Source organism: Nonlabens sp. Hel1_33_55 (assembly GCF_900101765.1).
Taxonomy (GTDB): Bacteria; Bacteroidota; Bacteroidia; order Flavobacteriales; family Flavobacteriaceae; genus Nonlabens.
Map to the genome: position 1 here is coordinate 2,884,902 of NZ_LT627735.1, position 368,958 is coordinate 3,253,859.

A 368,958-nucleotide genomic window follows, 5' to 3' on the forward strand; every position below is an offset into this window, starting at 1 on the left:
TTTACCAATGGTCCAGATCGTATCGCCAGAGCAACTGGTGGAAGTATAGGAACGCCAGCAGGCCTAATGAAATGGTTTATAAAATTAGAGCAGGGCCAGATAGTAGATGAAAAATCAAGCTTGGAGCTCAAGAGACTTATGTATATGACTGACCGTAGGATTAGATATGCCTATAGTCCAAGACTTAATGATGCGTCTGTTTATTTCAAATCTGGAAGTTATTATAGTGGCGGTGGAGCCAAATATGCTGGAACCAATTTCAATTACATGAATAGTGTGATTTTAGTAGAACATCCAGATGGCACCAATTACATCGTGTGTTTGATGTCAAATATATTAGGTAAGAATTCTGCTGGAGACCACATGTATCTGGCAAGTGCTATTGATAAGGCAATACGTTCAGAAGGTTAGAAACACACCTTAAGCAATATTTCTAATATTGCGCATTTCTACATAGGCCTCACTTGCTGCCGCGGCAACAATGGGGTCTTTTTTTGTTGTGGCTCTAACTAGCAATGGCATAAATTCTTCCTTTCCAGAATCCTGAATTACCTTAATAACAAGCTTGTTGATGGTGCGATCCTGTAATTCCAATAGCTGATGATAACATTGCTTTTCAGTAGGTAAATGCACTCTATCGTTAATTTCTGAAAGATTAGCTTCATTACTACTAATAGCAGATTCTATGATAGGGAAAAGTTGGGTCTTGAAGTTGCGCGATATCAGTCCTTCCAAAAACTCCATGGTCGCACGTCGTGTTTCCTTTTTCTCACTTTGAAGACCTCGATACGCGATAAAAACGTCCCGGGAATTAAAGTGCAATGCAAGAATGTTGAAAATGCGTTTAAGATTATTGTCCAATGCCTTGCGTAAACCTATAATGAGCTGTTTTCTCGAGCCTGATTCATTAATGTCTATAACTCGATCTGGATGTAAATTGGATCGTTCCACAATACGCTGGCAATAGTAGGAGCTTTCTAATAGTTTGTATTCTTCACATTCAGATCTAATTAATTTGAAAAATACACGTTGGGAAATATGAAGATCACCTTTTAGCTTTTTGAACTGAGACAGTTCGTTGGTGATTCTAGTGCGCAACTTTAGGCTGCCTTCTTGACTCAAGCTTAATAGCGCACGTACTGCTTTTGTAGTTCCTAATTCCAGCAAAATATCGGGTAAATATTTCTTCACGGTCTTGGGTGCTACTGGATCTTTGTAACGCTTTATTAAATAGGTAATGATGCTGTTGCCATAATTTGAGATGGCTATGATTGCGCTTTCGCGAAAGCGTTCATCCTCCAACTCATTGATCAACATGGGTAGAAAGTTCTCATGTGCCGTGTTGCCGGCTGCGATAATGGCAGCAGACCTCAATTCATGATCTGGATCATCAAAATAGCGTTGGATAAAGCGATGGCGCTTCTCACCTTTAGCATAACCCAAAGCTTTTATCAACTCAACAATTTCTGCCTTTCTAAAGTTGTCCTGGTTGCGATCCAGCTCGTCTAGAAAGAGATTGATACGTAAATCCAGATTGTATTTAGCCGCTAGTTTGGGATTGTCTTCCGTTTCTTGGGCCAGACATAAAAGGGCAGCGCTGGATATATAATCGCTCTCGTGATCCAGGTAATTTTCAAAAAACTGTTCTGGAAACCTGGTGTCCTGACTCATTAAATATTGCATCGCAGCGAGCACCACATCATCGTTTTCAATATAAATCAAATCGTGAACCTTAGCTACGGGATGGCCACGGTCAATATATTTTAAGTTTAGGATCGCGTTGACAACTACATCAGGATCATCGTGATCTAATAGTTTTAAAATAGGTGCTTTTAGGGAACGATGCGCCAACTCTGGAACACGTTCTAGCATAAAAAGGATGTCCTTTGAACCACCAGATTCAAAAACAACCTTCATGTTATTTCGTATCAAGCTATTGGATCGTTTCTCCAATTTGATTTGTTCCTTGCTGACGATCATTTCCTTGAAAGTTCCAAAATAAGCATCACGCACCTTCATAATCATGATCACCCAAATGACAACAAGAACAAGGATCAATACAGTTATAAAAACTGGAGATAGATCAAATGCTCTCACTACAAAAATCAATATAAGTCCTGCTAAACCTGTGGCTATACTATCAACCACTACATCTATAAATGTTTTGGTTTTGTTTTTCACATCACTCGGGATAGGTAATGCTAACAATTCAACCGCACTTTTGTGGAGCGATTGCTTTAAACTACCATCCAATCCCTTTAGAACGATCACGATCCATAATTCAGGAACAAATAGGAGCACCACACAACAGAAAACAATACCAATTGGTAATGCAGCTAGACCAGTACTTACGCCACTTTTGGAGAGTATGTGCCTGGTAATAAATAGCTGAATAACTAAGGAAACGATATTGAACGTAGAGAACCAAAATCCAAAAAACGATGCCAGTTCCTGCGAGTCGGGTATATTCCTGGATGATATGTAGCTAAATTGATAATCAACCAATTTTGCTACTAAAACTCCAATACCGATTACCGCAGCTAAGGCTGTAAGGTGTTTTGAATTGAAAATGAGTTTCACACTGCTTTCGCTGGAAACTGTAGCACGTTCTTTACGTTTAAAAGAACTGAGTTTGTCTACACGATTGCGCCATATGGCATTCATCACAAAGATGCAGCCTAGAATCATAAAGCTAGCCAGTATGAGTAGTACACCGTTACCTACATGCTCTGCAAGCAATGAGGTTAGATAACCACCTACAATTCCACCTGCGATTCCACCAGCGCCTATGAATCCAAAAAGTCTTTTGGCTTCCCTAACATTGAATACCACATTTGCCATGACCCAAAACTGGCTTGTAGCAAGCAAGGCAAAAAGAGCAACGATGGTATAGAAGCAATAGGCTAGAATACCATTGAAATATCCTACAGCTATCATTACACCCATAATCATGAAGATTAAGGTAAAGACCAATAAGGTGTAGCGTATCAACGACTTGAGCTTGAAGCGCTCTAAGGACTTGTTGTAAAGTAGGGAACCAGCAATGGCAGCAAGTGCAATAATCACAAAAGCTTCAGCAAGTGCATCAGCGCCTAGTTCAGAAAGAAAAAGTGCGTTGACCGTAGGTTTAACTACGAGTAACGCACTTATGATAAGAAATATGTAGAGTTGCATGAGTAACGAGATCGTTAGCTCACCACTCCGTATATCAAAAACTTTACGTATCCTGTCGGACAACCACTTCATTCTCTTGTTCTAATTCGATAGGCAAGATAACAGATTTGCGCAATGCCATTTCTGCTGGCTGTACTAAATTTCTAATAATTTGTTCACCATTAGGATCCTCTATAAGAGCAACAAGAATGTACTTTCTACCATCTTCACCCCAAACAAGAATGGAGTCTGAATGCCAGTTCTTCCATGATCCACTTTTTCTAAAAAGTCTTGCATCAGGAGCAATACGATCAAGTGTATTTACAAACTTGTGGTGCAATGATGGATTCTCCATAATATCCAACATTTCCTTGCTTCTGGTTTTGTTGATCAATTGACCAGTAGCTAATTGATAATAGAATTTTGCCACAGCATCAGTAGTCGCTGCATGACTCAATCCTCTAATAGGTTCTGGATTTCTTTTCCCTTGAGCGGCATATCTTTTACCTACCCAAAGTCCACCAACACCATCTTTATCATAAAAAGGATTGGATGGATCGCACATGACATCTTCAATTTTTTGAAAACCTACACGATCTATCATTCTAGTAGAGGCTGCGTTGTTTGATTTTGAAATCATCAACCACATATCGTCTCTAACTTTTGGAGTGTCTTTCAACTCACCTTTTTCTATGGCATCCATTGCTGCATATAGAACAGCTATTTTAGGAAGACTTGCAGCATACATCATATTGCTGCCGTTGATGCTGGCATATTTTATGTTTTCAGCATCGTTCAAGTCTACAAGACTTACAGACATTCTTTTTTGCTGGATTAATTTCCTCCAGTTTGAGTTTGCCATCAACTGCGCCTTTAGGTTCAGCTGAAGAGTTGTGTTTTGGAACGTCTTAACATCTTTATTGTTTAGGGAAAGATTTACTAGTGGCGCATCATCTGCTGCACTCATATTCCAAGATGCTGCTAGGAATAAAAAAACTAAGATTTTATTTAACATACTGATTTCTAGGGTTTTTCGGTTCGTGTTAAAAGGTTCACAAATCATGCCGAATGTATCTAATGATAAGGTTTTAATCCGTTAAAAACCAACATTTAACATTATTTCGCCTGATCGCTATATTCATTTCATCCCTTTAACGATTCAACGTTACATTTGTTGCACATGAGTGGCATTTATATTCACATTCCGTTTTGCAAGCAGGCCTGTCATTATTGTGACTTTCATTTTGTCACGTCGATGAAGCATAAGAATCGAGTGGTGGCAGCGATCCAGGAAGAATTGAAGCTGAGAAGCGATGAAGCAAATACGGCTTCCATCGAGACTATTTATTTTGGTGGAGGAACGCCCAGCGTTCTTGAAAGTACTGCTATCGATGCAATCGTCTCCACGGTTTATTCAAATTACGATGTCAGCGATGATCCAGAAATCACATTGGAGGCAAATCCTGACGATTTGACTCCTGAAAAGATTGAAGCTTTGTCAAAAACTAAAATCAACCGACTCAGCATTGGTGTGCAGTCCTTTTTTGAGGAAGACCTGAAGTTGATGAATAGAGCTCATAATGCAGTTGAGGCGATAGAATGTATCTCGCTTTCGCGAAAGCGCTTTCCCAACATATCTATTGACCTAATCTATGGGATTCCTGGACTTACCGATGATCGCTGGCGGGAGAATTTGTACAAGGCTATTGAGTTAAAGGTGCCGCACATTTCAAGTTATGCGCTTACCGTGGAAGACGATACGGCGCTCAAAACATTTATTGAAAAAGGAGTGATTGATGAAGTAGATGACGAGCAGGCACAGCGGCAGTTCAATATTTTACTGGACACTATGCAATTGCATTCTTATGAAAACTATGAGTTTTCAAATTTTGGCAAGGATGGCTTCTTTTCTCGCAACAATACCGCTTACTGGACCGGTAAATCCTATATAGGTATTGGTCCCAGCGCGCACAGCTTTGACGGCAAAAGGCGTGCGTGGAATATTAACAACAATGTCCAATATCTCAAAGCCATTGAAGCCGGTGAACTGCCTCAAGAAGTGGAAGAATTAACCATGGTGGACCGTTACAACGAGTATATCATGACGGGTTTGCGTACCATTTATGGTGTCTCACTGACTCATGTAGAGCAAGAATATGGTCTTAAGTTTAGAGAATATCTATTGAAGCAATCTGCAAGTTATCTCAAGGATCATTTGTTATATTTAGATGACGATACCTTGCTGGTCACCCGCAAAGGAAAATTTCTTAGCGATGGTATCGCCAGCGAACTCTTCATGCTGAATCTCATTTCATGAAACATTACTTTTTTTTCTTTCTGATCGTGATACTGTTCTCAAGTTGTAAAACTGAGAAGGAACCGCAGCTAACTAAATTGACTTATGATGAAATGAAAGAGCTGATGTTCTCAAACTCTATTAAGGTTAATGATAGTGTCTTGTATTATTCCATAAACGGTGAGTTGCTCAATGATAAACAAAGGAAAGCAGCATCAGAGGATTTATTATATGCTGACTGGTTTATCAATGATGATATGCAACTCATTAAAGTTCAATTAAATGATTCTGCTCTAGAAAGGAAAAACCGCAAGAAAACTCCATTAGTTACAGATGCTGAAATGATCAACTGTCAAGAACTTAATGAGCTATTAGAAGAAGTTTATGATCGTGATCAACAAAATAGAACGGACAATTTGATGGATCAAGAGATTGATCAAAACAATCTAGAAGTAGTGGAATTGGTTTTGCAAAAATGTGGGATGCCTAATTCACAAAAGGTAAGCGATAAATCCCTTCAAGCTATATGGTTAGTAATCCAACATGCAGGCGCTGAAAAACGAGAGCAATACTTTCCCACATTAGAAAAAGCAGCCCAAATCGGAGACTTAGATCAACAAGATATTGCCTTAATGAAAGATCGAATGATGCTGGATAAAGGACAGCCACAAATTTATGGTTCTCAAGTATTGATGAATGGAGCGACCTATGAACTTTATGATTTGGAAAACCCTGAAAATGTAGACAATAGAAGGGCATCAGTTGGTTTAGGTCCATTATCTGAATACCTTGCTCATTGGGATATTGAATTCACTATTGCTCAAAAATCACCCAAGTCATGAAAGTTTTATGCGTAATCATCGTGGCAGCGATGGTCTCTTGTTCCCCATCAAAAAAAGATCTAATGGAAACCACCTTAATTATAGACGGTAAATCATTTTCAATCGACCTTGATAAACCCAACGATATCAGTCTTGCGGTGCAGAATAATGCTGGTGTAGGCGCTTGGTACATTGATCAACCTAAAATCACGCATGTTGAGGTAGACGGTTATGTGGGAAAAGTTTCCTTGGGCGGTAGCACAAATTTCAATGATGTGTTTTTTAATCCGCACAGTCATGGAACGCATACGGAATGTATTGGTCATATTACCGAAGAATTCCACAGCGTGAACGATGCGCTAGACAAGAGTTTTTTCACGGCCCAACTATTTAGTGTAACTCCAGAAGATCGAGATGGTGATAAGGTTATTACCGCAGCCATGTTTGATGATCTCAAAGATGTGGAGGTAGTGATCATACGCACACTGCCTAATACAGATGCAAAGAAAAGCAGGAACTATAGCAATACGAACCCGCCGTATTTGATGGAAGAAGTGATGTTACGCTTTCGCGAAAGCGGAATAAAACATGTCCTCATCGACCTACCAAGCGTTGATAAAGAAAGAGACAATGGTGCACTGCTTGCTCATAAAGCCTTCTGGAATTTTGATGGAGAGCAACGCATGGACGCCACAATCACTGAATTGATTTATGTTCCCAGCAATGTAGTTGATGGAAACTACATCCTAGATTTACAGGTCGCGCCTATAGAAAATGATGCGGCGCCGTCTAGGCCTATTCTATATAAGGTGAAGTGATGAAATGGCTTGTTAGATCTGAGGGAATCGCATATTTAGGTACAGGATTCATTTTATACGCCGTGTTTTTTGACAATTGGTGGCTATTTGCAGGATTATTTTTATATCCAGACATTGGCATGTTGGGTTATACCATTAATACTAAGATTGGAGCGATCACCTATAACATTTTTCATCACAACCTTACGGTAATGGTTTTGTTGATAGGTGGATTTGTAATGGAGCAAGAAACGGTCATGATGCTGGGCGTGGTGATGCTGGCACACATCGGTTTTGATCGTATTCTGGGTTTTGGACTCAAATATCCTGACGCTTTCAAGAATACTCACCTCAATAAATTTTAAATTAGCGGTATGGAGTATTTATTCATAGGGCTGGCCGTTGGAGCTGTTGCCGCGTTTTTCGTATTTAGATGGTTTGGTGGTTCTACTAAGGATAACCGGCAGGAGCAAAGTGTCGTGCTTATGGAAAAGATACGTACGGTCTGTAAATTCATTACTGTAGAAGGCGATTTTGCCGAAATCTATCACTACCAAAACGTAAAAGACAAAATAGCCAACTTCCTGCTGGGAAAGAAAAAGGCGATTATCCTTATCAACGCCAAAGCTCACATAGGATTTGATCTGACAAAAATCCGCATGGATAGCGATACAGAAAATAAAATCATCAGACTGACGGAATTCCCGCAACCACAACTCATGAGTATTGAGACAGATTTCAATTACTATGATAAAAGTGAAGGTTGGGCAAATTACTTCACCAGTGACGACTTAACTGAGGTAACCCGCAATGCAAAACAGCACATCGTTGACAAGATTCCAGAAAGCGGCCTGATGGAACAAGCCCAGAAGGAAGCGTTGAACACCATCCAACTCATGGAAGGTCTGGCACAAACCATAGGCTGGAAACTGGATTATACAGCATTGATTCTTGATAAAGCGATGGACACCAAAAAGCTACCCGAATAGTGGAAGTTGATCAGTTACAAAACTATTGTTTGAATAAGAAGGGCACAACTGAAGAAATGCCTTTTGACAACGAGACGCTTGTGTTCAAGGTCATGGGCAAGATGTTCATGTTGTTGGGCCTTGGTCGATGGGAACGAGGCGAGCAAGCCATTAATGTCAAGTGCGATCCACAGACGGCTATTGAGCTGCGAGAGCAATTTGACGGTGTCGTGGTTGGCGCATTTCACATGAGCAAGAAACACTGGAATACTATTAGAGTCAATCAATCCATGCCAGATGTTGAGGTTTTTACATGGATCGATCACAGCTATGAGCTGGTGGTTTCTGGAATGACAAAAAAACTACAAGCCGAATTAAAATTACTGGATTGAAAGAACTACTCTCTATTTATGAAGCGCGTGTTGAACGGTTTTCGCTTTCGCGAAAGCGATACAATCAGCAACTACGCATCTCTGGTGTCGTTAGGTTATTAGTTTTTGTCGCCGCTGTCGCAGGGATATATTTTTTCTCAAATTCTTGGCAGATAGTTACCGTCTTTGTAATCGCTGGAATAGCAGGTTTTCTGTTTCTTGTTGCTCGCCATGAGAACCTTAAAAAGACGCGTAATTATTACGATGCGTTACAGCAACTCAACGAGCAGGAAATTGAAATAGGAAAAGGCAATTTTCATCATCTGGATGATGGTGCTCAATTCAATGATGACGATCACGATTACAGTCGCGATATCGATTTGTTTGGAATAGGATCGTTTTTTCAGTTTTTGAATAGAACGGCTTTAAAGGATGGAAAGCGATTGCTCGCTTCGAGGTTAATGGCAAATGACATTCACGACATTCCTAAACGTCAAGAAGCGCTTCAGGAATTGAGTAAAATGCTAGACTATAGGCAGGATTATCAAGCCACGGCTTCATTGCTGGATAATGATACGAAGCCTTCTGTGGTAAAAACGTGGATCAATGACTATAAAAACTTTGTACCACAGATATTTTCGTGGCTTGGATATGTTCAATTAGCAGTTTCCATAGTGATTGGTGTGCTGTATGCCATGGATGCGATAAGCGGCTGGTGGTTGTTGGGAATTTTCCTGATCGGACTCGTGATTTTCAGTAAATACGCCGCAAAAATTATTGAACTTAACAAGTACATTTCTGAACTGGAAGAGTTTTTCACACAATATGGCAAGCTCATAGAACTCATCGAACAAGCCGATTTCAAAAGCGAGATTCTCCAAGAATTGAAAGCTAAAGTCATCACAGATGGCAAACCGGCTTCAAGTAGGTTGCATGATTTGGGTCGTGCTCTGGTTCGATTAGATCAGGGAAATAATCTTTTGGTTGGAATATTTATTAACGCTTTTGCTTTATGGAATTTGAAGCAGGTTCATTCCATTGAACAATGGTTGACCGCCAATAAAAGTTACATAGCACCATGGCTAGATGCCGTTGCGGAGATGGATGCATTGAACTCGCTAGGGAATTTTGTCTATAATCATCCCAATTACATTTTCCCAGAAATACAATCTGGTGACTTTAAATTCAAGGCTACGGAAGCTGTTCATCCATTATTGAATCCGCAGAAAGCTGTTGGAAATCCTATTGAAATAAAATCGGGTGAGTTTTTCATCATCACCGGCGCTAACATGGCTGGGAAAAGTACCTTTTTGCGAACTATTTCCATGTCTATCGTGATGGCAAATACTGGTTTGCCTATTTGTGCTAGCAATGCAAAATATGCGCCTATTAAATTGATCACCAGTATGCGAACCAGCGATTCTTTGAAAGATGATGAGTCTTATTTCTTCAGCGAGTTGAAACGTTTGAAGTTTATTGTAGATAAGATGGAGCATGAAAAGTATTTCATAGTTCTTGATGAAATTCTCAAAGGAACAAACAGTGTCGATAAAGCTAGCGGTTCCAGAAAACTGATCGAGAAATTAACACTCAAGCAAGCAACGGGAATCATTGCAACACACGACCTAAGCCTTACAGATGTTGCCACAGAACACGAACACATCTCCAACTATTATTTTGATGCGCAGATCATCGATGATGAATTATTCTTTGATTACACTTTTAAAAATGGTGTCGCAACTAATATGAATGCGAGTTTCTTGTTGAAGAAAATGGGGATTGTTTAGATGATTCATTTAAAAATTCTAATCAAAAAAGCCGTGATCATTTATTTTTTCCAGAAACTTTATTTCAATATTCTCATCACACTTTTTAGCTAGAGAATTAAAACTTGAAACATAATGCTTACTATCATTTTGGATTACAGAAATACCGTCATAACTAGTTGCTAACAATCGTTTTTCATATTTAATAGCAAAATGTGTTATGTCTGCTATGAAATTATCTCCTTCTTCGTCAAACATTTGATTTAGAATTTGAATAAAATTTCGAGTCAAACAAAAATTATAATGTGAGTTTTCAGATCGTTTTGGAATTGAATTTTTGTCAAACAATCTTTGAAAATATTCTTGACTCAAGATTTCGTTATAAAAACCATTAACGATAAATACAGAATTTACTGGTGCTTTGTTAAGTAATTCTCTCAGAATATCTATTTCAATGTCGTATTCCAAACCTCATGATTTATTTAAATCAATTTATCCAACTTCTCAAAATCAAGTCCGCCGTAGTTACCGCTGCTCATCAATAGTAACACGGTATGAGCCAGTTTTTGCTCGTACAGCCAATCTTTAAACGCTGCAGGATCAGTCATCACAATCAAATCATCCTGATTAAAGGCTTCCTTGATTTGATCTTTAGAAATAGGATCTAGACCCTTCAATTCTACAGCATCTGGACTATAAAAGACAACGGCAACATCAGCTGCATCAAGAGTATTTGCGTACTCCTTTAAAAATTCTGGGTTGAGACTTGAAAAGGTGTGTAGTTCTAGACAGGCTATGGTTTTGCGCTCGCTGTATTGTTCTGCAACGGCGTTGGTGGTGGCTTCTACCTTACTGGGTGAATGGGCAAAATCTTTATAAATAACGCTTTTCTGATTTTCGGCGATTTTTTCTAGACGTTTGGAGGCTCCTTTGAAACTTGCAATGGCTTCATAAAAATCATCTTCATCAATTCCCATGTGTTGGCAAATCCATTTCGCGCCAGCAAGGTTGCTCAAATTATGTTTGCCAAAAATCTCAATTGGCATGTCACCTTCTGGTGTTTCTAGATAGGTTTTACCATTGTCCACCGTATGTTCCGGAACTTTATAAGCGTGTTTTCTGGTAGGTTTTATACTTGCTTCTGCTATGCGTTTCACTTCTGGATCTTCCTCGTTGTAAACCAGAATACTTCCGTTTTTCATGAGATCGACAAATTCTTCAAATTGTGCTACATAGTTTTCATAATCAGGAAATACATTGATATGATCCCAGGCGATACCAGAAATCAAAGCAATATTCGGCTGATATAAATGGAACTTGGGTCTGCGATCAATAGGGCTGGAGAGGTATTCATCACCTTCCAAGACCACAAATTCATTATCATCAGTCAAGTGCACCATAGTATCAAACCCTTCCAACTGTGCACCAACCATATAATCTACTTCTTTATCATGATAATGCATTACATGTAAAATCATGGATGTAATGGTTGTCTTACCATGCGATCCACCTATAACGACTCGCGTTTTATCCTTTGATTGTTCAAAAAGATATTCAGGATAGCTATAGATTTTTAAACCTAATTCTTGGGCTTTGAGAAGTTCTGGGTTGTCAGCTTTAGCATGCATTCCTAGTATGACGGCATCTAGATCGCTGGTGATTTTCTCTGGAAACCAACCCATCTTTTTGGGCAGTAGTTTTTTCTTTTCTAGACGGCTTTTACTGGGTTCATAAATAGCATCGTCGCTACCGGTGACTTTATAACCTTTATGGTGAAGAGCAAGAGCAAGATTGTGCATGGCGCTGCCGCCTATCGCGATAAAATGTACGCGCATAAAAATGGAATTTGAGGTCAAAAATAAGATTTTAACCGCGCAACCACTTTAGAATTTAAGATAGATAGCTACTAAGAATTCAATTTCTTTAGCTCGGCTAGTAATTGAGCATCTTTATGAACCTCATAACCTTTTTTCAAAATCGCTTTAGCATCTGCTGGGCGATCCATTTTATCGGCATATAGACTAGCCAGTTTTATGTAAGTCAACGGTGAGCCACCTACTTTAATGGCATTTTTATAGGCTGTTTCTGCTTCAGAATATTCTTTGTCGTATTCATCAACATATCCGTAGGCCAAGTAACCGTCTACTGGTGAAATTTTCTTCAGTTGACCAGCATAACTGCGCGCGGTAGAAAAGGAACCGCCTATGATTCCTGGTAATTCTGTGTATAACTGAACCAGCGCCCAGCGGCTGTCAATGTGTTTTGAATCAAGTTCTGCTGCTTTTTTAAGATGAAATTTAACATCGTCTAGCAAACCTAAAGCCTTGAATTTAGATGCATTTTTTGCCCACATTCCCATGGCGCCACCGTAGAAGAAATGGTATTCTGCTTTGGACTCATTTGTATCCAGCAATCGCTTGTAGATACTTGTCGCGTTTTCAAATTGCTCAAGCTTCCCATAGGTCTGGCCTGTGTAACGCAATATTTTTTGGTCCTTTGGATTTTCCTTTAAAAGATCCAAGAATATTGGTAATGCCGCTTTATAATTGGATTGTTTGTATAGCTGTTCCGCTTTCGCGAAAGCGGACTGCCCCAAAGCACTACCACACATAATAAGACCCAGAACAAGAAAAAGATTTTTCATATGCGGCTAAATTAGCAAAAAGGATACCAATGTGTAAACGGTACGAGAATTGGTAGTCTTAAGCCGTGACCTTCCATTATTTTGGTAACTTTATTTAATAGCTAACTATCATGAAGCATTTTATCTTTCTCGCCGTTTTTTCTTTTTTTGGATTTCAAATGCTTACTGCTCAGGACTATACTGAGCAATGGCGAGAGCTCGAGACATTTGAAGCTGCAAACAAATTAGAAGACGCGCAGGTGATTCTGGATGACATCGCTTCTAAAGCCAAACGCAATAAAGATGAAACGCAGCTGGTCAAGGTATTTATTTTCCAGTCTAAATTCTGGTTGGTAAAAGAAGAAGACGCGCAGAAAAAAGTCATCGCAGAACTCGATCAACGCATCGCTTCCTCAAAATTCCCAGAGCGTAACATTTACTATTCTATTAAAGGTCAGCTTCTACAACAGTATCTAGATGAGAACAGATGGCGCATTAATGATAGAACCAATACAGAAGCTGGCGGAGATGATTTCATGGCTTGGGATCTTAAAACTTTTTACAGTGAAATCTCAGGTGTTTTTCAGAAGTCACTCGCAGACAGTGACAAACTTTCCAAAATCAATATCGCAGATTATGATGCGATCTTACAAATCAAACCACTAGGACGTGAATTGAGACCTAGTTTACTTGATGTGCTGGCCCATCATGCTTTAGATTTCTACAAAACGAGTGCTTACGGGATCACCATGCCACGCGATAATTTTACAGTGACTAAAGAGAATGGGTTCTTACCAACGGAAGAATTAATAAAATTAAAAAGACCAGCAAATGACACACTCTATTCCAGTTACGATGTCATCCAATTATATGCTACATTAGAGCAATTACATAAAAAGCGTAATGAGATACCAGCTTATCTAGGTGCGGTTGATGAACGACTGGAATTTGTCAAAGATCAGGTGATAAATAATGAGGATTTGCCTCAACTAGTGAGCTTATACAATAATCTGATCATTCAATATGCGGAAAATGGTGCCATAACTATGATCCAGCACAGTCTTGCAGAATATTATTTCCAGCGCTCAAATAATGCGGAAAATGACAATAAGCTTGCCCACCGTCAACAAGCTATAAGTATTGCAAAGGCGGCGATAGAAAAACATCCAGAAACTTACGGAAGCTTGCAATGCACCCGATTGTTATCTCAAATCTACCAGCCCAGTTTGAGTTCGCAATTGCAGTCTAATATTATTCCAAATAAACCTAGTCGTGGTGTGATTTCTTATCGCAATGCTACAGACGCAACGGTGTATTACATCAAAGTCGCTCAGGATTACGATCAAAAGAAGGGCCTTCGCGATTCCATTCACAACGCTACTTTTCAAAAGGCATTGAAAGCGAATTCTTTTGCTCATTTGGAAGTTGCTATGCTACCAAAAGGTGATGATACTTTTGATCATACCTATGAATATGCCATTCCAGGATTAGAGAAAGGGAAGTACCTGGTCTTGATCAAACAAAAGAATCAAGTGAAGTTGAGTTCAGGGACTTTTATGGATGTTTCAAATCTTGCATTGAGCAATCATAGCACGGCTGGTAATACGGTATTCACTGCTACTGAAAGGGATACTGGTAAGCCTATGGAAGATGTAATTGTAAACATTTTCAATGATGAAGCTAGGACTGCTAATTATAGAGGGAAAACCAATAAAGACGGTCAGGTCTCTTTTTTACTGAATAATGAGTATTACAACCGCAAGGTAGAGGCTTCTAAAAATGGCGATACCCTTTCAACACGATTTTACAACAGCTACTATCGAGACAACTCCGCAGAAACTGAGAAGCAGGTAAAGGCGTTTATCTATTTGGATCGAGCTATATATAGACCAGGACAGAAAGTGTATTTCAAGTCCATTGTGGTAGAGAATGAGAATAATAGATCTCGAGTGCTTCCTAACGAATCATTTAAAGTAGTTGTAGAAGATGTCAACGGAAAAGAAATTTTCACTCAAGAGCTAGTTACTAATGCCTATGGAAGCGTTAATGGTTCGTTCAACTTACCGTCTGAGGTACTGACAGGAGAATTTTCTATTTACTTAGAAAGCGATGAAGAAGGAAGTTATTGGGATAACGTTGATGACTATATGGACGGCGATATTTACTTTCAAGTAGAAGAATACAAACGCCCTAGATTTAAAACCGACTTCAAAGAAGTCACCGAAACTTATATTATAGGAGACAGCGTTAAAGTCACAGGTTTTGCAAAAGCATTACTAGGCAGCAACATTACAGATGCTCCTGTAGTATATACCGTGACACGTATCGCAAATGTTCCTTATTGGAAATACGGCTATATCCCAGTTGATCAACAGGTCATAGCAAACGACACCACCATCACAAAGGCAGACGGAACGTTTACGATACCATTTAAAGCATTGCCCGACTCTACACTCGTGGCTAAGGATATTGAATCCAACTACAACTACCGCATCGAGGCCAGCGTTACAGATATCAACGGAGAAACCAGAACGGCAGAAACTACAGTACGTGTGGGCTATAAACCTATAGAAGTTCAAATATCACGCAACGGGATGCTTACCGTGAAGAATAACGAGGTCCAAGTGATCGCCCGCAATCTGAATGGCAAACCAGTAAATGCCACCATCGAATTACAAATAAGAAGCAATATCAATAGCGATCATGTCATCGTAGAAAGCGGCCTAGAAGAGGCAGAATTCCATGAGCTTAATTTACAAGAGTACCGCAACCAATTCCCGGTGGCAGAATTGCGCAAAGAAGAAAAAACAGAAGATTGGAAAAACACGCCCATCATCTTTAAAACCACCATTACTACAGATTCATTGACCACCATTAAAATTCCAATTACCCAGCAATGGAAAAATGGGAATTACATCATTTATGCAAAAGCTGTGGAAGCAGGCAAGAATTTAAATCTAGATAACGAGAAGGGATTTGTAGAAGAAAAACAAGAAGCCCAAATCTGGGCAAACAAAGACCTGCCAGCAACACCTTCCATCATCAGTCATGATGTGAGCGTTGATGGAGACCAGGCAATCGTAAACTTTTACACCAGTACAGATGGAGTTTACATCTACCTGACCACTTACGATAGCAAACGGATATTAGAATCTAAATGGATCTATCTACCTAACGGTAAAACCACCATGAAATTTGCCATGGGTAAAGCGCTAGGTAAAGCATTAAAGTTTCAATATCACACCTACAAATACAATGATTTTAGATCTGGAAGTTTTGAGGCCACAAAACCAGTGAAACCCACGCAGCAGTTTGCAATCACGACGCAGGCTTTCCGCAATAAACTGTACCCTGGAGAAAATGAAGAGTGGTCATTTACTATAAAAGATCAGGACAGCACCGGCATGCAAGCAGAAGTTCTTGCCAGCATGTACGACAAGAGTCTGGACGAGTTTGCGAGCAGTTCATGGAGCGGTTTTAGTTTTTACAACCGCAACTATGACTTCTATCCATCCACGGCAAACGAATTGGCTGGAGCAACCACGGTTTATGTTTCTGCTGGATTGCCTTATGTTTCTGCGCCTTCTTTCTCGTTAGATAAAGAGCAGTTGAACTTATACGGCTTGACCTTCAAGAATTTTGAATATCGTTATAGAGATTATAAAAGAACGCTCTGGCGAAAGCTGACTCCAGTTGGACCTATTGCAGGTAAGATAGTTGGTAAGGTCACAGATGCATCCGGCTCACCTATTCTAGGGGCTTTAATTCTAATTAAAGGTACCAATATAGCAACTACAACTGATTTTGACGGAAATTATGTGATTGACGCCGAGCAAGGAGACTCTTTGGTAATCTCTTTCAGTGGTTATGACCCAGCAAGTATATTGGTTAAAGGAGCTGTTGAAAATATCTCACTTGAAACATCTTTAGATGCAGTTGTAGTTCAGGCATATAGAACTACAGCAAAGATTTCTTCACCAGCAGTTGAAGATCGTCCCAATGCTTCTGTTACCCAAAGGTTAGAAGGTCAAGTTGCAGGATTAAATGTTATCAGTGGTCAACCTGGCGCAAACACCTTGATTCAATTGCGAGGTGCTTCTTCTGTAAACGGAGATTCCGAGCCATTGATTATTGTAGACGGAGTTCCAATGACTGAAGCAGAATTTCGTGCAATTGACCCAAATAATGTTCAAGAAGTTGCCGTCCTTAAAGATGCAAATGCCACCTCCATTTATGGCAACCGTGGCGCCAACGGTGTGATTATTATCAGTACTAAAAAAGGGGTTTCCACGGCAGACATTGTGAATGAATACCTCGCACTTCAAAACGTACAGGTGCGCAAGAACCTCGATGAAACCGCTTTCTTCCTACCAGAACTCTATACAGACGAAAAAGGAAACTTAAAATTCAGTTTTACCTCGCCTGAGGCGTTGACGCAATGGAAGTTTAGATTGTTTGCGCACAACAAGCAGGCGCAAACGGCACAGTTTGAAGGAATGGTGCAAACGCAAAAGGAGCTGAGTCTCGTACCGAATCCGCCGCGATTCTTGAGGGAAACAGATACGATTAGATTCTCTACCAAAGTGGCAAACCTTTCCGGTAAACCTATGAGCGGTAAGGCGACACTAAAATTATTTGATGCATTGACCATGCAACCTATTGATCAGGAATTAGGGAATGCGCAAAACATTCAATCTTTTGAGGCAGCAACTGGAGGAAATGCATCAGTAAACTGGACTTTCCATATTCCTAAAGGAACTCAGGCGGTAACGTACCGTGTTCTCGCTACATCAGGAAACTTCTCTGACGGTGAGGAAAATACGCTGCCAGTATTGACTAACAGGATGCTGGTGACTGAAAGCCGTGCGCTTTGGGTACGTGCCGGTGAAACGGAAAGCGTAACCCTAGACAAGTTGGCCAATAGTCCGTCCAGCACGAGAACCAATCACCAATTGACTTTTGAATACACCTCAAACCCGTCGTGGTATGCAATCCAGTCGTTGCCCTATTTGATGGAGTTTGAACACGAGTGCAGCGAGCAAACTTTTTCCAGATACTATTCGAATGCTGTTGCTGCCCACATTTTGAACAGCAATCCTAAAGTGAAAGAAGTCTTTGAAAGCTGGGCGGCAAACGATGTGCCCGCCAGCAACCTTGAGAAAAACGAAGAATTAAAAAGTGTCATTCTTGCTCACACACCATGGTTGCGCGATGCACAATCAGAAGCCGAAAAGCAAAAGCGTCTCGCTACCTTATTTGATCTCGCCAGAACCGCTCGCGAGAAAAAGAAAACCCTAGCAAAACTGGAAGCGCAACAAATGGGCGATGGTGGATTCCCATGGTTTGCTGGTGGCCGTTTCAGTGAGTACATCACAAGACATATCGCAGCTGGAATAGGGCATTTAAATAAGCTGGAAATCAATGATGGTGACCGTCCACAGACAGATCGTATTTATGAAAATGCTATAAAAGCCTTGGATCGCTCCTGGGAAAAGAGCTTCAACGAGTATTTGAAAACGAATAAAACGCTTGATAAATACATTTTTGGCGTGGATTACTGGCATTATCAATATGCCCGTAGTTTCATGAAGGATCAAAATCTTACTGGAGTATTGAAGACTGGTCGTGAGTTCGCTTTCGCGAAAGCGGAAACCAATTTCTCTTCACAATCCATTTACCAGCAATTATTGATGTCTATAAGTCTAGAGCGCGCCGGCAATGGGATCCTTGCCGAAAAAATTGTGGAAGGTCTAAGACAAACTGCTGTAAACAGCCATGAAAACGGAATGTACTGGAAAGAAAACGTGACGGGTTACAACTGGTATTCCAGTAATATTGAGACGCAAGCACTGGCGATAGAGACCTTTAGCGAGGTAGGAAACAATGATAAAAACGTGGAGGAATTGAAAGTCTGGTTGTTGCAAAACAAACGCACCAACCGCTGGAAATCCACAAAAGCCACTGCAGATGCGACTTATGCATTATTGCTGCAAGGCAACCAATTGCTGGACGTACAGGAAAGCAATGTCATAAAATGGGGTGACAAAGCGATCCCAGAATCGCTGATGGCAGATGTGAAGAAAGAAGCTGGAACCGGATATTTCAAAGTGTCGCTCAAGGAAGAAGAAGTGAAGCCAGTCTACGCTAAGGTTGAAGTGAAAAACGAAAGCGAAGTCACAGGATATGGCGGTTTGTACTGGCAATATTTTGAGGACCTGGATAAGATCACCGTGGACGATGACCTGCCTATGTCCATCAAGAAGCGACTATTCAAAAAGGTAAATACAGATTCTGGAAAGAGATTGGTAGAGATTACCGCTGATGATGCTTTGGAAATAGGTGATTTGGTTACTGTCCGCATGGAAATACGATCTACCAAAGACCTGGACTTTGTTCATTTAAAAGATATGCGCGCCAGTGGTTTTGAACCTGTAGATGTTATTTCTAAATACAAATATCAAGATGGTTTGGGCTATTATCAAAGCACCAAGGATGTGGCAACGCACTTCTTCTTTGACCAATTAAAACCTGGAACCTACGTTTTTGAATACGACGTGAGAGCAAACAACGCTGGCCAATTCTCCAATGGGATCACAGAATTGGAATGCATGTACGCTCCTGAATTCTCTAGCCATAGTGAAGGAGTCAGAGTCACGATTAAGGAGTAATTAATATTTAACACATTCTTTCTGGACCTGCCTGCTGCAGGCAGGCTGACTCTCGAAGCGGCTGCATTTAGTTTTTACGAAGATGAAGCCAGTAAATCAATATCGAGCGGCAATCGAGATATGGTTTTACGACAATCTTTTAGCAAGTCGAAACGCTCCTTCTCGACTACCGCTCGAAGCAGCTACATCTGGATAAAGTTTCTGTCATGCTGAACTCGTTTCAGCATCTTTTTGTATCTAGTTTCAATGACAGTTTATGTTTGAATGTGTGATGGAGCATGGTATAAATCTCCAATTATACGCTTGTTCTTAATTGCAGCTCGAAGCGGCAGCATTTTAGTTTTAATAAAGTTTAATCCAGTAAACCAATATCGAGCGACAGCCTGCCTGCAGCAGGCAGGTCGAGATATAGTTTTACCACGATATTTTAGCAAATTAAAACGCTTCTTCTCGATTGCCGCTCGAAGCGGCTACACAGGAAAACAAGCCTTTGTCATGCTGAACTCGTTTCAGCATCTTTTTTTAAGGAACTATAATTTCTGAAATAAAATAAAATCTGTAATCTTTTTAGTACGGCAGTCAATACTATTCTTAATTCTTACCTCTCAACTCTCAACTCAACAACGATCACTGATACTTCTCAATCGATTCCTTAATGCGCTCAACGCGGTTTGCCGGATCTGGATGCGTGCTCTGGAATTCTGGAACTCGGTTGGGTCCACCAGCAGCGGCTAGAATTTCCATAACGCCTATCATTTCATAAGGATCATAACCTGCATCGATCATCATTTTGACTCCGAGATCGTCACTTTGCAATTCATCATCGCGACCATATTTCATGGTCAACATTTGTGCAATGGCCTGTGCAGCTTGTCCGCCACCTTCTGCAGCTACAGAGACTCCTGTGATGACTCCATTGGCAAGTCCTTGTTGCTGTATGCGCTCTGCGCTGTGTCTTGCGATCACGTGTCCTATTTCATGACCCATCACACCCGCTAGCTGATCTTCATTTTCCAACTGACTGTATAGTGCCGCGGTAATAAAGCATTGTCCGCCAGGTAATGCAAATGCGTTAATGGTTTGATCATCTGCGAGAAGATGAAAATCCCAATTGTAATCTGTGTTTTGAGCGATGCTGCTTTGAACCAGTTTCATTCCAACACGATCCAATTGATCTTGCGCTTGCTGGTTTTGAAGCAATCCGCCATGTTGTTGCATCATACTGGGAGCAGCACTCAATCCCATGCTAATTTCTTCTTCAACGGTAAGATCTACGTATTGTTTCTGACCTGTGAATTCGTTAATGGTCTCGCTCGAGCAGAATTTAAATACTGCGAAAGCAACAATAGCTAGTCCTATAAATAGTTTGAGTTTACCTGATCCGCGTCTCATTATGGTTGTTTTGGGGACTTAAAGTTACTCTTTTTCGGGAAGTAGTTTTGGGTTGATTCCTTGAATGTGTTCTTGATAATATCTTTCCAACCTTGCATCACTGATCTGATCCATTCCCATAATATTTTCTGACCTTAGAAAGTTTACAAAATCGATCTGGCTCAAATATTCTTGTAAATAAACCTTTGATACTGGTGCATAACTATAATGCCACGGTTCGTATTCAAAACCTGTTCGGTTGTTATTTAATGAGTAGACTAATTCAAAACCATAAGTGATAGAGTTTGCATCCATCCAATCCTTCAATTTGCAAAAAGGCCCATCACCGTGATATTTACTGGTTACCAGAACTGAGCCTGTATAGTTGGCATTGCCGTCAATCAGATCCATATCGGTTCCCCAATGGTGTCTGGAGGTTCCTGGAACCGTAGAATATTCCACGATTTTATCAAAGATGGCATCAGGTTGTAGACCTTGAGCTTTATACTTTTTGTATTTCCCATTCCAGATTTGGCGTTGTCTATTGAAACTGCGGTATCCTGAAGCAACTTCTATCTTGATGCCGTCTTTCAAGGCAGCCACTTGCATTTTTTTTAATGCCGATTGTGTTTCTCTTTCAAGTGAATTAGAAGTGTTGGAAGATTGACCGGTCAACACATCAGGAGCTATTTGTGCTTGAGTTATCAAACCAAACAGAGCGAATACGACAATGATAATCTTCATAACTGCTTATACATTTTAAAATGGGTTCCTATCAGTGGCACTTCAAAAGCCGATCCATATTTCTCAAATCCAAGGCGTTCATAAAACGGAACTGCTTTAATTCGAGCATTGAACCACAACAGGTCAACACTATTGGCTTTCAATTTTTTTATTCCTTCCTGTAGCAATTTAGCGCCAATTCCTTTTCCCTGTTGATCTGCAACCACGCCCATCCCACGTAACTGGTAATAGCTTGCATCTGATGCAACTGAGAACGGTAAATCAACTGGTTCTGATTTCAAAAAAGTTGCAACTCCTACATGTAAATCGCCTTCAAAAGCTCCTAAATGAAAAGTCGTCTCCAGATCATCACCATCCATAGCGCAATCTTCTATCGGTCTTCCAACCCTTAAGACGACATGGCGCACGCTGTATGTTTCAAGCGCAGATATTTCTTTAATGGTTATAGGCATCTCTTGTCAATTTATAATAACGTCCTGGCAATATTCCATCCCATAGAAATCTATGATCCATTGAAAAGCCTAGTTTTTCTGCAACTCGTTGTGAACCTATGTTTTGCTCATGGACGTGTGCTATGATTTGGTTTTTATTGTGCGATTCGAAAGCAAATTTCAGCATCTCTTGACACGCCTCTGTGGCGTTTCCTTTTCCCCAATGAGATCGAAGCAATCGATAACCGATGTCTGTTATTTGCGTTGCTTCATGGGTTTTGATTCCGCAAAAGCCTAGGAACTCGTTGGAACTTTTTTCAATAACGGCTAGGCGTCCCATTTGGTATTTCTGAATCTGCCCTCCTGGGTTATCAATGTAATCGGTGATGAATTCTTCGGCAGCTTTGATGGAGTTAAACGGTATGTCGCCAGTGTAGCGCATGACTTCCTCATCAGCATTCATTTGGTAAAATAAAGCTGCATCACTTAATTCAAAGGGTCTTAAGAACAACCTGTCCGTTTCAAAATGCAGATTCATTAAATGCGCACATCGCTCCATTCTTCATGCTGGTCAAAAACGACTTCAGCAAATGGGCAAAGTGGATTGATTTTAAGATTGTTCGCTTTCGCGTAAGCGTAACTCTCCTCAATCATTTTACCACCTAAACCTTGATTTTCGTGCTCTGGTTGTACCTCAGTATGATCGATGGTCATCACATCATCTTCAAGAGAATAGGTAAGTTCTGCAATGGTTTGCTCACCTTGCTTTAGGAAAAATATACCACGACGGTCGTTCTGTTTATGTTGGATGTTATCTGTATTCATGGTGTGTAGTTAAATTTAGAAGTTTAAGTTGAGTGTTGCAATGTTCGTTTCGGGAGCAATTTCAATAGGCGTTTTTCCTGCAAGAAAAACACGGGCATGAAGGCTTCCTTTAAGAATTTCCTGTTTGTCCTGCACATCAAGGTAGCTGCCCTCGCGCAATCCTATGACGGGAATGTTATTGTAAACATGAAACTCCTTGATGCGTTGCTCGCGTGTCTCGCCCATGTGTTGATCGCCAGCAATGGGATCCTGATAATGCGGATTGATATTATAGGCCAGCGCACCGGTAGCTTTAAAGCTGGATGGTTCTACCACAGGCATATCATTGGTGGTTCTTATATTGAGACCGCAAATATTGCTTCCTGCACTGGTTCCCAGATAAAAAGTACCTGAATACATCGCTTTGCGCAATGGTTGTATCAATTGCTGATCATGAAGCATTTTGATGAGCTGAAAGGTGTTACCGCCACCGGTAAAAATGCCTTGTGCATTTTCCATCGCTTCAACTGGATTTTCAAATTCATGAATTCCCTTGACTTTGACATCTATCCTTTTGAAAAACTTACGTGCTCTAGAGGTATATTCATCATGCGAAATGCCACCAGGTCTCGCGAACGGAATAAAAAGCAACTCCTCAATGGAATTGTCTTTTAATCTTTTAGTAAGAATAGGCGTCAAATACTCCAGATAGCCGCTGCCATAAAGCGTCGATGTACTGGCAACAATCATATTACGCATGACGTGTAGTTGGTTTTAACCAAAGGTATTTAACAAATTTCAGGCAATGGGCACCGCTCACTCTTTATAACTTTATATTAGTATTTAACAACATCCCATGAAGTACCTATTTCTATTTTTATTAATCAGCAGCGCGGTAGTCGCACAAGATCGCATCCAATTGGAAGGCACCATTCTAGGCGTTACTAAAGAGCCTCTGGAAGGCATTACTATTTTCAATGGCAGCACCTTAGAAGGTACGGTGACTAATGAAGATGGCAATTTTTACATCGATGTGCGTGCAGGAGATAAGCTTTCCTTTAGTGCGGTTCAATACGATCCATTTACGGTGACTGTCACTGCGGCTACCGTTGAGAAGGGAACTACATTACTTACTTTTTCGCAAGGTGTAAATTTACTGGATGAGGTGGTTGTAACAGATGAATCTGTAGTTGTAGCGGTAAAGAAAACGGAGATGCCAGAAACAGGACTTGATCAGGTAAGTGAGCGCAACATTCGTGTTGCGGCCGTAGATCGCATTGAGAATACTTTTTCTGATCGCATACGCCAGCCAGAGGAAATTCCATTGGAAAACACTGCTTTTAACCAGAGCCAGCTGCGATATAATTCTTTCAACCTGGTAGGTTTGCTAGGTGGATTATTGATCAATGGAGCATTGAGCAATCTAGACTTGAGCGTTAATGCGCCCAGCAAACAAGAAAGCCGATTCAAAGAGGTATTGTTGCAAAATGAGTACAGCACAGAATATCTGGTGGATTACCTTGATATTCCTGAAGATAAATTGTTTGAATTCATGGTTTTCGCTCAGGAGAAAGGCTTGAACAAAGCGATGTTATTACCAGAAAATGAATTCCAATTGTTGCAGTTTCTAGACGCGCAAGCCACGACTTTTAAGAAACGATTGGATACAAACAAGGAGTAATAACTTTTAGGCATTGTTATTGTTCAAAATAGAGTGGCTCTTGCCGTAATCACATGATTATTCTATGAAATTAAATAAGGCTTCCGCGTTTATGGCGGCAATTTTTTGTTCCGTTTTTAGTAGTGCGTTTCCTATCAATACAGATGGAAATGTGCAAAGCGATGTTGAAGAATATCGCTTTCGCACTTCGACTGCGCTCAATGTGAACTTCTTCGACATTTCATTTCTTGAAAGCGAAACAACCCAATTAGATCACAAATACTATCTATCTGTTTCTAATGTGAAATACAATCAAAAAAGCAAGGCGCTGCAAATGGTATCCCGTTTTTTTATCGATGATCTGGAAGATGTTCTCAACGAGAGAATGGATAAAAAAGTAACGCTAGGAAACGCAGATGGACTTGAGGATTTAAAGCCTATTCTTAATCGATATATTAGTAATAGACTGCGCGTCAAAGTGGATGGTTCTAGCGTTGAACCTAATGTAATAGGTGCAGAATATGATGCAGATCAAATCATTGTTTACATCGAATTGCCAGTCGCGAACCAGCCCAAATCTGTTGAAGTAAGTTACAAAGCACTATTTGAGCTGTTTCCAGATCAAAAAAACTTAGTCCATTTCAAAATAGGCGATAAACGTAAATCACTACTAAACAGTATGGATACTCCTACAGATCGCGTAAACTTTTAATACTTTACGGTAAAACGATCTCATTATTCTTAATTTAGCAACAACTAGAAAAAAACCAATAATTAATGAAAGCAATTAAATTTTTGTTCATGAGTATGATGCTCATTTCTTTTGGCGCTTTTGCACAAGATGCACCAGCCGAAGAAAAAGCACCAGAACACTACAACGAGAACAAATTCCGTCAAATGTACCAGGAGTTTTCAACTCCTAATGAATACCGTAGCGCCAGTGGTGCACCAGGTCCAGCATATTATCAGCAACGTGCTGATTATGAAATGGACGTGCGTCTAGATGATGTTAACCATCATTTATATGGTTATGAAACCATCACATATACTAACAAATCTCCAGATGTACTTTCCTACTTATGGGTGCAGTTGGATCAAAACATGCGTGCAAAGGACAGTAAAACACCTATGATTGAAGGTGGAAGAATTGATCCTTATGCAACCGCTGCTGGATTTACCGGTAGTTTCTTAGAGCAACCATTTGATGGTGGATTTAATATTACCAAAGTTCTTGACAGTAAAGGAAACCCATTGAAATACACCATCAATCAAACGATGATGCGTGTGGAATTACCTTCAAAGCTAGAGTCTGGAAAATCTTTTGAATTTGACATTGAATGGGATTACAACATCAATGATCACGTGAATGGTCGTGGTCGTAGTGGTTATGAGCAAACCCCAGACGGTAACCGCTCTTATGTAATCGCACAGTTCTATCCACGTATGGCCGTTTATAATGACGTTGAAGGATGGCAAAACAGCCAGTTCTGGGGACGTGATGAATTTGCATTGCCATTCGGTTCTTTTGAAGTGAACATAACCGTTCCTTCTGACCACTGGTTAGACGGTACTGGTAAATTGACAAACCGCAAGGATGTCTATACTAAAGAAGAAATGAATCGCTATGAAAGAGCGACTAAATCATACGACAAGCCAGTAATTATAAGAACACAAGCTGAAGCTGAAAAAATGGCTCAAGGAAGTGCTGAAACAGCTCAAGGAACTAAAACTTGGAAACTGGAAGCAGACTTCGTTCGTGATTTCGGTTGGACATCTTCTAGAAGATATATCGCAGATGCGATGGCAGTAAAAGTTGGCAAAAGCGATGTAATGGCTGTTTCTATCTATCCGCCAGAAGGGAATCCACTTTGGGAGCAATGGTCAACTTATGCGGTTGCACAAACATTGGAATCCTACTCAAGAATGACATTTGATTATCCTTACCATAAGGCAATTTCAGTTCACGCAAAAAATCAAGGGATGGAGTACCCAATGATTTGTTGGAATTATGGACGTCCAGAAGAAGATGGTTCTTATTCTGACCGTGTGAAGTACGGAATGATTTCCGTTATTATTCACGAGGTAGGACACAACTATTTCCCGATGATTGTTAACTCTGACGAGCGCCAATGGACGTGGATGGATGAAGGTTTGAACACTTTTGTACAATATGTAGCAGAGCAGGATTTTGGAGAAAATTACCCAGAAGCCTTGAAAGGTGATACAGATCTTGATGCTTACCCATCACGTCGTGGACCAGCAGCAGCGATTGTACCTTATATGGGCGGCGATCAACGTTACATTGCACCAATTATGACTAAGGGTTTAAATACCTATCAGTTTGGTTCTAACGCTTACGCGAAACCTGCTACAGGTTTAAACATTTTGCGTGAAACGATCATGGGAAGAGAATTGTTTGATTATTCCTTCCGTGAGTATTCCAACAGATGGATGTTCAAGCACCCAACACCAGAAGATTTTTTCCGTACGATGGAAGATGCTAGTGCTGTGGATCTAGACTGGTTCTGGAGAGGTTGGTTCTACTCCACCCAATATACTGACATGGCTATAGGTGATGTAGAGCAATTCTATGTTTCCAATGAAGTTAATGCAGAGATGAAAGAACTTGCTGCAGAGCGTAATATTCCTCTAGAGCGATTCAAAGGTTTGGTTTTCATGGTTAAGAAAGACTCTGAAGATTACAAAGCAGAAATGGACGGTCAAGATCCTAAGGAAGATGCGGTAGCATTGAAAGAATACTTAATGGATAACTTCACACCTGAAGAAAGAGCACAGCTCAAAAACCCTAAGTATTTCTACCAAATCACCGTGGACAAACCAGGCGGATTGGTAATGCCTATCATCTTAGAATACACCTATGCTGATGGAACGACTGAAAAAGTAACGCACCCAGCAGAAATTTGGAGATACAATGACAAGCAAGTCACGTTGTCCAAAGGTTCTACTAAGGAGATTACAAAAATCGCCATCGATCCAGATCTTGAAACAGCAGATATAGACGTGTCCAACAATGTATGGCCACAAGAAGCTACTGTAGATAAGTTTGAAGAAATGAAGAATTAGTAAAGTTTCTTTGTAAATAAATACAAAGCCAGATTCACAATGAATCTGGCTTTTTTATGTTTGTATACTATGCGTGAGTCTTATTCCTATTTTTTGCTGGCTTTATTATGCTTAGGATTAACGTCCTGTGATGACGGTACAGACATGGACAATGATCTGGTAGAAATATTGGAACCTATTGATGATTTAGTGCGATTGCACCAGATCAGGATTGAGGACTCAAATCAGACGATTATACAGGATATCAATATCGAGTATGGCACCGATTCTTTAATTACTCAGATTAGATTTTCAGGAATGCAGGATGCTGTTTTTACAATGGAGTATGCCATTAATGATCGACTTGTAGCATTTGAAAAGTTGGAAAATGGACAAACTACCAGCAACAGTCTAGAATATTCAAACAACACTATTTTAGTACGAACAACACTGCCTGATATGACGGTTGAAGAACGAGAGTTGGTCATTGATTTTCAAAACCGCATCAATTTAGTTAGAAGCTATCAACTTAATAATGATGGTTCTAGGTCAATAGTAGATCAGACCCAATACGTATATACCCAAAACTTTAATGTGGAGCGCGTTAATAATTTGTCAGCAAGTGGTAATAGGGTAGAGTCATCTATAGAGCTTACCTATTTCTTCAATAACAATCCGTTTAGGGATATGAACGATGTTATCAGGTTTCTCATATTTAATGATTTCGTTCCATATACAAGATATCTTCCATCCACACTGGAAGAGCGAATCAACTCTAACGGACCACCAATAGATAGCCGATTCGTATCTTTTGAATACACCTTGCAAGAAGATGACTTTCCAAGTTCTCGAATGGTAGAAACAACCACTCCTACTGGTTTAGAAACCACCACGGAAACTTTCATCTATCAACCTTAATTAACGCTTTTCAATATTACAGATATTGGCTGCATCGTATATTTGCATCATGATTTCAATGCCTCTTTTTATAAGCATGCCAGAGATGATGATCGTAGGATTAGTCATTATCATGGTATTTGGCTCTGATAAACTACCTGAAATTGTACGAGGTATTGCAAAGGCAATGAACACGGTACGCAACGCCACAGATGACATCAAGAATGAGATTACCAAATCTGCAGATGAGCATGGGTTTTCAAAAGATGTCAAAGAAATTACCAAACAAATTGAGCAGGTAAAGGACCAGATTGAGGATTCTGGATCCATCAAACGCAAGTTTTAATGTGGGAAGACCTTGTCCAGATAGACCGTGATATATTTAGTTTTTTCAATGGTTTATGGATTGGTCAATTTACCGACTTCTGGTTGTTCGTCACCCAGATAGAACATTGGATCCCACTATATTTATTTTTCTTCGTTTTATTATATCAAGCGATGTCCTGGCGCAAAGGATTAGCTAGTATAGGAATGGTGCTGACAACAGCAGTGTTTACTTTATGGCTTACGGACTTTGTGAAGAACAATGTTGAGCGTTTGCGACCTAACAACGAACCCATGTTGATGGACAGTATCAACATAGCTCAAATGCCAGAGAATTTCAGCTTCTGGTCCGGTCATAGTGCGGTGAGTTTTGCAGCCACAACCATAGTGGTATTTCTGCTGCAGCATTACAAGCCTAGTAAGTGGTATTATTTATTTTATATCTGGCCCATCACCTTCGCATTATCTAGAATGTTTGTGGGAGTTCATTATCCAGCAGATGTGACCGTGGGAATGCTGGTAGGTTTGACCGCAGGATTTCTCTTCTATAAACTCACGATACTTCTTTTTGAAACTCTAGATGACGCGCGAAAGCGTTAATCCATCACGTACAGAAAATAATACGGTTTGCAATCTTGGGTCTTCTTTAAGCAGCCTATTATACTCCAATAGCACAGGTGTCGAAGTATCCTTAGGTTTGACCTCTTCCACAACTTTACCATGCCACAAAACATTGTCAGAAATGATCAAGGAACCTGATTTCACCTTTTGCATCACCTGATGAAAGTAGTTCACATAATTGGGCTTGTCAGCATCAATAAACACTAGATCAAACGTGCCTTCAAGCTCTGGAATAATTGTAGTGGCGTCACCTATTTTTTGATGCACGATGATCTTAGAGTTTACGCTTTCGCGAAAGCGGAATAAATAACCACCTGCAAAATCCTTCAACTCTTCATTGATATCAATCGTCACCAACTCGCTACCAGCAGGCATTCCTTCCATCAAGCAAATCGCAGAATAACCCGTAAACGTACCAATTTCCAAAACACGTTTAGGAGCGCGTAAGTGTGAGATCATACTTAAAACCCTACCTTGATAAGCACCGGATAACATAATAGGTTGTAGCACCTTCAAATGCGTTTCCCGAGTCAGATCCTTGAGAATCTGTGGTTCGTCTTGTGAGTGATTTACAATGTAATCGTCTAGATCTTTGGGTAAAAAAAACATGGCTGCAAGATAGTTTTTGTGGTGCTGGTTTGAAACCTCAGTGAAAGATGAGTTACGTTCAGTTTCCTCAAATACTTTTGATAAGAATATAGAATATGGAAAAAAGAAAATAGAGAATAGAGTCATGACCGCTGCGCTGCAAGACTCCTTGAAAAGTAGCACAATCTAAACCATTTCGAGCGGCAGCGTCGCACTGAGCCTGTCGAAGTGTCGAGAAACGGTTGGTTCATCTACTTCAAATTTTACTGGTAAATTCCCAAACATCCCACTAGAAAATAAGTCATTCCACTATACAGTGGAATGACCTATAAATAAAAAGCTGTCATGATTCTCGCCTCTAATCTCTTGACTCCATCCTCACAAAACGAATCTTCTATCCCAAAATGCCTTTCTGCTTTTCATAGAAAGCATCGGCTTGTTTTTGCATAAGCTGGCGAGCGGTTTTCTTTTTGTAATTGTACAGCTCATCCTCATCGGCAATGTCTGCATAGACGCGATTGTTCAGGTCGCGATCTGTTTGTACCATGACGGTTTGCTGTTGCTTTTGCTGAGTTACCCAAGATTTGACCAGGTCTTCACGCTCGGCTAGTTTGAAGTCGTATTCACCTTTGGGAGCAAGTAGTTTTGCAATAATCGGTGAGGTTTCAATGGCTAGAAATAGTAAAAAGATGAAAAACGAAATGATAAACGGTAGTTTGTTCAAGGCACTTATTCGCGCCATAAGGCCATCAAAATTATCAATGATAGGTTGTGTCGCTAGCAATTGAGCGGCTTCGCGATCTTGAACTTCAAGAAGCTGGGTTTCCAGCGCCAGGATTTTCTCTGCATTGGCTGGTTTTAGTGCGGTTAATTCGGCCAGTGCGGCGTCGTGTTTGTCGCGCTTCTCTTTATAGACTGGTCCTTTTCCCAAACGGTTAGTGCCAGATGTTCCTTCGGCCTCTGCGATGTAGGTGGCATAGAGTGCTTCGACTTCCGCCTCTTTGTTGGTGACCTCGTCTTTTAAATCTTGTATCGCTTTCGCGAAAGCGGACTCCTCAGCAGCAAAAAGCAATCCTACTTGCTCCTGATTCTCAAGGGTCATCTCGTTTTTTTCGGCAAGTAGCACGCGGTTGATTTCCTTCTCAAACATTTTGAGTTCGAGAGGCTTTGAAATTACTACAGCAATAATGATTGCTAGCAAAATACGTGGCGTTGCCTGCCAGATCTCGTTGATTTTCTTGTCACTTTTCTTGAGTGTACTCACGATATAACGGTCCAGATTGAAGATCAACATTCCCCAAACCAGCCCAAAAGCCGTTGCGACCCAATAGCTGTCAAAAACGGTGTAAAGCGCATAGGCAGACGCAAAGAAAGCCATGAGCGCGGTAAAGAAAACGGTGGCGCCTATCCCAGCGTATTTGTTGCGCTCTCCAGCACTACACTTATCCAACAGATCTGAATCTGCACCGCTACAAAAAATGAAAAATGATTGCATGTAAACTTTTAGTTAGACGTATATAACGCTCTAGGTGGTAAAATGTTACATGGATGAAATAAAATTGATAGACTTTAATGTTCTATATGTTTAGGGCTCTGAACTTACACTGGCGTACGCTAGAATTACGTCTTGAGTTAATCGATCTCTATAAACTGGGTTCTTCAATTTTCAAGTGTGTCTTTTCCCAGCGACTTTCTTAAGTTTTCGTACATCTGTTCTTGAATTTGTTTATTACGGATTTTGTAATCAGGAAATATTAAGAACGTAATAACACCGTTCTCCATATACTTTGTCATTTCTCTACCTTTAAAACTTATACCTTTTAATTGCTCTAATGACAATTCTTGCATCTTCTCTTTACTATTGATTGATAAATTCTGAATTTTTAATTTACCAGTATCTATATTTTGAGTAAGTGTATTTTTATTTCTTAAAAGATTGTTTATCTCTCTTTCTGCATCATACTTAGTGGTTATGTGTAGTTTATTTTTTTCAAGATCTACTTCATCACCGCTCATAGTATAAAGTTTAGTCTGGAAATTATCTAAAATCTCATATTTGAAATCTTGATAATTATAGGTCAAAGTGCCTTTCTTTTGGTACCCGTCAATATCAATCCCAAAAACATGATTATCCATTTCAGGCATAATTATGTCATGATTGACCACAGGTTCTACTATGGTTTTTTCCTTGCCACAACTTATAACTAAAAGAGCAACTACAGCAATTATAGCCAGACTTCTTAAAAGAATGCTGTAGTTGGAAGTGTTGGTTTTCATAATGGTAAATCTTTTTTTGATGATGGGAAAGTTGAACGTATTTGCAAGTGAGCGGTTTTGGCTTCTTGCAGCATATTGCAATAATGTTTCTTGATAGGTTTTTGTGTCCACACCTTGCTCTATAACGGCTTGATCTGCTAAAAACTCATGATTCAATTTCATGGAATATTTGATGATATAAATCAGCGGATTGAACCAAGTGAAAACCATCATTAACTCTATCGAAAAAATATCGATGCTGTGCTTTTGATCTAAGTGTGCTTTTTCATGCTCCATAACTTCTAGCGGAATTCTTCCAGCTTGATATTCTTTTATATCTACATATATAGTATTCCAAAAGGAATGAGGCACGACTACCTTAGGTCTTAAAATCAATCGGTAGTCTTGAAAGCTATCCAACTGATCTATGGATTTTAAACGAAGTCCATATAGGTTCTTAATAAACCGGAATAACATCACTATGAAGCCGATAGCGTAAACTGCAAGCAGGACTAAACCCCAATTTATCGTGAATGAATTATCTATTGCAACTACATTCATAGGCACTGGTGAAACTTGTTCAAAAGCCTGCTGAGGCATCGCCTGAAAACTGTACAATGGAATGACTACGGTTTTCACAACGAGCATTGGAATTAATATAGAAACCACCAGTGCAGTTAAAAGATAAAATCTCTTGAATTGATGCCAGCTGGTGTTTTCCAATAGTAGTTTATACACAAGCCATAGGACAAACAGGCAGATAGAGCTATTGATTAGGAAGTGTTGCATCGTGCCGGTTTTTATTTATGAAACATTTTTTTTATTTGATATCAACTTTATTTCTAAACACTTGTTCAAAGCCAGCCTTTGTAAATAATCTTACTTGAAACGGCTGTGGAAATTTGAAAGATCTGGCATTATTATAGACTTTACTTTTAGCAAAATGTACAAAATCTGAGTAGGTATATTGCTCTAGGATTTTGTTGTCAATTACCTTACCATCGATCCACACAGCATACTCGGACTTATTTTTAAGTGCTTCAAATTGTCGACGGTTGGGTTGATTGGGTTGCACCTCGTTCAGATCAAAAGAAAGCAATGCCGGCAGTTTTTCAACACTGCTTTTTTGCGACGATGACATTTGAGCATAGATTTTCTTCAATTTTTCCAAATCAGAGTTTTTCCAAACCCGATCATTGCCTCTGTAAGAATCTTGAATAAGTTTCTTGTATTCAGCCATCATTTGTTTTGTGGCATGGGTAGAGTCTTGGATCTGAATCGTATTCATGACGTATAGCTTACCTTTAATTTGATTTGATACTGAATTTACAGAGGATTGTAGAGCCTGCTCTAAATTCTTTTCCACTTCTATTATTTCAGGTCGTAATGGCGGATTAATTAGTTTTTTATCATCAGACGACATTTTTATTCTTATAGATTGTTTTCCGTTCGCGTCTTTTAAAACTTGAACCTTATCTTGACCTATAGACTTTATCGTTTTGATTGCAGCTGCGGCATTGACTTCTTTATCATTGATGTAATAGTTTAGATCTTCTTTATTTGCCTCGATAAATTCTAATGGAGATAATGGTGGTGGCGGTGGCGGTAAAATAAATTTACTTAAGTTCAATTTTCCGTCAGATAGTTTTCTTAAATCTACAACCTCGAAATATTCGTTAAGAAAAATAGTTTCAGATGCGTCATTCGAACGATAATATTTAAATCCATTATTCTCAGCTATTTCTGTAATTTCAATAATATCCTCACCGTATTTTTTCTTTAAATCACCTAAGCTGGATTCGATAGCCTTATTATTTTTTAGGTCATAAGTGAAATCTTCATTGATTGAGGAAACAACTTTTTTGCTTTCAGCAATAGGTTTTCCTCTTAAGGGTTCTTCTTCTATAACCTCAACTTCAATAACTGGAAGAGTATAACCATCGGCGGTGTAATCCCATTTTAGATTTTCAGCATCATATAATTCTAGTTCTCCTTCAGAATTATATTTATAGGTATATTTATATCCATTTTTCAGTGTAATTGTTCCTTCCTTTGTACCGACTTTAATAAAAAGCGTTTTCTCATTAATCTTCTTTGAGTCGTCCTCGACAATAATTGTTTCTTCAACTTCTAGATATTCGACTTCTTCCTCGCCACAGGCAATAAATAGAAGCGCTAGAACTGGAACAATGGCAAGACTTCTTAAAAGTCCGCTGGCGGTGGTGGTGTGTGTTTTCATAATGGTAAATCTTTTTTTGATGATGGGAAAATTAAAGGTATTTGCCAGTGCCCGATTCTGGCTATTGGACGAGTAGGAGAGTAGTGTTTCTTGATAGGATTTGGTATCAACTCCATTAGCCAAAACAGCTTGATCGGCTAGGAACTCGTGATTGAGTTTGATGGAATACTTGATCAAATACATTAGCGGATTGAACCACATGAGCACAATCAATAATTCTATAAATAGAATATCAATGCTATGCTTTTGATCCAGATGTGCTTTCTCATGTTCCAAAACAGCATTTGGAATAGCGCCTGATTGATAATCGGTTTTGGAAGCGTAGATCCTACCAAAAAACGAATGCGGTATTTGAATCAGTTCCCTCAATACCAATTTGTAATTTTCATAGGAGCTTACTTCATCAGAAGTCTTGATGCGCAAGTCATATAGATTTTTAATAAACCTAGCGGCCATGATAAATACTCCAATACCGTAGATCGCTAGCAAGATCATGTTCCAGTCTAACGTGAAGCCAGTCTCTATGACTTCGCTAGTTGCAGCTTCCATGGTTGTAAAATCAATCGTACCTCCAGAAGTAAACGGAACTACAACAGTACGAACCACAATAAACGGAATCACTGCAGAAATGAGAATGGCTGCGAGAAAGTAATACCTCTTGAACTGATGCCAACTCGTATTTTCCAGCAATAGCTTGTAAACCAGCCATAAGCTGAACAAACAAACCGAGCTATTGATTAAGAAATGTTCCATGGCTATTGCTTTTTAATTTGGTCATCGATGATCTTCTTGAGTTCTTTCAATTCTTTTTGAGAAAGGTTGGTCTCCTTAGTAAAGAAGGAAGCAAATTGAGCCGAACTATCATTGAAGAAATTTTTGATCAATCCGTTGACATGCTTGGAGAAGTAGGCGCTTTTTTCTACCAGTGCATAATACTGACGGCTGTTTCCTAGCAGGTTGTAGCCCACAAAACCTTTATCGGTCATGCGCTTGAGCATGGTGGCGATAGTGGTATTGGCTGGTTTAGGTTCTGGATAGGCTTCTAGCAAATCTTTCATGAAAGCTTTTTCTTCCTTCCAGAGTATATTCATTAACTCTTCCTCCGATTTCGATAATTTCATTTCTACAAGTTTAGATCGTATTCTACAAATGTAGAATAATAATTCAGTTCTACAAGTGTAGAGGTAAAGTTTTTACTATTTAAAAATTCAAACCGTTTCAATAACCTTTGTTGTAGGTAGGATTTTGCGGTATCAATTGAGATAGGAAAAGCTCGGTTTAATTTCTTAAAAGAATAAATTATTGATATCAGTTATTAAATGCATCAATAACCCATTCGAATACATTTTATCGATTCAAAGGAAGATAAAAAGCATTATAAACGGAATAATGAACTATTGTTAATTAAAATCATTAACTTTATTATCAATTGTTAAAACAAACCTACATTGAAAAATTTGATAGTAGTTTTTTGTTGTGTTTTCTGCTTAAATTCATTTGGTCAGGTTGGAATAGGAACCACAATGCCTGACCCATCAGCATTATTGGAGATTAATTCAACTACACAAGGTTTACTCACTCCTAGAATGACGACTGCGCAGCGCCTCGCTATAAGTAATCCAGCAAATGGTTTATTGGTATATGATCTAACTGAAAATAGCTTCTTCTTTTTTGAAGATAACAGCTGGGAATCGATGGATCCAATTAAAAGACGAACGAAATATAAATTGGTTCAAAGTATTGCTGATCTACAAGAAGAGTTGACTGCAGGATCAGGATCAAGTTATTTATTACAGACTGACTTTCTCTATGAAATCAATGGGTTGATCAATTTTGATTTCCCCATCAATCTTAATGGCGCCTATATTGAAGGCGTAGACTCTTCATCTGACGTGTTAAGAAACAATACTTCTGGAGCACTTTTTCAAGGATCCAGCGGCGGTGGTTTGCGCAATCTTACCATATCTGGTAACGGCAAACAGTTATTCAATATCACAGGCAATACTTCAGATTTATTATTAATTAATAACACCGTGATTGCGGGAGCGAGTAACGTCGGAACTTTGAGTGGTCTTGGAACCGTATTTTTAAGTGTGACACAATACGTAGGTAATGGTACTGGATTAACAATAGATAATATTGCCAACTTTTTTGTGAGTAATATTTTCTGGACTGCCTCAAACACAGGGACGTTTATGAGATTTACAGGAACTTTTAGCAACCTGCAAATGAATGGTGGACGTATAGAAGCAGGTAATAGTGAGATAGGAATTGATGTGAGCTCAAATCCTACAATTACAAATGATGCCACACTTGCCCAGTTAAGTTTTGTAGGGAATGGAATCTTGGTGAGTAGATATACAACAGGTAGTTATACTGGTTTCAACTTTACTAAGGATTGGAATGTCAACTGTTCCGGTATTCCTACTGAAACAGATGAAGTGTCTAGTGGTAACATTTATTATGGTGGCGCGGTTGTGGATTTTTATTCACAAAGTGTGACAGCAGCAAGTGGCACACCTTTTTCATTAGGTAGTACTAATAACTTTGTGGCTTCTAACCTTTTTAGATTCCGGTCTGCTGATAATAACAACGATTTAATTTATGAAGGAAAAAAAAGTCGTTCTATACAGATATCGGTTTCCATTAGTTTAAGGGTTTATGATGCTGCGGGCGAATTTTATGCTTTTGCAATCGCTCAAAATGGTTCCATAGTTAATGAAACCACAAGTTTGATTAGGATCGATGATGATTTACAGATTCAAAGCGTGGCTTTAAATGGCGTTTTAGCTGTAAATCCAAATGATAGAATCGAGATATTTGCAACTCGATATAATGGTGGCGGGACAGACACAATTAGAGTTTATTCCCAAAACATTAGTGTTCGATAGTTGGTGTTTCCGCTTTCGCGAAAGCGAACTAACGTTCTAACTACCTATTATAAGGCGATTCATTCACCCAGTGAAAACCACGATTTGTCAAACGAAAGCTTTTTAAATCTTTAGCTTTGAGCTCGACAAGTAAAGAATCAGGACTACTTAGACTTTGCAATTTCATGTTTACCGAATCTACAGACCTTAAACTAAGGTTGTAGCTATCAAATTTAGAATCAGTAGCATACATCTTGATTTTGGTTTTGGTACTGTCCAGTTCAAATCTGTAGGATTTGATGCTATCATTGGTCATTTTGACTGATGCTCGGTTCTCATTGTCAAGAACCAAATAACGCCACCGGCCAGTAGCCGTTGTCAATGGGGCTAGCGTGTCACCTTGCTGCACATGAGTCTGCACTTCCCAGATTCCATAATAATCTGGTTTATCTCTTTTATGGCCTATGTTATATTCTGCAATAAAACCACCTACTGAGAAAGCAAGTACGAGCAGCACACCCACAATCCACTTGAAGTACACGACAATTTTGTTCCATGTTTCACCATCTGCCGGATTGTAATAATCATAACTCTTGACCGCCTTGTTCTTGAAAAAGACATCCACAAAACGCCGGCTGTCCGTCAGGAATATAAATAGTCCCATCAGCACCAGATGAACGGAAAAAATCTTTACAGGAATATCATAGGTAAAATTCATTACTGCCACGTGAGTCATCACCCCAATAACAACAAGTGCGCCCAGTGTTTGGGTACGTCTGGGAATAAGTAGAATACCACCTAGAACCTCTGCAAAACCGACGAATACGTTAAAGGCATTACTATGACCCATATACGTCCACGCCAGTCCCATGGGCGACATATCGCCTACAGGTTGCAACAATCGCAAGAGCGATGGATCCATAAATTGAATCTTAAAAACCTTGACCATTCCATAAGTGAGCATGAAGAAAATCAAGAAAATGCGTAGCACCACGATAAACCAATAGCGCAGTTTATTGTAAGACGGTCGTTTAAAATCTATCGCCGTCCAGATTGCGGTTCCCAATACCGCAAGAACCGTTTGTAAAAATAGCGCCAGCCATGACATGGTATCATCACCGCTACCGGTTGACACAGTTTCCAACCTGCCCGAAGTCTCAAATATGGTGCGGCCTATCCACGATAGGATGGGATCCATAAAAATCCTCGCGGGCATGAAAAACATATACAGGCCAAAAAACAAAAAGCAAAACCTGAAAAAGATCTTGGAAGCCGGCGACCACTGTGCGCGATATTCTTGAGTCAGTAACATGATAATGTAGGTTGGTTATCAGTTTGACTTTATTTGATTTAAAAAGTTACAGTTGAATGAGTTCGCTTTCGCGAAAGCGGAAACATATCAGTCCACTTTAACAGCTCAAAATCTTTGCGTCTTAACCATCATCTTTGAATCACGATGGATTGTACAGCCATATCATGTACCGCTTTCTTGTTTTTAGTCATCGAGATAGTGACCAATGATAACCAGCCCAATAGGACTTTGATGATCCATCTGACTAATGCCTTGAAAAAATTAATGTTCTCATGAGGCTGATTTTCTTGGCGAACGGTGATGTCACTAAACATATGACCTATAGTTCCGCCAAAAAGGCTCACCATTAGCGGTTCATATAGCAAAAATAGGATCACGGCAATGGCAATTCTAATAGCATCTGGAACGTTTTCAAAATTTCCCAAAAGTTGTGACGCGCCGTACATGGCTCCTATAATAAGGATCCCATCAATAACTGCCGCCTTTACACGATCTGGTATAGAGGCGTATTCTATTATAATTTTATCACTAATCGAGTTGGATTCCATTCCTAGCATTTTAAGAAGGCTGCAGCAATAGTACCAATATTGTGGCTAGTATCATCGATGCGACAGCGATTGTAGCGGCATCCTTTTATGTAGAATCGTGAGCTGTGGCGATCGATTTAACAAAAAAGATATAGCGTAAAGCGCGGTTCCAGCCACTTAAGGCTGGAAGTCGCCCACAAAAATCAACCAATGCTTATTTGCTCATTTCAGTGAAATGCTTATAAAAATGCGGAATCGTTTCTATGCCTTTCAAGTAATTCCAGATCCCAAAATGTTCGTTAGGCGAGTGGATCGCATCACTATCCAGACCGAAGCCCATGAGGATGGATTTTGAATTAAGTTCCTTTTCAAAAAGCGCCACAATGGGAATGGATCCACCACTGCGCTGCGGTATAGGCGTCTTGCCAAAGGTATCTTCATAAGCCGCACTCGCCGCTTGGTAACCGATGCTGTCGATGGGCGTGACGTATGCCGTGCCGCCGTGATGTGGTTTGACCTCAACAGTCACGCTGTCTGGTGCGATGTTTTCAAAGTGTTTCTTGAATAGCTCTGTTATTTCCTTCCAGTTTTGATCTGGAACGAGTCGCATAGAGATCTTGGCAAATGCTTTGCTGGCGATAACGGTTTTGGCGCCTTCACCAGTATATCCGCCCCAAATTCCATTAACGTCCAGCGTTGGTCGTATGCTGTTGCGCTCATTCGTTGTGTATCCTTTCTCACCATGTTCTGCCGCGATGTTGAGTGCTTTGTTGTAGTTCTTTTGAGAGAATGGAGCTTTGGCCATTTCGGCGCGTTCTTCTTTGCTTAGTTCTTCAACCTTGTCGTAGAATCCAGGAATGGTAATGTGGTTGTTCTCGTCATGCAATGAAGCAATCATTTGGCACAATATGTTGATAGGGTTGGCCACCGCGCCACCGTACAATCCGGAGTGTAAATCGCGATTAGGTCCAGTGACTTCAACTTCTACATAACTGAGTCCACGAAGTCCCGTCGTAATGCTGGGTGTTTCTTTAGAGATCATTCCCGTGTCGGAAATAAGGATGACATCGTTGGCCAACTTCTCACGGTTGCGTTCCAAGAACCAGCCTAGCGACTCGCTGCCCACTTCTTCTTCACCTTCGATCATGAATTTCACGTTACACGGTAGTTCATTGTTTTCCGTCATGAATTCCATGGCTTTGACATGCATATACATCTGACCTTTGTCGTCGCATGCACCACGAGCGAATATCGCACCGTCAGGATGCAGCTCTGTTTTTTTTATGACAGGTTCAAATGGCGGACTGTCCCAAAGATTGATGGGATCTGGCGGTTGCACATCGTAATGTCCATAGACTAAAACTGTAGGTAGATTTTTGTCAATGATTTTCTCTCCGTAAACAATGGGATAACCAGGCGTCTCACAAATTTCCACATGGTCGCAACCTGCCTTTTCCAGTGCTGTTTTTACGACTTCGCTCGTTTTGATAACATCCTCCTTGTATGCTTTGTCTGCGCTTATGGAAGGTATTTTCAATAGATCCACGAGTTCTTCAATAAATCTGTCCTTATGTTGGTCAACGTATGCTTTGGTATTCATTTATTAGGTGTTTGAGGTAAAGATAAGAAGCTCAAAATTTTCTTATTACAAAGAATTTGTAATATCGGGAAAGTATGTATATTTGCCGTCCCAAATAGGGAATTACCAGTACGCGGATGTGATGGAACTGGTAGACATGCTAGACTTAGGATCTAGTGCTTCACGGCGTGCAGGTTCGATTCCTGTCATCCGCACTTCTAAGAAAAGGCCGCTATATCAGCGGCTTTTCTTATGTTTGACAACTTTTATAGTTGAACAAGAAAAGCCTGCCGAGTATCAAGGCGAGTATCATTTTATAATAACTGTGGGTAAAAATAACTACGAACGACCAAAGCTTTATATTCCTAAAGTATTGAAGAATGGTAAAAAGGTCCCCACCGTTGCACCAGGAAAACGCTGGTATATCTATTTTAGATATGAAGGAAAACTTGTTAAGTTATATAAAGGACTTAATAAATTTAGAACAGTTTCCGATCGTAAAAGAGTTGGGCTTGCTTTACAAGAAGCGATTACTGAAGCATTACGTAGAGGGTGGTCGCCTCTTGAAAAAAAGTGATTGGATCGAGAAGAAGGTTCACTCTTGACATTGGAACATGCTCTCAAATCCGCATTATCTCATAAGAAAGGTGTACTTAAAGAAAGTACCTACGGTCAATATGAAAACGCTTACAATCGGTTCATAGATTGGTGCAAACAGAATATGATTGCTGGTGTTTTGATAAATGAATTTAATAGAAGACAGTTCGCAACCTACCTTAACTATTTAAAAAAAGAAGGAAATAATCCTACCAGCGTCAACAATAATAAAAGAGCTATAAGTGCTCTATTTAGCAAACTGGTAGCAGATTATGTGATCGAATTTAACCCTATTGCAGGCATAAAAACTGAAACTAGTAAACCTCTCAAAAATAGACCTTTCACAGTAGTCCAGTTGACCAAAGTATTAAAGTTCTGTGAGTCGAATGATCCTTACATGTTGAACTTTATCAAGTTCATGGTTTTTGCAATGTTAAGGCCTAGAGAAGTGATACGTCTTCAAAAAAAGAGCATTACCGACAATTTGATATTCGTTGATACTAAAAAGGGAATGGCTACCATCAATATAATTGATAAGCTAAAACCTCTGGTTTCTGAACTTGTTGCGCAATGCAGCAGTGATGAAGATACCTTGCTGACTTATAAAAATAAACCTATGGTTTGGACCGCAAGTGAGAAAGGAAAAACAAATGTCTTTACTCGTAGGTTCAAAAAAATTAAAGACAAGATAGGTCTTGATGAAAATTATGGATTGTATAGCTTTCGTCATACAGCGATTTACCACTTATACCAATCCTATATGGATGATGGTCTTTCACACTCTGAGATCATTAATAAGCTCTTGCCTATCACTCGACATAAGAGTGAAAAAGAATTAACAGCTTATTTGCGTGAAGTAGGAGCCATGTTACCGCCTGATTATAGTGAGCGTTTTACTTTTAATCTTTAACAATCAGCTTCAGTATTATATTGAAAATAGAATAACCTGCGGTTATAATACAACTAGCTGTTTATCCTATTCCGCTATTGCTTTCTTTCACCGATTAATTTGTAGTAACCGCTGCTTTGGTTTTGAGAAGTTTTGGGTTTAACCATCGGTTATTTGTAATCCGACAATTAACAAAACCTTTTTTTCAATGCTTTAAATGTGTATTCATTAAGTAATCAGAGGTTTTAACCTAAGGTTGTTTTGTCAACTTAGACCCTCATAAATTGGATGCATCTGCAACATAGATTTTAATTTTTAAATCTTGCTTCACTTCGAGAATAGGCATCTTAAAGTATATCTAGTATATTCATAATCCCCTAAATTATAAACATTGATGTCCAAATCCTATTTGAAATACATAGTGTTAAGTTGTTTCATAGTCTTAGTGATTGGACTAGGGTTTTTACATACCCAAACTAATCTCCTCAAAAATTATGAAGTAGGAGATGAGGTGGATAGCTTTAATGGTGTAGTCGTTTACTATAACGGTTCGGTTAGTAATGTAGAAGGAAGAAGAGTAACCAACGGTTATAATGTTGGTCTCAAATATCAATGTGTGGAATTTGTCAAACGCTATTATTTGGAATATTTGAATCATAAAATGCCCGATAGCTACGGTCACGCAAAAAGCTTTTATAATCCTAACGTTGTTGACGGTACAATAAATAAGCAGCGTGGTCTACTTCAATATAGAAATGGCAGTCTGAGCAAACCAAAAGTAGATGATCTGATTGTTATGGATGGTACCATGGGTAATCCTTATGGGCACGTTGCTATTATATCAAAGGTTAATGATGGCTCCATAGAAATAATCCAACAAAACCCTGGGCCTACTTCGCTTTCTAGAGTTTCTTATAAGCTGACACAAAGAGGGAAAAAGTGGATTGTTGAAAAATCTAATGTTCTAGGATGGCTGAGAAAATGATACCCTATATTTTCTTAATACCCCCAATCATTATGAACGATAGGCAGGCTGTTTAGTTCATCTCGATGTAATCTCCATTTAGGCATAAATTTATTCATCAAAGAGATAAAACGAGCATTATGATTACGTTCGTGAAGATGAACCAGCTCATGTACTAGAATATATTCTAAACAGATAGTTGGCTTTTTTGCTAGCTCCAGATTTAACCAAATACGTTTGTCATCCACATTACATGCACCCCATTTGGTTTTCATTTGTTTGACACCCCAATCCTCCGATTTTACTCCAATTATCTTTTCCCACTTTTCTAATATTTCAGGTATCTGGCTTTTTAATTGCTTGCGATACCACTCTTTCATCACATGCGCTTTTTCATCGACAGTGGCATCAGGTTTTACCCAAAGCTGAATCTTATTAGCTCCAGTAATTTCTACCTTATTGTAACCATTATGATGATTCACATTTAGTAAGAACCTTTTGCCTTTAAAGTAGTGGCTTTCTCCAGAAACATAATCGCGCTTTGTTTCTCTAGCCTGTTCTTTAAAGTTCTTGACATTTTTCTTAATCCAGCCTAATTTTGAGATTGCAAAAAGTCGCATTACTTCTTCATCTGTCTTCGTAGGGACTGACAATTTTATAGCACCATTAGGCGGATAAACAGCAAGGTGCATATTTTTAATATCCTTGCGTATCACATCAATCTCAACATTTGCAAATGCTATTTTTTCCTGGTTAATACTCATTTTGCGCTTTTATGATCTCCATCAAGTTCAAAGTAGTATCGATATCGTTCACCACTCTACCTACTGCGAGCATTAACTTCTTTTCCTTAATACCGCCATCTCGCCATCCGTCTAGTTTGTTTTCTATGATGGTGGTGTGCACTGCTATTGCTAAATGTTCATTGCTCTCTAAGTTATCATAAAGCGCTTGTTTCGCTCTGGAATTGATATGAGACGGGTAGGTAGCCCCACTTGATGGAGTTGCTACACGTTCTGCGAGTTGTTTGATTTTTTCTAAGTATTCCGCATAAGAAATGGTTTCTTCTTTTCTCAGCTTGATAAGTTCGTCAAGAAGTGCAGACATTTTTTCATAGTACTTAGGGTTAGCCTTCGCTTCTTCTACGATGGCTTTTCTTACATTGTTCTCTATGGTTTCCGCAACGGCTTCTCTACTTTTTTTGGTTTCATAGTTCTCTCCTGGTTCTGAAACATGAACTATTAATTCTACTAGTGATTTGTTTTCAAAGTCAGAAATCTTTTTACTGGATCTTGCATCAAGGTACAAATCCATTAATTGACGCATACCTGGTTCAAATCGCTTTAAGTCTATATAATCGCCACTGGCTCGTTTGATAGTTTCGCGCAAGTCTGAGTAATACAACACCTCTTCCTTAATGTCTCGTGCTTTTTTGTCGCTATACCCTAATTTATGTATTTCATTGGCTACGTTTGCGTAAGCTCTTATGAGACTAACTACTGCTTTATACAAGCCAACCCGCTTCTCTTCAGTCGCTTTGATGTCTGCTGGATTTTCTGTGTTTCCACAAAAGAATTTGATAATCGTAGGCTCATCCTTAGGGTGTACCGGCTCGCACATGGCTCGTAAAACTTCTAAGGCCGTTTCCAGACGTTCTCTACTTTCTGTAAATCTATCTTTCAACAATCCTTTTACATCATCTTCATCATAATCATCAAAGGCTTCTGAGGTATAATCACCTATGGACTTTTGAAGACTTTTAAATAAATCTTTATAATCTACGATGTACCCGTAATCTTTATCCTCGGTATCGATGCGATTCACACGGCATATGGCTTGAAATAAACCATGGTCCTGCATTTTCTTGTCAATGTATAGGTAAGTTGCTGATGGCGCGTCAAATCCTGTTAAAAGCTTGTCCACAACAATGAGCAACTTCATTTTTGCAGGCTCACTTATGAATTGCGCTTTCGCGAAAGCTTCAAAATCTTCAGTAGATTGGCCTTTAAGCATTCTAGTATATACATCATACTTCAAAAGCTTATCTGTAGGGCTGTCCTCACCTGTTTCTTCTCCTTTGATATCGCCGTGATGTGGCTGATACGATGTGATTATAGCACAACTGGTAAATCCTGCACTTTGAAACAATTCGTAATATTTACAGGCTTGATATACCGAACCCGAGACCAGCATGGCATTTCCTTCGCCTGTATATAATCTAGGTTTGGTATCAAAATCGTGAATAATATCATTTACGATTTTAGCCAATCGAGACTTTGACCCTAGCACCTTTTGCATGGTGCCCCACTTTTGTTTTAATTGAATTTTGGCGACGTCAGTCAATCCTCTTGTTTTAACATCAAACCATTCATCAATCTTATCTTGATCTGTAATGAACTGTTCTACATCTCGTGCCTCATATAATAAATCGAGTACGACGCCATCTTCAACAGCTTCATCAAATTTGTAGGGATCGCCGATGTACGGTCCAAATACCTCTATACTTTTCTGCTTGTCTTTTTTAAGCAATGGAGTTCCTGTAAAACCTATGAATAAGGAGTCTGGCAAGATCATCTTCATCGCCTCATGTAATTTACCAGATTGCGTACGGTGACACTCATCTACAAATACATACACATCGCCTTTAGCTTCAAAATCCGTAGGTAGGCTGGCTTTTAATTCTTCAATGTAAGAGTCGTAGTCACCTTCATCAGACTTTCTGCCAAATTTGTGAACTAGACTGCATACCAGCATTTCCGTTTTATGATTGAGCACATGGATAAGATCTCTACCACTCTTTGTTCTGTAAATGGTCTCGTCTACGCCCGTAAAAAGCTTTTCTATTTGATCATCTAATTCTTCTCTGTCTGTAATGATCAAAACACGGCTGTCTTTTACATTCTCGCGTATCCATTTAGTAAGCCAGACCATTGTAAGACTCTTACCAGAGCCTTGGGTGTGCCATAGAATACCACCTGTCTTTGTCTTTATGTGGGTTTGTGCTGCTGTAATACCAAAGAATTGATTAGGACGACATAGCTTTTTGGTGCCTTTGTCAAAGACGATAAAATCGTGAATTAACTCGAGCAATCTAGTTTTTTCATAGAGCTGACTTATTTGCTTATCTATCAGATAATCGTATTCCTTTTTACTTTCTTCTTTCCATTTAAGGTAGTATTTCTCAGAAGTCTCAATTGTACCATATCGAAGTCCTTGGGTATCATTACCTGCCATTACTAATTGCATGGTGGTAAAATACTTTTGAATAAACTCTGATTTCTGGTTATCTAGATTTTGACGGATACCTTCTGACACGCCTACTTTACTTCGTTTTAACTCGATAACACCTACCGCAATACCATTTACAAACAAAACGACATCTGGTCTTTTGATATGCTTTCCTTTTACGGTAACTTCTTCTGCAACGGCAAAGTCATTAGATGTTGGGTTTTTCCAGTCGATGAGCCAGACGGTTTCTTTAGGTTGGCCTAATTCTTCTCGAACCGTTATACCGTAACGTAATAATTTATAGACTTCTTTATTGGCGTCGTATAAACCGCTTGATAAGTTGGCAGCAGTTTTAACCAACTTATCTACTGCCTTTTGCGCCAGTGTTCTAGAATACTTACCATTTTTAATGAGGTAATCAAACAGCAATTGTTCTTCTATAGGCTGGTTGCGTTCTTGTTCCTCCCAATTGCCCAAATAGGTATACTGCAGCTCATTTTGAAACAGCTGAATGATTCTGTTTTGAGAGTCGCGTTCTGATTTGCCTATGTGGTTCATATATCTAATTTTCTATGGCCCAATCTTTTATTTTCTCAAATGGGTCTCGTATTTTACCAGACACCACTGTCTCAATATTTAAAGTATTGTTTTTGTTAATGCCTAAATTATATCGAAATTGATGATTATAAACTTGAAAAATAGGATTCACATTTGAAAAGTATTCGCACTCACTTATACCTTCTTTAAAATAAGATTTGAAACCAGTCTCTTTTTTTAGCCAACCAAAATTATAATTATCATTCTTAAAGAATGATTTATAACTTTCATTATATACGTTTCTATGTATTATATAATAGAGATAAAGCTGTTCATTTACTTGCCTTATAGTTGAAAAGTCTTCGTTTTTTTCTGTTAGCATTTTGACAAAATTGACTTGATTGGCTACTATATACTTATCTAGACTAATATTTGATTCTGTAAAATGTTTTGCAAACAAAAGAACTGATGGAAAATCTTCATAATATTCTTCAAACAACAATCTTGAATAATTAGTTTGATAGTATAAATCAGTAATCAATAAATCTCCCCATATCTTTTTAAAATTATCTTTTGAAATTACTTTATAACCTTCAAAAATCTGTTCAAGGAAATTTATAGATTCGTCGTTATAGGTTATCAAATCTAAGTTTAGTCTTTCAAAATCATCCTCATTATTCGTGAATGGCGTTTTGAGAATGTTGGTTATATTCCCTTTGAAATTTTTATTGTCCTCAAGTTTAAAAATTAACGCTTTAAAATTGGGATGTGTCAATATTTGTGCTGCTTTAAAAACCTCTTCTTTCCTTTGATCAACATCAAAACCAATCAACCTAACTTGTTCGCTAGATGATGATAGTACTACATATACATTCTCATTAGAAATTAAGCTTTCCAGAGATTCGATTAATCTTGGCCACTCTCTTCTTGAGTTATCATTTGTATTTGAAATCAAATTTCGAACTACGCGTATAAAGTCATTCAGGTGCTCACTAGGTTGATCTAAATAACTAAATTGAATAGACATAAATAAAACAAAAAGTTCTGTTATATCTAACCTACTTCCTTTTAAAAGTTTTCCCAGAACATCTTTTTGTGATTCTGAATTCCAAATTATAGGAGAATCAAAACTTTTAAGATTATTGATATAGTCTAGAGCAAAAATCAAAGTTTTTAGATTTTCTTCAACAGAGTAAACTTCTTTAAGAACTTTAAAATCTAAGAAATCATCTTCATAGGATTTTGCTCTAAATTCAGCACTTTTGAAATACAACATCTCTGTTATAAAGTTAAGGTAAATCATAAATGGTTCGTCTATAACAAATGCGTTACTTTGCCTATAATCCCACAGGTTTTCTACCCAATTATATTCTATTTTATTTTTAAAGTCTTCAAGTAATTGAGAATTATATCTTATTATCTTAAAAAACTCAGACTTAAAATTCTCAAAATCAGTAAGCTTTTTCCCCCTAGCATTCATCCTTATGTAAAGGTTTTCAGTTAAACCAAACTCATCAAGATCTGTAAAATAAAACGTAATAAGATTATTTTCCGCTTGTAACAGCTTATCTAAAAGCACGTTTTCTTTATGCAGGAACTCTGAATTTGTTGAAAAAGTTTCAAGCATATTGAGCATACCCTCAATAGTGGGATCGTTTTTCCACTCTGCATTAAACCATTGAGAATCTTCAATTTCTCTCTTTATATTAGCTAAATTATCTATATGATCAAATTCTAATAATCTTTTACAAAAATCGTGTGCCGAAGGTCTCGTTTCATAAGTGAATTTTTTTAGAACACTTTTAACTTCTGATAAGCGAGTTTCCTTAACTGCTACAAAATAATGTAAGAGAAAAAGAGTTGTTAGGCGTTGCTGCCCGTCTAGAGGTATAAAGTTCTTATTTTTATTATCGCCATTGCTTTCTGAAAGAATAGAACCATACACAAAGTCTAATTCTACAGGATTGTTTGAAATTAAGGCATCTATAAGGTATCCATTCACAAATTTTTCTCGGAGTTTTTTTACTTCAGCAGTATTGCGACCTTGCGCATAATCTCTTTGAATAATTGGAATTTCAATCTTATTATAGTTATTGCAAAGCTCCCAAAATGTATACTTTTTATTATTATTCATTCTCTGTGAGTGTTAGGTATGGTCTTAAATTTTCAACGATATTTTTGTAATATTCCTCTTTATCTACTTTACTCCAGTAATACGGCTGTAAATCTGACTTTGTATAATACTTTAAGAAAACATTTCTAGTAGCAAGTGGTATATATTCACCTTCCTTTTCTAATGATAAAATTTTATTTCGCTTAACAGGGAATATGGCATTATTAAGTGCAGAATTATGCTTCTTAGATAAAAGTGTAAGGTTATCTAAAATGTGAATGGATTCGGAATCAAACAGTCTAATGATGCTATTCTTGAACTGATTAAACTCCTCTTCATCAATGCTTTCTTGCTTGAGGAGCTCCATAATACGTTTTTTATATTCATCATAATTAGCATCAGTTTCATCTTCAATATCGACAGTATCTTCATTCCTATCTATTGTTTTAATATCCTTTATTGCCTCTAAAGTATCTTCTAACCATTGTCTAATGGCCTTAGAATTTTTAATCTCCTTAGATTGCTGCGCGTGGATGTGTTCAATACTCCACCCTCCTTCTTTTTCTATTTTCTTATAATAGTTAAATGGAAATTTGTTTTTCTGTATAGATGTAGCTCTTAAAGCGCTTATTATATTATGTAATAAGAAAATTCTTTTTATATCATTATTACCTTTACCATATGTAAGCTCGTCTAGCCTAACGTCTGAAAGCTTAATTTTTACCTCCTCTTTGGCCCATTTTCGAAAATCCGATTTCTGGCATTTTGAATTATCGATTATGTTTCTTAATGTATTAACTGAATTACCCTCAGAAGCCAAAATAAAACCTAGATGGTGGTAAAGTTCATCATCTTGATACCAGTGTTTAAGTTTGCCAAAATATTCTTTGGTAAGATCCCATAATTCTTCGGCATTCCTTTTTTCTTGTTCTGGGGTATCAGCCTTTATTTTCTTCTCAAACCATAAATATGTCGAGTATTTTTTAGCATTGTCTTTAGCTATGATTTTAAAAATAAATTCAATAGCAGAAGATGTATCTAATAATGATTCATTATTAAGAAAATACCAGAATTCCTCTTGTCTCAGTTCTGACTCTATCCGGTGCCATTCGCTTGAAATTTCGGCCTGTCGCATAATAGCTTCCCTATCACTGAAACCGTATTTAATTCTAGAAAGTAATAATGCTCTTATAAGTTCCGCATTTGTTAACGGGATTTTTCCAATATTCAATCGATTAAAAATATCTATCTTCTTTCTTTCAACAACATTGTCGTCATTGATAGATTTAAGTTCTTCTATTTGATACCAAATAAGTTCAATCTTTTTAGTAAGAGTTGAATTAAAATCATCTATGTATCCAACATCGTTCTTTGTTTTATCTTCAAACCAAGCTTTTATAATTCTATAAGCTTGGCTCATAAAATGAAAATCCGGCTCATTATCATTGTAAGATTCAGGAGATAATTCTGTTAAAAAACTGGTGCTCTTTTGTCTTTTTTCAAAAGTTATTAAGTATCGTGGCCGGTTGAGGTAATTAAATATGATGTTTAGAGTTATCAGACGCTGTTGACCATCAATTACTTCCCATGCATTTTGGTCTTCAATATCTTTTGTAGGTACAACCACAATTGGTTGTAAACAGTATTTTTTCTCATCAGAATTCATAAAATTATGAACGTCCTCTAGAAGCGCTGAAACATGTTCTTCACCCCACCTATACCCACGCTGATAATATGGGATTATATAATGCTCAAACCTGGGGCTTCTGTCTGGTGTGTTTTCGTTTAAAATAACCCTACCTACTGCTTCCTGTTTAATTATATTCATTCTATCAATTATTATTAAAATCAACCTCGTTTTACCCGTTAATAACTCTTGTGTCACCTATTGTTTAATGCGCTCGTATGTTTCTTTTCTGGTTTCTATTAAGCTTATCACTTCTTATACTTTTTAAAAAATTGCTCGCCCTTTTTCAAATAAAAAGACTGATACCCAAAGTTGTCGCACTCTTCTTTCCAAGCTTCTCTTATAATGCGGTGATTATCATACCAGGAGTTCATACCGACTTCCCAAGATTTCCATAAGTTCTTATCTATTCGTCCCTTATTAAGCCAGTAGTATTCCTCAGCACATAGGTTGAAATAGTCATTAAGCTTATTTCTTAGAAAAAGATATTTATTAGGTTTTTTGGCCATTAAATGCTCTAATGATTCATATCTGGTAATTTTTTCTAAATAGCCATTTAGAATATCATACCGTTTATTGAATTCAGAGAACAATTCTTTTTGAAGCTGATGACTCGCAATTTCTGATTGATTTTTATTGAAAGTTTTAGTGGAAAACCAAACTGCAAAGCCCAATCCAGCTGTCACGAGAATGCCTAATACGTTAGTCCAAAACTCCCAATTTTCATAAAAATATGTGATTTTTTCTGCCATCACACCAACCGCGTTTTACCAGTAAGTAACTCTTGCATCATCCCTTGTTTGAGTTGTGCGTATTTTTCTTTTTTAGTGCTTAGATCTTCGATTTCTTTATCCATATCAACGAGTACAGTTGCGATTGCATTTTGCTCTTCAATTGAAGGTAAAATGAATGTTCCATTCTTAATATCGGTAGTGCCTATGTTAGCTTGAACTCCTAATGAAGCTATTGATTTACAATATGTTCTCCAACGTCTCATATTGGATAAGTGTTTTAAGACTGTTGAGTTGACTTTGTCCTTATTTATTATCAAATGGCCTACGCGTTGATTCAGTAGTAATGGCCCATTTTCTTCGATAATTGTCATTCTGCCGATAAGGTTTTTATTAGGAGTTACATCAGTCATAGACATTATTAAGTCACCTTTAGTCAAAACAAAATCATTTAAAAATTTCAAGTCTGAGGCAGACCAATAATTCACTTTGTTACTATTAAATTGAAACTGACCCTGCAAGCCTATTTGAGCCATTGTAACTATTGGGACACCATTATCCTCATAACCTTTTGCAGAAAAAGAGTATCCATTTTGGTATTTCGATAACAAATCATCCAAAGGTGTCTCCACCCATTCCCCATCAAAACCATCCAAACGTTTCCCACCTTTGTGTGGTGGCGTTAACAACTGTTGCATGGCGCCTTGTTTGATGGCTTTCTTTTTAACGATGAGTGCGTCTAGGTTGCTTATCAAATCATCTACATCACTTAATGCAGTGGCGATTGCTTTTTGTTCTTCTAGGGTTGGTGGTAGTGGGATTTTGATTGATTTGACGATACTACCACTTAAATTTGGCTGCCCGCCTTGGCAATAAGTTAGTATAATATATTCCTTTCTGAGTGAGAAAAAGTTATATAAATACTCAGCAAGTATCATATCAGATTCAAAAGCCAAAACAGCTTGATTTATTGCACCACTTATTCTAGTGATCGCAGAAACGCCTGCGGTTGCACCATACATAGCTAACAAAAAAGTATTCTGAGGGACAATCTTAGCTGAGCTAGAATTAAGGCCTAATTCACTTATAAAACCTTTAGTCTCATATATTTTTTTCTTGTTTAATTCGCTAGAACTAATCCAAGGAATATCTCCATCATAATTCGCCTTATTTGAAGTTGGTGGTGTTCCGCCTGAATAAGTATTACATTTTTGTCCTAAATTGAAAACATCCCAATCTTCTGGAATCAAACCAACTTCTGTTTGCTTGTAGTCTTGCTTTGTCATTAACTCCATACCAATCCCATTTTAGAAAGGTGGCTGGCTACTTTTTCTTCGGCAGTTTTGGCTTGCTCGGTAAGTTTTGGCAAGGCGTTTTCATAACGTTCTGCTAGTTCTTTAATGCGTCCAGTCAACCGTTGTGAGATGCTGTCTATCTCGCTTTGTAGCAAAGAACTTATAGACGCTAACCATTTATGATCTACCACTAGAGTTCTTACTTCGGCTTCGGTGAGTTTGCCGTACTGTTTTAGGGTTAACTCGTCCAGTTGTTGTTCAGCGGTTTTGATTTGCTTTTTAAGCGTGGCTTCTTTCGCGAAAGCGGTTAACATTTTATTTCCTAAGCTGTAGGCTTCTTTTTCGCTCTTGTCGCCTTTTATTTTTTTCAAATAGGCAGCAAGTGTGGTTTTAGTAATCGTGCCTTTATCGTTTGTAGCATCATTTAAGAGTCCTTCGTCACCAGCATGCTCCTCGTTATAGGTGGTGATTTCGGCTTGTTTGGTTTCTAATTGTGACACCAAATCGTTCAAGGTTTCTTGCTCGCTGGCTAGATACTTGTCTATCACTAATTGCTTAGGGATTAAATCGCAGGTCCAGCCTTTATCTATGTCTTTTCCTTTGCTGTTTTTTTCTATAATGCGTTTGGTTTTGGCTACCCAGCCGTCTTCTGCAAGCAGGTACACATCATCCTTCATCATGGCATTCCAGTAATCCATAAAATGCTGATACATCGCATACTGGTTGACAAGCGGCTTGCCATCGTACTCGTGTAACAAGGCTTCAGCAATATGTTTTTCTAACTTTTTAGGTGCGGTATGGGCATTGATACCTTGCAGGTCTTGGTAGACCTTATCTTTCCAGCTTTCAAAGACCAATGCTAGTTGATTGCTGTAACTGGTAAATTCTGGATGCGAATAAATAGCGCTTTTTATGTCACTGGCTGCTACGTTTAGTTGTGAGTAGCTTTCGCGAAAGCGAGAAAACAAATGTGATTTAAGGCTAGGATATACTTCCCAGAACCTACTTAACCCTTCTATGTCTTTATTAGGAATACCACCATTAAGGTGTGCGTTTAAATCTTGTATATCTTCCTCTTCCTGCGTATCTATATAACGTGGTATATTGAGGTTGTACTCGTTCTTTTCAATCTCATCAAAGGTTACAAATCGGGCATATTTAGCAACTTCGGTCTGTGTATTAAATACATCTACAATCTGGTGAATGTCTTGCTCTCGTAGTCGGTTTTTGTTTCCGTCTTTGATAAAGCCTTTACTGGCATCCATCATAAAGATTCCCTTACGGTCGTCTGTATGCTTCTTATCAATCACGATGATACAGGCAGGAATACCAGTACCGTAAAATAAGTTTGCAGGTAAGCCTATGACACCTTTAATCCATTTGCGTTCTATGATGTTTTGTCTAATTTCTGCCTCAGCATTTCCTCTAAAAAGTACCCCATGAGGTAAAATAACAGCACCTTTACCCGTACTTTTTAAGGAGGCTATGATATGCAATAGAAAAGCGTAGTCACCATTTTTATCTGGTGGCACACCGTAGCCTCGAAACCTGTTGTACTCATCATCTAATGGCACGATACCACTATCCCAGTTCTTAATAGAAAACGGTGGATTTGCCACGACAAAATCAAAACGTTTTAACTGACCGTTTTCTGTAAACTGTGGTGATGCGATGGTGTTTTTACCAGCGATAGAAGCCTCTGGATAACCGTGCAACCACATATTCATAATGGCAAGACCTTTAGTTGCCACATCTTTTTCCTGACCGTAAAGCGTCAAACCATTAGGAGCCTCGCCAGCCACTTTCAACAATAGCGAACCAGAACCACAAGTAGGGTCGTAAGCGCTGTATGAGGGCTTATCTGCCTTATGTACATCGATTACCTTAGAAAGAATGCGAGATACCTCGGCAGGTGTGTAAAATTGGCCTTTACTTTTACCGGATTCGGTAGCAAAATGACGCATTAAGAACTCGTAGGCATCACCTAACACATCATCATCCTCTGCACGGTTGTTTTTAAAGTTAAGTGCAGGGTTTTCAAAAATGGCGATGAGTTTAGAAAGCAGTTCTACTTTTTCCTTGCCACTGCCCAGTTTTTCGTCATCGTTAAAATCTACAATCTCCAGCGAGCCTTCCAGACCGTTTGAAGCAAAGAGTGGTCGTAGTATTTCTTTATTGATACGGTCACCTATGTCTGGTTGCCCTTTGAGCGCTACCATATCTTCAAACGAAGCACCTTGCGGCACTTCTATCAAACTCATCGCGTCGCCTGTGTATTTATCGCTTACATACTTTACAAAAAGCATGGTAAGCACGTAATCTTTGTACTGTGAGGCGTCCATGCCGCCTGCTCCTCTTAATTTATCGCAGCTTTCCCAAAGGGATGAATAGAGTTCTGATTTTTTTATGGCCATTTAGGGTAGTTGTTTTGTGTGGATTGTTTTGAAGTTGGAAAATAGGGTAGAAGGCAGCAATCTGCACCGTAAATGGAAGGAAAGTTATTTCACACAAATGATCCACTTGTAGTAAAATAAGAGGAATGAAAAGCGAATTCAATTTTATGAAAGGTTAAGATGTATCCTTATCTATTTCCCTGAAGCACTGAAATTGTGTTCTTCAAGGATGCTAACGTTTTGTTTCATCATCAAACGCAAATTTGCAATAGGTTGCGTTATAACTCCATCTGAGAAGTCTTTAATACGACCTGGTAATTCGTTATCAGGAGATTTAAAATCTAACGCTGTTTTTTGAATTTCTTTTTGGTTTACTTCACTAAAGTCCTTGTTGATGACGTATTTAGCTCCGTTTATTGCTTTTCCAGGTATTAATCTGGCCTGCGCTTCTAGTGTGACTCTCTTAGTATGATTAGAAATTTGATTGGTAATTGTTGGCAGCACCTTTTCTTTCAAAAATTTAGAAGCAATCGTGTTCGCGGGCATTGCCTTTTTTAATGCTTTCATTTTACTAGCTACCGTGGCAAGTTTCGCTGCGATTCCTGCTAAGGGTATAAATGACGTTAGGGCTGCAGCTGCCGAAATATAATTGTCTTGATCTTTCCTTTTAACTCTTTCCTTTTCGTCAAATAAAAGCTCTTCCATTTTTTCGACCACCTCTTCGGCTAGTATGAAAGGTTTAGTATCGTAATAATCTTGAAATACAATCGTTGAATCGGACTTATTGTATTCTAAATTTAGAAGGGTTAATTCATTAATAGTTTCGTAAAAAACTTGATTAACTCTAAGTTCATCGATTAGTAAAGAGTCTAAGGCATTATTTTTTACTCTCTGGATTTCACTATTAGAATCTTGAAAAGATAAAGTCTTTATAGGTTGAGCTTCTATTTCTAGAAGAGTTTTTTCATACATTTTCATCTGACCTTCAACAACATTGGGTAATAAATCCTTGAGGCGTCGCTTTCCGCTTTCAATTATCGATAAAGCCTCTGATCTGTAAGTTTCAGGTGATAATATTTCATAATTGATTTGCTCGTCACTTGAAGCGCCAATTGACTTTAAAGCATTCACGTTAGAACTCTCATTTTTACAGCTGTAAAAGGTTATCACAAATAGTAGTAAGCAACTTACTTTTATGCTCTTCATATTGTTCTTCCTAAATTGAGGGTGTTAACCACTTTTTTATCGTCCACTTTCTTCTCAAACTCGAAATAGATAATATCGTCTTCTTCATATAGGTCAGGATTTACTTCTGCCTGAAAAATTTCTTTCTTGACTATATTATTGTCATCATAAATTACATCATACATAGATTCATCTCCAATACCATTACCGATTCTGCGAACACCAACACAGATGATTTTGTTATTTTGTTGTTTCAAGTTAAATATGAAATAAAAATCTTCTGTTTCATAGAAGTATTTATATGATCCAGAAGGATCTGATTTTTCATGATTTTTTCGATCTATATTTTTCCCATCCTTAACAACACTCTTTACAATTTTATAGAAATTTCCCTGTAAATTTTGAGTTTGTGGTGGATTTGATTTAAACCATTTACGCACAGCTGAATATTCAGGATATTTGTTTTCATGATATGAATAATAATCTATCAGCTTTTTCTTTTCCAAAGAATCTGATTTAGCACTTCTATCATCAAAATATTTAATAGGCTGTTTGATCAATGTGCTGTCTAGATAATCTGCACTTGAACTAATTGCTTCTTTGGAAGTGGAGTAAGCATTTTTAGTTTGCTCGCAAGAGTAGCAATGGATTATAATTAATAATAGTAAAGATTTCTTCATAAGTTTTAGATCTGATTTGTGAATGTGTAAAAGTATCAAACAGAATAAATATTTAATGATACAAAGAATATTGTAAAATATAACTGAGTTTAATTATCATAGAAAAATTTGTAATAAGAAGGATTCAAGATAAGTTTTAATATATAATTGGTTCCAAGAAATGTATAAGTGTATTTATTTTGATGATAACTGCCAACATTATGAACGCTTAATCAGAATTGAACTTTTGAGTTTCAGTTTTCTTATGGATTGGAACCAAATTTTAGTGCCTACATGGGCAGATGAACGGAAGTTTCATGTTCTATAAATCATTTTTTGCAGTATTTTCCTAACCCTTTCCAACGCTTTTTCAACGTCCCGCAGTTGATCGGCTAAATAATATTTTTCCATTTTATAACCTTTGACTTTATTTCGCTAGTCAGCAATAAGTTTTGAGAAACACCATCTATCAAACGTTTCATCTGTTGGCTATAATTTTCGCTATAACTATTTTTTTCTTCTATTCAATTGATTTTTAATGAATCCATTGTTGAGTTAATTCGTTGCCTATAATTCTACAAAGTCCGGTTTTAGCCAACAAATTTCCAGCTTACGTCGCCTAAGTCTATTTTCTTATGCATCTCGAATTCCATCCAAGAGAATCCTGCAAATCCATTGCTGACGGTAAAACTAAATCCTGTCATCACAGCTTCTTCCACGTTGATCATAGAGCACTGTTCAATTTCATTCTTAATGGTAGCGTATTGTTCATCAGATAATGTTATTTCTATTTTCTTCATTGCTGCGATTTATTTCTTTTGATTGATGTTGATTTTAATGATGAATTTCCCCAATTCATTAATTAACCGCCACACTTCCTCCTATAGAATTCCCCCAAATTCGTTCAGATTCCATGCAGCGGATTTTTTAATTTCTAATACTTGATAAATCTAAAAGTTGACCTCGCCAGATTGCGACGTTGTGATTTAAAAGATTGATGTAAATGGTTTTCGCTTTCGCAAAAGCGAACAAAAAACCGTCACAATTTGATCAATGAAAACCCCTAATTTTCAAATTCCTCCTTGCAACGGTTTGCTTCATAAATCAAAGTAAACAATCAAATTCAGTGCAAACATATATGTGACGACCGCCAGATTAAGGCGGACTGAATTTTGTTTCGATATTTTGTGTTAATTAAGCTTTAGTGAAAGCGTGATAGAATGTGAAATTATTACCGACATGATTTGGCGTAGGTAGCCTTTATAATTGTAAAAATTTTATATCATGATTTACAAAAAGTCCAAAAACATAACCACAGCTCCAGATTTATCTGTCGTGGGAGCGGTCTCTCATGGGGAATTCCTTAATCATAAGCGGTTATTTATTCAAGTAACTGGCAATATACCTAACTCGATTTCAGAGTCAGAAATTAATATGGATCTCTTTAAAAACAAGTTTCTTAACAAGTATGAAAAACAATTTTGGGAGAGTTTTTATAGTAGGCGCGCTTTTGTAAATCATGAGGTTTCAAAGTATGATGATATGTATTATTTTCTATTTGAGGATGTTCTAGTTTATCTGAACCATCAGGATGAAGAAGTGAACATTCTTTTTTCACGTACACCTTATAAAGAAGTAGGTATGATTCACAGGCTTTTGATATCCTGCATTAAACCCAAAGAAATTGATAAGCCGTTCATAAATATTATGAGAATGGGATCAATTGGTCTAGAATTGTCCCGTTTAGAAATCAAACGAACAGATCTAGAAATAGAAATGCATTACAACGATGACTTTAAAATTGCAGACCGCACGATTAAGGGACGTTTAAATCAAAAAATGGATAAGGGCATAATACTGTTACACGGCGAGCCTGGAACTGGGAAGACCACTTATATTAAGCATTTGATAGCTTGCGTTTCTAAAGACGTCATATTTATGCCGCCTAACATTGCTGCAGATCTTACAAGTCCTGCATTTATGACACTGTTAATGAATAAGCCAGATAGTATACTCGTAATTGAAGATGCTGAAAATATTGTAACAAGTCGTGATCATAGAGGAAACTCACCTGTGAGTGCTCTGCTCAACCTTTCTGATGGTATTTTATCTGATTGCTTAAACATCCAGATAATTTGTTCGTTTAATACAGATTTGCAAAATGTTGACAAAGCATTATTACGTAAAGGACGCTTGATTGCAAAGTATGAATTTGGTAAGTTGGATGTTGAAAAGGCAAATGCGCTTTCGCGAAAGCTAGGGTTTTCAACCACATTTCTTGAACCAAGGGTTCTGACGGATATCTTCAACCAAGAAGAACAACTATTTGCGCAACATCGAAGAAAAGAAATTGGATTTCACTAAAATAAAAATCTTTTTCACTCCGACACTATTTGGCGGTCTGAATCCTTATTTTTGAGCAAAATCAAAAAAAACATGGCAGGTTACAATCAACTGGAGCGACTGGAGCGTATTGTCCAACTACTTCATTGGAAAAAGTATATCACCAAGGAAGAACTCATGGATCAATTGTGGGAACGTTACGATATCGAGATATCAGAACGCTCGTTAGAGCGTGACTTGAAGTCTTTAAAGGAGCAGTACAGTCTAGACATCGAATACAATCGTCAACACAAAGGATATTTTCTTGCAGAAGATGAGCGGCTACTTTCTCGTTTTTTCAAGTTCGCAGAATTAAGTTCGTTAGCCAAGATCTATGAAGAAGGGCTTAAGAATTATTCCCAATTTGAAAAATGGATCATACCAGATGATAGTAGCGATCTGACTGGTGTCAGTAATATCAATCCTATAGTTAAAGCTATGAATACTGGTCTCAAATTGAAGTTTAAGAAAGAGAATTTCCATACTGGGGTGGTTAAAGAATATCTAGTCACCCCACTCAGGTTAAAAGAATATTTGAACCGCTGGTACTTAATAGCGGTAGCAGACGGACAGGATTATTTCAAGAATTTCGGAATTGAGAGAATGACAGACGTGAATATCATTCGCGAGCCAGGAATCGACACCAAGAAGTTTGAAAAGAAATTGGAACGTTATAAAGACATAGTGGGCATCAACTACAGTGATGAGTATTTCTCGGCTCCTTTAAAAGTAGTTATCAAGACTTATGACTTTCAGTACAAATACCTTCAAACCTTACCGCTTCATCACAGTCAGCAGTTTACTTTATTACCTGATGAATCCGAATCTTTGGTAACTTTTCATTTACAGCCCAACCATGAATTCATTACTCAATTGTTGCGAATGAATGAGAATGTGGAAGTGCTTCAACCTACTGCATTAAGGGTAATTATCAAGGATAAACTAAAGGCCGCTCTGAAGAGGTATTAGTAGTACTGTAAAAAACCTTAATCAATCTTGATTAGCTATTATGATCAACCCAAGATATCTCACAAAATCTAGATTCAAACTAGCACTCAGTTGTCCAACTAAACTTTACTATACGAAAAAGGAAGAGTACGAGGACACCAGCGAGACCGATAGTTTCCTAAAAGGTCTTGCACAAGGTGGTTTCCAGGTCGAGGAATTGGCTCGAATGTATTTTCCTGATGGTATCGCTATTCTAGGTGAGGATTGGAATTATGACCAACACGCGGCACGAACAGCGGAATTGCTGAAGCAGGAAAACGTTACGATTTTTGAAGCAGCCTTTCTCCATGACGGTCTTTTTATAAGAACAGATATTCTGGAAAAGAAGGGAAATAACATTAGGCTGATTGAGGTGAAGGCGAAATCCATGGATAGTACTTCGCACGATTCATTCATCAAAAGTAAGGGAAAGCTAGGCTGGAGTGAATACTTATACGACGTTGCATTCCAGCAGTATGTGATCCAACAATGTCATCCAGAATGGAACATTAAGCCTTACCTTAATCTTGTTGATAAATCCAAACGGACTACCGTTGATGGGTTAAATTCTCACTTCAAAATTGTTCCTAATTCAGAGCTACGAACAAGCGTGGAAGTAACACCAGGTTTGACTAGAGACGATTTAGGAGCATCCATTCTTGCCATTATTGAGGTTAACGAAGAGGTGCAATTGATATTTAATGAGAATCCGCAAGACCCAGAACGTTCTTTTAGCGAGACTGTTGAATATTTTAAAACAAATTACCAACATGATCTGAAAATTGAAACGCCTATTGGTCCTCATTGTTATGGGTGCGAGTTCAAATTGGATGATCCTCCAACTGGTAAGTTGAGCGGATTCCATGAATGCTGGATGAGGCAATTTCCTGCTATCAAACCTGAGTTCTCCTCGCTTTCGCGAAAGCAACAACATCAAAGACTTAATGATCCTAAAACAAAACATGTTTGGAACAATCCCGTAAAAAAGGCATTTGAAAACGGAAAGGTCTTTATGGATGAATTGGAGGAAGGCGATTTTAATATCAGCCCAGATGCCTATGGTTTGAGCCGTAGTGAAAGGCAATGGCTGCAAATCCAAAAACATAAGGAAAAGGACAACTCTAGTTATGCAGATGTTGAGAACTTAAGATTAGAAATGTCCCAATGGAAATACCCGCTTAACTTTATCGATTTCGAAACCAGTGCAGTTGCAATTCCATTTACCTCAGGTATGCGACCTTATGAACAGTTAGCCTTTCAATACAGTCATCATATCGTTCATGAAGATGGTAGGGTAGAACATGCTAGTGAATACATCAATGTTGAGAAGGGCATCTTACCAAATTTTGATTTTATACGTGCTTTAAAGAGAGATCTAGAGATCAATGAAGGCAGTATCTTCAGATACCACAATCATGAGAATACGATCGTCAATGTGATTCATTATCCGCTATCCAATTCAGATGAACCAGATAGAAAAGAACTGTGCGATTTTATTGAAAGCATTAGCCACTCAACCGGGAGCAATCCCAAAACTTACGCTGCAGGTCCAAGAGATATGATAGATCTTCAAAGAACAGTAGTGCGAAATTATTTTCACCCTCAAACTGGTGGGTCGAATTCTATCAAAGCGATACTTCCAGCTGTGCTAGAATCCAGTGAACGCTTAAAGGAGAAATACACCCAACCTATAGGATCAATTAATCTAACGAGCAAGAATTTTGAGAATAACTATGTTTTCTTGAAAATGGAAGATGATGTTCCAACTAATCCGTACAAAACATTACCACCTCTATTTGATGGATTGACAAATGAGCAATTAGAAGAAGCCATTGAACACGCAACAAATGAAACGCCGCAAATAGCAAATGGTGGTGCTGCTCTTTTTGCTTATGCAAAATTACAAGGATTTGGAACTTCCGACTTGGAACATACAGAAACCGTCAATGCCTTGTTGCGTTATTGTGAGCTGGATACGCTTGCTATGGTGATGATCTATGAATACTTCAACGAGTTATGTGGGGCTTAGATAGATATGGGCGTGTAGAGTAATATATTCTCAATATTATAATATATTGTCTTTCAAAATAAAAATAGAATTTTCAATTTACTGGTTTTTAGGACATTTTTTGTGTGGCATTTAATTGGCTCGTAAGCTTATTAAATAACATAAAATGAAAATACTAAACTATCAATTGACGTCCCACTTTGAAGAACGAATGAAAATAAGACACATACCAGAGTTCTTAATTTCCCTTTGCCTTGTAAAAGGAGAAATTAAAACTACAACTAAAAACAAAAAAGAATATAGCTTGAGTCAAAATTACATTTTAGAGGCAGTTAGTCAAGGCTACTTGACTGTAGCAGAATGCCTTTGTATAAAGAAGATTGTTGTTATAGCAAAAAAGAATTTCCTTATTACCACCTATGCTACCTATGGAGATACAGGAATAAACTATAGCAACTAAATTATGAGATCTGAACCAAAAAGAACTCTTAGACAGCTTAACGCCTTTAACAAAGAAGGTCAGGACGATTACCGTGTAAATAATCTTTTAGATGGCGTTTTTCACGGCATTAAGGATTCTCAAGATTATTTAAGAAGCGCAAGAGAAGTTATTCAAAGTCAAAATGCGATAGCCATACCTGTCCAATTAGAAACCTTTAAAGATGATAATGGTAAAAAAGGCAAGACTATTCTTTGGAGATATCACCTTCAGTCAATGGATACGATAGGAGCGAAAAAATCTTCTGTAATAACCAATTACCTTTTTAAAAATGAACAAGAAACAGTTTTATCTTCTAAACCTACTGGGAATTATAAAACGGATCGAGAAAATGAAATAAGGATAAGCGATCGCAATGAAGAGGAATTATACCTTGACTTTAATAAAGATCCCGGAATTGATCACACAATCTATCTTAAAGCTAATGATTATCAAATTAGAATGCAGGAAAAAGCATTGATAACATTAAGTAAGAATCCTGAAAGTCATTATACGCCATTGCTCAGACTTTTTGATCGACCAGATAGAAGTGAACGCTATTTTGAAACTAATTATGATTATAACATTGCGGACAATATTGTTTTCAAAATCCTCAACAATACAGCTATTGACGGCGCAACAGAACAACAAGAATTTGTTAGAAAGGCTTTAGCATCTAAAGACTTTGCTCTTTTAGAAGGTCCACCAGGTTCTGGTAAAACCACTGCTATTATAGAATTAATCATCCAATGCGCCTTACAAGGACAGCGTGTTTTATTAGTTTCCTCTACGCACGTTGCAGTAGATAATGTTATCGATAGGATAATAGGTAAGTATAAAAAACATACCGAAGGTTTAATAAGTCCTATGCGTATAGCATCAAGTCCTGGAGTGATAAGAAAAGAAAGCGTAGAGCCTTATCATTTAAAGTATCTTATAAAGCATACTAAAAAAGAAATGCTCAGTAATTTGAATAAAAAGCAAGATTCTGTTGGAGTGAAGGCATTAAAGAAAAGCCTTAATTCTAATAGACCAAGCTCTAACTTCGATCAAATTATTTTGGATTCTGCAAATCTAGTAGGTGGCACGGCAATAGGGATATTACAGCATCCTGATATTAAGTCTGGCGTAGGTAAACCTTTTGATGTAATGATTGTAGATGAAGCTTCAAAAGTCACATTTCTAGATTTCTTAGTTCCGGCATTGCATGCAAAAAAGTGGGTTTTAGTTGGCGATGTAAATCAACTCTCCCCATATACGGAAGGCGATATTGTTACAGAGCATCTTAATAAATTACTAGATAAAGACCAACAAGATCTTATAGCTGAAACCTTTGAACTTCAAAAGGACTTGAAGTTGGCAAACAAAGAAAAAGTAGTTCACGTATTATTTACTAATAGGGATCAGGAACAGACAAATAATTTAAAAGATAGTGACTTAGAAATATTTCATCTAGATGCCCAAAAGTCATCTTTGTCATCTTATTCAGAACAGTGGCTATTGAATAGCGCAGATGTAATTATTACTAAGCCATCAGTAGATAATGAAATGCTTATTGCTAAACATTTGAAATTTAAAGCAAAGTTTTTCGGTGATAAACTTAGAAACCCATCTTTAAAACACTTCCAAAACCATTACCATAAAGGCGGAAACGGAAAAAGAAGTTGGATTAATAATTATTCTCATAAGCTTGATTCAGATCAAAACTGGGGCGAATTAGTAGGTAGAAGTCTTGAGCAGATGTATCAATACCGTTTTGAGCCAGAGCTTAAAAAGAATAAGAAAGTAGAATATGACATACTAGTTCCTTCTTCTATTGAGCAGAAAGTTGAAGGCCTAAGACGCGTTGCACTACCTTCTATATTAGAACTCTTGCAAATAGGCGTAGGAGAAAAAGAGCGTACAACAAAAGATGGAAGTACCACGTACAACGTGGAGAAAATACTCTATTCTGGATTTGACAGTATGACCAAAGTGAAAGAATTGAAGTTTCAATCCTTAAGCTATCAGCATCGTATGCAAGATGAGATTGCTCAATACTCAAGAAAGTATTTTTATAATGATGGAAATTTAAAAACCGCAAACACAATTCTTAAAACTCAAGATAGCCTGATAAAGGAAAGAGATAATATTTTGAAAAACTACAAGGAAGAAGAGGATGCTGTCGTTTGGATACCCAATAATTACAGCAGTTTTAAAAATAGGAAAAAGGGCAAACAACGTATTACTAATCCAGAAGAAGTAAATCATATAAAACAGGAACTACTTTCTTTTTACGCTTTCGCGAAAGCGGGAACACAACTAGAATTCGAGGTGGCAGTACTTACTTTTTATAAAGACCAAGAGTTTGAGTTAAAAGGAATGTTGAGAAGACTCACTAATCAACATCGAAAACATAAGTTTTTCACGCTCGGAAATATCAAAATAACACTTTGCACGGTAGATAAATTTCAAGGAGACGAGGCAGATATGGTACTGTTATCTTTTACCAAAGCATCTAAAGGAGCTTTCTATAACAGTCCTAATAGATTGAATGTAGCCATTACTCGAGCACGTTATAAACTTGTACTATTTGGAAATCCAGAAAGATTAAAAAAGGGAGCTGGTCTTCCAGCTCTCCAAAAAATGGCAACTGAAATTGATTCAAGATTAACGAGCCATAAATCAAAAAAACTAAAGCAATGAAACTTATACAACATACACCTACCACAACATATCAAGTACTTACGGATTATACGGAAATTAGTAAAGAGTCGCCTTTTATTTCTATTTTAAAAGTTTGTTCGGAACAATCTCCATTCACTGTTGACGACTTGCAAGACTTCTTAAGACCTTTAAACAAGAACGCAGTTAAGAACATAATACATAGATTAGAACAGCTCGATTATTTAATGAAATATAAAGAAGATTCTGATGAAGACTATCAAGAACATAGTGATGAGTTAGAATACTGGATTAGTGCTAGAGGCATCGAAGTATGCCTTAAAGAAGAGATTGAAGAAGAAAAAAGAGGTATTATAGCAATGACCATTGCTTATCCTAAAAATGCACATCCAATAATCGTAAAATTAGAGCCTTTAAGCAAAGACGGATTTCAAGATCAAGAAAACACTAAGAACAATGCTAAAAGAGAATTCAATGATTTCATTAATCAAAGTCAGCACTTAAAAAACGGCACCTTTAAATTAAAACATATTGAAGATACTTATGTCGTTAGAGAAAAGAAGGAACAGGATTACATCTTCCATTTTAATGAGGAGAATTATACAACTCAACTTCTAGATTTTTCAAATACCGTTGAAACCTCTATAAGCGAAGTAATTGCAGAACTATTGACTAATGAGTACCAGAGTACTTATGATGAAGAGCTACAATTAATAAGGATGCCTTTTGACCATAATGCCCTCTCACTAAAAAGAACTATTTCTATAGAGAACCCAAAATACAACGGTCTTTACTTTAATAAAATGGAACTCGAAAAACCTGTTCAAATAAGTCCATTGGATGACCAAGAAGCAGAAAAATGGTTTACCGCACTAGTTGTTTCTCGCATTCAAAATTATTTTTTCTCTGATGAAGAGTTTCATATTTACACAAAAGAGATTGCTGAAGAATTTGTAGAGTTCATTCAGTCGTTGAATAACTCAATATCAAGAATGGAGTTACTCAATAAATTACATAAAAATCCTGCTGATTTTTACATCAAAGCAAAACTAGACACCATCAATTATCTTAATTATTAAAGACAATCAAATGCATACTATAAATTTCAAACAAACATTCCGTAATGAAGAGTTTCTTGATAATGTCTTTATTCCTTCCAAGACTAACTGGCAAAGTACAGAAGAGCAGCAGTTATCTGTAAAAGAATCAGGACCCAAACAGGTACTTTTTCACAATATTATAGAACACATCGAGCAAGCTGAAGAAATGATTTGCTTACAGTCTTTTCTCATTCAAGATACAAGTATTATAGACGCCTTAGTTAAAGCAAGTCAAAGAGATGTCAAGGTATTTATTCTGGACGCAGCAGAAACACGATTAAAAACACAGGCGTATCCAGAAGACGATAGCTTTATTTTCGATGAGTACAAGGAGATGATCAACAATAAATTTAGAAGAAATTTTGTTCATCGTCAGGCAGAAAACCTTCACGCAAAATTTATTTTGATTGATCCAAAATCATATAATGCCAATGGATTTCTGTTTACAGGCAATTTTAATGAAAAGCCTTTTAAAGAAAACCCAGAGCTAGGCATTGCACTTGATGAATCACAAACTAATGACTTATTTAAGCTATTTGTATATCATTTTTGGGAACACACTACTGATGAGCAGAATGATACCCAAACCTTTGATAAAGTTCGACCAGCAAACAAATTTCAAGCACCAAAATTAGATCATATTCTTTGCACATCTCCCAATCCAGATTTATCTAATCTAAAGAGCACTCTACACAACGCTATTAAGAATGCAGAGGATCAAATTTCATTTTCAACGTTTGGGTTAGATATTGAGCACGAACTAGCGCAAGGGATTTTAAACAAGATTAAATCAGGGATTGAAGTAACCATCTTTTGCAGACCAAGGGAAAAAACAATCGTAAACCATATTTCGGAATTACAAAAAGCTGGTGCAATGGTATTCTGCCATCCACTGATACACGCCAAAAGTATTATCCTGGACGGTAAAGAAGCGTATGTTTTTACAGCAAACTTTGAAAAGCACGGAATGGATACTGGATTTGAGGTTGGTATATCTCTCAGTAATAAACAAACGAAAGACTTAATCGGAATATATAATAAATGGAAACAGGATTTCCCGTTGACATTTCACTCTCAAAAAAGTGTACAAGAAATTAGCAACTACAATGCGTTTAAAAACAATGCACTAATAACTGATGAAATTTCAGAAACTAAAAAAATTCTGCAGAAAAAAGAGATCACAAAACTAATGGACTTAACTACTTTTTTAAAGGATACTAATGGGACGAATAATTTTGAAAAGCATAAAAATTTAGAAATCAGTAAAGTAGCTACTTTAAAAGCATTTACGGAAAACGAATCAGCTAAGTTAGAACCTGTTGATGAGGTACTTTCTAAGGTATTGATTAAAGCAACGAGTTCTTCTAAAAAGAAGAAAGGAGAAAATAGGCCACAAGAAGCAGAGATCAAATGGAGAGCTACAGATAAGATAGTTGTGAACGTAAATTGGGTAAAGTCAAATAAAAAAGAGCTGCTACAAAATATTAATTCAAAATGGTCGGAATATAAAAATATGGAGCTTTATGGAAATTAAAAACTGCCTTTTAACTTGGGATTCTTACAACCACGGTTTTATTGTTACTGCTAGAACTATTCTTGGTTTATTGGAGAACGAAAGTATACTAATAAGTGAAGTCTTGTATTTACATAATCAACCATTAACTAATCAAAACATAGCTGAAAGAAAAAGCTTTTTCAAGGAAGACTTAGATGCTAAAACTTCAATTGATAGAGAAAGATTAACAAAGGTGAAAAGGGTAAGAGATCAATTTGAACTACAAGACAAACCTATTCCTAAATTCACAAATAAGGGAATAAACATAAAAAACGTGACGCATTACCAGTCTATCTTTGATGGGTTGGTAAAATTGCTTAAATCTGATTTTAGTTTCTATTCTGGTAATTTACATATTAATGTTTCTCCTGGTACACCGCAAATGCACGTCGTCTGGTTAATGCTGAATGCGAGCGGCTACCTTCCTGAGAATACTAGGCTATGGTCTAGCCAATGGTCTAAAGCAGATGATAGTTATGCCATTGACGAAATAAAATTTAAGCCTAAAACGTATTTAAGTGAAGTTCTCAAACGTAAGTTTAATGATACTTTTACTCCGTTAATAAACCCTAACGATACTCAATCTGGACTTCGTAAAGAGGCAGAGAAACGCATTGAAGTATTTGCACATTTATTAGACGTTCCGATAATGCTGCTTGGTGAACGTGGAACAGGAAAGTCCACCTATGTAAGAGAAGTAATAGCACCATTACACACTGACTTACCTTATAAAGAACTGGCGTGTGGAACTTTTAATGAAGAACTATTAAGAAGTGAACTATTTGGGTTTACAAAAGGTGCTTTTACAGGAGCAAATCAAAATAAGAAAGGGATATTAGCCGAATTTGAAAATGGAGGTGTTCTGTTTTTGGATGAAATTCAAGACTTATCAAAACCCTTACAACGACAGCTTGTTCAAGTATTACAAACTGGCAAGTATTATCCTATAGGATCTAATGAGCCCAGAGCAGCTAAATTCAGATTAATAACTGCAAGCAATAAAAGTTTTCAAGAGTTAAATGACGTTCACTTAGATTTAGATTTTATAGATAGAATAGCTCGTTTTATAGTAGAGATACCACCGCTTAGAAAATCAAGGGAAGATTTGTCTAGGTTTTGGAATGAAGCTTGGAAAAGTATCCACAGTAGTGATGATGGTCCACAATTGATAAAAGACGCTGCAATAAATAAATTTTTAGCTGAAGATCCACTTTATGGAAATTTTAGAGATTTACAACGACTTGCCGCAATAGTAGGCGCCTTTTACTTATCCCATAAGAACCAAAAAACTGCTGTAAAAGAAGGTATTTCAGAATTTAAAAAATGGTCTACTATCCAGCAGTCCAGTAAATCGAGCGACAGTTTTTTTTTAGATAGTAAAGACTATAACCACATAATTGCCCATTTTAACAAGGAACTAGTTCTCTGGGCTGAATCTAACTACGGTTCACTTCAGGAAGCAAGTAGAGTTCTCAAACGTTCAGAAAGTGCCTTAAGAAAGGATAAAAGCATGGAGCGGTTGAAGAATTAAGATAAACTGATGGTAAGTTATATAGTTGAAAGCTATTAAAACAAATAGATTTTTTTCTAAGTGCTCTCGATTGATTAAATGCGGTCTAGAACGATAAATAAAATATCACACTTCAAATGCTAAATAGATTGATGTGGTTTTACCTAGCTGAGAAGAAGGTATTGAAACTCTCCAAAAATTACTGTTTACAAGCTATTAGTTCATAAGTCTTCGATCGCTCGGCTACCTCGCTAAGACGAAAAATTAGTGGAATAGAGTTCAACATGGTAGGGCTTGTTTTCTTATTACCCAACTTTGATCATTTTATCGCCTATAAGTAAGTCTTAGAAACTTATGATTGAAGTATTATTAGATAATTCAATCTAGAGTATACAAAAGACAGGTTATACTTGAAGTAGAGATAGTTAAAGCCCCTTTGATGAGATCAAGATTTTAGGGTCGATTAAAAAGGCTAGCGTGAGTATCAAAGCGAGTATCATTTTGCTTAAATTTGTATGGTTTTCAAAATAACAGCAATTGATTATGAGTGAGTTAGAAAATAAAATCATTGAGGTCACAAACTTAGGATCTAGTGCTTCACGGCGTGCAGGTTCGATTCCTGTCATCCGCACAAAGAAAACCGAAGAGAAATCTTCGGTTTTTTTTATGGAGATGATTTCATAGGCTAGAAGTATACGATCTAATCTCAAAAACTACATTCATACTCTTCTCTCACTTCTCAAGATTTTATTGACTTCGATCTCACATAAAAAGAAGATCAACCAATTTGCTTTTCTATGATATGCTCGCTTAACTCGCTATTGAATCTCGTCCGGTATTGGCATTAACTTCTATCACACCTCTCATTCTTGAATAGGATCCTAAAAAATCACCTACAATATACATTTTCAAATCCTAAAAGATCACAAAGATTTTTCTACCTACTTTAAGTATGTGTACTTTGTTGTACTTCAAAATAAGAACTTGTAAATAATTTAAAATGAACGAAGCTTTTTCATTCGATATAACTAACGTCATAGGGATATTAGTATCATCTGTGATTATCTACGTCATCGTCATTCTCTATTTAAGGGTGATGGGAAAACGATCGACCTCTGAACTCAATGGCTTTGACTGGATCGTGACCGTTTCAATAGGATCTATTTTTGCATCCACGGTGCTGCTTGACAATATTTCTGTGTTTGAAGGCGCGATAAATATTCTGGTGCTACTCATCCTTCAATTTATAACCACAAAGCTGGTCTATCGCTTTAAAGGTTTGAGAGGTATCGTAAAATCAAACCCTCACTTGTTGTTATATAAAGGTAAGTTTATCGATGAGAATTTAAAAAAAGAACGGATTTTGAAGTCCGAGATCTATGCAGAAGTCCGGCAGAAAGGTTTCAAGTCGATAAAACAGATCTACGCCATTGTGCTGGAAACCAATTCGAAAATAAGTGTGATTGCAGACGATGATGATGAATCTATAGGTTTTTCTCTCAGTGATGTCATGGGACTGCCTGACGGACTAAAAGATGATCTTCAAGAACATAGTGAAGGTGAAACAAATGGTTGATTATCAAAAGACAATTGAAGAAATTCACGAGTCCATTCTGAGGGAAGAAAATAAAGGAGAAATAGCTAGCTATATTCCTGAGCTGGCGCAGGTCAATCCTGAGAAATTTGGAATTCATCTGCTAATGGCAAACGGTAAAAGTTATGGTACTGGAGATTCTAAAACCAAGTTTTCTATTCAAAGTATTTCCAAAGTATTGTCTTTAACGCTGGCTTATAAATCAGAAGGTGATTCAATATGGAAGCGAGTTGGTGTGGAACCATCGGGTAATCCGTATAATTCTTTGGTGCAACTGGAAGATCATAAAGGTAAACCGCGTAATCCTTTGATCAATGCCGGAGCGCTGGTAATCTGCGATATTTTGGTTTCCAAATTCAAAGATCCCGCAAAAGAGTTTCTGGATTTTGTTCATTCTATATGCTCGAAGGATAATGTTGGGTACGACATGTCTGTAGCAAAATCAGAAAAGTCCGTGGGATACAGGAATATCGCTCTGTGTTATTACCTCAAATCCTTTGATAATATCGAGAACGATCCAGAAGAAGTGCTGGATTTCTACTTTACCATGTGCTCCCTAGAAATGAGTTGTGAGAATCTGTCACGAGCATTCATGTTTTTAGTTAAAGATTCTTTTAAAACAACGAATAACGAACAGCTTATTTCTCCCAAAAAGGCAGACCGTATCAATGCGATCATGCAAACTTGCGGTTTTTATGACGAGTCTGGTGAGTTTGCCTTCATGGTAGGCCTTCCAGGAAAAAGTGGCGTTGGTGGTGGTATCGTCGCGCTACATCCTGAAAAATATTGCATCGCCGTTTGGAGTCCGCTATTGAATAAAAAAGGTAATTCGTATCGTGGTATGAAGGCTTTGCAACAATTCACTACAAAAACAGAGTCCACCATTTTTTAAAAAGGTATCCATTCAATTTGTTAGGATCCCGATAAATAATATCTACCTCTAGTTCAGCTATTGTAAAATCAGGTTTTCTTTTATCCAACTCTTCAAAAGCTCGACATTGCTTTGAGTATCATTGAAGTTAAAGTGTTTTTGAGGTTTTCGCTTTCGCGAAAGCGATATATACCAAAGTCCGCCTTGCTCTCAAATTAGTGATGTCATGGATTGAAGCGTCAACTTTAAAACCGGAACGCTCAGCAAGAGATGTTTTGTGTTTAATTAAACTTAAATTGATACATCAAAACCGCCATGGAATTGCGTGTGGTTTTCATCGACATGTCCTTCATAATGACGGGCCAGTTCTGATATCCAAAAACAAATTTGGAATTGTGACCGCGCAACAAAAAACTGATGCCGCCTTCATAAAGCATCACGGGATCATCAAATGCGTCCAGATCTAAATATTGAGCCGTGACAAACGGCTGAATTCCCTCCATCAATGGCGCCTCACCTTCCAGTTTTTGTAGATAACCTGCCTGTAAAACAAAGATGTTACCGGTTCCATTAACAGGAACCGCATTCCCAACGCCGTTGAAAGAAGAACTCTGTCCAGCATCCACAACGTTGTCTGCCGCCAGATTACGTACATAATTGGGACCTATATCATGATTGAGGTAGGCCGCATAGAGTGTCCATGAATGATTGTTGGTCAGTTTTTGCTCATAGAACGCATCAATGGCAAAGGATCTAGCAGCGTGTGTCAGTGTATCGTTTTGAACCGATAGGCTAGCGGCAGATTTGGTTTGATTGAGAAAACCTACTCCAACGTTTAGGATGTCTTTGGTACCTAGAAAAGTCCCTGCGCTAAATGGTGTGCTGGGTTCATTTTCTAAGAATTGGTATTTCACGTAGGCAGAAGTGTACAAAGAGTTGGGATTGTAGACCAGTTTTGCATCATCTGTCAAAACGGAATTACTTCTTGTATTGACAGGTTTTGCTATCACGGCACGATAATCCAACTTCCCTGAGATACCGTGAGCCGCAATGGAGTATTTTCTATAACGGTCATCCTGAAAGTTGAGCAATGGTCCTGCTGCAAAATTCACATCCAGACCCAGCGAGTTTGAAGATGAAGGTGCTGCATAGCGAGACAATCCAGTCCAACCGCTTTTACCGGCGGTAATGATCAACTTATCACTAAACTTATAGTTCATGTACATTTCCAGTATGGTTGGAGGTGTGTCGGGATTCTTGAGATTGAGGTTGTTGTTACCTATCAATAGCGCAAAATTGATATTTTCAGACGCACGACCCTTGAAGGACAATCGATATCTACGTATGGAGATATCATAGACATGGTCCACCGGATTATCATTGATCCTTGAACCTGGATTCAGATCGCTGTATCGCATCCATATCTGGCCAGAACCACTAATGGTAAGACCTGAAGTGATCTCCTTTCCCTCATTAAGAGTTGTAGGCTGCGCCATAACTCCATATGCGCCTAGCATACTTAGAGCTATAAATAATTGTTTAAAATTCATTTTGATTGGTATTGTATGTTGGAAACTCATCGATTAGCTCTTAACCGATCTATGCTTATTTTTTTACTTGGTTAAGTGACTCATATATTCCTGAAATTCCAGAGGAAAATGGAATTTATCAAAGTCCCATAAATAGGGAAGTAGGAAGTAGGTGATAATAGTTACTACTATGATTGAAACCACATTCAGGGAGGCACCCACCCGCACCATATTTTTTACCTTGAGGTATCCAGATCCAAAAACGACAGCATTAGGTGGAGTAGCCACCGGCAGCATAAAGGCACAGGAAGCTGCGAGTGTTGCGGCAACCATAATCATATAGGGATGGAATCCCATGGAGAAGGCAATGGGTGCGAGAACTGGTAGGAGCATGGCTGTGGTTGCAAGGTTTGAAGTTACTTCTGTCAATAAGTTTACGGCAGCAACTAGTATGAGCATTAGCACAAACAGGTCCAGTCCTTTTAAATAACCTAGTTGCGCGGCAATCCATTCTGCCAGACCGGTGTCCGTAAAACCACTGGCCAGTGCCATACCACCTCCAAATAATAAGATAATTCCCCATGGAAGTTGCACGGCTTCATCCCAGTTGAGCAATCTGCGACGTTGAGACTTTGCAGAAATCATGAACAGGGATATCGCAGCAATCACAGCAATGATGGTATCATCAATCATGGGAATGAATTGTTCAATAAATGATCTGAAGATCCATGCCATTGCTGTTATTAGGAACACCCAGGAAACTGCCTTCTCTTCATATTTCATTTTGCCCAATTCACCTAGCATTAATTTGATTTGAGCATGACCTCCAGGGAAAACGGCTTCGTTTAGTTTAAAGGCGTACTTAGTTAAGTAAATCCATGTTATGCAAAGCAATATCAATGAAACAGGTAGTGCGAACATCATCCAGTCTACAAAGCTTATTTTGATTCCGTAAAGTTCTTCAACAACTCCAGCTAGAACCAGATTAGGCGGTGTTCCTATCAAGGAAGCAAAACCTCCAATGGACGCGCTGTAGGCAATGGAAAGCATCAGCGCCTTGCCTATTCTCTTGGATTTCTTTTTGCTGATGTTAATTTTAATTTGGGTAATAATGGCGGTTCCTATGGGAAGCATCATCACGGCCGTGGCCGTGTTTGAGATCCACATGGATAGGAAAGCCGTGGCTAACATGAATCCCAGTATGATATACTTTATTTTGGATCCTACCAGGTTGAGTATGTTCAGAGCAATACGTTTATGGAGGTTCCACCGTTCAATCGCGAGCGCTAGAATGAAACCACCTATATAAAGAAAGACATACTTATGTCCATATGAAGGTGTGGTTAGTTTAAGATCCATCGCACCGGTAAGCGGGAATAATATGATGGGTAATAGAGCGGTGACCGCAATAGGAACTGCTTCAGAAATCCACCAGATCGCCATCCATATAGCAACTGCCAATACACTAAAGGCTTCTGGTGACATACCTTCTGGTGCCTCAATAAAAAAGTGGAGAATGATAAAGACCAGTGGTCCTAATAATAGGGAAAGGTTTTTCCATTTTTTGGGTTCCTTTCTATTGGGGCTTTTATTTCCAGAAATTTTTTGAACGTCTTTGATCATCGTTAAGGTATTATGTTAATGTGATGGAAGACTATCTTTAAATGAATAACATAATCATTCAATTATCATATTCTTAATCTTTGCAAGAATATTTGAGATAGTGAACAATTTTATGTGATTATTTCATTAATCTTTATGTTTCAAGGAATTTTATTGAATTTTATCAAATTTTATTGATTCTTATTATGATATTCATAATTTCGATATATAACTATTTACCCCAATTAGAATGAAAATGAAGGAGTATTATGAAGAGATCACCAGTAAGCTAGAAACGCTTTATGGAAGTTTTGATGCAGATAAAAAGCGCTTCAAGAATAGTCCCAACTCAAAAATCGCAAGAGATTTAGGTTATAGTGATTCTCAATTTTCTCGCCTTATTAATGGTACTGCAACAACGAATGAGTATCAAAGGACCTTGCAAAATGTCAATCGCATTCTTTACATCAGGGACTTAGAAAATAGTGCTAAGAATATCAATCCAAAAGATTCTAATAGGTTCACGACGCTATGGATGCCCTTTGCTCTAGTAACTAGTGTTTTGCTGATAAGTGCCATTTTTTTCATACTAAATAAAGATGAAGAGGAGTCTTTAGAATTCCCTAAAGATTATACACTCCAATGGGCTTTTGAAACTGATTTTGTCAACCCTTATACGAAGTTGAGTGAGCTGCCTGAAAATTGTGACTACCCATGTTACAGACTTCAAGGAGAATGGAGTTTAAAAGAAAAATACAAAGTGCCGCTTTATGTAGAAAGTAATGGTTTTCATTATCTGGCGGTAGCTTCAAAGATGTACACTAGATGCGTGACTGATGAATCTGCTAATGGTGAGCTGTTGGAAGGATACGAATACCAGCAGCACGAAATATGGTTCAATAAAACCACCGCAATCATCAAGAAAAGCGGTAGCGATCAAAAAGAATCAACAGTAGATATGAATACCTATCAGTCGTTAGATCTTGAAAAGGATGATCGTTTTGTCAAGATAGCTACAATCAATACTTTTTTTAGAAACCAATTCTCTTTAACAGATTCCATTAGAAGAAATGGTCAAGTAATAGGTAGAGAACTTTTACGCATTGGAGATGACGTATTGAGCGAAAACTTATCACCTAAGGAAATTCAATTCATTAAAAAGAAGCTGACAAATATTGCCAATAACAATCTGGAAGATTTTTCCAGACCTATCAATTGCAGCGCCTCGCCATTACCTGCCGTGGATTACGACTCTGTTGAAAATGGCTCGCTTATGAGTTTTGAATGTCATCTTACCACGAACAACTTGCCCATTGGATATGTAAAGACGTTTGAATTAGACAAACAGTTCATACGAACTAAATGTAGGAGTGCGGTAGAGTGAACATCAGTTCTGACCTAATAACTATTTAGATGATTGTTGTTAGTGTTCACATCAGCAGATGTGTCTTGAAGTGATCGCAGTAAAGTGACGTCAAACTTCAATCTTGAAAGGTTGCACCCATTTTTTATAAATACAACCATTACGTTTAGAAATAAAATTTCTAAAACCTTCCACATCGCTAATTCAAACCTCAGTTAATAAATTCCATGTTGCTTTTCTTGATACAGTTGTAATTGATAAGTTTTCAAAATTCCAGTCCTAATTTTTTAGAACTGAAACTTTAAATATGATTAAAACAGCTGCTGTTGGTTTTCTTTAAATCTATAAATCAATGATATCTGGTTTATTAGATAAGAGCTTTGATAATGAGCAAGATGATAATTCAAAGAGCACGGCAATTACATCATTATTCGCAGCCCCAACAATTCCTTAAGTTTTACCAATTAACAGAATCTAAGTTTTTATGTAGGAAACATCCTTATATCTTTAAAAGAAAAGATGAAAAAGATATTCCGAATTATTACCGTGATCCAGATGGCTTACTATGCTTACGACTACATTAAGTCTAAAACTTCTAAGAAAGAAAGCGCATAAGAATCCCGATCACTAACACTTACTTTAATTACTAACTAAAACAACTATGAAAATTCAACCTTATTTATCCTTTAGAGGGAATTGCATGCAGGCGTTTAGCTTTTATCAAAATCTTTTTGGAGGGCAGACTCACAACAAAGAAACTTGGGAAGGAAAATCAACCGACATTCCAGAAAATTACCGCGACAAGATCCAGCACATTGAATTGAAGGGATCTGGATTTCACTTCATGGGCTACGATGTATCTCCAGATACCGTACTCAATAAAGGAAACACAACCTGCATGAGCATCGATTTGGATAGCCGTGAGGAAGCAGACAAATTATTTGATGCACTTTCTAAAGGTGGTACCAAAAACGAAAATATGTATGAATCCAGCTGGGGCGATTACTACGGTAGATGTACTGACCAGTTTGACATCACTTGGATGATTAATGCTAAATAACAAAGGCATATAGTAATACGAACAATATGTAAAAGACTAAGATCCTATAAGTTCGACTTACAGGATCTTTTTCAATTTCAGCAAATTCTGAAAGTTGCTGATGAATACTCTTATTAAATTGCAATAATGAAAGCTAATAACATCAATCGGATTCAAAAACCTGCCGATAATCATCGCGTGGAGCGGCCTAGGCAAACTGGATTCTCCAGTCCAGCGACGCATTACAACGAGCCCAGGATCGATTTGAATAGCGTGTTGGTCAATAATAGCGAGGCTACTTTTTACATCAGAGTGGTTGATGAATCCTTTGCAGAATTTGATATCCATAAAGATGATGTGCTTATTGTAGATAAGTCCTTGAATCCTCAGGCGAACCAGCTGGCGATTGTTATTCAAGAAGATAGTTTCCAGATCTTGAGAATGAAAACGATGGAACTGTCAGAGATGACGGTTTGGGGCGTGATTACGTATATCATAAAGTCGGTGGTATGATTGCGTTGGTGGACTGCAATAGTTTTTATGCTTCTTGTGAGCAGGTATTTCGGCCAGATTTGAAGAATCGACCGGTGATAGTGTTGAGCAATAATGATGGTTGTGTCATTGCGGCAAACAAACAAGCCAAAGCACTCGCAGAAATCCCTATGTTTCAGCCTATTTTCAAGATTAAAAAACTGCTGGATCAGAACAATGTCGCTTACTTTTCTTCCAACTATACACTCTACAGCGATATGTCCAGAAGAGTAATGGACACGCTCAAATTATTCTCTCCACTGATTGAAGAATACAGCATCGACGAGAGTTTTGTGGACCTGTCGCATTATCCGCACAAGGATTTTAATAATTACGGCAGGAGAATCAAATCCACCGTAGAGCAAAATACGGGCATTCCCGTAGGCGTAGGAATTGCCAAAACTAAATCACTCGCCAAACTCGCCAACAAATTCGCTAAGAAACTACCAGAAAACAAAGACGTCTACGTGGTCGATACAGAGGAAAAACGAACGCACCTTCTCAGTAGTTTAAAAGTAAAAGACATTTGGGGCGTTGGTAAAAAACACGCTATTAGACTTCAAGATAAAAATATCATTACGGCACTGGACTTTGCACAGATGCCAGTCGGTTGGGTGCGCAAGGAAATGACTGTGATAGGCGAGCGGTTGTGGCGCGAACTCAACAACATACCGTGTCTGGAACTGGTGGATGAACCAGATGCCAAACAAGGCATAGGTACCGCAAAATCCTTTGGTTTTATGTTGACTGACTACAGCCTCATTGCAGAGGCCTGCAGTTATTACGTGGCTGAGGTTGCAGACCTGCTCAGGCAGCAAAACAGTTCTGCTACGATGATTGAGGTAGGATTGCAGACCAATAACTTCAGCCAGCACGATAAGCAGTACAGGAATAAGATCAGCATCCAGTTGGATAGTCCTACAAACAGCACGTTGAGATTGAATAAGGAAGCACTCAATGGACTCCAGCAGATTTTCAAAGAAGGTTACCGTTATAAAAAGGTAAGTGTGAATCTGCTCCAGATAGTTCCTGATAATCAAATACAGACCAGCTTATTTGATGAGAAACACAAGAACGAAAGCAAAGAAATCACCCAAGTAATCGACGCACTGAACGATAAATACGGCAAGAACAAGGTTAAGGTCGCTACTGTGGGAAATCGCGAGAAGGAATGGGCATTGATCAAGGAACACCGCAGTCCCAGATATACCACACAATGGCAGGAATTGCTCACGATAGGAAAACCTACATATCCATAGGGATATCGTTTTTCAAGAGTTTGGAAACGATCCTATTCGTATCATAATTATTGGGCTTAATCTTCATCCTGCTCAACACGTCATTCTCATTGCGTATGGAATCCTCACGATCAATAAATCCATAGCCCTGATAAATACCATTCAGCAGATATACAAACGCATCTTCATTTTCAGATCTACCTGCAAGTTTGTAGAAATGCCGTGTTTTGATCTGACTCCATTGGTCCAGCGCAAAAGCAAATTTCTTATTATAGATTTCAATTTCAATATCGCCAGCGCATACGCAAGGCAACTTTCTCACTCGGCTTCTCGTACACGGTCCCTTGATTTTTTCAAGACCACAATTCTTGCGGCATAAATCGTTGCTGGTGCAAAAATCCTCCAGCGCTTTTTTGACAGATTCCCTATTGAAATACCGCTCCGGTAAATTGTCCGTATAGTCCTTCCTGACGATGCTTGCTTTTGAAATCCCGCTGGCCGTGCTACCTATATTGATGATGTATGGCGCTGCATCATTCACCTGCTGGGAATTAAAAACCGGCCGCAATCGCTTGATATTTTCCGATTCTACCAGTTGAGCAACCACGTCATTTCCCGTGTATTCCACCGTGATTTCTGCCACCTGATCATAATCAATTGTCGCCTTAGTTTCCTTTTTGGAAAAATGACTTTGCAGCCGCTTCCTCAAATTTTTGGCCTTACCCACATAGATTACATCCCCATTTTTATCATAGAAAAAATACACGCCTGCCGCATTTTTCACATCCTTTATCAAGGAGTTGGCACCATCAAATTCGTGTCTTGGATCCTTATTAAATTCCGCGGCCAGTGTACTGTGGTTGGAAAGTAATTCTAGAAGTTCACTGGGAAAATCAGTGCTTGAGGGATTCCGCTTTCGCGAAAGCGTGCTCAAAAAATCTTCCTGCAATTCCACATCTTTTTTGCTCCTAGAGAAATAATAACGAGCGGCCACGGAAAAGTTGAAACCAATGGTTCTGAACAATCCTTTGATCAATAAGAATTGCTGTGCGTTGAAAAATCGCAAGTTTTGATCCTCAAATGCCTCGATAAGATCCTCTGCAACATCACAAAATGGTGGTGCATTCAAGATCTCCATACGGTCCAGCTGCAATTGCTGCGCCAGCCTTTTGGGAAGTGCACAATCTGGCCTAAATAGATACGAAGTAGTCGAGCCATTACTGTCGTCAAGTATAGTAATTCTAAACGGGAACTCCTTTCTGGAGGTGGCAGGAATGGACTGTACAAACACTGAAATCATACGTCAAAAATATGGAATATTTCCATTGTTTATGTAGGAATTATTCCTAATTGATCGATTTGAAGTATCTTTACCCTAAAAAGTTGAATACTCAAATACTTAACGAGAAGCAGAAGAAAGCCGTGGAGTTTGACGGTAAGCATTTATTGGTTTTGGCAGGTGCTGGAACGGGAAAAACAAGATGTATCGTGGGTCGCGCCGCTCATCTTATCGAGGAAGGCGTCGCTCCAGAAAAAATCCAAATTCTAACTTTTACAAAAAGGGCCGCTAGCGAGATCGTGGAACGTGTGAAGGCTACTCTTACAGACAATCAGGCGCGCAGTTTGAACGGTTCTACCTTTCATTCATGGTGCAATCAATTGATCGTGCGTTTCCCTAATCTGTTCGGTGCGGCGAGTTATACGGTCATTGATCCGGACGATCAATTGAGTGTGATGAAGATGGTGTGTGGTGATCAGACCATTGAATATAAAGGCATCCGCATCAAGCCACAGCAGCTGTTGGACATTTATTCTTACGGTAGAAATACCCGACAGAATCTCACCACTTCCATCAGGGAAAAGGTTTATAAAGGCAAAAATGACGACGATACGAATGATGAGATCGATATCATTCGGCCACGAGTGGCTAGTTTGCTTCAAGCTTACCAAACCAAAAAAGGTGAAGGCCGCTACATTGATTATGATGATTTATTATTGGTAGTTGCCAACAGGCTGAAGAGTGATGAAGAAGCTCGCGAAATTCTTTCCCACGAGGTCAAGCACTTGCTGATTGATGAGTTTCAGGATACCAATCCGCTGCAATGGCAATTACTGGAACCCTTTCTTGATATTGCCAATTTTTATTGCGTGGGTGACGATGCGCAATCTATATATTCCTTCAGAGGTGCAGATTATAGGAATGTTCATCTTTTTCAGGAACGTGTGCCTGATTCTGAAATTTTAATCCTCGACAAGAATTACAGATCCACACAAGAGATTCTTGATGTGTCTAATTGGCTCATCGCAGAATCTCCATTGGATTACAAAAAAAAGTTGGAATCCTCTAGAGGTTCTGGCGTGAAGCCAAAACTCCTTAACGTTGCCAGTCAATATGAAGAGGCCAACTTCATAGCAGAAAATATTCTCGAGAATTTTACGGAGCGTAACAAGCTGTTTTCTGATCACTTGATTTTATCAAAATCTACCTATTATACAAAAGCGTTGCAAGCGGTTTTCATCCAGAAAAAGATTCCCTATGTGACTTATGGCGGGCGCAAGTTTATGGAAGCAGCGCATATCAAGGATGTCATTGCTGCATTGCGGGTTGTGAACAATGTATTTGACCAGATAGGTTGGATGCGGTTCTTGACATTTTGGGATGGAATAGGCGAGATCAAGGCTGGAAAATTCCTCTCTAAAATCGCAGAGTTTCAAGACCCGCTGGAATGTGCTAAAAATCTGAAGGACGCGATAGGCGGACAAGAAGGAGAAAAAATCGCCGATGTCTATAACGTCATTTTAGAAAACTCAGGTAACGTCAAGCAGGCCTTGCAGGAAACCTATGCTCGAATGGAAATGACACTTGCTTTCAAGTATCGGAAGGATTGGGAAGAGAAAAGAAAATCTGATTTTCCCGTACTGGAAATGCTGGGTGATAATTATGCTTCCATAGGTCAGATGATCTCTGAAGGAATTTTGCAAAATGCAAAGGAAATGAATGGCGAACCCGTACTGGAAGGTTCACAGATCAATGATAGCGAGATCAAGGATCACGTGGTGATTTCTACGGTACATTCTGCTAAAGGTCTGGAAGCTGACGTTTGCTATGTAATGAATGTATCGCCCAAGGTATATCCCAGCGCTTGGAATCTAGATTCTGAAGAAAAAATTGAAGAAGATCGCAGAGTGCTTTATGTGGCACTTACCAGAGCCAAAAACGAATTGTTTATCACTAGAGATACCAATTCCATCAATACGGTTAATAATTCTCAGGGAACGGCTTCCTCCTCAAAGTACTTTTTGGAAGAGCTGCCATCAACGCTTATCGAGCAGTTAATCAATCCCTATAATGTGTTCAAGTCCAGAGATATTGCAACGCCCAATCAGATTGATCTTTCTTTGGGAATGGATTTTTCTTAAAACGAGAAACAGTTAAGCATGAGTTGCTATAGCGAACAATGACAAAAGAAATAGAACAACAAATCAAGGAAGAACACCAACGGCTGGCAGACCTGCGAGGTCTGGAAAGTACCTATTGTCCTTCAGAAGTTGCCAGAAATTTATTTCATGAGGATTGGCGAGACCAAATGGACAACGTCAGGATTGTTGCAGACCAAATGGTTGAGAATGAGTTACTGGTGATAATGCAAAAAGGGAATGTAATTGATGAGCTCGCTACAATAGCAAAAGGACCCATCAGATTGCGGAGGTTTGATGGATCTAAAGATCAGCGATGATGCTCTGAATCATCGATTGAGTTACATCTTCACTAAAACAATCGATAATAGAATCGGTTCCAAAAAGAGATCCCTTGCAGTTGCGCCCAATGGAATACAATCCATCAATGGTTTGTGAATCCACGACGTGAGATCCTTGAGCGTCTACGTGAATTCCCATATGATCATCAAAAGCTTCAACCAGTTGATGCTGGGTGAGCGATTCCATTAGTGGATCGATCATAATGTCATAATTGGGTTTATCCAGTACGCTATCAATAAAATTCAAGGATGTAATGCGGTTACCGTTCTTGCTCAAGTGATATCCGTAACTGTCCACCGTTATTTCTGGAAGTTTTACAAAATCAAGATTGATCACTCCAGCTTCTACCAGCGCCAGCATTTCCATCATACTGCGCAATGGAGGTCCAAAGCTGTACCGCTTCGTTTGATCCTCAATCCTGCTGAATTCTGATACTACACTTTTAGGTAACAAATCATAGGTGTAGAGATAGTACATATCAATCTGCAGCTCGCGCCAGATTTGGCCTATGGTATAATCCAGTGAAAATGGTCTCAAACCGTTTGCCATCTCGCAGGCGATTTTCAAATACTCATAGGCATTCATTTGAACGTCAATAATATGAGGATTAGAAACTTTCTGATATTTCAACCACTCGACAATCAAATTTTCGGCAGCGTCTGCCGTTAAATCGGCATTGCTGTATTTTTCCTCAAATCGTTGATAAGCCTTGCAAATAAGTGTGGCAATGGGTTTCAATATTTGATCGATACTATCAATATTTCCTTCCTGAATGTCCTTTTTTAGATCGGCTATCATTTGATCTCTACCGAGCGATACCGTTTCAAACACATCATCCAGCTTCTTACCAATAGGTTTAGGTACCATAGGTAAACCATCTAGAGAGTACGGAATCAAAACCGTATCATGATCACCTACATATTCCAGAAAAACCGAATCAGGTTTGGTTTCAAACGATCCAACAGATTTTTCAATAGCAATATGCATCAAGTCAATCATTGTCAACCCGAAACCTTTGATGATCACGTTTTCGCTGTTTTGCAGCAATGTTTTTGCTTTAGAGCTGTATGGGTTTTTGCAGTAGTTTAGATCAAATCTTTCTGCATGATCCATCAAGTCTTTCCTCAGTGAATCAGGTCTGGTGGAAAGATGTCCTAGCGCCAGCACCACATTCTTGAACGCATATTCATTTTTGTCGGTCTTCAAAACCAACTCTTCGGCATGCTTATTTAGTTCTAGAACTTCCTCGCTTTTAATGGTGACAACTCCTAAATTTTGCAAAGGCAAAACGATGGAAGTGCCTCGCTCATTGAGATAGCCCCCTAAACGCTGCCTCGTAGAATATGAATCTTTGGACGGTACGATCTCTAGGTCAAACTCTTGCTTCAACCATTGATGGTAACTGGGATAGGCAGGTATAGTTGCACCTCGATATTCAAAGGGCAACCGTTCATGCAAGGTGTCCAGTGCCCGGTCAGAAATGTTGCTGATCGTAACCTGCGCCTGTTCAGGATCCCAAGCCCTGCCGGTTCCATAGGATTCTGTAGTCTCAAATATGCAGGTGTGGATTTTCTGTGAATCTCGCTTTCGCGAAAGCGAACTATACAATTGCTCCAGCACAAATAATCCTCTGGCGCCAAGTCCTATAATACCTATATCTCCACTAAAATTCACGAGGCAAAGTAAGGTCACAATGGATGGAGTTGAGTGACATTTAAGAATAAATTCAGGAAGTGAAGAACCTTACCAACAATTGAAAATCTTAGTAATAATTTAATGGTTCATTGTTAAATACTAATAAAGTCGCCCTGGAATGCGCTGATTTGAAATATTTTAGAGTAAATCAGAAGTTATGAGCACTAAAAATCCAAAATCAGACGGGACGCATATGAATGAGAAACCTTCTCATATCAAGAAAGATGATGAATCTATCGACGAGTTGACAAAATCTTTGAAGAAGGAAAATGATCAGCACTATAGTACAGATACTGAGGAGTAGATTTTGATTTGTAAATATTTATATGGTCTACAAAATTATACAGTGACCTTGAAAAGATAGAAGTTAGTTCTCTAATTTTCAAAGAAGTATAATTCATGAGACCAAACTATTTCTCTTGCCATTGCGGTGAGAAATAGGTAGCGCGACCGCCAACTTTGATTTTCTCAATTTTGCCGCCTGTGTGGAAACAAGTGCCATCCTTTTCTCTAAAGTGCATCAGAAAATCTTCTGGAAAACTGTCGTAATGCGCATCGTTTTCTATGGCGACTTCAATTACTTTTTTCATGGCGTCAAAAACATTTTTAATGTCTTCTTCAGTCATGTTTTCTATCTTTTTTTCAGGATGTATTTTTGCCTGATATAGAATTTCGTCAGCCATCCAGTTTCCCACACCTGCGGCGACGCTTTGGTCAAGCAAGACTTTTTTGATGTCCGTTTTGCGTGAGCTCAATGACTTTTTGAATTCCTCAAACTTCAGATCTCTTGCATCGTCGCTCAACCCGTGCTCTTCTTTGTAGTCTGCGATGGAATCGATAAGATTCCACCAACCGAATTTCCGTTTGTTTTCAAACGCAAAATGGAAATCGTTTTCAAAAGTGAGAACAATATGGCCAAATTTTGGTCGGTCATCTGCTTCTTTATAATACGTAGGCCTGCCGGTCATCCCAAAATGCATCACCAGCACTTTATCACCAGTCGTTTCCACAAACAGATATTTCCCTATACGCTGTGTTCCCGTCAATTGCTCGCCTAGTAGGTGTTTCTCAAAATCGCCAAAAGGTTGCTTGAGCAACTTTTTATCCCGGCAATCCATCAAGGTGATTTTCTTGTGCAAAATCGTGCTGTCTATATAAACTTTGTAACCTTGAACTTCCGGTAATTCTGGCATAGGTTTTTATTTTAAAAGTAGATAAACCTTAGGCTGCAATGGAATGCTACTTCCTATATGATTGTTAAAACGTATCAAGTAAGGTTGAAATGAAGATGGAAGTTAGGTGTAAACTGTTGTTTATCGATAGGATGGTTGATGAGTTCGCTTTCGCGAAAGCGGAACATTTTTCTTACATCATCGATACCAGCAAATATCTTATACTAGAGCCGTAGGTATTGCAAATACTTGGAATAGGTGTCACTGGTGAAGAAATCTCGTTAAAGAATATTCTCTGATTAAACATGTGCGATAATCAAGAATTATATAGACCCTAAACATTTCACTGAAACCGCTGAAATGAATGTAAAGAAATTTTAACGTTATGTAAAATATGAATACATTTGTGTAATCGATTACAACAATTAATTACCTTATTAAGGTTAAGACCTAATTGTTGTAGAATTCTAATAGTTATATTGGATGAAATTATGACGGTCGTATGGAGATGCAGCGCAGCATGAATCGCCAGCCCTTAATAAAGAACAAACCGAATGAGTAAGAAATTTATCAACGACAACTTCCTGCTAGAAAACTCTTTTTCTGAAGAGCTTTATCACACCTATGCAAAGGATCAACCCATCATAGATTATCACAATCATTTGTCACCTAAATTGATTGCAGAGGACCATGTTTTTGGCAATGTAACTAAAGTCTGGATCGATGGCGACCATTATAAATGGCGCGCAATGCGCACACTGGGAATCGACGAGAATTTCATTACCGGCGCTGCCACTGATAAAGATAAGTTCATGAAGTGGGCAAAAACGGTCCCTTACACCTTGCGGAACCCTTTGTACCACTGGACGCACCTAGAGCTGGCTCGTTATTTTGACACCTATGAACTGCTTAATGAAAACACAGCAGAAGCTATCTGGAACAATACTCAAGAAAAGTTAAGTTCCAAAGAGTACAGTTGTAGAAATCTATTGACCAAGGCAAATGCAAAGGTCGTTTGTACTACAGAGGATCCTATCGATAACCTTGAATATCACCAGCAATTAAGTAAAAGTAATTATCAGGTGACCGTCAGCACAGCTTTTAGACCAGATAAGGCAATCATGATCGCAAATGATGGTTATAATGCCTATATCGATTCTCTAGCAGCCGCTGCAGATACTGAGATTTCAACTTATGGTGACTTATGTGCAGCGCTTGAATCAAGAATAAAGTATTTTCACGAGAATGGATGCCGACTTTGTGATCATGGATTGAACCAAATTTCATCCGTATCATTTTCAGAGGCTGAGGTGAAATCTATATTTGAAAAGAGACGTTCTGCTAAGGACGTGTCTAATGAAGAGCGACTCAAGTTTGAGAGCGCTTTGTTGATTTTCTTATGTGAGACCTATCACAGTTATGGCTGGGTACAGCAATTTCACTTAGGAGCACTGCGCAACAACAATAAGAGAATGCATGAATTGCTGGGTCCTGATACAGGTTGGGACTCCATAGGCGATTACTCACAGGCTCAACAGCTGTCCTCACTTTTGAACAGACTGGACAGCGTCAATAAATTGACTAAAACAATTATTTACAACCTCAACCCAGCTGACAATGAGGTCATCGCGACTATGATTGGGAATTTCAATGATGGTAGTGTCAAGGGTAAGGTGCAATTCGGTTCTGGTTGGTGGTTCCTTGATCAAAAAGATGGAATGATCAAACAAATGAATGCGCTTTCCAATATGGGATTGATCAGTTGTTTCATAGGAATGCTAACAGATTCTAGAAGCTTTCTATCATTTCCAAGGCATGAATATTTTAGACGTGTACTTTGTAACCTGCTAGGTGAAGAGATGAAGCGAGGTGAATTGCCTCATGATATGGATCTTGTGGGTAAAATGGTGGCAGATATTTGTTACCACAATGCGAATGAATACTTTGATTTCAAGGGTTAGACCTGTGAATGAATATAAATTTTGAATGAATTGTTGCATTTCCATGACGGCGGTTATTGCTATAAACAGTTCAACTATTAACTCTTCTTGTTATGATTGAAACATTAAAAAAGAAAGAGCTCAACAGATCCAATGTTGATGCGGGTAAAAAGTTGCCTATAAAGGTGGTTCAATTTGGTGAAGGGAATTTTTTAAGAGCCTTTATCGAATTTGCCTTTCAAAAATTAAACCAAGAGGCAGACTTTAATGCTGGCATTGCTGTGGTACAACCCATTGATAGAGGTATGGTTGACATGCTAAATGATCAAGATGGGCTTTACACTTTGTTCTTGAAAGGAGTCAAGAAAGGTGAAGAAATTCAGCATCAAGAATTGATCACTAATGTTGTAAAGGGCATTGATCCGTATAAAAATTTTAGTGACTATTTAAGCCTCGCTAAAGAGGAAGAACTTGAGTTTATTATATCCAACACCACAGAGGCTGGAATAGCTTATGTGGCAACAGATACGATGGAAATGCAACCGCCATCATCTTTCCCAGCAAAGTTGACAATGTTGTTATATAAAAGATTCCAGCACTTTAAAGGCAATCCAGAAAAAGGCTTGACGATTATTCCTTGTGAATTGATCAATCATAACTCTGAAACCTTGAAAGAGATCATTCAAAAATATAGCGATGATTGGAGTTTAGGCGAACAGTTTAAAAATTGGCTGGAAGAAAGTTGCTCCTTTCATAGTACGTTAGTAGATCGTATCGTTCCTGGTTATCCCAAGGATGAAATTGAAGATTATAATGCTCAGCTAGAATATAAGGATAACCTAATTGTGTCTGCTGAAGTGTTTTTGCTCTGGGTCATTGAAGGTGGCGAAAAGTTGAAAAAGAAATTGCCTTTCCATAAGACAGATCTTGACGTAAAAATTGTAGACGACATGCAACCTTATAGAACACGTAAGGTGCGTATACTTAACGGCGCTCACACCGCAATGGTGCCGTTTTCACTTCTTTATGGTAACTCAACGGTAAAGGAAACCGTGGACAATACGTTTACTGGTTCGTTTGTAAACAAGGCTATTTTTGATGAGATCAATAACGTGCTGCCTATGGAAAAGGCAGAGTTGGATAGTTTTGCTGATGAGATATTGGATCGTTTTAGAAATCCATTTGTCAAACATCAATTGGCAGATATCGCGCTTAATTCAATTTCAAAGTTTAAAGTGCGTGTTTTACCAAGTTTGTTGGAATATGTCGAGAAATACGGTAAGCTACCTACGCATTTGACATTTGCATTTGCTTGTTTGATTAGATTCTATAAAGGAAACTGGAAAGGAGAAACTCTGCCTATTAAGGATAGTAATGAAGTCAAGGCATTTTTAAAAGACGCTTGGGCGAGCGATGATGTAGAAGAAGTGGTAAGGAAAACGCTTTCACATACTGAATATTGGGATCAAGATTTAAATAACGTCAGCGATCTGCCTCAAGCTCTCATCTATGCTTTGAATCAAATAGAAGAGCACGGTGTTGAAACTGGTTTTGAAAAATTTAGCAACAAGTATTAGTCAATTATTCTATAGAGATTATGCAAAAGAAACTAATTAAAGTTCATCCAGAGGATAATGTAGCGGTAGCATTAGTGGACATTTCTGCTGGTGATGTTATTTCTTTTGAGGATCAAGCCATTGTTGCCGTTACCGATGTTAAGGCTAAACATAAAATTTCATTAGTAGACCTAGAAGAAGGTGACAAGATATTTATGTACGGAGTCTTGGTAGGGAAAGCTAGTTTGCCCGTTGCAAAAGGTGCGGTGTTGACTATTGATAATGTCAAACACCAAAGTGCCAAAGTAACCGAGAAAACAGATACTATAGGATGGAATCCGCCAAATGTCGACCGTTGGAAAGATCGAACGTTTATGGGCTACCATAGAGAAGACGGTCAAGTGGGTACAGCAAATGTTTGGTTATTTTTTCCATTGGTATTTTGTGAAAATAGAAATATCGAGACCTTAAAAGAGGTGTTTGAAAAAGAACTGCTCACACAGCCTAAGAATAATTATAGAAATCTATTACGATCCTTAGTTCAAAATGGTAGTGAAGCTGCTGTTGAGGATATCAATGAACCAGAAAGAGTTTTTGAGAATGTTGATGTTAAGTTTATCACGCATCCTGGTGGATGTGGTGGTATACGACAGGATTCAGAAAGTTTAGCTAGATTACTTGCTGGTTATGTACATAATCCCAATGTAGTAGGCGCAACCGTGCTAAGCTTAGGATGTCAGAATCTTCAAATTGAGGTGTTTCAAAATGCCTTAAGTGTCATAAGTCCTAATAATAAAAAGCCCATTTTGATGTATGAGCAACAGAAGATGGGAACGGTAGATGAAATGCTCAACAGTATTATTAAAAGTTCTTTTCAGGCCATCAAGGAAGCCAATGAACTCAAGCGCGAACCAGCTCCTTTATCTAAGTTACGATTAGGCCTTGAATGCGGTGGTTCTGATGGATTTTCAGGAATCTCTGCTAATCCTACCTTAGGATACACATCGGACATGTTGGTAGCTTTAGGAGGTACGGCAATTCTTTCAGAATTTCCAGAATTGTGTGGAGTAGAGCAGGAGCTGGTTAATCGTTGCGAATCGCACGAATCTGCAGATCGATTTTTGGAACTTATGAAAGCTTTTGAAAAGTCAGTTGTAGATGCTGGATCTGGTTTCGATATGAATCCGTCGCCGGGTAACATTAAAGATGGATTGATTACAGATGCTATGAAATCTGCTGGCGCAGCAAAAAAAGGTGGCACTTCACCAGTAGTTGATGTACTGGATTATGGAGAATATGTTACGAAACGTGGATTGAATCTATTGTGTACTCCTGGAAATGATGTGGAAAGCACGACAGCCATGGTTGGATCAGGTGCAAATATTGTTTTATTTACAACAGGTCTGGGAACTCCAACAGGAAATCCCATTGCACCAATCGTAAAAGTTTCATCAAATTCTGATCTAGCTCGTAGAATGAGTGATATCATAGACATTGATACTGGAGGTGTTATTACAGGAGAAAAAACCATTGAGGAAATGGCTGAGGAGACTCTTGAAATCATTATCCAAATTGCATCAGGTAATAAACCATCAAAGGCAAATCTTTTGAACCAAAATGATTTTATACCATGGAAGCGTGGTGTCTCCTTATAGGATTATCGAGATGAAGATTTTCTTATAATAAGCTCTGGCTCAAGAATAATAGTCTGCTGATTCTTAATCTTTTTCTTGCTTTTAACCTCTTCTAAAAAAGTTTTAGCTGTCAGTCGTCCCATTTCAATTGGTGATTGATCTATAGTTGATATAGAAAGATCCATAAAACGAGTAAATGGTTCATTACTAAATCCAACCACGCAAACGTCTTGTGGGATATTTAGACCATGAGCTTTGATTTCTTGAATAGCACCTAATGCGGTGAAGTCACTAGAAGAGAAAATAGCATCTGGTCGCTGATCCATTTCCAAAAATTGCTTGGTTATTCTTCTACCTTCCTCAATCTTACTTGCACACTCAACAACTAGGTTCTCATCAAACTCAAATCCGTGATCTATTAAGGCTTGTTTGTAACCTCTATAACGATCTCTGAAAATCTCTAATGTACGATCATTGGATAAGTGGGCTATTCGTTTACAACCTTGATCAATGAGATGTTTAACTGCAGAATATGCACCTTGATAATCATCAATAGTCACTGAGCTAATTCCTTCCATATCCCTTTTTCTGTCAAAAAATATCAATGGCACCTGTTTCTCTAATAAACTGTCAAAAACATTGGTGTTGTCGTTTGACTTACTGATGGAAATTAGAATACCATCAACCTGCGCATTTAATAATGAATTGATGTTTCCTGTTTCTAGGTTTTCCTGATCGTGAGTTTGGCAAACAATAACATGGTATCCCTTAGGGTAGAGTTCTTCCTCGATACCTCTAATTACAGATGCGAAAAAATTACTATCCATTCTAGGTACCACTACGCCAACGTTGAAGCTTTTACCACTTTTAAGAGCGCGGGCAAGAGTGTTTTGCTCATAATTCATTTCAAGCGCTGTCTGTTTAACGAGCTTACGAGTATTCTTACTGATTTTCTCATTGTTATTTAGCGCTCGAGATACAGTAGCAGCGGTCAAATTTAGTTTAGCTGCAATATCGTAAATAGTCGTTTTTTTCTTCATTTAACGGTTGAAAGTGGAAAGTAAAAATACAAAACAAAACGTTGAATTGAATTGTTTCCTATGGTCGCAAAAAATGTGTTCCTACTCTTTTAAAAGTTGATTTAAATATGGTTTATCTAATTGTAATCGATTACTTTACATCTTGTATTTGCCTTTAATCTTTAATTACATGAAAAGTTTAGAATTAGTTTTACTGCTAGTATTATTTGTTGGTAATGCTTTTACAACCGTTCGATGTAGTAATACTGATGATATCGATGGGTTGATCTCTGAGGATAATATTATTGCTGAAACTATATTAATTTACGGTGATGATATTACAAACGGAACCAATAATCAATTAGTAGTAGGTTTCGTGCCAAATAATACCACAAACCAAATGGTTTCTTGGAGTAGTTCAGACACCCAAGTAGCTACTATAACTGAGAATGGTGTACTTCAACCAGTTACCAATGGAACCGTAACGGTAACTGTAACGGCACAAGATGGATCTAATGTTTCTGGTAGTAAAACATTTTCAATTTCTGGAGTAACCCAAACGATTAACGGTACTGTAGTTTCCAATTCACAAGAGATTATTGATGCGATTGCAAATGCAACAGCAGGTGAAGAGATATTTGTTAGAGGTGGAACTTATGCTTTCGTTTCAACCTTAGAAATGAATGCTAGTGGAACAAGTGGTTCACTTATTAAATTTCAGGCATTTCCTGATGACACAGAGAGACCTAGATTTGATTTTTCTGCAATGGGTGAGGATTCATCTAATAGAGGTATTGATTTGAATGGTGATTTCTGGCATATAAAAGGTATTGATGTCTTTGGAGCTGGGGACAACGGTATGCATATAGCTGGAAATAACAATACAGTAGAATTCTCTACTTTCAGTGAAAATGCAGATACTGGTTTGCAAATTGATAGTGGAGGCAGTAATAATTTTATTTTAAATTGTGACTCGTTCTTCAATGCAGATTCTACACTAGAAAACGCAGATGGATTTGCTTGTAAGCTAGATGCAGGATCTGGTAATAGATTTAAAGGATGTAGAGCTTGGCAAAATCTTGATGATGGATGGGATGGTTATTTACGTAATACTACGAACATAACTACTACACATGAGGATTGTTGGGCTATAAGAAATGGAGTGTTGCGTGACGGTTCAGTTGGAGCTGGTGACGGTAATGGATTCAAAACTGGTGGTAGTGATAACAAGGACTTAATTCATAATGCGATTTATAATAACTGTGTAGCCGTAGGAAATACTGAAGATGGTTTTGATCACAATAGTAATAGAGGTGATGTGGTAATCTACAATGGATCATCTTATGATAATAAGAGAAACTACAGCTTCAGCAATACAAACCCAGCTGCATCCTTAATAGTAAAGAACTCGCTTTCATTTGACGGAAGCGAAAGCGATAGTTTTAATGCTACTCAAACTGATATAACTAATAATGGTTTTCAAGATGGACGTGTTACAAATAGTTCTGACTTCAGAAGTCTGAATGTTAGCTTAATGCTATCTGCAAGACAAGCTAATGGCGATTTACCCGTCGTCGATTTCTTAAGACTTACTAGTTCTAGTGATTTGATAGATGCAGGAGTAGATGTAGGACTTCCGTTTAACGGAACTGCACCAGATATAGGAGCATTTGAGTTTGAACAGTAATTAGGAATTAGTTTTTTTTATCAAACACCTCATTCAAAAAGGTTGTTGTATAGTTCAAGGTTGTTTCAAACCAAGGCTGTACCAACCAAAATGAATGAGGTGTTTCTGGTAAGGTATGTTGCTCGCTATAGATTTCATTGTTCTTATAAAAAAATATCATATCATCTCTTCCAGCATGAAAGCGTGGTTGAGCGCTGTTAATGAATAGAATAGGAGGATCATCCTGTGAAAGGTGTTCTAAAGGAGATGCCTCTTTCCAGGCAGAATAGTTTTCTTCTTTAGAACCGTCGAGCCAGATGCTTGCCATTTTTCCTTCTGCGGAAGCTTCTGGATGGATGAAAGAGACAATTCCATCAATATTTACAATCGCCTGAACCTGATCTGAGATAGAAGTGTCTGTAAGATAAAGTTCGGAATCAGGAGTCACGCCAACTAGCGTTGCTAATTGGGCACCAGCAGAAGCACCTAGAATAGCAATTTTATCAGGATCTACGCCGTATCGATTGGCGCGTTTTCTTGTCCATTTGACAGCATCTTTGATATCTAGTACAGCAGCAGGATAAGGGGTCTCTAATCCTAGTCTATAGGATACAGTAATCGCCACAAATCCATTAGAGGCTAAATTTTTAGCCATTGCTCGCTGATTTTCCCTGCTTCCAACCAACCAGCCACCACCGTGAATCAGCAAAACGGCTGGGCGTAAATCCTGATCGCGACTTTTAGGTAAGTAGATGTCCAACTCAAGTTTAGTACCATCTACTTTCTTGTAGACTTTGCACTCCTTGCTTCTTATTAAAGAAGGGTCTACAGGATCAATTGGATTGATGAAAGGATAATCTTTGCTCAGCTTTTTTAATGTTGAAGCTGCGGTGTAAGGTTTGAATTCTGGTTCCTCTTCCTGAGCAGTAGAAATTAGAAATGATGATAGTACTATTGCGGTGATTATACTTTTTGAAAATGTCATTCGTCAATCTCAAAGTATTCAACATCTGCATAACCGCCTCTCGCAGCTTCTTCTGTACTAATGCTATAAAGCCCAACTTTAGCCCCAATCCATTTACCTGGTTTTGCCTTAAAGGATTTACCTATTTCAATAAACGTTTTACCATCCTCAGAATATCTGAATTTACAAATAGCCTCTGGAGCAATAACATCGACTTGGAAATAAGCGGAGTTTGATTTCAAACGAACGGTTTCATTGATTTTCTCTGGTTTTTCTCCTATCGCATCAATCGTCTCTGATTGGGTTATGAAATATCCGTTTTGGTCATGGGATATGCCCAAGCTGGCATAGTCAGTTCCCATGATGATTACACCTGCTGATTTTCCCGAGCTTGCTTCTTCTGGGTGCAATGAAATTTTTGTATTTACGGTAAAACTAGGTGCAGGAAATTTTTGCAGAAGTAAATTGGGAGTCATCCAAAGGTTTGCCGAAGATGTTGGCGGTTTTATGGAAAACAACCTTAGATAATCATTGCTAGGTAGCTTTGCATGCCAGATTACTTCTGGATTAGCATTCCATTGCCATTGTTTTCCTATGTTGAATCTAGTGAAGAAATCGCTTTCTACTGGAGTTGTTTTTACGGCATTGTTTTTAACTATAGGTTTTTTGTAGGTGAGTACAGGTTCTCCAATACCATTACCGTCTAAATCTTCTCCCATTACTGGCCAATCATTTTCCCATTTCATAGGTTGTAAATGAACTACACGACCATAGGCATCTTTATCTTGAAAATGATAAAACCAAGATGCACCATCCTCAGTTTCTATCCAGGCGCCCTGATGTGGACCATTGATATCAGTACTGCCTTGCTCCAGAACTATCTTTTCTTCATATGGACCATAAATGTTCTTTGATCGCAGTACGAGTTGCCAGCCATATTGCACACCACCTGCAGGAGCAAAAATGTAATAGTAGTCTCCTTTCTTATAGAACTTGGGACCTTCAATGGTACCTTGGTTCTCATGGCCATCAAAAACATGGACTCCTTCATCAATGACTTTTGTGCCACTGGCATTCATACGATTTACGGTCAACAGGCTTTTTACGCCTGCGCGACTTCCTGCATATGCATGAACTAGATATGCGGTACCGTCGTCATCCCATAATGGTGATGGATCTATCAATCCTTTTCCAGGCATCACTAAGATAGGTTCGTCCCATTTTGAAAATGGATCCTTGGTTTTAACCATGTAAATACCAAAGTCTGGATCTCCCCAATAAATGTAGTATTCGTCTTCATGATATCTGATACTGGGCGCCCAGACACCATTACCATGTTGAGGTTTTTTGAAGTGTTCTTCTGGAACGATTTTAGGCAGAGCGTGATTGATCAGTTTCCAATTGACCATATCTTTTGAATGCAAAATGGGAAGACCTGGCGCGGTATTAAAACTAGACGAGGTCATGAAAAAATCATCACCTACTCTTATTACATCAGGATCAGAATAATCTGCGTGAATAATAGGGTTCTTGTAAAAGCCATTTCCTTGATCTGCCACCCAAACCTTGGAAACATAAGCGTCATTATTTTGAGCCACAACATTAGTTTGCAGGAGTAGGCCAATGAATACGGGAAATAGTCTCCTAATCATACTACTGGTCTAATTCTAAACTAGCCATAATGAATGGTCCGGTACCTTTTGGATCATTGGGTCTAATGATTTCTCCCACGTAATATTCGTAAGAGCCATCTCTGTATGGATTGCCTCCTAAACCGGCTACACCACATATTTGGTTGAGGTTTACAAGGCCGTTATCCTCTACAGTTACTAGATCATCAATGAGTCCTTTGTAAGCCTTTTCAGCTACTTGTCTATATTTTTGTGGCAGGTAGCCTTTACGAACTCCTTTAGCAAATGCATAAGTAAACATGGACGTTCCTGAAGCTTCTAAATAGTTTCCTTCACGATCTCCTTGATCGATGACTTGATACCACAAACCAGATTCATCTTGTACGGCAGTTATAGCCTCTGCAAACTGGTTGAGGTAGGTGACCATTCTAGCGTGACCAGGATGATCTTCTGGTAAAAAGTCCAGCACATCTACCATCGCCATACCATACCAGCCCATTGCTCTAGACCAGAAATGAGGTGAGTTTCCAGTTTCCTTGTTGGCCCATTCCTGTTCCTTACTTTCATCCCATCCATGATACAACAATCCAGTTTTTTCATCACGGCTGTGCTTTTGAATGAGGTCAAATTGTAACACCACGTCGTCATAAATTTGCTGAACTTCAGCTTCATTGTCTATGTATTCCTGTGCATATTTAATATGGAAAGGTTCTGCCATGTAGAGACCATCGAGCCACATTTGATGAGGATATACTTTCTTGTGCCAGTAGCCACCGTCAGAGGTTTTGGGCTGTGATTTCATTTGACTGTCTAGCGTTTCCATGGCAATTAGAAAACGTTCTTCCTTCGTTTTTGGATATAAGTAGAGCAGTACGTCACCAGACTTAATCATGTCTAGGTTTTGATTGGACAATTTATACGTTTCTATGGTTCCTGTGCTGTCAATGAGTTCATCTGCATAGTTATAGATGTAGTCATAATATTGTTCATTGGCTGTTTGCTCATACACTTTCGCGCAAGCGCTAAGAACCAAACCATTTGTATAGCTCCATCGAGGTTTTTCTTGAAAATCCAACATGGAAGCTTTGGGTACACGTTCCATCTCTGACAACATCATGCGCTCTGACCATTTCAAGTTGGCGGGAACCAGCATCTCCATATCTTGATTGGAATTAGCTGTTTCCATAGGTTTTTCTTCCATGGATTTACAGCCGACCATGGAGACGATTGCAAATAAAAAAGAGGCAAAAGTTTTAAATTTCATAGGGTGAATTATAAAGAGTTGGAGTTTTCTAGCTGATTCAGTTTCAGGTCAAGGTCTGCGATAAATTTAGCCTCGTTTTTGATACCGTTTGTTTCTTGTTCCCACGCCCCTAAAAAGTAGTACGTGATCTCCTGACTGGTAGGATTGAAAAGTACCAGATGATCATTGATTCCTTCTTGCTGTTGATTTACTTGATCAATTTTATAGAACAACGCCATGCCTAATTTATCATCATCACTTACCAGCGTTTGATTTCCATAGGTCGCGATATAGGCCCATGAATTGCCCTCTTTTTTCTGTAAAGGAATATTTTCAAACTTTACAATACCAGTGCAGATTCCCGTAATTTCTTTTGAAGGTTTCAAAGTAGCTTTAGTAAATCTATCTTGCGGGAAAATGGATAATTTTGCTTCTAAGTCAATGCTATCATTACCTGTTTTCCAATTTTCATAAGTGATATTTACCATGGATTCTCCTTCATTGTTTTGAACGATTGCAGTGGTATTTTCTACATTTCTAAAATGTGCAATGGTATCGTTTATCATGCGGCCATAACCACCTATTCCCATGGATTTACCAGCTTTCAAAATGTCCTGTCCCCATGGTTGCGTTTCATGATAGGAGTCAAATCCATCCTGTCCCACATAAGGTAGCACGAGCGAGTCAACCTTCTTCCCAAAAATATCGATGGCATTGCGCCAGTCTAGATAAAGCCTGTATCCAACTTGACTATTTTCCCAGCCTGGACCTTCATATCTTATAAACCAAGAATGATCTGTATGTTCTGACGGTACATTGAGCGTATCAACATTTACAAAATTGCCATCAATATATTCACGATCATCCCAATGTCCACCTTCTTTCATTGAAATTTCTGCATAAGTGGTAAGTGAAGGAACCGGTTCTGGCTCTTGTTGTGAAGTAATCTGTTGATTTTCTCGTTTACACGAAAGCGCAATCATTAAAAACAGAGCTGGTAGCAAGATCTTTTTCATAAGTCGACTTTGTAGATTAATATTTTTTACCATTAATAGTCACATTCTCAAATTTCAAAGGTTCAGAATTCTCTACAGATAGATCTGTTTCTGCATTTTTGATAGTGATGTTTTTGAGGGTAACGTTTTTCACAAGACTTTCTGGGCGCCCTTTAATTAAGACGCCGTATTTACCGCCATCTTCCACGGTTATATTTTCTAAATGGATGTTTTTGATAGAAGGAATGAAATTGCCTTCCTGATTGGCATAAGTTCCATAATAGGCGTTTATCCTAAGCATCGCCTCTTTCACTTTTCCTACCTGAATGTCTTTCACAAATACATTTTCTACAAAACCACCTCTTAAAGAATTTGTTTTGATACGTATCGCTCGATCCAGTTCTGGACTGTCCATTTTACAATTTCTTACATAAACGTTGCGCACACCTGCGGAGATCTCACTACCCATAACTACACCGCCATGCCCATCTTTCATGTCACAGTTCTCGACGACGATGTTTTCGCTGGGTATATTCACTACACGACCGTCATTGTTGCGACCTGATTTGATCGCGATACAATCATCACCTGTGTCAAACGTACAATTGGTGATGTGAACATTCTTAGCATATTCAGGATCGCAGCCATCATTGTTGGGCCCGTGGCTATTGATAGTTACTCCATCAACTGTTACATTATTGGATTTGATAGGGTGAATAACCCAGAATGGTGCATTTAAAATCGTGACACCCTCAATTAGTACATTCTCACAGCCAAAAGGCTGTATAAATTGTGGGCGCAGTTGATACCCTTCACCAAAAACTCTCTCTTCCACAGGTTTGTTTTCATCTGAAAATGCCCACAACCTAGGGAGGTTATGATCATCACCTTGTTTAGGTTCACCTTCTATATAACCGTATTCTTCTTTGCCTACCCAATTCCACCATTTAGTATTACTTGCCTGTCCATCAAATGTGCCGGTACCAGTTATAGCGATATTTTTTTCATAGTAGGAATAAATGAGCGGCGAGTAGTTCATCAACTCCTGGCCTTCATAAGAAGTATGAACAAGTGGTAGATAGTCTTTAGTGTCTGTAGAAAAAAGGACAACGGCCCCATCTTCAAGATGAAGATTGACATTGCTTTTTAAGTAAATAGCTCCAGTGAGGAATCTGCCTTCAGGGATAATTACTTTACCGCCTCCAGCAGCATTGCAACTTTCTATGGCATTTTTAATTGCTGCAGTATTGTCAGTTGTACCGTCTGCTACTGCTCCGTAATCCAGTATGCTAAACGTTTTGTTTTGGAACTTTGGTACAACTATATTTTTTATGATAAGGTCTGCCGCTGCAAAGTTATCTGTTGGTATACCTTTATCTGTCACTGTAGTTTTACAACTAAATAAAAAAGTGCTTAACAATAGCAAGGAGAATAAAATCCTAAAATTAGTTTTGAATATTTTTTTCATGGGTTTTGAAATCTAATATGTATAGCTATAAATCTTGTTAATCAAAAAGAGGTATGCATCAAGTGTATACCTCTTTTCATTGCTAACTCATTATCTAAACTTATTTATCGCAACCATCTCGGGTCACCTATGTTATTATCTATAATCGTTTGATTGGAGACGCTAAAATTTCCGTTTTCAGCATCTTGATATGCAGGATCTAAATTAAAGAATGTTGTAGATCCATCAAATCTTGGGTTAGTAGGATCAAAGAAGCCAGGCGCATTGAAATAATTATTGTTGGAAAATTCAATGTTCTCATCAGTTCTACTTTGGTTAGAATAATATCCTTCTGTATCTGTGATTAGATTATTTCTTACGATTATATCGTTCATTTGGTATCGTACGTATAGGACTCTTCTGGACGAGTTGTTGCAAACAGCATATAGTGTACAATTCTCAAGCAAAACATTTATGGTAATTCCAGTTTGTGTAGTGTCACCTGCATCATCAATCCTAAAGAAGTCGCGTCCTGGAGCACAATTATTGAACGTGCTGTTAGTAACAGATGTATTGAAAACATCAGAATTTCTAAAGTCTATAAAATCACCTCCAGTTGTAATCACGTCAGTAACTATACAATTATTTACCGTAAGTGATTGTAGAACCGCTCCTGATTCATTACCGGCTATAAACGACCTATTGTAATCATGCACATTGCAACCATCTACAACTAAAGAGTCAAAAGCATCAGCACCAGAATATCGTATTGTATCTATAAGTTCAGTAGCAACATCTCCAGACAGGTCAAGATCTATTAAATTAATGTCGGTTCCTCCAGTTACGATTGAAAAGCTTACTCTTAGCATTGGTTTATCATAGCTCAATAAACCTCTTATAGTAAGTGGCTTATCCAAAACGACCGTTCCCGTTTGACTTGTATAATCGCCAGCTTCAAGTAATAGTATATCTCCAGGGTTAGCATCGGCTATTCTTTGTAGTAAATCATCTGCTGGAGTAATGACGTTTCCTGTATTTCTGTCAACTTCTGTTGTGAAGTTTTGAATACCTCTTATATTATTCCCGTTAAGTAAAGTTGCAGTGTAGTCAGTCTCTCCTGTCAATCCGGTAATAGTTGCCATCCCATCAATAACTTCTTGAGGTGTGATTTGTCTCGTTATGGCGTCGGTACTACCGCGGTTTAAAATTATAGTTGTTACAGTACTACCTGGCACCCATCTTAATAAGGCTTGATTAGACATTATATCGCCATCCTGAGAAGGAAGGAATATTTGTTCTGTTAGTGTTTGCGCAATTACTGCGGTAGAAAAATTGGAATTGTTGATTCCTCTAGAACTTATCGCCTGTACTCGCACATAATAAAGAGTTTCTGCTGCAAGCAGGATTCTGACGGGCAATTCATTTGCTGTTGTCTCTATAGATTCAACTAAAGTTGCAAAGTCGGGATCCTCACTTATCTCGACAAGATAATTGTTTACATTCTCATCAGGATTCCAGGTAAGCTCTACCGTTGTTTGCGTTCGTATTTGCGCTCTTACGTTGACAGGTGCAAATTCACGAGATACATCCAGCTCTGTAATTAGATCTTCATCTTCAGTACAATTAGTGGTTACTAAAAGAAACAACACTGCTCCCAATACAACTCTAAATACCTTTGTGGCTTTATTTATCATAATAACTCATATTATTTGTTTGTAAACTTTTAGTACCCGTAATCATTCACTAGTTGACCGTTGCTACCGTCAATAAAGGTTTGCCATATAGGCCAGAATTGTCGGTCGTCTGGATCAACGCCTTCTTTAAATAAGGTGTTGATATCCACATCTTCTAATGTAGTCCAGTTAAATTCAGAAAATTCAGGTCCTGGTGATTGGGTTTCGCCTCTATTCAATCCAAAAATCTCCAAAGTTTCATTATCCTCTGCATATCTAAAATAAAGAGTGGTAGGCACATCAGCGTATTCTCCAGAACGATTTTGAAGGTTTGCTAGTTTCATCTTAGCTTCTCGTAAGTTGGCACCAAGCAAATTCCATCTAATGAGATTTTGCTTTCTCTCTGCCTCACCTGTAAACTCATACTTATTTTCCAAAACAAGCGCATCAAACATTGCTTGTTTAGAACCTAAATTGTCTACATATGAATCCACTTGTTGTGCTTGCATAGACGATGGAAAGGCTCTTCTACGTACTTGCTTCAAATACGGTGCAGCTGCTCCTGGTCCCTGCAATTCATTAGCAGCTTCAGCTGCTAATAATAGTACTTCTGCATACCGCATATAGATTTTATTGACTCCATCGTCATTGGTAGATGTTACATATCTGTTCATCCATTCATAACGAAATTTTCCAAAATACCAAGTACTCAACCCAACCAGTTCTTGTTGAGCGAAGCCATCTATAGGTGTTCCATATTCATATGGAATACAAGTAATATCTCTGCGAGTATCATTCTCATTATAGTCATAAAAAAGATTAGGCAGTGGTCCTGCAATACCGCCTCTAGGTTGAGCCGTGTGTTGATCAATTCCACGATGTCTCACCGCAAAGGAAAACAGTACACGTCCTCTACCTGCGGCAAATGGTATTTCCCACAATGATTCTCTACCAGCGCTTACGACTTCTTCATTAAGATCTCTCCATAGTCTTTCGAAAGTCGGTGCCAGTTGAACTCTTCCACTATTTATAACGGTGTCAGCTTCTGCAAGAGCTAGTGTATACATGTTATTGACAGAAAGTTCTGGGTCATTCGATCTTCTCACACCATCAGGATATTGCTGGAAGCCGCTAGCAACCATGGCTAATCTAGCTCTAAGCGACTTTACAAAGGCTTTATTTACACGTTCTACTGATGTTGTAAGTGAATTCTCGTTAGGCCACGCTACCAGTTGTGAAGCCTCTTCTAAATCAGATATGATTCTTTTATAGATTTCATCTCTATTTGTTTTTGGCAGGTATAAAGTTTCTGGAGTGATAGGTTCAAATCGAGCAGGAACGTCTCCCCAAGCCTTCATTAAGTCAGCATAGTAAACAGCTCTATAAGTCAATGCCTCTCCTAATAGTTGACCCAAGTCTTCATTCTCATCTATATTTCCAAAACTACGTAGCCCATTGATGCAAATATTGGCACGTTCAATACCTAGATACATTTGTGCCCACGCATTATTGTCCGTATTCATTTGAGGATTAGTTGGTTCTGCGTCATATATCATTAATTCTGCTGTGGCATTGTTCGCTTGAGTAGAATTGTAATTTCTTTCTGCATCAGTATTGAAACCATAAAATGGTATAAAGCGTCCACGATAAGAGTTGGTTTGTCCCATTGGTTCCAGTATCCCGTCAACGGCACCTTTGGCAAGTCCAAAAGTTGAAAAAATTACAGACTCCTCTAAGGACGATTGTGCTGGTGCTTCTAAAAATTCCCCTTCAACATCCTCACAAGAATTGAAAAGACTTATGGAAAATATTACAATAGCAAGTTTTATATATTTCATCTTTTATAAAATGTTAATTAGAAATTAAGGTTAAGTCCAAATACTATTTGTCTACTTCTAGGATATGGAGAGAAGTCAACACCTGGTGTTAGAGGTGTTCTTCTACGAGTTGAAACCTCTGGATCAAGACCTGAGTATTTAGTAAGAATAAATACATTATTGGCAGTGGCGTAGAACCTTATTTTAGTGAGACCGTAATCTGAAATAAGGGAACCTGGTAACGTGTAACCTAAACTCAATGTATTTAAACGTAGGAAAGATCCATCTTCAACTGCCCAGTCACTAAAAACAAACCTATCTGAAAATGGAGACCATAATGTGGTATTCGCATTAAGCGCTGCTAATTCTTGAGGGTCTTGTACTAATAATCCTGTTTCTGGGTTCAAATTAGTCCAGCGTACTCCATCTGCCTGTACCGTGCTCAAATTACGATATTGGCTATTGAGGTTTGAGGTGCTAAACTCAATCTTATTTGCATTATAAACATCATTACCTATGCTGAAATTGAATGCAGCTGTAAGATCAAATCCATAAGCATTTGCATTAAGAACAAAACCTCCTACGGCATCTGGATTTGCATCTCCTATAAAAGTTTGATCATCGACATCTATAATACCGTCGCCATTAAGATCCTTCAATTTCATATTTCCAGGTCTTGGTGTACCTACTATTCCTTCATTGCTAGGAACTCCATCAATCAATGTGTATGGCTGTGTTGCGTTAGCATCATAATTGAAGTCTTCAATTTCATATCTTCCATTACTTACGTATCCATACATTAATCCTATAGGTTTTCCTACTTCCACTAGGTAATCATTGTTTATTTGAGATGACGCCCAGTTAGTATTTTCTCCAAAATTTTGCAGGTCGCCTCCTAATGAATTAAGTCTATTCGTATTGAATCCAACATTGAAGGAAAGATCAGCACCGTAATTCTCTTCGTTAAACAAAGTGTAGTTTAATGTAAGATCAATACCAGTATTTTGTATTTCTCCCAAGTTTCTGAACTGACTTATATACCCAGTTCCCGGTGTTGGAAAGCGTACGAGAAGATCTGAAGTCACATTTTTGTAAACCTCTGCGGTACCTGAAAAACGACCTTTAAATAGACTAAAATCTAAACCAGCATTTTGAGTTACAGTAGTTTCCCATTTTAGGTCTGGGTTGAAAAGTGTATTTGACGTCGACCAGTAATCACTGATGTTATTTAGGAAGTTGGTGTCATTTGATTCAAAGGTTTGAACCGCTTGATTGGGAGGAATATTGTTGTTACCTACCGCACCGTAACTGACTCTTAATTTTAGTGCTTCAATCCAGTTTACTTCATTAAGAAAATCTTCCTGATCCAGTTTCCAAGCAATAGCAGCTGACGGGAAGTAACCCCATCTATTTCCCCTTGCGAACTTACTGGATCCATCTGCTCTGAATGTTGCAGTAAATAGATAGCGGTTTAATAAGCTATAATTAGCACGTCCAAAGAAGGATAATAACTTGTCATCTGCACTTATAAAATTATCTACCAGATTGGGAGAACCTTGTGTGGTCAAGCTTACGGCGTTATCAAATGTAAAGTCAGTTGGATACCCATTAATTTCTGTAGTCGTACGAGTGTCTTTATTAATAATGATTTCCTGCCCTAATAATATCTGTAGATTCTGGTCATTATTCAAAAACTCTTTGAAGTCATAATTAAGTGTATTTGCGTTTCTAAATGATTCACGTTTACGGTCTGATAAGATCAATGATGGTAAACCTTGATTTTCGGCAGTTGGTATGTTATTAGAGTAATATGTAGACCGTCCATAAAAACGGTAATCCAGATCATTTCTGAAATCGATACCTAGATCAGATTGCAGTTCAAGATTATCAATGACCTCCCATGTTATACCACCCAACAGATTGTAGTTCCTTCTGTTTTGTTGTCTTTGATTATCTGCAACTGAAACTAATGGATTTACTAGATATCCAGCTAATGCCTCGTCAGTATTGGTAGTTGTAATACCTGGAAGAGGAATAGGAGAATATCCTACACTATTTCTTAGACGTGCATCTGCAGATGAAAATTCATTCTGTTCATTAGCGCCACCACCATTTATTTCTGTGTCAGAATATCGTATTGTAAATGCAAGGGATAAGTTTTCACGGGCCTTACTTTTTAATGCAAGCGATAGGTTATCTCTTTTAAAATCGGAACCTATCTGGATAGCTTTTTGATCGAAATGTGCATAATTGAAATTAAAATTAATTTTATCAGATCCACCTCTTATGGCTAGATCCCGACTATTGACTTTTCCTTGCTCTCCATAAACCAGTTTTTGCCAGTTATTCCCTTTCAAACCTATGTACTGATCATAATCTTGCCATTCTCCAAAGAACCGCTCGTATGTTTCTGGAAGATCTCTTAGTAGTGCATACTCACGTTGCCACAAGACGAAATCCTCTGGTTGCAAAACATCGATGGTATTTGCAATTTTACTATACCCAAAGTATGCATTTGAGCTAACACTTATTTTTCCTGTTTGACCTTTCTTGGTGGTGACGAGAACTACCCCATTTGCTCCACGAGAACCGTAGATTGCCGTTGAGGAAGCATCTTTCAGAACTGTTATAGTCTCAATATCAGTTGGTGAAATATCATTCAAACTAGCGATAGGAAAACCATCCACTATGATCAAGGGCGAACTGTCCTGTGTCAAAGACCCGGCGCCACGAACTTTTAGATTTATTTCTGCATCGGGAGATCCTTCAGAAGAGGTTACTTGTACACCTGCTAGACGTCCTGTAAGAGCCTCGGCCACGTTTGAAATAGGTTGTTTTGTCAATGCCTCTCCTCCAATAGATACTACAGATCCGGTTAGATCAGATTTTTTGACTGATCCATAACCTATTATGACAATCTCATCCAGGGCTTCCTGACTAGGTTCCAAACTAACGGTAAGATTGGTTTGATCAACTATCACAATTTCTTTGTTTAGATAGCCTACATAAGAGAACACCAGTGTAGGATTCTCAGTCTGTGCATCAAAAGAGAAGTTACCATCAAAATCAGTCACCGTACCTATAGTTGTGCCTTTAACAAAAACAGTAACATTTAACAAAGGCTCTCCAGTATCAGCTGCGGTAACACTACCACTTATTATATTTTGACTAAATGCCAAAGAATTACCCGATAGTATTAATGTCACAAATAGTATAGCCCCTAAAAGACCTTTTGATGACCGACTTGATTTTGTTTCTTTTGATTTGAAAAACAACGAATGAACTGTATTAAAAACCATAGGCTGATTTAATTAAATGATTACTTAAATGTAATCGATTGCACAAATGTACCGTTTAATTTGAATTATGCAAATTATATCTTAATTTTTTTCAATATGGTAATTATGTGCGACTGTAATTATTGATATCTCAGGTAACGTCTATTACAGCAATAGTATTGACTTTAATGATGTACTCTAAATATGGCGTGAAAAAATTAAAGCTATATTAATTCTTATAACAGACATTATAATGGATAAAATAAGTATTAATTGCAATCGATTACATTTGTAAGTGTATTTTTTCTACCTTAGTATTTAGCTTTCAAATGATTTTCTATCTATAAATGAAAATCATCCTTAGAAGATATTTAATGTAACTGAGTGTTTATCGAATTAAATCTTTCAGAGATACTCCTAGTTTACATTCCAGATATGCATTAGTGATTGATGATGTAGTACTTGAAAGTAAATAAATTGGTCTATCACGCTTTCGCGAAAGCGAACTACCTAAAAGAGTGTAATACACTATCAATTTATCATTTTATAGTAAAATTAAGTGTGAATCTGAATTATGATTAACCATAGAAACTTACCGTTAACATGAAACAAATCAGAACAGCTCTATGTTCCTATGGCATGAGTGGGCATTTATTTCACGCGCCTTTTATTGAGGCAAATCCTGGCTTTGAGCTTTATGCAGTTTGGGAGAGAAACAAAGATGTTGCCGTAAAAAAGTATCCAAAGATTAAAACAGTAAGAAATCTGGAGGATTTGCTGATGGATGATAGTATCGAACTGATTATTGTGAATACTCCCAACATTACCCATTTTGAATTTGCAAAACAAATCATTGAAGCAGGTAAACATCTGGTAATTGAAAAACCATTTGCGGTTACGGGTAATCAATGCCATGAATTAATAGAGTTGGCAGCAAAGTATCACGTCATGCTCTCAGTCTATCACAATAGAAGATGGGATAGTGATTTTAAGACCGTTCAACGGGTTTACAATTCTGGAGTTCTAGGAGAGCTCGTAGATGCAGAATTCCACTATGACAGATATGAGTCCAATTTGAGCTACAAAACCCATAAAGAGAAGCCAACACTTGGGGTTGGTAGTTTATATGATCTGGGATCGCATTTGATTGATCAAGCGTTGGTGTTGTTTGGGATGCCGGCATCAGTTTACGGTTATCTTGATGCCTTTAGGGATAAATCACAAGTAGCCGATTATTTTGACGTCAAGCTATATTATAAGGAGTTTGTTGTCACCTTGAAGTCCAGTTATTTTGTAAAAGAACCACAAGCAGCTTATATCCTAAATGGTAAAAATGGATCCTTCATTAAGTCAAAAGCAGATATTCAAGAAGCGCAACTTCAAAAAGAGATTGCTCCTAACACCATCAATTGGGGTAAGGAGCCAGCCTCAGAACAAGGTTTGTTACATGTTTTGAAAGATGGACCATTCAAGAAAGAAAAAGTGCCAACGGAAGTTGGAAATTATGCTTCCTTTTATAATGGAATCTATGATTCTATTAGAAATAATCAGCCTGTTCCAGTTCTACCAGAAGAAGCACTCAATGTAATTGTGGTCATCGAGGCCGCAATTAAAAGTAACCAAGAGAAAAAAGTCATCAATTTATGAGAATGTATATATCACTAGTATGTTTGATACTAGTACAAGGTATTCAAGCCCAAATATTGGATAAATCATGGAAGGATCTTGTTACTGATAGTGATACGCAGTGGTATGCGTCTATGGAAGCTCGTGAAGTGGCAGAGAATGTCTTGCTTTATCAAAGAGATATAGGTGGCTGGCCTAAAAACATCCAGATGCAAAAACCGCTCACAGCAGATGAAAAAAAGGAGCTAATGGATCTTAAGTTAACCGCTAAAGGTGTTACAACAGATAATGAGGCAACCTTTCAGGAAATGCTCTTTCTATCAAATATTTATAGGGAACAGCCCAACGAGAAATATCGCGCCGCTTTTATTAAAGGTCTTGAATATTTGCTGGAAGCCCAATATCCAAATGGTGGTTGGCCGCAGTTCTACCCTTTAAAGAAAGGTTATGCCACAAACATCACTTACAATGATGATTCCATGGTCAATATCATGAATGTATTGAAGGAGTTAAAAGATGATTCAGGATTTTATTCTATCCAACCTGCAGACGAAACCTTGAAACGAATTGAGAAAGCTTTTGATAATGGAGTTTCCTGCATATTAAAAACTCAGTATAAGCAGGATGGTATATTGACGGGTTGGTGCGCTCAGCACGATGAGGTGACACTAGAGCCAGCTATGGGAAGAGCATACGAATTACCATCGTTGAGCGGTAAGGAGTCTGCTAAGATCGTTCTCTTGCTCATGTCTATTGACAGTCCATCAATTCCCGTAATGGAATCTGTTGCAAGCGCTCATTCATGGTTGAATCGAGTAAAAATTGAAGGATTGCGTGAAGAAAGAACGTATGATGATAATGGCAAGGTTGTAAATAAGGTGATGGTAGAAGATGCAAATGCCAAACCTTTATGGGCACGCTTCATGGAACTGGAAAATAACAGGCCATTCTTCTGTGATCGCGATGGAATCAAGAAATACTCGTTAGACGAAATAGGAGCTGAGCGCAGGAATGGTTATGGATGGTACACTAATGAACCCAAGGAAGTTTTAAAAAAATATGATCGATGGGTGGAAGCGAATAATGTCATTGAAAAACTCAAGGCAAAAAAAGCAAATCCAATAGATCCATTCAATGTGACCGTGGCAAAGGATGGTACTGGAGATTATTCCACGATACAGGATGCCATTGATAATGCAAAATCCTTTCCTTATGAAAAGATTACCATTACTATTAAGAATGGCGTCTACAATGAAAAGGTTAAAATCTATGAATGGAATACTCATATCAACCTTATAGGTGAAAGCAAAGAAAACACGATAATTACCTATAATGACTATTTCGATAAAATCGGTGTAGGCCGTAACAGTACTTTTCATACTCCTACATTAAGCGTAGAAGCAAATGATTTTACCGCCAAAAATCTTACCATAGAAAACTCGGCTGGTGATGTTGGACAAGCTGTAGCGTTATCTATTACTTCAAATAGGGTAGCTATAGTTAACTGCAAGCTGTTAGGAAATCAAGACACCTTATATGCTTCAGGTGAAGGGAAGCAGTATTTTAAAGATTGTTATATAGAAGGAACGACAGATTTCATATTTGGAAGCGCGACCGCATTATTTGAAAACTGTGAGATCCATAGCAAGAAGAATTCCTATATCACAGCGGCATCTACAAATCCATCTGCAGATTATGGTTATGTCTTTAGAAATTCTAAACTCACAGCCGCTGACGATGTGGACGAGGTTTATTTGGGACGGCCTTGGAGAATTTATGCAAAAACAGTTTTTATAAATACTGAAATGGGAAGTCATATTCTTCCAAAAGGCTGGCATAACTGGTCAAAACCAGAAGCTGAAAAGACAGCTTTCTATGCTGAGTATAATAATAGAGGCAAAGGTTTTGCTCCAGACAAAAGAGAGCCGTGGTCAAAACAACTATCAAAATCGGAAGCAAAGAAATATACACTTGAGAACGTCCTTGGGAACAAACAAAAATCTTCGAAAATAGCTTGGTATGAAAATTTATAAAATAGTATTGGCCGCAATCATGCTACTGGGTTTCTATTCTATTGCTCTGGTAAATGATTCGACTTCAAATAAAATTACCATTCATAGTATAGGCGATTCAACCATGGCTAATAAACCCGATCCCGATAAAAACCCAGAACGTGGTTGGGGTCAGATGTTGCCACAATTCTTAACAGGAGATATCCATCTAGAAAATTATGCCGTCAACGGTAGAAGCACTCGCAGTTTTATTACAGAAGGTCGCTGGGAAACTGTTCTTGAGAACTTGAAGGATGGCGATTATGTTTTTATCCAATTCGGCCATAATGATCAAAAGGTGAATGATTCTTCCCGCTATACTAATCCGCATACTGCATACCGTAGAAATTTGATAAAATTTGTTGAGGACTCTAGATCAAGAGGCGCTATACCTGTCTTATTCACATCCATTGTTAGGCGCAATTTCAATGAAGAAGGAACATTGGTAGACACGCATTTTAATTACCCGTTAGAAGTGCGACTTGTAGCGACGGAATATCAAGTTCCCTTTGTTGATCTTCAATATCAAACCGAGTTACTCGTTGAGTCTTATGGAATAGAAGACTCCAAAAAATTGTATCTCCATTTCGCTCCAGGCGAAATTGAATATTATCCAGAAGGTAAAGTAGATGACACACATTTATCTGTCTTAGGCTCCACACAAGTTGCTACGCTTGCCGTTGAGGAACTAAGAGAACAGGTCCCAAGCCTTATTGATTATCTAAAAGCAAACTGAAATGCGTTCAATCCAGACCTTCCTAATTCTCACTATATTGATTGTGTTTAATCATAATTTATTTGCTCAAACTATGGAGATGGATCTTTGGCAAAATGGTATTCCTAATTCAAAAGAGCACGCAGACTACAAAGAAATTCCTATAATGGAAGATGGTCAACTCGTGAAAACTAGTCAGGTTACAAATCCTACGTTGTCCATATATAAACCAGAAGTAGCCAATGGAACTGCCGTTTTGATTCTGCCTGGTGGTGGTTACAAACATCTTTCCATGCATAAGGAAGGAACCAATATTGCTCAGTGGTTAAACTCCCTAGGAATTACGGCTGTAGTTCTCAAGTATCGCTTACCATCAGACGCAATAATGGAAAATAGGACTATTGCGCCACTCCAAGATGCTCAAGAAGCGATGAGAACAATCAGAAGGCAAGCTGCCGATTGGGGAATTGAATCAAAAAAATTAGGTGTTATAGGCTTTTCAGCTGGTGGACATCTGGCTTCCACACTTTCTACGCACTATATGGATGAAGTTTATAAACTAACAGATAACCAAAGTTGTAAGCCAGATTTTGCCATGCTTATTTATCCAGTAATTACCATGAAGGAAGAATTTACTCATCAGGGCTCCAAATCAAATTTGATTGGAGATGATCCTAAAGAGTCATTGGTTAAATCTTATTCTAATGAAGATCAAATTAATAAGGAAACGCCGCCTACTATTCTAATTCATGCATTGGATGACAAATCGGTTCCTTATGAAAATAGCGTCATGTATTTTGATGCTTTACAAGAAAATAATGTTCCCTCTGAAATTCACTTGTATCAAAAAGGCGGTCATGGTTTTGGCTTAGATGAAAATGGACCTAGCAGTAATTGGCCAGAAGCTTGTGAGCAATGGTTGCGAACTAATTCATTTATAGATTAGCAAATTCTGCCATCTACAAAGCCTGATTTCTAGGATCATAATTTTCTAATATAGGCGAAGCTTTTGATCCTTGATTGAAGGTGGTAAGAGAATTACCTTAAAACAAAAAAGCCTCTCCTGTTCGGAAAAGCTTCTCAAAAAGTAATCTATGATTACCTTCAAATCCCCAATTGTTTTAGGGGACACACAACTTGAATTGCATTACTATTTAAAGTAATTGCGGTCTGGACGGGATTCGAACCCGCGACCTTCGCCGTGACAGGGCGACATTCTAACCAGCTGAACTACCAGACCGTGTTCTTATAGAACGATGCTATCACATTTCTGCTTTAGCGGATGCAAATATACCTACCTTTTTAAAACTACCAAGTTCTTATCAATGATTTTTGAAAAAAGTTGATTTACTTGTGTCGCTTGATACCTATCCCGTAATTTTACACAATGATACAACTCATAGCAACAGACATTGACGGCACACTTCTGGACGGCAACAGATTCATATCAGCAAAAACGGCAGAGGTATTTGCAAAGTTGGACCTTCCTAAAATCTTGATTTCCGCACGCATGCCGCAGGCCATGTATTATTTGCAGGATGCTCTGGACATCATTGGCTCACCTATCGTTTGCTATAATGGTGCACTGGTATTGCATGAAGAAAACGTGATCCATACTGATAGCATTGCTTTTGATGTGATTCAGGATCTTGCCGCTATAGGCGTGGAAAATGATATTCATGTGAGTTTGTATCGTGGTAAGGAATGGTTTGTTACAGAAAGAGACCAGTGGACACTGCGGGAAATAAATAATACTCGTGTGGAGCCTACGATTCAAGATTTGGAAACTACCTTAGAATATTTCAAGAATACGCAGGATGACGGTGGCGCGCACAAAATTATGTTTATGGGCGATGCAGATCGTATGAATACCGCTTTCGCGAAAGCGGAAAAAATATACTCCTCACAGGTTCATTTATACCGTTCCAAAGATACCTACACAGAAATCTCACCTAAAAATATATCCAAAAGATCTGCCCTGGAATTGTTGCTCAAACAAAATTACCCAGATATAGATATGTCTGGAGTGGCGGCCTTTGGCGATAATTACAACGATACAGAGATGCTTACGGGCGCTGGTTATGGTGTTGCTGTTGCTAACGGTAGGGATGAAGTGAAGAATGCAGCGAGATACATTGCAGCTCATCACAAAGAAGATGGTGTCGCACTATGGCTGGAAGAATTTGCTTTAATTTAAAAAGCGACCCAATAGGTCGCTTTTTAAATTAAGTTCCGAATTAGAATTTACTTCTGTATTTGGATAATATCACTGGAATTCAAGTTTGCTATATTCATAACAGAGTTGAAATCATTTACATCAAGTCTAGGATCGCTAGCAAACTCTGATGGGAGAATAACAAATCTAAAAGTTTGATTGTTAACGTCTGCAGTAGTGAGGTTGTCAAAATTTGTTGAAGCTGGTCCATCTATAAACAACCTTGCATCTACAATCGTAAAGTCATAGTTGTAACGGAAGTCACCAAAATCACTAAATATTGTCTGCGGTAGCGCTCTCCACACATCTACAACACGACCGTCGTCAGTATCTGCATCTTCAAAAAGTATGAATGCCAAAACTACATCTGTATCAAAAAGTTCGAAATTATCAGGGTAGTTCACGGGAACTGAATAATCAGGCGCAGCAAAATCTACTGTAGTTTCAAAAATCAAAGCAGTCTCTGCATCAAGACCATCAAGGCCATCAAATCCTGCAGGTCCTTGATCGCCTTCACACGATGCAAATCCCACGGCTATAGCTAGAAGTAAAATTATTTTTTTCATAATGTAGTATTTTAGGTATTTGAGAGTTCAATAAGTATGCCTAAATTAAGATCTATGAAAACCTACGTTATTCTATTTATACTTTATTTGGCAAACTTGAATCTGGCCAATGCCCAAGAATTTGAAGCGGATAGCTTGATGGCAATTGGAAATTATCGGGAAGCACTTAATTCATACAACAATGAGGAATTATCTGCCACAGTCGCCTTTAAAAAAGCTCGAGTTTATGTTGCTTTGGGAGATTCTGACAAAGCCATCGAGTCTTATAAAGAAGGATTAGAGTTGGAGCCAGAAGCCATACGACCCAGGTTCGAATTGGGTAGATTGTATTTAGGAGGTAGTGATTTTATTAAAGGCTTGTTGATTTTTGGCGAACTCAATGAAGAGTTTCCTGAAAATCCTACCTATCTCTTTTTTAAAGGACAAGGCTTGGAGAAGTTAAATTCTGAGAAACCAGCGATGGATGCTTATGAAAATGTCCTTAAAATGGATCCTGATTATCGCCGTGCAAGAGTGGAACTAGTTCCCTTATTAATCAAGAAAAGTGAAACGGCTCTTGCTATAAAATATAGCCAGGAAGTACTGGATGAAAACCCTAACGATATCAAATTCAATAGCCTCATTGCACAGGCTTACTATTTTGCAAAGATCTATTCAAAAGCTATCGTTCATCTAGAGCGACTTTTTGAAATAGGAAATGACACAGAGTTCAATCGCAGGACGCTCGCAATAAGTTATGTACAAGATGGCCAATGGGAAAAAGGAATTGAAAACATTGATATCTTCTTAAAGCAATACAATCCCAAGGATGTTGACCTATACTTTTTAAAATCAAAGGCGCACCTTAGGTTACAGCAATATGATGAAGCACAGGACGCTATTGAATATTCCATACTATACAAAAGACCTTCCATAGCTCAAGAATATCTTCAAATGGCGTCGATAATGGCAGCTAGAGAAGATTTTAAAGGTACTTTTGAAACGATGCAATTAGCTGTCAAAGAAAATACGGAAGACGATATCGCCGCTTACCAGTTGGTGGTAGCAGCAGACCGCTATTTTAAGGATAAGAAATCTATTCTAAAATACTATGAACGCTTTATCGATAAATTTGGAACATCAAGCGATTATGCAGAGATTGCTGTAGCCCGAGCCAATGACCTCAAGAAGGAAATCTTCATGAACGTGGAAGAGTGATAAAGACAATCAAACATATCATTAGGTATTCAACTTTATTCTGCATCGCAGCTGGAATAACGGCATGTAAATCAGATTTAGAGAAGGATCAAGAAGCTGCGCAGATTGCGGCGGACCGATTTAATCAAGTGGATACCACCATGGTTGATATGTATCCACAATTTAAGGGCTGCGATGAGCTTTCATCCACATCAGAATGTTTCTATTCAAATCTGCATGAATTAATCAAGTTGAGACTTGCTAAAGACACCTTATCAATGGAGATCAAAGCAAAGGATAGTCTAGTGGCTCAGTTCACGGTTAGCAAACAAGGCAATATATCCTATGACAGCATTTCTCACTGCGCGGTGTATCTGGACAAGAAATATCTCGATTCTGTTTTGCAAAAAAAGCTTAAGGATCTTCCCAAAATCGATAGTGCCTTAAAACAAGGCACACCAGTATCATCTACTTTTTTAGTTCCTATTGTAGTACAACCAGTTGCTCCTAAGGTTGGTCAATAGTTCTACCATGCCACTTAATATCCCGCAAGCTGCGCAAGGCAATAGCTACCACTACCACTGGATATATAAAAAACTGAATAAAAAAGTACTTCGCCCAATCAGATGGCAATAACTGATTGCCTACAACCAAGACTAAAGCATCAGTAAAGAATTTTATAACCACAGCGATAATGCCAAGCTTCATGGATATCAAGTCAAACCATACCAAAACTGGAATACATAGAATCAGTAGGTTCATGAGAAGAACATGAGCACCCATTAATTTGTTCAACAGGCTTTTGGTATGCCTGCCTTTACGGGACCAGCGAGCTCGCTGCTCAATCATTTCTCTCCAGGAAGTTTTTGTTGGAGTGGTGACGATAGCATTTTCATTTTTAAGGTAATGGCATTGAAGAACATCTTCGGCGGCCAGTTTTTCTAAGAGAAATACATCATCTCCACTGGATAAATGTGTGTTCCCAGCATATCCATCAACCAGTTCAAAGCCCTTTTTTGAAAAAGATAGATTCGCTCCATTGCTCATAAAAGGTTGGCGCATGGCAAATGATCCTGCCGTTACAGCTTGTAAAGCCATCATTTCCAATTGCTGGATGGCAGCTATAAAACCAGAGCCAGATAATTGTACCGGTCCAGCTACAAGTAGTGCATCAGCATATTTTTGATAGTGGTCATCGTATGCTAATAGCCAGTTGCTTGGTAAAATACAATCGGCATCTGTGGTGATGATATGATTGAATTTACAACAGGAAATGGCAGCGGTGATGCCATCTTTTTTGGCACTGGCGCTATGCTTTGGACGCTCTAAAAGCTGCACCTGAATCAACGGATTCTCATCCTTAAATTTTTGAATAAGTGATTCACTACCATCACTGGAATCATCATTTATAAACAGCCACTCACATAAATCCTTGGGATAATTTAAATTCTTGATGGATTGGAGCAGAGCAGGCAATGCAGTCATCTCATTACGATAAACAATGACAATAGAGAAACAATGCTGATGGTTTGTTCGCTTTCGCGAAAGCGAATTAGGAACATACTTCAATGCTGGCATCGCTAATCCCAACAGGATCAAACAGTATCCAAAAGTGATAAGCAATACCACAAAACTCATGAAACAACCATTTTTTGCAACCTTGGGAAAGGTATAAGTAGGCTACCCAAAACTACAGGTAATACGGTGTTGTTTAACCAAATGACAGCCACGATCGCAGTCATGGTTTCCATGGGAATATCTAATGATGTAGTAAAAAAACTGGCGACACTCCACTTTATCGCGAGATCAAAAATCTGAATGCTGGGAATGATGCTAACTGCGAGATACATGGTGGTAATCATTGCCAAAACAAGCATTGAACTTGCAATACTAGAGAATGACAGCAGCAACACCCACGAACTAGAAAACAATATATATCGACCTGCAGAAAACAATAATGTTCTGAATACAGGAAAATTTAGTATAAGTCGTTTGAGAAAAAATGGCGCTAAAACAGCAGCTATCAACAAAATCATGCTGCCGCAGATAAGCATCCAAAAAGGTTCACCAGATAGATACCACCATCCTAATAGACCAAATATTGTGGTGATTATCATTTGGCTTGCGTTTCCAAAAGCAACTGCCTTAAGAATATTTTTCCGATGCTGTTTTTCAAAGTAGGAAGCCTTTAAGGCAAACTCGCCAGCACGCAAAGGTGTTAGGAAACTTGCGGCTTGACTGGTAAAGTTTTGGTACAGACTTCTGGAAAAAGATATTCGTTCAATTTCTTTAACTAGCACTTGCCATTTTGTGCTTTCTACCATCCAGCTGGAGAGAGAAAACATAGGCAGCAATAACCAAAAATAGAATGGAAGCGAACTAAAAAAGGATACGGTTTGTTCCCATGAAAAGTCAGCAATGGAAATGTACCAAATGATATAGCCTATTGATAATAAGGCCACGCCTATCTTGCAGGCCTGCCATAGTAATTGCTTAGATTTGTGGGAAGCAGCTATCACGGCTGGAAATTACAACAATTGGCAAAAGAACGTATCATTCTAGGCATTGATCCAGGAACCGCAATTATGGGATTTGGAATTATTAAAGTGACTGGAAAAACCATGTCCTTTATCCAGATGAATGAGCTGGATTTACGCAAGGTTACGGATCCGTACATCAAACTGCGCAAGATTTTTGAACGAACTTTAGAGTTGATCGACACACATCATCCTGATGAAATTGCGCTGGAAGCACCCTTTTTTGGAAAGAATGTTCAATCCATGCTCAAATTGGGACGTGCCCAAGGCGTCGCCATGGCTGCTGGACTTTCCAGAGATATTCCAGTAACAGAATATGCGCCGCGTCGCATCAAACAATCCATTACAGGAAAAGGAACCGCTAGTAAGGAACAGGTTGCTATGATGCTTAAAAGCACACTTAATTTGAAAGAACTACCCAAGAATCTAGACATGACAGATGGCCTTGCAGCAGCAGTGTGTCATTTCTATTCCAGTGGTAGGGTTGAGGTAGGCAAAAGTTATTCAGGCTGGGCTGCGTTTGTCAAGCAAAATGAAAAGCGTGTTAAAAAGTAGTCCAGCGAGCTTTCAATCTTTAGTTTTATAAAAATTGTCAATTAGCTATTAGCGCTACAACGAAATAACCCATATTCCATGACCAACTGCCTTATCATATTTACACGCAACCCAGAACTGGGAAAAGGAAAACGACGACTAGCCGCAACTCTAGGCGACGAAAAAGCGCTGGAGATCTATAAATTCTTACTGGAACATACCCGGGCGATCACAAAGAATATCTATGGCGTTAAACAAGTCTGGTACAGTGAGCGAGTGCATCAAGATGACGATTGGGATAATCTTGCTTATGAGAAATACCAACAAAAAGGTGAAGATCTAGGAGCAAGGATGAGGTTTGCTTTTGAACAGGCACTAGAGAAACATGAAAGCGTGATCATTATAGGATCTGATATGTATGACTTGAGTGCTTTGGAAATTGATGATGCTTTCAAAAAGCTCAATGAAAATGATGCGATTATAGGTCCTGCGACTGATGGTGGTTATTATCTTTTGGGTTTCAAGAATAAAATCCCACAAGGAATTTTTGAGAATAAAGAATGGGGAACCTCTACAGTCCTAGAGGAAACACTTAAAGATTTAAGAGGTCTGGATTACGTCACGCTAGAAGAACGTAACGATGTTGATACAGAAGAGGATATCAAAGATCATCCTGATTTTCAAATACTATTAAATTAAAATTATGCTAAGCAGAAAATTACTGAACAACTCTATAGATTACCTTAAACAACAAGGTTTTGAAAACCCTGAAGTAGGTATTGTATTGGGAACTGGTTTAGGCCAATTGGTGGATCAGATCGAGAACCAAAAAGTAGCTCACTACAACAATATACCATCCTTTCCACTCGCGACTGTTGAGTTTCATACGGGTAAATTGATCTATGGAGATCTAGGTGGTAAAAAAGTGGTGGTCATGCAAGGTCGATTCCACCTGTATGAAGGTTATGATTTTATGGACATCACTTACCCTATACGTGTTATGCATGGTTTGGGAATAAACAATCTTTTGGTGTCAAATGCTGCTGGAGCGGTCAACCTAGAGATGAAAAAAGGGGAACTCATGTTGCTTGACGATCATATTAATTTGCAAGGTGGCAGCCCGCTGGCGTTGAAAAACATTGGTGAATTCGGTGATCGTTTTACAGACATGAGTGCTCCATACGATGCCACTATGAATGCTACTTTGAAGAAGTTGGCTAAGGAAAATGATATAAAACTTCATGAAGGCGTGTATGCTAGTGTTGTTGGACCGCAACTGGAAACCCGCGCAGAATATCGCATGCTCAAAATATTGGGTGCAGACGCTGTAGGTATGAGTACCGTTCCAGAAATCATCGTTGCAAACCATTTGAAACTTCCCGTGATTGCGGTAAGCGTTCTTACGGACGAGTGCGATCCTGATAACTTGCAACCTATAAGCGTTCCAGAGATCATCGAGATTGCTGGAAAAGCAGAGCCAAAACTGGTGCAATTATTCAAGAAACTGATCGAGACGCTGTAGTGTTATTCTGTTGTTAAGCCATGCAGTATTGCCTGTCGATACCGCTACTTTTATGTGAAATTTGAAAGTGGTAATGATTCCGCTTTCGCGAAAGCGAACTACACTATGAAAAAGATTGCATATTTATTAGCCGTATTATTAATCGCAGCATCCTGCGTGAGTTCTGGTGGATTACACTACGACTCGTTGCAAAATGGCGAAAAAATAGAAACTTCCAGAGCCCAGTTGGATCACTCCAATTATGATGCGTTGCTCAAGAAATACGTAAACGAGGCAGGTTTTGTTGATTATAAAGGACTGGCTACAGAGCAGGCAAAACTTAAATCATACCTGACTTATTTGAGTACTAATCCGCCACGAAAGGATTGGGAGACTGGTGAGCAGTTTGCCTATTATATCAATTTATACAATGCTTCAACATTAGATTTGATTATTGACAATGACATGCCAGGAAGCATTCAGGATATCAAAGGGCCTTTTGGTCAGGTTTGGATCAAGAAATTTATTAATGTTAATGGAGATGAATACTCGCTAGCAGATATTGAGAAGAGCGTTCTTCAAAAAATGGGAGATCCTAGAATACACTTTGCTATTAATTGCGCCAGTTATTCATGTCCTAAACTATTGAGAACAGCTTATACCGGTAAAAATGTTGATGAACTTATGGAGCGTGCAGCGACTGAATTTGTGAATTCTGACAAAAATGATTTGAGTGAATCCAGCAATCCCAAATTGAGCAGCATCTTTAAATTCTATACCAGTGATTTTACATCTAATGGTATGACGCTAGTAGAATATGTGAATCAGTATGCAAACAATAAAATTGATGCTGGAGCAAACGTTACTTACAAGGATTATGACTGGTCCCTTAATAAACAGTAGAAAATATTAAAACTATACTGAACTGCTCATCGTATATTTAACCCTATGATGAGCATTATTATTCCTGTGTTAAACGAACAGCACGGGATTTTTAATTTGTTGGAACTACTCAATGATCGTGCTAATGATCCCAATGCGCTGGAATTCATCGTTGTGGATGGTGGTAGTATCGATAATACCATCAAAGAAGTCAACAGATTCTCAAAGAAATTCCCAGAACTTGATGTCAAGGCAGTAGAGTCTGAAAAAGGTCGTGGTGTGCAATTGCACAACGGTGCACTAGCTGCATCGCATGATCTGTTCTATTTCCTTCATGCAGATTCTCATCCACCTAAGGGTTTTGATTCTCATATTTATAAAGCAGTGGCTTCTGGTGAACCTGCTGGATGTTTCCGCATGCGATTTAGGAGCTGGCACTGGTGGTTGATTATCATAGGTTGGTTCTCCAGATTTAGCTGGAAGGCTAGTCGTGGCGGTGATCAAAGCCAATACATCACCCGAGAGTTATATCATCTAATAGGTGGTTATGATACCACAGTTCCTATTTATGAGGATTATTTGTTGATCAACAAATTATATGAAATCGATACCTATCATGTGATCCAGAAATGGCTCACTACAAGCGCGAGGCGCTATGAAGAAGTAGGTGTTTATAAACTACAGTGGTTCTACATCACCATCTATTGGAAAAAGCGTCACGGTGCCAGTATCGACGAGATCTATGAGTACTATCTCAAATGGTGTGGTGTGCCACAGGAGTCTGTGGAGCGCGTCACCAAATAAGATTATTTTTCACCAGTCCACTCTGCATAGAACTGTACTAGAAATCGTTCCATAAACTCGTGTCTCTCTTGAGCGAGTTGCTTGCCAGTTTCTGTATTCATTCGATCTTTGAGAAGCAAAAGCTTTTCGTAAAAGTGATTTATAGTAGGTGAATTACTTTTCTTATAAGTATCCACGTCCATATTCAAATCAGGTTGGATCGCTGGATCGTAAATAGGCCTATTCTTAAAACCGCCATAATTGAAAGTACGAGCAATACCTATGGCGCCTAGTGCGTCCAATCTATCCGCATCCTGAACAATGTCAAGTTCCAGACTTTTGAACTTCTGATTCACATTACCACCTTTGAAGGATATGTTTTCAATGATTTTGACCACATGATTGATGATGTCAGAATCTACATTTTCGCTAGCCAAAAATTCTCTTGCCACTCTGGGACCAACGGTTTCATCACCATCGTGGAATTTGGAATCAGCTATATCGTGGAGTAGTGCGCCTAGTTCTACGACCAATAGATCAGCACCTTCTTCTTTACTGGCGATGAGTTTTGAGTTCTTCCATACACGCTCGATATGAAACCAATCGTGGCCGCCTTCAGCATTTTTGAGCTGTTGTTTTACAAATGTGATGGTAGTTGAGATGATGGGTTGCATAAAATTTTATTTTTTAACAGCTTCCATCTTCACGTAATAATCAATATCAACAGCTATATCGGCGTCTTTGCCATAAAGGTCTAAGGCTTGAAAATTTGTGGTGGGATTAATGCGTTGGTTTTCACCGTCTACTTCAATCTCCACAGGCATGTCAAAACCGTCTACTACATTGTTCCATCGATACGCGATACCGGTATCTGTTGCTTTGACCTCTAATATGGGAATACGAACATCCCGCAAATACTGATCAAAGATCTTGCTTAAATCCATCCCGCTCTCTTGCGATAAGAAGTTTTCAATCTGATCAGTGGTTACAGTTTGATGATAAAACTCTTTGTTGAGTCCGCGTAGAATCTGACGCCATTTCTCGTCGTCGTTCACTAGTTGGCGTATGGTGTGCAACATATTAGCGCCTTTATAATACATATCGCCGCTGCCTTCGCTATTCACGTTGTATGTGCCAATGATTGGAGCTCTATTTGCAATACTATTGCGTGTGCCTATCACGTATTCTGCGCTTGCTTCTTTGCCATAGTAATAGTCCAAAAACAAGTTTTCAGAATATGCGGTGAAGCTCTCGTGAATCCACATGTCTGCAATATCCTTGTTGGTGATGTTATTAGCAAACCATTCGTGTCCTGCTTCGTGAATGATGATAAAGTCAAATTTCATTCCCCAACCGGTACCCGATAAATCACGACCTAAATAACCGTTTTCAAAGTTGTTCCCATAGGTTACTGAGCTCTGGTGCTCCATTCCCAAATAAGGAACTTCAACCAATTTAAAACTGTCTTCATAAAATGGATAAGGTCCAAACCAATGCTCAAACGCTTCCATCATTCTGGGCGCATCCTTGAATTGTTTTTTGGCTTTTTCTAGATTGTAGGAGAGCACATAATAATCCATATCGAGATCGCCTTTCTCACCTTTATAAACTTCAGAGAAATTGACGTAGTCGCCTATGTTGATGTTAACGCCGTAATTATTGATCGGGTTCTCCACTTGCCAAACGTATGTTGTTGTTCCATCAAGCAATGGTACGATTCCTTTCAATCTACCATTTGATACATTCATCAATTTATTAGGAACGTTTACCGCGATGCGCATACTATCCACTTCCTGATACATGTGATCCTTATTGGGCCACCAGACACTGGCGCCTAATCCTTGGTTGGATGTTGCTATAAAATGATTACCGTTCTTATCCTTTTTCCAAGAAAAACCACCATCCCAAGGAGCATTGCGAGCTTCTCTAGGCGTTCCTTCATAAAAGATCTCAACGCTATTGATAGAGTCTTTAATTTGCTCATCCACTAGTTGGACAAAATGCGCGTTGCCGTCATGCTCTACATCTAGTTCTTTGCCATTTTGAACGGCTTTCAAAATTGTCATTGGCTCTTGAAGATCCACTTGCAATGTCTGATAAGGTTCCAAAACTTGATAGTGAATAATATTAGATCCAGAGATAAATTTTTCATCTGGTTCCACTTTTACTTCTAAATCGTAATACGTAATATCCCACCAAGCTCGTTCTGGTGTAATAGAGCCGCGTAAGGTATCTTGGTGTGTAAAATTGTTTTTATTGGAAAGCACCTGAGCATTCAAGCCACTTGCAGCAAAAAATATACAGATGATTAATATGTAAAATGTTTTCATTTTCAGATTTATCTTTTTCAAAAGCTACTATGGATTTGATGAACAATATATTAGAATTTGATATTTAAAGAAGTGCTCGAATACGATCAAACAAACATCTTCAATAGATCCTAACCTTAAAGCGATTTATAAGCATCACTTACGGTTTGCTGTGCCAGTTTTTCCTGCGGCGTGAATCGCTTGACAAAACCACGTCTACCTGTTTCGGAATGGTGTTTCCAGAGAAAACCACCGGCAAACCAGTCCTGTTTCCAGACCAAATCATATTGCGCCTGCAGCAAATGCATCTGGGCTTCTTCATTGCTTTCTCGAGTCTCATCGGCAGTTAGCCATGGCTCTTTACCTGCATAATCTGCACTTACATATCCATATTCTGCAAAAAGGATTTTTTTATTATGCTTTCGCGAAAGCGTGCTCAGTTCATCCATCCATTTTTTCCATCCAGCCATCGCGGTCTCCACATCAGGTGTTTTTTGATCACTTATGGGAAAATAGGCATCAACACCTATATAATCCAGTTGATCCCAAAAGGGTTCGTTCTTGTAGCTGTCCCAATTGCCGGCATAGGTGAGTTTTCCTTTATAGATGGAGCGAATCTTTGTGATCAGATTACTCCAGTATTCTGGGCGAGCGGCGACGAAAGATTCCAACTCTGTACCTATGCAAAATATTTCAGTATTGGTTTCTTGGGCGACTTTGGCAAAGTCTAAAATGAAAGGTTCGTAAGTGTCTTCAAGGATTTTCCATTCCGTATCACTACGTAGCTGAATGGTGCCCGTGTAATTACCACGACCTATCCAGATCTGTGGCTTGAGCATCACCTTGAGTCCATTTCTGTGAAAGGTCTCGATGCTTTGAATGGTGCCATCAATACGTTCCCCATACCACTGACGGTCGCTGTTGTGATTGATCGCTGGATTTTCCAGATCGCGCATGAATCCGTAGGGATGAACGGCTACAAAATTTGCATTGTAATTCTTGATGGGCTGGACCACCTCGTCAGTCATCTCGCCGCGCATGGCAACAAAGGACACTCCTTTAATAAGGTCAGGTACTTCAGCAACTTCCTGCTTTTCTGGTTGAGCATTGCAGGATGTAAGTAGAATTCCCAATAGGCATAGTGAGATTAGATTTTTCATGATGCTTGATTGGAAGTTGTATTGCTTTTGATCCACTCGCTTATTTGGTTAGTGTTTAGTTTGCCTTCTGCATCCTGAATGGTGAAGTCGTATTTCAGGTTTCTAGCTCCTTTGATCTTATAACTTTTATTGAAAAGTAAGGATCTCATCAACACCCAACCATTACATTTATTTCCATCAATCATAGGTTTATTAATGAGCATGCTTTCTAAAATAGTGGCACTTTTTTCTACAATCCAAGAGTTTAATTTTAGCAGGTTATCAATTAGAATCATTGCGCCAGTCTCTTGAATAGATTTTCGTTCTCCTTCATGATGCGATCAGCATTTTTGAAAAGATCGATATGTTTTTTACTATCTAAACCTCCATTCAAGACTTTCAAAGCTTGTTTGAGAACTTTGTCATCCTCAACACTATCAATTCTTCTTTTAATTCTTGCGTGTTCATCAGACTTCTTTTAATAAAATTACTCAAAACAAACTACTTACCATTCAAAGCCCAGTCATAATTCATGTAATCAACGGTAAAACCGTTAGGTATCATGTCTTCACGATAGGTATTTATATATTCTATTAAGGTTTTGTTCTTTGTAAAGTCTGATTTGTACCAGTCAAAAATCTTTGAGGCGTACACTTTTTTCTCATGCATATCAAGCTTAACCAAGTTTGGATTATTCACTGCCGCTTTGGTAATTTTTTTAAGCATAAACTCCACATTTTCTGCCGTGTAGGGTTTCATGGAAAGCGGTGGACAACTAACGGCACCGCAAACTAGAGCAAAGTGTAGTCTCTCATCTGGGAATCTTTTAAATAGAATTTCCTTTTCCAATTGATTCAATGACACTTTTTGGTTACCTAATTGGTAGGCTTTTTCATCAAAGAAATTAGGGACATCCATCACGGACTTTGTAGGATAATTATCGACCACACCTTTGATGATAAAAATGTTGTAAGCATTGATCAACAAAGCTTTACACTCATTATTAGTCAATTTATCAATATCGATTTTCTCTAAAGATTGAAGAGCTGTGTCAAGATTCTTCGGGCTTTTTTTGATTGCTGCATAGTCAACACTACCATTTGTGACCTGATTATTTAGCAATTCTTTGGTTGAGGTTGAGAATGTAGATAATTGCGCTTTCGCGAAAGCGAAACTCCCCAAAAACAACATCACTAATACTCTATATTTTAAACTCATAATTTGATTGTTTCACATTGTTGTGCCTTAGTAAATTACAACAATCAAGCCAATTATAAGATCTGGTACACTCATCAAAGACATCGTATTTTACTGGGTTTTTAGAATAGTTAAAGGACTTGCAGTGACCTTGATTTATTGTAGTTTTAAAGACACATCTAATCGATACCTACCCAAATACGATCTATGGAACACGTTGTCATCATCGGTAATGGAATTGCGGGAATCACACTTGCCAGACACGTGCGCAAGTTTTCCAACAAACGCATCACTGTTATATCTGCAGAAACTGATTATTTTTTCTCTCGCACCGCGCTGATGTACGTATATATGGGACACATGAAATTTGAGCATACCCAACCTTATGAGAATTGGTTTTGGGAGAAAAACAGGATTGAACTCAAACGCGCCTACGTGAAGCATGTCGATACAGATGGGAAAATTTTATCCCTAGAATCTGGCGAGCAGTTTTCTTATGACAAACTCGTAATAGCTACAGGAAGTATCCCAAATAAATTTGGTTGGAAAGGTGAGGAATTGCATGGTGTGCAAGGACTGGTCACTCGCAATGACCTTGATTTACTTGAAGTCAATGCACCTAATAATGATGTGTGTAAGCGTGCTGTACTCATAGGTGGCGGACTCATAGGCGTGGAACTAGCAGAAATGCTGCATACTCGTAAAATCCCAGTCACATTTCTGGTCAGGGAAAAAGGTTTCTGGAGTGGCGTTTTACCCATGCAGGATGCTACAATGATAAGTGATCATATTATATCTCATGGAATTGATTTACGACATGAAGAAGAACTAGACGAAATTATAGGCGATCAAGACGGCAGAGTTACCGCGATAAAAACCAAAAAAGGCGAAACCATAGACTGCAACCTCGTTGGACTTTGTGCAGGTGTACGACCGCAAATAGGTTTTCTTGCTTCAAGCGGTATTGAAACCGATAAAGGCATTCTTGTAAATAGATTACTTGAAACAAATGTTCTTGATGTTTATGCTATAGGAGATTGTGCGCAACAGCGCGAACCGATTGGTGAGCGCAAACCCGTAGAAGCCGTGTGGTACACTGGCCGTATGATGGGTGAGACACTAGCACAAACTCTATGTGGCAATGCCATGGAATGGAATCCAGGGCACTGGTTCAATAGTGCTAAATTCATGGATATTGAATATCAAACCTACGGTTGGGTATGGAGCGACCCTAAAGATGGTCACGAGCACTACCACTGGCAGGATGAGAAAAACGAACGCGCGATCACGATGGAGTATGATATCGCATCCAGAGAATTTATCGGGATCAACACCTTTGGAATACGGATGAAGCACGAGGTTTTTGACCAATGGCTCACCGAGAAAAAATCTGTGGATCATGTGGTTCAACATCTTTCCAAATCCTGTTTCAATCCAGAGTTCTATAGACGACCATTTGAAACCATTAGGAAAGATTTTGAATCTGCCAAAGCGGCAACCACCTAATGATTGGACTTATTTCGATCACCTAATTATCTGTGCATCGATCATCGCAACCAAACAGTCCTTATTTAAAATATACACACCTTAACAACATAAAATATGTCCACATTTCAACGTAACATGTCGCTCACTGGTGAGCCGCCAAAATCCCTAAGTGCAGGTCAAAAGATCTTTACCGCATTTGGATTATTCGGGTTGGCTATTTTAATCATAGCCAACTTCAACGTGAGTTTTCCCAATAAAACGCTATGGTTGAGTATCGCTTTGGGAAGCATCTTTTTTGGAGTGGTAGGTTTTGCATGGTCTGCTTATGCAGGCAAAAGTGCGGGAATCAAGAATGACGGTGTGTGGTTTAAATCCATTTCTAGTCGCGGTTTCTGGGCGTGGTGTGCGATACTGGCTTTTTCTGGATTTTATGTGTTGCTCTATTTTTATCCGCAATTTTTGGGACTGGTAGAAGACGGAGATAATACTGGTGTTATTGCATTGTTCGATCCTTTATCAAAGTTTTTGAATGGTGGACCAGCTAGCCAGTGGTTTGTGTATGGAACACTTTATACGTTAGCGATACTGTCTTTTGGTATCAAGTTTATGTGGAAGTACCGTCACAATAGGTATGAGTTGATACGTACGGTAAGTGTGATGTTTTTCCAGACATCCTTTGCTTTTATCATCCCAGAAATCATGACCAGTTTGAATCAGCCGTATTATGATTTTAAGAACATCTGGCCTTTGAATTATGACCTGTTTAACGGTTATAAAATTGATGAGTTTTTAGGAGCTGGGAATTTTGGTGTTGCGATGCTCATTTTTGGTGTGGCATCCATCTTTGTCATCACGCCTATTCTGACCTATAAATACGGTAAGCGCTGGTATTGTAGTTGGGTGTGTGGTTGCGGTGGTCTGGCAGAGACTGCTGGAGACTCTTTCCGTCAGTTGTCCAATAAAAAACAATATGCGTGGAACATCGAGCGATGGGTGATTCATAGTGTAGTGGTGTTTTCCGTTGTTATGACTACGGCTGTGGTTTATTCCTATTTGAAAGGAAATGAATCTGCATTGAGTATAGGCAGTTGGAATGACTTTAGCGATAAGGTGGTCTTCATAGGAGAGCAAGATCAAAAGCCAGTTCACGATGTAGTTCTTGCCGCTCAAGAAGCTGGAGCATCCAGAGTCGTCTATCTAGATCGCACCGAAAACGACCAGCCCATACAACTACAATCTACCGAAGGAATCACCATTCCATTTGATGTGGTAAAAGAAGAGAATAACCGTCAAGGCATCAGTCAGATCATGGATCAAAAGCAGGCAACGCTTTTACCTATGGATCGTTCTCAAGAAGATATATTTATTGATAAAGGAACTGAAAGCGTCATCTATGACAATGTCTGGTTGAGTAAGGAGTTCTTCGTTTGGGGAGTTGTGGGTTTACTGACCTTAATTTTTGGATTGGTATTCCTTTTCCGTCGTGAGCAGCTTGCTAAGGATGCTAAAATAGGCGCAATCGCCTATTTTGTGATCGTCATTGGGTTACTATTATTTACGTACCTCGACGGATCAGGTAAACTGTTTCTTTTTGAATCGTGGAAATTGAATAAGTGGTACGGATTCTTGATTGGCGCTGTATTTTCTGGAGTCATTGGTACAGGTTTTTACCCCATTTTTGGAAATAGAGTTTGGTGCCGATTCGGGTGTCCTATGGCAGCAATTTTGGGCTTTCAACAGCGTATGTTTTCTAGATTTAGGATTACAACAAATGGTGGCCAGTGTATCTCTTGCGGTAATTGCTCCACCTATTGCGAGATGGGAATTGACGTGCGCGCCTATGCCCAAAAGGGCGAGAACATCATCCGTTCTAGTTGTGTAGGCTGTGGTATTTGCAGCGCCGTTTGCCCACGCGGCGTTTTGAAATTGGAAAATGGACCTATGGAAGGCCGCATCAATAGCGAGTCCGTATTGTTGGGACAGGATCCTGATCTTATGGCGTTATTGAGCAATCAAAAATCTGCACAATAGAACTTAAGTAAGATACTTTAGATTCATATGTGTTTAAATCATTTGGATGGAGTTCGCTTTCGCGAAAGCGAACTCATCCATTATTTCATACTAAAACTACGAACTTGATTTTCTAAAATTCTTAACTGCAACATGTTCGTTTTGTTTCTAACTTAGAAATAAAAAATGAAAAAGACAGTAATAGTAACAGGAGCCGCCAGCGGATTGGGAAAAGCAATCGCAACAAGATTCGGTAAAGAAGGTTATAACGTGGTCGTGTCTGATATCGATGAAGACGCATCCAATAAGGTGGTGAGCGCCATAGAAAAAGACGGCGGATCGGCCCATTTCATCAAAGCAAACGTCGCCAAAAAATCAGAATGTGAGCAGTTGGTAAAGCAAACGGTCGAGAAATTCGGTGGTCTAGATGCTGCCATCAACAATGCAGGAATAGGTGGTGAGATGGCGCTATCTGCAGACTATTCTCAGGAAAGCTATGAAAAAGTGATCGATATCAATCAGCACGGTGTGTTTTATGGATGTCAAGCGCAAATTCCCGCGATGTTAGAAAATGGTGGTGGTGCGATCGTGAACATGTCCAGTATTCTCGGGTCTGTAGGCTCGCCACAATCAGTGGCTTATGTGATGGCAAAACATGCTGTTGTAGGATTGACGCAAACTGCCGGAATAGAATATGCCAAGAAAGGTGTACGAGTCAATGCCGTAGGTCCCGGCTATATCCAGACGCCGTTGTTGGATCAAATAGATAAGGAACAGAAAGAAGCTTTGGTTTCTCAGCATCCCATAGGTAGATTGGGTAAACCAGATGAGGTGGCTAACCTAGTGTATTGGTTGTGCAGTGATCAGGCGAGTTTTGTGACCGGATCTTATTATACCGTGGATGGTGGTTATACTGCGAGGTAAAAGTCTTCTTCTATAGTTGATAAAAATTGAATCCTAAAAGCTTAAAACGTTTTTGGGATTTTTTCTGTCAAATTATGGCAAGAAGTTTAGTGGGTTTTCGCTTTCGCGAAAGCGAGATCCCTATCAAGCCAGTTGCTTTAATTTTGATTTAATATCATCTATAATCATCGTTGCATGAACGCGGCTATTTTCTATAAACCATTTGTGGGTTTCCCTACCGCCACATATCACACCAGCTAGATAAACATTTTCTACATTGGTTTCCATGGTGTCTTCATCATAAGCTGGAATCATTTTATCGCCCTGAAGGTCGATTCCCATCATAGTGAGAAAAGCAAAGTTGGGTTTGTAACCCGTCAATGCGACAACAAAATCATTTTCTAGATCAACGGATTCTCCGTTTTGGGAGATGGTGATCTCATCCAATTTAATCTCAGTGATTTCGGAATTAAAATAGGCTTTGATGCTACCTTCTTTGATTCTGTTTTCGATATCTGGTTTCACCCAGTATTTGACTCGGTCGCCTATGGACTTACCTCTAACGATCATGGTAACGTCACCACCTTTACGATATATTTCCAAAGCTGCATCTACAGCACTGTTGCTAGCTCCAACAACGGCAACTTTTTGAAAAGCATATAAGTGTGGATCATCATAGTAGTGGGTTACTTTGGCGAGATCTTCGCCAGGCAATTTTAGTTTGTTGGGAATGTCGTAGAATCCTGTTGCAATAATAATGCGGTCGCTGTACCATTTACCTTTATCAGTTATGACTTCAAAAAGATCTTTTTTATTGACTTTCAATACCTTTTCAAATAGCGAAATATTCAATTTGTTAGAGGTCGCTATGCGTCGGTAATATTCCAGCGCTTCCTGCTTGCTGGGTTTTGCTTCTTTGGAAATAAAAGGGATCTCATCAATTTCTAGCTTCTCGCTGGTAGAAAAGAAATGCATGTTAGTAGGATAGTGGTAAAGCGAATTCACGATCGGTCCCTTTTCAATGACCGCATAATCTAATCCAGCCTTTTTAGCTTCTAACGCACAGGCAATACCAATTGGCCCTGCACCAATAATCAATACATCATAAATTCTTGCATCCATAATAGTAAAGATAGTGGCTGTGAAAAACTTAAATCTAAATTGAAACTTAAACTAAGTAGAAACTAGAATTGAGAGAAGAAATAGAAAGAAAAAGGATAACCTCAAACTTTTATAGAACTCGCTCATCCTTCAGCAAATAATAAAGCTAGTTGTCCTTGCGCATCTCGCGCTCTCGCATGGGCATGCTATCGATAATGTCAAATAATTCTTTGCTAGACATAGGCTCATTGCGTTCTTCTTTTACAGAGCCGTCCAGACCAATAAGCACCATCTTGAATTCATCATCCTTCTGCATAAACTCTTTAAACAAATCAGATGATTCATTCCATTTCTCAGATTTTGATCCATCAAATTTTTGAAGCCTGACCTCGCTAGGTAATACTTGATACATGACTAATTTTCTTTCTGCGCACTCCTCTTTAACCGACTTGAGATCTGCGATTTGAGCTTTGTAATGCTCGTTAGCTGCATCGTTACTTAAGACCAATACAATTCGGTTTTTCCATTGATGGTTTTTCAAGTCTTGTGAGTCCATAGTAGCGCTTATTAAAAAAATGATTAGAAATAAAAAATACCTCATATCTAAAAATAGATCAAGTCATGCTTCTTAGAGCAAGGCTTAACTAAGAATTAATCCTTTGGTGAAACTTACCTGTTACTGCGGTAAACCTTCAATCTCAGTAGTAAGATCCACAAACTGCTGGACTGATATTTGCTCTGGACGCAAGTTGAAAAGGTCGCGTTCTCTCATCTCGTCTGGCAGATCCATGGACTTTAATGAGTTCCTCAACGTCTTGCGGCGTTGATTGAAAGCAAGTTTTACAACTTGTCTCAGTTTATCATAGGAGCAGGAAAGCTGGTCGTGATTGGGCTTTCGCTTGAGCGATAAAACACCACTATGTACTCGTGGTGGTGGATCAAAAACCTCTGGACCTACCGTAAACAAATATTCTGCATCATAATAAGCTTGAGTCAAAACCGATAAAATTCCATACGTTTTGGAACCGTGTTGAGCGCAGATGCGTTGTGCAACTTCCTTCTGGAACATACCACCAAATTCAGGAATCTGATCCCGATTTTCGACCGTTTTGAAAACAATCTGTGTACTGATGTTGTAAGGGAAATTCCCGATGATTGCAAAGGACTTATCACCATAGATCTCTGTAAGATCCTTTTGCAAGAAGTCCGTTTCAACTACTTCAAATGTTTGTGGCGTGACAATTTTAGCGTGTTCGATTGGAAACGAGTGTTTCAAATAAACCACGGACTCACTGTCAAGCTCAAGGGCTGTTACTTTGATCCCTTTTCTAATGATGTGTTTAGTGAGCACGCCAGTTCCAGGACCTATTTCCAGAACTTGATCATAACCTTTATAGGATAATGAATCTGCAATCTGGATGGCGACATTCTCATCTTTGAGAAAGTGCTGTCCTAGATGCTTTTTAGCGGTAACGCCCTTATCCTGAGTAGTATATTTTTTAAACTGCTTTTTAGCCAAATCTGGTTTTTTCTATCCTGTTAATTCATGTTACCGGTCACGCGATATTCATCGATCATATCTAATTCTGTTCTGAAGGACAACACCTGTTCGCCAAATCTGGCAACTTCTTTTTTACGCATGGCATCATCATATTTTTCATAATACAATTCCAGCGCTTCGCGACTGGTAGCCTTGTATTGAATAGAAAATGTACTACTGCCATCTTGCTCTTCAACAAGAACTCGTGTTAACCTGGCATCCATAAATAAACCCGTTCCCAACACCTGTGCGATGTGTTCACGCGTCCATTCCAGCCATTCTTCTTCTATTGATTGTGCCATGTTACTGGTCACGTTGTAAATTACCATGTACTTAAATTTCGGTAGGTTCAAAATCACCTCTCAACCTGCGATAACGGCGTCTTGCATCGATAAAGAAGATACTGTCTGCATGGTTGTAGATGACTTTCTCGTAGATTTTTTGAGCCTCTTCTGGTAGGCCCAATTGTTCTTCCAGCAGCAATCCCAACCTGTAGTAGGCATCGTCTGCAAGAATCCCATCGCTAAAATTGCTGATGATGGAATTATAGTTTTCCTGTGCTTTTTGCCAGTTCCTTTCAAGTTCAAAAAGGCTGGCTTGTTGCAATAGAGCCTCGTCTTCAATGTCGTCTCCTTTATGGTCTAGCAGTAAGGATTGATAGAGTGATAAAGCCTCTTGGTTTTTGTTTTGGTATTGTTTGAGTTCCGCTTTCGCGAAAGCTTTCAAAGCCACAAACGTCGTATCATATAACGAGTGGTCGCTTATGGTCAAGCTTAGTTCCATGGCGTCGTTTGCGATCAACTTGCTGGTAGCACCGCGCAGGACTTTGAGTTGAGTCAGGCTCCACTTGAAATCTCCCTGGAAATAACTCGTGCGTGCTACCTTGAACTGCGATTCCTGAGCGATTTCTGAATTGGGCAAATCATTCTGCACCTGACTGTATAGGATAAGCGCGCGATTGAATTGCTCCTGCAGCACGAGAATATCTGCGAGTAGCATCTTGCTTTCTGCCTTTTGATATTTTCCCAGGTTTTGCTTTTCAAGTTTGCTCAAAAGATCAATCGCCTGCTGATAATCACCAGATTTGAAGGCGAGGAAATTCGCATAATCCAGCTGCAAAACAAAAGACTGCTCATCTGCGCCATATTGCTCCAATAACGATTCGTATTCGGTTTTGAGTGCTGGATAATCCGTTAGTTGGGCGTTTTCAGTCTTTATCTTGAGCTGTAGTACTTGAGCTAGATATCTAATTCGTGCGACTTGACTGGTTTCTATGATATAGTTCAGGATATTTTCTGCGGCTAGATCATCTTGTTCGTCATGAGCGGTTTCTGCAAGATCCTGCAGCCCGAACATATTTTCCTTGGTACGGTTATAGATTGCCTTCTCTTGAACAAAAGCTGCGTTAAAATCCTTTTGCTGCACAAACAGCCAGCTCAAAATCTGATTGTATAATAATTTTGGTTCTTTGCGCAATCGCAAGAGTAGCGTTTTGCGCAATTCCTGATTTCCGCTGTTTGCGGCATCGTCTGTCACGTATTGGGAAAAGACCGCTTGAATGCGTGGTACGATCTGCTCATTTTTCTCCATGAGATCCAGATACTTTTCAAACATAAAAGCTAGCTCACCTTGCTCTCCATAAAGTCGTGCGGTCTGGAAATTATAATCCATCGTAGAATCAACCGCCATAGTGCGTTCATAGCTTTCTATCGCCTCTTTAAGCAAACTACGTCGCTCAAAGGATTGGGCAATATTGTAACCGTATCTTGGGATCGAATCAATTTGCTGTATGGCCGTTTTGTAGTAGTTGCTAGCAAGACTGTCTTTTCCTTGAAGACTCGCGTTGTATCCTTTTTCAACAGGAAACAAGAGTTTGTTATAAGCTACACGTTCACCAGCGTTGAGAAGACTGTCAGCACGTTCATAGTTTTCCAACTGCTGCTGAAATCCAACCATTCTAAATAGAATGTTGAAGTTTCTCTCATTAGTTGCATAAGCCTTTGCATAAATCGCATAAGCCTTATCATACTCTCCTTGATCTGCATAGTTGTCTGCCAATTGCAAGTTTTGGGCTTGACCCAAATAAGCAAAAGGTAGTAGGCAGAGAAGAAGGAAGTACTTCATAAATTATAAGTCGATGCGATCAAATCCGCAATATGGAATGAGCACTTTTGGAATGTTGATGTGCTCTTCTTCTTGAAAGTTCTCAAGAATCGAAGCTAAGATACGTGGCAATGCGAGTGCACTACCGTTTAGAGTATGAGCCAATTCTGTGCCATTGTTACCATTTCTATATCTAAGCTTCAAACGGTTGGCTTGGAAAGTTTTGAAATTTGAAACGCTACTTACTTCCAGCCATTTTTCTTGAGCCGTACTGTATACTTCAAAGTCATACGTAAGTGTTGAAGTAAAGCCAAGGTCACCACCACAAAGCCTCAATATTCTATAGGGAAGTTCAAGTTCTTCCAGAATTCCCTTTACATGAACGACCATCGCGTCTAATGCGCTATCGCTTTGATCTGGATGCTCAATGCGTAAAATCTCTACTTTATCAAATTGGTGCAGTCGATTCAATCCACGAACATCAGATCCATAACTACCAGCCTCACGACGGAAACACGGTGTGTAACCTGTCATGGCAATAGGAAGATCTTTTTGCTCCAGTAAATCACCACGATAAAGGTTGGTAATAGGAACTTCTGCAGTTGGTATTAAGTATAGATCATCTATTCCTACATGATACATCTGGCCTTCTTTGTCTGGTAGTTGTCCAGTTCCAAAACCGCTGTCTTCATTCACAAGATGTGGTACCTGCATTTCTTCATAACCAGCAGCAGTATTCTTATCTAAGAAATAGTTGATCAGCGCACGTTGTAAACGAGCACCTTTTCTTTTATAAACCGGAAAACCAGCACCAGTAATTTTATTACCTAGCTCAAAATCTATGATGTCGTATTTTTTGGCTAGTTCCCAGTGAGGTTGAGCAGTGTCCACCAATTGTGGTATGTCACCATTCTGAGAAACGACTTCGTTATCTTCATCGCTATTTCCAGCGGGAACACTTTCCTGCGGGATGTTGGGAATCATATAAAGAATAGATTGAAGAGCCTCCACAGCATTGTTGAGCTGTTCGTTTAGATCTTTTGATTTTTCTTTTAAATCTCCAGTTTTGCCCTTTAGCTCATTAGCTTCTGCGCCTTTTCCAGATTTAAATAGATTCCCTATTTCCTTTGATAATCTATTGCTCTCTGCCAGTGTTTCGTCCAGTTCGGTTTGAAGTGATCGACGTTTTTCATCCATCGCAATCGCTTTTTCAAGCAATGGTGCGGCGTCAATATTTCTCTTTTTAAGAGCGCTTGCAAAAGCATCTTTATGCTCACGTATGGCTGCAATCTGTAACATGGTAATGATTATGATGTAAGAATCAAAATTACTATATCTACAAGGAAAAATAGCAGATTGTCACTGGTTTACTTGAATACCGGCATGGGTCGATCATAGCCTGGTGATGGCAATATCCATTCATGATGTTTGAAGTGACTCCACGAAGTGGCAGCAAGATCTACAGTAGGATCTGTGAATTGTGTAGGACTGCGTCCATTAATACCAACTTTTGCATCTACATAAACGGCAATATCCTTTCCTTCGGCAGCGTATTCTTTTTTCAGTTTTTGAGCAAACTGCCACATAAAGTCTGGTTTGCTTTGTACAGATCGATCCTGTTTAGTGGATAGGTAGTCTTTCAGTCTCACCCTAGATCGCTCACCTGTGGCTTTATCTTCAATAGTAAATGTGGCGCGGCCGGTACGACTGCGTAACATCATGCGCCAGCTCAATCGGTGACCTTCTTCTGTCCAGAATACGTCATCCTTAAAAGTCCAGTGCCTTAAAGGTAATAGCAACATTACTGCAAGAAATATTGTTCCTGAAGCCAGAATTAAATTGCGGTATTGAGGCACGACGATCTCGCCTTTGTTGTAAAACGGTTTCTTCCATAAGAACCATTGATGGACTTTTTGAATGGAAAAGAAGAAGAGTAGAAACGACAACGCCATATATGGAAAGATACCAATCTTAAACACCACGCTATTGAACAAGTGAAAGAATACAGATGCTGCAACGGCAAACCATCGCGTCCTTTTCCATAGAAGAAAAGGAACTATTAATAAGTCAAAGGTCAACCCAAAATATTTTATCGCTTCATGAGCCCATTCGTATTGGAGAATATCCCAGTTCTTGCCTCGAGTACTCATTAAATACCTCGGGAAACTACCATCAAGCCAGTCAGGATAGAACTTGGCAATGGTTGCATAGGCATACACGATCCATATCAATCCTATTATAAAAACATAAATCCCGCGAGACATGCTTTCTCTTTTTATACTAGGATTCAAAGTACTATCTACTGATACTGATCGATGCGCCGGCAAAAATATCATGATGTAGTTAAGTAGCATCAAGAGATAACAGTGATTGTTATAACTGGATTTTTGAAGCAGGTAAACGTACGTCCAGGTGATAGCGTAATAGGTTATGGCAATACGGTATTTATATCCTATCATTACCATGAGTCCAGCGACGCCCATAACGCAATAGAAAACATACATCCAGTTTCCTGGTAACGGCTCTAGAAAATCAAAACCTATAAAAGTGAAGGTGAATTTAGGTTCGACAAACTGACGTCTAACCATCCCAGTAGCGATGGAGCCAAAAGCCTCACAAGCGAGCAGCAACCCAAAAATTATTCTAAACGCCACCAGCGCAGAATTATCTACTTGCTTAAATAACCATTGATCAAGCGTTACTCGCATAGTCTCTGGTCTTTTGCTCGTCAGTTGCCATTATTTTTTTCAATTCATCCATGGAATTAAACTTGGCTTCATCCCTAAGTCGTTTGTGAAAGAACAGCTCCATTTCCTGTCCATAAAGATCTTTATCAAAATCTATATAAAAAGTCTCTATGGTAATGCTACCGTCCGCATCAGATACAGTTGGGTTTTTGCCTATGTTAGTCATTCCATAAACACGTTTTCCATTAATTACGCTGCTCGTAATATAAACTCCCATTTTAGGAATGAGTTTATATTTTTCTACTACATCAAGGTTGGCCGTTGGGTAATTAATAGTTCGGCCTATTTGTTTGCCTTTGACGATGGAGCCATGAATGCTAAATGCTCTACCTAGATATTGATTAGCGATCTGTATCTCGCCATCATTGATCGCGCTACGTATTTTAGTACTACTCACTGCGACCTCGTCAATTTCTTCCTTTGTAATCTCGATCAGTTCAAACCCATAATCTTCTGCATCCTGGCGCAGGTTATCGATATTGGCACTCCTGTTACGTCCATAATGATGGTCATAACCTATAACAACAACGGCAGCATTGAGTTGATCGACGAGAATATCTTTTACATATTCACGAGCAGATGTTCTTGAGAATTCTTTTGAAAAAGGATGGATGATCATGTGTTCCACACCAGTTTTTGCCACTAGATCTACACGTTCATTGATCGTATTGATAAGTTTGAGGTCGTATTCTGGTTGTAAAACCATTCTAGGATGTGGAAAAAAGGTCAGTAGAACCGTTGTTAAGTCCTCTGTTTTGGCACGATCCACTACTTTTTGCAAGATCTGTTGATGGCCATGATGCACGCCATCAAAAGTCCCGATGGTCACCACGGCTTTCTTGCTGGCCTTATATTGATCGATTTGTTTATACGTGTTCAATGAATTTCAAGTTTGTGCGCATCTTGCAAAATAAGGCAATGTGTTTGGAATAAATGGAGCTTATAAGATGGTTTTAATATGGTGTTTGAGTTCGCTTTCGCGAAAGCGGAACATAAATCAATCACACTTTACTTCTATTTACCATTAAATTGGTTCATGGCATTTGCAAGACCGCCATGGACAAAGGCCAGCGCGGCAGATGCGGCAGTTTCTATACGTTCTTGAAGTGACTTGAGTTCGTCGTCATTCCATTCTCCCAGTACATAATCGACTTGCCTACCCTTAGAAAACTCATCAGAAATTCCAAATCGCAATCGCGGGTAATTAGGTGTGTTCAGCTGTATTTGCGTGTCTTTAAGTCCATTATGACCACCGTCGCTCCCTTTTCCCTTCATACGTATCGTACCAAATTCTAGGTTGAGATCATCTGTGATGACCAGGATCTGTTCCTTGGGAATGTTTTCCTGCTTCATATAATATTTGATCGCCTTGCCTGACAAGTTCATGAAAGTGTTGGGCTTGAGCAGGATGATGGTTTTACCTTTGTGAGTCGTTGTTGCAACATCGCCCAACTTCAGGGTCTCAAAGGCGACTGCTTTCTCATTTGCCAGTTGATCAAGCACTTTGAAGCCTATGTTGTGACGTGTTTCTGCATACTTTGCTCCAGGATTTCCCAAACCAACGAGTAGGAATTTTTTCATGTGATCTTCTTGTTGTGGTTTATCATCAGAAGCAGAACTTCCAAACCATTTTTTCCAAAGGGATTTCATAGGGTAAAAATAAAAAAGCCGTTCGAGCAATTGCAGGAACGGCTTGTATAATATTCAGGAATTGGTTTACTCGTCCGTTCCTTCTTTAACAGCAGCTTCATCATCAACCTCAGTTGCTGGAACTTCATCTGCCGGTACTTCTTCTTCCTCTTCTTCATCAGCGATTGCTGTACGAGAGTTTTTCACCATAAGTACAACGATATTATCTGCGTGCATGATTTCATACTCATCCACTCTTAGATCGCGTACATATTTTTTGTGACCTATCTTCATATTGGAGATATCCATAGTAATGAAGTCAGGTAGGTTTCCTGGAATTGCCTTAACACGTAGTTTACGTAGGTTTCTTCTCAAAACACCACCATTAAGTACACCGCGAGCGGTACCTGTACTACGTACGGGAACTTCCATGGTAACTGGCTTGTCATCAAAAATTTGATAGAAATCTGCATGTAAAAGCAGTTCTCTTACTGGGTGCCATTGCATATCTTGAGCAATTGCACTGAATTTACCGTCGCTACCCAAATCTATTTCTACTAGATGTGCATCTGGAGTGTAGATAAGGTCTTTGAACGCTTTTTCTTCTGCTGAAAAATGTATGGGCTCGTCTCCTCCGTAGATTACACAAGGTACCAATCCAGCATTACGTAGGGCTTTAGTTGCCTTTTTGCCCACGCTTTCTCTTTTAGATCCTGAGATCGTGATTGATTTCATTTTGGGTTATTTAATTATTAATTGAAATTACATTACAAAATTATCGCTTATGGACTCGTTGTTCTGGACGCTTTTCATAACGCCTGCAAACAAACCTGCACAGGATAACACTCTTATTTTTTCACTTTTTTGTCGCAGCGGTATCGAATCTGTCACTATCAGTTCTACCAATTTTGAATTCTCGATACGTTCATAAGCCTTTCCAGAAAGAATGGCATGTGTACAAATCGCTCTCACGCTTTTTGCACCACGCTCCATCATTACATCTGCAGCTTTAGTCAATGTACCAGCGGTGTCGACCATGTCATCTACTAGCACTACGTTTTTACCAGTTACATCACCTATCAATTCCATATGGGAAATGATATTTGCTTTTTGACGTTGCTTATAACAAACTACAACATCACTCTCCAGTACTTTAGAATAGGCATAAGCCCTTTTAGAACCACCCATATCAGGAGAGGCAATAGTAAGATCGCTTAAATTCAAACTTTTCAAATAAGGTATGAAAAGGGAAGAGGCAAATAAATGGTCAACTGGCTTTTCAAAAAATCCTTGAATTTGATCTGCATGAAGATCCATGGTTATGATACGTGTAGCGCCTGCTGCTTCCAGGATCTTTGCAATCATTTTAGCACCTATCGGCACACGTGGTTTGTCCTTACGATCCTGACGTGCCCAACCGAAGTAGGGTATTACCGCCGTTATGTGTCTGGCACTAGCTCTTTTTGCACCATCAATCATCAATAGTAGTTCCATTAAGTTGTCACTACTAGGGTGTGTGGAACCTATCAGAAAGATGCGTCGACCGCGAATGGATTCTTCAAAGGAAGGTTGGAACTCACCATCACTAAAGGTGGTAAAATTCACTTGACCCAATTGTGCACCGTATTCTTTAGCAATGGATTTTGCTAAATCCATACTTTGTCTACAACCAAATAATTTTGCTTCAGAAATTGAATAAGGCATTGGTGACGGTTTAGGGTCTTGATTTTAAGGCTGCAAATGTAAAACTTATTTCTGTGAGCAAAGATAAAAAGCTGTATAAATCGTATTGCAGATTGATATTATTTGCTACTTTTGCCATCCCAATTTTATGCCTCAGTGGTGGAATTGGTAGACACGTTGGATTCAAAATCCAATGCTGCAAGGCGTGCCGGTTCGATTCCGGCCTGAGGTACAATAGCCAAGACAAAAATGTCTTGGCTATTTTGTTTTAGGGCATCAAATAATCTAACCACATAATAACTCTTTTGACAAGGTTCAATCTTGAACGCAAAAGTCCCGTTAAATAAAAGGTCAATTGATTTAATTGGAAATGCTGTATTCTAACTTGCCAACTTTAATTAATCCAATCACTTTTTGCGCTCTAATCTATTTATTACCATCGTTTGCTTTTTGTTTTCCTGCAGTGTTATTGCACAAATCGATACCCTGGAAACCGTAAGAATTAAAGTCAATCCAGTAATAGATATTGAAAATATTGACGAGTCAGTTCCATTTTCTATTGATTCCAAAAGCTTTACCAATTCTAGACAGCGATTTCAGCAGCTTTCTTTCAATGAATATCTTGAAGGTGTTCCAGGACTTTTTGTTTTGAGCACCAATAATTATTCTCAAGACTTGAGAATTTCTATAAGAGGATTTGGGGCGAGATCAGCTTTTGGGATTCGAGGTATCAAACTAGTTGTTGATGGAATCCCAGAAACCACGCCTGATGGTCAAGGCCAGCTGGATAACTTGACCTTATCCATTATAGAGGATTTACAAGTCTTGCGAGGACCAGCTTCTTTGTTGTACGGAAATGCTTCTGGCGGTGTCATCAATATAAATACCATAAGAAAGGTTGACAGTACGTTTATCCAGGCTGGAACAACCATAGGAAATTATAATATGAACAAGTTCGATATACTAGGCGGTATCAAACATAAAAATGGTTCGACTATTATTTCTGGTTCTAGAACAACTACAGATGGCTATCGGGATCAATCTGCATTTGAAACGAACCAGCTGAATGTGAGATCTAATTTTAATTTGGATAATTCTAGCAGTCTCAATTTGCAGCTAAATTATACAGACAGCCCTATAGCACTTGATGCCGGTGGATTGACGATTGAAGAAGTAAACGATAATAGAAGACAGGCACGATCTGCTAATCTCACCTTTGACGGACGGGAACAGGTACGCCAACTCAAAACTGGAATTTCCTATAAAAAGCTATGGAAGCAAATAGGGTTGGAGTCGTATGCGTTTTATTCTTACAGAGATTTTGACAACAACCTACCTTTTGAAAATGGCGGTCAGGTAGAATTGTATCGTAACTATTACGGTCATGGAAGTTATTTGACTTATGAAATGAACGAGTCAAATTATTCGAACAAAATCCAACTTGGATATGCTCTCGCTTTTCAAGCAGATCAGCGACAACGTTTTGACAATTTAAATGGTGAACGTGGTGAATCAAACTTTAATCAGCTGGAATCTTTCAATTCTTATGGATTCTATCTGGTGGACAATCTAGAGATCTCGAACTGGAATATTCAAGGTGGATTGCGATACGATATAAATTCTTTGGAGGCTGATGATCGAACGACAGCTGCAAACAGTAGTCAGCAAAACTTGAATAGTTGGAGTGGTAGTTTGGGATTGAGCTACAATCTTGGTAATTCCACTTACATTTTCTCAAACGTATCTACCAGCTTTGAGACACCTGCACTTACTGAATTATCATCAAATCCTAATGGAGGTACCGGGTTCAATACAGATCTTGACCCGCAGCGAGCCGTGAATTACGAAATAGGATACAGGCAAAACAAAGCCAGATTCAATTGGAATGCAGCCTTGTTTTATATTAGAACAAGCGATGATTTAGTTCCTTTTGAACTAGCGCAATTTCCCAATCGCACTTTTTTCAGGAACGCTGGTAGTACTAATCGCTATGGACTAGAGCTATCTGGAAATGTTCTGGTTTCGAACTCCTTTACTTTGAATGGCTCATATACCTATTCTCGTTTTGAATATGATGAATACACCCTAAATGACGAAAATTTTCAAGGTAATTTACTACCAGGAATTCCTGAACATTTAGCAACACTGGGAATCACTTATCAAGCAGAAAATAAGCTTACCGTTCAATGGAATAATACCTATCGAGGTGAACTATTTGCTGACGATGCAAACGCTACTAATGTGAAGTCAGCTTTCATATCAAATATTAATTTAGGATATCCTATTAAATTTGATAAGCTGCAACTATCGGTAAATGGAGGTATTAATAACCTCTTTGATACATCGTATTTTGATAACGTCCGCATCAATGCTTTTGGAAATCGATACTACGAACCTGCTCCAGGCATCAATTTTTATACAGGAATCAATCTTCGATTTTAGGTAGGAATAAATCGGTTAGGTGTTTTAATAGAGCGCCCTTCTTGTTATATTTCCCGTTTTAACACAAGTTGATTACAATTGATGAATAATTTTATTTTTTACTTTCTGGAAGGTTTCTGGCATGTGCTTGACCTACAGGCTTATGACCACATCCTATTTATTATTTTACTAGCCGTTCCATATCTATTTAATGGATGGCGCAAGCTGTTGCTGCTGGTTACCGCTTTTACCATAGGTCATACTATATCGTTATTGCTCGTCACTTTTGGAAAGGTTTCATTTTCCACGGCCTATATAGAGTTTCTTATCCCAGTGACCATAGCCGTTACGGCGCTTTATAACATTTTTACTGCTGGTCGCAGGCACCAGAACAACACACCGTGGCTCACCGCTATCATAGCCGTTTTCTTTGGATTGGTTCATGGTTTTGGATTTTCTGGCGCTTTTCGCATGCTGGCCTCAGGAACAGATGATAATGTCCTATTGACGCTAGTTGAATTTGCGTTGGGAATCGAGGGCGCACAACTGGTTATCGTCCTGATTGTCTTGATATTAAACTTTATCTTTACTGGGTTATTTCGTTTTAGTAAACGAGAGTGGTCGCAGATCATTTCAGCTATTATTCTTGGGATCGTAATTCCTATGTTAATCGCAAGATGGATCTGGTAGAATGCGTTGAGGTTGATGATTGTTTCGCTTTCGCGAAAGCGAACTAAAAGTAAACCCATCTACACACGACCAAATGACTAGTGGTACCAACTTTAACAACCAACTAATTTGAAGCCAGAAAAACAGCACAAATACGATGTAGCCTATCTACGCATGGCTCGAGAATGGGCGCAGCTATCCTACTGTAAGCGACGCAAAGTAGGTGCGCTTATAGTGCGTGATCGCATGATTATAAGCGATGGTTATAACGGTACGCCCAGTGGTTTTGAGAACTTTTGTGAAGATGAAGAAGGGTATACTAAATGGTATGTCCTACATGCAGAGGCTAATGCTATATTGAAGGTTGCAGCATCAACACAGTCTTGCACTGGAGCGACATTGTATATCACTATGTCGCCTTGCCAGCAATGCAGCAAGCTCATTCATCAAAGTGGCATCAAACGTGTAGTTTACCTTGACGCCTACAAGGATGATAGCGGTTTGCAATTCCTTGAAAAAGCAGGCGTTGTTGTAGAGCATATAAACCAACTGGATTCATGAAAAAACAATATCTGTACTATCCACTATTTCTGGGAATCTTCTTTGGATTAGGGATCTTGATAGGCAATCTCTTGTCTGTCAATGGTATGGATGATACGTTTACCACAGCGGGAAACCTCAAGAAGCGCAAATTAAACCGACTTATTGATATCATCGACCAGCGTTATGTGGATGAGGTCAATACAGATAGTATCGTTGATGTGACGGTAAATGGCATCTTGCAAAACCTAGATCCACATTCTGTTTACATATCCACAGATCAAGCTGAAGCCGTTGCAGATGACATGCGCGGTAATTTTGTTGGGATTGGGATTAGGTACTTTGTGAATCAAGATACTATCGCTGTTTTGAGCACCGTAAAAGATGGTCCCAGCGAGAAAGCTGGAATCAAGAGTGGTGACCGTATACTAACAGTAGATGGACGACCATTGTACGGCGATAATAAGGTTTCAACAGATGAGCTTAAAGGTAAATCTGGTTCCAGGATTACATTAGGAGTTCTCAAACCTGGTGACAGCACAGTATTCAATATTCCAGTCACTCGCGGTAAAATTGCTATCCAAAGCGTTGATGCAGCTTATATGTTGAACAATAAATTAGGCTACATCAAAGTCAACCGCTTTGCAGAGTCTACGGTCAAGGAATTCAACCAGGCAATAGATCTATTGAAACGTAAAGGAGCGCAACAGATAGCAGTTGATCTTAGGGACAACCCTGGCGGAGTTCTACAATCTGCTCTTGAAATGGCAGATGAATTTTTGAAGGATGACCAATTAATGTTGTTTCAAAAAGACCGAAACAATAAAAGGAAAAACAGTTATGCCACTGATTCAGGAGACTTTGAAGACAAACCTGTTTTTATATTGATCAATGAGAACAGTGCTAGTGCCAGCGAGGTTGTAGCAGGTGCGTTGCAGGATAATGATAAGGGAACCATTATAGGCAGACGCAGTTTTGGTAAAGGATTGGTTCAGCAGGAAATGCAACTGGGTGACGGTAGCGCGGTTAGATTAACCGTCGCAAGATATTACACGCCGACTGGCCGGAGCATTCAACGACCGTACAATACTGGTAATGAAGATTATTTCAATGAGTATCTGGAACGCTATGAGAACGGTGAATTGCAGGATAAATCCAACATCGAAGTCAACGACTCACTGAGGTATAGAACTCCTGGCGGCAAGATTGTTTATGGCGGCGGCGGTATCATTCCTGACGTGTTCGTTGCAGGTCCCAAAGGTTATGAAAATCAAACGCTAGATTATTTTGCGAGAACAGGTTTTGCAGATCGCATGGCTAACGAGTTTTTACGCACGGAAGGTTATTACTTGAGGTCCATGCCTAAAAAAGAATTCATTGACTCGTACCAGGTTCCAGAAACTCTGTTATTGAAATTTTATCAGAGAGCGCGAAGTGGTAATAACTTGTCTTTAAGATTGACTGGCAATAGAGAGTTTATGATGCTGCTTTTAAAAGCTTCCCTCGCAGAACAGCTCTACGGAACAGAATTGAAGATTAAACTCCTCAACACTCAAGATCCCATGATTGATAAATTGCTAGAGTTGAGCAAGAGTCAAAAAAGTTCTTAATTCTATTATTGCTGCTCCTTGATTCTATAGGATATAAGCATGATTCCCATTAACAGAACAACGCACAATGCAGCGATGATACTGATTACTGCAATCTGGCTCTCGCCAACTAACAGATTGGTAAAATCAAGCTTGAAGACATTAAAAACGATACTGGCAATACCCAGAATCATAATTGCGTAGAATACGTATTTCATAACTAGAATAGTTCTTTGATATTAGTCGCAAATAACTTGACGGCTATCGCAAGCAAGATAACTCCAAAGATTTTCCTTACCACGTCGATTCCTTGTTTTCCTATAGCTTTTTCAATACGGCCAGAATTTTTCAATACAGCGTAAACAAACACAATATTGATTAAAATAGCAGCGATAATGTTGATGGCGTAGTATTCTGACCTTAGGGATAAGACAGATGTCAAGGTTCCAGCTCCAGCAATCAACGGAAAAGCTATGGGAATTATTGCAGCCGTTTCTGGCTGGTCGTCTTTGTACAGTTGTATTCCTAATATCATTTCTAAAGCAATGAAGAAGATGATAAAAGCTCCTGCTACTGCAAATGAGTTCACATCTATCCCGATAAGGTTAAGCATGCTCTCACCTATAAACATGAAAACGATCATCAAAATTCCCGCAACGACACTGGCTTTTTCACTCTGTATATGGCCCACTTTGCGACGTAAGTCAACAATGATAGGGATACTACCTACAATATCAATTACTGCAAATAATATCATGCTAGCCGTGAAGATTTCCTTGAAATCAATTACTGCAAAAAAGTCGGGAACCATACTCATAACAAATCCTTTTTTCGGCGTGCAAAAGTACTGACTTTAAAAAGGTTGACTGGCAGGTGTATAGGTTAAAGTTACGTTACTAAAACCTGAAGTTAGACTGACTGTAAAGAGCTGGTCTTTGGTTTGATCGCATCGTATATTTGCAACTATAAAATAGGACTATGTTTCAGTTAGGGAAAGCCATTGTTTCTGATGATGTTTTGGATAAGGATTTTGTTTGTAATCTGACCGCGTGCAAAGGTATTTGCTGTGTCGCGGGAGAAGCTGGTGCACCATTGGAGCAAAAAGAACTTGATATTCTTGACAAAGAATATGAAAAAGTGAAACCTTATTTGAGAGCCGAAGGAATTGAGGCGATAGAATCTCAAGGAACCTGGATCGAGCGTGAGAATGGCGAGTTGGAAACTCCCTTAGTCAACAATAAAGAATGTGCCTATACCACCTTAAAAGAAGATGGTACCGCACTTTGCGGCATTGAGGCTGCTTACCGCGATGGAGCCACTCAGTTTTACAAACCACTTTCCTGTCATCTGTATCCCATTAGACTTCAAGAATACACGGACTTTACCGCAGTCAACTATCACAAATGGCAGATTTGCGATGATGCCTGTACACTAGGCGAAGAGCTAGGTGTACCTGTCTATAAATTTTTGAAGGAATCGCTTACGCGAAAATTCGGTAAGAAATGGTATGCAGAATTAGAAGAGATTGCGGAAATGAAGTCGCATAAGTCTTAGTTACCAGTTACCAGTCTCAGTTAGCAGATGGGAGCTAATAGAAAGCTAGCTGTTTGTATGTATGGATAGGCTCAGCACCTTTGGTTCTGTAACGCTGAATTTATTTCAGCGTCTCCTGACTTCATAGACAATTCTTGAACCTACTAAATAATCCGCAGCGTGCAGCTGCAAAGCACAATCACCTGAACTTCATTACAGGAGATGCTGACCTACGTCAGCATGACAATATTAATGAGATCTTTGCGGATTTTGCGTGAGGGATAGTAGTGAAAATCCTTTTATCAAGCTATGAGCGAGATAAAAGATTGTAACGAATAGCCCGACCGAGGCTATAGCGAGGTCACGCCCAAATCGAAAGAAAGCACTTTTCGCTACGCAATATTATCTAGGTCAACTCAAGTTCAATCCCATTAAAAAACCGTCTAATTATAATAACTAGACGGCTTATCAATATTAAAATAGAATCCTTAAGCCTCGCAGCTTACACATTCTTTCTTCTGCTTGAACTTCTGTGCGGCGTTCATACTGTGCTGGTAATATAAAGACTTCAAACCTAACTTCCATGCAGTAATGTGGATCTTGTTCACATCTTTAGTCGCCATATCTGGGTGAACGATGATGTTCACGGACTGTCCTTGGTCAATGTGATTCTGACGGTTCGCCGCTTGATAGATAATATCCATTTGATCCAGCTCGCTGTATGTTTTGAATACTGCTCTCTCGTTATCTGTCAAGAAATCAAGATGCTGTACACTACCATCATGGTTGCGTATGTCATGCCATACCTCTTTGGTATTCATTCCTTTTTCTTCCAACAATTCCACTAGATATGGATTTTTGATAGTAGTTTTGATTTTGGCAATGTCCTTCACATAAATATTGGACCAGATAGGCTCAATACCTTGAGAAACCTGACCTAAAATAAATGCACTGGATGTGGTTGGTGCCACAGCGTTAAGTGTTGCATTTCTACGACCGTAGCCCTTAAGCAATTCCGGCTCACCGAATTTTTGCGCCAACTCTTCACTTGCTTTGTAACTCTTGTCTTTAAGCGCCTTGAATATCTCGCTATTTAAATTGAAAGCTTCCTGACTATTGAAGGGTAGTTTTCTTGACTGCAACAGCGAGTGCCATCCCAGTGCTCCCAATCCTAAGGAACGGTTGTCCTTAGCAAAATTGTAGGCACGCTCCATAAATAAGAACGTCTGACGATCATCCAGTTTATCAGAATCACGGTAAGCTTCCAGTTTTTCCAAGAATTCTGTAATCACAGCATCAAGGAAGTAAACCATTGTTTCTACTGCATCTGTGTCCTTCCACTTATCGTAGTGTAACAAGTTTATACTGGACAGTACACAAACGAATGAATACTCATCACTCGATGGTAACATGATTTCTGTACACAAGTTACTTGCATAGATAGGCATCTTTTTGTCCTGATAGACGTCTGCAGCGTTGTTGTTTGCGTTGTCTGTAAAGAAGATGTAAGGATAGCCCATTTCACCACGAGATTGCAGTACACGTGCCCAGATGGTACGTTTTTTCTCATCGCCTGCGATCATATCTTCCATCCATGCATTAGTCACCGTCACACCGTGAGTCAACTCTTGAATAGGATTTCCTTCAGTTCCAATTTCTAGGAACTCGTTAATATCTGGATGTTCTACTGGAAGGTATGGTGAGAAGCGTCCACGACGTACGCTACCTTGACTTACCACATCTACCATTGATTCAAACAATCTCATGATATGAACTGCACCAGAGGCTTCACCATTGTTCTTTATCGCAGCACCACGGTGACGAATCTTTCCAAAGTAACCTGAAGTACCACCTCCTAGCTTAGACATCATCCCAACCTCAGATTGAGAATAAAGAATATTACCTATATCGTCATCGATATGAGAACCAAAACAACTGATAGGCAAGCCACGACGCTTCCCAAAGTTGGACCACACTGGCGATGCCAGCGAGTAAAACCCTTCACTCATATAACCGAAGAATTTATCTGCATATCCTGGAATTCCCAAGATCGTTTCTGCACGTTCTGCGATTTCTCTTATGCGACCTTCTGGTGTCGCACCTGGTGTCAAATAACCTGCTTCTAGAAAGTTGCGACTATTTTTATTGAGCCATTTAAAACCTTTTTCCTGTTTAGGTTTTGCGGTATTAAGTGCTTCTTTTCTGGCGTCTACCAGTTTTTGATTGGCATCAACTTTTAATTCTTGTTGTTCTCTTGTCGTGGTATTCTGTTCTTTCATAATTAAAATAGGTCGTCTTTGGTTACACTTTGGGCTCTCTTGGTATAGTTGATGGATCGCTTCACAAAGAAGTCTCCATGTTTTGTTGCAATAATTTCATCGTCAAACCATTCCGTTTGTGCGATGAGTTCTTGGTCGATTTCAAACACACGGTCAATGCCTATACTGGCAAGTGAATTATTAAATCGGTTTTTGATAAACTCGTTTACTACCGCTTTAGGCAGGAAGTCCAGTTCTCCTTCTTCAAATATCCAGTCCACAAGAGCACTTTCTGACTCAAAGGATTTGATACACATTTGCTTGATGCGCTCATGGTACTCTTCTGTAAACCATTCTGGCTTCTCGTCACGTAAGATTTTGATCAAGTCAATACCAAAGTCACCATGGATTTGCTCTTCCTTACTAGTGGCTTCTACCACATTGGAAATTCCCTTCAACATATTCTTGTGCTTGTTAAAGCCCATGATGATCAGGAACTGTGAGAAAAGGGAAACATGCTCGATGAAAAGGCTGAAAAGCAAAACTGCTTCTGCATAGCTCTGGTCATCGTCTGCTTTTGAGTTGCGCAATGCTGTTTCCAGATATTGCACACGCTTCATGATGACAGGTTTTTTCTTGAGGTTTTTAAACTCCTCATTCAACCCTAGAATCTCAATCAAGTGTGAGTAGGCATCTGCATGGCGCACTTCACTTTCTGCAAATGTGGAACCTACAGCGCCTATTTCTGGTTTAGGCATGCGGTGGTACAAATCACCCCAGAACGACTTGACAGCAATCTCTATTTGTGAAATCGCAAGCATGGTGTTTTTGATCGCACTTTGCTCTAGCGGTGTCAATCTGGATTTGAAATCCTGAATGTCACTAGTAAAATTATACTCGGTATGGATCCAATAAGAGTGTCTTATGGCAGGAACATATTCATACAGTTGTGGGTACTCGTATGGCTTTAGGTTGACACGCTTTTCAAAAATATCAGTCTTGCGCTCTATGGCACGTTGATTACGATATAGGATATAAGCTTTTGCCGCTTCATGAAACTCAGTGTCCATGAGTTTGTTCTCAACGATGTCTTGAACTTGTTCGATGGTAGGAATGTAATTGGGATCAATTTCCTTCCTTTTCATCAAGGTTTTGTAAACGGCTAATGCGACATTTTGCGCGTCTTCTTTTGTCCCAGAATTCACAGCGCTCAATGCCTTGAACACCGCGTTTGTTATATTGTTGAGATCAAAGGGTTTAACGCTAAAGTCTCTTTTTCTGATTTGTGTAATTTCCATGACCAAACTTTATGTTACTTGTGATATTTAAAAGTCGGAATAGATAACAGGAAATTTTAGTCAAATCGGGTTGCTTTCTTCACATGGTTATTAACATTGATTTAAGAGCACAAGCAGGCTGAAAAAAGTGACTAAAAGTAATCTGTTTCCTACGCCTGAATCCTGCATAAGTTGGTCGGTGTTAAAATGATTTTAATGGTATACGCTTTCGCGAAAGCGTCACTTTCATAATCTCAACTACACAAAAACGTTAGTTTGGTTCGTAATAAAAACCAGAAAACGGCCTGCAATTCATCTTACTTTTTATCTGCCTGAGGATCAGTAGAAATCTCATGAGTGTCTATTTCTTAAAAGCCCTATTAAAGAGAGCTTTATTTGAAAAGTCACGAACTCTTTATATGATTTGAACCAGATCTCAAATAGTTAATGCCGACCTAAACTTAAGCCAAACCAATCCCAACAACTGTACGAAACAACTCACGTAATAGTAAATTAGGGTCATAATTAATAACTAAAACAAACTATCATGAGCTATACAGATGAAGTAGGAAAAAAATTAAATGCATTGTTAGAAAAGAACTACGATGCAGAGGCAGGTTACAAAACTGCAAAGGATCAAGTTGATAATACTGTGTTGAAGGATTTCTTCGGGAAGCAGGCGCAGGAGCGTTACAACTTTGGACATGAATTGAAGGCAGAGCTTAAAAGCTTTGGCCAAGAGCCAGATAAGGGAACGAGTCTAGCGGGTGATGCACACCGTGCATGGATGAATATTAAATCCACATTTTCTGCAAACAGTGCAGACAGCATTCTTGAAGAAGCTATACGTGGTGAGAAATCTGCTATTGAAGAGTATAACGAGATCATTAACGACAGCACATTGCCACCTTCTACAAAAGGTGTATTGACAAAGCACAGAGATAATATCCAGAGCGCTTTGACAAATGTGAAGTCATTGGAGAAGACTTGGTAAACTAATCAGGTAACTAGATTTTTCCACTAAAAACAAAACCCATGTCTATTAAATGACATGGGTTTTTTTATGGAGTGATAACAGAACCATTCACAATTGTTAAATAAATTAACTTTCATCCTTTCACCAATGGTATAAGGTTAAAATCAGTATAAGATTGACTTAAACTAATGGTAATCAGTGTGTTTTGACCTTGTTGTTGTGTTATATTAAAGTATTACTAATTAAAACCATACAAACTAATATTATGAACTACACAGACAAAATAGGAAATAAACTAAACGAACTACTAGAAAAGAATTATGATGCTGAAGCTGGATACAAACTAGCTAAGGAAAAAGTAAACAATTCTAGATTAGAAAATTTTTTTGATACCCAACAAAAAGAAAGATACAATTTCGGGCATGAATTAAAAACTGAAATGAAAACTTGGGGACAAGAGCCAGATAAAGGGACAAGTGTGAAAGGAGATATGCACCGCACATGGATGAATATTAAATCCACATTTTCCAATAATAAGGAAGAGGCGATTCTAGAAGAAGCCATTCGTGGAGAGAAAAAAGCGGTAGAGGAATATAATGAGATCATTAATGATACAGATTTGCCCGCATCCACAAAAACGATTCTAACAAATCATAGAAATCGTATTCAAGAGACATTAAATAATGTCAATGTGATGGAAGCAACACACTAGAAATAGTTAACTACTCTACTTAAAATCTCGTCTCAATTTTTGAGACGGGATTTTTTGTGCATAAATCTTATCCAGTTGTGAATAAGTGTCTCGTAAAGAAACCTGCATTTGCCCTATATTTAAACTTCCCGAATTTTTCAATTTTGACAATTCAAATTACAGATAATCAGTTATTTGTAAATTAATAATCAAACGCCACACAGCCATATGTACTTAATCTTTGATACTGAAACCACTGGACTTCCTAAAGATTATAAAGCTCCTATAACAGAAACTGACAACTGGCCTCGCGTGGTACAGATCGCGTGGCAGTTGCATGACGATATGGGAAATTTGGTAGATCATCAGGATTACTTGATCCAGCCAGACGGTTTTGACATTCCCTATGATTCTGAGCGCATCCATGGAATTTCCACTGCCCTAGCACAAGAGGAAGGTCACCCTATAGTTGAGATTTTAGAGAAATTTAATGATGCTCTGGAAATGACCAATTTTGTCGTGGGGCATAACATCAAATTTGACTTGAACGTTACTGGAGCAGAATTCATTCGAGCACAAATCGAGAATAGCCTTCAGGAGTTACCGGTGCTGGATACTTGTACAGAGCATACCGCGCAACTGTGTCAACTGCCTGGTGGTAGATATGGGAAATTTAAGCTACCTAAGCTAGGCGAGTTACACGAGTTTTTTTTCAAGGAGTCTTTTGAAGAAGCGCACAATGCCACGGCAGACGTTGTGGCAACTACGCGTTGTTTTTTGGAATTGGTAAGATTGCAACAATATAGTGTTGCCCAATTAAAGCAGGATGCAGATTATTTAGTTCGCTTTCGCGAAAGCAATCCTTCCACCATACAACCTGAAGGAATTGAGCATACGAACCTAAAAGAGGCTTCGGCGAAACTGGTTTCCAACGATGAGCCAGAAATTTCAAAAGCAGAAATAAAGGAAAATCTGGACGAATTGAGCGATGTGCCATTTGCTCATTTGCACAACCACAGTCAGTTTTCCATTTTACAATCCACGGCTAGTGTTCAAGATCTAGTTCAGGCCGCCGCAGCAAATGACATGCCTGCCGTCGCAATGACAGACCATGCTAACATGATGGGAGCTTTCCATTTCGTAAAAGCTGTTAAGGCTCATAATGCTAGCATCGCAGGCGATGAAGAATCGCGTCTTAAACCTATCAAACCTATTATAGGTTGCGAGTTTCAGGTTTGCGAGGACATGAATGATAAGTCGGTTAAGGATAACGGCTATCAGATTGTCATGCTCGCCAAAAACAAAAACGGGTATCACAACCTCGCCAAAATGGCCAGTAAAGCCTATACGGATGGATTCTATTACGTTCCCAGAATTGATAGAAAACTGGTAGAGCAGTATAAGGATGACCTAATTATTTTGACTGGTAATCTTTACGGTGAAGTACCATCCAAAATTCTCAACGTAGGAGAAAAGCAGGCAGAAGAAGCCTTGTTGTGGTGGAAAGAACAATTCGGTGCAGATTTGTATGTGGAAGTTATGCGTCACGATCAGGAAGATGAGCAGCGATGCAATCAAGTATTGCTGGAGCTTGCCTCAAAACATGACGTAAAAATTGTTGCCACAAACAACACTTATTATATTGACAAGGCAGATGCCAATGCACATGACATATTGTTGTGTGTAAAGGACAATGAAAAACAGGCCACACCTATAGGTCGCGGTCGTGGCTATCGCTATGGATTGCCTAATCAGGAATATTACTTCAAATCCAGCGGTGAGATGAAGCAGCTTTTCAAGGACTTGCCACAGGCGATATTGAATGTGAAGGAAGTTGTTGATAAGGTAGAAGCTTACGAGCTGGCTCGTGACGTATTGTTGCCTGCATTTAAGATCCCGCAAGAGTTTGTGGATCCTGATGATGTGATTAATAAAACCAAGAATGGAGAAAACGCCTATCTAAGACATCTGACTTATGAAGGTGCGGCTTTGCGATACGGTGAAGATTTTAGCGATGAGATTAGAGAGCGACTAGATTTTGAACTTTCGGTTATTGCTAAAACCGGTTATCCAGGTTATTTCTTGATCACATGGGACTTTATTAAAGCAGCCAGAGAAATGGACGTGGCGGTAGGACCAGGTCGTGGATCTGCCGCAGGTAGTGCCGTAGCATACTGTTTAAAAATCACCAATGTAGATCCTATCCACTACGATCTACTTTTTGAGAGATTCCTGAACCCGGATCGGGTTTCTATGCCTGATATTGATATTGACTTTGATGATGAGAACCGTTATAAGGTGATGGACTATGTCATCGAGAAGTACGGTGCATCGCAGGTGGCTCAAATAATCACTTATGGTACCATGGCAGCAAAATCCTCGATTAGGGATTGCGCTAGAGCACTGGATTTGCCGCTGCAAGATGCTGATCGTGTTGCAAAACTTATCCCAGATTTTGCCAAGCTTAAAAAGATCTTTGCACTGGAAGACAATGAGATCAGCGGGAAATTTAGAGGTGATGATGCAGACATGGTTCGTGAACTACGCAGCCTCGCCGAAGGTGATGATCCCGTAGGAGAGATGTTGAAGCAGGCTAGAATACTTGAAGGATCTGTGCGCAATACAGGAGTTCATGCTTGTGGTGTAATCATCACGCCTGACGATTTGACCAATTTCGTTCCTGTAGCCACGGCAAAGAATTCTGATCTCTATGTAACGCAATTTGACAATAATGTAGTGGAAGATGCTGGTCTGTTGAAAATGGACTTTTTGGGCTTGAAAACCTTGAGCCAAATCAAAGACACCATTGCCATCATCAAGGATCGACACAATATTGAATTGGATATAGAGGCGATTCCGCTGGATGATGATAAAACATATGAATTGTTCCAGCGTGGTGAGACGACCGCGATTTTCCAATACGAGAGTGTTGGAATGCAGAAATATATGCGTGAACTTAAGCCTACGCAGTTTGCAGACTTGATCGCCATGAACGCATTGTATCGTCCAGGACCACTGGAATACATTCCTGAATTTATTGATCGTAAACACGGTCGTAAAGAGATCAGTTATGATCTTGATGCCATGGAAGAGTTCTTAAAAGAGACTTACGGAATTACGGTTTACCAAGAGCAGGTAATGCTACTGTCTCAAAAACTAGCCAACTTCTCCAAAGGTGATGCAGATGTCTTAAGAAAAGCCATGGGTAAAAAGCAAATGGCAACACTTCAAAAGATGAAGCCGCAGTTTCTGGATGCAGGAGAAGCAAATGGACACGATCGTACGATATTGGAAAAAGTCTGGAAAGACTGGGAAGCCTTTGCATCTTATGCATTCAACAAGTCACACTCGACGTGCTATGCGTGGATTGCCTATCAAACAGCTTACTTAAAAGCTAACTACCCAGCGGAGTTCATGGCAGCAACATTGTCAAACAACATGAACCAGATTAAGGATGTGACTAAGTTCATGGACGAGTGCCGTCGTATGGGACTGGAAGTCATGGGGCCTGATGTCAATGAATCGGTTTACAAATTTACGGTGAACCCAAAAGGAGCGATACGTTTTGGAATGGGAGCTGTGAAAGGTTTGGGTCACAATGCAGTAATGACGATCATAGAGAATAGAGAAGAAAGTCCTTACACCAGTATTTTTGATATGGCTAAGCGTATTGATCTACGAGCGGCAAATAAAAAATCATTTGAAGCACTCGCATTGAGTGGTGGATTTGACGGTTTGGGCGGCGATAATAGAGCGCAGTATTTCCATGAGGCAGATAATGGTCAGATGTTTTTGGAACAAGTGGTCAAGTACGCCCAGAAGTTTCAGGAGAATGAGAATAGCGCACAGGTTAGCCTATTCGGTGAGTCGAGTGATGTGCAGATTCCAGAACCACAATTACCTATTTGTGAGGAATGGGGAACGATGGAAAAACTCAAACGTGAGAAGGAAGTCGTGGGAATCTATATTTCTGGACACCCATTGGACGACTACAAAAAGGAAATAGATTTTTTCTGTAATTCAAATTTGTCGGTAATGACAGACTTGGAATCCTTAGTCAACAAGGAGTTAAGCTTTTGCGGTGTGATTACGGAATGCCGTCATCTTGTGAGCAAAGCAAATAAAGGTTGGGGAAGTTTTATCATGGAAGATTATAATGATAGCTATGAGTTTAGACTCTTTGGTGAAGATTATTTGAAGTTCAGACACTTTATAGTTCCTAACACATTTTTGTATGCGAAAATCAAGATCCAACAAGGCTGGATAGATAAGAATACTGGTAAGCCTAGAGATCCTAGAATCGTATTCACACACATGCAACAACTACAAGATGTGATGTCAACAGCGGCCAAAAGCCTGACCATAGAATTTCATGTAGCAGAATTGATGGAGAAACGAGTAGAATTACTCAAAGAAGTACTGGATAAACACAAGGGCGATCACCGTTTGCACTTTAATCTAAAAGATCATGAGGAGAAAATATCTATAGATATGTCCAGTAGGTTACACAAAGTCAACGTTACTGCAGAACTATTAGCAATGCTGGATGAAGCAGAGATCAATTATGGTGTTAAAGGATAACCTATCATAACCATTATTAAATAATATGAATGACTAGCTTAAAATTGTTCATACGATTTTTTGATGCTGTCATCATTTATATGATAACGGTTTCGGTTTTTTGGTTTTACTATTTTACGTTAGACACTCTTGGTGGTGAAGACCCATCGGACTCCTTTTTAAATTATTTTTATATTATTTGTGCTATAAGCTCAAGTGCTACTTTATCTATATCATTTGTATTCGATAGTAGAGTTGTAAAATCTTCCTTGCTGCTTATATCAATTATGTTGATTGCTTATTCCGTGGAGCTCTTAACGCAAGGCGCAAGTTGTAGATTTTATCAATACACTGGCTGGATTAGTATGTTTGCTTATTTCACCATCTTATGCCTTTCGTTTATTTTAATGATAAAGGTGGTTTTAAATTATACAAAGGTTCTGTACATTTCAATATTACCATTCATTATTGTTTTGATAGATTTTTATTACCTGTTTATTTCCTTTCAGATTATCGACTATCTTATTTACGTTTTAAATTTAAAGCTCATAATCACATAACCGCATACTTGTATAGGCAACTCTAATATAGGTTTAAGAAAACTGGCGTAGGATTTGCCTAACTTTGAATATAATTAATAATAAAGAAATCATGGCATTAGAAATAACAGATGCAAATTTTGAAGAAACAGTCCTTAAAAGTGACAAACCTGTTTTGGTTGACTTTTGGGCAGCTTGGTGTGGACCATGTCGTATGGTAGGTCCTATCATTGATGAGGTTTCTAGTGAATATACAGACAAAGCCGTAGTAGGTAAACTTGACGTTGATGCAAATCAGGAATTTGCAGCAAAGTATGGTGTACGTAATATCCCAACCGTTTTGGTATTCCAGAATGGTGAAGTAGTAGGCCGCCAAGTAGGAGTTGCTCCTAAAAATGCTTACACAGACGCATTGGATGAGTTGTTGAAATAATAACACTTTCCTTATAACTTCAAAGCTCATCATAACGATGGGCTTTTTTTATGCAGTGATGTTGATGTTTAGTTCGCTTTCGCGAAAGCGGAACAATTTAAAATCTTGATCTACAAATCAATTGCTTTTAGTTGAGCTAAAAGGTGCTTCTACCCAACAATAGTTTAACCAAAACCAACCCAGTTTTAAGAAAGTGCTGGCAGCTAACTCGCCCTAATCGTAATATCTTGAAAAGAAAAAACGATGAAAACCATACTGCTTAAAAATAGACCCGAAGGAAAGCCACAAACCTCTGATTTCGAATTTGTCGAGAGAGATAAGCCATCGCCAAAAGATGGAGAGGTTTTGCTAGAAACCAAATATGTATCAGTAGATCCATACATGCGCGGCCGCATGCGTGATGAGAAATCATATATCGAGCCTTTCAAGTTGGATGAACCCATACAATCTGCCATAGTTGCGGAGGTTGTGGAGAGCAAACATGAGAAATTCCAGAAAGGTGATTTCCTAACCGGAATGCTGCAATGGAAGGAATTTCAAACCAGCAATGGCAAAGGATTACGCAAGGTGAGCAAAGATAAAGTCTCTTTAAGTGCTTATTTGGGAGTTTTGGGAATGACTGGATTGACGGCATATTTTGGTTTGACCAGAATAGGAGAGCTCAAAGAAGGCGAGACGTTGCTAGTTTCTGGAGCTGCTGGTGCGGTAGGATCTGTTGTGGGACAAATTGGTAAAATTAAAGGATGTAAAGTCATAGGAATCGCAGGAACTGATGAGAAAGTAGAAATGCTCAAGAATGAATTCGGTTTTGATGATGCGATCAACTACGATAAAACCGATGACATGGCAGCTGCAATCAAGAAAGCAGCACCAGACGGTATAGATGTCTATTTTGACAATGTTGGAAGTTATACGCTGGATGCAGCCATGGAAAATATCAACCGTTTTGGTAGAGTGATCAATTGTGGTGCAATATCCCTTTACAATGAAACAGAACAACCTACAGGACCACGACTGGAAACCAAGATTGTCAAGAAAAGCCTCAAAATGCAAGGCTTCATAGTTCGCAATTTTGAGGAAGATTTTGAAGAAGGTATTGAGCAACTAAGCAGCTGGCTAAAAAGTGGCAAGCTTAAACACGAGGAAACGATCGTAGAAGGATTTGATGAGATCCCACAGGCATTTCTAGATTTGTTTGATGGAAAGAACAAGGGTAAAATGGTGGTGAAGGTCTAATTGCTGAAGTTTCTGTTTGAAATTGAAAGGTAGATTCTTAGTCTGTCTCGATAGATTGTTAACCTTTAGTAACTCATTCAAAACTTTTTAAATATATAGCTCTTGGCTATGCTCGAGCAAGCATCTTAAGAACTTAGAACTTAGAACTTAGAACTTAGAACTTAGAACTTAGAACTTAGAACTTAGAACTTGGAACTTGGAACTTGGAACTTGGAACTTGGAACTTGGAACTTGGAACTTTCAAACCTTATCTTCACTACATGGATCTGCAACAGGAACTGAACAAAACCTCTGGATTTAAGAACCTCGCATTACTGGCTAGCCAGGTAGTGGAAGGCTATATCAGTGGTATGCACAAATCACCTTTTCACGGTTTCAGCGCAGAGTTTGCGGAACATAAAATCTACAATCAAGGGGAAAGTACAAGACACATCGATTGGAAATTATATGCCAAAACCGATAAATACTACACCAAAAAATACGACGAGGAGACTAATTTAAGATGTCACTTAATTGTGGATAATAGTGCTTCCATGCACTACCCAGCAGTAAAGAGTCAGGAGTTGGGATCTTTGAATAAAATTGGATTTGCTTCACTGGCTACTGCAAGCATTATGAATTTGTTGAAAAAACAACGGGATGCTGTAGGGTTAAGTGTGTATTCCGATACCTATGAGTACTATGCTCCAGAAAAAGGAAGTGAGCGCCATCACACCATGTTGCTGGATCAATTAAATGGCGTCAGTGTTGAGAAGAATAATTTCAAGGCAACGGACACCTACAAATATCTACACGAGATCGCTGAAAACATCAAACGAAGATCCTTGATCATTCTATTCACAGATATGTTCCAAAATGATCGCCAGGAAGAGGAATTATTCGAGGCACTAAGACACTTGAAATATAATAAGCATGATGTCGTGTTATTCCACACCTACGATAGTGCAACAGAAATCAATTTTGATTTTGAGAATAGACCAACTCGGTTTATTGACGTGGAATCTGGAGAATATATCAACGTATATGCAGATAATGTCAAAGACTCCTATAAGGAATCTATCTCTATATATTTTGAAGAATTAAGAGTGAAGTGCGGTCAATACAGGATTAAATATGTTCCCGTAGATATTCAGAAAGACTTCAATGTGATTTTGACGACTTTTCTATTGGAACGTCAACTATTCAAATAAAAAAAGCCGATTTACTAAAAGTAAATCGGCAATTCCACTCGGGCATCTTAGGGATTAAGAGTTGTCGTCGGTTTTTATTTTCTCAACGTTACCGTTATCGTCGTACTTGATTTTAGTCTCGCTACCGTCGTTGTTTTCAATCTTGACTTTGTCTTCTTTAACTTCGACATTGTCTCCATTATCAATCATGTCCTGCGCAGTTTCCTCAGCAGTCATTTCTTCATTTTCTCTACATGAAGCAAAAGATATTACCATTGCTGCTGCGATAAACGATACTTTAAAAAGAGTTTTCATTTGATAAAATTTAAGGTGTAAATGTATATCATTCAATACGTTGTAATCATAATAAAAACAAAAAACCTGCTTTGGGAAAAGCAGGTTTTGTAACCATATAAATTGTTGAAAAGAGTAAAGGTTACTTAAAATAAGTCTAACGTTTTAGGGATTGTTTTACTTATCTATCGACGAATATACCTTGTTTATCGACAATCACAAATTAAAGATTCAAAAACCTCTTATAAAGTCTATTTTTTAACCAATTTAATCGATGAACGGTTGTTTTTAAAATCATATGCTTCCACAATATATATTCCAGATGCTAAATTGGATACATCATAACGCTCCTGATTACTCCCAAAAGTTTTAACCGTCTGCCCAGTCATTGATCTTACAATCACATTTTGCATAGGTACATTAAACTTGAAAGCATCGCGAGTAGGGTTAGGATACAACTGTATATCTATGATTGAAAGATCATTATCATTAGTACTCGCCGTGGTGTTAAGTTCTCTTGAAGAAAAAACTTTATATCCACCTGCTGGAATGTTGATGTTTGCATTCTGGTCTGTCACATCTAAACTAGTCCCACCAAAATAATCATACCAAGTACCGGTCTGAGTGAACTTAGGAGAAATTTGCTTAGGCGTCACGTCAAAATTCGCAAGTACGACAGCATCAAATTCAGAACCTCTAAGCTCTATTCTCTTAACAAGACCACCGTTAAGCTCCAAGAAGTTATTCCTATTGTTAAAGGTTTCTGGATACTTAACTTTTAGTTTAATCATTTCACTAGTTATTTCATATAAGTCTAAACGATCTGCATTAGTGCTGTAACCGTTAGTAAAGGGAACTGGTTTTCTACCGGTACGCCCGTTTTCATCGATGTCAATATCATAACCTAATTCGCCAAATTGCCACAGCATTTTAGGTCCAGGAATGCTGTATTGTACTGCAGCGAGGGCTTCTTGTCTGTCTAAAGCGATTGGTAGTGAACGAATATTGTAAGAGGAATTATCTGGATTTCCAAAGTTCAACGTTTCAAACATGATACGCTGCTCATCATGACTTTCTGCATAGGATACCAGATGCTGATCATCAAAATTTCTTGAAGTAAAATACGATCTAAAAAGATTAGAATTGTCTGAATAGCCCAAAGAGTTTTGCTTGTATTCCGTAGTCATCTTTCCCCACATCATAAAACCGTTATTAGCTAGAATACGCTCTTCCTCAAAATCTGCAAGGTGTTCGAGTATAAGATAGATGTCGCTATCATTATTATCGAGTAGAAAAGATTTGTAATCATTAAGTATCGCTATTCTTGAGTCGTCACGAGCTCCCCAATCACCGAAGCCGTTTGTTATAGTTTGCGTAAATCCTTTACTTAAATCAAATCTAAATCCATCAATATTAAACTCATCTAGAAAATACTGTAACGTTTGCTTTACGTATTCCTTAGTCCAAGGGCTTTCATGATTAAAATCTTCAAAAAACTCTAGTACACGATGTGGTGCTGATGTATTTAAATAAGGATTGTCTGGTCCAGCTCCATTACCACTATCGTCTGGCCACAATTTTACCAAAGGACTGCTACCAGTGGCTTGGTTATACACCACATCGAGAATTACTGCAATTCCATTAGCGTGAAGTAAATCAACAAGTTCTTTAAATTTATCAGGTGTACCATAAGCTTTATCTAGAGCACCATGGTAAGCTGGATCATAGCCCCAACTATCATTACCACCAAATTCATTGAGAGGCATAAATTCAACCGCATTTATTCCTAAGTTAGTGAGATAGTCTATGTTATCTATAATCGCCTGATAACTATCTTCTTCAGAAAAATCGCGCACTAGTAATTCATAGATTACTAAATTCTCGTTATCTGGTCTTTGAAAATCTGTAATGTTCCATTGATACGGTGTTTCTAAGTAAGTAGCTAGACTTATCGCACCTGTGGTTTCACCCATTGGATATGCAGATAAATTAGGATAGTTTCCAGCCTTTATGAATTGATCTGTTATAGGGTCTAAAATTTCTGTACTGAAAGGATCAGCTATTTTTATGGTACCATCAACGATGTATTGATAGAGAAACTCTTCATTTGCCACAAAATTATTGGCAGGCACTGTTACCCAGAAGTAGTCTCCATCCTTCTTCAATTGAGTTGCTAGCGTTGGTCTCCAATTTGTAAAGCTAGAGATAAGTAGTGCACTCGATTTGGCAGGAGCCGCTAGAAGGAAAGTAACACTACCATCTGCATTCTCGTTCACGCCATTTTTTAAACCGGCAGGTCTAACCTCCGTCTGAGTTGCCGCAGGAACAAATACTTGCACTCGATCTGTAACCACATCATTACCTGTGTCTGCAGTAAAAACAATTTCATAGGTTCCAGCGGTATCGAAAGTAAAAGGTACGCTCAGGTTTTGTTGATCGTTTACATTAGCAATACTTGTATTATTGACAGTGAGGTCAAGTGTTGCATTTTGTGAACTACTGGCACTAATGGTTATTTGTTGATTTAAATTAATGATTTGATTATCGCTAGGTGTGGTGATCACAGCATTCAACCCTGGTTGAAAGATGGTTAACTTATAATCTTGGGTCTGTACTGGATTATTTCCATTGGTTCCATTCGCGTTTCTAATTACAAAATCTATAGCGGTAATTATATCCGTACTAGGATTTACTCCAAAATATTGATTTAAGGTAGGTCCTAATGTGATTTGGTAGGAATTCTGCCCAGTACTCGTAAATGTTGGATTAACCGTTGGATCATTGTCAAAAAAAGCATTCTCTCCAGTTGGTGTGTTTTGAAAGTCCTGCCCATTAATCGTGACACCGGCATATAGGTGTAACGTTTGAGTGGTCCCTTCCAAAGGTGTACCTGTCGCGTCAAACAAAATTGTTACTGCCTGATCTGCTGTAGGTGTAGGCGATGCTGTTGATACTTGCGCTTTCGCGAAAGCGAATACTAAAAAAGTAAGTAGTAGAGTTATATATTTCATATCTGATTTTTATTATTAGAACAAAAAAAAGGGCTGCGAACAGCCCTTTAAAATCATCCCTATGTCTTAAATAGATACCAATTCATAGGTGTAATTACGTGGCTGGCTCAAGTCAAGCTCTGCTCTATAAGTACCAGAAGTACCTACCTCAATGTTGGCTGAGTTAAATTCAAGCACACCATCGCCACCGTTATCACCAAAATTGGTAAAATCTGTCCATTCTTGTGCTCTAAATTTGAACTCTCCTGCGTCCATTGTCAGTTCTACAGTCCACAGTTTTGTTTCTTTATTATAGGTCATATTAAGTTCATCATCCCATCCTGCAGGATTTGTAGGCTGAGTAGCCGCGCCTATGATTCCCCAAACGCGTGAAGAAGCACTCCATGAAGCATCGTCTGTAGTAGGGTCACCATCAGGATCAAGATTTACAGTAATGTAATAATATCCTGGACCAGGAACAGTAAGGTTTCCAGCACCACCATCATTTGATAGCATACCAGTTCCGCCGTCTCCAAAAGCACCCTCAAAACCTTCGTTAGTTGGTGTAAACTTGAATTCAGGAGCGTCATTACTCATAAAAATAAATCCTTCAAATTCTACACTACCAAATTCTGTAGCTTCTAAAAAAGGAGTTTCTGAATCGCTAGGTGTCCAGTTTGCGCCATAACCGCTAGATTCTGCGTAATTACCAGGTACATAAAGTTTTGGAGAATCTGTAGTATATGAAGTTACAGATAAAGTCAAAATATCTGAAACTAGTGGCTCCATACCAGCATCTGCTGTAGTTCCTACAATTCTCATTGCAATAACACCTTGAGAAAATGGAGTCAAACCTAAAGTTGCAGAAAGGTCATTGAGACGTTCTACAGTTAGATCTACAAAATTATTATTGGTTGTAGTAACCACTTCTGCATTTGAAAAATCGTTAGGATCAGTGGATGCCTCGACAGCATAAGTTACTGATATAGGAGTTTCAAATGATGGAGTACTCCATACAAGACGCTCTGCTAAATTATCTTTAGTTTCAAAAGTTAATATATACGAAGCAGAAGCAGGTGATTCAAAAGTGAGCTGAGAATCTGCTTGATCAATAAACAATTGCTCATCATCATCGCTACAAGATACCACTGCCATAATCGCTAGAAAAGACAATAGAAGGGTTGTGATTTTTTTCATTTTTATAGAGTTATTTTATTAATTAATATCCAGGATTCTGGACTAGGTTTGAGTTCAAATTAAGTTCTGTTGTTGGAATTGGGAATACATTTCTAAAAGCAGCTGTCGTTGTACCACTTTGAACATTTCCTTTCCACTCCCAGATTCCGTTTGTTGAGAACTGATTAAATCTGATAAGATCTTGACGTCTATGTGATTCCCAGTGTAGTTCTCTACCACGCTCATCAAGTATAAAATCTAAAGTAAGATCATTACTTGAAATTCCATTAGAATCATTCCCATACGCTCTTTGTCTTATGGTATTGATGTAATTAACTGCTGTTGCATTATTACCACCAGCACCACGTGCTACGATCTCTGCATACATTAAATAAGCATCAGCTAATCTAAATACTGGAAAATCTGTGCTTACAAATGTTGGATTAGGTGCCGGTGTGCCATCAAGATTCACATTTTGGAACTTAACAATGGCAAATCCATCTTGAAACCTTCCTACATCTGCGATACTTTTTTGCTGTCCTTCTGTAAAGAAGTTTTCTCTCGAATCATTGGAGTTTTCTTCGTTAGGGAAAAGAGCTACAAATTCTGGAGTGGTTCTAATTCCACCCCAACCTGAATCTAAGCCGTAGTTTGCTGGATCCATGTTTCCTCCAACTGGTGCGTGTGAAAGAAAGGTGGTTCCTCCAAAGGTCTGTGTATTTTCACCATCGTAGTTCAATGTCCAGATAAACTCATTCTGTGCACCATTGATGTTATTGTCAGCAAGAAACAATGCACGATAAGGTAAGTCAGTATCAATGACATAACCTTGACCGATTACTGCATTTACATAGGTAAGGGCGTCACCGTATCGAGGTGTGCCTGTATAAACTTCTGCATTCATGTAAATTTTTGCAAGTAACATTTGCGCTGCAGCTTGACTCACACGACCATAATCTGATCCTTGTCCGGATGGGAGCTGATCAACAATATCGAGCAATTCGCTTTCTACGTATGCAAAAAGATCTTCTCTTGAAATATATTCAGGTAATTCTGAACCATCAGCCGCGGTATTTTCTGTGGTAAATGGTAAGGTTCCAAACATATCCATACCATGGTAGTAAGAATAGGCTCTCAAAAATCTAGCGTCTGAGACGTAGCTTCTTACTAACTCAGCATCTGCTCCTGAAAGGCCTGCGTCTGCTATAGCAGCATCAGAGGATTCTCTAATAAATGCATTAGTTAGGGTTACTTGGTAACTCAGTCTAGCAAACATAGCAGCGATAAACTCGTTGTCTGGAGTCCAGTTTTGCCAGTGAAGGTCCTTGATGGTACCATCATTCCAAGCAATTATGGCTTCATCAGTAGTTAATTCTGAAAGTTTCCAGAATAATCTACCATAGTTTGAAAAGCCACCATCAATTCCCTGAATATCCGCACCACCATCACCACCAGATTGGCCACCTGTGATTAGACCTGCGTACAATTTTGCCCAGCGACCTTGAAAAGCCTCTAAATTTGCAAGTTCTCCTGATGCAGAAGTGTTGCCCTCAGGCTCAAGATCTAGAGCATCTTCACAAGCAACAAATGCTGCCGATGCAATAAATAATGCAAAAACTAATTTATATATTCTCATCATGTATAATTTTTAAAATTCAAAATTCAATCCAAAAATGACTCCTCTAGATCTAGGAAAGATTGCCTGATCAACACCGTTACCTATTTCTGGGTCCAAACCACTGTAATCAGTTATAACGAATAGGTTAGTTCCTGTTACAGAGGCTCTTATTCCTATTTTGTCGGTATTGAAGGTATATCCTAACGATAAGTTATCCAACCTTAAAAAATCTGACTTCTCTATGTACTCACTTGAAAACAATAGGTTTAGTGGAGCGCTAGAGAAGCGGTCATTCAAAATTCCATCTGTGGAATTATTTAACCAATTGCCAGGATTTTCCGTGATCGCATCTGCATTTTCACGTGAAGCTCTCACATTATTATAGTTATAACCTCCTACAGCACCACGTAAAGTAAAGTTCATGTCAAATCTCTTGTAGTTGAAATTAGAGGTAAAACCAAAGAAGGCATCAGGATTTCCTTTCTTATAGCGAACTCTGTCATCACTATTAATCACGTTGTCACCATTTCTATCTACGAAAATTCCGTCCAAGGGGTTTCCGTCAGGACCATAAACTTGTCTATAAACAACAAATGCGGTAGGATCTGCGCCAACAGCCCATTCTTGAATGAAGTTGTTGAAACCTGCACCACCAACTGGCGTTTGTGGTACTGGTGCGTCATTTTCTCCTAGAGAAAGGTCAGTAATTTCGATCTCATTAAAAGTCAAGTTTCCTCCTATTTCCCAGTTGAAATCTTCAGCTCTTATTAAATCAAGACTTGCAGCGAGTTCCAAACCTCTACTTCTAGTCGATCCAACGTTTTGCAAAGCAAAATTCCCTAAAGATCCAGCAGCTAAAGGACCGAATTGGAGTAAGTCTTCAGTATCACGTGTATATAAGTCAACAGATCCGCTTAATCGATTATCAAAGAAGCCATAATCTAAACCTACATTCCATTGACTAGTTTCTTCCCATTTCAAATCAACAGTTAATTCTGGTCTCACGGTTGTGAAGAAACGATCTCCTATTTGAACTCTTGCTTGATCTGTACTAGGTGTGGATCTTGGAATAAATAAGAAATCTTCACCTATATCTTGTTGACCAGTAACACCGTAACCACCTCTTAATTTAAGCTGGGAAACAAATCCACTTTCTTGAACAAAGTCAAGATTAGTCAATTTAAGACCTGCACTTGCACCTCCAAAGGTTCCCCATCTGTTATCAGGTGAAAATCTTGAGGTACCATCTCTAGAAATACTAGCCGATAAAACTAATAGATCTTTAATATCGAATATTGCACGACCAAAATATGAAATCAATACATTTTTATTAAATGCATTAAATGGTTGAACTGGAGCTCCAGTATTATCCTGACTAAAGCTTACGCTTTCTCTTCTAAATTCTTGGTAGCTACTTCCTACGGTTAATTCTAGCGAAGAATCCAGATTTTCTAAATCAGTTTTATAATCTACACGACCATTTAATAGCTGATTTACTCTAAAACCGTTAGAACTTGAATTAAGAGCACCTGTTGTAAGGCCTACACCAGAGTTAGGTAGCCTGTTTGAAAAAGTGTCGAACTCATTATAATCTATACCTGCTGTTCCATTTAGGGTCAAACCATCTACACCTGGTATTTGGTAATCTGCCTGTAGAGTAGTTCTAATCTGATCGTTAGTTGTTCCAGCATCTAAGCTATTCAATAAGCCTAGTGGGTTTCTAGGCGCTAATGGATCTACAGTTCCATTGTTTTGAAAATATTCAAAAAAACCATTAGGGCCATTAGGATCAAACACTGGTTGTGTTGGATCAAAATCGATAGAACTTCCTATAGCTCCTTCATCTGCGCTATTAATATCTTCTAATGCACCTTGTACAGATAAAGTTAATTTTAAATCATCATTAAAGAGATTTTGTATAACACTAGCGTTAATACTTGCTCTTTCATAGCCTGAAGTTTTAAGCGTACCGTTTTGATTGGTATAACCTAAATTAGCTCTCCATGAAGTGTTTTCATAACCTTTAGAAAGTGTGATATTGTGAATTGCTCTAGTTGCGGTTTGATAAATTCGATCCTGCCAGTCAGTACTTGCGTTTCCTAATAAAGCAATATCTTCTGCTGTACCAATCTCATTTACTAAAGTCTTAAACTGACCTCCAGTTAATACGTCAACATCATCAGTATTTTTGTCAATAGCAAATTGAACATTGTATCCTATTTGCAACTCACGATTAAATTTCCCTTTTTTAGTAGTAATGAGAATAACTCCGTTTGAGGCACGGTTACCATAAATAGCAGTGGCACTTGCATCCTTGAGAATGGTAAAGCTTTCAATATCTGCCGGGTTGATAGTGTTCAAATTGGCATTTCTAGAATCTAGAGGTATACCATCTACTACATATAAAGGATCAGCATTTGCACTTAATGTCGATCCGGCACGTACTCTAATTCTAGGTCCGTCACCAGGACGACCTGTAGCTGCTGTAACCTGCACACCAGCTGCTTTACCAGCAATTAATGAGCCCGGAGAAACAACTGCACCTTTGTTGAATTCCTCATCGCTTACAGTAGTCTGCGCGGCTGTTACGTTCTCTTGGCGAACTTCACCATAACCTATTAAAACAATGGCATCTAACTGTGCAGCATCTTCTGCAAGGGCGATGTTGAGCGTTTGTTGACCTGTATAAGGAATCTCTTGTGTGGCATATCCCAAATAGCTGATAACAATTATTCCATCTTCAGGAACATTATTAAGGGTGTAATTACCGTCAAAATCTGTTGAAGTTCCATTACTGGTTCCTTGTACAACAACAGATGCTCCCAAAACGGGAAGGTTGGTTGAAGCGTCCGTTACAGTTCCTCTTACCGTCTGCGCTAGGGCAAATAGAGGTAATAAGAGTAATAACGTTGCAATTTTTAATTTTTGGTTCATTTCTGAAGTTTGAGTTAATGATTATAAAACGGTCTTCTTCTCACACGGGATAAAACTATGTAAACAAAACGTTAAGGGGCTGTTTTGAACACCTATTTCTACGAAAACGTTTTCGGCTTTTTGTAGTTATTATAGTTGAAGTATATTTAGCTTTCGCGAAAGCGTGCTCCTTATAATCCAATCACATAAAAATGGCTCAAAAGCTTACCTTAAAGAAAATTGCACAGGACTTAAACGTGTCTATTTCTACTGTTTCCAAAGCATTGCGGGATTCGCACGAGATTAGTGTGGAAACTAGAGATAAGATTAAGGACTATGCAAAAAAATACAACTACAAGCCTAACAACATTGCGTTAAGCCTTAAAAATCAAAAGACTAAAAAGATAGGGATTATTATTCCTGAGATCGTCCATCACTTCTTTGCTACTGTAATTTCTGGAATAGAAAAGGTTGCCAACGAGAAAGGTTACCAAGTAATTATCTGTTTATCTGGTGAAAGTTTTGATAAAGAGGTCGTTAACATGGATATGCTGGCAAATGGTAGTATTGACGGATTTATAATGAGCCTTTCAAAGGAAACTCTTGAACGTCAGGACTTTCATCATTTAAGAGAGGTTCTTAATCAAGGAATGCCTATCGTAATGTTTGATAGGGTTGTAGACTCAATTGCCTGCGATAAAATTATTATAGATGATGTGGCCGCTGCACAAAGCGCGACAGACTTCCTTTTGCGTAAGGGCAAGAAAAATCTAGGCATCATCTCTACCGTTGACTATGTAAGTGTAGGTAAATTAAGGACTCAAGGCTTTAAGGATGCACTTGTGAAAAGAGGTATTAAGTTCAAAGAATCCAGTGTTTTAAAAATTGAGGATGCAGAGAATTGTACGAAAAGTATCGAAAAATTCCTCAAACAAGGAAACTATGATGGTGTTGTCGCTGTGAATGAACTCTTTGCTGTGACTGCTAGTAAGGCTCTTAAAAAGATGGGTAAATCCATTCCTGATGACGTCGCAATTATCGCTTTTACTGATGGTATGTTAAGCAAGTATGCCAGTCCAACCTTGACAACCATAGGTCAAAAAGGTGAAGATATGGGCGGTCTGGCTGCTGCAAAATTGATAGAAAGGCTCGAAAGTAAGCACGATATGGAGGAGAGTTACGAAACCGTTATCGTAAAAACTTCGCTAGTAGAACGTGAATCTACGCCTCGATAATATTATATTTGACTTGTGATATATTCTATCACGACACTTATCCGAAACTTGTTTTCTTCGCACACACCAAGTTTTGATAAGTCATAAGGCTTATCGTAATTAACAATTAACGATATGCAAAAACCTAAGTTAGGTTTCTGGGATATCTGGAACATGAGTTTCGGTTTTCTCGGTATACAATTCGGTTTTGCCCTTCAGGGTTCTACCATGTCCCGTATTTTTGAAACTTTGGGAGCCAGCAAGGATAATATACCTATGCTGTGGATTGCTGCACCGCTTGCAGGATTGATCGTTCAACCCATTATAGGATATTTGAGTGACAATACCTGGCATAAAACGTTGGGTCGTCGCAGACCTTTCTTTCTGTTGGGTGCTATCCTTAGTAGTATTGCCTTGTTGTTTATGCCATTTTCTTCAGAGGTATGGATGGCAGCCGGACTACTTCTTGTTCTTGACGCATCCATTAATATTAGCATGGAGCCTTTTCGTGCATTAGTAGCAGATAAGCTACCAGAATCACAACGCAGTTACGGTTTTGTTGTACAAACATTAATTATAGGAGTTGGAACATGGATCGCCAGTAATTTGCCGAAGTTCCTAAACAACACATTAAACATATCAAACGAGGCAGCTCCAGGAGTCGTTCCAGACTCCGTTAAGATCGCCTTCGGTGTTGGAGCTCTTGTTTTTATTACATCGATACTCGTTACCATTTTTACTACCAAAGAGTACTCTCCAGAAGAAATGGCAGCATTTGATGATGCTGGCGAGCCAGAAGAGAAAAAAGGAATGTGGGAAACCATTTCCTCAACCTATGCATTGATGCCCACGATCATGAAAAAATTGGGAGTTGTTCAATTCTTTTCATGGTTTGCTTTTTTTGCGATGTGGACTCTGGCAAATCCAGCGTTGACAGAACATATATACAACGCACCTAAACCTGATGTGAAAAACTTCGCACAGCTGGATAATAATGACGAGGTACTTCTCGATGCAAATCAAGCGACTCTATTTCTAGATCAAGCAAGAGCGGATGATTATGCGACACAGGATAAAGCTTACAATGAAGCGTCTGATGATGTAGGTTCAAAAATGGGAATCTATGGATTGTCCTCTATGGCATTTGCGCTGTTACTCACATTTTACACCGCGTATAACAGCATCAATAGGAAGGTTGTTCACATGGCGAGTTTGATTTTGGGAGGCGCGGGATTTCTACTCATGTTCTTCATACCAGGCGAGCCAGGAATGCTTGTTCTATGTTTTGCACTAGTCGGTATTGCTTGGGGAAGCATTCTGTCCATGCCATACGCCATGTTATCCAGTAGTGTGGATAGTTCAAAAATGGGATTGATGATGGGTGTTTTCAATATGTTCATTGTGATTCCGCAAATAATTGCGGCACTTGGTGGCGTGGTTTTACTCCATAATCTAATTGGAGAAGAGTCGATTCATGCGATGACTATTGCGGGTATATTCCTGATTTTGGCGGCATTCTCTAACCTTTTGATCACCAATAAAAAAGCTATAACCTATCAACCATCGATTACCAATGAGTAAAAAAGCATTCATATTTGATCTGGATGGCGTCGTTGTCGATACGGCCAAATTTCACTTTGTAGCCTGGCAAAAACTGGCAGCAGAATTGGGTATCGCTTTCGCGGAAGCAGAAAATGAGCAGCTCAAAGGAGTTTCAAGAGTCCGTTCGTTAGAGAAAATTCTTGCATGGGGAAATAAGACAATTGATCAAGAAACCTTTGATCGTAAGTTGATTCAGAAAAATGAAGAATACCTTGAAATGGTGGAGACCTTAACCCAAGATGATATTCTACCTGGAGTACATGATTTTTTGTTACGCTTACGCGAAAGCGAACAACCTATAGCTCTAGGAAGTGCCAGTAAAAATGCTAGGCCTATCCTAAAGAAATTGGGAATTCACGACCTATTCGATGCGATTGTCGATGGAACAGATGTCAGCAAAGCCAAACCAGATCCAGAAGTATTCCTTAAAGCATGCGATTTGCTTGACATGCCGTCAAAAAATGCGATTGTATTTGAGGACAGTATTTCAGGAGTTCAAGCCGCCAATAATGCTGGAATGATCAGCATAGGTTTGGGAGAAGTAAAAAATTTAAGCGAGGCAGATGAAGTTTTTGAAAGCTTTTTAGAAATGCCCGCCAATTATCAAGAACAGTTATTGAATAAAACGAAGTAATGAGTCGAGAATATATAAAACCTAACGCGTGGTCCATTATTGAAGAAGGCTGGAATCCTGACTTAGTCAAGTCTAGTGAGAGCCTATTCTCCATAGGTAATGGTGCTATGGGTCAACGTGCAAATTTTGAAGAATCCTATTCTGGTGAAAGCTTTCAGGGAAGTTACCTAGCGGGCGTTTATTATCCTGATAAAACGAGAGTAGGCTGGTGGAAAAATGGATATCCAGAGTATTTCGCCAAAGTTTTAAATGCACCTAATTATATAGGTATCGATATTTTCATTGATGGAGAATCTCTGGATCTAGCAAAGGTTGAAAAATCAAAGGTTCGCAATTACCGTCGTGAACTCAACATGAAAGAAGGATGGTACGAGCGCACTTTTGAACTTGACATTACTGCTGATAAAACCATTAAAGTTACAGCGCGCAGATTTTTGTGCATGAACCTAGATGAACTCGCGGTTATCAATTATAGTGTGAAAGCCGTAAAGGGCCATATGCGTATTTCCTTCCAACCTTATATTGATGCAGGAATCACTAACGAAGATACCAATTGGGACGATAAGTTCTGGGAAGTAGAAGATTTACAATCTACAGATCATCAAGGTTTCATACGTAGCCGTACCAATAAAACCAACTTTTACGTTTGTACTTACATGCAATCAGAATTGTATAAAAATGGGGAGCACGTGCAGTATGCAGACCATTTTGACAAAAACGATACGGTTGTTAGACATAAAATTGCTACTGAAATATCTGAAGGAGAAACTGCAACCTTAATTAAGTATGCAGGATATACTTCAAGCCTCAATTATGAGCATTTTGAAATTCTAAATGCTGCAAAGCGTGTTTTGCATACGGCAATTGAAAAGGGATACACACAATTATTACAAGATCAAAAGGAGGCATGGGCACAAATATGGTCTATGGCAGATATCGCTATTGAAGGCGATTTAAAAGCACAACAAGGTATTCGATTCAATATTTTCCAGCTGAATCAGACCTATTCTGGTAAGGATGCTCGCTTAAATATTGGCCCTAAAGGATTTACAGGTGAAAAATATGGCGGGTCTACCTATTGGGATACTGAGGCATATTGCATACCTTTCTACATGGCTACCAAAGATCAACAGGTCGCCAGAAATTTACTGAAATATAGGTATGAGCAGCTAGACAAGGCCATTGAGAATGCCGAGAAATTGGGATTCTCCAATGGAGCTGCTCTGTATCCTATGGTAACCATGAATGGCGAGGAATGCCATAACGAATGGGAAATTACCTTTGAAGAAATCCACCGCAACGGCGCGATGGTTTTTGCCATCCACAACTACGTAAAATATACAGGTGACTACTCTTACATCCCAGAAATGGGTCTGGAAGTCATGATCGCTATCGCCAGATTCTGGCACCAGCGAGCCACATATTCCCAGCACGCAAAGAAATACATGATCCTTGGCGTTACTGGTCCTAATGAATATGAGAATAACGTAAACAACAACTGGTACACCAACTATTTAGCAAAATGGTGTATTGAGCAAGCCATTAATCACCTTGACAAGGTGAAAAGTGGTCATAACGACGACTATCAGAGAATCGTAGGCTTGACTAAAGTGACGAACGGTGAATTAACTTCTTGGTTGGATGTTGCTCAAAACATGTATGAACCCTACGATGAGGAATTGGGCGTTTACCTTCAGCAAGATGGATTTTTGGATAAGGAAATCATACCGGTTTCTGATCTTAAATCATCTCAACGACCTATCAACCAGAAATGGTCCTGGGATCGCATTTTGCGCAGTTGTTACATAAAACAGGCAGACGTACTTCAAGGATTCTACTTTTTTGAGGATCATTTCACTAAAGAAGAATTGGAGAAACACTTCAATTTTTACGAGCCGTTAACGGTTCATGAAAGTTCTTTATCGCCATGTGTACACAGTATTCAGGCAGCACATTTGGGCCGTATGGATCAAGCCTATGAATTCTATTTGAGAACCTCTAGATTGGACCTTGATGACTATAATCACGAGGTTGAGGAAGGTTGTCACATTACCAGCATGGCAGGTACATGGATGAGTATTGTAGAAGGTTTTGGCGGGTTGAAGATTGTCAATGATATCCCTAGTTTCACTACGCGATTGCCTGAGCAATGGAAATCCTTCAGCTTTAAAATCAACTTTAGAGATCAGATTCTCAAGGTTCACGTGACGGCACATCAAACGACCGTAACCCTTGAAGGAGATAGTACTCAAGATATAATTGTAAACGGTGAAGAGATCAGATTGGAACCGGCAACTGTAAAAGCATAATCCATGAAAAATTTTAAATATGTAATTGCTGCGTTGATGTATTTCGCTTTCGCGAAAGCGTCACAAGCACAAACTCTCAAATCTCCCAACGGTGATTTTGAAATGCAATTTGACTTATCGCAAGAAGGCACACCACAATACCAATTGACATTCAATGGAAAAACGGTGATCGCCCAAAGTTCTCTAGGATTTGACCTGAAGAATGACGAGAAATCCTTGAAGAATGATTTTGAGGCTACAGGATTTGACAACAGCACCTTTGACGAAACCTGGGAACCAGTTTGGGGCGAGGAATCAAAAGTCCGCAATCATTATAATGAGATGCTGGTGTCCCTTAACCAAAAAGCCACCGATCGTAAGATGAACTTGCGATTTAGACTATTTGATGACGGTTTGGGTTTTAGATATGAGTTTCCAAAACAAGAATTCTCCTATTTTGTAATAGAGGAAGAGTTGACACAATTTACCATGACAGGCGATCATAAGGCATTCTGGATTGCAGGGGATTTTGACACTCAGGAATATGATTACACAACCTCAAAACTTTCTGAAATTAGGAAGTTACACGCTGGTGCGATAGGTGATAATGCTTCACAAACACCCATCTCACCAGATGGCGTTCAAACAGCACTCATGATGAAAACTGCAGACGGTTTGTATATCAACTTGCATGAAGCTGCACTTATCGACTACAGTGCGATGCACTTGAAATTGGGTGAGGATAATAGAACATTTCAATCGTGGTTGACTCCAGATAACAATGGTGATAAAGGATATATGCAATCACCATTATCAACACCGTGGCGTACGATCATTGTGGGCGATGAAGCTACAGATATATTGGCTTCCAGAATGACTTACAACCTCAATGAACCATCCAAAATCGAAGATACTTCATGGATCAAACCAACTAAGTATATAGGCGTCTGGTGGGAAATGATTACCGGTAGAAGTTCTTGGGACTATACTGATGAAATTCCTGCTATACAATTAGGAAAAACTGACTATACCGAATTAAAACCTAATGGAACCCATGCAGCAAATACGGACCATGTTAAAGAATACATCGATTTTGCAGCACTTCATGGTTTTGATGGAGTTCTTGTAGAAGGATGGAATCAAGGCTGGGAAGACTGGTTCGGTCATTCTAAGGATTATGTATTTGATTTTGTAACTCCTTATCCAGATTTTGATGTGGAAGGAATTCATGAATACGCAAAATCCAAAGGCGTTAAAATGATCATGCATCATGAGACATCAGGATCTACCCGTAATTATGAGCGTCATCTCGATACTGCCTTCCAATTCATGAATAAATATGATTATGATGCGGTAAAGACAGGTTATGTCGGTAATGTATTGCCTAGAGGCGAGCACCACTACAGCCAGTGGATCAATAATCATTATCAATATGTAGTAGAGAAAGCCGCTGATTATGAAATAATGATCAACGCTCACGAGGCAGTTAGACCAACTGGTATAGCTCGTACCTGGCCCAATATGATAGGAAATGAGTCGGCTAGAGGAACGGAATTTCAAGCGTTTGGAGGATCTAAGCCTAATCACACTACAATACTTCCATTTACAAGATTGATAGGTGGACCAATGGATTATACGCCTGGAATATTTGAAATGGATATTTCTAAAGTAAATCCAGAAAATAATTCTCACGGGAATTTCACGCTGGCAAATCAGCTAGGACTTTATGTGACCATGTACAGTCCGTTACAAATGGCAGCAGACCTTCCTGAAAATTACAACCGCTTTCTGGATGCTTTCCAATTCATCAAGGACGTTCCTGTAGATTGGGAAATCTCCAAATATCTGGAAGCCGAACCTGGCGAATACATTACCATTGCTAGAAAAGACAAAAATTCGAGCAGTTGGTTTGTAGGTAATTCAAACGGAACGACACCACGTACATCTCAAATGTCTTTGGATTTCTTGGAGAAAGGCAAAAAGTATATGGCCACCATTTATGCAGATGCTAAGAATGCACACTACAAAGACAATCCACAGGCGTACAAAATCTCCACAAAGAAGGTAACTAGTAAGTCTAAACTTGATGTATTTACGGCTCCTGGCGGTGGTTTTGGAATCAGCATTGTTGAGATTCAGTAGTTGGATTTTGTAAAAAAGCTCGTTTAATAGTTATATAGAGAGATGAAAAAAGCACTAAGTATTTTCTTGATGTTCGCTTTCGCGAAAGCGTCACTAGCACAAATTCAGCGTATGGAACCACCTAACTGGTGGACAGGAATGGAGCACACACAAGTGGAAGTCATGATGTATGGTAAGGACATAGCCACTAAAGGAGAAGTCACTTCAGACTTAGAAATCGTCAATATCGCCAAAACAGCTAATCCAAATTACCTGTTTGTCACGGTTGAAACTAGTGGAGAACCTGCAGGAGATTATAACCTTTCAGTTGGAAAAAAGAAAGCTAATTCTAAAATCTTCCGATTGGAAAACAGAGCATCTGGATCCAAAGAACGCATGGGATTTGATTCCAGTGACGTGATTTATTTGGTAATGCCAGACCGTTTCGCCAACGGTGATTCCAGCAATGATTCTGTAGATTCTATGGTAGATAAATTAAACCGATCTGATAGAAATGGCCGCCATGGTGGCGATATTCAGGGAATAATTGATCATCTAGATTATATCGATGATCTAGGCGCTACAGCTATCTGGAGCACACCAATGTTGGAAGATAATGCTGCAAGAACATCATATCACACTTATGCACAAAGTGATCTGTACAACATAGACCCGCGATATGGAACCAACAAATTATATCGCCAACTGGCTGATGAACTTCATTCACGTGACATGAAATTGATTATGGATGTGGTTCCTAATCATTGGGGTTCTACACACTGGATGATGCAGGACCTTCCCATGGAATCCTGGATTCATCAATTTGATGATAACAAGGATAGCGACAGGGATTTCCCGGTAGAAGGCTATGCAAATTCTTCTTATAGACAGTCGGTTCAAATGGACCCGCATGTGAGTGAATACGATATGCGTTATGCAGAAAAAGGTTGGTTTGTGAGCAGCATGCCTGATCTAAATCAAGAAGAGCCGTTGGTATTGAATTATCTTATTCAGAATAACATCTGGTGGATTGAGTATGCAGGATTGGACGGTTTGCGTGTAGACACCTATGCCTACAATGAGAAAAAAGGAATAGCGGATTGGACTAAAGCCATCATGAAGGAATATCCCAATATCAATATTGTAGGAGAAACTTGGTTGCATGACCAAGCTCAGATTTCTTACTGGCAAAAAGACTCTCCAGTGGCGGCCATCCAAAATTATAATACAGATTTGCCTAGCGTGATGGACTTCACGTTGCATGATGCGATCATGGAAGCTTTTAAGGAAGAAGAACAAGGTTGGGACAAAGGAATGGTGCGTATGTACGAGAACTTTGTCAATGACTTTCTATATGCAGATACTGATAATTTATTGGTGTTTATGGCAAACCATGACACCAACCGTTTTAGTGGTGGTGGAGTCTATAATGATAATGTAGAAAATTATAAACTGGCGCTGACCTTGGTTTTAACCACACGTGGTACCCCTCAAATTTACTATGGCGATGAGATAGGAATGATGGGCGACAAATCAAAGTTAGGTGATGGTGATATACGCCGCGATTTTCCTGGTGGTTGGAATGGTGATGAGGTAAATGCTTTCGTCAATCCAACGGAGTCTCAAAATGAGTACCAAGCTTTCACTAAAAAATTGCTGAACTACCGCAAGAACAAACCAGTACTTCACACCGGTAAATTGTTGCAATACGTACCAGAGCAAAATTGCTATGTTTATTTCAGACACAATGAGAACAGCCGCGTGATGGTTATTATCAATAACAATCCAGAAGCCGTCTCTCTAGACATGAATCGTTTTGAAGAAGGTTTAGGTAAAGCAAAAAACGGTATTGATATTTTGTCAGATTCAGAAATCGACCTGTCGGGAACATTGCAAGTAGCTGGAAAAACGAGTCATGTTATCGATTTGGACAATTAGTTTTTAACGATGCAGCTTTATGGGGTGCTATTCAAATTATAATTTGTCAGAACAGCGCACGTATATTTTAGTCGGACCTAATTTGATAAATATTTTGAAGCCTATTCCATCGAGAATCGGATAATGTCAAAAATGGTAGATGAAAAATGCACGCTTTCGCGAAAGCGAAATAATCCAATCACTTCCACACACGACAATCAACAAGTAAGTACAGGCAAGAAAATTTAAAATTATCTATATCAGAAATCGAAGTATCAATAAATAAATTTAATCATGAAAAAATATATCTGGTCACTCTTTTTGATCTGCGGCTTAATCGCCTGCAAGGAAGAACCTAAGCCAACAGAAATTGTTCAAGAGGAAACTGTGGTTGCAAATGAGGCGATTACAGATGAAGATCTTGAGAACGCTATCATTTACGAGGCAAACATACGTCAGTATTCTCCCGAGGGAACTTTCAATGAGTTCACAAAGGACATCCCGCAACTTAAGGAGCTAGGTGTCAAAATTATCTGGTTGATGCCCATTTTTCCAATCTCTGAGAAAAACAGAAAGGCAAAAGGAGATCTTATGGTGGAAGATATCAAGGATGAGAACGAACGAACGAAATACCTAGGTAGTTATTATGCTGTCGCAGATTATACTGCGGTAAATCCAGATCTGGGAACCGAAGAAGATCTAGACAGACTTGTTCAAACGGCGCATGATAATGATATGTTCGTGATTCTGGATTGGGTAGCTAATCACACTGGTTGGGACAATAAATGGATTGCCGAGCACCCAGAATGGTATACCCAAAATGAAGCTGGAGAAATCATCCATCCAGCAGGAACAGACTGGACAGATACGGCAGATTTGAATTACGACAATCCTGATTTACGTGCTGCGATGACAGCAACGATGAAATATTGGGTAGAAGAGCACGATGTAGATGGTTTTAGATGTGATGTAGCAGACAATGTTCCTACAGACTTTTGGAATGCCAACAACGCTGAATTGGAAGAAGTAAAGCCATTATTCATGCTGGCAGAAAGCGAGCAAAAGGATCTTTTTGAGCAAGCTTTTGACATGGGTTACAATTGGGAAGGACACCATCTTATGAATGAGTTAGCTCAAGGGAAAACTAAAGTAGCAGCATGGGATGCCTACATGAAAAGAAACGATTCCTTATATCAGGAAGATGATATACTTATGAATTTCATCACCAACCATGATGAAAACTCCTGGAATGGAACGGTAACTGAAAGAATGGGAAATGCTGCAGATGCGATGCTTGTCTTCCAATATGTAATCCCTGGAATGCCGCTGATTTATTCAGGTCAAGAATATGGTATGGAGAAGCGTTTGAAATTTTTTGAGAAAGATTCCATTCCTAAAACAAAAGGACGCGTTTGGGAAGAAATGAAGCGATTAGGTGAAATAAAGAAAAACAATCCAGCTCTGAACGGTGGTAAAAATGCTGCGGAATACAAACGCCTTGATACTGAAAACCCAGATATTTATGCGATTGAACGTTCAAAAGACGGTAACAAAGTTCTATACATTGCTAATTTATCAGATAAAGAAACAAAGACTTCTGCTATGGGATTCAAAGGATCCTATCTAGATCTCATGTCTGGCGCTACGGTAAACTTTAAAGATGACGAGGCGACTGCTATGGGACCATTTGCCTATATGTTATTGGAACCTATTAATTAGATAGGATTTACATCAAAAAGAAAAGCCGCTTGATGATTTTCAAGCGGCTTTTTTTATATAATGTATCAGTAAATTATACTTGATCAGTGTCTTTGCGATACTTTATCAATGAGATACCTGCAAAGAAGAATACTACGCCTAGAATGATAGAAGGCCATTGTCCTGCTCCTAAAGCCAAGCTGCCAAAAGCAGAAAGTACTCCTAAAATAAGGGCGATAGCACCGCCTACAGTCATTATAATTCCTAATATTTTAATCATGATTTTTGTTTGAAAGTTCGGCCAAATGTAAAGGAATTCAAATGTCTGTGATTTGCTTTTAACTGATATTTAATGAATTGCCACATTTCAATATTGGTGTCAAAAGTCATTAGAAATTGTAACTTGGCTATCTAAAATTTCAAAGATGGATAAGACATATTACGACCCAAAAGACTTAAGAAAATTTGGTAAAATAACCGAATGGAGTGAAGAGCTAGGAACTAAGTTTTTTGATTATTACGGGAGTGTTTTTGAAGAAGGCGCACTTACGGCGAGAGAAAAATCTCTAATTGCATTGGCTGTTTCCCATGCTGTACAATGTCCCTATTGTATCGATGCATATACTAGCGATACTTTAAAACGCGGTGTGACCAAAGAGCAAATGATGGAAGCGATTCACGTTGCTGGCGCTATAAAAGGTGGTGCAACTTTAGTTCACGGTGTCCAGATGATGAATAAAGTCAACAAGTTGGAGATGTAGCAACTCAGGATGCAGCTCAAAATCAACACTAGGATTACTAGTCTAGAAAATCATTGACACTGACTTACCTGGGGTTTTGCGATGGTATATTATACCACCTAAAATCTTCTATGTTGACTACACAGAAATATTTTAAGGTGTAAATAAAATTATGTCGAGAACCACGACTTAGAATTCATTGAAGGAGTCTAATGCGATCCTTTTACCTTTTTTACAAACACCGCATTATTCAATTCTTATGATTTCTGTAAAACTTACCCCACAATTTTATCGTATTTATGTATTGTGATTGCTCGATTACCGACAATTACAGTCATTTCATTAATTGACAACCCTATTTATGAGTGTAGCAGTAAATACTAAGAAGTCTCTCCATAAAAGAGATGCCGACTTAGCTAACATTAATAAACAACTTGAAATTCTTAACGGTGAACCATTTTCTGATGGCGAGCTACCTTCTTTTGCCATGAAGATTAAGGAAACGAACCAGTTTCCGCTTAGGCCCAAAAAGCTGGAAATTCTTCAGGTAAATGTAGGTTACATGTGTAATCAAGTTTGTGCGCACTGTCATGTGGACGCTGGTCCAGACCGTAAAGAGATCATGACTCGTGATACCATGAGACAGATTCTGGAAGTTATTAAAACTACCGAGGCGCATACACTAGATCTCACTGGTGGTGCTCCAGAGATGAATCCAGACTTTAGATGGTTTGTTGAAGAAGCTGCCAAAGCCGGTATCCAAGATTTTATCGTAAGATCTAACCTTACTATCATAAGAGCTAATCCTAAATACCACGATCTACCAGATTTCTTCAAGAAACACAACATTCACGTTGTTTCCTCCATGCCACACTGGACTAAGGGAAAAACCGATAAGCAACGAGGCGATGGAGTTTTTGACAAATCTATAAAAGCACTTCAAGAACTTAACGAACGTGGTTATGGGATGCCAGATAGTGATTTGCGATTAGATCTAGTTTACAATCCTAGTGGCGCTTATTTGCCAGGCGATCAAGCCAGTATGGAGAAAGAAATGAAGGCAGCATTGATGGAAGATTTTGGAATTCACTTCCACAACTTATTCGCTATCACCAATTTACCTATCGCAAGATTCCTGGACTATTTAGTAGCCAGTGAAAACTACGAGGACTATATGTACGCACTTGTAGAGGCTTACAATCCCGCTGCGGTTCAAAACGTGATGTGTACAAATACCATTTCCATTTCTTGGGATGGCTGGTTGTACGATTGTGATTTTAACCAGATGCTGGATCTCAAGGTGGACAACAAGATTCAGCATATCAAAGATTACAACGAGGATCTTCTCAACGATCGCAAGATCCAGATTTCGCAACACTGCTATGGTTGCACTGCCGGTGCAGGAAGCAGTTGTCAAGGAGTCGTTGCAGACTAAATTCCTTTAATCTATTTATTATCTCGCTTTCGCGAAAGCGCAATTAACCATAAACTATGAGCTACTTAAACGCTACCGAAGAATTATATAGAGACGCTGCACTAGTTCCCGATGTGGGATTGTGTTGTACAACAAATCCAGTATGGGAATTGCCAGGATTGAAGATTCCAAAGATCATGCAGGAGATGAACTATGGGTGTGGATCTACCGTGCATGCTCGTGACTTGAGCAACAATCCTAGAGTTTTGTACGTAGGTGTAGGTGGTGGAATGGAACTGTTACAGTTTGCTTACTTCTCGCGTCAAAAAGGTGGCGTGGTTGGTATTGATGTTGTTCCTGAAATGCTAGAAGCTTCCCGAAAAAACTTTAAAATAGCAGAAGAAGAGAACGACTGGTTTAAAAGCGAGTTCGTAGAACTTCACAAAGGCGATGCTCTAAATTTAAGTGCCGTTGCAGATAACTCTATTGATGTCGCAGCCCAAAACTGTCTTTTCAACATCTTCAAGGAAGAAGACCTGAAGAAAGCCATTGAAGAAATGTATCGGGTATTAAAACCTCACGGTAGATTAGTCATGAGCGACCCTACTTGTGAGCAGGAAATGAATGATGAGTTGCGCAACGACGATCGACTTAGAGCTTTGTGCCTAAGTGGATCATTACCTATTGATAAATACGTAAAAGCGCTGACTGATGTTGGTTTTGGAACCATCGAGATACGCGCTAGAAAGCCTTACCGTATTCTCGATACTAAAAATTACCCAACTGACGAATTGATCTACATAGAATCCATAGAGGTTGCGGCAATCAAAGATCCAATGCCAGAAGATGGTCCCTGTATTTTTACTGGTAAAGCAGCTATTTACTATGGCGATGAGCGTCAATTTGATGATGGCAAAGGCCACGTTTTGGTAAACAACCAGCCACTTGCCATTTGTGATAAGACGGCACAGGCGTTGAAAGACTTAGGTCGTGATGATATTTACTTCAGTGAATCTACCTATCATTATGATGGTGGTGGATGTTGCTAGGTGACAACAATTAAGAATTTCTCTAAACTGTTTCAGTGCCTACTATTTTAGGCTTACGTTAATTTACATTTACGCATCATAAAGAATTACTCAAATACCGCAGTTTTAATCTTTGCACAAAATGCAGAGGCTGACGCTCAGCACAAATTAATTGCAAATAATAAGCAATTAATGAACGTGCTGAACGAGCGAGTAATTCAGCAGGTTGAAAGAAGTGGTTTAGACTATTTTCACTTTACAGAGGCTGATCAAAGAGGCTTAGGTTTTGGCCAGCGTTTTTCAAACAGTATTCAAAATGTTTTTGAAAAAGGCTATCAGCATGTAATATGTGTTGGTAACGATACTCCAGGACTTACCACATCCCACTTATTTACCGCCGCAGAGTCCTTGAATAATGGGAAAGTTATAAATGGACCATCAATTGACGGTGGTTACTATTTAATGGGTATTGCCGCTTCTGGTTTTGACCCAAAAAGTTTTGAAGAACTACCATGGCAAACTAGCAGACTGGCTTCTAGTTATCATGATTTGCTTCAGGAAAATGGTTTTGAGGTGGAACTTTTGGAATATCTAGTAGATCTAGATTCTGAAGAAGATATCAAACGCCTTTTTAGAGGTCAAGATCTAAGAAGCAGTTTAGTTCAATCCATATTAAAGACCTTAAGTAGTAAACGTATTTTATACGTTTATACCTCAAAACAAACCATATCGGTTTTTTTTGAACTTCCCTTAAATAAAGGCTCGCCAGCATCTATCGCGGCCTAAAATTCAGTTCCTTCTAAGAAGGATTTCATTTCACTTTTTCAAATTTATACATGAAGAGAATTACTCTTGTCATGCTTATGCTGTGTGTTTTCACAGGATGGGCACAAATTACAATAACGGGTACAGTCAGTGATGCTGCTGGTAATCCTATCGCATTTGCAAACGTTGCAGAGCGAGGCACAGAAAACGGAACAACTACTTCAGTCAACGGTGATTATTCCATCACAGTCGCTGAAGATGCTGTTTTGGTATTTTCATTCGTAGGCTATCAATCTCAAAACCTTCCAGCAACCGCAAGCGGTTCTTTGAATGTTACGTTGCAAGAAGGTGACGCACTGGATGAAGTTGTGATCACAGCTTTAGGAATAAAGCGTCAAGAACGAGAGCTGGGCTATGCAGTTCAAACTCTCGATACGGAAGATATTCAAGAGGTAAAATCAGTGAATCTCGTGGACAACCTTCAAGGTAAGGTCGCAGGAATCACGGTAACGCCTGGTGCTACTGGTGTTGGTTCTTCTTCTAAAATTACAATAAGAGGTGAGGCTAGTTTTTCTAATAATAACCCACTTTTCATCGTGGATGGTACACCTATAAATAACAACTCGGTTTTCAATTTTACCAATGAAGCCGCAGCAGGTTTTCAGGAAGTAGATTTTGGAAACGGTGCTGGAGAAATTAATCAGGATGATATTGCCAGCGTTTCTGTATTAAAAGGACCAGCCGCAGCAGCACTTTATGGAACTAGGGCTGCCAACGGTGCCATTATTATCGAGACTAAAAGCGGAGGTAAGAAGCGCGGCTTGGGTGTTTCATTCAACACCAGCTTTTTCATGGACAGCGCATTTAAATTGCCAGAATTCCAGAACGAATTTGGCCAAGGTAACAGCGGTCAGTTTGAATACGTCGATGGATTAGGTGGTGGTATCAACGATAACATTTCCTACTCTTGGGGACCGCGATTGGATCAAGGTACATTGATCCCTCAATTTGATAGTCCAGTTACGTTACCAGATGGAACGGTCGTTCGCGGTGGTGATACTGCCTTGTATAGTGGTCTAGATATTACGCCAACACCGTTTGTTAGCCATCCAGATAACCTGAAGAATTTTTATGAAACTGGTTATACAGCCATCAACAATATTGCGGTTAGTAACGGTTTTGAAAAAGGAGATTACCGTTTGAGCTTTACAGATTTACGCAGTGAAAGCATTATTCCTGGCGTCAATCTGGACCGTCAGACGGTTGCGGCAAAACTTAATTTTAGACCGAGCGATAAAACTCGAATCAATGCCAGTATTAATTACGTAAATAGCGAATCTGATAATAGACCTTCGAATGGTTATGGTAGCGAAAACGTGAATTATTCGTTAGTTGCTTGGGGACCGCGCTCCTTAAATATCGATAGCCTGCGCGATTACTGGCAACCTGGATTAGAAGGTGTGCAGCAGTACAGTTTCAACTACACGTTTTTTGATAATCCATATTTTATTCTCAAGGAAAACCGCAACAGTTTTGGGCGCGATCGTTTATTTGGAAATATTTCTATCTCGCAAGAATTAACCTCAGAACTTACAGCTACGGTTAGAACAGGAATGGATTACAGCAATGAGAAACGACGTTTCCTGCGTAATTATTCGTCCAACCGTTTTCGCAATGGAGCTTATGCAGAGCACGATGTATTCTACCGCGAGATCAATACAGACTTTTTATTGAATTACCAGAAGCAATTTGGAGACTTCAGTTTTGATGCCAGCGCTGGTGGAAACCGATTGAACCAGACAGCCCAAACCACCCAAATACAGACCACTAGTCTTGCACAGCCTGGTATTTTTTCATTGAATAATGCAGCGAGCCCAATTGAAACCTTCGGGTTTACTTCTGAGAAACGGATTAATAGTTTGTACGCTTTCGCGAAAGCGGGCTACAAAAACTTCCTATATCTAGATGTTACGGCCCGCAACGACTGGTCCAGCGCACTTGCAACACCATTCACGGCAGATAACACCTCGTTTTTCTACCCATCAGTATCGACAAGTTTTATATTGAGCAACGTGGTAGAATTGCCTAGAGTCATTGACTTTGCAAAAATACGTGCCAGTTATGCAGAGGTTGGAAACGACACGAGCCCATATCAAACGCAAGGAACATTTTTATCGCAAACACCGGTAAATTCACAACCAACATTTTCCAATCAGGACTTTATCCCAAATGCTAATCTAAAGCCAGAAACTACATCCAGTATTGAATTAGGATTTGATGTGCGCTTTTTGAAACAGCGATTGAATCTGGACTTTACGTATTATAATGCGGTAACTGATGATCAGATTCTTTCACTTCCTATTGCTATATCTTCTGGATTTAGCCAGCAGGTTGTCAATGGTGGATCAGTCAGAAATCAAGGTGTAGAAATCATCTTAAATGCTATTCCTGTTCAGAACACCAATTTTGAATGGAGCGCAACCGCAAATTTTGCGAGCAGCAGAGCGATCGTGGAAAGTTTACCGCAAGAAGATGGTCGTTTGACATTAGGCCTATCTAGGGTTTATGACAACTCTGACCAGACAGTTTTCCATCAGGTGGAAGAAGGTGGTCGTGTAGGCGATTTGTATGGAACGGGTTATATACGTAATGAAGATGGCCAGTTTATATTGACACCTGCAGGACGATTTATCGCAGATCCTGAACTGAGAAAACTAGGAAACTACAATGCAGACTTCCAACTAGGCCTGACAAATTCTTTCAGGTACAAAGACTTTGATGCGTCCTTTTTATTGGACTGGAGACAAGGCGGTATCCTGGTTTCTAGAACGCTAGCACTTGGTGCCGTTGGAGGGCAATTGAACGACACCTCATTTAGACCTGAAGAAGGTATCGTGGCAGATGGAGTTATCAATACGGGAACTCCAGAAAATCCAGTGTACGTTCAGAACACCACAGCAGTAACTGCTGAAAGTTATTACCGTCAATTCTATGACCGTAATCACGAAGAAAACAATGTTTACGACGCCAGTTATTTGAAACTGCGACAGTTCTCTATAGGTTACAATTTTGAATTGAAAGATGGGGCTTTCGGAATATTTGGCGATGGTGCAGACCTGAGAGTTTCATTGATCGGTAGAAATTTATTTGCTATTAGTGAAATTCCGCATTTTGATCCAGAGCAGCTTGCAGTGCAAGGTCAAGGCTTTGTCAACGGCGTGGAGGATATGTCCTATGCGTCTACAAGAAGTATTGGTTTGAAAGCTGGTATCAATTTTTAAAATTATTTCGCTTTCGCGAAAGCGAATTCACAACATAATACATCAAAAATGATGAAACATATTAAAATATATAGTTGGCTGGTTTTGGCCTTTTTAGGTACAACGATCGTTTCCTGTACCAACGACTTTGAGGAATTAAACACAAATTCTAACGCTCCCGTGAGCGTGCAACCCAGCTTGTTGTTTAGACAAGTGATATACGATTATGGTGAGCAAATGTCCTATGAAGGTTTTGTCGCTGGTGGTTTATTAAGCCAGCACTTGACGGCACTGGATTTCAACCTGTTTGATCGTCATGCTTTGAAGAGCCCACAATTAGGTGGTGATCCATGGCCTATATTTTATAGAAATTTGAGAGATAACGAGATTATTATTGATCAATCTCAGACCACACCAGCTTTTGCGGTATATGAAGGTCCGGCTTTGATATTTAAAGCTTACATGACGGCTGGATTGACTGATATTTTTGGAGATGTGCCTTATACGGAGGCTTTCAAAGGATTAGATGGTACCGTACAACCTGCCTATGATTTGCAAGAAGATATTTATCTACAAGAAAACGGAATTTTAGACAATCTAGATAAGGGTATCGCAGCCATACAGGCATATAGTGGATCTATTGCACTGGAAGGTGATGTGCTATTTAACGGAGATCTGGATGCTTGGGTACGGTTTGCCAACAGTCTTAAAATTAAGGCGCTTGTACGGATATCTGCTAAAGAAAATGTCAGCGCGAGATTACAATCCTTATATGATGCACAGAATTATATCAACTCAAACAGTCAGAATGCAGTGTTCAATTTTACCGATGGTGAGCCTAACAACTTCCGTTTAGCACGATTGAGAGCTGGTGACTTTAACAATTTTGTCATGAGTGAGACGATGGAAGAAATATTGGAAGGATTGAATGATGATCGCATTGACGTACTCTTTCGCCCACGAGCTAATAATGCCAATGGCGATGATTACGAAGGTTTGATTAACGGCATAGACGCCTCATCAACATCAGTAAGTCTCGCAGATTTCTCATTGGCAGGAACCATCTTCAGAGAAAATACGGGAATGCTGGATGCTAATTACATGACAGCATGGGAAACCAACTTCCTACTTGCAGAAGCTGCCCAAAAAGGAATTATTACCGCACCGGCTCAAGAATTATATGAAACTGGCGTAGCTCAAGCTTATGAATATTGGAATACAGAGTTACCTGCAGACTACCTGTCCACGACAGGAGCTTATGCAGCAAATGGTAACGATCCTATAGAGCAAATTATCACTCAAAAATGGATTGCCAGTATGATCAATGGTTATGAAGGCTGGATCGAATTCCGTCGTACAGGTTTTCCAATGCTCATGGATGTTTCTGCTAGCTTAAACAATGGATTGATTCCTGTAAGAATGCCTTATCCTGCTGAAGAGGCCGCACTAAATGCTGACAATTATAGTGTAGCTGCGAGCGCAACCAATGATAACAGTATTAACGTGCCGGTTTGGTGGGATGAGTAGGATTTAACGGCCGTAAACTTTTGATTAAAGATTTGAAAAATTGGAAGCAAGCCGCTTCGAGCGAAAGTCGAGAAGGAGCGGATGAACTGTTACTAAGATTGAACTGAACAATATTAAAAAATTAAACATACGAGTTTTTATAAACAGCGCTCGAACTGGCAATTAACCTAATACCTGAATTTGGATTTTCTAACACAAACATCAACATTGCAATGGCTGCTTATCATAGGCAGCAGTGTTGTGTTTTTCATATTGGCACCTTACGCAAAGGATGTGGAGACCTTCTTCAAGGCTCAGCATCGTGGTAAGGCACCTAGTATGATAATGCTTACAGGTAGTTTGATAATCTCTTGGATTTTTGCAAAAAGCATTACCAATGCTGCAAATCTAGGTTTAGAGTTTGGATTAGTTGGAGGTGTGGCATATGCAGGTTATTACTTATCATTTGCCGTAGCGGGAATTATCATTTATCAACTGCGTAATGTAGGTGGTTACGAGAGCATTCACCAATTTTTGACGCATAAGTATGGCAAGCAAGCGGTAGCTCTGTTTTCTATACTCATTAGTTTCAGGTTGTTTAATGAGGTGTGGTCCAATACGATGGTGATTGGGACTTACTTCGGTGATATGGGATCCACGCCTTATTATGCTGCGATTATCGTGTTCACGTTACTCACTTTAGCATATACTTTAAAGGGTGGTTTAAGTAGTTCCATTTTCACCGATGTGATTCAGATGGTTCTATTTTCTGTCCTATTGATGATTATCCTAGGAGTCATTTTTGCCGAGCCATCCGCTAACGTAGGCGAGATGATGACTAGTGGTACCTGGTCTATGGAAATGGGTTTGAATCTGTTTTTTGCTGCCTTATTACAAAGTTTTAGTTACCCGTTTCATGATCCAGTACTAACAGACCGCGGCTTCATTACAAGTCCTAAAATAACTCGCAAAAGCTTTTTATGGGCTGCCGTTTTAGGTGGTTTGTGTATCGTGCTTTTCAGTCTGGTAGGTGTTTATGCACAGCAGGCTGGATTGGAGGGTCAAGCTGCAGTTGAAGTAGCAAAAAAATTAGGGGTCGTCCTTTTACTTATTATTAATTTTATAATGATCACCAGCGCGGCAAGTACGCTGGATAGTACGTTTTCCAGTTTTTCAAAATTATTGACACTTGATTTAGGTTTGGGCTCGACCGTGACATTCGGTCGTGTGATGATGGTTTTGGTAGCTGTATTGGGAACCATACCAGTATTTCTGGACACAGAAATTTTGAGTGCCACCACCATTAGCGGTACCATGGTCATAGGTTTAACTCCAGTTTTTCTTTTGTGGAAATTGAAGGTTCCCAGATCCAGCTATTTTTTGTCCGTCATTTGCGGTCTGGTATTCGGGATGCTGCTTGTTTTTGAGTGGTTTCCAGAATCACTCATATTTACAACAGGAAGGTACGCCAGCCTGCTATGGATCAACATTTATGGAGTATTACTAAGCTTCCTATTATTTCTATTGCCATTATGGATAAAAAGATTTTAAACTTGGGCCGCAAGAGCGGTAAGATGCTCCTTTTTGGTGGCGTTTATAGCAACCTTCAAGCGCTGGAAAGTTTGATCAAACTTGCAGGTGATCAAGGAATTGCTCCAGAAAACTGTATCTGTACAGGTGATATTATAGGATATTGCGGGCAACCACAAGAGAGCTTAGATACCTTTAAAGATTGGGGAGGGCACAGCATTTTGGGTAATGTAGAAATCCAGTTGCGGGATGATCAGGAAGACTGTGGCTGCGATTTTACAACAGGCTCTCGCTGCGATGGATTTAGTGAGATTTGGTACGCTTTCGCGAAAGCGAACTTACACACATCATCAAAACAGTATTTCAGCACTTTGCCAGACCATATTATTTTTGAATATGCTGGCCAAAAGGTTGGTATCGTACATGGCAGCTATAACCACGTATCCCAATTCATTTTTAAATCAACGGATTGGTCTGAAAAACAACAGAATTTTGATAGTTTAAATGTGGATGTGATCGTTGCAGGACATTGCGGCCTGCCTTTTGCAGATCATTACCGCGATCAAACCTGGCTCAATCCAGGAGTGTTGGGAATGCCTGCAAATAATGGCTCCAACAAAACCTGGGCAATGATTATTGATGATGCACAAGGAATGAATTATGAGCATTTTCAACTTAAGTATGATCACAATACCACAATAGTAGAAATGCAGAAAAACCGATTGCCGGCAGAATATGCTGTGACGCTTCAAACTGGAATATGGGATAATATGGAAATATTACCCGATGTTGAAAAAGAATTGCAGGGATCAGAAATCATTTTGGAGAACCCAGTAGATAACCTTATTCAAAATTAGATGGGTCATTAGGAATATAATTGGTGACAATTATGAGAGATTATTAGAATTTAATATTATGAGAACTATACTATTTTTTTGTTTCGTTTTGGGGTGTTCCGCTTTCGCGAAAGCGCAGTCAATCGACAGCGTCTTAAAGAAATACAATAGTCATAGCGTACCCTATATATCAGTTGAAGAATTGAAGATGGATTACGATAACTACCTCATTCTGGATACTAGGGAAAAGGAAGAGTACGACGTGAGTCATTTACCTAATGCCATCTGGGCTGGAAAAACGATCAAAGACTGGAAAAAGCACTCAAAACACACTGATAAAAAAGTAGTGGTGTACTGTACTATAGGCGTACGTAGTGAGGATTATGGTGAGGAATTGCAAGCAGCAGGATTTCAAAATGTCAAAAATCTCTACGGTAGTATCTTTGCCTGGAAGAATGCTGGATATACGGTGGTAGATGCTAAAGGAAAACCTACCGAAAATGTCCACACCTATTCCAGAACATGGGCGAAATACCTCAAGTCTGGCAATAAAGTTACTAGTGTTTCAAAGAATTAAATCACATGGATATCCCTAAATGGTTTTGGAAGATTTTATTCTACACTAGTTGTGTGGGAAGTGGATATGTTTTATTCCTTATGGCTACAGGCGAGAAGGATCGTGGCTACATTTGGTATCTTTTCCTTTTCTTAATGGCACTATGGTTTGCCATGCGACAGATGCGTAAATCGTAATCAACCCTAAAACAAATAAAATAAAAAACCCAAAGCGTTTACGCTTGGGGTTTTTTAAATACGTCTAAATTTTATTACAGATTGAAAGCTTCTTTAACCTTGTCCACAAAGTCAAGTTTTTCCCAGGTAAACAATTCTACTTCTTTGGTAATCTTTCCATTGTATGGAGATTCAAAAACTTTGGTCACGAGTTTGGGTTCGCGACCCATATGTCCATAAGCAGCAGTATCACGATAAATAGGATTGCGCAGTTTAAGGCGTTTCTCTATGGCTGCTGGTCGCATGTCAAAGATTTTAGCGACTTTCTTAGCGATATCGCCATCTTTCAAGTCAACTGTCGACGTTCCATAAGTGTCTACGTGAATAGATGTAGGTTCGACTACACCAATGGCGTAAGAAACTTGAACTAATACCTCAGTTGCTAATCCAGTTGCCACAAGGTTTTTGGCAACGTGTCTCGCAGCATAAGCGGCGCTTCTGTCAACCTTAGATGGATCTTTACCAGAGAACGCTCCACCACCGTGAGCTCCTTTTCCACCGTAGGTGTCAACAATAATTTTGCGACCGGTCAAGCCAGTGTCACCGTGTGGACCACCTATAACAAATTTACCAGTTGGGTTGATGTGGTATGTAATATTATCATTGAACAATTTCTGCGCATAAGCAGGTAACTGTTCTTGAACACGCGGTATTAATATCTCAACCAAATCTTTTTTGATCTGTGCTAGCATGGCATCATCATCTTCATTAAATGGATCGTGCTGCGTAGAAATCACGATGGCATCAATGCGCTGTGGTACATTATCATCGCTGTATTCAATAGTGACCTGAGATTTTGCATCAGGACGTAAATAAGTGATGTCTTTGTTTTCGCGGCGCAGCTTAGCAAGTTCGATCAAAATTTTGTGCGAGATATCAAGTGCCAACGGCATATAATTCTCGGTCTCGTTCGTCGCATAACCGAACATCATTCCTTGATCACCAGCGCCTTGCTCTTCTTTGCTCTCACGATCTACACCTTGATTTATGTCCTGGGATTGCTCATGGATCAATGAAATCACACCACAGGAATCTCCAGAAAACTGATATTCACCTTTGGTATAACCTATATCGTTGATGATTTCACGTGCAATGTGCTGGACGTCTAGATAAGTATCAGATTTCACCTCGCCGGCCAAAACTACCTGACCTGTAGTTACTAAAGTTTCACAAGCGACTTTGGATTCTGGGTCAAAAGCCAGAAAATTATCCAGCAACGCATCACTGATCTGGTCTGCAACTTTATCTGGGTGACCTTCACTCACAGATTCTGATGTAAATAAATAAGGCATATATGTATTACGCTTTCGCGAAAGCGTAACTAATCAATTACACCTTCACAAGATTTATAAAATGTAAAAAAGGAAGAAGGACTGGATGCAGTGAATACTACTGTTTTAGCATTTGTGTCCTGCTGGGCAAGACGAGGTTGCAATCAGTCAAATCGATCCTCTTTCTAGTGATCAAATATACATATTATGACCACTATTGAAACCTGAACTTATAGATTTTATAACATAAAGGGAATTATTATACAAGGTTCAAAATCCTTCAAGAAATTTAAAGGGGTTATTAATTTTCACAAAATTTTGATTAATCAATAACTTTCCTCACATTTACCACATGAATCATACAGCTATTAACATTGTCATTCGAGTAATTATTCAAATCTGAAAAGATTAGGAATGGCTATTTATATATAAAACCTTCCTAATCAGGAAGGTTTTTTCATTTAAGCTATTTCAATAAAAGTATTGAACATCATACATTAAAATCAATTAAGTAGTTGAAATACAGAATTATAAGCCGATAATGATACGTTTGAACGAACTTAGAGCAGTAGTATTAAAGTATGATTGGAATACACTTTAAATAAATTTGATCAATCCAGTATGGAAACCATAGAAATGAACCAACCAAGAAGCTTTACGACTTCGCTTAAATCTAGCGCATGTCTTTAAATAAATATAGTAAAACAGTAACTCAAGATCCAACACAACCAGCGGCTCAAGCAATGTTGCATGCCATTGGTTTGACTAAAGACGATTTGAAGAAACCTTTTGTGGGTATTGCCAGCACTGGTTACGAAGGAAATCCTTGTAACATGCATTTGAATGATCTTGCAAAACTGGTCAAACAAGGAACCTTAGAAAAAGATATTGTTGGTTTGATTTTTAATACCATAGGTGTAAGTGACGGTATTTCCATGGGAACACCAGGAATGCGTTATTCCCTACCATCTCGTGATATCATTGCAGACTCCATGGAAACAGTGGTACAAGCAATGAGTTATGACGGATTGGTAACAGTCGTAGGTTGTGATAAAAATATGCCAGGCGCTTTGATGGCTATGATTCGATTGGATCGCCCTAGTATATTAGTTTACGGTGGTACGATTGATTCAGGATGTCACAATGGTCAGAAGTTGGATGTGGTTTCGGCTTTTGAAGCTTGGGGCAGTAAGGTAGCTGGTACCATGCAAGAAGAAGAATATCAAAGTATCGTTGAAAAAGCTTGTCCAGGAGCCGGCGCTTGTGGTGGTATGTACACAGCAAATACCATGGCGAGTTCTATAGAGGCTTTAGGTATGGCTTTACCTTATAATTCTTCTAACCCAGCATTGAGCGACGATAAAAAGCAGGAGTCAGTAAATGCTGGTAAAGCAATGCTGAACTTGTTGGAAAAAGACATCAAACCATCTGATATCATTACTCGCAAATCGTTAGAGAATGCAGTACGAATGGTAACGATTTTAGGTGGTTCAACTAATGCAGTCCTTCATTTCCTTGCCATAGCGAGAGCGGCACAAATTGACTTCACACTCAAAGATTTCCAGAAAATCAGTGATAACACACCTTTCTTGGCAGATCTTAAACCTAGTGGAAAATACCTGATGGAAGACATTCACCGCATCGGCGGAATTCCTGCCGTTATGAAATATCTATTATCAAAGGATTTGATCCATGGAGACTGTCTAACAGTAACTGGAAAAACCGTAGCCGAGAATTTGCAGGATGTTCCAGATCTTTCCAAAGATCAGGACGTGATAAAAACAGTAGAACAGCCTATCAAGGTTTCTGGCCATCTCAGAATGCTTTACGGCAATCTAGCAAGCGATGGAAGTGTTGCTAAAATTACGGGCAAGGAAGGATTGAAATTTTCTGGAAAAGCTAAAGTATTTGACGGCGAGTATGCTGCAAATGATGGTATACGTGATGGTAAAGTAAGTAAGGGCGATGTTGTGGTGATACGTTATGAAGGTCCTAGAGGCGGTCCTGGAATGCCAGAAATGCTCAAGCCTACTGCCGCGATCATGGGAGCAGGATTGGGTAAAGAAGTTGCTTTGATAACAGACGGTAGATTCTCTGGCGGTACGCATGGTTTTGTGGTAGGTCACATCACTCCAGAAGCACAAGAAGGTGGAGCGATCGCATTGGTAAAAGACGGAGACATCATTACGATTGACGCCATTTCAAACTCAATTGTACTTGAAGTTTCTGATGAAGAGTTGGAACAAAGAAAAGAGCAATGGAAACAACCAGCGCTCAAATTTTCAAGAGGTGTACTCTATAAATACGCAAAAACAGTATCAAACGCCTCAAAAGGTTGCGTTACTGACGAATTTTAAACAGCTGATTATGAAAGAACAAACAGCAACTCAAACTGCGCCTAGCGCCACAACCACAGAAAGAATGTCTGGAGCTGAAGCTATTATCAAATGCTTCCTTGCAGAAGGTGTTGATACTGTCTTCGGTTATCCTGGTGGAGCCATCATGCCTTTGTATGATAAATTTTACGGTTATCAAGATGAACTTAAACACATACTGACAAGACACGAGCAAGGCGCGACACATGCTGCTCAAGGTTATGCTCGTATCTCCAATAAAGTAGGTGTTGCGATCGCCACTTCTGGCCCTGGAGCAACCAACTTAATTACTGGTCTTGCAGACGCTATGATCGATTCAACGCCCATGATTTGCGTTACTGGTCAGGTAGGATCTCATTTGTTGGGAACTGACGCATTTCAGGAAACGGACATTGTCGGGATCTCAACGCCAGTCACAAAGTGGAATACACAAATCACAAAAGCAGAGGACATACCTACAGTCTTTGCTAAAGCCTTCTATATCGCTCAAAGCGGTCGTCCAGGTCCTGTATTGATTGATATAACTAAGGATGCCCAGTTTGAGGAGTTCGATTTCGCTTACGCAAAATGTAACTCTATCAGAAGCTATGTGCCAGTTCCAGAAACTGTGGTTGGATCTGTTGAAGCAGCAGCCAAAGCTATTAATGAAGCAAAGAAACCACTGATCGTTTGGGGGCAAGGCGTTGTGCTAGGAGAAGCCGAAGAAGAATTGATCGCAGTGATTGAAAAAGGTGGAATTCCAGCGGCGTGGACCATTTTAGGTGCTAGCGCCGTTCCTACTTCGCATGATTTAAACGTAGGAATGGTAGGAATGCATGGAAATTATGGTCCCAACATTTTGACCAATGAGTGCGATGTACTCATCGCAATAGGGATGAGATTTGATGATCGGGTTACGGGTGATCTTTCTCGCTATGCAAAACAAGCCAAAATCATTCACTTTGAAATTGATCCAGCTGAGGTAAGCAAGAATGTACATGCAGATATTCCGGTTTTGGGAGATTCTAAAACGACACTTGCTGCATTGCTGCCACATCTTGAAGAGAAAACCTACCCAGAGTGGAGACAAAAGTTCGCCGATTTATATCAAATAGAATTGGAGAAAGTCATCAATGATGACATGAATCCGCCGACGGACGGTTTGACCATGGGCGAGGTGATCCAGCAAATTAACAAGCAATCTGGCGGGATGGCCGCTATTGTAAGTGATGTGGGCCAGCACCAGATGGTCGCTTGCCGCTACTCAGATTTTAAGAAGACACGCAGTAATATCACCTCCGGCGGATTGGGAACCATGGGGTTTGCTTTGCCAGCAGCGATAGGCGCAAAGATGGCAGCGCCTGAGCGTGACGTAGTTGCCGTGATTGGTGATGGTGGTTATCAAATGACCATACAGGAGTTGGGAACTATTTTCCAAACAAAAGTCCCGGTTAAGATTGTGGTGCTGAATAATGAGTTTCTAGGTATGGTTCGTCAATGGCAGCAGCTCTTTTTTGACAAGCGCTATGCCAGTACAGAAATGATCAATCCAGATTTCATCAAAATTGCCGAAGGTTATCACATCAAGGCAAAACTGGTTACAGACCGTAATGATCTCGCCGGTGCGGTAGAAGAAATGATGAAAAGTGATGAAGCCTATTTCTTGGAAGTACGTGTGGAAAAAGAAGGAAACGTATTCCCTATGATCCCTACAGGTGCGGCCGTTTCAGAAATTAGATTGGAGTAGAAAAACGGTCAGTCTGAACCTTTTGAAAAAGAATTTTGATAAGATAGAGGTTGATTTGAAAACGCTTTCGCGAAAGCGAACTCAATAGCAAACAGTAGAAAAGAAGAATTAGTGAAGTTGTCTAGCGACGACTGGATAAACAAAAATTACATGGAGAACAACGAACAATTATATACCATATCCATCTATACCGAGAATAACATCGGTTTGCTGAATAGGATTTCGGCGATTTTTCAGCGACGTCACATCAATATCGAGAGCATCAATACGAGTGCTTCAGAGATTGAAGATGTCTCAAGATTCACCATTCTCGTGAGTATGAGCGAGGAACAGATGAAGAAGATCATTGGTCAGATTGAGAAGCAGGTTGAGGTCATCAAAGCATTCTACCATACAGAGGAAGAAACGATCTATCAAGAATCATGTCTTTTCAAAATCAAATCTGACTTGCTTTTTGAAGAGCGCCAGATCCAGAATATCATAAAGGATAGCAACGCGAGAATCGTCACGGTTAATAAGGAATACTTTGTACTGGAAAAATCAGGAAGGCGCAGTGAAGTTGATCTTTTGTATAGAGAACTAAGCGCGTTTGGAATTCTTCAATTCAACCGGTCAGGACGCATCGCCGTTACAAAAGATGCCATGGAAATATCTAAAATGCTAGCAGCACTAAACTCATAAAAACCAAACAATGTCAAATTACTTTAACACCTTATCATTATCGCAACAACTGGAACAACTTTCCAAATGCCGCTTCATGGAGCAGGCCGAATTTGAAGATGGTGTCGACGCCCTTAAAGGAAAAAAAATAACCATTGTTGGTTGTGGTGCGCAAGGACTCAATCAAGGGTTAAACATGCGTGATTCAGGATTGGATATCTCTTATGCCTTAAGACAGGCAGCTATTGATCAAAAGAGACAATCCTATAAAAATGCTACTGATAACGGTTTTACGGTCGGAACTTACGAAGAACTGATTCCTAAATCAGATGTTGTTTTGAACCTAACACCTGATAAGCAACACAGCGCTGTGGTAGAGGCAGTAATGCCACACATGAAAAAAGGATCCACGCTTTCCTATTCTCACGGTTTTAATATCGTAGAGGAAGGTCAAAAGATTCGTGAAGATATCACCGTAATTATGGTGGCTCCCAAATGTCCGGGATCAGAGGTGCGTGAGGAGTATAAAAGAGGATTTGGAGTGCCTACATTGATTGCCGTACACCCAGAAAATGATCCAGAAAACAAAGGTTGGGATCAAGCTAAAGCTTATGCGGTAGCCACTGGTGGCCATAAAGCTGGTGTTTTGGAATCTTCTTTTGTTGCAGAGGTGAAGAGTGATCTTATGGGAGAACAAACCATCCTGTGTGGTGTTCTTCAAACCGCTTCCATTTTGTTATTTGATAAAATGGTCGCTCAAGGCACTGATGAAGGTTATGCGTCAAATTTGATTCAATACGGTTGGGAACGTATTACCGAAGCATTGAAACACGGTGGTATTACCAACATGATGGATCGCCTAGACAATGCCTCAAAAATTAAGGCCTATGAATTTTCAGAAGAATTGAAGACGATCATGAGACCTTTATTTGTCAAGCATCAGGATGATATTATGTCTGGTCATTTTTCCAAAACCATGATGGAAGATTGGGCAAATGACGATAAGAATCTACTCAAATGGCGCGCAGAGACGGAAAACACCGCTTTTGAGAAATCCACAGCGACTGGAGACATCAGCGATCAAGAATACTTTGATCATGGTGTGGCAATGGTCGCGTTCATCAAAGCAGGTGTGGAACTTGCTTTTGAGACCATGGTAGCATCAGGAATCGTGGAAGAAAGCGCTTATTATGAGTCGCTTCACGAGCTGCCATTGATTGCAAATACGGTCGCTAGGAAGAAGTTATATGAAATGAATCGTGTCATTTCTGACACGGCAGAATATGGTTGTTACCTATTTGACCATGCAGCAAAGCCATTGCTGTCTGACTTTGTGGATGATCTTGATAAGGATGTTATTGGTAACGCTTTCGCGAAAGCGGAACAAACCGACAATCATAAACTCATACAAGTCAACAAGGCGATAAGAACTCATCCAATTGAGAAAATAGGAGAAAAATTACGCGACTCGATGACCGCTATGAAATCCATCTAAAATGGTAAAAACGGAAGTGTATTACCCTAAAATGAAGGATATCGAGGCCGCTGCAGAACGTTTGCAGGATGTTGCTTCCTTGACTCCATTGCAATTGAATGATTTGTATTCTGCTAAATATGGGTGCAATGTTTATTTCAAGCGCGAGGACTTGCAGACCGTGCGATCTTATAAGATACGTGGTGCTTACAACAAGATCTCAACCATAAGTCCAGATCAGAGAGCTAGCGGTATTGTGTGCGCTAGTGCGGGAAACCACGCTCAAGGTGTGGCGATGTCCTGCCAGGTGTTGAAGATTCAAGGAACGATCTATATGCCTTCACCTACACCGGTTCAGAAAATCGATCAGGTAAAAATGCATGGCGGTTCTTACGTTAAGGTCGTCCTTCACGGCGATACCTATGACGATGCCTATGCTGCAGCTTTTGCAGAAAACCAGAAGCTAGGCAAATGTTTTATTCATCCATTTGATGATGAGAAAGTAATTGAAGGCCAGGCCACCGTTGGGCTGGAGATTTTGGACCAGTCAGATGTCAGCATTGATTATTTGATTATGCCTATAGGTGGTGGTGGTTTATCTGCTGGTGTCTCTACGGTATTTAAACAACTATCACCACAGACGAAGATTATAGGCGTGGAACCTACAGGAGCACCATCCATGGGTACTTCTATATTTAATAGGCAAAACACGACTCTGGATAACATTGAAAGCTTTGTTGATGGAGCCGCTGTGAAAAGAGTAGGAGAGCGCAATTTTGAAATTTGCCAGAAAAACCTCGAACAAGTCATAAGCGTGTCTGAAGGTGCCATTTGTCAGACTATTCTAGATATGTATAATCAGCAAGCGATCGTTGTCGAGCCTGCTGGTGCCATGAGCATTACTGTTCTGGAGCAATTACGTGAAGAAATTAAAGGCAAAAATATTGTCTGCGTAGTGAGCGGTAGCAATAACGACATCACCAGAACTGCCGAAATCAAGGAGCGCGCTTTACTTCAATCCCAGCTCAAACACTATTTTATTGTTCGGTTCCCACAGCGTGCTGGAGCCTTGCGCGAGTTTGTGGAAAAAGTGCTGGGTCCCAATGATGACATTACCCACTTTGAATACACTAAAAAAACAAACCGTATCAACGGGTCAGCCGTTGTAGGAATAGAGCTCAAATCTCCAGCCGACTTTGATTCCCTTGTTGAGCGTATGAAATCTCTCAATTTTTATGGAGATTATATTAATGAGAACCCAACCTTGTTTGAATTTTTGGTATGATGCTATTAAAATATCACAAATAATAAAAACAAAGTACGACCTTCAAAAATTAAAACCATCCAAATGAGTACAACTCAAATCCCAGAACAGTTTCAAATCAATTCATTACTCCATCAAAGCTCTTACCTCGTAGGAGGAAAGCTTGTCGAATGGAATGGAGAAACTTCAAAAGTACATTCCACGATTTCTTCAACTCCAGACTATCAACCCACTTTATTGGGGACAATTCCCACACTAGGAGAAAAAGAGGCGATGATGGCTTTAGATGCAGCTGTAACAGCATATGATAAGGGAAAAGGAGCCTGGCCTACAATGAAAGTAGTGGACCGCATTGCCTGTATGGAAAAGTTTGTAACCCAGATGAAGACTAAACGTGATGAGGTCGTGAAACTGCTTATGTGGGAAATAGGTAAAAACCTACCCGATTCTGAAAAGGAATTTGATCGCACGGTAGATTACATCTACGATACGGTTGAAGATTACAAGCAAATGGATCGTAATAGCGCCATGTTCCAAAAACACGATGGTGTCAATGCTCACATACGTCGTGGACCCTTAGGTGTTGTCTTGTGTTTAGGACCTTATAATTATCCGCTGAATGAGACCTTCGCGTTATTGATTCCGGCTTTGATTATGGGTAATACAGCCATTTTTAAACCCGCAAAGCATGGTGTTTTATTGATTTCTCCATTGCTGGAAGCCTTTAGATCCAGCTTTCCTGAAGGAGTAGTAAATATCATTTATGGTCGCGGTAGAGTAGTGGCATCACCTATTATGAAGTCTGGAAAAGTTGATGTGCTTGCATTGATAGGAAACAGTAAAAGTGCAAATGCCTTGCAAAATCAACACCCTAAAAGTAACCGACTGCGTTTGGTTTTAGGACTTGAAGCTAAAAATCCAGCGATCGTTTTGAAGGATGCCAATCTTGATCTAGCAATTGATGAATGTATTGCTGGAGCTACTTCGTTCAACGGGCAGCGTTGTACTGCCCTGAAAATACTTTATGTGCATGAAGATATCGTTGAAGAATTCAACCAACGATTTGCTGCGAAAGTAGATGCACTAAAATTTGGAAATCCCTGGGAAGATGGTGCGAAACTAACTCCTTTACCAGAACCTGATAAGCCTGCCTACATCCAAGAATTGATTGACGATGCGACAGAAAAAGGTACCAAGGTCATCAATGAAAAAGGCGGACACACTACCGAGAATTATATTTTTCCTGCCGTGCTATATCCAGTGACTAAAGATATGCGTGTATTTCAGGAAGAGCAATTTGGACCGGTGATTCCAGTGGTGTCCTTCAAGGATATTGATGAACCGTTAGATGACATGGCGGCTTCCAATTATGGGCAGCAGGTAAGTTTATTTGGCCAGGATATTAAAACCTTGTCGCCATTGATTGACACGCTGGTGAATCTTGTTTGTCGTGTGAATTTAAATAGCTCATGTCAGCGTGGTCCAGATGTATATCCATTTACAGGAAGAAAGGATAGTGCGGTAGGAACTTTGAGCGTCCATGATGCATTGCGTTCTTTCTCGATAAGAACCTTTGTGGCCTCAAAAGATAATGCGGCTAACAATGCTATATTACAAGAGTTGCTGCAATCCAAAAGCTCTAATTTTGTGAGTACGGATTATATACTCTAGCCCTGATTTAAGATAAATACAACTAAGCATATAGTTGAACTAAATAATTAGTTATATTTGGATTCTGAAATTATAACTATGAATTCAAATCTATTTTTGAAAGCTTTTTCTTGTTGTTTGTTTTTAACTTTCTTAGGAATTATTGGTTGTAACGATTTGAAGAATAAAAAGCCTGTTAAAGTCTCCGAGCGTCATAAGATTTCAGTCTTTAACTTTGATGATAAACAACAGCTACAAAAATATAATAAGTTGAAATTAGATGATGATCATCCTAATCTTCTTAATCCTCAAATCTCTCAATCTGATTTTAATTCTGTAAAAAAATCTTGGATTGATTTACATCAAGCAATTGGTATGTACATGGACAAGAAAGGGTTTGAGTGGGAAGTCCAAGATAGTTCCATAACTGTTGTTCACAAATTCTACTTTACTTCAGATGGTCAAGTTGAAAATTATTTCTTCAATGTTATAAATGAAAGTGTTACCAGCGAAAAGAAGAATGAATTTGGTGATTTAATCTCAGGTTTTGCTCGGGACTTTGGAATTAATTATCAAAGTGAAGAGAGTTTTGCCCAATGTGGAAAAACCAAATATCTATCTAAATAAAGCTTGTGTTGATTTCGCTTTCGCGAAAGCGAACTTATTACTAATAAAAAAAGCGCCCCCAAAATGGACGCTTTTCTCAATCATAGATCTAGGGACCTTAAATTATAGTGGATTGACCTAGGTGAATGTTGTTGAAATTAGCGTTCGTATCGTAAGGATGCGCAATGAAATCAGCTATAAAGTCACCTACTTTACTGGTCGTGATGTTGTTGTAATTGTCATTCAAATCTGGTGTAGTGATGCCTAATTCCAAGGAGCGATCTACTGCCATTTTAATCAATTCGGCTTCATTGTGTAGGTCAAAGTGCTCCAAAAGCATGGCTGCGCTCAAGATAGATGCAATAGGATTGGCAATATTTTTTCCAGCGCCTTCTGGGTAAGAACCATGAATAGGCTCGAACATAGCATGCTCATCACCTATGGATGCACTTGCCAGAAGCCCTATGGAACCACCTATAACACTTGCTTCATCACTGATGACATCACCAAAAAGATTCTCAGTTAAAATCACATCAAACTGCGACGGATTCAAGATCATTTGCATGGCCGCATTGTCAACGAATAGGAAATCCAATTCCACCTCTGGGTATTGAGAAGCCAGTTCAGTTACTACGCGTCTCCAAAGTCTGGACGTTTCTAAAACATTAGCCTTATCCACCAAGGTTACTTTATTACGTCTGGATTGGGCTGCTTTAAAAGCCTGATGGGCGATACGCTCAATTTCTTCTCTCGAGTAAGTACAAAGATCTGATGCTTCGTTTCCGTCTTCGCTTAATGTTTTTTCACCAAAGTAGATTCCACCGGTGAGCTCTCTGTATATGGAAATATCTGTTCCAGCGATGATATCACGCTTCAAAGGTGATTTATCCAACAAAGCTTCATAAGCCTTGACAGGTCGTACGTTTGCGTACAATCCCAATTCCTTGCGCAATTTGAGCAAACCTTGTTCTGGCCTAACCTTGGCACTAGGATCATTATCATATTTGGGATGACCTATCGCACCGAATAGTATTGCATCAGTTGATCTACACAAATCCAAAGTTTTAGCTGGTAGTGGATCGTTGAACTGGTCAATGGCAGTTGCTCCTACAGCGGCGTTCTTGAATACAAACCTATGGTCAAATTCCACAGCTATTGCTTTCATCACTTTTACAGCTTGTGCTGTAACTTCTGGCCCGATGCCATCTCCCGACAATACTGCAATATTTAATTTCATGTTTATTTACTTCTAGTTTGATAAAAAATGAGGGAAGTTTCAAGTCGAAACTCAACTTTATATGATCGTAATAGTAGACTTATCTCTGTCTTACAAAACGAGCTTTGATAGCTTATTACAAATTACTAAAATTTTGTTAATTCCAAATCAATAAATCATCTGATCTTCGAACTTTTTGATGACATCTTTTTTGCTTAATAAATAGTCAATATCATCATAGCCATTGATCATGCAGGTTTTTTTGTATGGATCAATATCAAAGAATTCATTAACGCTAGTTCCTGCTATACTAATGGCTTGCTTTTCTAGGTTTACCACCAATTTTGTTTCAGGTACCGCTATTATTTTATCAAGTAGTACCTTCAAAAATTCTGGTGTCACTTGAACCGGCAATAATCCATTGTTCAGGGCATTCCCTTTAAATATGTCGGCAAAGTAACTGGAAACAATCACTTTAAAGCCATAATCTGTAAGTGCCCAAGCAGCGTGTTCTCGACTGGATCCACAACCAAAGTTATCTCCAGCAACCAGAATCTTTCCATGATATCGATCATCATTTAAAGCAAAGTCTTGATTCACACTTCCATCTTTTTTAAAACGCCAGTCTCTGAAGGCATTTTCGCCAAATCCTTCTCTATCCGTCGCTTTTAAAAATCGCGCAGGAATGATTTGGTCTGTATCTATATTTTCAATTTTGAGCGGTATGGCTCGCGATTCTAAGGTTGTAAATTTTTCCATCAGTTCATCATCTTTGTAAAGTCTACAATTCTGCCTTCGACCGCAGTTGCTGCAGCTAGTAAAGGACTTGCCAAAATGGTACGACTACCTTGCCCTTGTCTGCCTTCAAAATTTCTATTAGAGGTGCTCACACAATACTCACCTTGTGGTATCTTATCATCGTTCATGGCAAGGCATGCGCTACAACCTGGTTGGCGTAACTCAAAACCTGCATTATCAAATATCTCTTTCAATCCTTCTTTAATAATCTGTGCTTCTACCTGCTTACTTCCAGGAACCAGCCATGCAGTAACATTGCTGGCTTTCTTTTTGCCCTTTATAAAATCAGCAGCAACTCTAAAATCTTCTATGCGGGAATTGGTACAACTACCTATGAAAACGTAATTGATAGGCTTGTCGATCAATGATTCTCCTTTTTTGAAATCCATGTATTCCAGGGATTTCTCAAACGAGGCATCTTCCATCGTCGGAATACTGCCGGTAACTTTGATGCCCATTCCAGGATTGGTACCATAAGTAAGCATCGGTTCAATATCTGCCGCATCAAAGAAATACTCTTTGTGAAATACGGCACCTTCATCCGTTGGCAGGGTTTTCCAGTGTTCTACTTTTTTCTCAAAATCGGCATCTTGTGGTGCAAATTTTCTTCCTTTTACATAATCAAACGTGGTCTGATCTGGTGCTATCATACCACCACGGGCGCCCATCTCAATACTCATATTGCAAACCGTCATACGACCTTCCATGGACATGTTTTCAAACACATCACCTGCATATTCACAGAAGTAGCCCGTACCAGCGTTGGTTCCCAGCTTTGCGATAATGTATAGAATCACATCTTTTGGAAGAACACCTTTTTTGAGATCGCCATTTACGGTGACCCGTAAACTCTTAGGTTTGGTCAACAACAGACACTGACTTGCAAAAACCTGTGCCACTTGACTAGTTCCTATTCCAAAAGCAATACTGCCAAAAGCGCCATGGGTTGACGTGTGTGAATCACCACAGACGATTGTCATTCCAGGTTGGGTAATTCCCAATTCTGGCGCCATTACATGAACGATGCCATTGTATTTGTGACCCAATTCGTAGAGTGTAATGTTGTTTTTCTCACAATTTTCAGTGAGTTGCTTGAGCTGTTTTCTGGACAGCTCATCCTTGACTGGTAAATGCTGGTTTTGAGTTGGCGTATTATGATCTGCCGTTGCAACGATTTGATCAGGTCGTGCCACGGGAATACCACGAGCTTCAAGTTCATTGAATGCCTGTGGGCTCGTGACCTCGTGAATCAAATGTTTGTCTATGTATAAAATCTGTGGGCCGTTTTCAATGGCATCTACCACATGGGCATCCCAGACTTTATCAAATAATGTTTTTTTCATGTACTGATTTTAATAGGATTCCGCTTTCGCGAAAGCGAGAACCTCAACGATCACTTTATTAAAAAGAATATTAGGCCGAAATAATCTCGCGATACAAATGGCTGTGCTCGATGATCTCGTGGATGTCATCATCCATAATTTCTTTCTTCCGATCTGCAAATTCAAGGAATTTTTGATAGACCTCATCCAGCTGCAGTTTTGTGAGTTCATACCCTACATTTTTTGCACGGTAGGCAAGTGCAGCACGACCAGATCGCGCGGTAAGAACAATCGCAGATTCTGTCACGCCTACATCTTTAGGGTCGATGATTTCATAAGTTGCGCGATGTTTGATCACGCCATCCTGATGGATTCCAGAGCTGTGCGCAAAGGCATTTGCACCTACTATCGCTTTGTTGGGTTGCGTGTAGATGCCCATGCTATCGCTTACGAATTGGCTTAATCCATATAATTGCGTTGTGTCAATATTTGTGTCCAGATTAAGATATGGATGCTGCTTGAGAACCATAACTACTTCTTCCAGCGCCGTGTTACCAGCACGCTCGCCTATACCATTGATAGTACATTCAATCTGCCTTGCACCGTTGATGACGCCTTCAATTGAGTTTGCCGTGGCAAGTCCAAGGTCATTGTGACAGTGAACGGAAAGAATTGCATTCTCGATGCCTTTGACATTTTCATTGAGGTATTTAATTTTTGCACCGTACTCGCTAGGCAAACAATATCCAGTAGTATCTGGGATATTGAGAACGGTCGCGCCAGCTTTTATAGCTGCTTCACAAACTCTCGCTAGATATTCATTATCGGTGCGACCTGCATCTTCTGCATAGAACTCTACATCTTCAACAAATGATTTGGCATAACTCACAGCCTTGTAGGCGCGCTCTATAATCTGTTCTCTTGTCGCTTTAAATTTGTGTTTGATATGAGAATCAGAAGTTCCTATACCAGTATGAATTCTAGGCCTTGCAGCATATTGCAAAGAATCTGCTGCTACCTTGATATCATTCTCGACGGCTCTGGTCAGTCCACAAACAGTGGCGTTTTTCACAATTTTGGAAATTTCTACCACAGATTTAAAATCGCCAGGACTGGAAACTGGAAAGCCAGCCTCGATCACATCAACGCCCAGGCTGTCCAGTCGTCGCGCAATGCGTACTTTCTGGTCAGTATTGAGCTTACAGCCGGGAACCTGCTCGCCATCTCTTAGGGTTGTATCAAAGATTTGAACGTTGTTTTTTGACATTTGGGCAACTTATATATTACTATTATTACACTAATGTATCTTTAGTGTCTCGCTTTCGCGAAAGCAAAACACACCAACCTACGATGTTCAAAGCATCAACATGATTACTAATTAATTGAAATACTGCTAGTTGAGTTAGCAAACTATTGATGACAAAGGATCAAAAAGACCCCTTATTTGTACTTATAAAATCGCTGACGAAGTCAGAAAAGCGGCAATTCAAGCTTTATGTGGGTAGGTTGGGTGTGAATGCAGATTCTAAATTCCTCAACCTTTTCAATGTTCTAGACAAATCAAAAAAGTATGATGAGAAGCTCATTCTTAGTTCAACTGACATCAACAAACGCCAGCTTGCAAACGTCAAAGCACATCTATATAAACAGGTGCTCATAAGCTTAAAGCTGAATCCAGCACATCAAAACATTAGATCCCAGATTAGGGAACAGCTAGACTTTGCATCGATACTGTATCACAAAGGGCTTTACAATCAAGGTTTGAAAATTCTTGATAAGGCTAAGGAAACGGCCATCAACAATGAAGAAAAGAATCTGGCTTATGAGATTGTAGAGTTGGAAAAAGTTATTGAGTCTCAATACATTACACGCAGTATAAGCAACCGTGCAGATCAACTTGCGGTTCAAGCTAAGGAATTGAGCGCGGCAAATGTTTTAACCAGTAAGTTATCAAATTTGTCCCTTCAACTATATGGGGTTCTTCTCAAAACGGGTTATGTAAAAGATGAGGCAGAAGGAAAACATATCGAAGAATATTTCAACGCCAGATTGCCCAAATACGACATCGCAGAGCTAGGTTTTAGAGAGAAGCTGTGGTTGTATAAAGCCTATTTGTGGTACGGCTTTTTAATGCAGGATTTTTTGAGTTGTTATAAATATGCGAGAAAATGGGTAGATCTATTTTATGAGCAACCCAATATGATACAGCTCAATCCAGTCTTCTTTTTAAAGGGAAATAATTACTTACTGGAGTCGCTTTTCTTTTTGAGACAAAAGGAAAAATTTGACAAGCGATTAGAAAAGCTGGAGAAAACACTAGCAGAAAAGAATTTTCCAGACAATGAAAATGTTGCCACACTTTCCTTCTTATACATCAACCTCAACAAGGTGAACTCATTTTTTATTGACGGTAGTTTTGCAGATGGGCTGTATTTAATTCCTCAAATAGAGAAAGAATTAAAATCCTATAAGACAAAGATTGATGAACACCACCAGATGGTTTTTTATTACAAGTTTGCAAGTATGCATTTTGGTGCCGGGAATAATCTGGACACCATTTTCTATCTTGATAAAATCATAAAGAATAAGTCCTTGACAATGCGTGAGGATCTTCTATGTTTCTCACGAATATTGAGCGTCATTGCCCATTATGAAGCTGGCAAAGATGAGCACCTAGAAACCGATTTAAGGGAAACCTATAAGTTTTTGATTAAGATGAATGACCTGCATGAGGTGCAAAAAGAGTTGATTCGTTTTATTCGGGATTTGGGTGATGTATACCCGCAAGATTTGAAATATGCGTTTAAGGATTTGTTAGAAAAGCTTAAAATTTTTGAGAATCATCCATACGAGCGCAGGTCGTTTTTATATCTCGATATTATCTCATGGCTAGAAAGTAAAATTTCAAATACGACTGTAGGTCAGGTAATTAGAGATAAATATTTGGATCAAAAAAAATAATTTTAATCACATACAAATTAGCTGGTTTAGAAAAAACTTGTTAAAAATTTGGATTCTCCGTTTTATTTACTGAATCTTTACGCTCACGTTCATAACCATACTGAAATTATCAAGAAAGGACGAGGGAACAGACCCATCGACTCCTTAGCAACCCTTCATTTATGTCGACAATAAGTGATGAAGGTGCTAATTTCTGCTACGCCCACGGCCTAGACAAGATGATACACATGTAAGTAGGTTATACTACCACAAGTTTCTTTTTTGATTTTTCCTTTTCGCGCAAGCGAGACGGTAAATCTATATTTCTATTGGTTCTGGACATTAACCTTATTTCTAATTTAAAAAGAAACAAAATGTCAGATCAAAAATTTTCAACGCAAGCACTACACACCGGTCACGATGTAAAACAAAATGGTGGCACTAGAGCTGTGCCCTTGTATCAATCCACAGCGTACGTTTTCAACAACAGCGATCATGCTGCAAACCTGTTCTCGTTAGCAGAGCCAGGATGGATATACACCAGATTGAATAATCCAACAGTCGATGTGCTCGAGCAGCGACTAACTGCACTTGAAGGTGGTATTGCCGCAGTAGCAACCGCATCAGGAACGGCAGCAATTTCAACAACCTTATTGACACTGCTTAGAGCAGGCGATCATATTGTAGCCAGCAACTCGCTTTATGGAGGTACTTTCAATCTATTGTCAGTAACGTTGCCACGTCTGGGAATCAACACCACTTTTGTGAATCCCAATGATGAGGAAGCTTTTACAAAGGCCGTTCAAGAAAATACTAGAGCTATTTTTGTGGAGTCTTTAGGGAATCCTAAACTAGATGTACTGGATCTTAAAAAAATCAGCGCTCAGGCTAAAAGTGCCAAAGTGCCATTGATTGTCGACAACACGGTAGCAACACCTTACTTATTGAATCCTATCGAGTACGGAGCTAATATTGTTATTCATTCCCTAACTAAATACATCAACGGTAACGGTACTGCATTAGGCGGAATCATCATTGATGCAGGAACTTTTGACTGGACTAACGGGAAATTCCCAGAATTCACAGAGCCATCTGCCGGCTATCATGGTCTAGTTTATAGTGAGGCATTGGAAGCTGCCGCATTCATTGCCAAAGTTAGAATTGAAGGACTTCGTGATCTAGGTGGAGCCATATCGCCGTTCAACGCATGGCAAATCATCCAAGGATTGGAAACACTAAATCTGCGTGTTGATAAGCACAGTAAAAATGCTTTGGAACTTGCTACGTGGCTCAAAGAACAAAAAGATGTAGAATGGGTGAATTATCCAGGTCTAGAATCAAGTGATTACTATGACCTTGCTCAAGAATATCTACCTAAAGGTCAAAGCGGTATTGTAACATTTGGTATCAAGGGCGGCTATGAAAACGCTAAAAAAGTTGTGGATAGCGCTAAGGTGTTCTCGCTACTCGCAAACATAGGCGATACAAAGTCCCTTATCATTCACCCGGCAAGTACGACTCACCAGCAATTGAAAGACGAGGATCAGTTAAGCACTGGCGTTAGCAAGGACTTGATTAGATTATCTGTCGGGCTTGAAGATATTGAAGATTTGAAGGCAGACTTGATTAACGCATTCAAGAGCATAAAAGCGTCGGTTACGGCATAGATGTCAGGAAAACTGCAATACATATCTATTCCAGACCTTCAGCTTAGGTTGGGAAAAACTCAGGAAATTAGTGTTTCTTATCAGATTTTTGGGCGTGAGTTACATACTGCGCCCATTATTCTGGTAAATCATGCATTGACTGGAAACTCCAGTATTGATCAATGGTGGGAACCGTTGGTGGGTTCTGGAAAGGTGCTGGACACAGACCGGTTTACCTTGTTGGCATTTGATATTCCAGGTAATGGTTACGATGGCAGCGTTGACAGATTGATCTACAATTTTCAGGAATGGTGCCTGGCTGATGTTGCTCTCGCTTTCGCGAAAGCGATACAACACTTAAACATTAAAACAATTGACTTAGGCATAGGCGGTAGCATAGGAGGCGCATTGCTTTGGGAAATGATGGCGATCGAGCCAAAATTATTTAGAACTATAGTTCCCATAGCAGCAGATTGGAAGGCCACAGACTGGCTCATAGCCTGCTGTCACGTGCAGGAATCCATTTTGAATACGTCCAGTACGCCACTGGAAGTTGCTCGTCAACACGCGATGACTTTCTATAGGTCACCGCAAGGATTGGGTAACAAATTTCATCGTCAGAAAATAGCAGGATCCTTTGCCGTTAATAATTGGCTGGATTTTCATGGAAAGACTTTGGAGCAGCGATTTAGTTTGCCTGCTTACCAATTACTTAACCATTTATTGGCAAGTACAGATGCAGCATTGAATCATGACAATTCAATTGAGAATGTGGTTTTGAATAGCGATACCACAATTGAAATGATTGCTGTTGATAGCGATGGTTTTTTCGTCGCTCAAGAGGATCGTGATACCTACGAATTACTCAAGAATGACCATGAAGTGGCCTATCACGAGATCGTTAGTTTGCATGGTCACGATGCATTTCTTATTGAGCACGATCAGGTAAAAACGATTGTTTCAAAAATCATGAAACATCATTTGAAAGAAGTCAACGCTTAAAAGGCGTTGAGCAAATTGGCAAACCTTTACACGACATTAGATTGAAAACAATACACCTATATATATTTGGACTGGGAAATGTGGGCAGCAAGCTCATTGACCAGGTTCTTGATAGTCATCATTTCTTTAAAAACCAGCATCAGCTTGATGTGCGCATTGTTGGTCTGGCAAATTCCAGACGAGTTCTGACAAAGGCATCTGGAATCACAAAGGATTGGAAAAGTGAATTTGCTGAGGATTCTACTACTAGAGAATCAAGCAGCTTCTATAAATTTTCAGAAGTACATGATATAGCCAAAATTGCTGTAGACGCAACTGCCAGTAAAGAGTTGTCCAACTTTTATCCAGAGATAGCGAGAGAAGGTTTTCATATCGTTACTGCTAATAAAATAGCCAATACATTATCTCAAGAATTCTATGATAATTTAAGAACGACTCTTGATGCTAGAAACTTGCAGTTCCAATATGAAACTAATGTTGGCGCTGGATTGCCCATTGTGCAAACGGTTCGTAATCTTTACGATAGCGGTGAGCAGCTATTTGCTATCAATGGAGTTTTCTCTGGATCTTTGGGATATATATTTAATAGATTCTCTCAGGAAGACAAACCTTTTTCTGAGATCGTTAAAGATGCTTTGAAAAATGGCTTTACAGAACCAGATCCCAGAGAAGATCTTTCTGGAAATGATGTTGCACGCAAACTTTTGGTTTTGGCTCGAGAGGCTGGTATAAAACTAGAGTTTGAGGCTATTGAAATTGAGAATCTTGTACCGCCGCAGCTTCAAACCTATTCGCTCAACCAATTTCTTAATGAGTTGTCATATCTAGACGAGCAAATGCAGCAGCGTAAATCGAAACTAAAAAAGGATGAGGTTTTGAGACACTTAGGACAACTAGATGTTAGAAATCAGACATTGACAGTTTCTTTACAGGCAGTTTCCAAACATTCTCCAGCTGGACAATTACAGGGCAGCGATGGTTTCTTTGAGATTTATTCTGAAAGTTATTCCAAAGAACCCCTAGTAATCAAGGGTGCAGGTGCAGGCCGTGAAGTCACTGCAAGAGGCTTGTTATCTGACATAATTAAAATAAGCAAGTCGCTGACTCTAAAACCAGTAACTGAGTTCTATGCGAATTAATATTTAGCGAGCTAATGTAAACGTGAAAGTTGTAGAAACTCCTAATTGAGAGTCTACATCTATAGTTCCATCAAGGCTTTCAACCAGTTGCTTAACGGTGGAAAGTCCTATACCATGACCCTGGTTTCCATCGCGGTCATATTCACCAACGGTATTAAAAAGCTCAAAGATATTGGAGATTTTATCTGCCGGAATTCCTATACCATTATCTATGATTCTGAATTCATAATAATCGGTCAAAACATCAGCCTCTATGGAAATAACGGTTTCTTCCTTGTCATTATATTTAATACTGTTCCCTATAAGATTTAGGAAAATTTGCTCAAGAGCAACTTGATTACAGTATAAAGTATGATTGACATCTGGTAAATTGATCTCACATTGATGTTTAATATTGATCAACTCAACAATATCTTCAAGAACATCATTTAAATTAAATGTACTACGGTCTTCAATATCATGTGATGAACTCTCATAATGCGAAAGAATGTTTGTAATGTAATCGCTTAGTGAAAGTGAAGATTTCTTGAGATAACTCAAATATTGTTTGCCATCATCGTCTATTAAATCACTGTACTTCTGATTCAAAATGTCAGAGGTCACAATAAGATTTGCAAGCGGCATCTTCATGTCATGAGAAACGGTGGCCGCAAAATCTTTGAGTAAAGAATTATGCTTGGATAGATGCTTTTTTGAGACCTCGAGATTTTGATTTGCTGCGTGCAACCTAAATAGTTGCTCCACTTGTTTTGCAAGATTTTTGAGAGCCTTAAGTTGATGGTCAGAAAGCTTTTTTGGTTTACTGTCTAAAACACATAAAGTCCCCAATACGTGTCCATCTTGATTAAATAAAGGTACACCGGCATAAAAAATAACAGGTGTTTCCTCATCAGTCACTAATGGGTTGTCCACAAATCTATCATCCTTTCTAGTATCCGGAATTTCTAGGATTTCATGAGGTTGATTAATTGCATGAGCGCAAAAACTTACATCACGACTTGTTTCACACAACTGAACGCCTATGGTAGATTTGAACCACTGTCGATTTTCATCAATCAATGAAATTAAAGCGTACTTAGTATCACAAATATATGCCGCAAGCTCAGTGACGTTATCGTATTGGTCCTCAGATATAGTATCAAGAATGTTGAGTCGTCTCAGTGAGGCCAGACGATCTTTCTCGTTAATAGGTTTGGTGGCTGTAATCATAAAATTTTATTGCCGTTCAATTGGCAAATAATATGCCGTATCAATTAAATGCAAATTTAAATATTTATGCTAAGTAGGAATACTCTTAATATCACATCGGTTTTTGTAGGAATTTACAAATGTACTTAATTGATATTTAGTTTCTTAAACCTATATTGAGACGAGTTGTATTCTGATCAAATATTCGCTATTTGTTTTGTAATTAGCAACATAAAGCATCTTTTACTTAAACAAACACACCAGTTTTTGTGGAGGTTAGAGTTCGATGTTTTCTCGCTTTCGCGAAAGCGTGATCAAGAAAATCATCAATCACATTCATTCCGCTTTCCAACAAAGCAGCCTTTCTCAACGAGTATTAACGCTGCTTTATTCTTAAAGACTTGTTTACGTGCAGTTTGCTCACGACCTTTGCAGATTCTTATATAACGGAGTAATTATGGCTATGGAGAATGAGATGATAACTACAGATATTTTAATCATAGGTGCTGGTCCCACGGGACTATTTGCTGTTTTTGAAGCTGGCTTACTCAAGTTGAAGTGCCATATTATCGATGCACTTGCTCAACCTGGTGGTCAGTGTACAGAACTGTATCCTAAAAAACCTATTTATGATATTCCTGGTTTCCCAGAAGTACTCGCGGGTGATTTGGTGACCAATCTTATGAAACAGATCGAGCCATTCCAGCCTGGGTTTACATTGGGAGAAAGAGCTGAAACAATCGACAAGCAAGACGACGGAAGCTTCATAGTAGCAACCAGCAAAGGAACTAAGCACCACGCCAAAGTAGTTGCAATCGCTGGTGGTCTTGGTTCTTTCGAGCCACGCAAACCTATGATTGATGGTATAGAAAGATACGAGGATAACGGTCTTGCTTACATGATCAAGGACCCTGAAGTCTACCGCGATAAAAAAGTAGTGATTGCTGGTGGTGGTGATAGTGCTCTGGACTGGTCTATTTTTCTAGCAAATGTTGCTAGTGAAGTAACACTGGTGCACCGCAGGGAAGAATTCCGTGGTGCGCTGGATAGTGTGGAGAAAGTAGAAGAATTGGTCCAACAAGACAAAATCCGTTTGATTACTCCAGCGGAGATTCTCGACATCAACGGCGAAGGTGTTGTTGAATCGGTATTGCTTCAACACAATGATGAAGCAAAACGCATGGAAGTCATCGAGTGCGATGCTTTTATTCCGTTATTTGGACTAGCTCCTAAATTGGGCCCAATAGCCGATTGGGGTCTAGAAATAGAAAAAAATGCGATTAAGGTGGATAACACACTGGATTACCAAACCAACGTTCCAGGTATATATGCCATTGGTGATGTGAACACCTATCCAGGTAAATTAAAATTGATTCTATGTGGTTTCCACGAGGCAACCCTAATGTGTCAGAGCGCTTACCAGCGCATCTTTCCAGATAAGCGTTATGTGATGAAATATACAACCGTTGGTGGTATTGATGGATTCGACGGTTCTCGTAAAGAAGCAGAAAAAGCGGTAGTTAAAAAAATAGGCAACAAGCAGAATGTCTGATATCAAAATGACCATCATTGACCGTGAAGGTCAGCGCCACGAGGTCGATGCACCTACAGACATGAACATGAATGTCATGGAAGTCTGCAAGGCCTACGATTTGCCAGTACAAGCCGTATGTGGTGGTATGGCGATGTGCGCCACTTGTCAATGCTACATTATCAGCGACCACAATCTAGGTGAGCGCAACGATGATGAAGAGGCGATGCTATGGGAAGCGCAAAACGTAAAAGACAACTCTAGACTGGGTTGCCAGATTCCGATTACGGAAGATTTAGAAGGATTGGTGATTGAATTGGCTCCTGAGGAGAAGTAAGTTGGAACTTTAATCTAATTTATATAATTAGCAATGTGAGTTTTCTATTAGCGTTAAGTGAGAAACCTAATTCCACATCCCTAAAACCTCATTCCTGTTACATTTTTTCTATTTTAATTTTGTTTTTGACTTTCCAAAGCCCATATTTGTACCAGTTCATTGCATTTTGAGTTATAAAGAAAGGTTCAGGGATTAGACCCGTTGAGACCTTGGCAACCCTACGATTGTAGAAGGTGCCTCATTCTACCGCGCCTTTGGCTTGGACAGATAACTATCAGCTTCATCGCTATTCTTTCTTTAAAATTTTCGCACGCTTTTTTGTTGTACTCGCTTTCGCGAAAGTGAACACAACTAAAAGTTTTTACTGCACTTGGTGCGGTACGAAAGCGTAATTCTTCTCAAAATTCAAGCAAACCAGTAATTCATGTAATGGATTAAACTTGGTTGCATGTGAGCACTTAATTAGAAATACAAAGATTGAGAAACGAGATTTTATACAAAGCCCTGCAAGAGCGCATTCTAGTGCTGGATGGCGCGATGGGAACCATGTTGCAACGACACAAATTTACTGAGGAAGATTTTAGAGGCGACCGCTTTGCCGATTATGCATCAGATGTCAAGGGAAACAACGATTTGCTTTCTATCACTCAGCCAGATGCTATTGCAGGCGTTCATGCTCAGTATTTTGCGGCTGGAGCAGACATTGTGGAAACCAATACATTTAGCGGCACCACCATCGCCATGGCAGATTATCACATGGAAAATCTGGTGGATGAACTTAATATTGAAAGTGCGAAGATCGCCCGCAAGGTAGCAGATGAGTTCACCGCTAAGGAACCTCACAAACCTAGGTTTGTTGCAGGAGCCATAGGCCCGACCAATAAAACCGCAAGCATGTCGCCAGACGTAAACGATCCTGGCTATAGAGCGATCACCTTTGAAGAATTGCGAAAAGACTACAAGCAGCAAGCTGCTGGATTAGTAAAAGGTGGTGTGGATATTCTACTGGTAGAAACAGTGTTTGACACACTAAATGCCAAAGCGGCTCTATTTGCGATTGAAGAATTGAAAGAAGAACTCAAGCTCGACATTCCAGTTATGGTAAGCGGCACAATTACCGATGCCTCTGGAAGAACCTTAAGCGGTCAAACTGCCGAGGCGTTCCTCATTTCCATTGAGCATATTCCGTTATTGTCTGTTGGATTTAATTGCGCCTTGGGCGCAAAACAACTCACCCCATATCTAGAAACAGTAGCAAACAAATCCCAATACGGGATTAGTGCTTATCCCAATGCTGGCTTGCCTAATGCGTTTGGAGAATATGATGAAACACCAGATCAAATGGCTTCACAGATTCGAGAATATCTCGATAAATCGCTCGTCAATATTATTGGTGGTTGCTGCGGGACAACCCCAGAACACATTGCTGCCATCGCTAAAATAGCTGCAGAATATCAACCTAGACCCATTCCTTCACTTCAAAAACTAGCAAATGTCGGATAAGGAATTTAGACCACTCAAACTTAGCGGACTCGAACCGCTGGTCATCACACCAGAAAGTAATTTCGTCAACGTTGGTGAACGTACCAACGTAGCAGGTTCCAAAAAATTCTTGCGACTCATTAATGAGGACAAATACGATGAGGCGCTGGATATTGCCAGAGATCAGGTAGACAATGGCGCACAGATCATCGACATCAATATGGATGATGGAATGATCGACGGCAAAGCTGCTATGGTGAAGTTCTTAAATCTTATCGCTGCAGAGCCGGACATCTCCCGAGTGCCCATCATGATCGATAGTTCCAAATGGGAAATTATCGAGGCTGGACTGCAGGTAGTTCAGGGTAAATGTGTGGTCAACTCCATTAGCTTGAAAGAAGGCAAGGAAGAATTTAAAAAACATGCCACTGCCATCAAGCGCTATGGCGCTGCCGTCATAGTTATGGCATTTGATGAGGTAGGTCAAGCCGATACCTATGAACGTCGCTGCGAGATCGCAAAACGCAGTTATGACATTTTGGTCGATGAGGTCAAATTTGCTCCAGAGGACATCATTTTTGACCTCAATATTTTCCCAGTAGCCACAGGAATGGAAGAGCACAAGCTTAACGCGCTCGATTTTATCAATGGAACTCGATGGGTTCGTGAGAACCTGCCACATGCCAGCGTTAGTGGTGGCGTTAGTAATGTAAGTTTCAGCTTTCGTGGAAACGATAAGGTAAGGGAAGCGATGCACAGTGCCTTTTTATTCCACGCCATTAAGGCTGGAATGAACATAGGAATTGTGAATCCGGCAATGTTGGAAGTGTATGATGATATTGATAAAGAGCTGCTTGATCATGTAGAAGATGTGTTGCTCAATCGCCGTGAAGATGCTACTGAAAGATTGTTGGACTACGCAGAAAATGTTACCCAAACGACCAGAACCAGTACCATAGATAATAGCTGGAGAGAATTGCCATTGCAGGATCGCATCACGAGAGCGCTTGTAAAAGGAATCGACGCACACATTATAGAAGATGTGGAAGAAGCTAGACAAGAATCAAGTGCACCTATCGAGGTTATTGAAGGTCACTTGATGACGGGAATGAACGTGGTTGGTGATTTATTTGGTAGCGGGAAAATGTTTCTTCCTCAAGTAGTCAAGAGCGCCCGCGTGATGAAAAAAGCGGTGGCTTATTTACTGCCTTACATTGAAGAGGAAAAGGAGAAACTTAGACTCCAAGCCCCTAAATCCCCTAAGGGGACTTTTTCTTCCTGGCGTACCGCAAACCCGATCGCCTACGGATTACTGAAGCAAAGAGTAAAGGAAAAGCGCAAGAACCCGACTCTTGCCGAGCAGAAAATGTGGGAAGCGTTGAGCAATAAAAAATTGGATGGTTATAAATTCCGCAGGGAGCATATTATAGGAATGTACATTGCTGATTTTGTATGCTTAAAACATAATCTCGTCGTTGAAATCGATGGTGCCTATCACGACACACAAGAACAACAAGAAAAGGATCAGGAAAGAACCAACTGGCTTCAAGAAAACGGCTTTAAAGTCATAAGATTCAAAAACGAACAAGTTTTAAACGATATTGATGGTGTTCTTGACAAAATCAAGAAGGCCATCAAAGAAGTCCCCTCTGGGGATTTAGGGGCCGGCGCCCCAAAAATCCTCATGGCCACTGTAAAAGGAGACGTTCATGACATTGGAAAAAACATCGTTTCGGTGGTGCTGGCTTGTAATAATTATGAAATCATCGATCTAGGTGTGATGGTACCGCCAGAGAAAATTCTTGATGCTGCGATTGAGCATAATGTGGATATCATAGGCCTTAGCGGACTCATTACTCCATCATTGGATGAAATGGTTTACATCGCCAAAGAGATGAAACGCCGCAATTTTGAGGTGCCGTTAATGATTGGTGGTGCGACGACCTCGCGAGCACATACTGCTGTAAAGATTGCGCCAGAATATGAAGGAACGATCGTCCACGTCAACGATGCAAGTAGAGCTGTAACTATCGCTGGTGAATTATCTGGTGATAAGGATGAGGACTATTTCGCTTTCGCGAAAGCGAAAAAAGAAGAATACTCAAAACTACGAGACGAGTTTTTAGGTAGGGCAAAGAAGAAGGATTTCTTGACCATCGAACAAGCACGCAAACATAAATTCCCGATCGATTGGTCAACCTATGAAGCGGTAAAGCCTAAAAAAATAGGTGTTCACGAATTAGAAGATCTGGACCTAAAAGAAATTTCAGAATACATTGACTGGTCGCCATTTTTCCGTAGTTGGGATTTACATGGACGCTATCCAGATATTTTGACTGATGATGTTGTGGGCGAGCAAGCCACAGAGTTGTTTGCAGATGCTCAGGAAATGTTGAATAAAATTATTGATGAGAATTGGCTAGAAGCCAAAGCACTTTACGGCTTATTCCCAGCAAATTCAAATGAGCAGGACGACATCGAAGTAAAAGGATCTGATGCAGACTTTGTCTTTAGAACCTTGCGCCAACAATCGAAAAAAGCTGCTGGCAAACCACAAATTGCTCTATCAGATTTTATTGCACCAACCGATTCTGGAAAACAGGATTATATAGGGGCTTTTTGTGTGAGCGCTGGTTTTGGCGTTCCAGAACGTGCCGCCCAATTTGAAAAAGACCACGACGATTATAATTCCATCATGCTCAAAGCCCTTGCGGACAGACTTGCCGAGGCTCTTGCTGAATATCTGCACTTGAGAATACGTAAAGAATTCTGGGGTTATGCCAGCGATGAGCAGTTGGAGAACAACGATTTGATTCGAGAAAATTACAAGGGAATAAGACCAGCGCCAGGTTATCCAGCTTGTCCAGACCACCTAGAGAAAGAGACTATTTGGGAACTGCTTCAAGTAGAAGAGAAAATAGGAGTAACGCTTACGGAAAGCCTTGCCATGTGGCCAGCAGCAAGTGTTTCTGGATATTATATTTCGCATCCAGAATCTCGTTATTTTGGACTTGGTAAGATAAAGGAAGACCAAGTGCACGATTATGCGGATCGTAAAGGAATCGCTTTCGCGAAAGCAGAAAAATGGCTCAACCCTAACATTGCTGATTAACACCAGAAATTATTAAATGAAGATTACCGACCATATAAAACAAGCGGAAAACACGCTGTTCAGCTTTGAAATCATACCGCCAGTAAAGGGGAAATCGATTAAGGAATTGTATGACAATATTGATCCCTTAATGGAATTCAAGCCACCATTTATAGATGTGACCACCTCACGTGAGGAGTTTATATACATCGAGAAAAAAGGTGGTTTGTTAGAAAAGAAACTCACCAGAATGCGCCCTGGTACCTTGGGGATTTGTGCAGCGATCCAGAACAAATATGACGTGGATACTGTACCGCATTTGCTTTGCGGTGGCTTTACACAGCAGGAAACCGAATATTTGCTGGTGGATTGTCAATATCTAGAAATTGATAATGTAATGGCATTGCGAGGTGACGCCCGTAAAGGAGATAAGCGCTTTGAGTGTACGGAAGGAGGCCATGAATTTGCGATCGATCTGGTCAAACAAATCGATCATTTGAATAAAGGGCACTACTTACATGACGTGATTGAAATTTCTTGCGATGTTGATTTTTGCATTGGTGTTGCTGGATATCCAGAGAAGCATGAAGAATCTCCCAGCATGAAAACCGACTTAAAACGTTTGAAGGATAAGGTAGATGCTGGTGCGCATTATGTGGTCACGCAAATGTTCTTTGACAATCAAAAATATTTTGAATTTGTAAATGCTGCTAGAGATTTAGGCATTACTATTCCAATTATTCCAGGAATCAAGCCTATCGCGACTAAATCTCATTTGCAGTTGTTGCCGCAAACATTCCATCTGGACATGCCGCAAAATTTAGTTGACGCTGTGGAAAACTGCAAAACTAATAAAGACGTACGTCAGGTAGGCGTGGAGTTTTGCATCGATCAGTGTCGTGAGTTACTGGCGAATGATGTTCCTGTTTTGCATTTCTATAGCATGGGAAAAAGCGATAATATTTACGACATTGCCAAAGCTATTTTTTAATGTAGTTTCGCCCTAATGACGAATCGTTTTATAATTCTTTTGGTTTTTCTCGCTTTGATGGCGCCTTGCGCCGCTCAGGTTTACACTGAGCAGAGTCGAAGTGTAAAAGCAAGTACCGCACAAACAAAAGAACAATTTCCAAAAGTTGCAACTATCGATGTATCCTTGATGCACGGGACTATTTTGCAACATAACCCAGATATTTCTCACCTCATAACTAATCATCCTAAAGGTATTTTGCTTAGTTATAACCGCAAGACTTTTGGCGAAGAAGAATGGGAATCGCGCTATGGTTTTCCAGATTGGGGTTTTAGTGCTGCTTATCAGGATATGAAAAATTACAATCTTGGCGAGGCTTATAGCGCTTACGCGCATTATAATTTTCATTTTTTCAATCGTAATCTACAGTTTAGAGTAGGCCAAGGTCTAGCTTACATGACTAAGCCTTTTGACGTGGAGACTAATCCGCAGAATAATGCCTATGGCACCACGATTACCAGCTCCACTTATCTAGTCGCTAATTACCGCAAAGAAAATATTTATAAAGGCCTAGGATTTCATGCAGGTGCAAGCATCATCCATTACTCCAATGCTAATGTGCGCGCTCCTAATAATTCTACCAACACATGGTTTTTCAATGCAGGACTTAACTACACTTTAAATCGTGATGAAATACCAGAGTATAAAATCTGGGAAAAGCGAGGTTACACAGAGCCGATCGGGATCAATGCTATGGCACGTTTAGGTTTTAACGAGAGTGATTACCGTGGCAGCGGCCAGCATCCGTTTTATGATTTCTCAGTGTATGCAGATAAGCGCATCAATATCAAAAGCAGCCTGCATGCTGGAGCCGAATTATTTGTTGCCGAATTTCTGAGAGAATTCCGCGATTATCAGGCCAACAGTTTTCCAGAAAACGGAATCAACGGTGATGAAGATCATAAACGAGTAGGACTTTTTATAGGACATGAATTGCACTTAGGAAAAACGAGTGTGTTGTCGCAATTTGGTTATTACGTGTATCAGCCTATCGAGTTTGAATCTAAGTTTTACAACAGACTAGGATTACAAAGAAGATTGACAGACAACATTTTTGCTAGCGTCACTGTAAAAGCACACGGCGCAAAAGCTGAAGGCGTGAGTCTAGGAATAGGCTATCGATTCAAAGAAGTTTTTAATGCTAAAACTGAATTATGAAAGGAGATAAGAGTTCAGAGTTAGGAGTTGTAAATATGTCAGTTCGAGCGCAGTCGAGAACAGTTCAGTTTGATTCTATGTTGTTTAGAAATATTTTGAATTTTCTTATGCGTCAGTTCGAGCGACAGTCGAGAACAGTTAGAAGCGTAGCGATGTTTTCACTTACAATGATTCTAATAATAAGCACAGCAACCAGTTGCGACAGTGAAGATGGTTTGAACTGCACACAAACAGCAGGTGATATCCAGAGTTTTGAAGTAGAAGTAGATGCATTTGATAAAGTCGTAATCTTTGAACGTATGGGCGCCACCTTTAAACAAGGACCCGTTCAAAGAGTTGTTGTTACTACCGGAGAAAATCTATTCAATGATATTGATGTCAAAGTAGTTGATGGCCAACTTCAAATTGTGAATAATAACGGCTGTAACGTCATAAGAGATTATGGAATAACGCAAATCGAAATCACATCACCCAACCTAACCGAAATTAGAACTAGCACCGGAGAAGATCTTAAGAGCGACGGTGTTCTTAACTACCCTAATCTCACTCTATTGTCAGAAGATGCTACCGTGGAAGAAGATTTCTATAACACTGATGGTGATATGCGTATGCAACTCAATACCCAGAATCTCAGAATCGTTTCTAATAATTTGAGCTACTTCTATTTAAGTGGTTCGGTACAGAATGCAGATATCACTTTCCTTGAAGGCGATGGACGTATTTATGCTGAAGATCTTGAAATTCAAAACGCTCAAATTTTTCATCGTGGCACCAGCGAGTGGCGCATGGATGTAAAACAAAACATCGCCGGAACCATTAATGGCTACGGCGATGTGATATTAGATATAGAACCAGTTACTGTCGACGTTGACGTCACCTGGCAAGGTCGATTGATCTTTCTAAATAACTAGAGAAGCGTTATAGGTAACTCAGCTCTGTAAGTTCCCCAACCCATTTTCATGTGTACGACATTGTCGTTGTTAGGTGAATACAAAGCAATGCTTAAATTTTCAAGACTTTCATCTTCTGTAGTTACGGGAATAGTAGTTGTCACTACATCCATTTCAGACTTGTGAGAAAAATTTCCCCAACCATCGTTTTCAGCATTAATGTGGAATGTCCATTCATTCTCTGTAGGAACAACAACGATAGAATAGCGACCTGCTGGTAATACTTGGTCACCAATCATAGCATTACTCATCAATGTAATTTCTGTGCTTTCATTAGCTCCTAATCTCCACTTTTCGCCATATTTGGTAATTCCAGAATCCTTTACATCTGTAGAGGTAAATAGATTACGATCGTTTAAGGATGGTCTGCCGTAAAGCACTCTAATTTGTGGTTGCAATGCAGCTTTTTGTTCATCCGTTTTCGCGAAAGCGCGCTTTGTAGATTGCGCTGGATAATAAGCGGCGTCCATCGGGCTTTTATCCATAGAAACAAATTCTTGTGAAGTTGCCGTAAAAGTGATCGCCATCGCTGCCGCTGCTAAAAGTATGTTTTTCATGTTGTTATGTTGAAATATTTGTTCATACAATAATAAGCCGATTGTCGTCTCACGTTGTTAATTCTGTTCTAAAAAGCATCAGTCCACTACTGGGAGCGATGTGCGATAAATGGATAAGATTTGAACCATCTAAGGTTTTTTCAAATTCTTCAAAGGTCATTTTGCCCATTCCAAGGTCAAAAAGGGCACCCATCATGATCCTTACTTGGTGGCGTTTAAAACCTTTCCCGCTTACGCGAAAGCAAAAACTCTCCTCAGGAAAAAAGTTTGCTGTAAAGAGATTATTTTCTTCGATATAACAGCTGTCAACCATGCTGTTTGTATTGGTTTCCGCCGAAGGTTTGTAGGTATAGGACCAGAAATCCTTCTCGCCCACAAATAATTGTGCCGCCTTTTTCATGAGTTCTATATCCAGTTCTGACTTCATATAAACCATCAACGGCGCACAAAACGGATGGAACTTCTCGCCATGAGAGAATAGATAAATGTATTCCTTAACCTTAGGAGAATTAATGATATTGAAATCAGCTGTGGTAGGCTCAATGTGCAATGCCCTGATATCGCTAGGCAAGTTGAGGTTGAATTCTTTTAGAAAAACATCAAGGTCAGCAATAGGTTCATCGTCCAGAAACAATTCAATCGCCGTTTCATTTACTGAAACTCGAGCGTCAGTTCTTCCGGCAGCAAGTATTTTGAAATTAGAATGATCAAAAACGAATCGCAGCGTGCGCTGCACCATGCGCTCTACTGTAGGAAGATCAGGTTGTTTCTGCCAGCCATGGAATCGGAAGCCCAGATACTGGAGTTTTATGATGTAAAAGTGTCTTTCTTTTTTGAACATGTTGCAAAGATGTGGAATCCTTTTATATCAAGAAAAATTATATTTATACGTATATTTATATTAAGTATACGTATGTTTTTACAATAGTACTACATTACTTAGAGACCGATGCTACTTTCGAGCGGCATGACAAAGGAGTTAATTATGAAAAAGAAATTGACATTAAGTATCGATGAAGATGTAATCAATAAAGCAAAACAATATGCTCAAGGAACGGATCGTAGTTTATCAGAATTAATAGAAAATACACTTCGAAGGATATTCAATGGCACGAATATCAGTGAACCTAACACGCTCTATGATGTTGGAAATGCAGATAAGAAAGATAAACGAACAGGTTGGAAATTGCCAGAATTCTTAGAAGGTATAGCAGGTGTTGCTCCCTTGGATATTGATTACGTGAAAGATCGGGATATAATTAGAGAAGAGCGTTATTCAAAGCAGTAGCATGCAGTACTTTCTTGACACTAATATATTAATCGATCTTGTGACAATGAGAGAGCCATATGGAAAGGTTGCGGCTCAATTATTTGAAACAGCAAGAGAGAAAAAGTGGAATTTATTTTCGTCTGCGATTAGTATTACGACAACACACTACATTTTGTCCAAATCAATGGACAATATACCTGCTACAGAGGTTATTGGTAAACTTTTAGATCTCCTAACCATTGTTCCCGCAGATTCTTCCATGTTGCGTAGAGCGGTTTCTCAACCAATTAGCGATTATGAAGACGCCGTCCAGTTTGAATGCGCTGCATCCATAAAAGGCGTCAACGGCATCATCACCAGAAACAAGAAAGATTTCAAACACTCCACCATTCCCGTTTTTGCACCTGAAGAGGTTTTGTTCTAACTCTATAATATTTAGTTTCCAAAAGTTATAAACTCCATTCTATCTATCTTAAAGATTACCTCGTTATTTTCGATGACATCCAGATCAAAATAACCTTTTACCTTCAATCCGCCATCGATCTCAATTTTATCAGTTGTTGTAAAAGTGCCACTGGTTTGATATTCATTCCAATCTGAATTTACTATAGTAGGCGATTGAGTTGCAATTAAAAGCCCTGTATATTTAAATAAGTTTATAAAAGCAGGCAAATTGTTTTCTACTATTGGGTACGTTCCCAATTCTAAATTGCCTAACTGCTGATTCAAATTGAATTCTAAACGATATCCGTTGTTAGAATAAAATATGTGCCTTTGTGAACCATTAGGGTAGGTACTTTTACGTATATAAGTGTCCTTAAAAGTAAATTCGTTTGACTCGTACGCCATTCTGGTAAGTAAACCTATGGAGCATTCAAACTCTTTATGATTCTCAACGTCTATTGTGCCATTGATCTCTCTTTGTATGGAATTATCAGTTTCATTGAATATCGTTCCCGAGAAATTAAAGGATAAATCATTACTCGATTCATCATACATGAAATCAGAAATATTCATTGTAGAAATAGGATCAAAGGCGTGAGTCAAATAGAATGGAATCCTACCGCTCTCACCCGTTCTTTCAAGGTATTCAACCCTTATTAAATCACCTTGTTTCGATATATCAAAATCTAATTCATAACCAGCATATTCGTCTTCATGGAAGTTACTTACAGTAACATAAATCATGTTACAATTAGTGTTGCCAGTGATTTCATTATTTATGAAAGATCTTTCAATGCCATCAACTGTTACATTTGCGCTGTTGGTAATTTCAACTGGCGGCTCAAAATCGTTTCGATCGTCACATGAAATGACTCCCGCCAGAGAGAGGATTGATAAAATGTAAAGATTTTTCATAAATTCAAACTTACAAAAAGGAATAATCACTCACCAGTCAACTCCTGAAACATCGCCTCAAGATTCTTGTTCCTTTTGTTGAGCGACAAAATCTTCAACTCATTATCATGGGCAAAATCAAAAACGCCGCTGCGCTGGTCGGTTTTTGTTTCAAAACGCAATCTATAATTGAACCCGTGCAGTTCTTTTACTTCACGTACTAGAGGAATTCGCTGTAACAATTCTGGTTCCACACGATAGTCAAATTCTACATCAATGACTTGGATCTCGTCGCTTTTGAGATTTTTCAGATAATCATCTGCGACAATTTTTCCTTTATTGATGATGATCACGCGATCGCACATGGCCTCAACTTCCTGCATGATGTGTGTAGAAAGTAGGATGGTTGTGTTTTGGGCGACTTTACGTATCAAGCTGCGAATTTCCACTAATTGATTAGGATCTAGTCCTGTCGTGGGTTCATCCAGAATGAGAACTTTAGGCTGGTGCAATAATGCATTAGCCAGCCCTACACGTTGTTTGTAACCTTTGGAAAGCTCTTGAATTTTTTTGATTTGGTGGGATTCCAGACCGGTTTCTGCGATCACTTCGTTAATGCGCTGCTTGGCATTTTCCAGCTTGTAAATACTCGCACTAAAACCCAAATATTCCTTCACATACATATCAGGATACAACGGATTGTTCTCTGGCAGGTAACCTATGGAACTTTGCACCGCTCTAGAATCGGTCGCAACATCGTGGCCGTTTACTGTTGCTGTTCCATCATCTGCATTCAAATAAGTCGTCAGGATGCGCATCATCGTTGACTTTCCAGCGCCATTAGGACCTAAAAACCCAACGATTTCTCCAGACTTTATGGAGAAGGAAACGTCATCTAGCGCCTTTTGGCTGCCGTATGTTTTTGTGATTTTGGAAACTTCAATAGACATAAGGTAAAGATAGGAATTGTGATGAATTCGCTTTCGCGAAAGCGAAAACATTATAAACTACAACAACGTTATCGCAATCTTTTTTATTTAAATGTTTTGTTTTTACTATGAGTTTTAAATAAAGTATTCTACATTAGCCACTTGTTATGAATTCAACTACTTACTTCTGGTCTCGTTACTACTTCTATTTTATGGAAGAACGGACTCTATTGAAGTAATTTAAAATATATCACTCACAATAAAGTCCTGAATCATTCAGGACTTTTTTTATAGGAATAAATGAAGGTTGCAATACAAGGTGTGAAGGGATCATACCACCATCAGGTGGCAGATTTGTTGTACGGAGATGTGGAGTTGTTAGAGTGCAGCACTTTTGACCAACTAGGTCGTGCCGTGGCTCAAGGCGAGGTTGATAAAGGCGTTATGGCCATAGGTAATTCTATTGCAGGTAGCATTTTGCCCAACTATACGTTGATCAGTGAGAATGATTTGAGCATCACTGCAGAGTGCTATCTGGATATCGACCACCAATTGATGGCATTGAAAGGTCAAAAACTGGAAGATATCGTTGAGGTACAATCACATCCCATGGCATTATTGCAGTGCAAGCCATTCTTTAGAGATTATCCAGAAATTAAACTGGTAGAAACTGATGATACAGCAGCAGCAGCTTACCGCATACAGCGCGATGGGAAAAAAGGAATTGCAGCTATTGCATCAAGTATTGCGGCAACCATATACGATCTAGATATCATCGCCACTGACATTCAAGAAATTAAAAATAATGCCACCCGATTTGTGGTAGTAGAAAAAAATCAGGTGGATAATCATGAGCCCAATAAGGCCACTATCAATTTTGCAAGTAGTCACGAGGCTGGATCGCTTGCACGTATTCTAACGATTTTTGGCGCACAGCGCATCAATCTTACTAAAATTCAATCCATTCCCATTGTTGAGAAACCTTTTTTGTTCTCGTTTGTAGCAGATTTGGAATTTGACAATCTGAGCCAATTCACCACTGCACAACAACAAATCCAGCCTTACATTAAGGAACTCACCATTTTAGGAATTTATAAAAGCGCTACGTTATGATAGCAACAGCAAGACGACTTGATAGCGTTCAAGAATATTATTTTGCCACCAAATTACGCGAAGTGCGTAGTTTGATGAACGAAGGAAAACCTATTATTAATGCGGGAATAGGCAGTCCAGACCTATTGCCGCCAGATCATGTGATCCCTGCGCTGGTCAATGCTATGGGAGACCATAAAGCGCACGGTTACCAAAGCTATTTAGGTTTGCCAGAATTGCGAGAAGCAATGGCAGATTTTTACAAATCCCAGTATAATGTGTCGATCGATTCAGAGTCAGAGGTCATTCCGTTGATGGGTAGTAAGGAAGGAATTCTTCATATTTCACTAGCATACTTGAATCCTGGTGATCAGGTTTTGATTCCAGATCCAGGTTATCCTACTTATGCTAGTGCGACTAAATTGTGTGAAGCCCAAGCAGTCACTTATGACCTGACGTCTAATAATAATTGGATGCCAGACTTTGAAGCTTTGGAGCAAATGGAATTGTCCAAGGTGAAACTTATGTGGACCAACTATCCCAATATGCCTACCGGCGCTGCAGGAAATCTAGAAGTTTTTGAAAATTTAGTCGCCTTTGCCCGTAAGCATAATATTTTGGTTGTTAACGATAACCCATATAGCTGCGTAGGATATGAAAATAAGGTCAGTATCCATCAAGTGGAAGGTTCGCTGGATTGCGCTTTGGAATTGAATTCTATTAGTAAAACCTTTAATATGGCTGGCTGGCGTGTTGGTATGTTGACTGGAAATGCAGATGTACTGAAAGAAGTTTTGAAAGTAAAGACCAACATGGATAGCGGCATGTTTTACGGTGTTCAAAAAGGAGCGATTGCTGCTTTAAAAACGGATGCAAGTTGGCTAGAGAATCAAGATAAAACATACATCAAAAGACGAGAATTGACGATACAGGTAGCACATGCTCTTGACCTAGAACCCGAATTACAAACTGGCGGATTGTTCGTCTGGTGCAAATTGCCAGCAGGAATTGAAGATGACAAGGCATTTGTAGACGGCGTGCTTCACAAGCAACATATATTCATCACACCAGGAAGCATTTTTGGTAAGAATGGTGAAGGTTACGTGAGGTTTTCATTGTGTGTCAAAGAAGAAGAAATAGCAACGATGCTCGAAAGGGTTTCAAAAAAGCAGAACGCATGAAAAATGTGTTTCTTATAGGAACTGGTCTCATAGGTGGATCCATGCTTTTGGATTTGCGAGAGCATTTCAAGGATGCCACTTTTTACGGTATTGATCAAAATGAGGCGCATGCACAGCGAGCGGCGGAAAACGGAATGGTTGATGAGGTAGCGACGATGGAAGATCTCAAACTAGCAGATTTAGTATTGATAAGCATTCCGGTTGATGCCGCTTTGAGCGTAGTGCCACAGGTTTTGGATTTGATTCCAGAACATGCGCTGGTGATAGATGTTGGATCTACTAAAGAAGCTATTTGTAACGCTGTAGAAGGCCATAAAAATAGACGCCAATTTCTAGCTGCACACCCTATTGCAGGAACTGAATTTTCTGGTCCTGATGCTGCGATTCATGGGTTGTTTGATAAGAAAACCATGATTGTATGCGAAGTGGAAAAGACAGCATTTAAATTGCAGGAAATGGCAAAGGAAATCTTTGATGTTCTCGGCATGAGGATACGATACATGACGCCACTTACGCATGATAGACACATCGCATTTGTTTCCCACTTATCACATATTTCCAGCTTCATGTTAGGGAAGACCGTCATACAGGAGGAGCAAGTAGAGCAAGATATATTTGACCTGGCCGGCAGTGGATTTGAAAGCACGGTGCGACTTGCAAAGAGTTCACCGGCAATGTGGACGCCTATTTTTGCCCAGAATAAGAAACATGTCCTGGACTCTCTGGACGGATATATTGAAAATTTAGTACGCTTTCGCGAAAGCGTAAACACAGACAATCACAAAGCCATATTTGAAGATATGGAACAAACAAATAGAATTAAAACCATACTAAAAGGAATACAAAATGAAAAATAAGAAAGAGTACAGAAACTGGCTGGACGCACATAAACTAGATCACCCTATCGTGATCGCAGGACCGTGTAGTGCAGAGACTGAAGACCAAGTTTTAAAAATTGCACACGAGCTGAAAGACAGCGATACAACATATTTGAGAGCAGGAATATGGAAACCACGAACACGTCCAGGAAATTTTGAAGGAGTTGGCGCTATAGGCTTGAAATGGTTGCAAAGAGCCAAAAAAGAGACTGGACTGCTTACTGCTACAGAAGTCGCAAACAAAGCTCACGTAGATTTAGCACTGGAACACGATATCGATTTATTATGGATAGGTGCGCGTTCTACAGTGAGTCCTTTTATCGTTCAGGAAATCGCAGATGCGCTTAAGGGAACAGATAAGGTGGTTTTAGTTAAGAATCCTGTCAATCCAGATCTAGCGTTGTGGATAGGAGCAGTAGAGCGACTATATACCGCTGATATTAAGAACTTAGGAGTCATACATAGAGGATTCTCTACCTATGAAAAGTCAAAATATCGTAATAATCCAGAATGGCAGATTGCGGTTGATTTCCAGACACGTTTCCCAGACCTACCATTGATTTGTGATCCATCGCACATTACAGGAAAGAGAGATATGATCCTTGAGGTTTCCCAGACTGCACTTGATTTGAACTATGATGGTTTGATGATAGAGACTCATTATGATCCAGATAACGCATGGAGCGATGCGGCACAACAAGTGACGCCAACGACTCTTATGCAGATTTTCAAAGACTTGAAAATTAGAAAGGAGCATGACGATGAGGCTGGATACCAGAATAAGTTAGGAGTCTTGAGAGCACAGATCGATGTGATCGATAACTCGATTATTGAAACTTTAGGAAAAAGAATGAAAACGGCTGATGCCATTGGAGAATTGAAAAAGTCGCGTAATGTAGCGGTACTTCAATCCAAGCGTTGGAATGAAATTCTAGGAAAGATGATTCTTGAAGGACAAGAACATGGTTTGAGCGAAGAATTTATTTTGAGAGTTTTCAAAGCGGTTCACCAGGAGTCCATCAATCACCAGGAGAAGATTGTGAACATTTCTAAATAGTGATCATCAGGTATTTGGAAAGAGCTGTTATTCTCTTTTCAAATACCTTAATTTTGAATATGGAAAATTCTTTCAAAAACTAAATGACTGGAATCGTCTACAGATCGACGGGAAGTTGGTATGAGGTGAAAGGTGCTGACGGCAGTTTTTATTCTTGTAGAATCAAGGGGAAATTTAGGTTGCAAGGCATAAAGAGTACCAACCCAATTGCCGTAGGCGACAACGTGGATTTTGAAATTGAGAAGAAAGGCGATGAAGAGATAGGAATCATTAATGTGATACACGATCGCGATAATTACATTGTTCGCAAATCAGTTAATCTATCTAAACAGACTCATATCATTGCGGCAAATGTGGACCAAGTTTTTCTATTGGTCACACTCAATAATCCGCCGACGTTTACATCCTTCATCGACCGATTTTTATTGACGGCAGAGGCTTATCACATTCCGGCAGTTTTGGTTTTTAATAAGATCGACACCTATAACGACGATCAGGACCAGGTAGCTGTTGATCCAGAAACCGGAGAGGAATTGCTCACAATGACAGAGTTGGATGAGGTGCGGTATTTAATGCATCTCTACAAATCCATAGGATATGAATGCATTGCCATAAGTGCAGAGACTGGCAAAAACATCGATAAGGTCAAGGAGAAAATGCAGGACAAGACCAGTATGTTTGCGGGTCATAGTGGTGCTGGAAAAAGTACGCTTGCAAACGCAGTCGCTCCAGGATTAGATTTGAAAACCAAAAAAATATCAGATCAGCATAGTCAAGGACAGCACACAACGACATTTGCAGAAATGTTTGATCTGGAATTTGGTGCGAGGTTGATAGATACGCCTGGTATCAAAGGTTTTGGAGTTGTTGATATGGAAAAGGAAGAAATAGGCGGTTACTTTCCAGAAATTGCCTCTCGCCAGCAGGATTGTAAATTTCACAACTGCTTACATTTAGAGGAGCCTAAGTGCGCAGTCAAAGCATCGGTTGAGAATGATGAGATCCATTTAAGCAGATACGAGAGTTACGTTCAAATCGTCAATGGCGATGAAGACAATTACCGTCAAGATAAACATGCCATACAATGAGAGTAGTTGTACAAAGAGTTTCAAATGCAAGCGTTCATAGTGGTGGACAGAGTCTAGGATCTATTAATCGTGGGCTTTTGGTACTCATTGGTATCACAGCAACAGACTCTAGCGAGGATATTGAATACCTAGTACGCAAAATATGTGGCCTGCGCATCTTTACTGACAAAGCTGGTAAGATGAATCTAAGCATAGGAGATATTGATGGCGATATTTTAGTAGTGTCACAGTTCACACTTTATGCTCAAACCAAGAAAGGAAATCGACCTAGTTACATCAATGCCGCAAAACCAGAAGTTGCCATTCCATTGTATGAGGCTTTTGTGAGTACGCTTTCGCGAAAGCGTAACAAACAAATTCCCACGGGAACTTTTGGAGCAGACATGCAGGTGAGACTGGTCAATGATGGACCGGTGACCATAATTATTGATAGTAAAGAGGATTGATAACTCGATAAACGGATGCTGACACTTTAACAAAGCGTTAAGTTTTGTCAACGTATGAAAATACTTTCATAAAATCCTTATTTTGTAGAATTTATGAATAAGATCACCCAATATCCATTGCTTCTATTGTTGCTGTTCACAATCTCTACACAAGCGCAGCTAGATTCTAAATTAATCTCAATAACAATCCCGCAAAAGTTAACCACTAATGCTAATGCCGTCATTCGCCAAAACGATGTGGTGGTAGAAGTTAACGACATCGATGATGTTACGGTTACTGAAGATAGAATCGTCACTGTTTTTAACAAAACTGGGATGAATTATATCAATGCTCATCAAAATTACAGTGATAGCTGGGACATAAAAGATATGAGAGCAGTGATTTATGATGCCTTAGGCAATGAGATCACTACTATTAAAGAGCGCGATTTTAGAGATGTGAGTGCGGTAGATTCTGGAACCTTGTACGCAGACAACCGTGTTAAGTATCTCGAATATACTGCTAGAACGTTCCCTATTACAGTACACTACACCTCTGAGGTTGAAATGGAATCTACTGCATTTCTACCACAGTGGTTACCATTGGAAAATTTTTACTGTAGTACGGAATCCAGCTCCATTCAAATTATAAATAACTCTGACACAGAGGTGAAATTTAAAGAACAGAATTTTGATTCGTTTTCCATTGAAAAATTGGGTGATTTACACTATGTAGCAAAAGATTTAGTTGCAATCAAGAATGAAGCCTACAGACCAGGATTTAAATCTTTTGCTCCAGTGGTAAAATTTGCAATGAAAAATTTTGTCATGGAAGGTGTGGAAGGTGTAAATAACAGTTGGCAAGATTTCGGAAAATGGATGCACGATGATTTGTTAGTGGGAACCCAAGAACTACCAGACGAGGTAAAACAAGAAATTAAAAGCCTCACTAGCAATGCTACTACCGATATTGAGAAGGCCAAAATTGTTTATGAATACGTTCAGGATCGTTCTAGATATATTAGCGTTCAAGTAGGAATAGGTGGCTGGAAACCTATCGAGGCAGTAGATGTTCATAAAATGGCTTATGGAGATTGTAAAGGCTTGACAAATTATACCATGGCTTTAATGAATGAAGTTGGAGTCAAGTCCAACTATGCGGCTATATATGGCGGATCTGAAAAACGAAGTATGGATCGTGAATTTTCAATGACAGAAGGGAATCATGTGATTCTTTATTTGCCAGAATTAGAAGAAAATAAAGATTACTGGCTGGAATGTACCAGTAAAACTGCTCCGTTTGGGTTTATGTCTGACTTTACAGATGATAGAGATGCGCTAGTAATTACTCCAGAAGGAGGAAAATTGGTGCACACTACCAGTTATGACTCAAATAAAAACTTGCAAAAAACCTTAGGGCAATTTCAGATAAATGAAAATGGACGTTTAACTGGTAAGGTCAACATCGAATCAGAAGGTGTGCAGTATGCCTGGCGCAATCGCTTGGAATCCCAAAACAGCGGAGATTTAAAAAATAACTATTTAGAACAGTGGGATCATTTAAATGGACTCTTTATAATAGATGCCATAAATTCTAGTGACAAGTCAATACCTCGTTTTATCGAAGATGTTCAACTTGAAATCGCTAGCTATGGTTCTAAAACGGGAAATTTACTTTTATTCCAACCTGTAATTTTGAATAGAAATACATCTGAACCTCCTGTATACTCTGATAGAAGGTTGGATTTTGAAATCGACCGTGGCTACATTGATCAAGATATTTACGAGATTCAGCTTGATGAAGGAGTATCAGTTGATGCTTTACCTAATCCGGTGAATATAAAATCAAATTACGGAGAGTATGATCTTAAATTATCGCAAAGTGACAATGGAAATATTGTTGTTGAAAGACGTCTTGAAATCTTAGCAGGAATGTTTGATAAAAAAGAATACGAAGAATATAGAAAGTTTAGGTCTGAAGTGGTTAAACACGATAGTTCTAAAAGAGTTTTAAAAATCAATTAATATGAAACAATATTTACCAATAGTAATTTTTTTATGTACAGTGGCTGTAACCGCTCAAGATTATCGTTTTGGAAAGGTTGATAATATAGATTTTGAGAGCAAAACAAATAAAGACGACGAACAACCAGCAGCTGAAGTACTTTTCCGCAAAGAGCATATATCTTTTACATACTACCAAGGTCAAGGATTTAGACAAAGAAGATCTATTCATGAGCGTATTAAAATTAATACAGAAGAAGGTCTGGATTATGCTACTAAACAGGTGCGCTTGTACAATGAGAATAGTTCAAAACGTGAGCGATTAAAGTCTCTGAAAGGATATACTTATTTCCAAGATGGTGATAAAGTAGATCGAGTAAAGTTGCGCAGTTCAGGAGAATTTGAGGAAGATATCAACGAGTATTGGAAACGCTCCAGCTTCACGATGCCTGATGTAAGAGTTGGGTCGGTAATAGAGTTTGAATATGATATCGATTCACCGTTTATGGCTATTGATGACGTGATTTTGCAATATGATATTCCGATTAATAAATTGGATATTAGGGTTGAGATGCTAGAGTACTATGCATATAACGTTTTGTTCAATCCTAGAGCATCATTTGTTCCAGATCTACAGCGATCAGTAGAGGCAGATAAAATTAAAACATCGTCAAAGGAAAGAACAGGCTCAGGTATAAATCCTACACAAACAACATTTTCATCCCAGCAATATGAGTTGAGTAATCAAGTTCTCAAAGTCGAAACTACAGATGTTCCTGCATTGAAAGAAGAGCCTATGTCTGGTGACCTTTCTCTGTACAGATCAAAAATAATTTTTGAAATGGCCTCTATTAAGTACCCATCAGAGCCCGTGAAATATTTGAGCATTGATTGGGAGTCAGTGGCTAAAACCATTTACGACCATAAGATGTTTGGTGATCAATTAAACTTACGACCATTTTATAAAGATGAAGTAAATGCAGCATTAGAAGGTGCAACCACCACTGAAGATAAAATTTCTAAAATTTACAATTTTGTAAAGGATAACGTCAAATGGAACGGATACTATGGTTTTACATCTAAGGATGGAATAAAAGGCGCTTTCAAAGAAGGATCAGGAAATGTAGCCGATGTTAATCTATTACTCACCTCTATACTACAATCTGAAAATATTGAGTCCTATCCTATTCTTATAAGTACAAAAGACAATGGCATCCCTCTTTTTCCTACTAGAGATGGATTCAATTACGTTGCAACGTTGGCTAAAGTTGGTGACAAGAATATATTTCTAGATGCGACTGAAACTGTTTTACCTGCAGGATCGTTGCCACTAAGAGCAATGAACTGGCAAGGAAGAGCTGTGAAATCTGATGGCACCTCTTTTTGGGTAAACTTATCTCCTAAAGAACATTCTAAAGAAATGGTCATTTCAAACGTAAAGCTTAACGATGATATGACTGTCTCAGGAAAAACGAACAAACGTCTTACTAGTCATATGGCATATTTTTATAGAAGTAACTACTCAACTAGAGATGATGATGAAGTAATCAAATATTTACAAGACGATTCGCCCGGACTAGAGATTACAAATCTAGAATTGAAAAATGTCAAAACTTATAAGAAACCTGTTGGGTTTTCTTATGATGTAAAACTATCAAGCGCTTCTGAAGAAATTGGCGACAAGGTGTACATCACCCCATTACTCAACGAGATTAATGATGAGAATCCATATAAGTTAGCAGATAGAAAACTTCCAGTAGTTATTGGATATCCTATTCAGACTAAAACGATTGTGAACTTAGAAATACCCGAAAACTATGAGGTTGTTTCCCTTCCAGAAAGTGTACAGTATAATTACAATGACGGAAAAGGAAGTTATAGATTTGTTACCTCTCAAACAGGAAATAAGATTACCGTTATAGCAGATTTTGAAATGAACGACCTAGAAGTCTTGCCCATGGATTATACACAATGGAAAGACTTTTTTACGGCTATCGTAGCAAAAGATGCAGAAAAAATCGTCCTTAAAAAAGTATAAATGAGCCTCAAACAATCGCAAGAACAAGTGGACGCCTGGATTAAAAACCATGGCGTTCGCTATTTTAACGAACTCACTAATATGGCGCAGCTTACTGAAGAAGTTGGAGAGGTTGCCCGCATTATCGCTAGGCGATATGGTGAGCAAAGTGAGAAGGAAAGCGATAAGAATAAGGATCTGGGTGAGGAGCTTGCAGATGTGATGTTTGTGGTTTTATGCCTAGCAAATCAAACAGGAACTGATCTGGAAAGAGCTTTCGCGAAAAAGTTACAAATCAAAACCGATCGTGATCACGACCGTCACCATAACAATGAAAAGCTCAAGTAAACATTATGAATCTCAAACTTAGAGCATCTCAATCTCATTCCATAGAATCAAAAAAGATTAAAATTACTGGGTCAAAAAGTGAGAGCAACAGGCTCTTAATTCTCCAACAGCAGTATCCCAATCTCCAGATCAGAAACCTTTCCAATAGCGATGATACCGTCCATTTGACTCATGCATTAGAAAGTACTGAAGAAACTCTCGATATAGGTCATGCAGGAACGGCCATGCGATTTCTAACTGCTTTTCTTGCAAATCAAACCGGTAGGAAAACTGTTCTTACCGGTAGTAAACGTATGAAAGAACGTCCTATAGGTATTCTTGTGGATGCCTTGAGATATCTGGGCGCGCAGATAGATTACGTTGAAAACGAAGGGTACCCGCCATTGTTGATTCATGGAAAGTCTCTCAAAGGAGGCGAGGTAACCATGGACGCAGGAGTTTCCAGTCAGTATTTAAGTGCGCTGCTACTTATAGGAGCTCAAATGGAGAACGGTTTGCATTTGAGACTTTCAGGTGAATTGACCTCTAGGCCATACTTGGAAATGACAACCACAATGCTACAGGAAATAGGTCTTAATGTAAATTTTGAAGATCAACACATTGAAATTAAACCTCAGAATAAAATTGAGGATATGGAGGTTACAGTAGAATCTGATTGGAGTAGTGCTGGATACTGGTACGGTTGGGTTGCATTGCAGCCTGAAGGTTATTCAGTTCAATTGAGCGCCTATAAGGAAGTTAGCCTGCAAGGCGATGCTCAGTTGTCTGCTATTTATAAAAAAATGGGCGTGAGAACACAGTTTGGGTCCAACGAGATTACGCTCACCAAAATCAAGGATTTTAACCAGCCACAACACTTGGAGTTTGATCTTACAGAACAACCAGATCAAGCACAGACCATCTTTGCTACATGTTTAGGTTTAGGAATTGACTTGAAAATGACAGGTTTGCACACTTTGAGAATCAAGGAAACAGATCGTATTGCTGCGATGGAGGTTGAGGGAACACGCTTTCGCGAAAGCGAAATAACAACAACAGATGATACACTAGAAATTCATTTTCCAGAAGATGGTCATTTCAACAATCTGGTGCGAATAGACACCTACAATGATCACCGCATGGCACTGGCTTTTGCGCCTTTGTGTCTCAAAACAGATCTGATAATCAATGATGCAGGTGTCGTTTCTAAAAGTTATGGCGATTATTGGGATGATCTTAAGAGTGTAAACGTCGATATTACAGAAATTTAAGTCTCTATTTACTTGACAACGCCTATTGCAGAATCGTATATTTGCAAATTATAATTAAATCAATTTATGAAGTTATCACAATTTGGTTATAAGCTGCCAGAAGAGCTTATAGCGCAACATCCTGTTGAAAATAGAGACGAGTCGCGTTTAATGGTACTACACAAAAGTACTGGCGAGATTGAGCACAAAATGTTCAAGGATGTCATCGATTATTTTGATGAAAAGGACGTGTTTGTGATGAATGATACTAAGGTTTTTCCAGCCCGATTATATGGTAATAAGGAAAAAACAGGCGCACGTATCGAGGTATTCCTTTTGAGAGAATTGAACCCGACGACAAAGTTGTGGGATGTACTTGTTGATCCAGCTCGTAAGATTAGGATTGGTAACAAATTATATTTTGGCGAGGATGAAAGTCTAGTTGCTGAGGTAATTGACAATACCACTTCAAGAGGTCGAACTCTGCGTTTTTTGTATGATGGTACTTATGAGGAATTCCGCAAAAAATTACGTGAGTTGGGAGAGACGCCATTACCTAAAGAATTGGGTCGTGATGTAGAACCAGAAGATGAAGAGCGTTATCAAACTATTTATGCTGCTAATGAAGGAGCCGTTGCAGCACCAGTTGCTGGATTGCACTTCTCAAAGCACTTGCTCAAGCGATTGGAAATTAAAGGTATTGATATGACCAGTGTTACCATGCACATTGGTTTAGGGACGTTTTCACCAGTAGAAGTAGAAGATCTTTCAAAACATAAAATGGACAGTGAACAAGCTTTTATCTCACAAGAGACTTGTAACATGGTCAATAAAGCCATTGATGAAAAAAGGAATATCTGTGCCGTAGGTACAACTACTATGCGTTCTTTAGAGAGTGCTGTGAGCAGTGATGGCCATTTGAATACTTTTGACGGGTGGACCAATAAATTCATATTTCCAGATTATGAATTTTCTATTGCTAATGCGATGATCACCAATTTTCATCATCCTAAATCCACGCTTATGATGCAAGCAGCGGCTTTTGCAGGATATGATTTCTTGAAAAAAGCCTACGATGTTGCTATGAAAGAAAAATATAGATTTAGTACTTACGGTGATGCAATGTTAATCATCGATTAATTTTACCGCTAACCAGCTTAAAAGCCCTTTATCTATAATGATTGAGGGCTTTTTTGGTTCAAAATTGTATCTTTAAATTCCCCTAAAGTTTTTATATGAAAACCATTATATTTTTTATTTGCTGCTTTATTTCTATAGCATCATTTGCTCAGGTTACAAATGAAGTTGAGCCAAGGAGCTGGTCGATGATACAAAAATCTATTTTAGAACCAGAACCTTTTGTTTTACCTAAAGTTGATGTCAAGGCTCTTCAAATTGAAGATAAATCGTCAAATGCAGATGGAATAAATAAAGCGTTACGCATAGGAGCTGATGTTCCAGTAGATCTTAATTTGTTCAATAGCGGTGCGTGGACCAATTTACCTAATGGTGATCGGATATGGAAGTTAAACGTGAAGTCCAACGGAGCTTTTTTTATGAGGGCTATATTTGATTTATATAGTCTACCTAAGGGAGGAGAATTGTTTATTTATAACAATTCAAAGTCAGACAAAATTGGACCGTACACGTCAAATGAAAACCAAGAAAATGGAAAATTAGGAACATGGGTAATTCAAGGCGACAATTTTTGGTTAGAATATTATGAGCCTCAATCAGTAAAAGGCTTAGGAAGATTAAATATTGAAAAAGTAACACATGGATATGTCGATTTGTTTAAAAAACGAAAACTAGCTGCAAAGCTCAACGAATCTGAAGATTGTAATGTAGATGTGCTGTGCGATCCTGATTTTAATAATAATACTAGTAAGAGCTGGAACTCTACGAGGGATGATTTTATAAACTCAGTTGCGAGGATAATTATTTCTACCCCTTCAGGAACAGGTGGGTGTTCTGGAACTTTAATGAATAATACTTCTGAAAACGCTGTTCCATATTTTTTGACTGCTAACCACTGCATAGGTTTTGCAGCAAATGGTGATAAACGTCCTGATGGCATAGGCGCTGGTTTTGATGCCATAAGCACTGTTGCTTTTGGATTTCAATGGTTTACCAACACACCAGATTGTGCAACTACTAGAGATACAAATGGGCCAGAACAACCGATTAACGTACTGACTGGTGGTCAGCTGAAAGCTAACAATGACGACAGTGATTTTGCCTTATTTCAAATCAATCAATTACCACCGGCTGAATGGAATTTATTTTATGCAGGATGGAATAGAAGTTCCACAGCTATACCTACATTTCAATTCGGTCTTCATCATCCATCAACTGATATTATGAAATTCGCAAGAAATGATGAAGCTGCTACGAAGAGGACTTTTAATTTTAATGCTGCAAATGATCAAGTTTGGTACGTCGATAATTGGGAATATGGCGTTACAGAACAAGGGTCTTCTGGAAGTTCATTGATAAATCAAAATGATCAAGTTATTGGAGTCCTTTCAGCAGGTTCTGCATTTTGTGCTGGCACTACGGATAACGGTGGTTTCGATATCTACGGTAGACTCGATGTTGGTTGGAATAGTGGTTTCAATTCAGCTCAAAGGCTCAGAGATTGGTTAGATCCAAGTGATACAAGTGCAATATCCATGAACGGAGCTTATTATGCTACATTAAATGCTGAAGATACTGATGCCCCTGAAATGGCCATCAACATCTATCCTAATCCATCAACTGGACTGTTTACCATCGACAGCGATCAGCCAGTGTCGTATAAAGTATTTAACCTGAACGGACAATTGATCAATGAATCTGCTACTAGTATCTCTAATAACACAGTAGATATTTCTAACGCAGCAAAAGGTTTGTATTTCATAAAGCTAAATACAAACGATGGTCAGACCATCACTAAAAAGTTAATCAAGCAATAAGCTTATTCAAAACCTGAGATGCGCTGCGAGATTCCTTAATTTTGCAGCGTATTTTTTATGGAACAAACTCAAACAAATAAGAAGGATATCAGGTCATTGGACCTTGACCAACTGCGTAATTATTTTGTAGATCGTGGTGAAAAAGCCTTCAGAGGCAACCAGATCTATGAATGGTTATGGAAGAAAGGCGCACACGATTTTGACGATATGACCAATATCTCAAAATCAACCCGAGAGTTTCTGGATCAGCATTTTGTCATCAATCATATTAGGGTGGACGACATGCAACGTAGTAGCGATGGCACTATAAAAAATGCCGTAAAGCTTCACGATGGTCTTACGGTGGAATCTGTAATGATCCCAACTCCAACTAGGACGACTGCCTGTGTTTCTTCCCAAGTAGGCTGTAGTTTGAACTGTGAGTTTTGTGCTACCGCACGATTGAAACGCATGCGCAACCTCAACCCAGATGAGATCTATGATCAAGTGGTGGCTATTGACCAGCAAAGTAGATCTTATTATAATCGACCGTTATCTAATATCGTTTTCATGGGAATGGGCGAGCCACTCATGAATTATAAAAATGTCATCAAATCCATCGATAAGATTACAGGAGATGACGGATTGGGAATGTCGCCAAAACGCATTACGCTTTCCACTAGTGGCGTCCCTAAAATGATCAAAAAGCTAGCAGATGACCGACCCAAATTCAACCTAGCTTTATCGCTTCATAGCGCGATTGACGAGAAACGAGTCAAGATCATGCCATTTAATGAGCAATTTCCACTGGATGATATTAAGGAAGCACTTAAATATTGGTACGATAAAACTGGTACTCGAGTCACTTATGAATATGTGGTTTGGAAAGGAATCAATGACCAGATGGAAGATGTACAGGCATTGGTCAAATTCTGCAAAGTGATACCCTGTAAAGTAAATATTATCGAGTACAATAGTATTGATGACGCCAGGTTTGAACAGGCCAGTAAATCTGCTATTGATATGTACGAGCACGAGCTAGAGAAAAATCGTATCGTGGTAAACATACGACGCAGTCGTGGTAAGGACATTGATGCCGCCTGTGGGCAATTGGCTAATAAATCCTCATAGATGTTTTTATGGCTCGCTTTCGCGAAAGCGAGATATTTTTCAAACTGCTTCCTCTCACACTAGCACATAAGTAACTGACACGTATCTTTGATCTATGAAGATTGTTGAACAGATCAAGCAACCTATAGCACTTGAAATGGAACTCTTTGAAGAGAAATTCCGTTTGTCAATGGCTTCTCGTATTCCGCTGCTTAATAGAATCACCTATTTTATAGTGAATAGAAAGGGAAAGCAAATGCGTCCCATGTTCGTTTTTCTGGTGGCTAAAATGGTTGGGAAAGGTCAGGTTAATGATCGTACCTACCGCGGTGCCGCCGTGATTGAGCTGATTCATACGGCAACGCTGGTACATGATGATGTGGTTGATGATAGTTTGAAGCGACGCGGTTTCTTCTCAGTCAACTCTTTGTGGAAGAATAAGATCGCAGTGCTTGTTGGTGATTACCTGCTATCCAAAGGCTTACTTCTTAGTATCGACAACAAGGATTTTGACCTGCTACAGATTATTAGTGTTGCGGTGAGAGAGATGAGCGAAGGCGAATTGCTACAGATAGAAAAAGCACGAAGACTCGATATTACTGAAAAAGTCTACTACGACATCATTACCAAAAAAACGGCAACGCTCATTGCTGCATGCTGCAGTTTAGGAGCCTGTGCGGTCTCACCAGAGAGTCCCAGTGTGGAGAAGATGAGAGAATTCGGCGAGCTGATTGGAGTGGCATTCCAGATCAAGGATGACCTTTTTGATTACGGCAATCAGCGTATTGGAAAACCTACAGGAATTGATATCAAGGAGCAAAAAATGACCTTACCGCTTATTTACACTCTCAATAATGCCTCAAAAAAAGATAAGAAATGGCTTATTAATTCTGTCAAGAGACACAATCGTGACAAGAAACGAGTTCGAGAGGTTATCCAATTTGTGAAAGATGCCGGTGGTCTGGAATATGCTGTCACCGCCATGTATGACTATAAAAACAGAGCTCTTGATATCCTTAATACCTTCCCAGATTCTGAATATAAACGGTCACTATTAATGATGGTGGATTATGTGATTGACCGTAAGAAGTAATTATGGATGTTGAAGAAGTTCGCTTTCGCGAAAGCGAACTCAATAAACAACTTCTTTTCATTTCAAATACTCCTAAACTAGCGATCTATTCTATCGTTAATTGCAGGCGTTGCGCACTTTAAAAAAATTACCTTTGCAGCTGCAAAAGCAGGATTATGAGTATTGTAGCAATCGTTGGTAGGCCCAACACTGGTAAAAGCACCCTTTTCAACAGATTAATCAAACGCCGTGAGGCCATAACCGATGCGGTAAGTGGTGTGACGAGAGATCGCCATTACGGTAAAAGTGACTGGAATGGTCGTGATTTTTCGGTTATTGATACTGGTGGTTATGCCATAGGTAGCGATGATGTTTTTGAAGAAGAAATTGATAAGCAGGTGGAACTTGCCATCGACGAGGCAGATGTGATCCTATTTATGGTGGATGCTGCAGATGGAATCACTCGCGAGGATGAAGATGTCGCGCAATTATTGCGTAAAATCAAGAAACCTGTACTATTGGTCGTTAATAAAGTAGACAATCCATCCAGAGAACAGGAGGCCTACGAGTTTTATAATTTAGGATTAGGTGATTATCATTCTATTTCCAGTATAAGCGGCAGTGGGACTGGTGATTTGCTCGATGCTGTAGTAGAGAATCTTCCAGAACCTAGAGAAGAAGTAGAGGAGAATCTCCCAAGATTTGCGGTTGTGGGTCGACCTAATGCAGGAAAATCATCCTTTATCAATGCGCTTATTGGTGAGAATAGATACATCGTTACAGATATTGCTGGAACGACTAGAGACTCTATCGATACTAAGTATAACCGATTTGGGTTTGAGTTCAATCTGGTCGATACTGCAGGAATACGCCGTAAGAAAAAGGTTAAGGAAGACTTAGAATTTTATAGTGTGATGCGCAGTGTGCGAGCTATTGAACATTGTGATGTTTGTATGGTAGTGCTGGATGCTACCAGAGGTTTTGACGGTCAGGTACAGAATATATTTTGGCTGGCAGAACGCAACCGCAAAGGAATCGTCATTCTAGTCAATAAATGGGATCTTGTCGAAAAGGAAACCAATAGTGTGCGTGATTATGAAAAACGCATACGTCAAGAAATGGAACCTTTCACTGATGTGCCTATTGTTTTCATTTCGGTCTTGAACAAGCAACGTATTTTCAAAGCCATTGAAACTGCTGTTGAAGTTTTCAAAAACCGTAGTAAGAAAATTAAGACCAGTAAGCTCAATGAGGTCATGTTACCTATTATAGAAAATACGCCACCACCATCGCTTAAGGGTAAATTTGTAAAAATCAAATTTATCACTCAGCTGCCTACGCCGCAGCCGCAGTTTGCATTCTTCTGTAATTTACCTCAATATGTGCGTGAGCCTTACAAACGTTTTTTGGAAAATAAATTGAGAGAAAACTTTGACTTTCATGGTGTGCCGGTCAGTGTATATATGAGGAAGAAGTAATAAAACATTTTCCTACACGTTGTAGGAAAAGACCAACTAGACTAATGAAGAAAATTTTATTCATGTTCACGTTCCTTTTTTTAGGAACGTTGACGTTTGCTCAACAATTCGAAATTACAGGAACTATTGCAGATTCATTAAGTAAACAAAAACTGTTGAGCGCTACAGTTTTTCTTGAATCTGTGGAAGATTCTACTCTGATAACGTATTCCATTACAGATATCGATGGAAAATTTAACTTGACAGGGAATACCAATTACGAGCTTTTAAATTTCTACACCTCTTTTCAAGGATATCAGGAAGTTTCTAAAGTAATTGATTTGACCAAGGGGCGTCAAATTGATATGGGAACATTGCTCTTAAGTAATGATATTGAGGCACTAGGTGACGTTATAGTTACTGCTAGAAAGGCACCCATCACTCTTAAACAAGACACGTTAGAATTCAACGCTAAATCTTTCAACACGAGAGCAGATGCGACTCTGGAAGATGTGATCAAAGAATTACCAGGAGTAGAATTAGATAAAGATGGAAACATCACGATTAACGGTAAATCAGTCACCAAGATTCTTGTGAATGGTAAAGAGTTCTTTGGAGATGACCCACAAGTTGCTCTTAAAAATTTACCGAAAGAAATAATTGATAAAATTCAGGTAACAGAGTCAAAGACTGAGGAGCAGCGACAATCTGGTGACGCTGGTGATGATAATGCCAGCGAGATTAATATTACCATTGATGAGGACAAAAATAAAGGCTGGTTCTCTAGGCTTACCGCTGGAGCTGGTACTGACGATCGCTACTCCATGAGTGGTATTGTAAATTATTTTAAGGAAGATCTTAGGATTAGCGTGTTGGGAAGTAGCAATAATATCAACAGTCCAGGTTTCTCATTTGATGAGGTGTATGATGCTATAGGAAATAGCGTTTATTCTGGAGGTCAAGGTGGACTCAGTGGACTGTATTACAACAATAACGATGGGATTACCAGTAGTAGATCTGCCGGATTCAATGTGAGCAACGAATTTGGGGAAGTTATAGAGGCAGATGCAAATTACTTTTATGGTAAATCAGATAACAGATCAGCTAGAGAAACTATTAGAACTACATTTCTTCCCGACAGAACTTTTACCACAAACAGTAGTAATGAAAGCAATAGGGTAGCAGACAACCATCGATTTGGTGGACGTGTGGAGGTCAAACCAGATACACTGACTTCAATCACCTTTAGTCCTGGAGTCACAATCTCTACAAATTCTGATGTATCAAATCGTTTCTCGACCTCCCTTGATGAAAACGGAAATGTAATTAATGATTTAAACTCAAACAGTAGTACGACATCTGATAGCCGCAATCTGGAAGGTGATATCTATGCGAGCCGCAGGCTTAAGAAAAAAGGGAGTTTTGTTAGCTTTTTTGTTTATGTTAATGATGACCAAAATGATTCGCAGGATCTCTTTAGATCAGAGAGAAATACTTTTACTGGAGATACGCCTACAACAGAGATCCAAAATCAAATCATCGATCAAAAAACTCGTAATTCCAGATTCAATTTAAGTCCGCGATACAGGCAAGCCTTAGATAGCAACTGGCGAGCCTCTGTGGAATATAATTATCAATACAGGAATCAAAATAGCGAGCGTAGCGTTTTTGATGTTGATCCTAATTCTGGAAACCGTTCCTTCAATCAAGCTTTGAGCAATGACTTTAATGTAATCAGCGTCCAGCAACGGCCTGAAGTTGGAGTCCAATATGAAAAAAATGAATTAAGGTTGGAATTCAACACGGGCTACATTTTCCAAACTTTAGAAAGTGAGGATGTATTACAGCGAGTAAGTTTTGATAAAAGCTTTGGAAATATTTTCTTACAGGCAAATATTCGACAAAAATTAGGGAAGTTCGGACGGGTTTATCTTAATTATAATAATAGCGTCAATGTTCCCAGTGTAAGGCAGCTACAACCTGTTGTGAATAGAACTAATCCTTTGAACCTGATAGTAGGTAATCCAGATCTTGATGCTACTGTGCGTCACAGTATTCGTTTCAATTTGAGCAATTATAACTGGGAAATAGGAGAAGGCTTTTATATGGGAGGAAATTACGATATAAACAACAATGACGTTACCGCCATTACAACCACTGACCAGGACCTTATCCGTACCACAACTTATGTTAATGTAGATGGTAATCGCAACGGTTACCTTTACGGTAGTTTCAGTAAGAATTGGAAAAAAGACAAGAGACAGATAGGCGGTGACCTGTCCATTAATGCCAGTTACAATCGCAACAATTCCTTTACAAATGGCCAGAGGTTTACAAGTGAGATCCTAGGTATTACTCCTAGGGTCTCCTTTGAATATTCAATAAGAGATATATTTGAAATTGATCTCGATTACAATTTGAGTTTGAATACGGCATCCTATGATATAGGTAGTATTCAAGATCAAGAGTTTACAAATCATAATTTCAATATTGACTTACTGACCTTCTGGCCTAAAAACGTCACATTGGGATTGAGAGGTGAATACAATCGCTATGGAAATGTATCAGACCAGTTTGATAATGATAGTTTTGTGGTGATAGGCAGTTTAGGTTACAAGTTTGCTAAGGATAGGGCGATAGTCAAACTAAAGGCGTACGATATATTTGATCAGGTGATTGCGACTCGTCGGGTAGCTACTCAGGATTACATTCAAGATACGAGCAGTCTTGTTCTAGAGCGCTATTTCATGCTAAGTTTCACCTACAAATTCTCTAAGTTTGGTGGGTCAGATCCTAACGAGAAAAACAATGGTTTTAATTAATGATTTTATAAGTTCGCTTTCGCGAAAGCGAACTACTAAAAACCGCTAAAGGTCGATCGTCGTATATGATCAACATTTCCTTTTCTAAAGTGCACAGTTCCTAAAGTGTAGGTTCATATCACAAGTTTAAGAGTATTATGGATAGCTTTGCGGCTTTGGATCCATACCTTAAAAGCTACAAAACGCAAGATCCCAACCGATCTCCTGACGATTAGGACTTCTTAACAACCTATGCCAAAACGACCTATTATTAATGTGATTATTCCTGCTTTTAACGAGGCAGATTCTATAGGATCTGTTCTTGCAGATATTCCTGCAATTGTAGAAGAGGTCATCGTAATAAGTAACAATTCTACAGATGATACTGTGAGCAATGCCAGAGAGGCCGGCGCAACGGTTTTAACTGAATATAGGCGTGGTTATGGTTTTGCTTGTTTAAAGGGATTGGAATATGTTGCTCAAAAAGAAATCCAACCAGACATCATTGTATTTCTGGATGGTGATTACAGCGATTATCCAGAACAGCTCACACAACTTGTAGCACCTATAATTGAATCAGGTATTGATCTAGTCATAGGTGCGCGCAAAAAAGAATTGAGGGAATCTGGATCCATGACTGGCCCACAAATATTTGGAAACTGGCTAGCTACCAGTTTGATGACTTTATTTTTCAACTCCAGGTTTACGGATTTAGGACCTTTTCGTGCGATAAAATATGATAAGTTGGTTGCATTAAAAATGGAAGATCAGACGTATGGATGGACGGTAGAAATGCAACTAAAAGCGCTTAAAAAAGGCTATTCCTACACAGAGGTTCCCATGCGATACCGCAATAGAATAGGGGTCTCAAAGGTTTCAGGAACAATCAAAGGTGCTATCTTTGCAGGTGTTAAAATTTTAACATGGATCTTCAAATACGGCCTTAAAAAATGATCTTAGAGTGGATTTGTATTACTGTGTATTCAGCGTCATTGCTCATGATCCTATTTTATTCTTTTTCGCAGCTTAATCTACTCGTTAATTATCTTAAGGCGCAAAATAAAAATAAGCAAGCCTCTATTCCTGTAGATCAAACAGACGAATTACCGTTTGTCACAATTCAGTTACCAGTTTTCAATGAACTATATGTTATGGAGCGATTGCTGGATAACATGGCCTTTCTTGAGTATCCTAAAAGCAAATTAGAAATTCAAGTGCTAGATGATAGCACAGACGAGTCTGTGGAGATCACATCTGTAAAAGTCAAGAAACTTCAAGATTTAGGTTTTGACGTCAGTCATATTCAGCGTGAGATACGAACGAGTTATAAGGCCGGTGCGTTAAAGGAAGGTTTGAAAATCGCAAAGGGTGATTTTATTGCAATATTTGACGCAGACTTTCTTCCAGAATCAGATTGGTTGCTTAAAACAGTAGGTCATTTCAAAGACCCCAAAGTAGGCGTTGTACAGACAAGATGGTCCCATCTCAATAGGGATTACAGCATTTTGACACAAGTGCAGGCTTTTGCACTGGACGCACATTTCACGCTAGAACAAGTAGGTCGCAATTCAAAAGGTCACTTTATCAACTTCAACGGTACGGCAGGGATCTGGCGCAAGCAAACCATTTTTGATGCTGGTAACTGGCAAGGCGACACACTAACCGAGGATCTTGATTTGAGCTATCGAGCCCAACTTAAGAACTGGAAATTTGTATATCTAGAAGATGTCACCACTCCAGCCGAATTGCCGATTGTCATTAGCGCGGCTCGCTCTCAACAGTTCAGATGGAATAAAGGTGGTGCAGAGAATTTTCAGAAGATGTTTAGAAAGGTGCTGTCCAGTAAAAACCTTTCTTTAAAGACCAAGTTTCATGGCATTCTTCATCTTCTCAACAGCACCATGTTCCTCAATGTCTTGATCGTTGCTGTTCTCAGTATTCCTATGCTGTACATCAAAAATGAGTACGAGCACCTCAAAGTTTATTTTATCGTGATGAGCTTTTTCGTGATAAGTACGATCATATTTTTCATTTGCTACTGGTTCATGTACCGCAATACCTATGGTGGTGGCTTTAAAAGTTTTGTGACCTACATTGGGATGTTTTTTACTTTTTTCAGCATAGCGATGGGGTTCTCATTACACAATTCTATTGCGGTTATTGAAGGTCATTTAGGCAAAAGCAGCGAGTTTGTGCGCACCCCTAAATTCAATCTCGCTGTAATGGGCAATAATTGGAAGACCAATAAATACCTGCGAAAAAAATTGAGCCCCAACGTCATTATTGAAGGTATACTTATGTTATACTTCATATTCGGGCTGTATTCGGCATTTATTGTGGGCGATCAAGGCGGCGATTTTGGACTATTTCCATTTCATTTGATGCTCGTGATTGGATTCGGTTTTGTGTTTTTCTCGAGTTTAACTGACAAGCAGTAGATGAAAGCGCGGCTGCAGAACGGCTTTGCAATACTCTTGATTCTAAGCTTTTTTGGGTATGCTCTTTTTAGTTCGCTTTCGCGAAAGCAGTTTCTCGACAACCTTCTCGTCTATTCAGGATTATTTGTATTCTTTATAGGATTTTACTGGATAGCAGTTCAATCACGTAAAAAAGGAATTGAACTATTTCCAAAATGGCTATCACTCAAAACAGACATCAAACCGAATCTTGTCGCATGGCTGTTGGCTGGACTGGCATTACGACTGGTTTTTTTATGGGACACGCCTAATCTTTCCCAAGACTTCTTTAGGTTCATATGGGATGGTCACATGTTACTTAATGGTTATAATCCATACCTGTATCTGCCTGATGATATCATGGCTAATGGTGTAGATTTCATTCCAAATGCTACTTTGTTGCATGCATCCATGGGTGAACTTTCCAGTGGTCATTACACGAACTATCCACCATTCAACCAATTCTTTTTTGCAGCCGCTGCATTCTTAGGTGGCAAAAGTGTGGTGATGACAGTGGTCTGGATGAGAGTTTTTATCATCATCGCAGAGATCCTGATTTTCATTTACGGTATCAAGCTATTGCGTATTCTAGGAAAGCCTGCAGAATTGATTTTGCTCTATTATCTCAATCCGTTTGTTATGATCGAATTAACTGGCAATCTGCATTGGGAAGGCGTTATGGCTTGTTTGATGTTGATAGGAGTCTATCACTTCATTTGCTATGATCGTATCAAGAGTCCTATTTATTTAGGTCTTGGAATACTTCTCAAGTTGTTGCCATTGATGATTCTGCCATTACTATTGAAGTCGTTAAAATGGAAAAAGCTGATTTTGTTTTTCGGAATTCTAGCTGCAGTACTTATAGCTGGGTTTGCGCCTTTTTTATCCTCAGAGTTGTTTGATAAATACAGCTCCAGTGTTGGGCTGTGGTTCAATAGTTTTGAATTTAATGCGAGTATCTATTATTTGATACGAGCCATTGGCTATGAAATTATAGGTTACAATATTATTGGTACTGTTGGAAAGATTTTATCGATTATTATATTGATCTCAATTCTGGCATTGGCTGCCTTTAGAAAGAATCAGTTTCCAGAGTTTTTACTATCCAGTATTCTATTCTCTTTTACGATCTACTTATTGCTTTCCACAACGGTGCATCCGTGGTATTTGACAATACCATTGCTGTTCTCCATATTTACGAAATACCGTTATGTGATTGTCTGGAGTTTTTTAGTGTTTGTTAGTTATTCGGCGTATTCAAATACTGAATATCAAGAAAACTTGTGGTGGGTTGCTGCAGAATATTTGATTGTAGTAGGTATTTTAATATTTGAATTGCTTTCGCGAAAGCGAAATAGTATATTGAATAACAGTTAGTTGACACTTTTGTCATAAGAGTGTCGTAAACAAGTCCACTGGAAAATGAGTAAAGTCGATGCGTCGCTAGATACATTTGAACGAATTTAAAACTACAACTCATGGAATCGATTGCCGCTAAAATTAAACAAGCACGAATTAAGAAAGGAATGTCTCAAGAAGAGCTGGCAGAATTATCGGGAATCAGTTTGCGAACCGTCCAGCGTATAGAGAATGAGCAGAATGAGCCGCGAGGTAAAACACTTCAATTGATTTGTGAAACGTTGCAGATTAACATCGAGGATTTACTGGATTATGGGAAGAAAGAAGACCGACAATTTCTTGCTTTTTTTCATCTATCAATCCTTATTGGAATTTTATTTGGAGTTGGAAATATTCTGGTACCATTAATATTATGGATGACCAAAAAAGATAAAGTGATCGGTCTTGAGAGAATAGGCGCAAAAACATTAAACTTTCAAATATGGTGGACCATTGCTATGATAATGATACCGGCTGTTGGCATCGTTTTGTTTTTACAAGGTAATGGACTTCCAGGTATTAAAACCTTTGCAAGCATCTTTATGATTCCGTTAGTGATGATGCTGATAAACGCAATTTTAGCAATTGTGTTCACGATTTTAAACTACCGTGGAAAGCAGGTAACCTATCCTAGTATTATTCCAATGATTAGATAGGAAGGTTTTAGTAACAACCTTGGTTATACTTATAAATAAATTGATCTACCTCGCCTTCTTCAAATCTTTTTTTCTCTTTGATGGAATTGACCAAATTTTGACAATCAGACATGAGTACATCAGCGTTTTTGCTTAAAAAAGAAGCTTTAGACCCTTTTTCAATAATGATAGAACCGTCAAATGTTTTATAGAAATATCTACCTACCTTATAAGTGTATCTTGAATCTATCGGGACTTGATTATAAATGGTATTCCCGTGAGTATCAGAATAAACAGCAGAATTTAGAAAATCTGATTTCTTTTTAGCAGTGATTCGGTAACCATAATAGGACAAATCACCAGAAATTAACTCTCGCGCATATACCCATTCTGGCTTCTCTGCTGTTCCCAAATTATAAGTTATTAAATAAAGTCTCTCCTCTTCATCTTTTGGATTTTCTGGAAAGAAAAAATTATTTTTTGTAGTGACTAAAATATCGAGGATAATAAATTCAATTTCCTCTGGCTGTATTATTAGTGGATTATCAAATTCAGACTGTTTTAACTCTATCGGTCGATTGGGCTTTCTAGGTATCTCTGCCTTTCCATAAAGCTCGTTACCGTTCACCATACCAATTACCAAATCAGTCTCTTCAATCTGCGAAAAGGACAAAATTGATGTAAAGACAAATAGTAATAAAAACCGATTTTTCACGAACTCCATGATTTAATAAACTGAACTAATAACTCACTTTGGAAATATTCTATTAATTACAAAATAGAACCATCTCGAGCAGTACAGCTATTCAATTATTCAAGGTAAGCTATAGATTCTCCTAAGGTATATCGCAACCGTTTCATTTTACCCTTTCCAGAAAACTGTATCTCACCATCGATACTAAATTCTTCATACCCAGTGGCAATAATCTGTTTGGTTATATTGTCATAAATGATGCGTTCCGCATTCTTAATCGTGAGTAAATCTGTCTTTAGATTTACATTACCGGAATAGGTGTTCAATTTTAAGTCACTATCTAAAGTTACACTGTCGGCTTCAAATTCAACCAACGGTTTTTCTTTCTCTTCAGTTTTGGTTTCTTGTCCAAAACATATCGATCCCATTGCTAAAAAAATTATTACAAGCAAATTTCTCATAGTTCTTAAATTTTAGATTAAGATAATATTTAATTTCTTAAAATTTACTTCTTCACAACCTCATAAAGATCTTCACGTCTGTCCTTCAGATTCTTAACGGCTCCGTGATTATGGAGTTGCTTCAATAAGTCCATATCTACATCTGCAACCAGGATCATTTCTGTATTTGGAGTAGCCTCAGCTTTGACACCATTGGATGGGAATGCAAAATCACATGGTGTGAAAACAGCACTTTGCGCATAAGAAATGTCCATGTTCTCAACTGCTGGTAGATTACCTACGCTTCCAGCAATTGCTACATAACATTCATTTTCTACCGCTCGAGCCTGGCAACACAAACGTACTCTTGCATAAGCATTTTGCGTGTCAGTTAAGAAAGGAACAAATAGGATTTGCATGCCGTCTTTTGCCATGATACGGCTCAATTCTGGGAACTCACTATCATAACAAATCAAGATGCCTATTTTACCGCAATCGGTATCAAAGGTTTGGATTTTACTACCGTTGCTTAGACCCCAAACTTTTTGCTCATCTGGAGTAACGTGGATCTTCTCGTACTGTTCGATCCTTCCATCACGGTGGCATAAGTTCCCGACATTGTAAAGATGTCCATCGATGATCTCAGGCATGGAACCTGTGATGATGTTGATGTTATATTTGATCGCTAGGTCAGAGAATTTATCTCTGATCATAGAAGTATATTTAGCCAACTCCCTAATGGCGCCACTTACACTATGGTCATTATAAGCCGCCATCAACGGTGCATTGAAATATTCTGGAAATAATGCGAAATCAGATCTGTAAGCAGCAAGGCTGTCCACAAAATATTCTACCTGTTGCATCAATTCTTCAATACCAGAATAAGGCCTCATTTGCCATTGGATAAGACCAAGGCGAACGGTGCTCTTCACGGTTGTAGTATCGTCAGCATGAAGTGGCTCTGTATAATAAATATTATCCCATTCCAATAAAACGGCATACTGCTTAGATGCGGCATCTTCATCCAGATAATTTTTCAATACTCTGGACACGTGAAAGTCATTGCTCAGCTGAAAGTTCAAGACTGGATCATTGATCTCTTTCATTCGCACCTTTTCAATGTATTGTTTAGGCGTGAAGTCCTTGGCATAGTTATGATATCCAGGTATTCTACCGCCAAAAGCGATACCTCGCAAATTCAAATTCTCACACAATTCTTTACGATAGTCGTATAAACGTCGACCCAATCGCATACCACGATACTGTGGTTTGATAAACACCTCTATTCCATAAAGAACATCACCATCTTCATCGTGCGTTGTGAATTTATAATTGCCAGTAACTTGCTCATAAGTATACTGACCTCTAAAATCATCATAATTTACAATGATAGATAGTGCACAGGCAACAATCTCATCATTCACCTTAAGCACTACCTGGCCTTCAGGAAATTTGTCAACAAGCGTTTTGATCTGTTTCTTGTCCCAAATGGAGTCTGGCAGATTGCTATAAGAATCAATCATCGCATGCTTCAACTGTTCGTAATCTTCCGTTTTCAGGAACTCTAGGTTGAGGTTGTCGATTTTGTCAATATTAATGGTACTCATTATGATGTGTTTATAGATGTTAAAGGTACTACTCAGGCCTGTTCACGATTACCTATATGTTGTTAATTACCGCAGATCAAAAAACCCATGAACCACAATGGCTCACAGGTTTGTATAAGTTATCAAAAGAACTACGTTGTTAAAGAGTTCCCTCGTAATCAATTCTTTGATTACACTCACTTCTACATGAAAAGGAAAGCTTATTCCAGCCTGTATCACGTATACGTTCAAGATTTAGACCGTTATCGGTTTTTGCCACAGTAAATTTGAAATCAGGAAGATTGTCGCTTACATCTGCCAGTGTATTGACCGTATTACTGGTCATCCCATAAGCATCAACGCCTTGCGGCTGATAATTATTAACCGTAAAAGATAACTCAGTCCAAGCGCAACCTTGTGTACATTTGAGTTTAACGTCATTATCAATAACAGAGACAATCTCAATATTGAAATCTCGACTTACCTCATTAGCATTCTTTTTTGAGCCGCAACTGACAAGAGTCGCTGTCAAGAGGAATAGGCATATAATATTTTTCATAGGTTTTGTTTTTGTGAACTGGATTATGATGTTTTCGCTTTCGCGAAAGCGAACTATTCAACCATCTACATATTCAATAAATAGGCAAAAATCAACGGAGCCACGATGGTTGCATCACTCTCCACAATAAATTTAGGTGTATCGATATCAAGTTTTCCCCAAGTGATTTTCTCGTTGGGAACTGCTCCAGAATAACTACCATAACTGGTCGTAGAGTCTGAAATCTGGCAGAAGTAACTCCAGAACGGCGTGTCTGTACGCTCCATATCTTGATACAACATAGGCACCACGCAAATAGGGAAATCTCCGGCGATACCACCACCAATTTGGAAGAATCCAATACCATTCTTGCTGTTATCTGTATACCAGTCTGCGAGATAGGTCATGTACTCGATTCCGCTTTTAACGGTGCTCGCTTTGAGTTCTCCTTTAAGAACATAGCTGGCAAAAATGTTACCCATTGTACTGTCTTCCCAGCCTGGAACGACGATAGGAAGATTTGCTTTAGCAGCTGCGTACATCCATGAGTTCTCAATTGGGATTTCATAGTATTCTTCCAATACACCGCTTAAAAGCAATTTGTACATATACTCGTGAGGGAAATAGCGCTCGCCATTAGCCTCTGCATCTTTCCAAATTTTCACGATATGTTCCTGCAATCTTCTAAAAGCTTCTTCTTCAGGAATACAGGTATCGGTTACTCGGTTAAGTCCTTTTTCCAACAAATCCCATTCATCTTGAGGAGTCAAATCGCGGTAGTTGGGTACTCTTTTATAATGTGAGTGAGCGACTAGATTCATCAGGTCTTCCTCTAGATTGGCACCCGTACAAGAGATGATGTGAACTTTGTCTTTGCGTATGACTTCAGCAAAAATTTTTCCTATTTCTGCCGTACTCATGGCACCTGCTAGGGAAACCAACATTTTAGAGCCGTTGTTGAGTTGGTCTTCATAACCTTTGGCGGCATCGACTAGCGCGGCACCGTTAAAGTGTAGGAAATATTTTTCTATGAAATCAGTAATTGGTTTACTCATGATATTATTTTAATTAAAAATTTGGATTGGTAAATCCTTCAAACTCTGAAACCTTAGTTGTTGGACATTGATTTATGATGGCGTAAAATTTATTAATGTTAGTCGCAGCCGTCGCATAACTTATGGTCGCTACACCATTTTTTAAAGTAATAATTTTATCAACTAAGTCTACGGGTGTTCTAGTAATACTCATAGTAATTGGGCCGCTATATCCATCAGTAGTAAGTTCGAAAACCATATTTAGGTCAGTCTTTTTTTGATTTACGATTTGAAAATCAATGTCTTCATGAATTCCGTAACTTTTAATTTGATCTTGCGATACTTTGTAAGCTACGAACCCGCCATCACAAGAATCATACAGATAAAATTGTCCGTTTAAATATTTCAATTCTACAAACGTATTTGGGTCTAAATCACCTAATTGATCTTTAAGAGTTTTATGTGCCGTCGTATCGTAATTAGCATCAAGGAAAATCTCAGTGGTTTCTGGATCAATTTTTCTAGAATCTTTGAGCGGTAGAATCCGAGATGAATTTGATGGAATCTCAACTTCTTTTGACGCTACGGGCGCGCAAGAAATCTCAATTAATACTAAAAGGAGTAAACAAATGGAACATGAAATTGAATCAATCCTCATTAATATTCTTCATTTTTTTCAGGCCAGCTTTAGCAAATCCTTTATCGGCATCATAACCTTCTTCACCTTCTAGTGCGATATCCTTGAACTTATAGCTCAACATCTTGTAGTACAATTTTGCTGCTAGAAAATCTGATGATTTCTCATTAGGATTAGGACAAAGTTCCACAATGTCAAAACCTACTACATTTTTCTCTTCAAAAACGCCACGCAAGAAATCTAGTGTCTCATACCAAAACAACCCACCAGGCTCTGGAGTTCCCGTTGAAGGACAGATGGAAGGATCAAAACCATCAAGGTCGATGGTGATAAACACATTTTCAGTTAAAGCTTCGGTAGCTTTTTCTGACCAGTAATCGTCCTGCACCATCTCGTGTGCGTAGAATATTCTTTCTTCGTCATTAATACCTAACTCAATGCTATCCATACTACGGATTCCCACTTGAACCAGATTGGTATTTTGACTTGCTTCATATACGGCACAAGCATGATTGCAGCTGCTGCCATCATACTCTTTACGTAAATCTGCATGAGCATCAATCTGTAGAACGCTCAGATTCTCAAACATTTCATTGAATGCACGTATACTTCCAATGGAAATTGAATGCTCACCGCCAAAAAGCGTCACAAACTTATTTCGCTTTATATATTTTTTAGTTGCGGCATGAACCGCATCTACCATTTTCTCTGGAGAGGAATTCTCTGAAACTGGATCTGCAAGATAAACACCGTGTTGGTAGACCTCAGTATCTGTCTCGATATCATATAATTCCATGTTGCGACTGGCGTCAAGAAAAGCATCTGGACCTTTATCGGCTCCTTTTTGCCATGTACTGGTTCCATCATAGGGAACTGGAATTAAAACTATAGAAGCGTTATCCAGTCCAGCATATTGATCTTCAATGCCGGCATAGTTAGATGTACTCATGATAATATGTTTAATGTCAAGTGGTTAAATATAATAAATATGACTCACGGATTTAATAACCCAAAATCTCAAGCATCTGTTCAGAGGTTTGTTGATCCCTAAACAATTCTGTCACTATCTCGCCATTCTCATCTCTATCAATCAAAACATGTTTGGGAGCAGGTATCAAACAGTGTTGAATACCACCATAACCACCTATAGTTTCCTGATAAGCTCCAGTGTTGAAAAAGCCTATGTACGTAGGTTTGTCTTTATGATATTTAGGTAGGTAGATCGCGTTCACATTTTGCTCACTGTTGTAATAATCATCACTATCACAAGTCAAACCACCTAATAAAACGCGTTCATACTCATCATTCCAGCGATTGAGCGGCAACAAAATAAAACGTTTGCTAATGGCCCAGGAATCTGGTAAAGTCGTGATGAAGGAACTATTGATCATGCTCCATTTCTCACGATCGTTCTGTTGTTTTTGATGCAAAATCTTATAGATCGCACCGCCACTTTCACCTACGGTAAAAGAGCCAAATTCAGTAAATAAATCCGGAACGGGAACCTCTGCATCATCACAAACCTGTTTGATCTGGCTCACGATTTCTTCTATCATATATTGATAGTCAAAATCAAAAGCGAGGCTGTTTTTAATGGGAAATCCACCACCTATATTCAAGCTATCTAGTGTTGGACAAATTTTCTTGAGACTCACATAAACTCTCAAACATTTATGCAATTCGTTCCAGTAGTAAGCTGTGTCACGTATACCAGTATTGATGAAAAAGTGAAGCATTTTTAGTTCCACTTGATCATTTCCTTCAATTTGATTTTTATAAAAAGCGTTGATGTTTTTATAACCTATACCTAATCTACTTGTGTAGAATTCAAACTTGGGCTCTTCTTCACTAGCGATGCGTATACCAACTTTGAATTTCTTTTCAGTCGCCTGCTGTAACAAGGGTAATTCCTCATGATTGTCGATGACTGGAATACAGTTTTTCTGTCCAGAATCAATAAGGCTGGCAATATTCTCTATATATAGGTCACGTTTAAAACCGTTGCAAATCACGTAAGTGTCTTTGCTGATCTTACCACTTTTTTTCAGACTCTTGACAATGTTGATATCAAAGGCGCTACTTGTTTCCACGTGGATGTCGTTCTTCAAGGCCTCATCCAGCACATACTTGAAATGCGAGCTCTTAGTGCAATAGCAGTAACGATATTTTGCTTGATAGTCCGCTTTCGCGAAAGCGGAATCAAACCAGCTCTTTGCACGATTGATGTTCTCTGAAATCTTAGGTAGATACGTGAACTTTAATGGGCTTCCATATTCCTGAACCAGTTTCATGAGATCGATACCGTGAAAGTGGAGTTGCTTTTCTTTGATGTCAAACTCTTCCGTTGGGAAATGGTAGGTCTGATCAATGAGATCAATGTACTTAGTGTTCAATAGGTAATTTTAAATGAAATTTAAAAAGCTAATATCTTATTTGCTAGGAACTTCTATGTTATACAAATATTAAATTATGCAAGCATCTTGAGGTTGATGATTTCTTGTTTGTTGAGCAACCTGTAGTGTCCACGTGGTAGATCCTTTTTAGTTAAGCCACCTATCACAACTCGATCAAGGGTTACTACTTCATAACCAACACTATCAAAAATGCGCTGGACGATGTTGTCCTTTCCATTGTGTATTTCAATACCTATTTCGTTGTTCTTGCCGCCATCAACATAATTAATATCCTCAATTTTTATTTCTTCGCCTTCAATCGTCACTCCATTGCGCACTTTCATAAGATCTTCATGTTTGAAACTACGGTCGAGTGCAACATGGTAGATTTTGCGAAGTTTCTTCTTAGGGTTATTCATAGAATTGGCAACCTCTAGATCATTGGTAAATATCATCAGACCCAATGACTTTCTTCCTAGACGACCTATGTAATGCAACTTACTAGCAGATGCACTAGCCATAAGATCCATTACCGTTTTGCTTTGCTTTTCACCAGTTCTAGGTGTGATGAATCCTTTAGGCTTATTAAGTAGGAAATATTCTTTCCTTTTAGGCTCCACAGAACGGCCATCAAATTTAACTTCATCAGACGGCTGCACACGGAAACCCATTTCAGTCACCGGCTTGTCATTTACCGTGACACTACCAGCAGCGATATAGATGTCTGCATCGCGACGGCTGCAAAGACCGCTATTTGCAATGTATTTATTGAGACGAATTCCAGAAGCCGAACTCTTCTTAGTAACGGTTCCTTCTTTCTTTTTACGATCGATGTATTCTTTCTTCGTCACAGGATTACCAGATCTGGAAGTACCAATGACTTGGTTCTTACCACCTCGTGTATTTTTTGTGGAAGCGCTGCCGCGTCCGGAAGTATTGCTTTTATGATCCTGTGAACCAGCATTTCTCCTATTACCACCTTTACTGTTGGAATTGGACTTACCGCCTTGACGGCCAATGCCTTTACCACTAGATCCTTCATTGCCTCTACTCATCACTCTAATTTTTTGCAAAGATACATTTTTGACAAGAGCGGAGTTCAAAAGAAAAATTAAATGAATTTAGATTAGAAACGAGGGGAAAGAGGAGAAACAAGAGATAATAGAAAAGAAAAGAGAAGAAACTAGAAACATGAGTCAAGAAACAAAAGGCAAAAGACAAAAGATCTAATTGACGGGATTAATTGTATTGATGTTAAAGTCGAAAATAATCCAATGAACTAAGTAATTCGTTGTAAGGAGTTCGTTGATAATTTATGGAGAAGACACCGCAATAAAATTGGCTCATCAACTTAAAAATCACAATTTCATTACCACATTACCACATTACCACATTACCACATTACCACATTACCACATTACCACATTACCACATTACCACATTACCACATTACCACATTACCACATTACCACATTACCACATTACCACATTACCACATTACCACATTACCACATTACCACATTACCACATTACCACATTAATGATTAATCAAACTTAACAGTCGATTGTCGTTCCCTATTCACGTGTAATTGTGTGACGTCTGGTCTGGAATAATGACCTGAAGGATCAAAGTTTTGACGCTCTTCGTAAACTCGGTTGAGGTCGAGTGTTGCTGTGATCAATTCTTCTTTTCCAATTTGCGGCTCTATGATCCACTCGCCATCGGGTCCTGGGATGCAGCTACCGCCATTTGCCAATACCGCTGGTGCATTTTCCAAAAGCTCTTCCAGGTGCGGCGTTCCTGCAGGGAAATCCTCTTTGAGCATCATACTGGAAACGGATAAAACGTAAGTTCTGCCCTCACGAGCTATAAATCTAGTAATATCCTTTGTGTTGTGATCGCTTCCAGGCCAGGCCGCGACATGAAGATTAGTTCCTTGCGCATACATGGCAGCGCGTGGCAAAGGCATCCAATTTTCCCAGCAATTAAGACCGCTGACGGTAAAGTCCTTTAGTTTGTGGGTAACTAATCCGTTGCCGTCACCTGGAGACCACGTGAGTCGCTCGTCATAGGTAGGTTGGAGTTTGCGATGTACGCTTTGTACGATTCCGTTTTGGTCAATGTAAACCAAACAAGCATACAGACTATGACCACCGCGATCGCCGGGACGTTCGATGATTCCTATATAGATGGCTATGTTGTTAGCTTTCGCGAAAGCGCAAATATCATCAAGATCTCCTCGCTCAATATCTACCGAATTTAATGCGTAGTGTCGGTGAAGCTCCTTGACCACCGTTTTATTCCACGCGGCACCATCAGTTAGGGCCAGCCAAAAAGGATAACCCGGCAACAACGCCTCACCAAAAACAACTAATTCTGCACCTTGGGATTTAGCATCCTTGAGTGTTTTCAAAATCTTATTTAGGGTTGCATCACGATCCAACCAAACCGGTGAGATCTGTGCTAAGGCGACTTTTATAGTGGAGTCACTCATAAAAAGGTTTGGATTCTATCAAGGATTGCCGGTAAATCAATAAGGAGAATTGAAAACACACCAGCGACGATGATGATTTTGAGTATAAAATGAATCAGTAGATATTCACGCTTACGTCTGGAAGACCATAATAAGGGTAAGCAAACCAACAACGCTCCAGTTATAAACGCAAAATAATAATCCATGTAACCGGTCTCAAAGATTAATATGAGGGCTGTTACGGGTAAGAATGTAATAATGGTCAGTGCTGTGTAGAATTTTTTAGAGGTACGTTCTCCTAACACTACTGGCAACGTCTGATAATTTTGTGCTAGATCGCCACGCAGGTTTTCCAGATCCTTGATCAATTCTCGCATTCCTATGATTAGAAATAGGAATAACCCGTGAACCAAAATCACTGGATAGAAATTTTTGTAATACATGAATAGCACAAAAAACGGAGTTATAGCAAGTGCCGCAGCCATCAGGTTGCCTACAAACAGCACCTTTTTTATCTTATGGGAATAGAACCACATTGCTGTGATGTATAACGCATAGAATAATCCAGCGCGCCACGAGACGATCATTCCCATAATAAAGGCAGCTCCATTCAAGGTGAAATAAACCGTCCACAATGTCGATTGCTTGACCTGATTTTCAAGAATGGTTTTTTGGGGTCTATTAATAAGATCTTTTTCCCGATCGTAGAAATTATTGATGATGTAGCCACCAGCAATTGCCGCCGCAGAAGCTACTATAATGAGCCACAACTTATAATCAGTCAGGATTTCTTTGATGGGAGTATTGTGGGCTATTATAAATATGGTAGCAAACAATTGTGCAATCGCTATGAGACCTATATTGTATAATCTGACACTAGAGAATAGGCTCAAAACCTTAACCGTCAATAGTTTGGTGTTGGATTTACGGTGTGCGACGGTTGATGAAGTTGCCATGATTCAAAGTTAGCGATTTATGAAGTTCTGGAATTTAATTTGACCTAGGATTAATCGCCCAATCAATAGTTGCTGATGGACAACGTTTTGATTTCAACCTAATCAACTATATCATGAAATTATCCAGAACTATTTTTTCGGCTTTGACACTCTTATGTTTGTGTCTTATTATGTCTTTCTCCAACGCTAACAAACCTAGACTCATTTTGCTGGACATAGGTCACGGTGGAGTAGATAAAGGGGCTGTATTTGAAGACCTAACAGAACATGAAATCAACAGGGCGATTGCTGAACATATCAAGACGCTTGGGAATAATGAGAATGTGGTTGTCGAACTTTTGAATGAGAATTCGGGTTTTTTGAGCTTAGAAGAACGTGTAGAAAAGATAATGACTATAAATCCTGATTTATTTATTTCAATCCATATTGGATCACATAAAAACGGCGATGCTAGATTGCTGAATGCTTTTTACTCTGAAAATTATAAGAATCAAGACCAAGTAACTCTTTTAAGCAAGGAATTACTGAAAAACCTATCTGAAGCGACGAATTTGAAGGCTACAAACCCTAAGGCCTCAAAATTTAAAATCCTACAGCAAAATGCTACTCCTAGCATAATGCTAGAACTAGGTAATCTGAATAATAAGGACGATCGTGAACTCATCACTAGTGAAAAGGGACAGCAACAAATTGCGCAAAGTATTCTGGAAGTAGTTTCCAGATAAGCTTTTAATTGTCTTTAATAAAAAAGCTCCCAATCAGATATGATTGGGAGCTTTCTAGTTTATTTATCAATGTTTAAAAATTATAAACCACTTCCAGTTTATAATCTTTCAATGCTTTTTGTGCTTTGGGTAGATCTTCTGTGAAACCTAGAATGTAGCCACCACCACCAGAACCACAGAGTTTTAGGTAATAATCACCAGTGTCCAATCCTTTTTTCCATAGAACATGGAATTGTGCAGGAATCATAGGTTTGAAATTATCTAGAACCGTTCCAGAAAGTTTTTTGACATTGCCAAAAAGGCCTTTCACGTCACCGCTCAAGAAATCTTCCACACACAGATCGGTATATTTTACAAACTGCTCCTTCAACATCTTACGGAAACCTTCTTTCTTCATGTTCTCCATGAATATGTTGACCATGGGCGCTGTTTCACCAACAACTCCAGAGTCCAACAAAAAGACGGCACCATTACCAGTCGCCAGTTGTGACGGTATGCCTGCAGGCTCAATATCTTCTTTACTATTGATAAGAATAGGTAAACTCAAATAACTATTTAAAGGATCCAATCCAGAACTTTTCCCATGGAAGAAACTCTCGATTTTACCAAAAATATCTTTCAGTATCAACAGCTTTTCACGAGTTAGATTTTCTAAAACCGTAATCTTGTTGATCGCATATTTATCATAAATTGATGCTACTAACGCACCGCTGCTTCCTACACCGTATCCTTGAGGTATACTGCTGTCAAAGTACATTCCAGTTGCAACATCATTGCGCATTGCCTTTATATCAAAAGCAGGAAAATCCACATCATTTTCAACTAATTCCTCAATATGATCTGCTAGACGTGATAGGCTGGCATTTGAAGCGAGCGCTTTTTCGTCTGGATTTTCGGCGATTTTGAGGGCGCCTTTATAAAAATTGTAGGGAATGGAAAGTCCTTTGGAATCTTTGATGATACCGTACTCACCAAAAAGTAGAATCTTTGAATAGAATAATGGTCCTTTCATAAATATATGGTCTAAACAGCGCTTGCACCGTTGCCTATATGATCACAAATATAGTGCTCATTTTGACAATATTGCGCTAATTTACTCTTTATCAATTCTTCAACAGCTTCTTTATCAGCTGCAGGATAGAGCATATGCACGTTAGCACCAGCATCTAGCGTGAAGCAGACTGGCGTTTTTGTTACATTCCTAAACTTCCATATTTCCTCGATGATTGACAGCGTGTTGGGCTTCATCAACATGAAATAGGGATGCGACGTCATCATCATGGAGTGTAGCGTTAGCGCTTCACTTTCCGTTATTTTGATAAATCCGTCTAGATCGCCGCTAGCTAGATATTTCTTGATTTCGGTCAGGTTGCTGTGGGCTTGTAGGAATCTCGCTTTCGCGAAAGCGTGTCCGTTCATAAGCTCATGACCTAACGTTGAACTTACGGTTTTCTCGCCTTTGTCCACTAACAAGATGGTGTCCTGAAAATCCTGAAAAATAGGATGTAGATTCACACTAACGTCGACACCATAAAGATCTGAGCTACCAGCCGTATCTGCATGCTCGCCCCAAACGACTAATTTGCCTTCAAGACTTCTACAGGCACTACCAGATCCTAATCGAGCCAGAAAGCTTGCTTTTTTCTTGTCAATCTTAGTTCCAGTCAACTCACTTTCCATCGCTACAATACAGGATGACATTGCTGCCATACTGCTTGCGCTACTTGCGATACCACTGCTGTGCGGGAACGTGTTTGTTGTTTCAATCTTGAATTTGTAACTCTTGATCCATGGAGAATAGTTCTCGATGCGTTTGAAATAGGATTCTATTTTAGGTGCAAAAGATGGTTTGGGCTTACCATCAAGTAAAACCTCAAAACTGTGATGATCAGACTGTGTAGCGGTCAATGTGGTGATCGTGCGACAATCATTGAGAGTAAAACTAATGGATGGATTAGCAGGTAACTGCGTGCCGTGCTTTCCCCAGTATTTTACCAGCGCAATATTCGATGGTGCTTGCCATGAGGCAGTTAGTTTTGGCTTGAGTTGAGGTGTTTCGGTTAGCTTAAATTGATCTTCCAAAAGAGCTTAAGTTTTGATGCAAATATAGAATTTAGGAAAACATCTGTATGTTCTGGAAGAATATGTTTGGAATGAGGAAGGCACTAAATCTCAAAATAACGCGGAAGCTCGTTAAAGGTTTATTTACTTGACAACCTATTGAGGTTTGTATCATTTTAAGCCATTGCGTTAGGGATAGAAACGTAAATCCTTTTTGCAGCTGTCGCCTTGAGGCGGCAGCTGCAAAAAGATTGAAGTGGATAGCCCGACAAAGGCCTTAGCCTTTGGAACGCCCAGAAAATACAGTTTTAATTTAGGAAAAACATCATTATAGGTAGTTACATCCCAGTCCTAATCGCCTCTACAGGATCCATACGCGATGCCGAAATCGCAGGAATGATACCAGCCAGTAAACCTATGATCGCAGATATACTGGTTCCCAAAATAATATTGTTTAGCGATAAGATGAATTGGAAATCTTCTGCAATGGAGTTGGCCACTACCGTTCCCAGCCAGACAAAGAACAATCCAAATAATCCACCGAATATGGCTAGAATAATCGATTCAAATAGGAACTGAGATAGGATAAACCTGCTTTTGGCACCCAGTGATTTTTGAATACCGATGAGGTTGGTTCGTTCCTTAACGCTTACAAACATGATGTTTGCGATCCCAAAACCACCCACGAGCATGGAGAATCCAGAAATAATAACTCCAATTAACGTCATCACGCCAGTAACCTGATCAATAAAATCTGCAAAACCCTTCAGCGGATTGATAAAAAACGTACTGATGTCCTCACTCTTTAATCCTCGAGCGTTGCGTAAACGTTGTTCGATAATTGCCATGAATTCGTCTAGATCAGTTCCAGCTTTTGGCTTCATGATCATCGCGGTTGTTGTGTTCTGGTTTTTATCGCTATAAATACGTCTTATAAAATTGACCGGTATATAAGCCGACTCATCCTTTCCAGGTCCCATACTTATTCCAGAGGCGCCTTCTTTTTCCAAAACACCTATGACCGTGAATTTATTCCCATATAAACGAACACGCTTACCAATAGGGTCTTGACTATCAAATAAGTTTTGGGCAATTTCATAACCTAGTACAACCACGGGAGAACCGCTTAAATCCTCAGATTCATTGAAGAATCTACCATCTACGAGCTTTAGGTTTTCAAGATCATAGAAATCGGCGGTATGTGGTTGGATGCTAACGCCAGTCACTGTGTTCTCCTCAAACTTGATATTTTCAGGCGAGGTGAAAAAGGTATAGCTGATGGCATCAATCTCTGGAACGCTGCGTTTGAGCATTTGATATTCCTCATAGGAAACGTTAGGGAAATTTTGAAACTGATAAGGTTCCAACTCTGTTGGACCAAACGATATTCTCAAAACGTAAATAGTTGAAATATCCAGTGAGCTCAAGCCATCCTGAATTTCATTCTCCAATGAATCAATCGCTGCCAGAACTCCAATGATGGCAAAGATTCCAATGGTGACTCCTAAAAGGGACAAGAAGGTTCGTAACAAATTAGTGCGCAATGCGTTGAGTGCAAAAAAGAAACTTTCTTTAAGAACTCTTAGATAAATGAGCATTCTTGCAATTTAATTCTGGTTACGGTTAATTAGACAAACAGCTTCACGATATGTTACAAAAGTCGCCAATAAATCGATTTTAGTTCCTACTCAAAGCTCAAATGTTGAACAATGGTTAAAAACCAATGCAACCTTATCTCTTAGTTGGAAGATTATAGGATGTCATTGGTTTATTTTTGTATGCTTCATTAATCTGCTACCTTAAAATCATGAGTAAAATCTCCGCAAAAAGTGCCTTAATATCTGTATTTCATAAAGATGGACTTGCCCCAGTTGTTCAAAAAATGAACGAGCTGGGCATTACTATTTACTCCACTGGTGGAACAGAGAAATTCATCACAGAATTAGGAATTCCTGTCACTCCAGTTGAAGATGTGACCAGTTATCCATCCATTCTAGGTGGTCGTGTCAAGACGTTGCATCCTAAGGTTTTTGGCGGGATTTTGAATAGAAGAGAGCATGAAGGTGATCAATCACAGATCGCTGAATATGACATTCCACAAATTGATATCGTCATTGTGGATTTATATCCGTTTGAAGATACTGTGGCGAGTGGTGCTAGCGAGCAGGATATTATTGAAAAAATTGATATAGGTGGTATCTCGCTCATTAGAGCAGCTGCAAAAAATTACAAGGACACGGTTTGTGTCGCGACAATGAATGATTATGAAGAGCTTCTTGAAGTTCTTGAATCTGGAAATGGTGAAACGACGATGGAGCAGCGTAAGAAATTTGCAACTACGGCTTTCAATATTTCATCGCACTATGACAGCGCGATCTACAGTTATTTTGCTGGTGATGATGTAGCTAAAGCGCTTAAGGTAAGCGAGACACACGTGATGCCGTTGCGTTATGGTGAGAATCCGCACCAGCGTGGTTGGTTCTACGGGAATTTTGATGAGATGTTCACAAAACTTCATGGTAAGGCGCTTTCCTATAACAATTTGCTTGACGTAGATGCCGCAGTGAATTTGATGAGTGAGTTTGTGGATGACAAACCAACTTTTGCGATATTCAAGCATAACAATGCGTGTGGTGTAGCACAACGCGATAATATTCACCAGGCTTATGTGGATGCACTTGCAGGTGATCCTGTATCTGCTTTTGGAGGTATTTTGATTTCTAACAAGGAGATCGACGTTCCAACTGCAGAAAAAATACACGAACTCTTCTGCGAGGTCGTGATTGCTCCTTCTTTTAATGCAGATGCACTAGAGATATTGAAGGGCAAAAAAAATAGAATTATGCTGGAGCTTGTCGATGGTGCGCTTTCGCGAAAGCGAGATACCAACAAGCTAGAAGTGCGAGCATCCTTGAATGGTTATTTAGTTCAAGATCCCAACTTAAAAACCGATGAAAAAGGAGATTTAAAGAACGCCACAGAGCGAATTGCCACAGCGGAAGAGATCGAAGATTTGCTGTTTGCATCTAAAATTTGCAAGCATACCAAGTCCAACACCATTGTTCTAGCTAAAGGAAAACAGCTGTGCGCCAGTGGTACCGGCCAAACGTCTAGAGTTGATGCCCTAAATCAGGCGATCCATAAAGCGCAATCCTTCAAATTTGATCTTGACGGTGCCGTGATGGCCAGTGATGCATTTTTCCCATTTCCTGATTGTGTGGAAATAGCTGATAATGCGGGAATTAAGGCGGTGATCCAGCCAGGCGGTTCGATTAAGGATCAACTTTCTATTGATTATTGCAATAAAAACGAAATAGCTATGGTTTTTACGGGTACAAGACACTTTAAACACTAGAATTGTTATAGTTTTGCAAGACCCTAGTAACTAACGTATTTCCACTCATTTATATGGGATTTTTTGATTTCCTCACAGAAGATATTGCCATCGATTTAGGTACGGCAAACACATTAATTGTTCATAACGGTAAAGTCGTTGTGGACAGCCCTTCCATTGTTGCCCGCGATAGGACAACAGGAAAGATTATTGCAGTAGGTAAGGAAGCTGCCATGATGCAGGGAAAAACCCACGAGAATATCAAAACAATACGTCCATTGAAAGATGGTGTTATTGCAGATTTTGATGCGAGTGAAAAGATGATTTCTATGTTCATCAGGGAAATTCCAGCACTCAAGAAAAAGTTATTTACGCCATCATTACGTATGGTGATCTGTATTCCATCTGGAATTACAGAAGTTGAAATGCGCGCCGTTAAGGACAGTGCAGAGCGTGTCAATGGTAAGGAAGTTTATTTGATTCATGAACCTATGGCAGCAGCCATAGGTATAGGTATCGATATCATGCAGCCTAAGGGAAATATGATTGTTGATATAGGTGGTGGAACTACAGAGATCGCTGTTATCGCTCTAGGTGGAATCGTTTGTGATAAATCGGTTAAGATTGCGGGTGATGTATTTACCAATGATATAGTTTATTACATGCGTACCCAGCACAATCTTTATGTAGGTGAACGTACTGCAGAAAAAATTAAAATTCAGATAGGAGCCGCAACCGAAGACCTTGAAGTGCCGCCAGAAGAAATGAACGTTCAAGGGCGTGACCTGCTAACTGGTAAGCCTAAGGAAGTTAAGATTGGTTATCGTGAGATCGCCAAGGCACTTGATAAATCCATTCTTCGTGTGGAAGATGCGGTAATGGAAACGCTTTCTCAAACACCACCAGAGTTAGCTGCCGATATCTACAATACGGGTATTTATTTAGCTGGTGGCGGTTCTATGTTACGTGGTCTTGATAAAAGATTGTCTCAAAAAACAGATCTACCTGTTTATATCGCAGAAGATCCTTTGAGAGCCGTTGTACGAGGTACAGGTTTGACTCTTAAAAACCTGGAGAAATACAAAAGCGTATTAGCTAACAAGTAATTCACAATGCAACATATCATCAATTTTCTGATCAAGTACAGAAACTTGCTGTTGTACCTTTTCTTGTTTTCTGTTTCGCTTGTTTTTACTATTCAATCCCACGAATACCATCGCAATTCTTTTATCCATTCAACAGGTAATGTGACTGGAAACATCTTAGGCGTTCGTAACGATATCTATTCTTACTTCGATCTGAATAGGCAGAATACTTATTTAAGTGAAGAGAACGCTAGGCTGCGTATGAAGCTTTTAGCATTAGGCGATACTCTTTTGGGAGATGAAACTACATTTATGTTTTCTGGAGATACTCCATATAAGGTAGTACCATCCAGAGTAGTAAAGAATAGTTACGATAAATTAGATAACTATATCACGCTTGATATAGGTAACAATCAAAATATTCATCCTGATATGGGCGTGATAACTAGTAATGGTATCGTTGGTATCATCGATGTTTCAAGTGATCGTTTTTCTAGAGTTATTTCTGTTTTAAATTCTGAGATTTCATTGAACGCCCAGATAAAAGGGACGGCAACGATAGGCTCTCTTGTTTGGGATGGTTCAGATCCCTACAAAATGAGTTTGATTGATGTACCAAGACTTGCACGGGTTTCAAAAGGTGATACGATTATAACCGGTAGACAATCCACTACGTTCCCACCAGATATTGAAATAGGTATTATTGAAGATGCAGAACTTATTGACAATGGTTCTAGATATAGAATTGACGTGAGGTTATTTAATGATATGACAGATTTAGGACATGTCTATGTCATTAAAAATAGAGATACTGAAGCTCTTAAAGTAATTGATACATTGACCAATGAATGATTTCTTTAAAATCGCATTGCGCTTTGTGGGACTATTACTAGTCCAGATCTTTGTCATGGATCAAATCAATTTTTTGGGTTTCATAAATCCAATGATCTACGTTCTTTTTATTTTTTTATATCCTTTTGAAAATAACCGATTGGCATTTTTATTGATCTCATTTGGATACGGATTAATAATGGATACTTTTCAAGATACTGGTGGTGCTCATGCAGCAGCGTGTCTTACCTTGACTTTCTTCCGCCCATACTTATTGAAGTTGGTTTATGGAGAAAGTTATCTGATGAAAAATATCAAGGTTCTTTCTACGAGTTTAGATAGAGTTTTTCTCTTTCTGGTGATTGGTATTTTTCTACACCATCTTGTATTTTTTGGATTGGTCGTATTTAACATTTCTCAGATATGGGTATGGCTTAAAATGACGTTTGCAGTAGGAGCGGCGTCTGTAATCTTAAGTATGGTCCTGCTACTTATAATAAAACCCAAGAGGTCTTAACATGAAAAAATTATTGCTTTTATTCTTTGTGTCACTTACAGGAATCGTGTTTCTAGCACGGTTAGTCTACCTGCAGGTGTTTAGTGAAGAATTAAAGCTCAAATCAGAATTGAATGCTGTTAAAACAGTCTTTGATTATCCAGAACGCGGATTCATTTACGATCGTAACGGTGAACTAATGGTAGCCAACCAGACAGCCTATGATGTCATGGTGGTTCCTAGAGAGGTCAAAGTCTTTGATACTTTAGAGCTTTGCAACTTGTTGCAAATGCAAAAAAAGGATTTGATAAAGCAAATCGAAAAAGCTAAAAATTGGTCATGGCGCAAACCCAGCGTTATCATGCCTCAATTAACCCAAATGGAATATGCGCCATTGCAGGAAAAGCTACGCAAGTTTCCAGGTTTTTATACCCAACGTAGATCACTCAGAAAATATTTGGTAGATCATAGTGCCAACGTTCTAGGATACATACGTGAGGTAAATCAATTAGATATTGATGCAAATGAGGTTTACGAAATGGGTGATCTCAAAGGAAAAAGTGGCATTGAAGCAGAATATGAAAAAGAATTGCGAGGTAAAAAAGGGGTCAAAAGATATTTGAGAGATAACTTCGGACGACCTATCAGTTCTTATGAGAATGGAGTTTACGATACCATTCCGCAAGCTGGAGTCAATCTCACAATCACATTAGATAGTAAGCTGCAGGAATATGGTCAGCAATTAATGCAAAATAAGCGAGGCGGCATTGTCGCTATTGAGCCTAAGACGGGTGAAATATTAAGTTTGATCTCAGCACCATTTTATGACCCAAGCATCACCATGGGTCGTGACCGTTCCAAAAATATTAATGCACTTATTCGGGATACGATAACCAGACCAACTTACGATAGAGGTCTTCAAGCGCAATATGCGCCGGGATCACCTTTCAAGGTATTGAACGCACTGATAGGCCTGCAAGAGAATGCCGTAAAAACTACAGATCGTTTTTATTGTGCCCATGGTTATGCCTATGGTGGTAGAAAAAAATTGGGTTGCCACAGTCATAGCAGTCCGTTGTCGATGGAGCGAGGCATCGCCGAATCTTGTAATGCTTATTTCGCCCAAGTTTACCGCAGGATCATTGAAGGACACAAGAACAGTCATGAGGGAATGGATGCCTGGAGCAATCACGTGAAATCATTTGGATTGGGTAATTATCTAGGTTATGATTTGCCTGCTGGCCGTAGAGGTAATGTTCCTGATAGTGAATATTATGACAAATGGTATCCTGATGGTAATTGGTATGCAACCACGACGATTTCCAATAGTATAGGTCAAGGCGAGGTTCTTGCAACTCCTATCCAGCTAGCAAACATGACAGCGGCGATTGCGAATCGTGGCTATTTTTACACGCCTCACATTGTCAAGAAAAAGGATGGAGAGACCATTACCGATTCAAAGTACACTACCAAGCGCCACACAACCATTGATCCTAAATATTTTGAACCAGTAGTGGAAGGAATGAACCAGGTTTATAAAACCGGTACGGCATCAAGCGTTCAGATTCCGGGAATTGAGGTTTGTGGTAAAACCGGCACCGCTGAGAATTTTGCCAAAATCGATGGTGTCACCACTCAACTCACAGATCACAGTGTATTCATTGCTTTTGCTCCTAAAGATGATCCCAAGATTGCAATTGCCGTATTTATTGAGAACGGATACTGGGGTTCCAGATATGCTGCCAAAATTGCAAGTCTCATGATAGAGAAGCACTTAAAAGGCGAGATTACCAGAACTGACCTTGAAGATTGGGTACTCAATCACACATTAGAACAGGAATACAAAAAGCCCTATAGTGGTGAGCCCTTTAAAATTAACGGACCACCAGTACCTGTTGATGGTCCCAAGGTGACCATCAACGATCCTTCTCAAATTTCATTTTAGTGTTAAACAGTGCGATAGGTGACAAGCCCAAGTTTGACGTCAGTATCATATTGATTTATCTGGCGCTAGTCCTTATGGGATGGGTGAGTATTTATAGCGCTGCACCGGTAGAAACTCATGGATCCATTTTTGACATTAATGAGGTTTACGGTAAACAGTTTTTACGTATCATTCTAGCAATCGTAATGATTGTAGTGGTACTTGCAATTGAAGTCAAGTTTTTTGAACGATTTGCAGGTGTGATTTATGTGATATCGTTGATATCGCTTGTTGGTCTCTTCTTCTTTGGAGTCGAGATTTCTGGTGCAAAGTCCTGGTACGGCTTTGGTGGTTTGAGATTGCAGCCCAGTGAGTTTGCAAAATTTGCCACGGCATTAGCGCTCGCAAAATACCTCAGTCAGCTGGATGTATCTGTAAAGGACGTTAAGCATTTCTTGATTGCCTCGCTCATCGTTATGCTGCCGGCGATTCTTATCGTACCGCAGCCAGATCCTGGAAGTGCACTGATTTACGTCGCTTTTTTCTTTGCCCTGCATCGTGAGGGGTTATCTATTTGGTTTTTAATGCTGGGATTGATCGGGTTGACTGTGTTTATGGGAACGATTCTCATAGGGCCGTGGTGGATTGCTGCAGCTAGTTTGATAGTAGTGGCTATGATATTTTCGCTTTCGCGAAAGCGATATAAAAAAAGAGTTTCTAAAAAGCCAAAAATCTCTATATATCTTCTTGCGCTGGTCGCATGCGTTGGACTTGCCTTTGCAGTTGGTCCCATCTATGAGAATGTCTTTAGCGAGCGCCACAGAAACCGGATTGATATTGTTCTAGGCAGAGTCGATGACAGTCAAGGGATTCAATACAACATCATCCAGAGCGAGATTGCGATAGGGAGTGGTGGATTAGTGGGTAAAGGTCTCTTAAAAGGAACGCAGACTCAAGGAGGATTTGTTCCAGAACAACATACGGACTTCATATTTTCTGCGATAGGTGAGGAGTTTGGGTTGTTGGGTGCTGGATTGGTGGTCATTCTATTCATGTTGCTCATCTACAGGCTTATTATCATGGCAGAACGGCAGCGGAATCAATTCGCTAGGATTTATGGCTACTGCGCTGCAGGCATCTTTTTCCTTCACTTTTTCGTAAACGTGGGAATGGTTTTGGGCTTATTACCTACGGTAGGAATTCCGCTTCCTTTTTTGAGTTATGGCGGTAGTAGTTTGTGGGGATTCACGCTACTTCTTTTCATTTTTGTGAAACTCGATGCTCATAGAATGAGCTATCAGCACTAAATCTACCAACCAGATCGGTTGGTTGCTCGTTCTAGATCTTCTTCCAAATTGTCTGGTAACTGAGAAAAGAAATCAGTACCGGTTAGTTGTTCAATGGAGTCGACTGATACTACAAAATCATAGATAGATTGTGAGGTCTCCTGATGAGGTATGAGAAATGCTAGCATCGATTTTTTTCCGTTTGAGCTTTTGTACAGAATCTTATAAAAGCGTTTTGGAACACTTACGTTTTCAGAACCTATGCTTTCCAGATTGTTTTCTAAAATTGATCCTGTGATCACGTAAATACCATCTTCTTTTTGAGCATAATATCTAACCTTCTGTTCCAATCTATTCCATATTCCAGAATTAAAATCATGACGTTGTGGACTAATATTACTGGTTAGAAAAGTTTCCTCATAATCTTCCAATGATCCACGACGATCGCCAGCAGGTACTAAATGACCGCGATCATAACCGCTGTTCTTATAATTGCGCCAGCTAGCAGCACCTGTGCTTACCATATCATCTATCTCAAAATACGGTCGCTTATATTCTGCTCTCTTTATATCGCTGGGTCTTAATACATGAACCGTCCATTCTGCTTGCTCATGTTGTTCATTATAAGAAAGACTGTAGGATTTATGATGAATAATCTGATTGTTGGAATTGGGAATAAAATCTGCTCGCGATAAGCTATAGTTGCTTTTTGAGGCGATTTTGATATTCTCTTCAGATATTTCACTGTTCTGATAACGTTGTACAAAAAACAGGCTGACTAAAATTAATACAGCAATAATGGGATATATGGTCTTCTTCATCACGTCGATTTCACGTCAAGGGCGTCTCGTAAAGAATTACCCAAAAGCATAAATGCCATAACCAGTATCATGATTGCAATGCCTGGAACAATTGCGAGGTATGCCTTGTCTAGAATTATATATTGGTAATGATCCTTAATCATGCTGCCCCAAGACGGTATAGGTGGCTGCGCGCCTAGTCCCAGAAAGCTCAAACCAGCTTCAATCAAGATCGCAGCAGCAAAGTTTGCAGCACTTATCACAATTACAGGCGCAAGAATATTGGGTAATATGTGTCTTGTTATAATCCTAAGATTATTGAATCCCAAGGCTCTAGCTGCGGTAACATATTGATATTCTTTGGCAACGATCATTTGTCCACGTACGACACGCGCAATTTCTACCCACATGGTTAATCCTACCGCTATAAAAACGGTCAGGAATCCTTTTCCCAGTGCAATGCTGATGGCAATTACCATCAATAGGGTAGGAATTGACCAGGTGACATTGATGATCCACATGATAGCAGCATCAATTTTGCCGCCGTAAAACCCTGCAATCGCTCCCAATGGAATACCAATCAACAATGAGATTAGTACCGCAACAAAACCTATACTTATGCTCACTCTTGTCCCTATGATCATACGACTAAGCAGGTCTCTACCGTATTTGTCTGTTCCTAGAAGAAAAGTTTTTGAGGTTGTATAGCTTTCGCGAAAGCGAGATAACGACATATTTTCTGCATTCTCATATTCCAGCTTTTGAAAGGGTTGTTCCTGCTCATCTACATCATAAGGCTTATAATAGATACCGTCGGGTTTTCTATCAATCGCCGCAAAAGGAATCTCTGTAGTATTGGCATCGTGCCCGTTCCACAAATCTGAAAAAGACGCATCAGTATTTTGGGCAGGTAATTCAATAAAATCTGCCGTAAATCCTGGTGGTTGTGAATGAATGGAGATGTGCATCTGGTTAGCATATGTGCTATCATCAGGTGCAATAACGTAGGCCAAAACAGCAATGACTACAAACCCAAGAATGATGGATAAACTCAAAACGCCCCAAAAACTTTTTCTAAGTTTTTGGAGCGTTTTAAATGCTACTGAGTTGCCTGCAGCCATTTTTAGTTCTTGATGGTCATACCGTTACCTTTGATGGTATTGGTCTTGAGATCTTTTAATACGTTGACAGCTTCTTCAATGTACATATCTTCATTGATAGAGTTGTGCCAGCGCTTGCGTTTGTCTGCCAGGCTTGAATCTGCTTCAATCAAGACTTTCTCATCTTTTAGGGAATAAACGGCAAGATCATTTTTGTATTCATCAAGTTTATTGAATTGATCAGTTTCTTCTTCCAATCGTTTTAAACGTTTCTTGTAAGAATCAATACTCAACGGAATCATTCTTTCATCTCGCTGATTTGCCAACCATTTTGCATTCTTGTCAATAAGTTGGAAATACTCATTATTATTAATTCTGTCCTGTGATGATTTGATGCTTTCTTTCAAATTAAGGTAGCCTTTGAATTTCTTATAGTCAGCTGCTGGAATTTCATCATAAGCTAGAGGATAATCTTCATCGCGTTCACCTATTTCAATATAACTGTAACGATCTGGAGCGATAACATCGCTTTTCACGCCTTCTAATTGTGTACTACCACCATTGATTCTATAGAATTTTTGGGTGGTCAATTTTAAAGCTCCAAGATCTCCAAATTCTGAACTTTTCACATAACGATTCAGATCTTCAAAATTCTGAACCGTTCCTTTTCCAAAAGTTTGTTTGCTTCCTAATACAATCGCGCGATCATAATCTTGCAATGCAGCCGCTAGAATCTCTGATGCGCTCGCGCTCAATTCATTCACAAGAATAACTAAAGGTCCATCCCACAGTACGGCACCACCATCATCATCATTTAATGTTTGAGTGCGATTACCTTTCAATCCTACTTGAACCATAGGGCCTTCTGGTATAAAGAGGCCAGCCATTTCAATTACTTCTCTTAAAGAACCACCACCATTGTTTCTTAAATCAATGATGAGACCTTCCATTCCTTCTTCCTTGAGCTTTACAATTTCTTTTGCTACATCATCACCTGCAGCTCTACCAGCATTATTCTCCTGATTGAAATAAAACTTAGGTAAATTGATAACTCCATAATTGATAGAATCATCTTGAAGTAATGCGGTTTTTGCAAATGTTTCTTCAATAAGAACTACATCTCTTACAAGTGTAACATCCTTGATATTGCCGTCCACCTTTTTAAGAGTCAAGGTTACTTTTGTTCCTTTTGGGCCTTTGATTAAGTCAACCGCATCGCTTATACGCATTCCCACAATACTGGTGGCAACGGTATCTTTATCTTGCGCAACTCTAAGGATCTGATCTCCTTTTTCCAATTTACCACTCGTCCATGCTGGACCGCCTGAAATAATCTCCATAATCTCGATGTCATCCATTTTTTTCTGGAGACGAGCACCGATTCCTTCTAGGGAACCGCTTAATGAAGTGTCAAATCTATCTTTAGTTTGTGGCGCAAAGTAATTTGTGTGCGGATCAAAGTGTGTCGTGATGTTATTTAAAAACAAAGCGAAATAATCCAAACGCTCCACATCATCGCTTAAATCAAAATTTTCCTCCATGGATTTTTTGACCTCCATACGAGCTTCTTTCTCTAATTCTGCAAGAGATTTTTTCTTAAAAGGAGTTTTTGGATCGCTATTTTGGGAAGCATTATTAAACGCACTCGCCTCATCGTTGTCATCTACAGTTTTAGATTTGCCTTCCTGTGCCTCTATCTTACCATTATATATTCCAATAGCAGAAAGTTTTAAAAGCTTTCTCCAGTGATTTTTAAGTTCCTTACGGTTTTTAGCGTAAGCTATCTCCTCGTAATCCGTATCAATTTCTTCCTCAACAGTAAAGTCAAATGGCTCATTGATGACTTCTTTGAAAATCTTTTCAGATTCTTTCTCTCTTTTCAGCAATCGCTCGTAAACAATATTGAACATATCCACACGACCATCTCTAATTTGATCATCGATCAAAAATTCAAAAGTTTTAAAATCTTCATAATCGCTCGCTAGAAAATAGCGCTTGGCAGGATCAAGTTCGTAGACAAAGTTTTTGAAGACATCCTGAGAAAATTGATCTGTAAGATCTGCTGGCTCATAGTGATTGCGACGCAATACATGATTTATAAGCTCTATCAGTAATTCTTCCTTCTCCTTGTCACCTGGATCAATGTCATTATTTATAAAACTGCAGCTTGCAGTCGCTACCATAAGCGTGATAATACCTATAGCAATATTGTTTTTTAGAAATCTCATAAGATTGTTCATTTTCTCTTTCTTCAGGTGTAAAAATCGTGCCACACTACAATCCTTGAAAGTAGGCAGCAAAATGGACAGATGACGGCTAATTTACTTAATTTTAACCACCTTAAAAAAGCTATGAAAGATAAAAAAAGACCATTGATTCTAGTTACCAATGACGATGGTATTACCGCAAAGGGAATAAGGACTTTAGTAGATGTCGCAAGTAAACTAGGTGATGTGGTCGTGGTAGCACCAGACAAGCCTCAAAGTGCTATGGGACATGCAATCACGATCAATGACACGCTCTATGTAAAAGAATTCAAATTGCATGATTACGATCATAAAGAATATACTACAAGTGGAACACCTGTGGATTGTGTAAAAATGGCAAGTCATGAAATACTTGACAAGAAACCTGATCTATGCATTAGCGGTATCAACCACGGCAGCAACAGTGCTATTAATGTAATTTATAGTGGTACTATGAGTGCAGCAATGGAAGCTGGGATTGAAGGAATTCCTGCTATAGGTTTTTCTTTATGCGACTATGATGCAGATGCAGACTTTGAACCGGCTCGACCTTATGTTGAAAAGATCATCAAGCAAGTATTGGAAAACGGTATGGCAAAAGGAGTAATCCTTAACGTCAATATCCCAAAAGCAAGCAAGGAGGAGCTTAATGGTATCAAAATATGTCGACAGGCAAATGCTTATTGGGTAGAAGAGTTTGATAAAAGAACAAATCCTTACGGCCGCGATTACTACTGGCTTACTGGTAAGTTTGTCAACGATGATAAAGGAGAAGATACTGACGAATGGGCACTCGAGAATAATTTCATTTCCATTGTACCTACTCAATTTGACCTAACCGCTCATCATTATATTAAAGAGCTAAACACCTGGGAATTTGAAAATTAAAATTCTAAAGGGATTTGTTTTAGGATTGCTGGCAAATGTTGTCGGTGTTTTTCTTTACGTTTATTTTTTTAGTGGTAGAGAGTTCGAATATGTGATTGAAAAAGGAATAGAACAAGGATTTATAGGGTCGCTCATAGGATTAGGAGCCATTTTGAATGTACTTTTATTCTTCTTTTTCCTCACGGGAAAAATCGGGAAATTTAGAAAACCAGTACAACCATATGAAGCACGTGGCGTTATTATGGCAACAATTCTCGCCGCATTTGCTGTTTTATATTTTGAATTCTAACCCATGAAATACTATCTCATTGCAGGCGAGGCGAGTGGCGACCTTCATGGATCGCTCTTGATGAAGGAACTTCAAAAAAAGGATCCTAGTGCAGAATTCAGATTCTGGGGTGGCGATTTAATGGAACAGGTTGGTGGTGGTACTCTTGTGCGACATTATAGAGATCTAGCCTTTATGGGCTTTGTGGAAGTATTGGGAAACCTTAGAACCATCCTGCGCAACATCAACGACTGCAAAAAAGACATTCAGGAATTTGCTCCAGATGTCATTATATATATTGATTATCCTGGATTTAATTTTAGGATTATGAAATGGGCGCGGCTGCAGGGCTATCGCAACCATTATTATATTTCGCCCCAAATATGGGCATGGAAGGAAAGTAGAATCAAAGCCATCAAACGTGATGTAGATGAGATGTACGTGATCTTGCCTTTTGAAAAACATTTCTATGAACAAAAACATCAATTTCCTGTTCATTTTGTGGGACATCCATTGATTGATGCTATAAATACTAGAAAGAAACTAGACCACCATAAATTTCTCAGTGATCATGAAATGGACGATAGGCCCATTATTGCCTTATTGCCGGGCAGTCGCAAACAAGAAATCAAGAACATGTTGACGGTCATGTTGCGCATGGTCGATCGGTTTGAGGAGTATCAGTTCGTTATCGCTGGTGCACCTGGACAGGACGCCTCTTTTTATGCCAGTTTTCTGAAAAAATACGATGTCAAGTTGATCATGAATCAGACATATGATCTTTTGAGTTTATCGCATGCAGCGCTGGTCACGTCAGGAACGGCAACTTTAGAAACGGCGCTCTTTAAAGTGCCGCAGGTCGTTTGTTATAAAGGCAGCATGATTTCTTACCAGATTGCAAAACGCATTATCAAGCTAGACTATATATCGCTTGTGAATTTGATCATGGATCAACCAGTGGTTACAGAACTGATTCAAAAGGAATTCAAGCCCAAACATTTGCAGCGAGAATTGGAACACATTCTAGACAAGACACACCGTAACCGGATTTTTGCCGATTACTATCAGTTAGAGAAAAAACTAGGCGGCGTTGGTGCAAGTGAAAAGACGGCTGCTCTCATTTATAAATCAATTACTGCAGAGGATGATAAATAGAATCTCGCTTTCGCGAAAACGAACTAATCCAACTTCTATAACACATTATTTAAGAATCAGTCTCTGTACCATCCTGGTTGCAATGTTGGTTTCATGTGGGAGCAGTAAACCAAAAGTCGTTACCACCAAAGCAGAAGCTCGAGAGTTAAGAAGTGAAAACACATCGAATAGGAAGGTGCCGCCAAAAACACCCATGACCAGAAGGCCTGAAAAGCTGGATGAGCTTGAAAAAGAACCAGCAGCAGATGAAGATAGAACTGAAGTTCCAGAATCATTGACTACCGTTGATGCGGCGATTCTCTATGCCATGGAATATGAGGGTACCCGTTATCGATATGGCGGTTCTTCTAAAAGCGGTATGGATTGTAGCGGTTTGATCAACCTTTCCTTTGACAAGGCTGGTGAAAAAGTGCCACGAACCAGCATGAGCTTATTTCAAGCAACTAATCCAATAGATATTAAAGAAGTACAAAAGGGCGATCTGATGTTTTTTGCAACTGGCAGAGACCGCAAAAAAATAAATCACGTAGCACTTGTAACAGAAGTCACACCTGCGGAAATTAGATTTATCCACGCCACGGTTTCCCAAGGGGTTACTGTATCTTCTTTTAATGAACCTTACTGGCTAGGTAAGTACCTGAGCAGCGGTAGGTTATTTTGATTAAATTAGTCCATGAAATTATTGGACTATCCATTTTATAGGCTTGTCGCCTTTTTCATCATTGGGATCGTTGTCCAATTTTATGTTCCGTTACCAATATCGTTTTGGTTACTTTTCGTTGCCTTAACCTTATTTCTTTCTCTTCTAGGTTATTTCATCAAGCCTTTTGCTGTTGTTAGTAAAAGCCTACTTACAATATCTGTAATGCTGTTTTTCGCAGCTTTAGGTGGCTGCATAACATCGCTCAAGTCCGGCGTGTTTCCCAATAATCATTATTCGCATGCTGTCCAGAAAGGAGAAGATGCTGTAATAACATTGCTACTGCGAGAACAGTTAAGTTCAAATTCTTATAATCATCGTTTCTATGCAGATGTTACCAGTTACAACTGGCAGGTCACTCAAGGTAAGATCTTGGTTTTATTTAAAAGATCTGATAGTGTCAATTACAAGGCTGGACAAGAGTTAATAGTTTATGATGATGTCAACGATGCGAGCAATGGTCGTAATCCTGGAGATTTCAATTATAAGGAATACCTCAAAGGAATTGATGTCTACGGACAAGTCTACGTGGACAAACCCAAAATATTACAATCGCAATTACAAGAAAGTTCGCTTCCATGGTATGTTCGATATAGAAACAAATTGTTGCAAGATCTTGAAGATTCAAATCTCACTGATAATTCCCGATCGCTGGTAGAGGCATTGGTACTGGGACAACGCCAAAATGTAGATCCTACCATCACTCAAAATTTTAGGGATGCTGGCGTGATTCATATTCTTGCGCTTAGCGGTCTGCATGTAGGTATCATTCTTTTAATCCTGCAATTCTGTTTAAAATGGATGAAACGATTGCCTTACGGGAATTGGATCCAAACGGTCATCATAATTTCGTTGTTGTGGTGTTTTGCCCTTCTGACTGGAATGTCTCCATCTATATTACGGGCTGTGACGATGTTTTCTTTTGTTGCTATTGGAATGAATATCAATCGCAACAGATCTGTTTTTCATAGCTTGACAATTTCGGCGTTTTGCCTATTGGTTTATGATCCGCGATTGTTGTTTCAGGTAGGATTTCAACTTAGTTATACTGCCGTCATTGCCATTGTGTTGCTACAGCCCTTATTCATGCGCTTGTTCCCAAGAATCAAATACTGGCTACCCAATAAGCTTGTTCAAATCTTTACCGTGACACTAGCTGCACAAATAGGAGTAGCGCCATTGAGCATCTATTATTTTCACCAATTACCGCTTGCATTTTTAGTGGGTAATCTGGCTTTATTGCTCATTCTTCCACTGATATTAGGTTTGTCGATTACATTTATAATACTGCTGCAACTAGGTGTCGTAGTCGACTGGCTGGGTAATGGCCTCAACTTTATTTTTGAAACTATAATTTCGTTCGTTGGTTACATTAGCAGTTTTCAGGGATTTGTGTGGAAAGATATTTACCTGCGAGTAGATCAATTGATACTCATTTACATTTTTCTGTTGGGATTGATTGTTTTCGTTTTACCTATCATAAAACGAAGCAGAAGAGAAAGATTCAGGATCACCAAATCAAATTATGGATTTCACATAGCGCTGGCAGCAATGATTGGTTTGGTTTGTACAAGCTTATTTCACGATTATAAGTCAAAGGAAAGCTTCATGGTTTTGCATCAATCAAGAGGCAGTGCTGTAGCGATTTCAAATGCTAAAGAATCAAAACTCTTGGTTCATTTGTCCAGTATGGATAATGTAAGGAGAGAAAACAGCTTTAACCGTCTAAGTCAAATAGAAAACTTTCAGAAAACGACCTTGAAAATTGACAGCCTACCAGCGATGATCAATTATAAGAATATACCACTCATTGTCATTGACGAATCGGCATTATTTGCAGAAACTAGTGTTAAAGAACCTATAGTTTTACTTTCCAACTCTCCTAAAATTAATTTAAACAAAGTCATCACTAAATTAAATCCCAAACTCATCATCACCGATGGATCAAATTACCGCAATTTTGTCGACCGCTGGAAGGCAACTTGTAATAACAGAAATGTAGATTTCGTCAATACGTATGATGAAGGAGCGATAGACCTATTGCAATATTAGTCCTGCAATTGGTAATTAAATTGTGCCTGGTAATCTGCCCAGTCTTGACCGGTCCTAATAGATTTGTAGGTGTCATCTGCCAGCATGGTAACATATACTTCCAGCTTTTTCGGTCCCATTTTACCGGGTACTGGATTAATGACGTTGGCATTCTCATCAAAGAAGATTAAAGTAGGATATTCAAAGATTTTCATGGCTTCGGCAAACTCGTGCTGTGCGCCTGGAAACTTTTTGTAATTCTTGTTGCCGTAGCTTTTGCCTTTGTAGGTGATGGACTCTTTTCCTTCGGCATCAAATTTTACCGGATAGTAGTTGTTGTTAATGAATTGAGCTATGTCCGCTTTCGCGAAAGCGTGTTTATCCATCCACTTACAGTTAGGACAACTTTCTGTATAGGTTTTAAACAAGATCTTGCGAGGCTCTTTTTTCTGAGCAGCCAGAGCCTCATTCATAGTCATCCAATTCACCTGAGCACTAACCGCAAAAGTTGAAAAGAGAAATACGATAAAAAGAAAACGTTTCATGGAACAAATTTACGGTCTATAAAAGCAAAAAACGCACCAAAGAGGTGCGTTTTGAGTGATAAATCAATTTGAGATTACTATCTGATACCGTGCATTTTTGATATCATCCATTTGTTGATTCCCAGCATGATGATCCCAGCGGCAATAGGTATCAACGTAAAGATTAAAAAGAAGCTAACGAGCCCATAATCCTCTAGCATAGGATCCATAAATCCTGCTGTCCATCCACCAATGATACCTGCAAGTGCATTTGCTATAAACCAAACTCCAAACATTAGCCCAACGAGTCTGATAGGAGCAAGTTTACTAACATAAGACAATCCTACAGGCGATACACATAATTCTCCCAGCGTATGGAAAAGGAAGGCCAGAATAAGCCAAATCATACTCACTCCAGCTGATTTAGCTCCTTGCGGAATTTCTAAAGATCCATAGGCAAGAGCAGCAAAACCGACTCCTACCAATATTAATCCTAAAGCGAATTTAACTGGTCCAGAAGGGTTGAAGCGACTTTGCCAGATTTTTGAAAATAAAGGTGCAAATATTATAATGAATAGAGAGTTTAGGACAGAGAACCATGATGCAGCAACTTCAGTAGAATCTGATTGGAATTCGCGAACCAACATCCAAATTACTATCGCCCATATAATTACAAAACTGGTACCTAAAAAGAGATTAGATATCGCATATTTTTTGAAAGTTTGCTTGAAAAGCAATATTAATACTAACGTAATCACGGCTAATGGTATCACTGTGATTATAGTATTAATAATTTTAAATGTAAGTGCAGCGCCTCCTTCTAGCGCTCTGTCTGTATAATCAGCTGCAAAGATGGTCATAGAACCACCAGCTTGTTCAAATGCCCACCAAAAAAAGATGGTAAATAAAGCAAATATGCTAATTACTATAAGTCGATCCTTTACAACTGATGGTGATGGTTCGACATCTTCTTGTGGATCAGTGTGTTGTTTTTCCTGCTCTTTTGCAGAAGCTACTACCGTCATATCTGCAGGGTTGTCAGCATCAGCGTCTACGTAGTCAGTTGCATCTTTAGGAGATAATCCAATTTTACCAAAAATCTTCTGACCGAAGTGAAATTGTAACATTCCAAAAAACATAAATACTCCAGCAAGCCCAAAACCATAGTGCCACCCAATCTGCTCACCTATGTAACCACATAGTAGAATTCCCAAAAATGCACCAGCATTGATTCCCATATAAAAAATCGTGTAACCTGCATCTTTTTCTTTTCCTTGAGTTTTATAAAGTTGACCAACTATAGATGATATGTTCGGTTTAAACATCCCATTACCCAGGATCAAAAGAACAAGACCAACGTAGAAAAAATAATCAGCAAAAAGTTCTAACGCCATGGCAGCGTGTCCCAAGGTCATTACAAAAGCCCCTATTACAATAGCTTTTCTGTATCCAGTAAACTTATCGGCAATGAAACCACCTATAATTGGGGTCAAATAAACTAATCCTATGTACCAACCGTAGAGTGAAGTAGCATCTGCGCGTTCCCATTCCCAGCCAGAGTTTTCATCTGTAAGACTCGCTACAAGGAAAAGTACGAGCAAAGCACGCATTCCATAGTAGGAAAAACGCTCCCACATTTCTGTAAAGAAGAGAATGAACAATCCAGAAGGATGCCCTAGAACAGTTTTTTGGTTCGTTATCGAGCCACCATATTTATATTCCATAATAATTCTATAAGGTTAAGTAAGTTACTGGGTCTAAAGATTTTCTTTGATGAAATTGGTCATCTTGTTATACAGATGGATACGCGTGTTGCCGCCGTAAATACCATGATTCTTGTCTGGATAGATGGCCCAGTCAAACTGTTTGTTCGCTTGAACTAATGCTTCTATCATTTGCATTGTGTTTTGAACATGCACATTATCATCGGCACTACCGTGTACCAATAAATAGTTTCCTTTTAATTTTTTAACGTGATTGATAGGACTATTCTCGTCATAACCAGCAGGGTTTTCCTGTGGTGTTGTCATATAACGTTCTGTATAAATGGTATCGTAATATCTCCAGTTGGTTACTGGTGCTACCGCAATTGCGGTACTAAACACATCGTTACCTTTCAATATACAGTTAGAGCTCATAAAGCCACCATAACTCCAGCCCCAAATACCAATGCGATCTGCATCAATATAATCCATCGCACCTAATTGTCTTGCTGCCTGTATTTGGTCTTCGACTTCAAATTTACCCAATTCTTTTTGGGTAATTTTCTTGAAATCTGCGCCTTTGTATCCTGTTCCTCTTGGATCAACACAAGCGATGATGTAACCTTCATTTGCAAGCATACTATGCCAATAATCATTTGAGCCATACCAAGAATTAGATACAGACTGCGATCCTGGACCGCTATATTGAAACATCAAAACTGGATATTCTTTTGAAGCATCAAAATCCAGCGGCTTCATCATATACATATTCAGGTCATTTCCATTGACATTAATGGTTGAAAATACCTTGGGAGACAATTGATAATCCTCCAACTTGACCAAAAGATCATTGTTGTTCTGAATCTCCCGAACTTGCTTCCCGTTTTTAGCCTCGTTGAGCGTATAAACTGGAGGTCTGTTTACGCTTGAATAAGTGTTGATGTAATACGTGAAGTTGTCGCTAAATGATGCACTGTTGGAGCCTATTTGTGAAGAGAGTTTTTTCTTGCCATTCGCCTTGAGCGATATAGAATAGATACCACGGTTGATGCTACCATCTTCTGTGCTTTGATAATAGATACGTTTAGATTTAGGATCGTAACCGTAATAAGAGGTTACATCCCAATCTCCGCTAGTGATCTGTCGGTTTTCTTTACCGTCAGCATCATGAAGGTAAATGTGTCGCCAGTTATCTTTCTCGCTAGTCCATAGAAAACTACCGTCTTCCAAAAATGTAAGATCATCTGTCACGTCAACGTATGCAGCATCTTTCTCTGTGAATGCAATGCTGGCATTACCGCTTTGATCAATATAATAGAAATCCAATTCGTTTTGATAACGGTTCAAAACCTGAGCGGCCAGCTTACCATTAGGTGAATAATTGATGCGCGCGATATAAAACTCTTCATCTCGATTCAGGTCAATTTCTTTTCTAGTTTTTGTAGATACATCATATACGTTCAATGCCACTATGCTATTGTTTTCTCCAGCTTTTGGATATTTAAAAACGTAAGGTCTTTGATAGAGTTCTTGCCCATAGACATCCATTGAGAATTCTGGAACTTCGGTTTCATCAAATGATATGAACGCGATTTGTGTACCATCTGGACTAAATTCATAAGCACGAACTAGCGAAAACTCCTCTTCATAAACCCAGTCTGTTACACCATTAATCAATAAGTTATTCTCGCCATCGTCAGTAACTTGAACAGTTTCTCCAGTGGTCAAGTCCTTATAGTATAAATTGTTTTCATAAACAAAACCCACCTTTTTTCCATCAGGAGAAAAGGAAGCGCTGCGCACAAGATTCTCGCTCAAAGGTGTCAATGTTTTAGTTTTTAAATCATAAACATGAACCATGCTGTTAGCAGATCTTCTAAAAATTGGAATGCGTTGCGATACGATCAACATCTGCTGCTCGTCCTCACTCAAGATGTAGTTACGTATGGGTAGATCAATATCATTACTGGAAACAAGTGTAGCGATTTGATCGCCTGTTTCATAACTGTATTTGTCAACGGTCTGGCTGCGGTCTGCATTATAGTTGAGTACTAGGTATTCCGTACCGTTCTTTAATGAGTTAAGTGACTGCAGGCCATTTGTAGAAAAAGTTCCTGAATAGATGTCCTCTACCGTTATGTTTTGTTGTGCGATGGAAACACTACTAGATAATAAAAATGCTAGTAGTAAAGTGATGTTTTTTATCATGAATTTGTTTTGAAAAAGCCCAATAATGAGCAATATCTGAACCTAGCTCAATTTTACTAAAAATATCCCAATTAATAAGGGTTTTGAGCGATTATCCGTTTGATTCCTTTTCCTTATGCATTGTATATTTACATATTTAAACGCCATTCATGAATCAATCCGTACAAGGTTTTTCAAAGCTTTCCAAATCCCAAAAAGTAGACTGGTTGATTTCCAACCATCTCGACAACGACGATACCGCAAGAACGACGATCCTTCAATACTGGAATACAGATGAGAAGCTGCAGGAATTGCACGATGGTTTTAGTGAGAATACGATTACTAATTTTTATTTGCCTTTAGGTTTATCGCCTAATTTTTTAATCAATGACCAGCTCAAAACTATTCCCATGGTTATTGAAGAGAGCAGTGTAGTGGCTGCTGCGAGCAAGGCAGCAAAGTTTTGGTTGCAACGTGGTGGCTTCAAAACGACCATTAAGGGCACTACAAAATCAGGGCAGGTACATATTAAATATGATGGATTGCGCAGTGAGATGGAAGCTTTTTACGCTTTCGCGAAAGCGGACTTACTTCAATCCATACAACAAATCAACGCCAGCATGAAATCTAGAGGTGGCGGCCTGCAAGAACTACGATTGGTAGATAAAACGGAAGCCTTAAGAGGTTATTACCAACTGCACGCGACCTTTGACACACGCGATGCGATGGGCGCCAACTTCATCAACACAGTCCTAGAGCAACTGGCAACAACGTTCAAACAAAAAGCTGCTGATTTTCAAGGTTTCTCCATCGCCCAACCAGAAGTGATCATGTCCATCTTGAGTAACTACGTCCCAGAATGCCTGGTGAACGTCAAGGTCTCATGTCCTGTGGAAGATATAGGCACGATAAACGGTGTTACAGGTGCAGGATTTGCTCGCAAATTTGTGGAAGCAGTGGAGATTGCCACGGTAGAGCCTTATCGCGCGGTCACCCATAACAAAGGAATAATGAACGGAATCGATGCTGTCGTACTGGCAACCGGCAACGATTTTCGAGCAGTAGAAGCTGGAGTACATGCGTATGCGGCCCGTAGTGGTCAGTACCGCAGTCTAACCAGCGCGAGTGTAGAAGATGAGGTTTTTACATTTGAAGCAGATTTTCCGCTGGCGCTGGGAACTGTTGGTGGTCTAACATCTATACATCCATTAGCCAAATTATCCCTTCAAATCATGGGACAGCCCAATGTACAGGAATTAATGTCGATTACCGCAGTCTGTGGATTGGCACAAAATTTTGCGGCACTCCATTCATTGGTAACCACTGGAATCCAATCAGGTCATATGAAAATGCATTTGACCAATATGCTGGAACAAATTGGAGCCGCTGATGCCGAGAAAAAAGCGTTGAGAAAAGAATTCAAGGATAAAACACCCAGTTTTTCCGCCTTGAAAGAATCGCTTGCAAAAATGCGCTAATGGAAACAGCTACTTCGTTATTTAAAGTTGAGAAAGCCTCGTTTTCGGCTCACGGTAAATTTTTACTTACTGGTGAATATGCCGTTCTCGATAACGTGGATGCACTTGCCATACCGCTCAAACTTGACCAACGGCTTGAAATCGTACCACGATCTGATGAAAGCATACAGTGGACGAGTTACAATGTGGATGGAACAATTTGGTTTCAAGATTCTTTTGAAATAGAGCAAATCACTGACGTGAGGTTTAAGGGTGAAAGTGATGTTTCCAAAAAACTGATTGAAATTTTGAGAACTGCACTGGAGCTGGTTGGTTTGGTTAATTTTAGCAATGGTTTTGAAGCTACCACTCAGTTGGACTTTGATTATAAATCGGGTATGGGAACTAGTTCGACGCTTATTTCCATGGTGTCTCAATGGTTGGGTTGCGATCCTTATGAATTGCAGTTCAAATGTTTTGGCGGTAGTGGTTACGACATCGCCTGCGCACAAGCCGACTCACCTATAGTATATAATTATAACGACGGACAACCGCAAGTTGTTCCTATAAGCTATCAGCCAGAATTTAAAGATCATTTGTTCTTTGTGTACCTCAATCAAAAGCAGGACAGTCGTGACTCTATTGCCAGCTTCAATCCTGACAATCTAACTCAAGAGAACAGAGACCGACTGAATGAAATGCCCAAGACATTCCTAGAAACCGAAGTTGATTTATCAGCTTTTCAGGAATTACTGCAAAAGCACGAGGCAATCATTGGTGAATTGATACTAATGCAACCCGTAAAAAAAGCCCAGTTTCCAGAATATGTAGGTGCCATCAAATCCTTAGGCGGTTGGGGTGGCGATTATGTTATGGTTACTGGAGATGAAATTGCTCAACAATATTTCGTTGGCAAAGGATTCACGCAGATTTACAGCTGGAACGATGTCGTTTTAGATTGATGGATTCTTCTAAATTGGAATTTTAAGAATACGGTAAATCCTGAGTGATTGGTGGGTACAAATAAAAACGCCTTTTCAAATTAATGAAAAGGCGTTTTTTATGGTTAGCTCAGAATCCTAGTAGAATACTGATCTTTTGTCTTCAATCTTAGTGGCTTTTTTCAAAGCTTCAACCAACGCAGAGGTTGATTGATTAGCCGTACGTTGTGCCACAGTTCTAGAATCATTTGTGTAGTTATCAAGATCAGGAGCATTATCAATACCTGTAAGCTTGATCACAAAAACACCTTTGTCTCCTGCAATAGGAGCAGAGGTTTGTCCTTCTTTAAGGCCAAATGCCGTTCCAACAACTTTAGGCTCTTGACCTACACCAGCAAGAACTGGTGACATACGGTTTACTGCATTAGCAGTGCTTACCTGTTGCTTTTGATTGGTAGCGATAGTATTCAAGTCAGTAGAATTGATCTTAGCTTTGATCATCTCTGCTTTTTTCTTGTTTCTTAAGATAGGAGTTACCTTAGGACTAGCTTCTTCCACAGTCATCAAACCTTCCTCACTTACTCGTGATAACTTAACGACCACATAACCTTGAGTAGTTTCAAAACGTTCCACATCACCAACTTCACGATCATTATTGAACGACCATTTTACAATGTCACGATTACGACCTAAAGCAGGAAGACTTTCATCCAGAGCTTTAAGGTTTCTTACTGGTGTTGCTGTAACCTCGTATTCCTTAGCTAGCTCGTCAAAATCTCCAGATTCTGCCGCTTGTTGGAATTTTTGAGTTTTAGTGTATAATGATTTGCTTGTTGACTTTGATGCGTTAACTCTTTTTGCAACGGTAGCAAGCTTGATAGCTTCTCCAGCACCAGCTGTTTCATCAATTCTAATTACGTGATAACCAAAATCACTTTCTGCCACACCAACAGTACCTTCGTTGTTCGCATAAAGAAATTTGGTATAACCTGGAGCAAATTGAGCTGCATTACCTGAATAAACTACCCAACCTAAATCCTGTGCTAGGATTTGTGGTTCGTTCTCCTGATAATATTCATATTTCTCATCGTAGTTATCCTTGCTTTGACCAATGGTTCCTAGAATGCTATCTGCCATTTTCTTTGCAGCAGCTTTATCACGAGTTACATCAGATCCAGCTCTGGATGCGCCTGCAAAGGAGACTAGTATGTGTCTGTTCTTGACACTGTCATTGATGGTTTTTTTATCCTCAATTTTAGAGATCTTAGCAAATTCGCCATCGTTGTAAGGGCCATAAATTTCACCTACACTTAAATTAGTCAATTCACGCTGCGATGGAGTCAAGCTAGAAACCATTGTGTATCGATTGGAGTAAGGAAGATCAGAATTTGCGTTAATAAATAATTCTGTGTTCTGAGTGTCTCTCAAACCTGCTACAGATTCGGTTTTCTTAGTCTGCTCATTATATTGATTGGCTTTGCTGCCTATCAAAGAACTTAATTCTTTGTTGATAGCAGTTACATCTTCTGTTGACGCCTTATCCTCAAACAAAACATACTCAATGTCACGTTGAGCATCTGCCTGGAATTGCTTCTCGTTTTTCTTGATGTAGTCTTTAATGTCAGATTTGATAATTTCTACAGCAGAATCTGATATGCTAGAGTAAGGTATATTGACGTATTGAAAATCACGTTTGTCATTTTCTAATCTGTAGGCAAACTCACCATCTGTTCTAGTTCCAATAACACCACTTTTAAGTAGTGTAAAAAGTTTTTGCTGGCGTACTTGATTTTCTGCACTGGCAAGGTCTTGCGCCCATCCTTGTGGGTTTTGAGTTGCAGCTTGATTCACGTACTGCGCAAAAAGAGCATCAGAAAACTGACCGTTTTCGTCCTGAAATTGAGGAAATCTAGCGTAAGCTGCTTTCATATAATTAGAAACCTCTTCATCAGTCACCTGAATACCGGCTTCATCGATTTGTTGCTTTAACACAGCGTCACGAACTTGTTGTTCCCACACACCATTAACGGCTTGTATCGTTGACATTCCAGCACGTTGATTCATGCTCGCTTCAACCTGTCTGGTGAATTGTTGACGATCAAGTTCTGTATCGCCCACATAACCTATAACGTTTTGATCCTCGCTAGTAAAACTTCCTTGACGTATCAAGTCACCTATGATAAAGGCAAAAAGTGCTAGTGCAATAATGATAATCAGAATAACTCCTTGAGACCTGATTTTACCTAAAATGGCCATGCTCTGTATTTTAAATTTAAACGGTGGCGAAAATAGCGTTTTCCGCTCAATTATGGAAGTTGAAAGTTCTTTAAAAGTCCTTAGAGAACTGGATAGTTAATTACTTGTGGTTGTGCATGATGTATCTGGTTACGCTTTCGCGAAAGCGAACTCATTTTCAAACATTGCTTTAAACAAGAATAGTTAAGTTCTCAATTAGTAATCTGACAACTATTCTTCAGGAATGATATTGAGTTCTACCAGGTCAATTTTGTTATTTGATTTCTCTAGAATTTTGAATGCAAATTGCTCCACAATTACCTCTTCCTGTTCATTTGGGATATTCTCTGTAACGTGAACAATCAGGCCACCTAGAGTTTCATACTGTTCACTTTCTGGAAGATCCAGTTTGAAGCGTTCATTTACATAATCAACCTCTAGTCGAGCGCTTAATTTAAAGCTGGTATCACTCAACTGGCTCTCAATGAGTTGATCAGAATCATGCTCATCCTCAATCTCACCGAATAGTTCTTCCACAATATCCTCAACTGTGATGAGCCCAGAAGTACCGCCGTACTCGTCTAAAACTATGGCAATACTTTTATGGCGTTTGATGAGTATATTTAATACATCCTTGACCAGCATGGTTTCTGGAACATTGATCACATCACGACGTATTTGTGTAATTTCTTCTGGAGATTTGAACAGGTCAAAACTGTGAACGTATCCTGTGATATCATCCATTGTATCCACATGAGTCAAGATTTTACTCAAACCTGTGGCGACAAATTTTTTGCTTAACTCTTTAATTTCAGAACTTTCCTGAACGGACACCATCTCAGTTCTAGGCACCATGACCTCGCGAGCTTTAAGCCCTCCAAAATCCAAGGCATTTTGAAAAATCTGAATTTCAGTATCTACATCTTCCTGCTCTTGGGCGCTTTCCATTTGCTCTGTGATGTAGTTTCCCAACTCCAATTTTGAAAAGGAAAGCTGGATTTCATCGCCTTTGGATTTGAAAAAAGTTTTCAAAACAAAGTCTGACAATTGAATACAGAACCATGATATACCCCAAAATAACAGGTAAAACATATATGCTGGAATGGCAAAAAACTTGAGAAGCTCGTTGGCATAAATCTGGAAGAATACTTTAGGCAGAAATTCTGCAGTAAGTAAAATTACCAACGTCGAGATAACAGTTTGAAGCAATAGCAGTTGAAAGGCATTATCAACTAGTGGTGGATACCATTCTGCCAGTTGTACGGTGAGCAAATCACCCATCGCAAAACCGTAGACTACCAGCGCTACACTATTACCAATCAACATTGTGATGATAAACTTTGAAGGCTGTGCCGTCAGGTTTCGTAACACGCGGCCAATAAAGTCCTGCTGGCGTTTTTCCAGCTCAATGTGGATCTTGTTAGAGGAAACATAAGCGATCTCCATTCCAGAGAAAAAAGCACTCAAAATGAGCATGCTTATGATAAGAAGAATTTGTTCGAACATTACGGTTTGTTGCGATCTTCAAATCTACGACGAAAACGTCTCTTGAAGAAAAACATAAAAATGGCGAGCGCCGCCATTCCAAATAGCATGTAGGAACGTTGTGGCGACGCGCCCAGTTCATAGATGCCTGTTATTATAAATAGTACAGCAAAAAATAAGTAAGCGTACTCAAAGTATTTGAAGAATTTACCCATCAGTTGGTTTTACATAATATTGATCTCGAGCATTGCGCACGAGAGCTTCGGTTAGTTTCTCATTAGAATCTATAATATCGCCAGAAGTTTGACTGCTGTTATTCAATTCAGTTCTAAATGGTTGATTGGTAAAAATCCACTTGGATTTTTGATCCCAATATAATTGATCACCATAGAACTTATTACCATCTGTTGTTTCTATAACTACATTTCCTGTGAGGTCCACGAGATCAGTCTCATTGTAGATCACTCCATGATCTGACGTTATAGTCGTTTTATTCACCGCCGTTGAATCTTTGGTGTCATAAACCTCTACTTTCAATCCATCTGGAAATTCTGTGTAGGGAAACTCATCGTTGGAGTAATCAAGCATCAATTTTCCTGAAAGAGTGATTTTTAATCGACCGCTATCTGTATGCTTCAATAGCATATTTTCAACCTCATTAGTAGGTTCATTGGAGACTGTATTCATTTTGGCAATCTCTTCCAAATTATCTGTACATGCCAAAAAACAGATCACGGCTATTGCCGTGATCGTTATTTTTAGAATGTTTTGAATTCTTATCATTTATGGTACTCTAACTGATTCTCCAACCCAACAACTAAAAGTGATGGTCTTACCAGACATGTTATCCATGAAGATATCCTGCTTTTGAGGTGCTCTACCATTATAGCTAGCTGCCGCTTGTGCTGCATTAGATTTTATGGAAGGATCTACTGCTGCCGCTTTATTTGCATATCGTGCTGCTACCCAGTTGATCGCTCTTTTCTCAAATATGGTTGATCCACAGCTATTAGCACTACTTGCAATCATATTTGCAATTTGAAGGAATGGTGATCCAAAAGATGGCTTAGCATTGTTAGACTCAATAAATTCTCTTTTTGCACTACTGTATTGACCTTGATCTTTATAAGCAATTCCCTTTTTGTAGTGAATTCTAGACTCTAGATCTTTATTTACACCTAAGGATATAGCTTGATCCCAATATTTGAATTTCTCAGATTGAGTTGTAGCGATGTTACCTAAACCATAAGCAGTTTTAGCACTTGGGTTAATATCATGTAATGCTTTTACTGATGTTATATACAATGGTGCATCTGTACATTCTTTAGCTTGTAATCTTCTTAGAACGTTTGATAACCACTTTTCATCAGTTTTCTTGTTTTCAAATTCTGCCTCATATAGCGGTATAAGTTTATCACAATCTGCAAGGGAACCTAGTGTAGCATTTACGCTTCCCATCACGATACCGTAGTTCTTGATGTTAGTTTCCTGTGCTTCCATATCGCTTTGCTCATCCTCAGTCAAAGAGCCAGTCGCTTCTTTATCCATGTAGTTGTTAAGGATCATACCTCTTTCATCTTGAACATTTTCAATTTGAAGAGTCAACTCATCATAAATATCAAAGAATCCTTGAAGATCAATTTTTTGAGCTTCGTAGCGGTTTTCAACTAGCTTAAAGTAGGTGATCATCGCATTAGGATCTGTAAACTCCTCTGGATTATCTCTAAACTCTTTATCTAGTATGGCATATACCTCATCTTCAGTACCTATGTTGTACTTGTACATCGCACGAGCTTTTTCAACCATCTTTTTACTGACGTTGATTTTTCCTGGAAATCTATTGATCTGACCGTCGAACATCGCGATAAGCCCTTTGGCATTATCCATTTCAGTTCCTATTTCTTGTCTCAGTCTGTGCTCATAGATGCGCTCGCCGTACTGGTAAATGGCAGCACTTGCGTCCGGACATTTGTTTACAAGTGGATCTAGCTGTTTAAAAGCCTCATCATAACTTCTTGCTTTTGCATTTTCTGCAAAGATTTGAAGCATTACCGTACAGTCGTCTGCTTCTTGCGCTTTCGCGAAAGCGAAACTAAAAACGGCTATTGCTACCAGTAAGATGCTTTTCTTTTTCATAGTAATGGTTTTATCGTGTTTTGTTAATTGGTTTCTAATTGTATCTTCTTTTTACAAACCAGCGGTCGTTCAATGATAAACCGATGGATATGCTTGCAAAATTTTCTTTTATTAATCCTGCATTTTCAGTACCACGCTGTCCTAATTCAAATCCAATGTTTGCATTTGAGAAAGCTCCTGTGCGTCCTACTGGTAATCCTAATCCAAAAGATATGCCAAACTCATTGATCTCTTCATCGTTGATGATAAGGCCGTTCTCTTCATAGCGGATACCAGCACGGTAAACGATTCTATCCCAATAGCTTGAGATACTATTATAATTTGGGATATAATATCCACCTACACGATAGGAAGAAGCATCAGTAAACGAACTGTTGTCTGGAGCGAAAGATCTGGAAGCGCTGGAACTGGATCCACGTAAGGAATATTCTGCAGCAACATTCCACTTGCGTGGCATCCCATAACCAAAGCCTACGGTTAGCTCTTGTGGTAACTTCAAGTCTTGTTTAGTCTCATCTCCAATTACAGTATTGACATTAGTTTCTATCAATCCTGAAAGGAAAAAAGTACTCAAGCTACGTACGTTTCTAGCAGAAATATCTGACTCTGGTTGGTACACGACCGATGCGTTAAAGCTATGACCATTTGATAGTATGGTATCATAGTTAAGAGCTAGGTTGTAGGATACGCCACTTAGATCTGTTTCATTGGTTTCATTGGTACCTTGTTCGATACCTTGAATAAAGACGCTTGAAGAATTAAGTTCTTCTCCAAAGTTGTATCTAAATTCTCCACCTATACTCAAGCCATTAAATAACTCGTGACCTATACTGAAGTATGCTCTATTGAGCGATCCTTCACCTGTAAAATTAGAATATTGGGGCAATTCAAAATTACCTATCCTATACCCAACAGACTGAATAGGAATCAAACCAAAACCAAAAGCAGTTTTAGGACTTACAGGAATACCGATGCTCAAGTATTCTATGGAAGTCGCATCGTATTGATCGCTACCTTCATCTGAATTTGCAAAAGTTTCTGTGTGTTCCAATCCTATGGCATAGGTAGTAAGCCTGAGCTTGCTATATGACGCTGGGTTTTGAAGATTTAAGTGAATACTATCTGCATAACTGCGTATTCCAGCCATGCTACGATTCTCGATGGTGCCTCTAAATGTTTGCTGTCCCAACCCGAAAAAGGAGTAAGGTGAGGAAGTACGTGATTGTGCCCAGCTACCTGTTAAGGCTAAAAGGAATATCACGGTGAAAATACTTCTAATCATGAATTGATTTTGTAAATGTTATGGATGCCATATAGCATCAAAAAAGGCGTGGCAAAGAAACGGTTTTTCAACTGCTTTACCAATAGATCTGCATCACCGCCGGTTATAATTACGTTAAGATCTTGATGTTGCTTTTTATATTTTTTGACCATGCCCTTGATCTCTAGAGCTAGACCGTTCACCACTCCGCTTTGAATACTGGTTTGGGTGGTGTTTCCTATCAATTGTTGATTGGATTCCGCTTGTAATAACGGTAGGTTTTCAGTAAAATTATGTAATGATTCAAACCTTAACCTCAAGCCTGGCGATATAGCACCGCCATGATAGGTATTTGTTTCATCAATAAAATCATAGGTAACACAAGTTCCTGCGTCAATAATGAGCGTGTTCTGTCCTTTATCTTTCACAACACCGGCAACTAATGCTATACGGTCATTTCCTAAGCTATCAGATTGATAGTTATTTTGAAAAGGGAGTTTTGATTTCTTTGTAATGTAGGTCACGTTCAATAGACGTTCTAAACCATGTAAAAGTTTAATGTCTATAGCGCCAACTTGACAAACGCAAGCATCTTTTAGGTCTGGATAGCTTTTGCAAAAGGATTTGACGTCTGCGATGAAGTCTTTTTCAGAAGAGCGAATGAGATCGTAAACGGTGATATCATCAACAACTGCCAGTTTGATGGCGGTATTTCCTATGTCTACTGCCAGTATCATACTACTTGAATCGTGTGGAATACTGGATTCGAACCAGTGACTTCTACCCTGTCAAGGTAGCGCTCTAAACCAACTGAGCTAATCCCACAATTAAAAAGACTAATGTCTTATAACAAAAAACCCAATCAACGCGATCGGGTTTGCTGTGGTACCTCCAGGAATCGAACCAGGGACACATGGATTTTCAGTCCATTGCTCTACCAACTGAGCTAAGGTACCGTATGCTTTTAAAGCGGTGGCAAATTTACATAAATTATAATTTGACAAAAGAAAAAAGCAGAATTTCTTTCAGGTTTTTTTATACCTCTTAAATAAGTTTAAGAACTTTCTCTAGTGCCATGCCGCGAGAGCCTTTAATTAGAATCACGCTCTTATCTGCTTCGCTTAACTTTAGATCTGATTCTGCAAAGGATTCAAAGCTTTTATATTTTTCAAGAGAAGTACTAGAAACTTTATAGAAATTATCACCTATAAGAATGACGCGATCTATCTTCAATTGATTTGCAAGATCAGCAATATCTTGATGTTCCTTTTCTGCATAATCTCCTAATTCAAACATATCTCCCAGAATTGCTGTCTTGTGTCCAGATTGTCCAGCAAGATTTTCAAGAGCGGCTCGCATACTTGTCGGGTTAGCATTATAAGCGTCCATAATTATAGCATGACCTTTCTGTTCAATGATTTGAGACCTATTGTTTTTAGGAGCGTAGTCAGTGAGACCTTTAATTATTTTTTCTTTTGAGATGTCCATCTCAAGTCCTACAGCAGCTGCTAATTCCATGTTGCCTACGTTGTAAGCACCAGTTAAATTGGTTTGAAATATAGCCTCATCCCATTGTAATATTAAGGGTTGAGAATTCTCAATTTTCAAAATAGGAGCCAATCGTCTCGATATTTTTTCACTTCTCGCGAGTTGTTCCTCATCCTGCTGTCTCACCATTACTTTACCAGCATTTGCAGCGATGAAATCGTAAACTTCACTTTTGCCTTTTTTGACGCCTTCTAAACTACCAAATCCCTCTAAATGTGCTTTTCCGAAATTTGTGATCAACCCATAATTGGGTTCTGCTATTAGGCAAAGACTCGCTATTTCTTTGAGATGATTAGCTCCCATTTCCACAACACCTATCTCAGTTTCTTCATTGAATAAAAGTAATGTGAGCGGTACACCTATGTGGTTGTTGAAATTACCATTAGTTGCCGTCACTTCGTATTGCTGTGAAAGTACGCTCACAATGAGCTCTTTTGTTGTGGTTTTACCATTACTGCCAGTAAGACCAACGACAGGTATATTCAATTCTTTCCTGTGATAATTTGCAAGTTTCTGTAGCGTTTCCAGAGCATCACTCACAACCGTAACATTATCATATTCCTGATAGGATGCATCGCTGCACACGATGTGATGAGCGCCGTTATCCATTGCTGTGGGAACATATTTGTTACCGTCAAAGTTTTCGCCGGACAATGCGATGAATAGTTCACCTTTTTTTAAGGTTCTCGTATCAGTAGATATTCCCTCGCTTTCGCGAAAGCGTTTATATAATTCTCTTAATTGCATGAAATAAAATTAAGCACTCTAATTTGAAATGTGATCAAAAAATAAAGCCGAATTCCAAAAGGAATTCGGCTCAATATTTAATATACAGTAACTCTTAACTAGTTACGTGGACTTTTAGAACTTTTGGATTTTGATCCAATTCTTGACATTGCACAACGGAATCCTAGGTCATCCTTTGCCATGTCTTGTGGATAGAATCTGCGAGTCGCTGGATCCAACCAGTATTCTCGATCTCTCCATGAACCACCTTTTATAACACGCACCTCATTATCAATAAGTGTGCTTCTAGTGTTTGCCTGGTCGTATTCTCTAATCACATTACCATCTGCATCAACGCTTACACGGTGTTGTGGTGAATCATACATTCTTTGATCAGGATCTAGTTCGTCACCAGTACCAAAGAATTTAGAGGACTGTGCATCACCATCACGGAAGTTTCTGTTATCACTACGATCAAAGTTCGTTCTCAAATAAGTTTCTTCATCATCAACGGCAACTTGCTTGATTTCTCCTGGAATCGTTCTGGCAATTAATTTACCATTACTCAACGTGTCGTAATCGATGGAGTCTGCAGATACTACTTCAACTTTGCCATCAGGACCAATACTGTTTTTTGTATACACGTTACCACGATAGTAGTTAAAGTCATTAAACTCGTCATCAACGATAGGACGGTAAACATCTGCTACCCATTCTGATACGTTTCCTGCCATGTCGTACACTCCAAAGTCGTTAGGCTCATAAGATTTGATAGGCGCTGTAATATCAGCTCCATCATCACTCCATCCTGCGATACCACCATAATCTCCATCACCTTGCTTGAAGTTGGCTAAATGATCACCTCTGTTTTTGCGACTACCGCTACGAGTATATTGACCATCCCATGGATATTTCTTTCTACCTCTATAGGCATTGTATTCTCTCAAACTTCCTAATCCCAAAGCTGCATATTCCCATTCTGCCTCAGTAGGCAAACGGTAAGCACCTGGTAAAAGGATTCCATCTTCTCTTCTTACGTATAATCCTGTAGTGTCTGTCTCACGACGCTCTGCTAGTTTACCGCGTTCCTTTTCAAGACGCTCAGATGCACGACCACCTCTTGTGATGGAATCGTTTCCACCGTAAACTAATGTTGGTGCATTTAAATAAGTTTCTGTGTTGAATAATTCACTTGCGGTAGCTTTACCTAGTTGATCTTTTGGCACGTAGCCTTGATCTACAAGAATCTTTTCATTAACACGATCAGTTCTCCAGTTACAAAACTCAACTGCTTGTATCCATGATACACCTACTACCGGATAGTTGGCATAAGAAGGAAAACGCAAATAGTTCTTGGTCATTTCCTCGTTGTACCCCAAACGGTTTCTCCATACCAATGTGTCTGGTACAGCGCCGTTGTAGATGCCTCTGTATTGCTCATCTTCTGGTGGGAAAACTCTCTTTACCCAGTCAAGCATTTCCAGGTACATACCGTTAGTGACCTCAGTCTCATCGATGTAGAAAGATTGAACATGTTGTTGATTAGGAGTATTGTTCCAGTCATGCATAGGATCATCCTTGACACGACCCATGGTAAAAGTTCCACCTTCAACAAACACAAGTCCTGGAGCGGCGTCCTGATCTTTATAGTTTGTTTTTAGTTCAAAGCCATTTTTACCTGTGACATCCCAACCTGTACCTCGAGATGTATTTGAGTAATCATTACCGCCGCCACAGCTTACCATAAGGATGGAACAAACTGCAATTACCGTTAGATTAAATAGTGAGTAGTTTTTCATTTACTATTATGATTTGAAAATCGAGACGCAATATAATAACTTCGCTTTATAGATGATAGGGTTTTGCGTAGATTAAAAAAGTTGCGCTGTTAAAAAATAAAAAACGTTTCATAAGCTTGTTTATTTTACCGGTATCTATTTTTTTTAAAATCGAAGGGATAATATCTCCACGAGCACAACGTTTATTCCTTAGATGAAACACTTCTTTACTCTTGTATTCCTTATCATTACTACGATTGCTCTTGCTCAGCAAGAAACAGTCAACCTTGAATGGAATGGTAGTACTTCTTATCAAGTAGGAGATCAAAGTATTGATTTGCCGTATTTTGAAAACGGATTTGTATACGATTCTGAAAAATTAATTTTTTCACAGCTTTTATCGACGAATGGTAAAATAGATCCATTATCGGCAAATTTTTCGAATATCGACACGCAAACAATTCCTAGTTCTGAACTTTTAGATCTTGATAGATCACAAATTCCAAGTCGTGCAGAAATGGTTTTGAGTAATGCGCTTTCGCGAAAGCGTAATTATGCCCACATTCAGTTCAATCCCATCTATAAGGATGGCAATTCCTATCGTAGAATCAATTCCTTTACAGTTACCTACAGTACAGCTTCACCCGAAGCAATTGCAAAAAACAGCAATTTCACTAATTCTGCTCTGGCGAGTGGTGACTGGTTCAAGTTTAGAGTGGATAAAACAGGTGTACATCGCATCACTAGAGCTTTCTTGGATAATCTAGGAATGGATGTTTCAAATATCGATCCAAGAAGAATTAAAATTTATGGTCAAGGTGGTACATCACTACCATTAGTAAATGCCGAAAACGAATTCTATGATCCTGCACAAATAGCTATTTCAGTTACCGGAGCTGCAGATGGCCGGTTTGATTCTGGCGATGAGATTCTTTTTTATGGAGTGGCTACAGACACAGAATATGTGGCAGAGAATGACAGTTTTATCAACCCATACACTGACGAATCCATTTATTACATCACAGCCAGCGGTGGTGATGGAAAACGTGTACTGCCTCAAATCAATAGCAATAGTAATGCAACAGTGACCTATGATTACTATCAATCCACTAAGTTTCATGAGGTCGATGAACGCAATATAGGTTTGATAGGAAGGTTGTGGTATGGTGAGCGATTTTCTATTGAGCCAGAACAAACTTTTGAATTTGAGTTCAATAATTTAATTAGCAGTAGACCTGCTACTGTTCGTATCACTACTGGTGCCATTAGTGATGTGTCGACCAGTATGAGTTTTACCATCAATGGACAATCGTTAGGCACCAGTACTTTTACAGGACTGGCTAACGATAATATTGCCGTCGCAAGAAGAGCCTTGCTGTTTAATAATAATGTGACTCTTTCTAACGGTGACGTATCGGTCGCTTTGACTTATAATAATGCTGGAATACCAGCGTCACAAGGATACCTTGATTATATAAGAATCGATGCCTTTGAATCCTTGACAGGTATAGGTGAGCAATTTTCTTTTACCGTTCCAGAAGCTTCTACATCAAGCGGCGTAGGTAGATATCAATTTAGTAAGGCCGCTGCTATTAGTGAAGTATGGGAAGTAACCGATCGATTCAACATTACAAAAATTGAAAATACAGAGAGTCTCAGTGATTTCTCATTTATCAGCAACCTGGGAACTGCTCGTAAATTTATTGCTATAGATAGATCAGATTTTTTTGCACCCATCAGCGTTAATAATTCAAGAGTTGCAAATCAAAATCTAAAGGGAACTATTTTCAACGATGTTTCGGGAAATTTTAGAGATGTAGATTACCTTATTATCACTCCGCAATTTCTACAAAGCCAAGCTCAAAGACTAGCAAATTATCATGTTAGAGAAAGCAATTTGAATGTAAAAGTTGTTTTGCTGGATCAGATCTACAGTGAGTTTTCTGAAGGAAGGCAAGATATCAGCGCTATCAGGAATTTTGTGAAGTATGTATATGACAATGCCTCAGATCCATCAAGACGTGTTCAATACTTGAATATGTTTGGTGACACCAGCTATGACTACAAAGATCGAATTCCTGTTCAAGATAATATTGTTCCATCATTTCTTTCAGCAAATAGTACGTCGTTGACAAGTTCTTATGTCACAGATGACTTCTTTACCTATATGGATCCGTTAGAAGGTACTGTTGCGACCAATAATCTTATGGATCTTGCAGTAGGTCGCATGATAGTGAGTACAGTGCAGGAAGCTAGAGAAATGGTGGACAAAATTGAAAGCTACACAGCGGTACCTGCATTTGATAGATGGCGTAATAATATCACCTTGATAGGTGATGACGTCGATATAGTTGGAGATGCCATTTTGCAAAAGAGCGTTAATGATTTAGGTGATGAGATATTTAGCAACAGACCGGACTATAATGTGCGCAAGATTCTTCTTGATAGTTACAATCAAATCAGCACTGCTGGTGGTCCTCGATATCCAGATGCAGTTGACGATATTAAAAACGCCTTTGAGCAAGGCTCACTGGTGATCAATTATTTTGGACATGGTAATGAAGACGGGTTAGCTCAAGAATTTATTATAACTCAGACCCTTGTAGAGCAGTTGAGAAATCCCACCACGCTACCATTATTTATTGCTGTGACTTGTGAATTTACGAGATACGATAACCCGCAACGAGTGAGTGGTGGTGAACGTACTTACCTCAATCCCGATGGTGGTGCCATTGCTCTTGTCGCTACCAATAGATTAATATTTATATCTACCGGCGTGACTTTGAATGATACTCTTGACGAGTATCTTTTTGGGTTTGAGAATGTTGAACCTATTTCAATGGCAGAAGCCTTAAGATTAGCAAAAACAGATCCTTCACTCGCTAATAATGGCACACGTAGAGTTGTGGCCTTCGTAGGAGATCCAGCATTAAAATTAGCCTTTCCATCACCTAGAGTAGTTCTAACCGAAGTAAATGGTCAACCTGTTGCAAACAGCACACAACTTAGAGCTTTGGATCGAGTCAATTTAGCTGGTGAAGTTCGAACCATATCAGGTAATCTTATTGCTAATTACAATGGTGAGGTAAGTGTTACCGTATTTGATAAAGAAATTGAGCGCACCACATTGGGAAATGATGGGATTAGAATCAATGGTGAGTTGGAACAAATTGATTTTAGACAACAAGGGGAGGTTTTATTTAGAGGACAAGCAACAGTAGAGAATGGTTTATTTAACGTTGATTTTGTGATGCCTCGAGACACTCAAATTCCTTTAGGGAATGGTAGAATCTCATTTTATGCTAAAAGAAATAACCTTCCAGAAGATCAAAATGGTTTTTCTGAAGATGTTCGCATTGGCGGGATCAATGAAAATGCTCCTCAAGATGATTTGGGTCCAGAGATTGAATTATTCATGAACGATCGCAACTTTGTTTCTGGAGGTATTACAGATGAAAATCCATTTATTCTCGCCTTCTTGAATGATATAAGCGGTATAAATACTGCCAGCGGCATTGGACATGATATTATAGGAATTATTGACGGCGATGAGACCAATCCATTTGTGCTCAATGACTATTATGAGGCGGCTGTGGATGATTTCACATCTGGAAAAGTCTACTTCCCATTACGCGGGATAGCTCCAGGACTACATACATTGACTGTAAAAGCCTGGGACACTTACAACAACAGTTCCACGCAAGAAATTCAATTTGTCGTTGCCAGTGGCGATGGGATTGAATTAACCAGAGTTCTAAATTACCCTAATCCATTTACTACCTACACTGAGTTTTGGTTTAATCACAACAGACCTTTTGAACCTTTGGAAGTGCAAGTTCAAGTCCTAACGGTCACCGGTAAAATTGTATGGTCCCAAAACCAAACCGTAACAACAACTGGATTTACATCTAGAGAAATTACATGGGATGGCGTGGACGACTTTGGACAGCGGTTGGGAAAAGGCGTTTACATTTATAAGATTACTGTAAAAAGTACGTTATCCAATGAGACCGCGAGCAAAATTGAAAAACTCGTTATCCTATAAATAATCATTACCATATATTTACGAATATTAAACCACCTACATGAGAAGAGTTTTATTACAAGTTTTAGTAATTGTTATGTTTTTTGCCGGTATGGTCCCAACCGCAGCTCAAGTGAGATCTCAGGATTCGAGAGTTGTTACTACGGCGCTGCCTTTTCTAAGAATTGCAGGTGATCCTAGATCTGCAGGTCTTGCAGATATGGGAGTTGCTACGAGTCCAGATGCATGGAGCCAGCAATGGAATCCAGCAAAGTATTCATTCATGAGTCGGGAACAAGCCATTGGTGTAGCATACACGCCATACTTAGGGCAACTTGTAAATGATATAGGGATTGGACAATTAGTATATGCAAACCGTATCAATGAGCAAAGTGCCTTTGCTGCTAGTTTGAGGTATTTTGGTTTAGGGACGATATTCATTACGGAGGACGGAGAAAACGGATTTGAAGAAAACCCTAACGAATTTGTACTAGACGGCTCCTACTCATTAAAATTATCAGATCAATTTTCCATGGCAGTTACCGGTCGTTTTTTACGAAGCGATCTTAGATTTCAAGCCACAGATCAAGATGCAACTGCTGCCAGTAGTTTTAGTGTAGGTGTATCTGGATATTATCAAAGTGAAGAAGTACCTATTGGAAATATGTATGGTAGATATCGCGGTGGTTTTAACGTGTCTAACATAGGTCCTAAAGTTTCTTATGACGTTGGTGGTAGAGAAGACTTTTTACCAACTAACCTAGGTCTAGGTGGTGGAATTGATTTTTATCTCAATGACGGTTTTAGCAAAATAGGTTTAACAGCAGAATTCAATAAACTGTTGGTTCCTACACCACCAATTAGAGAAGATGGTGACGAGAACGATAATGGAGTTCCTAATGAAATTATTGAAGGTCAAGACGATGATGTTAGCTTCTTTAGTGGAATTTTCCAGTCATTTGGTGATGCACCAGGTGGTGGAGCAGAAGAGTTGAGAGAAGTAACTTGGGCTCTGGGAGCAGAATATACTTATGATGATAGCTTTGCAGTAAGAACAGGTTATTTCAATGAGGCAGATGAAAAAGGTGGCCGTAAGTTTCTTTCTTTGGGAGCAGGTTTCCAGTTCTCTGAAATCAATGTAGATTTATCCTACTTATTTTCTACCAGTCGTGTACGTTCTCCTTTGGAAGGAACATTGCGTTTTGGGTTGACGTTTAACTTTGGGGATGAGTACCTAGAATACTAGACTATCAAACAAATTACCATAAATACGGTTATCGATGTTTTTGATAACGTAAAAGAGCTGGATCCACAAGTCCAAAAACTTATGGATGAGGCTATCGTTGCTAGGTCAAACGCTTATGCACCATATTCCAAGTTTACCGTTGGTTGTGCATTAATGCTTGAAAACGGTGAGATCATCCATGGCAATAATCAAGAAAATGCTGCTTACCCTTCAGGTTTGTGTGCAGAGCGTGTCGCTATTTTTGCCGCAGGAGCCAACTATCCTGGCGTTGCAATTGTGAGAATGGCAATTACTGCAAGTCCCGTGGATGATAGCTTTGAAAAACCGGTACCACCTTGTGGCGCTTGCCGCCAGTCCATTGCAGAATATGAGTCAAGACAAGATCAACCCATTGAAATATTCTTCATGGGAGCATCGGGAACAGTAGCGAGATCAGGCTCACTGGCAGATTTACTACCACTCATTTTTGACCGCAATTACCTATAGAAAATTCGCAAGGATTTAACCGCTCAATAGGTTTTCCCTTATTCTTTTTTCAGTTATTTTTGTTTTCCTTTGAGAAAAGATCGAACTGGTTGTCCAGATGGATGATATTTAGTTCGCTTTCGCGAAAGCGAGATAAAAACAACTACCATACATGAAAAAAGTAACTAAAGAAGTCCTACTAAAATGGTATGAGGACATGCTGTTCTGGAGAAAATTCGAGGACAAACTTGCACAAGTCTATATTCAACAAAAAGTACGTGGATTCCTGCACCTTTATAACGGTCAAGAAGCCATACTAGCTGGAGCACTTCACGCCATGGAATTAGGAAAGGATAAAATGATTACAGCATATCGTAATCACGTTCAACCTATTGGAATGGGTGTTGATCCTAAGCGTGTAATGGCAGAATTGTATGGAAAATCAACCGGTACCTCCCAAGGGCTTGGTGGTTCCATGCACATCTTTTCAAAAGAATTTAATTTCTACGGCGGGCACGGTATCGTCGGTGGACAGATTCCGTTGGGTGCTGGTATTGCATTTGGTGATAAGTATCACGACCGCGATGCGGTAACATTGACGTTTTTTGGTGATGGTGCTGCCCGTCAAGGATCTTTACACGAGACTTTTAACCTAGCTATGTTATGGAATCTACCTGTGGTATTCTGTGTAGAGAATAACGGTTATGCCATGGGAACAAGTGTTGCTAGAACTGCCAACCATACAGATATCTGGAAATTAGGATTAGGCTATGAGATGCCTTGTGGACCAGTTGATGCGATGGATCCAGAAAAAGTTGCCGAAGCTATGCATGAGGCAATCGAACGTGCACGTTCAGGTGGCGGCCCAACATTCCTAGAATTAAAAACATATCGTTATAGAGGTCATTCGATGAGTGATGCACAAAAATATCGTACTAAAGACGAGGTTGCAGAATATCAAAAAATTGACCCAATCACACAAGTCAAACAGCGCTTGTTAGATCAAGAAGGAGTCACTGAAGAGGATATCAAGAAAATTGATAAACGAGTCAAAGCAAAAGTTTCAGAGTGTGAGAAATTTGCTGAAGAATCTCCTTTCCCAGAAAAGAGCCTCATGTACGACGCTGTATATGAACAAGAAGACTATCCATTTTTACCTTCAAAACTATAATCAATGGCAGAAGTAATCAACATGCCGCGATTGAGCGACACCATGGAAGAAGGTGTTGTAGCATCGTGGTTGAAAAAAGTAGGAGATAAAGTTGAAGAAGGAGACATTCTTGCCGAAATCGAGACCGATAAGGCTACTATGGAGTTTGAATCGTTTTATAACGGTACATTACTTCACATAGGTGTACAAGAAGGAGAAACCGCACCGGTAGATCAATTGCTTTGTATTCTAGGAGAAGAAGGTGAAGATATTTCTGGCCTATTGGATGGATCATCTGATGGAGACAAGAAAGAATCAAAGTCTGACGATTCAGATAATACCAGCGATTCTGACGAGTCTGATGATGACGAATCATCTGAGGATGATGAGAACGAAGACAAATCCGATTCAGATTCTGATGAATCAGAAGATTCTGGAAGCGATGAATTACCAGAAGGAGTTGAGATCATTACCATGCCGCGATTGAGCGACACCATGGAAGAAGGTACGGTGGCATCATGGCTTAAGAAAGAAGGAGACGAGGTAGATGAAGGCGATATTCTTGCAGAAATTGAAACCGACAAGGCGACAATGGAGTTTGAATCTTTTTATAAAGGAACACTTCTTAAAATTGGTATCCAAGAAGGAGAGACCGCTGCTGTAGATTCTTTATTAGCAATTTTAGGTCCAAAGGGAACTGATGTTTCTGGGATTGACATGAAAGGTAAATCTTCTGGTGAGTCCAAAAAGGAATCCAAAAAAGACGACTCTAAAAAACAGGAATCAAAAGACGATTCTAAAAAAGAAAACAAATCAGAACCTACGGCCGATAAAAAACAGGCTTCAGTTCCAGATTATTCTGGTCCTAGTAAAAGTTCTGATGAATCATCATCATCCAGCAGTACTAGTAATGGCGACCGCATCTTTGCTTCTCCGTTAGCTAAGAAAATGGCTGAAGACAAAGGCATTGATCTTTCTTCTGTAAAAGGAAGTGGTGAAAATGGTCGTGTCATCAAGAAAGATATTGAGAATTACAAGCCAGGAACATCAACAGGTGGATCTGCTGCAGCTCAAGATTATCAACCAGTTGATGAAGAAGAATGGGAAGAAGTTCCTAATTCTCAAATGCGCAAAACGATTGCCAAGCGTTTGGGTCAATCTAAATTTACAGCACCACATTATTATCTTGGGTTAGACCTAGATATGGATAATGCAATAGCGAGCCGTAAGGCGATCAACGAGTTGCCAGATACCAAAATCAGCTTTAACGATATGGTGATCAAGGCAGCTGCCATGGCATTGCGTAAGCATCCTAAAGTGAATACTTCATGGACAGATGCAGCTACTAAAATTGCAAAGCATATCCATATAGGTGTTGCTGTAGCCGTTGACGATGGATTATTGGTTCCAGTATTACCTTTTGCAGATCAAATGAGCATGCAACAAATAGGTGGTAAAGTAAGAGAACTGGCAGGTAAGGCTCGCAACAAAAAGCTACAACCTAAGGAAATGGAAGGAAGTACATTCACGATTTCAAACTTGGGTATGTTTGGTATAACAGAGTTTACCTCGATCATCAATCAGCCTAACAGTGCGATCATGTCCGTAGGTGCTATTGTACAAAAACCAGTGGTTAAGGATGGTCAAATTGTAATTGGAAATGTGATGAAAATCACATTGGCTTGTGATCATAGAACCGTTGATGGTGCCACTGGCGCTGCATTCCTACAAACTTTTAAATCTTATATTGAGAATCCTATCGTAATGTACGTATAGCAATTATTCATATTGAATATTGAAGCGCTGGTCAGGAATGACCAGCGTTTTTATTTACAGCGCCATCTGTATCCTTTTCAAATTCGGCAGACAATTCCGTATTTTTATAAAATAAATTTTCCTGATGAAAAAAATGATCTTTATCCTGGTTGCTGTAACTATAGCAGCCTGTGGAACCAGTAACCGAATTAATGATTTATCCAATAATACATCCACTACTTCTAAGAAGAACCGTGCAAAACTGCCGTCTAGCAACGCCACCCAAATCGCCATTGACGTTCAGTATTTATCAAGCGATGAATTAATGGGTAGAGATACTGGTAGTGAAGGTATAGAAATGGCAGCTAAATATTTGAAGGAACGATTTGAATCAATAGGGATCCAGCCTTATGGCGATTCTTATATGCAACCCTTTAAAAATGATAAAGCAAGTGGTAACAATGTCGTAGCAGTCTTGAACGGGTCCGATAAGGAGCTGATGAAGGAAACCATAGTCATCGGTGCACATTATGACCATATAGGAATCATTCAGGCGGTGGCTGGAGACAGTATTGCAAATGGAGCTAATGATAATGCTACTGGAACGGCTAGTGTTATGGCCATTGCAGAAATGTTCAAGAAGCTTGATTTTAATAGACGCAAGGTAGTTTTTGCATTGTTTTCTGCTGAAGAGAAAGGACTGGTAGGATCTCGTGAATTGGCAAAGCAAATGAAAGCTAGCGGTGAGAATGTAGTGGCGATGATCAATTTGGAAATGACGGGAACGCCTATGGTTGGCAAGGATTACATCACCTATTTGACAGGTTACGATACGTCAAATATGGGCGAGATCTTCAATAAAGAAAATGAAAATCGTGTAGTAACTGCAAAATTGGAGGCTGCTGCGCAAATGAATCTTTTCGTGCGTTCAGATAATTATGCATTTTACGAAGTTTTCAAGGTACCATCTCAAACCTTGAGCACTTTTGATTTCACAAATTTTGATGAATATCATAAAGTAGGTGATGAAATTAGTGGAGTGAACGCTCAGCATATGTCAGAAGTTGTCGATGCCGTTTTTCCTGGTATTTTCTTTATGGTAAATGAGGAAGGATTAAAAATGAATCCAGTAACAAATGAGTAAAAATGTCGTAATAACCGGTACTAGCCGCGGTATAGGATTTGAACTCGCTCAATTATTTGCGAGCAATGGTGATAGGGTGATGGCGCTTTCGCGAAAGCAAAATTCCATTAATCAACTGCAAAACGATAAGATTACTGCAGTCCATTGTGATCTTGCAAGTGAGAAGAGTATACTAGACGCTGCCGAAGAAATCAACATGAAGTTTGATCGCATTGATATTCTAATTCACAATGCAGGTTTGCTTGTGAATAAGCCTTTCAAAGAATTAACTAAAGCCGATTTTCTCAATTGCTACGAAGTTAATGTTTTTGGGGTATCAGGATTGACTCAGGCTCTGCTACCATTAATGAAAAGTGATGGGCATGTAGTAGCAATAAGCTCCATGGGCGGCATTCAAGGCAGCGCCAAGTTTCCTGGACTTGCAGCCTACAGCAGCGCAAAAGCCGCAGTAATCACACTTTTCGAACTTCTCGCAGAAGAATATAAAGAAAACGGACCTTCATTTAATACATTGGCTCTGGGAGCAGTACAGACAGAAATGCTCGCCGAAGCTTTTCCAGGTTACGAGGCACCACTACAACCCATAGAAATGGCACAGTATATAATGGATTTTGCCCTAACAGGGAATAAGTTCTACAATGGTAAAACTTTAGAGGTGAGTTCTAGTACGCCTTAAGAAAGAAGGATCAGCGTACTGCATTCGAAAAAATAATTATTACTCAGGAATTGTCTAAAGGTGTGAATTCTGTTGATCTTCTTTAGAATGAATTTCTTAAATTAATAATTACTATTCAGGTGAGTTTGGCAATTTCCCATACTACATACTACATACTACATACTACATTCTACATACTCCATAAGGTTTACTACGTACTACTAACTACCTTAATCTTACCCTTAACAACCTCAGCAAGTTCACGGGCTTTTTCAATTTCCTTAGCGACGATAGTCACATGTCCCATCTTTCGGAACGGTCTCGTTTGTTTCTTGCCGTAAATGTGTGGTGTCACACCTTCCATCCCGAGAATTTCCTCGATTCCGTCGTAGACAACATTCCCAGTATGACCTTCGGCGCCTACAAGGTTTACCATTACTGCTGGAAGAACGGTGTCTGTAGATCCTAACGGCAGATTCAATACACAGCGTACCTGTTGTTCAAACTGATCTGTGACTGCGCCTTCAATGGAGTAGTGGCCGCTGTTGTGTGGTCTTGGCGCTACTTCGTTTACGAGAATTTCGCCACTTTTGGTCAAGAACATTTCCACAGCCAGAAGTCCTACATGGTCAAAAGCCTCAGAAACTTTCAAGGCTAGATCGCGTGCTTTTTTTGAAACATCATCAGATATTCTCGCAGGGCAGATTACATATTCTACTTGGTTAGCTTCTGGATGGAATTCCATTTCCACAACAGGATATGTTTTCATGTCGCCGTTGGCATTGCGAGCAACAATCACTGCGAGCTCCATCTCAAAATCAATCATGTCTTCATAAATACATTCTTCGGCTGGTAGGTTTTTCAAATCCTTGGAAGATCTGATGACTTTGACACCTTTGCCGTCGTAGCCGCCTTCGGCGCTTTTCCAGATGAATGGGTAATTGCGATTTGTATCAGAACTGGGTTGTTCCAGTATTTCAAATGGTGCGGTAGGTATGTTGTACTCTTGATAAAATGTTTTTTGGGTGGCCTTGTTGCGTATGAGGTTCAGCACATGGGAACTAGGAGATACCGCGATACCTTCTTTTTCTAAATCTTCCAGTGCTTGTACATTCACATTCTCAATTTCTATCGTGAGCACATCTACCTGACGACCAAATTCCATTACGGCTTCATAATCCATTATATCACCTTCAAAAAATACAGTACAACCTTCAAAGGCTGGTGCCGTATCTGCACTGTCCATCACGTAGGTCTGAATGTCCCATTTACGGGTGGTGTACAACATCATTTTTCCCAACTGTCCACCGCCGAGAATACCTAATCTAAAATCTGAAGAAAATAGCGTCTGTTCCATGCGATAAAAATACAAGTTCTGTAATGGTTTCTACTAAATTATTTGAACTGGCTCGCGTTAGTGATTGCAGTGAAAATCCTTTATGACAATACTGCATTCATCGCAGTATTGACATAAAGATTGAAACGGAAAGCACGGCCGCAGGCAACGCCCTAAGAAACATGCTGGTTAAAACGTAGACGCTCATTCTAACAGCAGGAAATAGTCACATTATCAAAAAACCTCCTACATCAAATCCTTATCTTTGTAGAAAATTACCATAGTGATCAAACTACACGATCTATATTTCAAACCGTTCCTGAGTGTTAAGGAAATTGAGAATGCGGTAGAGAATCTAGCTTACCAAATCAATAGAGATTTAAAGGGAAAAAAGCCTGTCTTTTTGGGTATTTTGAATGGCAGTTATATAGTGCTTGCAGATTTGACCCGTAAGTTTCAGGGCGATTGTGAGATTGGTTTTTTGCGCACGAGCAGCTATGCGGGAACATCGTCCACCGGTGAGATCAGGCTGGACATGGAACTGGATATAGACTTAAGTGATCGTGTCGTTGTTATTGTGGAAGATATCGTGGATAGTGGATTGACGGTAGATGCGCTTTCGCGAAAGCTTAAAAGCCAAAATCCTTCTGCACTCCACATAGCCACTTTGTTCCTCAAGCCAGAGGTTTACAATCGGGACCTGAAGATTGATTATGTAGGGCAGAATATCGAGAACAAATTTGTCGTGGGATACGGCATGGATTATAATAACCTAGGGCGCAACCTGCCCGAACTTTATGTACAGACCAAACCAATGAAAAACATCGTACTTTTTGGACCTCCAGGAGCAGGAAAAGGAACACAGGCAGAACGTCTTAAGGAGAAATATGGATTGATCCACATTTCCACCGGTGATGTATTTAGATACAACATCAAGAATGCAACGGAACTGGGAACGCTTGCCAAATCCTTTATGGATAAAGGGAATCTGGTTCCTGATGAAGTCACGATCAAAATGCTGAATGCTGAAGTGGAGAAACATCCTGAAGCAGCTGGTTTTATCTTTGATGGCTTCCCTAGAACTGATGCACAAGCAAAATCTCTAGACGAATTATTGGAAAGCAAAGACACGCAAGTGAGCGGAATGGTAGCGCTAGAGGTAGATGATGAGGTACTGGTACAGAGATTACTGGAACGAGGAAAGAGCAGTGGTCGCGTGGACGATGCCAATGAACAGGTCATCAGAGACCGCATCAAGGTGTATTACCAGCAAACGGCACCACTGAAAAACTACTACCAGAAACAAAATAAATATTACGGCGTGGACGGTGAAGGTTCTATTGATAAAATCACAGATCGCTTGAGTGCAGAGTTTGATAAACTTTAATATTTTTTCACTTTCTGTCCATCTACTGCATACAATAAACTGATACCAAGTAACGAATAACGAATCCATGACTGAAGGAAATTTTGTAGACTACACTAAGGTTCATCTCGAGTCAGGTCGTGGCGGTAAGGGAAGTACACATTTACACAGGGAAAAATATGTAGAGAAAGGTGGTCCCGATGGTGGTGATGGTGGTCGTGGTGGTCATATCATTATCCGCGGGAACAAGAATCTCTGGACGTTGTATCACTTTAAATACAAGCGTCACTTCAAATCTGCGCAAGGTGGTAACGGTGCAAAACAGCGCCGTACCGGTGAGGATGGTGAAGATATCTATATCGATTTGCCATTAGGAACCGTTATTAAAAATACCGAAACTGGTCAAATCATTCATGAGGTGTTGGATGACGGCGATGAATTTATCATCGCTGAAGGTGGAATGGGTGGAAAAGGAAACTGGCACTTTAAAAGTTCCACGAGACAAACGCCACGTTATGCACAACCAGGAACTGAAGGTGAAGAATTAGAAGTAACTTTTGAACTCAAAATCCTTGCAGATGTTGGATTAGTTGGATTTCCCAATGCTGGTAAATCTACATTATTGTCTGTAGTTACCGCAGCAAAACCTAAGATTGCCAACTATGAATTCACGACCTTGAAACCTAATCTTGGTATCGTTGAGTATAGAGATTTCCAAACTTTTGTAATGGCAGATATTCCGGGAATTATTGAAGGCGCCGCAGAAGGTAAAGGAATAGGTCACCGTTTTTTACGTCACATTGAACGCAATTCTACATTACTATTCCTCATCCCAGCAGATGCAAAGGATATTAACGAGCAATATCAGATTTTGCTTAATGAGTTGCGCAAGTACAATCCAGAAATGCTGGATAAAGAGCGCTTTGTTGCTATCTCAAAATCGGACATGCTGGATGAAGAATTGATGGGCGAAATGAAAGAGATGCTTGACGATCAAGGAGCTTTTGACGGTGCACCGTACATGTTCATAAGCGCTATAAGCCAATACAACATCCAACAATTGAAAGATCGATTGTGGCAGATGTTGAATCGTAAATTAGGTTCTAATTAAACCCCAAACTGCCTAAAATGATGGTCTAGGTGTTTGTATTGTACCTTTCCCCATTGATCTTTAGTGAAATTGCCAAACATGGGATGAGATCTTCTGTTATTATTCTCACGGTCGTACCATAATTCCTGCATCCACTGATCCAACTTTTCTTTCTCGCTTTCAAAATCTTTGGAATCGGCTACTTTTAGGGATGGTGCTGTAGGCAGGTTTTTACGAAATGGCTTATCGGAATACAAAGATTTTTTGAAAAACACTTTTGCAAACCAATTGGACTTCACAACAACTTTTTCTTTTTCAAGAGCAATTTGAATGGGATACTGGCAGTGTTTGAACATTTGTGCAGCATCCATTTTGCCCCATTCAGGAGTTTTGTTGGAATCTATTTGTTGCAAGCGATCGCGCAACGAATTGTAGGTAGGTTCATCAAAGAAAGATTCCATAATATTGAGATTTAAGTTATTCGTATAGTAGATACTTCTCTCTAGCTGCTTTAAAATCTTCAAGTCCTTCTTCCCATGTGGCAGCAATTTCATCTGCGCTCATTCCTTTCTCGATCTGTTGTTGCAAGATTTCAGTACCGGCTAGCTTTGTAAAAAACGAGTTGAAGAAAGATTGTTTGTAGGGCGCTTTCGCGTAAGCGTCAACAAGAAACTCTAGGTTCAATTTATCTAACTGCGGATATTCCCGTAAGTCCACGCCAAAACATTTTTTACCATTAAACAATGGTCGTTTAGCGCCACGATTGGGTGATGGAGTAAAAGCAAAATCACGGTATTTGGCCAGTGATGGAGAGCCGTACACCTGGAACTGCATATCTGTACCGCGACCTACACTTACATCGGTTCCCTCAAAAAAGCATAGGCTCGGATATAGATTGATGGATTGAGCGTTTGGCAGATTTGGTGATGGTGAGATGGGCAGCTCGTAAGGAGTTTCGTGGGTATAATCTTTTACAGTGATCACATTAAGCTCGGCTTTCTTGCCATACTCAAGCCAGCCTTCTCCATTGATCATCTGTGCATATTCTCCTATAGTCATGCCGTGAACGACAGGTACTGGATGCATGCCCACAAAGCTTTTGTGTTCAGGATCTAGGATAGGCCCATCTACATAGTGACCGTTGGGATTGGGTCTGTCAAGAATGTAAACTGTTTTGTTATGCTCTGCAGCGGCTTCCATTACGTAATGCAGTGTGGAGATATAGGTGTAGAAACGTGCACCTACATCTTGAATGTCAAAAAGGATCACGTCTACATCTGCCAGTTGAGCCTTAGTAGGTTTTTTATTGTTTCCATAAAGGGAAACAATGGGCAAGCCCGACCGCTGGTCAACTCCATCTGCAACGGCGGCACCAGCATCTGCATCACCTCTAAAACCGTGTTCAGGAGCAAAAACTTTTCTCACATCAACATTGAGCGATAATAGGGTGTCTACTATATGTACGTACCGCATTTTAATCGCCTGATCCCAAGTGCGGCGCTCCTTCATAGAGCTACTGCTTACCACGCTGGTTTGGTTTCCAACCACAGCAACTCTTTTACCCTCAAGCTGGTTAACCCAAGTTGCTAATTGATCTGCTGCTGGGATAGGTTTGTTTTGTAATGGTTTCAACAATTTGGTGCTATCGATCGCGTTTGATTGCAGATCGACTAGTTCTTTAGGCTGGGTTTTATTTTTGTTATTGATGCCGGCATCGCAGGAAGTAAACACCAAAGCACAAGCGATTATGGTATATTTGAAAATTGAAGGGAATTGAGTGAATCTAGAGTATTTCATAGCGCGTCGCGTACAGCATAGTACAGAATATAAAAATAGCGTAAGTGCGCCGATAATTAAAATCGCCACCGCTGCAATTGCCATAGGAATGATTGTGATGATCATTGCCGTGGCTACTGGTGTAGGTCTGCAAAAAAAGATTCGGGAGAAGGTGAGCGCCTTCAATGGCGACATCACCATCTCACTTTTTGATCGTAACAACTCGATCACAACGGTCAAACCCATCAGTATCAATCAAGACTTTTATCCAGATTTCTCGAGTGTATCACAGGTCAGTCATGTTCAGGCGGTAGCTACAAAAGGAGCCATGATTCGCACTGCTACAGATTTTGAAGGTGTGATTTTAAAAGGAGTAGGCACGGACTACCGCTGGGATAGCTTCAACGATTTCCTGATAGAAGGTGCATTGCCAGATGTGTCACAAGAAGCTACCTCAAAAGATATTTTGATTTCTGATGACATTGCTCGCAGGTTACAGCTTAAGGTAGGAGATAAGGCACCTACTTATTTCATGAAGGAAAATGAAGAACCACTAGCCAGAGCATTCAATGTCATAGGAATCTATGACAGCGGCCTTGCCGAATATGATACGAAATTCATTCTAGGCGACATACGCAATATCCAGAAAATCAATAAATGGAATGAAGACGAGATAGGTAAGTTTGAGGTTTTTATTGATGATTTTGAGAACATCGATGAGATTGGTAAGGACGTGTTTTTGAAAGTCCCGCAGATGTTGGATGCCAGAACGATCAAGGATCAGTATCCTACCATTTTTCAATGGCTGGCATTATTGGACAGTAATGTTTACGGTATTATAGCCATCATTTTGATTGTTGGAATTATTAATATGATCACGGCATTGTTGGTGTTGATCTTAGATCGCACCGGTATGATTGGATTACTCAAATCGCTGGGTGCCAGTGACTGGACCGTCCGTAAGATATTCTTGTATAATGCCATGAGCTTGATTTTGAAAGGCCTTTTCTGGGGAAATCTCATAGGTTTGGGGCTAGTCGCACTACAGTATTTCTTTGCGCCACTGACATTAGATCCATCTACGTATTACGTAACTGAGGCACCGGTTTACATCTCATGGTGGCATGTGCTGCTGCTCAACTTAGGCACATTCCTTATCTGCCTTTTGGTGCTCATCATACCCACATATATCGTCAGTCGCATATCGCCCGTCAAGGCTATGCGTTTTGAATAGATGATAATTGTTACGCTTTCGCGAAAGCGAAAGAGCCATCAATCATTACCCTAGAAATAAGACCTTGATTTTACCTACAAACCTTATTTCAAAAATCCTAAATTTGCAAGGCAAAACAAGATCATGAAGTACGCTGAAAATATACTGGAGACCATAGGAGATACACCTTTGGTAAAGATGAATAAGTTGGTTGAGGATCTACCATGTCTGGTGTTAGCCAAATATGAGACCTTCAATCCAGGAAACAGCGTCAAGGATCGTATGGGATTGATGATGATCGAGGATGCAGAGGCAGACGGTCGTCTGAAACCAGGCGGTACGATCATCGAGGGAACCAGCGGAAACACTGGAATGGGACTGGCACTCGCTGCAATTATAAAAGGATACAAATTGATCTGTGTATTGAGCGACAAGCAATCCAAAGAAAAGATGGATATCCTTCGTGCCGTAGGAGCAGAGGTTCACGTTTGTCCAACTGACGTGGCACCAGATGACCCACAATCATATTATTCTACCAGTAAGCGATTGAGCGAAGAAATTCCAAATTCATGGTACGTCAATCAATACGACAATCCGTCGAATTGTAAGGCGCATTACATGAGCACCGGCCCAGAAATCTGGGAACAGACAGATGGTAAAGTGACCCATTTTGTGGTAGGCGTTGGAACTGGCGGAACCATTTCGGGTGTTGGGACTTATTTAAAAGGCAAGAATCCAGATATCAAAATCTGGGGAATCGATACCTATGGATCGGTTTTCAAGAAATACCATGAAACCGGAATTTTTGATGAAAAGGAAATTTACCCGTACGTCACTGAAGGAATTGGAGAAGATATCCTGCCGCTTAATGTGAGGTTTGAGGTTATCGATGGTTTTACCAAAGTAACTGATAAAGATGCCGCTATCTACACCAGAAGACTCGCTAAAGAAGAAGGAATGTTTCTAGGTAATAGTGCAGGAGCTGCCATTAAAGGTTTGTTACAGATCCATGAAGAAGTTGGGTTTACTAAGGATGACGTAGTTGTCATTTTGTACCACGATCACGGTTCACGTTACGTTGGTAAATTCTTCAACGATGAGTGGATGGCCTCAAAAGGATGGCTGGAAAATGACCCAGATTCTGAGTTGAAATAAAACGTTTGGCTTGCTTGAGTATTATCGCGAGCAACCAGAAAATAATATTTATAATCTTTAATAAAATTGTGTTGAAGTCAATTAATGTTGGTTTAAGAATTCATACTCCAATGCTGGAAAAACAATAATTCTTCCAACTCTCTAGGAATCCATTATTTTAGCAATCCAACCTTGCTACATGCGTGAAGATTTCATCCATTATCTCTGGAAGTTCAAAAAACTAAGCGGCCTTAGTCTCAAAACGACGAAAGGTCATGAGCTTGTTATTAAATCTTTAGGTCAGCACAATCACCATTCTGGTCCAGATTTTTTCAATGCTCAAGTCAGCATTGATGAACAGTTATGGGCGGGAAATGTTGAGATGCATATCAAATCCAGCGACTGGTATAAACATGGTCACGATGACGATCCAGCTTATGATAATGTCATTCTCCATGTGGTCTGGAAACACGATGCAGAGATCACCAGACGTAGTGAAATTGACATTCCGGTATTGGAAGTAGCTCTATTTGTTCCAGATGATTTGATTCTCTCGTACACGAGACTATTTGCTTACAAAAACAATCAATTTATCAATTGTGAGAAATCTATCAGTCAAGTAGATTCTTTCCAAATTGATATGTGGCTGGAAAAAGTATTCATCCAGCGACTGGAACAGCGATACCGACGTATTGAAGAAAGCCTAACTAAAAATAATAATGACTGGGAAGCCACATTTTTGCAGATGCTGGCACGTAGTTTTGGCACTAAAGTAAATGCAGACGCCTTTGAACAATTGGCTACTTCCATCGATCAGTCTGTGGTAAGAAAGCTGGCTGCAGATGCTTTTCAGCTGGAGTCTGTATTGATGGGTTTAGCGGGATTGTTGAAGGATGAAAAAGAAGATCGCTACTTTAAGCAACTTGAGGAAGAGTTCGCTTTCGCGAAAGCGAAATTCCAACTACAGCATATCCACACACCTTTGAAATTTTTCAGGTTGCGACCGGCTAATTATCCTACCATTAGGTTGTCACAACTTGCGATGCTTTATCACAAAAATCCAATGCTTTTTGCAGAAATCATTCTGGCAAAAACAAAGACTCAAATCACCTCGCTATTTGATATCAAAGCAGCTAAATACTGGGATACGCATCATGTTTTTGACAAAGAAATAGAAGGCAGAGAAAAATCGCTCACGCCAGCATTCATTGATCTACTAATAATTAATTGTATCGTGCCTATAAAATTTGCTTACGCCAGATTCCACGGTAAGGAAAACACTGACGAGCTGCTCGATCTGATGCATGAGATTTCAATGGAAAAGAATACAGTTACTAAGGGTTTTAAGAAATTGATAGGTATTACAAATGCTAAGGAATCACAGGCGGTGCTCCAACTCAAGCCCAATTATTGCGATAAGAACTTATGTCTTAAATGTGATATAGGTGTGCAGTTAATGAGTGGTCAATAGTTAGAAAATTTTGCTTTCAATGAAGTACATTTGAATCATGGGTATTGTGACCAACTTACGGCATTACATGGAAAAATACGGTTTCTATGTTTCTACACGCATGGCTGATAGATTGGGCATGCGAGCGCGTAACGTACGCATCACTTTTATCTATTTTACATTTGCGACTTTGGGAGCCGGATTTGCCATCTATTTGATAATGGCATTTTGGTTACGATTAAAGGATTTAATTTATGTCAAACGCAGTTCTGTTTTTGATCTTTAATATTATACATGCGCAATAAGATAACGATAGCAGGTGCATTGCTAACCTTTATTTTGGTTACTGGTTGTTTGGGATACAGGTTTATGTTGGGCCTTTCCTGGATCGATGCGTTATACATGACGGTCATTACTATTACAACCGTAGGTTACCGTGAAATAGGTGATCCTAGTCCAGAAGCTAAGTTGTTTACCATTTTTATCATACTAACTAGTGTGGTGATTGTTGGTTATTCGGTTTCGGTTATTTCAGAATATTTACTTACTAGAAACTCGCTACAGGCACGAAGAGAACGCGCCAAGAAAAAACACCTTGAATCTATGGAAAATCATATTATAGTTTGCGGCTATGGTCGTAATGGAAAGCAGGCAGTAGCAAAACTTCAAGATTACAATCGTGATTATATCATCATTGAAAAGAATCAGGAAATTATCGACAATGCCCAGCTGGATGATAAATATTTTCTACGTGGTAACGCAAATGAGGATGAGGTACTTTTATCTGCTGGAATAGATAAAGCTTCTACCTTGATATCTGCTTTACCTGACGATGCAGATAACCTTTTCATCGTGTTAAGTGCGAGACAGCTTAACAAGGAATTGAAGATAATCTCTCGAGCAAGTGAAGAGACCAGTTATAAAAAATTGAAATTAGCTGGTGCTGACAATGTGATTCTTCCAGACCAGATAGGTGGACAACATATGGCATCACTTATAGTAAGCCCAGATTTAATCGAGTTTTGGGATAATTTGAGCTATGGAGGAGATGATGGTGTCAATCTAGAACAGGTTTCTTTTGAGCAAATGTTTGACCACCAGAATGAATGCACGATTATCGACCTTAACATGCGTCAAAAAACGGGTTGTACGATTATAGGTTACAAATCTCCAAATGGAGAATATATTGTAAACCCTAATCCAGATACTGTTATAGGAAAAGGGTCTAAAATCATCGTTGTAGGAAATTCCAATCAGATTGCTCAACTTCAAAAATCCTATAGGATTCACGAATAGCGTACCACTCATTTTACTATTTCTTAACAAAACTTTTAAAAGGCAGGATTTTTATGCATCTTGCTGGCTTAACCAAAAAATGAGTCTTAATTGATGAAAAATCTGAATAAAATTGTCTTGTTAGTGATGGCTATGATGCTATCAACGACTGTTTTTGCACAAGAGCAAGAAGTAGAAAAAGGAATTGATGAAAAGATTGATGATGCATTTGGATGGGCTACTGGCGATTATGTAGCGGGTGTATTTTATCAGATACCATTTGGGTCTGTTGAAGATGAAATGACGATTGAACTGGATGTGCTAGATCAAATGGCACCAGATCCTCTCAATCCTAGAGCGCCACGAGAATACAATGCTCCTGATGGTGTTAGATATTCAGTGGTTCAAGATACTTTACAGATAAATCGAATATCTCTTTCTGGAGATCAAATTGCCGAAGAGATTGTCCTTAGAGGTCAAAACCCAAATATTATAGTTGATGGTGGGACTTTCAAAATTGCTGCAGCAGATATCAATCCTGGTGATAGCGTAGATGTAGTTGCATCTGCTCCATTTACAAAAGTGTATTGGGTTCTTTTCCCTTTGATCTTAGGAGCGTTATTTTTTACATTTTACTTTAAGTTCATCAACTTTACCGGTATCTGGAGAGCTATTCAGGTGGTTCGAGGGAAATATGAAGACATTGAAAAGCATGGTGCTGAAATGCTCTATGGTGAAGATGGTATCGCAAATGGTGTCGATATCAATAAAGTAGATAGCCTAGAAGATCACATTGACGAAGTTAGTAATGAGATCAAGGTTGATGGAGATATTAAAGACACCATTAGAGATGAAAGTACAGATGGTGAAGTAAGCCACTTTCAAGCTTTGACCGCTGCACTTTCTGCAACGGTAGGCTTAGGTAATATTTCAGGTGTGGCAATAGCGGTATCTGTTGGTGGTGCTGGAGCAACATTCTGGATGATAGTCGCAGGTTTCTTAGGAATGGCGTCCAAGTTTGTGGAATGTACATTAGGTGTTAAATATCGTGACGTAGGTCCTGATGGAACTGTCTATGGTGGTCCAATGTATTACCTAACAAAAGGATTGAGGTCTATGGGACTTGCGGGATTAGGTAAAATCCTAGCCGTTCTTTTTGCAATTTTCTGTATTGGTGGATCCTTTGGTGGTGGGAACATGTTCCAAGCTAACCAGGCTGCACAAATGGTAGAGAATATCACCGGTGGTGCAGAATCATTCATGTATGGTTACCGCTGGGTGTTTGGTCTATTGATGGCAATATTCGTAGGTATTGTAATTATTGGTGGTATTAAATCCATTGCTAAAGTCACAGACAAGATTGTTCCTTTTATGGTGGTGATCTATGTAGGTGCTGCTATTTGGGTAATTCTTGCAAATTACGATATGGTTGGATCTGCATTTGGTGCAATCATCGATGGAGCATTTAGTCCGGAAGGAGTTGCCGGTGGTGCTGTTGGTGTGCTGGTTCAAGGATTTAGACGTGCTGCTTTCTCAAATGAAGCAGGTATTGGGTCTGCATCCATTGCTCACTCTGCAGTAAGAACTAAATATCCAGCCAGTGAAGGATTAGTGGCTCTTTTAGAACCTTTTGTAGATACGGTTGTAGTTTGTACAATGACAGCTATCGTTTTAATTATAACAGGTTATGTGAATCCAGAAAATGCAGGTCTAGCAGATGCAGACGCCATTTTATTAACTTCTGATGCTTTTGGCTCTGTAATTAGTTGGTTCCCTTACATGTTGACACTTGCGGTGGTAATGTTCGCATTCTCTACAATGATCTCATGGTCTTATTATGGATATCAGGCTTGGGCTTATTTGTTCGGTAGAACGACAAAAACGGAGTATACCTACAAGATCTTGTTCTGTATTTTTGTGGTGGTTGGTTCTGCAGCGAGTTTAGGAAACGTAATCGGGTTCTCTGATGCCATGATTTTCTCCATGCTCGTACCTAATATGATAGGTATCGTTTTATTAGCACCTAAAGTGAAGAAGGAATTCTCAAAATATATGGGAGCTATTAGATTAAAGCGCGAGGCGGTTAGCTAAAGCATATTGATGAATAAATACAAATCCCTCTTTTTGTTTAATAGGAAACAACAAAGAGGGATTTTTTTATTACTCATTTTGTTGGTGGTGCTGGTCGGTTTTCGATTTTATAGGACTACACAGGAATATCCATCATTAGAATTGGGAGATGTTTCTCAGTATCAAAATAAGATAGATTCTATCAAAGCCGCGACCGCTCAAAGAAAGGACACCATCTATCTTTTCAATCCCAATTATATAACAGATTATAGAGCCTACATACTAGGATTGAATGAAGCAGAGTTGGATAGATTATCTCGCTTTCGCGAAAGCGGAAAATTCATAAACACCGCTGCACAATTCCAACAGGTTACAGAAGTTAGCGATCAATGGTTGGATAGCATTTCTCCTTATTTTAAGTTTCCATCCTGGGTCAATCAGCCTAAACGAAGTTATAGCTCCAGTTACGGTAATCGAGCCATCGTCGCATCAAATATCAATAGCGCAACTCAAGACCAACTTAGAGCAGTTTACGGTATAGGTCCAGCTTTATCTGGACGAATTATAGAACAGCGCAAGAAACTAAATGGATTTATTGACATCAAACAGGTTAGGGATGTCTACGGGTTATCAGATTCAACGATGATGGAACTGCGCAAACATTTTTATGTGACTCCAGACCCTTCTTTCCGTAAGATTTCTCTCAATAAAGCTAGTTGGGACGAGTTGTCAGCCATTCCATATTTCAACGACTATTTAGTTGATAAGTTGGTGGAGCAACGCACATTGCGTGATGGTTTCAAAAGTTGGGATGAGGTGATGCTTACTTCGCGGTTCCCGCAAGAGAAACTGGCTTTAATTCAGCTATATTTGACACTAGAATAATTAACGAGCTTATACACATTTATGTATTCAAAATATTTCACGGAAGAGCATAATTTCTTTCGCCAGAGTTTTAGGGATTTTCTCAAGAAAGAAGCAGTTCCAAACATCGATAGATGGGAAGAAACGGGTCAGATTGATCGCGAGATCTTCAAGAAAATGGGTGATATGGGATATTTTGGATTGTATTATCCAGAAAAATACGGCGGTCTAGATCTTGATTTTTTCTACACCGTAATATTCTTGGAAGAGATGCAACGCATCAATTCTGGTGGTTTTGCAGCTGCTATGTGGGTACAAGCTTTCTTAGGAGCTCAGCACTTATTGAAAGAAGGCGACGATCGAATTAAAGAAGAATACTTGGTACCAACTTTGTCTGGCGACAAGATAGGATGTTTGTGTATTTCTGAACCCTTTGGAGGAAGTGATGTAGCTGGAATGAGAACAACTGCTGTCAAAGATGGGGACCATTATGTGATCAACGGTTCTAAGACTTTTATTACGAATGGTGTTTATTCAGATTACCTAGTTGTAGCAGCAAAAACAGATCCCGAAGCAAACGGTCGTGGGATCTCCATTTTCCTTATGGATAGAGAAACAGCTGGCATTAGCGCAACAAAGCTCAATAAATTAGGATGGCGCGCCAGCGATACGGGAGAGATTGGGTTTGATAACGTCCGTATCCCAGCAGAAAACTTAATGGGAGAAGAAGGAAAAGGTTTTCCATATATCATGCAACACTTTGCATTAGAGCGTCTAATTATGGCAATTAATGCACATGCAAGAGCAGAGTTTGCTTTAGAATATACAGTAGGCTACATGAAAGATCGTACTGCTTTTGGTAAGTCTTTAGATAAATTCCAAGCGTTGCGTCACAAGCTTGCAGATATGATGAGTGAGACAGAGATGGCAAAGAATTTTAATTACTCCATTGCAGAAGAACTTGACAAAGGTCTATATCCTGTAAAGGAAGCCAGTATGGCAAAATTATTATCGACTAAAATCGCAGATGAAGTTATTTATGGTTGCCTTCAATTTTTAGGAGGTTATGGATACATTGAAGAATATCCTTTAGCTAGAATGTGGCGTGATAGTAGGTTAGGTCCCATAGGTGGTGGAACAAGCGAGATCATGAGAGAGATTATTGCCAAGATGACATTAGATGGTAAGGACTATAAACCTGCTGCTAATTAAGCGTTCAGTTTATTCAAAAATGTAGCATCGAAGATTTCTACGAAGGAATTATTCGAAATGCCAATTGAAATTTAGATAAAATATTTGGGATCAAAAATAAAAATGTATTTTTGCCGTCCCAAAGAAAGGAGGTGATGACACTATGTTAATTATACCAGTTAAAGACGGAGAAAATATCGACAGAGCCCTAAAGCGTTTCAAACGTAAATTTGATCGTACAGGGAAGATGCGCGAACTACGCAGAAGACAGCAGTTCACTAAGCCATCTGTCGCAAAAAGAGCACAGAAAATCAAAGCGGAATACATCCAGCATTTGAGAGACGAAGAGAACATGTAAACTTTAAGTAGAATACTAATTAAGGACGATCCGATAAATGATTAAATTTATCGGATCGTTTTTTTATGCATATTTCAGAATACAAAAATTACCTCGAGCTTGAAAGGCAGTATAGTTCTCATACCAGTGAGTCTTACTTAAGAGACCTTGAGCAGTTCGCTGAATTCCTGAAGGCTAATGATACAAATCTGGAAAACGCTCATTATTCCATGGTGAGACAATGGATGGCAACTTTAGTAGAACAAGAGGTTAGTGCCCGGAGCATCAATCGTAAGATGTCATCTCTCAAATCCTATTTCAAGTTTTTAAGAAATCAAGGCTATGTGGATCATAATATTATGTCACAGCATAAAAGCCTTACGGTCTCCAAGAAAATACAGATTCCTTTTTCACAAAAAGAAGTAGGTGAGCTGCTATCTGCAGATTACGATTTGAGTTCTTTCAATGAAGTAAGAGATAGAGCAGTGATTGAATTATTATATGTTTCAGGAATTCGACGTGCAGAGTTGCTGGGACTTTCAATATCCCGTGTAGATCTAGAATCAAATAAATTAAAAGTCTTAGGTAAACGCAATAAGGAGAGAGTCGTGCCGCTCATGAGTTCTACGGTAAAGATTTTGAAACAATATCTTAATTTGAGAGAAAGTGTCCAGTTAAATGATGTGGATGTTTTCTTCCTTACTGAAAAAGGCAAACCTATCTACGCATCTCTTGTTTACCGTATCGTGAATGGTTACTTCAAAAGGGTTAGTTTAAAAACTAAAGTGAGTCCACATGTTTTGCGTCATACATTTGCTACCCATTTACTGGATCAAGGAGCTGACTTGAATGCGATCAAGGAATTATTAGGTCATGCAAGTCTTGCAAGTACACAGGTTTATACTCATACAAGTATGCAGGCGCTTAAAAATGTGCACGCCAGTGCTCATCCTCGCAATAAAAAATAAGAGATTTTTCCATTGTGAATTCTAACGACAAACAGATCATTAAGAAAATTGGTTGTACCTCTATAATTTATATCAAAATATTTTTTGGTAATTAAAAAATAGGCTTACATTTGCAGTCCGTTAGAAATAATGGGAGCGTGGTGCGCTTAAAATCTATCAAAAGCCGATGTAGCTCAGCTGGCTAGAGCAGCTGATTTGTAATCAGCAGGTCGTGGGTTCGAGTCCCTCCATCGGCTCTTAGTTTTTTGAAGAACTGAAGTAATTTTGGGGAGATACTCAAGCGGCCAACGAGGACGGACTGTAACTCCGTTGGGAAACCTTCGCAGGTTCGAATCCTGCTCTCCCCACAAAAATTTCCGCATTTGCGGGAATCCATTGAAGATAGGCGTTGGTTATCTTCAAGAATTAACCTTTAATCCTGAATTTTAAGGATTATAAAATGCGAGAGTAGCTCAGTTGGTAGAGCGTCAGCCTTCCAAGCTGAATGTCGCCGGTTCGAACCCGGTCTCTCGCTCTAATATAACCGCATTTGCGGGATCAAGATAAGCAATCAAATAGATTGTTGGATTTTGAAAAGCCTTTGGCTATTTCGCTTTCGCGAAAGCGTTAACATCATAAGCCGGTGTAGCTCAGGGGTAGAGCGTTTCCTTGGTAAGGAAGAGGTCATGAGTTCAAATCTCATCATTGGCTCGATAGAAATTGAAAGAAAGGTCTCTTTATGAGGCCCTAAATAGTATAAGCTGATTTGGTTTTGTATCCGTGTCAGTTTTTAAATTGAAACACTAATATAAACTAAGATTATAATTATGGCTAAAGAAACGTACGATCGTTCGAAACCTCACCTTAATGTAGGAACTATTGGTCACGTTGACCACGGTAAGACTACTCTTACTGCTGCAATCACTAAAGTACTTGCAGATGCTGGTTACTCTAAGGCAACAAGTTTTGATCAAATTGACAACGCTCCAGAAGAGAAAGAACGTGGTATCACGATCAACTCCTCACACGTGGAGTATCAAACGCTTAACAGACACTACGCACACGTAGATTGTCCTGGTCACGCAGATTATGTAAAGAACATGGTAACTGGTGCTGCCCAGATGGACGGTGCTATTCTTGTAGTTGCTGCGACTGATGGTCCTATGCCACAAACTCGCGAGCACATCCTTCTAGGACGTCAGGTAGGTATCCCACGTATCGTTGTTTTCCTTAATAAGGTTGACATGGTAGATGATGAGGAGCTTCTTGAACTAGTTGACATGGAAGTTCGTGACCTATTGAATTTTTATGAGTATGATGGTGACAACGGACCTGTTGTTTCTGGATCTGCTCTAGGTGCATTGAATGGTGAAGAAAAGTGGGTAAATACAGTTCTTGAATTGATGGAAGCTGTTGATTCATGGATCGAGGAGCCTACACGTGAGATTGACAAGCCGTTCTTGATGCCTATCGAGGATGTATTCTCTATCACAGGACGTGGAACTGTTGCAACTGGTCGTATTGAGACTGGTGTAGCTAACACTGGAGATCCTGTTGAGATCATTGGTATGGGTGCTCAAAAATTGACATCTACAATTACAGGTATTGAAATGTTCCGTCAGATTCTTGATAGAGGTGAGGCAGGAGATAATGCAGGTATCCTTTTGAGAGGTATTGAGAAGTCTCAGATTTCCCGTGGTATGGTAATTACTAAGCCAGGATCTGTAACTCCACACGCTAAGTTTAAAGCTGAGGTGTATATCTTGAAGAAAGAAGAAGGTGGACGTCACACTCCATTCCATAATAACTACCGTCCACAGTTTTACGTACGTACTACTGATGTAACTGGTAACATCGTACTTCCTGATGGAGTAGAGATGGTTATGCCTGGAGATAACTTGACGATTACTGTTGATCTTATTCAGCCTATCGCATTGAACTTGGGTCTACGTTTCGCTATCCGTGAAGGTGGTAGAACTGTAGGTGCAGGTCAGGTAACTGAGATTTTAGATTAATTCTATCTAATAAATAAAGTATCCTGTCTGAATATTTTTAGACAGGATACTTTCCCTTTATTGGGAAGTATGTTTTGATTGCGCTTTCGCGAAAGTGGAACTATCAACAGCAAACTGCTCAATTAAGTTTGCGGATTTAGCTCAGTTGGTAGAGCACTGGTCTCCAAAACCAGGTGTCGGGAGTTCGAGCCTCTCAATCCGCGCAAATTTGGAGGGCTGCTAGTTATTTGAGCAGTCACTTAAAAAAGATTAAATGTTGTTAAGGCAACATCAAACGTGACAAGTTCACAATAGATCGTTCAGATTATGGGATTAGCGACATATGTAAAAGAGTCTTACAATGAATTGACAAACCATGTTACATGGCCTACATGGGCTGAAGCTCAAAAGCTTACTGTAACAGTTGCTGTTTTTTCTGTGGTTTTTGCATTGATTATATATGGTATTGATACTGTATTTAGTACCGCAATTACCAACTATTTTGAATGGGTTAAACAAGCATAATACTACAACATGGCAGAGGAAAAAGATGTAATGAAGTGGTATGTAGTTCGATCTGTAAGTGGTCAGGAGAATAAGATCAAAGAATATATTGAGGACGAGATCAATCACCATAATCTAAATGATTATCTACAGCAGATTCTAGTACCAACTGAAAAGGTAGTACAGATACGCAACGGCAAGAAGATCAATAAGGAAAAAGTTTATTTTCCTGGATATATCATGGTTCAAGCGCGTCTTGAAGGTGAAGTTCCCCACATTATCAAATCTGTTAATGGAGTGATAGGATTTCTAGGTGAAACCAAAGGTGGTGATCCTGTACCATTGAGAAGATCTGAAGTAAACCGTATGTTAGGAAAAGTGGATGAGCTTGCCGAGCAAACAGACAACATAGCAATACCATTCAAGAATGGTGAAACCATAAAGGTAGTAGACGGTCCATTCAATGGATTTAACGGTACTATAGAGAAGGTGAATGAAGAGAAGCGTAAGCTTGAGGTTATGGTGAAGATTTTTGGTCGCAAGACTCCATTGGAGTTAAGCTATATGCAAGTAGAAAAAGTATAAGTGTTACAGTTTATAGGCAGTATATAAGGCTTCCACTTTATATCTGTCAAACTTTGAAATAAATTAAAAATGGCTAAAGAAGTATCTAAGGTTGTAAAATTACAAGTTAGAGGTGGTGCAGCAAACCCATCTCCACCTGTAGGGCCTGCATTAGGTGCGGCTGGTGTTAACATCATGGAGTTCTGTAAGCAGTTTAATGCTAGAACCCAGGATAAAGCAGGAAAAGTATTGCCAGTGGCAATTACTGTATTTAAAGATAAGTCCTTTGACTTTATCATTAAAACTCCTCCAGCAGCAGTACAAATCCTTGAGGCAACTAAATTAAAAGGTGGTAGTGGTGAGCCTAACCGTAAGAAAGTTGGAACCATAAGCTGGGATCAAATTAAAACGATCGCAGAAGATAAAATGCCTGACCTAAATGCTTTTACAGTAGAGAGTGCTATGAAAATGGTAGCTGGTACTGCAAGATCAATGGGTATTAATGTTAAGGGCGGAGACGCACCTGCTTAAAACTTGTAACAATGGCAAAATTGACAAAAAAACAAAAGGAAACTAACGCTAAAATTGATAAGTCTACGACTTACTCAGTTGCGGAAGCTTCTAAGTTAGTAAAGGAAGTATCAAATGTAAATTTTGATGCATCTGTTGATCTAGCGGTTCGTCTTAACGTGGATCCACGTAAGGCTAATCAAATGGTTAGAGGTGTTGTGACTCTTCCACATGGTACTGGTAAGGATGTGAAAGTTCTTGCTTTAGTAACTCCAGACAAAGCCGCAGAGGCTGAAGCTGCAGGAGCTGACTATGTAGGACTTGATGAATACCTTGAGAAAATCAAAGGTGGATGGACTGATGTAGATGTGATTATTACCATGCCTAGTGTAATGGGTAAGTTGGGACCATTGGGACGCGTATTGGGTCCTAGAGGTTTGATGCCTAATCCTAAGACGGGTACGGTTACAATGGATGTAGCAAAAGCTGTATCTGATGTAAAAGCTGGTAAAATCGACTTTAAAGTTGATAAAACTGGTATTATTCACGCATCAGTAGGAAAAGCTTCTTTTGAAGCAGAGAAGATTGCAGGTAATGCAAGAGAATTAATCAACACGTTAGTCAAGTTAAAACCAACGACGTCTAAGGGAATATATATCAAAAGTATATATATGTCTAGTACTATGAGTCCTAGCATCCAGATAGACACGAAGCGTTTTGCAACAGACGACTAAAAATCTAGATCATGACAAGAGAAGAAAAAGCAACTGTTATAAAGGATTTGACTGCAACGTTGGGTGGTAGCTCTACTATTTACTTAGCAGACATCTCTGGACTAAACGCATCAGATACATCAAATCTACGTAGAGCTTGTTTCAAAGCTAACGTTAGTCTTTCAGTAGTGAAGAATACTTTGCTTGCAAAAGCAATGGAAGCTTCAGATAAAGACTTTGGAGAGCTTCCAGAGTTGTTGAAAGGAAATACATCAATAATGCTTTCAGAGGTTGCTAACGCACCGGCTAAGGTTATTGAAAACTTCAGAAAGAAGTCGGCTAAGCCGGTTCTTAAAGGAGCATATATTGAGGAGGCGATTTACGTAGGTGACGATAAAATAGAGACCCTAAGTAATATCAAATCTAAAGAAGAAATGATTGGTGAAATCATTGGTCTTCTTCAGAGTCCAGCTAAAAATGTTGTTTCTGCACTTAAATCAAGTGGTGGTAAACTTGCTGGAATTCTTAAAACGCTATCTGAGAAGTAGCACACAAATTAGTACGCAATTAATTATTTATAAATTTTATTAAAACGATAGAAATGGCAGATTTAAAAGATTTCGCAGAACAGTTAGTTAACCTTACTGTGAAAGAAGTAAACGAATTAGCGACTATACTTAAAGATGAGTATGGAATCGAACCAGCAGCAGCGGCAGTTGCAATGGCTGGACCAGCTGCAGGTGGCGGAGAAGCTGCTGAAGAGCAAACTGAATTTGATGTAATCCTTACAGCTCCAGGTGGCGCTAAGCTTGCTGTAGTTAAACTTGTAAAAGAACTTACAGGAGCAGGATTGAAAGATGCAAAAGAACTTGTTGACAATGCACCATCTCCAATCAAGGAAGGTGTATCTAAAGACGAGGCAGAAGCACTTAAGGCTCAGCTAGAAGAAGCTGGTGCTGAGGTTGAGTTGAAGTAATTCTTCTTACCTGAACATTATCGGTTTAGACCTGTGAGCAAGGCTCACAGGCCTAGACCATTTTGCGTATAAAGATGAGACGTCGTCGATAACGCTTTTTTAATCATTTAATACCGTGCATTAATGCTAGCAACAAACACAGAAAGAATTAATTTTTCAACGGTAAATTCTAAGGCAGAGTATCCTGATCTGCTGGATATACAAATCAAATCGTTTCAGGATTTCTTTCAATTAGAAACTAAATCTGATAGACGAGAAGTTGAAGGTCTTTACAACACCTTCATGGAAAACTTTCCTATTACTGATACGCGCAACCAGTTCGTGTTAGAGTTTTTGGACTACTTTGTAGATCCACCACGTTACTCGATCCAAGAATGTATCGAGCGTGGACTTACCTACAGCGTGCCACTTAAATCACGCCTTAAATTATATTGTACTGATCCAGAACATGAGGATTTTGAAACAATCGTTCAGGATGTTTATTTAGGAACTATTCCTTACATGACATCATCTGGTACTTTCGTTATCAATGGTGCAGAACGTGTAGTTGTATCACAACTTCACAGATCACCAGGTGTATTCTTTGGACAGTCATTCCATGCAAATGGAACAAAATTATATTCAGCTCGTGTTATTCCTTTCAAAGGATCATGGATTGAATTTGCTACGGATATCAATAGCGTTATGTACGCTTACATTGACCGTAAGAAAAAATTACCTGTAACTACACTTTTCCGTGCTATTGGATTTGAAAGAGACAAGGATATCCTTGGAATCTTTGACCTTGCCGAAGAAGTGAAAGCGAGCAAGACAGGACTCAAGAAATACCTTGGTCGTAAGCTTGCTGCCCGTGTTTTGAAAACATGGCATGAAGACTTCGTTGATGAAGATACAGGTGAGGTTGTTTCCATTGAGCGTAACGAGATTGTTTTAGATCGCGATACGATTTTGGAAAAACAACATATTGATGAGATCATGGAATCCCAGGCAAAAACCATTCTTCTTCACAAAGAAGATAATCTGTCTGCAGATTATGCGATTATTCACAACACACTACAAAAAGACCCTACCAATTCTGAAAAAGAAGCAGTAGAACATATTTATAGACAATTACGTAACGCTGAGCCGCCCGATGAAGAAACCGCTCGCGGTATCATCGACAAATTATTCTTCTCTGACCAGAGGTATAATTTAGGTGAAGTTGGTCGTTACAGAATGAACAAGAAGTTAGGTCTTGATATAGCCATGGATAAGCAAGTGCTTACTAAGGAAGATATCATCACTATCATCAAGCATTTGATCATGTTGATCAACTCTAAAGCAGAGATTGATGATATTGACCACCTTTCTAATCGTCGTGTACGTACGGTAGGTGAGCAATTGAGTTCACAATTTGGTGTTGGTCTTGCTCGTATGGCAAGAACAATTAGAGAAAGAATGAACGTTAGGGACAATGAGGTGTTTACACCTATTGACCTAATCAACGCAAAGACGTTGTCTTCTGTAATTAATTCATTCTTCGGTACGAACCAGTTATCTCAGTTTATGGATCAAACCAATCCATTAGCAGAGATTACTCACAAGCGCCGTCTATCGGCTCTTGGACCAGGTGGACTTTCACGTGAAAGAGCTGGATTTGAGGTTCGTGATGTACACTATACGCACTACGGTCGTTTATGTCCAATTGAAACTCCTGAAGGACCAAATATTGGTTTGATTTCTTCGCTTGCAGTTTTCGCGAAAGTGAACAACATGGGATTCATTGAAACTCCATATAGAACTGTAAAAGACGGTGTGGTAAATCTTAAGGATGATCCTATCTATCTAAGTGCTGAAGAGGAGGAAGGAATGCACATCGCTCAGGCTAACTTGCCATTGAAAAACGGTAAGATTACTGCTGACAATGTAATTGCACGTATGGAAGGTGACTTCCCAGTTGTAGATCCTAAAGAAGTGGTTTATGCAGACGTTGCACCTAACCAGATTGCATCTATATCTGCATCTTTGATTCCTTTCTTGGAGCATGATGATGCAAACCGTGCACTGATGGGATCTAACATGATGCGTCAAGCTGTGCCGTTGTTGAGAGTTGATGCTCCTATTGTAGGAACAGGACTTGAACGTCAGGTAGCTACAGATTCAAGAGTATTAATTAATGCAGAAGGTGACGGTACCGTTGTTTATGTAGATGCTCAAAAAATTGTTATTGAGTACGATAGAACTGATCGTGAAAAGTTAGTAAGCTTTGAGCCAGATGAAACGAGTTATAACTTGATCAAATTCCGTAAGACGAATCAAGGTACTTCAATTACATTGAAGCCAATTGTACAGAAAGGCGACCGTGTAAGTAAAGGACAAGTACTTTGTCAAGGTTATGCAACTGAAGCTGGTGAATTAGCACTAGGTCGTAACATGAAAGTGGCATTTATGCCATGGAAAGGATACAACTTTGAGGATGCGATTGTAATTTCTGAGAAAGTAGTTCGTGAAGATATCTTTACTTCTATTCACGTAGATGAGTACTCTCTAGATGTTAGAGATACTAAACTAGGTAATGAAGAATTGACTCCAGATATACCTAACGTTTCTGAAGAAGCTACTGCAAATCTTGATGAGAACGGTATGATCCGCATCGGTGCAGAAGTTGAGCCTGGAGATATATTGATTGGTAAGATTACTCCTAAAGGAGAATCAGACCCAACACCAGAAGAAAAACTTCTTAGAGCCATCTTTGGAGATAAAGCAGGTGATGTAAAAGACGCTTCATTGAAAGCTTCTCCATCATTGCGTGGTGTTGTAATTGATAAGAAACTTTTCTCTCGTGCTGTAAAGGACAAGAAGAAAAGAGTACAGGATAAAGAAGATATCGCAAGATTAGAACAAGAGTATCAAGCTAAATTTGATGATCTTAAATCAAGACTTGTTGAGAAGCTTTTTGAAATAGTGAGCGGTAAAACATCACAAGGTGTATTCAATGACTTGGGAGAAGAAGTTCTTCCTAAAGGCAAGAAATACACGTTGAAAATGTTGAACTCTGTAGATGACTTTACTCACTTAGTTTCTGGTACGTGGACAACCACGCAAGAAACTAATGATATCGTTGCAGATTTACTTCACAACTATAAGATTAAGGAAAATGACCTTCAAGGTTCATTGAGACGCGAGAAGTTTACCATCTCTGTAGGTGATGAGCTTCCAGCTGGAATTATCAAACTTGCCAAAGTTTATGTTGCTAAGAAACGTAAGCTTAAAGTAGGTGATAAGATGGCAGGACGTCACGGTAACAAAGGTATCGTTGCTCGTATTGTACGTGCAGAGGATATGCCATTCCTTGAGGATGGAACTCCAGTAGATATCGTATTGAATCCGCTAGGTGTACCATCTCGTATGAACATCGGGCAGATTTATGAGACCGTTCTAGGATGGGCTGGTGAGAAGCTTGGTAAGAATTTTGCAACACCTATTTTCGATGGTGCGACTCTTGATCAAATCAATGAGTACACTGATGAGGCAGGAATCCCAAGATTTGGTCACACATACCTTTACGATGGTGGTACAGGTGAGCGTTTTGATCAACCAGCAACGGTTGGTATCATTTACATGTTGAAATTAGGACACATGGTAGATGACAAGATGCACGCACGTTCAATCGGGCCATATTCATTGATTACCCAGCAGCCACTAGGTGGTAAAGCACAATTTGGTGGTCAGCGATTTGGTGAGATGGAGGTTTGGGCACTTGAGGCCTATGGAGCATCCAGCACGCTTAGAGAGATCTTGACCGTTAAGTCTGATGACGTTGTAGGACGTGCTAAGACTTACGAGGCGATCGTGAAAGGTGAGCCTATGCCAGAACCAGGACTTCCTGAGTCGTTTAATGTATTGATGCACGAGTTGAAAGGTCTAGGATTAGATCTAAGACTCGAGGATTAATTTTTCAGTGAGGACTGTGGTTAGTTCGCTTTCGCGAAAGCGTAACAACCCCACAATCCTCACTAATTATAACTTAAAATAGTACCATAAATATGGCTAGATATAACGAAACCCAAACGCAGAAGAAATTTTCTAAGATTTCCATCGGACTTGCTTCTCCAGAATCCATTCTGGCAGAGTCAAGAGGTGAGGTCTTGAAACCTGAAACGATTAACTATCGTACCCACAAACCGGAGAGAGACGGTTTGTTCTGCGAGCGCATCTTTGGTCCTGTAAAGGATTATGAGTGTGCGTGTGGTAAATACAAAAGAATCCGATACAAAGGAATCGTTTGTGATCGATGTGGTGTAGAGGTAACTGAAAAGAAAGTGAGACGTGACCGTATAGGACACATCAATCTTGTGGTTCCTGTAGCACACATCTGGTATTTCCGTAGTTTGCCTAACAAAATAGGTTACCTATTAGGATTGCCATCTAAGAAACTGGACATGATCATTTACTACGAGAGATACGTAGTAATTCAAGCCGGTATCGCAAAGAATGAAGATGGTGAGGAATTACAAAAATTGGATTTCCTTACTGAAGAAGAATACCTGAATATCCTTGATACATTACCACAAGAGAATATGTATCTGGATGATTCTGATCCCAACAAGTTTATTGCAAAAATGGGAGCAGAATGTCTAATTGACTTGCTACAACGTATTGATCTTGAGACTTTGTCTTATGACTTGCGTCACAAAGCAAACAATGAGACTTCTAAGCAACGTAAAATGGAGGCTTTGAAACGTCTTCAAGTTGTGCAGGCGCTTAAGGAATCTAATGAGAATCGTGAGAACAATCCTGAGTGGATGATCATGAAAGTCGTACCAGTTATTCCACCAGAATTGCGTCCATTAGTACCACTTGATGGTGGTCGTTTTGCAACGTCTGACTTAAATGACTTGTACCGTCGTGTAATCATACGTAACAACCGTTTGAAGCGTTTGATGGAAATCAAAGCTCCAGAGGTAATCTTGCGTAATGAAAAGCGTATGCTTCAAGAGGCTGTAGATTCATTGTTGGATAACACCAGAAAATCTAGTGCTGTTAAAACAGATTCTAACAGACCATTGAAATCGCTTTCTGATTCATTGAAAGGTAAGCAAGGACGTTTCCGTCAAAACTTACTTGGTAAGCGTGTTGATTATTCGGCTCGTTCGGTAATCGTCGTTGGACCAGAATTGAAGTTGTTTGAATGTGGTATACCTAAAGACATGGCTGCGGAGCTGTATAAGCCTTTCGTTATTAGAAAGCTTATCGAGCGCGGTATTGTTAAAACGGTAAAATCTGCAAAGAAAATTATAGATAAGAAGGAACCTGTAGTATGGGACATTCTGGAAAATGTTCTTAAAGGACACCCAGTAATGTTGAACCGTGCTCCTACGTTGCACAGACTAGGTATTCAGGCTTTCCAACCTAAATTGATTGAAGGTAAAGCAATCCAGTTACACCCATTAGTATGTACTGCATTTAATGCAGATTTTGATGGGGATCAAATGGCAGTTCACCTTCCATTGGGACCAGAAGCAATTCTAGAATGTCAGCTGTTGATGCTTGCGTCACACAACATTTTGAACCCTGCTAACGGTAGCCCGATCGCAGTACCATCTCAAGACATGGTATTGGGTCTTTATTATATGACCAAATTGAGAAGATCTGAAGGTGACCACATCGTTAAAGGTGAAGGTCTGACTTTTTACGGTCCAGAAGAATTGGTTATTGCATTTAACGAGAAGCGCGTTGACATTAATGCGCCAGTTAAATGTAGAATCAACTTGCTACAACCAGATGGTTCTTTCAAAGCAGAGATTATTGAAACGACTGCAGGTCGTGTCATCTTTAATGAGAAAGTACCTAATGAAGCCGGATATATTAATGAGGTTCTTACTAAAAAGGCACTTAGAGATATCATCGGTGATATTCTTAAGGTGACTGACGTTCCTAGAACTGCTGCTTTCCTTGATGAAATTAAAGATCTTGGTTATGGATTTGCATTCCGTGGTGGATTATCATTCTCCCTTGGAGATATTATGATCCCAGCAGAAAAGCAGTCTATGATTGACGCAGCTAATAAAAAAGTGGACACAATTCGTGGAAACTATGGTATGGGTCTTATTACTCAGAACGAACGTTATAACCAGGTAATTGACGTATGGACAGCTACTAACGCACAGTTGACAGAGCTTTCCATGAAAAACATTAGAGAGGATCAGCAAGGTTTCAACTCTGTGTACATGATGCTTGATTCTGGAGCACGTGGATCTAAAGAACAGATCCGCCAGCTTACAGGTATGCGTGGATTGATGGCTAAGCCTAAAAAATCCAACTCAGGTGGTGGTGAAATCATTGAGAATCCTATTCTTTCCAACTTTAAGGAAGGTCTATCTATTCTTGAATACTTTATCTCTACTCACGGTGCACGTAAAGGACTTGCAGATACGGCCTTGAAAACGGCAGATGCTGGTTACTTAACACGTCGTCTCCATGATGTTGCACAAGATGTAATCGTTAACACGGTAGATTGTGAAACTCTTAGAGGTATTGATGTAAGTGCATTAAAGAAGAATGAAGAGGTAATGGAACGTTTAGGTGCCAGAGTCGTAGGACGTACAGCACTTAATGATGTTATTGATCCAGCTTCTCAAGATGTTCTTGTTGCTGCTGGTGATTTGATCACAAATGATATTGCAGACCAGATCGATGCATCTGGATTAGAATCAGTGGAAGTTAGATCTCCATTGACGTGTGAAGCAGATAAAGGAGTTTGTGCTAAATGTTATGGTCGTAACCTAGCAACAAATAGAATGGTGATGCGTGGAGAAGCTGTTGGTGTAATTGCCGCACAGTCCATCGGTGAACCAGGAACACAGTTAACCCTACGTACATTCCACGTTGGTGGTGTTGCAGGTAACGTTTCTGAAGAAAACACGATTGTAGCTAAGAATGATGGTATCCTTGAAATTGAAGATATCAAAACAGTAAAAGGTGAGAGTAGCGACGGCAAACCAGTTGAAGTAGTAATTTCAAGAACTGCTGAGTCTAAATTGCTTCACCCTAAAACTGGAATACTTTTAAATTCCAATAATATTCCTTACGGTTCTGAACTTTATGCAAAAGTAGGTTCAGCGGTTAAGAAAGGTGATCTGATTGCTAAATGGGATGCATTTAACGGTGTAATTATTTCTGAATTTGCTGGAAAGATCAAGTTTGAAAATATCATTCAAGGAACAACATTCCAAGTAGAGACTGATGAGCAGACTGGATATGAAGAGAAAGTAATTTCTGATTCAAGAGATAAGAAGTTAATCCCAACGCTTCACATTGTTGACTCTAAAGGAGAAACACAGATAAGTTACAACTTACCTGTTGGAGCTCACCTGATGGTAAACGATGATGAGAAAATCAAAGTAGGTAAGGTTCTAGTGAAGATCCCTCGTAAATCTGCTAAAGCAGGTGATATTACAGGAGGTCTTCCACGAGTAACTGAGCTATTTGAAGCTCGTAACCCATCTAATCCTGCTGTAGTAAGTGAGATTGACGGTGTAGTTTCCTTTGGTAAAATCAAGCGTGGTAACCGTGAAATCATTGTGACTTCAAAAACGGACGAGGTTAAGAAATACCTGGTAAAACTATCTAATCAAATCCTAGTACAGGAAAACGATTATGTAAGAGCTGGTATGCCACTTTCTGATGGATCTATTACTCCTAAGGATATTCTTGCGATTAAAGGACCTAGTGCTGTTCAACAGTATTTAGTTAATGAAGTGCAAGAGGTATATAGATTACAAGGTGTGAAAATTAATGATAAACACTTCGAGGTAGTTGTAAGACAAATGCTTAGAAAAGTGAAGATCGTTGATCCAGGTGATGGAGTATTCTTAGAGAACCAATTGGTTCACAAAGAAGATTTCATCAAGGAAAATGACAACTTGTATGGAATGAAGGTTGTTGAGAATGCAGGAGATTCTGCTACGCTCAAAGAAGGTCAAGTAATTACTCCACGTCAATTGCGTGATGAGAATTCAATCCTCAAAAGAGAAGATAAAGTTCTTGTTGAGGCACGTGATGTAGAGCCAGCAACTGCAGAGCCAGTATTGCAAGGTATTACCCGAGCTTCCCTTCAAACTAAATCATTCATTAGTGCAGCTTCCTTCCAGGAAACGACTAAAGTATTGAACGAGGCTGCTGTAAGCGGTAAGGTAGATACTCTAGAAGGTCTTAAAGAGAATGTAATTGTTGGTCACAGAATTCCAGCAGGTACAGGAATGCGTAACTATGACGATATAATCGTAGGTTCTAAAGAAGAATTCGAGAAGCTGTTGCAACGTCGTGATGAACCACAGGTTAATTATAACTAATGGCTGATAAGAAGGAAAATAAAATCAATATTGAAATAGATCCTGAAGTAGCTGAAGGGCAGTATAGCAATCTTGCTATAATCAACCATTCGGTGTCAGAATTTGTTGTTGATTTTGTGAATATCATGCCTGGAAATCCTAAATCAAAAGTGAAATCTAGGATTGTTTTGACGCCGCAACATGCAAAGCGTCTAGCCCAAGCTCTTGCAGATAATGTGAGAAAGTTTGAGTCCATGCACGGCGATATCAAAGATTATGATAAACCGCCCATTCCTTTAAATTTTGGACCTACAGGTCAAGCATAAATTTCAAAAACCCGATGGATTTCCATCGGGTTTTTTTGTACTAATAATCTGTATTCTTAGTCAACTCTACAGAGCTAAAAATGAGGATAATATTAAATACGCTTTCGCGAAAGCGAACTAGTCACGGCAGATTCTTTTTTTCAGAGTAATTAAATTTGCAATCATTTATATGGTGAATTTTGTAGGAAAATTATAGCTGCTTTTAATAGTAGGCTATATTTAAGGTATTTGGACGATCTATTGTTCTAAATACCTTAAAAAATTGCTAAATATCATCGCATAGCCTATTTTTACTAGTTCATTGACTTTCAATGAGGTGAATAAATTGATTCTTTATGGAAATCCCTACACTTCCTATGGTGGTTAGACATTACAAATCTAACTACTCTATAACACTATTTTTATTAACTGCTTTGATGTTGCCATTACTGGCAGTTAGTCAATCACGTCCGACCTTTAATCTCGCAGATGGACCGACTCTGCTAGCTAACGGTGCGGCTGCAGAGCAAATAGGAGCTAAATACATCTATCAGGACATAGAAGTATCTGTTGATGGGTTTTTAGTTGATGCCGTTGTTACCATTGTTGATAAGGTTAATCTAGATGAGCCTAATGCAGATTCATTTGTTGTCGATGCGGTTCTAGGGGTAGATGACCGATTTGAACCTGTAGTCAATACTGGGCCTGGAATAGGTTATGTAGAATGGCAAATTCAGTTCGTACTTGATGGTACAGTTGTGGACGCTAATGATGTGGGAGTTCCTGCCAGGCTTGATTCATTTACAGTAGAAGCGATTGATGTTGATGGTTTTGAATTCTTTGAGGCAATTGTCACTAATTCTTACACCATTGAAGGCGGTAACAATCCCACTACCGAGCTTGTAGTTTCTCAAAATGGGGCTTACACTCGTTTTCAAAGTGATGTAGATTTCGCGGCAGGTATTAGTGCGGCCAATACTCAGTACGTAGTTAGAATCAACTATAATAACATCAGTACGATTAACTTCCGTAATGGTAGTTCTAATGATAGTAACGATCGACAAAATTCAGTAAGCTTCCTAGGTGAGGTGACTTTTGCTGTCGAAAACACGGTATTAGTGAATCAGGCCCCATCAGTTATTGATAATCTAGGGAATACGATATTTATAAACGAGAGCTTCCAAAGTAACGTATTGGACGGATCAAGTGACCCTGATGGAAATATAGATCCCTCATCAGTAGTATTAATCGATCCCAATGATGAATTCAATCAAGGTTCACTAGGTAATCCTCTATTTATTGTAGGAGTTGGTAGCTATACCGTTGATGATTTAGGAAATGTGACTTTCAACCCAGAACAGGATTATCTAGGTGATGCCTCAATCAACTTTACGGTTAAGGACGATTTAGGCCTAAATTCCAATCGTGCTACTCTTGGTATTAATGTAGTGGATCCATGTGATGCAGTTGCCTCTGGAAATATAGATACGGATGGTGATGGTGTTTCAGATATTTGTGATTTAGATGATGATAATGATGGTATTCTGGACACTCAAGAGTGTGAAGCCCAGCCCGAGTCCGTTACATTAAACCTCTCCCAAGCAAACGCAAATTTCAATCAAAACGGTGCTGGAGCAGATGGCGTTGGAGCTTTTACTACCTACTCAAATGCAACAACATTTAATGGTCAGAGTGTTGATTTGAGATTAACAGTCCTACGGAACTCAAGTCCTGCAGATTTAACGGTTGATATTTCGGGATTCTCTTTTACAGATACCGCAACAAATATTACATATTACTACCCAATTATTTTAGATGGTGGAAATGATGATGGGTTTGCCGAATTTGAAATCGAATTTTTCCTTTCTGGCACAAATACATTGATAGAAGTTCCGGTAGAGATTACTTTTCTGGATATTGATAATTTAGGAGTTGGAGAAGGTATAGAGTTCTCAAGAGATGATATAGCATCATACACACTGTCAGGATCACCTACTACAGATATCACTGCAAATAATTCAAACACTTCTTACTTTTTAGACCCAGGATCATTCGTAAGATTTTTAGGAAATGCAGATGGTTCTCCAGATGATGAGAACCTATGGGTAGCCGTTGACCTTTTACAATCATCGAACATTGATTTTACTGTAAAGAAAAGAGCTGGGATAACTGGTTATGTGTTTGATAATGTCACTTTTACCAATCCTGGACAATCAACATCAGTAAATGGTGCAATTTGTGATTTGGATACTGATGGTGATGGAATCCCAGACTATCTCGATTTAGATAGCGACAATGACGGTATATATGACGTTGTAGAAAATGGAAGTTCAGATCTCGATACAAATAATGATGGTCAAATAGATGGTCCAGTTGGTGCTAATGGTATTCCAGACGCAGCTGAAATTGGTGGAGCAGAATCAGGCAATGTGAAAGAGGTCGTAAATTCTGACGGTACTGACCAGCCGGACTACCAGGACCTAGATGCAGATAACGATGGTTGTAGCGATTCTAATGAAGCTTACAATCAAATCAATGCAGATGGAAATGATGCAGGTCAATTTGGTGCAGGTGACCCAGCTGCCACAGATGCTGACGGTACAGTAACAGCTGCGGCATATGTTGATCCAGCAGATAGAAATAATAATGGTATTTCAGATTTTCAGGAAGCCGGACCAGATGCAGATAACGATGGCATTGCAGATGCTTGTTTGCCACCTGTTGATACAGATGGAGATCTAGTTTTCGATAATGTTGACATAGATGATGACAATGATGGTATTTTAGATTCTCGAGAAGATTTGAATCTTGATGGAGATAACAATCCAGCAACAAATCCTACAGATACTGATGGTGACGGCGTTCCAGACTATCAAGATCTGGATTCGGACAATGATGGTATAGCAGATAATGTAGAGGCGCAGACCACTTTAGGTTATATAGCTCCTCAAGATTCAAACAATGATGGGATTCCAGATGTCACAGCAAATGGTTTACCAGTATCCTATGACAATGCGGGACAGGAATTAGGAATTTTACCTGTAAACACAGATCAAACAGATAATCCAGATTACCGTGACCTTGATTCTGATAACGATGGTGAGTCAGATAATATAGAAGCATTTGATACAAATGCTGATGGAGTGTCAGATTTACAGCCAACTAATTTAGATGACGATAACGACGGTTTCGATAATGCATATGATACAGATGACACTTCATATGCAGATCCCAACGGTACCATAAATGACCCGACCGTTCTTCCTGACTCAGATAACGACCTGAACCAAGGAGGAAATGTTGATTATAGAGATGCTTTTAATCCTGCAGATTTTGACAACGATGGCGTTGACAACATTGAAGATCGAGATGATGATAATGATGGAATAAGTGATGTTTTGGAAGGGTATCAATTCATCGCAGACAATGACCGAGCGGTATGTACAGGTTCAAGTTATTCATTTACGAATAGTACTTTGATCGCAGGAACGGCCGGTTCAGTGGGTGCACAGTATAGATTTACAGGAGTGGCAACGGGCTTGGATGCGATAGTCACAATTACCCAAAGATCAGCAGGAACCACACTAGTTGATATTAATGGACAGGCAGAAGGTTCTGCACAAGCGTTCCAGCCAGTTATACGGTATAACTCAACGGCCTCAGGTGATCGCCAGATGACATTTAATGTAAGGTTTGTGAATGCCGGTAGTTTGACTAGCGCTACAGTTCCTAGTGTTGGTGGATTTTTCCAGGATGTGGATGGAGAAAATTTTGACCGTGAATATTATCGAGTCAATAATATCGTCGGGTACACCATTGGAAATCCTTCAAATATTCTCACGTCAGACCTAGGCTCTGGAGTCACACAATTTATTGCAGATGGAACTGGCTCTGTAGTGGTGAACGGTACAAATGCGATCTCCACAGACAATGCACACCGTGTATTTTTTCAAAAGCAAGATGTAAATCAGCTCAACTTTACCGTTGGTATAAAAAAGAACACAAATACAACCATCACTCGTTACTACTCGTTATTGTTTGATGAGTGTGAACTAGCAAATTATAATGACCCATCCCATCAATTTACAGATGCAAATGCACCTGATACTGACGGCGATGGCATTCCTGATTACAAGGACATCGATTCAGATGGCGACGGTTGTAATGATAGCATAGAGGCTGGATTTATTGACGCTTTCGCGAAAGCGGATGAAGATGGACAACTCGGTAACACATCACCAGCAACCGTGGACGCAAATGGCTTGGTAACCTCAGGCCAAAACGGTCAAGGGTACACAGAACCAGCTGATACGAATGCAAACGGAACCTACGATTTCTTGGAAGACTCCGTAAGTACGGCGTGTAATGACCAAGACCTAGACGGCATCACGGACAGTGTGGATGTTGACGATGATAACGACGGTATATTGGATACGGTGGAGAACGGCGGTGTGGATCCTTTTGGAGACGCAGACGGTGATGGCATCCCTAATTCCAGAGACGTTAATGGAGTCAACGATGCCAATGGCGACGGTGTCGTGGACAGCTTCGATACCGATGGTGACGGGATTATCAATCAGTTTGACCAGGACAGCGACAATGACGGCATTCCTGACAATGTCGAGGGACAGCCTACCGTTGGATACATTACTCCAAGTGGGATAGACAACAACAATGATGGTCTCGACGATGCCTATCCGGTAGGCGGTATCATCCCAGAGAATACCGATGGTACGGATGATCCCGACTATCTGGATACCGACTCCGACAATGACGGCATCCCAGATGTCACGGAAGCGTCAGACTTCAACAATGACGGCGTTGCAGATACCGCTTTCGCGAATGTGGATAGCGACCAGGACGGACTGGACGACAACTTCGATGGCGATACGACCGGCTACGGCGATCCCAACGGTACCCCAACAACAACAGATCCGGCCAACGAGCTCAACAATACCGATGGTACCGATGAGCCGGACTATAGAGATACGGATGACGACAACGATGGCGTAGGTACAGACGTTGAAGTAGTGGACAACAACAACCCGGCAGATCTTGACGGCGACGGCACACCGGACTACCTAGACGTAGACGATGTGGATGGCGATGGCGTACCGGACAGTGCGGACCTAGATGATGACAACGACGGTATCTTGGACAGCGTAGAGGATGCGAACCTTGACGGAGACGACAACCCGTTCACGGACCCGACGGACACTGACGGCGATGGCATCCCGAACTTTTTGGACCAGGACGCTGATGGTGATGGTATCCCAGACAACGTAGAGGGACAGACCACTGCGGGCTACACGCCACCGAGTGGTGTTGACGCAGACGGCAACGGACTGGACGACAACTATGAGAACACACCGGGATCCGGTGAGGGCATCAGCCCGGAGAACACGGACGGCGCGGACCAGCCAGACTACCTGGATCTGGACAGCGACAACGACGGCGTGGCAGATGCGACGGAAGGCTTCGATACCAACAGTGACGGTATCGCGGACACGGTACCTGCGAACAGCGACCTGGATGGTGATGGAATCGATGACAACTTCGATACGGACCCGAATGGCGCTTACACAGACCCTAGCGGTAACGTAGTGGACACGGATCCCGCCACGGACCTGAACAACACGGATACCACCGATGAGCCGGACTATAGAGATACGGACGATGACAACGATGGCGTTCCTACCCTTACAGAGGATGTGGACGCAGACGGTGATCCGACCAACGACGACACGGACGGTGACGGTACACCAGACTACCTGGATAGTGACGATGACGGTGACGGCGTGGACACGGCCCTAGAGAATTACGATGGGGACAACGATCCGACCAACCAGGACACGGACGCAGATGGTACACCAGACTACCTGGACACCGATGATGACGGTGATGGCGTGGATACCCAGTATGAGAACCCGAACCCGGATGGTGACGGCAACCCTAACACGGGCGCTACCCAAGACACCGATACCGATACCGTTCCGGACTACCTGGACAGTGATGATGACGGTGATGGGATCAATACGGTCTTCGAGAACCCGAACCCAGATGGAGACGGCGACCCTAACACGGGCGCTACCCAAGACACGGATGGAACAGAAGGACCGGACTACCTGGACACGGACGATGATGGTGATGGACTGGATACGATGGATGAGAACCCAGACCCTAATGGAGACAACGATCCTGCAGATGCATTGGACAGCGACCTTGACGGCACACCGGACTACCTGGACGTGGACGATGTGGATGGTGATGGCGTACCAGACAGTGCAGACCTGGACGATGACAACGATGGTATACTGGACAGCGTAGAGGACGCGAACCTTGACGGAGACGACAACCCGTTCACGGACCCGACGGACACTGACGGCGATGGCATCCCGAACTTTTTGGACCAGGACGCTGATGGTGATGGTATCCCAGACAACGTAGAGGGACAGACCACTGCGGGCTACACGCCACCGAGTGGTGTTGACGCAGACGGCAACGGACTGGACGACAACTATGAGAACACACCGGGATCCGGTGAGGGCATCAGCCCGGAGAACACGGACGGCGCGGACCAGCCAGACTACCTGGATCTGGACAGCGACAACGACGGCGTGGCAGATGCGACGGAAGGCTTCGATACCAACAGTGACGGTATCGCGGACACGGTACCTGCGAACAGCGACCTGGATGGTGATGGAATCGATGACAACTTCGATACGGACCCGAATGGCGCTTACACAGACCCTAGCGGTAACGTAGTGGACACGGATCCCGCCACGGACCTGAACAACACGGATACCACCGATGAGCCGGACTATAGAGATACGGACGATGACAACGATGGCGTTCCTACCCTTACAGAGGATGTGGACGCAGACGGTGATCCGACCAACGACGACACGGACGGTGACGGTACACCAGACTACCTGGATAGTGACGATGACGGTGACGGCGTGGACACGGCCCTAGAGAATTACGATGGGGACAACGATCCCACCAACCAGGACACGGACGGCGACGGTACACCAGACTACCTAGACACTGATGATGACGGTGATGGCGTGGATACCCAGTACGAGAACCCGAACCCGGATGGTGACGGCAACCCTAACACGGGCGCTACCCAAGACACCGATACCGATACCGTTCCGGACTACCTGGACAGTGATGATGACGGTGATGGGATCAATACGGTCTTCGAGAACCCGAACCCAGATGGAGACGGCGACCCTAACACGGGCGCTACCCAAGACACGGATGGAACAGAAGGACTCGACTACCTGGACACGGACGATGATGGTGATGGACTGGATACGATGGATGAGAACGCGGACCCTAATGGAGACAACGATCCTGCAGATGCATTGGACAGCGACCTTGACGGCACACCGGACTACCTGGACGTGGACGATGTGGATGGTGATGGCGTACCAGACAGTGCAGACCTGGACGATGACAACGACGGTATCTTGGACAGCGTAGAGGACGCGAACCTTGACGGAGACGACAACCCGTTCACGGACCCGACGGACACTGACGGCGATGGCATCCCGAACTTTTTGGACCAGGACGCTGATGGTGATGGTATCCCAGACAACGTAGAGGGACAGACCACTGCGGGCTACACGCCACCGAGTGGTGTTGACGCAGACGGCAACGGACTGGACGACAACTATGAGAACACACCGGGATCCGGTGAGGGCATCAGCCCGGAGAACACGGACGGCGCGGACCAGCCAGACTACCTGGATCTGGACAGCGACAACGACGGCGTGGCAGATGCGACGGAAGGCTTCGATACCAACAGTGACGGTATCGCGGACACGGTACCTGCGAACAGCGACCTGGATGGTGATGGAATCGATGACAACTTCGATACGGACCCGAATGGCGCTTACACAGACCCTAGCGGTAACGTAGTGGACACGGATCCCGCCACGGACCTGAACAACACGGATACCACCGATGAGCCGGACTATAGAGATACGGACGATGACAACGATGGCGTTCCTACCCTTACAGAGGATGTGGACGCAGACGGTGATCCGACCAACGACGACACGGACGGTGACGGTACACCAGACTACCTGGATAGTGACGATGACGGTGACGGCGTGGACACGGCCCTAGAGAATTACGATGGGGACAACGATCCCACCAACCAGGACACGGACGCAGATGGTACACCAGACTACCTGGACACCGATGATGACGGTGATGGCGTGGATACCCAGTATGAGAACCCGAACCCGGATGGTGACGGCAACCCTAACACGGGCGCTACCCAAGACACCGATACCGATACCGTTCCGGACTACCTGGACAGTGATGATGACGGTGATGGGATCAATACGGTCTTCGAGAACCCGAACCCAGATGGAGACGGCGACCCTAACACGGGCGCTACCCAAGACACGGATGGAACAGAAGGACCGGACTACCTGGACACGGACGATGATGGTGATGGACTGGATACGATGGATGAGAACGCGGACCCTAATGGAGACAACGATCCTGCAGATGCATTGGACAGCGACCTTGACGGCACACCGGACTACCTGGACGTGGACGATGTGGATGGTGATGGCGTACCGGACTCGGCAGACCTTGACGATGACAACGACGGTATACTGGACAGCGTGGAGGACGCGAACCTTGATGGAGACGACAACCCGTTCACGGACCCGACGGACACTGACGGCGATGGCATCCCGAACTTTTTGGACCAGGACGCTGATGGTGATGGTATCCCAGACAACGTAGAGGGACAGACCACTGCGGGCTACACGCCACCGAGTGGTGTTGACGCAGACGGCAACGGACTGGACGACAACTATGAGAACACACCGGGATCCGGTGAGGGCATCAGCCCGGAGAACACGGACGGCGCGGACCAGCCAGACTACCTGGATCTGGACAGCGACAACGACGGCGTGGCAGATGCGACGGAAGGCTTCGATACCAACAGTGACGGTATCGCGGACACGGTACCTGCGAACAGCGACCTGGATGGTGACGGAATCGATGACAACTTCGATACGGACCCGAACACGGCCTACACGGACCCAAGCGGTAACGTAGTGGACACGGATCCCGCCACGGACCTGAACAACACGGATACCACCGATGAGCCGGACTATAGAGATACGGACGATGACAACGATGGCGTGCCTACCCTTACAGAGGATGTGGACGCAGACGGTGACCCTACCAATGATGACACGGACGGCGACGGTACACCAGACTACCTGGACACGGACGATGACGGTGACGGCGTGGATACGGCTCTGGAGGACTACGATGGGGACAACGATCCGACCAACCAGGACACGGACGCAGATGGTACACCAGACTACCTGGACAGCGATGATGACGGTGATGGCGTGGATACCCAGTATGAGAACCCGAACCCGGATGGCGATGGTAACCCCAATACAGGCGCTACCCAAGACACCGATACCGATACCGTTCCGGACTACCTGGACAGTGATGATGACGGCGATGGGATCAATACGGTCTTCGAGAACCCGAACCCAGACGGAGACGGCAACCCTAACACGGGAGCTACCCAGGACACGGATGGGACGGAAGGACCCGACTACCTGGACACGGACGATGATGGCGACGGACTGGATACGATGGATGAGAACCCAGACCCTAATGGAGACAACGATCCTGCAGATGCATTGGACAGCGACTTGGACGGCGTACCGGACTACCTGGACGTAGACGATGTGGATGGCGATGGCGTACCAGACAGTGCGGACCTAGATGACGACAACGACGGTATCTTGGACAGCGTAGAGGACGCGAACCTTGACGGAGACGACAACCCGTTTACAGACCCGACGGACACTGACGGCGATGGCATCCCGAACTTTTTGGACCAGGACGCCGATGGTGATGGTATCCCAGACAACGTAGAGGGACAGACCACCGCGGGCTACACACCACCGAGTGGTGTTGACGCAGACGGCAACGGACTGGACGACAACTATGAGAACACACCGGGATCCGGTGAGGGCATCAGCCCGGAGAACACGGACGGCGCGGACCAGCCAGACTACCTGGACCTAGACAGCGACAACGACGGCGTGGCAGATGCGACGGAAGGCTTCGATACCAACAGTGACGGTATCGCGGACACGGTACCTGCGAACAGCGACCTGGATGGTGATGGAATCGATGACAACTTCGATACGGACCCGAACACGGCCTACACGGACCCAAGCGGTAACGTAGTGGACACGGATCCCGCCACGGACCTGAACAACACGGATACCACCGACGAGCCGGACTATAGGGATACGGACGATGACAACGATGGCGTACTTACTGATGATGAAGTAATAGATAATAATAACCCAGAAGATTTGGATCTTGATGGGATACCCGACTATTTGGATGTTGATGATCTGGATGGTGATGGAATTCCAGACTCCGTTGACCTTGATGACGACAACGACGGAATCATAGATACCGTTGAGGATGCCAATAATGATGGAGACAACAACCCGTTTACAGATCCTACAGATACAGATAATGATGGCATTCCAGATTTCCAAGACCAAGACTCAGATAACGATAGCATACCTGATAATGTCGAAAGCCAACCTAGTGTAGGCTACACCACTCCTAGCGGACTAGACGACAACAACGATGGTTTGGATGATGCTTATGCACCTAATGGGATTACTCCCGTAAATACTGATGGAGTAGACGTGCCTGACTACTTGGACGGTGATAGTGATAACGATGGTATTTCAGATATAATTGAAGCTTCTGACTTCAACAATGATGGTCTACCAGATGTCGCTTTCGCGAATGTTGATATAGACAACGATGGTTTAGACGACAATTTTGATGGTGATACTACTGGCTATGGAGACCCCAATGGTACTCCAACTACAGGTGATCCGTCCAACGAACTGAACAACACAGATACCACCGATGAGCCGGACTATAGAGATACGGACGATGACAACGATGGCGTACTTACTGATGATGAAGTAATAGATAATAATAATCCAGAAGATTTGGATCTTGATGGGATACCCGACTATTTGGATGTTGATGATCTGGATGGTGATGGGATTCCAGACTCCGTGGACCTTGATGACGACAACGACGGAATCATAGATACGGTTGAGGATGCCAATAATGATGGAGACAACAATCCATTTACAGATCCTACAGATACAGATAATGATGGTATTCCAGATTTCCAGGACCAAGACTCAGATAACGATAGCATACCTGATAATGTCGAAAGCCAACCTAGTGTAGGCTACACCACTCCTAGCGGACTAGACGACAACAACGATGGTTTGGATGATGCTTATGCACCTAATGGGATTACTCCCATAAATACTGATGGAGTAGACGTGCCTGACTACTTGGACGGTGATAGTGATAACGATGGTATTTCAGATATAATTGAAGCTTCTGACTTCAACAATGATGGTCTGCCAGATGTCGCTTTCGCGAATGTCGATAGCGACCAGGATGGACTGGACGACAACTTTGATGGGGATACAACTGGTTATGGCGACCCCAACGGCACACCCACAACAACAGATCCAGCAAACGAGCTCAACAACACAGATACCACCGATGAGCCGGACTATAGAGATACAGACGATGATAACGACACCGTACTTACTGATGACGAAGTAATAGACAACAACAACCCAGAAGATTCTGATCTTGATGGCATACCTAACTATTTGGATAATGATGATAATGATGGTGATGGTGTCCCAGATACGGTAGATGAAGATGATGATAATGATGGTGTTTCTGATGTAATCGAAACAAATGGAGACGACCCTTTCGCGGACAGCGATAACAATGGAATCCCTGATTTTCAAGATGTCAATGCAGCAAATGACTCCAATAACGACGGTATTGTTGATCGATTTGATGCTGATAAAGATGGAGTGATCAATCAATTCGATATTGATGCAGATGGAGATGGTTTGACAGATGTTTTTGAATCAGGAAATAATGCTTTAGATACCAATGCTGATGGTGTGATCGATGATCAGGATACTGGATTCGCAGACGTTGATGGCAATGGTCAATCTGATAATACAGAGGGATCAGTACCTACTGATTCAGATGGTGATACAGCTGCTGATTATTTAGATATTGATTCTGACAATGATGGAATATTGGACAATATCGAAATTCAAGATTTCAACAACCCAAATCCAAGAACAAGAAACGATACCGATGGTGACGGTCTTGATGATGCATATGATTCTGACAATGGAGGAACTCCGATTTTAGTTCCTCAAAATTCGGATACTGATCCTTTCCCTAATTATTTGGATCTAGATTCTGATGATGATGGGATTATCGACAATATAGAATGGCAAACCACTGCTGACTACTTATTACCTACTTCAGATACTGATGGTAATGGTTTAGCAGATAATTATGAGACTTTTTCTGGCAGCGGGATACCAACAAACAGTCCTAATAATGCAGATAGCACAGATCTACCAGACTACCTTGATATAGACTCTGACAATGATGGTCTAACTGACAATGATGAAGTTTACAATTTACCTCCAGCAAATTTTGATGCTGACAACGATGGTTTAGATGATGCGTATGATAGTGATGATGTGAATGGATTAAGCGGTCCTCAAGCAGCATCTAATATGAATATGAACGGTCCAGCTTTGAGCGGAGTTCAGGATTTTCCTAACGTTCAAAATCCTCTAACAGCCGAAGTAGATTTTCGTGATAGTACGGACCCTAATAATCCTGTTGATACAGACTTAGATGGAATTAACGATAACGTTGATATTGATGACGATAATGACGGCATCTTGGATTCTGTTGAATCTTTAGGATTTGTTCCTACTAATAATGCTGCAGATGATTGTGGAAGACCTTCTTCTTCATTTACTTCACCAGTGTATGCGGGTGGTGCTGCTAATGGTACCGTAGGAGCACTTTATAGATTTGATAATGTTGCCACTTATCCTGAAATAGGAGTGGTAGATGCCATTATTGAAATTACTGACATCGTCGGTGGAGCAACCCTTATTACTATTGATAATGATGGCACTGGAGATATAAACGCTTGGCAGCCTGAATTTAATGTTCCTGGTCCTACAGGCAGTTCATCTCAAATGGCCTTCGAGGTAAGGTTCGTATTAGATGGAACTAATACCCAATTTAATGTTGGTAGATTTGGTGGTACGATTTACGACATCGATGGGGCAAATGCGCGCGAGTCAGTCATTTTAAGTCAGCCAGGACTGTACGCAGTCGATAACGAGACGCTACTTACAGTTAATTCAGACGCTTCTTCTGGAGAGGTAACATTTACAGGTCCAGACGACACTTATGTTGGTGTCGACCTTTCTCCTAGACTGGCGACATACTTTAATTATTACGATGCTTCTGAGTTTTCCATTAGATTCTCTGCACAGCTTTTGAGTGCAACTGCAAATACTAATTTGGGCTCAGTTTTATTTGATGTTTGTTCAATTAATGGATTATTTGAGGGTAATACAACTTCTAACAATCCAACTCAAACGGGTCCAGATGGTGTAAGTGAACCATCCGGCCCAGGAACTTTTGCAGTTTACACAGTAAACGATGGAATTGATACTGATGGAGATAACATACCTGATGAATTGGATATCGATTCAGATAATGACGGTATTCCAGACAATCTTGAATCTCAGCCTACTATTGGTTACGTTGCACCAGGAATTGCAGACTCTGACTCAGATGGGTTATTAGACGCTTATGAAGGAGTTAATAACGATGGTACTATGCCAATTGATACTGATGGTGACGGCATATCAGACTATCTGGATCTCGATACTGACGATGATGGTTTCAACGACGATTTGGAATCAGGAAACCCTTTAGCTACTAACAATAATGATTCAGATGGTGATGGCTTGTTGGACGAATATGATTCGATCGATAATACGGGTATCGCATATGCCTCTAATGATAGATATAGTGCTGGTAGCGCAGATTTGAGTAATCAAGATAACCCGGCAACACCTGAAGTTGATTATCGTGAAGCAAGAGACCAAGACCTAGACGGCATCACGGACAGTGTGGATGTTGACGATGATAACGACGGTATATTGGATACGGTGGAGAACGGCGGTGTGGATCCTTTTGGAGACGCAGACGGTGATGGCATCCCTAATTCCAGAGACGTTAATGGAGTCAACGATGCCAATGGCGACGGTGTCGTGGACAGCTTCGATACCGATGGTGACGGGATTATCAATCAGTTTGACCAGGACAGCGACAATGACGGCATTCCTGACAATGTCGAGGGACAGCCTACCGTTGGATACATTACTCCAAGTGGGATAGACAACAACAATGATGGTCTCGACGATGCCTATCCGGTAGGCGGTATCATCCCAGAGAATACCGATGGTACGGATGATCCCGACTATCTGGATACCGACTCCGACAATGACGGCATCCCAGATGTCACGGAAGCGTCAGACTTCAACAATGACGGCGTTGCAGATACCGCTTTCGCGAATGTGGATAGCGACCAGGACGGACTGGACGACAACTTCGATGGCGATACGACCGGCTACGGCGATCCCAACGGTACCCCAACAACAACAGATCCGGCCAACGAGCTCAACAATACCGATGGTACCGATGAGCCGGACTATAGAGATACGGATGACGACAACGATGGCGTAGGTACAGACGTTGAAGTAGTGGACAACAACAACCCGGCAGATCTTGACGGCGACGGCACACCGGACTACCTAGACGTAGACGATGTGGATGGCGATGGCGTACCGGACAGTGCGGACCTAGATGATGACAACGACGGTATCTTGGACAGCGTAGAGGATGCGAACCTTGACGGTGACGACAACCCGTTCACGGACCCTACGGACAGTGACGGTGACGGTATCCCGAACTTTTTGGACCAGGACGCTGATGGTGATGGTATCCCAGACAACGTAGAGGGACAGACCACTGCGGGCTACACGCCACCGAGTGGTGTTGACGCAGACGGCAACGGACTGGACGACAACTATGAGAACACACCGGGATCCGGTGAGGGCATCAGCCCGGAGAACACGGACGGCGCGGACCAGCCAGACTACCTGGATCTGGACAGCGACAACGACGGCGTGGCAGATGCGACGGAAGGCTTCGATACCAACAGTGACGGTATCGCGGACACGGTACCTGCGAACAGCGACCTGGATGGTGATGGAATCGATGACAACTTCGATACGGACCCGAATGGCGCTTACACAGACCCTAGCGGTAACGTAGTGGACACGGATCCCGCCACGGACCTGAACAACACGGATGCCACCGATGAGCCGGACTATAGAGATACGGACGATGACAACGATGGCGTGCCTACCCTTACAGAGGATGTGGACGCAGACGGTGACCCTACCAATGATGACACGGACGGCGACGGTACACCAGACTACCTGGACACGGACGATGACGGTGACGGCGTGGATACGGCTCTGGAGGACTACGATGGGGACAACGATCCGACCAACCAGGACACGGACGCAGATGGTACACCAGACTACCTGGACAGCGATGATGACGGTGATGGCGTGGATACCCAGTATGAGAACCCGAACCCGGATGGCGATGGTAACCCCAATACAGGCGCTACCCAAGACACCGATACCGATACCGTTCCGGACTACCTGGACAGTGATGATGACGGCGATGGGATCAATACGGTCTTCGAGAACCCGAACCCAGACGGAGACGGCAACCCTAACACGGGAGCTACCCAAGACACGGATGGAACAGAAGGACCGGACTACCTGGACACGGACGATGATGGTGATGGACTGGATACGATGGATGAGAACCCAGACCCTAATGGAGACAACGATCCTGCAGATGCATTGGACAGCGACCTTGACGGCACACCGGACTACCTGGACGTGGACGATGTGGATGGTGATGGCGTACCAGACAGTGCAGACCTGGACGATGACAACGATGGTATACTGGACAGCGTAGAGGACGCGAACCTTGACGGAGACGACAACCCGTTCACGGACCCGACGGACACTGACGGCGATGGCATCCCGAACTTTTTGGACCAGGACGCTGATGGTGATGGTATCCCAGACAACGTAGAGGGACAGACCACTGCGGGCTACACGCCACCGAGTGGTGTTGACGCAGACGGCAACGGACTGGACGACAACTATGAGAACACACCGGGATCCGGTGAGGGCATCAGCCCGGAGAACACGGACGGCGCGGACCAGCCAGACTACCTGGATCTGGACAGCGACAACGACGGCGTGGCAGATGCGACGGAAGGCTTCGATACCAACAGTGACGGTATCGCGGACACGGTACCTGCGAACAGCGACCTGGATGGTGATGGAATCGATGACAACTTCGATACGGACCCGAATGGCGCTTACACAGACCCTAGCGGTAACGTAGTGGACACGGATCCGCCACGGACCTGAACAACACGGATACCACCGATGAGCCGGACTATAGAGATACGGACGATGACAACGATGGCGTTCCTACCCTTACAGAGGATGTGGACGCAGACGGTGATCCGACCAACGACGACACGGACGGTGACGGTACACCAGACTACCTGGATAGTGACGATGACGGTGACGGCGTGGACACGGCCCTAGAGAATTACGATGGGGACAACGATCCCACCAACCAGGACACGGACGGCGACGGTACACCAGACTACCTAGACACTGATGATGACGGTGATGGCGTGGATACCCAGTACGAGAACCCGAACCCGGATGGTGACGGCAACCCTAACACGGGCGCTACCCAAGACACCGATACCGATACCGTTCCGGACTACCTGGACAGTGATGATGACGGTGATGGGATCAATACGGTCTTCGAGAACCCGAACCCAGATGGAGACGGCGACCCTAACACGGGCGCTACCCAAGACACGGATGGAACAGAAGGACCCGACTACCTGGACACGGACGATGATGGTGATGGACTGGATACGATGGATGAGAACGCGGACCCTAATGGAGACAACGATCCTGCAGATGCATTGGACAGCGACCTTGACGGCACACCGGACTACCTGGACGTGGACGATGTGGATGGTGATGGCGTACCAGACAGTGCAGACCTGGACGATGACAACGACGGTATCTTGGACAGCGTAGAGGACGCGAACCTTGACGGAGACGACAACCCGTTCACGGACCCGACGGACACTGACGGCGATGGCATCCCGAACTTTTTGGACCAGGACGCTGATGGTGATGGTATCCCAGACAACGTAGAGGGACAGACCACTGCGGGCTACACGCCACCGAGTGGTGTTGACGCAGACGGCAACGGACTGGACGACAACTATGAGAACACACCGGGATCCGGTGAGGGCATCAGCCCGGAGAACACGGACGGCGCGGACCAGCCAGACTACCTGGATCTGGACAGCGACAACGACGGCGTGGCAGATGCGACGGAAGGCTTCGATACCAACAGTGACGGTATCGCGGACACGGTACCTGCGAACAGCGACCTGGATGGTGATGGAATCGATGACAACTTCGATACGGACCCGAATGGCGCTTACACAGACCCTAGCGGTAACGTAGTGGACACGGATCCCGCCACGGACCTGAACAACACGGATACCACCGATGAGCCGGACTATAGAGATACGGACGATGACAACGATGGCGTTCCTACCCTTACAGAGGATGTGGACGCAGACGGTGATCCGACCAACGACGACACGGACGGTGACGGTACACCAGACTACCTGGATAGTGACGATGACGGTGACGGCGTGGACACGGCCCTAGAGAATTACGATGGGGACAACGATCCACCAACCAGGACACGGACGGCGACGGTACACCAGACTACCTAGACACTGATGATGACGGTGATGGCGTGGATACCCAGTACGAGAACCCGAACCCGGATGGTGACGGCAACCCTAACACGGGCGCTACCCAAGACACCGATACCGATACCGTTCCGGACTACCTGGACAGTGATGATGACGGTGATGGGATCAATACGGTCTTCGAGAACCCGAACCCAGATGGAGACGGCGACCCTAACACGGGCGCTACCCAAGACACGGATGGAACAGAAGGACCCGACTACCTGGACACGGACGATGATGGTGATGGACTGGATACGATGGATGAGAACGCGGACCCTAATGGAGACAACGATCCTGCAGATGCATTGGACAGCGACCTTGACGGCACACCGGACTACCTGGACGTGGACGATGTGGATGGTGATGGCGTACCGGACTCGGCAGACCTTGACGATGACAACGAGGTATACTGGACAGCGTAGAGGACGCGAACCTTGACGGAGACGACAACCCGTTCACGGACCCGACGGACACTGACGGCGATGGCATCCCGAACTTTTTGGACCAGGACGCTGATGGTGATGGTATCCCAGACAACGTAGAGGGACAGACCACTGCGGGCTACACGCCACCGAGTGGTGTTGACGCAGACGGCAACGGACTGGACGACAACTATGAGAACACACCGGGATCCGGTGAGGGCATCAGCCGGAGAACACGGACGGCGCGGACCAGCCAGACTACCTGGATCTGGACAGCGACAACGACGGCGTGGCAGATGCGACGGAAGGCTTCGATACCAACAGTGACGGTATCGCGGACACGGTACCTGCGAACAGCGACCTGGATGGTGATGGAATCGATGACAACTTCGATACGGACCCGAATGGCGCTACACAGACCCTAGCGGTAACGTAGTGGACACGGATCCCGCCACGGACCTGAACAACACGGATGCCACCGATGAGCCGGACTATAGAGATACGGACGATGACAACGATGGCGTGCCTACCCTTACAGAGGATGTGGACGCAGACGGTGACCCTACCAATGATGACACGGACGGCGACGGTACACCAGACTACCTGGACACGGACGATGACGGTGACGGCGTGGATACGGCTCTGGAGGACTACGATGGGGACAACGATCCGACCAACCAGGACACGGACGCAGATGGTACACCAGACTACCTGGACAGCGATGATGACGGTGATGGCGTGGATACCCAGTATGAGAACCCGAACCCGGATGGCGATGGTAACCCCAATACAGGCGCTACCCAAGACACCGATACCGATACCGTTCCGGACTACCTGGACAGTGATGATGACGGCGATGGGATCAATACGGTCTTCGAGAACCCGAACCCAGACGGAGACGGCACCCTAACACGGGGCTACCCAAGACACGGATGGAACAGAAGGACCGGACTACCTGGACACGGACGATGATGGTGATGGACTGGATACGATGGATGAGAACGCGGACCCTAATGGAGACAACGATCCTGCAGATGCATTGGACAGCGACCTTGACGGCACACCGGACTACCTGGACGTGGACGATGTGGATGGTGATGGCGTACCGGACTCGGCAGACCTTGACGATGACAACGACGGTATACTGGACAGCGTGGAGGACGCGAACCTTGATGGAGACGACAACCCGTTCACGGACCCGACGGACACTGACGGCGATGGCATCCCGAACTTTTTGGACCAGGACGCGATGGTGATGGTATCCCAGACAACGTAGAGGGACAGACCACTGCGGGCTACACGCCACCGAGTGGTGTTGACGCAGACGGCAACGGACTGGACGACAACTATGAGAACACACCGGGATCCGGTGAGGCATCAGCCCGGAGAACACGGACGGCGCGGACCAGCCAGACTACCTGACCTAGACAGTGACAACGACGGCGTGGCAGATGCGACGGAAGGCTTCGATGTGAACAATGACGGTATCGCGGACACGGTACCTGCGAACAGCGACCTGGATGGTGACGGAATCGATGACAACTTCGATACGGACCCGAACACGGCCTACACGGACCCAAGCGGTAACGTAGTGGACACGGATCCTGCACGGACCTGAACAACACGGATACCACCGATGAGCCGGACTATAGAGATACGGACGATGACAACGATGGCGTTCCTACCCTTACAGAGGACGTGGACGCAGACGGTGACCCGACCAAGACGACACGGACGGTGACGGTACACCAGACTACCTGGATAGTGACGATGACGGTGACGGCGTGGACACGGCCTGAGAATTACGATGGGGACAACGATCCGACCAACCAGGACACGGACGCAGATGGTACCAGACTACCTAGACGAAGACGATGATGATGATGGTTTCCTTACAATTAATGAAGGAGCAGACCCTAATGGTGATGGAAATCCAAATGATGCGATCGATACTGATTCTAATGGTATCCGGATTATCTAGATCCAGATATACTGGATACGGATGGAGATGGTGTCATTAACAGTATTGACATTGACGACGATAATGATGGAATTCTAGACACTGTTGAAGGAACCAATGATAGTGATCTTGATGGGATCATTGACTCATTAGATCAGGATGCAGATGGAGATGGAGTTCCAGATAATGTAGAGGGACAACCTACGGTAGGTTACATATTACCATCTGGAATTGATAGTGATAATAATGGTCTTGATGATGCTTATGAAGTAAGCCCAGGATCTGGAGAAGGAGTAACTGTAGAGGATACAGACCTTGACGCTGTTCCTGATTACCTTGATCTTGATAGTGATGATGATGGTATTGTAGATGGAACAGAGGCATTTGATTTTGATAGTAATGGACTTCCAGATATTCTTCCTTCTAATAATGATGTAGATCAAGATGGTATTGATGACTCTTATGATGGAGATACTAAACGGCTATGCTGACCCTAATGGTGCTCAAGTAGATACTGATCCTCTTGCCGATCTAACAAATACAGATGGTGCTGATGATTTAGATTTATAGAGATACTGATGATGATAATGATGGAATTTTATCCCAAGATGAATCTAATGATCCTAATAATGATGGATTAGCAGACGATGCTAATGATTCTGATGGTGACGATACCCCAGATTATTTGGATCCTGATAATGCAGATAATGATGGTGACGGTATACCTAACAACATTGATATTGATGATGACAATGATGGTATCATTGATACTGTTGAGGTAATGGAGATTTTGATGGTGACGGTATTATCGATTCATTAGATCAAGATTCTGATGGTGATGGGATTCCTGATAATGTGGAGGCCCAAACGACAGCAGGATATGTATTCCCAATTGGAGTTGATTCTGATGACAACGGTCTGGATGATGTTTACGAAAGCTCTCCTGGAGCAGGGGAAGGAATAACACCAGAAAATACTGATGGTGACGGTAATCCAGATTATTTGGATATCGATTCAGACAACGATAATGTTGATGATTCATAGAAGCCTTTGATTTTAACAACGATGGTTTCCTGATATCGCTTTCGCGGAAGCGGACATAGATCAAGATGGTTTGGATGACGCATTTGATGGTAATACTACTGGATATTCTGACGTAACGGTGGTGTTGTAGAGAATGATCCAGCGACTGATCTCAATAATACAGATGGTACAGATGAATTGGATTATCGTGATACTGATGATGACAATGATGGTTTACTCACTTTTAATGAGAATCCTGATGTTGATGGAGATGCTAATACCATTGATCCAAATGATGCAGATGGAGATACGATTCCAGACTACCTAGATTTTGATGATAATGATCAAGATGGAATAGGTGATGGTAACGACATTGACGACGACAATGACGGTATTCTTGATACTGTTGAAGGAACAGCAGATTTTGACAACGACGGTATTATAGACTCTCTCGATCAAGACTCTGATGGAGATGGCATTCCAGACAATGTTGAGGCTCAATCTACATCAGGTTACTTAACTCCTAGTGGAAATGATACAGACGGCAATGGTCTTGATGATAGCTATGAATCGACCCCTGGAAATGGTGAAGGAATCACACCAAACAATGAGGATGGTGATGGCAATCCAGATTATCTAGATGTCGACTCAGACAATGATGGTGTATTTGACGCGATCGAGGGTTACGATTATAATAATGACGGTATAAGTGATATCGCTTTCGCGAATGTTGACTCAGATCAAGATGGTTTGGATGATGCATTTGATGGCGATACAACTGGATACGGTGATCCTAATGGACTACAGGTTGTAAATGACCCAGCGTCAGATCTTAATGATACAGATGGCGATGCAGTCAGCGGCAACCCATTGAATAACTTGGATTTTAGAGATGTCGACGACGATAATGATGGTATACCTACCCTAGATGAAGATCTAAACGGTAATAACGATTATACAGATGACGATTCTGATAACGACGGTATTCCTAATTATCTGGATCTTCCTGATAATGATCAAGATGGCATTCCAGACGTTACAGATTTAGACGATGATAATGATGGTATTGTAGATACTATAGAAGGCAATTTGGACACCGATGGTGATGGCATACCGGACAGTCTTGATATCGACAGTGATGGCGATGGTATCCCTGACAACGTGGAAGCACAGCCTACGGATGAATATGTAGCTCCAAGTGGTGTTGATGCAGACAACAATGGTCTGGATGACGTATATCAGCCAGCTCTTGGAGGTAGAACTGGTATTACACCAATAGACACTGACAACGACGGAACACCGGATGCATCAGACCTAGATTCTGACGATGATGGTATATCGGACAACGAGGAAGCCTATGACACACCACCAAGTGGCGTGGACAGCGATGGCAACGGACTGGACGATCAGTACGAGACTCCAAACCCGGCAGACCCTTATTCAGATGTAAACGGAGACCTGGACAATGGAGCATCGGACACGAACAATGACGATGACCCAACGACAGGTGAAGTGGACTACCGTGAGAACCCAACCGATACGGATGGCGATGGTGTAGCTGACAACGTGGACCTTGATGATGACAACGATGGTATCCTTGATACCGATGAGCCAATGGGCGACACTGATGGTGATGGTATCCCGGACAGTCTGGACATCGACAGTGATGGTGATGGTATCCCAGATAATGTAGAAGCAGCCTACGGATGACTATGTAGCTCCAAGTGGCGTTGATGCTGATGGTAATGGAGTGGATGATGCCTATGATGCGGCACCACTAGGGCCAGGAGTAGACACGGACAATGACGGAACACCGGATGCATCAGACCTAGATTCTGACGACGATGGTCTATCGGACAACGAGGAAGCGTATGACACACCACCAAGTGGCGTGGATAGCGACGGCAATGGATTGGATGATCAGTACGAGACTCCGAACCCGTCAGATCCTTATGCAGATGTAAACGGAGACCTTGACAATGGAGCATCTGACACGAACAATGACGATGACCCAACGACAGGTGAAGTGGACTACCGTGAGAACCCAACCGATACGGATGGCGATGGCGTAGCTGACAACGTGGACCTTGATGATGACAACGATGGTATACTAGATACGGACGAGCCAATGGGCGACAACGATGGTGACGGCATACCGGACAGTCTGGACATCGACAGTGACGGTGATGGAATCCCGGATAATGTGGAGGCACAGCCTACGGATGACTATGTAGCTCCAAGCGGCGTTGATGCCGATGGCAATGGAGTGGATGATGCCTATGATGCGGCACCACTAGGACCAGGAGTAGACACGGACAATGATGGAACACCGGACGCATCAGACCTTGACTCTGACGATGATGGTATATCGGACAACGTGGAAGCCTATGATACACACCAAGTGGCGTGGATAGCGATGGCAACGGACTGGATGATCAGTATGAGACTCGAACCCGGCTGATCCTTATGCGGACGTAAACGGAGACCTTGACAATGGAGCATCTGACACGAACAATGACGATGACCCAACGACAGGTGAAGTGGACTACCGTGAGAACCCAATTGATACGGATGGCGATGGCGTTGCTGACAACGTGGACCTTGATGATGACAACGATGGTATCCTTGATGCTGATGAACCAATGGGCGACACCGATGGTGACGGCATACCAGACAGTCTTGACATTGACAGTGACGGCGACGGAATTCCGGACAACGTAGAAGCACAGCCTACGGATGACTATGTAGCTCCAAGTGGCGTGGACGCTGATGGCAATGGAGTGGATGATGCCTATGATACGTCACCACTAGGGCCAGGAGTAGACACCGACAATGACG

Annotated in this window: 295 protein-coding genes, 10 tRNA genes, 1 pseudogene and 2 riboswitches (1 of these 308 cut by a window edge); of the genes and pseudogenes, 188 read left to right on the forward strand and 118 right to left on the reverse strand. The window is 39.9% G+C overall.

The genetic code is table 11. From position 1 onward, the window contains the following. A protein-coding gene (locus BLO34_RS13005; RefSeq protein WP_231959500.1) for a serine hydrolase crosses the window boundary here: on the forward strand, positions 1-411 show its 3' end. 822 nt of this gene lie to the left of the window's left edge; 411 of the gene's 1,233 nt are visible here — the last part of the coding sequence; its start codon lies beyond the left edge, outside the window; the stop codon is at positions 409-411. Positions 412-420: 9 nt separating this feature from the next. Here the strand turns inward: BLO34_RS13005 and BLO34_RS13010 are convergent, their stop codons facing one another. Both BLO34_RS13010 and BLO34_RS13015 read right to left on the reverse strand, forming a co-directional pair. Further along, positions 421-3,246 (reverse strand): Npt1/Npt2 family nucleotide transporter, encoded by a 2,826-nt coding sequence (locus BLO34_RS13010; protein ID WP_090755912.1) that lies wholly within the window; start codon positions 3,244-3,246, stop codon positions 421-423. Continuing rightward, complete coding sequence (locus tag BLO34_RS13015) at positions 3,218-4,168, reverse strand: serine hydrolase (RefSeq protein WP_090756679.1); 951 nt, start codon at positions 4,166-4,168, stop codon at positions 3,218-3,220. The genes BLO34_RS13010 and BLO34_RS13015 overlap by 29 nt, the downstream gene beginning before the upstream one ends. Before the next feature lie 165 nt (positions 4,169-4,333). Here BLO34_RS13015 and hemW point away from each other — a divergent pair, with 165 nt between their 5' ends. From hemW to BLO34_RS13050, 7 genes are read left to right on the forward strand one after another with little or no spacing between them, the layout of a single operon-like run. Beyond that, a complete protein-coding gene (hemW, locus tag BLO34_RS13020) occupies positions 4,334-5,470 on the forward strand; it encodes a radical SAM family heme chaperone HemW (RefSeq protein WP_090755913.1) in 1,137 nt (378 codons plus the stop codon). Next, positions 5,467-6,291: a DUF6624 domain-containing protein gene (locus BLO34_RS13025; RefSeq protein ID WP_231959501.1), complete on the forward strand. Its 825-nt coding sequence runs from the start codon at positions 5,467-5,469 to the stop codon at positions 6,289-6,291. Before hemW ends, BLO34_RS13025 begins: the two co-directional genes overlap by 4 nt. Then, the gene (locus BLO34_RS13030) at positions 6,288-7,088 is read left to right on the forward strand and encodes a cyclase family protein (protein WP_231959502.1); all 801 of its coding nucleotides are present in this window, start codon (positions 6,288-6,290) and stop codon (positions 7,086-7,088) included. Before BLO34_RS13025 ends, BLO34_RS13030 begins: the two co-directional genes overlap by 4 nt. Then, positions 7,088-7,432: a DUF4260 domain-containing protein gene (locus BLO34_RS13035; protein ID WP_090755915.1), complete on the forward strand. Its 345-nt coding sequence runs from the start codon at positions 7,088-7,090 to the stop codon at positions 7,430-7,432. Before BLO34_RS13030 ends, BLO34_RS13035 begins: the two co-directional genes overlap by 1 nt. A gap of 9 nt (positions 7,433-7,441) precedes the next feature. Next, positions 7,442-8,056: a DUF4230 domain-containing protein gene (locus BLO34_RS13040; protein WP_090755916.1), complete on the forward strand. Its 615-nt coding sequence runs from the start codon at positions 7,442-7,444 to the stop codon at positions 8,054-8,056. A gap of 29 nt (positions 8,057-8,085) precedes the next feature. After that, positions 8,086-8,427, forward strand: coding sequence for an MmcQ/YjbR family DNA-binding protein (locus tag BLO34_RS13045; protein WP_317039234.1), 342 nt, complete (start codon positions 8,086-8,088; stop codon positions 8,425-8,427). Continuing rightward, positions 8,424-10,193, forward strand: coding sequence for a MutS-related protein (locus BLO34_RS13050; RefSeq protein ID WP_090755919.1), 1,770 nt, complete (start codon positions 8,424-8,426; stop codon positions 10,191-10,193). The genes BLO34_RS13045 and BLO34_RS13050 overlap by 4 nt, the downstream gene beginning before the upstream one ends. A gap of 18 nt (positions 10,194-10,211) precedes the next feature. Here BLO34_RS13050 and BLO34_RS13055 read toward each other — a convergent pair whose 3' ends face one another. The 3 genes from BLO34_RS13055 to BLO34_RS13065 all read right to left on the reverse strand — a co-directional run bounded on the left by BLO34_RS13055 (position 10,212) and on the right by BLO34_RS13065 (position 12,816). Beyond that, positions 10,212-10,640, reverse strand: a complete 429-nt coding sequence (locus tag BLO34_RS13055; RefSeq protein WP_090755921.1) for a hypothetical protein — start codon at positions 10,638-10,640, stop codon at positions 10,212-10,214. A gap of 14 nt (positions 10,641-10,654) precedes the next feature. Next, entirely contained in the window at positions 10,655-12,007 is a 1,353-nt protein-coding gene (locus tag BLO34_RS13060; protein ID WP_090755922.1) for a UDP-N-acetylmuramate--L-alanine ligase, read from the reverse strand. A gap of 71 nt (positions 12,008-12,078) precedes the next feature. Then, a complete protein-coding gene (locus tag BLO34_RS13065) occupies positions 12,079-12,816 on the reverse strand; it encodes a tetratricopeptide repeat protein (protein ID WP_090755924.1) in 738 nt (245 codons plus the stop codon). A gap of 110 nt (positions 12,817-12,926) precedes the next feature. Here BLO34_RS13065 and BLO34_RS13070 point away from each other — a divergent pair, with 110 nt between their 5' ends. Continuing rightward, positions 12,927-19,463: an MG2 domain-containing protein gene (locus BLO34_RS13070; protein ID WP_090755925.1), complete on the forward strand. Its 6,537-nt coding sequence runs from the start codon at positions 12,927-12,929 to the stop codon at positions 19,461-19,463. 627 nt (positions 19,464-20,090) lie between these two features. Here the strand turns inward: BLO34_RS13070 and BLO34_RS13080 are convergent. From BLO34_RS13080 to pepE, 6 genes are read right to left on the reverse strand one after another with little or no spacing between them, the layout of a single operon-like run. Continuing rightward, the gene (locus BLO34_RS13080) at positions 20,091-20,855 is read right to left on the reverse strand and encodes a M48 family metalloprotease (protein ID WP_090755929.1); all 765 of its coding nucleotides are present in this window, start codon (positions 20,853-20,855) and stop codon (positions 20,091-20,093) included. Positions 20,856-20,879: 24 nt separating this feature from the next. Beyond that, a complete protein-coding gene (locus tag BLO34_RS13085) occupies positions 20,880-21,578 on the reverse strand; it encodes a M15 family metallopeptidase (protein WP_090755930.1) in 699 nt (232 codons plus the stop codon). Continuing rightward, positions 21,575-22,030: a GNAT family N-acetyltransferase gene (locus BLO34_RS13090; RefSeq protein ID WP_090755932.1), complete on the reverse strand. Its 456-nt coding sequence runs from the start codon at positions 22,028-22,030 to the stop codon at positions 21,575-21,577. The genes BLO34_RS13085 and BLO34_RS13090 overlap by 4 nt, the downstream gene beginning before the upstream one ends. Beyond that, on the reverse strand, positions 22,014-22,547 hold the full coding sequence (locus BLO34_RS13095) for a GNAT family N-acetyltransferase (protein ID WP_090755933.1): 534 nt from the start codon (positions 22,545-22,547) through the stop codon (positions 22,014-22,016). The genes BLO34_RS13090 and BLO34_RS13095 overlap by 17 nt, the downstream gene beginning before the upstream one ends. Continuing rightward, positions 22,547-22,834 carry a GNAT family N-acetyltransferase gene (locus BLO34_RS13100; RefSeq protein WP_090755935.1) on the reverse strand — a complete coding sequence of 96 codons (288 nt, stop codon included), beginning with the start codon at positions 22,832-22,834 and terminating at the stop codon, positions 22,547-22,549. Before BLO34_RS13100 ends, BLO34_RS13095 begins: the two co-directional genes overlap by 1 nt. 15 nt (positions 22,835-22,849) lie before the next feature. Continuing rightward, entirely contained in the window at positions 22,850-23,572 is a 723-nt protein-coding gene (pepE, locus tag BLO34_RS13105) for a dipeptidase PepE (protein WP_090755936.1), read from the reverse strand. Between the two features lie 97 nt (positions 23,573-23,669). Here pepE and BLO34_RS13110 point away from each other — a divergent pair, with 97 nt between their 5' ends. From BLO34_RS13110 to BLO34_RS13135, 6 genes are all read left to right on the forward strand, one after another. After that, positions 23,670-24,494 carry a carboxypeptidase-like regulatory domain-containing protein gene (locus BLO34_RS13110; RefSeq protein ID WP_090755938.1) on the forward strand — a complete coding sequence of 275 codons (825 nt, stop codon included), beginning with the start codon at positions 23,670-23,672 and terminating at the stop codon, positions 24,492-24,494. 64 nt (positions 24,495-24,558) lie between these two features. Further along, positions 24,559-25,185: a DUF6702 family protein gene (locus BLO34_RS13115; RefSeq protein ID WP_090755939.1), complete on the forward strand. Its 627-nt coding sequence runs from the start codon at positions 24,559-24,561 to the stop codon at positions 25,183-25,185. A 65-nt stretch (positions 25,186-25,250) separates the two neighbouring features. Next, complete coding sequence (locus BLO34_RS13120) at positions 25,251-27,557, forward strand: M1 family metallopeptidase (RefSeq protein WP_090755941.1); 2,307 nt, start codon at positions 25,251-25,253, stop codon at positions 27,555-27,557. A gap of 39 nt (positions 27,558-27,596) precedes the next feature. Next, a complete protein-coding gene (locus BLO34_RS13125) occupies positions 27,597-28,454 on the forward strand; it encodes a hypothetical protein (RefSeq protein ID WP_172823972.1) in 858 nt (285 codons plus the stop codon). 58 nt (positions 28,455-28,512) lie between these two features. After that, positions 28,513-28,779, forward strand: coding sequence for a twin-arginine translocase TatA/TatE family subunit (locus BLO34_RS13130; RefSeq protein ID WP_231959503.1), 267 nt, complete (start codon positions 28,513-28,515; stop codon positions 28,777-28,779). Next, positions 28,779-29,357, forward strand: coding sequence for a phosphatase PAP2 family protein (locus BLO34_RS13135; RefSeq protein WP_090755946.1), 579 nt, complete (start codon positions 28,779-28,781; stop codon positions 29,355-29,357). Before BLO34_RS13130 ends, BLO34_RS13135 begins: the two co-directional genes overlap by 1 nt. On the opposite strand, the gene BLO34_RS13140 is transcribed toward BLO34_RS13135, so the two are convergent. From BLO34_RS13140 to BLO34_RS13160, 5 genes are all read right to left on the reverse strand, one after another. Next, positions 29,334-29,987, reverse strand: a complete 654-nt coding sequence (locus BLO34_RS13140; protein WP_090756686.1) for an O-methyltransferase — start codon at positions 29,985-29,987, stop codon at positions 29,334-29,336. The two genes, BLO34_RS13135 and BLO34_RS13140, sit on opposite strands and share 24 nt — an antisense overlap. 373 nt (positions 29,988-30,360) lie before the next feature. After that, on the reverse strand, positions 30,361-31,461 hold the full coding sequence (locus BLO34_RS13145; RefSeq protein WP_090755947.1) for a DUF4407 domain-containing protein: 1,101 nt from the start codon (positions 31,459-31,461) through the stop codon (positions 30,361-30,363). A gap of 164 nt (positions 31,462-31,625) precedes the next feature. Beyond that, the gene (locus tag BLO34_RS13150) at positions 31,626-33,011 is read right to left on the reverse strand and encodes a M56 family metallopeptidase (RefSeq protein ID WP_090755949.1); all 1,386 of its coding nucleotides are present in this window, start codon (positions 33,009-33,011) and stop codon (positions 31,626-31,628) included. 31 nt (positions 33,012-33,042) lie between these two features. Next, on the reverse strand, positions 33,043-35,214 hold the full coding sequence (locus BLO34_RS13155) for a M56 family metallopeptidase (protein WP_090755950.1): 2,172 nt from the start codon (positions 35,212-35,214) through the stop codon (positions 33,043-33,045). Positions 35,215-35,216: 2 nt separating this feature from the next. After that, entirely contained in the window at positions 35,217-35,582 is a 366-nt protein-coding gene (locus BLO34_RS13160; RefSeq protein ID WP_090755952.1) for a BlaI/MecI/CopY family transcriptional regulator, read from the reverse strand. Positions 35,583-35,984: 402 nt separating this feature from the next. Between BLO34_RS13160 and BLO34_RS13165 the strand changes: the two genes are divergently transcribed. Further along, a complete protein-coding gene (locus tag BLO34_RS13165; protein ID WP_231959504.1) occupies positions 35,985-37,352 on the forward strand; it encodes a cell wall anchor protein in 1,368 nt (455 codons plus the stop codon). Positions 37,353-37,392: 40 nt separating this feature from the next. Here the strand turns inward: BLO34_RS13165 and BLO34_RS13170 are convergent, their stop codons facing one another. From BLO34_RS13170 to BLO34_RS13180, 3 genes are all read right to left on the reverse strand, one after another. Further along, on the reverse strand, positions 37,393-38,547 hold the full coding sequence (locus tag BLO34_RS13170) for a DoxX family protein (RefSeq protein WP_157686829.1): 1,155 nt from the start codon (positions 38,545-38,547) through the stop codon (positions 37,393-37,395). A 224-nt stretch (positions 38,548-38,771) separates the two neighbouring features. Further along, positions 38,772-39,191 (reverse strand): RDD family protein, encoded by a 420-nt coding sequence (locus BLO34_RS13175; RefSeq protein ID WP_231959505.1) that lies wholly within the window; start codon positions 39,189-39,191, stop codon positions 38,772-38,774. 193 nt (positions 39,192-39,384) lie between these two features. Beyond that, positions 39,385-40,770, reverse strand: coding sequence for a dipeptidase (locus BLO34_RS13180; RefSeq protein ID WP_090755957.1), 1,386 nt, complete (start codon positions 40,768-40,770; stop codon positions 39,385-39,387). 112 nt (positions 40,771-40,882) lie between these two features. Between BLO34_RS13180 and BLO34_RS13185 the strand changes: the two genes are divergently transcribed. The 4 genes from BLO34_RS13185 to BLO34_RS13200 all read left to right on the forward strand — a co-directional run bounded on the left by BLO34_RS13185 (position 40,883) and on the right by BLO34_RS13200 (position 43,220). After that, positions 40,883-40,964: transfer RNA gene (locus tag BLO34_RS13185), tRNA-Leu, on the forward strand. 41 nt (positions 40,965-41,005) lie between these two features. Beyond that, positions 41,006-41,326: a hypothetical protein gene (locus BLO34_RS13190; RefSeq protein WP_090755958.1), complete on the forward strand. Its 321-nt coding sequence runs from the start codon at positions 41,006-41,008 to the stop codon at positions 41,324-41,326. After that, complete coding sequence (locus BLO34_RS13195; protein WP_090755960.1) at positions 41,327-42,256, forward strand: tyrosine-type recombinase/integrase; 930 nt, start codon at positions 41,327-41,329, stop codon at positions 42,254-42,256. It abuts the gene before it with no gap. A 373-nt stretch (positions 42,257-42,629) separates the two neighbouring features. Continuing rightward, the gene (locus BLO34_RS13200) at positions 42,630-43,220 is read left to right on the forward strand and encodes a CHAP domain-containing protein (protein ID WP_090755961.1); all 591 of its coding nucleotides are present in this window, start codon (positions 42,630-42,632) and stop codon (positions 43,218-43,220) included. Positions 43,221-43,234: 14 nt separating this feature from the next. Here the strand turns inward: BLO34_RS13200 and BLO34_RS13205 are convergent, their stop codons facing one another. From BLO34_RS13205 to BLO34_RS13250, 10 genes are all read right to left on the reverse strand, one after another. Further along, positions 43,235-43,963 (reverse strand): M48 family metallopeptidase, encoded by a 729-nt coding sequence (locus BLO34_RS13205; RefSeq protein WP_090755963.1) that lies wholly within the window; start codon positions 43,961-43,963, stop codon positions 43,235-43,237. After that, complete coding sequence (locus BLO34_RS13210; protein ID WP_090755964.1) at positions 43,953-46,985, reverse strand: type I restriction endonuclease subunit R; 3,033 nt, start codon at positions 46,983-46,985, stop codon at positions 43,953-43,955. The genes BLO34_RS13205 and BLO34_RS13210 overlap by 11 nt, the downstream gene beginning before the upstream one ends. Before the next feature lie 4 nt (positions 46,986-46,989). Further along, positions 46,990-49,098: a DUF262 domain-containing protein gene (locus BLO34_RS13215; RefSeq protein ID WP_090755966.1), complete on the reverse strand. Its 2,109-nt coding sequence runs from the start codon at positions 49,096-49,098 to the stop codon at positions 46,990-46,992. Continuing rightward, positions 49,091-50,905 (reverse strand): DUF262 domain-containing protein, encoded by a 1,815-nt coding sequence (locus tag BLO34_RS13220; protein WP_090755967.1) that lies wholly within the window; start codon positions 50,903-50,905, stop codon positions 49,091-49,093. Before BLO34_RS13220 ends, BLO34_RS13215 begins: the two co-directional genes overlap by 8 nt. 107 nt (positions 50,906-51,012) lie before the next feature. Further along, positions 51,013-51,516, reverse strand: coding sequence for a hypothetical protein (locus BLO34_RS13225; RefSeq protein ID WP_090755969.1), 504 nt, complete (start codon positions 51,514-51,516; stop codon positions 51,013-51,015). Then, positions 51,516-52,790, reverse strand: a complete 1,275-nt coding sequence (locus BLO34_RS13230; RefSeq protein WP_090755970.1) for a restriction endonuclease subunit S — start codon at positions 52,788-52,790, stop codon at positions 51,516-51,518. Before BLO34_RS13230 ends, BLO34_RS13225 begins: the two co-directional genes overlap by 1 nt. Then, complete coding sequence (locus tag BLO34_RS13235) at positions 52,781-55,204, reverse strand: type I restriction-modification system subunit M (RefSeq protein ID WP_090755972.1); 2,424 nt, start codon at positions 55,202-55,204, stop codon at positions 52,781-52,783. The genes BLO34_RS13230 and BLO34_RS13235 overlap by 10 nt, the downstream gene beginning before the upstream one ends. Before the next feature lie 171 nt (positions 55,205-55,375). Continuing rightward, positions 55,376-56,389 carry a hypothetical protein gene (locus BLO34_RS13240; RefSeq protein WP_157686831.1) on the reverse strand — a complete coding sequence of 338 codons (1,014 nt, stop codon included), beginning with the start codon at positions 56,387-56,389 and terminating at the stop codon, positions 55,376-55,378. Further along, complete coding sequence (locus BLO34_RS13245) at positions 56,386-57,048, reverse strand: hypothetical protein (RefSeq protein WP_090755975.1); 663 nt, start codon at positions 57,046-57,048, stop codon at positions 56,386-56,388. The genes BLO34_RS13240 and BLO34_RS13245 overlap by 4 nt, the downstream gene beginning before the upstream one ends. 569 nt (positions 57,049-57,617) lie before the next feature. Beyond that, complete coding sequence (locus tag BLO34_RS13250) at positions 57,618-57,827, reverse strand: hypothetical protein (RefSeq protein WP_090755976.1); 210 nt, start codon at positions 57,825-57,827, stop codon at positions 57,618-57,620. A gap of 484 nt (positions 57,828-58,311) precedes the next feature. Here BLO34_RS13250 and BLO34_RS13255 point away from each other — a divergent pair, with 484 nt between their 5' ends. The 10 genes from BLO34_RS13255 (at position 58,312) to BLO34_RS13300 (ending at position 72,197) form a co-directional block, all read left to right on the forward strand. Beyond that, positions 58,312-59,391 carry an AAA family ATPase gene (locus BLO34_RS13255; RefSeq protein ID WP_090755978.1) on the forward strand — a complete coding sequence of 360 codons (1,080 nt, stop codon included), beginning with the start codon at positions 58,312-58,314 and terminating at the stop codon, positions 59,389-59,391. 51 nt (positions 59,392-59,442) lie between these two features. Beyond that, entirely contained in the window at positions 59,443-60,378 is a 936-nt protein-coding gene (locus tag BLO34_RS13260) for a helix-turn-helix transcriptional regulator (RefSeq protein ID WP_157686833.1), read from the forward strand. Between the two features lie 40 nt (positions 60,379-60,418). Then, the gene (locus tag BLO34_RS13265) at positions 60,419-62,425 is read left to right on the forward strand and encodes a DUF2779 domain-containing protein (protein ID WP_231959506.1); all 2,007 of its coding nucleotides are present in this window, start codon (positions 60,419-60,421) and stop codon (positions 62,423-62,425) included. A gap of 145 nt (positions 62,426-62,570) precedes the next feature. Then, positions 62,571-62,864 (forward strand): hypothetical protein, encoded by a 294-nt coding sequence (locus BLO34_RS13270; protein WP_157686835.1) that lies wholly within the window; start codon positions 62,571-62,573, stop codon positions 62,862-62,864. Positions 62,865-62,867: 3 nt separating this feature from the next. After that, positions 62,868-65,567 (forward strand): DEAD/DEAH box helicase family protein, encoded by a 2,700-nt coding sequence (locus BLO34_RS13275; RefSeq protein WP_090755982.1) that lies wholly within the window; start codon positions 62,868-62,870, stop codon positions 65,565-65,567. Beyond that, positions 65,564-66,625: a hypothetical protein gene (locus BLO34_RS13280; protein WP_090755984.1), complete on the forward strand. Its 1,062-nt coding sequence runs from the start codon at positions 65,564-65,566 to the stop codon at positions 66,623-66,625. Before BLO34_RS13275 ends, BLO34_RS13280 begins: the two co-directional genes overlap by 4 nt. 10 nt (positions 66,626-66,635) lie before the next feature. Further along, on the forward strand, positions 66,636-68,180 hold the full coding sequence (locus tag BLO34_RS13285; protein WP_090755985.1) for a phospholipase D-like domain-containing protein: 1,545 nt from the start codon (positions 66,636-66,638) through the stop codon (positions 68,178-68,180). Further along, positions 68,170-69,732, forward strand: a complete 1,563-nt coding sequence (locus BLO34_RS13290; RefSeq protein ID WP_090755987.1) for a sigma 54-interacting transcriptional regulator — start codon at positions 68,170-68,172, stop codon at positions 69,730-69,732. Before BLO34_RS13285 ends, BLO34_RS13290 begins: the two co-directional genes overlap by 11 nt. Positions 69,733-70,711: 979 nt before the next feature. Further along, on the forward strand, positions 70,712-71,287 hold the full coding sequence (locus tag BLO34_RS13295; RefSeq protein ID WP_090755989.1) for a DUF421 domain-containing protein: 576 nt from the start codon (positions 70,712-70,714) through the stop codon (positions 71,285-71,287). Further along, positions 71,247-72,197 carry a glutaminase gene (locus BLO34_RS13300; RefSeq protein WP_231959507.1) on the forward strand — a complete coding sequence of 317 codons (951 nt, stop codon included), beginning with the start codon at positions 71,247-71,249 and terminating at the stop codon, positions 72,195-72,197. Before BLO34_RS13295 ends, BLO34_RS13300 begins: the two co-directional genes overlap by 41 nt. 260 nt (positions 72,198-72,457) lie before the next feature. Here the strand turns inward: BLO34_RS13300 and BLO34_RS13305 are convergent, their stop codons facing one another. After that, positions 72,458-73,726 (reverse strand): porin, encoded by a 1,269-nt coding sequence (locus BLO34_RS13305; protein ID WP_157686837.1) that lies wholly within the window; start codon positions 73,724-73,726, stop codon positions 72,458-72,460. 63 nt (positions 73,727-73,789) lie between these two features. After that, positions 73,790-75,328, reverse strand: coding sequence for an SLC13 family permease (locus tag BLO34_RS13310; protein ID WP_090755993.1), 1,539 nt, complete (start codon positions 75,326-75,328; stop codon positions 73,790-73,792). A 229-nt stretch (positions 75,329-75,557) separates the two neighbouring features. Between BLO34_RS13310 and BLO34_RS13315 the strand changes: the two genes are divergently transcribed. The 4 genes from BLO34_RS13315 (at position 75,558) to BLO34_RS13330 (ending at position 79,499) form a co-directional block, all read left to right on the forward strand. Next, positions 75,558-76,691, forward strand: a complete 1,134-nt coding sequence (locus tag BLO34_RS13315; RefSeq protein ID WP_157686839.1) for a hypothetical protein — start codon at positions 75,558-75,560, stop codon at positions 76,689-76,691. Between the two features lie 640 nt (positions 76,692-77,331). After that, a complete protein-coding gene (locus BLO34_RS13320) occupies positions 77,332-77,730 on the forward strand; it encodes a VOC family protein (protein ID WP_090755997.1) in 399 nt (132 codons plus the stop codon). Positions 77,731-77,856: 126 nt separating this feature from the next. Next, positions 77,857-78,222, forward strand: a complete 366-nt coding sequence (locus BLO34_RS13325; protein ID WP_090755998.1) for a S24 family peptidase — start codon at positions 77,857-77,859, stop codon at positions 78,220-78,222. Then, a complete protein-coding gene (locus BLO34_RS13330; RefSeq protein ID WP_090756000.1) occupies positions 78,219-79,499 on the forward strand; it encodes a Y-family DNA polymerase in 1,281 nt (426 codons plus the stop codon). Before BLO34_RS13325 ends, BLO34_RS13330 begins: the two co-directional genes overlap by 4 nt. Here BLO34_RS13330 and BLO34_RS13335 read toward each other — a convergent pair. Continuing rightward, the gene (locus tag BLO34_RS13335) at positions 79,486-80,778 is read right to left on the reverse strand and encodes a GIY-YIG nuclease family protein (RefSeq protein ID WP_090756002.1); all 1,293 of its coding nucleotides are present in this window, start codon (positions 80,776-80,778) and stop codon (positions 79,486-79,488) included. The two genes, BLO34_RS13330 and BLO34_RS13335, sit on opposite strands and share 14 nt — an antisense overlap. A 59-nt stretch (positions 80,779-80,837) precedes the next feature. On the opposite strand from BLO34_RS13335, the gene BLO34_RS13340 reads away from it, so the two are divergent. Together BLO34_RS13340 and BLO34_RS13345 are read left to right on the forward strand one after the other, a co-directional pair. After that, complete coding sequence (locus BLO34_RS13340) at positions 80,838-82,898, forward strand: ATP-dependent helicase (RefSeq protein WP_231959508.1); 2,061 nt, start codon at positions 80,838-80,840, stop codon at positions 82,896-82,898. Positions 82,899-82,936: 38 nt separating this feature from the next. After that, positions 82,937-83,215, forward strand: a complete 279-nt coding sequence (locus BLO34_RS13345) for a DUF3253 domain-containing protein (RefSeq protein ID WP_090756005.1) — start codon at positions 82,937-82,939, stop codon at positions 83,213-83,215. Here BLO34_RS13345 and BLO34_RS13350 read toward each other — a convergent pair. Beyond that, a complete protein-coding gene (locus BLO34_RS13350; protein ID WP_157686841.1) occupies positions 83,199-84,929 on the reverse strand; it encodes an FAD/NAD(P)-binding protein in 1,731 nt (576 codons plus the stop codon). The genes BLO34_RS13345 and BLO34_RS13350 overlap by 17 nt on opposite strands. Positions 84,930-85,089: 160 nt before the next feature. On the opposite strand from BLO34_RS13350, the gene BLO34_RS14605 reads away from it, so the two are divergent. After that, positions 85,090-85,236, forward strand: coding sequence for a hypothetical protein (locus tag BLO34_RS14605; protein ID WP_157686843.1), 147 nt, complete (start codon positions 85,090-85,092; stop codon positions 85,234-85,236). Positions 85,237-85,342: 106 nt separating this feature from the next. Here the strand turns inward: BLO34_RS14605 and BLO34_RS13355 are convergent, their stop codons facing one another. After that, the gene (locus BLO34_RS13355) at positions 85,343-86,125 is read right to left on the reverse strand and encodes an Fpg/Nei family DNA glycosylase (RefSeq protein WP_090756009.1); all 783 of its coding nucleotides are present in this window, start codon (positions 86,123-86,125) and stop codon (positions 85,343-85,345) included. An 89-nt stretch (positions 86,126-86,214) separates the two neighbouring features. Between BLO34_RS13355 and BLO34_RS14785 the strand changes: the two genes are divergently transcribed. From BLO34_RS14785 to BLO34_RS13370, 4 genes are all read left to right on the forward strand, one after another. Next, a complete protein-coding gene (locus tag BLO34_RS14785; RefSeq protein WP_262492271.1) occupies positions 86,215-86,340 on the forward strand; it encodes a hypothetical protein in 126 nt (41 codons plus the stop codon). Positions 86,341-86,658: 318 nt separating this feature from the next. After that, positions 86,659-88,065 carry a glucuronate isomerase gene (gene uxaC, locus BLO34_RS13360; protein ID WP_090756010.1) on the forward strand — a complete coding sequence of 469 codons (1,407 nt, stop codon included), beginning with the start codon at positions 86,659-86,661 and terminating at the stop codon, positions 88,063-88,065. Positions 88,066-88,157: 92 nt separating this feature from the next. Next, a complete protein-coding gene (locus tag BLO34_RS13365) occupies positions 88,158-89,621 on the forward strand; it encodes a tagaturonate reductase (RefSeq protein ID WP_090756012.1) in 1,464 nt (487 codons plus the stop codon). A 20-nt stretch (positions 89,622-89,641) separates the two neighbouring features. Beyond that, entirely contained in the window at positions 89,642-91,255 is a 1,614-nt protein-coding gene (locus BLO34_RS13370) for a UxaA family hydrolase (protein ID WP_090756013.1), read from the forward strand. A 2-nt stretch (positions 91,256-91,257) separates the two neighbouring features. On the opposite strand, the gene BLO34_RS13375 is transcribed toward BLO34_RS13370, so the two are convergent. Then, a complete protein-coding gene (locus tag BLO34_RS13375; protein WP_090756015.1) occupies positions 91,258-92,274 on the reverse strand; it encodes a LacI family DNA-binding transcriptional regulator in 1,017 nt (338 codons plus the stop codon). Between the two features lie 169 nt (positions 92,275-92,443). Here BLO34_RS13375 and BLO34_RS13380 point away from each other — a divergent pair, with 169 nt between their 5' ends. Beyond that, positions 92,444-93,940 (forward strand): right-handed parallel beta-helix repeat-containing protein, encoded by a 1,497-nt coding sequence (locus BLO34_RS13380; protein WP_090756016.1) that lies wholly within the window; start codon positions 92,444-92,446, stop codon positions 93,938-93,940. 7 nt (positions 93,941-93,947) lie between these two features. Here the strand turns inward: BLO34_RS13380 and BLO34_RS13385 are convergent, their stop codons facing one another. From BLO34_RS13385 to BLO34_RS13420, 8 genes are all read right to left on the reverse strand, one after another. Beyond that, positions 93,948-94,904, reverse strand: coding sequence for an alpha/beta hydrolase (locus BLO34_RS13385; RefSeq protein ID WP_090756018.1), 957 nt, complete (start codon positions 94,902-94,904; stop codon positions 93,948-93,950). After that, positions 94,901-96,535: a glycoside hydrolase 43 family protein gene (locus BLO34_RS13390; protein ID WP_090756019.1), complete on the reverse strand. Its 1,635-nt coding sequence runs from the start codon at positions 96,533-96,535 to the stop codon at positions 94,901-94,903. The genes BLO34_RS13385 and BLO34_RS13390 overlap by 4 nt, the downstream gene beginning before the upstream one ends. A gap of 1 nt (position 96,536) precedes the next feature. After that, positions 96,537-97,778, reverse strand: a complete 1,242-nt coding sequence (locus BLO34_RS13395; RefSeq protein ID WP_090756021.1) for a glycoside hydrolase family 105 protein — start codon at positions 97,776-97,778, stop codon at positions 96,537-96,539. 8 nt (positions 97,779-97,786) lie between these two features. Then, the gene (locus BLO34_RS13400) at positions 97,787-98,773 is read right to left on the reverse strand and encodes a DUF4861 family protein (RefSeq protein ID WP_090756691.1); all 987 of its coding nucleotides are present in this window, start codon (positions 98,771-98,773) and stop codon (positions 97,787-97,789) included. A 16-nt stretch (positions 98,774-98,789) separates the two neighbouring features. Then, positions 98,790-100,220 (reverse strand): glycoside hydrolase family 28 protein, encoded by a 1,431-nt coding sequence (locus tag BLO34_RS13405; protein ID WP_090756022.1) that lies wholly within the window; start codon positions 100,218-100,220, stop codon positions 98,790-98,792. A 104-nt stretch (positions 100,221-100,324) separates the two neighbouring features. Beyond that, positions 100,325-101,893: a DUF5123 domain-containing protein gene (locus tag BLO34_RS13410; protein ID WP_090756024.1), complete on the reverse strand. Its 1,569-nt coding sequence runs from the start codon at positions 101,891-101,893 to the stop codon at positions 100,325-100,327. Positions 101,894-101,922: 29 nt separating this feature from the next. Further along, positions 101,923-103,710, reverse strand: coding sequence for a RagB/SusD family nutrient uptake outer membrane protein (locus tag BLO34_RS13415; protein WP_090756025.1), 1,788 nt, complete (start codon positions 103,708-103,710; stop codon positions 101,923-101,925). Between the two features lie 17 nt (positions 103,711-103,727). After that, on the reverse strand, positions 103,728-106,868 hold the full coding sequence (locus BLO34_RS13420) for a SusC/RagA family TonB-linked outer membrane protein (protein ID WP_231959509.1): 3,141 nt from the start codon (positions 106,866-106,868) through the stop codon (positions 103,728-103,730). Positions 106,869-107,570: 702 nt separating this feature from the next. Between BLO34_RS13420 and BLO34_RS13425 the strand changes: the two genes are divergently transcribed. The 4 genes from BLO34_RS13425 (at position 107,571) to BLO34_RS13440 (ending at position 112,305) form a co-directional block, all read left to right on the forward strand. Next, positions 107,571-108,614 carry a Gfo/Idh/MocA family oxidoreductase gene (locus BLO34_RS13425; protein WP_090756028.1) on the forward strand — a complete coding sequence of 348 codons (1,044 nt, stop codon included), beginning with the start codon at positions 107,571-107,573 and terminating at the stop codon, positions 108,612-108,614. A 2-nt stretch (positions 108,615-108,616) separates the two neighbouring features. Further along, positions 108,617-110,626, forward strand: coding sequence for a pectate lyase (gene pelA / locus BLO34_RS13430; protein WP_231959510.1), 2,010 nt, complete (start codon positions 108,617-108,619; stop codon positions 110,624-110,626). Beyond that, the gene (locus BLO34_RS13435) at positions 110,613-111,380 is read left to right on the forward strand and encodes a rhamnogalacturonan acetylesterase (protein ID WP_090756031.1); all 768 of its coding nucleotides are present in this window, start codon (positions 110,613-110,615) and stop codon (positions 111,378-111,380) included. Before pelA ends, BLO34_RS13435 begins: the two co-directional genes overlap by 14 nt. Before the next feature lie 73 nt (positions 111,381-111,453). Then, a complete protein-coding gene (locus tag BLO34_RS13440; RefSeq protein WP_231959511.1) occupies positions 111,454-112,305 on the forward strand; it encodes an alpha/beta hydrolase in 852 nt (283 codons plus the stop codon). Positions 112,306-112,525: 220 nt separating this feature from the next. On the opposite strand, the gene BLO34_RS13445 is transcribed toward BLO34_RS13440, so the two are convergent. Further along, a tRNA-Asp gene (locus tag BLO34_RS13445) sits at positions 112,526-112,599 on the reverse strand. A gap of 147 nt (positions 112,600-112,746) precedes the next feature. Here BLO34_RS13445 and BLO34_RS13450 point away from each other — a divergent pair. Next, entirely contained in the window at positions 112,747-113,556 is an 810-nt protein-coding gene (locus BLO34_RS13450; RefSeq protein ID WP_090756034.1) for an HAD family hydrolase, read from the forward strand. Between the two features lie 47 nt (positions 113,557-113,603). Here the strand turns inward: BLO34_RS13450 and BLO34_RS13455 are convergent, their stop codons facing one another. After that, positions 113,604-114,140 carry a dihydrolipoamide dehydrogenase gene (locus BLO34_RS13455; RefSeq protein WP_090756036.1) on the reverse strand — a complete coding sequence of 179 codons (537 nt, stop codon included), beginning with the start codon at positions 114,138-114,140 and terminating at the stop codon, positions 113,604-113,606. A gap of 54 nt (positions 114,141-114,194) precedes the next feature. Here BLO34_RS13455 and BLO34_RS13460 point away from each other — a divergent pair, with 54 nt between their 5' ends. Together BLO34_RS13460 and BLO34_RS13465 are read left to right on the forward strand one after the other, a co-directional pair. Further along, positions 114,195-115,337, forward strand: coding sequence for a tetratricopeptide repeat protein (locus BLO34_RS13460; protein WP_172823973.1), 1,143 nt, complete (start codon positions 114,195-114,197; stop codon positions 115,335-115,337). Further along, complete coding sequence (locus tag BLO34_RS13465; RefSeq protein WP_090756039.1) at positions 115,334-115,840, forward strand: hypothetical protein; 507 nt, start codon at positions 115,334-115,336, stop codon at positions 115,838-115,840. Before BLO34_RS13460 ends, BLO34_RS13465 begins: the two co-directional genes overlap by 4 nt. Here the strand turns inward: BLO34_RS13465 and BLO34_RS13470 are convergent. Then, positions 115,824-116,954 (reverse strand): glycosyltransferase, encoded by a 1,131-nt coding sequence (locus tag BLO34_RS13470; RefSeq protein ID WP_090756041.1) that lies wholly within the window; start codon positions 116,952-116,954, stop codon positions 115,824-115,826. The two genes, BLO34_RS13465 and BLO34_RS13470, sit on opposite strands and share 17 nt — an antisense overlap. Then, entirely contained in the window at positions 116,951-117,835 is an 885-nt protein-coding gene (locus BLO34_RS13475; RefSeq protein ID WP_090756043.1) for a lysylphosphatidylglycerol synthase domain-containing protein, read from the reverse strand. Before BLO34_RS13475 ends, BLO34_RS13470 begins: the two co-directional genes overlap by 4 nt. 18 nt (positions 117,836-117,853) lie before the next feature. Here BLO34_RS13475 and ruvC point away from each other — a divergent pair, with 18 nt between their 5' ends. From ruvC to BLO34_RS13500, 5 genes are all read left to right on the forward strand, one after another. After that, positions 117,854-118,408 carry a crossover junction endodeoxyribonuclease RuvC gene (gene ruvC, locus BLO34_RS13480; protein WP_090756044.1) on the forward strand — a complete coding sequence of 185 codons (555 nt, stop codon included), beginning with the start codon at positions 117,854-117,856 and terminating at the stop codon, positions 118,406-118,408. A gap of 78 nt (positions 118,409-118,486) precedes the next feature. Continuing rightward, on the forward strand, positions 118,487-119,086 hold the full coding sequence (locus BLO34_RS13485) for a TIGR04282 family arsenosugar biosynthesis glycosyltransferase (RefSeq protein WP_090756046.1): 600 nt from the start codon (positions 118,487-118,489) through the stop codon (positions 119,084-119,086). Between the two features lie 4 nt (positions 119,087-119,090). After that, positions 119,091-119,909, forward strand: a complete 819-nt coding sequence (locus tag BLO34_RS13490; RefSeq protein WP_090756047.1) for a purine-nucleoside phosphorylase — start codon at positions 119,091-119,093, stop codon at positions 119,907-119,909. Positions 119,910-119,963: 54 nt separating this feature from the next. Further along, complete coding sequence (locus BLO34_RS13495; protein WP_231959512.1) at positions 119,964-120,791, forward strand: DUF547 domain-containing protein; 828 nt, start codon at positions 119,964-119,966, stop codon at positions 120,789-120,791. 45 nt (positions 120,792-120,836) lie between these two features. After that, complete coding sequence (locus tag BLO34_RS13500) at positions 120,837-121,574, forward strand: TIGR04283 family arsenosugar biosynthesis glycosyltransferase (RefSeq protein WP_090756049.1); 738 nt, start codon at positions 120,837-120,839, stop codon at positions 121,572-121,574. A gap of 2 nt (positions 121,575-121,576) precedes the next feature. Here BLO34_RS13500 and BLO34_RS13505 read toward each other — a convergent pair whose 3' ends face one another. The 5 genes from BLO34_RS13505 to BLO34_RS13525 form a co-directional block, all read right to left on the reverse strand. Continuing rightward, positions 121,577-122,227, reverse strand: coding sequence for an HD domain-containing protein (locus BLO34_RS13505; protein WP_090756050.1), 651 nt, complete (start codon positions 122,225-122,227; stop codon positions 121,577-121,579). A gap of 6 nt (positions 122,228-122,233) precedes the next feature. Then, a complete protein-coding gene (locus tag BLO34_RS13510) occupies positions 122,234-123,883 on the reverse strand; it encodes a M1 family metallopeptidase (protein WP_090756052.1) in 1,650 nt (549 codons plus the stop codon). Between the two features lie 116 nt (positions 123,884-123,999). Next, positions 124,000-125,022: a glycoside hydrolase family 113 gene (locus BLO34_RS13515; RefSeq protein WP_090756053.1), complete on the reverse strand. Its 1,023-nt coding sequence runs from the start codon at positions 125,020-125,022 to the stop codon at positions 124,000-124,002. After that, a complete protein-coding gene (locus tag BLO34_RS13520) occupies positions 125,019-125,297 on the reverse strand; it encodes a hypothetical protein (RefSeq protein WP_090756055.1) in 279 nt (92 codons plus the stop codon). The genes BLO34_RS13515 and BLO34_RS13520 overlap by 4 nt, the downstream gene beginning before the upstream one ends. A 205-nt stretch (positions 125,298-125,502) precedes the next feature. Beyond that, positions 125,503-126,219, reverse strand: coding sequence for a DUF547 domain-containing protein (locus BLO34_RS13525; protein ID WP_090756056.1), 717 nt, complete (start codon positions 126,217-126,219; stop codon positions 125,503-125,505). 186 nt (positions 126,220-126,405) lie between these two features. On the opposite strand from BLO34_RS13525, the gene BLO34_RS13530 reads away from it, so the two are divergent. From BLO34_RS13530 to BLO34_RS13540, 3 genes are all read left to right on the forward strand, one after another. After that, the gene (locus BLO34_RS13530) at positions 126,406-127,704 is read left to right on the forward strand and encodes an NAD(P)/FAD-dependent oxidoreductase (RefSeq protein ID WP_090756058.1); all 1,299 of its coding nucleotides are present in this window, start codon (positions 126,406-126,408) and stop codon (positions 127,702-127,704) included. A 96-nt stretch (positions 127,705-127,800) separates the two neighbouring features. Next, positions 127,801-129,717 carry a 4Fe-4S binding protein gene (locus tag BLO34_RS13535; protein WP_090756059.1) on the forward strand — a complete coding sequence of 639 codons (1,917 nt, stop codon included), beginning with the start codon at positions 127,801-127,803 and terminating at the stop codon, positions 129,715-129,717. Positions 129,718-129,882: 165 nt separating this feature from the next. Then, positions 129,883-130,620: an SDR family NAD(P)-dependent oxidoreductase gene (locus BLO34_RS13540; RefSeq protein WP_090756060.1), complete on the forward strand. Its 738-nt coding sequence runs from the start codon at positions 129,883-129,885 to the stop codon at positions 130,618-130,620. Positions 130,621-130,743: 123 nt separating this feature from the next. Here BLO34_RS13540 and BLO34_RS13545 read toward each other — a convergent pair whose 3' ends face one another. The 11 genes from BLO34_RS13545 to BLO34_RS13595 all read right to left on the reverse strand — a co-directional run bounded on the left by BLO34_RS13545 (position 130,744) and on the right by BLO34_RS13595 (position 141,423). Beyond that, the gene (locus tag BLO34_RS13545) at positions 130,744-131,721 is read right to left on the reverse strand and encodes a YpdA family putative bacillithiol disulfide reductase (RefSeq protein WP_090756062.1); all 978 of its coding nucleotides are present in this window, start codon (positions 131,719-131,721) and stop codon (positions 130,744-130,746) included. A gap of 145 nt (positions 131,722-131,866) precedes the next feature. Further along, positions 131,867-132,256 (reverse strand): DUF4174 domain-containing protein, encoded by a 390-nt coding sequence (locus BLO34_RS13550; protein WP_157686845.1) that lies wholly within the window; start codon positions 132,254-132,256, stop codon positions 131,867-131,869. A 120-nt stretch (positions 132,257-132,376) separates the two neighbouring features. Continuing rightward, the gene (gene rsmA / locus BLO34_RS13555) at positions 132,377-133,219 is read right to left on the reverse strand and encodes a 16S rRNA (adenine(1518)-N(6)/adenine(1519)-N(6))-dimethyltransferase RsmA (protein WP_090756065.1); all 843 of its coding nucleotides are present in this window, start codon (positions 133,217-133,219) and stop codon (positions 132,377-132,379) included. Positions 133,220-133,239: 20 nt separating this feature from the next. Next, the gene (locus BLO34_RS13560) at positions 133,240-133,569 is read right to left on the reverse strand and encodes a DUF4286 family protein (RefSeq protein ID WP_090756067.1); all 330 of its coding nucleotides are present in this window, start codon (positions 133,567-133,569) and stop codon (positions 133,240-133,242) included. Between the two features lie 4 nt (positions 133,570-133,573). Continuing rightward, positions 133,574-135,364: a tetratricopeptide repeat protein gene (locus tag BLO34_RS13565; protein WP_090756068.1), complete on the reverse strand. Its 1,791-nt coding sequence runs from the start codon at positions 135,362-135,364 to the stop codon at positions 133,574-133,576. Between the two features lie 3 nt (positions 135,365-135,367). Beyond that, on the reverse strand, positions 135,368-136,642 hold the full coding sequence (gene serS / locus BLO34_RS13570; RefSeq protein WP_090756070.1) for a serine--tRNA ligase: 1,275 nt from the start codon (positions 136,640-136,642) through the stop codon (positions 135,368-135,370). A gap of 68 nt (positions 136,643-136,710) precedes the next feature. Further along, positions 136,711-138,051, reverse strand: a complete 1,341-nt coding sequence (locus tag BLO34_RS13575) for an HTTM domain-containing protein (protein ID WP_090756072.1) — start codon at positions 138,049-138,051, stop codon at positions 136,711-136,713. After that, positions 138,035-138,970: a bifunctional riboflavin kinase/FAD synthetase gene (locus BLO34_RS13580; protein ID WP_090756073.1), complete on the reverse strand. Its 936-nt coding sequence runs from the start codon at positions 138,968-138,970 to the stop codon at positions 138,035-138,037. The genes BLO34_RS13575 and BLO34_RS13580 overlap by 17 nt, the downstream gene beginning before the upstream one ends. Positions 138,971-139,104: 134 nt before the next feature. After that, on the reverse strand, positions 139,105-139,740 hold the full coding sequence (gene pth / locus BLO34_RS13585; protein ID WP_090756075.1) for an aminoacyl-tRNA hydrolase: 636 nt from the start codon (positions 139,738-139,740) through the stop codon (positions 139,105-139,107). Between the two features lie 66 nt (positions 139,741-139,806). Further along, a complete protein-coding gene (locus BLO34_RS13590; RefSeq protein ID WP_090756077.1) occupies positions 139,807-140,454 on the reverse strand; it encodes a 50S ribosomal protein L25/general stress protein Ctc in 648 nt (215 codons plus the stop codon). 27 nt (positions 140,455-140,481) lie between these two features. Then, on the reverse strand, positions 140,482-141,423 hold the full coding sequence (locus BLO34_RS13595) for a ribose-phosphate pyrophosphokinase (RefSeq protein ID WP_090756079.1): 942 nt from the start codon (positions 141,421-141,423) through the stop codon (positions 140,482-140,484). Positions 141,424-141,552: 129 nt separating this feature from the next. On the opposite strand from BLO34_RS13595, the gene BLO34_RS13600 reads away from it, so the two are divergent. The 5 genes from BLO34_RS13600 (at position 141,553) to BLO34_RS13620 (ending at position 146,642) form a co-directional block, all read left to right on the forward strand. Beyond that, a tRNA-Leu gene (locus BLO34_RS13600) sits at positions 141,553-141,634 on the forward strand. Between the two features lie 182 nt (positions 141,635-141,816). Then, positions 141,817-143,844 (forward strand): TonB-dependent receptor family protein, encoded by a 2,028-nt coding sequence (locus BLO34_RS13605; protein WP_090756080.1) that lies wholly within the window; start codon positions 141,817-141,819, stop codon positions 143,842-143,844. A gap of 81 nt (positions 143,845-143,925) precedes the next feature. Continuing rightward, the gene (locus BLO34_RS13610; protein WP_090756082.1) at positions 143,926-144,513 is read left to right on the forward strand and encodes a HupE/UreJ family protein; all 588 of its coding nucleotides are present in this window, start codon (positions 143,926-143,928) and stop codon (positions 144,511-144,513) included. 108 nt (positions 144,514-144,621) lie between these two features. Next, a complete protein-coding gene (locus BLO34_RS13615; RefSeq protein ID WP_090756083.1) occupies positions 144,622-145,053 on the forward strand; it encodes a deoxycytidylate deaminase in 432 nt (143 codons plus the stop codon). Continuing rightward, on the forward strand, positions 145,050-146,642 hold the full coding sequence (locus BLO34_RS13620; protein WP_090756085.1) for a S41 family peptidase: 1,593 nt from the start codon (positions 145,050-145,052) through the stop codon (positions 146,640-146,642). Before BLO34_RS13615 ends, BLO34_RS13620 begins: the two co-directional genes overlap by 4 nt. Before the next feature lie 5 nt (positions 146,643-146,647). Here BLO34_RS13620 and BLO34_RS13625 read toward each other — a convergent pair whose 3' ends face one another. Together BLO34_RS13625 and BLO34_RS13630 are read right to left on the reverse strand one after the other, a co-directional pair. Beyond that, positions 146,648-146,839, reverse strand: a complete 192-nt coding sequence (locus BLO34_RS13625) for a hypothetical protein (RefSeq protein ID WP_090756086.1) — start codon at positions 146,837-146,839, stop codon at positions 146,648-146,650. Positions 146,840-146,841: 2 nt separating this feature from the next. Then, positions 146,842-147,438, reverse strand: coding sequence for a MarC family protein (locus tag BLO34_RS13630; protein ID WP_231959513.1), 597 nt, complete (start codon positions 147,436-147,438; stop codon positions 146,842-146,844). Between the two features lie 161 nt (positions 147,439-147,599). Here BLO34_RS13630 and BLO34_RS13635 point away from each other — a divergent pair, with 161 nt between their 5' ends. Next, positions 147,600-148,175 (forward strand): DUF3109 family protein, encoded by a 576-nt coding sequence (locus BLO34_RS13635; RefSeq protein WP_090756088.1) that lies wholly within the window; start codon positions 147,600-147,602, stop codon positions 148,173-148,175. Between the two features lie 467 nt (positions 148,176-148,642). Here BLO34_RS13635 and BLO34_RS13640 read toward each other — a convergent pair whose 3' ends face one another. Then, positions 148,643-150,433, reverse strand: coding sequence for a ribonucleoside-diphosphate reductase subunit alpha (locus BLO34_RS13640; RefSeq protein WP_090756089.1), 1,791 nt, complete (start codon positions 150,431-150,433; stop codon positions 148,643-148,645). A 2-nt stretch (positions 150,434-150,435) separates the two neighbouring features. Beyond that, complete coding sequence (locus BLO34_RS13645) at positions 150,436-151,710, reverse strand: ribonucleotide-diphosphate reductase subunit beta (RefSeq protein ID WP_090756091.1); 1,275 nt, start codon at positions 151,708-151,710, stop codon at positions 150,436-150,438. A gap of 526 nt (positions 151,711-152,236) precedes the next feature. Between BLO34_RS13645 and BLO34_RS13650 the strand changes: the two genes are divergently transcribed. The 6 genes from BLO34_RS13650 to BLO34_RS13675 all read left to right on the forward strand — a co-directional run bounded on the left by BLO34_RS13650 (position 152,237) and on the right by BLO34_RS13675 (position 161,314). Further along, on the forward strand, positions 152,237-152,683 hold the full coding sequence (locus BLO34_RS13650; RefSeq protein WP_090756092.1) for a ferritin-like domain-containing protein: 447 nt from the start codon (positions 152,237-152,239) through the stop codon (positions 152,681-152,683). A gap of 247 nt (positions 152,684-152,930) precedes the next feature. After that, positions 152,931-153,377, forward strand: coding sequence for a ferritin-like domain-containing protein (locus tag BLO34_RS13655; protein ID WP_090756094.1), 447 nt, complete (start codon positions 152,931-152,933; stop codon positions 153,375-153,377). Between the two features lie 207 nt (positions 153,378-153,584). Further along, positions 153,585-157,937 carry a DNA polymerase III subunit alpha gene (gene dnaE / locus BLO34_RS13660; protein WP_090756095.1) on the forward strand — a complete coding sequence of 1,451 codons (4,353 nt, stop codon included), beginning with the start codon at positions 153,585-153,587 and terminating at the stop codon, positions 157,935-157,937. A 630-nt stretch (positions 157,938-158,567) separates the two neighbouring features. Further along, entirely contained in the window at positions 158,568-158,888 is a 321-nt protein-coding gene (gene trxA, locus BLO34_RS13665; RefSeq protein WP_090756097.1) for a thioredoxin, read from the forward strand. Between the two features lie 243 nt (positions 158,889-159,131). Then, positions 159,132-160,124, forward strand: a complete 993-nt coding sequence (locus BLO34_RS13670; protein WP_090756098.1) for an NADP-dependent oxidoreductase — start codon at positions 159,132-159,134, stop codon at positions 160,122-160,124. A gap of 260 nt (positions 160,125-160,384) precedes the next feature. Then, positions 160,385-161,314 carry a DUF58 domain-containing protein gene (locus BLO34_RS13675; protein ID WP_090756697.1) on the forward strand — a complete coding sequence of 310 codons (930 nt, stop codon included), beginning with the start codon at positions 160,385-160,387 and terminating at the stop codon, positions 161,312-161,314. A gap of 54 nt (positions 161,315-161,368) precedes the next feature. Here BLO34_RS13675 and BLO34_RS13680 read toward each other — a convergent pair whose 3' ends face one another. The 5 genes from BLO34_RS13680 to BLO34_RS13700 form a co-directional block, all read right to left on the reverse strand. After that, positions 161,369-161,608 (reverse strand): hypothetical protein, encoded by a 240-nt coding sequence (locus BLO34_RS13680; RefSeq protein ID WP_090756100.1) that lies wholly within the window; start codon positions 161,606-161,608, stop codon positions 161,369-161,371. Positions 161,609-161,838: 230 nt separating this feature from the next. Beyond that, positions 161,839-164,598: an alpha-amylase family glycosyl hydrolase gene (locus BLO34_RS13685; RefSeq protein ID WP_090756102.1), complete on the reverse strand. Its 2,760-nt coding sequence runs from the start codon at positions 164,596-164,598 to the stop codon at positions 161,839-161,841. Positions 164,599-164,664: 66 nt separating this feature from the next. Beyond that, positions 164,665-165,774 carry a SusE domain-containing protein gene (locus tag BLO34_RS13690; RefSeq protein ID WP_090756103.1) on the reverse strand — a complete coding sequence of 370 codons (1,110 nt, stop codon included), beginning with the start codon at positions 165,772-165,774 and terminating at the stop codon, positions 164,665-164,667. Between the two features lie 22 nt (positions 165,775-165,796). Beyond that, a complete protein-coding gene (locus BLO34_RS13695; RefSeq protein WP_231959514.1) occupies positions 165,797-167,392 on the reverse strand; it encodes a RagB/SusD family nutrient uptake outer membrane protein in 1,596 nt (531 codons plus the stop codon). A 9-nt stretch (positions 167,393-167,401) separates the two neighbouring features. After that, on the reverse strand, positions 167,402-170,305 hold the full coding sequence (locus tag BLO34_RS13700; RefSeq protein WP_090756105.1) for a SusC/RagA family TonB-linked outer membrane protein: 2,904 nt from the start codon (positions 170,303-170,305) through the stop codon (positions 167,402-167,404). A gap of 191 nt (positions 170,306-170,496) precedes the next feature. On the opposite strand from BLO34_RS13700, the gene BLO34_RS13705 reads away from it, so the two are divergent. From BLO34_RS13705 to BLO34_RS13735, 7 genes are all read left to right on the forward strand, one after another. After that, the gene (locus BLO34_RS13705) at positions 170,497-171,519 is read left to right on the forward strand and encodes a LacI family DNA-binding transcriptional regulator (protein ID WP_090756107.1); all 1,023 of its coding nucleotides are present in this window, start codon (positions 170,497-170,499) and stop codon (positions 171,517-171,519) included. A 114-nt stretch (positions 171,520-171,633) separates the two neighbouring features. Then, positions 171,634-173,079 (forward strand): MFS transporter, encoded by a 1,446-nt coding sequence (locus BLO34_RS13710; RefSeq protein ID WP_090756109.1) that lies wholly within the window; start codon positions 171,634-171,636, stop codon positions 173,077-173,079. Further along, positions 173,072-173,734: a beta-phosphoglucomutase gene (gene pgmB, locus BLO34_RS13715; RefSeq protein WP_090756111.1), complete on the forward strand. Its 663-nt coding sequence runs from the start codon at positions 173,072-173,074 to the stop codon at positions 173,732-173,734. Before BLO34_RS13710 ends, pgmB begins: the two co-directional genes overlap by 8 nt. Further along, a complete protein-coding gene (locus tag BLO34_RS13720; protein WP_090756112.1) occupies positions 173,734-176,043 on the forward strand; it encodes a glycoside hydrolase family 65 protein in 2,310 nt (769 codons plus the stop codon). Before pgmB ends, BLO34_RS13720 begins: the two co-directional genes overlap by 1 nt. 3 nt (positions 176,044-176,046) lie before the next feature. Then, positions 176,047-178,164, forward strand: coding sequence for a glycoside hydrolase family 97 protein (locus BLO34_RS13725; protein WP_090756114.1), 2,118 nt, complete (start codon positions 176,047-176,049; stop codon positions 178,162-178,164). 42 nt (positions 178,165-178,206) lie between these two features. After that, on the forward strand, positions 178,207-180,081 hold the full coding sequence (locus BLO34_RS13730) for an alpha-amylase family glycosyl hydrolase (protein ID WP_090756115.1): 1,875 nt from the start codon (positions 178,207-178,209) through the stop codon (positions 180,079-180,081). A gap of 273 nt (positions 180,082-180,354) precedes the next feature. Further along, positions 180,355-181,779, forward strand: coding sequence for an alpha-amylase family glycosyl hydrolase (locus tag BLO34_RS13735; protein WP_090756117.1), 1,425 nt, complete (start codon positions 180,355-180,357; stop codon positions 181,777-181,779). A gap of 73 nt (positions 181,780-181,852) precedes the next feature. Here the strand turns inward: BLO34_RS13735 and BLO34_RS13740 are convergent, their stop codons facing one another. Then, the gene (locus tag BLO34_RS13740) at positions 181,853-182,038 is read right to left on the reverse strand and encodes a hypothetical protein (RefSeq protein ID WP_090756118.1); all 186 of its coding nucleotides are present in this window, start codon (positions 182,036-182,038) and stop codon (positions 181,853-181,855) included. Positions 182,039-182,183: 145 nt separating this feature from the next. Between BLO34_RS13740 and BLO34_RS13745 the strand changes: the two genes are divergently transcribed. The 10 genes from BLO34_RS13745 (at position 182,184) to BLO34_RS14610 (ending at position 193,590) form a co-directional block, all read left to right on the forward strand. Next, the gene (locus BLO34_RS13745) at positions 182,184-182,519 is read left to right on the forward strand and encodes an arsenosugar biosynthesis-associated peroxidase-like protein (protein ID WP_041495143.1); all 336 of its coding nucleotides are present in this window, start codon (positions 182,184-182,186) and stop codon (positions 182,517-182,519) included. A 340-nt stretch (positions 182,520-182,859) separates the two neighbouring features. Beyond that, the gene (arsS, locus tag BLO34_RS13750) at positions 182,860-183,933 is read left to right on the forward strand and encodes an arsenosugar biosynthesis radical SAM (seleno)protein ArsS (RefSeq protein ID WP_090756120.1); all 1,074 of its coding nucleotides are present in this window, start codon (positions 182,860-182,862) and stop codon (positions 183,931-183,933) included. A 56-nt stretch (positions 183,934-183,989) separates the two neighbouring features. Continuing rightward, positions 183,990-184,961: an arsenosugar biosynthesis arsenite methyltransferase ArsM gene (gene arsM, locus BLO34_RS13755; RefSeq protein ID WP_090756122.1), complete on the forward strand. Its 972-nt coding sequence runs from the start codon at positions 183,990-183,992 to the stop codon at positions 184,959-184,961. A 171-nt stretch (positions 184,962-185,132) separates the two neighbouring features. Then, positions 185,133-185,726, forward strand: a complete 594-nt coding sequence (locus tag BLO34_RS13760) for a DUF2064 domain-containing protein (RefSeq protein WP_231959515.1) — start codon at positions 185,133-185,135, stop codon at positions 185,724-185,726. A 50-nt stretch (positions 185,727-185,776) separates the two neighbouring features. Then, positions 185,777-188,986: a SusC/RagA family TonB-linked outer membrane protein gene (locus BLO34_RS13765; protein ID WP_090756125.1), complete on the forward strand. Its 3,210-nt coding sequence runs from the start codon at positions 185,777-185,779 to the stop codon at positions 188,984-188,986. A gap of 51 nt (positions 188,987-189,037) precedes the next feature. Continuing rightward, positions 189,038-190,492, forward strand: coding sequence for a SusD/RagB family nutrient-binding outer membrane lipoprotein (locus BLO34_RS13770; RefSeq protein WP_090756701.1), 1,455 nt, complete (start codon positions 189,038-189,040; stop codon positions 190,490-190,492). Between the two features lie 180 nt (positions 190,493-190,672). Beyond that, complete coding sequence (locus BLO34_RS13775; protein ID WP_231959516.1) at positions 190,673-192,022, forward strand: sodium:solute symporter family transporter; 1,350 nt, start codon at positions 190,673-190,675, stop codon at positions 192,020-192,022. Continuing rightward, on the forward strand, positions 192,004-192,858 hold the full coding sequence (locus BLO34_RS13780; protein ID WP_090756128.1) for a metallophosphoesterase family protein: 855 nt from the start codon (positions 192,004-192,006) through the stop codon (positions 192,856-192,858). Before BLO34_RS13775 ends, BLO34_RS13780 begins: the two co-directional genes overlap by 19 nt. 58 nt (positions 192,859-192,916) lie before the next feature. Continuing rightward, positions 192,917-193,414, forward strand: coding sequence for a rhodanese-like domain-containing protein (locus BLO34_RS13785; RefSeq protein ID WP_090756129.1), 498 nt, complete (start codon positions 192,917-192,919; stop codon positions 193,412-193,414). A gap of 5 nt (positions 193,415-193,419) precedes the next feature. Next, entirely contained in the window at positions 193,420-193,590 is a 171-nt protein-coding gene (locus BLO34_RS14610) for a hypothetical protein (protein WP_157686847.1), read from the forward strand. 74 nt (positions 193,591-193,664) lie between these two features. On the opposite strand, the gene metK is transcribed toward BLO34_RS14610, so the two are convergent. After that, the gene (gene metK, locus BLO34_RS13790; protein ID WP_090756131.1) at positions 193,665-194,921 is read right to left on the reverse strand and encodes a methionine adenosyltransferase; all 1,257 of its coding nucleotides are present in this window, start codon (positions 194,919-194,921) and stop codon (positions 193,665-193,667) included. Positions 194,922-195,580: 659 nt separating this feature from the next. Here metK and ilvD point away from each other — a divergent pair. From ilvD to BLO34_RS13825, 7 genes are all read left to right on the forward strand, one after another. After that, positions 195,581-197,257 (forward strand): dihydroxy-acid dehydratase, encoded by a 1,677-nt coding sequence (ilvD, locus tag BLO34_RS13795; protein WP_090756132.1) that lies wholly within the window; start codon positions 195,581-195,583, stop codon positions 197,255-197,257. Positions 197,258-197,267: 10 nt separating this feature from the next. Further along, on the forward strand, positions 197,268-199,001 hold the full coding sequence (gene ilvB, locus BLO34_RS13800; RefSeq protein WP_090756133.1) for a biosynthetic-type acetolactate synthase large subunit: 1,734 nt from the start codon (positions 197,268-197,270) through the stop codon (positions 198,999-199,001). Positions 199,002-199,151: 150 nt separating this feature from the next. Further along, positions 199,152-199,682 carry an acetolactate synthase small subunit gene (gene ilvN, locus BLO34_RS13805; protein WP_090756134.1) on the forward strand — a complete coding sequence of 177 codons (531 nt, stop codon included), beginning with the start codon at positions 199,152-199,154 and terminating at the stop codon, positions 199,680-199,682. A gap of 10 nt (positions 199,683-199,692) precedes the next feature. After that, positions 199,693-201,156: a ketol-acid reductoisomerase gene (ilvC, locus tag BLO34_RS13810; RefSeq protein ID WP_090756136.1), complete on the forward strand. Its 1,464-nt coding sequence runs from the start codon at positions 199,693-199,695 to the stop codon at positions 201,154-201,156. A 1-nt stretch (position 201,157) separates the two neighbouring features. Then, on the forward strand, positions 201,158-202,420 hold the full coding sequence (gene ilvA, locus BLO34_RS13815) for a threonine ammonia-lyase IlvA (protein WP_090756137.1): 1,263 nt from the start codon (positions 201,158-201,160) through the stop codon (positions 202,418-202,420). 63 nt (positions 202,421-202,483) lie between these two features. Then, positions 202,484-204,070 (forward strand): NADP-dependent glyceraldehyde-3-phosphate dehydrogenase, encoded by a 1,587-nt coding sequence (locus BLO34_RS13820; protein WP_090756139.1) that lies wholly within the window; start codon positions 202,484-202,486, stop codon positions 204,068-204,070. Between the two features lie 78 nt (positions 204,071-204,148). Beyond that, positions 204,149-204,676 (forward strand): hypothetical protein, encoded by a 528-nt coding sequence (locus BLO34_RS13825; protein ID WP_090756140.1) that lies wholly within the window; start codon positions 204,149-204,151, stop codon positions 204,674-204,676. Between the two features lie 97 nt (positions 204,677-204,773). Here the strand turns inward: BLO34_RS13825 and leuB are convergent, their stop codons facing one another. The 4 genes from leuB to BLO34_RS13845 all read right to left on the reverse strand — a co-directional run bounded on the left by leuB (position 204,774) and on the right by BLO34_RS13845 (position 209,258). Beyond that, positions 204,774-205,892 (reverse strand): 3-isopropylmalate dehydrogenase, encoded by a 1,119-nt coding sequence (gene leuB / locus BLO34_RS13830; protein WP_090756142.1) that lies wholly within the window; start codon positions 205,890-205,892, stop codon positions 204,774-204,776. A 147-nt stretch (positions 205,893-206,039) separates the two neighbouring features. Continuing rightward, a complete protein-coding gene (gene leuD / locus BLO34_RS13835) occupies positions 206,040-206,630 on the reverse strand; it encodes a 3-isopropylmalate dehydratase small subunit (RefSeq protein ID WP_090756143.1) in 591 nt (196 codons plus the stop codon). After that, positions 206,630-208,012, reverse strand: a complete 1,383-nt coding sequence (gene leuC, locus BLO34_RS13840) for a 3-isopropylmalate dehydratase large subunit (protein WP_090756145.1) — start codon at positions 208,010-208,012, stop codon at positions 206,630-206,632. Before leuC ends, leuD begins: the two co-directional genes overlap by 1 nt. A 70-nt stretch (positions 208,013-208,082) precedes the next feature. Beyond that, positions 208,083-209,258 carry a 2-isopropylmalate synthase gene (locus BLO34_RS13845; RefSeq protein WP_090756146.1) on the reverse strand — a complete coding sequence of 392 codons (1,176 nt, stop codon included), beginning with the start codon at positions 209,256-209,258 and terminating at the stop codon, positions 208,083-208,085. Positions 209,259-209,407: 149 nt separating this feature from the next. Between BLO34_RS13845 and BLO34_RS13850 the strand changes: the two genes are divergently transcribed. From BLO34_RS13850 to BLO34_RS13865, 4 genes are all read left to right on the forward strand, one after another. Continuing rightward, positions 209,408-210,952, forward strand: coding sequence for a hypothetical protein (locus tag BLO34_RS13850; protein WP_090756148.1), 1,545 nt, complete (start codon positions 209,408-209,410; stop codon positions 210,950-210,952). Between the two features lie 103 nt (positions 210,953-211,055). Then, a riboswitch (SAM riboswitch) is annotated at positions 211,056-211,177 on the forward strand. Positions 211,178-211,305: 128 nt separating this feature from the next. Further along, complete coding sequence (locus BLO34_RS13855) at positions 211,306-212,598, forward strand: O-acetylhomoserine aminocarboxypropyltransferase/cysteine synthase family protein (RefSeq protein WP_090756149.1); 1,293 nt, start codon at positions 211,306-211,308, stop codon at positions 212,596-212,598. Next, entirely contained in the window at positions 212,599-213,579 is a 981-nt protein-coding gene (locus tag BLO34_RS13860) for an alpha/beta fold hydrolase (RefSeq protein ID WP_090756151.1), read from the forward strand. It abuts the gene before it with no gap. 41 nt (positions 213,580-213,620) lie between these two features. Then, positions 213,621-214,718: a hypothetical protein gene (locus BLO34_RS13865; RefSeq protein WP_090756153.1), complete on the forward strand. Its 1,098-nt coding sequence runs from the start codon at positions 213,621-213,623 to the stop codon at positions 214,716-214,718. A gap of 3 nt (positions 214,719-214,721) precedes the next feature. Here the strand turns inward: BLO34_RS13865 and BLO34_RS13870 are convergent, their stop codons facing one another. Then, on the reverse strand, positions 214,722-215,927 hold the full coding sequence (locus BLO34_RS13870; protein WP_090756155.1) for a sensor histidine kinase: 1,206 nt from the start codon (positions 215,925-215,927) through the stop codon (positions 214,722-214,724). A 454-nt stretch (positions 215,928-216,381) separates the two neighbouring features. On the opposite strand from BLO34_RS13870, the gene BLO34_RS13875 reads away from it, so the two are divergent. From BLO34_RS13875 to BLO34_RS13905, 7 genes are all read left to right on the forward strand, one after another. Continuing rightward, complete coding sequence (locus BLO34_RS13875) at positions 216,382-217,458, forward strand: NAD(P)/FAD-dependent oxidoreductase (RefSeq protein WP_090756703.1); 1,077 nt, start codon at positions 216,382-216,384, stop codon at positions 217,456-217,458. Then, positions 217,451-217,774: a 2Fe-2S iron-sulfur cluster-binding protein gene (locus BLO34_RS13880; protein WP_090756157.1), complete on the forward strand. Its 324-nt coding sequence runs from the start codon at positions 217,451-217,453 to the stop codon at positions 217,772-217,774. Before BLO34_RS13875 ends, BLO34_RS13880 begins: the two co-directional genes overlap by 8 nt. 168 nt (positions 217,775-217,942) lie before the next feature. Next, a riboswitch (SAM riboswitch) is annotated at positions 217,943-218,048 on the forward strand. A gap of 203 nt (positions 218,049-218,251) precedes the next feature. Further along, on the forward strand, positions 218,252-219,277 hold the full coding sequence (locus BLO34_RS13885; RefSeq protein WP_090756158.1) for a homocysteine S-methyltransferase family protein: 1,026 nt from the start codon (positions 218,252-218,254) through the stop codon (positions 219,275-219,277). Further along, complete coding sequence (locus tag BLO34_RS13890) at positions 219,267-222,368, forward strand: vitamin B12 dependent-methionine synthase activation domain-containing protein (RefSeq protein ID WP_090756160.1); 3,102 nt, start codon at positions 219,267-219,269, stop codon at positions 222,366-222,368. Before BLO34_RS13885 ends, BLO34_RS13890 begins: the two co-directional genes overlap by 11 nt. Before the next feature lie 16 nt (positions 222,369-222,384). Then, a complete protein-coding gene (gene metF / locus BLO34_RS13895; RefSeq protein WP_090756162.1) occupies positions 222,385-223,338 on the forward strand; it encodes a methylenetetrahydrofolate reductase [NAD(P)H] in 954 nt (317 codons plus the stop codon). A gap of 15 nt (positions 223,339-223,353) precedes the next feature. Continuing rightward, entirely contained in the window at positions 223,354-224,535 is a 1,182-nt protein-coding gene (locus tag BLO34_RS13900) for an acyloxyacyl hydrolase (RefSeq protein ID WP_231959517.1), read from the forward strand. Continuing rightward, entirely contained in the window at positions 224,532-225,446 is a 915-nt protein-coding gene (locus tag BLO34_RS13905; protein WP_231959518.1) for a head GIN domain-containing protein, read from the forward strand. The genes BLO34_RS13900 and BLO34_RS13905 overlap by 4 nt, the downstream gene beginning before the upstream one ends. On the opposite strand, the gene BLO34_RS13910 is transcribed toward BLO34_RS13905, so the two are convergent. After that, on the reverse strand, positions 225,443-226,042 hold the full coding sequence (locus BLO34_RS13910) for a DUF2911 domain-containing protein (protein ID WP_090756164.1): 600 nt from the start codon (positions 226,040-226,042) through the stop codon (positions 225,443-225,445). The genes BLO34_RS13905 and BLO34_RS13910 overlap by 4 nt on opposite strands. A 49-nt stretch (positions 226,043-226,091) precedes the next feature. Next, positions 226,092-226,883, reverse strand: a complete 792-nt coding sequence (locus BLO34_RS13915) for a tRNA pseudouridine synthase A (RefSeq protein WP_090756166.1) — start codon at positions 226,881-226,883, stop codon at positions 226,092-226,094. Positions 226,884-227,009: 126 nt separating this feature from the next. Between BLO34_RS13915 and BLO34_RS13920 the strand changes: the two genes are divergently transcribed. Further along, positions 227,010-227,330: a DUF6364 family protein gene (locus BLO34_RS13920; protein ID WP_157686849.1), complete on the forward strand. Its 321-nt coding sequence runs from the start codon at positions 227,010-227,012 to the stop codon at positions 227,328-227,330. A 1-nt stretch (position 227,331) separates the two neighbouring features. Then, positions 227,332-227,736 carry a type II toxin-antitoxin system VapC family toxin gene (locus BLO34_RS13925; protein WP_090756169.1) on the forward strand — a complete coding sequence of 135 codons (405 nt, stop codon included), beginning with the start codon at positions 227,332-227,334 and terminating at the stop codon, positions 227,734-227,736. 11 nt (positions 227,737-227,747) lie between these two features. Here BLO34_RS13925 and BLO34_RS13930 read toward each other — a convergent pair whose 3' ends face one another. Together BLO34_RS13930 and gldA are read right to left on the reverse strand one after the other, a co-directional pair. Beyond that, entirely contained in the window at positions 227,748-228,671 is a 924-nt protein-coding gene (locus BLO34_RS13930; protein WP_090756171.1) for a hypothetical protein, read from the reverse strand. A gap of 26 nt (positions 228,672-228,697) precedes the next feature. Beyond that, on the reverse strand, positions 228,698-229,600 hold the full coding sequence (gldA, locus tag BLO34_RS13935; protein WP_090756172.1) for a gliding motility-associated ABC transporter ATP-binding subunit GldA: 903 nt from the start codon (positions 229,598-229,600) through the stop codon (positions 228,698-228,700). A gap of 279 nt (positions 229,601-229,879) precedes the next feature. Here gldA and BLO34_RS13940 point away from each other — a divergent pair, with 279 nt between their 5' ends. From BLO34_RS13940 to BLO34_RS14035, 20 genes are all read left to right on the forward strand, one after another. Continuing rightward, a complete protein-coding gene (locus BLO34_RS13940; RefSeq protein WP_090756174.1) occupies positions 229,880-230,692 on the forward strand; it encodes a prephenate dehydratase in 813 nt (270 codons plus the stop codon). After that, complete coding sequence (locus BLO34_RS13945; protein ID WP_090756175.1) at positions 230,689-231,852, forward strand: aminotransferase class I/II-fold pyridoxal phosphate-dependent enzyme; 1,164 nt, start codon at positions 230,689-230,691, stop codon at positions 231,850-231,852. Before BLO34_RS13940 ends, BLO34_RS13945 begins: the two co-directional genes overlap by 4 nt. Then, positions 231,849-232,709 carry a prephenate dehydrogenase gene (locus tag BLO34_RS13950; protein ID WP_090756177.1) on the forward strand — a complete coding sequence of 287 codons (861 nt, stop codon included), beginning with the start codon at positions 231,849-231,851 and terminating at the stop codon, positions 232,707-232,709. Before BLO34_RS13945 ends, BLO34_RS13950 begins: the two co-directional genes overlap by 4 nt. Beyond that, the gene (locus BLO34_RS13955) at positions 232,699-233,787 is read left to right on the forward strand and encodes a bifunctional 3-deoxy-7-phosphoheptulonate synthase/chorismate mutase type II (protein WP_090756179.1); all 1,089 of its coding nucleotides are present in this window, start codon (positions 232,699-232,701) and stop codon (positions 233,785-233,787) included. The genes BLO34_RS13950 and BLO34_RS13955 overlap by 11 nt, the downstream gene beginning before the upstream one ends. 83 nt (positions 233,788-233,870) lie before the next feature. Further along, a complete protein-coding gene (gene rsgA / locus BLO34_RS13960) occupies positions 233,871-234,875 on the forward strand; it encodes a ribosome small subunit-dependent GTPase A (RefSeq protein ID WP_090756180.1) in 1,005 nt (334 codons plus the stop codon). Beyond that, positions 234,872-235,321: a D-aminoacyl-tRNA deacylase gene (dtd, locus tag BLO34_RS13965; protein WP_090756182.1), complete on the forward strand. Its 450-nt coding sequence runs from the start codon at positions 234,872-234,874 to the stop codon at positions 235,319-235,321. The genes rsgA and dtd overlap by 4 nt, the downstream gene beginning before the upstream one ends. A 93-nt stretch (positions 235,322-235,414) precedes the next feature. After that, the gene (locus BLO34_RS13970; RefSeq protein WP_090756184.1) at positions 235,415-237,325 is read left to right on the forward strand and encodes a DUF3857 domain-containing protein; all 1,911 of its coding nucleotides are present in this window, start codon (positions 235,415-235,417) and stop codon (positions 237,323-237,325) included. 1 nt (position 237,326) lies between these two features. Further along, positions 237,327-239,342 carry a DUF3857 domain-containing protein gene (locus BLO34_RS13975; RefSeq protein WP_090756185.1) on the forward strand — a complete coding sequence of 672 codons (2,016 nt, stop codon included), beginning with the start codon at positions 237,327-237,329 and terminating at the stop codon, positions 239,340-239,342. After that, positions 239,343-239,669: a nucleotide pyrophosphohydrolase gene (locus BLO34_RS13980; RefSeq protein ID WP_090756187.1), complete on the forward strand. Its 327-nt coding sequence runs from the start codon at positions 239,343-239,345 to the stop codon at positions 239,667-239,669. Positions 239,670-239,674: 5 nt separating this feature from the next. Next, complete coding sequence (locus BLO34_RS13985; protein ID WP_090756189.1) at positions 239,675-240,919, forward strand: 3-phosphoshikimate 1-carboxyvinyltransferase; 1,245 nt, start codon at positions 239,675-239,677, stop codon at positions 240,917-240,919. A 66-nt stretch (positions 240,920-240,985) separates the two neighbouring features. Further along, positions 240,986-242,038 (forward strand): tRNA preQ1(34) S-adenosylmethionine ribosyltransferase-isomerase QueA, encoded by a 1,053-nt coding sequence (queA, locus tag BLO34_RS13990; protein ID WP_090756190.1) that lies wholly within the window; start codon positions 240,986-240,988, stop codon positions 242,036-242,038. A gap of 95 nt (positions 242,039-242,133) precedes the next feature. Further along, complete coding sequence (locus tag BLO34_RS13995; RefSeq protein WP_090756192.1) at positions 242,134-243,852, forward strand: T9SS type A sorting domain-containing protein; 1,719 nt, start codon at positions 242,134-242,136, stop codon at positions 243,850-243,852. 57 nt (positions 243,853-243,909) lie between these two features. After that, entirely contained in the window at positions 243,910-244,962 is a 1,053-nt protein-coding gene (rlmN, locus tag BLO34_RS14000) for a 23S rRNA (adenine(2503)-C(2))-methyltransferase RlmN (protein WP_090756193.1), read from the forward strand. Between the two features lie 94 nt (positions 244,963-245,056). Next, the gene (locus BLO34_RS14005) at positions 245,057-246,034 is read left to right on the forward strand and encodes a polyprenyl synthetase family protein (RefSeq protein ID WP_090756196.1); all 978 of its coding nucleotides are present in this window, start codon (positions 245,057-245,059) and stop codon (positions 246,032-246,034) included. A gap of 152 nt (positions 246,035-246,186) precedes the next feature. Continuing rightward, positions 246,187-247,491, forward strand: coding sequence for a ribosome biogenesis GTPase Der (gene der, locus BLO34_RS14010; RefSeq protein ID WP_090756197.1), 1,305 nt, complete (start codon positions 246,187-246,189; stop codon positions 247,489-247,491). A 44-nt stretch (positions 247,492-247,535) separates the two neighbouring features. Continuing rightward, positions 247,536-250,292, forward strand: a complete 2,757-nt coding sequence (locus BLO34_RS14015) for an outer membrane beta-barrel protein (RefSeq protein ID WP_090756199.1) — start codon at positions 247,536-247,538, stop codon at positions 250,290-250,292. Between the two features lie 231 nt (positions 250,293-250,523). After that, positions 250,524-251,225, forward strand: coding sequence for a glycosyltransferase family 2 protein (locus tag BLO34_RS14020; protein ID WP_090756201.1), 702 nt, complete (start codon positions 250,524-250,526; stop codon positions 251,223-251,225). Then, on the forward strand, positions 251,222-252,709 hold the full coding sequence (locus BLO34_RS14025; protein WP_090756203.1) for a cellulose synthase family protein: 1,488 nt from the start codon (positions 251,222-251,224) through the stop codon (positions 252,707-252,709). Before BLO34_RS14020 ends, BLO34_RS14025 begins: the two co-directional genes overlap by 4 nt. Further along, positions 252,710-254,104 carry a glycosyltransferase 87 family protein gene (locus BLO34_RS14030; protein ID WP_090756204.1) on the forward strand — a complete coding sequence of 465 codons (1,395 nt, stop codon included), beginning with the start codon at positions 252,710-252,712 and terminating at the stop codon, positions 254,102-254,104. A 101-nt stretch (positions 254,105-254,205) separates the two neighbouring features. Then, positions 254,206-254,781, forward strand: coding sequence for a helix-turn-helix domain-containing protein (locus BLO34_RS14035; protein ID WP_090756206.1), 576 nt, complete (start codon positions 254,206-254,208; stop codon positions 254,779-254,781). A 7-nt stretch (positions 254,782-254,788) separates the two neighbouring features. Here the strand turns inward: BLO34_RS14035 and BLO34_RS14040 are convergent, their stop codons facing one another. The 9 genes from BLO34_RS14040 to BLO34_RS14080 all read right to left on the reverse strand — a co-directional run bounded on the left by BLO34_RS14040 (position 254,789) and on the right by BLO34_RS14080 (position 263,137). Then, positions 254,789-255,484 (reverse strand): hypothetical protein, encoded by a 696-nt coding sequence (locus tag BLO34_RS14040; protein WP_157686851.1) that lies wholly within the window; start codon positions 255,482-255,484, stop codon positions 254,789-254,791. A gap of 86 nt (positions 255,485-255,570) precedes the next feature. Next, positions 255,571-255,882 carry a hypothetical protein gene (locus BLO34_RS14045; protein WP_090756209.1) on the reverse strand — a complete coding sequence of 104 codons (312 nt, stop codon included), beginning with the start codon at positions 255,880-255,882 and terminating at the stop codon, positions 255,571-255,573. 77 nt (positions 255,883-255,959) lie between these two features. Then, positions 255,960-257,501, reverse strand: a complete 1,542-nt coding sequence (locus BLO34_RS14050; protein ID WP_090756211.1) for a bifunctional GNAT family N-acetyltransferase/carbon-nitrogen hydrolase family protein — start codon at positions 257,499-257,501, stop codon at positions 255,960-255,962. A gap of 139 nt (positions 257,502-257,640) precedes the next feature. After that, positions 257,641-258,039: a hypothetical protein gene (locus tag BLO34_RS14055; protein WP_090756212.1), complete on the reverse strand. Its 399-nt coding sequence runs from the start codon at positions 258,037-258,039 to the stop codon at positions 257,641-257,643. 65 nt (positions 258,040-258,104) lie between these two features. Continuing rightward, positions 258,105-259,073 (reverse strand): deoxyhypusine synthase family protein, encoded by a 969-nt coding sequence (locus BLO34_RS14060; protein ID WP_090756214.1) that lies wholly within the window; start codon positions 259,071-259,073, stop codon positions 258,105-258,107. 13 nt (positions 259,074-259,086) lie between these two features. Then, positions 259,087-259,710, reverse strand: coding sequence for a hypothetical protein (locus BLO34_RS14065; protein WP_090756215.1), 624 nt, complete (start codon positions 259,708-259,710; stop codon positions 259,087-259,089). Continuing rightward, positions 259,700-260,638, reverse strand: coding sequence for an agmatinase (gene speB / locus BLO34_RS14070; protein ID WP_090756217.1), 939 nt, complete (start codon positions 260,636-260,638; stop codon positions 259,700-259,702). The genes BLO34_RS14065 and speB overlap by 11 nt, the downstream gene beginning before the upstream one ends. A gap of 52 nt (positions 260,639-260,690) precedes the next feature. Beyond that, positions 260,691-262,082: an arginine decarboxylase gene (locus BLO34_RS14075; protein WP_090756219.1), complete on the reverse strand. Its 1,392-nt coding sequence runs from the start codon at positions 262,080-262,082 to the stop codon at positions 260,691-260,693. Between the two features lie 74 nt (positions 262,083-262,156). Further along, positions 262,157-263,137, reverse strand: coding sequence for a pseudouridine synthase (locus BLO34_RS14080; RefSeq protein WP_090756221.1), 981 nt, complete (start codon positions 263,135-263,137; stop codon positions 262,157-262,159). 283 nt (positions 263,138-263,420) lie between these two features. On the opposite strand from BLO34_RS14080, the gene BLO34_RS14085 reads away from it, so the two are divergent. Next, entirely contained in the window at positions 263,421-263,630 is a 210-nt protein-coding gene (locus tag BLO34_RS14085; RefSeq protein ID WP_090756708.1) for a hypothetical protein, read from the forward strand. Here the strand turns inward: BLO34_RS14085 and BLO34_RS14090 are convergent. Both BLO34_RS14090 and BLO34_RS14095 read right to left on the reverse strand, forming a co-directional pair. After that, entirely contained in the window at positions 263,627-264,577 is a 951-nt protein-coding gene (locus tag BLO34_RS14090; RefSeq protein WP_090756222.1) for a carbon-nitrogen hydrolase family protein, read from the reverse strand. The genes BLO34_RS14085 and BLO34_RS14090 overlap by 4 nt on opposite strands. Then, the gene (locus BLO34_RS14095; protein ID WP_090756224.1) at positions 264,574-265,512 is read right to left on the reverse strand and encodes a geranylgeranylglycerol-phosphate geranylgeranyltransferase; all 939 of its coding nucleotides are present in this window, start codon (positions 265,510-265,512) and stop codon (positions 264,574-264,576) included. Before BLO34_RS14095 ends, BLO34_RS14090 begins: the two co-directional genes overlap by 4 nt. 170 nt (positions 265,513-265,682) lie before the next feature. On the opposite strand from BLO34_RS14095, the gene BLO34_RS14100 reads away from it, so the two are divergent. Further along, on the forward strand, positions 265,683-266,237 hold the full coding sequence (locus BLO34_RS14100) for an N-acetylmuramoyl-L-alanine amidase (RefSeq protein ID WP_172823974.1): 555 nt from the start codon (positions 265,683-265,685) through the stop codon (positions 266,235-266,237). A 73-nt stretch (positions 266,238-266,310) separates the two neighbouring features. Here BLO34_RS14100 and BLO34_RS14105 read toward each other — a convergent pair whose 3' ends face one another. The 3 genes from BLO34_RS14105 to BLO34_RS14115 all read right to left on the reverse strand — a co-directional run bounded on the left by BLO34_RS14105 (position 266,311) and on the right by BLO34_RS14115 (position 269,896). Further along, a complete protein-coding gene (locus BLO34_RS14105; RefSeq protein WP_090756228.1) occupies positions 266,311-267,249 on the reverse strand; it encodes a mevalonate kinase in 939 nt (312 codons plus the stop codon). Between the two features lie 11 nt (positions 267,250-267,260). Continuing rightward, positions 267,261-268,319, reverse strand: coding sequence for a diphosphomevalonate/mevalonate 3,5-bisphosphate decarboxylase family protein (locus BLO34_RS14110; protein WP_090756230.1), 1,059 nt, complete (start codon positions 268,317-268,319; stop codon positions 267,261-267,263). Positions 268,320-268,636: 317 nt separating this feature from the next. Next, a complete protein-coding gene (locus BLO34_RS14115; RefSeq protein ID WP_090756232.1) occupies positions 268,637-269,896 on the reverse strand; it encodes an ABC transporter permease in 1,260 nt (419 codons plus the stop codon). 209 nt (positions 269,897-270,105) lie between these two features. Between BLO34_RS14115 and purH the strand changes: the two genes are divergently transcribed. The 6 genes from purH to rodA are packed head-to-tail and all read left to right on the forward strand — an operon-like array spanning position 270,106 to position 277,275. Next, entirely contained in the window at positions 270,106-271,653 is a 1,548-nt protein-coding gene (purH, locus tag BLO34_RS14120) for a bifunctional phosphoribosylaminoimidazolecarboxamide formyltransferase/IMP cyclohydrolase (protein ID WP_090756234.1), read from the forward strand. Between the two features lie 53 nt (positions 271,654-271,706). Next, complete coding sequence (locus tag BLO34_RS14125) at positions 271,707-272,738, forward strand: rod shape-determining protein (protein WP_041496037.1); 1,032 nt, start codon at positions 271,707-271,709, stop codon at positions 272,736-272,738. Between the two features lie 6 nt (positions 272,739-272,744). Next, positions 272,745-273,569, forward strand: a complete 825-nt coding sequence (gene mreC, locus BLO34_RS14130) for a rod shape-determining protein MreC (protein ID WP_090756237.1) — start codon at positions 272,745-272,747, stop codon at positions 273,567-273,569. Beyond that, positions 273,562-274,065: a hypothetical protein gene (locus BLO34_RS14135; protein WP_231959519.1), complete on the forward strand. Its 504-nt coding sequence runs from the start codon at positions 273,562-273,564 to the stop codon at positions 274,063-274,065. The genes mreC and BLO34_RS14135 overlap by 8 nt, the downstream gene beginning before the upstream one ends. Before the next feature lies 1 nt (position 274,066). Beyond that, on the forward strand, positions 274,067-275,989 hold the full coding sequence (gene mrdA / locus BLO34_RS14140) for a penicillin-binding protein 2 (RefSeq protein WP_090756238.1): 1,923 nt from the start codon (positions 274,067-274,069) through the stop codon (positions 275,987-275,989). Then, a complete protein-coding gene (gene rodA, locus BLO34_RS14145; RefSeq protein ID WP_231959520.1) occupies positions 275,989-277,275 on the forward strand; it encodes a rod shape-determining protein RodA in 1,287 nt (428 codons plus the stop codon). The genes mrdA and rodA overlap by 1 nt, the downstream gene beginning before the upstream one ends. A 2-nt stretch (positions 277,276-277,277) precedes the next feature. Here the strand turns inward: rodA and BLO34_RS14150 are convergent, their stop codons facing one another. Genes BLO34_RS14150 through BLO34_RS14160 form a run of 3 tightly spaced genes read right to left on the reverse strand, consistent with a single transcriptional unit; the run spans position 277,278 to position 281,382 of the window. Further along, entirely contained in the window at positions 277,278-278,075 is a 798-nt protein-coding gene (locus BLO34_RS14150) for a DNA/RNA non-specific endonuclease (protein ID WP_090756240.1), read from the reverse strand. After that, positions 278,075-279,175: an ABC transporter permease gene (locus tag BLO34_RS14155; protein ID WP_090756242.1), complete on the reverse strand. Its 1,101-nt coding sequence runs from the start codon at positions 279,173-279,175 to the stop codon at positions 278,075-278,077. Before BLO34_RS14155 ends, BLO34_RS14150 begins: the two co-directional genes overlap by 1 nt. A gap of 2 nt (positions 279,176-279,177) precedes the next feature. Continuing rightward, positions 279,178-281,382 carry a carboxy terminal-processing peptidase gene (locus BLO34_RS14160; protein WP_090756714.1) on the reverse strand — a complete coding sequence of 735 codons (2,205 nt, stop codon included), beginning with the start codon at positions 281,380-281,382 and terminating at the stop codon, positions 279,178-279,180. Positions 281,383-281,505: 123 nt separating this feature from the next. Between BLO34_RS14160 and surE the strand changes: the two genes are divergently transcribed. The 5 genes from surE to BLO34_RS14185 are packed head-to-tail and all read left to right on the forward strand — an operon-like array spanning position 281,506 to position 286,463. Further along, the gene (gene surE, locus BLO34_RS14165; protein WP_090756716.1) at positions 281,506-282,288 is read left to right on the forward strand and encodes a 5'/3'-nucleotidase SurE; all 783 of its coding nucleotides are present in this window, start codon (positions 281,506-281,508) and stop codon (positions 282,286-282,288) included. Beyond that, complete coding sequence (locus BLO34_RS14170; protein ID WP_090756244.1) at positions 282,278-282,577, forward strand: hypothetical protein; 300 nt, start codon at positions 282,278-282,280, stop codon at positions 282,575-282,577. The genes surE and BLO34_RS14170 overlap by 11 nt, the downstream gene beginning before the upstream one ends. Positions 282,578-282,580: 3 nt before the next feature. Continuing rightward, positions 282,581-283,711: a lipid-A-disaccharide synthase gene (lpxB, locus tag BLO34_RS14175; RefSeq protein ID WP_090756246.1), complete on the forward strand. Its 1,131-nt coding sequence runs from the start codon at positions 282,581-282,583 to the stop codon at positions 283,709-283,711. After that, positions 283,701-284,372, forward strand: coding sequence for a C40 family peptidase (locus tag BLO34_RS14180; protein ID WP_090756248.1), 672 nt, complete (start codon positions 283,701-283,703; stop codon positions 284,370-284,372). Before lpxB ends, BLO34_RS14180 begins: the two co-directional genes overlap by 11 nt. A 12-nt stretch (positions 284,373-284,384) precedes the next feature. Then, complete coding sequence (locus BLO34_RS14185) at positions 284,385-286,463, forward strand: ComEC/Rec2 family competence protein (RefSeq protein ID WP_090756249.1); 2,079 nt, start codon at positions 284,385-284,387, stop codon at positions 286,461-286,463. On the opposite strand, the gene BLO34_RS14190 is transcribed toward BLO34_RS14185, so the two are convergent. The 3 genes from BLO34_RS14190 to BLO34_RS14200 form a co-directional block, all read right to left on the reverse strand. Beyond that, on the reverse strand, positions 286,460-286,987 hold the full coding sequence (locus BLO34_RS14190) for a thioredoxin family protein (protein WP_090756251.1): 528 nt from the start codon (positions 286,985-286,987) through the stop codon (positions 286,460-286,462). The genes BLO34_RS14185 and BLO34_RS14190 overlap by 4 nt on opposite strands. 77 nt (positions 286,988-287,064) lie before the next feature. Beyond that, the gene (locus tag BLO34_RS14195; protein ID WP_090756253.1) at positions 287,065-288,690 is read right to left on the reverse strand and encodes a peptide MFS transporter; all 1,626 of its coding nucleotides are present in this window, start codon (positions 288,688-288,690) and stop codon (positions 287,065-287,067) included. 33 nt (positions 288,691-288,723) lie between these two features. Continuing rightward, entirely contained in the window at positions 288,724-290,877 is a 2,154-nt protein-coding gene (locus tag BLO34_RS14200) for a S9 family peptidase (protein WP_090756255.1), read from the reverse strand. Between the two features lie 149 nt (positions 290,878-291,026). On the opposite strand from BLO34_RS14200, the gene BLO34_RS14205 reads away from it, so the two are divergent. Both BLO34_RS14205 and BLO34_RS14210 read left to right on the forward strand, forming a co-directional pair. After that, the gene (locus BLO34_RS14205; protein WP_090756256.1) at positions 291,027-292,334 is read left to right on the forward strand and encodes a hydroxymethylglutaryl-CoA reductase, degradative; all 1,308 of its coding nucleotides are present in this window, start codon (positions 291,027-291,029) and stop codon (positions 292,332-292,334) included. Further along, positions 292,334-293,275, forward strand: coding sequence for a GYDIA family GHMP kinase (locus BLO34_RS14210; protein WP_090756258.1), 942 nt, complete (start codon positions 292,334-292,336; stop codon positions 293,273-293,275). The genes BLO34_RS14205 and BLO34_RS14210 overlap by 1 nt, the downstream gene beginning before the upstream one ends. A gap of 117 nt (positions 293,276-293,392) precedes the next feature. Here the strand turns inward: BLO34_RS14210 and BLO34_RS14215 are convergent, their stop codons facing one another. The 11 genes from BLO34_RS14215 to gldJ form a co-directional block, all read right to left on the reverse strand. Next, positions 293,393-295,510, reverse strand: a complete 2,118-nt coding sequence (locus BLO34_RS14215) for a SurA N-terminal domain-containing protein (RefSeq protein WP_090756259.1) — start codon at positions 295,508-295,510, stop codon at positions 293,393-293,395. 210 nt (positions 295,511-295,720) lie between these two features. Then, the gene (locus tag BLO34_RS14220; protein WP_090756261.1) at positions 295,721-296,995 is read right to left on the reverse strand and encodes a hemolysin family protein; all 1,275 of its coding nucleotides are present in this window, start codon (positions 296,993-296,995) and stop codon (positions 295,721-295,723) included. Beyond that, a complete protein-coding gene (locus BLO34_RS14225; RefSeq protein WP_090756262.1) occupies positions 296,995-297,189 on the reverse strand; it encodes a hypothetical protein in 195 nt (64 codons plus the stop codon). The genes BLO34_RS14220 and BLO34_RS14225 overlap by 1 nt, the downstream gene beginning before the upstream one ends. Beyond that, positions 297,182-297,757 carry an LPS export ABC transporter periplasmic protein LptC gene (gene lptC, locus BLO34_RS14230; RefSeq protein ID WP_090756264.1) on the reverse strand — a complete coding sequence of 192 codons (576 nt, stop codon included), beginning with the start codon at positions 297,755-297,757 and terminating at the stop codon, positions 297,182-297,184. Before lptC ends, BLO34_RS14225 begins: the two co-directional genes overlap by 8 nt. Next, entirely contained in the window at positions 297,758-299,110 is a 1,353-nt protein-coding gene (locus tag BLO34_RS14235) for a hypothetical protein (RefSeq protein WP_090756266.1), read from the reverse strand. Positions 299,111-299,144: 34 nt separating this feature from the next. Continuing rightward, the gene (locus BLO34_RS14240) at positions 299,145-300,392 is read right to left on the reverse strand and encodes a hypothetical protein (protein WP_231959521.1); all 1,248 of its coding nucleotides are present in this window, start codon (positions 300,390-300,392) and stop codon (positions 299,145-299,147) included. Continuing rightward, complete coding sequence (locus tag BLO34_RS14245) at positions 300,389-301,108, reverse strand: type III pantothenate kinase (protein ID WP_090756267.1); 720 nt, start codon at positions 301,106-301,108, stop codon at positions 300,389-300,391. Before BLO34_RS14245 ends, BLO34_RS14240 begins: the two co-directional genes overlap by 4 nt. A 13-nt stretch (positions 301,109-301,121) precedes the next feature. Continuing rightward, a tRNA-Val gene (locus BLO34_RS14250) sits at positions 301,122-301,196 on the reverse strand. Positions 301,197-301,254: 58 nt separating this feature from the next. Beyond that, positions 301,255-301,327: transfer RNA gene (locus BLO34_RS14255), tRNA-Phe, on the reverse strand. Positions 301,328-301,415: 88 nt separating this feature from the next. Further along, the gene (locus tag BLO34_RS14260; RefSeq protein ID WP_090756268.1) at positions 301,416-302,666 is read right to left on the reverse strand and encodes a UDP-N-acetylmuramoyl-tripeptide--D-alanyl-D-alanine ligase; all 1,251 of its coding nucleotides are present in this window, start codon (positions 302,664-302,666) and stop codon (positions 301,416-301,418) included. A gap of 98 nt (positions 302,667-302,764) precedes the next feature. Further along, on the reverse strand, positions 302,765-304,444 hold the full coding sequence (gene gldJ / locus BLO34_RS14265) for a gliding motility lipoprotein GldJ (protein ID WP_090756269.1): 1,680 nt from the start codon (positions 304,442-304,444) through the stop codon (positions 302,765-302,767). A 193-nt stretch (positions 304,445-304,637) separates the two neighbouring features. On the opposite strand from gldJ, the gene porU reads away from it, so the two are divergent. From porU to BLO34_RS14300, 7 genes are all read left to right on the forward strand, one after another. Continuing rightward, positions 304,638-308,468: a type IX secretion system sortase PorU gene (porU, locus tag BLO34_RS14270; protein ID WP_090756270.1), complete on the forward strand. Its 3,831-nt coding sequence runs from the start codon at positions 304,638-304,640 to the stop codon at positions 308,466-308,468. A gap of 40 nt (positions 308,469-308,508) precedes the next feature. After that, a complete protein-coding gene (gene porV / locus BLO34_RS14275; protein ID WP_090756271.1) occupies positions 308,509-309,693 on the forward strand; it encodes a type IX secretion system outer membrane channel protein PorV in 1,185 nt (394 codons plus the stop codon). 3 nt (positions 309,694-309,696) lie between these two features. Next, positions 309,697-310,179: a cytidine deaminase gene (gene cdd, locus BLO34_RS14280; RefSeq protein ID WP_172823990.1), complete on the forward strand. Its 483-nt coding sequence runs from the start codon at positions 309,697-309,699 to the stop codon at positions 310,177-310,179. A 151-nt stretch (positions 310,180-310,330) separates the two neighbouring features. Continuing rightward, positions 310,331-311,329, forward strand: a complete 999-nt coding sequence (gene pdhA, locus BLO34_RS14285) for a pyruvate dehydrogenase (acetyl-transferring) E1 component subunit alpha (protein ID WP_090756273.1) — start codon at positions 310,331-310,333, stop codon at positions 311,327-311,329. Between the two features lie 3 nt (positions 311,330-311,332). Beyond that, a complete protein-coding gene (locus tag BLO34_RS14290) occupies positions 311,333-313,084 on the forward strand; it encodes a pyruvate dehydrogenase complex dihydrolipoamide acetyltransferase (protein WP_090756275.1) in 1,752 nt (583 codons plus the stop codon). 124 nt (positions 313,085-313,208) lie between these two features. Next, positions 313,209-314,207, forward strand: a complete 999-nt coding sequence (locus BLO34_RS14295; RefSeq protein WP_090756277.1) for a M20/M25/M40 family metallo-hydrolase — start codon at positions 313,209-313,211, stop codon at positions 314,205-314,207. Beyond that, complete coding sequence (locus BLO34_RS14300) at positions 314,200-314,883, forward strand: SDR family NAD(P)-dependent oxidoreductase (RefSeq protein WP_090756279.1); 684 nt, start codon at positions 314,200-314,202, stop codon at positions 314,881-314,883. The genes BLO34_RS14295 and BLO34_RS14300 overlap by 8 nt, the downstream gene beginning before the upstream one ends. Positions 314,884-315,073: 190 nt before the next feature. Here BLO34_RS14300 and BLO34_RS14305 read toward each other — a convergent pair whose 3' ends face one another. Beyond that, positions 315,074-316,219: a 5-(carboxyamino)imidazole ribonucleotide synthase gene (locus BLO34_RS14305; protein WP_090756281.1), complete on the reverse strand. Its 1,146-nt coding sequence runs from the start codon at positions 316,217-316,219 to the stop codon at positions 315,074-315,076. Between the two features lie 262 nt (positions 316,220-316,481). Here BLO34_RS14305 and BLO34_RS14310 point away from each other — a divergent pair, with 262 nt between their 5' ends. Both BLO34_RS14310 and obgE read left to right on the forward strand, forming a co-directional pair. Further along, the gene (locus tag BLO34_RS14310; RefSeq protein ID WP_090756283.1) at positions 316,482-317,585 is read left to right on the forward strand and encodes an adenylate kinase; all 1,104 of its coding nucleotides are present in this window, start codon (positions 316,482-316,484) and stop codon (positions 317,583-317,585) included. Between the two features lie 67 nt (positions 317,586-317,652). Further along, entirely contained in the window at positions 317,653-318,675 is a 1,023-nt protein-coding gene (gene obgE / locus BLO34_RS14315; protein WP_090756284.1) for a GTPase ObgE, read from the forward strand. Here the strand turns inward: obgE and BLO34_RS14320 are convergent. Further along, positions 318,672-319,115 (reverse strand): DUF1569 domain-containing protein, encoded by a 444-nt coding sequence (locus BLO34_RS14320; protein WP_090756285.1) that lies wholly within the window; start codon positions 319,113-319,115, stop codon positions 318,672-318,674. The two genes, obgE and BLO34_RS14320, sit on opposite strands and share 4 nt — an antisense overlap. 16 nt (positions 319,116-319,131) lie before the next feature. Continuing rightward, positions 319,132-320,451 (reverse strand): exo-beta-N-acetylmuramidase NamZ domain-containing protein, encoded by a 1,320-nt coding sequence (locus BLO34_RS14325; RefSeq protein WP_090756286.1) that lies wholly within the window; start codon positions 320,449-320,451, stop codon positions 319,132-319,134. Between BLO34_RS14325 and BLO34_RS14330 the strand changes: the two genes are divergently transcribed. From BLO34_RS14330 to BLO34_RS14790, 33 genes are all read left to right on the forward strand, one after another. Further along, positions 320,432-321,664 (forward strand): ABC transporter permease, encoded by a 1,233-nt coding sequence (locus BLO34_RS14330; protein WP_090756288.1) that lies wholly within the window; start codon positions 320,432-320,434, stop codon positions 321,662-321,664. The two genes, BLO34_RS14325 and BLO34_RS14330, sit on opposite strands and share 20 nt — an antisense overlap. A gap of 123 nt (positions 321,665-321,787) precedes the next feature. After that, entirely contained in the window at positions 321,788-322,798 is a 1,011-nt protein-coding gene (locus tag BLO34_RS14335; protein ID WP_090756290.1) for a PLP-dependent cysteine synthase family protein, read from the forward strand. Positions 322,799-322,976: 178 nt separating this feature from the next. Further along, complete coding sequence (locus tag BLO34_RS14340; protein WP_090756292.1) at positions 322,977-324,248, forward strand: DUF2851 family protein; 1,272 nt, start codon at positions 322,977-322,979, stop codon at positions 324,246-324,248. Between the two features lie 37 nt (positions 324,249-324,285). Next, the gene (locus BLO34_RS14345) at positions 324,286-324,513 is read left to right on the forward strand and encodes a PspC domain-containing protein (protein ID WP_172823977.1); all 228 of its coding nucleotides are present in this window, start codon (positions 324,286-324,288) and stop codon (positions 324,511-324,513) included. Positions 324,514-324,521: 8 nt separating this feature from the next. After that, positions 324,522-325,523 carry a potassium channel family protein gene (locus BLO34_RS14350; RefSeq protein ID WP_090756294.1) on the forward strand — a complete coding sequence of 334 codons (1,002 nt, stop codon included), beginning with the start codon at positions 324,522-324,524 and terminating at the stop codon, positions 325,521-325,523. A gap of 93 nt (positions 325,524-325,616) precedes the next feature. Next, positions 325,617-327,593: an alanine/glycine:cation symporter family protein gene (locus tag BLO34_RS14355; protein WP_231959522.1), complete on the forward strand. Its 1,977-nt coding sequence runs from the start codon at positions 325,617-325,619 to the stop codon at positions 327,591-327,593. A 9-nt stretch (positions 327,594-327,602) separates the two neighbouring features. Beyond that, positions 327,603-328,457, forward strand: a complete 855-nt coding sequence (locus tag BLO34_RS14360; RefSeq protein ID WP_090756295.1) for a ComEA family DNA-binding protein — start codon at positions 327,603-327,605, stop codon at positions 328,455-328,457. 21 nt (positions 328,458-328,478) lie between these two features. Next, on the forward strand, positions 328,479-329,648 hold the full coding sequence (locus tag BLO34_RS14365) for an acyl-CoA dehydrogenase family protein (protein ID WP_090756296.1): 1,170 nt from the start codon (positions 328,479-328,481) through the stop codon (positions 329,646-329,648). A 142-nt stretch (positions 329,649-329,790) separates the two neighbouring features. Continuing rightward, the gene (gene rpsU, locus BLO34_RS14370) at positions 329,791-329,985 is read left to right on the forward strand and encodes a 30S ribosomal protein S21 (RefSeq protein ID WP_090756297.1); all 195 of its coding nucleotides are present in this window, start codon (positions 329,791-329,793) and stop codon (positions 329,983-329,985) included. A 65-nt stretch (positions 329,986-330,050) separates the two neighbouring features. After that, entirely contained in the window at positions 330,051-330,932 is an 882-nt protein-coding gene (locus tag BLO34_RS14375; RefSeq protein WP_090756299.1) for a tyrosine-type recombinase/integrase, read from the forward strand. A gap of 162 nt (positions 330,933-331,094) precedes the next feature. Continuing rightward, positions 331,095-331,168 (forward strand) — tRNA-Thr (locus BLO34_RS14380). A gap of 30 nt (positions 331,169-331,198) precedes the next feature. Then, a tRNA-Tyr gene (locus BLO34_RS14385) sits at positions 331,199-331,279 on the forward strand. A 94-nt stretch (positions 331,280-331,373) separates the two neighbouring features. After that, positions 331,374-331,446, forward strand: a tRNA-Gly gene (locus BLO34_RS14390). 104 nt (positions 331,447-331,550) lie between these two features. Continuing rightward, positions 331,551-331,622: transfer RNA gene (locus tag BLO34_RS14395), tRNA-Thr, on the forward strand. 116 nt (positions 331,623-331,738) lie between these two features. Beyond that, complete coding sequence (gene tuf, locus BLO34_RS14400) at positions 331,739-332,926, forward strand: elongation factor Tu (RefSeq protein ID WP_090756301.1); 1,188 nt, start codon at positions 331,739-331,741, stop codon at positions 332,924-332,926. Positions 332,927-333,056: 130 nt separating this feature from the next. Beyond that, positions 333,057-333,129: transfer RNA gene (locus BLO34_RS14405), tRNA-Trp, on the forward strand. A gap of 103 nt (positions 333,130-333,232) precedes the next feature. Further along, positions 333,233-333,430: a preprotein translocase subunit SecE gene (gene secE / locus BLO34_RS14410; RefSeq protein WP_082438647.1), complete on the forward strand. Its 198-nt coding sequence runs from the start codon at positions 333,233-333,235 to the stop codon at positions 333,428-333,430. Positions 333,431-333,439: 9 nt separating this feature from the next. Next, positions 333,440-333,994, forward strand: a complete 555-nt coding sequence (gene nusG / locus BLO34_RS14415; protein WP_090756302.1) for a transcription termination/antitermination protein NusG — start codon at positions 333,440-333,442, stop codon at positions 333,992-333,994. Between the two features lie 69 nt (positions 333,995-334,063). Then, positions 334,064-334,504, forward strand: coding sequence for a 50S ribosomal protein L11 (gene rplK, locus BLO34_RS14420; RefSeq protein ID WP_090756303.1), 441 nt, complete (start codon positions 334,064-334,066; stop codon positions 334,502-334,504). An 11-nt stretch (positions 334,505-334,515) separates the two neighbouring features. Then, positions 334,516-335,217, forward strand: a complete 702-nt coding sequence (rplA, locus tag BLO34_RS14425; protein WP_090756304.1) for a 50S ribosomal protein L1 — start codon at positions 334,516-334,518, stop codon at positions 335,215-335,217. 11 nt (positions 335,218-335,228) lie between these two features. Further along, positions 335,229-335,744 carry a 50S ribosomal protein L10 gene (gene rplJ / locus BLO34_RS14430; protein ID WP_090756305.1) on the forward strand — a complete coding sequence of 172 codons (516 nt, stop codon included), beginning with the start codon at positions 335,229-335,231 and terminating at the stop codon, positions 335,742-335,744. Positions 335,745-335,797: 53 nt separating this feature from the next. Then, complete coding sequence (gene rplL / locus BLO34_RS14435; RefSeq protein ID WP_090756312.1) at positions 335,798-336,172, forward strand: 50S ribosomal protein L7/L12; 375 nt, start codon at positions 335,798-335,800, stop codon at positions 336,170-336,172. Between the two features lie 123 nt (positions 336,173-336,295). Next, complete coding sequence (gene rpoB / locus BLO34_RS14440) at positions 336,296-340,105, forward strand: DNA-directed RNA polymerase subunit beta (RefSeq protein WP_090756313.1); 3,810 nt, start codon at positions 336,296-336,298, stop codon at positions 340,103-340,105. A 92-nt stretch (positions 340,106-340,197) separates the two neighbouring features. Beyond that, the gene (rpoC, locus tag BLO34_RS14445; RefSeq protein WP_090756314.1) at positions 340,198-344,505 is read left to right on the forward strand and encodes a DNA-directed RNA polymerase subunit beta'; all 4,308 of its coding nucleotides are present in this window, start codon (positions 340,198-340,200) and stop codon (positions 344,503-344,505) included. Then, complete coding sequence (locus BLO34_RS14450; RefSeq protein WP_090756315.1) at positions 344,505-344,810, forward strand: DUF3467 domain-containing protein; 306 nt, start codon at positions 344,505-344,507, stop codon at positions 344,808-344,810. Before rpoC ends, BLO34_RS14450 begins: the two co-directional genes overlap by 1 nt. 335 nt (positions 344,811-345,145) lie before the next feature. Further along, positions 345,146-361,282, forward strand: a complete 16,137-nt coding sequence (locus BLO34_RS14455; protein ID WP_157686854.1) for a hypothetical protein — start codon at positions 345,146-345,148, stop codon at positions 361,280-361,282. 80 nt (positions 361,283-361,362) lie between these two features. Beyond that, a complete protein-coding gene (locus tag BLO34_RS14460; protein WP_090756317.1) occupies positions 361,363-362,694 on the forward strand; it encodes a hypothetical protein in 1,332 nt (443 codons plus the stop codon). A 23-nt stretch (positions 362,695-362,717) separates the two neighbouring features. Next, positions 362,718-363,137: a hypothetical protein gene (locus BLO34_RS14465; RefSeq protein WP_090756318.1), complete on the forward strand. Its 420-nt coding sequence runs from the start codon at positions 362,718-362,720 to the stop codon at positions 363,135-363,137. Between the two features lie 289 nt (positions 363,138-363,426). Beyond that, positions 363,427-363,573: a hypothetical protein gene (locus BLO34_RS14615; RefSeq protein ID WP_157686856.1), complete on the forward strand. Its 147-nt coding sequence runs from the start codon at positions 363,427-363,429 to the stop codon at positions 363,571-363,573. Beyond that, positions 363,573-364,109: a hypothetical protein gene (locus BLO34_RS14470; protein ID WP_090756320.1), complete on the forward strand. Its 537-nt coding sequence runs from the start codon at positions 363,573-363,575 to the stop codon at positions 364,107-364,109. Before BLO34_RS14615 ends, BLO34_RS14470 begins: the two co-directional genes overlap by 1 nt. Positions 364,110-364,128: 19 nt before the next feature. After that, positions 364,129-364,413, forward strand: a complete 285-nt coding sequence (locus BLO34_RS14685; protein WP_090756324.1) for a hypothetical protein — start codon at positions 364,129-364,131, stop codon at positions 364,411-364,413. 93 nt (positions 364,414-364,506) lie between these two features. After that, on the forward strand, positions 364,507-364,755 hold the full coding sequence (locus tag BLO34_RS14480; protein ID WP_157686858.1) for a hypothetical protein: 249 nt from the start codon (positions 364,507-364,509) through the stop codon (positions 364,753-364,755). A 228-nt stretch (positions 364,756-364,983) separates the two neighbouring features. Next, the gene (locus BLO34_RS14790) at positions 364,984-365,118 is read left to right on the forward strand and encodes a hypothetical protein (protein ID WP_262492272.1); all 135 of its coding nucleotides are present in this window, start codon (positions 364,984-364,986) and stop codon (positions 365,116-365,118) included. A 197-nt stretch (positions 365,119-365,315) separates the two neighbouring features. Here BLO34_RS14790 and BLO34_RS14625 read toward each other — a convergent pair whose 3' ends face one another. Beyond that, positions 365,316-365,540 carry a hypothetical protein gene (locus BLO34_RS14625; protein ID WP_157686860.1) on the reverse strand — a complete coding sequence of 75 codons (225 nt, stop codon included), beginning with the start codon at positions 365,538-365,540 and terminating at the stop codon, positions 365,316-365,318. 242 nt (positions 365,541-365,782) lie between these two features. Between BLO34_RS14625 and BLO34_RS14795 the strand changes: the two genes are divergently transcribed. The 5 genes and pseudogenes from BLO34_RS14795 to BLO34_RS14500 all read left to right on the forward strand — a co-directional run. After that, positions 365,783-365,917, forward strand: a complete 135-nt coding sequence (locus tag BLO34_RS14795; RefSeq protein ID WP_262492273.1) for a hypothetical protein — start codon at positions 365,783-365,785, stop codon at positions 365,915-365,917. Positions 365,918-365,952: 35 nt separating this feature from the next. After that, a complete protein-coding gene (locus tag BLO34_RS14485) occupies positions 365,953-366,141 on the forward strand; it encodes a hypothetical protein (RefSeq protein ID WP_090756326.1) in 189 nt (62 codons plus the stop codon). 177 nt (positions 366,142-366,318) lie between these two features. Beyond that, positions 366,319-367,830, forward strand: coding sequence for a hypothetical protein (locus BLO34_RS14490; protein WP_090756327.1), 1,512 nt, complete (start codon positions 366,319-366,321; stop codon positions 367,828-367,830). A 40-nt stretch (positions 367,831-367,870) separates the two neighbouring features. After that, positions 367,871-368,581 carry a hypothetical protein gene (locus tag BLO34_RS14495; RefSeq protein ID WP_090756328.1) on the forward strand — a complete coding sequence of 237 codons (711 nt, stop codon included), beginning with the start codon at positions 367,871-367,873 and terminating at the stop codon, positions 368,579-368,581. A gap of 79 nt (positions 368,582-368,660) precedes the next feature. Further along, positions 368,661-368,958: pseudogene (locus tag BLO34_RS14500) on the forward strand (gliding motility-associated C-terminal domain-containing protein); the annotation flags it as partial.

Coding starts and splice junctions, on each gene's coding strand:
- BLO34_RS13010 (WP_090755912.1), bottom strand. CDS start 3,246: ATGAAGTGGTTGTCCGACAGGATACGTAAAGTTTTTGATATACGGAGT.
- BLO34_RS13015 (WP_090756679.1), bottom strand. CDS start 4,168: ATGTTAAATAAAATCTTAGTTTTTTTATTCCTAGCAGCATCTTGGAAT.
- hemW (WP_090755913.1), top strand. CDS start 4,334: ATGAGTGGCATTTATATTCACATTCCGTTTTGCAAGCAGGCCTGTCAT.
- BLO34_RS13025 (WP_231959501.1), top strand. CDS start 5,467: ATGAAACATTACTTTTTTTTCTTTCTGATCGTGATACTGTTCTCAAGT.
- BLO34_RS13030 (WP_231959502.1), top strand. CDS start 6,288: ATGAAAGTTTTATGCGTAATCATCGTGGCAGCGATGGTCTCTTGTTCC.
- BLO34_RS13035 (WP_090755915.1), top strand. CDS start 7,088: ATGAAATGGCTTGTTAGATCTGAGGGAATCGCATATTTAGGTACAGGA.
- BLO34_RS13040 (WP_090755916.1), top strand. CDS start 7,442: ATGGAGTATTTATTCATAGGGCTGGCCGTTGGAGCTGTTGCCGCGTTT.
- BLO34_RS13060 (WP_090755922.1), bottom strand. CDS start 12,007: ATGCGCGTACATTTTATCGCGATAGGCGGCAGCGCCATGCACAATCTT.
- BLO34_RS13065 (WP_090755924.1), bottom strand. CDS start 12,816: ATGAAAAATCTTTTTCTTGTTCTGGGTCTTATTATGTGTGGTAGTGCT.
- BLO34_RS13070 (WP_090755925.1), top strand. CDS start 12,927: ATGAAGCATTTTATCTTTCTCGCCGTTTTTTCTTTTTTTGGATTTCAA.
- BLO34_RS13080 (WP_090755929.1), bottom strand. CDS start 20,855: ATGAGACGCGGATCAGGTAAACTCAAACTATTTATAGGACTAGCTATT.
- BLO34_RS13085 (WP_090755930.1), bottom strand. CDS start 21,578: ATGAAGATTATCATTGTCGTATTCGCTCTGTTTGGTTTGATAACTCAA.
- BLO34_RS13090 (WP_090755932.1), bottom strand. CDS start 22,030: ATGCCTATAACCATTAAAGAAATATCTGCGCTTGAAACATACAGCGTG.
- BLO34_RS13095 (WP_090755933.1), bottom strand. CDS start 22,547: ATGAATCTGCATTTTGAAACGGACAGGTTGTTCTTAAGACCCTTTGAA.
- BLO34_RS13100 (WP_090755935.1), bottom strand. CDS start 22,834: ATGAATACAGATAACATCCAACATAAACAGAACGACCGTCGTGGTATA.
- pepE (WP_090755936.1), bottom strand. CDS start 23,572: ATGCGTAATATGATTGTTGCCAGTACATCGACGCTTTATGGCAGCGGC.
- BLO34_RS13110 (WP_090755938.1), top strand. CDS start 23,670: ATGAAGTACCTATTTCTATTTTTATTAATCAGCAGCGCGGTAGTCGCA.
- BLO34_RS13115 (WP_090755939.1), top strand. CDS start 24,559: ATGAAATTAAATAAGGCTTCCGCGTTTATGGCGGCAATTTTTTGTTCC.
- BLO34_RS13120 (WP_090755941.1), top strand. CDS start 25,251: ATGAAAGCAATTAAATTTTTGTTCATGAGTATGATGCTCATTTCTTTT.
- BLO34_RS13125 (WP_172823972.1), top strand. CDS start 27,597: ATGAATCTGGCTTTTTTATGTTTGTATACTATGCGTGAGTCTTATTCC.
- BLO34_RS13130 (WP_231959503.1), top strand. CDS start 28,513: ATGCCTCTTTTTATAAGCATGCCAGAGATGATGATCGTAGGATTAGTC.
- BLO34_RS13135 (WP_090755946.1), top strand. CDS start 28,779: ATGTGGGAAGACCTTGTCCAGATAGACCGTGATATATTTAGTTTTTTC.
- BLO34_RS13140 (WP_090756686.1), bottom strand. CDS start 29,987: ATGTTTTTTTTACCCAAAGATCTAGACGATTACATTGTAAATCACTCA.
- BLO34_RS13145 (WP_090755947.1), bottom strand. CDS start 31,461: ATGCAATCATTTTTCATTTTTTGTAGCGGTGCAGATTCAGATCTGTTG.
- BLO34_RS13150 (WP_090755949.1), bottom strand. CDS start 33,011: ATGCAACACTTCCTAATCAATAGCTCTATCTGCCTGTTTGTCCTATGG.
- BLO34_RS13155 (WP_090755950.1), bottom strand. CDS start 35,214: ATGGAACATTTCTTAATCAATAGCTCGGTTTGTTTGTTCAGCTTATGG.
- BLO34_RS13160 (WP_090755952.1), bottom strand. CDS start 35,582: ATGAAATTATCGAAATCGGAGGAAGAGTTAATGAATATACTCTGGAAG.
- BLO34_RS13165 (WP_231959504.1), top strand. CDS start 35,985: ATGCCTGACCCATCAGCATTATTGGAGATTAATTCAACTACACAAGGT.
- BLO34_RS13170 (WP_157686829.1), bottom strand. CDS start 38,547: ATGCCCGCGAGGATTTTTATGGATCCCATCCTATCGTGGATAGGCCGC.
- BLO34_RS13175 (WP_231959505.1), bottom strand. CDS start 39,191: ATGGAATCCAACTCGATTAGTGATAAAATTATAATAGAATACGCCTCT.
- BLO34_RS13180 (WP_090755957.1), bottom strand. CDS start 40,770: ATGAATACCAAAGCATACGTTGACCAACATAAGGACAGATTTATTGAA.
- BLO34_RS13200 (WP_090755961.1), top strand. CDS start 42,630: ATGTCCAAATCCTATTTGAAATACATAGTGTTAAGTTGTTTCATAGTC.
- BLO34_RS13205 (WP_090755963.1), bottom strand. CDS start 43,963: ATGAGTATTAACCAGGAAAAAATAGCATTTGCAAATGTTGAGATTGAT.
- BLO34_RS13210 (WP_090755964.1), bottom strand. CDS start 46,985: ATGAACCACATAGGCAAATCAGAACGCGACTCTCAAAACAGAATCATT.
- BLO34_RS13215 (WP_090755966.1), bottom strand. CDS start 49,098: ATGAATAATAATAAAAAGTATACATTTTGGGAGCTTTGCAATAACTAT.
- BLO34_RS13220 (WP_090755967.1), bottom strand. CDS start 50,905: ATGAATATAATTAAACAGGAAGCAGTAGGTAGGGTTATTTTAAACGAA.
- BLO34_RS13225 (WP_090755969.1), bottom strand. CDS start 51,516: ATGGCAGAAAAAATCACATATTTTTATGAAAATTGGGAGTTTTGGACT.
- BLO34_RS13230 (WP_090755970.1), bottom strand. CDS start 52,790: ATGGAGTTAATGACAAAGCAAGACTACAAGCAAACAGAAGTTGGTTTG.
- BLO34_RS13235 (WP_090755972.1), bottom strand. CDS start 55,204: ATGGCCATAAAAAAATCAGAACTCTATTCATCCCTTTGGGAAAGCTGC.
- BLO34_RS13240 (WP_157686831.1), bottom strand. CDS start 56,389: ATGAAGAGCATAAAAGTAAGTTGCTTACTACTATTTGTGATAACCTTT.
- BLO34_RS13245 (WP_090755975.1), bottom strand. CDS start 57,048: ATGAAGAAATCTTTACTATTATTAATTATAATCCATTGCTACTCTTGC.
- BLO34_RS13250 (WP_090755976.1), bottom strand. CDS start 57,827: ATGAAGAAAATAGAAATAACATTATCTGATGAACAATACGCTACCATT.
- BLO34_RS13255 (WP_090755978.1), top strand. CDS start 58,312: ATGATTTACAAAAAGTCCAAAAACATAACCACAGCTCCAGATTTATCT.
- BLO34_RS13265 (WP_231959506.1), top strand. CDS start 60,419: ATGATCAACCCAAGATATCTCACAAAATCTAGATTCAAACTAGCACTC.
- BLO34_RS13270 (WP_157686835.1), top strand. CDS start 62,571: ATGAAAATACTAAACTATCAATTGACGTCCCACTTTGAAGAACGAATG.
- BLO34_RS13275 (WP_090755982.1), top strand. CDS start 62,868: ATGAGATCTGAACCAAAAAGAACTCTTAGACAGCTTAACGCCTTTAAC.
- BLO34_RS13280 (WP_090755984.1), top strand. CDS start 65,564: ATGAAACTTATACAACATACACCTACCACAACATATCAAGTACTTACG.
- BLO34_RS13285 (WP_090755985.1), top strand. CDS start 66,636: ATGCATACTATAAATTTCAAACAAACATTCCGTAATGAAGAGTTTCTT.
- BLO34_RS13290 (WP_090755987.1), top strand. CDS start 68,170: ATGGAAATTAAAAACTGCCTTTTAACTTGGGATTCTTACAACCACGGT.
- BLO34_RS13295 (WP_090755989.1), top strand. CDS start 70,712: ATGAACGAAGCTTTTTCATTCGATATAACTAACGTCATAGGGATATTA.
- BLO34_RS13300 (WP_231959507.1), top strand. CDS start 71,247: ATGATCTTCAAGAACATAGTGAAGGTGAAACAAATGGTTGATTATCAA.
- BLO34_RS13305 (WP_157686837.1), bottom strand. CDS start 73,726: ATGAATTTTAAACAATTATTTATAGCTCTAAGTATGCTAGGCGCATAT.
- BLO34_RS13310 (WP_090755993.1), bottom strand. CDS start 75,328: ATGATCAAAGACGTTCAAAAAATTTCTGGAAATAAAAGCCCCAATAGA.
- BLO34_RS13315 (WP_157686839.1), top strand. CDS start 75,558: ATGAAAATGAAGGAGTATTATGAAGAGATCACCAGTAAGCTAGAAACG.
- BLO34_RS13320 (WP_090755997.1), top strand. CDS start 77,332: ATGAAAATTCAACCTTATTTATCCTTTAGAGGGAATTGCATGCAGGCG.
- BLO34_RS13325 (WP_090755998.1), top strand. CDS start 77,857: ATGAAAGCTAATAACATCAATCGGATTCAAAAACCTGCCGATAATCAT.
- BLO34_RS13330 (WP_090756000.1), top strand. CDS start 78,219: ATGATTGCGTTGGTGGACTGCAATAGTTTTTATGCTTCTTGTGAGCAG.
- BLO34_RS13335 (WP_090756002.1), bottom strand. CDS start 80,778: ATGATTTCAGTGTTTGTACAGTCCATTCCTGCCACCTCCAGAAAGGAG.
- BLO34_RS13345 (WP_090756005.1), top strand. CDS start 82,937: ATGACAAAAGAAATAGAACAACAAATCAAGGAAGAACACCAACGGCTG.
- BLO34_RS14605 (WP_157686843.1), top strand. CDS start 85,090: ATGAGCACTAAAAATCCAAAATCAGACGGGACGCATATGAATGAGAAA.
- BLO34_RS13355 (WP_090756009.1), bottom strand. CDS start 86,125: ATGCCAGAATTACCGGAAGTTCAAGGTTACAAAGTTTATATAGACAGC.
- BLO34_RS14785 (WP_262492271.1), top strand. CDS start 86,215: ATGAAGATGGAAGTTAGGTGTAAACTGTTGTTTATCGATAGGATGGTT.
- uxaC (WP_090756010.1), top strand. CDS start 86,659: ATGAGTAAGAAATTTATCAACGACAACTTCCTGCTAGAAAACTCTTTT.
- BLO34_RS13365 (WP_090756012.1), top strand. CDS start 88,158: ATGATTGAAACATTAAAAAAGAAAGAGCTCAACAGATCCAATGTTGAT.
- BLO34_RS13370 (WP_090756013.1), top strand. CDS start 89,642: ATGCAAAAGAAACTAATTAAAGTTCATCCAGAGGATAATGTAGCGGTA.
- BLO34_RS13375 (WP_090756015.1), bottom strand. CDS start 92,274: ATGAAGAAAAAAACGACTATTTACGATATTGCAGCTAAACTAAATTTG.
- BLO34_RS13380 (WP_090756016.1), top strand. CDS start 92,444: ATGAAAAGTTTAGAATTAGTTTTACTGCTAGTATTATTTGTTGGTAAT.
- BLO34_RS13385 (WP_090756018.1), bottom strand. CDS start 94,904: ATGACATTTTCAAAAAGTATAATCACCGCAATAGTACTATCATCATTT.
- BLO34_RS13390 (WP_090756019.1), bottom strand. CDS start 96,535: ATGATTAGGAGACTATTTCCCGTATTCATTGGCCTACTCCTGCAAACT.
- BLO34_RS13395 (WP_090756021.1), bottom strand. CDS start 97,778: ATGAAATTTAAAACTTTTGCCTCTTTTTTATTTGCAATCGTCTCCATG.
- BLO34_RS13400 (WP_090756691.1), bottom strand. CDS start 98,773: ATGAAAAAGATCTTGCTACCAGCTCTGTTTTTAATGATTGCGCTTTCG.
- BLO34_RS13405 (WP_090756022.1), bottom strand. CDS start 100,220: ATGAAAAAAATATTCAAAACTAATTTTAGGATTTTATTCTCCTTGCTA.
- BLO34_RS13410 (WP_090756024.1), bottom strand. CDS start 101,893: ATGATAAATAAAGCCACAAAGGTATTTAGAGTTGTATTGGGAGCAGTG.
- BLO34_RS13415 (WP_090756025.1), bottom strand. CDS start 103,710: ATGAAATATATAAAACTTGCTATTGTAATATTTTCCATAAGTCTTTTC.
- BLO34_RS13425 (WP_090756028.1), top strand. CDS start 107,571: ATGAAACAAATCAGAACAGCTCTATGTTCCTATGGCATGAGTGGGCAT.
- pelA (WP_231959510.1), top strand. CDS start 108,617: ATGTATATATCACTAGTATGTTTGATACTAGTACAAGGTATTCAAGCC.
- BLO34_RS13435 (WP_090756031.1), top strand. CDS start 110,613: ATGAAAATTTATAAAATAGTATTGGCCGCAATCATGCTACTGGGTTTC.
- BLO34_RS13440 (WP_231959511.1), top strand. CDS start 111,454: ATGGAGATGGATCTTTGGCAAAATGGTATTCCTAATTCAAAAGAGCAC.
- BLO34_RS13450 (WP_090756034.1), top strand. CDS start 112,747: ATGATACAACTCATAGCAACAGACATTGACGGCACACTTCTGGACGGC.
- BLO34_RS13455 (WP_090756036.1), bottom strand. CDS start 114,140: ATGAAAAAAATAATTTTACTTCTAGCTATAGCCGTGGGATTTGCATCG.
- BLO34_RS13460 (WP_172823973.1), top strand. CDS start 114,195: ATGAAAACCTACGTTATTCTATTTATACTTTATTTGGCAAACTTGAAT.
- BLO34_RS13470 (WP_090756041.1), bottom strand. CDS start 116,954: ATGAGTTTTGTGGTATTGCTTATCACTTTTGGATACTGTTTGATCCTG.
- BLO34_RS13485 (WP_090756046.1), top strand. CDS start 118,487: ATGACCAACTGCCTTATCATATTTACACGCAACCCAGAACTGGGAAAA.
- BLO34_RS13490 (WP_090756047.1), top strand. CDS start 119,091: ATGCTAAGCAGAAAATTACTGAACAACTCTATAGATTACCTTAAACAA.
- BLO34_RS13500 (WP_090756049.1), top strand. CDS start 120,837: ATGATGAGCATTATTATTCCTGTGTTAAACGAACAGCACGGGATTTTT.
- BLO34_RS13505 (WP_090756050.1), bottom strand. CDS start 122,227: ATGCAACCCATCATCTCAACTACCATCACATTTGTAAAACAACAGCTC.
- BLO34_RS13510 (WP_090756052.1), bottom strand. CDS start 123,883: ATGAAAACATTTTACATATTAATCATCTGTATATTTTTTGCTGCAAGT.
- BLO34_RS13515 (WP_090756053.1), bottom strand. CDS start 125,022: ATGAAAAATCTAATCTCACTATGCCTATTGGGAATTCTACTTACATCC.
- BLO34_RS13520 (WP_090756055.1), bottom strand. CDS start 125,297: ATGATTCTAATTGATAACCTGCTAAAATTAAACTCTTGGATTGTAGAA.
- BLO34_RS13525 (WP_090756056.1), bottom strand. CDS start 126,219: ATGAGTTTAAAATATAGAGTATTAGTGATGTTGTTTTTGGGGAGTTTC.
- BLO34_RS13530 (WP_090756058.1), top strand. CDS start 126,406: ATGGAACACGTTGTCATCATCGGTAATGGAATTGCGGGAATCACACTT.
- BLO34_RS13535 (WP_090756059.1), top strand. CDS start 127,801: ATGTCCACATTTCAACGTAACATGTCGCTCACTGGTGAGCCGCCAAAA.
- BLO34_RS13540 (WP_090756060.1), top strand. CDS start 129,883: ATGAAAAAGACAGTAATAGTAACAGGAGCCGCCAGCGGATTGGGAAAA.
- BLO34_RS13545 (WP_090756062.1), bottom strand. CDS start 131,721: ATGGATGCAAGAATTTATGATGTATTGATTATTGGTGCAGGGCCAATT.
- BLO34_RS13550 (WP_157686845.1), bottom strand. CDS start 132,256: ATGGACTCACAAGACTTGAAAAACCATCAATGGAAAAACCGAATTGTA.
- BLO34_RS13560 (WP_090756067.1), bottom strand. CDS start 133,569: ATGGTAATTTACAACGTGACCAGTAACATGGCACAATCAATAGAAGAA.
- BLO34_RS13565 (WP_090756068.1), bottom strand. CDS start 135,364: ATGAAGTACTTCCTTCTTCTCTGCCTACTACCTTTTGCTTATTTGGGT.
- serS (WP_090756070.1), bottom strand. CDS start 136,642: ATGTTACAGATTGCAGCCATACGTGAGCATAAAGATGCTTTTGCAAGC.
- BLO34_RS13575 (WP_090756072.1), bottom strand. CDS start 138,051: ATGCGAGTAACGCTTGATCAATGGTTATTTAAGCAAGTAGATAATTCT.
- pth (WP_090756075.1), bottom strand. CDS start 139,740: ATGAAATCCCTTTGGAAAAAATGGTTTGGAAGTTCTGCTTCTGATGAT.
- BLO34_RS13590 (WP_090756077.1), bottom strand. CDS start 140,454: ATGAAATCAATCACGATCTCAGGATCTAAAAGAGAAAGCGTGGGCAAA.
- BLO34_RS13595 (WP_090756079.1), bottom strand. CDS start 141,423: ATGCCTTATTCAATTTCTGAAGCAAAATTATTTGGTTGTAGACAAAGT.
- BLO34_RS13610 (WP_090756082.1), top strand. CDS start 143,926: ATGAATAATTTTATTTTTTACTTTCTGGAAGGTTTCTGGCATGTGCTT.
- BLO34_RS13620 (WP_090756085.1), top strand. CDS start 145,050: ATGAAAAAACAATATCTGTACTATCCACTATTTCTGGGAATCTTCTTT.
- BLO34_RS13625 (WP_090756086.1), bottom strand. CDS start 146,839: ATGAAATACGTATTCTACGCAATTATGATTCTGGGTATTGCCAGTATC.
- BLO34_RS13630 (WP_231959513.1), bottom strand. CDS start 147,438: ATGAGTATGGTTCCCGACTTTTTTGCAGTAATTGATTTCAAGGAAATC.
- BLO34_RS13635 (WP_090756088.1), top strand. CDS start 147,600: ATGTTTCAGTTAGGGAAAGCCATTGTTTCTGATGATGTTTTGGATAAG.
- BLO34_RS13640 (WP_090756089.1), bottom strand. CDS start 150,433: ATGAAAGAACAGAATACCACGACAAGAGAACAACAAGAATTAAAAGTT.
- BLO34_RS13645 (WP_090756091.1), bottom strand. CDS start 151,710: ATGGAAATTACACAAATCAGAAAAAGAGACTTTAGCGTTAAACCCTTT.
- BLO34_RS13650 (WP_090756092.1), top strand. CDS start 152,237: ATGAGCTATACAGATGAAGTAGGAAAAAAATTAAATGCATTGTTAGAA.
- BLO34_RS13655 (WP_090756094.1), top strand. CDS start 152,931: ATGAACTACACAGACAAAATAGGAAATAAACTAAACGAACTACTAGAA.
- dnaE (WP_090756095.1), top strand. CDS start 153,585: ATGTACTTAATCTTTGATACTGAAACCACTGGACTTCCTAAAGATTAT.
- trxA (WP_090756097.1), top strand. CDS start 158,568: ATGGCATTAGAAATAACAGATGCAAATTTTGAAGAAACAGTCCTTAAA.
- BLO34_RS13670 (WP_090756098.1), top strand. CDS start 159,132: ATGAAAACCATACTGCTTAAAAATAGACCCGAAGGAAAGCCACAAACC.
- BLO34_RS13675 (WP_090756697.1), top strand. CDS start 160,385: ATGGATCTGCAACAGGAACTGAACAAAACCTCTGGATTTAAGAACCTC.
- BLO34_RS13680 (WP_090756100.1), bottom strand. CDS start 161,608: ATGAAAACTCTTTTTAAAGTATCGTTTATCGCAGCAGCAATGGTAATA.
- BLO34_RS13685 (WP_090756102.1), bottom strand. CDS start 164,598: ATGAAATATATAACTCTACTACTTACTTTTTTAGTATTCGCTTTCGCG.
- BLO34_RS13690 (WP_090756103.1), bottom strand. CDS start 165,774: ATGAAAAAAATCACAACCCTTCTATTGTCTTTTCTAGCGATTATGGCA.
- BLO34_RS13695 (WP_231959514.1), bottom strand. CDS start 167,392: ATGATGAGAATATATAAATTAGTTTTTGCATTATTTATTGCATCGGCA.
- BLO34_RS13700 (WP_090756105.1), bottom strand. CDS start 170,305: ATGAACCAAAAATTAAAAATTGCAACGTTATTACTCTTATTACCTCTA.
- BLO34_RS13705 (WP_090756107.1), top strand. CDS start 170,497: ATGGCTCAAAAGCTTACCTTAAAGAAAATTGCACAGGACTTAAACGTG.
- BLO34_RS13710 (WP_090756109.1), top strand. CDS start 171,634: ATGCAAAAACCTAAGTTAGGTTTCTGGGATATCTGGAACATGAGTTTC.
- pgmB (WP_090756111.1), top strand. CDS start 173,072: ATGAGTAAAAAAGCATTCATATTTGATCTGGATGGCGTCGTTGTCGAT.
- BLO34_RS13720 (WP_090756112.1), top strand. CDS start 173,734: ATGAGTCGAGAATATATAAAACCTAACGCGTGGTCCATTATTGAAGAA.
- BLO34_RS13725 (WP_090756114.1), top strand. CDS start 176,047: ATGAAAAATTTTAAATATGTAATTGCTGCGTTGATGTATTTCGCTTTC.
- BLO34_RS13730 (WP_090756115.1), top strand. CDS start 178,207: ATGAAAAAAGCACTAAGTATTTTCTTGATGTTCGCTTTCGCGAAAGCG.
- BLO34_RS13735 (WP_090756117.1), top strand. CDS start 180,355: ATGAAAAAATATATCTGGTCACTCTTTTTGATCTGCGGCTTAATCGCC.
- BLO34_RS13740 (WP_090756118.1), bottom strand. CDS start 182,038: ATGATTAAAATATTAGGAATTATAATGACTGTAGGCGGTGCTATCGCC.
- BLO34_RS13745 (WP_041495143.1), top strand. CDS start 182,184: ATGGATAAGACATATTACGACCCAAAAGACTTAAGAAAATTTGGTAAA.
- arsS (WP_090756120.1), top strand. CDS start 182,860: ATGAGTGTAGCAGTAAATACTAAGAAGTCTCTCCATAAAAGAGATGCC.
- arsM (WP_090756122.1), top strand. CDS start 183,990: ATGAGCTACTTAAACGCTACCGAAGAATTATATAGAGACGCTGCACTA.
- BLO34_RS13760 (WP_231959515.1), top strand. CDS start 185,133: ATGAACGTGCTGAACGAGCGAGTAATTCAGCAGGTTGAAAGAAGTGGT.
- BLO34_RS13765 (WP_090756125.1), top strand. CDS start 185,777: ATGAAGAGAATTACTCTTGTCATGCTTATGCTGTGTGTTTTCACAGGA.
- BLO34_RS13770 (WP_090756701.1), top strand. CDS start 189,038: ATGAAACATATTAAAATATATAGTTGGCTGGTTTTGGCCTTTTTAGGT.
- BLO34_RS13780 (WP_090756128.1), top strand. CDS start 192,004: ATGGATAAAAAGATTTTAAACTTGGGCCGCAAGAGCGGTAAGATGCTC.
- BLO34_RS13785 (WP_090756129.1), top strand. CDS start 192,917: ATGAGAACTATACTATTTTTTTGTTTCGTTTTGGGGTGTTCCGCTTTC.
- BLO34_RS14610 (WP_157686847.1), top strand. CDS start 193,420: ATGGATATCCCTAAATGGTTTTGGAAGATTTTATTCTACACTAGTTGT.
- metK (WP_090756131.1), bottom strand. CDS start 194,921: ATGCCTTATTTATTTACATCAGAATCTGTGAGTGAAGGTCACCCAGAT.
- ilvD (WP_090756132.1), top strand. CDS start 195,581: ATGTCTTTAAATAAATATAGTAAAACAGTAACTCAAGATCCAACACAA.
- ilvB (WP_090756133.1), top strand. CDS start 197,268: ATGAAAGAACAAACAGCAACTCAAACTGCGCCTAGCGCCACAACCACA.
- ilvN (WP_090756134.1), top strand. CDS start 199,152: ATGGAGAACAACGAACAATTATATACCATATCCATCTATACCGAGAAT.
- ilvC (WP_090756136.1), top strand. CDS start 199,693: ATGTCAAATTACTTTAACACCTTATCATTATCGCAACAACTGGAACAA.
- ilvA (WP_090756137.1), top strand. CDS start 201,158: ATGGTAAAAACGGAAGTGTATTACCCTAAAATGAAGGATATCGAGGCC.
- BLO34_RS13820 (WP_090756139.1), top strand. CDS start 202,484: ATGAGTACAACTCAAATCCCAGAACAGTTTCAAATCAATTCATTACTC.
- BLO34_RS13825 (WP_090756140.1), top strand. CDS start 204,149: ATGAATTCAAATCTATTTTTGAAAGCTTTTTCTTGTTGTTTGTTTTTA.
- leuB (WP_090756142.1), bottom strand. CDS start 205,892: ATGAAATTAAATATTGCAGTATTGTCGGGAGATGGCATCGGGCCAGAA.
- leuD (WP_090756143.1), bottom strand. CDS start 206,630: ATGGAAAAATTTACAACCTTAGAATCGCGAGCCATACCGCTCAAAATT.
- leuC (WP_090756145.1), bottom strand. CDS start 208,012: ATGAAAAAAACATTATTTGATAAAGTCTGGGATGCCCATGTGGTAGAT.
- BLO34_RS13845 (WP_090756146.1), bottom strand. CDS start 209,258: ATGTCAAAAAACAACGTTCAAATCTTTGATACAACCCTAAGAGATGGC.
- BLO34_RS13850 (WP_090756148.1), top strand. CDS start 209,408: ATGACAAAGGATCAAAAAGACCCCTTATTTGTACTTATAAAATCGCTG.
- BLO34_RS13855 (WP_090756149.1), top strand. CDS start 211,306: ATGTCAGATCAAAAATTTTCAACGCAAGCACTACACACCGGTCACGAT.
- BLO34_RS13860 (WP_090756151.1), top strand. CDS start 212,599: ATGTCAGGAAAACTGCAATACATATCTATTCCAGACCTTCAGCTTAGG.
- BLO34_RS13870 (WP_090756155.1), bottom strand. CDS start 215,927: ATGATTACAGCCACCAAACCTATTAACGAGAAAGATCGTCTGGCCTCA.
- BLO34_RS13875 (WP_090756703.1), top strand. CDS start 216,382: ATGATAACTACAGATATTTTAATCATAGGTGCTGGTCCCACGGGACTA.
- BLO34_RS13880 (WP_090756157.1), top strand. CDS start 217,451: ATGTCTGATATCAAAATGACCATCATTGACCGTGAAGGTCAGCGCCAC.
- BLO34_RS13890 (WP_090756160.1), top strand. CDS start 219,267: ATGTCGGATAAGGAATTTAGACCACTCAAACTTAGCGGACTCGAACCG.
- metF (WP_090756162.1), top strand. CDS start 222,385: ATGAAGATTACCGACCATATAAAACAAGCGGAAAACACGCTGTTCAGC.
- BLO34_RS13900 (WP_231959517.1), top strand. CDS start 223,354: ATGACGAATCGTTTTATAATTCTTTTGGTTTTTCTCGCTTTGATGGCG.
- BLO34_RS13905 (WP_231959518.1), top strand. CDS start 224,532: ATGAAAGGAGATAAGAGTTCAGAGTTAGGAGTTGTAAATATGTCAGTT.
- BLO34_RS13910 (WP_090756164.1), bottom strand. CDS start 226,042: ATGAAAAACATACTTTTAGCAGCGGCAGCGATGGCGATCACTTTTACG.
- BLO34_RS13915 (WP_090756166.1), bottom strand. CDS start 226,883: ATGTTCAAAAAAGAAAGACACTTTTACATCATAAAACTCCAGTATCTG.
- BLO34_RS13920 (WP_157686849.1), top strand. CDS start 227,010: ATGACAAAGGAGTTAATTATGAAAAAGAAATTGACATTAAGTATCGAT.
- BLO34_RS13925 (WP_090756169.1), top strand. CDS start 227,332: ATGCAGTACTTTCTTGACACTAATATATTAATCGATCTTGTGACAATG.
- BLO34_RS13930 (WP_090756171.1), bottom strand. CDS start 228,671: ATGAAAAATCTTTACATTTTATCAATCCTCTCTCTGGCGGGAGTCATT.
- gldA (WP_090756172.1), bottom strand. CDS start 229,600: ATGTCTATTGAAGTTTCCAAAATCACAAAAACATACGGCAGCCAAAAG.
- BLO34_RS13940 (WP_090756174.1), top strand. CDS start 229,880: ATGAAGGTTGCAATACAAGGTGTGAAGGGATCATACCACCATCAGGTG.
- BLO34_RS13945 (WP_090756175.1), top strand. CDS start 230,689: ATGATAGCAACAGCAAGACGACTTGATAGCGTTCAAGAATATTATTTT.
- BLO34_RS13950 (WP_090756177.1), top strand. CDS start 231,849: ATGAAAAATGTGTTTCTTATAGGAACTGGTCTCATAGGTGGATCCATG.
- BLO34_RS13955 (WP_090756179.1), top strand. CDS start 232,699: ATGAAAAATAAGAAAGAGTACAGAAACTGGCTGGACGCACATAAACTA.
- rsgA (WP_090756180.1), top strand. CDS start 233,871: ATGACTGGAATCGTCTACAGATCGACGGGAAGTTGGTATGAGGTGAAA.
- dtd (WP_090756182.1), top strand. CDS start 234,872: ATGAGAGTAGTTGTACAAAGAGTTTCAAATGCAAGCGTTCATAGTGGT.
- BLO34_RS13970 (WP_090756184.1), top strand. CDS start 235,415: ATGAATAAGATCACCCAATATCCATTGCTTCTATTGTTGCTGTTCACA.
- BLO34_RS13975 (WP_090756185.1), top strand. CDS start 237,327: ATGAAACAATATTTACCAATAGTAATTTTTTTATGTACAGTGGCTGTA.
- BLO34_RS13980 (WP_090756187.1), top strand. CDS start 239,343: ATGAGCCTCAAACAATCGCAAGAACAAGTGGACGCCTGGATTAAAAAC.
- BLO34_RS13985 (WP_090756189.1), top strand. CDS start 239,675: ATGAATCTCAAACTTAGAGCATCTCAATCTCATTCCATAGAATCAAAA.
- queA (WP_090756190.1), top strand. CDS start 240,986: ATGAAGTTATCACAATTTGGTTATAAGCTGCCAGAAGAGCTTATAGCG.
- BLO34_RS13995 (WP_090756192.1), top strand. CDS start 242,134: ATGAAAACCATTATATTTTTTATTTGCTGCTTTATTTCTATAGCATCA.
- rlmN (WP_090756193.1), top strand. CDS start 243,910: ATGGAACAAACTCAAACAAATAAGAAGGATATCAGGTCATTGGACCTT.
- BLO34_RS14005 (WP_090756196.1), top strand. CDS start 245,057: ATGAAGATTGTTGAACAGATCAAGCAACCTATAGCACTTGAAATGGAA.
- BLO34_RS14015 (WP_090756199.1), top strand. CDS start 247,536: ATGAAGAAAATTTTATTCATGTTCACGTTCCTTTTTTTAGGAACGTTG.
- BLO34_RS14020 (WP_090756201.1), top strand. CDS start 250,524: ATGCCAAAACGACCTATTATTAATGTGATTATTCCTGCTTTTAACGAG.
- BLO34_RS14025 (WP_090756203.1), top strand. CDS start 251,222: ATGATCTTAGAGTGGATTTGTATTACTGTGTATTCAGCGTCATTGCTC.
- BLO34_RS14030 (WP_090756204.1), top strand. CDS start 252,710: ATGAAAGCGCGGCTGCAGAACGGCTTTGCAATACTCTTGATTCTAAGC.
- BLO34_RS14035 (WP_090756206.1), top strand. CDS start 254,206: ATGGAATCGATTGCCGCTAAAATTAAACAAGCACGAATTAAGAAAGGA.
- BLO34_RS14040 (WP_157686851.1), bottom strand. CDS start 255,484: ATGGAGTTCGTGAAAAATCGGTTTTTATTACTATTTGTCTTTACATCA.
- BLO34_RS14045 (WP_090756209.1), bottom strand. CDS start 255,882: ATGGGATCGATATGTTTTGGACAAGAAACCAAAACTGAAGAGAAAGAA.
- BLO34_RS14050 (WP_090756211.1), bottom strand. CDS start 257,501: ATGAGTACCATTAATATTGACAAAATCGACAACCTCAACCTAGAGTTC.
- BLO34_RS14055 (WP_090756212.1), bottom strand. CDS start 258,039: ATGAAAAATATTATATGCCTATTCCTCTTGACAGCGACTCTTGTCAGT.
- BLO34_RS14060 (WP_090756214.1), bottom strand. CDS start 259,073: ATGAGTAAACCAATTACTGATTTCATAGAAAAATATTTCCTACACTTT.
- BLO34_RS14065 (WP_090756215.1), bottom strand. CDS start 259,710: ATGAGGATTGATTCAATTTCATGTTCCATTTGTTTACTCCTTTTAGTA.
- speB (WP_090756217.1), bottom strand. CDS start 260,638: ATGAGTACATCTAACTATGCCGGCATTGAAGATCAATATGCTGGACTG.
- BLO34_RS14080 (WP_090756221.1), bottom strand. CDS start 263,137: ATGAGTAGAGGCAATGAAGGATCTAGTGGTAAAGGCATTGGCCGTCAA.
- BLO34_RS14090 (WP_090756222.1), bottom strand. CDS start 264,577: ATGAGTGACTCCACTATAAAAGTCGCCTTAGCACAGATCTCACCGGTT.
- BLO34_RS14095 (WP_090756224.1), bottom strand. CDS start 265,512: ATGGCAACTTCATCAACCGTCGCACACCGTAAATCCAACACCAAACTA.
- BLO34_RS14100 (WP_172823974.1), top strand. CDS start 265,683: ATGTCTTTCTCCAACGCTAACAAACCTAGACTCATTTTGCTGGACATA.
- BLO34_RS14105 (WP_090756228.1), bottom strand. CDS start 267,249: ATGAAAGGACCATTATTCTATTCAAAGATTCTACTTTTTGGTGAGTAC.
- BLO34_RS14115 (WP_090756232.1), bottom strand. CDS start 269,896: ATGCTCATTTATCTAAGAGTTCTTAAAGAAAGTTTCTTTTTTGCACTC.
- purH (WP_090756234.1), top strand. CDS start 270,106: ATGAGTAAAATCTCCGCAAAAAGTGCCTTAATATCTGTATTTCATAAA.
- BLO34_RS14125 (WP_041496037.1), top strand. CDS start 271,707: ATGGGATTTTTTGATTTCCTCACAGAAGATATTGCCATCGATTTAGGT.
- mreC (WP_090756237.1), top strand. CDS start 272,745: ATGCAACATATCATCAATTTTCTGATCAAGTACAGAAACTTGCTGTTG.
- BLO34_RS14135 (WP_231959519.1), top strand. CDS start 273,562: ATGAATGATTTCTTTAAAATCGCATTGCGCTTTGTGGGACTATTACTA.
- mrdA (WP_090756238.1), top strand. CDS start 274,067: ATGAAAAAATTATTGCTTTTATTCTTTGTGTCACTTACAGGAATCGTG.
- BLO34_RS14150 (WP_090756240.1), bottom strand. CDS start 278,075: ATGAAGAAGACCATATATCCCATTATTGCTGTATTAATTTTAGTCAGC.
- BLO34_RS14155 (WP_090756242.1), bottom strand. CDS start 279,175: ATGGCTGCAGGCAACTCAGTAGCATTTAAAACGCTCCAAAAACTTAGA.
- BLO34_RS14160 (WP_090756714.1), bottom strand. CDS start 281,382: ATGAGATTTCTAAAAAACAATATTGCTATAGGTATTATCACGCTTATG.
- surE (WP_090756716.1), top strand. CDS start 281,506: ATGAAAGATAAAAAAAGACCATTGATTCTAGTTACCAATGACGATGGT.
- lpxB (WP_090756246.1), top strand. CDS start 282,581: ATGAAATACTATCTCATTGCAGGCGAGGCGAGTGGCGACCTTCATGGA.
- BLO34_RS14180 (WP_090756248.1), top strand. CDS start 283,701: ATGATAAATAGAATCTCGCTTTCGCGAAAACGAACTAATCCAACTTCT.
- BLO34_RS14185 (WP_090756249.1), top strand. CDS start 284,385: ATGAAATTATTGGACTATCCATTTTATAGGCTTGTCGCCTTTTTCATC.
- BLO34_RS14190 (WP_090756251.1), bottom strand. CDS start 286,987: ATGAAACGTTTTCTTTTTATCGTATTTCTCTTTTCAACTTTTGCGGTT.
- BLO34_RS14195 (WP_090756253.1), bottom strand. CDS start 288,690: ATGGAATATAAATATGGTGGCTCGATAACGAACCAAAAAACTGTTCTA.
- BLO34_RS14200 (WP_090756255.1), bottom strand. CDS start 290,877: ATGATAAAAAACATCACTTTACTACTAGCATTTTTATTATCTAGTAGT.
- BLO34_RS14205 (WP_090756256.1), top strand. CDS start 291,027: ATGAATCAATCCGTACAAGGTTTTTCAAAGCTTTCCAAATCCCAAAAA.
- BLO34_RS14210 (WP_090756258.1), top strand. CDS start 292,334: ATGGAAACAGCTACTTCGTTATTTAAAGTTGAGAAAGCCTCGTTTTCG.
- BLO34_RS14215 (WP_090756259.1), bottom strand. CDS start 295,510: ATGGCCATTTTAGGTAAAATCAGGTCTCAAGGAGTTATTCTGATTATC.
- BLO34_RS14220 (WP_090756261.1), bottom strand. CDS start 296,995: ATGTTCGAACAAATTCTTCTTATCATAAGCATGCTCATTTTGAGTGCT.
- BLO34_RS14225 (WP_090756262.1), bottom strand. CDS start 297,189: ATGGGTAAATTCTTCAAATACTTTGAGTACGCTTACTTATTTTTTGCT.
- lptC (WP_090756264.1), bottom strand. CDS start 297,757: ATGATAAGAATTCAAAACATTCTAAAAATAACGATCACGGCAATAGCC.
- BLO34_RS14235 (WP_090756266.1), bottom strand. CDS start 299,110: ATGAAAAAGAAAAGCATCTTACTGGTAGCAATAGCCGTTTTTAGTTTC.
- BLO34_RS14240 (WP_231959521.1), bottom strand. CDS start 300,392: ATGATTAGAAGTATTTTCACCGTGATATTCCTTTTAGCCTTAACAGGT.
- BLO34_RS14245 (WP_090756267.1), bottom strand. CDS start 301,108: ATGATACTGGCAGTAGACATAGGAAATACCGCCATCAAACTGGCAGTT.
- BLO34_RS14260 (WP_090756268.1), bottom strand. CDS start 302,666: ATGCAATTAAGAGAATTATATAAACGCTTTCGCGAAAGCGAGGGAATA.
- gldJ (WP_090756269.1), bottom strand. CDS start 304,444: ATGAAAAACTACTCACTATTTAATCTAACGGTAATTGCAGTTTGTTCC.
- porU (WP_090756270.1), top strand. CDS start 304,638: ATGAAACACTTCTTTACTCTTGTATTCCTTATCATTACTACGATTGCT.
- porV (WP_090756271.1), top strand. CDS start 308,509: ATGAGAAGAGTTTTATTACAAGTTTTAGTAATTGTTATGTTTTTTGCC.
- pdhA (WP_090756273.1), top strand. CDS start 310,331: ATGAAAAAAGTAACTAAAGAAGTCCTACTAAAATGGTATGAGGACATG.
- BLO34_RS14290 (WP_090756275.1), top strand. CDS start 311,333: ATGGCAGAAGTAATCAACATGCCGCGATTGAGCGACACCATGGAAGAA.
- BLO34_RS14295 (WP_090756277.1), top strand. CDS start 313,209: ATGAAAAAAATGATCTTTATCCTGGTTGCTGTAACTATAGCAGCCTGT.
- BLO34_RS14300 (WP_090756279.1), top strand. CDS start 314,200: ATGAGTAAAAATGTCGTAATAACCGGTACTAGCCGCGGTATAGGATTT.
- BLO34_RS14305 (WP_090756281.1), bottom strand. CDS start 316,219: ATGGAACAGACGCTATTTTCTTCAGATTTTAGATTAGGTATTCTCGGC.
- obgE (WP_090756284.1), top strand. CDS start 317,653: ATGACTGAAGGAAATTTTGTAGACTACACTAAGGTTCATCTCGAGTCA.
- BLO34_RS14320 (WP_090756285.1), bottom strand. CDS start 319,115: ATGGAATCTTTCTTTGATGAACCTACCTACAATTCGTTGCGCGATCGC.
- BLO34_RS14325 (WP_090756286.1), bottom strand. CDS start 320,451: ATGAAATACTCTAGATTCACTCAATTCCCTTCAATTTTCAAATATACC.
- BLO34_RS14335 (WP_090756290.1), top strand. CDS start 321,788: ATGAAGTACGCTGAAAATATACTGGAGACCATAGGAGATACACCTTTG.
- BLO34_RS14340 (WP_090756292.1), top strand. CDS start 322,977: ATGCGTGAAGATTTCATCCATTATCTCTGGAAGTTCAAAAAACTAAGC.
- BLO34_RS14345 (WP_172823977.1), top strand. CDS start 324,286: ATGGGTATTGTGACCAACTTACGGCATTACATGGAAAAATACGGTTTC.
- BLO34_RS14350 (WP_090756294.1), top strand. CDS start 324,522: ATGCGCAATAAGATAACGATAGCAGGTGCATTGCTAACCTTTATTTTG.
- BLO34_RS14355 (WP_231959522.1), top strand. CDS start 325,617: ATGAAAAATCTGAATAAAATTGTCTTGTTAGTGATGGCTATGATGCTA.
- BLO34_RS14360 (WP_090756295.1), top strand. CDS start 327,603: ATGAATAAATACAAATCCCTCTTTTTGTTTAATAGGAAACAACAAAGA.
- BLO34_RS14365 (WP_090756296.1), top strand. CDS start 328,479: ATGTATTCAAAATATTTCACGGAAGAGCATAATTTCTTTCGCCAGAGT.
- rpsU (WP_090756297.1), top strand. CDS start 329,791: ATGTTAATTATACCAGTTAAAGACGGAGAAAATATCGACAGAGCCCTA.
- BLO34_RS14375 (WP_090756299.1), top strand. CDS start 330,051: ATGCATATTTCAGAATACAAAAATTACCTCGAGCTTGAAAGGCAGTAT.
- tuf (WP_090756301.1), top strand. CDS start 331,739: ATGGCTAAAGAAACGTACGATCGTTCGAAACCTCACCTTAATGTAGGA.
- secE (WP_082438647.1), top strand. CDS start 333,233: ATGGGATTAGCGACATATGTAAAAGAGTCTTACAATGAATTGACAAAC.
- nusG (WP_090756302.1), top strand. CDS start 333,440: ATGGCAGAGGAAAAAGATGTAATGAAGTGGTATGTAGTTCGATCTGTA.
- rplK (WP_090756303.1), top strand. CDS start 334,064: ATGGCTAAAGAAGTATCTAAGGTTGTAAAATTACAAGTTAGAGGTGGT.
- rplA (WP_090756304.1), top strand. CDS start 334,516: ATGGCAAAATTGACAAAAAAACAAAAGGAAACTAACGCTAAAATTGAT.
- rplJ (WP_090756305.1), top strand. CDS start 335,229: ATGACAAGAGAAGAAAAAGCAACTGTTATAAAGGATTTGACTGCAACG.
- rplL (WP_090756312.1), top strand. CDS start 335,798: ATGGCAGATTTAAAAGATTTCGCAGAACAGTTAGTTAACCTTACTGTG.
- rpoB (WP_090756313.1), top strand. CDS start 336,296: ATGCTAGCAACAAACACAGAAAGAATTAATTTTTCAACGGTAAATTCT.
- rpoC (WP_090756314.1), top strand. CDS start 340,198: ATGGCTAGATATAACGAAACCCAAACGCAGAAGAAATTTTCTAAGATT.
- BLO34_RS14450 (WP_090756315.1), top strand. CDS start 344,505: ATGGCTGATAAGAAGGAAAATAAAATCAATATTGAAATAGATCCTGAA.
- BLO34_RS14455 (WP_157686854.1), top strand. CDS start 345,146: ATGGAAATCCCTACACTTCCTATGGTGGTTAGACATTACAAATCTAAC.
- BLO34_RS14685 (WP_090756324.1), top strand. CDS start 364,129: ATGGATGAGAACGCGGACCCTAATGGAGACAACGATCCTGCAGATGCA.
- BLO34_RS14790 (WP_262492272.1), top strand. CDS start 364,984: ATGGTACCAGACTACCTAGACGAAGACGATGATGATGATGGTTTCCTT.